The sequence below is a fragment of the Dactylosporangium sp. CA-092794 genome, assembly GCF_050948465.1.
Lineage (GTDB): Bacteria > Actinomycetota > Actinomycetes > Mycobacteriales > Micromonosporaceae > Dactylosporangium.
Genome location: NZ_CP192044.1, coordinates 5666934 through 6128306 on the forward strand (window position 1 = coordinate 5666934; position 461373 = coordinate 6128306).

Annotated in this window: 293 protein-coding genes and 2 pseudogenes (2 of these 295 running past the window's edge); 188 read left to right on the forward strand and 107 right to left on the reverse strand. The window is 73.2% G+C overall.

Annotated features, from left to right (window positions below; genetic code table 11):
* From ACQPXD_RS24360 to ACQPXD_RS24390, 7 genes are all read left to right on the forward strand, one after another.
* A protein-coding gene (locus ACQPXD_RS24360) for an ABC transporter substrate-binding protein (RefSeq protein WP_432842285.1) crosses the window boundary here: on the forward strand, positions 1-1236 show its 3' portion. 297 nt of this gene lie to the left of the window's left edge; the window shows 1236 of its 1533 coding nt (coding positions 298-1533); its start codon lies off the left edge, out of view; the stop codon is at positions 1234-1236.
* Between the two features lie 114 nt (positions 1237-1350).
* A complete protein-coding gene (locus ACQPXD_RS24365) occupies positions 1351-2298 on the forward strand; it encodes an ABC transporter permease (protein WP_432842287.1) in 948 nt (315 codons plus the stop codon).
* Positions 2295-4307, forward strand: coding sequence for a dipeptide/oligopeptide/nickel ABC transporter permease/ATP-binding protein (locus tag ACQPXD_RS24370; protein WP_432842289.1), 2013 nt, complete (start codon positions 2295-2297; stop codon positions 4305-4307). Before ACQPXD_RS24365 ends, ACQPXD_RS24370 begins: the two co-directional genes overlap by 4 nt.
* Positions 4308-4536: 229 nt before the next feature.
* Positions 4537-5709, forward strand: coding sequence for an LLM class flavin-dependent oxidoreductase (locus tag ACQPXD_RS24375; protein WP_432842291.1), 1173 nt, complete (start codon positions 4537-4539; stop codon positions 5707-5709).
* A 16-nt stretch (positions 5710-5725) separates the two neighbouring features.
* Positions 5726-7966, forward strand: coding sequence for an acyl-CoA dehydrogenase family protein (locus ACQPXD_RS24380; RefSeq protein ID WP_432842293.1), 2241 nt, complete (start codon positions 5726-5728; stop codon positions 7964-7966).
* Positions 7963-9342 (forward strand): NAD-dependent succinate-semialdehyde dehydrogenase, encoded by a 1380-nt coding sequence (locus tag ACQPXD_RS24385; protein ID WP_432842295.1) that lies wholly within the window; start codon positions 7963-7965, stop codon positions 9340-9342. Before ACQPXD_RS24380 ends, ACQPXD_RS24385 begins: the two co-directional genes overlap by 4 nt.
* A 656-nt stretch (positions 9343-9998) precedes the next feature.
* A complete protein-coding gene (locus ACQPXD_RS24390; protein ID WP_432842297.1) occupies positions 9999-11237 on the forward strand; it encodes an acyl-CoA dehydrogenase family protein in 1239 nt (412 codons plus the stop codon).
* A 4-nt stretch (positions 11238-11241) separates the two neighbouring features.
* Here ACQPXD_RS24390 and ACQPXD_RS24395 read toward each other — a convergent pair whose 3' ends face one another.
* Positions 11242-12201 (reverse strand): LacI family DNA-binding transcriptional regulator, encoded by a 960-nt coding sequence (locus ACQPXD_RS24395; protein WP_432842299.1) that lies wholly within the window; start codon positions 12199-12201, stop codon positions 11242-11244.
* A 348-nt stretch (positions 12202-12549) separates the two neighbouring features.
* Positions 12550-14799: a CaiB/BaiF CoA transferase family protein gene (locus tag ACQPXD_RS24400; protein WP_432842301.1), complete on the reverse strand. Its 2250-nt coding sequence runs from the start codon at positions 14797-14799 to the stop codon at positions 12550-12552.
* A 190-nt stretch (positions 14800-14989) separates the two neighbouring features.
* On the opposite strand from ACQPXD_RS24400, the gene ACQPXD_RS24405 reads away from it, so the two are divergent.
* The 7 genes from ACQPXD_RS24405 to ribB are packed head-to-tail and all read left to right on the forward strand — an operon-like array spanning position 14990 to position 21722.
* Positions 14990-15379, forward strand: coding sequence for a Zn-ribbon domain-containing OB-fold protein (locus ACQPXD_RS24405; RefSeq protein ID WP_432842303.1), 390 nt, complete (start codon positions 14990-14992; stop codon positions 15377-15379).
* Positions 15380-15399: 20 nt separating this feature from the next.
* Positions 15400-16533 (forward strand): thiolase C-terminal domain-containing protein, encoded by a 1134-nt coding sequence (locus tag ACQPXD_RS24410; RefSeq protein WP_432842305.1) that lies wholly within the window; start codon positions 15400-15402, stop codon positions 16531-16533.
* Positions 16534-16544: 11 nt separating this feature from the next.
* The gene (locus ACQPXD_RS24415) at positions 16545-17744 is read left to right on the forward strand and encodes an acyl-CoA dehydrogenase family protein (protein ID WP_432842307.1); all 1200 of its coding nucleotides are present in this window, start codon (positions 16545-16547) and stop codon (positions 17742-17744) included.
* Between the two features lie 28 nt (positions 17745-17772).
* The gene (locus ACQPXD_RS24420) at positions 17773-18885 is read left to right on the forward strand and encodes an acyl-CoA dehydrogenase family protein (RefSeq protein WP_432842309.1); all 1113 of its coding nucleotides are present in this window, start codon (positions 17773-17775) and stop codon (positions 18883-18885) included.
* On the forward strand, positions 18870-19997 hold the full coding sequence (locus tag ACQPXD_RS24425; protein ID WP_432842311.1) for a CaiB/BaiF CoA transferase family protein: 1128 nt from the start codon (positions 18870-18872) through the stop codon (positions 19995-19997). Before ACQPXD_RS24420 ends, ACQPXD_RS24425 begins: the two co-directional genes overlap by 16 nt.
* Positions 19990-20502 (forward strand): flavin reductase family protein, encoded by a 513-nt coding sequence (locus ACQPXD_RS24430; protein ID WP_432842313.1) that lies wholly within the window; start codon positions 19990-19992, stop codon positions 20500-20502. The genes ACQPXD_RS24425 and ACQPXD_RS24430 overlap by 8 nt, the downstream gene beginning before the upstream one ends.
* Positions 20499-21722 carry a 3,4-dihydroxy-2-butanone-4-phosphate synthase gene (ribB, locus tag ACQPXD_RS24435; protein WP_432842315.1) on the forward strand — a complete coding sequence of 408 codons (1224 nt, stop codon included), beginning with the start codon at positions 20499-20501 and terminating at the stop codon, positions 21720-21722. Before ACQPXD_RS24430 ends, ribB begins: the two co-directional genes overlap by 4 nt.
* An 8-nt stretch (positions 21723-21730) precedes the next feature.
* Here the strand turns inward: ribB and ACQPXD_RS24440 are convergent, their stop codons facing one another.
* Positions 21731-22390 (reverse strand): TetR/AcrR family transcriptional regulator, encoded by a 660-nt coding sequence (locus tag ACQPXD_RS24440; protein WP_432842317.1) that lies wholly within the window; start codon positions 22388-22390, stop codon positions 21731-21733.
* Between the two features lie 481 nt (positions 22391-22871).
* On the opposite strand from ACQPXD_RS24440, the gene ACQPXD_RS24445 reads away from it, so the two are divergent.
* From ACQPXD_RS24445 to ACQPXD_RS24560, 24 genes are all read left to right on the forward strand, one after another.
* Complete coding sequence (locus ACQPXD_RS24445; protein ID WP_432842319.1) at positions 22872-23189, forward strand: aromatic-ring-hydroxylating dioxygenase subunit beta; 318 nt, start codon at positions 22872-22874, stop codon at positions 23187-23189.
* 55 nt (positions 23190-23244) lie between these two features.
* Positions 23245-23760, forward strand: coding sequence for an alpha/beta fold hydrolase (locus ACQPXD_RS24450; protein WP_432842321.1), 516 nt, complete (start codon positions 23245-23247; stop codon positions 23758-23760).
* 50 nt (positions 23761-23810) lie between these two features.
* Positions 23811-24572, forward strand: coding sequence for an SDR family NAD(P)-dependent oxidoreductase (locus ACQPXD_RS24455; RefSeq protein WP_432842323.1), 762 nt, complete (start codon positions 23811-23813; stop codon positions 24570-24572).
* 37 nt (positions 24573-24609) lie between these two features.
* A complete protein-coding gene (locus ACQPXD_RS24460; protein ID WP_432842325.1) occupies positions 24610-25932 on the forward strand; it encodes an alpha/beta hydrolase in 1323 nt (440 codons plus the stop codon).
* Positions 25929-27434 carry an aldehyde dehydrogenase gene (locus ACQPXD_RS24465; protein WP_432842327.1) on the forward strand — a complete coding sequence of 502 codons (1506 nt, stop codon included), beginning with the start codon at positions 25929-25931 and terminating at the stop codon, positions 27432-27434. Before ACQPXD_RS24460 ends, ACQPXD_RS24465 begins: the two co-directional genes overlap by 4 nt.
* A 190-nt stretch (positions 27435-27624) precedes the next feature.
* Positions 27625-27942: a hypothetical protein gene (locus ACQPXD_RS24470; RefSeq protein WP_432842329.1), complete on the forward strand. Its 318-nt coding sequence runs from the start codon at positions 27625-27627 to the stop codon at positions 27940-27942.
* 259 nt (positions 27943-28201) lie between these two features.
* The gene (locus ACQPXD_RS24475; RefSeq protein WP_432842331.1) at positions 28202-29698 is read left to right on the forward strand and encodes an AMP-binding protein; all 1497 of its coding nucleotides are present in this window, start codon (positions 28202-28204) and stop codon (positions 29696-29698) included.
* A 149-nt stretch (positions 29699-29847) separates the two neighbouring features.
* Positions 29848-31338, forward strand: a complete 1491-nt coding sequence (locus ACQPXD_RS24480) for a tannase/feruloyl esterase family alpha/beta hydrolase (RefSeq protein ID WP_432842333.1) — start codon at positions 29848-29850, stop codon at positions 31336-31338.
* Positions 31339-31483: 145 nt separating this feature from the next.
* Positions 31484-32656 carry a TetR/AcrR family transcriptional regulator gene (locus tag ACQPXD_RS24485; RefSeq protein WP_432842335.1) on the forward strand — a complete coding sequence of 391 codons (1173 nt, stop codon included), beginning with the start codon at positions 31484-31486 and terminating at the stop codon, positions 32654-32656.
* A 175-nt stretch (positions 32657-32831) separates the two neighbouring features.
* Positions 32832-34091 carry a cytochrome P450 gene (locus ACQPXD_RS24490; protein WP_432842337.1) on the forward strand — a complete coding sequence of 420 codons (1260 nt, stop codon included), beginning with the start codon at positions 32832-32834 and terminating at the stop codon, positions 34089-34091.
* Positions 34088-34300 (forward strand): ferredoxin, encoded by a 213-nt coding sequence (locus tag ACQPXD_RS24495; RefSeq protein WP_432842339.1) that lies wholly within the window; start codon positions 34088-34090, stop codon positions 34298-34300. The genes ACQPXD_RS24490 and ACQPXD_RS24495 overlap by 4 nt, the downstream gene beginning before the upstream one ends.
* Complete coding sequence (locus tag ACQPXD_RS24500; protein ID WP_432842341.1) at positions 34297-35682, forward strand: zinc ribbon domain-containing protein; 1386 nt, start codon at positions 34297-34299, stop codon at positions 35680-35682. The genes ACQPXD_RS24495 and ACQPXD_RS24500 overlap by 4 nt, the downstream gene beginning before the upstream one ends.
* A complete protein-coding gene (locus ACQPXD_RS24505) occupies positions 35679-36863 on the forward strand; it encodes an acetyl-CoA acetyltransferase (RefSeq protein WP_432842343.1) in 1185 nt (394 codons plus the stop codon). Before ACQPXD_RS24500 ends, ACQPXD_RS24505 begins: the two co-directional genes overlap by 4 nt.
* On the forward strand, positions 36863-37747 hold the full coding sequence (locus tag ACQPXD_RS24510) for a 3-hydroxyacyl-CoA dehydrogenase family protein (protein WP_432842345.1): 885 nt from the start codon (positions 36863-36865) through the stop codon (positions 37745-37747). Before ACQPXD_RS24505 ends, ACQPXD_RS24510 begins: the two co-directional genes overlap by 1 nt.
* Before the next feature lie 4 nt (positions 37748-37751).
* A complete protein-coding gene (locus ACQPXD_RS24515) occupies positions 37752-38744 on the forward strand; it encodes a PDR/VanB family oxidoreductase (protein ID WP_432842347.1) in 993 nt (330 codons plus the stop codon).
* A gap of 49 nt (positions 38745-38793) precedes the next feature.
* The gene (locus tag ACQPXD_RS24520) at positions 38794-39558 is read left to right on the forward strand and encodes a 3-hydroxyacyl-CoA dehydrogenase family protein (protein ID WP_432842349.1); all 765 of its coding nucleotides are present in this window, start codon (positions 38794-38796) and stop codon (positions 39556-39558) included.
* 73 nt (positions 39559-39631) lie between these two features.
* The gene (locus ACQPXD_RS24525; protein ID WP_432842351.1) at positions 39632-40882 is read left to right on the forward strand and encodes an alpha-hydroxy acid oxidase; all 1251 of its coding nucleotides are present in this window, start codon (positions 39632-39634) and stop codon (positions 40880-40882) included.
* 86 nt (positions 40883-40968) lie between these two features.
* Positions 40969-42039, forward strand: a complete 1071-nt coding sequence (locus ACQPXD_RS24530) for a CaiB/BaiF CoA transferase family protein (RefSeq protein ID WP_432842353.1) — start codon at positions 40969-40971, stop codon at positions 42037-42039.
* A 14-nt stretch (positions 42040-42053) separates the two neighbouring features.
* Positions 42054-42698 (forward strand): PaaI family thioesterase, encoded by a 645-nt coding sequence (locus tag ACQPXD_RS24535; RefSeq protein WP_432842355.1) that lies wholly within the window; start codon positions 42054-42056, stop codon positions 42696-42698.
* Between the two features lie 395 nt (positions 42699-43093).
* Positions 43094-44230, forward strand: a complete 1137-nt coding sequence (locus ACQPXD_RS24540) for an ABC transporter substrate-binding protein (protein WP_432842357.1) — start codon at positions 43094-43096, stop codon at positions 44228-44230.
* Positions 44231-44336: 106 nt separating this feature from the next.
* A complete protein-coding gene (locus tag ACQPXD_RS24545) occupies positions 44337-46370 on the forward strand; it encodes an ABC transporter permease subunit (RefSeq protein WP_432842359.1) in 2034 nt (677 codons plus the stop codon).
* The gene (locus tag ACQPXD_RS24550) at positions 46363-47139 is read left to right on the forward strand and encodes an ABC transporter ATP-binding protein (protein ID WP_432842361.1); all 777 of its coding nucleotides are present in this window, start codon (positions 46363-46365) and stop codon (positions 47137-47139) included. Before ACQPXD_RS24545 ends, ACQPXD_RS24550 begins: the two co-directional genes overlap by 8 nt.
* Positions 47140-47143: 4 nt before the next feature.
* Positions 47144-47842, forward strand: coding sequence for an ABC transporter ATP-binding protein (locus tag ACQPXD_RS24555; protein WP_432842363.1), 699 nt, complete (start codon positions 47144-47146; stop codon positions 47840-47842).
* A 64-nt stretch (positions 47843-47906) separates the two neighbouring features.
* Positions 47907-48755, forward strand: coding sequence for an aldo/keto reductase (locus ACQPXD_RS24560; protein ID WP_432842365.1), 849 nt, complete (start codon positions 47907-47909; stop codon positions 48753-48755).
* 18 nt (positions 48756-48773) lie between these two features.
* Here the strand turns inward: ACQPXD_RS24560 and ACQPXD_RS24565 are convergent, their stop codons facing one another.
* Positions 48774-49559, reverse strand: coding sequence for an IclR family transcriptional regulator (locus ACQPXD_RS24565; protein ID WP_432842367.1), 786 nt, complete (start codon positions 49557-49559; stop codon positions 48774-48776).
* 73 nt (positions 49560-49632) lie between these two features.
* On the opposite strand from ACQPXD_RS24565, the gene ACQPXD_RS24570 reads away from it, so the two are divergent.
* The 8 genes from ACQPXD_RS24570 to ACQPXD_RS24605 all read left to right on the forward strand — a co-directional run bounded on the left by ACQPXD_RS24570 (position 49633) and on the right by ACQPXD_RS24605 (position 56529).
* Positions 49633-50412, forward strand: coding sequence for an IclR family transcriptional regulator (locus tag ACQPXD_RS24570; RefSeq protein WP_432842369.1), 780 nt, complete (start codon positions 49633-49635; stop codon positions 50410-50412).
* Positions 50413-50512: 100 nt separating this feature from the next.
* On the forward strand, positions 50513-51322 hold the full coding sequence (locus ACQPXD_RS24575) for a 2-keto-4-pentenoate hydratase (protein WP_432842371.1): 810 nt from the start codon (positions 50513-50515) through the stop codon (positions 51320-51322).
* Positions 51315-52217, forward strand: a complete 903-nt coding sequence (locus ACQPXD_RS24580; RefSeq protein WP_432842373.1) for an acetaldehyde dehydrogenase (acetylating) — start codon at positions 51315-51317, stop codon at positions 52215-52217. Before ACQPXD_RS24575 ends, ACQPXD_RS24580 begins: the two co-directional genes overlap by 8 nt.
* Complete coding sequence (gene dmpG / locus ACQPXD_RS24585; protein ID WP_432842375.1) at positions 52214-53275, forward strand: 4-hydroxy-2-oxovalerate aldolase; 1062 nt, start codon at positions 52214-52216, stop codon at positions 53273-53275. The genes ACQPXD_RS24580 and dmpG overlap by 4 nt, the downstream gene beginning before the upstream one ends.
* Positions 53275-54060 carry a 2-keto-4-pentenoate hydratase gene (locus tag ACQPXD_RS24590; RefSeq protein ID WP_432842377.1) on the forward strand — a complete coding sequence of 262 codons (786 nt, stop codon included), beginning with the start codon at positions 53275-53277 and terminating at the stop codon, positions 54058-54060. Before dmpG ends, ACQPXD_RS24590 begins: the two co-directional genes overlap by 1 nt.
* Positions 54061-54062: 2 nt before the next feature.
* Positions 54063-54257, forward strand: a complete 195-nt coding sequence (locus ACQPXD_RS24595; RefSeq protein WP_432842379.1) for a tautomerase family protein — start codon at positions 54063-54065, stop codon at positions 54255-54257.
* 2 nt (positions 54258-54259) lie between these two features.
* On the forward strand, positions 54260-55699 hold the full coding sequence (locus ACQPXD_RS24600; protein ID WP_432842381.1) for an aldehyde dehydrogenase: 1440 nt from the start codon (positions 54260-54262) through the stop codon (positions 55697-55699).
* Positions 55696-56529, forward strand: coding sequence for an alpha/beta fold hydrolase (locus ACQPXD_RS24605; protein WP_432842383.1), 834 nt, complete (start codon positions 55696-55698; stop codon positions 56527-56529). Before ACQPXD_RS24600 ends, ACQPXD_RS24605 begins: the two co-directional genes overlap by 4 nt.
* Positions 56530-56540: 11 nt before the next feature.
* On the opposite strand, the gene ACQPXD_RS24610 is transcribed toward ACQPXD_RS24605, so the two are convergent.
* The 3 genes from ACQPXD_RS24610 to ACQPXD_RS24620 form a co-directional block, all read right to left on the reverse strand.
* Positions 56541-57302, reverse strand: coding sequence for an SDR family NAD(P)-dependent oxidoreductase (locus ACQPXD_RS24610; RefSeq protein ID WP_432842385.1), 762 nt, complete (start codon positions 57300-57302; stop codon positions 56541-56543).
* 83 nt (positions 57303-57385) lie between these two features.
* The gene (locus ACQPXD_RS24615) at positions 57386-57970 is read right to left on the reverse strand and encodes a hypothetical protein (RefSeq protein WP_432842387.1); all 585 of its coding nucleotides are present in this window, start codon (positions 57968-57970) and stop codon (positions 57386-57388) included.
* A 38-nt stretch (positions 57971-58008) separates the two neighbouring features.
* On the reverse strand, positions 58009-58266 hold the full coding sequence (locus ACQPXD_RS24620; protein WP_432842389.1) for a DUF6767 domain-containing protein: 258 nt from the start codon (positions 58264-58266) through the stop codon (positions 58009-58011).
* A gap of 1073 nt (positions 58267-59339) precedes the next feature.
* Between ACQPXD_RS24620 and ACQPXD_RS24625 the strand changes: the two genes are divergently transcribed.
* Positions 59340-59585: a hypothetical protein gene (locus ACQPXD_RS24625; RefSeq protein WP_432842391.1), complete on the forward strand. Its 246-nt coding sequence runs from the start codon at positions 59340-59342 to the stop codon at positions 59583-59585.
* On the opposite strand, the gene ACQPXD_RS24630 is transcribed toward ACQPXD_RS24625, so the two are convergent.
* Both ACQPXD_RS24630 and ACQPXD_RS24635 read right to left on the reverse strand, forming a co-directional pair.
* The gene (locus tag ACQPXD_RS24630; protein ID WP_432842393.1) at positions 59538-59735 is read right to left on the reverse strand and encodes a hypothetical protein; all 198 of its coding nucleotides are present in this window, start codon (positions 59733-59735) and stop codon (positions 59538-59540) included. The two genes, ACQPXD_RS24625 and ACQPXD_RS24630, sit on opposite strands and share 48 nt — an antisense overlap.
* A 13-nt stretch (positions 59736-59748) precedes the next feature.
* Positions 59749-59949, reverse strand: a complete 201-nt coding sequence (locus ACQPXD_RS24635) for a hypothetical protein (protein WP_432842395.1) — start codon at positions 59947-59949, stop codon at positions 59749-59751.
* A 155-nt stretch (positions 59950-60104) separates the two neighbouring features.
* Between ACQPXD_RS24635 and ACQPXD_RS24640 the strand changes: the two genes are divergently transcribed.
* The gene (locus ACQPXD_RS24640; protein ID WP_432842397.1) at positions 60105-60749 is read left to right on the forward strand and encodes a hypothetical protein; all 645 of its coding nucleotides are present in this window, start codon (positions 60105-60107) and stop codon (positions 60747-60749) included.
* A gap of 4 nt (positions 60750-60753) precedes the next feature.
* On the opposite strand, the gene ctaD is transcribed toward ACQPXD_RS24640, so the two are convergent.
* Genes ctaD through ACQPXD_RS24665 form a run of 5 tightly spaced genes read right to left on the reverse strand, consistent with a single transcriptional unit; the run spans position 60754 to position 65456 of the window.
* On the reverse strand, positions 60754-62421 hold the full coding sequence (gene ctaD / locus ACQPXD_RS24645; protein ID WP_432842399.1) for an aa3-type cytochrome oxidase subunit I: 1668 nt from the start codon (positions 62419-62421) through the stop codon (positions 60754-60756).
* Positions 62414-63997, reverse strand: a complete 1584-nt coding sequence (gene qcrB / locus ACQPXD_RS24650) for a cytochrome bc1 complex cytochrome b subunit (RefSeq protein ID WP_432842401.1) — start codon at positions 63995-63997, stop codon at positions 62414-62416. Before qcrB ends, ctaD begins: the two co-directional genes overlap by 8 nt.
* On the reverse strand, positions 63994-64413 hold the full coding sequence (gene ctaF, locus ACQPXD_RS24655; RefSeq protein ID WP_432842403.1) for an aa3-type cytochrome oxidase subunit IV: 420 nt from the start codon (positions 64411-64413) through the stop codon (positions 63994-63996). The genes qcrB and ctaF overlap by 4 nt, the downstream gene beginning before the upstream one ends.
* Before the next feature lie 53 nt (positions 64414-64466).
* Positions 64467-65054 (reverse strand): vitamin K epoxide reductase family protein, encoded by a 588-nt coding sequence (locus tag ACQPXD_RS24660; RefSeq protein WP_432842405.1) that lies wholly within the window; start codon positions 65052-65054, stop codon positions 64467-64469.
* A gap of 3 nt (positions 65055-65057) precedes the next feature.
* Entirely contained in the window at positions 65058-65456 is a 399-nt protein-coding gene (locus ACQPXD_RS24665; RefSeq protein WP_432842407.1) for a ChaB family protein, read from the reverse strand.
* Positions 65457-65547: 91 nt separating this feature from the next.
* Here ACQPXD_RS24665 and ACQPXD_RS24670 point away from each other — a divergent pair, with 91 nt between their 5' ends.
* The 3 genes from ACQPXD_RS24670 (at position 65548) to ACQPXD_RS24680 (ending at position 67275) form a co-directional block, all read left to right on the forward strand.
* Positions 65548-66330, forward strand: a complete 783-nt coding sequence (locus ACQPXD_RS24670) for an SDR family NAD(P)-dependent oxidoreductase (protein ID WP_432842409.1) — start codon at positions 65548-65550, stop codon at positions 66328-66330.
* A gap of 163 nt (positions 66331-66493) precedes the next feature.
* Positions 66494-66622 (forward strand): hypothetical protein, encoded by a 129-nt coding sequence (locus tag ACQPXD_RS24675; protein WP_432842411.1) that lies wholly within the window; start codon positions 66494-66496, stop codon positions 66620-66622.
* On the forward strand, positions 66619-67275 hold the full coding sequence (locus ACQPXD_RS24680) for a response regulator (RefSeq protein WP_432842413.1): 657 nt from the start codon (positions 66619-66621) through the stop codon (positions 67273-67275). Before ACQPXD_RS24675 ends, ACQPXD_RS24680 begins: the two co-directional genes overlap by 4 nt.
* On the opposite strand, the gene ACQPXD_RS24685 is transcribed toward ACQPXD_RS24680, so the two are convergent.
* Both ACQPXD_RS24685 and ACQPXD_RS24690 read right to left on the reverse strand, forming a co-directional pair.
* Entirely contained in the window at positions 67260-68543 is a 1284-nt protein-coding gene (locus ACQPXD_RS24685) for a condensation domain-containing protein (protein ID WP_432842414.1), read from the reverse strand. The genes ACQPXD_RS24680 and ACQPXD_RS24685 overlap by 16 nt on opposite strands.
* A gap of 180 nt (positions 68544-68723) precedes the next feature.
* A complete protein-coding gene (locus ACQPXD_RS24690) occupies positions 68724-69773 on the reverse strand; it encodes an aldo/keto reductase (RefSeq protein ID WP_432842415.1) in 1050 nt (349 codons plus the stop codon).
* A gap of 76 nt (positions 69774-69849) precedes the next feature.
* Between ACQPXD_RS24690 and ACQPXD_RS24695 the strand changes: the two genes are divergently transcribed.
* The 4 genes from ACQPXD_RS24695 to ACQPXD_RS24710 all read left to right on the forward strand — a co-directional run bounded on the left by ACQPXD_RS24695 (position 69850) and on the right by ACQPXD_RS24710 (position 73681).
* Positions 69850-70386: a TetR/AcrR family transcriptional regulator gene (locus tag ACQPXD_RS24695; RefSeq protein ID WP_432842417.1), complete on the forward strand. Its 537-nt coding sequence runs from the start codon at positions 69850-69852 to the stop codon at positions 70384-70386.
* 147 nt (positions 70387-70533) lie between these two features.
* The gene (locus ACQPXD_RS24700; protein ID WP_432842419.1) at positions 70534-71868 is read left to right on the forward strand and encodes a hemolysin family protein; all 1335 of its coding nucleotides are present in this window, start codon (positions 70534-70536) and stop codon (positions 71866-71868) included.
* A gap of 77 nt (positions 71869-71945) precedes the next feature.
* On the forward strand, positions 71946-72545 hold the full coding sequence (locus tag ACQPXD_RS24705; protein ID WP_432842421.1) for a TetR/AcrR family transcriptional regulator: 600 nt from the start codon (positions 71946-71948) through the stop codon (positions 72543-72545).
* Between the two features lie 107 nt (positions 72546-72652).
* A complete protein-coding gene (locus ACQPXD_RS24710; protein WP_432842423.1) occupies positions 72653-73681 on the forward strand; it encodes an aldo/keto reductase in 1029 nt (342 codons plus the stop codon).
* Between the two features lie 4 nt (positions 73682-73685).
* Here the strand turns inward: ACQPXD_RS24710 and ACQPXD_RS24715 are convergent, their stop codons facing one another.
* The gene (locus ACQPXD_RS24715) at positions 73686-74621 is read right to left on the reverse strand and encodes an aldo/keto reductase (RefSeq protein ID WP_432842425.1); all 936 of its coding nucleotides are present in this window, start codon (positions 74619-74621) and stop codon (positions 73686-73688) included.
* A 148-nt stretch (positions 74622-74769) separates the two neighbouring features.
* Here ACQPXD_RS24715 and ACQPXD_RS24720 point away from each other — a divergent pair, with 148 nt between their 5' ends.
* Both ACQPXD_RS24720 and ACQPXD_RS24725 read left to right on the forward strand, forming a co-directional pair.
* Entirely contained in the window at positions 74770-75699 is a 930-nt protein-coding gene (locus tag ACQPXD_RS24720; protein ID WP_432842427.1) for a TauD/TfdA dioxygenase family protein, read from the forward strand.
* Complete coding sequence (locus tag ACQPXD_RS24725) at positions 75696-76595, forward strand: amidohydrolase family protein (protein ID WP_432842429.1); 900 nt, start codon at positions 75696-75698, stop codon at positions 76593-76595. Before ACQPXD_RS24720 ends, ACQPXD_RS24725 begins: the two co-directional genes overlap by 4 nt.
* Here ACQPXD_RS24725 and ACQPXD_RS24730 read toward each other — a convergent pair.
* From ACQPXD_RS24730 to ACQPXD_RS24755, 6 genes are read right to left on the reverse strand one after another with little or no spacing between them, the layout of a single operon-like run.
* Positions 76552-77775: an acyl-CoA dehydrogenase family protein gene (locus ACQPXD_RS24730; RefSeq protein ID WP_432842431.1), complete on the reverse strand. Its 1224-nt coding sequence runs from the start codon at positions 77773-77775 to the stop codon at positions 76552-76554. The two genes, ACQPXD_RS24725 and ACQPXD_RS24730, sit on opposite strands and share 44 nt — an antisense overlap.
* The gene (locus ACQPXD_RS24735; RefSeq protein ID WP_432842433.1) at positions 77772-79091 is read right to left on the reverse strand and encodes an NtaA/DmoA family FMN-dependent monooxygenase; all 1320 of its coding nucleotides are present in this window, start codon (positions 79089-79091) and stop codon (positions 77772-77774) included. Before ACQPXD_RS24735 ends, ACQPXD_RS24730 begins: the two co-directional genes overlap by 4 nt.
* 23 nt (positions 79092-79114) lie before the next feature.
* Entirely contained in the window at positions 79115-80767 is a 1653-nt protein-coding gene (locus ACQPXD_RS24740; RefSeq protein ID WP_432842435.1) for an ABC transporter ATP-binding protein, read from the reverse strand.
* Positions 80768-80781: 14 nt separating this feature from the next.
* Positions 80782-81624: an ABC transporter permease gene (locus tag ACQPXD_RS24745; protein WP_432842437.1), complete on the reverse strand. Its 843-nt coding sequence runs from the start codon at positions 81622-81624 to the stop codon at positions 80782-80784.
* Positions 81621-82616, reverse strand: a complete 996-nt coding sequence (locus ACQPXD_RS24750) for an ABC transporter permease (RefSeq protein WP_432842439.1) — start codon at positions 82614-82616, stop codon at positions 81621-81623. The genes ACQPXD_RS24745 and ACQPXD_RS24750 overlap by 4 nt, the downstream gene beginning before the upstream one ends.
* Entirely contained in the window at positions 82613-84247 is a 1635-nt protein-coding gene (locus ACQPXD_RS24755) for an ABC transporter substrate-binding protein (protein ID WP_432842441.1), read from the reverse strand. Before ACQPXD_RS24755 ends, ACQPXD_RS24750 begins: the two co-directional genes overlap by 4 nt.
* 220 nt (positions 84248-84467) lie before the next feature.
* Here ACQPXD_RS24755 and ACQPXD_RS24760 point away from each other — a divergent pair, with 220 nt between their 5' ends.
* From ACQPXD_RS24760 to ACQPXD_RS24770, 3 genes are read left to right on the forward strand one after another with little or no spacing between them, the layout of a single operon-like run.
* On the forward strand, positions 84468-85181 hold the full coding sequence (locus ACQPXD_RS24760) for an NAD(P)H-binding protein (RefSeq protein WP_432842443.1): 714 nt from the start codon (positions 84468-84470) through the stop codon (positions 85179-85181).
* Entirely contained in the window at positions 85178-86242 is a 1065-nt protein-coding gene (locus ACQPXD_RS24765) for a DUF7405 family protein (RefSeq protein ID WP_432842445.1), read from the forward strand. The genes ACQPXD_RS24760 and ACQPXD_RS24765 overlap by 4 nt, the downstream gene beginning before the upstream one ends.
* 2 nt (positions 86243-86244) lie before the next feature.
* Positions 86245-86865: a hypothetical protein gene (locus ACQPXD_RS24770; RefSeq protein ID WP_432842447.1), complete on the forward strand. Its 621-nt coding sequence runs from the start codon at positions 86245-86247 to the stop codon at positions 86863-86865.
* Here ACQPXD_RS24770 and ACQPXD_RS24775 read toward each other — a convergent pair.
* Entirely contained in the window at positions 86860-87804 is a 945-nt protein-coding gene (locus ACQPXD_RS24775) for a LysR family transcriptional regulator (protein WP_432842449.1), read from the reverse strand. The genes ACQPXD_RS24770 and ACQPXD_RS24775 overlap by 6 nt on opposite strands.
* A 264-nt stretch (positions 87805-88068) precedes the next feature.
* Between ACQPXD_RS24775 and ACQPXD_RS24780 the strand changes: the two genes are divergently transcribed.
* The 5 genes from ACQPXD_RS24780 (at position 88069) to ACQPXD_RS24800 (ending at position 91363) form a co-directional block, all read left to right on the forward strand.
* Positions 88069-88296, forward strand: a complete 228-nt coding sequence (locus ACQPXD_RS24780) for a S1 RNA-binding domain-containing protein (protein WP_432842451.1) — start codon at positions 88069-88071, stop codon at positions 88294-88296.
* Between the two features lie 109 nt (positions 88297-88405).
* The gene (locus tag ACQPXD_RS24785) at positions 88406-88537 is read left to right on the forward strand and encodes a hypothetical protein (RefSeq protein ID WP_432842453.1); all 132 of its coding nucleotides are present in this window, start codon (positions 88406-88408) and stop codon (positions 88535-88537) included.
* 127 nt (positions 88538-88664) lie between these two features.
* Positions 88665-89963, forward strand: coding sequence for an RICIN domain-containing protein (locus tag ACQPXD_RS24790; protein WP_432842455.1), 1299 nt, complete (start codon positions 88665-88667; stop codon positions 89961-89963).
* A gap of 71 nt (positions 89964-90034) precedes the next feature.
* On the forward strand, positions 90035-90823 hold the full coding sequence (locus ACQPXD_RS24795; protein ID WP_432842457.1) for an IclR family transcriptional regulator: 789 nt from the start codon (positions 90035-90037) through the stop codon (positions 90821-90823).
* A 180-nt stretch (positions 90824-91003) separates the two neighbouring features.
* Complete coding sequence (locus ACQPXD_RS24800; protein WP_432842459.1) at positions 91004-91363, forward strand: hypothetical protein; 360 nt, start codon at positions 91004-91006, stop codon at positions 91361-91363.
* Here ACQPXD_RS24800 and ACQPXD_RS24805 read toward each other — a convergent pair.
* Positions 91342-92649, reverse strand: a complete 1308-nt coding sequence (locus ACQPXD_RS24805; protein ID WP_432842460.1) for an NtaA/DmoA family FMN-dependent monooxygenase — start codon at positions 92647-92649, stop codon at positions 91342-91344. The two genes, ACQPXD_RS24800 and ACQPXD_RS24805, sit on opposite strands and share 22 nt — an antisense overlap.
* 176 nt (positions 92650-92825) lie before the next feature.
* Here ACQPXD_RS24805 and ACQPXD_RS24810 point away from each other — a divergent pair, with 176 nt between their 5' ends.
* From ACQPXD_RS24810 to selB, 4 genes are all read left to right on the forward strand, one after another.
* Positions 92826-93056: a hypothetical protein gene (locus ACQPXD_RS24810; RefSeq protein WP_432842462.1), complete on the forward strand. Its 231-nt coding sequence runs from the start codon at positions 92826-92828 to the stop codon at positions 93054-93056.
* A 39-nt stretch (positions 93057-93095) separates the two neighbouring features.
* Positions 93096-94565, forward strand: coding sequence for an MFS transporter (locus ACQPXD_RS24815; protein ID WP_432842464.1), 1470 nt, complete (start codon positions 93096-93098; stop codon positions 94563-94565).
* 201 nt (positions 94566-94766) lie between these two features.
* Positions 94767-96038: an L-seryl-tRNA(Sec) selenium transferase gene (gene selA / locus ACQPXD_RS24820; RefSeq protein ID WP_432842466.1), complete on the forward strand. Its 1272-nt coding sequence runs from the start codon at positions 94767-94769 to the stop codon at positions 96036-96038.
* Between the two features lie 3 nt (positions 96039-96041).
* Complete coding sequence (selB, locus tag ACQPXD_RS24825) at positions 96042-97772, forward strand: selenocysteine-specific translation elongation factor (protein ID WP_432842468.1); 1731 nt, start codon at positions 96042-96044, stop codon at positions 97770-97772.
* Positions 97773-97852: 80 nt separating this feature from the next.
* On the opposite strand, the gene ACQPXD_RS24830 is transcribed toward selB, so the two are convergent.
* The 3 genes from ACQPXD_RS24830 to ACQPXD_RS24840 are packed head-to-tail and all read right to left on the reverse strand — an operon-like array spanning position 97853 to position 100612.
* Entirely contained in the window at positions 97853-98647 is a 795-nt protein-coding gene (locus ACQPXD_RS24830) for an IclR family transcriptional regulator (RefSeq protein ID WP_432842470.1), read from the reverse strand.
* Between the two features lie 2 nt (positions 98648-98649).
* Positions 98650-99549 (reverse strand): fumarylacetoacetate hydrolase family protein, encoded by a 900-nt coding sequence (locus ACQPXD_RS24835; RefSeq protein WP_432842472.1) that lies wholly within the window; start codon positions 99547-99549, stop codon positions 98650-98652.
* Between the two features lies 1 nt (position 99550).
* A complete protein-coding gene (locus ACQPXD_RS24840; RefSeq protein WP_432842474.1) occupies positions 99551-100612 on the reverse strand; it encodes a cupin domain-containing protein in 1062 nt (353 codons plus the stop codon).
* Positions 100613-100785: 173 nt separating this feature from the next.
* On the opposite strand from ACQPXD_RS24840, the gene ACQPXD_RS24845 reads away from it, so the two are divergent.
* The 13 genes from ACQPXD_RS24845 (at position 100786) to ACQPXD_RS24905 (ending at position 114460) form a co-directional block, all read left to right on the forward strand.
* The gene (locus tag ACQPXD_RS24845) at positions 100786-101994 is read left to right on the forward strand and encodes a 3-hydroxybenzoate 6-monooxygenase (protein WP_432842476.1); all 1209 of its coding nucleotides are present in this window, start codon (positions 100786-100788) and stop codon (positions 101992-101994) included.
* A 48-nt stretch (positions 101995-102042) separates the two neighbouring features.
* A complete protein-coding gene (locus ACQPXD_RS24850) occupies positions 102043-103041 on the forward strand; it encodes an amidohydrolase family protein (RefSeq protein ID WP_432842478.1) in 999 nt (332 codons plus the stop codon).
* A gap of 23 nt (positions 103042-103064) precedes the next feature.
* Entirely contained in the window at positions 103065-104315 is a 1251-nt protein-coding gene (locus ACQPXD_RS24855; protein WP_432842480.1) for an amidohydrolase family protein, read from the forward strand.
* Positions 104316-104438: 123 nt separating this feature from the next.
* On the forward strand, positions 104439-105485 hold the full coding sequence (locus ACQPXD_RS24860) for an ABC transporter substrate-binding protein (protein ID WP_432842482.1): 1047 nt from the start codon (positions 104439-104441) through the stop codon (positions 105483-105485).
* 137 nt (positions 105486-105622) lie between these two features.
* A complete protein-coding gene (locus tag ACQPXD_RS24865; RefSeq protein ID WP_432842484.1) occupies positions 105623-106336 on the forward strand; it encodes an ABC transporter permease in 714 nt (237 codons plus the stop codon).
* A 1-nt stretch (position 106337) separates the two neighbouring features.
* Complete coding sequence (locus tag ACQPXD_RS24870) at positions 106338-107162, forward strand: ABC transporter ATP-binding protein (protein WP_432842486.1); 825 nt, start codon at positions 106338-106340, stop codon at positions 107160-107162.
* Positions 107152-108171 carry an FAS1-like dehydratase domain-containing protein gene (locus tag ACQPXD_RS24875; RefSeq protein WP_432842488.1) on the forward strand — a complete coding sequence of 340 codons (1020 nt, stop codon included), beginning with the start codon at positions 107152-107154 and terminating at the stop codon, positions 108169-108171. The genes ACQPXD_RS24870 and ACQPXD_RS24875 overlap by 11 nt, the downstream gene beginning before the upstream one ends.
* Before the next feature lie 16 nt (positions 108172-108187).
* Positions 108188-109132: a hydroxymethylglutaryl-CoA lyase gene (locus tag ACQPXD_RS24880; protein WP_432842490.1), complete on the forward strand. Its 945-nt coding sequence runs from the start codon at positions 108188-108190 to the stop codon at positions 109130-109132.
* Positions 109129-110298: a CaiB/BaiF CoA transferase family protein gene (locus ACQPXD_RS24885; protein ID WP_432842492.1), complete on the forward strand. Its 1170-nt coding sequence runs from the start codon at positions 109129-109131 to the stop codon at positions 110296-110298. Before ACQPXD_RS24880 ends, ACQPXD_RS24885 begins: the two co-directional genes overlap by 4 nt.
* On the forward strand, positions 110291-111076 hold the full coding sequence (locus ACQPXD_RS24890) for a class II aldolase/adducin family protein (RefSeq protein WP_432842494.1): 786 nt from the start codon (positions 110291-110293) through the stop codon (positions 111074-111076). Before ACQPXD_RS24885 ends, ACQPXD_RS24890 begins: the two co-directional genes overlap by 8 nt.
* On the forward strand, positions 111073-112407 hold the full coding sequence (locus ACQPXD_RS24895; protein WP_432842496.1) for a M24 family metallopeptidase: 1335 nt from the start codon (positions 111073-111075) through the stop codon (positions 112405-112407). Before ACQPXD_RS24890 ends, ACQPXD_RS24895 begins: the two co-directional genes overlap by 4 nt.
* On the forward strand, positions 112404-113645 hold the full coding sequence (locus tag ACQPXD_RS24900) for an amidohydrolase family protein (protein ID WP_432842498.1): 1242 nt from the start codon (positions 112404-112406) through the stop codon (positions 113643-113645). The genes ACQPXD_RS24895 and ACQPXD_RS24900 overlap by 4 nt, the downstream gene beginning before the upstream one ends.
* Positions 113642-114460 carry an SDR family oxidoreductase gene (locus ACQPXD_RS24905; protein ID WP_432842500.1) on the forward strand — a complete coding sequence of 273 codons (819 nt, stop codon included), beginning with the start codon at positions 113642-113644 and terminating at the stop codon, positions 114458-114460. Before ACQPXD_RS24900 ends, ACQPXD_RS24905 begins: the two co-directional genes overlap by 4 nt.
* A gap of 18 nt (positions 114461-114478) precedes the next feature.
* Here the strand turns inward: ACQPXD_RS24905 and ACQPXD_RS24910 are convergent, their stop codons facing one another.
* On the reverse strand, positions 114479-115966 hold the full coding sequence (locus tag ACQPXD_RS24910; protein ID WP_432842502.1) for an ArnT family glycosyltransferase: 1488 nt from the start codon (positions 115964-115966) through the stop codon (positions 114479-114481).
* A gap of 781 nt (positions 115967-116747) precedes the next feature.
* On the opposite strand from ACQPXD_RS24910, the gene ACQPXD_RS24915 reads away from it, so the two are divergent.
* The 8 genes and pseudogenes from ACQPXD_RS24915 (at position 116748) to ACQPXD_RS24950 (ending at position 238375) form a co-directional block, all read left to right on the forward strand.
* Positions 116748-117986, forward strand: coding sequence for a sulfotransferase family protein (locus ACQPXD_RS24915; RefSeq protein ID WP_432842504.1), 1239 nt, complete (start codon positions 116748-116750; stop codon positions 117984-117986).
* Positions 117987-118101: 115 nt separating this feature from the next.
* On the forward strand, positions 118102-152733 hold the full coding sequence (locus tag ACQPXD_RS24920; protein WP_432842506.1) for a type I polyketide synthase: 34632 nt from the start codon (positions 118102-118104) through the stop codon (positions 152731-152733).
* Positions 152734-152735: 2 nt separating this feature from the next.
* Positions 152736-180437: pseudogene (locus ACQPXD_RS24925) on the forward strand (type I polyketide synthase); the annotation flags it as partial.
* Between the two features lie 322 nt (positions 180438-180759).
* Complete coding sequence (locus tag ACQPXD_RS24930) at positions 180760-208749, forward strand: SDR family NAD(P)-dependent oxidoreductase (protein WP_432842508.1); 27990 nt, start codon at positions 180760-180762, stop codon at positions 208747-208749.
* 39 nt (positions 208750-208788) lie between these two features.
* Entirely contained in the window at positions 208789-234948 is a 26160-nt protein-coding gene (locus tag ACQPXD_RS24935; RefSeq protein ID WP_432842510.1) for a type I polyketide synthase, read from the forward strand.
* Positions 234949-235003: 55 nt separating this feature from the next.
* The gene (locus ACQPXD_RS24940) at positions 235004-235774 is read left to right on the forward strand and encodes a thioesterase II family protein (RefSeq protein WP_432842512.1); all 771 of its coding nucleotides are present in this window, start codon (positions 235004-235006) and stop codon (positions 235772-235774) included.
* Positions 235775-235797: 23 nt separating this feature from the next.
* Entirely contained in the window at positions 235798-237147 is a 1350-nt protein-coding gene (ccrA, locus tag ACQPXD_RS24945; protein ID WP_432842514.1) for a crotonyl-CoA carboxylase/reductase, read from the forward strand.
* A 448-nt stretch (positions 237148-237595) separates the two neighbouring features.
* Complete coding sequence (locus ACQPXD_RS24950) at positions 237596-238375, forward strand: SDR family NAD(P)-dependent oxidoreductase (protein ID WP_432842516.1); 780 nt, start codon at positions 237596-237598, stop codon at positions 238373-238375.
* Between the two features lie 51 nt (positions 238376-238426).
* On the opposite strand, the gene ACQPXD_RS24955 is transcribed toward ACQPXD_RS24950, so the two are convergent.
* Genes ACQPXD_RS24955 through ACQPXD_RS24970 form a run of 4 tightly spaced genes read right to left on the reverse strand, consistent with a single transcriptional unit; the run spans position 238427 to position 241822 of the window.
* Positions 238427-239647 (reverse strand): PP2C family protein-serine/threonine phosphatase, encoded by a 1221-nt coding sequence (locus ACQPXD_RS24955; RefSeq protein WP_432842518.1) that lies wholly within the window; start codon positions 239645-239647, stop codon positions 238427-238429.
* On the reverse strand, positions 239644-239961 hold the full coding sequence (locus tag ACQPXD_RS24960) for an STAS domain-containing protein (protein ID WP_432842520.1): 318 nt from the start codon (positions 239959-239961) through the stop codon (positions 239644-239646). Before ACQPXD_RS24960 ends, ACQPXD_RS24955 begins: the two co-directional genes overlap by 4 nt.
* A 53-nt stretch (positions 239962-240014) precedes the next feature.
* Positions 240015-240983, reverse strand: coding sequence for a DNA topoisomerase IB (locus tag ACQPXD_RS24965; protein ID WP_432842522.1), 969 nt, complete (start codon positions 240981-240983; stop codon positions 240015-240017).
* Between the two features lie 5 nt (positions 240984-240988).
* Complete coding sequence (locus tag ACQPXD_RS24970; protein ID WP_432842524.1) at positions 240989-241822, reverse strand: SDR family oxidoreductase; 834 nt, start codon at positions 241820-241822, stop codon at positions 240989-240991.
* 181 nt (positions 241823-242003) lie between these two features.
* Between ACQPXD_RS24970 and ACQPXD_RS24975 the strand changes: the two genes are divergently transcribed.
* The 3 genes from ACQPXD_RS24975 to ACQPXD_RS24985 all read left to right on the forward strand — a co-directional run bounded on the left by ACQPXD_RS24975 (position 242004) and on the right by ACQPXD_RS24985 (position 245188).
* On the forward strand, positions 242004-243026 hold the full coding sequence (locus tag ACQPXD_RS24975) for a cellulase family glycosylhydrolase (protein ID WP_432842526.1): 1023 nt from the start codon (positions 242004-242006) through the stop codon (positions 243024-243026).
* 127 nt (positions 243027-243153) lie between these two features.
* Positions 243154-244131 (forward strand): alpha/beta hydrolase, encoded by a 978-nt coding sequence (locus ACQPXD_RS24980; RefSeq protein WP_432842528.1) that lies wholly within the window; start codon positions 243154-243156, stop codon positions 244129-244131.
* A gap of 40 nt (positions 244132-244171) precedes the next feature.
* Positions 244172-245188, forward strand: a complete 1017-nt coding sequence (locus tag ACQPXD_RS24985; RefSeq protein WP_432842530.1) for a helix-turn-helix domain-containing protein — start codon at positions 244172-244174, stop codon at positions 245186-245188.
* 18 nt (positions 245189-245206) lie between these two features.
* Here ACQPXD_RS24985 and ACQPXD_RS24990 read toward each other — a convergent pair whose 3' ends face one another.
* From ACQPXD_RS24990 to ACQPXD_RS25015, 6 genes are all read right to left on the reverse strand, one after another.
* Entirely contained in the window at positions 245207-245914 is a 708-nt protein-coding gene (locus ACQPXD_RS24990) for a hypothetical protein (protein WP_432842532.1), read from the reverse strand.
* A 158-nt stretch (positions 245915-246072) separates the two neighbouring features.
* A complete protein-coding gene (locus ACQPXD_RS24995; protein ID WP_432842534.1) occupies positions 246073-246639 on the reverse strand; it encodes a carboxymuconolactone decarboxylase family protein in 567 nt (188 codons plus the stop codon).
* Complete coding sequence (locus ACQPXD_RS25000; protein WP_432842536.1) at positions 246636-247544, reverse strand: acyl-CoA dehydrogenase family protein; 909 nt, start codon at positions 247542-247544, stop codon at positions 246636-246638. The genes ACQPXD_RS24995 and ACQPXD_RS25000 overlap by 4 nt, the downstream gene beginning before the upstream one ends.
* 11 nt (positions 247545-247555) lie before the next feature.
* The gene (locus ACQPXD_RS25005) at positions 247556-248722 is read right to left on the reverse strand and encodes an acyl-CoA dehydrogenase family protein (RefSeq protein WP_432842538.1); all 1167 of its coding nucleotides are present in this window, start codon (positions 248720-248722) and stop codon (positions 247556-247558) included.
* Between the two features lie 7 nt (positions 248723-248729).
* Complete coding sequence (locus tag ACQPXD_RS25010; RefSeq protein WP_432842540.1) at positions 248730-249605, reverse strand: enoyl-CoA hydratase-related protein; 876 nt, start codon at positions 249603-249605, stop codon at positions 248730-248732.
* Positions 249602-250435 (reverse strand): amidohydrolase family protein, encoded by an 834-nt coding sequence (locus ACQPXD_RS25015; RefSeq protein WP_432842542.1) that lies wholly within the window; start codon positions 250433-250435, stop codon positions 249602-249604. Before ACQPXD_RS25015 ends, ACQPXD_RS25010 begins: the two co-directional genes overlap by 4 nt.
* Before the next feature lie 115 nt (positions 250436-250550).
* Here ACQPXD_RS25015 and ACQPXD_RS25020 point away from each other — a divergent pair, with 115 nt between their 5' ends.
* From ACQPXD_RS25020 to ACQPXD_RS25045, 6 genes are all read left to right on the forward strand, one after another.
* Entirely contained in the window at positions 250551-251291 is a 741-nt protein-coding gene (locus ACQPXD_RS25020) for an enoyl-CoA hydratase/isomerase family protein (protein ID WP_432842544.1), read from the forward strand.
* Positions 251288-252691 (forward strand): MFS transporter, encoded by a 1404-nt coding sequence (locus ACQPXD_RS25025; protein WP_432842546.1) that lies wholly within the window; start codon positions 251288-251290, stop codon positions 252689-252691. The genes ACQPXD_RS25020 and ACQPXD_RS25025 overlap by 4 nt, the downstream gene beginning before the upstream one ends.
* Before the next feature lie 150 nt (positions 252692-252841).
* On the forward strand, positions 252842-254419 hold the full coding sequence (locus ACQPXD_RS25030) for a GMC family oxidoreductase (protein WP_432842548.1): 1578 nt from the start codon (positions 252842-252844) through the stop codon (positions 254417-254419).
* 42 nt (positions 254420-254461) lie between these two features.
* Positions 254462-255508 carry a helix-turn-helix transcriptional regulator gene (locus ACQPXD_RS25035; protein ID WP_432842550.1) on the forward strand — a complete coding sequence of 349 codons (1047 nt, stop codon included), beginning with the start codon at positions 254462-254464 and terminating at the stop codon, positions 255506-255508.
* A gap of 101 nt (positions 255509-255609) precedes the next feature.
* The gene (locus tag ACQPXD_RS25040; protein ID WP_432842552.1) at positions 255610-257121 is read left to right on the forward strand and encodes an aldehyde dehydrogenase family protein; all 1512 of its coding nucleotides are present in this window, start codon (positions 255610-255612) and stop codon (positions 257119-257121) included.
* A gap of 348 nt (positions 257122-257469) precedes the next feature.
* The gene (locus tag ACQPXD_RS25045; RefSeq protein WP_432842554.1) at positions 257470-258036 is read left to right on the forward strand and encodes a YdcF family protein; all 567 of its coding nucleotides are present in this window, start codon (positions 257470-257472) and stop codon (positions 258034-258036) included.
* Here the strand turns inward: ACQPXD_RS25045 and ACQPXD_RS25050 are convergent.
* A complete protein-coding gene (locus tag ACQPXD_RS25050) occupies positions 258033-258821 on the reverse strand; it encodes an SDR family oxidoreductase (RefSeq protein WP_432842556.1) in 789 nt (262 codons plus the stop codon). The genes ACQPXD_RS25045 and ACQPXD_RS25050 overlap by 4 nt on opposite strands.
* Positions 258822-258967: 146 nt before the next feature.
* Here ACQPXD_RS25050 and ACQPXD_RS25055 point away from each other — a divergent pair, with 146 nt between their 5' ends.
* From ACQPXD_RS25055 to ACQPXD_RS25065, 3 genes are read left to right on the forward strand one after another with little or no spacing between them, the layout of a single operon-like run.
* Complete coding sequence (locus tag ACQPXD_RS25055) at positions 258968-259897, forward strand: TIGR03619 family F420-dependent LLM class oxidoreductase (RefSeq protein ID WP_432842558.1); 930 nt, start codon at positions 258968-258970, stop codon at positions 259895-259897.
* Positions 259894-261384, forward strand: a complete 1491-nt coding sequence (locus ACQPXD_RS25060; protein ID WP_432842560.1) for a class I adenylate-forming enzyme family protein — start codon at positions 259894-259896, stop codon at positions 261382-261384. The genes ACQPXD_RS25055 and ACQPXD_RS25060 overlap by 4 nt, the downstream gene beginning before the upstream one ends.
* Entirely contained in the window at positions 261381-261872 is a 492-nt protein-coding gene (locus ACQPXD_RS25065; RefSeq protein ID WP_432842562.1) for a nuclear transport factor 2 family protein, read from the forward strand. The genes ACQPXD_RS25060 and ACQPXD_RS25065 overlap by 4 nt, the downstream gene beginning before the upstream one ends.
* A 4-nt stretch (positions 261873-261876) precedes the next feature.
* On the opposite strand, the gene ACQPXD_RS25070 is transcribed toward ACQPXD_RS25065, so the two are convergent.
* From ACQPXD_RS25070 to ACQPXD_RS25100, 7 genes are all read right to left on the reverse strand, one after another.
* On the reverse strand, positions 261877-262323 hold the full coding sequence (locus ACQPXD_RS25070; RefSeq protein ID WP_432842564.1) for a VOC family protein: 447 nt from the start codon (positions 262321-262323) through the stop codon (positions 261877-261879).
* The gene (locus ACQPXD_RS25075; RefSeq protein ID WP_432842566.1) at positions 262320-262523 is read right to left on the reverse strand and encodes a ferredoxin; all 204 of its coding nucleotides are present in this window, start codon (positions 262521-262523) and stop codon (positions 262320-262322) included. The genes ACQPXD_RS25070 and ACQPXD_RS25075 overlap by 4 nt, the downstream gene beginning before the upstream one ends.
* A complete protein-coding gene (locus ACQPXD_RS25080; RefSeq protein ID WP_432842568.1) occupies positions 262520-263698 on the reverse strand; it encodes a cytochrome P450 in 1179 nt (392 codons plus the stop codon). Before ACQPXD_RS25080 ends, ACQPXD_RS25075 begins: the two co-directional genes overlap by 4 nt.
* Positions 263699-263766: 68 nt before the next feature.
* Entirely contained in the window at positions 263767-264519 is a 753-nt protein-coding gene (locus tag ACQPXD_RS25085) for an SDR family NAD(P)-dependent oxidoreductase (protein ID WP_432842570.1), read from the reverse strand.
* Complete coding sequence (locus ACQPXD_RS25090; protein WP_432842572.1) at positions 264516-265688, reverse strand: acyl-CoA dehydrogenase family protein; 1173 nt, start codon at positions 265686-265688, stop codon at positions 264516-264518. Before ACQPXD_RS25090 ends, ACQPXD_RS25085 begins: the two co-directional genes overlap by 4 nt.
* A gap of 12 nt (positions 265689-265700) precedes the next feature.
* On the reverse strand, positions 265701-266669 hold the full coding sequence (locus ACQPXD_RS25095) for a phosphotransferase family protein (protein ID WP_432842574.1): 969 nt from the start codon (positions 266667-266669) through the stop codon (positions 265701-265703).
* A 7-nt stretch (positions 266670-266676) separates the two neighbouring features.
* Positions 266677-267555 (reverse strand): SDR family NAD(P)-dependent oxidoreductase, encoded by an 879-nt coding sequence (locus tag ACQPXD_RS25100; protein ID WP_432842576.1) that lies wholly within the window; start codon positions 267553-267555, stop codon positions 266677-266679.
* A gap of 214 nt (positions 267556-267769) precedes the next feature.
* Here ACQPXD_RS25100 and ACQPXD_RS25105 point away from each other — a divergent pair, with 214 nt between their 5' ends.
* The 9 genes from ACQPXD_RS25105 to ACQPXD_RS25145 are packed head-to-tail and all read left to right on the forward strand — an operon-like array spanning position 267770 to position 276165.
* Positions 267770-269242, forward strand: coding sequence for an aldehyde dehydrogenase family protein (locus ACQPXD_RS25105; RefSeq protein ID WP_432842578.1), 1473 nt, complete (start codon positions 267770-267772; stop codon positions 269240-269242).
* Between the two features lie 36 nt (positions 269243-269278).
* Positions 269279-270082, forward strand: coding sequence for an SDR family NAD(P)-dependent oxidoreductase (locus ACQPXD_RS25110; RefSeq protein WP_432842580.1), 804 nt, complete (start codon positions 269279-269281; stop codon positions 270080-270082).
* A gap of 11 nt (positions 270083-270093) precedes the next feature.
* Positions 270094-271656 carry an AMP-binding protein gene (locus ACQPXD_RS25115; protein WP_432842582.1) on the forward strand — a complete coding sequence of 521 codons (1563 nt, stop codon included), beginning with the start codon at positions 270094-270096 and terminating at the stop codon, positions 271654-271656.
* Positions 271640-272089: a MaoC family dehydratase N-terminal domain-containing protein gene (locus ACQPXD_RS25120; RefSeq protein WP_432842584.1), complete on the forward strand. Its 450-nt coding sequence runs from the start codon at positions 271640-271642 to the stop codon at positions 272087-272089. Before ACQPXD_RS25115 ends, ACQPXD_RS25120 begins: the two co-directional genes overlap by 17 nt.
* On the forward strand, positions 272086-272511 hold the full coding sequence (locus ACQPXD_RS25125; RefSeq protein WP_432842586.1) for a MaoC family dehydratase: 426 nt from the start codon (positions 272086-272088) through the stop codon (positions 272509-272511). The genes ACQPXD_RS25120 and ACQPXD_RS25125 overlap by 4 nt, the downstream gene beginning before the upstream one ends.
* A 6-nt stretch (positions 272512-272517) precedes the next feature.
* On the forward strand, positions 272518-273072 hold the full coding sequence (locus tag ACQPXD_RS25130; RefSeq protein WP_432842588.1) for a VOC family protein: 555 nt from the start codon (positions 272518-272520) through the stop codon (positions 273070-273072).
* Complete coding sequence (locus tag ACQPXD_RS25135; RefSeq protein WP_432842590.1) at positions 273065-274213, forward strand: acetyl-CoA C-acetyltransferase; 1149 nt, start codon at positions 273065-273067, stop codon at positions 274211-274213. Before ACQPXD_RS25130 ends, ACQPXD_RS25135 begins: the two co-directional genes overlap by 8 nt.
* A gap of 12 nt (positions 274214-274225) precedes the next feature.
* The gene (locus ACQPXD_RS25140) at positions 274226-275332 is read left to right on the forward strand and encodes a Rieske 2Fe-2S domain-containing protein (RefSeq protein WP_432842592.1); all 1107 of its coding nucleotides are present in this window, start codon (positions 274226-274228) and stop codon (positions 275330-275332) included.
* Entirely contained in the window at positions 275329-276165 is an 837-nt protein-coding gene (locus ACQPXD_RS25145; protein ID WP_432842594.1) for an acyl-CoA thioesterase, read from the forward strand. Before ACQPXD_RS25140 ends, ACQPXD_RS25145 begins: the two co-directional genes overlap by 4 nt.
* Here ACQPXD_RS25145 and ACQPXD_RS25150 read toward each other — a convergent pair.
* Positions 276158-276793 (reverse strand): TetR/AcrR family transcriptional regulator, encoded by a 636-nt coding sequence (locus tag ACQPXD_RS25150; protein WP_432842596.1) that lies wholly within the window; start codon positions 276791-276793, stop codon positions 276158-276160. The genes ACQPXD_RS25145 and ACQPXD_RS25150 overlap by 8 nt on opposite strands.
* 194 nt (positions 276794-276987) lie before the next feature.
* Between ACQPXD_RS25150 and ACQPXD_RS25155 the strand changes: the two genes are divergently transcribed.
* From ACQPXD_RS25155 to ACQPXD_RS25225, 15 genes are read left to right on the forward strand one after another with little or no spacing between them, the layout of a single operon-like run.
* A complete protein-coding gene (locus ACQPXD_RS25155; protein ID WP_432842598.1) occupies positions 276988-278013 on the forward strand; it encodes an ABC transporter permease in 1026 nt (341 codons plus the stop codon).
* Positions 278000-279094: an ABC transporter permease gene (locus ACQPXD_RS25160; protein WP_432842600.1), complete on the forward strand. Its 1095-nt coding sequence runs from the start codon at positions 278000-278002 to the stop codon at positions 279092-279094. The genes ACQPXD_RS25155 and ACQPXD_RS25160 overlap by 14 nt, the downstream gene beginning before the upstream one ends.
* Positions 279095-279129: 35 nt before the next feature.
* Positions 279130-280770 (forward strand): ABC transporter substrate-binding protein, encoded by a 1641-nt coding sequence (locus ACQPXD_RS25165; RefSeq protein ID WP_432842602.1) that lies wholly within the window; start codon positions 279130-279132, stop codon positions 280768-280770.
* Entirely contained in the window at positions 280767-281825 is a 1059-nt protein-coding gene (locus tag ACQPXD_RS25170; RefSeq protein WP_432842604.1) for an ABC transporter ATP-binding protein, read from the forward strand. Before ACQPXD_RS25165 ends, ACQPXD_RS25170 begins: the two co-directional genes overlap by 4 nt.
* A complete protein-coding gene (locus tag ACQPXD_RS25175; RefSeq protein ID WP_432842606.1) occupies positions 281825-282811 on the forward strand; it encodes an ABC transporter ATP-binding protein in 987 nt (328 codons plus the stop codon). Before ACQPXD_RS25170 ends, ACQPXD_RS25175 begins: the two co-directional genes overlap by 1 nt.
* Positions 282808-283053 (forward strand): hypothetical protein, encoded by a 246-nt coding sequence (locus ACQPXD_RS25180; RefSeq protein ID WP_432842608.1) that lies wholly within the window; start codon positions 282808-282810, stop codon positions 283051-283053. The genes ACQPXD_RS25175 and ACQPXD_RS25180 overlap by 4 nt, the downstream gene beginning before the upstream one ends.
* On the forward strand, positions 283050-284090 hold the full coding sequence (locus tag ACQPXD_RS25185; RefSeq protein ID WP_432842610.1) for a hypothetical protein: 1041 nt from the start codon (positions 283050-283052) through the stop codon (positions 284088-284090). The genes ACQPXD_RS25180 and ACQPXD_RS25185 overlap by 4 nt, the downstream gene beginning before the upstream one ends.
* A gap of 12 nt (positions 284091-284102) precedes the next feature.
* A complete protein-coding gene (locus tag ACQPXD_RS25190; RefSeq protein ID WP_432842612.1) occupies positions 284103-284657 on the forward strand; it encodes a UGSC family (seleno)protein in 555 nt (184 codons plus the stop codon).
* Positions 284654-285499, forward strand: coding sequence for a TIGR03620 family F420-dependent LLM class oxidoreductase (locus ACQPXD_RS25195; protein ID WP_432842614.1), 846 nt, complete (start codon positions 284654-284656; stop codon positions 285497-285499). The genes ACQPXD_RS25190 and ACQPXD_RS25195 overlap by 4 nt, the downstream gene beginning before the upstream one ends.
* A 9-nt stretch (positions 285500-285508) precedes the next feature.
* Positions 285509-286336 (forward strand): SDR family NAD(P)-dependent oxidoreductase, encoded by an 828-nt coding sequence (locus ACQPXD_RS25200; protein WP_432842616.1) that lies wholly within the window; start codon positions 285509-285511, stop codon positions 286334-286336.
* Complete coding sequence (locus tag ACQPXD_RS25205) at positions 286337-287062, forward strand: SDR family NAD(P)-dependent oxidoreductase (protein ID WP_432842618.1); 726 nt, start codon at positions 286337-286339, stop codon at positions 287060-287062.
* Complete coding sequence (locus ACQPXD_RS25210) at positions 287059-287757, forward strand: amidohydrolase family protein (RefSeq protein ID WP_432842620.1); 699 nt, start codon at positions 287059-287061, stop codon at positions 287755-287757. Before ACQPXD_RS25205 ends, ACQPXD_RS25210 begins: the two co-directional genes overlap by 4 nt.
* Entirely contained in the window at positions 287754-288278 is a 525-nt protein-coding gene (locus tag ACQPXD_RS25215; RefSeq protein ID WP_432842622.1) for a nuclear transport factor 2 family protein, read from the forward strand. Before ACQPXD_RS25210 ends, ACQPXD_RS25215 begins: the two co-directional genes overlap by 4 nt.
* Complete coding sequence (locus tag ACQPXD_RS25220; RefSeq protein WP_432842624.1) at positions 288271-288756, forward strand: nuclear transport factor 2 family protein; 486 nt, start codon at positions 288271-288273, stop codon at positions 288754-288756. The genes ACQPXD_RS25215 and ACQPXD_RS25220 overlap by 8 nt, the downstream gene beginning before the upstream one ends.
* Complete coding sequence (locus ACQPXD_RS25225; RefSeq protein WP_432842626.1) at positions 288753-289502, forward strand: SDR family NAD(P)-dependent oxidoreductase; 750 nt, start codon at positions 288753-288755, stop codon at positions 289500-289502. The genes ACQPXD_RS25220 and ACQPXD_RS25225 overlap by 4 nt, the downstream gene beginning before the upstream one ends.
* Before the next feature lie 92 nt (positions 289503-289594).
* On the opposite strand, the gene ACQPXD_RS25230 is transcribed toward ACQPXD_RS25225, so the two are convergent.
* The 12 genes from ACQPXD_RS25230 to ACQPXD_RS25285 form a co-directional block, all read right to left on the reverse strand.
* Positions 289595-289969 carry a DUF488 domain-containing protein gene (locus tag ACQPXD_RS25230; RefSeq protein ID WP_432842628.1) on the reverse strand — a complete coding sequence of 125 codons (375 nt, stop codon included), beginning with the start codon at positions 289967-289969 and terminating at the stop codon, positions 289595-289597.
* A 46-nt stretch (positions 289970-290015) separates the two neighbouring features.
* Positions 290016-290237, reverse strand: coding sequence for an NAD(P)-binding domain-containing protein (locus ACQPXD_RS25235; protein WP_432842630.1), 222 nt, complete (start codon positions 290235-290237; stop codon positions 290016-290018).
* 12 nt (positions 290238-290249) lie between these two features.
* Complete coding sequence (tal, locus tag ACQPXD_RS25240) at positions 290250-291323, reverse strand: transaldolase (protein WP_432842632.1); 1074 nt, start codon at positions 291321-291323, stop codon at positions 290250-290252.
* Between the two features lie 33 nt (positions 291324-291356).
* On the reverse strand, positions 291357-293420 hold the full coding sequence (tkt, locus tag ACQPXD_RS25245) for a transketolase (RefSeq protein ID WP_432842634.1): 2064 nt from the start codon (positions 293418-293420) through the stop codon (positions 291357-291359).
* Positions 293421-293489: 69 nt separating this feature from the next.
* On the reverse strand, positions 293490-297458 hold the full coding sequence (locus ACQPXD_RS25250) for an NEW3 domain-containing protein (RefSeq protein ID WP_432842636.1): 3969 nt from the start codon (positions 297456-297458) through the stop codon (positions 293490-293492).
* The gene (locus ACQPXD_RS25255) at positions 297455-298345 is read right to left on the reverse strand and encodes a carbohydrate ABC transporter permease (RefSeq protein ID WP_432842638.1); all 891 of its coding nucleotides are present in this window, start codon (positions 298343-298345) and stop codon (positions 297455-297457) included. Before ACQPXD_RS25255 ends, ACQPXD_RS25250 begins: the two co-directional genes overlap by 4 nt.
* Positions 298342-299319: a carbohydrate ABC transporter permease gene (locus ACQPXD_RS25260; RefSeq protein ID WP_432842640.1), complete on the reverse strand. Its 978-nt coding sequence runs from the start codon at positions 299317-299319 to the stop codon at positions 298342-298344. Before ACQPXD_RS25260 ends, ACQPXD_RS25255 begins: the two co-directional genes overlap by 4 nt.
* A gap of 18 nt (positions 299320-299337) precedes the next feature.
* Entirely contained in the window at positions 299338-300606 is a 1269-nt protein-coding gene (locus ACQPXD_RS25265; protein ID WP_432842642.1) for an ABC transporter substrate-binding protein, read from the reverse strand.
* A 479-nt stretch (positions 300607-301085) separates the two neighbouring features.
* Positions 301086-302453 (reverse strand): M1 family metallopeptidase, encoded by a 1368-nt coding sequence (locus ACQPXD_RS25270; RefSeq protein WP_432842644.1) that lies wholly within the window; start codon positions 302451-302453, stop codon positions 301086-301088.
* A gap of 221 nt (positions 302454-302674) precedes the next feature.
* Positions 302675-303406 carry an SRPBCC family protein gene (locus tag ACQPXD_RS25275; protein WP_432842646.1) on the reverse strand — a complete coding sequence of 244 codons (732 nt, stop codon included), beginning with the start codon at positions 303404-303406 and terminating at the stop codon, positions 302675-302677.
* Positions 303403-303993 carry an ArsR/SmtB family transcription factor gene (locus ACQPXD_RS25280; RefSeq protein ID WP_432842650.1) on the reverse strand — a complete coding sequence of 197 codons (591 nt, stop codon included), beginning with the start codon at positions 303991-303993 and terminating at the stop codon, positions 303403-303405. The genes ACQPXD_RS25275 and ACQPXD_RS25280 overlap by 4 nt, the downstream gene beginning before the upstream one ends.
* A gap of 128 nt (positions 303994-304121) precedes the next feature.
* Positions 304122-304667 carry a GNAT family N-acetyltransferase gene (locus ACQPXD_RS25285; RefSeq protein WP_432842652.1) on the reverse strand — a complete coding sequence of 182 codons (546 nt, stop codon included), beginning with the start codon at positions 304665-304667 and terminating at the stop codon, positions 304122-304124.
* Positions 304668-304729: 62 nt separating this feature from the next.
* Here ACQPXD_RS25285 and ACQPXD_RS25290 point away from each other — a divergent pair, with 62 nt between their 5' ends.
* The 5 genes from ACQPXD_RS25290 to ACQPXD_RS25310 all read left to right on the forward strand — a co-directional run bounded on the left by ACQPXD_RS25290 (position 304730) and on the right by ACQPXD_RS25310 (position 312735).
* Positions 304730-307900, forward strand: a complete 3171-nt coding sequence (locus ACQPXD_RS25290; RefSeq protein ID WP_432842654.1) for a BTAD domain-containing putative transcriptional regulator — start codon at positions 304730-304732, stop codon at positions 307898-307900.
* 112 nt (positions 307901-308012) lie between these two features.
* Positions 308013-309653: a vWA domain-containing protein gene (locus tag ACQPXD_RS25295; protein WP_432842656.1), complete on the forward strand. Its 1641-nt coding sequence runs from the start codon at positions 308013-308015 to the stop codon at positions 309651-309653.
* On the forward strand, positions 309650-310246 hold the full coding sequence (locus ACQPXD_RS25300; protein ID WP_432842658.1) for a 5-bromo-4-chloroindolyl phosphate hydrolysis family protein: 597 nt from the start codon (positions 309650-309652) through the stop codon (positions 310244-310246). The genes ACQPXD_RS25295 and ACQPXD_RS25300 overlap by 4 nt, the downstream gene beginning before the upstream one ends.
* 10 nt (positions 310247-310256) lie before the next feature.
* On the forward strand, positions 310257-311414 hold the full coding sequence (locus ACQPXD_RS25305) for a hypothetical protein (RefSeq protein WP_432842660.1): 1158 nt from the start codon (positions 310257-310259) through the stop codon (positions 311412-311414).
* 10 nt (positions 311415-311424) lie between these two features.
* Complete coding sequence (locus ACQPXD_RS25310; protein WP_432842662.1) at positions 311425-312735, forward strand: toxic anion resistance protein; 1311 nt, start codon at positions 311425-311427, stop codon at positions 312733-312735.
* Between the two features lie 1121 nt (positions 312736-313856).
* Here ACQPXD_RS25310 and zwf read toward each other — a convergent pair.
* Both zwf and ACQPXD_RS25320 read right to left on the reverse strand, forming a co-directional pair.
* Positions 313857-315320, reverse strand: a complete 1464-nt coding sequence (gene zwf / locus ACQPXD_RS25315; RefSeq protein ID WP_432842664.1) for a glucose-6-phosphate dehydrogenase — start codon at positions 315318-315320, stop codon at positions 313857-313859.
* Between the two features lie 118 nt (positions 315321-315438).
* Positions 315439-315981, reverse strand: a complete 543-nt coding sequence (locus tag ACQPXD_RS25320; protein WP_432842666.1) for an alpha-ketoglutarate-dependent dioxygenase AlkB — start codon at positions 315979-315981, stop codon at positions 315439-315441.
* 126 nt (positions 315982-316107) lie between these two features.
* Here ACQPXD_RS25320 and ACQPXD_RS25325 point away from each other — a divergent pair, with 126 nt between their 5' ends.
* From ACQPXD_RS25325 to ACQPXD_RS25340, 4 genes are all read left to right on the forward strand, one after another.
* Positions 316108-317700, forward strand: a complete 1593-nt coding sequence (locus tag ACQPXD_RS25325) for an FAD-dependent monooxygenase (protein WP_432842668.1) — start codon at positions 316108-316110, stop codon at positions 317698-317700.
* A 63-nt stretch (positions 317701-317763) separates the two neighbouring features.
* Complete coding sequence (locus ACQPXD_RS25330) at positions 317764-318924, forward strand: sensor histidine kinase (protein WP_432842670.1); 1161 nt, start codon at positions 317764-317766, stop codon at positions 318922-318924.
* On the forward strand, positions 318921-319544 hold the full coding sequence (locus ACQPXD_RS25335) for a response regulator transcription factor (protein WP_432842672.1): 624 nt from the start codon (positions 318921-318923) through the stop codon (positions 319542-319544). Before ACQPXD_RS25330 ends, ACQPXD_RS25335 begins: the two co-directional genes overlap by 4 nt.
* Positions 319541-320083, forward strand: coding sequence for a hypothetical protein (locus ACQPXD_RS25340; protein WP_432842674.1), 543 nt, complete (start codon positions 319541-319543; stop codon positions 320081-320083). The genes ACQPXD_RS25335 and ACQPXD_RS25340 overlap by 4 nt, the downstream gene beginning before the upstream one ends.
* A gap of 20 nt (positions 320084-320103) precedes the next feature.
* Here ACQPXD_RS25340 and ACQPXD_RS25345 read toward each other — a convergent pair whose 3' ends face one another.
* The 3 genes from ACQPXD_RS25345 to ACQPXD_RS25355 form a co-directional block, all read right to left on the reverse strand.
* The gene (locus ACQPXD_RS25345) at positions 320104-321495 is read right to left on the reverse strand and encodes a DUF1996 domain-containing protein (protein ID WP_432842676.1); all 1392 of its coding nucleotides are present in this window, start codon (positions 321493-321495) and stop codon (positions 320104-320106) included.
* A 133-nt stretch (positions 321496-321628) separates the two neighbouring features.
* Complete coding sequence (locus tag ACQPXD_RS25350; protein ID WP_432842678.1) at positions 321629-325054, reverse strand: ATP-binding cassette domain-containing protein; 3426 nt, start codon at positions 325052-325054, stop codon at positions 321629-321631.
* An 87-nt stretch (positions 325055-325141) separates the two neighbouring features.
* Positions 325142-326008, reverse strand: coding sequence for an SDR family NAD(P)-dependent oxidoreductase (locus ACQPXD_RS25355; RefSeq protein WP_432842680.1), 867 nt, complete (start codon positions 326006-326008; stop codon positions 325142-325144).
* A gap of 169 nt (positions 326009-326177) precedes the next feature.
* Here ACQPXD_RS25355 and ACQPXD_RS25360 point away from each other — a divergent pair, with 169 nt between their 5' ends.
* Positions 326178-327038: a helix-turn-helix transcriptional regulator gene (locus tag ACQPXD_RS25360; protein ID WP_432842682.1), complete on the forward strand. Its 861-nt coding sequence runs from the start codon at positions 326178-326180 to the stop codon at positions 327036-327038.
* Positions 327039-327041: 3 nt separating this feature from the next.
* On the opposite strand, the gene ACQPXD_RS25365 is transcribed toward ACQPXD_RS25360, so the two are convergent.
* Genes ACQPXD_RS25365 through ACQPXD_RS25405 form a run of 9 tightly spaced genes read right to left on the reverse strand, consistent with a single transcriptional unit; the run spans position 327042 to position 335557 of the window.
* A complete protein-coding gene (locus tag ACQPXD_RS25365; protein WP_432842684.1) occupies positions 327042-327515 on the reverse strand; it encodes a RidA family protein in 474 nt (157 codons plus the stop codon).
* Positions 327512-328747 carry an amidohydrolase/deacetylase family metallohydrolase gene (locus ACQPXD_RS25370; RefSeq protein WP_432842686.1) on the reverse strand — a complete coding sequence of 412 codons (1236 nt, stop codon included), beginning with the start codon at positions 328745-328747 and terminating at the stop codon, positions 327512-327514. The genes ACQPXD_RS25365 and ACQPXD_RS25370 overlap by 4 nt, the downstream gene beginning before the upstream one ends.
* Positions 328744-329892: a hypothetical protein gene (locus ACQPXD_RS25375; protein WP_432842688.1), complete on the reverse strand. Its 1149-nt coding sequence runs from the start codon at positions 329890-329892 to the stop codon at positions 328744-328746. Before ACQPXD_RS25375 ends, ACQPXD_RS25370 begins: the two co-directional genes overlap by 4 nt.
* Positions 329879-330580 (reverse strand): RraA family protein, encoded by a 702-nt coding sequence (locus ACQPXD_RS25380; RefSeq protein ID WP_432842690.1) that lies wholly within the window; start codon positions 330578-330580, stop codon positions 329879-329881. The genes ACQPXD_RS25375 and ACQPXD_RS25380 overlap by 14 nt, the downstream gene beginning before the upstream one ends.
* A gap of 40 nt (positions 330581-330620) precedes the next feature.
* Positions 330621-331739 (reverse strand): mandelate racemase/muconate lactonizing enzyme family protein, encoded by a 1119-nt coding sequence (locus ACQPXD_RS25385; RefSeq protein WP_432842692.1) that lies wholly within the window; start codon positions 331737-331739, stop codon positions 330621-330623.
* Positions 331736-332554 carry an SDR family NAD(P)-dependent oxidoreductase gene (locus tag ACQPXD_RS25390; RefSeq protein ID WP_432842694.1) on the reverse strand — a complete coding sequence of 273 codons (819 nt, stop codon included), beginning with the start codon at positions 332552-332554 and terminating at the stop codon, positions 331736-331738. The genes ACQPXD_RS25385 and ACQPXD_RS25390 overlap by 4 nt, the downstream gene beginning before the upstream one ends.
* A complete protein-coding gene (locus ACQPXD_RS25395; RefSeq protein WP_432842696.1) occupies positions 332551-333396 on the reverse strand; it encodes a carbohydrate ABC transporter permease in 846 nt (281 codons plus the stop codon). Before ACQPXD_RS25395 ends, ACQPXD_RS25390 begins: the two co-directional genes overlap by 4 nt.
* Positions 333393-334310, reverse strand: a complete 918-nt coding sequence (locus ACQPXD_RS25400) for a carbohydrate ABC transporter permease (RefSeq protein WP_432842698.1) — start codon at positions 334308-334310, stop codon at positions 333393-333395. The genes ACQPXD_RS25395 and ACQPXD_RS25400 overlap by 4 nt, the downstream gene beginning before the upstream one ends.
* A 2-nt stretch (positions 334311-334312) precedes the next feature.
* Positions 334313-335557 carry an ABC transporter substrate-binding protein gene (locus ACQPXD_RS25405; protein WP_432842700.1) on the reverse strand — a complete coding sequence of 415 codons (1245 nt, stop codon included), beginning with the start codon at positions 335555-335557 and terminating at the stop codon, positions 334313-334315.
* Positions 335558-335813: 256 nt separating this feature from the next.
* Here ACQPXD_RS25405 and ACQPXD_RS25410 point away from each other — a divergent pair, with 256 nt between their 5' ends.
* On the forward strand, positions 335814-336866 hold the full coding sequence (locus ACQPXD_RS25410; protein ID WP_432842702.1) for a LacI family DNA-binding transcriptional regulator: 1053 nt from the start codon (positions 335814-335816) through the stop codon (positions 336864-336866).
* A gap of 11 nt (positions 336867-336877) precedes the next feature.
* Here the strand turns inward: ACQPXD_RS25410 and ACQPXD_RS25415 are convergent, their stop codons facing one another.
* A complete protein-coding gene (locus tag ACQPXD_RS25415; RefSeq protein ID WP_432842704.1) occupies positions 336878-338194 on the reverse strand; it encodes an MFS transporter in 1317 nt (438 codons plus the stop codon).
* 567 nt (positions 338195-338761) lie between these two features.
* Here ACQPXD_RS25415 and ACQPXD_RS25420 point away from each other — a divergent pair.
* From ACQPXD_RS25420 to ACQPXD_RS25465, 10 genes are all read left to right on the forward strand, one after another.
* Positions 338762-339592, forward strand: a complete 831-nt coding sequence (locus ACQPXD_RS25420; RefSeq protein ID WP_432842706.1) for a MaoC/PaaZ C-terminal domain-containing protein — start codon at positions 338762-338764, stop codon at positions 339590-339592.
* An 11-nt stretch (positions 339593-339603) separates the two neighbouring features.
* Positions 339604-340803: a lipid-transfer protein gene (locus ACQPXD_RS25425; RefSeq protein ID WP_432842708.1), complete on the forward strand. Its 1200-nt coding sequence runs from the start codon at positions 339604-339606 to the stop codon at positions 340801-340803.
* A gap of 27 nt (positions 340804-340830) precedes the next feature.
* The gene (locus ACQPXD_RS25430) at positions 340831-341664 is read left to right on the forward strand and encodes an SDR family NAD(P)-dependent oxidoreductase (RefSeq protein WP_432842710.1); all 834 of its coding nucleotides are present in this window, start codon (positions 340831-340833) and stop codon (positions 341662-341664) included.
* 82 nt (positions 341665-341746) lie between these two features.
* Positions 341747-341893 carry a hypothetical protein gene (locus tag ACQPXD_RS25435; protein WP_432842712.1) on the forward strand — a complete coding sequence of 49 codons (147 nt, stop codon included), beginning with the start codon at positions 341747-341749 and terminating at the stop codon, positions 341891-341893.
* Between the two features lie 193 nt (positions 341894-342086).
* On the forward strand, positions 342087-343055 hold the full coding sequence (locus ACQPXD_RS25440; protein ID WP_432842714.1) for a hypothetical protein: 969 nt from the start codon (positions 342087-342089) through the stop codon (positions 343053-343055).
* A gap of 79 nt (positions 343056-343134) precedes the next feature.
* Positions 343135-345390 (forward strand): TOMM precursor leader peptide-binding protein, encoded by a 2256-nt coding sequence (locus ACQPXD_RS25445; RefSeq protein WP_432842716.1) that lies wholly within the window; start codon positions 343135-343137, stop codon positions 345388-345390.
* Positions 345391-345409: 19 nt separating this feature from the next.
* The gene (locus tag ACQPXD_RS25450) at positions 345410-346873 is read left to right on the forward strand and encodes a SagB family peptide dehydrogenase (protein ID WP_432842718.1); all 1464 of its coding nucleotides are present in this window, start codon (positions 345410-345412) and stop codon (positions 346871-346873) included.
* Entirely contained in the window at positions 346870-347676 is an 807-nt protein-coding gene (locus ACQPXD_RS25455; RefSeq protein ID WP_432842720.1) for an HlyD family efflux transporter periplasmic adaptor subunit, read from the forward strand. Before ACQPXD_RS25450 ends, ACQPXD_RS25455 begins: the two co-directional genes overlap by 4 nt.
* A complete protein-coding gene (locus ACQPXD_RS25460; RefSeq protein ID WP_432842722.1) occupies positions 347673-349856 on the forward strand; it encodes an NHLP family bacteriocin export ABC transporter peptidase/permease/ATPase subunit in 2184 nt (727 codons plus the stop codon). Before ACQPXD_RS25455 ends, ACQPXD_RS25460 begins: the two co-directional genes overlap by 4 nt.
* Before the next feature lie 12 nt (positions 349857-349868).
* On the forward strand, positions 349869-352784 hold the full coding sequence (locus tag ACQPXD_RS25465) for an ATP-binding cassette domain-containing protein (RefSeq protein WP_432842724.1): 2916 nt from the start codon (positions 349869-349871) through the stop codon (positions 352782-352784).
* 127 nt (positions 352785-352911) lie between these two features.
* On the opposite strand, the gene ACQPXD_RS25470 is transcribed toward ACQPXD_RS25465, so the two are convergent.
* Positions 352912-353688, reverse strand: coding sequence for a TetR family transcriptional regulator (locus tag ACQPXD_RS25470; RefSeq protein ID WP_432842726.1), 777 nt, complete (start codon positions 353686-353688; stop codon positions 352912-352914).
* A gap of 99 nt (positions 353689-353787) precedes the next feature.
* On the opposite strand from ACQPXD_RS25470, the gene ACQPXD_RS25475 reads away from it, so the two are divergent.
* Positions 353788-354777 carry a quinone oxidoreductase family protein gene (locus ACQPXD_RS25475; RefSeq protein WP_432842728.1) on the forward strand — a complete coding sequence of 330 codons (990 nt, stop codon included), beginning with the start codon at positions 353788-353790 and terminating at the stop codon, positions 354775-354777.
* A gap of 593 nt (positions 354778-355370) precedes the next feature.
* On the opposite strand, the gene ACQPXD_RS25480 is transcribed toward ACQPXD_RS25475, so the two are convergent.
* On the reverse strand, positions 355371-356036 hold the full coding sequence (locus tag ACQPXD_RS25480) for a MerR family transcriptional regulator (RefSeq protein WP_432842730.1): 666 nt from the start codon (positions 356034-356036) through the stop codon (positions 355371-355373).
* Between the two features lie 499 nt (positions 356037-356535).
* On the opposite strand from ACQPXD_RS25480, the gene ACQPXD_RS25485 reads away from it, so the two are divergent.
* From ACQPXD_RS25485 to ACQPXD_RS25505, 5 genes are all read left to right on the forward strand, one after another.
* Entirely contained in the window at positions 356536-356898 is a 363-nt protein-coding gene (locus tag ACQPXD_RS25485; protein WP_432842732.1) for a hypothetical protein, read from the forward strand.
* Between the two features lie 181 nt (positions 356899-357079).
* Entirely contained in the window at positions 357080-357415 is a 336-nt protein-coding gene (locus tag ACQPXD_RS25490) for a hypothetical protein (RefSeq protein ID WP_432842734.1), read from the forward strand.
* A gap of 10 nt (positions 357416-357425) precedes the next feature.
* Entirely contained in the window at positions 357426-358592 is a 1167-nt protein-coding gene (locus ACQPXD_RS25495; RefSeq protein WP_432842736.1) for a YcaO-like family protein, read from the forward strand.
* The gene (locus ACQPXD_RS25500; protein WP_432842738.1) at positions 358585-359967 is read left to right on the forward strand and encodes a TfuA-like protein; all 1383 of its coding nucleotides are present in this window, start codon (positions 358585-358587) and stop codon (positions 359965-359967) included. Before ACQPXD_RS25495 ends, ACQPXD_RS25500 begins: the two co-directional genes overlap by 8 nt.
* A 10-nt stretch (positions 359968-359977) precedes the next feature.
* Positions 359978-362209, forward strand: a complete 2232-nt coding sequence (locus ACQPXD_RS25505) for a B12-binding domain-containing radical SAM protein (protein WP_432842740.1) — start codon at positions 359978-359980, stop codon at positions 362207-362209.
* A gap of 122 nt (positions 362210-362331) precedes the next feature.
* Here the strand turns inward: ACQPXD_RS25505 and ACQPXD_RS25510 are convergent.
* Positions 362332-363240, reverse strand: a pseudogene (locus ACQPXD_RS25510) (MFS transporter); the annotation flags it as partial.
* A 100-nt stretch (positions 363241-363340) separates the two neighbouring features.
* On the opposite strand from ACQPXD_RS25510, the gene ACQPXD_RS25515 reads away from it, so the two are divergent.
* On the forward strand, positions 363341-363955 hold the full coding sequence (locus ACQPXD_RS25515; RefSeq protein ID WP_432842742.1) for a TetR/AcrR family transcriptional regulator: 615 nt from the start codon (positions 363341-363343) through the stop codon (positions 363953-363955).
* On the opposite strand, the gene ACQPXD_RS25520 is transcribed toward ACQPXD_RS25515, so the two are convergent.
* The 3 genes from ACQPXD_RS25520 to ACQPXD_RS25530 form a co-directional block, all read right to left on the reverse strand.
* Positions 363903-366044: a hypothetical protein gene (locus ACQPXD_RS25520; RefSeq protein ID WP_432842744.1), complete on the reverse strand. Its 2142-nt coding sequence runs from the start codon at positions 366042-366044 to the stop codon at positions 363903-363905. The genes ACQPXD_RS25515 and ACQPXD_RS25520 overlap by 53 nt on opposite strands.
* Entirely contained in the window at positions 366037-368880 is a 2844-nt protein-coding gene (locus ACQPXD_RS25525; RefSeq protein WP_432842746.1) for a hypothetical protein, read from the reverse strand. Before ACQPXD_RS25525 ends, ACQPXD_RS25520 begins: the two co-directional genes overlap by 8 nt.
* A gap of 85 nt (positions 368881-368965) precedes the next feature.
* Positions 368966-370429 (reverse strand): short-chain fatty acyl-CoA regulator family protein, encoded by a 1464-nt coding sequence (locus tag ACQPXD_RS25530; protein WP_432842748.1) that lies wholly within the window; start codon positions 370427-370429, stop codon positions 368966-368968.
* A 162-nt stretch (positions 370430-370591) separates the two neighbouring features.
* On the opposite strand from ACQPXD_RS25530, the gene aceA reads away from it, so the two are divergent.
* Positions 370592-371866 carry an isocitrate lyase gene (gene aceA, locus ACQPXD_RS25535; RefSeq protein WP_432842750.1) on the forward strand — a complete coding sequence of 425 codons (1275 nt, stop codon included), beginning with the start codon at positions 370592-370594 and terminating at the stop codon, positions 371864-371866.
* Positions 371863-373500, forward strand: coding sequence for a malate synthase A (gene aceB, locus ACQPXD_RS25540; protein WP_432842752.1), 1638 nt, complete (start codon positions 371863-371865; stop codon positions 373498-373500). Before aceA ends, aceB begins: the two co-directional genes overlap by 4 nt.
* On the opposite strand, the gene ACQPXD_RS25545 is transcribed toward aceB, so the two are convergent.
* From ACQPXD_RS25545 to ACQPXD_RS25570, 6 genes are read right to left on the reverse strand one after another with little or no spacing between them, the layout of a single operon-like run.
* Positions 373409-374074: a hypothetical protein gene (locus ACQPXD_RS25545; RefSeq protein ID WP_432842754.1), complete on the reverse strand. Its 666-nt coding sequence runs from the start codon at positions 374072-374074 to the stop codon at positions 373409-373411. The genes aceB and ACQPXD_RS25545 overlap by 92 nt on opposite strands.
* Complete coding sequence (treS, locus tag ACQPXD_RS25550; RefSeq protein WP_432842756.1) at positions 374064-375767, reverse strand: maltose alpha-D-glucosyltransferase; 1704 nt, start codon at positions 375765-375767, stop codon at positions 374064-374066. The genes ACQPXD_RS25545 and treS overlap by 11 nt, the downstream gene beginning before the upstream one ends.
* A 20-nt stretch (positions 375768-375787) precedes the next feature.
* On the reverse strand, positions 375788-376708 hold the full coding sequence (locus ACQPXD_RS25555) for a carbohydrate ABC transporter permease (RefSeq protein ID WP_432842758.1): 921 nt from the start codon (positions 376706-376708) through the stop codon (positions 375788-375790).
* The gene (locus ACQPXD_RS25560; protein ID WP_432842760.1) at positions 376705-377976 is read right to left on the reverse strand and encodes a carbohydrate ABC transporter permease; all 1272 of its coding nucleotides are present in this window, start codon (positions 377974-377976) and stop codon (positions 376705-376707) included. Before ACQPXD_RS25560 ends, ACQPXD_RS25555 begins: the two co-directional genes overlap by 4 nt.
* A complete protein-coding gene (locus ACQPXD_RS25565) occupies positions 377976-379277 on the reverse strand; it encodes an ABC transporter substrate-binding protein (protein ID WP_432842762.1) in 1302 nt (433 codons plus the stop codon). Before ACQPXD_RS25565 ends, ACQPXD_RS25560 begins: the two co-directional genes overlap by 1 nt.
* Positions 379274-379756: a TOBE domain-containing protein gene (locus ACQPXD_RS25570; RefSeq protein WP_432842764.1), complete on the reverse strand. Its 483-nt coding sequence runs from the start codon at positions 379754-379756 to the stop codon at positions 379274-379276. Before ACQPXD_RS25570 ends, ACQPXD_RS25565 begins: the two co-directional genes overlap by 4 nt.
* A gap of 201 nt (positions 379757-379957) precedes the next feature.
* On the opposite strand from ACQPXD_RS25570, the gene ACQPXD_RS25575 reads away from it, so the two are divergent.
* Entirely contained in the window at positions 379958-381094 is a 1137-nt protein-coding gene (locus ACQPXD_RS25575) for a uroporphyrinogen-III synthase (RefSeq protein WP_432842768.1), read from the forward strand.
* Between the two features lies 1 nt (position 381095).
* Here the strand turns inward: ACQPXD_RS25575 and ACQPXD_RS25580 are convergent, their stop codons facing one another.
* Positions 381096-383015 carry an Hsp70 family protein gene (locus ACQPXD_RS25580; protein ID WP_432842770.1) on the reverse strand — a complete coding sequence of 640 codons (1920 nt, stop codon included), beginning with the start codon at positions 383013-383015 and terminating at the stop codon, positions 381096-381098.
* Positions 383016-383213: 198 nt separating this feature from the next.
* On the opposite strand from ACQPXD_RS25580, the gene ACQPXD_RS25585 reads away from it, so the two are divergent.
* From ACQPXD_RS25585 to ACQPXD_RS25660, 16 genes are all read left to right on the forward strand, one after another.
* Positions 383214-384374 carry a hypothetical protein gene (locus ACQPXD_RS25585; protein ID WP_432842772.1) on the forward strand — a complete coding sequence of 387 codons (1161 nt, stop codon included), beginning with the start codon at positions 383214-383216 and terminating at the stop codon, positions 384372-384374.
* Positions 384367-386037, forward strand: a complete 1671-nt coding sequence (locus tag ACQPXD_RS25590) for a hypothetical protein (RefSeq protein WP_432842774.1) — start codon at positions 384367-384369, stop codon at positions 386035-386037. The genes ACQPXD_RS25585 and ACQPXD_RS25590 overlap by 8 nt, the downstream gene beginning before the upstream one ends.
* Positions 386034-389456, forward strand: a complete 3423-nt coding sequence (locus ACQPXD_RS25595) for an AAA family ATPase (RefSeq protein ID WP_432842776.1) — start codon at positions 386034-386036, stop codon at positions 389454-389456. Before ACQPXD_RS25590 ends, ACQPXD_RS25595 begins: the two co-directional genes overlap by 4 nt.
* Before the next feature lie 311 nt (positions 389457-389767).
* Positions 389768-390226 carry a cupin domain-containing protein gene (locus ACQPXD_RS25600; RefSeq protein ID WP_432842778.1) on the forward strand — a complete coding sequence of 153 codons (459 nt, stop codon included), beginning with the start codon at positions 389768-389770 and terminating at the stop codon, positions 390224-390226.
* Between the two features lie 185 nt (positions 390227-390411).
* Complete coding sequence (locus ACQPXD_RS25605; RefSeq protein WP_432842780.1) at positions 390412-390555, forward strand: hypothetical protein; 144 nt, start codon at positions 390412-390414, stop codon at positions 390553-390555.
* A gap of 79 nt (positions 390556-390634) precedes the next feature.
* Positions 390635-394603, forward strand: coding sequence for a type VII secretion protein EccCa (gene eccCa, locus ACQPXD_RS25610; RefSeq protein WP_432842782.1), 3969 nt, complete (start codon positions 390635-390637; stop codon positions 394601-394603).
* The gene (locus ACQPXD_RS25615) at positions 394603-396426 is read left to right on the forward strand and encodes a hypothetical protein (RefSeq protein ID WP_432842784.1); all 1824 of its coding nucleotides are present in this window, start codon (positions 394603-394605) and stop codon (positions 396424-396426) included. The genes eccCa and ACQPXD_RS25615 overlap by 1 nt, the downstream gene beginning before the upstream one ends.
* A gap of 7 nt (positions 396427-396433) precedes the next feature.
* Entirely contained in the window at positions 396434-397846 is a 1413-nt protein-coding gene (eccD, locus tag ACQPXD_RS25620) for a type VII secretion integral membrane protein EccD (RefSeq protein ID WP_432842786.1), read from the forward strand.
* Position 397847: 1 nt separating this feature from the next.
* The gene (eccB, locus tag ACQPXD_RS25625; protein WP_432842788.1) at positions 397848-399158 is read left to right on the forward strand and encodes a type VII secretion protein EccB; all 1311 of its coding nucleotides are present in this window, start codon (positions 397848-397850) and stop codon (positions 399156-399158) included.
* A gap of 127 nt (positions 399159-399285) precedes the next feature.
* The gene (locus tag ACQPXD_RS25630; protein ID WP_432842790.1) at positions 399286-399609 is read left to right on the forward strand and encodes a WXG100 family type VII secretion target; all 324 of its coding nucleotides are present in this window, start codon (positions 399286-399288) and stop codon (positions 399607-399609) included.
* A 49-nt stretch (positions 399610-399658) separates the two neighbouring features.
* Positions 399659-399946 (forward strand): WXG100 family type VII secretion target, encoded by a 288-nt coding sequence (locus tag ACQPXD_RS25635; RefSeq protein ID WP_432842792.1) that lies wholly within the window; start codon positions 399659-399661, stop codon positions 399944-399946.
* Positions 399947-399969: 23 nt separating this feature from the next.
* Positions 399970-400347: a hypothetical protein gene (locus ACQPXD_RS25640; protein ID WP_432842794.1), complete on the forward strand. Its 378-nt coding sequence runs from the start codon at positions 399970-399972 to the stop codon at positions 400345-400347.
* Positions 400348-400349: 2 nt separating this feature from the next.
* Positions 400350-402962, forward strand: coding sequence for a hypothetical protein (locus tag ACQPXD_RS25645; RefSeq protein WP_432842796.1), 2613 nt, complete (start codon positions 400350-400352; stop codon positions 402960-402962).
* 79 nt (positions 402963-403041) lie between these two features.
* The gene (locus ACQPXD_RS25650; RefSeq protein WP_432842798.1) at positions 403042-403464 is read left to right on the forward strand and encodes a YbaB/EbfC family nucleoid-associated protein; all 423 of its coding nucleotides are present in this window, start codon (positions 403042-403044) and stop codon (positions 403462-403464) included.
* A complete protein-coding gene (locus tag ACQPXD_RS25655) occupies positions 403461-403799 on the forward strand; it encodes a hypothetical protein (RefSeq protein ID WP_432842800.1) in 339 nt (112 codons plus the stop codon). The genes ACQPXD_RS25650 and ACQPXD_RS25655 overlap by 4 nt, the downstream gene beginning before the upstream one ends.
* A 28-nt stretch (positions 403800-403827) precedes the next feature.
* Complete coding sequence (locus tag ACQPXD_RS25660) at positions 403828-419595, forward strand: toxin glutamine deamidase domain-containing protein (RefSeq protein ID WP_432842802.1); 15768 nt, start codon at positions 403828-403830, stop codon at positions 419593-419595.
* Here ACQPXD_RS25660 and ACQPXD_RS25665 read toward each other — a convergent pair.
* The gene (locus ACQPXD_RS25665; RefSeq protein WP_432842804.1) at positions 419592-421628 is read right to left on the reverse strand and encodes an Hsp70 family protein; all 2037 of its coding nucleotides are present in this window, start codon (positions 421626-421628) and stop codon (positions 419592-419594) included. The two genes, ACQPXD_RS25660 and ACQPXD_RS25665, sit on opposite strands and share 4 nt — an antisense overlap.
* 157 nt (positions 421629-421785) lie before the next feature.
* On the opposite strand from ACQPXD_RS25665, the gene ACQPXD_RS25670 reads away from it, so the two are divergent.
* Both ACQPXD_RS25670 and ACQPXD_RS25675 read left to right on the forward strand, forming a co-directional pair.
* A complete protein-coding gene (locus ACQPXD_RS25670) occupies positions 421786-422448 on the forward strand; it encodes a response regulator transcription factor (RefSeq protein ID WP_432842806.1) in 663 nt (220 codons plus the stop codon).
* Between the two features lie 4 nt (positions 422449-422452).
* The gene (locus ACQPXD_RS25675; RefSeq protein WP_432842808.1) at positions 422453-424738 is read left to right on the forward strand and encodes a hypothetical protein; all 2286 of its coding nucleotides are present in this window, start codon (positions 422453-422455) and stop codon (positions 424736-424738) included.
* A gap of 18 nt (positions 424739-424756) precedes the next feature.
* On the opposite strand, the gene ACQPXD_RS25680 is transcribed toward ACQPXD_RS25675, so the two are convergent.
* A complete protein-coding gene (locus ACQPXD_RS25680; RefSeq protein WP_432842810.1) occupies positions 424757-425767 on the reverse strand; it encodes a sensor histidine kinase in 1011 nt (336 codons plus the stop codon).
* A gap of 92 nt (positions 425768-425859) precedes the next feature.
* Positions 425860-426408 carry a sigma-70 family RNA polymerase sigma factor gene (locus tag ACQPXD_RS25685; RefSeq protein WP_432842812.1) on the reverse strand — a complete coding sequence of 183 codons (549 nt, stop codon included), beginning with the start codon at positions 426406-426408 and terminating at the stop codon, positions 425860-425862.
* Positions 426409-426584: 176 nt separating this feature from the next.
* On the opposite strand from ACQPXD_RS25685, the gene ACQPXD_RS25690 reads away from it, so the two are divergent.
* Positions 426585-428000 (forward strand): glycosyltransferase family 2 protein, encoded by a 1416-nt coding sequence (locus tag ACQPXD_RS25690; RefSeq protein ID WP_432842814.1) that lies wholly within the window; start codon positions 426585-426587, stop codon positions 427998-428000.
* A 25-nt stretch (positions 428001-428025) separates the two neighbouring features.
* Positions 428026-429156, forward strand: a complete 1131-nt coding sequence (locus ACQPXD_RS25695) for a hypothetical protein (protein ID WP_432842816.1) — start codon at positions 428026-428028, stop codon at positions 429154-429156.
* Positions 429157-429199: 43 nt separating this feature from the next.
* Here ACQPXD_RS25695 and ACQPXD_RS25700 read toward each other — a convergent pair whose 3' ends face one another.
* Positions 429200-429895, reverse strand: a complete 696-nt coding sequence (locus ACQPXD_RS25700; protein ID WP_432842818.1) for an SGNH/GDSL hydrolase family protein — start codon at positions 429893-429895, stop codon at positions 429200-429202.
* A 148-nt stretch (positions 429896-430043) separates the two neighbouring features.
* Between ACQPXD_RS25700 and ACQPXD_RS25705 the strand changes: the two genes are divergently transcribed.
* Complete coding sequence (locus ACQPXD_RS25705; protein WP_432842820.1) at positions 430044-431051, forward strand: Rieske 2Fe-2S domain-containing protein; 1008 nt, start codon at positions 430044-430046, stop codon at positions 431049-431051.
* Here the strand turns inward: ACQPXD_RS25705 and ACQPXD_RS25710 are convergent.
* Positions 431023-432645, reverse strand: coding sequence for a diguanylate cyclase (locus ACQPXD_RS25710; RefSeq protein ID WP_432842822.1), 1623 nt, complete (start codon positions 432643-432645; stop codon positions 431023-431025). The two genes, ACQPXD_RS25705 and ACQPXD_RS25710, sit on opposite strands and share 29 nt — an antisense overlap.
* Positions 432646-433294: 649 nt before the next feature.
* Positions 433295-434272 (reverse strand): DUF2332 domain-containing protein, encoded by a 978-nt coding sequence (locus ACQPXD_RS25715; RefSeq protein ID WP_432842824.1) that lies wholly within the window; start codon positions 434270-434272, stop codon positions 433295-433297.
* Between the two features lie 48 nt (positions 434273-434320).
* On the opposite strand from ACQPXD_RS25715, the gene ACQPXD_RS25720 reads away from it, so the two are divergent.
* A complete protein-coding gene (locus tag ACQPXD_RS25720; protein ID WP_432842826.1) occupies positions 434321-434473 on the forward strand; it encodes a hypothetical protein in 153 nt (50 codons plus the stop codon).
* An 82-nt stretch (positions 434474-434555) separates the two neighbouring features.
* Here the strand turns inward: ACQPXD_RS25720 and ACQPXD_RS25725 are convergent, their stop codons facing one another.
* Positions 434556-435458, reverse strand: a complete 903-nt coding sequence (locus ACQPXD_RS25725) for an acyltransferase family protein (protein ID WP_432842828.1) — start codon at positions 435456-435458, stop codon at positions 434556-434558.
* 589 nt (positions 435459-436047) lie between these two features.
* Here ACQPXD_RS25725 and ACQPXD_RS25730 point away from each other — a divergent pair.
* Positions 436048-438471, forward strand: a complete 2424-nt coding sequence (locus tag ACQPXD_RS25730; protein ID WP_432842830.1) for a tetratricopeptide repeat protein — start codon at positions 436048-436050, stop codon at positions 438469-438471.
* On the opposite strand, the gene ACQPXD_RS25735 is transcribed toward ACQPXD_RS25730, so the two are convergent.
* From ACQPXD_RS25735 to ACQPXD_RS25750, 4 genes are read right to left on the reverse strand one after another with little or no spacing between them, the layout of a single operon-like run.
* Complete coding sequence (locus ACQPXD_RS25735) at positions 438458-438724, reverse strand: acylphosphatase (protein ID WP_432842832.1); 267 nt, start codon at positions 438722-438724, stop codon at positions 438458-438460. The two genes, ACQPXD_RS25730 and ACQPXD_RS25735, sit on opposite strands and share 14 nt — an antisense overlap.
* A gap of 15 nt (positions 438725-438739) precedes the next feature.
* Complete coding sequence (locus tag ACQPXD_RS25740; protein WP_432842834.1) at positions 438740-439573, reverse strand: carbohydrate ABC transporter permease; 834 nt, start codon at positions 439571-439573, stop codon at positions 438740-438742.
* 1 nt (position 439574) lies between these two features.
* A complete protein-coding gene (locus tag ACQPXD_RS25745; RefSeq protein WP_432842836.1) occupies positions 439575-440462 on the reverse strand; it encodes a carbohydrate ABC transporter permease in 888 nt (295 codons plus the stop codon).
* Entirely contained in the window at positions 440459-441787 is a 1329-nt protein-coding gene (locus ACQPXD_RS25750) for an ABC transporter substrate-binding protein (RefSeq protein ID WP_432842838.1), read from the reverse strand. Before ACQPXD_RS25750 ends, ACQPXD_RS25745 begins: the two co-directional genes overlap by 4 nt.
* Before the next feature lie 219 nt (positions 441788-442006).
* On the opposite strand from ACQPXD_RS25750, the gene ACQPXD_RS25755 reads away from it, so the two are divergent.
* Positions 442007-442765, forward strand: a complete 759-nt coding sequence (locus ACQPXD_RS25755) for a DeoR/GlpR family DNA-binding transcription regulator (protein WP_432842840.1) — start codon at positions 442007-442009, stop codon at positions 442763-442765.
* Here ACQPXD_RS25755 and ACQPXD_RS25760 read toward each other — a convergent pair.
* From ACQPXD_RS25760 to ACQPXD_RS25780, 5 genes are read right to left on the reverse strand one after another with little or no spacing between them, the layout of a single operon-like run.
* The gene (locus tag ACQPXD_RS25760) at positions 442762-443490 is read right to left on the reverse strand and encodes a YwiC-like family protein (RefSeq protein WP_432842842.1); all 729 of its coding nucleotides are present in this window, start codon (positions 443488-443490) and stop codon (positions 442762-442764) included. The two genes, ACQPXD_RS25755 and ACQPXD_RS25760, sit on opposite strands and share 4 nt — an antisense overlap.
* Complete coding sequence (locus tag ACQPXD_RS25765) at positions 443487-444797, reverse strand: multicopper oxidase domain-containing protein (protein ID WP_432842844.1); 1311 nt, start codon at positions 444795-444797, stop codon at positions 443487-443489. Before ACQPXD_RS25765 ends, ACQPXD_RS25760 begins: the two co-directional genes overlap by 4 nt.
* A gap of 3 nt (positions 444798-444800) precedes the next feature.
* Complete coding sequence (locus ACQPXD_RS25770; protein WP_432842846.1) at positions 444801-446012, reverse strand: hypothetical protein; 1212 nt, start codon at positions 446010-446012, stop codon at positions 444801-444803.
* On the reverse strand, positions 446009-447076 hold the full coding sequence (locus tag ACQPXD_RS25775) for a hypothetical protein (RefSeq protein ID WP_432842848.1): 1068 nt from the start codon (positions 447074-447076) through the stop codon (positions 446009-446011). Before ACQPXD_RS25775 ends, ACQPXD_RS25770 begins: the two co-directional genes overlap by 4 nt.
* Positions 447073-447807: a helix-turn-helix transcriptional regulator gene (locus tag ACQPXD_RS25780; RefSeq protein WP_432843946.1), complete on the reverse strand. Its 735-nt coding sequence runs from the start codon at positions 447805-447807 to the stop codon at positions 447073-447075. Before ACQPXD_RS25780 ends, ACQPXD_RS25775 begins: the two co-directional genes overlap by 4 nt.
* A gap of 140 nt (positions 447808-447947) precedes the next feature.
* Here ACQPXD_RS25780 and ACQPXD_RS25785 point away from each other — a divergent pair, with 140 nt between their 5' ends.
* Genes ACQPXD_RS25785 through ACQPXD_RS25815 form a run of 7 tightly spaced genes read left to right on the forward strand, consistent with a single transcriptional unit; the run spans position 447948 to position 457519 of the window.
* Entirely contained in the window at positions 447948-449153 is a 1206-nt protein-coding gene (locus ACQPXD_RS25785; RefSeq protein ID WP_432842850.1) for an MFS transporter, read from the forward strand.
* Positions 449146-449601: a hemerythrin domain-containing protein gene (locus tag ACQPXD_RS25790; protein ID WP_432842852.1), complete on the forward strand. Its 456-nt coding sequence runs from the start codon at positions 449146-449148 to the stop codon at positions 449599-449601. Before ACQPXD_RS25785 ends, ACQPXD_RS25790 begins: the two co-directional genes overlap by 8 nt.
* Before the next feature lie 44 nt (positions 449602-449645).
* Positions 449646-453290, forward strand: coding sequence for a nitrate reductase subunit alpha (locus ACQPXD_RS25795; protein WP_432843948.1), 3645 nt, complete (start codon positions 449646-449648; stop codon positions 453288-453290).
* The gene (narH, locus tag ACQPXD_RS25800) at positions 453290-454948 is read left to right on the forward strand and encodes a nitrate reductase subunit beta (RefSeq protein ID WP_432842854.1); all 1659 of its coding nucleotides are present in this window, start codon (positions 453290-453292) and stop codon (positions 454946-454948) included. Before ACQPXD_RS25795 ends, narH begins: the two co-directional genes overlap by 1 nt.
* The gene (narJ, locus tag ACQPXD_RS25805) at positions 454945-455550 is read left to right on the forward strand and encodes a nitrate reductase molybdenum cofactor assembly chaperone (protein WP_432842856.1); all 606 of its coding nucleotides are present in this window, start codon (positions 454945-454947) and stop codon (positions 455548-455550) included. Before narH ends, narJ begins: the two co-directional genes overlap by 4 nt.
* The gene (gene narI, locus ACQPXD_RS25810; RefSeq protein WP_432842858.1) at positions 455547-456266 is read left to right on the forward strand and encodes a respiratory nitrate reductase subunit gamma; all 720 of its coding nucleotides are present in this window, start codon (positions 455547-455549) and stop codon (positions 456264-456266) included. Before narJ ends, narI begins: the two co-directional genes overlap by 4 nt.
* The gene (locus ACQPXD_RS25815) at positions 456263-457519 is read left to right on the forward strand and encodes a molybdopterin molybdotransferase MoeA (protein ID WP_432842860.1); all 1257 of its coding nucleotides are present in this window, start codon (positions 456263-456265) and stop codon (positions 457517-457519) included. The genes narI and ACQPXD_RS25815 overlap by 4 nt, the downstream gene beginning before the upstream one ends.
* A 112-nt stretch (positions 457520-457631) precedes the next feature.
* Here the strand turns inward: ACQPXD_RS25815 and ACQPXD_RS25820 are convergent, their stop codons facing one another.
* The 3 genes in view from ACQPXD_RS25820 to kdpB are tightly spaced (at most 4 nt apart) and all read right to left on the reverse strand, a layout consistent with a single transcriptional unit that may run on beyond the window.
* A complete protein-coding gene (locus ACQPXD_RS25820; protein WP_432842862.1) occupies positions 457632-460130 on the reverse strand; it encodes an ATP-binding protein in 2499 nt (832 codons plus the stop codon).
* Positions 460131-460134: 4 nt separating this feature from the next.
* Positions 460135-460911 carry a potassium-transporting ATPase subunit C gene (locus tag ACQPXD_RS25825; protein WP_432842864.1) on the reverse strand — a complete coding sequence of 259 codons (777 nt, stop codon included), beginning with the start codon at positions 460909-460911 and terminating at the stop codon, positions 460135-460137.
* Positions 460911-461373, reverse strand: the final stretch of a protein-coding gene (gene kdpB, locus ACQPXD_RS25830; RefSeq protein ID WP_432842866.1) for a potassium-transporting ATPase subunit KdpB. The gene runs 1574 nt beyond the window's last position; 463 of the gene's 2037 nt are visible here — the last part of the coding sequence; its start codon lies off the right edge, out of view; it ends in the stop codon at positions 460911-460913. The genes ACQPXD_RS25825 and kdpB overlap by 1 nt, the downstream gene beginning before the upstream one ends.

The window sequence follows — 461373 nt, forward strand, 5'->3', positions numbered from 1 at the left end:
CAGGACGGCACGCCCTTCAACGCAGCGGCGGTCAAGTTCTCCTGGGACCGGATCATCGCCAGCAAGACCATGGCCAAGTCCTCGCAGATCGCCGCCATGACCTCGGTCGACGCGCCCAGTGACTACGAGGTCGTCGTCCACCTCAGCGGGCCGTACGCCACCGACTGGCGCGATCGCTTCCTGATCAGCTCGCTGCAGCTCGCCGTGGCGTCGCCGACCGCGGTCCAGAAGGCGGGCTCGGGCTTCTCATCCGCGCCGATCGGTGGCGGTGCCGGCCCCTACGAGTTCGTCTCCTACACGCCGAGCCAGAAGCTGGTGCTCAAGGCGAACCCCAATTACTGGAACCCGTCGGCGGTGACGCTCGACGAGATCGACTTCATCAACACCGCGTCGGGCGCGCCGACGATCGCCGCGCTGAAGGGCGGCGTCGCCAACATCGCCTTCACCAGCGGTGGTGCGGCCATCTCGTCGGCGAAGTCGAGCGGGCTCAACGTGAGCGCGACGCTCAAGCCCGACTGGGCGACCTCGGCGTACTTCTGCGCCAGCAAGCCGCCGTTCAACAACGTGGACGCGCGCAAGGCGGTGCTCTACGCGCTAAACCGCGCGGAGTTCGTCAGCGGGCCCTTCGGTGGTTACGCCATCGAGAACCCGACGACCGTCCCCAGCGATGTCGCGAACTACCCGGGTGACGCGGTACCGAACCCCTATCCGTACGACCTCAGCAAGGCCAAGGCCGCGCTCGCATCGGCCGGTGTCGCCCCGGGCACGACCATCACGGTCATCGCCGACCCGACCCAGGTGAACTCCGCGGTACTGCAGGTGATGCAGGCCCAGCTCGACACCATCGGCCTGAAGCTGTCGATCCTGCCGACGGCCAACGCGTTCGCCGACCTCAAGACCAAGGTGCCGAACATCTACTACTCGGGCACCGGGCTCTCGTACGGTTCACAGTCGATCTTCGTCGCCCCGGGCGGCTCGACCAACTACTGCAACTTCAACAACGCCGACCTGAACGCGGCCCTGCTCAAGACGCAGGACCCGAACCTCACGCCCGAGCAGCAGAAGGCGGCGTGGGCCGACTATCAGCGGGTGTACTACCAGGTGGTCCCCGGGTTCAACATCGCCGACATCAAGCAGGCGACGATCTCCACCAAGGACGTGTCCGGGATCCCCGCGGACCACGTGCAGAGCCAGGGCGATCCGGAAGCCTGGGCCGGCATCTGGGTCAAGAGCTGAGCCGGTTGAGCAACGAACCGCACGAGTCCGTGCCGGGTCGGGCTGTGGCGGCGCATGCCGCCGCGGTCCGGCCTCGCGGTTTGCCAGATCTGAGAATCCGGAGGTGAGCGGAGCATGGCGCGATACATCACGATGCGGCTGCTGTCGGTCGTCCCGATCCTGTTCCTCGTCTCGATCTTCACGTTTGCCCTGATCACCTTCGTTCCCGGTGACAAGGCTCTTGCCATTGCCGGCGTCACGGCTTCCCCCGAGGACATCGCGCGCATCCGTACGCAGTACCACCTCGATCAGCCGGTGTACGTGCAGTACTGGTACTGGCTCGAAGGCGTGCTGCACTTCGACCTCGGCGACTCCCGCTACAACGGTCAGTCGGTGGCCGGGCAGATCGAGACCCGCCTGCCGGTCACGCTCTCGCTGGTCATCCTCGCCAGCGTCATCGCTCTCGCGTTCGGTGTCGTGCTCGGCCTGATCGCCGGAATCCGCCGGCGGCGGGCCGTCGACAACGTCACCAACATCGCGTCGGGCGTCCTGCTGGCGTTGCCGAGCTTTGTGGTCGCGCTCGTGCTCCTGCTCGTCCTGGGCGTGCGCCTGGGGTGGCTACCGATCCTCGGCTACACCAACTTCGCCGACTCGCCCTGGGACTGGCTCCAGCACATGATCATGCCGGCGCTGGCGCTCGCCGGGCATATCGGCGCGATCGTGTATCGGCAACTGCGCGCGTCGGTCGGCGACACGCTCGGGGCCCGGTTCGTGACGGCGGCCTGGGCCCGCGGCGGGTCGCCCCGTGGCGTGGTCGGCAAGCACGTGCTTCGCAATGCCTCGGGGCCGGCCCTGACGTCGTTCGGTGTCCAGATCGCGTACGTCATCGGCGGCACCGTCATCGTCGAGCAGATCTTCTCGGTCCCGGGCATGGGCCCGTACCTGCTCGCCGCGATCAAGGGCAACGACTTGCCCGTCATCCAGGGCGGCATTCTGACGTTCGTCCTCTGCCAGGCCGTCTTCGCGATGCTGGTCGACATCACGCACGGCTTCCTCAATCCGAAGTTGCGGGTGGCATCATGACTGCAGTCGAGATTCCGGTCGAGGCCGGCATGCCGGCCAAGCCGGCCCGGCACTGGCTGCGCAGCCTGGTGCGCAACCCGCTGGCGATGGCGGGATTCCTCTTCCTCGTGTTCGTGGTGGTCTCGGCGGTCTTCGCACCGGCGGTCGCGCCCCACCCGCCGAACGCGCAGACCCCGGACCTGCTGGCGACGTCCTCGCACGCACATCTGCTGGGCACCGACTCACTCGGACGGGACACGCTGAGCCGGCTCATCTACGGCACCCGGGTATCCCTCGTGGTCTCGGTGTCGGTCGTGCTGATCTCGCTGGCCGTCGCCCTGCCCCTCGGCATCGTCGCGGGCTACCGGGGCGGCCGGTTCGAGGGGCTGGTCATGCGGCTCAGCGACGCCGCCCTGTCGATCCCGGCGCTGATTCTCGCCCTGGGCATCGTGTCCTTCCTCGGGCCGGGGACCGGGACGAGCATCTGCGCGCTGAGCATCGTGATCGCCCCGGGGTTCGTGCGCGTGGTCCGCGGACAGACCCGGGCGGTCTGCGAGGAGACGTTCGTCGAGGCCTCGCGGTCCATCGGCACGCGCGACCTGCGCATCATGCTTCATCGCGTGCTGCCGAGCGTGTGGTCGCCCGTCATCGTCCAGTCGACGATCTACCTGGGCGGCGTGCTGCTCTCCGAAGCGTCGCTGAGTTTCCTGGGTCTTGGCACGAAGCTGCCGACGGCCAGCTGGGGCGGGATGCTCCAGGAAGCCGAGGCGAACGCGCTGTTCACCAATCCCGCGCAGGTCATCTACCCGGGTGTGGCCATCGTGCTGACGGTCCTCGCGTTCAACAGTTTCGGCGACGGGCTGCGCGACGCCACCGGACTCGGCCTGTCCGGCCGGAAGCTGAAGGCCGAGCGTCTCGGCATCACGACCGTGACGGGCGAACCGCGCACCAAGCCGGCACTTGCCACCTCGGTCGTCGAGCCGGCGGCCGCACCCGCACCGGGGGAGCCGGCCGCGGCCGCTCAGCGGCCCCTGCTGCAGATCCGCAACCTCGGCATCGAGTTCCTCTCCGAGACCGCCGCGGTACGGGTGGTCGACAACCTGAACCTGTCGATCCGGCGCGGCGAGGTGCTCGGGCTGGTCGGTGAGAGCGGTTCCGGCAAGACCGTGACCGCTATGTCGATCATGCGCCTGCTTCCGTCGCCCCCGGCCCATATCGTGTCGGGAAGCATCGAGTTCGACGGCGTCGACATCCTGTCCCTGTCCCGTCCGCAACTGCGAGCGCTGCGCGGGCGACGGATTTCCATGATCTTCCAGGATCCGATGACGTCGCTGGACCCGTCGTTCACGGTCGGATACCACCTGAAGGAGGCGCAGCGCAACCACGCGAAGGCCGGCCGGCGCGCGGTCGTGAAACGGTCGCAGGAACTGCTGGACATGGTGGGCATCAGCAACGCGGCCCGCCGGCTGGACTCCTATCCGCATGAGTTCTCCGGCGGCATGCGTCAGCGCGTCATGATCGCGATCGCGCTGGCCAACAACCCGGATCTGCTGATCGCCGACGAGCCGACGACGGCGCTGGACGTCACCGTGCAGGGCCAGATCCTGGACGTCCTGCGGGATCTGCAGCGCGACCTGGGCATGGCGCTGCTGTTTGTGACGCACGATCTGGGCGTCATCGCCGACATCTGTGACCGGGTCGCTGTCATGTACGCCGGCCAGATCGTGGAGTACGCGTCGGTCGAGCGCCTCTTCGAGCAGCCCAGGCACCCCTACACCGAAGGCCTGCTGGCCGCGATGCCCCGTGCGGGCCGCGGCCTGGACCGGCTGCGCGACATCCCGGGCACTGTGCCCATGGCGGCCGCGTATCCGTCCGGCTGCCGCTTCCACCCTCGATGCGGCTTCGCCACGTCCGCGTGCGGCGAGAAGCCGGTGCCGCTGGAGGCAAAACCTGAGGGCGGGGGAGTGCGCTGCGTGCGCAGCGACGAGCTGACGCTGCTCGGTACGCGCCAGATCGCGGGCGAGCGGTGACGCGAAAAACCTATAGATTCTCTTGTTCCCGACCGGCTCTTGCCGCTACGCTCCTAGCAACGAGCCAGTGCATGGGCTCGTGTGTGCCGGACCGAAGAGATTGACGCGACTGGCCTCGCGCAGTCCTCCGACTCGTGTCCGTGCCAGTCCAAGCCACTTCGTTCAAGCCGCGGCGGCGCCGCACGAACGTCCGCTGCCGTCGCCCGACACATGCTTGAAAGGAAACGACGTGAAGGTCGGCTGCTACTTCAACTTCCAGAACTACGTCGATTGGGACCGGTATCTGGCCAAACAGCCCGGGCCGCCGGCCATCACCGACGCCCAGATCTACGACGAGGATCTGTACCTGGCCGATCTCGTTGAGTCGCTGGGCTTCGACTCGTACTGGGCCATCGACCACTACACCTCGCCCTACGCGATGACCGGCGGTGCGCTGAACCACCTCACCTACATCGCGGGCCGTACCACGAAGCTCGACCTCGGCACGATGGTGACCGTCCTGCCGTGGCACGAGCCGATCCACGTCGCGCACCAGATCAGCCTGCTCGACAACGTCCTGAAGGATCGCACGCTGACCCTCGGGTTCGGGCGCGGTGCCGCCATCCGGGAGTTCGATGCCTTCGGCATCCCGATGAGCGAGTCGCGCACCCGGTACAACGAGTGTCTCGACGTGATCAAGCTCGCGCTGACCAACGAATGGTTCTCGTACGACGGCGAAATCTTCAAGATTCCCGAGACCACTGTGCGGCCCATGTTCCGCAATCCTCAGCGGCTGCTCGAGCGCCTTCGCGTTGCGTGGACCAGCCCGGAGTCGCTGCCGCCGGCCGCGCACGGCGGGCTCGGCATGCTGCTGACGGGCCAGAAGAGCTTCGCCGAATACGCCATCGACGTGCGTAACTTCAACGCGATCCGGGCCGAGAAGGGCTGGTCGCCGGCCCAGCCGACGGTCATCGTCCGCGTCGCCTGCTTCGACACCGAGGCCGAGGCCTGGCAGGTCATGGCCAAGCACACCATCGAGGGGCAGCGCAGCAGCCGGGTGCACTACGAGTTCGCCGACATCGAACGCTTCCGCAACACCAAGGGCTACGAGCAGTACGCCAAGCTGCGCGAACACGTGCGCACCGAGGAGGAGATGCTCGAGGGGGCCGCGAAGCCGCAGGCGTGGGGCACCCCCGACCAGGTCTTCGCCCGTCTGCGGGAGATCCAGCGCACCATGGGCGCCGAGGAGTTCGTGCTCAGCTTCCGGATGACATCCATGCCGGTGGAGCAGGCCGAGCGCTCGATTCGCCTGTTCGCCAAGGAGGTGCTGCCCCGCCTGCACGAGCTCGACGCCACCTACGACCTGGGGGCCGGGCCGGCGGAGAAGGCGGCGTCGGCGCAGCCGGAACCGTTCTCGGTGTGATGACGGGATCACAGCAATGACTTCCGATTCGGCCGTCATCGGCGGGCACGCGAGCGAGCTCGCCCTCCGCACTCGTATCCGCGAGTTTCTGGACAAGGAGCTACCGCGCCCGCAGCGGTACGGCACGGGCCTGGTCGGCGGGCCCGGATACATGGAGTTCGCCCCGGAGTTCAGCCGGAAGCTGGCCGAGCACGGGTGGCTCGGCATGGCCATACCGCCGGAGTACGGCGGTCAGGGCCGCGGTCACCTCGAGCGGTTCGTCGTCATCGAGGAACTGCTGGCCGCCGGCGCGCCGCTCGTCGCGCATTGGGTGGCCGACCGGCAGACTGCCCCGATGCTGCTGGCGTTCGGGACGCCGGAGCAGCGGCGCCGGCTGCTGCCCCTGGCCGCCGCCGGTGATCTCCACGTCGCCCTGGGCTTCTCCGAGCCCGACTCCGGCTCCGACCTGGCCTCCGTGCGCACCCGCGCCGCCAAGGTCGACGGCGGCTGGTCGATCTCGGGAACGAAGACGTGGACCAGCGGTGCGCATACGAACAACTACTGCATCACGCTGTGCCGCACGAGCGACTCGGACGACAAGCACCGGGGGCTGTCACTGCTCCTGGTCGACCTCAAGGCCCCGGGCGTCGAGGTCCGCCCGATCCTCTTCCCCGACGGCGGGCATCGGTTCAACGAGGTCTTCTTCGACAACGTCTTCGTCCCCGACGACATGCTGCTCGGCGAGCCGGGATCCGGCTGGGAGCTCATGAACTCGGAGCTGTCCCACGAGCGCGCCGGACCGGAGCGGTTCATGGCGGTGTGGCCGCTGTTCGAGGCGTACCTGACGCTCAGCCGGAAGAACGCCGCGGAGAACGCCGACCGGATCGGGCAGATATCGTCGCGCTTCTACGCGCTGCGCCAGCTCGCGGTCTCCGTCGCCTGGGGTCTGCAGCGCGATCAGGTCAGCTCGATGAGCGTGTCCATCCTCAAGGACCTGGGCACCAGCTTCGAGCAGGACACGGTCGCCGAGCTCCAGGCGATCGTCCAGCGCGATCCGGACCCCACCTCGGGTGGCGTCTTCGACGCGCTACTGGCCCGCGCCCTGGTCATGGCGCCGTCCTGGACGCTGACGGGCGGCACCACCGAGGTGCTGCGGTCGGTGGCGGCCCGCAGCCTGCGCGGACCGCGCACCCGGACGGCCGGTGCCGGCAACGGCCCGGCGTCGGAGTTGGAGGACGTCGTCGATCAGCTGTTCGCCGAGCGCAACGACCCGCAGGCCCGGCAGCGCGCGGAGGCCACCGGCTGGCCGCAGGAGTGCTGGGACGCCGTCGCCGCCGCCGGCCTGCAGTGGGTCGGCGTGTCCGAGAGCATCGGCGGATCGGGCGGCACGCTGCAGGACGCCGCAACGCTGGTGCGCCTCGCGGGCAGGCACGCCGTGGCGCTGCCGCTGGCGGAGTGCACGATGCTCGGCGGCTGGCTGCTGGAGAGCGCGGGCATTCAGGTGCCGGACGGCCCGATCTCGGTCGTTGCGCCGGACGACGCCCGGCACGTCACCATCGATCAGCAGCTGCGGATCTCCGGGCGGCTCGAGCGGGTGCCGTGGGCCCGGCAGGTGACGCGGGTCGTCGCGTTGGTCGATCAGTCCGACGGGCCGGCCGTGGTGGTCGTCGACCCTCGGCAGGCGACGATCCAACCGGGGTTCAACGTCGCCGGTGAGCCGCGGGACACGGTGATCCTCGACGGCGTCGCGCTCCCGCAGGCGGATGTCGTTCGCGTTTCCCCGGGCCACGGGGTGGAGCTGCGACTCCGCGGGGCGCTGTCGCGCGCGCTGCTGCTGGCCGGCGCCGCGCAGGCGGTGGCCGACATGACGGTGACCTACGCGAACCAGCGCCGGCAGTTCGGGCGCGAGATCATCCGGTTCCAGGCGGTCTCCCAGCGACTGGTGCAACTGGTCTCGGAGGCCGAGCTCGCGGAACTCACGGCGGTCGCGGCCGCGCGCCGCTTCGCCGAGATCGGCGTCGCTGCCGAGTTCGAGATTGCGGCGGCCAAGGTCACCGCCGCCAGAGCCGCGGGAGCGGTCGCCGCCCACGCCCACCAGCTGCACGGAGCCATGGGCATGACGCAGGAGTACCCATTGCATCACTTCACTCGCCGCCTGTGGGCCTGGCGCCAGGAGTGGGGCACCGAGCAATACTGGTCCCGCCGCGCGGGTGAGCGGACGCTCGCGACAGCCGACGACCAGCTCTTCCCGCTGATCGTGAGCGGGGGGCTGGCATGACCGCTTACCGCGTCGTCGACCCCGCGACGAATGAGCTGGTGCGCGAGTATCCGACCGCCACCGACAGCGAGGTGCAGGACGGTCTCACGCGGGCCTACACGGCGTTCCGCTCCTGGCGCACGACGCCGTTGCCGCAACGCTCGAGGCTTCTGCACCGCGTCGCCGAGCTCTACGCCGAGCGCCTCGACGACCTTGCGGCGATCGTCACCCGCGAGATGGGCAAGCCCACGCGCGAGGCAAGGGGCGAGCTCAAGCTCGTCATGTCGATCTACCGCTACTACGCCGACAACGCTGAGCAGTTCCTCGCCGACACACCGCTGAGCCCCCGCATGGGCGGCACCGCGGTGGTGCGCAAGGACCCGATCGGGCCGCTGCTCGGGATCATGCCATGGAACTACCCGCACTACCAGGTCGCGCGGTTCGTCGCCCCGAACCTGATGGCCGGCAACCCGGTCATCGTCAAGCACGCCCCGCAGTGTCCGGAGTCCGCACTGGGCATCGAGGCGCTCTTGCGCGACGCCGGCGCCCCGGACGGCGTCTACGTGAACCTCTTCGCCACCAACCAGCAGGTCGCGGACGTCATTGCCGACCCGAGGGTGTTGGGCGTCTCGGTGACCGGGAGCGAGCGGGCCGGCTCGGCCGTCGCCGAGGTGGCCGGGCGGCATCTGAAGAAGTGCGTCCTCGAACTCGGCGGTTCGGACCCGTTCATCGTCCTCGACAGCGCTGACGTCGCCAAGTCGGTGAAGGCGGCGGTGACGGGGCGGATGGCCAACGCCGGACAGATGTGCAACGCATCGAAGCGCATCATCGTTGTCGAGGCGCTCTACGACGCCTTCGTCGAGCAGTTCTCGGCCGCGATGTCGGCGCTGCGGCCGGGCGACCCGACCGATCCGGAGTCCGGCTTCGGCCCGCTGTCGTCGGAGGACGCGGCGCGGCGCCTCGTCGAGCAGATCGAGGAAGCGGTCGCGAAGGGCGCAAAGCTGCGCACCGGCGGCCGGCGCGCGGACCGTCCGGGTGCGTACGTCGAGGCGACGGTGCTGACCGACGTCACCCCCGACATGCGCGCCTACCACGAGGAGCTGTTCGGCCCTGCGGCCGTCGTCTATCGCGTTGCGGACGCGGACGCGGCCGTCGAGCTCGCCAACAGCTCGCCGTACGGGCTGGGCGGCGTGGTCTTCGGCGCGGATCAGGCGGCCGCGGAGGCGGTCGCCGATCGGCTCGACACCGGCATGGTCTGGATCAACAGCCCCCAGGGCTCGGCCGCCGACCTCCCCTTCGGAGGCACAAAGCGGTCCGGAACGGGACGCGAACTCGGTGCGCTGGGTATCGAGGAATTCGTCAACAAGAAGCTGATCTACACTCCGAAGCCGCGCTGAGAAACCTGTCGGCGGCCTCGACCGGACGTTCGAGGCCGCCGTTTCTCATGGTCAGCGGTAGGCGGCGTTCAGGTCGATCGGTCCGCCCTCCACGATGTCGCCTGGTGGCCGCGAGTTCGTCGATGCGCTCGAGTGCCATCGACATCGCCGCATTGCCCGCGCCCCGCTGACCGGCGAGTGGCCGCGGCTCGACCTCACACTGCCTGCCAGGTCCAGGACGAGACGCTGTACGTGCCCGTCGAGGCCGGCGAGCCGGCGAGCCGGTGGCCGGCGCCGCGATGGGGCTCACCTCCCCCGCGAAATAGCAGCGAATGAATCGCCGACCGCAGGAACCGAGCGGCGAGCACTACCCACACGACTGTCGGGCTGTCGGAATGCAACTCCCCAGCGGCGGCTAGGAGCGCCCCGACAGCCGGAGGTATCAGTGGGTTAAACGTTTGACTCGGTCCGTCCTACCGCGTATGGTCGAACTCGGGACGATCCTGACCGTCCCGAGTTGGGTAGCCACCGTTGACCCGTGGCACCACGACGATGGCCGATTCGGCCGCGTGCCGTCGAGTGTGATGGACGTCTTGCCGCCCCACACGGGCGCCTCCAGTGCCTCGGTTACTCGACGAGTAGACGTACGTTATCCCCAATATTGGAGGTCGGCACCCGTGGAAGCATGGGAAGAATTACTGGTCGAAGAAATCAGGGTGTTGGCGCGCGGTCCCATCGCAGAGCGGGCTCGTCAGGTCGATCTCGAAGGTGCGTTGTCGATCGACAACATCAATGCTCTCGTCGCGTTGGGGGTCGCCGGTGCGGGGTTGCCCAAAAAGCTGGGTGGTCTCGGCCTGAGCTTGGAAGGATCGGCTCGGATCACCGAGACCATCGCCTACAGCTGTGGGTCTACGGCCATCGCGGTGAACATGCACGTGCTCGTCGCTGATTCGCTTACGCTCGGTCCGCACTTTCCCAGAGCTGACGCCGTGCTGGAGGACGTCGCGAAGAACGGTGCGCTGATCTGTCAGCCCGGGTCCGTTCCGCTTACGGGGCTCGACACGCGGGCCAGCGGGTTCCGATTTGCCGAGGACGGCGATTTCGTCGTCGGTAACGGCGTGTCCGGATTCGCGACGATGAGCGAGGCTGCACGCTACGTCAAGATCATCGGATTCATCGAGCGGGGCGAGGGACAGGAACCGGACGTTGTGGTCGCATTGCCCGGTACGGACACTCCGGGCCTCGAGATCTGCCACAACTGGAACGGCATGGGCCTGCGCGGAACCGCGAGTAATGACGTCAAGCTCGTCGACGTCCGCATCCCCCGGGACGAAGTGGCGATCATGTCGGCCTCCGCGTTCAAGGCCGCGAACTCCGGCGCCGGCGGGGCCACGGCAGTCGAGATGCAGAGCCGATTCCGAGGGATGTTCGGCAGCCGGGCGATCTGGCTGGGTCTGTGCACGGCGGCGTTCGACTTCACCGTCGACTACTGCTCGCGCAGATACGGCGCAATGGCGATCTCCGGTGACTTCGCACGCGCCTTCGGCGCGGGTGGTGACGGGCTGCGAGCCGACCATGCGTGGGCGCAGATCGGCGTCGGGCGGATGGATCACTGGATTTCGACGGGGCGTACGCTGCTCTACGATCTGGCGAGGCGGTTCCAGTCGGAGGAGCTGTCCGCCGGTGAAGCCGGCGTGCTCATGAATCGACTGAACTATCACCTCCGCAGGATGTGCGAGGAGGTCATTCAGCTCTCGATGGGCATCTGCGGCTCTCACGCCTACGTGAAGGACCGTCCTCTCGAGCGGATCGTGCGTGACATCATCGGGTGCAATGTCATGGGACAGAAGACCGACGAGCTTGCCCAGAGCATCGGCAAGGCCGCACTGGGCAGAGCGGCCGCCAAAGCAGCCTGACGCTTCAGGGCCGCGTCCTCCGATGAGGACGCGGCACCTTTGCGTCGGCGCGGATGCCGTGCGAGTCACGCGGCACCCAATGAACGCTGTCAGCGATCGCGATGTCCCCGACCGAATCGCCGGCGATGAGGCTGATCATCGCCTCGGCAGCCACCTCGCCGAGTCGGTTGAAGTCGGTCTGCACGGTCGACAGCGGCGTGCGCAGCAGGCCGGCGCTCATTGAGCCGGTGATGGAGACCAGCGACAGGTCCTCCGGTATGCGGACGCCGAGCTCTTCGCAGACGTCGAGCACCTGCAAGGCGGTCGGGTAGCGGGCGAGGATCGCTCTCGGTCTGCCCGGATCCGTCATGAGCGACTGGACGAACTCACGCACGGCCGCCCGATCGATGTCCACGTCGACCTGCTCGAGCCGAACGCGTTCGACGCGTGCGATGTCGGCGTGGCTCGCGAAGGCCGGACCCGACGTGATCTCGATCGCCGCGGTGTGACCGTAGCGTCGCAGTGACCGGAACAACTCCACATATGCCTTACGCGGGTCCGCGGTCACGAGCGGCAGACTTCCGCATCCGGCGGCCCGATATGCAAGGGCCAGCACGGGAATCCGCGCCTGTAGGCACCGATCAAGCGACGGAGCGGGCTGCGCGTTCCAGTAGAACAGTCCATCGACGCGGCGCTCGAAGAATGGGCGAAGGAGCGTGTCCACCGCACTGTCCGCCTGCCGCGCAACGGAGATCAGCACGCTGTAGCCGTGTTCCTCCATTGCCTGGATCATGGTGTTCCACATCGAGAACAGCTCCGCTCCGGGATGGAACGCCATGTTCCGGACGATGCCGATGGTCCTTGTCGGCGTGCCGCGCATGCTTCGTGCGGCGACGTTGGGCACGTATCCCAGCATCTCGACCGCCGCCTGCACGCGCGCAAGATTGTCCGCCGATACCCGCAGCCCGTTGAGCGCCTTGGACACGGTGGCAGTCGAGCAACCCGCCGCTTCCGCCACATCATGCAGCGTTGGCGCCGACCTCGATCCACTGTGTACTGGCCCGTTGGTCATGAAGGAAGCCTACGTTGTCAGGCGAGGCCGCGCCGCTACGGTTTCGGCAGTGGCCCAAGGTCGCCGGCGAGGTGACATCGTCGTAGACGGCGAAGCCTAGGACCGAGGCCCACATGCTTCGCCGGCCGTCACATTCGTCACCGTGCGGCCCACGACGGGGCCCCGCACGTCCGGTTCTGAAGCGCTGCAGTGGGCGATAGGCCGACTGGACGACGCTGTGGCGGCCGTCGTCGCGACACGCTCGAGACGCCGCTCTGGTGGTCAGCGGTAGGCGGCCTTGAGCTTCCGGTCGATCGGCCCGCCCTGCACGATGTCGCCCGTGGCCTCGAGTTCGTCGATGTGCTCGGGTGCCACGCCGGCCTCGGCAAGGACGGCCCGGGAGTGTTCGCCCAGACCGGGAGGGATGAGCGGGCCGAAGCGGCCCGTACGGCTGAAGGTCGCGTACCGGCCCGGCGCCGAGATGAAGGACCGGCCGTGTGACGCCGGCACCAGGTGGAGGAACTCGGTCTCCAGCAGGCGCGGATCGCGGATCACCTCGCCGATCTTGCGCACCCGCATGGCCGGAATGCCGGCGGCGTTGAGGGCCGCCACCGCGTCGTCGGGCTCCGGTCGGGCCAGAGCGTCGGCGAGGACGTCCTCAAGGATGCCGGCGTCGTCGGCGGCTTGCACGCGAATCCAGCCGCTCTTCACCGGGTACATGCGGTCGAACCGGCTCGGGCCCTTGTAGTCCGGCGCCCCGGTGGGGCGTTCGCGGGCTCCGCGGTATGTCGTCAGTTCGCCGCTCTGCAGGTACGTCGCCGTGCCGATCAGCGAATCGAAGATGTGCTGGCCCCGGCCGGAGCGCAGGCGATGGAAGATGCCGAGGGCGACGGAGAGCGCTGTCATGGCGGCGGTCGCGTTGTCGTTGACGGCGATCGTGTTGACGACCGGTTCGCCGTCTCCGCCCTCGGCCCGCATCATGCCGCACAGGCCCTGGATCACGACGTCGACTCCGCCCAGCCCGCTCATCGGACCGGTGTGCCCGTAGGCCGACATCGAGGCGACCGTGAGTTCGGGATTCACTTGTGACAGATGGTCGTAGTCGATTTCGAGCGCGGCGGTCACACCGGGGCGCAGGCCGTCGACGAGCGCATCGGCGTGCCGCACGACGTCGTAGAACGCCGCGCGGCCGGCGGGTGACTTGAGGTCGATGGCCAGGCTGCGCATGCCGCGGCTCACCGCATACGCGTTCGCGCGGAACGGGTCGCCGGCCGGTGGCTCGACCCGGATGACGTCGGCGCCGAGCTCGGCCAGCAGCAGGCCGGCGAAGGGGGTGGCGACGAAGGCGCCGATCACGAGCACCGTCAGGCCGTGCAGCGGGCCCGGCCTCGGTGCGGCGGCGGCGGGGGCGGGCTGCGCTTCCCATACTTCGACAGTGTCGGAGTCCGACCCCAGGAGCGGGGCCGGGCCGCGCACCCGTCCGGGGGCGGCACTCAGGTGGATCGGGATGCCGGGCATGACGACCCGGCCGCGCTCGGGATCGTCGAGCTCCTCGCGCATGCCGATGGCCCGCACCTGCGGGTGGTCCAGCCATTGCCGGCGATCCGCGACCACCGCGCAGGGGATGTCCGCGGCGCTGAGCGCGGCGACCCATTCGGCGCTCGGCTTCATACGGAAGGCCTCGGCGACCTTCTCCCTCGCCCACGCGAAGTTCTCCGGCAGGACGAGGTTGTCGGTCAGACCGCCCATGCGCGGCTCCGCGAGCATGTCCGCGATGCCGAGCACGCGGAGGCACTCGCCCTCGAACTTGCGCCCCAACGCCCCGACGGCGACCCACACACCGTCGCCGGCCTGGATCCGCGTGTAGGTGGGATGGCGTCCACCCAGCCCGACGGCGGTCGACAGATCCTCGGCGTCGGGGTCGACGACGAGACCCGAGGTGAGCAACTGCATGAGTCCATTGACGCCCGACACGGTGACCCGCTGCCCGCGGCCGGAACGTTCCCGCTCGACGAGCGCCGCCACGGTGCAGGCGCTCGCCCAGAGACCCTGGCTGTAGAGGACGGTGGGGTACACCGATTCCACCGGATCTCCCGACGACGAGCTCTGCCGCCACGCCTGCCCGCCCGTAGCGGCCAGCAGCGCGGCCGACTCACGGCCACCCGCCCACGGGGTGCGGCCCGGCAGGTACGGCGGCATCTCGACCAGCACCAGGCGGCCGTTGCGGCGCAGCACTTCGTCGGAGTCCAGACCGTACTCGGCGAGTTGCGCCGGCCCGCTCGTAAGCAGGACGTCGGCACCGGTGGCCTGCCGGCGTAGCCAGCCGATTCGCGAGGCGTCCGACGGGTCGACGACGACGCCGCGCTTGCCCCGGTTCCACATGGCGAAGCCAGGGTGAGCCCGGGCCGGGTCGCCGGTGGTCCGTTCGATCTTCACAACGTCGGCGCCGAAGTCGGCGAGGAACATGCCGACGATCGGTCCCGCGATGCCCTCGGTCAGGTCCAGGACCCGGATGCCGTGCAGAGCGCTCATTGGCCACCCTCGTCGGAAGCGACGAGCCTACGTCAGCGAGCTCGTGCAAAATCTATAGAAATCGCAAAATAGCGAGGTCGGGACGGGGTTGTCAAGACGGTGTACTCGTTGACCTGGCTCGAAAATTTCTATAGATTCCTTGCGTTCGGTACGGCGGAGGGAGTCGGAGTTGACGGCAGAAGGTGTTCCGGTGCCCACCCCGGAGTCGCTGCCCTTCTGGGCGGGCACGCTGCAGGGTGAGCTGCGGCTGCAACGGTGCGAGGACTGCGAGCGGCACTACTTCTATCCGCGCGTCTCGTGCCGCTACTGCGGTTCGCCGCGCGTCGAGTGGCGGCGCGTGTCGGGGCGTGGACGGCTGCTGTCCTACATCATCAACCACCGGATGTCGCCGGCCGCCGCCGGCCAGCAGCCGATCATCGCCCTGGTCGAGCTGGACGAGGGCCCCCGGATGATGACGAACATTGTCGGCGTCGATCCCGACCCCGACCTGCTGGCACTGGACGCGCGCGTGACCGTCGACTTCGAGCCCCGAGGGGATCAGGCGGTTCCCGTGTTCCGGCTGGAGGCGTCGGCCGCATGACAAGGATGCATGGTGGCGGAGTGGTCATCGTCGGCGCCGCGGAGACCGACGAGGTCGGCGTGCTGCCCGAACATTCGGTGCTCCGGCTGCACGGGGAAGCGGCGCGCAACGCTCTGGCCGACGCAGGGCTCGCGCCGTCGGACGTCGACGGCATCGCGACCGCCGGCCACAACGTCGTCGAGATCGCCCACCACCTCGGGATCGTGCCACGCTGGCTCGACGGCACGTCGGTCGGCGGCTGCAGCTTCATGCTGCACGTCCGCCACGCGGCGGCGGCGATCGCGGCCGGGGCGGCCGACGTCGTGCTCGTCACCCATGGGGAGTCCGGACGGTCGCGGGTCGGCGCGACGCCCTTCAGCGTCGGCCGCGACTCGCTGAAGGGCCAGTTCGAGGCGCCTTTCGGCTCGACCAACCCGTTCACGTCGTTCACCGTACCGGCGCTGCGGTTCCTGCACGACCGCGGCATGGGCCGCCGTGACCTCGCGGCGGTTGTGGTCGCGCAGCGCGAGTGGGCCATCGGCAACCCGCGCGCGTCGCGCAGGAAGCCCGTCACCATCGACGAGGTCCTCGACGGGCCGCCGGTCGCCTATCCGTTCACCCGCGACATGTGCTGTCTCGTCACCGACGGCGGCGGCGCGCTCGTGCTGACCAGCGCCGCACGTGCGGCGGACCTGCCGGCGCTCAAGCGGCGCGTGTACGTGCTGGGCACGGGGGAGGCGAGCGAATCCTCCCTGGTGTCGCAGATGGATGACCTCTCGTCCTTCGGCGCGTTCCGGCGGGCAAGCGCCGAGGCGTTCGCTACCGCCGGCATCGGCCATGCCGATGTCGATCACCTGATGGCCTATGACGCCTTTGCGCACGTGCCGCTGTACATGCTCGAAGACCTGGGCTTCGTGGGGCGCGGAGAGTCGGGCGAGTTCGTCGCGAGTGGCAACACCGGCCCGCGGGGGACGCTGCCGATGAACACCAGTGGCGGCGGGCTGTCCTACACCCACACCGGGATGTACGGGATGTTCGCGATCCAGGAGGCGGTACGCCAGCTGCGGGGCGAGGCGGCCGTGCAGGTTCCCGGCGTCGAGGTGAGCTTCGTACAGGGCGTCGGCATGTTCTTCGGCGCCGCCGGAAGCCTCGTTCTCGCCAACCGTCTGCCGTGAGGGGGTACGCAGTGACCGGGTCCGGGCCGGACGAGTATCGCGCACAGGCGCGGCAATGGCTGGAGACGAACGCGTCGCCGCTTGGTGACGGTGACGCCGCGCACGGCGGTGAGTCCGAGATCGAGCGCAGCAAGCGGTTCCAGCACGCGCTCTGGTCGGCCGGCTACGCCGGGATCACCTGGCCGAAGGAGTACGGCGGCCAGGGTCTGACCACCGAGGAGCTGGCGGCGTTCAACCAGGTCGCCGGGGACTTCGTGCTGCCGAGCGTACCGCTGTCCGTCGGCATGGGCATGGTCGGACCGACCATGCTCGAACTGGGCACGCGGGAGCAGAAGTCGCGGTACATCCTCCCGCTGCTGCGGGGCGACGAGGTCTGGTGCCAGATGTTCTCCGAGCCCGACGCGGGGTCCGACGTCGCCGGCCTGCGGACCAGGGCCGTGCGAACCGGGGCCGGTTGGATCCTCAACGGGCGCAAGGTGTGGACGTCGAACGCCCAATGGGCCGACTTCGGCGTGATCCTGGCCCGCACCGACGCCGACGCGCCGAAGCACCGCGGCATTACGATGTTCATCCTCGACATGCGCCGTGCCGGCGTCACCATCCGGCCGCTGGTGGTGGCGACCGGGGACGCCCCCTTCAACGAGGTCGTGCTGGACGACGTGCTCGTGCCGCACGACGCGGTGCTGGGCAGAGTGAACCGCGGCTGGGACGCGGCCGTGGCCATGCTGCGCCACGAGCGCGTGTCGATCGGCACGCGGGTGCAGAAGCGATCGAACGCCCTCAGCTTCGACAACCTCGCGCGGATCGCCCGGGACCGCGGCGCCACCAGCGACGCGGTGGTACGGCGCCGGCTGGCCGAGGCGTACGTGCGTGAGTCGGCGGTGCTGGCCTACGGCCGGGTGCTGCAGGCCGAGGCCAACGCGGGCGTGGAGGTGGGACCCCGGGGATCGGCGGCGAAGCTGGCCGGTGCCGAGCTGCGGTTGTGGCAGGCGCTGACCGCCCAGGAGATCCTCGGCCCCGACGTGGCGCTCGGCGATCGCGAGTTCGACGCCGTCGCCCTGGGCATCGTCGCCGCGCCGGGCGTGGCGACCGCGGGCGGTACCAACGAGATCCAGCGAAACATCATCGCTGAGCGCATCCTCGGCCTGCCGAAGGACGGCGGGATCGCCGACAAGAACCTGCCGTTCAACCAAATCCGAACGTCGCGCTGAACTGACCACGGAACCGGAGGACGACGCGATGTCGCTGGTGCACACCCCCGAACAGCTCGGGCTTGCCGAGTCGATCCGGCGTTTCGTGGCCCAGCGGACACCGCTGTCCGCCGTCCGGGAGGTCGTGGGTCGCCACGATGCCTTCGACGCGGGCGTCTGGCGGGTGCTGAGCCGCGACCTCGGGCTGGCCGGCGTGCTCGTACCCGGGAAGTACGGCGGCGCCGACGGGTCGTGGGCGGATCTCACCGTCGCGCTGCGCGAGCTCGGTGCCGGCTTGGTGCCGTCGCCACTCGTGGCGTCGGGCGTGCTCACGGCGACGGCGCTGGCGGCCGGCGATGACGAGGACATCAAGCTCAGCTGGCTGCCGCGAATCGCCGACGGCCGGGTCGTCGGTGCGCTGGCCGTCAGCGAGCCGGGCGCCGAGCCGTGGGTGGCGGCCCGCCCGCGCACGGTGGTGACCGGCGCGGGGTCCGATCTGCGCGTCACGGGACGGAAGTCGGCCGTGCTCAACGGATCGGAAGCCGACGTCCTGCTCGTACACGCGCTGCGGGATGGCGCGGCCGGACTCTATCTGGTGGAGGCCACCGCCGCCGGGCTCGTCGTCGAGCGCGAGAAAGCGATTGATCCAACCCGGAGCCTGGCGAGCGTGACGTTCGAGGGATGCCCCGCCGTTCCCGTCGCCGGCAACGCCGCGGAGATCCTCGACCGGGTGGTCGACATCGCCAACCTCGCACTGGCCGCCGAACAGCTCGGCGCGATCAAGGCGTGCCTCACGATGACCGTCGAATACGCGAAGACCCGCTTCACCTTCGGTCAGCCCATCGGGGCCTATCAGGGTGTCAAGCACAAGCTCGCCGACATGTACACGTCGTGGGCGCTCGGCGACGCCGCGCTGCGAGCCGCGACGGAGGCGGCCGACCAGGACTCGCCCGACCTCACCCTGACGGCCGCATCGGCCCGGGCGCTGACCTCACCATCCTATGTGGAGGCGGCGATGACGACGATGCTCCTGCACGGCGGCCTGGGCTACACGTGGGAGCACGACGCGCACTTCTACTACAAGAACGCCATCGCGGGCAATGTCCTGTTCGGCGGCGCGTCCTTTCAGCTGGAGCGGGTGGCGCGATGCCTCAGCCTGTGAACGGGTCCGGCCCGCTGGACGGCATCCGGGTCGTCGAGTTCGCCGGGATCGCGGCCGCGCCGTTCGCCGGACAACTGCTGTCGGACCTCGGCGCGGACGTCGTCCGGGTCGACCGCCCGGGTGATCCCGCGCCACCGGTGAGCGTTCTCGGCCGGGGGCGGCGCTCGATCGCCCTGGATCTGAAGGAGGAGCGCCAGTCCGGACTTGCCCGCCGGCTGGTCGACCGCGCCGACGTGCTCATCGAGGGGTACCGGCCGGGCGTCATGGAGCGGCTGGGCCTGGGTCCGGACGAGTGCTGTGCCTCGAACCCCGGCCTGGTCTACGGCCGGTTGACCGGGTGGGGACGGACCGGCCCGCTCGCGTCCGCCGCCGGGCACGACCTGAACTACATCGCCATGGCCGGTGTGCTCGAACCCATGGGCGTGCCGGGTCGGCCGCCGAGCCCGCCGCTCAACCTGCTCGGTGACTTCGCCGGCGGGGGAATGCTGCTGGCGCTGGGGATTCTCGCCGCGTTGTTCGAGCGCACGCGTTCGGGACGGGGCCAGGTCGTCGACGCCGCGATGGTCGACGGCGCAGCACTGCTCGGCACGTTCGTGTTCGCCCTGATCAACCAGGGCAGGTGGGCACGGGACCGCGGACAGAACAACCTCGACGGGTCCGCGCCGTTCTACGCGACGTACGAAACGTCCGAGGGCCGCTACGTCGCTGTCGCCGCCCTCGAACCGCAGTTCTATGCCGACCTCCTCGGCCGGCTCGGTATCGCCGACCACGACCCGGCAGCGCAGCACGACCGCAGCCGATGGCCGGCGCTGCGGCGGCGGCTCGAGTCGCTGTTCCGGCAGCGGACGCGGGACGAGTGGGAGACCGTGTTCGCCGGGTCGGACGCCTGCGTCGCGCCCGTGCTGTCGCCGCAGGAGGCGGTACATCACCGGTTTCATATCGAGCGCGGCACCTTCATCAGCACCAATGCGGGGATCGAGCCGGCCCCCGCTCCACGTCTGAGCCGTACACCGGGGCGGGTTGCCCGTCCCGGACCCTCCCGAGCGGGCCAGGACGGCGCCGAGATTCTCACGGCCTGGGGGCTGCCGACGAAAGGGGTAGATCATGGTTGAGGAACAACTGGGCGCGGCGTCGCTGCGCACTGCGTTCGGCACCGTCCCGAGCGGCGTGGTGGCCGTCTGCGGCGTGGATGCCGCCGGTACGCGCACCGGAATGGCGGTGAGCACGTTCATCCCGGTGTCGCTGGACCCGCCGCTCGTGGGGCTGTCGGTGCAGGTGTCGTCCCGCACGTGGCCGGTCCTGCGCGCGATGCCCGCGCTGGGCATCAGCGTGCTGAGCTCCGGGCACGGCCCGGCGGCCCGGCAGCTGGCCGCCCGCGAGGGCGACCGGTTCGTCGGGCTGACGACGCACATCGCCGACAGCGGCGCCGTCTACATCGATGGCGCGCCCACCCGGTTCGAGTGTTCGATCGAGCAGGAGGTGCCGGCGGGGGACCACCTGCTCGTCACCCTGCGGGTACATTCGATCACGGTCGACCTGGACGCCGCCCCGCTGATCTTCCACCGCAGCGCGTTCGCCGGCGTGGTACCGCTGTCCGGAGCCGGACTGCTCACATGAGCCGGTCCCGGTCCACCGAAGGGGTCCTGCACGGGCCGATCCGGCTCGATCCGATCGACCGGGCGATCGCCGACATCGCCGCCGGTCGTCCGGTCGTGGTGGTCGACGACGGGGCCCCGGAGAACGAGGGCAGCCTGATCTTTGCCGCCGACATGGCGTCCGCTGAGCTCGTCGCCTTCGTCGTGCGTCACACGTCCGGGTTCCTGTGCGTCGCGCTGACCGAGGACGACGCCACCCGGCTGGACCTGCCGCCGATGTTCCCGGCGAATCAGGTTCGCCGTGGTCATGCGTACGCGGTTTCGGTTGATGCTCGCGAGGGAGTCACCACTGGTATCTCGGCCCGAGATCGGGCCCGAACGATCCGCCTGCTCGCGGACCCGAGGACCGATCGGACCGACCTGTCCCGCCCTGGTCACGTCGTACCGTTGCGAGCCAAAGCGGGTGGTGTGCTGCGGCGTCCAGGACAGGCCGAGGCGGCGGTCGACCTGGCCGTGCTCGCCGGCCGGCGGCCGGCCGGCGTGCTGTGCGAGGTCGTCAGCGAGCAGAAGCCGACCGGTATGGCGCGTGCGAACGAGCTGCACGAATTCGCCGACCGCCACGGCTTGGCCATGGTGTCCATAGCGAACCTCGTCGCGTATCGGTGGCGGTTCGAGCGCCTGGTGGTGCGTGGTGCACAGGCTCGCATCCCGCTGCCCCAAGGCGAGTTCACCGCGGTGGGCTATTCGTCCACTTACGACGGTCGTGAGCACGTCGCCTTCATCCGTGGCGATATCGGCGACGGCCGCGACATCCTCGTCCGCGTCCAGCAGGAATGCCTTCCCGGCGACGTGTTCGGCTCACTGCGCTGCGACTGTTCCGTACAGCTTTCCGCGGCGTTGACGAAGATCGCCCGGGTCGGGCGCGGCGTCGTGCTGTACATCCGCGCGCCCGAAGGCATACCGACCGGGATGGTGCGGAAGTTGCGCGAGTACGAGGCGATCGACGCCGGCCGGTTGGGCTCGGGCGCACCACACGGCGCTCTGCCCGCGCGCTCCGACCCGCGTGACTACGGGCCTGGCGCCCAGATCCTCGCGGACCTGGGGGTCCGATCGATGCGCCTGCTGACCAACAACCCGGTTCGGCGGGCCGGTCTGGCCGGCTTCGGGTTGAGCATCGCGACCGTTGAGCCGCTGCCGACGCGGGAGGAATCGGTCGGCGTCGTGGACGGACCGAGCCCGTGATCTGAACTTCAGCGACGTGGGGTCCGGCGTGGCGCTGGCGGCCGGCTCGTTCCCGAGGTGGCCGCCAGGCCATCGATGATGACGAGCAGGAGCAGGTCTGCCCGCTTCTGGCGCACGTCGGGCGATTCCGTCATGGGCGCGGCCTCCACGGCGCGGATGACCCCGCTGATCAGCGTGACGAGATCGATCGTGCCGATGTCGGGGCGGACGGTATGCGCCTGCTGGGCCCGGTCGAGCAGCGCGCCGGCAGCCTCGACGAGCACCCCGAATCCCCACTCCGCGTTGGCTTTGGGGTCGCTCTCGCGCAGGCCCTGGGCCAGCAGGGACGTCAGCACTCCCCGCACCTCGAGCCCCAGGGCGACGAAGTCCCGGAGCCAGTGCGTCAGGGCGTCGAAGGGTTCGCGGGTCGCCATCAGCTCGGTCGCACTGGATGCGAGGCGGGCGACGTGGCCGCGGTGGATGTGCTCAAACAGGTGCATGCGGCTGGGGAAGTGCCGATAGAGCGTCGCAGGCGCGACACCCGCCTCCCGGGCCACCTCTTCGAGCGTGACGCCGGGCCCGTGGCGGTCGAGGAGTCGCTCGCCGGCCGCGGTGATGCGCTCGATGCTGCGCCGGGCGTCGGATCGCGGTCCGCGGCTGCGGCGCGGGGGCGAGGGGTCCTCCGACACCAGTTCTCCTCGGGTACTTGCATTTGTGATGGGGACCACCCTACCCTCCATTAAGTAAGAGTCCACTCTGACTTAAGGCTGGAGTGGTGGCGCCGCGACACGTGATCCGCAGTGGTCTGTGTGTGGTCACCGGACGGGCCTGCGGGGCCCGCCCTTCCGCTCGCGTCGTGCCGGAACTGAGGAGAAGTCGTGGGTTACGTGAGCGCCCTTTACATTCGGCAAGCTGATCGACGATGCGACCTGGACCGTGACGAACTGGGATGCCGCCCAATTCTGGGGCCATGACCGCAACCACGCGCACTGACCCCCACGGTACGGAGCAGAACACTGATGAACTCAACGACGAACATCGCCGATCAGCTCGACTCCCTCGTCTCGCTGGAGCGCGGTGAGATCGATCGCCGGCGCTGCGCAACCCGACGTGGGACGAACTGCGGGAGCGGACCGTCCCCGGCGACCGGATCTGACCGGAGGACCGGCAATGAACAACGACGCGCCCAGCGCCGATCAGGACGTCGCGATCCGCTCCGTGCTCCTGCAGCACGAGGTCGAGCAGTTCTACTACCACGAGGCGGGACTCCTCGACAGCCACCGCTACGACGAGTGGGTCCGGCTGTTCACCGACGACACCCACTACTTCATGCCGCTGCGCCGCACCATGCCCCGGCGTCAGCTGCATCGCGAGTTCGACATCAAGACCGGCAAGGTGCTCGGCCCGCCCGCCACGGTCTCGCTCCGTACCCATGAGGTCCGCATCGACGGGACCGACGTCCTGGTCGTGGATCCGGCCGGCCGGTGAGCGGTCAATTACGAACGCACAGGAATCCCGGCGTGCCGCCCGGAGGGAGAACGCTGTGACAGCGTTGCCGATCACCTACGAGTCCACCTACCGCCTGATCACCACCACGGACTACGAGATCCAGGTGAACGAGGCGGGGGACGGGCCGCCCGTCTTCATGATTCACGGCACCGGGCCGGGGGCAACGGGCTGGTCCAACTTCGAGCCGAGTATCCGCGGACTGGCGTCGAACTTCCGCTGCATCGCCGTGACGATGCCCGGATGGGGCGACTCGTCCCCGCAGAGTGTCGAGACCGGGCGGGACCAGGGCCGGGCGATGGTCCAGCTGATGGACGCGATGGGCATCGACCGGGCCGCGATCGTCGGCAACTCCATGGGCGGTGCCGTCGGCATGGTGCTGGCCACCGCGCACCCGCAGCGGGTGTCGCACCTCGTGATGATGGGTTCGGGCATCTGGGGAGTGAACGTCCTGGCACCCAGTGGCATGTCGGAGGGTATGCGCACGATCTTCCAGACCTACGAGGATCCGTCGAAGGAGAACTTCCGGCGGCTCGTCGAGGAGCGCTCGTGATGCCCGGATCAGGGTACGCCGATGGGCCGGGTCGGCTTGCTGGCCTATCGGTGCTGGTCACCGGGGGCGCATCGGGGCTCGGGCGGGCGATCGTCGACCGCTTCGTCGCGGAAGGAGCCGTGGTCACGATCCTCGACCGGTCCGCAGATCGGCTCGGTGAGGTGGCCGCCAAGCACGGCGACGCCGTCCGGGTCGTCGCCGGTGACGTCACGTCCCAGCGCGACAACCTCGCCGCCGTCGCGGCGGCCGTGGACGCCGGCGGCGGCCTGGACGTGTTCATCGGCAATGCGGGTCTGTGGGACTTCGGGCGGCGGTTGCTCGACATGAGCATGACCGAGTTGGAGAACGGGTACCGGGAACTGTTCGATGTCAACGTCAAGGGCTACCTCATCGGTGCCCGGGCCGCCGCCGAGGCGCTGATCGAGCGCCGCGGCGCCATGATCTTCAGCTTGTCGAACGCGGCGTTCTACCCCCGCGGCGGCGGCGCGTTGTACACCGCCTCCAAGCACGCCGGCGTGGGGCTGGTCAGGCAGCTGGCGTACGAGCTCGCCCCTGAGGTGCGGGTGAACGCCGTGGCGCCGGGGGCGATGTCCACGGATCTGCGGGGCCCGGACGCCCTCGGCCTGCAGGACCGCTCCATCACCGACGTGCTGCCGAACGAGGATGCGATGAAACGGTTCTCCGCGCTGGATCTCGCGCCGCGGCCGGAGGCGTATGTCGGCACCTACGTGTTGCTGGCGGCGCGGTCGGAGTCCGCGACCGTCACCGGCACCGTTTTCGACATCAGTGCGGTCGGTACCCCGAAACGCTGAGCTGACCCCCAACCATAGACCGACAATGGAGGCTGCCATGGCCGCGACCAATGCCCGCGTGGCCCGTTTCGCGTCCGACCTCGCCGAGGATCCGGCGGGAGCCCTGAACTCCCTGCGCGCCGACCTGCAGACCGCCGGTGGCCCGTTCGTGGAGCGGGTGTCGGCTGCCGAGGTGGATGTCACCTTCGTGTACGTCGCCGACGTGACCTCGGTGCAGTTGCGTACCAGCCTGCTGCGGCTGGCCCAGCCGAAGATCGCCGCGCCCATGGAACGGATCGCCGGCTCCGACGTGTGGCATCTGACCGTGCGCGCACCGTCCACTGTGGCCGTTGCCTACAGCTTCCTGTGCGATCCACCCGCGGTCGGTGAGACGCTCGCCGAGATGATGGAGGTCTACTCCGACCCGCAGGCGGCGGAGCGGTTCCAGGTCGCGATCGAGACAGCGAGCAGGGTCGATCCCTTCAACCCGGGCCGGATGCCGCGGGAGGTCGACTTCGCAACGGGGAGAGCCGTCGACTCCGTGCTCCTGCTTCCCGACAGCACCTACCGGCCCGACACCGCGGATGCCCCGGCCCCGCCGCTGGACGAGCACGAGCTGGACGGCCGTCGGATCAGCGTCTACCAGCCCAGGAGCGCCGGGCCCGCGGACAGCCTGCCGCTCGTGGTCCTCCTCGACGGCGACGTGCTGCTGCGCGGTGAACTGCACCGAAGGCTGGACGTCGCCGTCGAGGCCGGACTGCTGCCGGCTGTCCGAGTGGTCTTCTGGCACAACCTGACGCTGACCTCCCGGATGGCGGAGATGGCCTGCAACCCGGCCTTGGCCGATGCGCTGGCAGATCGCCTGCTGCCCTTGTTGCGTGAGAAGTACGGGGTACCGGAGGATCGCAAACATCGGGTCATCGGCGGCTTCAGCATGGGCGGTCTGGCAACCGCCCACATCGCGCTGGCCCGGCCGGACGCCTTCGGCGCGGCGATGCCGCTGTCCGCCGTGCTCTGGTTCACTCCCGATCCCGGCGCCGAGCCCGGTGAGTGGCTCACCCGGCAGTACCGCCAAGCCCCGGTGACCGACACCGCGTTCTACGTGTCCGCGGGGCAGCTGGAGGACGTTGCTGTGGATGCGCCTGGCGTGGCCCCGGGCACCACGTTGGTCAGCGCCGCCAGGACCTTCTACGACACCCTGCAGGCCAAGGGGTACGACGTTCGCGGCTTTGCGGAGATTCCGTCCGGACATGAGTTGATCAACGTCTATCAGTCGCTGCAGGGTGGCTTGTCGGCACTGCTGCCTCGCCCGTCACGGTGCGCGCCCGGAGGTTCTGATCCGCCGCCGCTACGGGCGGCCCCACGGAAGGCAACCGTATGACCGTGACCAGCCACCAAGCACGAAGCGACGCTCCGCTGCGGCGGCCGGACCAGTTCTACATCGCAGGGGAGTGGGTCGCCCCGTCGACGACCGCCACAATCGAGGTCGTCGACCCGACGACGGAGGAGCTGTACCTGAGGGTCGCCGACGCGCAGCCGGCCGACATGGCACGGGCGATCGCCGCGGCGCGGACCGCCTTCGACACGGGCCCGTGGCCCGGTCTCACCCACGCGGAGCGAGCCGGCTACCTGCGCGCGATCGCCGACGGCATCCGCGGCCGCGTCGACGACGCGAGTGGTATCTGGTCACGCGAGGCCGGGGTCGTGCATCGGATCGCCCGGTTCAGCATCGGGACGCTCCCGGCGGTCTACGACTACTACGCCGGTCTGGCCGACGACTTCCCCTTCGCCGAGCGCGCCACACCGGGCGGCGGGGGAGAGTACGGCCTGCTCGTCCGCGAACCGGTCGGCGTGGTCGGTGCGATCGTGCCGTGGAACGCGCCCATGCAACTGATCGCGTACAAGATCGCTCCAGCCCTGCTCGCGGGCTGCACGGTGGTCCTCAAGGCATCACCGGAGGCACCCGGCGGTGCCTACCTCATGGCCGAGGTCGCGGAGGCCGCCGGGTTGCCGCCGGGTGTCTTGAACGTCGTCACCGCCGATCGGGAGGTGTCCGAGCTCCTGGTGACGGATGCGCGAGTCGACAAGATCGCCTTCACCGGCTCCACGGCCGCGGGGCGGAGGATCGCATCGCTGTGCGGAAACCGCATCGCGCGCTACACGCTGGAACTCGGCGGCAAGTCCGCCGCGGTCGTGCTCGACGACGCCGATCTACAGCAGACCGCGCTCGCGCTGTCGCGTGCCGAATGCTTCCTCTCCGGCCAGGTCTGCTCGTCGCTGACCCGGATCATCGTCAGCCGGCATCGGCACGACGCGCTCCTCGATGCCCTCGCGGCCTCGTTCTCCGCGGTCCGCGTCGGTGACCCGTTCGAGGCCACGACGGAGATGGGACCGCTTTCGGTCCGCCGGCAGCGCGACAAAGTGCTCGGCTACATCGAGCAGGGCAAAGCCAGCGGGGCAACGCTCGCGGCCGGTGGCGGCCGTCCGCGGCACCTCGATCGCGGCTGGTTCGTCGAACCCACGGTCTTCGGCAACGTCGACAATTCCTCGACGATCGCGCGCGAAGAGATCTTCGGTCCGGTCCTGACGGTGATCCCCGTCGACGACGAGGCCGCCGCAGTTCGTACGGCGAACGACACCATTTACGGGCTCAACGCCTCCGTCTTCACCGATGATGTGGACCGGGCGCTGGCCGTGGCCCGACAGCTCCGTTCGGGCACCGTGGGGCACAACGACTTTCGTACCGACTTCGGGATCGGATTCGGCGGCTTCAAGCAGTCCGGCGTTGGTCGGGAGGGCGGCCGTGACGGGCTGCTGCCCTACCTGGAGTCGAAGACGATCATCCTGAACGCTACCCCTGCGGACGCCCGTACCGAGGGCTGACGCTGCAGCTGTTCCCGTGCGACCGCTACGGCGGAGCGCTGAACGGCCGCTGGAGATCTGCCGCGGCGAGTGCCTAGCCGGGTCAGGACCTCCGTCCGCGTCCGGGGCGGCTGGGCCGCTCGGCAGGCCGGCCCGGGCTGCTGCGGGGAGTGTCACGCGGGCGGCAGAGCGGGGGCGGACGTAAGTCTCCGTGATCATGATGCTCGCGGTGGCCGTTCTGCGGGTTTTTCATGATCCAGGAGACTTGTGGTACACGGGTGTACATCAGCGCTCCGTGATCATGAAAAACCGTTGGCGTCAGCGCCAGTTGCGCATGATCACGGAGACTTCCGGTCGCTGCGCCGCGCTTTCGCGGCATGCGGCGCTCGACGTGTCGGACCTCATCGCCGACCGTGCCCCCGTGTCCGAGCCGGGACCTATACGTTCGCGGCTCGGCGACGACACCACCGGTCACGGTGGAGGCGCCTGCCACGGCGGACCGGATCCCCAAGAAGTAAATGTCAAGTAACAAGGCTCTTGTGATGCCCGTCTCCCTGTGGTGCACTAAGCCCGGAGGTTGAGCCTGGGGTGCTGGCCTCCAGCGTCGTCAAGGCGGTCGAGATGTATATTGAGGTTCACTGCTCGTGGCGAGGGGCGCAACTCGGCCGCTTACCCAACGCGGGGACGAGCCTTCGAAGACCATGTGCAGGCGGGACCACCCGATCCGCGCCTGTACCGGATGAGAGGTTTCGTGAATGACCGAACCGTTTGTCCGCTCCGGCCGGCGGATGAGAACCATCGCCGAGGTGAAGGCCCGCGCCGCGAAGTTCGCCGGCGCATTGCGGAAACGGGGAGTTGAGCACGGCGACCGTTACGCGATCGTGCTGCGCAACGAGATCGCCTTCCTCGAGGTCAACCTCGCCGCGAGCCCTATCGGTGCCGTCCCGGTGCCGGTGAACTGGCACTGGACGGGCGAAGACCTCAAGCATCTGCTCACCGACTCCGGGGCCAAGGTCGCCGTTGTGCACTCGGACCTGATTCCCGGCGTCGAGGCGCAGATGCCCGCGGGACTGCAGATCATCGAAGCCGAAGTGCCGGAAGAGATTCGGCAGGCGTACCGCCTCGGCGACGTCCCGCTGACGGGCCGCTATCCCGTCCTCGAAGACTGCATCGACGAGAGCGAGCCGCCCGCCGAGCTCAGCAGTGCCCCGCCGATGGCGGTGATCTACACCTCCGGAACGACCGGCCTGGCCAAAGGGGTCATCCGCGAGCCGGTCGCGGCGGAGGCCGCGTCGGATCTGTCCGCGTTCCTGGCCGACCTGCTCGGTCTTGCTCCGGGCCGCACGACCGTGATGTCCGCACCTCTATACCACTCCGCGCCGAACGTCAACCTGACCTTCGCGGCCGCTCTCGGCATGAACATCGTGATTCTTCCGAAGTTCGATCCCGAAGAGTTCCTGCGGGTGATCGAAGCGCACAGAGTCGACGTGGTCCAGCTCGTGCCGACGATGTTCTTGCGGCTGCTCCGGCTCCCGGAAGCGGTCCGCGACAAGTACGACATCTCCTCGCTCAAGGAGGTCGTCCACTCCGCGCAGGCATGCTCCACCGACCTGAAGCGCGCCATGATCGACTGGATGGGCGAAATACTCTCCGAGTACTACGGCGGCTCCGAGGGTGGGCCCTGGACCAAGTGCGACACCGCGGAGTGGCTGGCGCACCCCGGCACGGTGGGCAGGCCGGTGCGGGACGCGGCGCTGCGGATCGTCGGTCCGGACCAGCAAGAGGTTCCCGCCGGAGAGACCGGCGTCATCTACGGCCGCTCGCCGTCGTTCTGGCCCGGCTTCACCTACCTCAACAACCAGGCCAGGCGCCAGGAGATCGACGGGGGAGACGGGTTCATCACGGTCGGTGACGTCGGCCATGTCGACGAGGACGGCTATCTCTTTCTCACCGATCGGCTCAACGACATGGTGATCTCGGGTGGTGTGAACATCTACCCCGCCGAGATCGAGACCTGCCTGCTCAGCCTCGACGGCGTGCAGGACGTCGCCGTGTTCGGCATCCCTGACCCGGAGATGGGCGAGTCGCTCGCCGCGCACGTCGAGCCGATGCCGGGTGCCGAGCTCACCGCGCACGACGTCCAGGACCATGTTCGGAACAAGCTGGCCAGGTACAAGGTCCCGAAGGTCGTCGTGTTCGAGGAGAGGCTCCCTCGAGAGGATTCGGGAAAGTTGTTCAAACGACAGTTGAAAGCGAAGTACTGGCCGGCAAAGGCGGGCGCATGAGTAGGTTCAGTCTCTCGTCCCGGTCTCGGACGTTGGTGGCCGGCCTGGCGGCGTCCATCGCACTGACCGTCCCGGCGTCCGCCGGCCCTGCCGCCGCGGCCCGGCCACCGGGCGGCGAGCCGGTTCGTTCCTGCCAGAGTCTCACCCGCGTGACGCTGCCCGGCAAGGTGGTGACCAGCGCCACCGTGGTCGATGCGACCGGGGCGGTTCCGGCGTACTGCGACGTTCAGCTCACGGTCGTCGACCCGGCATCGGGTGCTCCGTTCCGCGTCGGGGTGTTCCTCCCCCTCACGACGTGGAACGGGCGCTTCATCGGGACCGGCGGCGCGAGCTATTCGGCGGGAGGGCCGGGCGCTCCCTGCGACTGGGGCGTCGGCGGCGGATACGCCCCGTGCTCCTTGTCCGGCGGATACGCGACCGCGAGCTCGGATGCCGGGGCGGGAACCGACGGAACGTTCGTGCTCAATGCCGACAACACCCTCAACCTGCCGGTCATCGACAATTGGGGTGCTCTCGCGATCCATCAGACGGCGGTGACGGCCAAGCAGGTGATCACCGCCTTCTACGGCCGGGGACCGGCGTTCTCGTACTTCCAAGGTGGCTCGGGGGGCGGCCGCCAGGCGATGATGGAGGCGCAGCGCTACCCGCACGACTACGACGGCATCGCCGTGTTCTGGCCCGCGCTCAACCTGTCACGGCTGCTGCCGGCGGTGCTGTGGCCCGAGGTCGTGATGAACGTGGAACATCACTTCATCCCGCAGTCGACATTTGCCGCCGTGAACGACCGGGTGATCGCCGCGTGCGACGGGCTCGACGGTGTCCGGGACCAGATCGTCGCGAACTGGCAAGCCTGTCGCTTCGACGCTCGAACGTTGGTTCCCTCCGGCCTGATCACGGCGCAGGAAGCCGATATCGTGAACAAGATCTGGCAGGGCCCGCGGGGGACGGATGGCGAATTCCTCTGGTACGGCTTCGCCGCCGGAACGCCACTGGACGTGTCAGCCGGCACGATCACCCAGGACGGGGTCACGACCCCGGCACCGCGGCAAGATGCTCTGACGTGGGTGACGCACTGGGTTCTGCAGGACCCGGCCTTCGACTGGCGGACCATCACCTACGAGTCGTTCGCCGGCATCTTCGAAAAGTCGGTCGCCATGTGGAATCGAAGTGTCGGCGCCGCGGACCCGGACCTGTCCGCGTTCCGGGCGGCGGGCGGGAAGATGATCATCACACAAGGGACATTCGACAACTCGATCCCGATGCAGGGAACCATCGACTACTACGACAAGGTGGCCGCGCGGATGGGAGGGATGAACAGGGTCAGCCAGTTCGCGCGGCTGTTCCTGGCCTCCGGTGGCGGGCACGACAGGCTCGTGTTCACCCATCCACATCCAGGTCTGATGCCGGCCGGCTACGTGAGCGCGGTGCCGAGCTCAAGTAGTGCCCTGGGCGCACTCGTGAGCTGGGTCGAACACGCGAAGGCTCCCGAGCGGCTGCTCGCCACGGCTCAGGGTCAGGGCGCGGCGAGCGGCATGACGCGGCCGCTGTGCATGTATCCGCTCGTCGCCCGCTACACGGGCCACGGCAGCACCAACGACGCCAAGAACTTCGTGTGCGGCAGGAGCTATCTGGGGTCGTAATCATCGCGTCGTCGAGTCGGCCCGGGGCCGCGGTGCCGGGGAACGCTCCTGCCCCGATTCCCGGGCCGGCTCACCGAACTCGCTGCGCCGTCCCGGGCCCGGGCTCTTCGCGGGTTCCGGCGGTCGCCGCACGTAAGGTGTAGACGTGACAGCCCCAGGTACCGATGTACGCCGGCAACGCCCTCGCAATCGCAAGCAGCTGATCCTCAACGCGGCGCGCGATTTGCTGGTCGAGCTCGGATATCCGAGCGTCACGATGGCGATGATCGCTGACCGCGTCGGAATCACCGCCGGTGCCCTGTATCGGCATTTCGGGAACAAGGCGGATATCCTCGAGGCCGTCGTCGCGGAGAACTTCGCCTGGCTGAGCGAGCCCGTTGACGCGGTCGGCTTCGACGCGACGATGGAATCGCTGATCGCGCGGATCGCCGACCATCCGTATCTCACGGATCTGTGGCTCCACGAGGTCCGTTACCTGTCGGACGACAGCCTGAACCGGTTGCGTCGCCGGATGCGAAACTGGCAGCGGTCACTCGCCCCGATCCTCAGGGAGTTGCGCACCGACCTCGACAACGGCCAGCAGGACTTGCTGCTGTGGGCCCTGGCTTCCGTGCTGTCCTGCTTGAGCAGAGCTTCGCTGCATGCCCCGGATGCTGTTCGGCTGCCCGCGGTGAGGTCCGCGATCCGGGCTGTGACCTCGGCCCCGCTGGCGCCGACCGGGCCCAAGCTCGACGGGGTGGGTGCCCGATCACTGCCGGTGTCGATGCGCGAGCGTCTGCTGCTCGCCGCCTTCGAGCAGTTCGGCTACCGCGGCTTCCACGACACGTCGATGGCCACCATCGGCGCGGCCGCCGGCGTGACCGGTCCGAACCTGTACGGCTACTTCGAGAGCAAAGCCGACATCCTGCGTGCCGTTCACGAGCGAGCCGCCCATGCGCTCTGGCTCGGTCTCGACAACGTGCTGGCCTCGGGAGGCGATCCCGGCGAACTGCTGCGGGAGGTCGCCCGCTCGTACGTTCGTCTTGCGAGGACCTGGGCGTGGACGCTCGACGACCCGATCGGCAAGGCGGATCTGGGGGACAGCTTCAAGCTGGTCCAGCGAGAGTACGTCGACGAGTGGGTCGCGCTCCTGACCCGATCGCTGCCCGAGCTCGAGCCACGGCAGGCGCGGGTCCGAGTCCAGATCGCCCTCTCTGTCGTGTCCGATATGTACCGTATTCCGCGCCTCACGTTCCGCGCGTCGTTCCAGGACAACCTGGTCTCCCTCGTGCTGGCGATCCTGCACGACGGCCCTTGGGCAACGGGCTCGGACAAGTGATCGGCGGGTAATCGGGATTTACTTATGCCGCGCACATCAGGGTAGGGGCAGCCAACTTCGGGCCCAGAGGCCTGATCGTCCGTTGACTTAGCGCGTGACGCGTCGTAGCTTGTTGACCGGACGACCGACCGATTCCGGTCTCTGCCGATGGATGATCCTGGAGGCGGCTGCCGACATGACCCAGACTCTCGACGAGCTCGCGCGCACGAACCTCACCAGCCCCGAGATGGCGTTCTCGCCGTTCGCCTTCTACGCGGATCTGCTCGAATCCGCGCCCGTGCTGTGGAGTGAGCGGCACCACGCCTGGCTGATCAGCAGGTATGACGACGTCTCGGCGGCGTTCCGGCACGAGCAGATGGGTGCCGACCGCATCACGCCGTACCTGAAGAACCAGCTCAGCGAGGCGGAATCCGAGCGCTTCGGCCGCGTGTTCGAGATCCTCGCCAAGTGGCTGGTCTTCCTGGACCCGCCCGACCACACGCGGCTGCGGAAACTGATGCACAAGGCGTTCACGCCGCGCGCCGTGCAAGCGCTGCAAGGCAAGATCCAGCAGACCGCCGCCCGGCAGGCCGCCGCGGTCAAGGCTCGCCTCGAGGCGGGTGAGGTGGTCGACCTGGTCGCAGAGTTTTGCGAGATCATCCCGCCGGCGATCTTCTCGGAGATGTTCGGGTTCTCCCCCGAAGACGGCGACAACCTCAAGACCTGGACCGAGGAACTGGGGATGTTCATCAACGGGGCACCGGCCGGGCCCGGTCGCGACGAGCGAGTGCGGGCCGCCGTGGAGGGGCTGGAAACCTATTTCCGCGGATCGATCGAGCAGTACCGTGCCAAACCGGTGGACGACATCCTGTCCGTGCTGGTCCAGGCCAGCGATGACGGCGACGCACTGTCGGACACCGAGCTGATCGCCACGTGCATCACGCTGATCGACGCCGGCTACAAGACGGTCCAGAACGCGATGTGCAACGCCATCTACCTGCTCCTGCGGTCCGAGGACGGCTGGGAGCGCCTGGCGAGCGAACCGAGCCTGCGGACCAGCGCGGTCGAGGAATGTCTGCGCCTGATGGGCCCGGCCAAGACAACCGTGCGGCGGGCGCGGGGTGACATCGAGTTCGAAGGCGCGTCGATCAAGGACGGGGACCGGGTCTACCTCGTGCTCGCCGCGGCCAACCGTGACCCGAGGCGTTTCGATCGGCCCAACGATTTCGTCATCGATCGCGAGGACAACCAGCATCTCGCGTTCGCCCAGGGTATCCACTTCTGCCTCGGCTCGGCGCTGGCCCGCCTGGAGCTCACCAGCAGCCTGGCGGAGCTGGTCACCCGCGTGCCGAGGCCGGAGCTCGCGGTGCCCGCGGAGGAGCTGCCGTGGCACCGGGTGCTGCTGCTCAGCGGCCTCGAGCGGCTTCCGGTGCGCCGGGCGGGCGATCGCGCATGACCGCGCAGCGAAGGCGCGTCATCGTCGACCGCGACGTGTGCGTCGGCTCCGGCTGGTGCGTGAACCTGGCCGCCGCCGCCTTCGAGATCGATCCGGTCGACGGCAAGGCTCGCGTCCAGGCTTCGGCCGGCGGGACGCCCGACGAGCTCGAGGAGGCGCTGGACAGCTGTCCGGTGTCTGCGATCTCGTTCGCAGGAGGGACCGAGTGACCAAGAAGCTGCTCGCCTACGCGACGTACCGTCCGCACTACCGGCTCGCCCGGAGCGCGATCAACGCTGCCCTGGCCGATGCGGCCCCTGTCTCCGGCGGGCGCACCGTCGCCGGCTACGACGAGGACGCGGTCACCATGGCCGTGGCGGCCACCCGGCGCCTCGGCGGCGGTGTCACGGTCGCCGACCATCTCTACTTCGGTACGACGAAATCCCCCCTCCTCGACAAGTCCTGCTCGCTGACCGTCCACGCGGCAAGCGGTATGCACGACCGCGCCTTCGTCCTCGATCTCACCGGTCTGCGGTCCGGTTTCGGCGCCCTCAAGGCGGCCTCGCAGACCGGTGGCGTCGCCGCGATGGCCGACCTGCGGACCGGCCGGCCGGGGTCGGCCGAGGAGCTCGACGGCGGCGACGGCGCCGCGGCGTTCCTCTTCGGCGACGCAGACGACGCGGTGGCCGAGGTGCTGGGCTCGGCCTCGGTACCGATGGAGGTCATGGATGTATGGCGGGCGCCGGGTGCCAGCTACGCGCTCGTCGGTGAGGACCGCTTCGTCCAGCACGTGCTCGGCAAGGCGGTCCGGGAGCTGGTGACCGAGCTGGGCAAGGTCACCGGCTACACCGGCGCCGCCACCACGTCCGTCGTCTCCACGCTCAACCGCCGGCTGGCCGGCGCGCTGGCGGCCGCGACCGGATCGGAGCGGGTCGCGGCGGCCCAGGAGGCCCATCGCCAGACGACCGGTTTCTGCGGAGCCGCCGACATCGGCCTGTTGCTCGCGGCCGCACTCGACGCCGCCGCGGCAGGCGACACCATCCTGGCGGTCTCGGCGGGTGGTGGGGCCGACGCCGTGCTGCTCAGGGCGCTCAAGGACGGGCCGTTCGCGACCGGCGCCGGACGTGACGGGCCAGGAAAGGACGTCGGCTACCACCAGTACCTCACCTGGCGCGGCGAAATCGGTCGTGAGCCGGCGCGCCGGCCGGCGCGTCCACCGGTCGCGCCCCCGCCGGCCTTCCGCGACAGCGCCTGGAAGTTCGGGCTCGTGGGGTCGCGGTGCCGCAACTGCGGCAAGGTCTACCTCCCGCCGGAACGAGTCTGCCGGTGCGGTGCGGTCGACCAGCTCCAGCCGTTCCCGGTGGCCGACCTGACCGGGACGATCGTCGCTCACTCGACCGACGGCCTCTCGGACAGCCCGAACCCGCCCTCCGTCGCCGCTCTGGTCGACTTCGGCACCACCGGCCGGCTGCTGCTCGAGCTCACCGACGCGGCACCCGAGGACATCGCCGACGACGCCGAGGTCGAGATGACGTTCCGTCGCACCTACGCGGTCGACGGCGTGCCCAACTACTTCTGGAAGGCCCGCCCCAAGAACAGGAGCTCGACGTGACCCGGAGCCTGCGCGACCGTATCGCCATCGTGGGGATGGGCTGCACGAAGTTCGGAGAGCTGTGGGACACGTCGGCCGACGACCTGGTGATCGAGGCCGCGCATGACGCCATCGCCTCGGTCCCGGGGCTGACGAAGGACGACATCGACGCCTACTGGTACTCGACGCTGGCGTCCGGCCACGCGGGGCTCCCGCTCGCCAAGGCGCTCAAGGTCGAGCGGCCGGTCACGCACGTCGAAAACTTCTGTGCGAGTGGGTCGGACGCGTTCCGCAACGCGGCGTTCGCCGTGGCCGCCGGGGTGTACGACGTGGCGATGGCCGTCGGAGTGGAGAAGCTCAAGGACAGCGGCTACTCCGGGCTCACCGTGCACGAACCCCCCGGCAACAACACGGCGAGCGAGGTCAGCCCGCCCGCGACATACGCGTTGCTGCCGTCGGCCTACAGCCGCGCCTACGGCGTCGCACCCGGCGACGTCCGGCAGGCGCTGACACACATCGCATGGCGCAACCACGCCAACGGCGCGAAGAATCCGGAGCGTGCGCAGTACTCGTCGATCGTACCGAAGGAGAGGATCGAGCAGGCTCCCAAGGTCGCGGGTGACCTCAGCGTCTTCGACTGCTCAGGGGTCGCGGACGGGGCAGCCGCCGCGATCATCGTGCGGGCCGAGGACGCGCTGAAGTACACCGACAAGCCCATCTATCTCAAGGGCATGGCGCTCCATGCCGGCATGAGCAACGGCGCCGCTACCGCCGGCGAGCAGCACGCCTCGTTCCCCGAGGTCGTCGCCTGCGCCGCGCGGGCCTACGCCGAAGCGGGCATCACCGACCCGCGCCGCCAGCTCTCCATGGCGGAGGTGCACGACTGTTTCACGCCGACCGAGATGATCCTGATGGAGGACCTCGGGTTCTCCGGCCGGGGCCAGGCCTGGCAGGACGTCATCAACGGCGATTTCGACCTCGACGGCGTTCTCGCGGTGAACCCCGACGGCGGCCTGAAGTCGTTCGGCCACCCGGTCGGCGCCAGCGGCCTGCGCATGATCTTCGAGCTGTGGCTGCAGCTTCGCGGCGAAGCCGGTGCCCGGCAGCTCGCGGATCCGCGGCTTGCGCTCTCGCACAACATGGGCGGCATGCCCGGCGAGTTCATCTCGTTCATCGGGATCTTCGGCAAGGAACTCGGCTGATGGCCTCGATGCCCATTCCCGAACCGGTTCCGGGCCGCACCGGGGTGCTCGTCGTCGGCGCCGGGCTGATGGGCTCGGGCATCGCACAGGCGGCGGCCATGGCCGGCTACGACGTGGAGGTTGTCGACCGGGCCGAGGCGTTCCTCGAGGGCGGGAAGGCGCGGGTTCGCGAGAGTCTCGAGCGCTTTGCCCGCCGTCCCGACTACACCGGCGATCACCCGGCGCAGGTGGCGGGCCGTATTGCCTGGTCCACGGTCGTCCGGACCGCGGCCGAGCGGTGCGACCTGGTCATCGAGGCGATCTCGGAGGACCTCGACGCCAAGCAGGCGCTCTTTCGCGACCTCGCGGAGTGGACGGGCGACTCGGTGCTCCTGGCGACCAACACCTCGCAGTTCCCGATCGGCAGCGTGGCAGCGGCCTGCACGGCGCCCGAGCGTGTCGCCGGTATGCACTGGTCGAACCCGCCCCCGGTGATGCCGCTGGTGGAGATCATCAGAGGCGAGGCCTCCGATCCCGCCGCGGTGGCCGCTGCGCAGGCATTCGTGCGCAGCTGCGGCAAGGAGGTGGTGACCTGCGAGAAGGACGTGCCCGGCTTCATCGCGAACCGGTTCAGCGGTGCGCTGTTCACCGAGGCCATGCGTCTGGTGGACGAAGGCGTCGCCGACCCTGCCGAGGTCGACGCGGTCGCCAGGCTGATGCTCGGTCACCGGATGGGGCCGTTGGAACTCTTGGACTTCGTGGGCCTTGACACCGCGCTCAAGGGCTTCACCACGATGAACGCCCGCTACGGCGGCGGCCGCTTCTATCCACCGCCGATCCTCGCCAAGCTCGTGTCGCAAGGCCACTACGGACGCAAGACGGGCTCCGGCTTCTACGAGGAGTGACGACATGGGAACACGCGAGAACACGATGCCGATGCAGACCCGCGCCGCGGACCAGCCGCGGCCCCGAGAGGCCGTCGCGACGGTGGTCTCGCGCACGATGCTCGCCAGGGATGTCGTCTCGCTGACGCTCGCCTTGCCCGACGGCACGCGGTGGCCATGGCGCGCCGGTGACCACATCGACGTCGAGGTCCCTGGCGGCCCGATCCGCCAGTATTCGCTGTGCGGGCCGGTCGAGGACACCTCGCGGCTCACCATCGCCGTCCTGCTGGAGGCGCGGAGCCGGGGCGGCTCGTCCTACCTGCACGCGGTGACGGAGGGCGAACCGGTGCACGTCCGAGGTCCGCGCAACAACTTTCCCCTGGTCCCCGCCGACGCGTACCGCTTCGTGGCGGGCGGCATCGGCATCACGCCGATCCTTGCCATGATCCGTGAGGCGGAGACCCACGACACGCCGTGGACGCTGCTGTACGGCGGCCGCAGCCGCGATTCGATGGCGTTCCTTGACGAGCTCCTGAGGTACGGCGACCGGGTCCGGGTCGTTGCGGAGGACGAACAGGGGCGACCGCCGCTCGACGAGTGGCTCGCCGACCCCGCACCGGCGGCCCTCGTCTACTGCTGCGGTCCGGCCGGGCTCCTCGACGCGGTCGAGCGCCGATGCGAGACCTGGCCCCGCGGCTCGCTGCACGTCGAGCGGTTCACGCCTCGCGACGTCGAGACACCTGTCCTGGAGGAGCCGTTCGAGGTCGAGCTCGCGCGGACCGGAACGTCCGTCGTCGTCGAGCCGGGCACCTCGATCCTCGAGGCCGTTGCCCGGGCGGGTGTCCCGATGCTGTCATCGTGCCAGGAAGGCACGTGCGGCACCTGCGAGACAGCCGTGCTGGCCGGCATACCCGAGCATCGCGACTCGGTGCTCGACGATGACGAGCAGGCGGCGAACGACTGCATGATGATCTGCGTCTCTCGCTCGCGCACTCCGCGACTGGTGCTCGATCTGTGAACGGCCGGCGAGTGGCGGGGCCGGGTTCGTGGCCGGAAGGGAACGATACATGCGAAACGTGAAGCGAGTGCTCGTCGTCGGGGCGGGCGCCGGGGGAGCCGGCATCGCGCACCTGTGCGCGCAGGCCGGCCTCGACACCGCCCTCGTGGACGCGACCGACGAGTCCGGCGCCGATCTCGAGGCGGCGACCGAGCGCGCCGATCTTGTCATCGAGGCGATCACGGAGGATCTCGACGCCAAGCAGTCGCTGCTCCAACGGCTCGACACCCTGTGCCCGCCCGACGTCGTGCTCGCCACCGGCACCGGTCAGTACCAGGTCTCCCGGGTGGCGCAGCGCTGCGTGCACCGGGACCGCGTCGTAGGGATCCACTGGTCGAACGCCCCGCTGTCGACGTCGCTGGTGGAGATCGTCCCGGCCGGGCAGAGCGCGCCGGCCGTGATCGAGGCCGTCAAGGAATTCGTCCGGGCGTGCGGCCGGCAGTTCGTCGTGGTCCGCAAGGACGTCCCGGGCTTCATCTCCAACAGGTTGCGCATGGCGATGTTCATGGAGGCGATCCGACTCGTCGACGAGGGCGTGGCGACCGTTCAGGATGTCGATCGGGTCGCCCGGGGAATGTATCGACACCCGACGGGCCCGCTGGAGACGCTCGACCTCGTCGGCCTCGACAACGCGGCCGCCGCGGCGGCGTCGATGGCCGCCTATTACGAGGACGACCGCTTCGCCGCCGCGCCGCTGCTCGCGGCGATGGTGGCGCGCGGGGAAACGGGGAGCGCGAGCGGCAAGGGCTTCTACGAGCACACGGTGCGGGGCTAGACGCCGAGGCTCGCGTCGAACTCCCGCGCGAAGATCCGATACATCCCACCCGTGCCACTTCGAGAGGACCAGCGTGGCCACTTCCGCGCGTCGTCGCTTCCCGCGCCCGCATGACTTCAGGCCGCTGCTGAGATTCAAGCGACCCGTCCTCAGCCCGACGCGGCGCCGCCTCGAGCAGGCGCTGACGATCAGCGATCTGCGTGCTGTCGCGAAGCGGCGGACGCCGAAGGCGCCGTTCGACTACGCCGACGGGGCGGCCGACGACGAGTTGTCACTGGCCCGCGCCCGCCAGGCATTCGAGGACATCACGTTCCACCCGTCGATCCTGCGCGACGTCTCGGTCGTCGACACCTCGGTCGAGGTGCTCGGCCGGCGCTCGGCGCTGCCGTTCGGCATCGCCCCGACGGGCTTCACGCGCATGATGCGGACCGACGGTGAGCTGGCGGGCGCGACCGCGGCTGCCGCGGCGGGTGTCCCGTTCACGCTGTCGACGATGGGCACGACGTCGATCGAGGACGTCGCGGCGGCCGCACCGGCCGGCCGCAACTGGTTTCAGTTGTACATGTGGAAGGACCGCGACCGCTCGATGGCGCTGGTGGACCGCGCCGCGAAGGCCGGATTCGACACGCTGCTGGTGACGGTCGACGTGCCGGTCGCCGGCGCGCGGCTGCGGGACGTCCGCAACGGCATGACGATCCCGCCGACGCTGACACTGCGCACGGTGCTGAACGCGATCCCCCGCCCTGGATGGTGGTTCGACTTCCTCACCACCGAGCCGCTGGCTTTTGCCTCGCTCGACTCGTGGTCGGGCACGGTGGCCGAGCTACTGGACTCGATGTTCGACCCCACGGTCGACTTCCACGACCTCGCGTGGATCAAGGACCAGTGGCCCGGCAAGCTTGTCGTCAAGGGCGTACAGAACGTCGCCGACGCCGAGCGGCTCGCGTCGATGGGCGTCGACGCAATCCTGCTGTCGAACCACGGCGGACGTCAGCTCGACCGGGCACCGGTGCCGTTCCACCTGCTGCCCGACGTGCGCCGCGCGGTGGGCAACGACGTGGAGGTCCATCTCGACACCGGCATCATGTCGGGGCAGGACGTGGTGGCGGCGCTCGCGATGGGCGCGGACTTCACGCTGATCGGCCGGGCATATCTCTACGGACTGATGGCCGGCGGGCGGCGCGGCGTCGATCGCGCGATCGGAATCCTGACCGCGCAGGTCGAACGCACGATGCGGCTGCTCGGCGTCAGATCGGTCGCTGAGCTGAACTCCGGGCACGTCACGCAACTCAACCGCGGCACGGGCGCGGGCCCCGGCCGATGACGGCGCGCACCGCGCATCGGCCGGACAGCTCTCGTCGCCGCCGGCGGACGATGGTCAAGCAGTACACGTGAAACGGAGAAACGCGGATGAGCAACGGACCCCTCGCGGGAATGCGCGTGCTCGAGCTGGCGGGCATCGGTCCCGGACCACTGGCCTGCATGATCCTCGCGGACCTGGGCGCCGACGTGATTCGGGTCGAACGTGTCGGCGATGCGCATGGCGCCGTCGACCACACGCTTCGGAGCCGGCGGATCGTCACCGCCGACCTCAAGGATCGGCGTGACCTCGCGCGGGTCATCGACCTGGCCGATCGGGCGGACGTCCTGGTCGAGGGCTACCGCCCGGGGGTGACCGAACGGCTCGGGATCGGCCCGGATGTCTGCCTGCAGCGCAATCCACGCCTCGTCTACGGGCGAATGACCGGGTGGGGGCAGGAGGGTGCGATGTCCTCCATGGCCGGGCACGACATCAACTACATCTCCGTCACCGGGATTCTGGAGAACATCGGGCGCCCGGGTGAGCGGCCCGTGCCGCCGCTGAACATGATCGGCGACTACGGCGGGGGCGCGATGTTCCTCGTCACGGGAATCCTCTCGGCGCTGTTCGAGCGTGGCCGATCCGGCCGCGGGCAGGTCGTCGACGCGGCGATGTGTGACGGGGCGAGTGTGCTCGCGCAGATGATGTGGTCGCTGCGGGGCGCCGGGCAGTGGGCCGACCACCGCGGCACCAATCTGCTCGACGGTTCGCGCCCCTATTACGACACCTACGAGTGCGCTGACGGGCGATTCGTGGCCGTCGGGTGTCTCGAGCCTCAGTTCTTCGCCGTGATGATGCAGGGGCTCGACCTGGATGCCGCGGCGCTGCCGGCGCAGTACGACGCCGACCGGGCGGACGACCTGCGCGCCGCGATCGCGGGGGCGTTCCGATCGAAACCGATGGCGGCGTGGGCGGAGATCTTCATGGGGACCGACGCGTGCGTCACGCCGGTGCTCACCTACGGCGAGGCGCTCGACAACCAGCACATGCGTGACCGGGCCGTCTTCACAACGATCGACGGCGTGGACCAGCCGCGTGCGGCCCCGCGTTTCTCGCGCACCGTAACGGCGGAGCCCACGGCCCCTCGCCGGGTCGAGTCCGCCGACTGGCTGACGGCCTGACGGGCCGCGTCGCTGTGACCAGCCGCGACAATGTCGCCTCGGCGACCGGCATCGACGGCATCGCCGCCTCCATGGCCTTGACGCGGCCGCCGGGCCCGGCGGACCTGGGCGATGCGTACAGCGACATGATCGACGCCTTCCGGACGTTCGTCGACGCCGTCGCCGGTGCCGCACCTACCGGCCCGGCGGCTCGGCGGCTCGAGAGCGAGCTGCGCTCGTGGGCCGGCGTTCTGCGTGAGCTGCAGGTGCCGGATGGTGAGCGTCTGTGGGGGCGCTGGCTCGACCGGAGGGGCCGGGCCCAGGGGCTGGTCCCGGTGGTCGACGAGGAGGTCCTCACGCCGACGTCGGCCGAGGGCAAGGTCGTGTTCGGCCAGTTCTACGTCGGGAAGAACGCGGTCACCCACGGCGGCGCGATCGCCCTGCTCTTCGACGAGCTGTTCGGACGCATGGGCTTCGCCAGCGACACGGCGGGCCGGACGGCGTATCTGCGCACGGACTACCGATCGGTGACGCCGGTCGCCACCGAGTTGACCCTGGTGGGACGCCTCGAACGTCACGAAGGTCGCAAGCGGTACTTCTCCGGCGTGCTCCGGCACGGAGACGTCGTGTGTGCCGAGGCCGAATGCCTCTGGGTCGAACTCACGGCGGGCCAACCGTGATTGCCGTGGTCTTGACTTAATCATAGTTGACTCATGGATGCGTTGTCCGCCTCCTAGGCGAGACTCCTCGGTCGCAATGCGCCGGTAAGTAGGCGATTTATCATAGTTCGAACTCCCGATCGAAGTGGTCGCCATGATGGCAAGTCCGAAACGAGGACTTAACGGTGGTTGACTTGTGGGCCGCGCCAACATACGTTTGCCACCCGTGGTGCACATCACAAGCGGAGTGTGTCGGCCGCGCAAACCTCGGTTCGTGGGCTGACTCCGGACGACCGGGAGAAACCGTGAGAAGAAACAAACAAGCGACTTTCGGCGTGGTCAGTCTTGCGCTGGTCCTGGCCGGCTGTGGCTCAGGCGGTGGCGACACCGCGAGTGGAGGCACTCCAGGCACGAACGTGGCGACCGGGGTCCCGGTCACCATCGGCGCGATGACCCAGTCCATCGGCTCGTCCGGTCTGCCCGACCCGAAAGCCGGCCTCGACGCCGCCGTGTGGTACGTCAACAACGAGCTGGGCGGCATCGGCGGCCATCCGGTGAAGATCGACTTATGCCAGGACGACCTGACGCCGGCGACGGCAGTCGCTTGCGGCAACCAGTTCGTGTCGAACCACGATCCCGTCGTGCTCGACACCTATGACCACGGCATCGCCGCGGCCGTGCCGGCGCTGCGCGCGGCGAAGATCCCCTACGTCGGCGAGCTCGCCGGCGACCCGGCGATCGAAACCGAAGCGGGTGGCTTCTTCTGGACGGGCCCGCTGGTCATCAGCGTCGCCGATCTCATGCCGATCATGCAGGCGGACAACGTGAAGCGGGCCGGCTTCGTCGGCCCGGACCTGACCGCCGTGCACACCTACTTCGACAAAGCGGTCAACCCCATGGCGAAGCGGATCGGCATCACGATCGACGTCACCTACATCGACCCCGCCACGACGAGCTTCGACAGCGTCGCGACGACCCTGCAGAAGGCAAGCCCCGACCTCATCGGCAACGTAGGGCTGACCGAGGACCAGGTCACCTCGCTCATCTCCTCCCTGCGGACGCAGGGGTGGACGAAGCCCCTGTTCGGCTCGTCGGCCAGCAAGTTCGTGCACGACCTGCCGGGTGAGCAGTACAAGGGCGTCACGATCGCGCCGCGGACCTGGCTGCCCGCGGCAGAGCAGTGGGCACCGGCGACAACGAAGCAGCAGCTGGCCGACTTCGAGAATGCGCTCACGCAGTCCGGGCACAAGGGGATGGACTCCGACAAGTCGATCTACGCCTTCGCGTCGCTGGTCAACCTGGTGCAGATCCTCAACGCGCAGAAGGTCACCGATGTCACGTCGGCCAACATCGTGGCGGCCATCGAGGCCACCGCGAACATGCCGTCGTTCCTCGGGCCGACGCTCACCTGCAACGGCACCATCTTCCCTCGGTACCCAACGGCCTGCACCAACGAGGGAATCTACTTCACCGTCCAGTCCGACGGCTCCTTCAAGCCGGGCGTTTCCGACGGCTTCGCGCCGCTCGATCTGAAGACCCTCTTCGGGAGCTAGCCGGCTCGCGTCCGGGGTGGCCAACCCGATCCGGGGTAACGGGTGGCCACCCCGGCGCGTCATCGGCCGCGCCCTCCTCCCGAACCCCTGCCAGCAAGGCGGACCAGTGAGCACATACCTGCAGATCCTCATCTTCAGCCTCGGCGCGGGCGCCATCTACGCGGCCCTGGCCAACGGGCTCATCCTCGTCTTCCGTGCCACCGGCATCATCAACTTCGCCATGGGCGCCACCGCGATGTGGGGCGGCTACGTGTACTTCACCATGAGGACCGACGGCCGGCTCGTCCTGCCGATCGCCTCGATCGACTTCGGCTCGCCGCAGAACCTCACCGCCGGACTGGCCGCGGCCCTGCTGTCGGCGGTCCTCATGGCCGTCCTGATCTTCTACCTCGCGTTCCGCCCGGTGCGCAACGCGCCGGTGCTCGCCCAGGTGGTCGTCTCGATCGCCGTGATGCTCTCGCTCACGGCCCTGGTGAACATCCGGTTCGGCGCCGCACCGATCAACGGCTTCACCTTCGGCCGGATCGCGGTGGTGCACTCGAAGACAGTGACGATCTTCGGCAAGGTGGTGACCGTCTCGAATGTCACCGTCGCCGCGGTGGTCGTGGCGCTGTCGGCACTGCTCTGGGCGTACCTCAGATTCACCCGGATCGGCATCGCGACCCGTGCGGCCTCGGGCAACGAGAGGGCGGCGATGCTGATGGGCTACGCCCCGAACCGGCTCGCCCTCGTGGCCATGGTGATCTCCTCGCTCCTCGGCACCCTCGGCGTCATCCTCGTCAGCCCGATCCTCGGGCTGAGCTCGACCGTCTATTCCCTGTACGTCGTGCAGGCGCTCGCGGTCATGCTGGTCGCGAGAATGACCTCGTTGCCCGTGGCCACCGTCGCCGGGTTCGGTCTGGGGTTCGTGCAACAACTGCTCGTGAACTGGACCAGCGACCCGTGGTGGCCGTCGTGGGGCAAGGCCGGACTCGACCAGCTCCTGCCGCTCGTGATCGTGATCGTCGCTCTCCTGGTTCACGGCAACCGGCTGCCGGCCCGCGGATCGCTGCAGACGATGCGCCTGCCCGACGTGAAGGTGCCGTCGTCGCGTCCGGTCGGGGGAGTCGTCACCTTCGCCGTCATCGCGCTGGTCATCGTCTTCACCGGCGGACAGTGGCGTTTCGGGATCACGATGTCCTTGATCTTCGGGCTCATGGCCCTCTCCTTCGTCGTGATCACCGGCTACCTCGGGCAGCTGTCGCTGGCGCAGCTCGCGTTTGCCGGCACCGCCGGCTTACTGCTGTCGAAGCTGCACCTCGGCAGCCACACACCGTTCTTCCTCACCATCCTGGTCTGTGCCTTGGGAGCCACCGCGCTCAGCGTGCTGGTCGCCATCCCGGCACTGCGGATCCGCGGAGTCCAGCTGGCGATCGCCACCCTGGCGGCAGCCTTGGCGATCGCCCGGTTCGTCTTCACCAACAACGCGTTCACGCCGCCGCAGGGCCTGCTGGTGAGTCCGGCCGACCTGTTCGGGCTCAGCCTGCCCCGCCAAGTGGGTTTCGACGTCAGCCGCCTCTCCTTCTCGCTGATGGTGCTCGTGGTCGTGGCGCTGATGGTCGTCGTCTTCGTGCGGATCGCCTCCGGTGACCTCGGCCGTGCGTTCCTCGCCGTGCGCGCGAACGAGCGCGCCGCGGCGTCGGCCGGTATCGACGTCCGGCTCGTCAAGCTCGTGGGCTTCGCGCTCTCCGCCTTCTTCGCCGGTGTCGCGGGCTGCCTGCTGGGCTACGCCACCGGGCTCATCTCAGGCGGCTCGTACGACCTCTTCGCGGGCCTGTCCATCCTGGCGGTCGCGTACGTGGGCGGCATCACCAGCTGGCACGGCGCTCTGATCGCCGGCGCCAGCGCGCCGCTGGGCATCGTGTACACGATCATCCAGCACTTCTGGAGCGTCGGCGACTACTACTCACTCATCGCCGGTCTGCTGCTCATACTCACCGCCGTGCTGAACCCCTCGGGTATCGCCGACGCCCTTCCGGCGCAGCTCGAGTACCTCCGGCGTCGCACGCGGACCGGGCAGGCGCGGTCGCCGGACGGCAGCCGGTCGCACCACCCGCTCGCGCCGCTGGCGGCCCTCCCGAAGAGCGGCACCGATGGCTGAGCCCGGCCCCGCGCACGGCGGGTTGAGCGCTCGCGGCGTCACGGTCCGCTATGGCGGCGTCGCCGCGGTCAGCGAGGTCGACATCGACGTCCGGCCGGGCACCATCGTGGGGCTCATCGGCCCGAACGGCGCCGGCAAGACGAGCTTCATCGACGCCATCACCGGGTTCGCCCGGGCCACCGGCGAGATAACGCTCGACGGCGTCCGGATCGACGGGCTCAGGCCGCACGCGCGGCGACGGGCGGGATTGGCGCGCACCTGGCAGTCGGGCGAGCTCTTCAACGGCATGACCGTGGCGCAGAACGTGCTCGTCTGCGTCAAGCCGCCCGTGCTCGGCACGGTGTGGCGCGACCTGGTCGGCCGGCGCGCTCACCACGACGCCGTGGTCGACGAGCTGCTCGCCAGGGTCGGTCTCGCGCACCTGGCCGGGGCCCAGGCCGGATCACTCACCCTGGGACAGCAGAAGCTGGTGGGCGTCGCCCGCGCGCTGGCCGGCGCGGCCCGGACTCTGCTGCTCGACGAACCGGCCGCCGGCCTCGACTCGAGCGAGAGCCTCGCCTTCGCCGAGCGGGTCCGGGCGATCGTCGACGCCGGCCCGGGCGCTCTGCTGATCGACCACGACATGGAACTCGTCCTGAAGGTGTGCGACATGATCTACGTGCTCGAGTTCGGCCGCCTGATCTTCGCCGGCTCGCCGGCGGAAGTCCGCGACGACCCCGGGGTCATCGCCGCATACCTCGGATCGGCCGGCGGGCAGAGCCGTGGCTGAGGTCATGCTCGAGGCGCGTGGCGTCACGTCCGGCTACAACGGTGTCGCGGTGCTCCACGACTTCAACCTGACCTTGCACTCGGGCGAGGTCGTCACCCTCCTCGGCCCGAACGGCGCCGGGAAGACCACGGCACTGCTCACCCTCGTCGGGCTACTGCCGTCGATGGCCGGCAGCATCGGTGCGCTCGGCGCGAAGGTCGGGGCGCGCAGGACCGCGCGGCTGGCCCGCGCGGGCGTCCTGCTCGTACCCGACGACCGCGGCATCTTCGCGGAGCTCACCGTCGCGGAACACTTCCGCATCGTGGGGAAGGTGCCGAAAGCGCGGATCGAGATGGTGCTCGCCCGGTTCCCGGCGCTGCGGCGGCTGATGCACCGCCGCGCGGGTCTGCTCTCCGGCGGCGAGCAGCAGATGCTCGCGATCGGCAAGGCGCTCCTGGCGGATCCCAAGGTGCTCATGGTTGACGAAATGAGTCTCGGCCTCGCACCGACGGTGGTCCAGCAGATGCTGCCGGGCATCCGGGACCTTGCGCGCGAGGAGGGGATCGCCGTGCTCCTGGTGGAGCAGCATGTCGCGATCGCGCTGTCGGTCTCCGACCGCGCGATCGTCCTCAACCAGGGCCGCACGGTGCTCGCCGGTGACGCCGCGGCACTGGCCGAGAACGGCGCCCGCATCGAGGCGGCCTACTTCGGAACACCGGCGTGATGCGGGAGCGGGGGACGACCGGCGTCTCCGGCAGGCTCACCGGCTCATTGACAAGGATCACACCATGCAGCATGTGACGCTCAACAACGGGGTCGTCATGCCGTCCGTCGGCTTCGGCGTGTTCCGGATTCCGGAAGACCAGGCTCAGCGCGCGGTCGAGGACGCCCTGGAAGCCGGCTACCGCCTGATCGACACGGCCGCGGTGTACCGCAACGAACAGGCCGTCGGCCGGGCCGTCGCCGCCGGCGGCATCGCCCGCGACGAACTGTTCGTCACGACGAAAGTGTGGGTTCAGCACGGCGGGGAAGCGGCCACCAAGGCCGCTTTCGACCGGTCACTGGGCCGGCTGGGTCTGGACTACGTCGACCTGTACCTCATCCATCAGCCCTTCGGCGACTACTACGGGTCGTGGCGGGCGATGGAGCAGCTCAACCGCGCGGGTCAGGTGCGGGCGATCGGGGTCAGCAACTTCCTCCCCGATCGGCTCGTCGACCTCATCCTGCACAACGAGATCGTCCCTGCGGTCAACCAGATCGAAACGCACGTGTTCTTCCAGCGCGCGGGTGACGCGGCCGTGATGCGCGAGTACGGCGTGCAGCACGAGTCCTGGGGCCCGCTTGCCCAGGGCGGCCGCGGGTTCTTCGACGACCCGCTCCTGGCCGGGATCGCTCGGGCCCATGGCCGGTCGGTCGCGCAGATCGCGCTGCGCTGGCTGCTCCAGCGGGGCGTGGTGGTCATCCCCAAGTCGGTGCGGCCCGACCGGATGGCCGAGAACATCGACGTGTTCGACTTCGAGCTCACCGACGACGAGATGGCTCGCATCGCCACCCTGGACACGGGCGGTAGCGACGCTCGCGACCATCGTGACCCGGCGTTCGCGAGGTGGATCGGCACCACCCGGTTCGACATCTGACCCCCGCATTCCGTGCGATCACCGATCGCCTGGTCGCGCGGTGCGGGGGCCGGCGCTGAGTTGCCGGGACAGGCCCAGTGCGGCGGTGCGCACCGCCGCGCTGACGCGGGTGGTGTCCAGGGCGGTGGCCCAGCCCGTGATCGAGATCGCCGCCACCGCCCGGCCGTTCTCGCCCAGCACGGGGCAGGCCGCGCACACGATGCCGGGGGTGGACTCCTCGTGCTCGAACGCCACGCCGCGGCGGCGGACCGCCTCGATCTCGCGCTCCAGCAGGCCGGGCATCACGATGGTGTGCGGGGTGCGGCGGGGCAGGCCCGCGGCCACGACCGCGCGCAGCACCTCCGGTGGCGAGAAGGCCAGCAGCGCCTTGCCCACGCCGGTGCAGTACGCCGGCATCCGGCCGCCGGCCAGCGATGGCACGAGCGGGCCGGTGCGGGCGCTGAGCTTTTCGACGTAGACCACCTCGACACCGTCGAGCACCGCCAGGTGCACCGTCTCCCGGGTGGCCTGGTAGAGGTCGTTGAGGAACGGTAGCGCCGCCTCCCGCAGGCCGCGCTGGCGCGGGGCGAGCTGGCCCAGCTCGAACAGGCGCATGCCGAGGCGCACCCCGCGCGGCGTGCGCTCCACGATGCCCCACCGGTCCAGCTCGACGACCAGGCGGTGCACGGTCGGCTTCGGCACGCCGGTGCGCCGGCCCAGCTCGGCCAGGCTCAGCTCGGCGTCGTGCGGGCCGAAGGCGGTCAGCAGCGACATGGCCCGGCCGAGGACCGAGTTCTCCCCGTCGTCTCGCTGAATGGAACGCACGGGTAGGAGGTTAGTCCGCCGAAGTGCCAGAGTCGAGTCGGAGAGATCCTGTGGGTCGAGGAGGGAGCAGGCGATGACGAGCGAGGTCAAGGCCGCCGGGCGGCCGGTCGTCGACGGTGGCCTGCAGTCGGTGCTCACCGCGATCGACCTGCTGGACTGCTTCACCGACGCCGACGAGCTCGGGGTCACCGAGATCGCCGGGCGCATCGGGGTGGCCAAGAGCACCGCGCACCGGCTGCTGACCACGCTGTGCGCGCGGGGGGTGGCCGAGAAGAACCCCGAGACCGGGCGCTACCGGCTCGGCATGAAACTGTACGAGCTGGGCAGCCTCGCCCTGCAGCGCAACCGGATCCACCAGACCGCGCTGCCGCTGCTGCAGGAGCTGCAGCACCTCACCGGCGGCACGGTGCACCTGGCCGTGCCCGACGGCGGCCAGGTCATCTACCTGGAGCGGCTGGTCAACGCGGCCGCCGCGCCGACGTTCGCCCGGATCGGGCGCCGGCTGCCCGCCCACTGCACCAGCTCGGGCAAGGCGATGGCCGCCTTCGACCGGCGGGTCGCCGCGGCGCAGTCACGGGCCGGCTTCACGCCGCTCACCCACGCCAGCATCAGTTCCAGCCAGGGGTACGCCTCGTCGCTGGCCGAGACCCGCCGGCTGGGCTTCGCCCTGAGCATCGACGAGGCGGCGGTGGGGCTCGCCTCGGTCGCCGCGCCGGTGCTGGCGCACGACGGCTCCGCCTGCGCGGCGATCTCCGTCGTCGGCGCCTCCAAGCAGGTGCGCGCCGACGTCGACCGGCCGGCCCGGCTGGTGCGGCTCGCCGCCCGCCGGCTCGCCCGGTCGCTCTGTATCTGAATCCTGTTCCGCGAGCGGGAACGGCGCGGCCGGTGCGGCCGCGCTCCGCCTAATGTCCGTGCCGGGGTTCGCCCCGCGTGTTGTTGAAGGAGGGTGTTGCGTGGACGACGCCGAACGCGTCAAGGCGGCTGAACTGCTCGCCACCGCGTACCGCACCAGAGTGGCCGTAGCGCCGCTCGTGGAGGCGTACGCCGGGATGACGCTCGAGGACGCCTACGCGGTCCAGCAGCTGCAGGTCGCGCAGTGGCTTGCCGAGGGCGCCGCGATCAAGGGCCACAAGGTCGGGCTGACCTCGGCCGCCATGCAGCGGCAGCTGGGCGTCACGCAGCCGGACTACGGGGTCCTGCGCGACGACATGTTCTACCCCGAGCACGCGCCGATCCCCGTCGAGCGCTTCCTGCAGCCGCGGATCGAGCCGGAGATCGCCTTCGTGCTGCGCCGCGACCTGGCCGGGCCGGGCGTCACCGCGGCCGAGGCCGCCGCCGCGGTCGACTTCGTGCTGCCCGCGCTGGAGATCATCGACAGCCGCGTGCGGGACTGGAAGATCTCCATCTGCGACACGATCGCGGACAACGCCTCCAGCGGCGGTGTGGTGCTGGGCGGCAACCCCACCCCGCTGACCGCGGTGGACATCCGGCTGTCGGGCTGCAACCTCTACGGCGATGGCGCGATCGTGGCCACCGGCGCCGGCGGGGCCGTGCTCGGCTCGCCGCTGGCCTCGCTGATGTGGCTGGCCAACACCGTCGGCCGGCACGGGGTGGTGCTCAAGGCCGGGCACGTCGTGCTGCCCGGCTCGGTGACCGCGGCCCAGCCGGTGCGCCCCGGCTCCACCTGGACGGCGCAGTTCGGCGGGCTGGGCAGCGTGACCGCCCGGTTCGGCACGGTAACCGAGGAGGAGCACCATGGCTGAGCGCGCCACGGCGGCCATCGTGGGCCCCGGCAACATCGGCACCGACCTGCTGGCCAAGCTGCTGCGCAGCGAGCACGTCGAGGTGCGGTACATGGTCGGCGTCGACCCGGCCTCCGACGGGCTGGAGCGGGCCCGCAAGCTGGGCGTGGAGGCCTCCGCCGGAGGCGTCGACTGGCTGCTGGAGCGGCCCGACCGCCCGCAGCTGGTGTTCGAGGCGACCTCGGCCAAGGCGCACCTGGCCAACGCCGAGCGGTACCGCGAAGCCGGCATCCAGGCGATCGACCTCACCCCCGCCGCGATCGGCCCGCTGGTCTGCCCGGCGGTCAACCTGGAGGAGCACCTCGGCGCCCCCAACGTCAACATGATCACCTGCGGCGGGCAGGCCACCATCCCGATCGTGCACGCGGTCAACCGGGTCGTCCCGGTCGGCTACGCCGAGATCGTCGCGTCGATCGCGTCGCGGTCGGCCGGGCCCGGCACCCGCGCCAACATCGACGAGTTCACCGAGACCACGGCCCGGGCGATCGAGGCGGTGGGCGGCGCCGCGCGCGGCAAGGCGGTGATCATCCTGAACCCGGTCGACCCGCCGATGATCATGCGGGACACGGTGTTCTGCGCGATCCCGCCGGACGCGGACCGCGACGCGATCACCGAGTCGATCCTGCGGATGGTCGAGGTGGTGCAGGGGTACGTCCCGGGCTACCAGCTGCGCGCCGACCCCCAGTTCGACGACCCGCGCCCGGACTGGGGCGGCAACGCCCGGGTGGCGGTGTTCCTCCAGGTGCGCGGCAACGGCGACTACCTCCCGCCGTACGCCGGAAATCTCGACATCATGACGGCGGCCGCGGCCCGGGTGGGCGACCTGCTGGCCCAGGCGAAGGCGGTGACGGTATGACTTCCGGGGAAGCATCGCGGCCCAAACTGCGGATCACCGACTCGACGCTGCGCGACGGCAGCCACGCGATGGCGCACCAGTTCACCGAGGAGCAGGTCCGTGCCACCGTCCACGCGCTGGACGGGGCCGGCGTCGAGGTGGTCGAGGTGTCGCACGGCGACGGGCTGGGCGGCTCCTCGTTCAACTACGGCTTCTCCCGCACCGACGAGATCAGGCTGATCCGGGCGGCCGTCGACGAGGCCACCCGGGCGAAGATCGCGGTGCTGCTGCTGCCCGGCGTCGGCACGGTCGAGGACCTGCGCCACGCGCACGGCGCCGGGGCCTCGATCGCCCGGATCGCCACCCACTGCACCGAGGCGGACGTGTCGATCCAGCACTTCGGCGCCGCCCGCGAGCTGGGCATGGAGACCGTCGGCTTCCTCATGCTGAGCCACCGGGCCACTCCGGCGGCGCTGGCCAAGCAGGCCCGCATCATGGTCGACGCCGGAGCGCAATGCGTCTACGTGGTCGATTCGGCCGGCGCCTTGGTACTGCAGGACGCCCAGGCTCGCATCGCGGCGCTGGTCGAGGAGATCGGCGCCCAGGCCGAGGTCGGCTTCCACGGCCACCAGAACCTGTCGCTGGGCGTGGCCAACTCGGTGCTGGCCTACCAGACCGGCGCCCGGCAGATCGACGGCGCCCTGTGCGCGCTCGGCGCCGGCGCCGGCAACTCCCCGACCGAGGTCCTGGCCGCGGTGTTCGCCCGCCTCGGCATCGACACCGGCGTCGACCCGCAGGCCGCGGCGGCCGCCGCCGAGGACGTGGTCCGCCCGTACATCCCGCGGCTGCCGTGGATGGACCGGGCCTCGATCGTGCAGGGCTTCGCCGGGGTGTACTCCAGCTTCCTGCTGCACGCCGAGCGGGCCGCGGCGCGCTACGGCGTGCCCGCGCACGAGATTCTGCAACGCGTCGGCGAGGCCGGCTACGTGGGAGGGCAAGAGGACATGATCATCGACATCGCGCTCCAGCTGGTCCAGGAGCGGGACATGGGCGACCTCGCCGCCGCCGGGGCCCGCTGATGAGCGCCGAGTGGAGCGTCGAGCGGGCCGCGGCGACGCTGCTGGACGCCGAGGGCAGCCGCACCGCCCGGGACCCGCTGACCGGCGAGTGGCCGCAGCTCGACCTCGCCACCGCCTACCGGGTCCAGGCCGAGGCCCTGCACCGGCGCGTCGCGGCCGGCGACCGGGTGGTCGGCATCAAGCTGGGGCTCACCTCCCGGGCCAAGCAGCAGCGGATGAACATCTCCTCGCCGCTGACCGCCTGGCTGACCGACGCCATGGCGCTGCCGGCCGGCGACCCGGTCCCCACCGGGCGGTTCATCCACCCGCGGGTCGAGCCGGAGATCGTGTTCGTGATGGGGGAGCGGCTGGCCGGGCCGGGCGTGACCGCGCCGCGGGCGCTGGCCGCGGTCGCGCGGGTGTACGCCGGGCTCGAGGTGATCGACAGCCGGTTCGCCGACTACCGCTTCACCCTGCCCGACGTGGTCGCCGACAACGGCTCCTCCGGCGCCTACGTGACCGGCCCGGTGGGGCTCTCACCCGAGGCGCTGGACCTGTCGCTGGAGGCGTGCCTGCTGGAGGTCGACGGCCAGGTGGTCGACTCGGCCACCGGCGCGGCGGTGCAGGGCCACCCGGCCGAGGCCCTCGCCCTGGCCGCCAACGCCCTCGGCGAGCGCGGCCAGGCCATCGAGGCGGGCTGGGTCGTGCTCACCGGCGGGATGACCGACGCCGTGCCGCTGCGCCCCGGCGCCAAGATCGCCGCACACTTCACGCACCTCGGCTCGATCGTGCTGGCCGGCGGCTGACCGTGCCGCTGGTCGAGGTCACCCTGGTCGAGGGGCGCACGCCCGCGCAGCTGCGCGGGCTCATCTCCCGGCTCACCGACGCGGTCGAGGCGGCGATCGACGCGCCGAGGGAGAGCATCCGGGTGGTCGTCCGTGAGGTCCCGGCCACCCACTGGGCGGCCGGCGACGTCACGATCGCGGAACGCAGGAAGGAATGAAGATGTTCATCCCGCACGTCATCGACGGCGAGCCGGTGGAGTCCGCCTCCGGTGCGCGGTTCGACACGGTCGACCCGCACACCCGCGAGCCGTGGGCGCAGGTCGCGCTCGGCGGCGCCGAGGACGCGGCCCGCGCGGTCGCGGCCGCCCGCCGGGCGTTCGACGAGGGGCCGTGGCCCCGGATGGGCTACGCCGAGCGCGGCGCGATCCTGCACCGCCTGGCCGACCTCATCGAGGCCCACGGCGACGAGCTGGCCGCAGCCGACACCGCCGACATGGGCAAGCCGCTGCGCGACAGCCGCGGCAACGACGTGCCCCGCTCGGCGCTGAACTTCCGGTTCTTCGCCGACCACGCCCGCCTCGCCACCGGCGACGCGCTGCCGATGGACTCCGGCCACCACGCGTACACCCGCTTCGAACCGGCCGGCGTCGTCGCCGCGATCGCGCCGTGGAACTTCCCGCTCATGCTGGAGACCTGGAAGGTCGCGCCGGCGCTGGCCTGGGGCAACACGGTGGTGCTCAAGCCCGCCGAGGACACCCCGGCCTCGGCGGCGATCCTGGCCCGGCTGGGGCTGGAGGCCGGCCTGCCGCCCGGCGTACTCAACGTGGTGCACGGCTACGGCCCCGACTCCGCCGGCCAGGCCCTCACCGAGGACCCGCGGGTCGACCGCATCACGTTCACCGGCGAGTCCGGCACCGGCCGGGCCATCTCGCGCGCCGCCGCGGCCAACCTGACGCCGGTGAGCCTCGAGCTGGGCGGCAAGGGCGCCAACCTGGTCTTCGCCGACGCCGACCTGCAGACCGCCGTCTCCTGGTCGATCCGCGCGATCTTCTCCAACGCCGGCCAGGTGTGCCTCGCCGGCAGCCGCCTCTACGTCCAGCGGGCCGTCTACGACGAGTTCCTGGAGCGCTTCGCCGCCGCCGCGGAGGCGCTGACCGTCGGCGACCCGCGCGACCCGGCGACCGACGTCGGGCCGCTCGCCTCGCACGAGCACTACCGCAAGGTGCGCGGCTACGTCGAGGGCGTCGAGGCCGACGGCGGCAAGCTGCGCACCGGCGGCCTCGGCGACGGCTGGGTGGTGCGCCCCACCATCGTGGTCGACGCCCCCGTCTCGGCGCGGGTGTACCGCGAAGAGATCTTCGGCCCGGTCGTGGTCGTCCGGCCCTTCGACACCGAGGCCGAGGCGGTCGCGCTGGCCAACGACACTCCCTACGGGCTCAACGCCATGCTGTTCACCGAGAACCTCAGCCGCGCCCACCGCGTGGCCGCCGCCCTCAAGGCCGGCACCGTGTGGGCGAACTGCTTCTTCATCCGCGACCTCCGCGCGCCCTTCGGCGGGGTCGGCGACTCCGGCGTCGGCCGCGAGGGCGGCGACTTCAGCCGCGACTTCTTCACCGAGCCCAAGGCCGTGGTCATGGCGATCGCCCCGGGGCCGGCATGACGACCGTCGACGCCGGCCGCGAGGCCGGCACGAGCGTGGTGGCCGGCGGCATCGCCACCAACTACCACGACCTGGGCAGCGGCGACCCGGTCCTGCTCATCCACGGCTCCGGCCCGGGCGTGTCCGCGTGGGCGAACTGGCGGCTCACGCTGCCGGTCCTCGCCGAGCGGTACCGGGTGATCGCGCCCGACGTCGTCGGGTTCGGCTACACCGCGGCACCGGCCGGCTTCCGCTACGGCCGCGACGCCTGGTCCGCGCACCTGCTCGCGTTCCTCGACGCCCTGGGGCTGGAGCGGGTCAGCGTCGTGGGCAACAGCTTCGGCGGCGCGCTGGCGCTGGCCCTCGCCCACGAACACCCCGACCGGGTCGCCAAGCTGGTGCTCATGGGCAGCGTGGGGCTCTCGTTCCCGCTGACGCCGGGCCTGGACGCGGTGTGGGGCTTCGAGCCGTCGCCGGCCGGGATGCGCCGGCTCATGGAGCTGTTCGTCTACGACCCCGCCGGACTGACCGACGAGCTCGCCGAGCTGCGCTACCGGGCCGCGACCCGGCCCGGCGTCGCCGAGTCGTTCGCCGCGATGTTCCCGGCGCCCCGCCAGCGGTGGGTCGACGCGCTGGCCCTGGACGAGGAGCAGGTCCGCGGCCTGCGGCACGAGACGCTGGTCGTGCACGGCCGCGACGACCGGGTGATCCCGCTCGCGGTGTCGCTGCGGCTGGCGAGCCTCATCGAGCGCAGCGACCTGCACGTCTTCGGCCGCTGCGGGCACTGGGTGCAGATCGAGGCGCACGAGCGGTTCACCCGGCTCGTCGGGGACTTCCTGGCCGCCGGCTGACCCCCGGCGGCTCAGCCCTGCTGCTGGGTGGGGCGGACCAGCATCTCGTTGACCGCCATGTGCCGGGGCCGGGTCACGATGTAGGCGATCGTGTCGGCGATGTCCTCGGCCTGCAGCCGCTCGACGCCCACCCAGCGCTGCTGGAGAGTCTCGAGGACCTCGGGCCGGTTGTGGCCGGCCAGCTCGGTCTCGACCGCGCCCGGCTCGACCAGCGAGACCCGCACGAACCGCCCCGTGACCTCCTGCCGCAGGGCCTCGCTGAACGCGCCGACGCCGTGCTTGGTGGCGTTGTACACCGCGCTGCCGACGCGGGCGACCCGCCCGGCGACCGAGCTGACGTTGACCATGTCGGCGACCTCGCGCGGCCCGGACCCGGCGGCCTCCAGCAGGTGCGGCAGGGCGGCGCGGGCGCAGTACAGCAGCCCCATCAGGTTGATGGAGACCATCCGCTCCCACTCCTCGACCGGCGCCTCGAGCGCCGGGCCGAGCAGCATCACCCCGGCGTTGTTGACCAGCGTGTCGAGCCGCCCGAGCTCGGCGACCGCCTGCCCGACCGCGTCCTCGGCCTGCGCCCGCTCGGTCACGTCGGCGGCGATGACCAGCGCCTGCCCGCCCCCGGCCTCGACCCGCTTCGCGAGGTCGGCGAGCCGGTCGGCCCGGCGGGCCGCGAGCGCCACGGCGGCGCCGCGCGAGGCCAGGGCGAGGGCGGCGGCCTCACCGATGCCGCTGGACGCGCCGGTGACCAGCGCGACGGTCCCATCCAGAGATCCCATACGCCGAACCCTACACACGGCACGGCGAAGCCCGGGACGCTGGCGTCCCGGGCCTTGCGGAAGGTGTTGCGGATGACCGCCCATCAGATGAGCCAGCGGTTCTTCCGGACGATGGGGAGTTTGGCCCACCAGCGGCCGAGGCCCCAGGTGTGGCCGGCGTAGGCGGCGGCCAGGACGATGAGCACGAGGGCGTAGATGACGTGGTAGTCGGTGAGCGGGTCGGTGGAGCCGGTCGGGGCGCCCTTCGCGGTGTGCTGAGCCAAGGGGAACTCCGCCAGCCACATGCCGGCCATGATGAGGGTGCCGGAGGCGGCGGCGACGCGCAGGCCGATGCCGGCGATGAGGGCGAGGCCGACGCCGAGCATGCCGAGCATGAACAGCCAGTTGGCGTACCAGGTGCCGGCGATGGTGTGGAAGAAGCCTTGCAGGGGTCCGGCGTCGACGTTGGCGAGGAAGCCCTTGGTGGGGTTGCCGCCGTTGATCCAGGCTTTGGCTTCGGGGGTGGAGTAGCCCAGGCCGAAGGTCTTGTCGAGGAAGGCCCAGAGGAACAGGAAGCCGGTGGCGTAGCGCAGCACGGCGAGGGCCTTGGCGGCGGTCTTGGTGAGCATGCTGCCCGGGGCTTCGACGCGCTCGAGGGTGCTGGCCTGGTGGATGTGTGCGGTGCTCATGTCCGGCCTCCTGCCGTTTCTCTCTGACGCATTCATCGTCATCCGCGGGGCGCACCGGCCGCCGGTGCCGAACCTCCCCAACCGGCCGGGACCGACGTCCCCTCCTCGGCGGGACCACGGCCCCGCGCGGCCGCGCGCTGCGCGGCGATCCCGGCGCGCAGCTCCGGATCGCTCATGACCAGGTACACCAGCCCGCAGTCCTGCGGGCCGGTCGCGCCGGGCTGGCACAGCGTGCACGGCTCGCCGGGCCGGACCGGGCAACGCGGCTCCGGCAGCCGCGATCGACGTTCACTCACGCCGCAACCGTCGTCCCGGCGGCGCGGCACCGGTCAGGGCCGAACGTCCTCACCCGGCCGGGTTTCGGCGCCCGCGCGCCGGGAGTCAGCAAGGCGCTCGCCCTGCCCGCGGACCCGCACCGCCTGTCACGGTCGTCGGCTCAGATCGTGACACTGTCACAGTTCGGCGCGCGGCGATCGTGACACTGTCACAGTTCGGCGCGCGGCCATCGTGACACCGTCACAGTTCGGCGCGCGGCCATCGTGACACCGTCACAGTTCGGCGCGCGGCCATCGTGACACCGTCACAGTTCGGCGTGCGGCGATCGTGACACTGTCACGGTTGGAGTTGGAGTCGGGTCGGGTCGGTGGCGCTGTGACGCTGTCGCCGGCAGGGCGTCTAGGCTGGTCGCGGCGCTGTCTGGGGCGCGGCCGGAACGCTTCTCGACACTGTCACTGTCACTGTCACTGTCACTGTCACTGTCGTCGTCGGCGTGGGCATCGTGACACTGTCACGGTCTTCGGCTCCGATCGTGACAGTGTCACGGTTCGGCGTGCGGGCATCGTGACACTGTCACGGTCTTCGGCTCTGACCGTGACACTGTCACGGTCCTAGTGTGGGCATCGTGACACTGTCACGGTCGGGGTCGGGGTCGGTGGCGCTTGTGACGCTGTCGTGGGCGGGATGTCGGTGCTGGTCGCGGCGCTGTCTGGGTGCGGCCGGGACGCTTCGTGACACTGTCACGGTCGTAGGCTCTGACCGTGACACTGTCACGGTCCTGGTGTGGGCATCGTGACACTGTCACGGTCGGCGCCCGATGCGGCGGGCCGCTGGCTGCAGCGGTCATAAGTCTCCGCGATCATGATGGACCCGTTGCGTGCACCACGGGTTTGCCATGATCGCGGAGACAATGTGTACCCATAGGTACAATATGGTTCCACGATCATGAGAAACCCGTGGTGTCGGAGCGGACGCGAGCATGATCGCGGAGACTATAGTGCCGACATAGTGCCGTCCCGGACCGGGCAAGGGGCGATGCACGGCTCCCTGACCCTGCTGCGCCGGGTGGAGGCGATCGACGGCCTGGGTCGCGGTGCTGCTCGACCTGCGCGCCGACCTGCGCCGCCGCCCCGGCGGTGAGCTGCTCGACCACGGCGCCGGCCTTCGCCGCCGTCCCGGCGGCGAACTGCTCGACCACGGCGCCGGACTGCGCGGCCGCCTGCTCGGCTCGCCGGCGGTGGCCGAGGCCGCGATCACGCTCGTGGCGTCGGCCGGCCCCGGCGGTCCGCGGTCACCCGCCCAGCAGCCGGTACACCAGGAACGCCGGCCACACCAGTGACTTCAGGATGGCGACGACCACGGCCCAGAACCCGTGCGCCGCCTGCACGTAGTACACCAGCGCACCGATGAACCCCAGGAAATACGCGGCGCCGCCGCCGCCCCGGCCGGTCCGGACGATCGTCTTGGTCCTTGCCCTCGGCTCGCTCACGTCGCCCCGCCCTTCAGCCGGTCTTCCCGGCCGGCTGGGCCTCGAGCTCGGCCGGCTCGGCGCCGATGCGCTCGGCTGGCTCGGCGCCGATACCCTGCTCGATCGCGGGCCGGTTGCACCGCGTCGCCGCGGCCACCAGGCCCACGACCCCGGCCGCCAGCGTGATGCCGACGCCGGCCAGGATCCACTTGGTCGCGTGTCCCTTCATGACCATCGTGACCTCCCTCCCGCCGTGTTGCCCTCACTGTGACGCCGGCCTGGCGGTGCCGGCACGGCCGAAGGACCCACCGCGCCGGACTCTTCGGCCCGCGGGGCGAGCCTTTCCGCTCACCCGCGTTTGAGCGGGCGGGGAGCGGGCACGGGGCGCTCATGCCGGGGAAGGACCAGCGGGGCGTGGTGCGGGCGCTGCTCGACGCGCACGGGCGCGGCTACGCCGAGGAGGCCGGGATCAAGCTCGCCGACAAGCCGGGGCCGCTCTACCAGCTGCAGGTGCTGGCCACGCTGCTCAGCGCCCGGATCTCGGCGCAGATCGCGGTCGCGGCGGCGCGGGAGCTGTTCGCGGCCGGCTACCGCACGCCGGCCCGGATGCTCGGCGCGAGCTGGCAGGACCGGGTCGACGCGCTCGGCCGCGGCCACTACCGGCGCTACGACGAGCGTACGGCCACGCTGCTCGGCGACGCCGCCCGGCTGTGCCAGGACCGGTGGCGCGGCGACCTGCGGCGGCTGCACGCCGAGGGCGGCGCCGACGCGAAGCGGCTTCAGCGGCTGCTCACCGAGTTCCCGGGCATCGGGCCGACCGGCGCCGACATCTTCCTGCGCGAGGTCCAGGGCGTGTGGCCGGACATCGCGCCCTTCGCCGACGCCAAGGTGCTCGACGGCGCCAAGCGGCTCGGGCTGCCCACCGCGGCCGGCGACCTCGCCGCGCTGGCCCCCGCCGGGCAGCTGCCGAACCTGCTGTCCGCCCTGGTGCGGGTCGGGCGGGACCGCAAGGCGGCCGAGGCGATCGCGGGCTGAGCCGCTACCCGTCGGCGACCTCGGGGTGCACGTCGTCGAAGACCGGGCGGTTCGAGCGGATGCGCGGCAGCCGGGTGAAGTTGTGCCGGGGCGGCGGGCAGGTGGTGGCCCACTCCAGCGAGTTGGTGTACCCCCAGGGGTCGTTGCCCTCGACCCGCCGGCCGAAGCGGTAGGACGACCACAGGTTGTACAGCAGCGGCAGCATCGCGATGCCCAGGATCAACGCGCCGATGCTGGAGATGGTGTTGTACAGCGTGAAGCCGTCGCTGGCCAGGTAGTCGGCGTAGCGGCGGGGCATGCCCTGGGCGCCGAGCCAGTGCTGCACGAGGAACGTGGTGTGGAAGCCCACGAAGGTCAGCCAGAAATGCGCCTTGCCGAGCCGCTCGTTCAGCATCCGGCCGGTGATCTTGGGAAACCAGAAGTACATCCCGCCGAACGCGGCGAAGACGATCGTGCCGAACAGCACGTAGTGCATGTGGGCGACGACGAAGTAGGTGTCGCTGACGTGGAAGTCCAGCGGCGGCGAGGCGAGCAGCACGCCGGACAGGCCGCCGAAGAGGAACGTGACCAGGAAGCCGAGCGCCCACAGCATCGGCGTCTGGAAGGTCAGCTGGCCGTGCCACATCGTGCCGATCCAGTTGAAGAACTTGATGCCGGTGGGCACGGCGATGAGGTACGACAGGAACGAGAAGAACGGCAGGAGCACCTGCCCGGTGACGAACATGTGGTGCGCCCACACGCTCATGGACAGCACGGCGATCGCGATCGTGGCGGCGACCAGGCCCTTGTAGCCGAAAATGGGCCGGCGCGAGAACACCGGCAGGATCTCGGTGATGATGCCGAAGAACGGCAAGGCCACGATGTACACCTCGGGATGACCGAAGAACCAGAACAGGTGCTGCCACAGGATCGGCCCGCCGTTGGCGGCGTCGTAGACGTGGGCGCCGAGCTTGCGGTCCGCCTCCAGCACCAGCAGCGCGGCGGTGAGCACCGGGAACGCCATCAGGACCATCAGCGCGGTGACGAAGATGTTCCAGGTGAGGATCGGCATGCGGAACATCGTCATGCCGGGGGCCCGCAGCGTGATGACGGTGGTGATCATGTTGACCGCGGCGAGGACGGTGCCGGCGCCGGAGACGGTCAGGCCCATCACCCACAGGTCGGCGCCGGCGCCCGGCTCGTTGACCTGGCTGTTGAGCGGGGCGTAGGCGAACCAGCCGAACGACGCGGCGCCGTCCGGCGTGGCGAACCCGGACACGGTGATGAGGCCGCCGGAGAGGTAGAGCCAGTAGGCCAGGGCGTTGAGCCGGGGGAAGGCGACGTCGGCGGCGCCGATCTGCATCGGCACGAGGTAGTTGCCGAAGCCGAAGAGCAGCGGGGTGGCGAACAGCAGCAGCATGATGGCGCCGTGCATGGTGAACAGCTGGTTGTACTGCTCGGTGGACAGGAACTGCAGGCCCGGCCGGGCCAGCTCGGCCCGCATGAGCAGGGCCAGCAGGCCGCCGAGGATGAAGAAGCCGAACGACGTGACGAAGTACATCACGCCGATCTGCTTGGCGTCGGTGACGGACAGCAGCGCGACGATCCGGCCGCCCGGCGGCACCCGGCGCACCGGGCCGGGCAGCGCCGGCGTGTGCACCGGGTCGACGGGCAGCACCGTGCGGTCAGTCATCGACGCTCTCCCGCTTCTGTTCCGGCGGCTCGATCGCCGCTTGCTTCGGCGGTTCGATCGCGACCGGGCCCGGCGGTTCGATCGCGCGCCAGAAGCCGCGCGGTGTCGGCGGCAGGGCGCCGAGCCGTTTCATCCGCTTCGGTACGACCCAGCCCGTGTACGGCAGCGGGAGCCGGTCGACCGGGCCGAGCGGCTGCTCGATCTCCCGGTACTCCCCGTCCGGCGTGCGGATGATCAGCCCGGTCTCCACGCCGTGGGCGAGCCGCTGACGGTCCTGCTGCTGGAAGCCCAGGCACAGCCGCCGGGTGAGGTAGAACGCCAGCGGCGGCAGCACCACCGCGCCGATCCGCCCGCCCCAGATCATCGCGTTGAGGCTGATCGAGAACTTGTCGGCGATCAGGTCATTCGCCGCCGACGCGGTCATGACCAGGAAGAACGTCATGGCCATGGCGCCGGTCGCGGTGCGGGCCGGCGCGTCGCGGGGCCGTTGCAACAGGTTGTTGTAGCCCGGCCCGCGGTGCCGCCGGCCACTGGCGAACGGGTACGCCATGGCCAGCATCGTCATCAGGCCGGGCAGCACGACGCCGGGCCAGAAGACCGGCGACAGGGTGTAGCCGAACGCGCGCAGCTCCCACGGTGGCATGAGCCGCAGGGCGCCGTCGAGGAACATGACGTACCAGTCGGGCTGGCTCGCCGACGACACCACCGCGGCCTGGTAGGGCCCGAACAGCCAGATCGGGTTGATCTGCACCAGCCCGCCCAGCGCGGCCAGCACCGCGAAGAGCAGCACGGCGAGGCCGGTCGAGCGGGCGGCGAACCCCGGCACCATCCGTTCCCCGACGACGTTGCCGTTGGTGTGGCCCGGGCGCGGCCACTGGGTGTGCTTCTGCTTCACCACCAGGCCCAGGTGAACGCTGATCAGCAGCAGCAGCGCCCCCGGCACCAGCAGCACGTGGGCGATGTACAGCCGGCCGATGATCAGCTCGCCCGGGAACTCGCCGCCGAAGAGCGCGTTGGACAGCCAGGTCCCGGCGATCGGGATCGACAGCACGATGGACGCCGCGATGCGCAGGCCGGTGCCGGACAGCCCGTCGTCGGGCAGCGAGTAGCCGGCGAACCCCTCGATGAAGGCCAGCCAGAACATCAGCAGGCCGATCGTCCAGTTGACCTCGCGCGGCCTGCGGAACGCGCCGGTCAGGAAGATCCGGCCCATGTGCACCACGATCGCGGCCACGAACAGGTCCGCCGCCCAGTGGTGGATCTGGCGCATCAGCAGCCCGCCGCGGATGTCGAAGCTGATCCGCAGCGTCGAGTCGTAGGCGGCGGACATCGGCATGCCACGCAGCGGGAGGTAGGCGCCGTCGTAGTACACCTGCCGCATCGACGGGTCGAAGAACAGCGCCAGGACCGTGCCGGTCAGCACCAGCATCACGAACGAGTAGAGGGCCAGCTCGCCGAGCATGAACGACCAGTGGTCCGGGAAGACCTTGTGCAGCGCCGAGCGCAGCGGCGTGGCCAGCTGGAACCGCTCGTCGAGGCCCTGCGCGGCGGCGTCGGCGCGCCGCCGCCGCCTCACCGCGACTCCGACGCGCCGGCGTAGAACTCGAACGCCAGCCCGGCCGTGGTGACCAGCAGGGCGATCCCGCCGGCGCCGAGCAGCCACCACTGGCTCATCGCGATCCCGACCGCGCCGGCCGCCACCGACAGGGCGATGCCGACCTGCCAGAACCCGTTCGGGGCGAAGAACCCGACCGGGCCGGCCCCGTCGGCGATCTCGGCGCCGGGCCGGTCCTCCGGCCGCGGCGGGATGCGCCGGGACACCAGCCAGCAGTAGACGGCGCAGAGCAGGCTGAGCACGCCGGACAGCCCGAGCGCCAGCGTGCCGGCGAACTCCGGATGGGGCCCGACGATGCCCGTCCACCAGAAATAGACCGCCGCCGCGGCCAGCAGCAGCCCGGCGATCAGGCCGAACACCTTGAACTCCGTGCGCACGGTCGCCACATATCCCGCCGCCGGGCGTCCAAACAGCACATCTCCGGTTCGGGTCAGGGCGCGGGCCGGACGGGGGCCCGCCCGAGCACCGCCCGCGGCCACGGCAGGCCGTAGCGCCGGCCGCGCAGCACCTGCCGCCAGGCGGCGGCCACCTCCTCGACCAGCAGCGCGGGGACGGTCAGCGACAGCGCGGCGGAGAGCAGGCACAGGGTGCAGAACGCGCTGACGACGAACGCCTGCAGCGCGAGCAGCCCGAGCGCGGTCAGCGCCATCGCCGTCGCGAGCAGCCCGAGCAGCAGCACCAGCCACGGCCGGCGCCGCCACCGCCCGGTGCCGCCGGTCAGCTCCAGGACCAGCTCCAGCAGGTACGCGACGGCGCCGAGGGCGGCGTCGCGCACCGGCAGCGCCCGGGAGAACGCCGAGTTCAGCACCCGCGCGCTGCCGTCGCCGAACCACGGCTCCCACACCGGCCCGGTCAGCCCGTACTGGTAGGCGGCCAGCCGGAAGGAGACCAGCAGCCCGGCGAACGCGAGCACCGCGACGGCCAGCCGGCGGGGCCAGGCCGACGGTCCCTCGACGGCGCGCCGCCACCAGGCCGGCACCCAGGTCGTGCGCCGATAGAGCCGCCGGCCGCTCGGCATGCGTTACTTGCCGCGGGCCCGGCGGGTGCGGCCGGCGTTGGCCTGCTTGATCGCGCCGACCAGGTCGTTCTTGGTCATGCGCCACCGGCCGTGGATGTTGAGCTCCTTCGCCACCTCCATGAGGTGTTCCTTACTGGCGTTGGCGTCGACGCCGCCGGCCGTGCGGGCCCGGGTGTTGCGGCCGCCGGCCGCCTTGGCGTCGCTGGGGCCCTTCGACTCCTTGGCCCGCCAGCGGTCGCCGATCCTCTCGAACGAGTGCTTGACCGCGGCGAACGCGGTGCGATGGGCGCGGTCACCCTCGCCGTACCGCTCGACCGCCGCGTCATGGGCCTTGACGTACGTCTCCTGCGCCTTGCGCGGCGACCGCTTCAGGGTCGCGGGTATGTCGTTGCGTGCAGGCATGACAAACCTCCTGAACAGATCACCCTGCAAACTGCCCGCTGCGCGCCCGGGTAAACGAACGCGTCCCCCGGCCGGCGGGCATGATGGTGAGATGGCCCGGGTACTGATCACCGGCTCCACCGACGGGCTCGGCCTGATGGCCGCCGAACTGCTCGCCGGGCAGGGGCACGCGGTGACCCTGCACGCCCGCACCGAGCAACGGGCCGCGGACGTCCGCAACGAGCTGCCCGGCGCGGAGGGCATCGTGGTCGGCGACCTGTCCTCGATCGCCGAGACCAGGTCCGTCGCCGCGCAGGCCAACGGTTCGGGCCGCTTCGACGCCGTGATCCACAACGCCGGCGTCGGCTACCGCGAGGCGCGCCGGGTCGAGACCGCCGACGGGCTGGCCCACCTCTTCGCGGTCAACGTCCTCGCGCCGTACCTGCTCACCGCCCTGATCACGCCGCCGGACCGGCTGGTGTACCTGTCCTCCGGCATGCACCAGGGCGGCTCGGCCGACCTGAGCGACCCGCAGTGGCGGGACCGGCGCTGGAACGCCTCCCAGGCCTACAGCGACAGCAAGCTGTTCGATCTGCTGCTCGCCTTCGGCGTCGCCCGCCACTGGCCCGCCGTGCGATCCAACGCGCTCGAGCCCGGCTGGGTGGCCACCAAGATGGGCGGCCCGGGCGCCCCCGACGACCTGTACAAGGCCCACCTGACCCAGGCCTGGCTGGCCGTCTCCGACGACCCGGCCGCCGCGGTCACCGGCCGGTACTTCTACCACCAGCGGGAGCTGCGCCCGTCCGCGGCGGCCAACGACGTCGCCGCCCAGAACGCGCTGCTGGACTACTGCGCCGGCCTGACCGGCACGCCCCTGCCCGACCCGCCGGCGTAGGCGCGCACCGGCGTGCCGCTACGCCGGCACCTTTCGCGACGAACTCCGTGGTGCTGGTGAGCTGGGCGACGGCCGGGTCGTTGTGGTCGCAGCCCGCGTAATCCGCGTATTGCGCGTTTTGCTCGCGGGTGGCCAGGGGGCCATCGGGCGGTACGCTCCCGGAATGTTTCCCCTGCGTTACGGCCGTTTCGCCCGGCAGGCCCCGGCGCTGCGGGCCGGTGACGCCCACGGCGCCGTCTTCGAGGCGCGATTGCCCGGCGCCCTGACCGTGCCGGCGGCGGTGCCGGCGTGACCATCCGGGTGCTGGTGGTGGAGGACGACTTCCGGGTGGCCCGGGTGCACGTCGACTTCACGCACCGGGTCGGCGGCTTCCGGGTCGTGGCCACCGCGCGGACCGGGCAGGAGGCCCGGCCGGCCGTCGCCGCGCACTCGGTCGACCTGGTCCTGCTCGACACCTACCTGCCCGACGAGTCCGGCCTCGACCTGCTGCGCGAGCTCACCGCCGACGCCATCATGCTCACCGCCGCCTCCGACGCCGCGACCGTGCGCGCCGCCTACGCCCTCGGCGCGCTGAACTACCTGGTCAAGCCGTTCACCGCCGAGCAGCTCGCCGACCGGCTCGTCGCCTACCGCAACTACCGGGCGATCGTCTCGGCCGACCGCGCCCTGAGCCAGGACGAGATCGACCGCTGCTGGCGGGTGCTGCACGACGGTGACCGCCCGGCCGCGCCCAAGGGGCAGTCGGCGGTCACCGTCCGCCTGGTCAGCGACGCGCTGCGGCAGGCCGCCGCGCCGCGCACGGCGGCCGAGGTCGCCGACGAGCTCGGCATCTCACGGGCCACCGCCCAGCGCTACCTGGCGGCGCTGGCCCGCGACGGCCTCGCCGAGGTCCGGCTGCGCTACGGCGCCACCGGCCGCCCCGAGCACCGCTACCGCTGGGCCTGAACCGCGATGCGCTCCATGGCCCCGCCCAGCTCCCGCGCGACGGCGGGGGAGAGGTGCTCGGCGTCGAGGTACAGGCTCAGCCGCAGCGTCCCCGGTGCGTCGTCGACGTGCACGAACAGCGGCTCGAACGACGGCGCGTCCTGCGCGGCCACCCACCGGAAGGCCGACTCGCCCGGCGCGATCGGCGCGTCCCGCCCGGGCCCGCGCCGGTCGTTGAAGTAGCAGCCGATCTCGATCGGCGTGCCGCGCTCCGCGCCCACCCGGGCCACCAGCCGTTCCATGCCGGCCTGGTGGAAGTAGGCGTACTTGTACGCCGCGGTCGTCACCCGCCGGGTCCGCTCCAGCAGCTCGGCGAAGCCGCACCCGGCGGCCGGGACGCTCAGCAGTCCCGCCTGGGCGAGCGTGCACACCACATCGGCCAGGCCCGGCCGGAAGCGGTTGCTGACCATCGGCCGGATCACCACCGGGTCGACGCCGGTCAGCCCGGCCAGCGCGCCCGCGAACGCGGCCAGCAGCACGGTCGAGGAGTCCAGGCCGGTGCGGGCCGCCCAGTCCCGCGCCGCGAGCCCGAGCGCCGGCGAGGTGAACTCGCCGTGCCAGTACCGCGGCGACTCGACGACGGCGGGGCGCGGGAACCTGTCGGGCGCCACGGTGCGCAGGATGCCGTCCCAGTACCGCTGGGCCGCCGCGTTGTGCCGCTGCCCGGCCGGCGAGGCCTGCCAGCGCGCCTGGGCCAGCGGCTGCAGACCGGCCACCGGCGTCTCGGTGCGGGCCGCGACCTCGGCCAGCATCGTCATCGCCCCGGCCGCGTCCATGACGAAGTGCGACACGAGCACCGCCATGTGGGTGAGCGCGCCGTCCTTGCGTACCACCGCCATCCGGACCGGCCACTCGGTGGCGAAATCGAGCTGCTTGTCCCGCCACGCCGCGCACACGTCCTCGGCGACCTGCCCCGCGTCGGCGTCGCCCGCCTCGACGATCTCCAGGTCGATCGTTCCGCTGCCGTGCACGACCTGGGTGGGCGTGCCGTCGTCGCCGATGCGTAACACCGTGCGCATCGGCTGGTAGCGGGTCATGAGGTACCGCAGCTCCGCCGCCACCTCGTCGAGCGTGGTGCCCGGCTCGAGCGGCTTGACCCCGCCCAGCGGCAGCCACGTCTTCTGCTTGACGATGGCCGACCAGTTCTCCAGCTGACCCCACGACAGCGGCCCCTCGCCCGCCCCGTCGCCCTGAAACCCGACACTGACCCGATCCGGCGCAGCAGGCATCCCGCCCACCCCTCCATCCTGTTCGACGGCAACGCAGGGCCTCCCGGCCCGCGGCATCGACGCACACGGGCTGAGGCGGCCTGCAAGACGTGGCGGGTCGCAGCAGGGCGCATCGGCGTTCGTCGTAGCCTACGGAACCCGGTTCCGCGGCACTATGCACCGGTCGTACGATTGCGCGCGCTACGCGTTGGCGTACCCGGGGATCTGGTCCCTGATCTGCTGCAGCTCGGCCTCGTCGGAGATGCCCTGGAAGTCGTGGCGGGGCGTGTAGGCGCGTTCGAGCTGGGCGATGTCGTCCGGTGTCAGTTCGAGGTCGAGCGAGGCGACGGCGTCGTCGATCTGCGCCGTCGTGTTGGCGCCGACGATCGGCGCGGTCACGACGGGCTTGCCGCGCAGCCAGGCGAGCGCGATCTGCGCCCGGCTCACGCCTCGCGCCCGCGCGATCCGGCCGACCGCGTCGATGATCGCGCGGTCGCTGTCCGCGGTGAACGGCGGGTAGAGCATGTCCGCGTAGGACCCGTCGGTCTCGGATCGGGCGGTCGACCTGGCGTCCTGCCACGGGCGGGCGAGCCGTCCGCGACCGAGGGGGCTCCAGACGATGGTGCCGACGCCCTCGTCGAGGCACAACGGGATCATCTCGCGCTCCTCCTCGCGGGCCAGCAGGTTGTAGTGGTTCTGCATCGACACGAACCGCGCCCAGCCGTGCCGGGCCTGCAGGTGCAGCGCCTTGGCGAACTCCCAGGCGTGCATCGACGAGGCGCCGAGGTATCGGACCTTGCCCGCCTTGACCAGGTCGTGCAGCGCTTCGAGCGTCTCCTCCAGCGGCGTGGCGTGATCGTTGCGGTGGATCTGGTAGAGGTCGATGTAGTCGGTGCCGAGCCGGGTGAGGCTGTGGTCGACCTCGGTCATGATCGCTTTGCGGGAGAGGCCCCTGCCGTTCGGCCCGGGCCGCATGGGATGCCGCAGCTTCGTGGCGATCACCACGTCGTCGCGGTCGGCGAAGTCCCGCAGCGCGCGCCCGAGGATCTCCTCGCTGGAACCGTAGGAATACATGTTCGCGGTGTCGAAGAAGTTGATCCCCGCCTCGATCGCGTGCTTGATCAGCGGGCGGCTGGTCTCCTCGTCGAGCGACCACACCGGGTGACCGCGCCCGGGGTCGCCGTAGGTCATCGCCCCGATCGCGATCGGAGACACGTCGAGGCCGGTGCTCCCGAGCTTGATGTACCGCATGATGCTCCCTACCCTTAACCGGAGAAGTCTCCGCATCGAACCTAACGGAGACCTCTCCGCTTAGCAAGGAGTCAGGATGATCCGCTCGGACGCCCGCGAGAACCGCGACCGCATCCTCGAGGTCGCCCGCCGCGCCCTGGAGCGGTCCGGTGACACGTCGCTCAACCAGATCGCCCAGCAGGCCGGTGTCGGGCCTGGGACGTTGTACCGCCACTTCCCCACCCGTGAGGCGCTCGTGCTCGCCGTGTACCGGCTCGACGTGGACCGGCTCATCGACTCCGTGCGCGACCGGCTCGCGCGGGCGTCTGCGCTGGAGGCGCTGCGCGGCTGGACGACGGAGCTGGTCGGGTACATGCGGATCAAGCACGGCCTCGGCGATGCCCTGAGCCCGGGCGGCCGCCAGTCGATCACCGAGCAGACCTACGGCCCCGTCATCGCCGCCATCACCGAGATGCTCGACGCGGGCAAGCGCGACGGCAGCATCCGCGCCGACGCCGACCCCGAGGACGTGCTCCTGCTGATCGGCGCGCTGTGGCGCACCGCCCCCGGCGAGGAGGACCGCTCGCCCCGGATGCTCGGCGTCATCCTCGACGGGCTCCGCGCCCGCCCATAGCGTTGTAGCGGGCCGGGTTTTGCTAGACTGGTGCGGCATGCAGGCCCCGTGTAGCCGGCCGGGTATCGGCCCGGCCATCAAGACGATGTCCCGCTCCCGGCGTGCCCGCCCCTCGTGCGGCGCCGGACCGGTCCGGGGAGCGGGCCGATGAGCGGCTACTGGACGCAACTGGCGATCGTGCTGGGCCTGATCGTGCTCAACGCGGTGTTCGCCGGCAGCGAGATCGCGCTGATCTCGCTGCGGGAAGGCCAGCTGCGCCGGCTGGAACGCCGCGGCGGCACCGGCCGGGTCCTGGCCCGGCTGGCGCGGGACCCGAACCGGTTCCTGGCCACCATCCAGATCGGCATCACCCTGGCCGGGTTCCTCGCCTCCGCCACGGCCGCCGTCGCGCTCGCCGAGCCGCTCGCGCCGCTGCTGCCGTTCCTCGGCGACGCGGCCCGCCCGGCGGCGATCGTCGCGGTCACCCTCGTGCTGACCTTCCTCACCCTGGTCTTCGGCGAGCTGGCCCCGAAACGGATCGCGATGCAGCGCGCCGAGAGCTGGGCCATGGCGGTCGCCCGGCCGCTCAACGCGCTGTCCACCGCATTCCGGCCGGTCAACTGGGCCATTGGCGTGGCCAGCGACCTGGTGGTCCGCCTCGCCGGCGCCGACCCGCGCCGCAGCCGCGACGAGATGAGCCCGGACGAGCTGCGCGACCTGGTCCAGACCCAGCGCGGGTTCAGCAGCCAGCAACGCCGCATCATCTCCGGCGCGGTCGAGATCGCCGACCGCACGCTCCGCGAGGTGCTCGTCCCCCGCCCGGCGGTGTTCGCGCTGCCCGCCGATAGCCCGGTCGCCGAGGCCGCCGCGGCGCTGGCCGCCGCCGGACATTCCCGCGCCCCGGTCACCAGCGGCGGCGACCTCGACGACACCGTCGGCGTGGTGCACTGGAGCGACCTGGTCGGCGCCGGGCACGCCACGGTGGGGCAGGCCGCGAAGCCGGCCCTGCTGCTGCCCCAGTCCCTGCCCGTCGCGCAGGCCCTCGCCCGGTTCAAGGCCGAACGGCAGCAACTCGCCCTCGTCGTCGACGAGAGCGGCGCCATCGACGGGATCGTCACGCTCGAGGACCTCATCGAGGAGGTCGTCGGCGAGATCTACGACGAGACCGACACCGACGTCCAGGCCGTGGCCCGCCGCCCGGACGGGGCGCTGCAGCTGCCGGGCGGCTTCCCGATCCACGACCTGCCGGACCTCGGCGTCGACCTGGAACGGCTGCCCGGCACCGGATATACCACCGTCGCCGGGCTGATCCTGGCCGGCCTCGGCCACCTGCCCACCCGGCCCGGCGAAGCCGTCACCGTGCAGGACTGGACCTTCACCGTCGCGCAGGTCCGCGGCCGCGCGATCACCGGCGTCACCCTGGCCAGGACACCCCCGGCCGGCAACGACCACACGGCCGCCGAGTGGGAGCCGTCGACCGGCGTCGAACACGCCGGACGTTGACAGCGGATGCCTGGTTCGGCGTACCCTCGGGAAACCGGAATTGCCGTCCGGATCTGCGGCGGTGCCTGGAGGTGGATGTGAGCTCTTCGGCGCGGGCCTCCCGCCCGTTGCGGGCGGACGCGCAGCGCAACCGGGACGCTCTGCTCGCGGCGGCCGCGGAGATGTTCCGCACGCGGGGCCCCGAGGTGTCGATGCTGGAGATCGCCGAGGCCGCCGGGGTCGGCGTCGGCACGCTCTACCGGCATTTCCCGCAGCGCGAGTCGCTGGTGATGGCGGTGTACCACGAAAGCCTCACGGCCATGTGCGACGAGGCCGTCCAGTTGCTCGCCGACCACCCCGCCGACGAGGCGATCGAGGTGTGGCTGCGGCGCATGGTGGAGCACGTGCGGGCCAACCGCGCGCTCAAGCTCGTCATCATGCAGTCGCCGGCGCTCGTCGGCTGGTCGCGCTCGGATCCCGTCCCGCCGCTGTTCGCGGAGGCTGATGCCCTGCTCGTCGCCACGATGTCGCAGCTGCTGGACGCCGCGGCGCGGCGGCGGCGCATCGGGGAGCGGGCCGAGCCCCGCGACCTGCTGCGCACGGCGAGCGCCCTGACGCAGATCGACGCCGGGCCGGATGAGGCCGCGCGGATCATCGGCCTGCTCGTCGACGGGCTGCGCCACCGCCGCCCTTGCTAAGCGGACGGATCGTCCGTATGGTAACCGGACGGGGATTCCGATTGCCGTCGCTTCGTGCGGGGTAAACGGACGGACCGTCCGATTGCTGCAACGGAAGGGGAACTGCGGTGCACTACCGCTCGCTCGGCCGCACGGGGATTCAGGTCAGCGCGTATGCGCTGGGCGCCATGAACTTCGGCACGATGGCCAACGCCGACCACGACGACGCGATCCGGATCATCCATCGGGCGCTCGAGGCCGGCATCAACTGCATCGACACCGCCGACGTGTACTCCCACGGCGAGTCCGAGGAGATTCTCGCCAAGGCGCTGCGGGGCCGCCGCGACGACGTCGTGCTCGCGACGAAGTTCTCCAACCCCATGGGCCAGGCCCCCAACCAGCGCGGCGGCTCCCGGCGGTACATCATGAAGGCGGTCGAGGACTCGCTGCGCCGGCTGGACACCGACTACATCGACCTGTATCAGTACCACCGGCCCGACGTCGAGACCGACATGGACGAGACGCTGTCGGCGCTCACCGACCTCGTGCGGGCCGGCAAGGTGCGGGCCATCGGCACCTCGAGGCAGCCCGCCACGGACATCGTCGAGGCGCAGTGGCTCGCCGAGCGGCGCGGTTTCGAGCGGATCCGCTGCGAGCAGCCGCCGTACTCGATCCTGAACCGGATCATCGAGCGCGACGTGCTGCCCGTCGCCCAGAAGTACGGCATGGGCACCATCGTCTTCAGCCCGCTCGCCCAGGGCATGCTCACCGGCCGGCTGCGCAAGGGACAGCGCTCGGAGCTGACCCGCAGCGGCCCGTACTTCGAGCACTTCCGCGACGAGCGCCGCCTCGACGCCGTCGAGCAGCTGATCGCGCTCGCGGAGCAGGCCGGCCTGTCGCTGACCCACCTGGCGATGGCGTTCGCGGTCGCCCACCCCGGCGTGACCTCGGCGATCATCGGCCCCCGCACCATGGAGCAGCTCGACGACCTGCTCGCCGGCGCCGGGACCGTGCTCAGCGACGAGATCCTCGACCGCATCGACGAGATCGTCCCGCCCGGCACCGACCTCGGCGAGCTCCAGATGGCCTGGATCCCGCCCGCCGTCACGACGCCGGCCCTGCGCCGCCGCCCGGCCACCGAACGCCCGGCCGCATAGGGCGTCAGCCGACGGCGGGGGACGGTTGCGGGGTGAGGCCGGCGGCGTCGAGGCGCCGGCGGGCCTCGGCGAACACGTCGGCGGGCAGCGGACCGCGGCGGGCGGCGCGGACGTTGTCGCGGACGTGGTCCGGGTCGGCGGTGCCGACGATGACGGTGGTGACGCCGGGCGCGGTGATCGCGTAGCGCAGCAGGAAGCCCTGCTCGGTGTCGCCGTCGCGCAGCCCCTCCAGGCCGGAGCCGGCCCACGTCACCGGGCGGCCGTCGGCGGTCTGCTTCGCGCGCTTGCCGGCCTGGGCCACGCCGCCGCGCACGATGATGCCGAAGCCCCGCCGGCCGGCCAGCTCGATCCGGGTCTCCAGCCCGCGTTCCAGCGCGGAGAACGGTACCTGAAACGCCGAGAAATCGCCGATCTCCAGGTGGTCGTCGACGTGCGGCAGCGTCGAGGAGACGCCGAAGGCCCGGATCTTGCCCTCGTCCCGCAGCGCGGTCAAGGTCTCCACGACGCCGTCGCGGCGCAGCGTCGACAGGGACGGGCTGATGTGCAGCTGCAGCAGATCGAGGCGGTCGGTCCGCAGGCGGCGCAGACTCTGCTCGACCCCGGCCCGGATGTTGCCCGCCGAGTAGTCGTGGGCGAGGGGCCCGGCCGGCGCGTCCGGGAGGTGCTCCAGCGGGCAGCCCGCCTTGGAGGCCAGGATGTACTCGTCGCGGCGGGCGCCGATGTGCCGGCCGATACGCTCCTCGCTGAGCCCGTAGTCGATCGACGTGTCGATGAAGGTGACGCCCTCGTCCAGCACCGTGCGCAGCACGTCGGCCACGACCGCCTCGTCCAGCGGGCGGGGGTTGCGGTGCGGGGTCCCGCGCAGCTCCATCGCGCCGAAGCCCAGCACGGTCACCTCGGGACCCTCCCGGCCGAGCCGGCGGCGCTGCAGATCACTCATGCCCGTCACGATCGACCCGCGGGGCCGGGCGAGCAACCACGGGCCGCTACGCGGACCGTTCAGCAAAACTTGGCAATGAAGGCAGACTGCACGGTTCGCGTATCCGATCGCGCTGTTTCGCACCGGCGGACCGGCCGATGCTGGCGCCATGACCGAACTCAAGGAATCCGCACTCGGCCTCGACATCGTCCCGCTCGCCGGGTACATCGGCGCCGAGATCCACGGCGTCGACCTCCGCGACCCGCTCGAGCCCGCCGTCGTCGACGAGATCCGCGACGCGCTGCACCGGCACAAGGTGGTGTTCTTCCGTGACCAGGCGATCGGCCACGGCGAACAGATCGCGTTCGCCCGGCTGTTCGGCAAGGTGACCCCCGCCCACCCGCACGAGGACAACCCGCCCGAGGGCTTCCCGCAGATCCTGCCGATCGACAGCCGGCGGTACGAGGAGAACCTCGGCCGCAAGCGCACCTCCTACGACAACAGCTGGCACACCGACGTCACCGCCCTGCACAACCCGCCCGCGGCCTCGATCCTGCGCGCGCACATCCTGCCGCCCTACGGCGGCGACACCACGTGGACGAACCTCGTGGCCGCCTACGAGAACCTGCCGAAGGACCTGCGCGACTTCGCCGACCGGCTGGACGTCAAGCACCAGTTCAACTCCCGGGCGATCGCCGGCAGCCAGCGCGATCGCAAGGTGCGCGAGGCGAACCTGGTCGCCTACCACCCGGCGGTGCGGGTGCACCCGGTCACCGGCGAGCGGGCGCTGTTCGTCAGCCCCGGCTTCACCCGCGGGGCGCGGGAGATCCGCGGCTTCAGCCCGTCGCAGAGCGAGCGCATCCTCAAGCTGCTGTGGGAGGAGGCCACCCGCATCGAGTACACGGTCAGGTTCCGCTGGGCGCCGGGCAGCATCGCCTTCTGGGACAACCGCGCCACCGCGCACCTGGCCATCGCCGACGCCGGGCACCTGGGCCACGACCGGGTCCTCTACCGCGTCACGCTCGAGGGCGACGTGCCCAAGGGCGTCGACGGCCGCGAGTCGGAGCTGGTCTCCGGCGAGCCGTTCTACGGCTCATGACCGCGCTGTCCGACGCCCGGGTGCTGGACATCCACACGCACTGGCGCCCGCCCGGCTGGGTGGGCGCGGCGCCGCTGCAGCCGGGCGAGCCCGACCCGCGCGAGGACCTCGACGCCCTGGCGACGGAGAGCGCCGCGGCCGGCGTCGACCTGCGCGCGCTCAGCGCGCCGGTCGAGTCGCTGTTCGGCCCGGCCGGCGAGGTGGCGACCGCCGACGTCAACGCGGTCAACGAGCACCTGGCCGGCGCGTTGCGGGACCGCCCCGGGTTCCTTGGCCTGGCCACCGTGGACGCCTACGCCGGCGACCGCGGCGCCGAGCAGGCCCGGTACGCCGTGCAGGACCTGGGCCTGCACGGCATCGTCCTGGACTCGTCGCGGCATGGGCGGTACCCCGGCTCACCCGAGGCGCTGCCGGCGCTGCAGGAGGCCGAGCGGCTCCGGGTGCCGGTCTTCGTCCACCCGGTGCAGGACCCCCAGTCCGATGCCCTGCGCGCGGCCGCCGGCCGGCCGGGCAACTCGGCCGGCCGCGGACTGCAGAACGCGGTGGCGTTCCTGTCCGCCCTGGAGGCGGACCTGCCCGCCCGGCTGCCCAGCCTGCACCTGGTCTTCACCGCGCTCGGCCACGGCGGGCTGCTCTACGCCGTCGACCGGCTGGCGGAGTACGGCGGCCGGCCGAACCTGTACTTCGACACGATGCGGTTCAGCCCGCCGCTGCTGCGGTACCTCGGCGAGACCCTCGGCGCCGAGCGGATCATCGTCGGCAGTGACTGGCCGATCCACCGCGACGCGGTCCGGCCGCACATCGACGCGGCGCTGACCGCGGCCGGCTTCGACCCGGCGCAGCAGGACCTCATCAGGATCGGGAACGCTCGCCGGCTGTTCGGGCCGCGGGTGTGAAGCGGTCGTGGAAGGAGCGCGGCGCGGCGGCGTTGACGACGTGGTCGCCGATCAGCCGCGGCTTGTAGACGACCGGGTTGTGCGAGGCGAGGGTGCGCGCGTTGCGCCAGTGCCGGTCGAGGGCGGCCCCCTCGCGGACGGCCGACGCGCCGCCCGCGTTGAAGATCCGGGTACCGGCGTCGAGCACCGCCTCGATGATGGTCACCTGGGCGGCCGACACGTCGACGAAGGCGCGGGCGTAGGCGGCGTCCGCGTCCTCGAGTCCGGCCTCCGCCAGCCGGTTGGCCCGCTCGAGGCCGGTCGCGGCCTGGATCAGCAGCGCGTCGGCGGTGCGGGAGTGCCGGTAGAGCTCACCGACCACGGCGAGCACCTCGGGGTCGGTCGTAGCGCGCTCGGACAGCGCGTGCAGCCCGGTGCGCACCCGGGAACGCACCAGCTCGGCGGCGTCGTCGACCAGGTTGCGGGCGATGCCGGCGAGGTTGGCCAGGTGTACCAGCTGGGTGAACGCCTGGATCGAGCGCAGCTGCCGCTCGCCGCGCCCGAGGTCGCCGCCGGCGCAGACCGGGACGGCGTCGAAGCGGGTCGTGCCGCTGCCGGTGAGCCGCTGCCCGATCCCGTCCCAGTCGTCGGCGTGGGTCACGCCCGGATGCCGCGCGTCGACCACGGCGAAGGTCGTGCCGCCATCGGCGGTGCGGGCGGCGACCCGGATGTAGTCCGCGTAGAGCGAGCCGGTCGAGTAGTACTTGACCCCGGAGATCACCGGGCGGCCGCCGGCCTCGTGCAGCGTGGTGGTGGGCCGGAAGTCGGGGCTGTCGGCGGCCGCCTCCGACTGGGCGTTGCCGAAGATCGCGCCGGCGGCGATGCGCCGCAGCCACTCGGCGGCCTGCGCCGGCGACGGCGAGTGCCGCAGGATCTCCACGGTGGTGAAGTGCCCGCGCAGGATCTGCGGCACGTTCGCGTCCGCCCGCCCGGCCTCGGCGAGCAGCTCGACGAGGGTGGGCAGGTCCACGCCGAAGCCGCCGTGCCCGGCGGGCACCCGCAGCCGGCCGAAGCCGGCCGCGGCGAGGTCGCGGATCTCGGCGGTCAGGGGCTCGCCGGTGCGGCTGCGCTCGGCGGTCCGGGCGGCGAGGGTGGCGAAGACGCAGCGCATTTCCGGCAACGCCCCGTCGGGGAGGCTCATGCGGCGGCCCGCGGGTCGCGCAGGCCCAGCCGTTCGCGGATGGTGGAGCCGTCGTAGGCGCGCGGGAACGCGCCGGCGTCCTGCAGCAGCGGGATGACCTCGCGGTTGAACTCGGCGATGCCGTCGGGCAGCACCGGGATGTGGATGTTGTACCCGTCCACGGCGCCCTCGCTCCACCACTCCAGGATGGTGTCGGCGACCTCCTTGGGCGTGCCGATCGCGAGCCGGTGGCCGCCCTCGACCCGGCGGACCAGCTGGCGCGGGGTGATCGGCTCGGCGGCGGCCAGCTCGGCGAACGACCGGACGAACCCGACCGGCCGGCGCTGGTCCTCGGTGTAGCTGAACAGCCGCGGGTCCAGCGGCCGGTCCGGGTCGATGCTCTCCGCGCTGATGTCGAACAGCGCCGTGCGCTTGAGGAAGTCGGCGATCAGCCCGTCCTCGCCGGTGTGGCCGTGCAGGGCCTCGTGCTTGCGGTAGGCCTCCTCGCGGGTGGCGCCGACGATCGCGGTGATGCCGGGCATGAGCCGGATCTCGTCCGGGTCGCGGCCGTGGGCGACGGCCCGCTCGCGCAGCCGGGCCTTGTAGTCGAACGCGGCCTGCTTGTGCAGCAGCGACGCGTACACGATGTCGGCGTGCTTGGCGGCTAGGTCGACCCCGGCGTCGGAGGCGCCCGCCTGCGAGATCACCGGATGCCCCTGCGGGCCGATCGGCACGTTGAGCGGGCCGGCGACGGTGAAGAACTCGCCGCGGTGGTCGATCGGGCGGGCGGTGCCGTCGTCCCACAGCGGCCCGGCGGGCGGCTCGCCGGTCGGCGGGTCCCAGCTCAGCCAGAGCCGCTTGACCACCTCGAGGAACTCGTCGGCCCGCCGGTAGCGCTCCGCGCGAGGAGGCAGCGGCGCCGAGCCGAAGTTCGCGGCGATGTCGGGGTTGAAGCTCGACACCACGTTCCAGATGACCCGGCCGCCCGAGATGTGATCGAGGGTGGCGAGCCGGCGGGCCAGGTTGTAGGGGGAGTTGTACGTCGACGACGCGGTCAGCAGGAAGCCGATGTCGGCCACCGCGGCCGCGATCGCGGCGAAGAGCACCGTCGGGTCGAAGCTGTGCAGCGGCCGGGAGGTGTTGTCCCGCTGCAGCGCCGGATGGTCGGACACGAAGACGATGTCGAAGACGCCCTCGTGCGCCAGCCGGGCCGAGCGCAGGTAATGCTCCCAGTCGCTGAACCGGCCCCAGTCCGTCCCCGGCCAGGCGAAGGACCGGCCGGCCGAGCCGGTGCTGTTGACCGCGACGCTGAGGAAGAGGCGGCGTTGGTTCGTCATGGCTGATCCCTCACTGGTCCGTTTCAGGCGGTCGCGGCGGCGGTGAGCCGCTCGCGCAGGCGCCGGCCGGGGGTGGCGTCCAGCAGCGCCCGGGTGTACTCCTCGGCCGGCCGCGCGAACACCCGCCCGGTCGGCCCGGTCTCCACGACCCGGCCCCGGCGCATGACCGCGACACCGTCGGAGATCGAGCGCACGAGGTCGAGGTCGTGGGCGATGAAGAGGTACGTCAGGTGCAGCTCGCGCTGCAGCTGGGCGAGCAGCTCGACGATGCGTCCCTGGGTCACCACGTCCAGGGAGGACAGCGCCTCGTCGAGCACGACGATCGGCGACCGCGGCGCGAGGGCGCGGGCGATGGCGACCCGCTGCTGCTGGCCGCCGGACAGCTCGCGCGGCTTGCGCCCGGCGAACGCGGCGGGCAGGCCGACCCGGTCGAGCAGCTCCGCCACCCGGCGGTGCCGCTCGGCGCGGCCGGCGAGCCCGAAGGAGCGCAGCGGCTCGGCCACGATCTGCTCGACGGTCAGCCGCGGGTCGAGGGCGACCTGCGGGTTCTGGTGTACCAGCTGGATCTGCCGCCACACCGCCCGCCGGCCGGCACCGGTCAGCCGCGTGACGTCGCGGCCCTGGACGTGCACCCGGCCGGCGTCGGGCCGGGCCAGGCCCAGGATCAGCCGGGCCGTGGTCGACTTTCCCGAGCCGGACTCGCCGACCAGGGCGAAGGTGCTGCCGGGCGGTACGGCGAACGCCACCTCGTCGACGGCCCGGAAGTGCCCGGCCGGGCCGTGCGCGAAGGACTTCGTGAGGCCGGCCACCTCGATCGCGGGCGGCGCCGGGGACTCCGCGGGGGCCGGGCGCGGCACCTCGCGCCCGGTCAGGCCGAAGGCGCTGGTGACCAGCTCCCGGGTGTAGTCGTGCCCGGGCCGCAGGACCAGCTCGTCGAGCGGGCCGCCGTCGAGGACCCGGCCGCCGCGCATGACGATCGCCCGGGTCGCGTGGTCGGCGGCGACCGCGAGGTTGTGCGTCACGAACAGTACCGCCGCGCCGGTCTCGGCGGTCAGCCGGTCGAACACTTCTAGGACCTGCCGTTGCACGGTCACGTCGAGGGCCGAGGTCGGCTCGTCGGCGACGAGCAGCCGGGGCCGCAGCCCGAAGCTGATGGCGATGAGCACCCGCTGCTTCATCCCGCCGGACAGCTCGTGCGGATACTGGCGCAGCCGCTGCGCGGGGTGGTCGATCCCGACCAGCTCCAGCAGCTCGACCGCCCGGTCGCGCAGCCGCGCCCGGCTCAGCCGCCGGCCGTCCGGGTGCAGCCGGAAGACCTCGGTGAGCTGGCGGCCGATCGGCTGGACCGGGTCGAGCGACGTGGCCGGATCCTGGGGTACCAGACCGACCAGACGACCGCGGAGCCCGACCAGGTCGCGCTCGCCCAGCGCGGTGATCTCGTGGCCGGCGACGTGGACCGATCCGCGCTCGATCCGCGCGCTCGCCGGCAGCAGCCCGATGGTGGCCCGGCTCAGCGTCGACTTGCCGGAGCCGGACTCGCCGATGACGGCGACCACCTCGCCCGCCCGGATCGTCAGGTCCGCCCCGTCGACGGCCGGGTGGGCCGCGCCGCGGTAGGAGACCGTCAGGTCGCGGATGTCCAGCACCGGCTCGCCGCCGTCGTTCGCGTTCGTCATCGCAGGTTCCCCGCTCATATCCGGAAGCGTTGTTGGAGCAGCCGGCCGACGCGGGCCACGGCCAGCACGGTGACCAGCACGGCGATGCCCGGCAGCGAGGTCAGCCACCAGGCGTTGGCCAGGTAGTCGCGGCCCTCGGACAGCAGCGTCCCCCACTCGGGCCGCGGCGGCGGCGCGCCGTAGCCGAGGAAGCCCAGGCTCGCGATGCTCAGGATGGTCGCGCCGAGCTCGGTCGGGACGAGCGCGACGATCGGCCCGGCGGAGTTGGGCAGCACGTGCCGGAACAGCAGCCCCACGGGGCGGGTGCCGCAGATCCGGGCGGCGTCGACGTAGTCGAGCTGGACCACGCGCAGCGCCTCGCCGCGCGCGACCCGGGCGAACGGCGCGACGGCGCCGATGCCGACCCCGATCGCGACGTGCGCGGTGCCCGGCCCGAACGCCGAGACCACGCACAGCGCGAGCAGGAAGCCGGGCAGCGCGAGCAGGACGTCCACCAGGCGCATCAGGACGGAGTCGGCCGCGCCGCGCAGCAGCCCCGCGGTGACGCCGGCGACGGTGCCGACGGCCAGGCCGATCGCCGTGCCGATGACCGCGCCGTAGATGGTGGCACGGGTGCCGTGCACCACCCGGGCGAAGGTGTCGCGCCCGGCGCGGTCGGTGCCGAACCAGTGCTCCGGCGAGGGCGGCAGGAACCGCTGCGACCCGTCGCCGACGAGCGGGTCGTAGCCGCTGAACCAGGACGGGAACAGCGCCCACAGGGCCACGATCGCGAGTACGGCCAGGGCGACGCCGGTGGCGAGACCACCGGGGGTGACCCGGATCCGGCGGGTGCCGGCCGGCCGTTCGATCGTCGTCATCGCGCCGCGCCGGGCGTGAGCAGGATCCGCCGGTCGAGCACCGGGTAGAGCAGGTCGATCGCCAGGTTCACGACCACGTAGACGCCCGCGATGATGAGGATGAAGCCCTGCACCAGCGACACGTCCTGCTGCGACACGGCCGTCTGCAGCACCCGGCCGACGCCGGCCCGGGCGAACACCGTCTCGGTGACCACGGCCCCGCCGACCAGGGTGCCCAGCACGTTGCCGGCGACGGTCAGGCCCGGGCCGGCGGCGTTGCGGACCACGTGGCGCCAGAAGACCCAGCCCCGGCCGGCCCCCTTGGCCCGCACGACGTCGACGAAGTCGCTGTCGTAGACGGTGCCGACGCTCTTGAGCAACACCTGCGAGAACGCCGCCGACAGCGGCAGGCCCAGCACGACCGAGGGGACCACGATGGACAGCAGCGACCCGTCCGGGAAGACCGAGATCCAGCCCAGCCGGAACGACAGCAGGTTGAGCACGAGGATGCCGACCCAGAAGACCGGCGCCGCGGCGAAGACCGGCGGCAGCAGCACCGCGAACGAGCGCAGCCAGCGCCAGCGGCCCAGCGAGGCGGTGACCACGATCGCCGCGGTGATGACCGCGGCGGCGGCGAACGCGCCCAGGGTGAGCTGCAGCGTCGACGGCGCGGCGTTGGTGATGGCGTGCCCGACGGTCTGGCCGGTGCTCATCGAGTAGCCCAGCGAGCCGTGCAGGAGGTGGCCGAGCTCGATGAAGTAGCGCTCCGCCACGCCGTGGTCGTAGCCGTAGTACAGCTTCATCTGCTCGACGGTCCGCTCGTCGATGACACCGGTGTCGTCGGTGGCGAACATCTCGATCGGGTTGGACGGCAGCAGCGTGATCGCGACGAAGGTGAGCGTGTAGGCCAGCCACAACACGACCACCGCCTGCACCAGCCGCCCGCCGACGTAGCGGGCCAGGCGGCGCGAGCGGGGACGGGCGAGGACCAGCGCGCCCGCGAGCGCGGTCATCCCCGCTTCCAGGCGTTGTAGAAGTCCGGGTACGTCTGGGTCTGGAAGGTCACGTGCACGTCGGGCGAGGCGCCGAAGGTCTGCGCCTCCTCGAAGTAGGCGATGACGTACGACCCCTGGTGCAGCGCCCGCTGCTGCTCGGCCTGCACGGCCTTGAACTCGGCGTCGTCCTTGGCCTCCAGCTCCCGCCGGTACAGCGCGACCAGCTCGGGCGGCGCGCCGAGCAGCGCCGTGTTGCCCGGTCCGCCGAAGCTCTGCCCGAGCGAGATGATCGACGTGCGGCTGACCACGATGGGCACGGTGACGTCGGTGTTGGCGGTGGCCGCGAACGACGGGTCGTTGCGCACGTCGAGCACGATGCCGAGCTCCTTACGCCACTGCTGGGCGATGTACTCCCAGGCCGGGCCGAGAGCGACCTGCTGCGCGCTCTGCGGCACGGTCAGGTGCAGCTGCTTGCCGTCCTTGGCCCGCACCCCGTCCGCGCCCTGCCGCCAGCCCGCCTGCTCCAGCAGGTCCCGGGCCTTGCCGGGGTCGTACTTGAACTCCGCGGACAGGTCGATCGCGTTGGGGTTGTCGACGTTGAGGATCGAGATCGGCGGCGGGTAGCTGTCGGTCAGCGCGTCGCGGGTCAGCCCGTCCCGGTCGACGCCGAGGACGAGGGCCCGGCGGACCAGCGGGTCCTTGGTGAACTCGTTCTCCACCCGCAGCGCCGCGTAGTTGGAGGTACCCAGCGGCGGCCGGTAGAGCAGCAGCTGGTAGCCGGCGGCCTTGATCACCGACTCGTCGGCCGGCTGGATGCCGCGGGCCACGTCGACCTGCCGGGAGGTGAGGGCGCCGGTGCGCAGCCCGATCTCGGGCAGCACCTTCCAGACGATCCGGTCGAGGTAGGCCTCGCCCTGGTTCGGCGAGCTCGCCGGCGCCCACCGGTAGCCGGGCCGGCGGACGAGGACCGCGGACTGGTTGGGTACCTGGGATTCGAAGACGAACGGCCCGGCGCCGACGCTGTTCTGCGGCAGGCCGGCCTCCTCCAGGTCCAGCCCCAGCGTCTTCGCGCCCAGGATCGGCGAGTTGAGCCGGGTGGTGTCGATGAGGAACTGCTGGTTGGGCTTGGACAGCACGACGGTGACCGTGTCGCCGTCCACCTCGACGTGGTCGAAGCCGCGCGACACCTGCGGATGCACCGGGACGCGCAGCCGCTGGTCGCCGCGGCCGTAGAGCTCGTAGTTCTTCGCCACGATCTCGGGGGTGAGCTGGGTGCCGTCGATGAAGGTGATCCCCTTGCGGATCCTGAAGCTGAACTTCGTGTTCTCGTCGTTCTTGCTCCACGACTCGGCGACCCACGGCTGGAGCTTCTTCTGGTACGGGTCGAAGTACAGCAGGAACACGTTGGTGTGGAAGCTGACGTTGCCGGAGCTGTAGGTGCCCAGCTTCTGCGGCTGCCACGTCGACACCGCCTCGGTGTCGGAGAAGGTGAGCGTGCCGCCCCGCACCGGCGAACCCGTCGGGCCGGTGGCGCCGCCCGCGGTGCGGCCGCCCGGTCCCTTGCCGCCGGAGCAGGCCGCCAGCAGCGCCGCGCCCAGCGCGCCGGCGCCGAGCCCGAGAAACCGGCGGCGATCGAGTTGTGCTGCCATGGAACCGACTACCTCGTCCTTCTCGGTGGGGGCCCACCGTACGGACGATCGTGGCGTCCACCCTGCCCACCATCAACGCGGTCCGGCTACGCGATCGGTCAACCTTTGCTTAACCGTGCTTTGACTGAAGAAAACCCGTAGCCGGACCGCGTTGATCGGCCGGTCCGCCCGCCGGATCGTGGGCTGCAGCATCCACGCCACACGGTTCGGAGGGCACGGCATGGCCACCATCGTCGAACTCGCTCCGGTCCTCGCCGAGGCCGGCAACGCCGAATTCGCCATCGTCAACGGAGTCTGGAACGCCCGCGAGCAGACCGAGCGCTTCGCCCGGGACCGCGGGCACGCCTATTGGCGCCCGGCGGAAGGCGGGGCCGGCCAGGAGGAGCTCGACCGGGCCCTCGCCGCCGCCGACGTGCTCGTGCTCGCGCCGACGGTCGCCACCGGCGCCGTGATGCGCCAGCCGGCCGACGGCGCCGAGGCCGGGCGGCGGCTCGGGCACCGGCTGCTGGACCGGCTCGGCGCCCGGCGCCCGGGCGTCCACGTCGTGCTCATCTCGCACTTCCTGGTCGGCCACGGCGCGGCGCACCGCAACGCCAAGCCCAGCACCTGGGGCCTGCGCGCGCTGGAGGCCCACCTGCGGGGCGGGCCGAACCGGTGGACGATCCTCCGCCCGACCTGGCTGTCCACCATCCACGACGCCTCCTACCAGACCCGGCTCAGCCAGGACCAGCACGCCGACGGCCTGGTCAGCCGGGACAGCATCGCCGCCGCGGTGATCACCGCCGTCGAGCACCCGCACGCCGCCGCCGGGCGTACCGCCGCCGTGTTCAACCTGAGCGTCCCGCAGGGCGGCGGCACCGACCTCGCCGCCCAGTTCGGCGCCCTGGACCTGGACTACGAGGCCGAGTTCGCCGCACAGCCGGTGGGCGCGTGACCGGGCGGCCGGCGGGTCAGCACGAGTGGGAGGCCACCTTCGGCCGGGACGAGCTGGGTCGCCCCGTCCCGCCGAGCCGCCACCTGCTGATCCTGGCCGACGTCGTGGGCCGGCCGGGCGCGGCGGCCGCCCGGCACCTGGAGGCGGCGCTGTCGGCGCTGGAGGACCGCTACCCGCACGGCCGCGACGGGCTGCTGTCCACCATCGGCTGGGGCCCCGGCTGGTGGGACCGGCACACCGAGCACGCCGGGCTCATCGGCGCGGCGGCGCGGATGTCGCGGTGGGAGGACCCGGTCATCGACACCGCGGACGCGGTCTTCCACCTCGCGAGCGACCACGAGGACGTGCTCGAGGACGTGCGGGAGACGCTGTTCGGCGAGTCCGGGTCCGGACCGGGGGAGTACCTCGGCGTGCGGGAGGTCCGCCGCGGCTTCGTCGGCGCCGGCCTGCCCGCCGAAGCGCTGCCGGAGCTGGGCATCCCGGCCACCGCGCCGCTGCTGTTCGGCTTCCACTCGGTGCACCGCGGCAACCAGGCGCCGGAGCCGGCGATCACGATAGGCGCGGGGCCGCTCGCCGGCGGTACCACCCAGCATGTCAGCCGCATCGAGCTGGACGTGCGGCGGTGGCACGCCCTGGACCGCGACCGCCAGGCCGCCCTGCTCTACGCGCCCACGGTCTCGGCGGCGCGGGCCGAGCGGTTCACCGACGACGCGCCGAGCGACTACGACCGCTACGAGGAGACCGTGCGCCACCACGGCGTCGTCGGCCACGCCCAGGCCGCGGCCCGGGCCCGGGCCGGCAACGTCCCGGTGATCAACCGGCGCGACTTCGCCACGCTCGACGGCGGCCGGCCGGGGACACACTTCGTCTCGCTGCAGCGGGAGCTGCGCGACTTCAACAACACCCGCGCCGTCATGAACGCCGCCGACGGCCCGGACTACCACGGCGCCGTCGGCGCCCGGCTGCGCAACGGCATCAACGCATTCTTCGACGTGACCCACCGCGCGACGTTCGGCATCCCGGCCCGGGCACTGCGCGCCTACCCGCACCACCGGAGGTAACCGTGCCCGACGCGGTGCTGCGCGACATGCTCGCCGATCCCGCGCTCCCGGTCGGCGCGACCGACCGGCGCCTCGCCGCGCTGCACGAGGCCCACGACCACATCGTCAGCCGCCGGCTCGCCGCCGGGGCCGCCGCCTCGCTCGAGGCCGCCGCCGGGCTCGTGGCCCGGCTGGCCGCGATCGACCCGGCGCTGGCCGCTACGCTGCGCTGGCACGCCACCCTGGCGCCGGTGCTCGCCGCCCTGCCGGCCTCGCGCGCCCGCAACGCCGTCCTCGGCGACGTGCGCCGGGGGGACCTGCTGACCTGGGCGACCAGCGTGCGGAGCTGGACGTGGCAGGACGGCTGGCCGCCGGCCGATTCGGCCCCGATCGGGGCGGCCGACGGGGAGCTCACCCTGGACGAGTCGCCGGCGCTGTACGACGCCGTCCTGGCGTGGGACCCTGCCAGTGGCGTGCTGGTGGTCGTACCACCGCAGCGAAACGGTGTGTCGTGGGAGCCCGCCGGGGCCGGGTGGACCGTGCGCCTGACCCGGGTGACCTTCCACGCCGACGAGGTGATCCGGGTCGCGACCGACCCGCGCCGGCATCCGGCCTGGCGCGATCCGGCCCCGCGGCCGTCATGAGGCGAGCCCCAGGCGCGTGCCGCGCAGGGCCCGCAGCGCGTCGGCCGCGATCGTCCGCAGCGCCCGTGTGACCAGCGCGATGTTCGGGTCGCGCTGCCGGCCCTCGCGGACCACCGCGCTGACCGTGCGCCCGCCCAGGTCGGTGCCCGGCAGGTCGTCGACGATCAGGCCCTCCAGGTGCGGCGGCACGCACAGCCGCGGCACGACGGCGGAGGCCACCTCCGTCGCGGCCAGGTCGCAGATGTTCTGTGCGCCGATGAGCCGGTGCTTGATCTGGGGGGTGAACCCGGCCGCCCGCCCCGCCCGCATCACGGCGAGACCGAGCCCGGAGTCGCGGGGCCCGGCCACCCACGGCTCGTCGGCCAGCGCCGCCAGGCCGCGCCGCCGGAGGCGCAGGTGCAGCTGGGTCGGCGCCATGAGCACCAGCGGCTCGAACAGCAGCGGCTCGCCGGCCAGCCCGCCGAGCGAGTCCTGGGCGCTGAAGTCGTAGCGGCAGGTGATGGCGATATCGGCCTCGCCCTGCCGCAGCAGCCGCAGCGAGGCCGCGCTCGTCGCCTGCTGGATCTCGACCCGCAGGTCGGGCTCCTCGACGCTGAGGCGCTGCACGGCCGGCGCCGCGAGCATGGGGATGCCCATGTTGAACGCGGCGATCGCGATCTGACCGGAGGCCGTGCCGGCGGTGGCCGCGACGGCGCTGATCGCCTCGTCGACCGCGCCGAGCACCCGGCGCACGTGCTCCACGAGCACCCGGCCGCTGCGGGTCAGCCCGAGCGTGCGGCCGTCCCGGCGGAACAGGATCGCGCCCGTCTCCTTCTCCAGCACCCGCAGCTGCTGGGACACGGCGGAGCTGGTGATGCCGCGCCGCTCGGCCACGGCGGTGACCGTGCCGAGCTCGGCCAGGTCGCACAGGAGCATCATGCGCCGCAGGTCGAGCATCATGCACCGCCCGCGGCCGGCCGAGCGACGACTTCGATCAGCTTCACGGCAACCATGGTGGCACAGCCCGCGCCAAAAACCTAGTATCCCCATCTGGACGATAGGAATAAGCCTTTGGGTGTACGCTACGCGCATGACTGCCGGGTCGGCCAAACGCCGTGAGTGGAAGTTGCGCCCGGCCACGGCTTGATCGCCCGGCGGGCCCGCGGCCCGCCCCCTCCCATCGCACGACTTCAGCGGAGTCTGCGACGAAGGGAGGTGAAGTGCATGACCCGCTCTGCGAACTGGGACGATTTCGTGTCCCGCCACGGCGTCGGTGACGTCGTGGAAGGCCAGGTCACCCGGCTGGTGCCGTTCGGCGCGTTCGTCACGGTGCACGGCGACATCCCGGGCCTGCTGCGCACCGACGCCCGGCCGCCGGTCGGCAGCACCCTGCCGCTGCGCGTGAAGGAGCTCGACCCGGCCAAGCAACGCGTCGCGTTCGAAGCCGCGTGACCAAGGGGTGGGCCCGCGCCCGTCGCGGGTCCACCCATCACCCTGTGCGCCCACCCGCGCGGATAGGCTATTCAGCTCATAGGAATAGTCGGCTTAGGCGGCGTGGGCGATGGTGGTCGTGGCCGTGCTGTTCGCCGGTGCCCTGGTGGCGCTGCTGCTGCACTGGGAGACCGGGTTCTGGGTGCTGGCCGGCCTTACCCTCGCCTGGCAGCTGGCCCTGCTCGAACGGAACCGCCGCTGACGCCTAAGGCAGTGCTGAAGTCCGGGTCCCGACTGTGGATACGGCAGTTGCCCAATGCCCGCCGCAGTGCCTTAGCCGCAGCCTTGACCCCGTTGGACAACCGCACTTTTCGAACAGGGGTGTCAAGATGGCTGAGCGGAGCCGGCGGTACGCCGGACTGAAGCGAACGTTGGGGGCGCTCGCGGCGGCGGCCGCCGGCATATCGGTGATCGTCGCGCCGGCCGGTCCGGCATCGGCCGACGCGGGCCGGCCGACGGCCACCGTCGCGTTCACGGCGGTGGGGGAGCACGCCTTCACCGTGCCGGTGGGCGTCACGTCGATCCACGTCGTCGCGGTCGGCGGCCGGGGCGGCAGCGCCTACGGCGCCGGCGGCTGGGGTGCCCGCGTCGAGGGCGACGTGCGGGTGATTCCCGGCACGACGATCTACGCCGAGGTCGGCGGGAACGGCGCGCAGGGCACGTTCGGCGAGGGGCAGAACGCGGCCGGCGGGGCGAACGGCGGCGGGACGGGCGCCCACTGGGCGGTCCGGACGGACCCGTCCACGGAGAACGCCCAGGAGCGCTCCGGCGGCGGTGGCGGCGGGGCGTCCGACATCCAGGCCTGCTCCGTCGCCCCCGCCTGCACGCCCATCAACCACGGCGGCCCGGACCTGCTGCTCGTCGCCGGGGGCGGCGGCGGTAGCGGCGCGTTCAACGCGGGCGGCGCCGGCGGCACGCCCAACGGCGCTGACGGGGAGCTGGGGAACTACTACCGCGCCTACATGGAGAACGGCCTGGGCGCCACGCAGTCGGCGTCGGGCACCAACAACTACCAGATCGCCAACGGCTCGACGGCGCCGCACTGCGACGGCGACAGCGGCACGGTCACGACCTGGGGCGGTGGCGGCGGTGGCGGTGGCTACCACTGCGGCGGCGGTGGCGCGTCCGTCATCTACGGCGGCGCGGGCGGCGGCGGCTCGAGCTACGGCCCCGCCGGCACCACCTACGCGGTGGCCGTGAACCAGGACCCGTCGGTGACGATCACCTACCGGACCGCGTTCCAGCTGGCGCCCGCGTCGCGCAGCTCGATGGCCCTGGACCTGGTCGGGCTCACCGTGGTGCAGCAGCCGTCGTCCAGCGCGAGCAGCCAGCTGTGGAGCCTGGTGGCGCAGGGTTCGCTGTACCAGATCGTCAACCAGGCCACCGGGCAGTGCCTGACCACCGACGGCCACGCCGGTGACCAGCTGATCGTCTGGCCCTGCTCCGCGCAGGCCCAGCAGCTGTGGCAGGTGCCCACCACCTTCGGCTACGGGGCCAACGGCTCGGTCATCTACAACCCGGCCTACGACCTGTTCGTCGACGTCAGCGGTGGCAGCGTGGCCCCCGGCGCGGCGATCGACGCCCAGACGTACAACGGCGGCGCCGGTCAGTACTTCCTGACCTTCTGACCTGCTCGCACACGGGACCGCCGGCGGGGCTCAGCGCTCCGGCGGCGGTCACGTCTGCTATGCAGAAGGTGATGCCCACGGACAAGCCGCTCAAGAACCCGCCGCCGTACGCCATCGCGTCGGTCGACCACGCGCTCCGGCTGGCCGCGATGTTGCAGCTGGAAGGGTCGCTCACCGTCGCGGAGGCGGCTGACCGGCTGGGTGTCGCCAGGTCCACCGCGCACCGGCTCCTGCAGATGCTCGTCTACCGCGACTTCGCGGCCCAGGACCCGGGGCGCATCTACCACGCGGGCCCGGTGCTGCAGCTGGCCGAGCACTCGGGGTCGCAGACCGCGCGGCTGCGGGCGGCATCGCTGCCGCACCTGCGCCGGCTGGCCGACGCGCTGGACGAGACGGTCAACGTCACGATCCGCACCGGCGACACCGCGCGCTTCATCGCCTCGGCCGAGTCGAGCCAGGCGCTGCGGGTCGGGTCGCGCGAAGGCATGGTCTTCCCGGCCCATCGCACCACCGGCGGCATACTCCTGCTCGCCGAGCTGGACGACGACGAACTGGCGCAGGTGTACGCCGCCCGGGCCGGCGAGGCAGGGGCCGAGCGGCCCGAGCTTGGCCGGCTGCGCCCGGAGCTCGCGCGCATCCGGCGCTCGGGCTTCGCGGTCAACCAGGGCCGTTCGGAACGCGGCGTCACCGCCGTGGGCGTGCCGGTGCGCGACGCGGACGGCCGCGCCATCGCGGGCCTTGCGGTCTCCATGCCGTCGGTACGCTACGCCAAGGAGCGGCTGCCGCTGCTGGTGGCGGCGCTGCAGCAGGGGGCGCGCGGCATAGCGGCCGACCTCGCGCGACCCGCACGAGACGACTGACCCGGCGCATCGCGTGCGGCGCTGGTGGCCCCTGCGGCCGGTGCGGCGTTTTGCTTCCGTGATCATGCACTGGAGGCGTCCACTTGCTGGGATCGTCATGATCGTGGAGTGATAGTGCCGCTCCTGGTACATCATCGCTCCACGATCATGGAGATCCCGCCATTCGGGACGCTGCTCGGCATGATCGCGGAAAGAAAGCGCGGGTCCGACTACGTCTCCTACCTCGAGCGCGGCCTCGGCGCCACGCTGTCGGCGTCGGGCAGCAACTGGAACTGGGCGGGGGTGCCGCACTGCACCGGCGACGGCTACTACTGCGGCGGCGGTGGCGCGGCGGCCGCCGTGGCCGGTGTGGGCGGTGTGGGCGGTGTGGGCGGCGGCGGTTCGAGCTACGGCCCCGCCGGCACCACCTGCGCGGTGGCCGCGGACGAGGACCCGTCGGTGACGATCACCTACCGGACGGCGTTCCGGCTGGCCGCCGGCGCGGCGATCGACGCCCAGCCGTACAACGGCGGGGCCGGTCAGTACTGCGTGACCTGCTGAGCGGCGCTCAGCGGGGGCAGGCCGAGGTTGTCGCGCAGGGTCGGCCCCCGGTAGTCGTCCTTGACGATGCCGCGCTTGCGCAGCTCGTGCAGCAGCCCGTTGACCACGAAGTCGTGCTGCCGGTCGTCGGCGAGGCCGCCGACCGACAGCACGTCGAGCACGCCGGCGCGGAAGCGCTCCTCGACCGCGTCGGCGAGTTGCTCCGGGGTGCCGGCGACGGACCAGTGGCCGGTGTCCTGGGCGGCGATGATGAGCTCGCGCAGCGTGTAGCCGCGGCGCGCGTAGCCGCTGAAGATCTCGACCCGGCCGCGGCGGCGGTGCACCGTCGTGACGTCGGGCAGCAGGCTCTCGGGCAGCGGCTCGTCGAGCTTGGCCTCGGACAGGTCCACCCCGCCGCCGCCGAGCATGTCGGCGACCAGCGCCCGGCCCGCCTCGAAGTCGATGGCCTCCTGCCGCTCGCGGACCAGCCGCCGGGCCTCCTCCTCGGTCGCGCCGAACGTGGCGTGGAACGAGCTGAAGATCAGCGGCAGCCCGGCCGGCCGGCCCAGCAGCGCCGCCCGGCCGCGGACCCGGCCGGTGTACTCCCGGGCGTCGTCCAGGCTCGACAGGGCGGTGAAGACCACCTCGGCGTAGCGGGCGCCCAGCTCGATGCCGGCCGTGGACTGCCCGGCCTGGATCAGCACCGGCCGGCCCTGCGGCAGCGGCGGGATGTTCAGCGGGCCCTCGACGCTGAAGTACCGCCCGCGATGCCCGATCGGGCGGATCTTCTCCCGGTCCAGCACCGCCCGCCCGTCCGGACCCGGCCGCAGCGCGCCGGGCTGCCAGCTGTCCCACAGCGCGTTGACCACCTCGAGGGTCTCCGCCGCCCGCGCGTAGCGCTCCTCCGGGCCGGGCAGCGGGTCGGGACCGAAGTTCTCCTCGCCGATCGCCGACGTGACGAGGTTCCACGCGGCGCGGCCGTTGCTGACGTGGTCGAGGGTGCCGAAGAGCCGGGCCAGGTTGTAGGGATGGTGGAACGTCGTCGACACCGTGGCGATGAGCCCGATCCGGGACGTCAGCTGGCTCAGGGCGGCGACGTACACCAGCGGCTCCTGCGCCCCGATCGTCCCCTGCGCGCCGAAGGTCAGCAGGTCGGGGACGAACAGCGCGTCGATCCGCGCCGCCTCGGCCCGCCCGGCGACGAGCCGCGCCGTGTCCACCGTGGACTTCGTGGGATCCAGGGCCAGCTCGTAGGGGCCGGGATGGCCGCCGGCGGCGGTGACGGTGGCGAGCGTGCGGGCGTTCATGACAACACCATATTCCGATCGGTTAAGTAGTGAAAGTGCTCAGCCGGATCCGGCCCGCGGGCGGCGGGGTGGCCGTAGCCGGCGCGTCGGGTATTGCGGTGACCGGCCGGGCCGCAATACCGTGCGTAGCCAGCCGCGGTGAGTCGGCGTTCAGCGCGCTGGTTTGGAGCGTCCGGATGCGACTATCGGTCCAGTCGATCACCTTGATGATCGCGGGCGGGGTACTGATCCTCATCGGCCTCGCCGCGTCGGCCGGCCTGCTGAAGTCGCGCTTCAGCATGGTCTTCGCCACCGCGGTCGGCCTCATCCTGCTCACCGTCGGCGTCGGCCTCGCCCTGCGCCCCCGGCTGCACGTGGCCGCCCCGCCCGCCGCCGTGGTCAGCGTCGTCGCGGTAAAACACTATTAAACCCATAGGCTTTGCCGGGAAAATGCTATGCTCGGGCCCGTGCCGGCGCGAGCGAACCCAGTGGTGGACGCCGGTCCGCGGCTGAGCCGGGCCGAGCTGGGGCTGCTGGCCTGCTGCCTCGGCGCCGGGTTCGCGACGCTGGTGGACTCGGCGGTGGTCACCTACGCGGTGCCCCTGCTCGGCACGGACCTGGCCGCGCCGACCAGCGGGGTGCAGTGGTTCCTGTCCGTGTACTCGCTGACGTTCGGGCTCGGCCTGGTCCCCGGCGGGCGGCTGGGCGACGCGCTCGGGCGCCGCACGCTGTTCATCCTCGGCCTCGCGCTGTTCGCCGCCGGTGCGCTCGCCTCGGCGGCCGCGCCGGGCATCTGGTGGGCGGTCGCCGCGCGGGCCGTGCAGGGCTCGGGCGCCGGGCTGATCAGCGCGCAGGTGCTCGGGATCATCCAGGACCGGTTCACCGGGCTGCGGCGGGTGCGGGCGCTGGCCGCGTACACCGCCGCCGGGGCCGCCGCCGCGGTGGTCGGGCCGCTCGGCGCCGCGCTCGTGCTCGCGGTGGTCCCCGGCGGCCTCGCCTGGCGCGTGGTGCTGGCGCTGAACTTGCCGTTCATCCTGGCCACGCTGTTGCTCACGATTCGGTACATTCCCGACCGGCAGCGCCCGGCGCGGCGCCCGGATCTCGATCTGCCGGCGATCGCCCTGGTGGCGGCCTTCGTGCTGCTGGTCACCATGCCGGTGATCGACCCCGGCATCGAGGGCGCCCGGCTGTGGGGCATTGTCGGCGCGTGCGGCCTCCTGGCGGTGGCGACCGGCGTCTGGGAGCGCCGCTACGCCGCCCGCGGCCGCACCCCGCTGTTCGTCCCGGCTCTCATGACCTCGCGCGGGTTCGTGCTCGGCAACCTGATCGCGCTGCTGTGGTTCGGCGGCCTGCTGGCGCACTCCACGGTGCTGACCATCTACCTGCTCCAGGGCCTGGGCTGGAGCCCGCTGCTGGTCGCCGCGGCCCTGATCCCGGGCGCGCTGACCCGGGTCGGCGCGGCCTCGCTCAGCTCGCCCCTCTACGCCCGGCTCGGCGCCCGGACCCTGCCCCTCGCGCTGGCCGTCCAGGCGACGGGCATGGTGGTGCTGGTCGCCGCCTGGACGACGGTCAGGCACGGGCCCTTCGTCGCCGTGCTGGTGGGGGTGGAGATCGTGCTCAGCGTCGCCTCGGCCGTCTTCGAACCGTCGATGCGGGCGATCACGCTGAGCTTCGCGACCGGCGCCCACCACGGCGTCGCGGCCGCGTTCCTCCAGTTGACCCAGCGGCTGTCGGCCACCTTCTGCGTCGCCCTCGTGACCGGCGTCATGCTCACCGCGGACCTGCGCACGGTCACCGCCGGCGGCCTGCAGCACGCCCTGCTGATCTGCTTCGGCCTCGTCCTGGCCGCCTGCGCACTCTCCTTCGGCCCGGCCCTGCGCGTCCCCGCCCAGCCTCCCGAGGCGATTCCGGAGAGCGCCGCGGCGATCCGCGGCTGACCGCGACCGCCGCTAAGGCGGAGCCGTCGCAGTCCCGGGGCCCGGCCCAGGGATACGGCAATCGCCCGATGACCGCGCCGGCGCCTCGACCTACTGACCTTCCGGTCGGTGTGAGCGGCGCCGGGACCAGGATCGGCAGGTCCCGGCGCCGCTGCTAGCGTTGAGCGGGAGTGAACGTTCGGCGGCCGAAAGAGGGCAGGGTTGGATCCGCGACGGGCGGTGCCGCGCACCGACACGGTGCTCGCCGATCCGCGGCTGGCGGGATTCCCGCGGGACCGGGCGCGGGCCGCGGTGCGGGCCGAACTGGACCGGGTCCGGCAGGGTGAGCTGGCCACCGGCGACGTGGTCGAGGCGGCGGTGCGGCGGCTGGAGGCCAAGACCGGGCTGCGGGCGGTGCTCAACGCCACCGGGGTCGTACTGCACACCAACCTCGGCCGGGCCGCGCTGGCGCCGGCGGCGGTCGCGGCCGTGGCGGCCGCGGCCGGGCACACCGACGTCGAGCTCGACCTCGACACCGGGCGGCGGGCGCGGCGGGGGCGCTCCGTGCTCGAGGCGCTGGGCAACGCCGTGCCGGCCGCCGAGGCCGTCCACGTGCTGAACAACGGCGCGGCGGCCCTCGCGCTGGTGGCCACCGGGCTCGCCGCCGGGCGGGAGATCGTGGTCAGCCGTGGGGAGCTGGTCGAGATCGGCGACGGCTTCCGGCTGCCCGACCTGCTCGAGTCCACGGGCGCGCGGCTGCGCGAGGTCGGCACGACGAACCGGACCTCGCCCGAGGACTATCGGCGGGCGATCGGTCCGCAGACCGGATTCATCCTCAAGGTACACCCGTCGAACTTCTACCAGCGTGGATTCGTCTCCGCCGTGCCGGTCGAGCGGCTCACCGGGCTGGGCCCGCCGGTCGTGGTCGACATCGGCTCCGGCCTGCTGGACGCCGACCCGCTGCTGCCCGGTGAGCCGGATGCCGCTTCGGTACTGCGCGCCGGCGCCGACCTCGTCACCGCCAGCGGCGACAAGCTGCTCGGCGGCCCGCAGGCCGGGCTGCTGCTGGGCCGGTCCGACCTGGTCGAGGCGCTGCGCCGGCATCCGCTCGCCCGGGCGCTGCGGGTCGACAAGCTCACCCTCGCCGCGCTGGAGGCGACGCTGCTCGAAGCGGAGACGCCGACCTGGCGGGCGCTGCGGGCGCCGGTCGCGGACGTGCGGCGGCGGGCCGAGGCGATCCGCGAGGCGCTGGGCGGCATTGCGGCGGAGGTCGTGGCGACGGTCGCGGTGGTGGGCGGCGGCGGGGCGCCGGAGGTGGAGCTGCCGTCGGCGGCGCTGGCGCTGCCCGCGAAGCTGGCCCGGCCGCTGCGGCTGGGCGACCCGCCGGTCGTGGGCCGGGTCGAGCACGCGCGGCTGCTGCTGGACCTGCGCTGCGTACCCGAGGAGGAGGACAAGACGGTCGCGGCGGCGATCCTGCGGGCGGCGGGACGCTGAGGCATGTGGGTGATCGCCACCGCCGGGCACGTCGACCACGGCAAGTCGACGCTGGTCCGGGCGCTGACCGGGATGGAGCCGGACCGCTGGGCCGAGGAGCGGCGCCGCGGCATGACCATCGACCTCGGGTTCGCCTGGACCCGGCTGCCCTCGGGCGGCACCGTCGCGTTCGTCGACGTGCCGGGGCACGAGCGGTTCGTGCCCAACATGCTGGCCGGCGTCGGGCCGGTCCCGGCCGCGATGCTGGTGGTCGCCGCCGACGAGGGCTGGCGGCCGCAGTCCGCCGAGCACCTGGCCGCCCTCGACGCGCTCGGGGTGCGCCACGCGCTGCTCGTGGTGAGCCGGGCCGACCTGGCCGACCCCGGGCCGGCCACCCGCCAGGCGCTGGCCGAGCTGGCCAAGACCTCGGCCGGCACCGTTGAGGCGGTCGCGGTCAGCGCGGTCACCGGCGCCGGCCTCGACGAGCTGCGCGCCGCCCTCGACCGGCTCGGCGCCGCCCTGCCGCCGCCCGATCTGGCCGCGCCGGTGCGGCTGTGGGTCGATCGTTCCTTCACCATTCGCGGCAGCGGTACCGTCGTGACGGGCACCCTCGGCGCCGGCCGCCTGGCCACGGACGCCGACCTCGAGCTCGGCGGCCGGCCCGTGCGCGTGCGCGGGCTGCAGTCGCTGGGCGAGCCGGTGTCCACTGTGGACGCGGTGGCGCGGGTCGCGGTGAACCTGCGCGGCGTCGAGCGCGCGGCGGCCGGCCGCGGCGACGCGCTCGTCACGCCCGGCCGGTTCACCTTCACCGACCTCGTCGACGTGCGCATGCACGGCGACCCGGTCGCCGACCTGCCCGCGGAGGTGGTGCTGCACATCGGCTCCGCGGCGGTGCCGGCCCGGGTCCGTCCACTCGGGACGGACACCGCCCGGCTGCGGCTGGGCCGCCCGCTGCCGCTGCACGCCGGCGACCGGGCGCTGCTGCGCGACCCGGGCCGGCACCGCGTGCCGGGCGGCATCACGGTCCTCGACGTCGCGCCGCCGGCCCTGCGCCGCCGCGGCGCGGCCGCCGCCCGGGCCGTCGAACTGTCCAAGATGGACGGCCACCCGGACGCGGCGGGGGAGCTGCGCCGGCGCCGCCTGGTGCACGCCGACGAGCTGGCCCGGATGGGCATCACCCCGCCCGGCACCGGTTGGCTGCTCGACCCGGACTACGAGCGCGAGCTGCGGTCCCGGCTGGTGGCCGAGGTCCGGCGGTACTCCACCGAGCACCCGGTCGACCCGGACCCGCCGCTCGACGCGATCCGCCGCCGCCTGGACCTGCCCGACCGGGCTTTGGTGGAGCGGCTGCTCACCCCGCCGCTGACCGTCCGGGACGGCCGCATCGGCACCGGCCACGGCCTGCCCGACCGGCTGCGCCGCGCGGTCGACGCGGTGCGGGCCGACCTGGCCGCGGCCCCGTTCGCCGCGCCGGACGCCGACCGCCTGACCGCGCTGGGCCTCGGGCCCAAGGAAGTCGCCGCCGCGGTGAAGGCCGGCCTGCTGCTGCGCGTCGCCGACGGCATCGTCCTGCTGCCCGGCGCCGCGGAGGCCGCGGCCGAGCGCCTTTCGCGGCTGCCCCAGCCGTTCACGCTCAGCGAGGCCCGGCAGGCCCTGGCGACGACCCGGCGGGTGGCCGTACCACTGCTGGAACTGCTCGCCCGCCGTGGCGCCACCCGCCGCCTCCCGGACGGCCGCCACACCACGGCGTCATGAAGGCCGGCGCGACCGGTTCGTCAGGGCGACGCTCGCGTCGGCGTATGGTCCTGGAAGGGGCGCCGGTCACCTGACCGACCTCAACCACGGTCACCGTGGATGAGCTCGTCCCGGAGCAGACCTGAGTAGCGGATCACGATCTGTCCGATCTCCTCGATGCGCTCCGGGGTGAAGCGGTCCTTGGGACCGCCCACGGTGAGTGCCGGCATCACGCGCAGGATGCGGTTGCCGTCGGTCACGCTGGCCGCGACCGCTCGGAGCCCGTCTTCGCTCTCCTCGTCGTTGGTCGCGTAGCCGCGCTGACGAACCAGTGCGAGATCTCGTTCCAGGTCCTCGAGCGAGTTGATCGAGCGCTCGTTGACCACGTCCAGGTGCCCGCCGGGGTAGAGGGCACGCAGCCGATCCGGAGCGAGCGTCGCCAGGATGCTCTTGCCTCCCGCGGTGGTGTGCGCCGGCACCATGACGCCGATCCGCAGGCCGGAGCGGACGGCGCGGTTGCTCTCGACGCCGTCGAGGAACAGCACGTCGCGGCCGCTCAGCATCACCAGGTGCACGGTCTCCCGGGTGAGCTCGGCGAGCTTGTGCACGTATGGTTGCGCGATAGTTCTGACGTCCAGCCGGGCCACCGCCGCCAGCCCGATCTGCAGCAGTGCCGGACCGGCCTCATAGAGCTTCGTCCGCGTATCCTGCCGCACGAAGTCGTGCTGCAGGAGCATGGCCAGCGATCGGTGCGCGGTCGACCGGGACACCCCTAGGTAGTCACTGGCCTCAGAGACCGACAAGGTTGGCTGGGTCCGCAGCCGCAGCAGCAACGAAAGGGCTCGGGAGACCGACTGAATGGGGTAGTTCGGCTCGTTTCCGTTGGCGTCGGGCACGGCTAGCTGAGTCCTCTGATCGCGGGTTGATCCTGTCTGTTGACCGTCAAGGCTTTGCGCAGGGTGACCGGCATTCGCAGCTCGCCCACCTCGTCGATGCGGAGGACCACCTCATCGCCCGGGCTGATCGGGCCTACTCCCTCGGGGGTGCCAGTGGCGATGATGTCCCCCGCATGAAGCGTCATGGCTGCAGAGTACAACTCCACGAGCCGGGAGATCCCATAGATCAGGTCCCTCGTGTTCGCCCGCTGACGGATGTCGCCGTTGACCGTGAGGCGGAAATCTAGCGCATCGGCGCCGGGCACCGCATCGCGGGTCACGATGGCCGGGCCGATCGGGGTGAAGGTGTCGAAGCTTTTCCGGTACGACCGGTCCTCGTCCCCGCGGAGCGTGATGTCCAGCAACGGGACGTAGCCGAAGACGTAGTCCATTGCGCGGTCGCGGTGGACCCGGCTCGCGGTCGCGCCGATGACCACGCCGAGCTCCGCTTCGTGATCCACGCGGCGGTCTTCGAAGGGCAACTCGATCGCGTCATCGGGCCCCACGATGGAGGACGATGCCTTGACGAAGCCGGCGTAGGTCTCGATGGTGTGCACGACCATGCCCGGGTAGACACCGCTTTCGCCGCCCATCTCCTGCTGATGGCGGCGGTAGTTCACCGGCGCGGCGATCAGGAGGCCCGGATGCGGTTGGGGCGGCAGCAACCGCACCGACGCGAGATCTATCGGGGTAGCGCCGGTCACCAGGTCCGCTATCGGCTCGCGCAGCCGTTCCCACCGCTCGATCAACGCGGTCATGCGATCGCGTGGTGGCACGTCGGGCAGGAACTGGGTGGCGCGGACGATGCCACCGTCGGGGACCCCGACGCCAACCTGGTAGTCGTCGTACGAGTACAGCCGCATCTCAGGCAGCCTTCTGCTCGCGGTAGAGGCCGAGCGCGCGGACGGCGGGCTCGTCCGAGAACGAGAACAGCAGCGCGTCGCCGGATGTCGGGTTGGCGTGGGCGTGTGACACCCACGTGGGCACGGCGAAGGTGTCTCCCGGTTCCCACTCGAACCGCTGTCCGTCCAATACTGAGTACCCGGTGCCGCGAACGACGTGGTAGACGGTGCTGGACGTCTGACGATGGGCCCAGGTCTTCGCGCCGGGCCGCAACAACTGCATGAACGCGGACATTGTCGGGAGTGCCGGTCCACCGGTCTGCGGATTGCGGTACTCCACGATGACGTCGTCGTACGGGTCGCCCTGCTCCCCTCGCAGCTCCTCGATCGCGCGCAGCGTGTCATCCAGTTTCCAGACGAGCGTGCTGAACACCGCGCGATCCATCCAGCTCGGCTCCACGTACCCCGAGCGCAGTACATCTGAATAGACGTGAGTCTTGCTCTGCGGTGCGCCTTCGAACTCGGCGAACATCTGCCGCAACGTGCTCACCATCGGTGAGTCCAGCCCGTCGAGCCAGATCACCGCGCCTGCGCCGTCGTGACCGTGCTCGTGCCAGGACCAATTCGGTGTGATGAGGAAGTCGCCTGCCTCCATCTGGACCCGGGCCCCGTCGACGATGGTGTAGGCGCCCTCGCCTTCGATGATGAAGCGCAGCGCGGACGGCGTATGGCGATGTGGCGGTGCCGCCTCCCCCGGCAGGACCATCTGCACCGCCGCCCACAGGGTGTCCGTCGCGCGGGCGAGCTCGCGTCCGCTGAATCCCGGGTTGCGGAAGGCAAGGACCCGGCGGTCCGCCTCCGCCACCGAGATCAGGTCGCCGGCCCGCATGATCAGGTCGCGCACCTGCCGGTAGCGCCAGATGTAGGGCCGCATCGTGGTCACCGGCTGGCGCGTCAGGGCGTTCTCCATGGTCCACAGGGCCTCGTAGGCGTGGTCGGAGAGGAACGCATAGAGCTCGTCGAGTGAACCGATCGCCGCAATCGACGCACCCGTGTCGGGGCCCGTAGCCGTCATGATGCCCATCCTTCGCAATGCGGAATCGGAGTCCTCGATGAGGAATCCTGGGGTTGCGACTCGCTCATGTCAAGCGCCCTACGGAATCCGGTTCTTCAGTATGGACGCACCCTGGATCCCCTGTTAGGCTCCCGCTACTTCAAGGAACAACATTCTGTTATGCAGAATCGGAGGGGTCTGGCATGGACTTCCCGGAACCACTGCTGGTCGTGGGTGGCGGCATCGGCGGCCTGGGCGCCGCGTTGGCGCTCGCGCGAGACGGCTACGAAGCCACGGTCCTCGAGCGCGCTGCCGAGTTCACGGAGATCGGCGCCGGCATTCAGCTGGGCCCGAACTTCATGCGGGCCCTGGACCGGCTCGGTCTGCGGGAACGCGTCCGGGCCGAGGCGTGGTTGCCGCCCAACCTGGTGTTCAACAACGCCATGACCGGGGAGTGCATCACGCGAGTCCCGGTCGACGGGGGATTCCGGGAACGGTTCGGGGCCGAGTACGCGCTCATTCACCGCGCCGACCTCCACCGGGCGTTGCTCGATGCCTGCGCGGACAATCCCCGCATCGAGCTGCACACCGACAGCGAAGTCGGCCACATCGAGTCCGGCGAGGACCGCGTCCAGGTCAGCACCCTCCGCGGCGAGCAGTACGAGGCGCCGGTCCTGGTGGGAGCCGACGGGGTCTGGTCGCTCATCCGCGAGCACGTCATCGGGGACGGCAAGCCACAGCGTTCCGGGCACATCGCCTACCGCGCGGTGCTGCGGGCGCAGGACGTGCCGGCCGACTTGTGGTCCGAGAACATGAACGTGTGGCTGGGGCCGCGAACGCATCTGGTGACCTATCCGCTGCGCCGGGGTGAGCTGCTCAACCTCGTCGCGGTCTTCCATTCGGACCGGTACGTCGAGGGCTACGACCGGGCCGGCCAGCTGGATGAGCTCTGGCGGCACTTCGGCGCCGAGTGCGCCCAGGTGCGCCGGTTGCTCGAGTGCATCGACTCCTGGAAGTACTGGGTGCTCTGCGACCGGGAGCCGCAGCGGGGCTGGAGCCACGGCCGTGTCGCTCTGGTCGGCGATGCCGCGCACCCGATGCTGCAGTATCTCGCTCAGGGAGCGGCGATGTCCGTCGAGGACGGGATTCGCCTCGCATCCGAGCTTCGCAGATGCGAGCAGCTCCCGCAGGCCTTTGCGAGGTATGAGGCGGCCCGGTTGCAGCGCACCGCCCGGGCTCAGGTCACGTCCAGGCTGTACGGCTATGTCTTTCATCTGTCGGGCGTGCTGGCCGAGATGCGCGATCAGATCATCGGTGGGTGGACGCCCGAGCAGCACTGGTCGGCCATGTCGTGGATGTACGACTACGACAACGATGCTCCGGCGCCGGAACCCCAGCTCGCCACAGCCTGACTACGTGAAGGAGCATCGATGACGATAACCAACCACACGCGGATCGACGTGCACGTCCACTCGGTTCTGGCCAGCTACCGCAGGGAACTTCGCGCGGCGCTGGGCGATGGCGTGCGCCTGCCCGAGTGGACGCCGGACCTCGCGCTGGAGGTGATGGACCGCCACCGGATCGCTGCCGCCGTGACCTCCTTATCCCACCCCGGGACACATCTCGGGGACGACAAGCGAGCGCGCGACCTCGCGCAGGAGTGCAACGACGAGGCAGCGGCGAATGCGGCCGAATATCCCAGGCTCGGAGCCTTCGCCACAGTACCGCTGCCGGCCGTCGACTTCGCCTGCGAGGAAGCCGCCAGGGCACTCGACGTCCTGAAGCTCGACGGGGTCTGCCTGCTGGCGAGCTACCAAGGCACCTACCTCGGACACCCGGACTTCGACCCGCTGCTCGAGGTCCTGAACGAGCGCTCGGCCGTGGTGCTGGTGCACCCCACCGTGCACCCCTCGACGTCCTCGGTCGCCCTGAATGTGCCGAACTTCCTGGTCGAGTATCCCTTCGACACCACCCGCGCCGCGGTGAACCTGATGTTCGCGGACGCACTCGACCGTTTCCCGGACATCCGGTTCATCCTTGCCCACGCGGGCGGGACCCTGCCGCATTTAGCCTGGCGTATCTCGGCGATCGCCAGCTACCAGATGTCGGACCCGCCGGCCGCCGAGCGCTTCCTCCGCGACCGGCACCGCACCGCGCTCGTGGACCGCCTCGGTTCCGTGGCCCCGCAGACCGTTACGGAACTCATCGGACGGTTCTACTACGACACCGCACTGGCGCCGACCGCGAATCACCTCAGCGCCCTGAAGTCCCTGACCGACACCTCACACATCGTGTTCGGCAGTGACTGGCCATACGCCTACGAGAACTTCGTCGCCGACGAGGTAGCCGCCCTCGACGAACAAAGCGTCTTCTCGGCGGCGGAGATGGCACAGGTGGACCGGGAGAACGCACTGTCGCTCTTCCCCCGGCTGGCCAAGGCCATCGAGGCGGACGCATGATGGCGACGCGAACCGACCCGGGTGTGCTGGACCTGGTCCAGGGGATCATCGCGGTGGACGACCATGGCCACCCGCTGCCGCTCGGTCTTGAACCCGAGCCTGACCTCGCCCATCCGATCTGCCCGTACGACCACCCGCTTCCCTTACGCCAGCGGCAGACGAATCCCGAGTACGTGGCGGCCTGGCAAGCACTGTGGCAGTACCAGCACGACGACGCGGCGCCGGACCACCTGCGGGAGCTCATCGCCCGCAAGCAGGACGTGAAGTCAAAGCTCGGGGACGGCTACAACGCCTGGGTTCTCGACCAGGTCGGCGTCGAGACGATGATCGCGGTTGCCTACGCGCCGGACGAAACGCTGCCGCCGCCGCGGTTCCGGTGGTGCTCCTTCGCGGACTGGCTCATGTGGCCGGTCACCGGTAGCGAGCCACCGGCACCGCACCTCGTCGCGAACTACGAACGAGAGCTGGCCCGGGTGCTGTCACGGGCCGGGCTCGACACCGTTCCCGCGACGCTTGAGGACTACATCGCCGCCGTCGTCGTCGCGGAACTGGAGCAACGGAAGCGGGAAGGCGCGGTAGCGATCAAGTTCCATTCCGCCTACTACCGTCCGATCGACTTCTCCACCGTCTCGCCGGAGGCCGCCGCCGACATCTACCGGCGGGCCGTCGCATCCGGCGACATCACCGCCGAAGCCCGGCGTACCCTGCAGGACCATCTCTTTCACCGCATCGCCGCCGCGGCGGGTCAGCTCGAATTGCCGATGCAGGTGCACACCGGACTGGGCGCCAAGCCACACTTCGACACTGCCGGCAGCAACCCCTTGCTGCTGGAGCAGTCCTTCACAGCCGCACCGCGCACCAAGTTCCTCCTGCTGCACGCGGGATGGCCGTTCGAGTCGCAAGCCATCGCGGCGCTGGCACACGAGAACGTCTACCTCGACATCTCGTGCGCCACCATCCATCTCTACGCCCGTGCCTTGGCGCAGATCATCCGGGCCGGCCTGGAGTGGTTTCCGGAGAAGGTGGTATTCGGCACCGACGCGTACTCCGACCGCTCCCTGGCCGTGCTCAGCGGCGCCCCCGCGCGCCCGAACTACCTGTCCGGCTGGGAAGAGAAGGCCTGGCTCATGAACCGGACCGCACGCGAAGCGCTCGCACTGGCCCTCACCGAGATGCGTGAGGACAACGTCATCGGTGCCGCCGAGGTCGAGGAGTACGCCGACCGGGTCATGCGCACCAACGCCATTGCCCTGTACGGGCTTGGAGAGCACTGAACACCCCACCGCGCTTCGCGCGAACCCGCAGGACACCCCCTCATCCAACGTCAACGTGGAAGGCACGGGCTGAGCATGAGCAGTGCATGCAGAAGTATGCGCCGTCGTCGGCTGACGGCTGTTGTGGCGGCGGCAGCCGCGTCGGTGCTGGCCCTCAGCGCCTGCTCGTCGTCGGGAACCGCCGGTGCGAGCGACGAGTCGAACCAGGTGACCATCGAGACCAGCGGCGCCTACATCACCTACGCACCGCTGTTCGTCGCCGAGGCGAAGGGATACTTCAAGGACCAGAAGCTCGAGGCGACCATTCAGTTACTGTCGAACCCTTCGACGGCGATGAGTGCGTTATTGAACAACGGAGCTCAGTTCGCCCTCGTGGCTGCCGTCCAGAACTGGCAGAGTGACCTGAGCGGCCGGCCGGTCACCATCATCGGCTCCAACGACGGTCAGAACACGCTCACCCTGGTCGTGTCGAACAAGGCCTACGAGCGCGCGAGCATCGACCCCGGCATGCCGATCAAAGACCGCCTTGCCCGGCTCAAGGGCATGAGCTTCGGTGTGCGCGGCCTGACCTCACAGGACGGCAGCACGCTCAAGTCCATGCTCGGCTACGCCGGACTCACCACCGACGACGTCAAGCTGGTCACGCTGACGAACTCGTCCGCGCTCGTCACCTCGCTCGACCAGGGAATCATCGACGGCTTCGTCAGCGGCGCCCCGTTCCCGCAGCAGGCGATCTCCTCCGGCAAGGCCAAGGAGGTGGCGAACCTGACCGCCGGCGAGTTCCCGCCCTTCGCCGGAGCGACGACGACCGTTTACTCGGCCGCTCCCGCCTACGTCAAGTCGAATCCTGCCCAGACGCAGGCGTTCATGAATGCGATCGCGATGGCGCAGCGATACATCAGCCTCCACCCCAAAGAGGCCGCGGCGCTGATGCACGGCACGAAGAACTTCGAGTCCTACCCACTCGCCCTCCTGGAGGACCAGCTCACGCTGATGACCAAGACCGGCGCGCTGCCGGACAACCCGGTGAGCACCGTCGAGGCGTTCGAGAAGGCCAGGCCGCTGCTCGACGCGGCCATCGGCAAGCCGGCCGACATCGACTTCAGCACCACGTTCACCAGCGACTTCGCGACCAAGGCCGCCCAGTACGCCAACGGCCGGGTCAGCTGATGAGTACGACGGCCGTACGTACCGAACGAGGTGTCCTCGAGACGCCGACCCAGCAGACGCTCATCAGGCGTATCCGTCGCCAGCGACGGACGCAGACGTGGGTCGTGGTGCTGGCTCGCCTGGCGACGCTCGCGGCGATGCTCGTGCTGTGGCAGACCGTGGGCGGCCGCGCGTTCGGCGTGCTCAACGTGTCCAGCCCGGTGCTCATCGCCGAACGAACCTGGGCGTGGCTGAAGGACGGCTCGCTGCTGAGCAACCTGGCTGTGACGCTGCGCGAGGCGTCCGCCGGCTTCGTCGTCGGAACCGCTGCCGGGGTGATCGTCGGGATCCTGCTCGGCTCGTCGCTGCTCGTCGCGCGGATCTTGGGGCCCTTCGTCAGCGGGCTGTATGCCGTGCCCAAGGTGGTACTCGCTCCGCTGCTCGTCGTGTGGTTCGGCATCGGGGTCGAGTTGAAGGTTTGGCTGTCATTCCTGTTCGTCGTCTTTCTCGTGATCTACACAACCTGGTCGGGCCTGACCAACGTCAGCGCCGACCTGACGAACTCGCTCAGGTTGATGGGCGCCTCGCGGCTGCGGATCGTGCGCGTGATCGTCCTGCCCGCGGTCTTCGCCTGGGTGCTGACCGGCCTGCGGGTGTCCTTTCCGCTGGCGCTCATCGGGGCGCTGCTGGGGGAGATGGTCGCCTCGAGCGAGGGCATCGGACACATGGTGACCACCTCGGGCGACGCCTTCGACGTGACCGGGGTCCTGGTGGGCGTCCTGACCCTCACCGTGACCGCGATCGTGGTGGACAGCTTGTTCTCGTACGTCGAAAGCCTGGCGAAGGGACGGGGCCTTGTCGGCAACATTTGAGATGACCGGCCAGGCGAACGCGCAAGGCGGGCCCCAACCGGACAACGTGCTGGTCCTGGAGAACATCTCGAAGACCTTCATCAGCAAGAAGTACGAGTGCCGCAAAGCGCTCGAGGACATCAGCTTCAGCGTCCGGCGCGGGGAGATGGTGTGCGTTGTCGGCCCGAGCGGATGCGGAAAGTCGACGGTGCTGAACATCATCGCCGGCTTGCTCGAGCCGGATGGCGGCACGATCACGGTCAACCATTCCGAGGCGAAGGGGGCCGGTCGGCTGGGTTACATCACCCAGCGGGACAGTCTGTTGCCGTGGCGGACCGTGCTCGGCAACGTCACGCTCGGTCTGGAGATGCAGGGGATGCGCCGCCGCGAACGTCGCGCGGCCGCCCGCGAGGTCCTGCGACTCGTCGGGCTGGAGGGGGTCGACCACCTTCGGCCGAACAGTTTGTCCGGTGGCATGCGCAAGCGCGTCCAGGTCGCCCGGGCGCTGGCGTGCCAGCCGGCCCTCTTGCTCCTCGATGAACCGTTCGGCGCGCTCGATGCGCAGAGCCGCACCCTGCTGCAAGGCGAACTGGTGCGGTGGCGGCAGTCCCAGGAGCAACCGGCAACGGCCGTGTTCATCACCCACGACCTCGAGGAGGCGGTGCTCCTCGGCGATCGGGTCATCGTGCTGGGCGGCAGGCCGTCACACGCGGTCCACGTCGAGGAGATCAACGACCTCGGCGACCGTTCGGACCCGCGGGAGCTGGCCCGGACCGCGACGTTCCAGCAGCACGTGGACGTCCTCTGGCACCACATCTCGGTGGGGGAGGTCTCGGATGCCAAGTGAGCTCGGCACCCGCATGCGGCCACTGGTGAAAGGGCCGATGACCACCCAGCACCTGATGCGGTGGTCCGCGGCGATCGAGAACTGGCACAGAATCCATTACGACCGCCCCTTCGCGGTCGACCACGACGGGCTTCCTGACCTGCTCGTCAACGGCTCCTGGAAGCAGCACGTGCTGGTCCAGCTCCTGAAGGACTGGGCCGGGCCGAGCGGTTGGGTGGCGGAGCTCGAGTTCCAGTACCGGTCGGCCGACCTGCGCGGCGACACCATCACCGCCTTCGGTGAGACGACCGGCTGGCAGGAGCATGACGACGTCCGGGTGGCGCAGTGCGTCATCGGGATGCGCAACCAGCGGGGTGAGCACTCGACCACCGGGACCGCCGTCGTGGTCCTGCCGGGGCCAGGTGTTCCGGCGCGGGTGGCCCGCACGGCTCTGGCCGGGCGGCAGCTGCCCGCGGTCGACCCCCACGGACGTCAGGCCGGCGAGTACGTGTCGGCAGGCATGCTGACCCGGATCGGCGTTCCCGGGACGCCGGTGTCGGCGCCCGAGCCGGTGGACGCGGGCGCGGTTCGCCGGATCGCGCAGGCGATCATGGATGACGATCCTGCCTACTACGACCCCGCCCGGGCCGCGGACGCCGGTTTCGAGTCCGTCGTGGCCCCGCCCCTGTTCCCGCTGCACATCCATCGCCGGCACGCGGGACAGCCCGATCCGCTCCGGCTCGCCATCGAGGTCCCGGACAGCGACGGCGCCGGCGACGTCATCACCAAGCACGGACTACCGCCCCTGGATGTGGGCCTGCCGCGGCTGCTGAACGGCGGCAACCAGGTGCAGGTGTTCGACCTCGCACGTATCGGCGACATGTTGCAGTCCACGAGTTCGATCAGTGACCTGCGCGAGAAGGCCGGCCGCTCGGGCCCGATGGTGTTCGTCAAGGTCGACACCGAGTACCGGGCGGTGAACCGCGGGGCCCTGTTGCTGCGCAGCCGCCAAACATACGTGTACCGCTGAGAAGGGCGAAGGCTCCATGTCCGTCGACGCTGTCGATCTCCACGAGGTCGGGCCCCGCGAAGGATTTCAGTATGAGGGGATCGGCCGTCCCGACTTCATCTCGGTCGATGACAAGCTTCGCCTGATCACCGCCCTGACGCGCACCGGCGTCCGCTCGATCGAGGCGACCTCCTTCGTGAGTCCCCGTGCCGTGCCGCAGATGGCCGATGCGGACCAGGTCACGCGAGGGCTTCCCGAGGTTGCGGGCGTCACCTTTGCCGCGATCTATCTCAACGCCAGAGGCCTCCAGCGTGCCATCGAGGCCGGCCGGTACCAGATCGAGGGCCGGATCATGTTCACGGCGAGCGAGACGTTCTCGCGGCGCAACCAGAATCGCGGCCACGACGAGGATGTGCTCATGCAGCGCGAGTCGGTCGAGCTGTATCGCGCGCACGGCATCCCCGTCGACTCCGGAGTGATCATGGCCGCGTTCGGCTGCAACTACGAAGGTGACGTGCCCCTGCGGCGCGTCATACAGCTGGTGGAGCAGATCGCGCAGATCTGCGAGGAGAACGGGTCCGAGCTCCTGCGGCTGCAACTGGCCGACACCATGGGCTGGGCCGACCCGATGGCGATACGCCGCGCGGTCGCCGCCGTGCGGGCGGCGGTGCCGGACATCGATCTCTCGCTGCATCTGCACGACACCCGTGGCACGGGGATGGCCAACCTCTACGCGGCGATGGAGAGCGGTGTACGCCGGTTCGACACCTCGGTCGGCGGCCTCGGCGGCTGCCCGTTCGCGGGCGTGGCCGCCGGCAACGTGGCGACCGAAGACGTCGTGTTCATGTGCGAGCGCATGGGGGTGACCACCGGCATCGACCTGGACGCCATGATCGAGTGTGCACGCACGGCCCAGGAGATCGTGGCACATCCGCTGCCGTCCAGACTGCTGGCGGCCGGGGCCGGGTTGGTCGCGTCATGAGCGGACCGCTCGACGGTGTGCGAATCCTGGACATGTCGCGGCTCATCGCGGGCAACATGCTCACGATGCTGCTGGCGGATTTCGGCGCGGAAGTGGTCAAGGTCGAACGACCGCGGGTAGGCGACACGCTGCGCGGCTGGAAGGTCGGCGGACGCGAGCTGTACTGGCAGGTGTACGGCCGCAACAAGAAGAGCGTGACCCTCGACCTGAAGTCGGAACCGGGGCGTGCCGCGCTGCTGCGCATGGTGGACACCGCCGACGTGCTGGTGGAGAGTTTCCGCCCCGGCACGCTGAACCAACTCGGGTTGGGTTGGGACGTGCTGCGCGAACGTCGACCCAACCTGGTGTATCTGCCCATCTCCGGGTGGGGCCAGACCGGTTCGCTCTCCGACCGTCCCGGCTTCGGCACCCTGGTCGAGGCCAAGTCCGGGTTCGCGGCCTCCAACGGCTTCCCCGACCGGGAGCCCGTCCTGCCCCCGCTCGCGCTGGCGGACATGGTCGCCGGAGTCTACGGAGCCTACGCGGTCACGCTCGCCTTACGGCACGCCGCGAGCACCGGCCAGGGCCAGTTGGTGGACCTGTCGCTCTTCGATGCGCTGTTCTCCATCATGGGCCCGGTAGCGGCGATCCACGAGGCAACCGGTCAAGTGCCGCAGCGATCGGGCAACCGGTCTCCCATCTCGGCCCCGCGCAACATCTACCGCGCTCGCGATGGCGGGTGGGTGGCGCTCTCGGCCACAACGCAGTCGATGTTCGAGCGGCTGGCGGTCGCGATGGCGACGCCCGAACTCGCCGAAGACCCTCGCTTCGCCACCAACGCCGCGCGGCTGGCCCACATCGACGCGCTCGACGCGGCCATCGGCGCCTATTTCGCGGCCAGGAGCACCGCCGAGGCGCTGGGCGAGTTGGACGAGGCGGGTGTCACGGCGTGCGCGGTCGATGACATCGCAAGCCTTGTCGGCAGTGAGTTCTTCCGGACCCGGCGCGTGCTGACCCGGGCGCCCGACCGCGCGGGCGAGCCGGGCGTACTCATGCACGACGTGGTACCCCGGTTGACGGCTTCGCCCGGCGCGGTGCGCTCGCCCGCTCCCCGGCTCGGCGAGCACACCGCCGCCGTCCTGCGTCCGTTGCTCACCGATGAGGAGTGGGAGAAATTGAGTGAATGACGAGCAGCTTCAAGAGGATCTCGTCCACGCCAACTGGATCCTGGCGAACCAGGGTGTGCTCGACGCCTACGGTCATGTCAGCGTCCGGAGCCGGCAGGACCCGGGGACCTTCTACCAGTCTCGATCGCGAAGCGCGGAACACGTCCAGCGCGACGACATCATGCGCTTCAACCTGGACGGGAATGTCGTCGACGGCACTGACGACCGGCCTCCCTACCTCGAGCGCTTCATCCACGGCGCCATCTACGAGGCACGACCGGAGGTTCAGTGCGTCCTGCACGCCCACACGGAGGCCGTGCTCCCGTTCACGGTCACCGAGACGCCATTCGTGCCCGTCTTCCACAACGCCAGCGCGCTGGGTGGCGCCGTTGCGAAGTGGGACATCCGGACCCGGTTCGGCGACACCGATCTCCTGGTGACGAACCTGGACCAGGGCCGCGATCTGGCCGGCCGCCTGGGCGGTAACGCGATGGTCCTCATGCGCGGACACGGCTACGCGCTGGCCGGCGCGACCGTCGTCCGCACCGTCGGCACCGCGATCGACGTCGCCGTCAACGCACGTGTGCTCCTGGCGGCGCATCAACTGGGCGGCCCGATCACCACGCTGTCGAAGGGTGAATGCCTCGCGCGCGGCGACGGACCTCCCGGCTCGTCCTGGGACCCGGATGGCCCTGCCGTCCGGCGCGGTTGGGACTACTGGCTGGCCCGGGCAATCTCCCGCAGGCACGGTCACGGCCCATCTCCCCGCAACGACGGCAACCCTTTGGAGCTCGAGTGACCAAACCGGCGACGATCCCTCCCTTTCCGCCCACCCGGGTGCCGCTCAGCCCCGACGCGCGGGCGACGAAGGCGCTCTTTCCGCACGTACCGCACCTGTCGCTGGCCGAGCGCGATCGACGGCGGGACCAACTGCGGAAAAAGATGCTCCTGGCCGGCCTGGACGCCTTGGTGTTCTTCGGCAACGACATCTACTGGGGCCAAGGGATGGGCAACATCCGCTACGTGTTCGGGTTCGACTCCAACTCCGGTGGATACGGACTCCTGCCCCTCGACGGCGAGGCGACCATCTGGTACGGCCTGCCGCACATGAACCGCCCGACCAGCATCGCCAACGCCGTTCAGGACTGGACGGATGACATCCGTGACGCCGGGGGAGTAGCTGCGATAGCGGCAGAGCTACGCCGTCGCGGCCTCGACCGCGGCCGGCTCGGGCTGGTCTCCTACGGGTCGACGACGCTGCCGGGCGGCACCCTGCTGCACAGCGAACTGGAAGCGATGGAGCACCATCTCCCCGACGCGACCCTCGTTCCGGCGACGAACATGCTGACGGAAATGCGCCTGGTGAAGAGCGACGAGGAGATCGGCATGCTCCGCCGCGCCGGTCGGATCGCCCGCAAGGTCGTCGATGCCATGGTGGAATCGGTCCGGCCGGGGGTCACCGAAGCCGAGGTCTACGCGGAGATGATCCGTACCCAGATCGCCAACGGCGCCGAGCCGAATGTCTTCAACATGCTGGCATCCGGACCGGTTGATCACCCCGGCGAAGAGTTGTGGCACCTGTTGCACGGAGTGGAGCAACCCGGCAGCCCGACCACCCGGCCGATCGAACCCGGTGACCTCGTGATCGCCGAATTCCACACGAGGTACGCCGGCTACCGATGCCACACCGAGTACACGGTCTACTTCGGCGAACGCGTTCCGGCACCCATCCAACGGATCTGGGAGGTCTCGGTCGAGACGCTCGAAGTCAGCCAGCAGGCCCTCACGGCCGGCCGGACACTCAGGGAGGCATGGCAGATGATCCGGGAGCCCGCGAAGCGGGCCAGGCTCGACTTCGTGGAACTGGGCTTCCATGCGATGGGCCTGGGCTCACCGGAGTTCCCCACGGTGATCTATGAAGAGGGGTTCGGCGGCAACATCTTCAACGGCGATCAGATCGGCGACTTCGTCCTCGAGCAGGGCATGGCCTTCGGCAACAACATCGACCTGCACGACTCGACCTGGAAGCCGGACGTCGGCTGCATGCTGGCAGACTTCATGATCGTCCGGCCTGATCGCGCGGAGTGTCTCGTCAACACCCCTCGCGAACTCGGGCATGTGCGACCATGACCGATGCTGTGCCGACGGCGATCGTCGGCGCACGAGTCTTCGACGGATTCGCAGCCCAGGACGGCCTGACGGTCGAACTCGCCGGCGGCCGGATCGTTGCCGTCCACAGTGGTGGGCCCGCCGCCGGCGGCGGCACAACCGTGCCGGCCGGCGGATGCACGTTGATGCCCGGATTCATCGATGCTCACGTGCACACCAGTGTCGAGGGCCTGCGCGAGGCCCTGATGTTCGGCGTCACCACGGAACTCGAGATGCAAGGGCACTGGACGGCGCAGCAGCGGGCGGCGATTCGAGATCGGCATGACCTCGCGGACCTGCGCAGCGCGGGCTTCGGCATCACGAGGCGCGGTGGTCATCCAAGTCATTGGTTCCCTGAGCATCGGTACCCAGGCGTCGGAGACCTCGCGGTCAACGGCGAGGAGTATCTGCCGCCGTTCGTCGACACCGTTCGGGACGCCGAGCGGATGGTCGGCCACCTCGCCCGCACCGGGTCCGACTACGTCAAGATCATGATCGAGGACGGTGCGGTGCTCGGGACGCCGGGTCTGCCGGTGCTCCCGCCCGACGTGGCACGCGCGGCCGTCCAGGCGGCCCATGCCCTCGGCCTGATCGTGGTCGCACACGCACTGACGGTCCGCGCCGCGACGACCGCGGTCGAGGCCGGGGTCGACGGGCTGACCCACCTGTTCATCGACGAACCCTGCCCACCCGAACTGGCGGCGCTGATCGCGGCTCGTGGCGTCTTCGTCGTGCCATGTCTCGTGCTCAACGCCTCCATCCTCGGTGGCAGCGCCGCCGAGCTGGCCGCCGACCGGCGAGTGGCCGACCGGCTGGGCAAACACGCACTGACGTTGTTGCACGCCGCATTCGATACGTTCCCGCAGGGCGACTTCGTCGATGTCCTGCACGCTGTCGCGCAGCTGCACGCGGCGGGCGTGGACCTGCTCGCCGGCACCGATGCGTCGCCACGCGTCGGCGGCGTCGCGCACGGCGCCAGCGTGCACCATGAACTCCGGCTGCTCGGCGACGCCGGGCTCTCGCCCGTCCAGGCGCTTCGGTCGGCGACGTCGACGCCGGCCCGGCGGTTCTCGCTGCTCGATCGCGGGCGGATCGCCGAGGGTCTGCGCGCCGATCTCGTTCTCGTGGCCGGAGATCCCACCGTGAACCTGGACGACACCCTGAATATCCGGCAGGTCTGGCGCTCCGGCGTGGCCATGACACCCGAGGTGCACGCATGAGCGCCTGGTTCATCACCGGAGCCTCCCGCGGGATCGGCCGAATGGTCACGGAAGCCCTGCTGGCCCGCGGAGACGCGGTCGCCGCCGCGGTGCGTGACCCGGACTCGATGGCCGAGCTGAGCGCGAGATACGGCGAAAAGCTGTGGGCCGGCCGTCTCGACGTGCGGCAGGCGGCGGAGGTACGTGACGTCGTCCGCCATGCCTTCGACACCTTCGGGCGCATCGATGTCGTGCTGTCGAATGCTGGATACGGCGTCTACGCGGCGGTGGAGGAGCTGTCCGACGAACAGGTCGAGGGGATCGTCGCCACCAACCTCACCGGGTCGATCAACGTGGCCCGCTCGGCGCTGCCGTTGCTTCGCGAGCAGGGTGGCGGCCGCATCATCCAGATGTCCAGCATGGCTGGTCACTTCGGCCGTCCGGGCTTTGCGATGTACCACGCCACCAAGTGGGGAGTGGAAGGCTTCTACGAGGCTCTCCACGACGAGGTGAAGCCGTTCGGCATCAGCACGACGGTCCTCGCACCGGGCCGGTTCGCCACGGGCTTCTATACCGCCGCCGATCGCAGCGCCGCCCATCCCGCATACGCGTCGCATCCGCTCATTCCTCGCGCTCCCGGCAACGAGCAGGAGATGCCGGGAGACACCCGGCTCCTGGTCGACCTCATTCTCGACGTGGCGGCGATGGACGACCCGCCGAGGCGTCTGCTGCTGGGTTCCGACGCATACAGGCTGGCGCGAGACGCGCTCGCCAGGCGACTGCACGAGCTCGATGATCAACGGGAGATCGCCCACGGCACCGATCGTGCGGGCTAGCGGACTCGAGGCCGGTCGTCACGGCTGACGGCGGTCCTTCGTGCCGGTGGACAGGATGCCTCCGTAGTGTCGCAGGTTTGGCCAGAGCGCCGGCCAGCCGGCGGTCGGGCCGGTGCACACGCCGATCGGGATTTCGGCGAAGTCGCTCGGGACCTCGTCCGGGACCTGGTACGTGGTGGTCTGGTGGCAGTCGGCGAAGTACGCCCGCAACTCGTCCAGCGCGTCCACGACCAGCACCGTCTCGTTGGACGCGGTGCCCGGACCCCACAGCCAGTAGTGGTTGTGCCCCGACAGGACCGGCGGCAGCGTTTCGGCGTCGCCAAGCACCTCGAGCGCGGCGGCCTCGCCGTAGTTGGCGGTGAAGATGGACGTCGGCGGCCGACCGGCCGCGGCCAGCGCGGCCACCTCGGCGGCGACCGCGCGGGTGTAGCCGGGCCAGCCGACGGTGTCGGCGGTGGTCACCCGGTTCAGGCCGGCGATCGAGTGCAGCCGCTCGGGCGGCAGGACGGGCAGGACGGCCGGGATGGTGACGGCGGCGGCGAGCAGGGGTGCGGCGATCACGGCGGCGCGCCGCAGCCGGGGCCGGGAACCGCGGGTGACCCAGCGCTCGGCGGCCACGGCCGCGGCGGCGAGGACGACCGGTGCGGTGCCCTCCGCGTAGTACGGCTTGCCGGGGATCCAGGCGATCACGTACACCACCAGCAGCGTCGCGGCGATGCCGAGGAACCGCAGTTCCGGGCGGCGCCAAAGGCTCACGTACCCGGCGACGAGCAGCGGCGCCACCGGTACCCCCGCATAGAACACCTGGGCCGGCACCGCCCCGATGTAGCTGGCCACGGTGCTGTGCTGCTGGTGCAGGGCGGCGGCCATGGCCAGTTGCGGCCAGCCGTGCGTGGCCTGCCAGAGGACGTTGGGCAGCCAGATCAGCGCGGCGATCGCGGCGCCGAGCCAGGGCCAGCGGGTGCGCAGTTCGGCCCGGCCGCGGGGTGTGCTCAGCAGGCCGGCGGTGAGCGCGAGCAGCAGCAGGAGCACCAGGTTGTTGGTCTGCAGCCCGAGGCCGGCGGCGGCTCCGGCGCCGAGCCAGCGCCGCGGCCGGTCGAGCAGGATCGCCTCGCTGACGAGGAGGAGCACCGCCGCCCAGGCGAGCAGGTCGAGGGTCTCGGTGATGCCGAGATGGGCCAGCGCGAACACGAACGGGGCGCAGGCGGTGGTCAGGGCGGCCAGGGTCCGGGCCGCCGGGCCGCCGCCGAACAGCGCCGCGAGCCGGGCCGCGATGAGCACGGTCGCGGCGCCGGCCAGGGCCGGGATGATGCGGACCGCGGCCGGGTGCGGGCCCAGGAGGTCGGTGATGCGGCTGAGCAGTGGCACCAGCGGCGGCTGGTCGACGTACCCGAACGCGGGGTGCCGACCGGCCTGGATGAAGTACAGCTCGTCCGGGAAGAATCCGTAACGGCCGCTGAGTGCGAGCTCGATGGCGACGAAGAGTGCGGCGATGATTCGGGGCAAGGCGAACTCCGTCCCAAACGATCGAAATAACCATCGATATGATCGCAGCCGGGCCGGATGATGCAAGGCGCGGAAGGACACGCCCGTGTAACGGTTCGGCAAGCCGCCCCGAGGCGCGGGGTTCGCGCAATGATGCGGGACCGTCGACCGGCACGTGCGATACGACTCGCAACGGATGAACAACCGCATTCTCATTGCGCCGTCATGTCCGGTTAGAGATGTATGCACGCTCTGCCCGGAAATCGCCCTCTATAGGTGGACCGTGTCGCGGCGAGATCGTGCCCGATCGTGCCCGTCTGTGCCCGGCTGAGTCCGGTTGAGCCGGGTTGAGGGCCGATTACCAACAGATACCTCGAACCGGCATCGCGACCTTCGCCGGCGGCGCGGTCGCCCCCGGCCCCGGTGTCCCGCCGGACCGTGGTGGTGGGCCTTGACGTGCCCATAGGTGCTTGCAAATTCATGCTCGGCGGCGGGGAATTGCAAGATCCATTGAGAAACACAATTGTTACGCGGCCGGCATGCTGCTGACGCTCGGTAGTTTCCGTCTAATCCCGGGTTTCTCAAGGTTTCCTCAAGTCTTGCCGGTCGTGCCTTGTCCGGGTCCGGGGCGAACATAAGACTCGGTCTATCCCAGCGAGATCAACATCACGCTCCGGAATATGGTCCACAGGATGCCATTTCCGTCAGCTGTCGCATCAATCGACGTCCGATTTCCTCGTCGGCCCTGAATCACGTCGAAAGGGAACAGTCGATGGCTCGTCCCGCCGATACAAGTACCGCCGTGCGCGATTTCCGCCCACCTCTGCTGATGCGCTCGGTCGAGCGCGCGGTCCGGCCGTTCGCGGCCCGGCGCCCTCTCGACGCGGCGAGACTCAAGCGGCGGGCCCAGGCCAAGACCGGGCTGACCGACTTCGGCGACACCGCGCCGCTCGACGAGCCGCTGGAGATCCTCTGCGAGTCGATCAACACGGAGACGGACCTCAGCGCGATCGGCCGGATCGCGGTGGGCACGCAGTTCGTGAATACCATGAGCACCCGGCTGCGGCTGGTCGACCTCATCGCGCGCCGGCCCGAGCTGTTCACCCGGCCGGTGACCGCACCGCTGTTCGTGGCCGGCATGCCGCGATCCGGCACGACCTTCCTGCAGCGGCTCATGTCGCGGGACAAAGCCTGGTACACGCTGCCCTTCTGGGAGCTGGTCAACCCGATCCCGGCCGGCCCGGGGCCGCGCGGCGGCGAGCCCGACCCGCGGATCAAGGCCGGTGAACGCCTGCTGCGCACCGCGCGGCGGCTGGCCCCCAACGTCCACGACATCCATCCGACGGAGAACGAGGAGCCGGAGGAGGAACTGCAGATCATGGCGGCCGGGCACGCCGCGGCGTCGCTCGGCTCGGGACACTACCCGGCCTACACCCGCTGGTATCTGTCCGCCGACCACACCGGCGCCTACCGGCAGCTGCGGCAGTTCCTCCAGGCGATGCAGGGCGGCCGGACACCCGGCGGCCGCTGGCTGCTGAAGTGCCCGTCGCACCTGGAGATGCTCCGGCCGCTGCTGGCCGTCTTCGACGACGCGAACGTGGTGCTGACCCACCGCGACCCGATTGCCAGCATCACGTCGCTGGCGGCGCTGGACATCTTCGCCTACGGCCCGATGCTGCGCCGCCCGGACCCGAACTGGTTCGGCGCGCTCGCCGTCGACTTCATCGAGCGCGCCCTGCGCTCGATGGTCGACTACCGGGACAGTGCCGAAGGAGTCGCGCAGGCCGACCGCTTCGTCGATGTGGCATTCGCCGATCTCACCGGCGACCCGATGGGCACGGTCGCCCGGATCTCCGCCGCGGCCGGCCGGGAACCGGACGCGGCCGCCGTGACCGCGATGCGCGAATACGCTGGCCGGACCGACCAGCATCGCAGTCGGCAGAAGTTTACGCTCGCCGACTTCGGGCTGGAGAAAACGGCGCTGCGGGAGCGGTTCAAGTTCTACTACGACCGGTTCGACGTCCCGGCCGAAGGGGACTAGCCGATCCGCGACTGCCGCACCGGACGCCGGCGGGGGCGCGTCCGGTCCGGACCCATTGCTTGTGTGCGTTCCTCGTGCCCCGCGCGCGGGTCTCATCAGCTCATTGAGGATCCCGATGTATCAAGACTCCCTGGAGTACGAGACCGCCGTCGCCGTCGTCGGAGTATCGTGCCGGCTGCCGCACGCCACCGGTCCGGAGGCCTTCTGGACGCTGCTGCGCGACGGCGTCGACGCGATCACGGCAACCCCGGCCGATCGCCGGGACCTCGACCCGGCCGACGCCGGGCCGCCCGCCCCCGGCACCGAGTTCGGCGGCTACCTCGACACGGTGGACCGCTTCGACGCCGGGTTCTTCGGCATCTCGCCGCGCGAGGCCGCCGCGATGGACCCGCAGCAGCGGCTGATCCTGGAACTGAGCTGGGCCGCCCTGGAGGACGCCGGCATCGTCCCGCAGCGCGCCAAGGGCTCCCGGGTCGGGGTGTTCATCGGCGCGAACAAGGACGACTACGCGACCCTGGCGCGCCGCCGCGGCCTCGCCGCGATCACCCCGCACAGCAACACCGGCCTGCAGCGCGGCATGATCGCCAACCGGGTGTCGTACCTGCTCGGCCTGGGCGGGCCGAGCCTCACCATCGACACCGCACAGTCGTCCTCGCTCGTGGCGGTACACCTGGCCTGCGAAAGCCTGCGCCGCGACGAGTGCTCCACCGCACTCGTCGGCGGGGTCATGCTCAACCTCAGCGGGCACAGCGGCGTGGAGCTGTCCCGGTTCGGCGGCCTGTCGCCGGACGGGCGCTGCTTCACGTTCGACGACCGGGCCAACGGCTTCGTCCGCGGCGAGGGCGGGGCCGTCGTGGTGCTCAAGCCGCTGCGCCGGGCCCTCGCCGACGGCGACCACGTGTACTGCGTGATCCGTGGCAGCGCCGTCAACAACGACGGCGTCAGCCGCGGCTTCACCGTCCCCAGCGCCGCCGCCCAGGAGGAGGTCATCCGCCTCGCCTGCGACCAGGCGGGCGTCGCCGCGGACGACGTCCAGTACGTCGAGCTGCACGGCACCGGCACCAAGATCGGCGACCCGATCGAGGCGGCCGCCCTCGGCGCGGCGATCGGCCGGCGCCGCACCGGAAGCGGCCCCCTGGCCGTCGGATCCGTCAAGACGAACATCGGCCACCTGGAGTCCGCCGCCGGGATCGCCGGTCTGCTCAAGGTCGCCCTGGCGATCCGCCATCGCCGGCTGCCGGCCAGCCTGAACTTCCGGGCGGCCAACCCCGAGATCCCGCTCGACGAGCTGAATCTGCGGGTGCAGACCGAGACCACCGGGTGGCCGGACGCCGACCGGCCGCTCGTCGCCGGGGTCAGCTCGTTCGGCATGGGCGGCACCAACTGCCACGTCGTGGTCGGCGAGCTCCCCGGCGCCGGCGAGCGGCCCGCGGCGCCGGACACCGCGCCGACGGCCCTCGCGCTGTCCGCCCGGACCGCCCCGGCACTGCGGGAGCAGGCCGGGCGGCTGCGGGCGTTCCTGGCCGCCGGGGCCGAGCCGCCGGTGCGCGACGTCGCCTGGACGCTGGCCACCGCCCGGACCGCGTTCGCGCACCGCGCCGTCGTCGTCGGCACCGGCCGGGACGCGGTGCTGCGCGGCCTCGACGACCTCGACATCGCCGTCCTCGGCACCGCGCCCGCCGAACCGCGCCCGCACGGCCCGGTCTTCGTCTTTCCCGGTCAGGGCGCCCAGTGGCTCGGCATGGGTGTCGAGCTGTGGGAGACCGAGCCCGTGTTCGCCGCGTCGATGGTGCGCTGCGCGGAGGCGTTGGCTCCGTTCGTCGACTGGTCGCTGCGGGCGGCGCTGACCGATCCGGGGTTGCTGGCCCGGGTCGATGTCGTGCAGCCGGTGCTGTGGTCGGTGATGGTGTCCCTCGCCGAGCTGTGGCGGGCCGCGGGCGTCGAACCGGCCGCGGTGGTCGGGCATTCGCAGGGTGAGATCGCCGCGGCGGTCGTCGCCGGTGGACTGTCCTACGAGGACGGTGCCCGGATCGTGGCGCTGCGGGCGAAGGCGTGGCTGGCCCTGGCCGGGCAGGGCGGCATGATGTCGGTCGCCCTCTCCGAGGACGGGGTCGCGCGGTTCCTGGCCCCGCACGGCGACCGGCTGGCCGTGGCGGCGGTGAACGGCCCGGCGGCGGTGACCCTGGCCGGCTACCCCGACGCGCTCGACGCGATCGCCGCCACCTTCACGGCCGCCGACGTGCGGCACCGCCGCATCGCCGGCATCGACACCGCCGGGCATTCGGCCCAGGTCGAGGTCCTCGAGGCGCACATCCGGGACGTGCTCGCCCCGCTGGCACCGCACACCTCGCGGATCCCGTTCCACTCCACGGTGACCGGCGGCGAGTTCGACACCGCCGGCCTCGACGCCGACTACTGGTACCGCAACCTGCGCCTCCCGGTCCGCTTCGGTGCCGTGACCGCGGGCCTGGTGGCGGCCGGGCACCAGGTCTTCGTCGAGGTCAGCGCGCACCCCCTGCTGGCGTCGGCGATCGAGCAGGCCGGCGACGACCTCGTCATCACCGGCACGCTGCGCCGCGAGGACGGCGGCCGGGACCGGGTGCTCCGCTCGATCGCCGCACTGCACGTCGCGGGCGTCGACGTCGACTGGGCCGCCCTGCTCGGCGACGGCGCGCCCCGGCGGGTACCGCTGCCGGCGTACCCCTTCCAGCACGAACGGCGGCACTGGTTCTCCGGGGCGCCCGCCGCCGACGTGCCCGCCGGGCCGGAGCCGGTCGAGGCCGCAGAGCCGGTCGAAGCGGCCGGGCCGGTGGTCGTGGTCGACGAGCGGGAACTGCTCCAGCTGGTCCGCACCCACGCGGCGGCGGTGCTCGGCCACCCCGGTCCGCAGGACGTCGACCCCCGGCTGACCTTCCGCGAGCAGGGCTTCGAGTCCTACACCGCCGTCGAGCTGCGCAACCGGCTCGTCACCGCCACCGGGCTGCGGTTGCCGGCCGCCCTCCTGTTCGACCATCCGACCCCGGCCGCAGTGACCGCGCACCTGCGGCAGCTGCTCGGCGGCGGTACCGATCCGGAGCGCGGCCCGCGAACCGCACCGGGCCCGGCGGACGAACCGATCGCCATCATCGGCATGGGCTGCCGTTTCCCCGGCGGTGTCGATACTCCCGAGGCGCTCTGGGCCCTGGTCGCGAACGGTGGCGACGCGGTCGGGGAGTTCCCGGCCGACCGGGGCTGGGACGCCGGACCGGCCGGCTACGCGCGCGTCGGCGGATTTCTCACCGGCGCGGCCCTGTTCGACGCCGAGTTCTTCGGGATCAGCCCCCGTGAGGCCGTGGCGATGGACCCCCAGCAGCGGCTGCTGCTGGAGACGGCGTGGGAAGCCCTGGAGCGCGCCGGCGTCGTCCCCGACTCCCTGCACGGCACGGACACCGGCGTCTACGTCGGGCTCATGCACCACGACTACGCCGGCCTGGTCACGGCCGAGAGCGAGGGGTACGCGCTCACCGGCACGACCGGCAGCGTCGCCTCGGGCCGCGTCTCCTACATCCTCGGCCTGCAGGGGCCGGCCGTGTCCGTCGACACCGCGTGCTCGTCGTCGCTGGTGGCGGTACACCTGGCGGCCCAGGCGTTGCGGTCGGGGGAGTGCTCGATGGCCCTGGCCGGCGGTGCGACCGTGATGGCCACGCCCGGAGTCTTCGCCGAGTTCTCCCGGCAGGGCGGCCTGGCCACGGACGGGCGCTGCAAGCCTTTTGCCGAAGCCGCGGATGGTACCGGCTGGGGTGAGGGCGCCGGCATGCTCGTCCTGGAGCGGCTGTCGGACGCGCGCCGCAACGGGCACCGGGTCCTCGCGGTGGTGCGGGGCAGCGCGATCAACCAGGACGGGGCGTCGAACGGTTTGACGGCGCCGAACGGTCCGGCGCAGCAGCGGGTGATCCGGGCCGCGCTGGCCAGCGCCGGGTTGCGCCCCGGCGAGGTCGACGCGGTGGAGGCGCACGGCACGGGCACGACCCTCGGTGATCCGATCGAGGCGGAGGCGCTCATCGCCGCCTACGGGCAGGACCGGCCCGCCGACCGGCCGCTCCGGCTCGGCTCGATCAAGTCCAACATCGGCCACACCCAGGCCGCCGCCGGCGTCGCCGGGATCATCAAGATGGTCATGGCGCTGCGCCACGGCCTGCTGCCGGCGACGCTGCACGTGGACGCGCCTTCGTCCCATGTGGACTGGACGGCCGGCGCGGTGCGGCTGCTGACCGCGGCGACGCCGTGGGAGGCGGGCGACCATCCGCGCCGGGCCGGCGTCTCGTCGTTCGGCATCTCCGGCACCAACGCGCACCTGATCGTCGAGGAGGCCGCGCCGGCGCCCGCGGTCGAAGCGCAGCCGGCGGCGACGGTGCCGTGGCTGCTGTCCGCCCGCACCGAGGCGGCCCTGCGGGAGCAGGCGGCGCGGCTGGCCGGATCCGTCGCGCCCGGCACCGACGTGCTCGCGGTTGCCCGGGCCCTGGCCACGACCCGGTCGGTGTTCGCGCATCGGGCGGTGGTGGTGGCCGAGGATGTGGCCGGGTTCGTGGCCGGTCTGGCGGATGTGGATGTTTCGGTGGTCCGGGGGACTGGTGATCCGGTGTTTGTGTTTCCGGGTCAGGGTGCGCAGTGGGTGGGGATGGGTTTGGCGTTGTGGGATGCCGAGCCGGTGTTCGCCGAGTCGATGGTTCGTTGTGCGCTGGCGTTGGAGCCGTTCGTGGACTGGCAGTTGCGGGCGGTGCTGGGTGATGCGGAGTTGCTGGCGCGGGTGGATGTGGTGCAGCCGGCGACGTGGGCGGTGATGGTGTCTCTGGCTGAGTTGTGGCGTTCGGTGGGTGTGCGGCCAGCGGCGGTGGTCGGGCATTCGCAGGGTGAGATCGCCGCGGCGGTGGTGTCGGGTGGGCTGTCCCTTGAGGACGGTGCCCGGGTGGTGGCGTTGCGAAGTAAGGCGATCCTGGAGCTGTCGGGGTCGGGTGGGATGGTGTCGGTGCCGCTGCCGTTGGAGCGGGTGCTGGCCTTGATCGGGCCGGGCGTGTCGGTGGCGGCGGTGAATGGTCCGGCGCAGGTGGTGGTGAGCGGGTCTGGGGCGGATGCGTTCGCGGAGGCGTATGCGGATTTGGGTGTGCGGCGGATCAATGTGGATTATGCGTCGCATTCGGTGCAGGTGGAGGCGTTGCGGGAGCGGCTTGAGGTGGAGCTGGCCGGGTTGGATCCGCATGACGGCGTGGCGTTCCATTCCACTGTGGACGCGGCTTCGGGTGGTGAGGGTGGGTATTGGTATCGGAATTTGCGGTATACGGTTCGGTTTGGTGATGTGATCGCGGCGCTGGTTGCTGCGGGGCATCGGACGTTTGTCGAGGTGAGTCCGCATCCGGTGCTGGCGATGGCGGTGGAGCAGGCGGGCGAGGATCTGGTGGTCGCCGGGACGCTGCGGCGGGATGACGGTGGGCGGGAGCGGTGGCTGCGGTCTCTGGGTGCGGTGCATGTGGCTGGTGTGGGTGTGGACTGGGCGGTGGTGCTGGGCGGGGTGGGGGCGTCGGGGGTGGAGTTGCCGACGTATGCGTTCCAGCGGCGGCGGTACTGGCCGCAGCCGGCCGGCCACCCGCTGCTCGGGGCCGCGGTGCCCCTGGCCGCCGGTGGCGGAGCCGTGCTGACCGGGCGGTTGTCCCTGCCGGCGCAGCCGTGGCTGGCCGACCACGCCGTCGGCGGGTCGGTGCTGCTGCCCGGAACGGCGCTGCTGGAGCTGGCGATCCACGCCGGAGACCAGGTCGGGTGCGGCGTCGTCGACGAGCTGACGATGCCGGCGCCGCTGGTGGTGCCGGCCGCTGGCGCGGTACAGGTGCAGGTGTGGGCGGGCGACGCGGACCAGGACGGCCGCCGGCCGGTCACGGTGTACTCCCGGGGCGCGGACGAGGACGGGCCGTGGACCCGGCACGCCACCGGCGTCCTCTGCGCCCAGGCCGAGCCGGCCCCGGTGGCACCGCCGGTGTGGCCGCCCGCCGGCGCCGAAGCCGTCGCGATTGACGGACTGTACGACCGGCTCGCCGCCGCCGGATACGGCTACGGGCCCGTGTTCCAGGGTCTGCGGGCGGTGTGGCGGTCCGGGCCGGCGGTCTTCGCCGAGGTCGCGCTGCCGGAGCCGGCCGGCACCGACGGATTCGCGGTACACCCGGCCCTCCTCGACGCGGCGCTGCACGCGCTGCTGCTCACCGGGCCGTCCGACGGGGGTGTGGTGCTGCCGTTCGCGTGGAGCGGCGTCACGCTGTACGCGACCGGCGCGACGACCCTGCGCGTGCGGCTGACCCCGACCGGCGGTGCCACGTCGATCGAGGCCTTCGATCCGGCGGGCCGGCCGGTGCTGGCCGTGTCGGCGCTGACGCTGCGCCCGGTCGCTGCCCCGGCCGGCGAATTGCCGCAGGATTTGTTCGCGGTCGAGTGGGTGCCGCTGCCGCCGGTCGCGCCGGTCGGCACGGATGTGGTGGTGTTCGAGCCGCCGGTCGGTGATGTGCATGTGGTGACGGCGGCGGTGCTGGAGCGGTTGCGGTTGTGGCTGGCCGGGCCGGGCGGGTCGCGGTTGGTGATCCGGACGGACGGTGCGACGGATGGCCGGGATCCGGCGGCGGCTGCAGTGTGGGGTTTGGTCCGTTCGGCGCAGTCGGAGCATCCGGATCGGTTCGTGCTGGTGGACGGGCCGGTCGAGGCGGCGCTTGCGGTCGCGACCGGTGAGCCGGAGGTCGCGGTTCGCGGCGGTGTGCCACACGGGCGGCGGCTGGTGCGGGCGGGTGCGGGCCGGCTGGTGCTGCCGGCGCATGCGGCGTGGCGGCTCGACGTGACCGAGCCGGGCAGCCTCGAGAACCTCACGGTGGTGGAGAACCCCGAAGTCCCCCTGGCCGCCGGGCAGGTCCGGGTCGCGATTCGCGCCGCCGGGCTGAACTTCCGCGACGTCCTGCTCGGACTCGGCACCGCACCCGACCCGGCCGCGCGGCTGGGCAGCGAGGCGGCCGGCGTCGTGGCCGAGGTCGGCCCGGACGTCGACGACCTCACCGTCGGCGACCGGGTGTTCGGGGTCTTCGCCGGCGCGTTCGGCCCGTCGGCCGTCACCGATCGGCGGCTGCTCGCCCGGATGCCGGCCGGCTGGTCCTTCGCCGAGGCGGCATCGGTGCCGATCGCCTACCTCACCGCCTACTACGGACTGCGGGACCTGGGGAACGTCCGGCCCGGCGAACGGATCCTGATCCACGCGGTCGCCGGTGGGGTCGGCATGGCGGCGGTACAGCTGGCGCGGGCGTGGGGCCTGGAGGTGTACGGCACCGCCGGCCCCCGAAAATGGTCCGCCCTCGACGGCTTCGATGCGCAGCACCTGGCCTCGTCGCGGGACCTGGGGTTCCGGGAGGCGTTCCTGGCGGCGACCGGCGGCGAAGGCATGGACCTCGTGCTCAACGCCCTCGCCGGGCCGTTCGTGGACGCCTCGCTGGACCTGCTGCCCAGGGGCGGCCGGTTCGTGGAGATGGGCAAGGCCGACATCCGCGCGTCCGTCGCTGCCCCCGGGGTGGCGTACCAGGCGTTCGACCTGTTCGACGCCGGCCCGGACCGGATCGGGCAGCTGCTCGGCGAGCTGCTGGAGCTGTTCGCCGCCGGCGCCCTGCGACCGATTCCGACGACCGTGTTCGAGGCGTCCCGGGCCGTCGACGCGCTCCGCTACCTCCAGGCGGCCCGGCACATCGGCAAGGTGATCCTGCGACTGCCCGCGACCCCGGACCCGGACGGCACCGTGGTCATCACCGGCGGTACCGGAACCCTCGGCCGGATGCTGGCCCGCCACCTCGCGGAAACCCACGGCCGGCACCGGCTGCTGCTGCTGTCCCGCCAGGGCCCGGCCGCCGACGGAGCCGACGAGCTGATCGCGCTCGGTGCGCAGGTGGTGGCGTGCGATGTCACCGACCGGGCCGCCCTGGCCGACGCCCTGGCCGGGCACACGATCACCGGGGTGGTGCACACCGCCGGGGTCCTTGACGACGGCACGATCGAGTCGATGACTCCGGGCCGGCTGGATCGGGTCCTGCGGGCCAAGGCCGACGCCGCGTGGCACCTGCACGAGCTCACCCAGGACCAGGATCCGGCCTGGTTCGTCATGTACTCCTCCGCCGCCGCCACGTTCGGCTCCGCGGGCCAGGGCAACTACGCCGCCGCCAACGCCTACCTGGACGCCCTCGCCCTGCACCGCCGGGCGCTCGGCCTGCCCGGCCAGTCGCTCGCGTGGGGGCTGTGGGAGCAGCGATCGGCGATGACCGGCCACCTCGACGCCGCCGACGTCGGCCGGCTCGCCCGGACCGGCATCGGCGCGCTTCCGGCCGAGCGGGGACTGCGCCTGTTCGACGCGGCCGTCCGCGCCGACCTCGCCGACACCGTGGCCGTCCGGCTCGACCTGGCCACGCTGCGCCGCGCCGCCGGCGGGGTCCCGCCGCTGCTGCGCACCCTCGCCGGCGGTACGGCGCGCCGGGCGGCGGCGACCACCGGCGGCCGCGCCGAGCTGGCCGCGACGGTCGCCGCGGCGAGCGCTGCCGATCGCGACCGGATCGTCCTCGACCTCGTCCGCGCCCAGGCCGCGGTCGTCCTCGGCTTCACCGGGGCCGGCGGGATCGACCCGGCCGGCACCTTCCGCGACGCCGGCTTCGACTCGCTGACCGCCGTCGAGCTGCGCAACCGGATCGCCGCCGCGACCGGCCTGGCGCTGCCGTCGACGCTCGTCTTCGACCATCCGACGCCGCGCGCGCTGGCCGGCTACCTCCTGAACCGGCTCCTCGGCGTCGATCCGGCACCGGCCGTCCCCAGCGCACCAGCGGCCGCCGCCGGCGAGCCGATCGCCATCGTCGGGATGGGCTGCCGGTTCCCCGGCGGGATCGACACCCCCGCGGACCTGTGGGCGCTGCTCGTCGCCGGCGGTGACGCGGTCGGGGAGTTCCCGGCCGACCGCGGCTGGGACGCCGGGACAGCCGGTTACGCGCGCGTCGGCGGGTTTCTCACCGACGCGGCCGGATTCGACGCCGGGTTCTTCGGGATCAGCCCCCGCGAGGCCGCCGCGATGGACCCGCAGCAGCGGCTCCTGCTCGAAACCGCGTGGGAGGCGCTCGAGGACGCCGGCATCGACCCGGCCGGGCTGCACGGCAGCCGCACGGGCGTGTACGTCGGCATCGCCGCCTCCGACTACGGCGCCGGGCTGAACGCCGACTCCGGCCCGGGCGAAGGCCACGTCCTCACCGGCACGACCACGAGCGTCGCGTCCGGGCGGGTCGCGTACACCCTGGGTCTGGAGGGTCCGGCGGTGTCGGTGGACACGGCGTGTTCGTCGTCGCTGGTCGCGGTACACCTGGCGGCTCAGGCTCTGCGGTCGGGTGAGTGCTCGATGGTCCTTGCCGGCGGCGCGACCGTGATGGCCACGCCCGGCATCTTCGCCGAGTTCTCCCGGCAGGGCGGTCTGGCCGCGGACGGGCGGTGCAAGCCGTTCGCGGATGCGGCCGACGGTACCGGCTGGGGCGAAGGCGTGGGCATGCTCGTCCTGGAGCGGCTGTCCGACGCGCGCCGCAACGGTCATCACGTGCTCGCGGTGGTGCGCGGCAGCGGGGTCAACCAGGACGGCGCGTCGAACGGTCTGACGGCTCCGAACGGCCCGTCGCAGCAGCGCGTGATCCGGGCCGCACTCGCGAACGCGGGCCTCCGGCCGAACGAGGTCGACGCCGTCGAGGCGCACGGCACCGGGACCACGCTCGGCGACCCGATCGAGGCACAGGCCCTGATCGCCACGTACGGCCGGGATCGCACGGCGGATCGCCCGCTGCGGCTGGGTTCGGTGAAGTCGAACATCGGCCACACCCAGGCCGCGGCCGGCGTCGCCGGGGTCATCAAGATGGTCCTCGCTATGCGCCACGGCGTCCTGCCTCGGACGTTGCACGTGGACGCGCCGTCGTCGCACGTGGACTGGTCCGCCGGCACCGTCGAGCTGCTCGCCGAACCCGTCGCGTGGAAGCCGAACGGCCACCCGCGCCGCGCCGGGATCTCCGCGTTCGGCATTTCCGGCACGAACGCGCACGTGATTCTGGAGGAGGCCGAGCCGCAGCCGGTGGCTCCAGCTTCGCCGGTCGGCGTGGTGCCGTGGCTGTTGTCGGCGAAGTCGGAGCCGGCGTTGCGTGCGCAGGAGCGGCGGCTGGCGGAGTTCGTGGCGGGGCAGTCGCCGGTGGATGCCGTTGCGGTCGGCCGGGCTCTGGCAAGCGGCCGGTCGTTGTTCGCGCATCGGGCGGTCGTGCTCGGCCCGAGCACGATCACGGGTGTGGCCGGTCCGGGTCGCCTGGCCGTCGTGTTCTCGGGTCAGGGCAGTCAGCGGGCCGGTATGGGTTTGGACCTGTATGCGCGGTATCCGGTGTTCGCGGCTGCGTTTGATGAGGTGTGCGGGCAGTTGGGGATGCCGTTGCGTGAGTTGATCGCTGATGGGTCTGATCTGGATCAGACGGCGAATACGCAGGCGGCGTTGTTTGCGGTGCAGGTGGCGTTGTTCCGGTTGGTGGAGTCGTGGGGGGTCAAGCCTGGGTTCCTGGCCGGGCATTCGATCGGTGAGGTGACCGCGGCCTACGTGGCTGGGGTATGGGACCTGGCTGATGCGGCCCGGATTGTGGCGGCGCGCGGCCGGCTGATGCAGGCGCTGCCGGCCGGCGGGGCGATGGTCGCGCTGACCGCGTCGCACGAGGAGGCAATGGACCTGATCGCCGGGCATGCCGACGTCGGTGTGGCCGCCGTGAACGGTCCACAGTCGACGGTGATCTCCGGTGCCGCGGACACTGTCTTGGCGCTGGCCGATCGGTGGCGGGAGCGGGGTGGTAAGGCTCGCCAGCTGCGGGTGAGTCATGCGTTCCATTCGCCGTTGATGGAGCCGATGCTGGGCGAGTTCGCCGCGGTGCTCGACACCGTCGCCTGGCACGAGCCGTCGATCCCGGTGGTGTCGGGCACCCCGGGTGCGGATCTGGCCAGCCCGGCATATTGGGTCGCGCACGTCCGCGAAGCCGTTCGGTATCACGATGCGGTGACGGCGCTTGGTGCGGACATTTTCCTGGAGCTGGGGCCGGACGGATCCCTGTCGGCGATGGCCGACGGTGGGGTGTGGTTGCCGGCGTTGCGGGGCGGGCGGGACGAGGCCGAGACGCTCCTCGCCGCCGTCGCCGGGGTGCATGTCCACGGTGGCGCCGTCGACTGGACGGCACTGCTCGGTGGGACCGCGGCCGGACGGGTAGAGCTACCGACGTACGCCTTCCAGCACCAACGGTTCTGGGCCGGGGACTCGGGCGTCCGGGCCGGCCACGCCGCCGCCCTCGGCCAGCGGCCCGCCGGGCACCCGTTGCTCGGCGCCGCGGTTTCGCCCGCCGACGGCGACGGTGTCGTCCTCACCGGCAGGCTCGCCCTGACCGCCCAGCCGTGGCTCGCCGGCCACGCCGTCGGTGGCGCCGTCCTGCTGCCCGCCACCGCGTTCCTCGAGCTGGCCCTGCACGCCGGCGACCAGGTCGGCGGCGGTGGCGTCGACGAGCTGACCCTGCACACCCCGCTGGTCCTGCCGGCCACCGGCGCCGTCCAGCTTCAGGTGCTCGCCGGCAACCCCGACGAGGACGGCCGCCGTCCGCTCACCGTCTACTCGCGCGGCGAGGGCACCGAAGGCCCGTGGACCCGGCACGCCACCGGCGTCCTCGCGCCGCCCGGTGCCGGCACCGTTCCGGCCCCACTGCGGTCCTGGCCGCCCGCGGGTGCCGAGCCGGTCCCGGTCGACGGCTGCTACGACCGCCTGGCCGCCGACGGGTACCACTACGGCCCGGTCTTCCAGGGCCTGCGCGCGGTGTGGCGGTCCGGCCCGGACGTGTACGCCGAGGTCGCACTGCCGGACGACACCACGGTCGACGGATACGGGGTACACCCGGCCGCGCTCGACGCCGCACTGCACCCGATCGCGCTGACCGGGCTCGCCGGCGACGGCCGGCTCGTGCTGCCGTTCGCGTGGAACGGCGTCCGGCTCCACGCCACCGGCGCGACCACGCTGCGGGTGCGGCTGACCCCGGCCGGCGCCGGGCTGGCGGTCACGGCGTTCGACACCGCGGGCCAGCCGGTGCTGAGCGTGGCGTCGCTGGTGCTCCGCCCGGTCGCCGCCCCGGCCGCCGAACTGCCGCAGGACCTGTACGCGGTCGAGTGGGTGCCGCTGCCGCCGGTCGCGCCGGTCGGCACGGATGCGGTGGTGTTCGAGCCGCCGGCCGGTGATGTGCACGTGGTGACGGCGGCGGTGCTGGAGCGGCTGCGGTCGTGGCTGGCGGAGCAGACCGGGTCGCGGCTGGTGATCCGGACGGACGGTGCGACGGATGGCCGGGATCCGGCGGCGGCCGCGGTGTGGGGTCTGGTCCGTTCGGCGCAGTCGGAGCATCCGGATCGGTTCGTGCTGGTGGACGGGGCCGTCGAGCCGGCCGTCGCCCTGGCCACCGGTGAGCCGGAGGTCGCCGTTCGCGACGGTGTGCCGCACGGGCGGCGGCTGGTCCGGGCGGGTGCCGGCCGGCTGGTGCCGCCGGCGCATGCGGCGTGGCGGCTCGACGTGTCCGAGCCGGGCAGCCTGGAGAACCTCACCGTCCTCGACCGCCCCGAAGCGCCGCTGGCCGCCGGGCAGGTCCGGGTCGCGGTCCGTGCCGCCGGGCTGAACTTCCGTGACGTGCTCATCGGCCTCGGCATGTACCCCGACCCGGCCGCGGTCATGGGCAACGAGGCCGCCGGGATCGTCGTCGACGTCGCCCCGGACGTCGAGGACCTCCGGGCCGGCGACCGCGTCTTCGGCATGTTCGCCGGTGCACTGGGGCCGCTCGTCGTCACCGATCGGCGCCAGGTCGCGCGGATTCCGGAGGGCTGGACGTTCACCGAGGCCGCGTCCGTGCCGGTGGTGTTCCTGACCGCGTACTACGCGCTGCGGGATCTGGCCGATGTCCGGCGCGGCGAAAAGGTTCTCATCCACGCCGTGGCGGGTGGGGTCGGGATGGCGGCGGTGCAGTTGGCGCGGGCGTGGGGTGTGGAGGTGTACGGCACCGCCAGTCCGGGGAAGTGGTCGGCCCTGGACGGCTTCGATGAGCAGCACCTGGCGTCGTCCCGTGATCTGGCGTTCCGGGAGCGGTTCCTGGCGGCGACCGGCGGTGAGGGTGTGGACGTGGTCCTCAACGCGCTGGCCGGGTCCTTTGTGGATGCTTCGCTGGAGCTGCTGCCGCGGGGTGGCCGGTTCGTGGAGATGGGCAAGACCGACATCCGCCCGGCCGTCGGCAACCCCGGCGTCACCTACCGGGCGTTCGACCTGTCCGAGGCCGGCCCGGACCGGATCGGGGAGATGCTCGGCGAACTCCTCGACCTGTTCGCCGCCGGCACCCTCCGACCACTGCCGGCGACCGTATTCGAGACCGCCCGGGCGGTGGAGGCGCTGCGACACCTGCAGGCCGCCCGGCACATTGGCAAGGTCGTCCTGCGGCTGCCGGCGAGCCCGGACCCGGACGGCACCGTCGTCATCACCGGTGGCACCGGAACCCTCGGCCGTCTGCTGGCCCGGCATCTCGCGGAGGTCCACGGCGTCCGGCGCCTGCTGCTGCTGTCCCGGCAGGGCCCCGACGCCCACGGCGCCGGCGAACTCATCGAGCTGGGCGCGCAGGTGGTGGCGTGTGACGTCACCGACCGGGAGTCCCTCGCCGCGGCGCTGGCCGGGCACCGGATCACCGGCGTTGTGCACACCGCCGGTCTGCTCGACGACGGCACGATCGAGTCGCTGACCCCCGAGCGCCTCGACGGCGTGCTGCGGGCCAAGGCCGACGCCGCGTGGCACCTGCACGAGCTCACCCAGGGCGAGGATCTGGCCTGGTTCGTCATGTACTCCTCGGCCGCCGCCACATTCGGTGCGCCCGGGCAGGGCAACTACGCCGCCGCCAACGCGTATCTGGATGCCCTCGCCCTGCACCGCCGCAACGAAGGCCGCACCGGGCAGTCGCTCGCCTGGGGGCTGTGGGCCGAGACCTCGGCGATGACCGGCGACCTCGACCGGGCCGACCGCGACCGCCTCGCCCGGACCGGCATCCGCGCGCTCGACACCCGGACCGGCCTGGCCCTGTTCGACGCCGCGATCCGCCTGGACCACCCGCTGCTCGCCCCGGTCCGGCTCGATCCGGCCGCGCTGCGCCCCGGCCCCGGCACCCCGCCCATCCTGCGCACCCTGGCCGGTACCGCCGCCGCCCGCCCCACCCGGCGCACCGCCACCACCGCCGGTCGGGCCGACCTCGCCGGCCGGCTCGCCGCCCTGGGCGCCGACGAGCGGCACCGGACCGTGCTGGAACTGGTCCGGTCCCACGCCGCCGTCGTGGTCGGCCACAGCGGTACCGTGGCCATCGACCCCGCCACCTCGTTCCGCGACCACGGCTTCGACTCGCTGACCGCCGTCGAGCTGCGTAACCGGATCGCCGCCGCCACCGGCCTGACGCTGCCGTCGACGCTCGTCTTCGACCATCCGACACCGCAGGCGCTGACCCGGTACCTCCTCGGCGAACTCCTCCCCGAGCCGGCCGCCCCGGCCGAGGTGATCCGCCCCGCGCCCGGGACCGATGAGCCGATCGCGATCGTCGGCATGGGCTGCCGGTACCCCGGCGGCGCGGACACTCCCGAAGCCCTCTGGGCGCTCCTCGCCTCCGGTGCCGACGCCGTCACCGAGTTCCCCGCCGACCGCGGCTGGGACCTGGAGACGCTCTACGACCCGGAGCGGCTGCATACCGGGACCAGCTACACCCGCCACGGCGGATTCCTGGCCCACGCCACCGACTTCGACGCCGCCTTCTTCGGCATCAGCCCCCGCGAGGCCCTCGCGATGGACCCTCAGCAGCGGCTGCTGCTGGAGACGACCTGGGAGGCGCTCGAACGGGCCGGGATCGCGCCCGGCACGCTGCGAGGGACCGGCACCGGCGTGTACGTCGGCATCTCCGCCTCTGAATACGGCAGAGGCGCCGGAGGCCCCGACGCCGATCCGGACAGCACCGAGGGCCACGCCCTCACCGGCACGACCACCAGCGTCGCCTCCGGCCGCATCGCCTACACCCTGGGCCTGGAAGGGCCGGCCGTCTCCGTCGACACCGCCTGCTCCTCGTCGCTGGTCGCCCTGCACCTGGCCGCCCAGGCGCTGCGCTCCGGCGAGTGCTCGATGGCCCTCGCCGGCGGCGCGACCGTCATGGCCACACCCGGGACCTTCGTCGAGTTCTCCCGGCAACGCGCACTTTCGGCCGACGGGCGCTGCAAGCCTTTTGCCGAAGCCGCCGACGGTACCGGCTGGGGCGAGGGCGTCGGCATGCTCGTGCTCGAGCGCCTGTCGGACGCCCGGCGCAACGGGCACCGGATCCTGGCCGTCGTGCGCGGCAGTGCGGTCAACCAGGACGGCGCCTCGAACGGGCTGAGCGCTCCCAACGGCCCGTCGCAGCAGCGCGTGATCCGCCAGGCGCTCGCGAACGCGGGGCTGCGCCCGGCCGACGTCGACGCGGTGGAGGCGCACGGCACCGGCACCACCCTCGGTGACCCGATCGAGGCCCAGGCCCTGCTCGCGGCCTACGGCCCGGACCGCCCGGCGGACCGGCCGCTGTGGCTGGGCTCGATCAAGTCCAACATCGGCCACACGCAGGCCGCCGCGGGCGTCGCCGGGGTCATCAAGATGGTCCTCGCGATCCAGCACGGCGTCCTGCCCCGGACGCTGCACGTGGACGCCCCGTCCTCGCACGTGGACTGGTCGGCCGGCACCGTGGAACTGCTGACCGAACCGGCGCCGTGGAAAGCGAACGGCCGGCCGCGCCGCGCCGGTGTCTCCTCGTTCGGCATTTCGGGCACCAACGCCCACGTCATCCTCGAGGAGGCGGAGCCGGAGCCTGAGCCGTTCGGGGCGTTGAGCGGTCCGTTGCCGTGGTTGTTGTCGGCGAAGTCCGAACCGGCTCTGCGGGACCAGGCGGCTCGGCTGGCCGGTTTCCTGGCCGAGCGTCCGGATGTCGACCTGGCCGCGGTCGCTCGCTCCCTGGCGGCTCGGTCGTCGTTCGCCTACCGGGCCGTTGTGGTCGCCGGCGACCGTGGGCATCTCCTGGCGGAGTTGGATGAGCCGCTGATCAAGGGTGTGGCCGGTGGTGGTGCTGATCCGGTGTTCGTGTTTCCGGGTCAGGGTGCGCAGTGGGTGGGGATGGGTTTGGCGTTGTGGGATGCCGAGCCGGTGTTCGCTGAGTCGATGGTCCGTTGTGCGGCTGCGTTGAGGCCGTTTGTGGACTGGGATCTGCGGGCGGTGCTGGGCGACGCCGAAATGCTGGAGCGGGTGGATGTGGTGCAGCCGGCGACGTGGGCGGTGATGGTGTCTCTGGCCGAGTTGTGGCGTTCGGTGGGCGTGCGGCCGGCCGGTGTCGTGGGCCATTCACAAGGTGAGATCGCGGCGGCCGTGGTGTCGGGTGGGCTGTCCCTTGAGGATGGCGCCCGGGTGGTGGCGCTGCGGAGTAGGGCGATCCTGGAGTTGTCGGGGTCGGGTGGGATGGTGTCGGTGCCGCTGCCGTTGGAGCGGGTGCTGGCTTTGATTGGGCCGGGTGTGTCGGTGGCGGCGGTGAATGGTCCGGCGCAGGTGGTGGTGAGCGGGGCTGCGGCCGTCGAGTTCGCCGAGGTTCATGCGGCTCTGGGTGTGCGGCGGATCAATGTGGATTATGCGTCGCATTCGGTGCAGGTGGAGGCGTTGCGGGAGCGGCTTGAGGCTGATCTGGCCGGGTTAGACCCGCATGACGGCGAGGTGCCGTTCCACTCCACTGTGGATGCGTCGGACGACGACGGCGGGTATTGGTATCGGAATTTGCGGCATACGGTCCGGTTCGGTGATGTGATCGCGGCGCTGGTTGCGGCCGGGCATCGGACGTTTGTTGAGGTGAGTCCGCATCCGGTGCTGGCGATGGCGGTGGAGCAGGCGGGCGAGGATCTGGTGGTCGCCGGGACGCTGCGGCGGGATGACGGTGGGCGGGAGCGGTGGCTGCGGTCTTTGGGTGCGGTGCATGTGGCTGGTGTGGGTGTGGACTGGGCGGTGGTGCTGGGCGGGGTGGGGGCGTCGGGGGTGGAGTTGCCGACGTATGCGTTCCAGCGGCGGCGGTACTGGCCGCGGCCGGACGCCGGACGCTCCGGCGACATGGGCGCCGCCGGCCTGCGCCCGGCCGGCCATCCGCTCCTCGGCGCGGCCGTGCCCCTCGCCGAGGGCGACGGCGTCGTCCTGACCGGACGGCTGTCCCTTGCCGCCCAGCCGTGGCTCGCCGACCACGCCGTCGGCGGCACCGCGGTGCTGCCCGGCACCGCCCTGGTGGAACTGGCGATCCGCGCCGGTGACCAGGTCGGCGGCGGAGTCGTCGAGGAGCTGACGCTGCAGACCCCGCTCGTCCTGCCGCCGACCGGCCGGGTCCAGGTCCAGGTCTGGGCGGCCGACCCGGACGCGACCGGCCGCCGCCCGGTCAACGTCTACTCCCGCCCCGACGGCGGGGACGGGCCCTGGACCCGGCACGCGACCGGCGTTCTCGGCTCCGGCGACGGCCCCGCGCCCGCCGCGCTGACCGCCTGGCCGCCGACCGGCGCGCGGCCGGTGCCGGCCGACGGGTTCTACGAGCGGCTCGCCGCCGGTGGTTACGGCTACGGCCCCGTGTTCCAGGGCGTCGAAGCCGTCTGGCAGGACGGACCGGACGTTTACGCCGAGGTACGCCTGCCCCAGGACACCGACGCGACCGGGTTCGGCCTGCACCCGGCGCTGCTCGATGCGGCGCTGCACCCGGCCGGGCTGACCGGCCTCGTCACCGGCGGGGCGGTCATGCTGCCGTTCGCCTGGACCGGCGTCCGGCTGCACGCCACCGGGGCGCGGGCCGTGCGGGTACACCTGACCGGACTGGCCGACGACACCGTCGCCGTGACCGTGTACGACACCGCCGGCGAGCCGGTCCTCAGCGTTGCGTCCCTCGCCCTGCGCCCGGTCTCCGCGGAGCGGCTGACGACCGGCGTCCAGGACCTGTACGCGGTCGAGTGGGCTCCGCTGCCGCCCGTCTCGCCGGTCGCCGACGGTGACCCGGACGCGGTGGTGTTCGAACTTCCCGGGGGCGACGTGCACGCGGTGACGGCGCTCGCGCTGGCGCGGTTGCAGTCGTGGTTGGCGGAGCGGACCGGGTCGCGGCTGGTGATCCGGACCGGCGGCGCGACGGACGGCCGGGATCCGGCGGCGGCGGCCGTGTGGGGCCTGGTCCGGTCGGCGCAGTCGGAACACCCGGACCGGTTCGTGCTGGTCGACAGCGACGACAGCGAGCTCGATCTCGCCGCCGTGCTCGCCTCCGGTGAGCCGGAGGTCGCGGTACGGGCCGGCGTTCTGCACGCGCCGCGCCTGGTCCGGGCGGGCGAAGGTCCGCCGGCCGCAGCCGCGCTCGACCCCGACGGCACCGTGGTCATCACCGGCGGTACCGGTGCGCTGGGCGCGCTGCTGGCCCGCCACCTGACCGAGAACTACGGCGTGCGGAACCTGCTGCTGCTGTCCCGGCAGGGCCCCGACGCCAGTGGCGCTGGCGAACTGATCGCGCTGGGCGCACAGGTGGTGGCGTGCGACGTCACCGACCGCGACGCGCTCGCCGCGGCGCTCGCCGGGCACCGGATCACCGCGGTCATCCACGCCGCCGGGACCCTCGACGACGCCACCGTCGAGTCGCTGACCCCGCCGCGCCTCGACGCCGTACTGCGGGCGAAAGCCGACGCCGCCCGGCACCTGGACGAGCTCACCCAGGACCAGGACCTCGCCTGGTTCGTCATGTTCTCCTCCGCCGCGGCCACCTTCGGCTCACCGGGCCAGGGCGCCTACGCGGCCGCGAACGCCTACCTTGACGCCCTGGCGCTGCACCGCCGCACCGCCGGCCGGGCCGGGCAGTCCCTGGCCTGGGGTCTGTGGGCACCGCCCTCGGGCCTGACGAGCGGGAAGGATTTGGCCCGGCTCGGCCGGCTCGGCATCCGCGCCCTGCCCGCCGCCGACGGCCTCGCCCTCTTCGACGCCGCGGTGCGCGGGAACCGGCCGCAGCTGGTGCCGGTCCGGCTCGACCCGGCCGGGCTCCGCCGTGCCGCCGGGCTTCCCGCGGTGCTGCGCGGCCTCGCCGGGCACCCGCGCCGCCGGACCGTCGCCGACGGGCCCGGCACCGACCCGACCGGCCTCGCCCGGACGCTCCTCGGCACCGCGGAAGCGGATCGCCACCCGCTCGTCCTGCGGCTCGTCCGCACCCAGGCGGCCGCGGTCCTCGGCCACGCCGGTCCGGCCGCCGTCGACCCCGGTGCGGCCTTCCGTGACCTCGGCTTCGACTCGCTCACCGCCGTGGAGCTGCGCAACCGGCTGGCCGCGGCCACCGGGCTCGTCCTGCCGGCCACGCTCGTCTTCGACTACCCGACCGCGACGACCCTCGCCGGTTTCCTGCTCGACACCGTCCTGGGCGCCGGCCAGGCCGGCCCGGCCACCGCGCACCGCGCCGGCGCGGCCGCCGACGAGCCCATCGCGATCGTCGGGATGGCGTGCCGTTTCCCCGGGGGCGCGGACACCCCCGAGGACCTGTGGGCGATGGTGGCCGCCGGCCGCGACGCCGTCGGGGAGTTTCCGGCCGACCGGGGCTGGGACCTCGACACGCTGTACGACCCGCAGCGGCAGCGGGCCGGCACCAGCTACACCCGCCACGGCTCGTTCCTGCCGGGCGCGGCCATGTTCGACCCCGAGTTCTTCGGCATCAGCCCCCGCGAGGCCGTCGCCACCGACCCGCAGCAGCGGCTGCTGCTGGAGACCGCGTGGGAAGCCCTGGAGCGGTCCGGGATCGCGCCGGACAGCCTGCGCGGCACGGACACCGGCGTCTACGTCGGGCTCATCCACCACGACTACGCCACCCAGGTCGCGGCGAACCCCGTCGAGACCGAGGGGTACCTCCTCACCGGCACCGCCGGCAGCGTCGCCTCGGGCCGCGTCTCCTACATCCTCGGCCTGGAGGGCCCGGCCGTCTCGGTCGACACCGCGTGCTCGTCGTCGCTCGTCGCCGTGCACCTGGCCGCGCAGGCGCTGCGGTCGGGGGAGTGCTCGCTGGCGCTGGCCGGCGGGGTGACCGTCATGGCGACCCCCGGCCTGTTCGTGGAGTTCTCCCGGCAGAACGGGCTCTCCGTCGACGGGCGGTGCAAGCCGTTCGCCGATGCCGCCGACGGTACCGGCTGGGGCGAGGGCGTCGGCGTCCTGGTCCTGGAGCGGCTGTCCGAGGCCCGCCGCCGGGGCCACGAGGTCCTCGCCGTCGTGCGGGGCAGCGCCGTCAACCAGGACGGCGCTTCCAACGGGCTCACCGCTCCCAACGGCCCGTCGCAGCAGCGGGTGATCCGCCAGGCGCTCGCCAACGCGGGCGTGCGGGCGCCCGACGTGGACGTCGTCGAGGCGCACGGCACCGGCACCCGGCTCGGTGACCCGATCGAGGCGCAGGCCCTGATCGGCACCTACGGCCAGGACCGCCCCGAGGGCCGGCCGCTGCGGCTCGGTTCGGTGAAGTCGAACATCGGGCACACCCAGGCCGCGGCCGGTGTCGCCGGGATCATCAAGATGGTCCTCGCGATGCGCCACGGGGTGCTGCCCAAGACGCTGCACGTCGATGCGCCGACGTCCCACGTCGACTGGACCGGCGGCACCGTGGAACTGCTCGCGGCCGCGGTCCCGTGGGAGACCGGCGGCCGGCCGCGCCGGGCCGGTGTGTCGTCGTTCGGGGTCAGCGGTACCAACGCCCACCTCATCCTGGAGGAGGGCGAACCGCGGCCCGCCGTCACCGCCGAGCCGGCCGGGCCGGTCCCGTGGGTGCTCTCCGCCAAGTCCGAGGCCGCCCTGCTGGATCAGGCGGACCGGCTGCACCGGTTCGCCACCGCCACTGCGGACCTCGATCCGGCCGCCGTCGCCAAGGCCCTGGTGCACGGCCGGTCCACGTTCGATCATCGCGCCGTCGTCGTCGCCGGGGACGCCGCCGGGTTCGCGGCCGCGCTCACCGACCTGGAGTCGTCGCCTGCGGTCGTTCGCGCGGTTGCCGCCGGTACCACGGAACCGGTCTTCGTCTTCCCCGGCCAGGGCGCCCAGTGGCTCGGCATGGGTGTCGAGCTGTGGGACACCGAGCCCGTGTTCGCCGCGTCGATGGCGCACTGCGCCGAGGCGCTGGCTCCGTTCGTCGACTGGTCGCTGCGGGCCGCGCTGACCGATCCGGCGCTGCTGGCCCGGGTCGATGTCGTGCAGCCGGTGCTGTGGTCGGTGATGGTGTCCCTCGCCGAGCTGTGGCGTTCCGCCGGTGTCGAACCGGCCGCGGTCGTCGGGCATTCCCAGGGTGAGATCGCCGCGGCCACGGTCGCCGGCGGGCTGAGCATCGAGGACGCGGCGCGGGTCGTCGCGCTGCGGGCGAAGGCGTGGCTGGCCCTGGCCGGGCAGGGCGGCATGATGTCGGTCGCCCTCTCCGAGGACGAGGTCGCGCGGTTCCTGGCCCCGCACGGCGACCGGCTGGCCGTCGCCGCGGTGAACAGTTCGGTGTCGGTGACCCTGGCCGGGTACCCCGACGCCCTCGACGCCGTCGCGGAGGCGCTCACCGCCGCCGGCGTGTGGTGCCGGCGCATCGCCGGTATCGACACGGCCGGGCACTCGGCGCAGGTCGAGGTGCTGGAGGACCACGTCCGGGAGGTCCTCGCCCCGCTGGCACCGCACACCTCGCGGATCCCGTTCTACTCGACGGTGACCGGCGACTGGTTCGACACCGCCGGGCTCGACGCCGACTACTGGTATCGCAACCTGCGCCTCCCGGTCCGCTTCGGCGCCGCGGTCCAGGGCCTGGCCGCGGCCGGGCACCGGGTGTTCCTGGAGATCAGCGCGCATCCGATCCTCGGCCTCGCGGTGGAGCAGAGCGGCGCCGACGTCGTCGCGACCGGCACGCTGCGCCGCGACGAGGGCGGCCGCGACCGGTGGCTCCGCGCGGTCGCCGGCGCGCACGTCGCCGGGATCGCCGTCGACTGGACCGCGCTGCTCGGCCCCGCCCCGGCCCCGCCGGTCCCGCTGCCGACCTACCCGTTCCAGCACCGCCACTACTGGCTCCGGCCCACCGGCACCCAGCCCGCCCGGCAGCTCACCGACGTCTTCGACGCCGGCTTCTGGCAGGCCGTGGCCCGCGACGACGCCGCCGCGGTGCTGCCCGTCCTCGCGTCGCTGCGGCAGCGGCAGGCCCGGGCCGAGCTCGACGGCTGGCGGTACCGGATCGGCTGGACCCCGCTCGCCGACGGGCCGGGCGCGGCGCTGTCCGGCACCTGGGCGCTGATCGCGGCGCCCGGTGCCGGCGACGACATCGCGGCGGCGCTGGCCGCGGCCGGGGCCGAGGTGCTGCGGATCGGGGCCGGTGACCCGGTGCCGGACGTGGCCGGCGGCGTGCTGCTGGCGACCGCGGGCCGGGACTGCGCGGCCGAACTGCTGACGGTCGCGCAGCTCTGGGGACCGGCGCCGCTGTGGGTGCTGACCCGGGGCGCGGTCGGCGTCGACGCCGGTGACCCGATCACCGACGTCTGGCAGAGCCAGGTCTGGGGCCTCGGCCGGGTCATCGGCGCCGAGCAGCCCGACCGCTGGGGCGGGCTCGTCGACCTGCCCGCCGAGTGGGACGAGACGGCCGGTCGGCGGCTGTGCGCCGTCCTGGCTGGCGGGGCCGAGAACCAGGTCGCCATCCGCGGCGACCGGGTCCACGGCCTGCGGCTGCGGCGAGCGCCCGCCCCCACCGGACCCGGCTGGCAGCCGTCCGGCACCGTCCTCATCACCGGCGGCACCGGCGCGGTCGGCGCGCACACGGCCCGCTGGCTCGCCGCCCGCGGCGCGGCGCACCTGGTGCTGGTCAGCCGCCGGGGGCCCGCCGCCGACGGCGCCCAGGATCTCGCCGACGAGCTCATCGCCGCCGGGGCCGGGGTCCAGATCGTGGCCGCCGACGCCGCCGACCGCGCCGCCATGGCCGAGGTCCTGGCCGCGGTACCGGTCGAGCATCCACTGACCGCCGTCGTGCACTGCGCGGTCGCCCTCGACGACGCGGTCCTCGGGTCGCTGACGCCCGAACGGTTCGGCACCGTCGGCCACGCCAAGATCGACGCGCTGCTCACCCTCGACGAGCTCACCGCCGGCCTCGACCTCGACGCGTTCATCGTCTGCTCGTCCGTCGCCGCGCTGTTCGGCTCGGCCGGGCAGGGCAACTACGCCGCGGCGAACGCGTTCCTGGACGCGTACGCCCAGCGCCGCCGGGCCGAGGGCGCACCGATGGCGTCGATCGCGTGGGGCGCCTGGGCCGGCGACGGGCTCGCCGGCGACGGTGCGGTCGCGGCCCGGACCCGCCGCGGCGGCGTCCCGGGCATGGACCCGGCGATCGCCGTCGCCGCCCTCGAGCACGCCACCGCCACCGGATACCAGGTCGTCGCCGACGTGGACTGGCCGCGGTACCTCGAATCCGGCCGCGGCGCCGCCGGAGCGTGGCTCGCCGACCTGCCCGAGGCCCGGCCCGCGAGCGACCCGGCCGGAGCCGCGGACGCGGCCGGTGGCGCCCCGTCGGCGTGGGCGGCCCGGCTGCGGCAGACGCCCGCCGCCGAGCAGGCCCCGCTCATCCTGGCGATGGTCCAGCAGCAGGCCGCCGTCGTCCTCGGCCACAGCGGGGCCGAGCAGGTCCCGGCCGACCGGGTGTTCCGCGAACTCGGCTTCGACTCGCTGACCGCCGTCGAGCTGCGCAACCGGCTGACCGCCGTCACCGGCCTGACGCTGCCGGCCACGCTCGTCTTCGACCACCCCACCCCGGCCGCGCTGGCCGGCTACCTCCTGGCCGAGGTCACCGGCGCCGCCATCGCCGTGGCCGCACCGACGGCCGCGGCGACCGACGAACCGGTCGCGATCGTCGGCATGGCGTGCCGGTTCCCCGGCGGCGCGGACACGCCCGAGGCCCTGTGGGCGCTGCTGGCCGAGGGCCGCGACGCGGTCGGCGACTTCCCTGCGGACCGGGGCTGGGACACCACGCCCGGCGGGTACGCGCGGGTCGGTGGCTTCCTCGCCGACGCGGCCGGGTTCGACGCCGGGTTCTTCGGGATCAGCCCGCGCGAAGCCCTGGCGATGGACCCGCAGCAGCGGTTGCTGCTGGAAACGTCGTGGGAGGCCCTCGAACGGGCGGGACTCGATCCGGTCGCGTTGCGGGGCAGCGTCACCGGCGTCTACCTGGGCACCAACGGACAGGACTACCCCGCGCTGCTGGAGGCGGCCGACGCGGCCGGTGAGGGGTTCACCGGCACCGGCAACGCGGCCAGCGTCATGTCCGGCCGGATCTCCTACGCGCTGGGTCTGGAAGGGCCGGCCGTCTCGGTCGACACGGCGTGCTCGTCGTCGCTGGTCGCCGTACACCTGGCGGCGCAGGCCCTGCGGGCCGGCGAGTGCACCCTGGCCCTGGCCGGCGGCGTGTCCGTCATGGTCACTCCGAAGATCTTCGCGGAGTTCTCCCGGCAGGGCGGGCTGGCCGCGGACGGGCGCTGCAAACCGTTCGCCGACGCCGCCGACGGTACCGGCTGGGGCGAGGGCATCGGCATGCTCGTCCTCGAGCGCGTGTCGGACGCGCGCCGGCACGGGCACCGGATCCTGGCCCTGGTCCGGGGCAGCGCGATCAACCAGGACGGCGCATCGAACGGGCTGACCGCCCCCAACGGCCCGGCGCAGCAGCGGGTCATCCGGGCCGCGCTCGCCAACGCCGGGCTGACCCCCGCCGACGTGGACGCCGTGGAAGCCCACGGCACCGGCACCACGCTCGGCGACCCGATCGAGGCGCAGGCGCTCATCGCCACCTACGGCCGGGACCGGTCCGCCGACCGGCCGCTGTGGCTGGGGTCGGTGAAGTCGAACATCGGCCACACCCAGGCCGCCGCCGGTGTCGCCGGGATCATGAAGATGGTGCTCGCGATGCGCCACGGCGAGCTGCCGGCGACGCTGCACGTGGACGCGCCGTCGTCGCACGTCGACTGGTCCGCCGGGACCGTCGCGCTGCTGGCCGGGCCCCGCCGCTGGGAGCCGTCCGACCGGCCGCGGCGGGCCGGGGTGTCGTCGTTCGGCATCTCCGGCACCAACGCCCACGTCATCCTGGAGGAGGGCGAGCCGCAGCCCGCCGCCGCGGAGCCGGTCGCACCGGTCGCGCCGGTGCCGTGGGTGCTGTCGGCGAAGAGCGAGCCGGCGCTGCGGGCCCAGGCCCGGCGGCTGGCCGGGTTCGCGAGCCGCTCCCCGGACGCCGACCCCGCCGCCGTCGCCCAGGCACTCGTCACCAGCCGGTCGACGTTCGCGCACCGCAGCGTCGTCTTCGGCCGGGAGCTACCCGCGCTCGTCGCCGGTCTCGACGCCCCGTCGTCGCGCTCGGTGATCACCGGTGCCGCCGACGCCGGCCGCCTCGCGGTGGTGTTCTCCGGCCAGGGCAGTCAGCGCCCCGGCATGGGCCTCGGACTGTACGCGCGGTATCCGGTCTTCGCGGCGGCCTTCGATGAGGTGTGCGCGCACTTCGGAACTCCGCTGCGCGAGTTGATCGCCGACGGCACCGACCTGGATCAGACGGCGAACACGCAGGCGGCGTTGTTCGCGGTGCAGGTGGCGTTGTTCCGGCTGGTCGAGTCGTGGGGCGTCACTCCGTCGTTCCTGGCCGGTCACTCGATCGGTGAGGTGACCGCGGCCTACGTGGCTGGGGTGTGGTCGCTGGCTGATGCGGCGCGGATTGTGGCGGCGCGGGGCCGGTTGATGCAGGCCCTGCCGGCGGGTGGGGCGATGGTGGCGCTGACCGCGTCGCACGAGGAAGCGCTGGCGCTCGTTGCCGGGCATGCGGACGTCGGTGTGGCGGCGGTGAACGGTCCACAGTCGACGGTGATCTCAGGTACGGCCGAGACGGTCCTGGCGCTGGCCGATCGGTGGCGGGAGCAGGGTGGCAAGGCCCGGCAGCTGCGGGTGAGTCACGCGTTCCATTCGCCGCTGATGGAGCCGATGCTGGCCGAGTTCGCCGCCGTGCTCAACGGTGTGACCTGGCATGAGCCGTCGATCCCGGTCGTCTCGGGCACGCCGGGTGCGGACCTGACCGGCCCGGCGTACTGGGTCGCGCATGTCCGCGAGGCCGTCCGGTACCACGATGCCGTCACCGGCCTGCGCGAGCGGGGCGCCGGGATCTTCCTGGAGCTCGGCCCGGACGGGACCCTGACCGCGATGGCCGGCGCCGCCCCGGGCGTGTGGCTGCCGGCGCTGCGGGCCGAGTGGGACGAGGCCGAGACGCTGCTCGCCGCGGTCGCCGGCGTCCACGTCCACGGCGGGCCGGTCGACTGGCCCGCCCTCCTCGGCGGCCCGCCCCGGCCGGACCTGGACCTGCCGACGTACCCGTTCCAGCACCAGCGCTTCTGGCCCCGCGTCACCGGCGGCCGCCCCGGTGACGCGGGCGCGGCCGGGCAGCGCCGCGCCGGCCACCCGCTGCTGAGCGCGGCGGTACCCCTCGCCGACGGCGACGGCCTGGTCCTGACCGGCAGGCTGTCCCTCGCCGCCCAGCCGTGGCTGGCCGACCACGCCCTCCTCGGCTCGGTCCTGCTGCCCGCCACCGCCTTCCTGGACCTGGCCGTCCACGCCGGCGACCAGGTCGGCTGCGGTACCGTCGAGGAACTCACCCTCCAGGCCCCCCTCGTCCTGCCGGCGACGGCCGGGGTGCAGGTGCAGGTGGTCGCCGGGACCGCCGACGAGCACGGCCGCCGCGCGGTCGCCGTCTACTCCCGGGCCGAGGGCGCGGAGGGGCCGTGGACCGCGCACGCCGGCGGGCGGCTCGGCCCCGACGACCAGCCCCTCCCGGCGGCGCTGACCGCCTGGCCGCCCGCGGACGCCCGGCCGGTCCCGATCGAGGGCCTCTACCAGCGGCTGGCCGGCGACGGCTACGCCTACGGGCCCGTGTTCCAGGGCCTGCGGGCGGTGTGGCGGGCCGGCGCCGACGTCTACACCGAGGTGGAACTGCCCGAGCCCGCCGACGCCGGCGACTTCGGCCTGCACCCGGCCGCCCTCGACGCGGCGTTCCACGCGATCGCGCTGACCGGCCTGGCCGGTGACAGCGAGCCGCTGCTGCCGTTCGCGTGGACCGGCGTGCGCCTGCACGCCACCGGAGCGACGGCGCTGCGGGTGCGGCTCACGCCCGCGGCCGGCGGGATCACCGTCGCGGCGTTCGACCCGGCGGGCCGGCCGGTGCTGAGCGCGGCGTCCCTCGCCCTGCGCCCGGTGACCGCCCCCGCGGCGCCGGACGCCGCCCAGGATCTGTACACGGTCGAGTGGGTGCCGCTGCCGGCGGTCGCTCCGGTCGACCCGGACGCGGTGGTGTTCGAGGTCCCGGCGAGCGATGTCCAGGTGGCGACGGCGGCGGTACTGGAGCGGCTGCAGTCCTGGCTGGCCGAGCCGTCCGCCGCCCGGCTGGTGATCCGGACCCGCGACGGTGACCTGCCCGCGGCCGCGGTGCGGGGCCTGGTCCGGTCGGCGCAGTCGGAGCACCCGGACCGGTTCGTCCTGGTCGAGGGTGATGCCGACGCCGACCTCGGCGCGGTGCTGGCGACCGGTGAGCCGGAGGTCGCGGTCCGCGGCGGGGTGCTGCACGGCCGGCGGCTCACCCGGGCCGGCGCGGGCCGGCTGATGCTGCCGGTGCGGGGCTCGTGGCGGCTGGAGATGTCCGAGCCGGGCAGCCTGGAGAACCTGACGGTGGTCGGCCGGCCCGAGCCGGCACCGGCCGCGGGGGAGGTGCGGGTCGCGGTCCGCGCCGCCGGGCTGAACTTCCGGGATGTGCTGATCGGGCTGGGCATGTACCCGGATCCGGGCGCGCTGCCGGGCACCGAGGCGGCCGGCGTGGTCGTCGAGGTCGGTCCGGGTGTCGAGGATCTGGCCGTCGGCGATCGGGTGTTCGGGATGTTCGCCGGTGCGTTCGGCCCGTCGGCGGTCACGGATCGGCGGTTGCTGGCCCGGATCCCGGCCGGCTGGTCGTTCACCGAGGCCGCGTCCGTGCCGGTGGTGTTCCTGACCGCCTACTACGCGCTGCGGGATCTGGCCGACGTCCAGCGGGGGGAGAAGATCCTCATCCACGCCGTGGCGGGCGGGGTCGGGATGGCCGCGGTGCAGTTGGCACGAGCGTGGGGTGTGGAGGTGTACGGCACCGCCAGTCCCGGCAAATGGCCGGCATTGGAGGGGTTCGATCCCGGACACCTGGCCTCGTCCCGTGACCTCGAGTTCCGGGAGCGGTTCCTGGCGGCGACCGGTGGTGAGGGTGTGGACGTGGTCCTCAACGCGCTCGCGGGGTCCTTTGTGGATGCTTCGCTGGATCTGCTGCCGCGGGGTGGCCGGTTCGTGGAGATGGGTAAGACCGACATCCGCGGCGAGCTGGACCGTCCTGACGTCACGTATCAGCCGTTCGACCTCTTCGACGCGAGCACCGACCGGATCGCCGCGATGCTGGGCGAACTCCTCGATCTGTTCGCCGCCGGCAGCCTGCGGCCACTGCCGGCGACCGTGTTCGAGACCGGCCGGGCGGTGGAGGCGCTGCGGCACCTGCAGGCCGCCCGGCACGTCGGCAAGGTCGTCCTGCGGCTGCCGGCGAGCCCGGACCCGGACGGGACCGTGGTCATCACCGGTGGTACCGGCGGGCTGGGCGCTGTGCTCGCCCGTCACCTGATCGAGGTGTACGGCGTGCGGAACCTGTTGTTGCTGTCGCGGCAGGGTCCGGCGGCCGCGGGCGCCGGCGAGCTGCTGGCGCTCGGTGCGGAGGTGGTGGCGTGTGACGTCACCGATCGGGTGGCGCTCGGGTCGGTGCTGGAGGGGCGCCGGATCACGGGGGTCGTGCACGCGGCCGGGGTGCTGGATGACGGCACGGTCGAGTCGCTGACGCCGGAGCGGCTGGCCGGGGTGCTGCGGGTCAAGGCGGATGCGGCCTGGCACCTGCACGAGCTCACCCAGGGCCAGGACCTCGCGTGGTTCGTCATGTACTCCGCGGCGGCCGCCACGTTCGGTGCGCCCGGGCAGGGCAACTACGCCGCCGCGAATGCCTACCTGGATGCCCTCGCCGGCTACCGCCGCGCGCTCGGCCTCCCGGCCCAGTCCCTCGCCTGGGGCATGTGGGCCCACCCGTCCGGCATGGCCGGTCGCCTCGACCGCGGCGACCTGGCCCGGCTGCACCGCTCCGGCGGCGCCGCCCTGACCGCCGGCGAGGGCCTGGCCGCCTTCGACGCGGCGATCCGCCTGGACCCGCCGCACGTCGTACCGATGCGGCTGGACCTCGCCGGGCTGCGCAACGCCGCCGCGGTACCGCCGCTGCTGCGCTCCCTCGCCGGGCCGGCGAAACGGCGGGCGGCGGCCGGCGGCGGGGCGAACGATCGCACCGACCTCGCCCGCGCCCTTGCCGGCCGGACCGGCACCGACCGGGCCCGGGCGGTCCTCGACCTCGTCCGCGCCGAGGCCGCGACGGTGCTCGGCTACAGCGGCCCGGACGCCGTCGACCCCGCCACCGCGTTCCGGGAGCTCGGCTTCGACTCCCTGACCGCCGTCGAGCTGCGCAACCGCCTGGCCGCCGCGACCGGGCTGCCGTTGCCGGCCACGCTCGTCTTCGACCACCCCAGCGCCCAGGCCCTGGCCCGGTTCCTGCTCGCCGAGGTCCTCGGTACCCCGGCCGGGACCGTCGAGCGGGCCGTCGCGGTCACCGCCGCGGCCGACGAACCCATCGCCATCGTCGGCATGGCGTGCCGGTTCCCGGGCGGCGCCGACACCCCGGAAGCGCTGTGGGCCCTGCTCGCGGGCGGCGGCGACGCGGTCACGGCATTCCCGGCCGACCGCGGCTGGGACCTCGACTCGCTCTACGACCCCGATCCGGGCCGCCCCGGCACCAGCTACGCCCGCGAGGCCGCCTTCGTCGCCGACGTCACCGGCTTCGACGCGAGCTTCTTCGGGATCAGCCCGCGCGAGGCGGTCGCGATGGACCCGCAGCAGCGGCTGCTGCTGGAGACCTCGTGGGAAGCCCTGGAACGGGCCGGGCTCGACCCGGCCGGGCTGCGCGGCACCGACACCGGCGTCTACGTCGGCATCGCCGCCTCCGACTACGGCCTGCGCGCCTCGGCCGACCTCGAGGCCGCCGACGGGCACGGCCTCACCGGCACCACGACCAGCGTCGCGTCCGGCCGGGTCGCGTACTCCCTCGGCCTGGAAGGGCCCGCGGTGTCGGTCGACACCGCGTGCTCGTCGGCGCTGGTCGCCGTACACCTGGCGGCGCAGGCCCTGCGGTCCGGCGAGTGCTCGATGGCGCTCGCCGGCGGCGTCACCGTCATGGCCACCCCGGCGGTCTTCGTCGAGTTCTCCCGCCAGCGGGCGATGTCGGCCGACGGCCGGTGCAAGCCGTTCGCCGACGCCGCCGACGGCACGGGCTGGGGCGAGGGCGCCGGCGTCCTCGTCCTGGAGCGGCTCTCGGAGGCGCGCCGCAAGGGCCACGAGGTCCTCGCCGTGGTGCGGGGCAGCGCGATCAACCAGGACGGCGCGTCGAACGGGCTGACCGCCCCGAACGGCCCGTCGCAGCAGCGGGTCATCCGGGCCGCGCTGGCCAACGCCGGGTTGCGGCCCGACGAGGTCGACGCGGTCGAGGCGCACGGCACGGGCACGACCCTCGGCGACCCGATCGAGGCTCAAGCGCTGATCGCGACCTACGGTCAGGGCCGGCCGGCGGATCACCCGCTGTGGCTGGGCTCGGTGAAGTCGAACATCGGTCACACGCAGGCTGCCGCGGGCGCCGCCGGGCTGATCAAGATGGTGCTCGCCCTGCGGCACGGCCTGCTGCCGGCGACCCTGCACGTGGACGCGCCCTCGTCCCATGTGGACTGGTCCGCGGGTACGGTCCGGCTGCTGACCGGCGCCGAGCCGTGGGAACCGGCCGGCCGTCCGCGCCGCGCCGGGGTCTCCTCCTTCGGCATCTCCGGCACCAATGCCCACGTCATCCTCGAAGAGGCCGGGCCGGTCGCGCTCGCCGCGCCCGACCCGGCCCCGACCGGTGCGGTGGCGTGGGTGCTGTCCGCCAAGTCCGAGCGGGCCCTGCGCGACCAGGCCCGCCGGCTCGCCGCCCGGGTGGCCGGCGAGCCTAGCCTGGATGTCGCCGCGGTGGCCCGGTCCCTGGTCGAAGGCCGCTCGACGTTCCCGCACCGGACGGTCGTGGTCGCCGCCGACCTCGACGGTTTCATCGCCGGGCTGACCGACCCCGGCACCGCGATCAGCGGCGGGGCCACCGCCGGCGACCCGGTGTTCCTGTTCCCGGGCCGGGACGCGCAGTGGGCCGGCATGGGCATGGCCCTGTGGGACGGCGAGCCGGCGTTCGCGGCGGCGATGGAGCGCTGCGCCGAGGCCCTGCGACCGTACCTGGACCGGCCCCTGCGGGACACGCTGGACGACCCGGACGCTCCGCCGGCCGCGTCGTGGGCCGTCATGGTCGCCCTCGCCGACCTGTGGCGCTCGGTCGGAGTGACCCCGGCGGCCGTCGTCGGCGACGGCCCCGGCGAGATCGCGGCGGCCGTGGTCGCCGGTGGACTGTCCATCGCGGACGGTGCCCGGATCGTGGCCGCAAACCAAACGGCGGCAGTGGTACCCCAGGCGCGGTCCGCCCCCATCCCGTTCCACTCGACCGTCACCGGCGCCCGCCTGGACACCGCGGGCCTGGACGCCGACTACTGGGATCGCAGCCGGCGCTCGCCCTCCCGCCTCGACGACGTGCTCCAGGCGCTGGTCGAGACCGGGCACCGCACCTTCCTCGAGATCAGCGCCGCCCCCGTGCTGGCCGAGACGGTACGGCGGGCCGGGGCCGGCGTGACCGTGGCCGAGACGCTGCGCCGCGGCGACGGCGGCCGCGACCGGTGGCTGCGCTCCGTCGCCGCGCTGCACGTGGCGGGCGTCGACGTCGACTGGCGGCCGCTGCTGGCCGGCGGGTCCGGTCGCCGGGTGCCGCTGCCGACGTACCCGTTCCAGCACCAGCGGTACTGGGCCCAAGCCCCGGCCGGCCGTCCCGGCGACGCCGCCGCCCTCGGCCAGCGCGCCGCCGACCACCCGTTGCTCACCGCCGCCGTCGCGCTCGCCGACGGCGAGGGCCTGGTCCTCACCGGCCGGCTCTCGCTCGCCGGGCAGCCCTGGACCGCCGACCACGCCCTGTTCGGCACGGTCCTGCTGCCCGGCACGGCCCTGCTCGAACTCGCCCTCTCCGCGGGGAACCAGGTCGGCTGCGGCGTCGTCGAGGAGCTCACCCTGCAGACGCCGCTCGTGCTGCCGGACCGCGGCGGGGTGCAGATCCAGGTGCGGGCCGGCGATCCCGGCCCGGACGGCCGGCGCCCGGTCACCGTCCACTCCCGCACCGAGGGGGCCGACGGGCCCTGGACCCGGCACGCCTCGGGCGTCCTCAGCCCGGCCGTGGACCGGGCGCCGGACCCGCTCCCGGTCTGGCCGCCCGCGGACGCCGAGCCGGTCACCGTCGACGGGCTGTACGAGCACCTGGCCGGCGGCGGCTACGGGTACGGGCCGGCGTTCCGGGGCCTGCGCGCCGCCTGGCGATCCGCCGCGGACGCCTACGCCGAGGTCGCGCTGCCCGAGCCGGTCGACGCCGACGGCTTCGGGGTGCATCCGGCGGCGCTGGACGCCGTCCTGCACGCCGTCGGCCTGACCGGGCTCGTCGCCGGTACCGGTGCCATGCTGCCGTTCGCGTGGACCCGGGTCCGGCTGCACGCCACCGGCGCCCGGGTGCTGCGGGCCCGATTGTCCAAGGTGGACGACACCGGCGTCGCCGTCGCCGTCTTCGACCCGGCCGGGCAGCCGGTCCTGACCGCCGGGTCGCTGGCGATGCTGCCGGTCACGGCGGACCAGGTCGCGCCCCGCAGCGACCACCTGTTCACGGTCGGCTGGACCCCGGTCCCGCCCGCCGCGACCGGCGGCGAGGCCGACGCGGTCGTCTTCGACCTGCCCGAGCTGGAGGTCCACGCGGCGACCGCACAGGTGCTGGAGCGCCTGCAGACGTGGCTGGCCGAGCCCGGCCGCGCGCGGCTGGTGATCCGGGCCCGCGGCGCCACGGACGGCCGGGACCTGGCGGCCGCGGCGGTGTGGGGCCTGGTCCGGTCGGCGCAGTCGGAGCACCCGGACCGGTTCGTCCTGCTCGATGACGTGGACGGCGGGGCCGACCTCGCGGCGGTGCTCGCCACGGGTGAGCCCGAGATCCTGGCTCGGGACGGTGTGCTGCACGCCCGGCGGCTCACCCGCGATGTGGACGGCGAGCCGGCCCCGGCCGCGCTCGACCCGGACGGGACCGTGGTCATCACCGGCGGTACCGGCCTGCTGGGCGGGCTGCTGGCCCGGCATCTGGCCGAGGTCCACGGCGTGCGGAACCTGCTGCTGCTGTCCCGGCAGGGTCGGGCGGCCGAAGGCGCGGATGCGCTGATCGCCCTCGGCGCGGAGGTGGTGGCGTGTGACGTCACCGACCGGGCGGCGCTCGCGTCGGTATTGCACGGGCGCCGGATCACCGGGGTCGTGCACACGGCGGGCGTGCTCGACGACGGCCTGGTCGAGTCGCTGACCCCGGAGCGCCTCGACGGTGTGCTGCGGGCGAAGGCGGACGCGGCCTGGCACCTGCACGAGCTCACCCAGGACCAGGATCTCGCGTGGTTCGTCATGTACTCCTCGGCGGCGGCGACGTTCGGTGCGCCCGGGCAGGGCAACTACGCCGCCGCCAACGCCTACCTGGACGCCCTCGCGCTGTACCGCCGCAACGAGGGCCGCGCCGGGCAGTCCCTCGCCTGGGGACTGTGGGAGCAGCGGTCCGCGCTCACCGGCGACCTCGACGACGCCGGCCGCGGCCGGATCGACCGCGGCGGCATCCTCGCCCTGTCCGCCGGCGAGGGGCTCGCCCTCTTCGACGCGGCCATCCGGGCCGGCCGGCCCCAGCTCGTCCCGATCCGGCTCGACCTGCCGGTCCTGCGGCAGGCCCCCGCGCTGCCGGCGATCCTGTGCAGCCTCGCCGGGCCGCCCCGGCCCCGGACGGCGGCCGGCCCCGGCGCCGCCGACGCGGCCGGGCTGCGGCGGACCCTGGCCGGGCTCGCCGCCGCGGACCGGCTGCCCGTCCTGCTCGACCACGTCCGCGCCCAGACCGCGCAGGTCCTCGGCTACACCGGGCCGGAGGCGGTCGAGGCCGACACGGCGTTCCGCGATCTCGGTTTCGACTCGCTCAGCGCGGTCGAGCTGCGCAACCAGCTCGCCGCCAGCACCGGCCTGTCGCTGCCGGCCACCCTCGTCTTCGACTACCCGACCCCGGCCCACCTGGCCCGGGAGCTGCGGACCCGGATCGCACCGGCGGAGAAGACCCTGGCCGACAGCCTGCAGGCCGAACTGGACCGGATCGAGCAGGCGATCCCCGCACTGACCGGCGGCCACGGCGGCGACCCGGCGAAGCTCGTCGGCCGCCTCCGCGACCTGGTCCGCCGCCTCGAACCCCGGGCCGGCGCAGCCGCGGGCATCGACACCGACACCGCCTCCGACGACGAGCTCTTCGACGTGCTCGACCAGATCCAAGGCACCGAGGGAAGGCATACGGCGTGAGCAACGAGGAGAAGCTGCGGACCTATCTGCGGCAGGCCACGGCCAACCTGCTGGACACCCAGCGGCGCCTGCACGACCTCGAGGACCGGGCCAGCGAGCCCATCGCCGTCGTGGCGATGGCGTGCCGGTTCCCCGGCGGTGTCGACACCCCCGAGCAACTGTGGGACCTCGTCGCCGAGGGCCGTGACGCGGTCGGGCCGTTCCCCGCCGACCGCGGCTGGGACCTCGACGCCGTCTACCACCCGGACCCCGAGCACGCCGGCACCAGCTACGTCCGCGAAGGCGGCTTCCTGCACGACGCGACCGCGTTCGACGCGGCGTTCTTCGGCATCAGCCCGCGCGAGGCCGTCGCCATGGACCCGCAGCACCGGCTGCTGCTGGAGACCTCGTGGGAGGCACTGGAGCGGGCCGGGCTCGACCCCGCCCGGATGCGCGGCACCGACACCGGCGTCTACATGGGACTCGCCGGCTCCGACTACCGCACCGAGCTCGCCGCCGACCCGGCCGCCACCGAGGGCCACGTCATGACCGGCAACGCCGCCAGCGTCATGTCCGGCCGGATCTCCTACAGCCTCGGCCTCGGCGGCCCCGCCGTCTCGGTCGACACCGCCTGCTCCTCGACGCTGGTCGCGATGCACCTCGCCGCCCACGCGCTGCGCTCCGGCGAGTGCTCGATGGCCCTCGCCGGCGGCGTGACCGTCATGGCGAACCCGACCGTCTTCATCGAGTTCTCCCGCCAGCGCGGCCTCGCCCACGACGGGCGCTGCAAGCCGTTCGCGGACGCCGCCGACGGCACCGGGTGGGCCGAGGGCGTCGGCGTGATCGTCCTCGAACGGCTCTCCGAGGCCCGCCGCCAGGGCCACCCCGTCCTCGCCGTGATGCGCGGCAGCGCCGTCAACCAGGACGGCGCCTCCAACGGGCTCACCGCACCGAACGGCCCGGCGCAGCAGCGGGTCATCCGGGCCGCGCTCGACAACGCCGGCCTGCGGCCCGACGAGGTCGACGCCGTCGAAGGCCACGGCACCGGTACCGTCCTCGGCGACCCCATCGAGGCGCAGGCCCTGCTGAACACCTACGGCCAGGACCGCCCGGACGACCGGCCGCTGTGGCTGGGCTCGGTGAAGTCGAACATCGGCCACGCCCAGGCCGCCGCGGGCGCCGCCGGGGTCATGAAGATGGTGCTCGCCCTTCAGCACGGTGTGCTCCCCAAGACCCTGCACGTCGACGCCCCGTCGTCGCACGTCGACTGGACCGCCGGGGCCGTGCGGCTGCTGACCGAGGCCCGGCCGTGGGAGACCGACGGGCGGCCGCGACGGGCCGGCGTCTCCGCGTTCGGGATCTCCGGCACGAACGCGCACGTGATTCTGGAGGCGGCCGAGCCGGAGCCGGTCGCGGTGGTGGAGTCTTCCGGGCCGGTGCCGTGGGTGGTGTCGGCGAAGTCGGAGCCGGCGCTGCGGGACCAGGTGCGGCGGCTGGCCGAGTTCGTGGCCGGTCAGTCGCCGGTCGATGCCCTCGGGGTCGGCCGTGCCCTGGTCACCGGTCGGTCGCTGTTTGCGCATCGGGCGGTCGTGCTCGGCCCGAGCACGATCACGGGTGTGGCCGGTCCGGGTCGCCTGGCCGTCGTGTTCTCGGGTCAGGGCAGTCAGCGGGCCGGTATGGGTTTGGACCTGTATGCGCGGTATCCGGTGTTCGCGGCTGCGTTTGATGAGGTGTGCGGGCAGTTGGGGATGTCGTTGCGTGAGTTGATCGCTGATGGGTCTGATCTGGATCAGACGGCGAATACGCAGGCGGCGTTGTTTGCGGTGCAGGTGGCGTTGTTCCGGCTGGTCGAGTCGTGGGGGGTCAGGCCTGGGTTCCTGGCCGGTCATTCGATCGGTGAGGTGACGGCGGCCTACGTGGCTGGGGTGTGGTCGCCGGAGGATGCGGCGCGGATTGTGGCGGCGCGGGGCCGGTTGATGCAGGCGTTGCCGTCCGGGGGTGCGATGGTGGCGTTGACGGCGTCGCATGAGGAAGCGTTCGCGCTCATTGCGGGGCATGCTGATGTGGGCGTGGCGGCGGTGAACGGTCCGCGGTCGACGGTGATTTCGGGCAGTGCGGATGTGGTGCTGCGGCTGGCTGATCAGTGGCGGGATCGAGGGGGTAAGGCTCGGCGGTTGCGGGTGAGTCATGCGTTTCATTCGCCGTTGATGGAGCCGATGCTGGCCGAGTTCGCCGCCGTGCTCGACACCGTCACCTGGCACGAGCCGTCGATCCCGGTCGTGTCGGGCACCCCGGATGCGGATCTGACCAGCCCGGCATATTGGGTCGCGCACGTCCGCGAAGCCGTTCGGTATCACGATGCGGTGACGGCGCTTGGTGCGGACATTTTCCTGGAGCTGGGGCCGGACGGATCCCTGTCGGCGATGGCTGACGGTGGGGTGTGGTTGCCGGCGTTGCGGGGCGGGCGGGACGAGGCCGAGACGCTCCTCGCTGCCGTCGCCGGGGTCCACGTGCATGGCGGGACCGTCGACTGGACGGCCCTGCTCGGCGCGCCGGAGCCGCCCACGCCGCCGCTACCGCTGCCGACGTACGCCTTCCAGCGCCGGCGGTACTGGCCCCGGGTCTCCGCTGGCCGCCCCGGCGACATCTCCGCGCTCGGCCAGCGCGCCGCCGACCACCCGCTCCTCGCCGCCGCCGTTTCCCTCGCCGACGGCGACGGCCTGCTGCTCACGGGCCGGCTGTCGCTGGCCGCCCACCCGTGGCTCGCCGACCACGCCGTCGGCGGCACGGTGCTGCTGCCCGGCACCGCGCTGCTCGACCTGGCCGTTTACGCGGCCGACCAGGTCGGCTGCGGCACGGTCGAGGAGCTGACCCTGCAGAGCCCGCTGGTACTGCACCATCCGCCGGCGCCGAGCCCGCGCGGTCTGCAGATCCAGGTGTGGGCGGGCGAGCCCGACGACACCGGCCGCCGGCCCGTCAACGTGTACTCGCGGCCGGAGCCCCGCGACGGCATCGAGGACCCCTGGACCCGCCACGCCACCGGCGTCCTCGCCGTTCAACCCCCGGCCGCTCCGGCCCCGCTGCCCGGCGAGTGGCCGCCGGCCGGCGCCGAGCCGGTCCCAGCCGACGATCTGTACGAGCGCCTCATCGGCAGCGGCTTCGGCTACGGCCCGGCGTTCCAGGGGGTGCGCGCGGTGTGGCGGTCCGGCCCCGACGTGTACGCCGAGGTCGAACTCCCCGACGACACCACAGTGGACGGATTCGGGGTACACCCGGCCGCCCTCGACGCGGCGCTGCACCCGATCGGCCTGACCGGCCTGCTCGGTGCCGAGGGTGCCGAGGGCGCACTGCTGCCGTTCTCCTGGCGCGGCGTCCGCCTGCACGCCACCGGCGCCACCGCACTGCGGGTGCGGCTCACGCCGGCCGCCGGCGGGGTCACGGTCGCGGTGTTCGACCCGGTCGGTGAGCCTGTGCTGAGCGCAGCATCGCTGGCGCTGCGGGCGATGCCGGTCGAGCAGCCGGTCGCCGGCTCCCCGGACCTGTTCGCGGTCGACTGGGTACCGCTGCCACCGTCCGCGCCGATCGCCGCCCGCCCCGGCGCCGAGGTGGTCGACCTTCCGAAGCTCGACGTCCACGCGGCGACGGCCCTCGTCCTGCAACGGCTGCAGTCCTGGCTCGCCGGGCCGTCCGGCGACCGGCTGGTGATCCGGACCCGGGGCGCGACCGACGGCGGGGACCTGGCGGCCGCGGCGGTGTGGGGCCTGGTCCGGTCGGCGCAGTCGGAGCATCCGGACCGGTTCGTGCTCCTCGACGGCGACGGCGATGTCGACTTCGCGGCCGTGCTCGCGACCGGTGAGCCCGAGGTCGCGGTCCGGGACGGTGTCCTGCACGCGCGGCGGCTCAGCCGGGCGGTGGGCGGCGCGCCGGCCCCGGCCGCGCTCGACCCGGACGGGACCGTGGTCATCACCGGTGGTACCGGCGGGCTGGGCGCTGTGCTCGCCCGTCACCTGATCGAGGTGTACGGCGTGCGGAACCTGTTGCTGCTGTCTCGGCAGGGTCCGGCGGCCGCGGGCGCCGGCGAGCTGCTGGCGCTCGGTGCGGAGGTGGTGGCGTGTGACGTCACCGATCGGGTGGCGCTCGGGTCGGTGCTGGAAGGGCGCCGGATCACCGGCGTCATCCACACCGCCGGGGTGCTCGACGACGGCACGGTCGAGTCGCTGACGCCGGAGCGGCTGGCCGGCGTGCTGCGGGTCAAGGCGGATGCGGCCTGGCACCTGCACGAGCTGACCCGGGAGCAGGATCTGGCCTGGTTCATCATGTACTCCTCGGCCGCCGCGACGTTCGGTGCGCCCGGGCAGGGCAACTACGCCGCCGCGAACGCGTACCTGGATGCCCTCGCCCTGCACCGCCGCGCGCTCGGCATCCCCGGCCAGTCGCTCGCCTGGGGGCTGTGGGCCGAGACGTCGGCCATGACCGGCCACGTCGACCAGCGCCGGATCGGTCGGTCCGGCGTGCGCGCCCTCACCCGCGAGCAGGGCCTGGCCGCCTTCGACGCCGCCGTCCGCACCGACCGTCCGCTGCTCGTGCCGATCGGGCTGGACCTGGGCGCGATCCGGCAGGCCCCCGCGGTGCCGGCGATGCTGCGCACCCTCGCCGGCGGGCCGCGCCGGCGGGTGGCCGCCGGCACCGGCGACGCCGCTGGGCTGGCCCAGACCCTCACCGGGCTGGCCGCCGCCGACCGGCTCCCGGCGCTGCTCCGGCTCGTCCACAGCCAGGCCGCCGCCGCGCTCGGGCACACCGGGCCGGAGGCCATCGACCCGTCGGTCGCGTTCCGCGACCTCGGCTTCGACTCGCTGACCGCCGTCGAACTGCGCAACCGGCTCGCCACCGCGACCGGGCTGGCGCTGCCCGCCACGCTGGTCTTCGACTACCCGAACGCGACCGTACTCGCCGAATACCTCCTCGCCGAGCTCAGCGGGGCCGGGGTGACGGCGGCCGCGGTACCCGTCCAGGCCGGGCCCAACGAACCGATCGCGATCGTCGGCCTGAGCGTGCGGCTCCCCGGCGCGGACACGCCCGAAGACCTGTGGCAGCTGCTGGCCGAGGGCCGCGACGCGGTCGGTGACTTCCCTGCGGACCGCGGCTGGGACAGCACCCCCGGCGGGTACGCGCGGGTCGGTGGCTTCCTCGCCGACGCGGCCGGGTTCGACGCCGGGTTCTTCGGGATCAGCCCGCGCGAGGCCCTGGCGATGGACCCGCAGCAGCGGTTGCTCCTGGAAACCGCCTGGGAGGCCCTCGAACGGGCCGGCGTCGATCCGGCCGGGCTGCGCGGGTCCGGCACCGGCGTGTACGTCGGCATCACCGCCTCGGACTACGGCGTCCGCTTCACCGCCGACCCGGACAACACCGAAGGGCACGGCCTCACCGGCTCGACCACGAGCGTCGCCTCCGGCCGGGTCGCCTACACGTTCGGGCTCGAAGGCCCGGCCGTGTCGGTGGACACCGCGTGTTCGTCGGCGCTGGTTGCGGTACACCTGGCGGCCCAGGCCCTGCGGTCCGGCGAGTGCTCGATGGCCCTCGCCGGCGGGGTGGCCGTGATGGCGACGCCGGCGGCGTTCGTCGAGTTCGCCCGGCAGGGTGGGCTGGCCGCCGACGGGCGGTGCAAGCCGTTCGCGGATGCGGCCGACGGTACCGGCTGGAGCGAAGGCGCCGGGATGCTCGTCCTGGAGCGGCTGTCGGACGCGCGCCGGCGGGGCCATGAGGTGCTGGCTGTCATCCGGGGCAGTGCGGTAAATCAGGACGGGGCGTCGAACGGTCTGACGGCGCCGAACGGTCCGTCGCAGCAGCGGGTGATCCGGCAGGCCCTGGCCAACGCCCGGTTGTCCCCGGTTGAGGTGGATGCGGTCGAGGCGCACGGTACCGGTACCGCCCTGGGTGATCCGATCGAGGCGCAGGCGTTGATCGCTGCCTACGGTCAGGATCGTCCGGCGGATCGGCCGCTGTTTGTGGGGTCGGTGAAGTCGAACATCGGGCACACCCAGGCGGCGGCGGGGGCGGCCGGGTTGATCAAGATGGTGTTGGCGTTGCGGCATGGGGTGTTGCCGCGGACGTTGCATGTGGATGCGCCGTCGTCGCATGTGGACTGGTCGGCGGGGACGGTGCGGCTGCTGACCGAGGCCATGCCGTGGGCGGCGAATGGTCATCCGCGGCGGGCGGGTGTGTCGTCGTTCGGGATTTCCGGCACGAATGCGCATGTGATTTTGGAGGAGGCCGAGCCGGAGCCGGTCGCGGTGGTGGAGTCTTCCGGGCCGGTGCCGTGGGTGGTGTCGGCGAAGTCGGAGCCGGCGTTGCGGGACCAGGTGCGGCGGTTGGCCGAGTTCGTGGCCGGTCAGTCGTCGGTCGATGCCCTCGGGGTCGGCCGTGCCCTGGTCACCGGTCGGTCGCTGTTTGCGCATCGGGCGGTCGTGCTCGGCCCGAGCACGATCACGGGTGTGGCCGGTCCGGGTCGCCTGGCCGTCGTGTTCTCGGGTCAGGGCAGTCAGCGTCCTGGCATGGGTTTGGACCTGTATGCGCGGTATCCGGTGTTCGCGGCGGCGTTCGATGAGGTGTGCGGGCAGTTGGGGATGTCGTTGCGTGAGTTGATCGCCGACGGCACCGACTTGGATCAGACGGCGAATACGCAGGCGGCGTTGTTTGCGGTGCAGGTGGCGTTGTTCCGGTTGGTGGAGTCGTGGGGGGTCAGGCCTGGGTTCCTGGCCGGGCATTCGATCGGTGAGGTGACCGCGGCCTACCTGGCTGGGGTGTGGGACCTGGCTGATGCGGCCCGGATTGTGGCGGCGCGGGGCCGGTTGATGCAGGCGCTGCCGGCCGGCGGGGCGATGGTGGCGTTGACCGCGTCGCATGAGGAAGCGCTCGCGCTCGTTGCCGGGCATGCGGATGTGGGCGTGGCGGCGGTGAACGGTCCACAGTCGACGGTGATCTCGGGTGATGCGGACACTGTCTTGGTGCTGGCCGATCGGTGGCGGGAGCAGGGTGGCAAGGCTCGGCGGTTGCGGGTGAGTCATGCGTTCCATTCGCCGCTGATGGAACCGATGCTCGCCGAGTTCGCCACCGTGCTCGACAGTGTTGCGTGGCATGAGCCGTCGATTCCGGTCGTTTCGGGCACGCCCGGTGCGGATGTGACCAGCCCCGCATACTGGGTCGCGCACGTCCGTGAGGCGGTCCGGTATCACGATGCGGTCACCGCGTTGGGCGCGGACATCTTCCTGGAGCTCGGACCTGATGGATCGCTGTCGGCGATGGCTGGCGGTGGGGTGTGGTTGCCGGCGTTGCGGGCGGGGCGGGACGAGGCTGAGACGCTGCTGGCCGCCGTTGCCGGGGTTCATGTGCATGGTGGGACCGTGGACTGGGCGGCGCTGCTCGGCGGGGCTGCGGCCGGGCGGGTTCAGCTGCCGACGTATGCCTTCCAGCACCAACGGTTCTGGCCGGAGCCGAATCGGGTCGCGGTGGACGGATTCGACGCCGAGTTCTGGGCGGCGGTTGAGCGGCAGGATGCGGGGTCGGTGTTGCCGATGCTGTCGTCGTTGCGGCAGCGGCAGTCGAAGGCCACGGTGGATGGTTGGCGGTATCAGATCGGCTGGTCCCGGCTCGCCGGTCGGCCGGTGGCGTTGTCGGGGTTGTGGGCGGTGATCGCGGCCCCCGGCACCGGTGATGACGTCGCGGCGGAGCTGGCTGCGGCGGGCGCTGAGGTGGTGCGGCTGAGCCCGGGCGACCCGGTGCCGGAGGTGGCTGGTGGGGTGTTGCTGGCTTCTGCAGGCCGGGAGTGTGGCGCGGAGTTGCTGGCGGTGGCGCGGCAGTGGGGTCCGGTGCCGTTGTGGGTGGTGACCCGTGAGCTGGACACGAATGCGTGGCAGGGGCAGGTGTGGGGGCTCGGCCGGGTGATCGGTGTGGAGCAGCCGGACCGGTGGGGTGGTCTGGTCGATCTTGCGGCTGACGCGCCGGCGGGGTCGTTGGTCGCGGCGATGGGCTGCGGTGAGGACCAGGTCTCGGCGCGGGCGGACGGGCTGTACGGGTTGCGGCTGCGGCATGCCCCGGCGGGGTCGGGTGATGGTTGGCGGCCCTCGGGGACGGTCCTGGTGACGGGTGGTACGGGTGCCCTTGGGTTGCGGGTGGCGCGGTGGCTGGCCGAGCACGGGGCGGAGCGTCTCGTGCTGGTCAGTCGGCGGGGTGGTCCGGCGCCGGATCTCGGGATCCCGGTGGTGGTTGTGGCGGCGGATGCGGCGGATCGGGATGCGATGGCGGCGGTTCTGGCCGAGCATCCGGTGACGGCGGTCGTGCACGCGGCCGGGGTGATTGACGATGGTGTGTTGGGGTCGTTGACGCCGGAGCGGTTCGACACGGTGGCTCGGGCGAAGATCGACGCGGTGTTGAATCTCGACGCGTTGACGGCGGACCTGGGTTTGCAGGCGTTTGTCATCTTCTCGTCGGTGGCGGCCCTGTTCGGTTCGCCGGGGCAGGGGAACTACGCTGCCGCCAACGGGTTCCTGGACGCCTACGCGCGGCAGCGTCGGGCTCAAGGCGCGCCGATGGTCTCCATCGGGTGGGGCGCGTGGGCGGGGGATGGGCTGGCCGCGGGGACCCGGCGGGGTGCGGTCGTGGGTATGGAACCGGCGCTGGCGGTGTCGGCGCTGGAGCATGCGGTCGGTGCTGGGTATCTGGCCGTGGCCGATGTTGATTGGCGGCGGGTTGGCGAGCTCGGCGCCGGGCGGGGCGCGGCGTGGCTGAGCGAACTGGCCGAGTTCCGGGCGGCCCGGGCCGAACTTCCCGGCGATGGTGAATCGGCGTGGCTGCTGCGGCTGCGGCAGGTCCCCGATGCGCAGCGGGCCGCGCTTGCGCTGAGCCTCGTGCGGGACGAGGCCGCCTTCGTGCTCGGGCACAGCGGCGCCGGGCAGGTGCCGGCGGACGAGGTGTTCCGCGACCTCGGCTTCGACTCGCTGACCGCCGTCGAGCTGCGCAACCGGCTCACCGCCGCGACCGGGCTGACGCTGCCCGCCACGCTGGTCTTCGACTACCCGACGCCGCGGGCGCTGGCCGAGTATCTGCTCGCCGAGGTCAGCGGGGCCGGTGCCGGGGCCGTGGGCGGGTCCGCCGCCCTGCCGGTCGACGAGCCGATCGCGATCGTCGGCATGGCGTGCCGATTCCCCGGCGGGGCGGACACCCCGGACGGGCTCTGGGCGCTGCTGGCCGGCGGCGTCGACGCGGTCGGGGAGTTCCCGGCGGATCGCGGCTGGGACCTCGAATCCGTGTACCACCCCGATCCGGCCCACCCGGGCACCAGCTACGTGCGGGAGGGCGCATTCCTGGACGACGTGGCCGGGTTCGACGCCGGGTTCTTCGGTATCAGCCCGCGCGAGGCTGAGGTGATGGACCCGCAGCAGCGGCTGGTGCTGGAGACGTCCTGGGAGGCCCTGGAGCGGGCCGGGATCGATCCCGTTGCGCTTCGGGGCAGTACCACCGGAGTCTATCTGGGAACCAACGGCCAGGACTATCTGTCGTTGCTGAGCGTCGCCGACGCCGCCGCCGAGGGGTTCGCGGGCACCGGCAATGCGGCCAGCGTGCTGTCCGGCCGGGTCTCGTACTCCCTCGGCCTCGAAGGTCCCGCCGTCTCCGTCGACACCGCCTGCTCGTCGTCGCTCGTCGCCATGCACTTGGCCGCGCAGGCGCTGCGGTCCGGTGAGTGCTCGATGGCGCTCGCCGGCGGGGTCACCGTGATGAACACCCCGGGCATCTTCATCGGATTCAGCCAGCAGCGCGGCCTCGCCGCCGACGGGCGCTGCAAGGCGTTCGCGGACGCGGCCGACGGCACCGGCTGGGGCGAAGGCGCCGGCGTCCTCGTCCTCGAACGGCTCTCCGAGGCACGCCGGCGGGGACATCATGTTCTCGCGATCATGCGCGGCAGCGCCGTCAACCAGGACGGAGCGTCGAACGGCCTCACGGCGCCGAACGGCCCGTCACAGCAGCGGGTCATCCGGGCCGCGCTCGCCAACGCCGGCCTGCGGCCCGACGACGTCGACGCGGTGGAGGCGCACGGCACGGGTACGACGCTCGGCGACCCGATCGAGGCGCAGGCGCTCATCGCCACCTACGGCCGGGACCGGTCCGCCGATCGGCCGCTGTGGCTCGGGTCGGTGAAGTCCAACATCGGGCACACCCAGGCCGCCGCCGGCGTCGCCGGGGTGATGAAGATGATCCTCGCGCTGCGGCACGGCACGCTGCCGCCGACGCTGCACGCCGATACCCCATCGTCGCACGTGGACTGGTCCGCCGGCGCCGTCCGGCTGCTGACCTCGGCGGTGCCGTGGGCGGCCGGCGAGCGGCCCCGGCGGGCCGGTATCTCCTCGTTCGGCATCTCGGGCACCAACGCCCACGTCATCCTCGAGGAAGCGGAGCCGGAGCCTGAGCCGCTCGGGGCGTTGAGCGGTCCGTGGCCGTGGTTGTTGTCGGCGAAGTCCGAACCGGCTCTGCGGGACCAGGCGGCTCGGCTGGCCGGTTTCCTGGCCGAGCATCCGGATGCCGACCTGGCTGCGGTCGCTCGTTCCCTGGCGGCTCGGTCGTCGTTCGCGCATCGGGCCGTTGTGGTCGCCGGCGACCGCGAGCACCTTCTGGCGGAGTTGGATGAGCCGCTGATCAAGGGTGTGGCCGGCGGTGGTGCTGATCCGGTGTTTGTGTTTCCGGGTCAGGGTGCGCAGTGGGTGGGGATGGGTTTGGCGTTGTGGGATGCCGAGCCGGTGTTCGCCGAGTCGATGGCTCGTTGTGCGCTGGCCTTGGAGCCGTTCGTGGACTGGCAGTTGCGTTCGGCCCTGGGTGATGCGGAGTTGCTGGCGCGGGTGGATGTGGTGCAGCCCGCGACGTGGGCGGTGATGGTTTCCCTGGCTGAGTTGTGGCGTTCGGTCGGTGTCCGTCCGTCCGGGGTGGTCGGGCATTCCCAGGGCGAGATCGCGGCGGCAGTGGTCGCGGGTGGACTGTCCCTTGAGGACGGTGCCCGGGTGGTTGCGCTGCGGAGCAAGGCGATCCTGGAGTTGTCGGGGTCGGGTGGGATGGTGTCGTTGCCGTTGCCGTTGGAGCGGGTGCTGGCCTTGATTGGGCCGGGTGTGTCGGTGGCGGCGGTGAACGGTCCGGCGCAGGTGGTGGTGAGTGGGTCTGGGGCGGATGCGTTCGCGGAGGCGCATGCGGATTTGGGTGTACGGCGGGTCAATGTGGATTATGCGTCGCATTCGGTGCAGGTGGAGGCGTTGCGGGAGCGGCTTGAGGCTGATCTGGCCGGGCTGGATCCGCAGGAGAGTGGGGTGCCGTTCCATTCCACTGTGGACGCGGCTTCGGGTGGTGAGGGCGGGTATTGGTATCGGAATTTGCGGTATACGGTTCGGTTCGGTGATGTGATCGCGGCGCTGGTTGCTGCGGGGCATCGGACGTTTGTCGAGGTGAGTCCGCACCCGGTCTTGGCGATGGCCGTTGATCAGGCGGGCGAGGACCTGGTGGTCACCGGGACGCTGCGGCGGGATGACGGTGGGCGGGAGCGGTGGCTGCGGTCTTTGGGTGCGGTGCATGTGGCTGGTGTGGGTGTGGACTGGGCGGTGGTGCTGGGTGGGGTGGGGGCGTCGGGGGTGGAGTTGCCGACGTATGCGTTCCAGCGGCGGCGGTACTGGCCGCGGCCGGGTGCCGGGTGGGCGGGCGACGCCGGGTCGGTCGGGCAGCGCTCGGCGGGTCACCCGTTGCTCGGTGCGGTGGTGTCGCTGGCCGGCGGGGACGGCGTGGTGCTGACGGGACGGCTGTCGGCGGCCGCCTTCCCGTGGCTGGCGGATCACACGGTCGGCGGGTCGGTGCTGCTGCCGGGGACGGCGTTGCTCGAGCTGGCGGTGCACGCGGGCGATCAGGTCGGGTGCGGCGCCGTCGAAGAGCTGACGCTGCAGGTCCCGCTCGTGCTGCCGGACGCCGGCGGAGTGCAGCTGCAGGTGTCGGCGGGCGGCGCCGACCAGGACGGCCGGCGGCCGGTGGCGGTGTACTCCCGGCGTGACGGCGGCGATGAGCCGTGGACCCGGCACGCGACCGGTGTGCTGAGCCCGGCGGCCGGGCCGGTGCCGGCGGGGCTGGCGGTGTGGCCGCCGGCGGATGCGGTACCAGTGACGGTTGAAGGGTTGTATGAACGGCTGGCCGATGCCGGATATGGCTACGGGCCGGCGTTCCAGGGGCTGCGGGCGGTGTGGCGCTCGGGATCGTCGGTGTTCGCCGAGGCGGTGCTGCCGGAGGACGTCGACGCCGCCGGGTTCGGACTGCACCCGGCGGTGCTCGACGCGGCGTTGCACGCGCTGCTCCTGACCGGTGACGCCGAGGGTGGCGTGGTGCTGCCGTTCGCGTGGAGTGGCGTCACGCTGCACGCGACCGGCGCCACCGCTGTCCGGGCGCGGCTGACCGAGGTGGGCGGCGGCATCGCCGTCGAGGTGTACGACACCGACGGACAACCGGTCCTGCGAGCGGCCTCGCTGGCGTCGCGCCCGGTCGCGGTGGAACGGTCGGCGGCTTCCCGGGATCTGTTCGCGGTCGAGTGGGTGCCGCTGCCGCCGGTCGCGCCGGTCGATACGGATGTGGTGGTGTTCGAGCCGCCGGTCGGTGATGTGCATGTGGTGACGGCGGCGGTGTTGGAGCGGCTGCGGTCGTGGCTGGCGGAGCAGACCGGATCGCGGCTGGTGATCCGGACGGACGGTGCGACGGATGGCCGGGATCCGGCGGCGGCCGCGGTGTGGGGTTTGGTCCGTTCGGCGCAGTCGGAGCATCCGGATCGGTTCGTGCTGGTGGACGGGCCGGTCGAGGCGGCGCTTGCGGTCGCGACCGGTGAGCCGGAGGTCGCGGTTCGCGGCGGTGTGCCGCACGGCCGGCGGCTGGTCCGGGCCGATGCGGGGCGGCTGGTGCTCCCGGCGCAGGGTTCGTGGCGGCTGGAGATGGCGTCGACCGGCAGTCTGGATGATCTCGGTGTTGCCGAGGTGCCGGTGGTGCCGCTGGCGCCGGGGCAGGTGCGGGTGGCGGTTCGGGTGGCCGGGCTGAACTTCCGGGATGTGCTGATCGGGCTCGGGATGTACCCGGATCCGGAGGCGTTGCTGGGCAGCGAGGCGGCCGGCGTGGTCGTCGAGGTCGGTCCGGGTGTCGAGGATCTGGCCGTCGGCGATCGGGTGTTCGGGATGCTCGCCGGTGCGTTCGGCCCGTCGGCGGTCACCGATCGGCGCCTGGTTGCGCGGATGCCGGAGGGCTGGTCGTTCGCCGAGGCGGCGGCGGTGCCCATCGTGTTCCTGACTGCGTACTACGCGCTGCGGGATCTGGCCGATGTCCGGCGCGGCGAAAAGGTTCTCATCCACGCGGTGGCGGGTGGGGTTGGGATGGCGGCGGTGCAGTTGGCGCGGGCGTGGGGTGTGGAGGTGTACGGCACGGCCAGTCCCGGCAAGTGGCCGGCATTGGAGGGGTTCGATCCCGGACACCTGGCGTCGTCCCGTGATCTGGAGTTCCGGGAGCGGTTCCTGGCGGCGACCGGTGGTGAGGGTGTGGACGTGGTTCTGAACGCGCTGGCGGGGTCCTTTGTGGATGCTTCGCTGGAGCTGCTGCCGCGGGGTGGCCGGTTCGTGGAGATGGGCAAGACCGACATCCGCGGCGAGCTGGACCGTCCTGACGTGACCTATCAGCCGTTCGACCTCTTCGACGCCGGCCCCGACCGGATCGGAGAGATGCTCGGCGAGCTCCTCGATCTGTTCGCCGCCGGCACCCTGCGGCCCGGGCCGGTCACCGTCTTCGACGCCTCCCGGGCGGTGGAGGCGCTGCGGTATCTGCAGAGCGCCCGGCACATTGGCAAGGTCGTCCTGCGGCTGCCGGCGAGCCCGGACCCGGACGGCACCGTCGTCATCACCGGCGGCACCGGTCTGCTCGGTGGCCTCCTGGCCCGGCACCTGACCGAAGCCTTTGGTGTGCGGAATCTGCTCCTGCTGTCGCGGCAGGGTCCGGCGGCCGCGGGCGCCGACGAGCTGATCGCGCTGGGCGCGCAGGTGGTGGCGTGTGACGTCACCGACCGGGAGGCGCTCGCGGCGGCGTTGCGCGGGCACCGGATCACCGGGGTCATCCACACGGCCGGGGTGCTCGACGACGGCACGATCGAGTCGCTGACCCCCGAGCGCCTCGGCGGCGTGCTGCGGGTAAAGGCGGACGCGGCGTGGCACCTGCACGAGCTCACCCAGGGCCAGGACCTCGCGTGGTTCGTCATGTACTCGTCGGCCGCGGCGGCCTTCGGTGCGCCGGGGCAGGGCAACTACGCCGCCGCGAACGCGTATCTGGATGCCCTCGCGCTGCACCGGCGGACCCTCGGTCTGCCGGCCCAGTCGCTCGCCTGGGGGCTCTGGGCCCAGGCCTCGGCGATGACCGGCCGCCTCGGCGACGCCGACCTCGCCCGCCTCGGCCGCGGCGGGCTCCAGACCCTCACCTCCGAGCAGGGCCTCGCGCTGTTCGACGCCGCCGTCCGCGGCGACCATCCGCAACCGGTCCCCGTCCGCCTCGACCTGTCCGCGCTGCGCCGGACCGCGGCCGCCGACGTACCGCCCCTCTGGCGGATCCTCGCCGGACCAACCGGCCGCCGGGCCGCCGCGGCGATCACCACCGGCGGCGACGACTTCGCCGCCCGCCTGGGCGCACTGGGCGCCGACGAGCGCGAACGGGCCGTCCTGGAGCTGGTCCGGCGGCAGGCCGCCGTCGTGCTCGGCCACGCCGGCGCCGACGCCGTCGAACCGGCGGTTGCGTTCCGGGACCTCGGCCTCGACTCGCTGACCGCCGTCGAGCTGCGCAACCGCCTCGCCACCGCAACCGGGCTGACCCTGCCGGCCACGCTCGTCTTCGACCACCCCACCCCGGCCGCGCTCAGCCGGCACCTGCTGGCCGAACTGCTCGGCCACCCCGCGGGCGCGGCCGCCGGCCCACCGGTCGCGGCGACACCGGCGGACGAGCCGATCGCGATCGTCGGGATGGCGTGCCGGTTCCCCGGCGGCGTCAGCACGCCCGAGGAACTGTGGACGCTGCTCGCCGCCGGGGCCGACGCGGTCGGCGAGTTCCCGGCCGATCGCGGCTGGGACACCGCGGCCTGGTACAACGCCGGTCCCGGCGACCCGGCGTACGCGCGGCAGGGCACGTTCCTCGCCGACGCCGCCGGGTTCGACGCCGGGTTCTTCGGGATCAGCCCGCGCGAGGCCCTGGCGATGGACCCGCAGCAGCGGTTGCTGCTGGAGACGTCGTGGGAGGCTCTCGAACGGGCCGGGATCGATCCGGCCGGGCTGCGCGGCTCCGACACCGGCGTGTACGTCGGGATCGCCGCCTCCGACTACGGCCTGAGCCTCGCCGCCGGCTCCGCGGCCGCCGCCCGGCCCGGGCTCACCGGCATGACCACCAGCGTCGCGTCGGGCCGGGTTGCCTACACGTTCGGGCTCGAAGGTCCGGCCGTGTCGGTGGACACGGCGTGCTCGTCGTCGCTGGTTGCGGTACACCTGGCCGCGCAGGCCCTGCGGACCGGTGAGTGCTCGATGGCCCTCGCGGGCGGTGTCGCCGTGATGGCCACCCCTGGGATCTTCGCCGAGTTCTCCCGGCAGGGTGGGCTGGCCGCGGACGGGCGGTGCAAGCCGTTCGCGGACGCGGCCGACGGCACCGGCTTCGGCGAAGGTGTCGGCGTCCTCGTCCTGGAGCGGCTCTCCGAGGCCCGCCGCCGCGGCCATCACGTCCTGGCGCTGGTTCGCGGGAGCGCGGTGAATCAGGACGGGGCGTCGAACGGTCTGACGGCGCCGAACGGTCCGTCGCAGCAGCGGGTGATCCGGCAGGCTCTCGCCAACGCCGGGCTGCGGCCGGCCCAGGTCGATGCGGTCGAGGCGCACGGTACCGGTACCGCGCTGGGCGATCCGATCGAGGCACAGGCGCTGATCGCTGCCTACGGTCAGGACCGTCCGGCGGATCGGCCGTTGTTCGTGGGGTCGGTGAAGTCGAACATCGGCCACACCCAGGCGGCGGCGGGGGCGGCCGGGTTGATCAAGATGGTGTTGGCGTTGCGGCATGGGGTGTTGCCGCGGACGTTGCATGTGGATGCGCCGTCGTCGCATGTGGACTGGTCGGCGGGGACGGTTGCGCTGTTGACGGAGGCCACGCCGTGGGCGGCGAATGGTCACCTCCGGCGGGCGGGTGTGTCGTCGTTCGGGATTTCCGGCACGAATGCGCATGTGATTTTGGAGGAGGCTGAGCCGGAGCCGGTTGTTCCGTCCGAGTCGGTCGGTGTGGTGCCGTGGTTGTTGTCGGCGAAGTCGGAGCCGGCGTTGGGTGAGCAGGTGCGGCGGTTGGCCGGGTTTGTCGCTGGGCAGTCGTCGGTGGATGCCGTTGCGGTCGGCCGGGCTCTGGCAAGCGGCCGGTCGTTGTTCGCGCATCGGGCGGTGGTGCTGGGCCCGAAGACGATTACGGGTGTGGCGGGTCCGGGCCGCTTGGCCGTGGTCTTCTCGGGTCAGGGTAGTCAGCGGGTCGGTATGGGTCTTGAGCTGTGTGCGCGGTATCCGGTGTTCGCGGCGGCGTTCGATGAGGTGTGTGCGCACTTCGAGAGTCCGTTGCGTGACCTGATCGCTGATGGCGGGGAGCTGGATCAGACGGCGAATACGCAGGCGGCGTTGTTTGCGGTGCAGGTGGCGTTGTTCCGGCTGGTGGAGTCGTGGGGCGTCAAGCCCAGGGTTCTGGCCGGGCATTCGATCGGTGAGGTGACCGCGGCCTATGTCGCTGGGGTGTGGTCGCTGGCGGATGCGGCGCGGATTGTGGCGGCGCGGGGTCGGCTGATGCAGGCGTTGCCGTCCGGGGGTGCGATGGTGGCGTTGACCGCGTCGCACGAGGAAGCGCTCGCGCTCGTTGCCGGACATGCCGAGGTGGGTGTAGCGGCGGTGAACGGTCCACAGTCGACGGTGATCTCCGGTGCTGCGGACACTGTCTTGGCGCTGGCCGAGTCGTGGCGGGAGCGGGGTGGTAAGGCTCGGCGGTTGCGGGTGAGTCATGCGTTTCATTCGCCGTTGATGGAGCCGATGCTGGCCGAGTTCGCCGCAGTGCTTGACACCGTCACCTGGCACGAGCCGTCGATCCCGGTGGTGTCGGGCACGCCGGGTGCGGATGTGTCCAGTCCGGCGTATTGGGTGGCGCATGTCCGTGAGGCGGTGCGGTATCACGATGCGGTGTCCGCGTTGGGTGCGGACATTTTCCTGGAGTTGGGGCCGGATGGGTCGTTGTCGGCGATGGCTGATGGTGGGGTGTGGTTGCCGGCGTTGCGGGCGGGGCGGGACGAGGCTGAGACGCTGCTGACGGCTGTCGCTGGGGTTCATGTGCATGGTGGGACCGTGGACTGGGCGGCGCTGCTCGGCGAGGCTGCGGCCGGGCGGGTGGAACTGCCGACGTATGCCTTCCAGCATCAGCGGTTCTGGCCGGAGCGGAGCGGCAGCGTCTCGGCCGTGGATGGCTGGCGGTATCGAGTCGACTGGTCCCGGATCGCCGGCCGGCCGGTGGCGTTGTCGGGGTCGTGGGCGCTTATTGCGGCCCCCGGAACTGGCGACGATGTTGCGGACGAACTGACGGCCGCCGGGGCTGAGGTGGTGCGGCTGAGTCCGGGCGATCCGGTGCCGGAGGTGGCCGGCGGCGTGTTGCTGGCTTCGCCGGGCCGCGAATGTGCCACGGAGTTGCTGGTGGTGGCGCGGCAGTGGGGTCCGGTGCCGTTGTGGGTGGTGACCCGTGAGCTGGACACGAATGCGTGGCAGGGGCAGGTGTGGGGCCTCGGCCGGGTGGTCCGGGCTGAGCAGCCGGACCGGTGGGGCGGTCTGGTCGATCTGGCTTCGGATGCGCCGTCAGGGTCGTTGGTGGCGGCGCTGGGCTGCGGCGAGGACCAGGTCGCGGCGCGGGCGGACGGTCTGTACGGGTTGCGGCTGCGGCATGCCCTGGCCGGGACAGGTGATGGTTGGCGACCCTCGGGCACGGTCCTGGTGACGGGTGGTACTGGCGCTCTCGGGCGCCGGGTCGCACAGTGGCTGGCCGGGCATGGGGCGGAGCGCCTGGTGCTGGTCAGCCGGCGGGGTGGTCCGGCGCCGGATCTTGGTATCCCGGTGGTGGTTGTGGCGGCGGATGCGGCGGATCGGGATGCGATGGCGGCGGTTCTGGCCGAGTATCCGGTGACGGCGGTGGTGCATGCGGCCGGGGTGATTGATGATGGGGTGTTGGGGTCGTTGACGCCGGAGCGGTTCGACACGGTGGCGCGGGCGAAGATCGACGCGGTGTTGAATCTCGACGCGTTGACGGCGGACCTGGGGTTGCAGGCGTTCGTCATCTTCTCCTCCCTGGCCGCGTTGTTCGGTTCGCCGGGGCAGGGGAATTATGCTGCCGCGAACGGGTTCCTGGACGCCTACGCGCGGCAGCGTCGGGCTCAAGGCGCGCCGATGGTGTCGATCGGCTGGGGCGCGTGGGCCGGCGACGGGCTGGCCGCGGGGACCCGGCGGGGTGCGGTCGTGGGTATGGAACCGGCGCTGGCGGTGTCGGCGCTGGAGCATGCGGTCGGTGCTGGGTATCTGGCCGTGGCCGATGTTGATTGGCGGCGGGTTGGCGAGGTCGGCGCCGGGCGGGCCGCGGCGTGGCTGAGCGAGCTGCCCGAGTACCGCAACGGGGCCGCCGGCACCGAGCCGTCCGAGTGGCCGCAGCGGCTGCGGCAGGTCGCCGAGGAGCAGCGCGCGCCACTGCTCGTGGCCCTGCTCCGCGACGAGGCCGCTGCGGTCCTCGGCCACAGCGGGCCCGAGCAGGTGCCGGCCGATCGCGTGTTCCGGGACCTCGGCTTCGACTCGCTGACCGCCGTCGAGCTGCGCAACCGGCTCACCGCCGCGACCGGGCTGACCCTGCCGGCGACGCTCGTCTTCGACTATCCGACCCCGCAGGCGCTCGCCGGGTACCTCCTCGCCGAACTCACCGGCGCCGAGCCCGTGACCACCGTCCGGGTCGCGGCGGTCAGCGATGAGCCGATCGCGATCGTCGGCATCGGCTGCCGCTTCCCCGGCGGGGTCGAAACCCCCGAGGCGCTGTGGGAGCTGCTCGCCGACGGTGTCGACGCGGTCGGTGCGTTCCCCGCCGACCGGGGCTGGGAGACCGCGGCCTGGTTCAACCCGGACCCCGAGCCCGGCGGCGGGTACGCGCGGGTCGGTGGCTTCCTCGCCGACGTCGCCGGCTTCGACGCCGGGTTCTTCGGCATCAGCCCGCGCGAGGCGGTCGCCATGGACCCGCAGCAGCGGCTGATCCTGGAGACCGCCTGGGAAGCGCTGGAACGGGCCGGCATCGACCCGGCCACGATCAAGGGCACCGCCACCGGCGTGTACCTCGGCACGAACGTCCAGGACTATCCGGCGCTGCTCAGCGTCGCCGCCGCGGCGGGAGAGAGCTTCGGCGGCACCGGGAACGCGGCCAGCGTCCTGTCCGGCCGGGTCGCCTACGCCCTCGGTCTGGAGGGTCCGGCCGTCTCGGTCGACACCGCCTGCTCCTCGTCGCTCGTGGCGCTGCACCTGGCCGCCCAGGCCCTGCGCTCCGGCGAGTGCATCACAGCCCTCGCCGGCGGCGTGACGGTCATGACGACGCCGGGCGTGTTCACCGAGTTCTCCCGGCAGGGTGGCCTCGCGGCCGACGGGCGCTGCAAGGCGTTCGCGGACGCGGCCGACGGTACCGGCTGGGGCGAAGGCGCCGGCGTCCTCGTCCTCGAACGCCTCTCCGACGCGCGGCGGCACGGCCACCGGGTGCTCGCGCTGATCCGCGGCAGCGCGGTGAACCAGGACGGCGCCTCCAACGGCCTCACCGCGCCGAACGGCCCCTCCCAGCAGCGGGTGATCCGGTCCGCGCTCGCCAGCGCGGGCGTCCAGCCGGCCGAGGTCGACGCGGTCGAGGCGCACGGCACCGGCACCACGCTCGGCGACCCGATCGAGGCTCAGGCGCTCATCGCCACCTACGGCCGGCAGCGCCCCGGCGGCAAGCCGCTCCTGCTCGGATCCGTCAAGTCGAACCTCGGCCACACCCAGGCCGCCGCCGGCGTCGCCGGGGTCATCAAGATGGTCCTCGCCATGCGCCACGGTGTACTGCCGAAGACCCTGCACGTCGACGCCCCGTCGTCGCATGTGGACTGGTCCGCCGGCACCGTCGAGCTGCTGACCGAGGCCACGCCCTGGAGACGCAACGGGCATCCGCGCCGCGCGGGGGTGTCCGCGTTCGGCATCTCCGGCACCAACGCCCACGTCATCCTCGAGGAGGGCGAGCCGGATCCGGTCATGGCCGGCGAACCGGCCCGGCTGATGCCGTGGCTGTTGTCGGCGAAGACCGCGCCGGCTCTGCGGGACCAGGCGGCTCGGCTGGCCGGTTTCCTGGCCGAGCGCCCGGATGCCGACCTGGCCGCGGTCGCCCGCTCCCTGGCCGCTCGGTCCTCGTTCCCGCATCGGGCCGTCGTGGTCGCCGACGATCACGAGCGCCTTTTGGCGGAGTTGGACGAACCGCCGATCAGAGGCGTGGCTGGCGGTGGTGCTGATCCGGTGTTCGTGTTTCCGGGTCAGGGTGCGCAGTGGGTGGGGATGGGTTTGGCGTTGTGGGATGCCGAGCCGGTGTTCGCCGAGTCGATGGTCCGTTGTGCGGCTGCGTTGAGGCCGTTTGTGGACTGGGATCTGCGGGCGGTGCTGGGCGACGCCGAAATGCTGGAGCGGGTGGATGTGGTGCAGCCGGCGACGTGGGCGGTGATGGTGTCTCTGGCCGAGTTGTGGCGTTCGGTGGGCGTGCGGCCGGCCGGTGTCGTGGGCCATTCACAAGGTGAGATCGCGGCGGCCGTGGTGTCGGGTGGACTGTCCCTTGAGGATGGCGCCCGGGTGGTGGCGCTGCGGAGTAAGGCGATCCTGGGGTTGTCGGGGTCGGGTGGGATGGTGTCGGTGCCGTTGCCGTTGGAGCGGGTGTTGGCTTTGATTGGGCCGGGTGTGTCGGTGGCGGCGGTGAATGGTCCGGCGCAGGTGGTGGTGAGTGGGTCTGGGGCGGATGCGTTCGCGGAGGCGCATGCCGATTTGGGTGTGCGGCGGATCAATGTGGATTATGCGTCACATTCGGTGCAGGTGGAGGCGTTGCGGGAGCGGCTTGAGGCTGATCTGGCCGGGTTGGATCCGCAGGAGAGTGGGGTGCCGTTTCATTCCACTGTGGACGCGGCTTCGGGTGGTGAGGGTGGGTATTGGTATCGGAATTTGCGGTATACGGTTCGGTTCGGTGATGTGATCGCGGGGCTGGTTGCTGCGGGGCATCGGACGTTTGTTGAGGTGAGTCCGCATCCGGTGCTGGCGATGGCGGTGGAGCAGGCGGGCGAGGATCTGGTGGTCGCCGGGACGCTGCGGCGGGATGACGGTGGGCGGGAGCGGTGGCTGCGGTCTTTGGGTGCGGTGCATGTGGCTGGTGTGGGTGTGGACTGGGCGGCGGTGCTGGGTGGGGTGGGGGCGTCGGGGGTGGAGTTGCCGACGTACGCGTTCCAGCGGCGGCGATACTGGCCGCGGGTCAACGGCGGCGAGCGCGGCCGCGGCGACGTCGTCGACGCGCGGTTCTGGGCCGCCGTCGAGCGCCAGGACGCGGCCGCGCTCACCGCCGAGCTGCACATGACCGAACCGGACCGGGACGCCGTCGAACGGCTGCTGCCCGCACTGTCGACGTGGCGGCGGCGATCGAGGACGCACGCGATCGTCGACGGGTGGCGGTACCGCATCTCCTGGGTGCCGCTCGGCGCCCCGCCCGCGCCGGCCCTCTCCGGCCGCTGGCTGGTGGTCACCGCACCCGGCCACGACGGCACCGAGACCGCGATCCTGACCGCCCACGGCGCCCACGTGACCACCGTCGAACTCGACGCGACCGCCACCGACCGGGAAACGGTCGCCGCGACGCTTCGCGAACTCACCGGACCGGAGCCGCCGCGCGGTGTGGTGTCGCTGCTCGGATTGGACGAACGGCCGTACCCGGGACTCGCCGGTCTGTCCGCCGGCGTCGCCGGTTCACTGCTGCTCATCCAGGCCCTCGGCGACATCGGCAGCACCGCCCCGCTGTGGCTGGCGACCCGCGGCGCCGTCGGCACGGGCGGCTCCGACGTTCCCGGCAACCCCGGCCAGGCCCAGCTGTGGGGCCTGGGCCGGGTCGCCGCCCTCGAACACCCGCAGCGCATCGGCGGCACCGTCGACCTCCCCGCCGCCTGGGATCCGCGCACCGAACGGGCCTGGTGCGCCGTCCTCGCGGGATGGGCGGACGAGGACCAGGTGGCGATCCGCGCCGCCGGCGTGTACGCCGCCCGGCTCGTCCGCGCCGGGCTCGGCACCGCGAACCCGCGCCGGCACTGGCGGCCCGGCGGCACCGTCCTCGTCACCGGCGGTACCGGCACCCTCGGCCTGCACCTGACCCGGTGGCTCGTCGGCGGCGGGGCCCGGCGGGTCGTGCTGACCGGCCGGCGGGGGATGGCGACGCCGGGCGCCGACGAGCTCGTCGCCGAGTTCACCGGCGGGCCGGCCCGGGTGGAGATCGTCGCCTGCGACGCCGCCGACCGCGCCGCCCTCGCCGACCTGCTGGGCCGGCTCGACCGCGACGGCGAACCCGTCCGGACGGTCATCCACGCCGCGGCGTTCATCGAGCTCGGCGCGCTCGCCGACACCGGCCTGCCGGCCGTCGCCGAGGTGTTGCGGGCCAAGACCGTCGGCGCCCGGCACCTCGCCGAGCTGCTCGACCCGGCCGCCCTCGACGCGTTCGTCCTGTTCTCCTCGATCGCCGGCGTGTGGGGCAGCGGCAGCCACGGCGCCTATGCCGCGGCCAACGCCTACCTCGACAGTTACGCCCAGACCCTGCGCGCCGCCGGCTACCCGGTCACCTGCGTCGAGTGGGGCGTCTGGGCCGCGATCAACCAGTGGTCGCCGACCGAGAAGGCCGCCGACCTCACCCCGGAGGTGTTGCGCGGGCACGGGCTGCGGTTCATGAACCCGGAGCTTGCCGTCGGCGGCCTGCAGCAGGCGCTCGACCACGACGAGACGCTCGTCGCGATCGCCGACACCGACTGGGAGCGGTTCGCGCCGGTGTTCACCGCCCGCCGGCCGAGTCCGCTGCTGAGCGGGCTCGGGCCGGTCGCCGTACCGGATGATGATGTGCCGACCGATGACTCCGCGCTCGCCCAGCGGCTCGCCGGCGTTGCCGCACCGGAGCGCGAACGGGTCGTCCTCACCCTGGTCCGCGACCTCGCCGCCGTGGTACTCCAGCACGCCGACGGCCACGCGATCGACGGCGCCACCGCGTTCCGCGACATGGGCTTCGACTCCGTCACCGCGGTCGAGCTGCGCAACCGGCTCGGCACCGCGACCGGGCTCACGCTGCCGGCGACTCTCGTCTTCGACTACCCGACCCCGGCCGCGCTCGCCGGACACCTCCTCGCCGAGGTCACCGGGAGCGCGACGGCGCCCGAGCCGGCCCAGGCGGCTCGCCCGGCGACCGACGAGCCGATCGCGATCGTCGGCCTGGGCTGCCGCTACCCCGGCGGAGTCAGTACCCCCGAAGCGCTCTGGTCCTTGCTCGTCGATGAGCGCGACGTCATCGCCGAGTTCCCCGCCGACCGCGGCTTCGACACCGACTCCTGGTATGACCCGGACCCCGACCACCCGGCGACCAGCTATACCCGCCGCGGCGGTTTCCTCGCCGACGTCGCCGGGTTCGACGCCGCGTTCTTCGGCATCAGCCCCCGCGAGGCCCTGGCGATGGACCCGCAGCAGCGGCTGCTCCTGGAGACCGTGTGGGAGGCGGTCGAGCACGCCGGCATCGACCCGCAGCGGCTCCGCGGCTCCAGCACCGGCGTCTACATCGGCGGATCCGCGCAGGATTACGCCAGCCTGCTCGGCGACGGTACCGCGGACAACGCCGGACACGCGATGATCGGCAACGTCACCAGCGTCATCTCCGGCCGGCTCGCATACGCCATGGGGCTCGAAGGCCCGGCCGTGTCCGTCGACACCGCCTGCTCCTCCTCGCTGGTCGCCCTGCACCTGGCCGCCCAGGCCCTCCGCGGCGGCGAGTGCGACCTGGCCATCGCGGGCGGGGTGACCGTGATGTCGACCCCGGCGGCGTTCGTCGGGTTCAGCCGGCAGCGGGCCCTGGCCGTGGACGGGCGCTGCAAAGCGTTCGCGGCCGGCGCCGACGGCATGGGCCTGGCCGAGGGCGTCGGCGTGCTGGTCGTGGAGCGGCTCGCCGACGCCCGCCGCAACGGCCACGACATCCTCGCGGTGGTACGCGGCAGTGCGGTGAATCAGGACGGGGCGTCGAACGGTCTGACCGCCCCGAACGGCCCGTCGCAGCAGCGGGTCATCCGGCAGGCCCTGGCCAACGCCGGCGTACGCCCGGACGACGTGGACGTGGTGGAGGCGCACGGGACCGGCACCGCCCTGGGCGATCCGATCGAGGCGCAGGCGCTGATCGCCACGTACGGTCAGGACCGGCCCGCCGACCGGCCACTGCTGCTCGGCTCGGTCAAGTCGAACATCGGCCACACTCAGGCGGCGTCGGGGGCGGCCGGGATCATCAAAATGGTCCTGGCGTTGCGTCATGGGGTGTTGCCCCGGACCTTGCACGTGGACGCGCCGTCGTCGCATGTGGACTGGTCGGCGGGAGCGGTCGCGCTGTTGACGGAGGCCACGCCGTGGGCGGCGAATGGTCATCCGCGGCGGGCGGGTGTGTCGTCGTTTGGGATTTCCGGCACGAATGCGCATGTGATTTTGGAGGAGGTCGAGCCGGAGGCGGTTGTTCCGGCCGAGTCGGTCGGTGTGGTGCCGTGGTTGTTGTCGGCGAAGTCGGAGCCGGCGTTGGGTGAGCAGGTGCGGCGGTTGGCCGAGTTCGTGGCCGGTCAGTCGTCGGTCGATGCCCTCGGGGTCGGCCGTGCTCTGGTCACCGGTCGGTCGCGGTTCGCGCATCGGGCGGTGGTGCTGGGCCCGAAGACGATCACGGGTGTGGCGGGTCCGGGTCGCCTGGCGATGGTGTTTTCGGGTCAGGGCAGTCAGCGGGTCGGTATGGGTTTGGACCTGTATGGGCGGTATCCGGTGTTCGCGGCGGCGTTCGATGAGGTGTGCGGGCATTTGGGGATGCCGTTGCGTGACCTGATCGCTGATGGCGGGGATCTGGATCAGACGGCGAATACGCAGGCTGCTCTGTTTGCGGTGCAGGTGGCGTTGTTCCGTTTGGTGGAGTCGTGGGGGATCCGTCCTGATGTTCTTGCGGGTCATTCGATTGGTGAGGTGACCGCGGCGTATGTGGCTGGGGTGTGGGACCTGGCGGATGCGGCGCGGATTGTGGCGGCGCGGGGCCGGTTGATGCAGGCGCTACCGGCTGGCGGGGCGATGGTGGCGCTGACCGCATCGCATGAGGAGGCTATGGACCTGATCGCCGGGCATACCGATGTGGGTGTAGCCGCCGTGAACGGTCCGCGGTCGACGGTGATTTCCGGTGCGGCCGAGATGGTGTTGGGGCTGGCCGATCGGTGGCGGGATCGAGGGGGTAAGGCCCGGCGGTTGCGGGTGAGTCATGCGTTCCATTCGCCGTTGATGGAGCCGATGCTGGGCGAGTTCGCGACCGTGCTGGACAGTGTGGTGTGGCGTGAGCCGTCGATTCCTGTGGTTTCGGGTACGCCCGGTGCGGAGGTGACCGGTCCGGCGTATTGGGTGGCGCATGTCCGTGAGGCAGTGCGGTATCACGATGCGGTGTCCGCGTTGGGTGCGGACATTTTCCTGGAGTTGGGGCCGGATGGGTCGTTGTCGGCGATGGCCGATGGCGGGGTGTGGTTGCCGGCGTTGCGGGCGGGGCGGGACGAGGCTGAGACGCTGCTGACGGCCGTCGCTGGGGTCCATGTGCATGGTGGGACCGTGGACTGGGCGGCGCTGCTCGGCGGGGCCGTGGCCGGGCGGGTGGAGCTGCCGACGTACGCCTTCCAGCACCAACGGTTCTGGCCCGAGACTCGGCGGCGGGTGGCACCGCATGGGCTCGAAACCCTCGACGCCGAGTTCTGGGCGGCGGTTGAGCGGCAGGATGCGGGGTCGGTGTTGCCGATGCTGTCGTCGTTGCGGCAGCGGCAGTCGAAGGCCACGGTGGACGGTTGGCGGTACCAGATCGGCTGGTCCCGGCTCGCCGGTCAGCCGGTGGCGTTGTCGGGCCTGTGGGCGGTGATCGCGGCGCCCGGTACCGGTGATGACGTCGCGGCGGAGCTGGCTGCGGCGGGCGCTGAGGTGGTGCGGCTGAGCCCGGGCGACCCGGTGCCGGAGGTGGCCGGCGGCGTGTTGCTGGCTTCGCCGGGCCGCGAATGTGCCGTGGAGTTGCTGGTGGTGGCGCGGCAGTGGGGTCCGGTGCCGTTGTGGGTGGTGACCCGGGAGTTGGACACGAATGCGTGGCAGGGGCAGGTGTGGGGCCTCGGCCGGGTGATCGGTGTGGAGCAGCCGGATCGGTGGGGTGGTCTGGTCGATCTCGCGGATGGTGCGCCGGCGGGGTCGTTGGTGGCGGCGATGGGTTCGGGCGAGGACCAGGTCTCGGCGCGGGCGGACGGCCTCTACGGGATGCGGTTGCGTCCGGCGCCGGTCGACAGGAGTGCGGGCTGGGAGCCCTCGGGGACGGTCCTGGTGACCGGTGGTACGGGCGCCCTTGGGCTGCGGGTGGCGCGGTGGCTGGCCGAGCACGGGGCGGAGCGCCTCGTCCTGGTCAGCCGGCGGGGTGGTCCGGCGCCGGATCTCGGGATCCCGGTGGAGGTCGTGGCGGCGGATGCGGCGGATCGCGATGCGATGGCGGCGGTCCTGGCCGAGTATCCGGTGACGGCGGTCGTGCATGCGGCCGGGGTGATTGATGACGGGGTGTTGGGGTCGTTGACGCCGGAGCGGTTCGACACGGTGGCTCGGGCGAAGATCGACGCGGTCCTGAACCTCGACGCGTTGACGGCGGACCTGGGTTTGCAGGCGTTTGTCGTCTTCTCGTCGGTGGCGGCCCTGTTCGGGTCGCCGGGGCAGGGGAACTATGCCGCCGCCAACGGGTTCCTGGACGCCTACGCGCGGCAGCGCCGGGCTCAGGGCGCGCCGATGGTCTCCATCGGGTGGGGCGCGTGGGCCGGCGACGGGCTGGCCGCGGGGATCCGGCGGAGTGCTGTCGCGGGCATGGACCCGGCGCTGGCGGTGACGGCGCTGGAGCACGCGGTCCGCGAAGGGTACCTGGCGGTGGCCGATGTCGACTGGCGGAAGGTGGTCGAGCTCAGTGCTGGCCGGGTTCGGGCCTGGCTGACCGAGCTGCCCGACGTGCGGGCCGCACTCGCCGAACGGGCCGGCGGCGCCGGGGACTCGGCCTGGCTCGACCGCATCGGCGACACCCCCGCCGGGCAGCGCCTCCCGCTGATCCTCACGCTCGTCCGGGAGGAGGCCGCGGCCGCCCTCGGCCACCACGGGCCCGACGACATTCCGCCCGACGTCGTCTTCCGGGAGCTGGCCTTCGACTCACTGACCGCCGTCGACCTGCGCAACCGGCTGACGGCCGCCATCGGGCTGACGCTGCCGGCCACGATGGTGTTCGACCACCCGACACCGCGGGCGCTCGCCGAGTACCTCGACGCCGAACTCTCCGGTGGTGCCGGCGGCCCCGGACCGTCCGTCCTCGATGAGCTCAGCCGCCTCGAGAACGTCCTCGCCGGTCTCACCGCCGACAACCTCGCCGTGACGCTGCCCGGCGAGGAGGCCCGGCGCGAAGTCACCGGCCGGCTCAAGGCGCTCATGGCCGCCTGGCGCGACATCCAGCACGACGACGGCGATGGCGAGAACGTCGCCGAACAGCTCCAGGACGCCTCCGACGCCGACCTGTTCGACTTCATCGACAACCGGTACGGCCAGTCATGACGCCTCCCTTTGCCGCTAGCGAAGAAACTGTGGGTGATCGGCAGTGAGCACCGAGAACAAGCTCCGGGAGTACCTCAAGCGGGTCACGGTCGATCTCCATGAGACCAGCCGCCGGCTCGCCGAGGTCGAGGCGAAGTCACACGAGCCGATCGCGATCGTGGGCATGAGCTGCCGGTTCCCGGGCGGGATCGCGACGCCTGAAGCGCTGTGGGAGCTGCTGGCGTCCGGCGGCGACGCGATCGGAGAGTTCCCGGCCGACCGCGGCTGGGACCTCGACTCGTGGTATCACCCCGATCCCGAGCACCCCGGCACGAGCTACGTCCGCGAGGGCGGGTTCCTGACCGACGCGACGCTGTTCGACGCCGCGTTCTTCGGCATCAGCCCGCGCGAGGCGATCGCCATGGACCCGCAGCAGCGGCTGCTGCTCACCACGGTCTGGGAGGCGCTGGAGCGGAGCGGAATCGACCCGGCCGCGCTCAAGGGCAGCAGTACCGGCGTGTACGTCGGAACCAACGGCCAGGACTATCCGACGCTGCTGAGCGTCACCGACGCCGCCGCCGAGGGGTTCGCCGGCACCGGCAACGCCGCCAGTGTCCTGTCCGGCCGCGTCGCCTACGTCCTCGGCCTCGAAGGGCCCGCCGTCTCCATCGACACGGCCTGCTCGTCGGCGCTCGTCGCGGTACACCTGGCCGCGCAGGCCCTGCGCTCCGGCGAGTGCACCCTCGCCGTGGCCGGCGGCGTCACCGTCATGTCGACCCCCAGCGTGTTCGTCGAATTCTCCCGCCAGCGCGGCCTGGCCCCCGACGGGCGCTGCAAAGCATTCGCCGACACCGCCGACGGCACCGGCTGGAGCGAGGGCGCCGGCATCCTCGTCTTGGAGAAGCTGTCCGAGGCCCGCCGCCACGGCCACCCGGTCCTCGCCGTCGTCCGCGGCAGCGCCGTCAACCAGGACGGCGCCTCCAACGGCCTGACCGCCCCGAACGGCCCGTCGCAGCAGCGGGTCATCCGGGCCGCCCTCGTCAACGCCCGGCTCTCGCCCGGCGAGGTCGACGCCGTCGAGGCCCACGGCACCGGTACGACGCTCGGCGACCCCATCGAGGCCCAGGCCCTGCTCGCCACCTACGGCCGGGAACGGCCCGCGGACCGGCCGCTGCTGCTCGGCTCGGTGAAGTCGAACATCGGGCACACCCAGGCCGCGGCCGGGGCCGCCGGCATCATCAAGATGGTCCTCGCGATGCACCACGGCATCCTGCCCCGGACGCTGCACGTGGACACCCCGTCGACGCACGTCGACTGGACGGCGGGCGCGGTCGAGCTGCTCACGTCGGCGCGGCCGTGGACCGTCGACGGCCGGCCGCGCCGGGCCGGCGTGTCGTCCTTCGGCGTCAGCGGCACCAACGCGCACGTCATCCTCGAAGAAGCGCAGCCGCAGCCTCAGGCGCCCGGGGCGTCGAGCGGTCCGTGGCCGTGGCTGTTGTCGGCGAAGTCCGAACCGGCCCTGCGAGACCAGGCGGCCAGGCTCGCCGGTTTCCTGGCCGAGCGTCCGGATGCCGATCTCGCCGCGGTCGCCCGTTCTCTGGCTGCTCGGTCGTCGTTCGCGCATCGGGCCGTCGTGGTCGCCGGCGACCGCGAGCACCTTTTGGCGGACCTGAACGAACCGTCGATCCGGGGCGTTGCTGCGACCAGCGCCGATCCGGTGTTTGTGTTTCCGGGTCAGGGTGCGCAGTGGGTGGGGATGGGTTTGGCGTTGTGGGACAGCGAGCCGGTGTTCGCCGAGTCGATGGCTCGTTGTGCGACGGCCTTGGAGCCGTTTGTGGACTGGGATCTGCGGGCGGTGCTGGGTGACGCCGAAATGCTGGAGCGGGTGGATGTGGTGCAGCCCGCGACGTGGGCGGTGATGGTGTCCCTGGCCGAACTGTGGCGGTCGGTCGGCGTGCGGCCGGCGGCGGTGGTGGGGCATTCGCAGGGTGAGATCGCGGCGGCGGTGGTGTCGGGTGGTCTGTCTCTTGAGGATGGTGCCCGGGTGGTGGCGCTGCGGAGTAGGGCGATCCTGGGGTTGTCGGGGTTGGGTGGGATGGTGTCGGTGCCGTTGCCGTTGGAGCGGGTGCTGGCCCTGATTGGACCGGATCTGTCGGTGGCGGCGGTGAACGGTCCGGCGCAGGTGGTGGTGAGTGGGTCTGGGGCGGATGCGTTCGCGGAGGCGCATGCCGATTTGGGTGTACGGCGGATCAATGTGGACTACGCGTCGCATTCGGTACAGGTGGAGGCGCTGCGGGACCGGCTCCAGGTGGAGCTGGCCGGGTTGGATCCGCATGACGGCGAGGTGCCGTTTCATTCCACTGTGGATGCGTCGGACGACGACGGCGGGTATTGGTATCGGAATTTGCGGTATACGGTCCGGTTCGGTGATGTGATCGCGGCGCTGGTTGCCGGCGGGCATCGGACGTTCGTGGAAGTCAGTCCGCATCCGGTGCTGGCGATGGCGGTGGAGCAGGCGGGCGAGGACCTTGTGGTCGCCGGCACGCTGCGGCGGGACGACGGTGGGCGGGAGCGGTGGCTGCGATCCCTGGGCGCCGTGCACGTGGCCGGGGTGAACGTGGACTGGGCGGCGGTGCTCGGCGCGGCTGGTGGGCCGCCGGTGGAGCTGCCGACGTACCCGTTCCAGCCGCGGCGGTACTGGCCCGAGCTCACCGGCGGGCGGCCCGGCGATGTCGGCGCCGCCGGTCTGCGTCCGGCCGTCCACCCGCTGCTCGGCGCGGCCGTCTCCCTCGCCGACGGCACCGGCGTCGTCCTGACCGGCCGCCTGTCGCTGACCGGCCAGCGGTGGCTCGCCGACCACGCCCTCGGCGGCACCCCGATCCTGCCCGGCACCGCGCTCCTCGACCTCGCCGTCCACGCCGGCGACCAGGTCGGCTGCGGCACCGTCGACGAACTGACGCTGCACACACCGCTGGTCCTGCCGGCGCGCGGCGGCGTCCAGGTCCAGGTCTGGGCCGGGGGCGCCGACGAGACCGGGCGGCGGCCGGTCAACGTCTACGCCCGCCCCGAGCACGACGGCGCCGCCGAGGGGCCGTGGACGCTGCACGCCACCGGGGTGCTCAGCGCGGAGCCCGGCCGCACTCCGGCCGCCCTCACCGCCTGGCCGCCGGCCGGTGCCGAACCGGTCGCGATCGACGGGATGTACGAGCGGCTGGCCGGCAACGGCTACGCGTACGGGCCGGTGTTCCAGGGGCTGCGCGCCGCGTGGCGGGCCGGCCGGGACGTCTACGCCGAGGTCGAGCTGCCCGAGCCGATGTCCGCCGACGGCTTCGGCGTGCACCCGGCGCTGCTGGATGCCGCCCTGCACCCCATCGGTGTCAGCGGGCTCACCGGCGATACCGAGCCGGTCCTGCCGTTCTCGTGGAGCGGGGTCCGGCTGTACGCCACCGGCGCCCGCCGGCTGCGCGTCCACCTCGCGCCGGTCGCGGACGGCCGGGTCGCCGTCGGCGTGTTCGATCCCGAGGGGCAGGCGGTGCTCACCGCCGCCACGCTGGTACTCCGGCCGGTCAGCGCCGAGCAGCTCGCCACCGCCACCGCTCCGTCCGACGGGCAGGCCCTGCTCGCCGTCGAATGGGTACCGCTGCCGGTCGTCGAGCCGGCCGGCGCGGAGTGGCCGGCCTTCGTGGAGGTGCCGGCGGGGGACGTGCACGTCGTCGCGGCGGCGGCGCTGGGCTCGGTGCAGGCGCGGCTGGCCGACCCGGACGCCGACGGGCCGCTGGTCATCGTCACCCGCGGCGCCACCGACGGCACCGACCCGGCCGCGGCCGCGGTGTGGGGTCTGGTCCGTTCGGCCCAGTCGGAGCATCCGGGGCGGTTCGTCCTGGTGGACAGCGACGGCGACGCCGACCTCGCGGCCGTGGTCGCGAGCGGGGAGCCGGAGGTCGCGGTTCGCGACGGTGTGCTCCACGGCCGGCGTCTGGACTGGGCCGCCGCCCACCGCCTGGCCATCCCCGGCCTGGACCGGACCGCCTGGCGGATCGATGTCGCCGAGCCGGGCAGCCTCGACAACCTGACCGTCCTGGACTGGGCACCGGCGGCCGCGCCGCTGACGGCCGGGCAGGTCCGGGTCGCCGTGCGCGCGACCGGCCTGAACTTCCGCGACGTGCTGGTCGGGCTGGGCATGTACCCCACCCCGGGCGCGATGATGGGCAGCGAGGCCGCCGGGATCGTCGTCGAGGTCGCGCCGGACGTGACCGGTCTCGCCGCCGGTGACCGGGTCTGCGGCCTCTTCCTCGGCGCCCTGGGGCCGCGGGCCGTCACCGACCACCGGGTGCTGGCCCCGATTCCGGCGGGCTGGTCGTTCACCGACGCGGCGTCGGTGCCGATCGTGTTCCTGACCGCCTTCTACGCGCTGCGCGACATCGCCGCCGTCCGGCCCGGGCAGAAGATCCTCATCCACGCCGTGGCCGGCGGCGTCGGCATGGCGGCCGTGCAGCTGGCCCGGGCGTGGGGCCTGGAGGTGTACGGCACCGCCAGTCCCGGCAAATGGCCCGCGCTCGACGGCTTCGACGGTACACAGCTGGCCTCGTCCCGGGATCTTGACTTCCGCGACCGGTTCCTGGCCGCGACCGGCGGCGACGGTGTCGACGTCGTCCTCAACGCCCTGGCCGGGTCCTTCGTGGACGCGTCGCTGGACCTGCTCCCGCGCGGCGGGCACTTCGTGGAGATGGGCAAGACCGACGTCCGGTCGTCCATCGACCGCGCCGGCGTGGTCTACCGGGCGTTCGACCTGTTCGAGGCCGGGCCGGACCGGATCGGCGAGATGCTCGGCGAACTGCTGGAGCTCTTCGCCGCCGGATCGCTGAGGCTGCTGCCGACGACCGTGTACGAGGCCGCCCGGGCGGTCGAGGCCCTGCGGCACCTCCAGGCGGCCCGCCACATCGGCAAGGTCGTCCTGCGCCTGCCCGCCGGACCCGACCCGGCCGGCACCGTCGTCATCACCGGCGGCACCGGCACCCTCGGCGCGCTCCTCGCCCGGCATCTGGTCGAGGTCCACGGCGTGCGGAACCTGCTGCTGCTGTCCCGGCAGGGCCCGGCCGCCGCCGGGGCCGACGAGCTGACGGCGCTCGGCGCGCAGGTGGTGGCGTGTGACGTCACCGACCGGGAGTCCGTCGCCGCCGCGCTGGCCGGGCACCGGATCACCGGCGTGGTGCACACCGCCGGGGTGCTCGACGACGGCGTCGTCGAGGCACTCACCCCCGAACGGCTCACCGGTGTACTCCGGGCCAAGGCCGATGCCGCCCGGCATCTGCACGAGCTGACGCGGGACCAGGACCTGGCCTGGTTCATCATGTACTCCTCCGCCGCGGCCACGTTCGGTGCACCCGGTCAGGGCAACTACGCCGCCGCCAACGCCTACCTCGACGCCCTCGCGCTGCACCGCCGCAACGAAGGCCGCGCCGGGCAGTCCCTCGCCTGGGGACTGTGGCAGGAGCGCTCGGCGATGACCGGGCACCTCGACGACGCGGACCTCGCCCGGATCAACCGCGGCGGCGTCGGCGCCCTCACCGCCGAGCAGGGCCTCGCGCTCTTCGACGCCGCCGTGCTGGTCGACCGGCCCCAGCTGGTCCCCGTGCGGCTCGACACCGCCGGGCTGCGCCGCGCGGGCGCGGGCGCGGTACCGCCGCTGTGGCGCGTCCTGGCCGGTGGACCCGCCCGCCGCACCGCCGCCACGACCGGCGGCCGGTCGGGGCTCGTCGCCGAGCTCGGCGGGCTCGGCGCCGCCGAACGCGAGGCGAAGCTGCTGGATCTGGTGCGCACGCAGGCGGCGATCGTCCTCGGCCACGCCGACACCGGCGCCGTCGACCCGGACGTGGCGTTCCGTGACCTCGGCTTCGACTCGCTGACCGCGGTCGAGCTGCGCAACCGGGTCGCCGCCGGCACCGGCCTGCGGCTGCCCGCCACGCTGGTGTTCGACCACCCGAACGCCCGGCAACTGGCCCGGTTCCTGCTCGCCGAGGTGTTCGGCGCGCCGAGCGCCACGGTCGTGCGCAGTGTCGCCGCCGCCGTCGACGAACCCGTCGCCATTATCGGTATGAGCTGCCGGTTCCCCGGTGGATCCGGCACCCCCGAGGCGTTCTGGGACCTCCTGGCCGCCGGTACCGACGCCGTCGGGCCTGCCCCCGCGGACCGCGGCTGGGACAGCGCCACCTGGTACGACCCCGATCCCGAGCACGCCGGGACCAGCTACGCCCGCGAAGGCGCGTTCGTCACCGACGTCGCCGGGTTCGACGCCGCGTTCTTCGGCATCAGCCCCCGCGAGGCGCTCGCCATGGACCCGCAGCAGCGGCTGTTGCTGGAGACGTCGTGGGAGGCTCTCGAACGGGCCGGGATCGACCCGGCCCGGCTGCGCGGCACCGACACCGGCGTCTACGTCGGCATCGCCGGCTCCGACTACGCCATGCGCCTTGCCGCCGACCCGGCCAACATCGACGGGCACGCGCTGACCGGCATGAGCACCAGCGTCGCCTCCGGCCGCGTCGCCTACACCCTCGGCCTCGAAGGCCCGGCCCTGTCGGTCGACACCGCGTGTTCGTCGGCGCTGGTTGCCCTGCACCTGGCGGCTCAGGCGCTGCGGGCCGGGGAGTGCTCGATGGCGCTCGCCGGCGGCGTCTCGGTGATGTCGACGCCCAGCACCTTCGTCGAGTTCTCCCGGCAGCGGGCGATGTCTGCGGACGGGCGGTGCAAGGCGTTCGCGGACGCCGCCGACGGCACCGGCTGGGGCGAGGGTATCGGCATCCTCGTCCTCAAACGGCTCTCCGAGGCCCGCCGCCGCGGCCACCCTGTCCTCGCCGTCGTCCGCGGCAGCGCCGTCAACCAGGACGGCGCCTCCAACGGCCTCACCGCCCCGAACGGCCCCTCCCAGCAGCGGGTCATCCGGGCCGCGCTCGCCAACGCCGGCCTGCGGCCCGACGAGGTCGACGCCGTCGAGGCCCACGGGACCGGCACCACCCTCGGCGACCCCATCGAGGCGCAGGCCCTGCTCGCCACCTACGGCCAGGACCGGCCCGCGGACCGGCCGCTGCTGCTCGGGTCGGTGAAGTCGAACATCGGCCACACCCAGGCCGCGGCGGGCGCGGCCGGACTGATCAAGATGGTCCTCGCGCTGCGGCACGGCGTGCTGCCCAAGACGCTGCACGTGGACGCACCGTCGACGCACGTGGACTGGACGGCGGGCGCGGTCGAGCTGCTCACGTCGGCGCGGCCGTGGACCGCCGACGGCCGGCCCCGGCGGGCCGGGGTCTCCGCCTTCGGCATCTCCGGCACCAACGCCCACGTCATCCTCGAGGAAGCGCAGCCGCAGCCCCAGCCGCTCGGGGCGTCGAGTGGTCCGTGGCCGTGGTTGTTGTCGGCGAAGTCCGAACCGGCTCTGCGGGACCAGGCGGCTCGGCTGGCCGGTTTCCTGGCCGAGCGTCCGGATGTCGACCTGGCTGCGGTCGCCCGTTCTCTGGCGGCTCGGTCGTCGTTCGCGCATCGGGCCGTCGTGGTCGCCGGCGACCGCGGGCATCTCTTGGCGGAGTTGGAGGAACCGCTGATCAAGGGTGTGGCCGGTGGTGGTGATCCGGTGTTCGTGTTCCCCGGCCAGGGTGCGCAGTGGGTGGGGATGGGTTTGGCGTTGTGGGATGCCGAGCCGGTGTTCGCCGAGTCGATGGCCCGTTGTGCGGCCGCGCTGAAGCCGTTTGTGGACTGGGATCTGCGGGCGGTGCTGGGCGACGCCGAAATGCTGGAGCGGGTGGATGTGGTGCAGCCGGCGACGTGGGCGGTGATGGTGTCCCTGGCCGAGTTGTGGCGGTCGGTGGGCGTGCGGCCGGCCGGTGTCGTGGGCCATTCGCAGGGTGAGATCGCGGCGGCCGTGGTGTCGGGTGGGCTGTCCCTTGAGGACGGTGCCCGGGTGGTGGCGCTGCGGAGTAGGGCGATCCTGGGGTTGTCGGGGTCGGGTGGGATGGTGTCGGTGCCGCTGCCGTTGGAGCGGGTGCTGGCTTTGATCGGGCCGGGTGTGTCGGTGGCGGCGGTGAACGGTCCGGCGCAGGTGGTGGTGAGTGGGTCTGGGGCGGATGCGTTCGCGGAGGCGCATGCGGATTTGGGTGTGCGCCGGGTCAATGTGGATTATGCGTCGCATTCGGTGCAGGTGGAGGCGTTGCGGGATCGGCTTGAGGCTGATCTGGCGGGTCTCGATCCGCAGGAAGGTGATGTGCCGTTCCATTCCACTGTGGATGCGTCGGACGGCGAGGGCGGGTATTGGTATCGGAATTTGCGGTATACGGTCCGGTTCGGTGATGTGATCGCGGCGCTGGTCGCCGGCGGGCATCGGACGTTTGTTGAGGTGAGTCCGCATCCGGTCTTGGCGATGGCTGTCGAGCAGGCGGGCGGAGACCTGATCGTGGCGGGCTCGCTGCGGCGGGACGACGGCGGGCGGGAGCGCTGGCTGCGGTCGGTCGCGGCGCTGCACGTGGCCGGGCTGCCGGTGGACTGGTCCGCGGTCATCGGCGCGGCGGCCACACCGCAGGCGCTGCCCACGTACGCGTTCCAGCGGCAGCGGTACTGGCCGCAGCCGGGCACCGGCCGCCCCGGCGACGCGGGCGCCGTCGGGCAGCGCACGGCCCGGCACCCGCTGCTCGGCGCCGCGATCTCGCTCGCCGACGGCGACGGGGTCCTGCTCACCGGCCGGCTGTCGGTCGCCGCGCAGCCGTGGCTGGCCGACCACGCCGTCGGCGGCGCCGTACTCCTGCCCGGCACCGCATTCGTCGACCTCGCCGTGCACGCCGGTGACCAGGTCGGCTGCGGTTTCCTCGACGAGCTGACCCTCCACACCCCGCTCGTCCTCCCGGCCGCCGGGGGCGTCGCGCTGCAGGTGTGGGCCGGTGACGCCGACGACACCGGCCGCCGGCCCGTCAACGTGTACTCGCGGCCGGACGGCCCCGATAGCCCGTGGACCCGGCACGCGACCGGCGTTCTCAGCCCCGAGGCCGGGACCGCCCCCGCCGCGGTCGACACGTGGCCGCCGGCCGGCGTGGACCCGGTCGCCGTCGCCGGCGTGTACGAGCGGCTCGCCGAGGGCGGCTTCGTCTACGGTCCTACGTTCCAGGGGCTGCGGGCGGCCTGGCGCGCCGGCGCCGATGTCTACGCCGAGGTGACGCTCCCCGAGACGGCGACGCCGGACGGGTACGGTGTGCACCCGGCGCTGCTCGACGCGGCCCTGCACCCGATCGGCCCGGCCGGCCTGCTCGGCGACGCCGGAGCGATGCTGCCGTTCGGCTGGACCGGTGTCCGGCTCTACGCCACCGGTGCCCGGACCCTGCGCGTCCAGCTGTCGAGGACGGACGCCGGTATCACCGTCGCCGTGTTCGACACCGAGGGACAGCCGGTCCTCAGCGCGGACGCCCTCGTCCTGCGCGCCGTGACCGCCGACCAGCTGCGGCTCGCCACCGCGGATGCCGCCCTGCCGCTCCTGACCGTCGACTGGGTCCCGGTGACCGCGGCCGAGCCGCCCGGCGACCTGACGGCCGAGACGTTCGCGGTCCCGGCGCTGGACGTGCACGCGGCGACGGCGCTGGTGCTGGAGCGGTTGCAGGCGTGGCTGGCGGCGCCGTCGGCGGACCGGTTGGTGGTCCGGACGGCCGGTGCTGTCGATGGCGGTGATCTGGGTGCGGCGGCGGTGTGGGGGTTGGTGCGGTCGGCGCAGTCGGAGCATCCTGGCCAGTTCGTGCTGCTGGACGGCGACTTCGACGTGGCGGCCGTGCTCGCGTCCGGTGAACCGGAGCTGGCCGTTCGTGACGGTGTCCTGTACGCCCGGCGGCTGACCCGGGCGGTCGGTGGCCGGGCCGAGCCGCGTGCGCTCGATCCGGACGGCACGGTCGTGATCACCGGCGGTACGGGGACGCTGGGTGGTCTCCTCGTCCGGCATCTGATCGAAACGTACGGGGTGCGGGACCTGCTGGTGCTGTCCCGGCAGGGTACGGCGGCCCCGGGTGCTGCGGAGCTCATGGCGTTGGGGGCGGAGGTCGTGGCGTGTGATGTCGCCGATCGGGGTGCGCTCGCTTCGGTGTTGGCGGGTCGGCGGATGACGGGTGTGGTGCATGTCGCGGGTGTGCTGGATGACGGGGTGGTGGAGTCGCTTTCTGCGGAGCGTCTTGCGGGGGTGTTGCGGGTGAAGGCGGATGCGGCGTGGCATTTGCATGAGTTGACCCGGGGTCAGGATTTGGCGTGGTTCGTCATGTATTCGTCGGCCGCGGCCACGTTCGGGGCGGCTGGGCAGGGCAATTACGCGGCGGCCAACGCTTATCTCGACGCCCTTGCATTGCGCCGGCGGAACGAGGGTCTCGCCGGGCAGTCTCTCGCCTGGGGCCTGTGGGAGCGGCGCTCGACGATGACCGGGCACCTCGACCAGGCCGACCTCGCCCGGATGGGCCGGGGCGGCGTCGAGGCGCTCACCTCCGCGCAGGGCCTCGCGCTCTTCGACGCCGCCGTCCGCGCCGACCCGGCCCAATTGGTCCTCATGCGGCTCGACGTGGCCGCGATGCGGCGGGGCGGGACGGCCGCGGTACCGCCACTGTGGCGCGTCCTCGCCGGCGCCCCGGGACGCCGGACCGCCGCCACGGCCGGCTCCGCCGAGCTCGCCGACCGCCTCGCCGCGCTCGGCACGGCCGAACGCGAAGCAACGGTGCTCGACCTCGTCCGCGTCCAGGCCGCCGTCGTCCTCGGCCACGCCGGTGCCGCCGCCGTCGACCCCGACGTGGCGTTCCGCGACCTCGGCTTCGACTCGCTGACCGCGGTCGAGCTGCGCAACCGGCTCGCCGCCGGCACCGGGCTGCGGCTCCCGGCGACGCTCGTCTTCGACTACCCGAGCGCGCGAGTGCTGGCCCGGTTCCTGCTCGCCGAGGTGTTCGGCACCCGGACCGGCGTCGTCCGCCCGACCACGACCGCCGGCGGCTCCGACGAACCCATCGCCATCGTCGGCATGGGCTGCCGGTTCCCCGGTGGAGTCGACACCCCCGAAGCACTGTGGACCCTCCTGGCCGCCGGCCGCGATGCCGTCGGCCTGTTCCCGGCCGACCGCGGCTGGGACCTGGCCACCTGGTACGACCCCGATCCCGAGCACGCCGGGACCAGCTACGCCCGCGAAGGCGGCTTCCTCGACGACGCGGCCGGCTTCGACGCGAGCTTCTTCGGGATCAGCCCCCGCGAGGCCATCGCCATGGACCCGCAGCATCGGCTGCTGCTGGAGACGGCGTGGGAGGCTCTCGAACGGGCCGGGATCGACCCGTCCGGGCTGCGCGGCACCGACACCGGCGTCTACGTCGGCATCGCCGGCTCCGACTACCCCATGCGGCTCGCCGCCGACCCCGGCAACGCCGACGGGCACGGCCTGACCGGGATGAGCACCAGCGTCGCCTCCGGCCGGGTGTCGTACATCCTCGGCCTGGAAGGGCCCGCCGTGTCCGTCGACACCGCGTGTTCGTCGGCGCTGGTCGCGGTACACCTGGCGGCTCAGGCTCTGCGGGCCGGCGAGTGCTCCATGGCCCTGGCCGGCGGAGTCGGGCTCATGACCACGCCCGGCGTCTTCGTCGAGTTCTCCCGGCAGCGGGCCCTGGCCGTGGACGGGCGCTGCAAGTCGTTCGCGGACGCGGCCGACGGCACCGGCTGGGGCGAAGGCGCCGGCGTCATCGTCCTCGAGCGCCTGTCCGAGGCCCGCCGCAACGGCCGGCAGATCCTGGCCGTGGTCCGCGGCAGCGCGATCAACCAGGACGGCGCGTCGAACGGGTTGACGGCCCCGAACGGCCCCGCGCAGCAGCGGGTCATCCGGCAGGCCCTCGCCAACGCCGGCCTGCGGCCCGGCGAGATCGATGCGGTCGAGGCGCACGGCACCGGCACCACCCTCGGCGACCCCATCGAGGCCCAGGCTCTGCTCGCCACCTACGGCCAGGACCGCCCCGCGGACCGGCCGCTGCTGCTCGGCTCGATCAAGTCGAACATCGGCCACACCCAGGCCGCCGCGGGCATCGCGGGCATCATCAAGATGGTCCTCGCCCTGCGGCACGGCGTCCTACCCAAGACGCTGCACGTGGACGCACCGTCGACGCACGTGGACTGGACGGCGGGCGCGGTCGAGCTGCTCACGTCGGCGCGGCCGTGGACCGCCGACGGCCGTCTCCGGCGGGCCGGGGTCTCGGCGTTCGGGATCTCCGGCACCAACGCCCACCTTATCCTCGAAGAGGTCGCACCGGCCCCCGCCGCCGCGGTCGTGCCGCCGGCGCCGGCCACCACGGCCTGGCTGCTGTCGGCCAAGACCGCGCGGGCCCTGCGCGACCAGGCGGCCCGGCTGGCCCGTTTCCTGGCCGAGCGCCCGGACGCCGACCTCGCCGCGGTCGCCCGCAACCTGGCCGCTCGGTCCTCGTTCGCGCATCGGGCCGTCGTGGTCGCCGGCGACCGCGAGCATCTCTTGGCGGAGTTGGACGAACCGCTGATTCGGGGTGTAGCCGGTGGTGCTGGAACCCCGGTGTTCGTTTTTCCGGGTCAGGGTGCGCAGTGGGTGGGGATGGGTTTGGCGCTGTGGGACAGCGAGCCGGTGTTCGCCGAGTCGATGGTCCGTTGTGCGGCTGCGTTGAGGCCGTTTGTGGACTGGGATCTGCGGGCGGTGCTGGGTGACGCCGAAATGCTGGAGCGGGTCGATGTGGTGCAGCCCGCAACCTGGGCGGTGATGGTGTCCCTGGCCGAACTGTGGCGGTCGGTGGGCGTGCGGCCGGCGGCGGTGGTCGGGCATTCCCAGGGCGAGATCGCGGCGGCCGTGGTCGCGGGTGGGCTGTCCCTTGAGGACGGTGCCCGGGTGGTGGCGCTGCGGAGTAGGGCGATCCTGGAGTTGTCGGGGTCGGGTGGGATGGTGTCGGTGCCGTTGCCGTTGGAGCGGGTGCTGGCCCTGATTGGACCGGATCTGTCGGTGGCGGCGGTGAACGGTCCGGCGCAGGTGGTGGTGAGCGGGTCCGGGGCGGATGCGTTCGCGGAGGCGCATGCCGATTTGGGTGTACGGCGGATCAATGTGGACTACGCGTCGCATTCGGTGCAGGTGGAGGCGCTGCGGGACCGGCTCGAGGCGGATCTGGCCGGGTTGGATCCGCATGACGGCGGGGTGCCGTTCCATTCCACTGTGGACGCGGCTTCGGGTGGTGAGGGTGGGTATTGGTATCGGAATTTGCGGTATACGGTCCGGTTCGGTGATGTGATCGCGGCACTGGTTGCCGGCGGGCATCGGACGTTCGTGGAAGTCAGTCCGCATCCGGTGCTGGCGATGGCGGTGGAGCAGGCGGGCGAGGATCTCGTGGTCGCCGGCACGCTGCGGCGGGACGACGGCGGGCGGAGCCGGTGGCTACGGTCGATGGCGGCGCTGCACGTGGCGGGAACGGCCGTGGACTGGTCGTCGGCGTGGGGTGCGGCCCCGGCGGTCGTCGAAGCACTGCCCACGTACCCGTTCCAGCGGCAGCGGTTCTGGCCCGAGGCGATCGCCGCCTGGACCGGCGGTCTCACCGCGCCCGGCGCCGACCTGACCGGCGTCTTCGACGGCGAGTTCTGGCAGGCGGTCGAGCGCGAGGACGCCGCCTCCGTGCTGCCCGTCCTCGCCTCCATGCGGCAGCGTCGGAACCGGCTCACCCGGGACGGCTGGCAGTACCAGGTCGGCTGGACCCGGCTGACCACCGGCCCGACCGAGCTGTCCGGCGTCTGGGCGCTGATCGCCGCCCCCGGAACCGGTGATGACGTCGCGGCGGAGTTGGTGGCGGCGGGTGCTGAGGTGGTGCGGCTGAGTCCGGGCGATCCGGTGCCGGAGGTGGCCGGTGGGGTGTTGCTGGCTTCGCCGGGCCGCGAATGTGCCGTGGAGTTGCTGGTGGTGGCGCGGCAGTGGGGTCCGGTGCCGTTGTGGGTGGTGACCCGTTCGCTGGACACGAATGCGTGGCAGGGGCAGGTGTGGGGCCTCGGCCGGGTGGTCCGGGCGGAGCAGCCGGATCGGTGGGGCGGTCTGGTCGATCTCGCGGCTGACGCGCCGCCAGGGTCGTTGGTGGCGGCGCTGGGTTCGGGCGAGGACCAGGTCGCGGCGCGGGCGGACGGTCTGTACGGGTTGCGGCTGCGGCATGCCCCGGCGGGGTCGGGTGATGGTTGGCGACCCTCGGGCACGGTCCTGGTGACGGGTGGTACTGGCGCTCTCGGGCGCCGGGTCGCACAGTGGCTGGCCGGGCACGGGGCGGAGCGTCTCGTGCTGGTGAGTCGGCGGGGTGGTCCGGCGCCGGATGTCGGTGTTCCGGTGGTGGTTGTGGCGGCGGATGCGGCGGATCGGGATGCGATGGCGGCGGTTCTGGCCGAGTATCCGGTGACGGCGGTGGTGCATGCGGCCGGGGTGATTGATGATGGGGTGTTGGGGTCGTTGACGCCGGAGCGGTTCGACACGGTGGCGCGGGCGAAGATCGACGCGGTGTTGAATCTCGACGCGTTGACGGCGGACCTGGGACTGCAGGCGTTCGTCATCTTCTCCTCCCTGGCCGCGCTGTTCGGTTCGCCGGGGCAGGGCAACTATGCCGCCGCGAACGGGTTCCTGGACGCCTACGCGCAGCAGCGCCGGGCCCAGGGTGCGCCGATGGTCTCGATCGGCTGGGGCGCCTGGGCCGGCGGAGGCCTCGCCGCCGCCGACGTCGTCGAGGCCCGCACCCGGCGCGACGGCGTCGTCGGCATGGACCCGGCGATCGCGGTGTCCGCGCTGGAACACGCCGCCGGCCGCGGCTACCTCGCCGTCGCCGACCTGGACTGGCGCCGCCTGCTCGCCGCGGGCGCCGGGCGAGCCGGCGCGTGGCTGTCGGAGCTGCCGCAGGTCCGCGCCCTGCAGGCCGAGCTCCCGTCCCGGGCCGATGATTCCGCCTGGGTACTGCGGCTCAAGGACACCCCCGCCGGGAGCCGGACCGCCCTGGTCCTCGCCCTCGTCCGGGAACAGGCCGCCGTCGTCCTCGGCCACTCCAGTGCCGCCGCCGTCGAACCGGGCGTGGCGTTCCGCGACCTCGGCTTCGACTCGCTGACCGCCGTCGAGCTGCGTAACCGGCTCACCGCCGCGACCGGCCTGACCCTGCCGGCCACGCTCGTCTTCGACTACCCGACGCCGGCCGCGCTGACCGAGTTCCTGCTCGCCGCGGTCATGGGAGCCGCGGCCGCGGCCGCACCCGTCGCCGTCACCACCGCGACCGACGAACCGATCGCGATCGTCGGCATCGGCTGCCGCTTCCCGGGCGGCGCCGACACCCCCGAAGCGTTCTGGGCGCTGCTCGCCGGCGGCGTCGACGCGATGAGCGGCTTCCCGACCGACCGCGGCTGGGAATCCGTTACGTACCCGGCCGGCGTCACCTTCGCGCGCGAGGGCGGCTTCGTCGGCGACGTGGCCGGCTTCGACGCCGGGTTCTTCGGCATCAGCCCGCGCGAGGCCCTCGCCATGGACCCGCAGCAGCGGGTACTCCTGGAAACCGCCTGGGAGGCCCTCGAACGCGCCGGCATCGACCCGGCCGTCCTGCGCGGCAGCAACACCGGCGTCTACCTCGGTACCAACGGCCAGGACTACGTCTCGATGATGATCGACTCGTCGACCGGCAGCGAGGGGCACCTGCTCACCGGCAACGCGGCCAGCGTCATCTCCGGCCGGCTCGCCTACACGTTCGGCCTCGAAGGCCCGGCCGTGTCCGTGGACACGGCGTGCTCGTCGGCGCTGGTTGCGGTACACCTGGCGGCGCAGTCCCTGCGGTCCGGCGAGTGCTCCATGGCCCTCGCGGGCGGCGTGACCCTCATGTCCACCCCGGCGCCCTTCGTGGCGTTCGCTCAGCAGGGTGGGCTGGCCGCCGATGGGCGCTGCAAGGCCTTCGCGGACGCGGCCGACGGTACCGCCTGGGGTGAAGGCGCCGGTGTGCTGGTGCTCGAGCGGCTGTCGGAGGCGCGCCGGCTGGGACACCCCGTGCTCGCGCTCGTGCGCGGCAGCGCCGTGAACCAGGACGGCGCCTCGAACGGTCTGACGGCCCCGAACGGTCCCTCGCAGCAGCGGGTGATCCGGCAGGCCCTCGCGAACGCCCGGTTGTCCCCGGCCGAGGTGGATGCGGTCGAGGCGCATGGCACCGGGACGACCCTCGGCGATCCGATCGAGGCGCAGGCGCTGATCGCCACATACGGTCAGGACCGTCCGGCCGAGCGGCCGCTGCTGGTCGGCTCGGTGAAGTCGAACATCGGCCACACCCAGGCCGCGGCCGGGGCGGCCGGCATCATCAAGATGGTCCTGGCGTTGCGTCACGGGTTGTTGCCGCGGACGCTGCATGTGGACGCGCCGTCGTCCCATGTGGACTGGTCGGCGGGGACGGTGCGGCTGCTGACGGAGGCCACGCCGTGGGCGGCGAATGGTCACCTGCGGCGGGCCGGTGTGTCGTCGTTCGGGATTTCCGGCACGAACGCACACGTGATCTTGGAGGAGGCCGAGCCGGAGCCGGTCCCGGTGGTGGAGTCTTCCGGCCCGGTGCCGTGGCTGGTGTCGGCGAAGTCGGAGCCGGCTTTGCGGGACCAGGTGCGGCGGCTGGCCGAGTTCAGGGCCGCGGAGTCGTCGGTGGATGCGCTCGCGGTCGGCCGGGCGCTGGCGAGTGGCCGGTCGCGGTTCGCGCATCGGGCGGTCGTGCTCGGCCCGAAGACGATCACGGGTGTGGCGGGTCCGGGTCGACTGGCCGTGGTGTTTTCGGGTCAGGGTAGTCAGCGGGTCGGTATGGGTCTCGACCTGTACGCACGGTATCCGGTGTTCGCGGCGGCGTTCGACGAGGTGTGCGGACATTTGGGGATGCCGTTGCGGGAGTTGATCGCGGACGGCACTGATCTGGATCAGACGGCGAATACGCAGGCGGCGTTGTTTGCGGTGCAGGTGGCGTTGTTCCGGCTGGTGGAGTCGTGGGGGATCCGTCCCGACGTTCTTGCGGGTCATTCGATTGGTGAGGTGACGGCGGCCTACGTGGCGGGGGTGTGGTCGCTGGCGGATGCGGCGCGGATTGTGGCGGCGCGGGGCCGGTTGATGCAGGCGTTGCCCGTCGGTGGGGCGATGGTGGCGTTGACGGCATCCCACGACGAGGCCCTCGAGTTGGTTGCCGGGCATGCGGATGTGGGTGTGGCGGCGGTGAACGGTCCGCGGTCGACGGTGATTTCCGGTGCTGCGGACACTGTCTTGGCGTTGGCCGATCGGTGGCGGGAGCGGGATGGTAAGGCTCGGCGGTTGCGGGTGAGTCATGCGTTTCATTCGCCGTTGATGGAGCCGATGCTGGCCGAGTTCGCCGCCGTGCTCAACGGCGTGACCTGGCAGGAGCCGTCGATACCGGTCGTGTCGGGCACGCCGCGGGCGGATCTGACGAGTCCTGAGTATTGGGTCGCGCATGTCCGGGAGGCCGTTCGCTACCACGATGCGGTGACGGCGCTTGGTGCGGATATCGTCTTGGAGCTGGGGCCGGACGGATCCCTGTCGGCGATGGCCGATGGCGGGGTGTGGTTGCCGGCGTTGCGGGCCGGGCGGGACGAGGCCGAGACGCTGCTGACCGCCGTCGCGGGGGTCCACGTGCATGGTGGGACCGTCGACTGGGCCGGGTTGCTCGGCGGGGCTGCGGCCGGGCGGGTCGAGTTGCCGACGTATGCGTTCCAGCATCAGCGGTTCTGGCCGGAGCGGAGCGGCAGCGTTTCGGCCGTGGATGGCTGGCGGTATCAGGTCGGCTGGTCCCGGATCGCCTCGCCGCCGGTGGCGTTGCCGGGCCGGTGGGCGCTGATCGCCGCTCCTGGTACCGGTGACGACATCGCGGCCGAGTTGGTGGCGGCGGGCGCTGAGGTGGTGCGGCTGGCGGTGGGTGACCCGGTGCCGGAGGTGGCCGGTGGGGTGTTGCTGGCGTCCGCGGGCCGGGAGTGTGCCGCGGAGTTGCTGGTGGTGGCGCGGCAGTGGGGTCCGGTGCCGTTGTGGGTGGTGACCCGGGAGTTGGATACGAATGCGTGGCAGGGGCAGGTGTGGGGGCTCGGCCGGGTGATCGGTGTGGAGCAGCCGGACCGGTGGGGTGGCCTGATCGACCTCGCGGCTGACGCGCCGGCCGGATCGCTCTCCGTCGCGCTCGGGTCCGGGGAAGACCAGGTCGCGGTCCGGGCGGATGGTGTGTACGGGTTGCGGCTGCGTCCGGCGCCGGCCGATCCGGGATCGGCGTGGCAGCCATCCGGCACGGTTCTGGTCACCGGCGGCACGGGTGCGCTTGGACTGCGGGTCGCGCGGTGGCTGGCCGAGCACGGGGCGGAGCGCCTCGTGCTGGTCAGCCGGCGGGGCGGTCCGGCACCGGATCTCGGGATCCCGGTCGAGGTCGTGGCGGCGGATGCGGCGGACCGTGACGCGATGGCGGCGGTCCTCGCCGAGCACCCGGTCACCGCGGTCGTGCACGCGGCCGGGGTCATCGACGACGGTGTGCTCGGGTCGTTGACGCCGGAGCGGTTCGACACGGTGGCCCGGGCGAAGATCGACGCGGTCCTGAACCTCGACGCCCTGACCGCGGACCTCGGGTTGCGGGCGTTCGTCATCTTCTCGTCCGTGGCGGCGCTGTTCGGGTCGCCGGGGCAAGGGAACTATGCCGCCGCCAACGGGTTCCTGGACGCCTATGCGCGGCAACGCCGGGCTCAAGGCGCCCCGATGGTCTCCATCGGCTGGGGCGTTTGGGCGGGGGACGGGCTGGCGGCGGGGACGCGGCGCAGTGCGGTTGCCGGTATGGACCCGGGGCTGGCGGTGTCGGCGCTGGAGCACGCCGTCGGTGCCGGGTATCTCGCCGTGGCCGACGTCGACTGGCACAAGGTGGTCGAGCTCAGTGGTGGACGGGTCGGGGCCTGGCTGACCGAACTGCCGGCCGTGCGGGCCGCGCTCGCCGAATCGCCGGTCGCGGGGGCCGGCTCGGCCTGGGTCGCCCGGTTGAAGGCAGCTCCGGCCGAGCGGCAGCCCGGCATGGTGCTGACGCTCGTCCGGGAAGAGGCCGCCGCCTCGCTCGGGCACACGGACTCGGCCCAGGTGCCGGTGGACGAGGTGTTCCGGGACCTCGGCTTCGACTCGCTGACCGCCGTCGAGCTGCGCAACCGGCTCACCGCCGCGACCGGGCTGACCCTGCCCGCCACGCTGGTCTTCGACTACCCGACGCCGGCCGACCTCGCCCGGCACCTCACGTCCGAGATCACCGGCGCCGCCGCGCACTCGAGCGTGGCAACCGTGGCGGCCGTCGACGAGCCGATCGCGATCGTCGGCATGAGCTGCCGTTTCCCGGGCGGCGCCGACACGCCCGAGGCGTTCTGGGCGCTGCTCGCGGACGGCGTCGACGCCATGGGCGGGTTCCCCGGCGACCGCGGCTGGGAGGAGGCCGCGTCGCACAGCCCGGCGCCGGCGGCGGCCGACTTCGCCCGCGCGGGCGGCTTTGTCGCCGATGTGGCCGGGTTCGACGCCGGATTCTTCGGGATCAGCCCGCGCGAGGCCCTCGCCATGGACCCCCAGCAGCGGCTGCTGCTGGAAACGTCGTGGGAGGCCCTCGAACGGGCCGGGATCGATCCGGGCGCGTTGCGGGGCAGCTCGACCGGCGTGTACCTGGGCACGAACGGGCAGGACTACCCGGCGCTGCTCAGCATCGCCGACACCGGCGGTGACGGGTTCGCCAGCACCGGCAACGCGGCAAGCGTCATGTCCGGCCGGGTGGCCTACACGCTCGGCCTCGAAGGTCCGGCCGTGTCCGTGGACACGGCATGCTCGTCGGCGCTGGTCGCCGTACACCTGGCGGCCCAGGCCCTGCGGTCGGGTGAGTGCTCGATGGCGCTCGCGGGCGGGGTCACGGTGATGTCGACGCCGAGCATCTTCGTCGAGTTCGCCCGGCAGGGTGGGCTGGCCGCCGACGGGCGCTGCAAGGCGTTCGCGGACGCCGCAGACGGTACCGGCTGGGGCGAAGGCGCCGGCGTGCTCGTCCTGGAGCGGCTGTCGGAGGCGCGCCGCCGCGGTCACGAGGTCCTCGCCGTGGTGCGGGGCAGCGCGGTGAACCAGGACGGGGCGTCCAACGGTCTGACGGCTCCGAACGGTCCGTCGCAGCAGCGGGTGATCCGGGCGGCCCTCGCCAACGCCGGGTTGCGGCCCGGTGAGGTCGATGCGGTCGAGGCGCACGGCACCGGGACGACCCTCGGCGATCCGATCGAGGCGCAGGCGCTGCTCGCCACATACGGTCAGGACCGTCCGGCCGAGCGGCCGCTGCTGGTCGGCTCGGTGAAGTCGAACATCGGCCACACCCAGGCCGCGGCCGGGGCGGCCGGGATCATCAAGATGGTCCTCGCCCTGCGCAACGGCGTCCTGCCCAAGACGCTGCACGTGGACGCGCCGTCGTCGCATGTCGACTGGTCGGCCGGCACCGTCCGGCTGCTGACCGACGCCGTGCCGTGGAAGACGAACGGCCACCCACGCCGGGCCGGTGTGTCGTCCTTCGGCATCTCCGGCACGAACGCCCACGTGATCTTGGAAGAGGTACAGCCGGAGCCGGTCCCGGTGCTGGAGGCGACCGGGCCGGTGCCGTGGCTGCTGTCGGCGAAGTCGGAGCCGGCGTTGCGGGACCAGGTGCGGCGGCTGACCGAGTTCGTGGCGGGGCAGTCGTCGGTCGATGCCCTTGCGGTTGGCCGGGCGCTGGCGAGTGGCCGGTCGCGGTTCGCGCATCGGGCGGTCGTGGTCGGTTCGAATGTGGTGACGGGTGTGGCGGGTCCGGGTCGCCTGGCGATGGTGTTTTCGGGTCAGGGTAGTCAGCGGGTCGGTATGGGTTTGGACCTGTATGGGCGGTATCCGGTGTTCGCGGCGGCGTTCGACGAGGTGTGTGCGCACTTCGAGAGTCCGTTGCGTGACCTGATCGCTGATGGCGGGGAGCTGGATCAGACGGCGAATACGCAGGCTGCTCTGTTTGCGGTGCAGGTGGCGTTGTTCCGGCTGGTGGAGTCGTGGGGGATCCGTCCTGACGTTCTTGCGGGTCATTCGATTGGTGAGGTGACCGCGGCGTATGTGGCTGGGGTGTGGGACCTGGCGGATGCGGCGCGGATTGTGGCGGCGCGGGGCCGGTTGATGCAGGCGCTACCGGCTGGCGGGGCGATGGTGGCGCTGACCGCATCGCATGAGGAGGCTATGGACCTGATCGCCGGGCATACCGATGTGGGTGTAGCCGCCGTGAACGGTCCGCGGTCGACGGTGATTTCCGGTGCGGCCGAGATGGTGTTGGGGCTGGCCGATCGGTGGCGGGATCAAGGGGGTAAGGCTCGGCGGCTGCGGGTGAGTCATGCGTTCCATTCGCCGTTGATGGAGCCGATGCTGGGCGAGTTCGCGACCGTGCTGGACAGTGTGGTGTGGCGTGAGCCGTCGATCCCGGTGGTGTCGGGCACGCCGGATGCGGACCTGACCAGTCCGGCGTATTGGGTGGCGCATGTCCGCGAGGCCGTTCGGTATCACGATGCGGTAACGGCACTTGGCGCGGACATTTTCCTCGAGCTGGGGCCGGACGGGTCACTGTCGGCGATGGCCGATGGCGGGGTCTGGTTGCCGGCGTTGCGCACTGGGCGGGACGAGGCCGAGACGCTCCTGGCCGCCGTTGCTGGGGTCCACGTGCATGGTGGGACCGTCGACTGGAGCGGGCCGCTGGGCAAGGGCGTCACCACGCAGTCGGCACTGCCGACGTACGCGTTCCAGCGGCAGCGGTTCTGGCCGTCGGTGCATCGGCGGGCGTTGCCGGGTGGGGTGGAGGCGTTCGATGCGGAGTTTTGGGCGGCGGTTGAGCGGGGGGATGCGGATTCGTTGTTGCCGGTGTTGACGTCGTTGCGGGAGCGTCAGTCCCGGACGACGGTCGATGGTTGGCGGTATGAGGTGTCGTGGGCGCCGCTGACGGGTGCCGGGGAGGGTGTGCTGGTCGGGTCGTGGTTGGTGGTGCACGGTCCGGAAGGTGCTGATCGGGCGGGGCAGCTCGGGGCGCTGCTGGCCGAGGGTGGTGCTGCGGTCCAGGTCGGTTCTCGCGTTGATGTCGCCGGCGTGGACGGTGTGGTGTGTGTCGCCGACGGCCTGTCGGTGGCGGAATTGTCCTCGCTGCTGCGGCAGGCGACGGCCCCGGTCTGGGTGGTGACGCAGGGTGCGGTGTCGGTGGGTCGTTCCGATGTTGTGTCGGATCTGGGTGGTGCGGCGTTGTGGGGGTTTGGCCGGGTTGCCGGTCTGGAGTATCCGGCGCTGTGGGGTGGGCTGATTGACGTGCCCGGTGTGCTGGATGAGCGGGTGGTTGCGGTGTTGGCCGGTTGGGCGGGTGAGGATCAGGTTGCGGTGCGGGCGGATGGTGTTTTCGGGCGTCGTCTGGTGCGGGCTGCGGCGGCTGGCTCGTCGAAACCGTGGCGTCCTCGGGGCACGGTGCTGGTGACCGGCGGCACCGGTGGTCTCGGCGGTCATGTGGCTCGCTGGCTGGCGGGGCAGGGCGTGGAGCATCTCGTGCTCACCTCGCGCCGCGGCGCCGACGCGCCCGGGGTGGCGGACCTGGTCGCCGAGCTTGGTGTGCGGGTCACCGTGCTGGCTTGCGACGTGGCCGACTTCGACAAGCTCGCGGCTGCTGTCGCGGGTGTGGGCCGGATCGATGCGGTGGTGCATGCGGCGGGGATCGGTCAGGGGTCGTCCATTGCGGATACCGGGGAGGGTGTGGTGGCGGAGATTTTGGCGGCGAAGGTGGCTGGGACGCGGAACTTGCATCGGCTGTTGGTTGAGGGCGGTGAGCGTCCGCTTGATGCGTTGGTGTTGTTCTCGTCGGTTGCGGGTGTGTGGGGTAGTGGTGGTCAGGGTGTGTATGCGGCGGCGAATGCGTTTCTGGATGCGTATGCGGTGCAGCAGCGCGGGGTTGGTCGGGTGGTGACGAGTGTGGCGTGGGGGCCGTGGGCGGGGGCTGGGATGGCTCGGGCTGATGCTGCCGCCGCGCTCGCCCGGCGTGGGGTGCGGGCGCTGGATCCGGGCTTGGCGGTGCAGGCGCTCGCGGAAGCGGTCGGGCGGGGTGAGGCCTGTGTGACGGTCGCTGATGTGGATTGGGCGACGTTCGGCGCTGCATTCACCGTGGCCCGCCCCAGTCCGTTGTTGGCGGCGATCCCGGAGGCGCGGGTCGGTGACGCGGAGCCGGACCGGGCTGAGGGGGCTGAGCTGGTGGCTCGTCTGCGTGGGCTGGGTGAAGCGCGGCGGATCGAGGTCGTGCAGGAACTCGTCTGCGCGCATGTTGCGGCTGTGCTTGGTCATGTTGGACCGGCGTCGGTGGATGGTGGGGTGGCGTTCCGGGATCTTGGGTTTGATTCGTTGACGGCGGTGGAGTTCCGCAACCGGCTGGTCGCGGCGACCGGGCTGCGGCTGCCCGCCACGACCGTTTTCGACCATCCGACGCCCGAGACCCTCGCCCGGCACCTCCTCACCGAGCTCACCGGTGGCACCGCCGTCGCCGCGCCGGTCACCGTCGTCGCGGCGACCGACGAGCCGATCGCGATCGTCGGCATGGGCTGCCGGTTCCCCGGCGGCGTCGGAGACCCCGAAGCGCTCTGGGCCCTCCTCGCCGCCGGCGGCGACGCCATCGGTGAGGTTCCGGCCGACCGCGGCTGGGACACGGCGGCCTGGTACGACCCGGACCCGCAGCACGCCGGAACCAGCTACGTCCGCGAGGGCGGGTTCCTGGCCGATGCGGCACTGTTCGACGCCGGGTTCTTCGGGATCAGCCCGCGGGAGGCCCTGGCGATGGACCCCCAGCAGCGGTTGCTGCTGGAAACGTCGTGGGAGGCCCTCGAACGGGCCGGGATCGATCCGGCCGGGCTGCGCGGCTCCGACACCGGCGTGTACGTCGGGATCGCCGCCTCCGACTACGGCATGGGCCTCGCCGCCGATCCGGGCAGCGTCGACGGGCACGCGATGACCGGCACGACCACGAGCGTCGCGTCCGGGCGGGTCGCATACACCCTGGGTCTGGAGGGTCCGGCGGTGTCGGTGGACACGGCCTGTTCGTCGTCGCTGGTCGCGGTACACCTGGCGGCTCAGGCTCTGCGGTCGGGTGAGTGCTCGATGGCCCTCGCCGGTGGCGTCACCGTCATGTCCACACCCGTGGCGTTCATCGAGTTCTCCCGGCAGGGCGGTCTGGCCGCGGACGGGCGGTGCAAGCCGTTCGCGGATGCGGCCGACGGTACCGGCTGGGGCGAAGGCGTGGGCATGCTCGTCCTGGAGCGGCTGTCCGACGCGCGGCGTCACGGGCATCAGGTCCTCGCCGTGGTGCGGGGGAGCGCGGTGAACCAGGACGGTGCGTCGAACGGTCTGACGGCGCCGAACGGTCCCTCACAGCAGCGGGTGATCCGGGCGGCCCTCGCCAACGCCGGGTTGCGGCCCGGTGAGGTCGATGCGGTCGAGGCGCACGGCACGGGCACGACGCTGGGCGATCCGATCGAGGCGCAGGCGCTGCTCGCCACCTACGGCCAGGACCGGACCGCCGAGCGACCCCTGCTCGTCGGGGCCGTCAAGTCCAACATCGGCCACACCCAGAGCGCCGCGGGCGTCGCCGGGATCATCAAGATGGTGCTCGCCATGCGGCATGAGCTGCTGCCCAAGACCCTGCACCTCGACGCACCGTCATCGCACGTCGACTGGTCGGCCGGGGCGGTGCGGCTCCTGGCCGAACCCACCCCCTGGCCGGCCAATGGCCACCCGCGCCGGGCCGGTGTTTCCGCCTTCGGCATCTCCGGCACCAACGCCCACGTGATCCTGGAGGCGGCTGAGCCGGAGCCGGTCCCGGTGCTGGAGGCGACCGGGCCGGTGCCGTGGCTGCTGTCGGCGAAGTCGGAGCCGGCGCTGCGGGACCAGGTGCGGCGGCTGACCGAGTTCGTGGCGGGGCAGTCGTCGGTGGATGCCGTTGCGGTTGGCCGGGCGCTGGCGAGTGGCCGGTCGCGGTTCGCGCATCGGGCGGTGGTGTTCGGCCCGAACACGATCACGGGTGTGGCCGGTCCGGGTCGACTGGCCGTCGTGTTCTCGGGTCAGGGTAGTCAGCGGGTCGGTATGGGTCTTGACCTGTATGGGCGGTATCCGGTGTTCGCGGCAGCGTTCGACGAGGTGTGTGCGCATTTCCAGACGCCGTTGCGTGAGTTGATCGCTGATGGCGGGGAGCTGGATCAGACGGCGAATACGCAGGCGGCGTTGTTCGCGATGCAGGTGGCGTTGTTCCGGCTGGTGGAGTCGTGGGGCGTCGAGCCCAGGTTCCTGGCCGGGCACTCGATCGGTGAGGTGACCGCGGCCTACGTGGCTGGGGTGTGGTCGCTGGCGGATGTGGCGCGGATTGTGGCGGCGCGGGGCCGGTTGATGCAGGCGTTGCCGTCCGGGGGTGCGATGGTGGCGTTGACGGCGTCCCATGAGGAAGCGTTCGCGCTCATTGCGGGGCACGTGGATGTGGGCGTGGCGGCAGTGAACGGTCCACAGTCGACGGTGATTTCGGGCAGTGCGGACGTGGTGCTGCAACTGGCTGATCAGTGGCGGGAGCGCGGGGGCAAGGCTCGCCAGCTGCGGGTGAGTCATGCGTTCCATTCGCCGTTGATGGAGCCGATGCTGGCCGAGTTCGCCGCAGTGCTCGACACCGTCACCTGGCACGAGCCGTCCATACCGGTCGTGTCGGGCACGCCGGGAGCGGATGTGACCAGTCCGGCGTATTGGGTCGCGCATGTCCGTGAGCCGGTTCGGTATCACGATGCGGTGACGTCGCTTGGTGCGGACATTTTCCTGGAGCTGGGGCCGGACGGGTCGTTGTCGGCGATGGCCGATGACGGGATTTGGCTGCCGGCGTTGCGGGCGGGGCGGGACGAGGCCGAGACGCTGCTGGCCGCCGTTGCTGGGGTCCATGTGCATGGTGGGACCGTCGACTGGACTCAGTTCGTCGCCGGCGCCCCGGGGCGGGTTGACCTGCCGACGTACGCGTTCCAGCGGCAGCGGTTCTGGCCGTCGGTGGATCGGCGGGCGTTGCCGGGTGGGGTGGAGCTGCTTGATGCGGAGTTTTGGGCGGCGGTTGAGCGTCGGGATGCGGATTCGTTGTTGCCGGTGTTGACGTCGTTGCGGCAGCGTCAGTCCCGGACGGCGGTCGATGGTTGGCGGTATGAGGTGTCGTGGACGCCGCTGACCGGTGCCGGGGAGGGTGTGCCAGTTGGGTCGTGGTTGGTGGTGCACGGTCCGGAAGGTGCTGATCGGGCGGGGCAGCTCGGGGCGCTGCTGGCCGAGGGTGGCGCTGCGGTTCGGGTCGGGACGGACATTGATGCCGCGGATGCCGTGGTGTGTGTCGCTGATGGCCTGTCGGTCGCGAAGTTGTCTGCCTTGCTGCGGGAGGCGACGGCCCCGGTCTGGGTGGTGACGCAGGGTGCGGTGTCGGTGGGTCGTTCCGATGTTGTGTCGGATCTGGGTGGTGCGGCGTTGTGGGGGTTTGGCCGGGTTGCCGGTCTGGAGTATCCGGAGCGGTGGGGTGGCCTGATCGACGCACCCGGCGTGCTGGATGGGCGGGTGGTCGCGGTGTTGGCCGGTTGGGGCGGTGAGGATCAGGTCGCGGTGCGGGCGGACGGTGTGTATGGGCGTCGTCTGGTGCGGGCTGCGGCGGCTGGCTCGTCGAAACCGTGGCGTCCTCGGGGCACGGTGCTGGTGACCGGCGGCACCGGTGGTCTCGGCGGTCATGTGGCCCGCTGGTTGGCGGGGCAGGGTGTCGAGCATCTTGTGCTGACGTCGCGGCGCGGGCCCGATGCGCCCGGGGTGGCGGACCTGGTCGCCGAGCTTGGTGTGCGGGTCACCGTGCTGGGCTGTGACGTGGCCGATTTCGATGGGTTGGCGGCGGCGCTGGCCGGGGTGGGCCGGGTTGATGCGGTGGTGCATGCGGCGGGGATCGGTCAAGGGTCGTCCATTGCGGACACCGGCGAGGGTGCGGTCGCGGACATCCTGGCGGCGAAGGTGGCTGGGACGCGGAACTTGCATCGGCTGCTGGTTGAGGGTAGTGAGCGTCCGCTTGACGCGTTCGTATTGTTCTCGTCGATTGCCGGGGTGTGGGGTAGTGGTGGTCAGGGTGTGTATGCGGCGGCGAATGCGTTTCTGGATGCGTATGCGGTGCAGCAGCGCGGGGTTGGTCGGGTGGTGACGAGTGTGGCGTGGGGGCCGTGGGCGGGGGCTGGGATGGCGCGGGCTGATGCTGCCGCCGCGCTCGCCCGGCGTGGGGTGCGGGCGCTGGATCCGGGCCTGGCGGTGCAGGCGCTCGCGGAAGCGGTCGGGCGGGGTGAGGCCTGTGTGACGGTCGCTGATGTGGATTGGGCGACGTTCGGCGCTGCATTCACCGTGGCCCGCCCCAGTCCGTTGTTGGCGGCGATCCCGGAGGCGCGGGTCGGTGACGCGGAGCCGGACCGGGCTGAGGGGGCTGAGCTGGTGGCTCGTCTGCGTGGGCTGGGTGAAGCGCGGCGGATCGAGGTCGTGCAGGAACTCGTCTGCGCGCATGTTGCGGCTGTGCTTGGTCATGCTGGGCCGGCGTCGGTGGATGGTGGGGTGGCGTTCCGGGATCTCGGGTTTGATTCGTTGACGGCGGTGGAGTTCCGCAACCGGCTGGTCGCGGCGACCGGGCTGCGGCTGCCCGCCACGACCGTTTTCGACCATCCGACGCCCGAGACCCTCGCCCGGCACCTCCTCACCGAACTCATCCCGGCCGGACCCGAGCCGGAGCTGCCGCTGCTGGCCCAGTTCGACAAATTCAAGGCCCGGCTCGCCGGCCTCGATGCCGACAGCGAACTGCGCCGGACGCTCGCCGCCCGGATCCAGTTGCTCGCGGCCAGTCTCGACGGCCCGAAGGCGCCCAGCAGCACGGCCGTCGCCGAGAAGCTCACCACCGCCAGCCGGGACGAACTGCTCAGCTTCATCGACAACGATCTGGGCCTTTCATGAGCACCTCCTTGCACCGCTCGAATAGGTGGGGTACCTGACATGCCCGATGACGAACAGCTCCTCGATTACCTGCGCCGCCTGGCGACGGATCTGCACGACACCCGTCAACGGCTCCGCCGGGCCGAGGCCGGCGAACAGGAACCCATCGCCGTCGTCGGGATGGCCTGCCGGTACCCCGGCGGCATCCGGACCCCCGAGGAGTTCTGGCGGCTCCTCGCCGCGGGGGAGGACGCCGTCTCGTCGTTCCCGGCCGACCGCGGCTGGGATCTCGACGCGCTCTTCGGTGCCGGCGGCGCCGACTTCACCCGCGTCGGCGGTTTCCTGACCGACGCCGGTGGCTTCGACGCCGCGTTCTTCGGCATCAGCCCGCGCGAGGCCGTCGCGATGGACCCGCAGCAGCGGCTGCTCCTCGAGACGGCGTGGGAGGCACTGGAGCGCGCCGGGATCGACCCGGCCCGGCTGCGGGGCAGCCCGACGGGGGTGTACCTCGGCACGAACGGCCAGGATTACGTGTCGCTGCTCGTCGACGCGCAGGCCGGCGGCGAGGGGCACCTGCTGACCGGCAACGCGGCCAGCGTGCTGTCCGGGCGGCTCGCCTACACGTTCGGGCTCGAAGGGCCGGCCGTGTCCGTGGACACGGCGTGCTCGTCGTCGCTGGTTGCGGTACACCTGGCGGCGCAGGCCCTGCACTCCGGCGACTGCTCCATGGCGCTGGCCGGCGGTGCGATGGTCATGTCGACCCCGGCCGTCTTCGTCGAGTTCTCCCGGCAGGGCGGACTCGCCGGCGACGGGCGCTGCAAGGCCTTCGCGGACGGCGCCGACGGCACCGGCTGGGGCGAAGGCGTCGGCATCCTCGTCCTGGAGAAGCTGTCGGAGGCGCGACGCCGCGGCCACAGGGTCCTCGCCGTCATCCGTGGCACGGCGGTCAACCAGGACGGCGCGTCGAACGGCCTGACCGCCCCGAACGGCCCGGCGCAGCAGCGGGTGATCCGGGCCGCGCTCGCGAACGCGGGGCTCCAGCCGAGCGAGATCGACGCCGTCGAGGCGCACGGCACCGGCACGACGCTGGGTGATCCGATCGAGGCGCAGGCGCTGATCGCCACCTACGGTCAGGATCGGCCCGCGGGCCGGCCGCTGCTGGTCGGCTCGGTGAAGTCGAACATCGGCCACACCCAGGCCGCGGCGGGCGTCGCCGGCGTCATCAAGATCGTCCTGGCCCTGCGCAACGGCGTCCTGCCCAAGACGCTGCACGTGGACGCGCCGTCGTCGCACGTGGACTGGTCGGCCGGCGCGGTCGCGTTGCTGACGGAGGCCACGCCGTGGAAGGCGAACGGCCACCCGCGCCGGGCCGGCGTGTCGTCGTTCGGCATTTCCGGCACGAACGCGCACGTGATTCTGGAGGAGGCCGAGCCGCAGCCGGTGGCGCCGGTCGCGCCGGTCGGCGTGGTGCCGTGGCCGTTGTCGGCGAAGTCGGAGCCGGCGTTGCGGGACCAGGTGCGTCGGCTGGCCGAGTTCGTGGCGGGCCAGTCGTCGGTCGATGCCGTTGCGGTCGGCCGGGCTCTGGCTACCGGTCGGTCGTTGTTCGCGCATCGGGCGGTGGTGCTCGGCCCGAGCACGATTTCGGGTGTGGCGGGTCCGGGTCGCCTGGCCGTCGTGTTCTCGGGCCAGGGCAGTCAGCGGGTCGGTATGGGTCTCGACCTCTATGTACGGTATCCGGTGTTCGCGGCGGCGTTCGATGAGGTGTGTGCGCATTTCCAGACGCCGTTGCGTGAGTTGATCGCTGATGGCGGGGATCTGGATCAGACGGCGAATACGCAGGCGGCGTTGTTTGCGGTGCAGGTGGCGTTGTTCCGGTTGGTGGAGTCGTGGGGCGTTACTCCGTTGTCGCTGGCGGGTCATTCGATTGGTGAGGTGACGGCGGCCTATGTGGCGGGGGTGTGGTCGCTGGCGGATGCGGCGCGGATTGTGGCGGCGCGGGGCCGGTTGATGCAGGCGTTGCCGGCCGGGGGTGCGATGGTGGCGTTGACGGCATCCCACGAAGAGGCCCTCGAGTTGGTTGCCGGGCATGCGGATGTGGGTGTGGCGGCGGTGAACGGTCCGCGGTCGACGGTGATTTCCGGTGCTGCGGACACTGTCTTGGCGTTGGCCGAGTCGTGGCGGGAGCGGGGTGGTAAGGCTCGGCGGTTGCGGGTGAGTCATGCGTTTCATTCGCCGTTGATGGAGCCGATGCTGGGCGAGTTCGCCGCAGTGCTCGACAGTGTCGCCTGGCGTGAGCCGTCGGTCCCGGTGGTGTCGGGCACGCCGGGTGCGGATGTGACCAGTCCGGCGTATTGGGTCGCGCACGTCCGTGAGCCGGTGCGGTATCACGATGCGGTGACCGCGCTTGGTGCGGACATCTTTCTGGAGCTGGGGCCGGACGGGTCGTTGTCGGCGATGGCCGATGGCGGGGTGTGGTTGCCGGCGTTGCGGGCCGGGCGGGACGAGGCCGAGACGCTGCTGGCGGCCGTCGCCGGGGTCCATGTGCATGGTGGGGCCGTCGACTGGGCCGGGCTGATCGGCGGGGTGGAGCGGTATGACCTCGTGCTGCCGACGTACCCGTTCCAGCGCCAGCGGTTCTGGCCGGAGGTGACCCAGCGGACCGCCCTCAACGGCCTCGACACGCTCGGTGCCGACTTCTGGCACGCCGTCCAGCGCCAGGACGCCGACGTGGTCCTCCCCGTGCTCGCATCGCTGCGGCAGCGGCAGATCCGCACCACCGTGGACGGCTGGCGATACCGGGCCGGCTGGTCCCGGATCGCCGCCCGGCCGGCGGCGTTGTCGGGCCTTTGGGCGCTGATCGCCGCTCCTGGCACCGGTGATGACATCGAGGCGGAGTTGGTGGCGGCGGGTGCTGAGGTGGTGCGGCTGAGTCCGGGCGATCCGGTGCCGGAGGTGGCCGGCGGCGTGTTGCTGGCTTCGCAGGGCCGCGAATGTGCCACGGAGTTGCTGGTGGTGGCGCGGCAGTGGGGTCCCGTGCCGTTGTGGGTGGTCACCCGTGAGCTGGACACGAATGCGTGGCAGGGGCAGGTGTGGGGCCTCGGCCGGGTGGTGCGGGCTGAGCAGCCGGATCGGTGGGGTGGTCTGGTCGATCTGGCTTCGGATGCGCCGTCAGGGTCGTTGGTGGCGGCGCTGGGCTGCGGCGAGGACCAGGTCGCGGCGCGGGCGGACGGTCTGTACGGGTTGCGGCTGCGGCATGCCCTGGCCGGGACAGGTGATGGTTGGCGACCCTCGGGCACGGTCCTGGTGACGGGTGGTACTGGCGCTCTCGGGCGCCGGGTCGCACAGTGGCTGGCCGGGCACGGGGCGGAGCGTCTCGTGCTGGTGAGTCGGCGGGGTGGTCCGGCGCCGGATGTCGGTGTTCCGGTGGTGGTTGTGGCGGCGGATGCGGCGGATCGGGATGCGATGGCGGCGGTTCTGGCCGAGTATCCGGTGACGGCGGTCGTGCACGCGGCCGGGGTGGTTGACGATGGTGTGCTGGGGTCGTTGACGCCGGAGCGGTTCGACAGGGTGGCTCGGGCGAAGATCGACGCGGTGTTGAATCTCGACGCGTTGACGGCGGACCTGGGGCTGCAGGCGTTCGTGGTCTTCTCGTCGGTGGCGGCCCTGTTCGGGTCGCCGGGGCAGGGCAACTATGCCGCCGCGAACGGGTTCCTGGACGCCTACGCGCAGCAGCGCCGGGCTCAAGGCGCGCCGATGGTCTCCATCGGGTGGGGTGCCTGGGCCGGCGATGGGCTGGCGGCAGGGATCCGGCGCAGCGGCGTTGCCGGTATGGACCCGGCGCTGGCGGTGTCGGCGCTGGAGCATGCGGTCGGCGCCGGGTATCTCGCCGTCGCCGACGTCGACTGGCGGCGGCTCGTCCAGGCCGCCGGGGGCCGCCTCGGACCCTGGCTGTCCGAGATCCCCGACGTGCGGGCCGCCACCGCCGAACTGGCCACCGCGGCCGGCCCCGCCGGGACGTCGGCGTGGCTCGTCCGGCTCCGCCAGACCCCCGCCGGGCGGCAGCCGGCCATGGTCCTCGCCCTGGTCCGGGAACAGGCCGCCGCCGTGCTCGGGCACACCGACATCGCCGAGGTGCCGGCCGACCGGGTCTTCCGCGAACTCGGCTTCGACTCGCTCACCGCCGTCGAGCTGCGCAACCGGCTCACCGCCGCGACCGGGCTGACCCTGCCGGCCACGCTCGTCTTCGACTACCCGAGCCCCGCCGCCCTCGCCGAGCACCTCCTCGCCTCGGCGAACGGCGCCGGCGCGACCACGGCGGTGGCCCCCATGGTCGCGGCCGGCGACGAACCGATCGCGATCGTCGGCATGAGCTGCCGTTTCCCGGGCGGAGCCGACACGCCCGAGGCGTTCTGGGCCCTGCTCGCGGAGGGCATCGACGCCATCGGCGGCTTCCCCGCCGACCGTGGCTGGGACGTGGCGGCCTGGTCCGGTCCGGACGACGGGGTCGACTTCGCCCGGGCGGGCGGCTTCGTCACCGATATCGCCGGATTCGACGCCGGGTTCTTCGGGATCAGCCCCCGCGAGGCTGTCGCCATGGACCCGCAGCAGCGGGTGCTCCTCGAAACGTCGTGGGAGGCCCTGGAGCGGGCCGGGATCGACCCGGCCGCGCTGCGGGGCAGTTCGACCGGGGTGTACCTCGGCACGAACGGGCAGGACTACCCGGCGCTGCTGAGCATCGCCGACGCGGCCAACGACGGATTCGCCGGCACCGGCAACGCGGCGAGCGTGCTGTCGGGGCGGGTGGCGTACACGCTCGGCCTGGAAGGGCCGGCGGTGTCCGTGGACACGGCGTGTTCGTCGGCGCTGGTCGCGGTACACCTGGCGGCCCAGGCGCTACGGTCCGGCGAATGCGGCCTCGCGCTGGCCGGTGGTGTGACGGTGATGTCGACGCCGTCGATCTTCGTCGAGTTCGGGCGGCAGGGCGGGCTGGCCGCCGACGGGCGGTGCAAGGCCTTCGCCGACGCGGCCGACGGCACCGCCTGGGGCGAAGGCGCCGGCGTGCTCGTCCTCGAGCGGCTGTCGGAAGCTCGCCGCAACGGGCACCAGGTGCTGGCCCTCGTCCGGGGCAGCGCCGTCAACCAGGACGGCGCCTCGAACGGCCTGACGGCACCGAACGGTCCGTCGCAGCAGCGGGTGATCCGGGCCGCGCTCGCCAACGCCGGGGTCCAGGCGAGCGAGATCGACGCCGTGGAGGCGCACGGCACCGGCACGACCCTCGGCGACCCGATCGAGGCCCAGGCGCTCATCGCCACCTACGGGCAGGACCGGCCCGCGGACCGGCCGCTGCTGCTCGGCTCGGTGAAGTCGAACATCGGCCACACCCAGGCGGCGGCCGGCGTCGCCGGGATCATGAAGATGGTCCTCGCCCTGCGCCACGGCGTCCTGCCCAAGACGCTGCACGCGGACGTGCCGTCGTCGCACGTGGACTGGTCCGCCGGGGCCGTCCGGCTGCTGACCGAGGCCACGCCGTGGAACGCCAACGGCCACCCGCGCCGGGCCGGGGTCTCCTCCTTCGGCGTCAGCGGTACCAACGCGCACCTCATCCTCGAGGAGGCGGAGCCGGAGCCCCGGCCGATCGGGGAGGTGGCCGGGCCGGTGCCGTGGCTGTTGTCGGCGAAGACCGAAGCGGCCCTGCGGGACCAGGCGGCGCGGCTGGCCGGATCCGTCGCGCCCGGCACCGACGTGCTCGCGGTCGCCCGGGCCCTGGCCACGACCCGGTCGGTGTTCGCGCATCGGGCGGTGGTGGTGGCCGAGGATGTGGCCGGGTTCGTGGCCGGTCTGGCGGATGTGGATGTTTCGGTGGTCCGGGGGACTGGTGATCCGGTGTTTGTGTTTCCGGGTCAGGGTGCGCAGTGGGTGGGGATGGGTTTGGCGTTGTGGGATGCCGAGCCGGTGTTCGCCGAGTCGATGGTTCGTTGTGCGCTGGCGTTGGAGCCGTTCGTGGACTGGCAGTTGCGGGCGGTGCTGGGTGATGCGGAGTTGCTGGCGCGGGTGGATGTGGTGCAGCCGGCGACGTGGGCGGTGATGGTGTCTCTGGCTGAGTTGTGGCGTTCGGTGGGTGTGCGGCCAGCGGCGGTGGTCGGGCATTCGCAGGGTGAGATCGCCGCGGCGGTGGTCGCGGGTGGGCTGTCCCTTGAGGACGGTGCCCGGGTGGTTGCGCTGCGCAGCAGGGCGATCCTGGAGCTGTCCGGGTCGGGTGGCATGGTGTCGGTGCCGCTACCGTTGGAGCGGGTGCTGGCCCTGATCGGGCCGGGCCTGTCGGTGGCGGCGGTGAATGGTCCGGCGCAGGTGGTGGTGAGCGGGTCTGGGGCGGATGCGTTTGCGGAGGCGCATGCCGATTTGGGTGTACGCCGGATCAATGTGGATTACGCGTCGCATTCGGTGCAGGTGGAGGCGTTGCGGGATCGGCTTGAGGCGGATCTGGCCGGGTTGGATCCACGTGACGGCGAGGTGGCGTTCCATTCCACTGTGGACGCATCGGACGTCGAGGGTGGGTATTGGTATCGGAATTTGCGGTATACGGTTCGGTTCGGTGATGTGATCGCGGCGCTGGTTGCTGCGGGGCATCGGACGTTTGTCGAGGTGAGTCCGCACCCGGTCTTGGCGATGGCCGTTGAGCAGGCCGGCGAGGACCTGATCGTGGCGGGCACGCTGCGGCGGGACGACGGCGGGCGGGAACGCTGGCTGCGATCCCTGGGCGCCGTGCACGTTGCCGGGGTGCCCGTGGACTGGGCGGCCGTGCTCGGGCCGGCCGCCGGGACGCGCGCCGTCCTGCCGACGTACGCGTTCCAGCGGCGCCGGTACTGGCCCCGGATCAGCGCCGGCCGGGCCGGCGACATCGGCGCCGTCGGCCTCCGCGCGTCCGCGCACACCCTGCTGGGCGCCACCATCTCGCTCGCCGGCGGCGACGGGATCCTGCTCACCGGCCGCCTGTCGCTCGCCGCCCAGCCGTGGCTGGCCGACCACGCCGTCGGCGGGACCGTCCTGCTGCCCGGCACCGCGTTCGCCGACCTCGCCGTCCACGCCGCCGACCAGGTCGGCTGCGCCGTCGTCGAGGAACTGACCCTGCACACGCCGCTGGTCCTGCCCCCGCAGGGCGGCCTCCAGCTCCAGGTCTGGGCCGGCGACGCCGACACCGCGGGACGGCGGCCCGTCAACATCTACTCCCGCGCCGACGAACCGGGCACCGCCTGGACCCGGCACGCCACCGGTGTCCTCGGCCCCGCCGCCCCGCCGGCCCCGGCCGCGCTCACGACCTGGCCGCCCGCCGGTGCGGAGCCGGTCCCGGTCGACGGCTGGTACGAGCGGCTCGCCGAGGGCGGCTACGGCTACGGCCCGGTGTTCCGCGGCCTGCGGGCCGTGTGGCGCGACGGCGACGACGTGTACGCCGACGTCGCCCTCCCCGAGCAGGCCCCCGCCGCCGGATTTGGGGTCCACCCGGCCGTCCTCGACGCCGCCCTGCACCCCATCGGCCTCACCGGACTGGCCGGCGACGGCGAGACGGTCCTGCCGTTCGCCTGGAGCGGTGTACGCCTCTTCGCCACCGGCGCGACCGCCTTGCGCGCCCGGCTGACCCGCGCGGACGGCGGCGTCGCCGTGACCGTCTTCGACCTGGCCGGGCAGCCCGTGCTGGCGGCCGAGTCGCTGGTCCTGCGGCCGGTCCAGGCGGGGCAGCCGGCGGCGAGCGCCCAGGATCTGTTCACGGTCGACTGGATCCCGGTGCCGGCCGCGGCGACCGGTGACCTGACCGCCGAGGTGCTCGCGGTCCCGGCACTGAGTGCGCAGGCGGCGACGGTGCTGGTGCTGGAGCGGTTGCAGGCGTGGCTGGCGGAGCCGTCGGCGGACCGGTTGGTGGTCCGGACGGCCGGTGCTGTCGATGGTGGTGATTTGGGTGCGGCGGCGGTGTGGGGGTTGGTGCGGTCGGCGCAGTCGGAGCATCCGGGGCAGTTCGTGCTGCTGGACGGCGACTTCGACGTGGCGGCCGTGCTCGCGTCCGGTGAGCCGGAGCTGGCCGTTCGTGATGGTGTCTTGCTGGCCCGGCGGCTGGTGCGGGCGGTGGGTGGCCGGGCCGAGCCGCGTGCGCTCGATCCGGACGGCACGGTCGTGGTCACGGGTGGCACCGGGACGCTGGGTGGTCTGCTGGCCCGGCACCTGCTCGCCGAGTACGGGGTCCGGCATCTGCTGCTGGTGTCCCGGCAGGGTCCGGCCGCCCCGGGTGCTGCGGAGCTCATGGCGTTGGGGGCGGAGGTCGTGGCGTGTGATGTCGCTGATCGGGGTGCGCTCGCTGTGGTGTTGGCGGGTCGGCGGATGACGGGTGTGGTGCATGTCGCGGGTGTGCTGGATGACGGGGTGGTGGAGTCGCTCTCTGGCGAGCGTCTTGCGGGGGTGTTGCGGGTGAAGGCGGATGCGGCGTGGCATTTGCATGAGTTGACCCGGGGTCAGGATTTGGCGTGGTTCGTCATGTATTCGTCGGCCGCGGCCACGTTCGGGGCGGCTGGGCAGGGCAACTACGCGGCGGCCAACGCTTATCTCGACGCCCTTGCATTGCGCCGGCGGAACGAGGGTCTCGCCGGGCAGTCTCTCGCCTGGGGCCTGTGGGAGCAGCGCTCGACGATGACCGGCCATGTCGACATGGGCCGGGGCGCAGCCGGAACGCTCTCCGCCGAGCACGGGTTGGCCCTGTTCGACACGGCGCTGCGAACCGACCGGGCCCTGGTGGTCCCCATCCGGCTCGACCTCGCCGGGCTGCGCCGGGCCGGGGCGGCTGCGGTGCCCCCGCTGCTGCGCGTGCTCGCCGGCGGCACCGCCCGCCGGACCGCGGCCACCGCCGGCACCGGCGGCGACCTCGCCGCCCAGCTCGCCGTGCTCAGCGCCGACGACCGTGAGCGGGTCGTCCTGGAGACCGTGCGGGCGCAGGCGGCGATCGTGCTCGGGCACGCCGGCGCCGATGCCGTCGAGCCCGATGTGGCGTTCCGGGACCTCGGCTTCGACTCGCTGACCGCGGTCGAGCTGCGCAACCGGCTCGCCGCCGGCACCGGGCTGCGGCTGCCGGCCACGCTCGTGTTCGACCACCCCAACGCGCGGGTGCTGGCCCGGTTCCTGCTGGCCGAGGTGTTCGGCGCCCCGGCACCGGCCCGCCGGCCGGCCCGGACCGCCGTCGACGAGCCGATCGCGATCGTCGGCATGGGCTGCCGTTTCCCCGGCGCCGCCGACACCCCCGAAGCGCTGTGGACGCTCGTGGCCGCCGGCCGCGACGCGATCGCGGACTTCCCGGCCGACCGCGGCTGGGACCTCGGCGCCGTGTACGACCCCGACCCCGAGCACCTCGGCACCAGCTACGTCCGGGAAGGCGGATTCGTCGCCGACGCGGCCGGGTTCGACGCGGGCTTCTTCGGGATCAGCCCGCGCGAGGCCGTGGCGATGGACCCGCAGCAGCGGCTGCTGCTGGAAACCACGTGGGAGGCGATCGAGCGGGCCGGGATCGACCCGGCCCGGCTGCGCGGCACCGACACCGGGGTCTACGTCGGCATCACCGGCTCCGACTACGGCATCGGGCTGGCCGGCGACCCGGACAACGGGCACGTCCTCACCGGTACCACGACCAGCGTGGCCTCCGGCCGGGTCGCCTACACGTTCGGGCTCGAAGGACCGGCCGTGTCCGTCGACACCGCCTGCTCCTCCGCCCTCGTCGCCGTCCACCTGGCCGCGCAGGCACTCCGCTCCGGTGAGGTCGGTCTCGCCCTGGCCGGTGGCGTCTCGGTCATGGCGACGCCGGTCGCCTTCATCGAATTCTCCCGGCAGCGCGGCCTGGCCACCGACGGGCGCTGCAAGCCTTTTGCCGAAGCCGCGGATGGTACCGGCTGGGGCGAGGGCGCCGGCATGCTCGTCCTGGAGCGGCTGTCGGATGCGCGCCGCAACGGGCATCAGGTCCTCGCCGTGGTGCGGGGGAGCGCGATCAACCAGGACGGGGCGTCGAACGGTTTGACGGCGCCGAACGGTCCGTCGCAGCAGCGGGTGATCCGGGCCGCGCTGGCCAACGCCGGCCTGCGGCCCGCCGAGGTCGACGCGGTCGAGGCGCACGGCACCGGCACGACCCTCGGCGACCCGATCGAGGCGCAGGCGCTGCTCGCGACCTACGGCCAGGACCGCCCGGCCGACCGTCCACTGTGGCTGGGGTCGGTGAAGTCGAACATCGGCCACACGCAGAGCGCCGCCGGCGCGGCCGGGATCATCAAGATGGTCATGGCCCTGCGGCACGGGCTCCTGCCCCAGACGCTGCACGTGGACGCACCCTCGTCCCACGTGGACTGGACAGCCGGCGCCGTCGAGCTGCTCACGTCGGCGCGGCCGTGGACTGCCGACGGCCATCCGCGCCGGGCCGGGGTGTCGTCGTTCGGCATCAGCGGTACCAACGCGCACGTGATCCTGGAAGCAGCGGAGCCGGCGCCGCTCCCCGCAGCGGCCGCGGCCGGGCCCGTGCCGTGGCTGCTGTCGGCCAAGACCGAACCGGCCCTGCGCGACCAGGCGGCCCGGCTGGCCGGTTTCCTGGCCGAGCGCCCGGGCACCGACCTCGCCGCGGTCGCCCGCTCCCTGGCCGCTCGGTCGTCGTTCGCGCACCGGGCCGTCGTGGTCGCCGACGACCGCGAGCGCCTTCTGGCGGACCTGGCGGAACCGCCGATCCGGGGCGTTGCCGCGACCAGCGCCGATCCGGTGTTCGTGTTTCCGGGTCAGGGTGCGCAGTGGGTGGGGATGGGTTTGGCGTTGTGGGACAGCGAGCCGGTGTTCGCCGAGTCGATGGCCCGTTGCGCGCTGGCCTTGGAGCCGTTCGTGGACTGGCAGTTGCGGTCGGCCCTGGGCGATGCGGAGTTGCTGGCGCGGGTGGATGTGGTGCAGCCGGCGACCTGGGCGGTGATGGTGTCCCTGGCCGAATTGTGGCGTTCGGTGGGCGTGCGCCCGGCCGGTGTCGTGGGCCATTCACAAGGTGAGATCGCCGCGGCGGTGGTCGCGGGTGGACTGTCCCTTGAGGACGGTGCCCGGGTGGTGGCGCTGCGGAGTAGGGCGATCCTGGAGTTGTCGGGGTCGGGTGGGATGGTGTCGGTGCCGCTGCCGTTGGAGCGGGTGCTGGCCCTGATTGGACCGGATCTGTCGGTGGCGGCGGTGAACGGTCCGGCGCAGGTGGTGGTGAGCGGGTCCGGGGCGGATGCGTTCGCGGAGGCGCATGCCGATTTGGGTGTACGGCGGATCAATGTGGACTACGCATCGCATTCGGTACAGGTGGAGGCGCTGCGGGACCGGCTCGAGGCGGATCTGGCCGGGTTGGATCCGCATGACGGCGGGGTGCCGTTCCATTCCACTGTGGACGCGGCTTCGGGTGGTGAGGGTGGGTATTGGTATCGGAATTTGCGGTATACGGTTCGGTTTGGTGATGTGATCGCGGGGCTGGTTGCTGCGGGGCATCGGACGTTTGTTGAGGTGAGTCCGCACCCGGTCTTGGCGATGGCCGTTGAGCAGGCCGGCGAGGACCTGATCGTGGCGGGCACGCTGCGGCGGGATGACGGCGGGCGGGACCGGTGGTTGCGGTCCCTGGGCGCAGTGCACGTCGCCGGAGTCGGTGTGGACTGGACAGCGGTGCTGGGCGGGGCCGGCGCGTCGCCCGTGGAGCTGCCGACATATCCGTTCCAGCACCAGCGGTTCTGGCCGAACACGGCCGGCGGCCGCCTCGGTGACGTCGGCTCCGTCGGCCTGCGCCCGTCCACCCACCCGCTCCTCGGCGCCACCGTCTCCCTCGCCGAGCACGGCGGCGACGGCATCCTGCTCACCGGCCGGCTCTCCCTCGCCGCGCAGCCCTGGCTCGCCGACCACGCCGTCGGCGGTGCCGTGCTCCTGCCGGGCACCGCGTTCGCCGACCTCGCCGTATTCGCCGGTGACCAGGTCGGCTGCGCCGCGGTCGACGAGCTGACCCTGCAGGTACCGCTGATCCTGCCCGCCCGCGGCGGAGTGCAGGTGCAGGTGTGGGCCGGCGGCCCCGACCCGTCCGGCCGGCGCCCGGTCAACATCTACGCCCGCCCCGAAACCCCGGACGACACCGACAACCCGTGGACCCGGCACGCCACCGGCACCCTGTACCCGCAGACCGGTCAACCCCCGGCCGCGCTCACCGCGTGGCCGCCCGCCGGTGCGGAGCCCGTCCCGGTCGACGGCTGGTACGAGCGGCTCGCCGCGGCCGGCTACAGCTACGGGCCGGTGTTCCGCGGCCTGCGGGGCGTGTGGCGGGACGGCGCGCACGTGTACGCCGACGTCGCCCTCCCGGCCGAGCTGCCGGTCGACGGGTTCGGGGTACATCCGGCCGTCCTCGACGCCGCCCTGCACCCCATCGGCCTCACCGGACTGGCCGGCGAGGGCGCGGTCACGCTGCCGTTCGCGTGGAGCGGCGTCCGCCTCTACGCCACCGGCGCGACCGCACTGCGGGTACGGCTGACGGCAATCGGCCCGGAGACCCTCGCCGTGGCCGTCTTCGACACCGCGGGCGAACCGGTGCTCAGCGCCGACTCGCTCACGCTGCGCCCGGCGACGCCCGTGGCGCAGCCGGTGCCAGGCGCCCACGACCTGTTCGCCGTGGAATGGGTGCCGCTGCCGCCGGTCGCGCCGGTCGATACGGATGTGGTGGTGTTCGAGCCGCCGGTGGGTGATGTGCATGTGGTGACGGCGGCGGTGTTGGAGCGGTTGCGGTTGTGGCTGGCGGGGCCGGGTGGGTCGCGGTTGGTGATCCGGACGGATGGTGCGACGGATGGCCGGGATCCGGCGGCGGCTGCGGTGTGGGGTTTGGTCCGTTCGGCGCAGTCGGAGCATCCGGATCGGTTCGTGCTGGTGGACGGGCCGGTCGAGGCGGCGCTTGCGGTCGCGACCGGTGAGCCGGAGGTCGCGGTTCGCGGCGGTGTGCCGCACGGGCGGCGGCTGGTGCGGGCGGGTGCGGGCCGGCCGGCGTTGCCGGCGCACCGGGCGTGGCGGCTCGACGTGTCCGAGACCGGCAGCCTGGAGAGCCTCACGGCGCTCGACTGCCCCGAGGCCGCGGCGCCGTTGCTGCCCGGGCAGGTCCGGATCGCGATCCGGGCCGCCGGGATGAACTTCCGCGACGTACTGCTCGGCCTCGGCCTGGCCCCGGCCGGCACGATGGGCAGCGAGGCCGCCGGCGTCGTCGTCGAGACCGGCCCCGGGGTCACCGGGCTCACCTCCGGCGACCGGGTCCTCGGCATGCTCGACCGCGCGTTCGGCCCCGTCGCCGTCGCCGACCAGCGACTCCTCGCCCGGATCCCGGACGGCTGGTCGTTCACCCAGGCCGCGAGCGTGCCCATCGTGTACCTCACCGCCTACTACGGCCTGCGGGACCTCGGCCGGGTCCAGCCGGGGCAGCGGGTGCTCATCCACGCCGCGGCCGGCGGTGTCGGCATGGCCGCCGTCCAGCTCGCCCGGGCCTGGGGCCTGGAGGTGTACGCCACCGCCAGCGCCGGCAAGTGGCCGGTCCTGCACGCGCAGGGCTTCGACGACGCCCACCTCGCCTCGTCCCGTGACCTCGGCTTCCGCGAGCGGTTCCTGGCCGCGACGGACGGCGCGGGCGTCGACGTCGTCCTCAACTCCCTGGCCGGGCCGTTCGTGGACGCCTCACTGGACCTGCTGCCCCGCGGCGGCCGGTTCGTCGAGATGGGCAAGACCGACATCCGCACCGGCGTCACCCACCCCGGCGTCGAGTACCAGGCGTTCGACCTGTTCGACGCCGGCATCGAGCGGATCGCCGAGATGCTCGCCGAGATCCTGGACCTGTTCGCCGCCGGAGTGCTGCAGCCGATCCCGGTCACCGAGTTCGAGGCGTCCCGGGCGGTCGAGGCGCTGCGGCACCTGCAGGCCGCCCGGCACGTCGGCAAGGTCGTCCTTCGGCTGCCCGCCACGCCGGACCCCGACGGTACCGTCGTGATCACCGGCGGCACCGGCCTGCTGGGCGGGCTGCTGGCCCGGCACCTGGCCGAGGTCCACGGCGTGCGGAACCTGCTGCTGCTGTCCCGGCAGGGTCCGGCGGCCGAAGGCGCGGATGCGCTGATCGCCCTCGGCGCGGAGGTGGTGGCGTGTGACGTCACCGACCGGGCGGCGCTCGCGTCGGTATTGCACGGGCGCCGGATCACCGGGGTCGTGCACACCGCCGGGGTCCTGGACGACGCGACCGTGGAATCGCTGACGCCGGACCGGCTGGAAGCCGTGCTGCGGGCGAAGGCGGACGCGGCCTGGCACCTGCACGAGCTCGCCCAGGATCAGGATCTCGCGTGGTTCGTCATGTACTCCTCGGCGGCGGCGACGTTCGGTGCGCCCGGGCAGGGCAACTATGCCGCCGCCAACGCCTACCTGGACGCCCTCGCGCTGTACCGCCGCAACGAGGGCCGCGCCGGGCAGTCCCTCGCCTGGGGACTGTGGGAGCAGCGGTCGGCGCTGACCGGGCAACTCGGCGGGGCCGACCTCGCCCGGATGCACCGCGGCGGCGTCGGCGCCCTCACCGCCGAGGAGGGCTTGGCCCTCTTCGACGCCGCGGTCCTCGCCGACCGGCCCCAGCTCGTCCCCGTCCGGCTCGACATCACCGCGCTGCGGCAGGCCAAGACCGGCGTACCGGCGCTGCTGCGGACCCTCGCCGGCGAACCGGGCCGCCGCGCCGCCGCCACGTCCACCGGCAGTGCGAGCCTCGCCGGCCGGCTCACGGCGCTGCGCCCCGGTGAACGCGAACGGGCCGTCCTGGAGACCGTGCGGGCGCAGGCGGCGATCGTGCTCGGCCATGCCGGGGCCGATGCCGTCGAGCCGGACGTGGCGTTCCGGGATCTCGGCTTCGACTCGCTGACCGCGGTCGAGCTGCGCAACCGGCTCGCCGCCGGCACCGGGCTGCGGCTGCCGGCCACGCTCGTCTTCGACTACCCGAACCCGACGGCCCTGACCCGGTACCTGCTCACCGAACTCCTCGGCGGCTCGACCGCCGTCGTGGCCCAGGGCCAGGCCGCGGTCGACGAGCCGATCGCGATCGTCGGCATGGCGTGCCGGTTCCCCGGCGCCGCCGACACCCCCGAAGCGCTGTGGGCCCTGCTCGCCGGCGGCGTCGACGCGATGGGCGCGTTCCCCGCCGACCGGGGCTGGGAACAGGCCGGCTGGTACGAGCCGGACCGGGCCGGACAGGGCGGATTCCTGACCGACGCCACCGGGTTCGACGCCGGCTTCTTCGGGATCAGCCCCCGCGAGGCCGTGGCGATGGACCCGCAGCAGCGGCTGTTGCTGGAAACGTCGTGGGAGGCGATCGAGCGGGCCGGGATCGACCCGGCCGGGCTGCGCGGCTCCGACACGGGGGTCTACGTCGGCATCGCCGGCTCCGACTACGGCATGGGCCTGGCCGCCGACCCCGACAACGGGCACGCGCTCACCGGCCTCAGCAGCAGCGTCGCCTCCGGGCGGCTCGCGTACACGTTCGGGCTCGAAGGACCGGCGGTGTCCATCGACACCGCCTGCTCGTCCGCCCTCGTCGCCCTGCACCTCGCCGCGCAGGCCCTGCGCTCCGGCGAGTGCACGATCGCCCTGGCCGGCGGCGTGACCGTCATGTCGACCCCGGGCATCTTTATGGAGTTCGCCCGGCAGGGTGGACTGGCCGCCGACGGGCGCTGCAAGGCCTTCTCGGACACCGCCGACGGCACCGGCTGGGGCGAGGGCGCCGGCATCCTCGTCCTCGAGCGGCTCTCCGAGGCCCGCCGTCGCGGCCACCACGTCCTGGCCCTCGTCCGCGGCAGCGCGGTGAACCAGGACGGCGCCTCAAACGGTCTGACCGCCCCGAACGGCCCGTCCCAGCAGCGCGTGATCCGGCAGGCCCTGGCCAACGCCGGGCTACGGCCGGACCAGGTCGACGCCGTCGAGGCGCACGGCACCGGCACGACGCTGGGTGACCCGATCGAGGCGCAGGCGCTGATCGCCACCTACGGCCAGGACCGGCCCGCGGATCGGCCGCTGCTGGTCGGCTCGGTCAAGTCCAACATCGGCCACACCCAGGCCGCGGCGGGCGTCGCCGGCGTCATCAAGATCGTCCTGGCCCTGCGCAACGGCGTCCTGCCCAAGACGCTGCACGTGGACGCGCCGTCGTCGCACGTGGACTGGTCGGCCGGCGCGGTCGCGTTGCTGACGGAGGCCACGCCGTGGGAAGCGAATGGTCGCCCCCGCCGGGCCGGCGTGTCATCCTTCGGCATTTCCGGCACGAACGCGCACGTGATTCTGGAGGAGGCCGAGCCGCAGCCGGTGGCCCCGGCCGAGCCCGCCGGGATGGTGCCGTGGCCGTTGTCGGCGAAGTCGGAGCCGGCGTTGCGGGACCAGGTGCGTCGGCTGGCCGAGTTCGTGGCGGGCCAGTCGTCGGTCGATGCCGTTGCGGTCGGCCGGGCTCTGGCAAGCGGCCGGTCGTTGTTCGCGCATCGGGCGGTGGTGCTCGGCCCGAGCACGATTTCGGGTGTGGCGGGTCCGGGCCGACTGGCCATCGTGTTCTCGGGCCAGGGCAGTCAGCGGGTCGGTATGGGTCTCGACCTCTATGCGCGGTATCCGGTGTTCGCGGCGGCGTTCGACGAGGTGTGTGCGCACTTCCAGACGCCGTTGCGGGAGTTGATCGCTGATGGCGGGGATCTGGATCAGACGGCGAATACGCAGGCGGCGTTGTTTGCGGTGCAGGTGGCGTTGTTCCGGCTGGTGGAGTCGTGGGGGATCCGGTCCGACGTTCTTGCCGGTCATTCGATTGGTGAGGTGACCGCGGCCTATGTGGCTGGGGTGTGGTCGCTGGCGGATGCGGCGCGGATTGTGGCGGCGCGGGGCCGGTTGATGCAGGCGTTGCCCGCCGGTGGGGCGATGGTGGCGTTGACGGCGTCGCATGAGGAAGCGCTCGCGTTGGTTGCCGGGCATGCGGATGTGGGTGTGGCGGCGGTGAACGGTCCACAGTCGACGGTGATCTCCGGTGATGCAGAGACTGTCTCGGCACTGGCCGAGTCGTGGCGGGAGCGGGGTGGTAAGGCTCGGCGGTTGCGGGTGAGTCATGCGTTTCATTCGCCGTTGATGGAGCCGATGCTGGCCGAGTTCGCCACCGTGCTCGACAGCGTCACCTGGCACGAGCCGTCGATCCCGGTCGTGTCGGGCACGCCGGGTGCGGATCTGGCCAGTCCGGCGTATTGGGTGGCGCACGTCCGGGAGGCGGTGCGGTATCACGATGCGGTGACCGCGCTTGGTGCGGACATCTTTCTGGAGCTCGGGCCGGACGGGTCGTTGTCGGCGATGGCTGACGGTGGGGTTTGGCTGCCGGCGTTGCGCAACGGGCGGGACGAGGCCGAGACGCTGCTGGCCGCCGTCGCCGGGGTCCATGTGCATGGTGGGGCCGTCGACTGGGCCGGGCTGATCGGCGGGGTGGAGCGGTATGACCTCGTGCTGCCCACATACCCGTTCCAGCACCAGCGGTTCTGGCCGCAGGTCACCGCCGCCCGCCCCGGCGACGTCACCGCCCTCGGCCAGCGCGGTGTCAGCCACCCGCTCGTCGGCGCGGCGGTACCCCTCGCCGATGGCGAAGGGGTCGTCCTGACGGGCAGGCTGTCGGCCGCGACCCAGCCCTGGCTCGCCGACCACGTCCTCATGGGCTCCGTCATCGTCCCCGGCACCGCGTTCCTCGACCTCGCCATGTACGCCGGCGACCAGGCCGGCTGCGGCACCGTCGACGAGCTCACCCTGCAGGTCCCGCTGGTGCTGCCCGAGCACGGCGCCGTGCAGCTGCAGGTCTGGGTCGGCGACCCGGACGGCACCGGCCGCCGCCCGCTCACCGTCCACTCGCGCCCCGACGGCGGCGAGGGCGCCTGGACCCGGCACGTCGCCGGCGTCCTCAGCCCCGGCACCGGCCTGGCCCCCGCCGCACTGACGAACTGGCCGCCGACCGGCGCGGAGCCGGTACCCGTCGACGGGCTCTACGAGCGCATGGCCGCGGGCGGCTACGCCTACGGGCCGGTGTTCACGGGCGTCCGCGCCGTCTGGCGGGCCGGCGACCACGTGTACGCCGAGGTCACCCTGCCCGAACCGGCCACGCCCGACGGGTTCGGCGTGCACCCGGCCGTCCTCGACGCCGCGCTGCACCCGATCGGCTGGACCGGTCTCGCCGGGGACGGCACGGCCGTGCTGCCGTTCGCCTGGACCGGGGTGCGGCTCTACGCCACCGGCGCGACGACCCTGCGCGTCCGGCTCGCCGGCACCGGCACCGGCGGTACCACCGTGGAAGTCTTCGACCTGGCCGGGCAGCCCGTGCTGGCCGCCGAGTCGCTGGTCCTGCGGCCGGTCTTCCCGGAGCGGCCGGCGGCCGGCGCGCAGGACCTGTTCACGATCGACTGGGTCCCGGTGACCGCGACCGAGCCGCCGGGTGACCTGACGACCGAGGTGTTCGCGGTTCCGGCGCTGGATGCGCACGCGGCGACGGCGCTGGTGCTGCAGCGGCTGCAGGCGTGGCTGGCGGCCCCGTCGGCGGACCGGCTGGTGATCCGGACCCGCGGTGCCGTCGATGGCGGCGATCTCGGTGCGGCGGCGGTGTGGGGGTTGGTGCGGTCGGCGCAGTCGGAGCACCCGGGGCAGTTCGTGCTGCTCGACGGCGAGTTCGACCTCGGCGCGGTGGCCGCGAGTGGTGAGCCGGAGCTCTCCGCCCGAGACGGCGTCCTGCACGCCCGGCGGTTGATCCGGGCGGCCGGCGGCGACACCCAACGGCCGGCGCTCGACCCGGACGGCACCGTGGTCATCACGGGTGGCACCGGGACGCTGGGTGGTCTGCTGGCCCGGCACCTGCTCGCCGAGTACGGGGTCCGGCACCTGCTGCTGCTGTCCCGGCAGGGTCCGGCCGCGCCCGCCGCCGCGGAGCTGACGGCGCTCGGTGCGCAGGTCGTCGCCTGTGACGTCGCCGACCGGGACGCCCTCGCCGCGGCCCTGGCCGGGCACCGGATCACGGGCGTGGTGCACACCGCGGGCCTGGTCGACGACGGCGTCATCGAGTCCCTGACGCCGCGGCGGCTGGCCGGTGTCCTGCGGGCCAAGGCGGACGCGGCCCGCAACCTGCACGAGCTGACCCTGGACCAGGACCTGGCCTGGTTCGTCATGTACTCCTCGGCCGCGGCCACCCTCGGGGCGGCGGGGCAGGGCAACTACGCGGCGGCCAACGCCTACCTCGACGCCCTCGCGCAGCACCGCCGCAACGAGGGCCGCGCCGGGCAGTCCCTCGCCTGGGGCCTGTGGGAGCGGCGCTCGACGATGACCGGGCACCTCGACCAGGCCGACCTCGCCCGGATCAGCCGCGGCGGCATCCGCGCGCTCACCGCCGAGCAGGGCCTGGCCCTGTTCGACGCGGCCGTGCGGTCCGGCCGGCCGAACCTGGTGCCCATCCGGCTCGACGTCGGCGCGCTGCGCCTCGCCGGGGCGGCCGGCGTACCGCCGCTGCTGCGCACCCTCGCCGGCGGATCCGTTCGCCGGGCCGCGGCCAACACCGGCGGCCGCGACGACCTCGTCCGCGAGCTCGCCGCCCTGGCCGCCGAGGAGCGCGAGCGCACCGTCCTGGACCTGGTCCGCGCCCAGGCCGCGGTCGTCCTCGGCCACAGCACCCCGGCCGGGATCGACCCCGACATCGCGTTCCGGGACCTCGGTTTCGACTCGCTCACCGCCGTCGAACTGCGCAACCGGCTCGCCGCCGGCACCGGGCTGCGGCTGCCGGCCACGCTCGTCTTCGACTACCCCAGCGCCCGGGTCCTCGCCGGGCACCTGCTCGCCGAGGTGTTCGGCGAGCAGCCCGGCGCGGTGACCAGGAGCCCGGCCGCCGCCGCGGCCGACGAGCCGATCGCCATCGTCGGGATGGGCTGCCGGTTCCCCGGCGGGGCCGACACGCCCGAGCGGCTGTGGGAGCTGCTCGCGGCCGGCGTCGACGCGATCAGCGGCTTCCCCGCCGACCGGGGCTGGGATCCGGCCCTGTGGTTCGACCCGGACCCCGAGCATCCGGGCACCAGCTACGTCCGCGAGGGCGGCTTCCTGGCCGACGTCGCCGGCTTCGACGCCGGGTTCTTCGGCATCAGCCCCCGCGAGGCCATGACCATGGACCCGCAGCAGCGGCTGCTGCTCGAAACGTCGTGGGAGGCGATCGAGCGGGCCGGGATCGATCCCACCCGGCTGCGCGGGACCGCCACCGGCGTCTACGTCGGGATCGCCGCCTCCGGCTACGGCCTCGGCACCGACGCCGGCGACGGGCACGGCCTGACCGGCATGACCACCAGCGTCGCATCCGGGCGCGTCGCCTACACCCTCGGCCTGGAGGGGCCGGCCGTGTCCGTCGACACCGCGTGCTCGTCGTCGCTGGTGGCGGTACACCTGGCGGCGCAGGCCCTGCGATCGGGGGAGTGCTCGATGGCCCTCGCCGGCGGCGTCGCGGCCATGGCGACCCCCGGCATCTTCGTCGAGTTCTCCCGGCAACGCGGCCTGGCCACCGACGGGCGCTGCAAGCCTTTTGCCGAAGCCGCGGATGGTACCGGCTGGGGCGAGGGCGCCGGCATGCTCGTCCTGGAGCGGCTGTCGGACGCGCGCCGCAACGGGCATCAGGTCCTCGCGGTCGTTCGTGGCAGCGCGATCAACCAGGACGGGGCGTCGAACGGTCTCACGGCGCCGAACGGTCCGTCGCAGCAGCGGGTGATCCGGGCCGCGCTGGCCAACGCCGGCCTGCGGCCCGCCGAGGTCGACGCGGTCGAGGCGCACGGCACCGGCACGACCCTCGGCGACCCGATCGAGGCGCAGGCGCTGCTCGCGACCTACGGCCAGGACCGCCCGGCCGACCGGCCGCTGCGGCTCGGCTCGATCAAGTCCAACATCGGCCACACCCAGACCGCCGCCGGCGTCGCCGGGATCATCAAGATGGTCCTCGCGATGCGGCACGAGCTGCTGCCCGAGACGCTCCACGTCGACGCGCCGTCGTCGCACGTGGACTGGACGGCCGGCGCGGTACGGCTGCTGACGGAGCCGACCCCGTGGACGGCGGCCGGCCGGCCGCGGCGGGCCGGCGTGTCCTCGTTCGGCATCAGCGGCACCAACGCCCACATCATCCTGGAGGAGGCGGAGCCGCGGCCGGCCTCCGTCGCGGAACCGGCCGGCGTCACCGCCTGGCCGCTGTCGGCGAAGACCGGACCGGCGCTGCGGGACCAGGCACGGCGGCTCGCCGACGCCCTGGCGGAGACCGAGGCGGACCCCGGGGCCGTCGGGCGGGCCCTGGCGACGACCCGGGCCGTGTTCGCGCACCGGGCGGTCGTCGTCGCCGAGGACCGCGCCGCGTTCCTGGCCGGACTCACCGACCTGGACACCTCGGCGGCCGTGGTCCGCGGCACGGCCACCGGCCGGCCCGACCCGGTCTTCGTGTTCCCCGGCCAGGGCGCGCAGTGGGCCGGGATGGGGCTGGCGCTGTGGGACGCCGAGCCGGTGTTCGCCGAGTCGATGGCCCGCTGTGCGATGGCCCTGGAGCCGTTCGTGGACTGGCGGCTGCGGGCGGTGCTGGGTGACGCCGGGATGCTGGAACGGGTCGATGTGGTGCAGCCGGCGACCTGGGCCGTGATGGTGTCCCTCGCGGAGCTGTGGCGGTCGATCGGGGTACGTCCGGCGGCGGTCGTCGGGCACTCGCAGGGCGAGATCGCCGCGGCCGTGGTCGCCGGTGGACTGTCCCTTGAGGACGGTGCCCGGGTCGTGGCGCTGCGGAGCAAGGCGATCCTGGAGCTGTCCGGCTCGGGCGGCATGGTGTCGGTGCCGCTGCCGCTCGACGAGGTGCTGACCCTGATCGAGCCGTGGGGTGCGGACCTTTCGGTGGCGGCGGTGAACGGCCCCGCGCAGGTCGTGGTCAGCGGGTCCGGGGCGGCCGAGTTCGCCGAGGCTCATGCCGCTTCGGGGGTACGGCGGATCAATGTGGACTACGCGTCGCACTCGGTGCGGGTGGAGGCGCTGCGGGATCGGCTGGGAGCGGACCTGGCCGGGCTGGATCCGGCCGAGGGGACGGTGCCGTTCCATTCCACTGTGGACGCTGTGGACGGCGAAGGCGGCTACTGGTACCGGAATCTGCGGCACACGGTCCGGTTCGGTGACGTGATCGCGGCGCTGGTCGCGGCCGGGCATCGGACGTTCGTCGAAGTCAGCCCGCACCCGGTCCTGGCGATGGCCGTCGAGCAGGCCGGCGAGGACCTGGTCGTCTCGGGCACGCTGCGCCGCGACGACGGTGGCCGGGAACGGTGGCTGCGCTCGGCCGCCACCATGCACGTGCACGGCGTCGCCGTCGACTGGACGGCGCTGCTCGGCGGGGCCGGCTCCCCGGAACCGGACCTGCCGTCGTACGCGTTCCAGCACCGGCGGTACTGGCCCCGGCTCAGCGGCGGCCACACCGGCGACGTCGGCGCCGCCGGGCTCACCGCGGCCGGGCACCCGCTGCTCGGGGCGACCGTCTCCCTCGCCGGCGGCGACGGCATTCTGCTCACCGGCCGCCTGTCGCTGGCCGCGCAGCCGTGGCTCGGCGACCACGCCCTGCTCGGCTCGGTCCTGCTGCCCGGCACCGCGTTCGTCGAGTGGGCCGTGCACGCCGGCGACCAGGTCGGCTGCGCCGTCGTCGACGAGCTCGCGCTCGCCGCCCCGCTCGTCCTGCCGGCCGAGGGCGGCACCCAGATCCAGGTGTCGGTCGGCGAACCCGACGGCAGCGGCCGGCGCCCGGTCAACGTGTACTCGCGCGTCGAGGGACTCACCGACGCGTGGACCAGGCACGCCACCGGCACGCTGAGCCCGGCCGCCGGGCCGGCCCCGGCCGCACCGGAGAGCTGGCCGCCGGCCGGCGCGGAGCCGGTCGACGTCGACGGGTTCTACGCCCGGCTCGCCGCCGATGGGTACGTCTACGGGCCGGCCTTCCAGGGCCTGCGATCCGCCTGGCGGGCCGGCGAGCACGCCTACGCCGAGGTCGAGCTGCCCGAACCGGTCGCGGCCGACGGGTTCGGCCTCCACCCCGCGCTGCTCGACGCGGCGCTGCACCCGATCGGACTCACCGGGCTGCTCGGCGACGCCGGCGCGGTCCTCGCGTTCTCGTGGAGCGGCGTCCGCCTGCACGCCACCGGCGCCCGCGCCCTTCGGGTCCGGCTGAGCGCGACCGGCGGCGGCCTGGCGGTGGCGGTCTTCGACCCCGCCGGCCGGCCCGTCCTCAGCGCCGACTCGCTGGTCCTGCGGGCGATCACCGCCGCCGGGACCGGCCCCGGCGACGGTGCGTCGCGTTCGCTGTTCGCGCTGGAATGGACGGCGTTGCCGGCCGGCGAACCGGCCCGCGGCGAGCGGCCGGACGTGGTGCTCCGGCTCCCGTCGGCGCCGCCGTCCGCGGATCTGCCGGCGGCGGTGTACGCGGCCACGTCGATGGTGCTCGACCGGCTGAAGACCTGGCTCGCCGACCCGCGGGCCGAGAGGGAGCGGCTAGCGGTCGTGAGCCGCGGCGCCACCGACGGATCGGACCTGGCCGCCGCGGCGGTGTGGGGCCTGATCCGGTCCGCGCAGGCCGAGCACCCGGACCGGTTCCTGCTGCTCGACCTCGACGAGGACGGCGACGACGGCCTCGACGACTATCTGGCGGCCGCCGCCGGCAGCGGGGAGCCCGAGATCGCCGTGCGCGGCGGCGTGCTCCACGCGCGGCGGCTGACCCGCGCCGGCAACGGCCGGCTCGCCCTGCCCGGTCCGGACCGGATGCCGTGGCGGCTCGAGACGACCGAGGACGGCGTGGCGGTCACCGACGACCCGGACGCCCTCGCGCCGCTGGCCGCCGGGCAGGTGCGCATCGCCGTGCGGGCCGCCACTCTGGGTGCCGCGCCCGGCGCGGTCGCGGGCGTGGTCCTCGACACCGCGCCCGGCGTCACGGCGGTGGCGCCCGGCGACCGCGTCACGGCCCGGTCCGCCGGTGCCCCCGGGCTGATCGCGACCGTCGACGACGGTGCGGTGGACCGGATCCCGGCCGGCACCACGTTCGCCGAAGCGGTCGCGGCCGGCCCGGTGCCGGTGTTCGAGGCCGCCCGCGCGCCCGAAGCGCTGCGGCACCTGGCCGACGGGCCGGTCGTCCTGCGGATGCCGGCCGGCCCCGACCCGCACGGTACCGTCGTCATCACCGGCGGCACCGGAGTCCTGGGTGCGCTGCTGGCCCGGCACCTGGTGACCGTCTACGGGGTACGGCACCTGCTCCTGCTCTCCCGCCGGGGCCTCGCCGCCCCGGGCGCGCCGGAGCTCGTCGCCGACCTGACCGCGCTCGGCGCGCAGGTCCGCCTGGTCGAGGCCGACGCCGGGGACCGCGCGGCGGTCGCCGCCGCCCTTGCCGCCGTCCCGGCCGGCCACCCGATCACCGGCGTCATGCACACCGCCGGCGCCATCGACGACGCCACCATCGCCTCCCTGACCGACGAGCAGCTGCGCGGGGTACTGCGGACCAAGGCCGACGCCGCCTGGTGGCTGCACGAGCTGACCCGCGACCTCGACCTCGCCTGGTTCGTCATGTACTCCTCGGCCGCCGCGACCTTCGGCTCCGCCGGCGTCGGCAACTACACCGCCGCCAACGCGGTCCTCGACGCCCTGGCCGAGCACCGCCGCGCCGCCGGGCTGGCCGCGCAGTCCCTCGCGTGGGGGCTGTGGGAGGCCCCCGGCTCGGCGATCAGCGGCGGGCTCACGGACGCCGACCTGGCCCGCATGGCCCGCAGCGGCATCGCCGCGCTCTCGCCCGAGCAGGGCATGGCGCTGTTCGACGCCGCCGTCCGGGTCGACCGGTCGCTGCTGGTGCCGATCCGCCTCGACGTGAGCGGGCTGCGCCGGGTCGGGGCCGGGGGAGTGCCGCCGCTGTTCCGGGCCCTCGCGGGCGGGTCCGGCCGGCGGGCCGCGGCCGGTCCGGCGGCCGGGGTCGACCCGGTCGCCGGGCTGGCCGCCATGGACGCACAGGAGCGGGCCCGGACCGTCCGGCGGCTCGTCCACGCCCAGGCCGCCGTGGTGCTCGGCCACGACCGGCCCGAGGCCGTCGACCCCGAGACCGGGTTCCGGGACCTCGGGTTCGACTCGCTGACCGCCGTCGACCTGCGCAACCGGCTGGCCACCGCGACCGGGCTGCGACTGCCCGCGACGCTGGTGTTCGACCATCCGACCGTCGCGGCGCTGACCGCGCACCTGCTCGACCAGCTCGCGAATGCGGGTGCCGCCGCCGATCCGGCCGCACCGCCCGCACCGGCGCCGGCGGGACCGGCCCGGGTGTCCAACCTCGCCGAGATGTATCTGCGGGCCGAGGCCGGGGGCGGCGACGCCCGGGAGGAGTTCTTCGGGCTCATGCAGGGCCTCGCGAGGCTGCGCCCGGCCTTCGGGGCGGACGCGGCCGCCGGGGCCGTCCGGCCACCCGAGCGGATCGCCACCGGCGCCGCCGAGCCGAAGCTGTACCTCTTCACGCCGTACGTCGCCCCGATCCTGCCCTACGTGCGGCTGGCGGCCGCGTTCCAGGGCAGCCGGGACGTGTCCGTCCTGCACCCACCCGGGTTCCGGGCCGGCGAGCGGCTCCCGGCCGACCTCGGCGCGCTCGTCGACGCCTACGCCGAGGCGATCCTGGCCGACGACCACGGCACCGCCTTCGCCCTCGGCGGGGCCTCCAGCGCCGGGTTCATCGCCCACTGGGTGGCCCGGGAGCTGGCCCGCCGGGGCGTGCCGCCGGCCGGGATCATCCTGCTCGACACGCCCTCGGAACAGGATCTGCGGGTCGTCGAGGAGGACGGGCCGCTGTGGCAGCGGGAACTCGCCGAGGAGGTCCGGCGCTTCGGCGACGACGGCGACGACAGCTGGGTCTCCGCGATGGCCCGCTACATGAGCCTGCCGTGGCTGCCCGCCGCGCCGGTGGACGTGCCGACCCTCCAGGTGCGGGCGACGAGCCGGATGGGCGAGCCGGACGACACCGCGGACCGGCGGTTCTCGTGGAGCGCGGCGAGTTCGGTCACCCTCGCCGACGTGCCCGGCAATCACCTCCAGCTGTGCAATGAATACGCGCCGCAGACCGCGCGGGTGGTGAACGAATGGCTCACCCGGGACGCCGGATAGCCGCCGTTTCCGCGAGTACCGCCACACCCAGTCCCACCGACAAGGGAGCCCGACGATGGCCGTGACACCCGGCACCAGCCTGTGGATCCGCCGCTACAACACCGCGCCGGGCAGCCCGATCCGGCTGGCCTGCCTGCCCCACGCGGGCGGTTCGGCGTCGTTCTTCGTGCCCGTGTCCCGGGGCCTGCACCCGCGGATCGAGGTGCTGGCGGTGCAGTACCCCGGCCGCCAGGACCGTCGCGGCGAGCCCAGCGTCGCCGACATCCCCACCCTCGCCCGGCTGGTCGCCGCGGAGCTGGCCGGCTGGCTGGACCGGCCGCTCGCCCTGTTCGGCCACAGCATGGGCGCGACCCTGGGCTTCGAGGTCGGCCGGATCCTCGAGAAGGAGCACGGCCAGGCCCCGGCGTGGCTGTTCGCCTCGGGCCGCCGGGCCCCGTCCCGGCACCGCGACGAGCGCGTCCACGAGCAGGACGACAACGGCCTGATCGCCGAGATGCGGCGGCTCAGCGGCACCGACGCCGGCATCCTCGGCGACGAGGAGCTGCTGCGGATGATCCTGCCGGCGATCCGCAACGACTACCGGGCGGCCGAGACCTACCGGTACACCCCGGGGCCGCCGCTGTCCTGCCCGATCACCGCGCTCGTCGGGGACGCCGACCCGAAGGTGACGGTCGGCGAGGCCGAGTCGTGGCGCGAGCACACCAGCGCGGCGTTCGACCTCAAGGTGTACCCCGGCGGGCATTTCTATCTCGCCAAGCAGCAGCGGGCCGTGCTCGAGCTGATCGAGGCGCGGCTGGCCACCGTCACCGGTCCGCAGGTCGGCTGAGAACCACTTCTCGAGGAGTTGCGATGCGAGACCTCATCGACGCCGTGTCGTCGGATTCGGCCTCCCCGGCCGACATCGCGGCGCTGGCCGTGCCGGAGAGCTACCGCGGCGCGGTGGTGCTGGCCGAGGAGTCCACGATGTTCGAGGGCCTGGCCGGCCCGGACAAGGACCCGGCCAAGTCGCTGCACGTCCGCGACGTGCCCACCCCGGAGCCCGGCCCCGGTGAGGTGCTCATCGCCGTCATGGCCAGCGCCATCAACTACAACACCGTGTGGAGCGCCATTTTCGAGCCGCTCCCGACGTTCGGGTTCCTCAAGCGCTACGCCCGTTCCGGGCCGGCGGGCACGCGGCACGATCAGCCGTGGCACGTCCTCGGTTCGGACGCTTCCGGTGTGGTACTGCGAGCGGGCCCGGGCGTGCACCGCTGGAAGCCCGGCGACCGGATCGTGGCGCACTGCCTGTCGGTCGAGCTCGAGTCGCCGGACGGGCACGACGACACCATGCTCGACCCCGGCCAGCGGATCTGGGGCTACGAGACCAACTTCGGCGGCCTGGCCGAGCTGGCGCTGGTGAAGGCCAACCAGCTGATGCCGAAGGCGGCCCACCTGACGTGGGAGGAGGCGGCCTGCTCCAGCCTCGTCAACTCCACCGCCTACCGCCAGCTCGTCTCGCGCAACGGCGCGCAGATGAAACAGGGCGACGTGGTACTCGTCTGGGGCGGCGCCGGCGGCCTCGGCTCGTACGCCACCCAGCTGGTGCGTAACGGCGGCGGCCGGGCCGTGGCCGTGGTCTCCAGCGCGGGCAAGGCCGAGCTGGCCCGCGCCGCCGGCGCGGAGAGCGCGATCGACCGCCGGGCCGAGGGCTTCGACTTCTGGGCTGGTGACGCGCCCGACACCACGCAGTGGCGGCGCTTCGGCGGCCGGCTGCGGGAGCTCACCGGCGGCGACGATCCCGACATCGTCTTCGAGCACCCCGGCCGGGACACGTTCGGGGTGAGCGTCTACGTGGCCCGGCGCGGCGGCACGGTCGTCACCTGCGCGTCGTCGTCCGGTTACGACCACCACTACGACAACCGGTACCTCTGGATGCACCTGAAGAGGATCGTCGGCAGCCACTTCGCCAACTACCGGGAGGCCTGGGAGGCGAACCGGCTCATCGTGCGCGGCGTGATCCACCCGACGCTGTCGGTGGTGTACCCGCTCACCGAGACCGGGCAGGCGGCCCGGGCGGTACACCGGAACGAACACAGCGGCAAGGTGGGCGTGCTCTGCCTCGCCCCGCGCGAGGGGCTCGGCGTGACCGACCCGGCCCTGCGCGAGCGGCACCTGCCGGCGATCAACCGCTTCCGCCCGCCCGGCGGGACCGAGCACTGACCACGGCGGACGTCCGCATGTCGGCATGGTGTGTGAGCTCGTGGTGCCCGCTCTGCAGGACCCAGGGCGGGCACGGTCGGTGATCGCGTCCCGCCCGTCGGGCGCTGCACGGCGCAGCGACCGGAAGTCTCCGTGATCATGCGCAACCCGGCAACGGCACCAACGGTTTTTCATGATCGCGGAGCGCTGATGTACCCCCGTGTACCACAAGCCTCCGGGATCATGGCAAACCCGGTGTGCGGTCAGCGGGGCATCAGGATCGCGGAGACATACATCCGCCCCTGGCCGCGCAGATCCGAGGTCGCACGCGATGAACGTTCGAGGTCGGAGTCGCGCGGCCACCCCGGCTGACCGCCTTGCTAGGGTGGGCGCCGACGGCAACGAGATCCGGGACTACCTGGACAGGGAGATCCGCGGTCACTTTCGAACTTTCAGGAGAGGATCTCCCATGTCTACGGCCTCCAGCACCGACGCCGCCGCGGCCGGCCGGGTCGCCCTCGTCACCGGGGCCAGCCGCCCTCACGGCCTCGGAGTCGCCGTCGCCCGCGAGCTCGCGGCGCACGGCTTCCACGCCGTTCTGGCCGGCCGCGACCTCGACCAGACTCGACTGCGGGCCGAGGAGCTGTCCGCCGCGGGCTTGGCGGCCACCGCGATCCGCATCGACCTGAGCGATCACGCGACCATCACCGAGGCCACGGCGCGGCTCGGCGCCGAGTTCGGCCGGCTCGACGCGCTGGTCCACAACGCCGCGCTGATGCCCGACTGGGACACGTTCCGTCTGCTGGATGCCGACGCCGACCGGGTCCGTGCCGCCTTCGAGGTATGCGTCTTCGGCCCATGGGCGCTCACCCAGGCCTGTCTGCCGCTGCTGGAGGCGGCGCCGGCCGCCCGGGTCGTCACCGTGTCCAGCGGCGCCGCGATGCAGGTCCGCGCCGGCGTCGCGCTGCCCCGGCCCGTCGGCGCTCCGGGGTACTCGATGGCCAAGTTCACCGCCGAAGCCCTGACCGCCTCGCTGGCCGTCGAGCTGCGCGACGCCGGGATCCTGGTCAACTCCGTCGACCCCGGCCAGTTCGCCAGCCACCCCGAGCTCGGCGACGACAACGACGGCCGCCCGACCGCCGAGAGCGCACGCTGGGTGGCCTGGGCGGCCATGCTGCCGGCCGGCGCGCCCACCGGCATGCTCTTCGAGGACGGCCGGACGGCCGACCTCGGCGCCCCCACCGGCTGATTCCAGCGGCGCGTGTGGCGGCGGCGCGGCCTGGAACTACCTGGGCACGCCTCAACCGGCGCCGAGGGTTGAGGCGGTGCGCAGCACGCCGAGCACGGCGATGTCGTCGGCCGGTGCGCGGTCGGCGAGCATCGCCGCCATCGCCGCCGTGCACAGCTGCTCCGCGCTCTGCCCGGCGCTCAGCGCGGCGGCGAGCTGCCGCATGCCGGCGGTGATCGTGCGGTCGCGCCGCTCGACCAGCCCGTCGGTGTAGAAGAGCAGGCCGTGCCCGGCCCGCAGCGGCACCTCGCTGGTCTGGCGGGGCGGGCCGAGGTCGGCGCCGAGCGGCAGGTCCGGCTTGATCATGACGAGCCGGGCCGGCTCGCCGGGCTGGATCCCGACCGGCGGCAGGTGCCCGGCGTTGGACAGCGTCATCCCGCTCAGGTCCGGGCCGATGACCGCGTAGATGACCGTCGCCATGGCGTCGGGCTCGAAGCGCTGCACCTTGTGGTCCAGCCGGGTGAGCACGTCGGCCGGGTCGTCGGTCTCCATCGCGTAGGCGCGCAGCGCGGAACGGATCCGGCCCATGACGACCGCGGCCCGCAGCCCGCTGCCGGCCACGTCGCCGACGGCGATGCCGATGTGGCCCGACGGCAGGTCGAACACGTCGTACCAGTCGCCGCCGACGCCGGACTCGCTGCCGGGAACGTATCGCACCGCGAGGTCCAGGCCGGGCAGGCCGGGCGGGCGGGCCGGCAGCAGGCTGCGCTGCAGCGCGAGCGCGGCCGCCCGGTCGAGGCTGTTGGTGCGGGCCACGGTGGCGTGCGCGGCCCGGTCAGCGACCAGCTGCAGCAGCTCGACGTCCTGCCCGGTGAACCGCCGCGGGGCCAGCGTGCCGACGTAGAGGACCCCGACGGTCCGCCCGGCGCTGATCATCGGTACCCCGAGCACCGACGACACGTGCGCGCCGAGCAGCACCGGGCTGATCACGTTGGTGTGGTCGACGCGCTCGATCGCGACCGGCTCGCCGCGGGCGGCCACGGTGCCGACGAAGCCGCGCCCGAACGGTACCCGGATGCCCTGGTGGACCTCGCCCTCCAGGCCGCTGGCCGCGGTCGCGATCAGCTCGGCGCCGTCACCGTCGAGCAGCATCACCGTCGCGGTGTCGGCGTGCAGCAGGTCGCGGGTGCGCTCCAGCAGCTCCCGCAGCAGGTCCTCCACGCCGAGGCGGGACAGCGCCGCGTCGGTGACCGCCTGCAGCCGGCGCAGCTGCTGCTCGCCCGGGGAGATCACGCCGGCTCCCCGGACAGCAGCGGCCACACCCCGGTCAGCCGCAGCACCTCCAGCACCAGCCCGGTCGCGCCGGCGACCCGGAAGGGCCGGCCGAGGGCGACCGCGGAGCGCCGGCCGTGCAGCAGCACGCCGATCCCGGCCGAGTCGATGAACTTCAGGCCGGTGAGGTCGACGACGAGCGTCCGCGCGGGCCCGAGGCCGGCGAGCCCGGCACCGATCGCGGCCTCCAGGTCGCCCACGGTGGCGGCGTCGATCTCGCCCTCGACGGCGATCGTCACCGCAGCGTCCGCGTCCCGCCGGGTAACCGACAACACCACCAACCACCTGGCCTCACGAGCGGGCGTTCGCCCGCATCGACTGTAGTACCTCACCCACGTTCGAGCAGCCCCCTGACCTTGGCCTCGGTGCCGGCCACCTCGCCCTCCTCGTAGGCCTCGACGATCCGGGGGTCGACGTAGGAGGCCCGGGCGACCGCGGGCGTGTTGCCCAGCCGGTCGGCGACCTCGCGCATCGCGTGCGCGACCGCCCGCCGCCGCTTGGTCTTCGTCGGCTGCGGCCCGATCTCCTCCAGGGCCACGGCCGCCTGCACGGTGCCGTGCCAGGTGCGGAAGTCCTTGGCGGTCATCGGCTTGCCGCTGACCTCGCGCAAGTAGTCGTTGATCTCCGCCGCGTCGACCTCGTGCCACCGGCGCCGGTCCGCCTCCCAGTAGGCGAACAGCCGGTCCTCGCCGCTCCGGCGGCGCCGCAGGTCACGCAGCACCGTGCAGACCTCGCCGTCCTCGACGGTGTACGACTGCTCGACGCCGGACTTGCCGGTGAACCCCAGCAGCACGCACCCGCCCCGGGCCTGGACGTGGTCCGGGCGCAGCGTGGACAGCCCGTAGGAGGGGTCCTCGTCGCGGTCGGCCGACCGGGCGCCGCCGACCCGGAACATCCCCAGGTCCAGCAGCCGCACGAGGGCCGCGAGGACCCGTTCCCGGCGCAGGCCGCGGCCGTGCGTGAGGTCGTGGCGCAGCCGCTCGCGCAGGCCGGGGAGCCGCTCGGCGACCTCCCGCGCGTGCGCGAACTTGGCCCGGTCGCGCCGCTCGCGCCAGGCCGGGTGGTAGAGGTACTGCTTGCGCCCGGCCGCGTCGACGCCGGTCGCCTGGATGTGGCCGCGCTCGTCCGGGCTGATCCACACGTCGCGCCAGGCCGGCGGGACGACGAGCGCCGTGATCCGCTCCACGGAGGCGGCGTCGCGCAGCGGCCGCCCGTCGGTGGACAGGTAGGCGAAGCCGCGGCCCGCGCGGCGCCGGCCGTACCCGGGCTTGTCCAGCCTGCTCCGCCGCAGTCGCACGGCGGTCAGAGGATCGGCTTGCCGCCGGTGACCGGCACGACGGCGCCCGAGATGTAGCTGGCCTCGTCGGAGGCGAGCAGGACGTAGACCGGCGCCAGTTCGGCGGGCTGGCCGGGCCGGCCGAGCGGGGTGTTCTTGCCGAACTCCGCGACCTGGTCCGGCGGCATGGTGGAGGGGATCAGCGGCGTCCAGATCGGCCCGGGCGCGACCGCGTTGACCCGGATGCCGCGGTCGCCGAGCAGCTGCGCCAGGCCCGCGGTGAAGTTCGCGATGGCGCCCTTGGTGGTGGCGTAGGGCAGCAGCGTCGGCTTCGGCTGGTCGTAGTTCACCGAACTGGTGTTGATGATCGACGCGCCGTCGCCCAGTTGCGGCAGCGCCGCCTTGATCAGCCGGAACATCGCGTGGATGTTGATCTCGAAGGTCCGCGTCCACTCCTCGTCGGTGATCTCCTCGACGGTCGCGTGCGTCATCTGGAACGCGGCGTTGTTGACCAGGATGTCGATGCGGCCGAACTCGGCGGCGGCGGTGGCCGCGATCGCCTCGCAGGTCGCCCGGTCGGCGAGGTCGCCGGGCACCAGCACGGCCCGCCGCCCGGCCGCCTCGACGTGCTTGGCCGTGTCCCGGGCGTCCTCGTGCTCGTCGAGGTAGGCGATGAGCACGTCGGCGCCCTCGCGGGCGAACGCGATCGCGACCGCCCGGCCGATGCCGCTGTCGGCGCCGGTGATGACCGCGGCCTTGCCGGCGAGGCGGCCGCAGCCGCGGTAGCTGGTCTCGCCGTGGTCGGGCTTGTGCGCCATCGCCGCGATCGTGCCGGGCGGGCGCTGCTGGGGTTCGGCCATGGCCCGGCGGTTACCCCGCCCGTCACGGGTGAAACTGTGTCCGGCCCCTCACCAACCCGGCGGGGGCGGTCGTGCCCGGAGCTCCACCGCGCTGTGGGGCCTAACCCAAGGCCCTCACCCGCCCCAACCGGTAGCGGCCGGGTTTGCCGGGCGGCACCGGGGAAGTTCTCGGGTCATGCGCATGCGCACCACCATCGCGGGTACGTCGATCATCGCCGTCGTCGTGTCGATCTTCGTCGTGGGGCGGCTGCACCATTCGAACGGGCCGCCGAGCCAGGCGAACCGGGCACCGCAACGATCCGGGTTCTATGTGGCCGGCGGCCGCCTCTACGATGCCGACAACACCGAGTTCGTCATGCGCGGCGTGGGCCAGAGCCACGCCGTGTTCCCGCAACGGACGGCCCGGATGTTCAGCGACGTCAAGGCGTTGGGCGCCAACACCGTGCGGGTCGAGCTTTCCACCGGGGTGGTCGCGAGACGAAACGACGCGGCCGACGTCGCGAACGTGATCGCGCTGTGCCGGCGCAACCGCCTCATCTGCGTCCTGGTCGTGAACGACACCACGGGGTGGGGTTTCCGCGAGGGCGCCATCCCGCAGGCCCGGGCCGTGGACTACTGGATCAGCATTCGCAAGGCGCTCGCCGGCCAGGAGAAGTACGCCATCCTCGACATCGCGAACGAACCGTACGTCCTCGACAACTTCCGCACCTGGCCCGGCGACACGATGGACTCGATCCGCCGCCTGCGCCGCGCGGGCATCCGTCACACCCTGATGGTCGACGCGCCCGACTGGGGCCAGGACCTGTCCTTCACCATGCGCGACCACGCCGCCGCCGTCTTCGCCGCCGACCCGGAGCGAAACACCGTCTTCTCGATTCACATCTACGGCGCGTTCTTCCGCGCCACGAACATCCACGACTACCTCGGCCGGTACCTCACGGCGAAGCTGCCCATCGCGGTGACCGAGTTCGCCTACACCCATCACGACGGCGACGTCGACGAGGACGCGATCATGTCCGAGGCGCAGGCGCAACGCGTCGGCTATCTCGCCTGGTCCTGGAGCGGCAACAGCGGCGACGTCGCCAACCTCGACATGGTGAACCAGTTCAACGCCAAGTCGCTCACCTGGTGGGGCCGGCGGGTCTTCGACGGTCCGGACGGCATCCGCCAGACCTCCCGCGAGGCAACCGTCTACACGCGGTAGCGCGTCGCCGCCCCGACATCTGGCGGGTGACGCCGTGTGTCTGGCGGCTGCCATCGGCGCCGCGGGCGGAGCACGATCGGAGCACGATCGATCGTGTTCATCCGCTCCGCGACCATAAGGAACCCCCGTGACCACAACCCCACCGTCCTTCGACCCCGAGCTCGGCGCCGTGTTCGCGGCCGTGCTGGCGCCCACCGGGCAGACGTCGGTCGCCACCGGCATCACGCCGGAGATGCTCGGCGCCGCGCGCGAGGCGCTCGACGAGATCACCCCGTCGCTGGAGGAACTGGCCGCCGACGAGCGGTTCGAGCTCGAGCGGCTGGGGGTCCCCGGGCCGGCGGGCGAGGTGGGCCTGCTGATCCTGCGGCCGAAGGGCCTCGACGGGCCGCGGCCGGTCGTCTACTACGTGCACGGCGGCGGGCTGATGCTGGGCACCAACCGCTACGGCCTCGGCCCGACCCTCGACCTCGCGCACCGGCTGCGGCTCGTCGTGGTGTCCGTGGAATACCGCCTGGCACCGGAGCACCCCTTCCCGGCCGGGCTGGACGACGCCTACGCCGGGCTGGCCTGGGTCGCCGAGCACGCAGGGCGGGTGTCGGGCGACCCGGGGCGGATCATCCTGGCCGGAGCCAGCGCCGGCGGCACGCTCGCCGCCGCGCTCGCGCTGCTGGCCCGCGACCGGGGGCGGATCGCGGTGCTGGCCCAGCTGCTGATGTACCCCATGCTCGACGACCGCAACGACACCGTCTCGGCCCGGCAGATGCGCGGGCTCGGGGTCTGGGACGACATCTCCAACGAGACCGGCTGGGCGGCCTGGCTCGGCGACGCCGCCGGGTCGGACGAACCGTCGCCGTATGCGGTGCCGGGCCGGGCGCCGGACCTGGCCGGCCTGCCGCCCGCCCTGCTCGACGTCGGCAGCGCGGAGACGTTCCGCGACGAGGTGGCCGCCTTCGCCGGGCGGATCTGGGCCGCCGGCGGCGACGCCGAGCTGCACGTGTGGCCCGGCGCGTTCCACGGCGCGGACACCCTCGCCCCGCACGCCGCGATCGTCCAGCACATGCAGGCCGCCCGGCTCAACTGGCTGTTGCGCCAGCTGGGCGAGTGAGCCCGGCCCCCGGGGCTCGCCGGTAGGGCAGACTCGAACGATGCAGCACCTGTCACGCCGGCTGGCCCCCATGGACTCCTCCGCCCAGGCCGCCCTCGACGTCATCACCTACTTCGACCGGCTCGCCCAGTCCCGGGCCGGTCTGGAGGCGGTGGTGCGCGGGGCCGCGGTGCTCAGCGGCGCGCCGGCCGGGCTGGTCGACGCCGGGCACCGGATCCTGGTCCGGATCGAGCCGGACGGGTCCCGCCACGACGCCGACCGGTCCGGTGACCCGCGCTGGCGCACCGCCCCGGTCTCGCTGATCCCCTCGGCGACGCTGTGGCTGGAGACCGAGCGGCGCGAGGCGCTGGTCGACGACATGGTCCTGGAGCGCGCCGCGATGCTGGCCGGCCTGGTGATCGGCCGGGTCCGCGGCGCCGCGCCGGCCCCGGACGCCCAGGACTCCGCGCTGACCGAGACCGTCGTGGACCCGGCGGCCGACCTCGCCGCGCGGCTCTCCGCGGCCCGCCGGCTGGGGCTCGCCAAGGACGCCACGGCCCGGGTCGTCGCCTTCCCCGACGGCAAGGTGACGATCCTGGCCCCGGGCGCGCGCATCCCCGGGGACCGGCGGGCCGGCGCCGGCCCGGTGCTGGCCGTGCCCGACCTGCCGCAGTCGGCCGCCCACGCCCGCATCGCCGTGCGGTTCACCGCCGACGGGACCGCCGACGACCCGGGCCCGCGGCTCGTCCACGCCGACGACCTGGGCACCCTGGTCCACCTCGCGGCCGCGATCGGGCCGCGGTCGCAGCCCTCCGCGGACCTGCTCGCGCTGCGCCGGGCGGCCGCCGAGGCGCCGTGGCTAGTGGCAACCCTTACCGCCTTCACCGCCCACGGGAGCATCCGCTCCGCCGCGGCCGAGCTGTTCCTGCACCACTCGACGCTGCAGGAGCGCCTGGAGCACGCCGAGCGCCTCCTCGGCCGGCCGGTGCGCACCCCGGCCGGCCGGCACCGGCTGTGGCTGACCCTGACCGAGCGCCTCCTGCTGCGCCCACCGCCCGCGGCCCCGAAACACGCCTGACCGAAACAGCCGGCGGAATCACTCAGCGACCGCGTCGGGCGTTCGCTTTGGGCGGCGGAGCAGGGCGGTGAGGCGGGCGTGCTCCTCGGGCGTGCCGATCGCCCGGCGGTGCTCGGGATGCTCGCGGTAGTGCTCGATCGCGCGGGCGAGGAACTCCGCGTTGACGCCGCGCCAGGCCGGGCGGGCGGCGACCGCCTCGGGGGTGGCGGTGTCCCACGGCAGGGCGACCTCGGGCTCGATCGTGCCGCGGACGATCAGCGTCTCGGGCGTCAGCAGCACCTTGCGGGCCCAGATCCGCGCGGCGACCGCGGTGGCCGCCGAGGCGAGCACAGCGCCGGCCGCGATCGCCACCCACGGGCTCCACTGGGGGAGGTACCGCCCGATGCTCTCGACCAGGAACGGCACCAGTCCCCAGAGCGCCAGCGCCACCATGGTGACGGAGACCCGGATCCGCGCGGCCGCCGGCGCGACGAACTTGCCGGGCCGCACGAGGAAGCCCTGGGGCTGGCGCTCGGGACCCGGGGCGAGCGCCGTGGGGATCCCGATCGCGATCCACAACGCCGCGATGGCGGCCACCTGCAGCAGGCCGGTCTGCCAGCGCGGCAGGTCGTGGGCGTCCAGGTGCGGCTGCAGCCAGAGCTGCCGCCAGCCGAGGAGGAGGTCCAGCAGGACCGCCCCGGCAGCGGCGAGGCCCCAGACCCGCCGGTCGATCGACCCGTCTTCCACGCGGCCGAGTGTAGGGGGTGCCCGGTCGATGTCAGGCGGTCTTGCCGATCGACGCTGCAGGAGCGCCCTGCCCGGTCAGCCGCTGGTCCAGGGCGACGGGCAGCCGGCGGGCCCGGGTCGCGGCCGCCGGGATGCAGCGCCGGCGCCCGGGCAGCGGGCTAGAGGTCGCGCCAGAAGCGGGCGCCGGCGGCTGCGACGGTCTCGTCGACCGGCACGCCGGCGCTGTTGGCGATGCAGGCCAGCGACAGGTAGAACGACGCGACCGCGACCACGTCGAGGACCTCGGCCTCGCTCAGGTGCTCGCGCAGCGCGGCGAACGCGGTGTCGCCGATGTCCTGGTGCCGCACGATCGCGTCGGTCGCGGCGAGCAGCGCCCGGTCCAGCGGGGCGAACTCGTCCGGCGCGGCCGGCCAGTCCGGCAACGCCAGCAGCTGCGCCTCGGTCAGGCCGTTCTGCAGCCCCATCGGTACATGATGGGAGAACGAGTAGCGGCAGCCGGTCAGCAGCGAGACGCGCAGGATGACCAGCTCCGACTCGCGGCGGGGCAGCGTGCTGGCGAACCGGACCGCGTCGCTGAACGTGCCCCAGCCGGCGAGGAACTTCGGCGAGCGGCCCATCACCCGCATCAGGTTCGGCACCCGCCGGCCCGCGTCCCGCAGCGGCGCGGTCAGCTCGTCGAACTCGGCCTGCTCCCCGTCGGCGACGAGGGTGACCCGCGGGCTCACAGCGCGGCCGCGATCTGCTCGGCGTGCGCGTCGGCGTCGCCCCACGACACGTCGTGGACCCAGGCGCGCTTCAGGAAATAGTGCACTTCGACCTCCCAGGCGAATCCCATGCCGCCGTGCAGCTGGACGGCGGCCAGACAGTTGCGCGTCGCCGCCTCGTCGGCGAGCAGCTTGGCGGCGGAGACCGCGCGGGGTGGCAGGCCCGGGGTCGCGGCGGCGGCGTGCACCGCGGCGCGGGCGAGCTCCAGGCGCACCAGCATGTCGGCCGCGGCGTGCTTGACCGCCTGGAACGACCCGACCGGCCGGCCGAACTGCTCGCGCTCGCTCACGTAGCGCACGGACCGCGAAAGCGCGGCGGCGGCGATGCCGGCCTGCAGCGCCGCGGTCAGCAGCGCGCCCTCCAGACGCAGCCGCCGCACGTCGGCGCCGACCGGCTCGCCCGGCGGCAGCGCGGCGACGCGGTGCACCGGCGTCCACGGGTCGAGCGGCCGCGCGGTGGGCGTGGCGTCCAGCGCGCCCGGGTCGACCCGGCTCAGCCGGTCGCCGTCGAGGACCCACAGGTCGTCGAGGTCGGCGAGGTGCTCGACGAGCAGCGGGCCGGGCTCGGCCGGGCGCTCGACCAGGCCCACCCGCCGGGTCGCCGAGCCGGCCAGGTGGGTCGCCACCAGCGGGCCGGGGACCGCCGACCGGCCCAGCTCCTCGAAGACCAGCACGGCGTCGGTCAGGCCCAGTCCGACGCCGCCGTCCGCCTCGGGCACCCGCAGGGTGAACACGCCCATCTCGGCCAGGCGGCCCCACAGCGCCGGGTCGACCAGGTGGTCCTCGCGGGCCAGGTCGATCCCCGCGCACAGGTCCCGGACCGCCTCGCGCAGGGCGCGCTGGTCCTCCGTCGGCAGCAGGTGCATCGGGGCCGTCCCTACTTCGGCAGGCCGAGGATCCGCTCGGCGATGATGTTGCGCTGGATGTTCGAGGTACCGCCGGCGATGGTCAGCGACAGCGCCCGCAGCCGCTCCTCGACGTAGTAGCCGTTGCCCAGGTCGCCGAGGTCGTCCATGGTCAGCCCGGCCCGGCCCAGCAGGCGGCTGAACAGGTCGGCGAGCGTGAAGCGCAGCTCGGTGAGGCGCAGCTTGAACACCGAGTTGCCGATGCCCGGCACCGAGCCCGCGCTCGCCTCGGAGACGTTGCGCAGGGTCAGCGCCCACAGCGCGTCGTACTGCGCCGCCAGGTGCGCGACCTCGCGCCGCAGCCCGGCGTCGGCCCACCGGTTGCGGGCGCGGGCCAGCTTGGCGAGCTCTTCCACCAGTACCATCGAATTGACCAGCTCACCGGTGAACGCCGTGCCGCGCTCGAAGCTCAGCGTCACCATCGCGACGCGCCAGCCGTCGTTCTCGGCGCCGACCCGGTTGGCGACCGGCACCCGGACCTCGTCCAGGAACAGCTCGGCGAAGTCGGTCGAGCCCATGATGGTGCGCAGCGGTCGCAGCCGGATGCCGGGGCTGTCCATCGGCATGATCAGCCAGGTGAGGCCCTTGTGCTTCGGCGCGTCCGGGTCGGTGCGCACGACGATCTCGCAGAAGTCGGCGACCAGCGAGTGCGAGGTCCAGATCTTCTGGCCGGTGAGCACGTAGTGGTCGCCGTCGCGGACCGCGCGGGTGCGCAGCGAGGCGAGGTCGGAGCCGGCGCCGGGCTCGGAGAAGCCCTGGCACCAGATCTCGTCGCCGCGCAGGATCGGGCCGAGGTAGCGCGCCTTCTGCTCGGGCGTGCCCTCGGTGGCGATCGTCGGGCCGGCGTGCTTGAGGCCGACGAAGTTGGCGACCCCGTAGGGCGCCCGGGCCCGCTCGGTCTCCTCCAGCAGGATCAGCTGCATGACCGGGGAGGCGCCGCGGCCGCCGTACTCCACCGGCCAGTCCATGCCGCCGTAGCCGGCGTCGTAGAGCATCCGCTGCCAGGCGGTGTCGAAGACCCGGCGGGCGGGCCAGTCCTCGGCCGGCGGGGCGGGCGGCAGCGCCGGCAGCACCTCGGCCAGCCAGCCGCGCACCTCTTCGCGGAAGGCGGACTCCGCGGCGGTATAGGTGATGTCCACGGCGGCCTCAGTCCAGCGGCTGGAAGCTGGGCAGCCGCCGCTCGGCGCGGGCGGCCATCGCCTCGGGCAGGTCGGGCGAGCCGAACGAGGCCTGCATCAGCGCGAGCGCGGCGTCGGCCGAGGCGGCGAGCGGCCGCTCCAGGTCGGCGTGGACCTGGGCCTTGATGGTGGCCAGGGCGCGCGGCGCGCAGTTGGCCGCCATGTCCGCCGCGTACTCCTGCGCCGCCTTGAGCACCTCGCCCGCGGGCAGGGCCCGGTGGGCGAGGCCGATCGCCTTGGCCTCCTCGCCGCTCAGCGTGCGGCCGCTGAGCAGGATGTCCAGCGCCGGGCCGAGCCCGACCAGGCGGGGCAGCATCCACGCGGTGCCGTACTCGGCGACCAGGCCCAGGCGCGCGAAGGTGGTGGTGAGCTTCGCCTCGGCGGCCACGAACCGCACGTCGCAGAACAGCGGCAGCGCGAAGCCGACGCCGGCGGCGGAGCCGTTGACGGCGGCGACGACCGGCTTGCGGATCTCGGCGGCGAGCTGGGGTCGTACCCCTTCCGGAGAAGTGCCGGCGTCGATGCTCTCCAGGAATGCCAGGTCGGCGCCGCCGCAGAAGCCGCGGCCGGCGCCGGTGATCACCACCACCCGCACGCCGGGATCGGCGTCGGCGCGGCGCAGCGCGTCGTTGTAGGCGGCGCCCATCTCCGGGATGAACGCGTTGAACCGGTCGGGCCGGTTGAGCGTGACCGTGGCGACGCCCGCCTGAACTTCATAAAGAATGGTTTTTTCAGGGCCCGGGTCCGCGTCACTGGCGGACCGTTCCTCCCGGGCGACTCGGTCGGCGCTGGCGCGCCTCCCTGCGACTCCGTCGTGCCCAGAACCCCCTGACGGCGCGCTCATGCGGCGACCTTGAGCACCCGGGCGGCGTTGCCGCGCAGGAATTTCGGCCACACCTCGTCCTTGAGCGGCAGGTGGTGCAGCTCGCGGAAGATGCGCTCCAGCTCCAGGCCGTAGGGGTAGTAGCCGCCGTAGATGACCTTGTCGGAGCCGCGGGTGTTGGCGAAGTCGATGATCGCGGCGGGGTAGTACTTCGGCGCGAAGCCGGTCGTGGAGTAGTAGAGGTTGGGGTACTTCAGCAGCAGCTTGACGGTGAGGTCGACCCACGGCTCGCAGCAGTGCCGGAACACGAACTTGAGCTCCGGGAAGAAGCAGCAGACCTCGTCGACCAGGCCCGGGTGCTGGCTCTCGAAGGGCACCTGGGGGCCGGGCACGCCGCCGTTGACGAAGATCGGGACGTCCAGCTCGATGCACTTGGCGTAGAGCGGGTACACGCGCTTGTCGTTGATCGGCACCGGCGGGGTGAGGATCGACGGCATGTACTGCGCGCCCACGACGCCGAGCTCCTCGACCGCGCGCTGCAGGTCGCGGACCACCGCCATGCCCCGGTTGGGGTCGACGTCGAGGCAGCCGAGCAGCCGGTCCGGGTGGTCCGTGATCGCCTTCGCGGCCATCTCGTCGCCGGGCAGGACCGGGATCAGGCCCTTTTCGATGTGGTACTGGTCCATCGCGCGCAGCAGGTCATCGACGCTGCCCTCGTGCCGGCGCACCTGCGGGAACTGCTTGAACATGTAGGTGATCTGCTCGTGCAGGTCGACCTCGTCGCTGGGCACCTCCTCCATGGGCAGCCCGATGAGGGTGTCGATCACGCCGATGTCGGTTGGGTATGCCATCCACAGCCTCCGCCGCTCGTCCACCTAGCAAGCGCTTGTTTCATCCCGAAGGATGCCACGAAACCTGCCCGAACGGTAGAGACCAAGCGCTTGCTTGTTCGCTTAGCATGTCGGCATGGACGACCTGGTACGGCGCGACGACGACGCCGGCGTGGCGACGCTGACCCTCAACCGGCCGGAGAAACACAACGCCCTGACGATCGCGATGTTCGCGCGGCTGCGCGCCCACGTGGCCGACCTCGCCGCGGCGACGGACACCGTCGGCTGCGTGCTGGTCCGGGGCGCCGGCCGCAGCTTCTGCTCCGGCAACGACCTGGCCGCGATCGCCGCCGGCGAGACCGCGCCCGACCCCCACTTCCAGGCCCGGATCATCGAGGAGCTGGCCGAGCTGCCCCAGCCGGTGGTGGCCGCGGTGCACGGCGCCTGCTTCGCCGGCGGGCTCGAGCTGGCGCTGGCCGCCGACCTCATCGTGGCCGCGGAGAGCGCGCGCTTCGCCGACGTGCACGCCCGCTGGGCGATGACCCCGGTGTGGGGGCTGAGCCAGCGGCTGCCGCGCCGGGTCGGCGTCGCCAAGGCGAAGGAGATGATGTTCACCACGGCGGTCTACACCGGCCGCCAGGCCGAGGCGATGGGCCTGTGCACGACCTGCCTCCCCGACGACGAGTTCGACGAGGGGGTGCTCGAGCTGTGCCGGCGGATCGCGGACAACTCCTGGTTCACCCACCGGATGACCAAGCGGCTGCTCACCGAGACCGAGACCGCCCGCCTGCGCGACGGCCTGGCCTACGAGGCCCTGCACAGCGGCGCGCTCGGCCCGGACGCCGCCGACCGCCTGGCCCGCTTCACCAACCGGTGAAGGCGCTGCGGGGCGCGAGCCGCGACCGGGTCACGTTCACCGTCCTCGCGGTGGCCGCGGCCGCGTTCGCGATGCTCCAGTCGTTCGTCATCCCGGTGCTCGCCACGCTGCAGGCCGACCTGCACACCACGCAGAGCGCCGCCACCTGGATCCTCACCGGCTGCCTGCTCTCCGCCGCGGTGCTGACCCCGATCGTGGGCCGCATCGGCGACCTGCTGGGCCGCAAGCGGGTGCTCGTCGCCACGCTCGTCGTGCTGGCCGCCGGCACGCTGCTGGCCGCGCTCGCCAGCGACATCCAGGTCATGATCATCGCCCGGGTCGTGCAGGGCATCGGCGGCGGCGTGCTGCCCCTCGCCTTCGGCATCGTGCGCGACGAGCTCCCGCCCGGCAAGATCGCCGGCGCCGCCGGGGCGATCGCCTCGCTGACCGCGATCGGCGCCGCCCTCGGCGTCGTGCTGACCGGCCCGATCGTCGACACGGTCGGGTTCCGCTGGCTGTTCGGCCTGCCGGTCGTCGTGATCGCGCTGACCGCGGTCGCGGCCGCGCTGTTCGTGCCCGAGTCGCCGCCCAGATCGGGCGGCGGCGGCATCGGCTGGGTGCCCGCGAGCTTCCTGTCGGCCTGGCTGATCGCCCTGCTGCTCGGGGTGAGCTTCGGCCCGGAGCGGGGCTGGCTCTCCGCGCCGATCGTGGGCCTGTTCGCCGCCGCGGTGGCCGGCGGCATCGCCTGGGTGGTCGTCGAGTCCCGCGCCACCCGGCCGCTGGTCGACCTGCGGCTCATGCGGGCCACGATCGTATGGACCACGAACCTGGTCGCGCTGCTCGTCGGCGTCGGCCTCTTCGCCACCTTCGGCTTCCTGCCGCAGCTGGTGCAGACCCCGAGCGCCCTGGGGTACGGCTTCGGCGCCACGGTCGCCCAGTCCGGCCTGCTGGTGCTGCCGTCCTGCGTCACGCAGGTCGCCGTCGGCGTGCTCGCCAGCCGCCTGGACCGCCGCTTCAGCGGCAAGGCCGTGGTGCTCGCCGGCTGCCTGGCCTGCACGGCGTCGATGGTGGTGGTCGCGTTCGCGCACGACCGGCTCTGGCCGCTCTACATCGCCAGCGCTGTGCTCGGCGCGGGCGTGGGCCTGTCGCTGTCCGGGCTGGCCGGGCTCATCGTGTCGGCGGTACCCCCGGAGCAGATCGGGGTGGCCAGCGGGATGAACGCCAACATCCGCCTGATCGGCGGCAGCATCGGCGCCGCGCTGGTGGCGAGCATCGTCGCCTCCAGCGCCGGCCCGACCGGCTTCCCGGCCGAATGGGGCTACACCGCCGGCTTCGCCGTGCTGGCCGCCACCTACCTGCTGGCCGGCGTCGCCGCCCTGCTCATCCCCGTCGCCGCCGAGACTCCCCAGGTTTCTGGGTAGTTGCGCCTCCGGCGCCGCCATACGCTCGATCGCACCACCGCGCTCCCGTACAGGCCCGGCCGGCCGCTGACCGCTCGCCGACGGCCCCGCCGGCGCCGTGCCCTGGAGTCGCATGAGCGTTGAGATCGTGGGATGGAAAGGAACCGTGTGATGGGTGTACCGGATGAGGAAGACCTCGACCTGCGGGGATTCGATTTCATTGTGGTGGGCGCCGGCTCGGCGGGCAGTGTCATCGCCCGGCGCCTGCTGGACAGCACCGACGCGCGAATGCTCGTCCTCGAAGCGGGCGGGGCGCAGGACGACGCGGCGAGCATCGTCAATCCGCCGCAATGGGTCGAGAACCTCGGCTCCCGTTACGACTGGAACTACCAGTACGCGCCCGCCCCGCACACCGGCAATCGCACCATCCCCCTGGCCCGGGGCAAGGTGGTCGGCGGCTCCGGCAGCATCAACGCGCTGGTCTGGGCCCGCGGCAACCGCGCCGACTACGACGGCTGGGCCGCGGCCGGAAATCCGGGCTGGGAATACGAGTCCGTCCTGCCGCTGTTCCAGCAGGCCGAGGACTGGGAGGACGGGGCGAACGAGTACCGCGGCGCCGGCGGCCCGATCCGGGTCGAGCGGGCGAAGGATCTGCACCCCGTCGCCCAGGCACTGATCGACAGCGGCCTGTCCTACGGCATGCCCTACCTCGACGACATGAACGTCCCCGATCCGCTCGGCGTCGGCCCCGTGAGCATGAACGTCCGCGACGGGCAGCGCTGCAGTTCCTGGCGGGGCTACCTCAAGCCGGTCGCGGACCACCCGCGGCTGACCCTGCTCACCGGCGCGCACGTGCACCGGCTGACCTTCGCCGGGAGCCGTTGCACCGGCGTGGAGTTCGAGCGGGCCGGCCGCGGCTACCGGGCCGGTGCGGCGTCCGAGGTGGTCCTGGCGGCCGGCGCCATCGACACACCCCGGCTGCTGCTGCGCTCCGGCGTCGGACCCGCCGGCGACCTGCGGCGGCTCGGCATCGACGTGGTCGGCGACCTGGCCGGCGTCGGGCAGAACCTGCAGGACCATCCGATCCTGGCCGGACTGTGTTTCGAGGCGGAGGAGGCGCTGCCCGCGTTCAACAACAACCTGGAGGGCAGCACGTTCTTCTGGAAGAGCCGCTCCGACCTGCCGGTGGCGGACCTGATGTTCGTCTCGGTCCAGATCCCGTATGTCTCCCCGGAAATCGCGCAGGAGTTTCCGCCGCCGCCGAACTCGTTCGTCATCGCCCCGGGTCTGATGCGCGTCGAGAGCCGCGGCCAGATCCGGCTGCTGGGCGCCGGGGCGGACGCCCCGGTCGAGATCCAGCCGAACTTCCTCGCCGAACGGCAGGACGTCGACGCGCTGCTGGCCGGCATCGAACTGGGGCTCGACATCGCCTCCCAGCCCGCCTACCGCAAGATCATCCGGAACTGGGTCGCGCCGAGCCGGCCGATGACCCGCGACCAGGCCGTGTCGTTCCTGCGGAAGTCCTGCCTGACCTACTTCCACTCGGCCGGCACCTGCGCGATGGGGCCGGGCCCCGAGGCCGTCGTCGACGCCCGGCTGCGGGTGCACGGCGTCGAGGGTCTGCGCGTCGCCGACGCCTCGGTGATGCCGTCCATCACCTCGGCCAACACGTATGCCCCGTCAGTGCTGATCGGCGAGGCGGCGGCCCGGTTCCTCGCGGCCCGGCCGCCGGCCGGCAGCTCCACCTGACGACGGACTCCCGATCATCGCCGATCGTGGGACGCTTGCCAGGTGAACGCCAGCAGAATCAGCCGCGACATCCGGGCTATCGCGAAATACGCCCGTGATTCATCGGGCTTCCGGCACGAAAGCGCCCAGCGCATCGCCGAGGCGCTCGACGCGGACGCTTACTGCTTCGCCGAGACCGATCCGGAGTCGCTGCTGCCGACGACCTACGCGACCGGCGGCATCGACCGGTCCAAGGCGTCGGTGCTCCATCTCAACGAGCACGGACAGCGGGACTTCCTCAAGTTGCGCTCGCTGATGGGCGCGCCGGCCGCGGCCGGCTCGCTGCTGGCCGCGACCGCGGGCGAGATCGAGCGCAGCCAGCGCTACCGGGACCTGTTGCGCCCCCTCGGCCTTGGCGACGAGATCCGGGCCGTCGCGAAGATCGACGGCCGGGCCTGGGGATTCCTCCACCTGTTCCGCCGGCACGGGCGGCCGCGGTTCAGCTGGGACGAGGTCGGCCTGGCCGCCGTCGTGTCGCCCGTGCTCGCGGCGGGCATCCGCGACGCCGTCCTCGGCGCCCCCACCGTTTCGGCCCCCGGCCGGACCCCCGTGCTGATCGTGATCGACGCGGCCAACCGGATCGTCGAGTCCACCGGGGACGCCCTGGCCGTGCTGGACGACCTCCGCGACGCGCACGAGCCCCGGGACACCACGCCCGACATCGCGGTGGCGATGGCGGTCTGCGCCCGGGCCCGCGGCCGCCAGCCGGGCGCGAACGGCCGGGCCGGCGTGCGGATACACACCCGGTCCGGGCGCTGGATGTCGCTGGACGCCGCGGTCACCTCGCAGGCCGGCGACGGCCGGGTCGCCGTGATCATTCAGCCCGCCGCCCCGCGGGCCGACGCCGATGTCTGGCGGGCGCGCTACGGGCTGTCACCCGGCGAGGGCGAGGTCGTCGAGCGGATGCTCGCCGGGCGGTCGACCGCGCAGATCGCCGCCGACCTCGTGATCTCCACCTGGACCGTGCAGGACCGGTTCAACGGCGTCTTCCGCAAGGCCGGAGTGCGCAGCCGGCGCGAGCTCACGGCCCTGCTGCGTCCGCACGACTGACCGGCAAGTACCCAGGTTTCTGCGTGGTCGCGTCAACGGCTCAGTTCCTACCGTATCCGCAGGGTGCCACCGGCATTTCCGCAGACTGGAACGGAGGAGTGATGAGCGTCCCTCATTACGAGCTATTCATCGACGGCCGCTGGGTTGATACCGCGGACCGGTACGAGATCCGCAACCCGGCGAACGGTGAACTCGTCGCCACGGTGGCCAAGGGTGGCCCGGCCGATGTCGACCGGGCGGTGGCCGCGGCCCGGGCCGCCCACGAGTCCGGAGTCTGGCGCACGGTACCGCCGGCCGAGCGGGCCCGCCTGCTGCACACCGTCGCCGACCGGCTCGAACGGCGCCAGGACGAGCTCGCCGCGCTGCAGTCGCGGGAGAACGGCGTGACGATCCGCACGAGTCACGTCCTGCATCTCGGGCTGTCCATCGGCCACCTGCGCTACTTCGCCGACCTCGGGGCCGCGTATCCGTTCGAGGCCGACGGCCCGTCGATGGCCCCGTTCGGCAGCCGCGGCCTGCTGCGCCGGGAGCCGGTGGGCGTCGTCGGCGCGATCGTTCCGTGGAACCTGCCGCTGACCGTGGCCGCGCTCAAGGTCGGTCCGGCGCTGGTCGCGGGCAACACGATGGTCCTCAAGCCCGATGAGCACACGCCGCTGCTCGCGCTGGAACTGGCCCGCGAGTTCGCCGCGGCCGGCCTGCCCGCCGGCGTCTTCAACGTGGTCACCGGCGACGGCGAGCCGACCGGCGCATACCTCAGCGGGCATCCCGACGTGCGCAAGGTGGCCTTCACCGGCTCCACCGAGGTCGGCAAGGCGATCTACGGCCAGGCCGCCGGCAGCGTCCGGCGGGTGACGCTCGAGCTGGGCGGGAAGGGCCCGAACATCCTGCTCCCCGGCGTCGAGGAGTCCCTCGCCGTGGACGGCGCCCTGTTCGCGATCATGGCGAACAACGGGGAAGCCTGCGAGTCGGGCAGCCGGCTGCTCGTGCCCCGCGACCGCCACGACGAGTTCGTCGCCGCCCTGGTCGAGCGGGCCGCGTCGATCCGGCTGGGCGATCCGCTGGACCCGGCCACCGACCTGGGCCCGGTCATCTCCCGGCCGCACCGCGACGCGCTGCTGGACCACCTGGCGGCCGCCCGCGACCAGGGCGCGACGATCGCCCACGGCGGCGGCGTCCCCGCCGGCGCCGAGTTCGAGCAGGGCAGCTGGCTCGAGCCGACCATCGTCACCGGCGCGACCCCCCAGCAGGACATCGCCCGCCGCGAGGTCTTCGGCCCGATCCTCACCGTGCTGTCCTACGACTCCGTCGACGAGGCCGTCGCCATCGCCAACGACACCGACTACGGCCTGTCGGCCGGCGTCTGGGGCGACGAGGACCTCGCCGTGTCCGTCGCCCGCCGCCTCGACGCCGGCATGGTATTCGTCAACAACTGGCACATCACCCCGTCGAACTACGGCTTCGGCGGCATGAAACAGAGCGGCATCGGCCGCGAAGGCGGCCCCCAGTCCCTGGACGCCTACACCGAGCCCAAGTTCATCAGCGTCGACCAGACCGGCTGGCAGCCCAGCCACCAGGCCTTCGGTCTGGTCCTCAGCACCCCCGCGCCCCACTGACCCGCCCCGCCCCGGCCGCCGTCGCCTCGAACCCTTCCAGGGCGACGGCGGGGTCACATCGGGCTCCCGGCGGAGTGGGGCTGCCCGGCGGGGTTCGCCGCGCCGGCCGCGACGTACCTCCCGCCCGGCGTGGCGCGGCGTCAACGTCGACGAGGCCGTCGCAGCCGGCGGCGACAGGTGGCGTGCCGCAACCGCCGGGCGGGCCGAGGACGCGGTGGTGTTGCTTGCCGCCGGCGCGACCATGTCGGTCTCGCTCGTGGGCGAGCCGGTCGCCTGAGGCGCAGCCGCCCCCGGTCGCCTCCGCCATGCCGGGGCGGTGACGATTCGGCTGGAGGTAACCTGGGCCGGATGAGCAGAGCCGACGTTGGGGCCGGGCCGTCGCCTCGGCGCAGGCGCCGCGTGGTGATGGCCGTCCTGGTGGTGCTGCTCGCGGGCGTTGCGGCGGTGGACGCTCGCCTGTTCGTCTGGCCGGACCTGCCGCCGCTGCCGGCGCGGGCCGACGTCATCGTTCAGCTCGGCGGGCCCGGCAACCGGCGTCCGGTGGCGCTGGAGCTGGCCCGGCAGGGCCGGGCACCCCTGGTGGCGATCTCGGTCTCCTACGCCGAGGTGGACACGCAGTGGTGCCACAAGGGCCGGCTGAACGACGTGTCGGTCGTCTGCTTCCACTCCGAGCCGTTCACCACCCGTGGCGAGGCTCGCTCCGTCGCCGAGATGGCCGAGCAGCACGGCTGGCATTCGGTCATTCTCGTGACGACGCCGGACCAGGCATCGCGGGCGATGCTGCGGCTGAGCCGGTGCTACGACGGGAAGATCTTCGTCGCGACCGCGCGGCTGCCCTGGTATCAGTGGCCGACGCAGGTCGTCTATCAGTCGGGCGCCACCGTGAAGGCGTACACGGTCGAGACCTCCTGCTAGGGCAGCACGTCGCCGCCGTCGACGAAGACGGTCTGGCCGGTGATCGCCTTCGACCAGCCGGAGAGGAAGAAGACCGCGGTGTTGGCCACGTCCTCGTCGGTGGCCAGCTCCGGCAGCAGGACCTCGGCCCGGTAGACGTCGGCGACCTCGTCGTAGGAGACGCCGCGGCGCTGCGCCTCGGTGCGGAAGTAGCCGTCGAGCACCGGGCCGAGCTTGAACCCGGGGGAGACGTTGTTGACCCGGATCGCGTCCGGGCCCAGTTCGCCCGCGAGGTGGTAGACGGCCGAGGCGAGCGCGCCTTTGGACATGCCGTAGGCCAGGCGGGGCGCGGTGCGGCCGGGCATGCGGGCCATGGTCGAGCCGATCAGCACGACCGAGCCGCCCCGGCCGCCCTCGCGGATCAGTGGCACGGCCGCCCGGGTCATCTGGATCGTGCCGCGGATGTTGACCGCGGCGGTACGGTCCCAGTCGTCGAGCGCCACGTCCAGTCCGCCGTTGGCGTTGTCGACCGCGGCGACGTTCACCAGGCCGTCGAGCCGCCCGAAGCGGTCGCGGGCGGCCGCCACCGCCGCCGCGCAGTCCTCGGCCGAGGTGATGTCGGCGCGCACCGCCACGCTGCGCTCGCCGCCCGGGTCGACCTCCGCGTGGGTCTGCTCCAGCACGTCGCCCTGCCGGTCGGCCAGCACGACGCCGGCGCCCTCGCGCAGGGCGGCGGCCGCGGTGGCCCGCCCGAGGCCCGGCCCGCTGCCGGAGACCAGGACCACCAGCCCGTCGAGCACTCCCATGTGGGACCTCCCTTGTCAGGAAAAACCAAGCAAGCGCAGGAAACCAAGCAAGCGCAGGAAAACTAAGTCAGTGCCGGAAAACTAAGTCAGTGCAGCAAACCAAGCAAGCGCTTGACAGGCTAGCACGGATTGTTTAGCGTCCGACCATGGACGTTGGGGTCGTGTTGAACCTGACCGATCGGACGCCGCCGATCACCGCCTGCGTGCCCGCCCTGGAGGAGCGCGGCTTCGAGTCGGTGTGGCTCGGCGAGCACACCCACCTGCCGGTCGACAGCGTGTTCCGGTACTCCACCGGGAAGTACTCCGTCGGGCAGAAGGCCCGAGACGGCTACGTGCCGGACTTCTACAAGCGCATGCCCGATCCGTACGTGAGCCTCGCCGCGGCCGCCGCCATGACGTCGCGGATCCGGCTCGGCACGTGCATCGCGCTGCCCGCCGAGCACAGCCCGATCGCGCTGGCCAAGACCATCGCCACCCTCGACGCGCTCAGCGGCGGGCGGTTCCTCTTCGGCATCGGCTACGGCTGGAACGCCCTGGAGATGCGCAACAACGGCTTCGAGTACGCCGACCGCCGGGCCGTGCTGCGCGAGAAGATCGCCGCGATGAAGGCGCTGTGGACGCAGGAGACCGCCGGGTTCGACGGCGAGTTCGTCCGGTTCACCGAGAGCTGGTCGTTCCCCAAGCCGGCCCACCTGCCGCACCCGCCCGTGCTGCTCGGCGCCGCCGCCACCGCGGCCACCTTCGACGACGTGGTCGGCTTCGCCGACGGCTGGATCCCGGTCCGCGCCTTCCTCGGCGACTCGCTCGGCGGCAAGATCGCCGAGCTGCGCCGGACCGCCGAGGCGGCCGGCCGCGACCCGGACACCATCGCGATCAGCCTGGTCGACTCCGAGGGCGCGATGGGCGGCAAGAAGTCGCGGGAGGAGTTCGCCGCCCGCCTGCCCGGCAAGGACGCCCTGCAGCGCTACGCGGAGCTGGGCGTGGGCCGGGTCATCCTCGGCGCGCCCACCACCGACCTCGACTTCTACCTGTGGGCGGTCGACCGGCTGGCCGAGCTACGGGACAGCCTCGCGTGAGCTCCTTCTGGGCCGAGGTGGCGCTCCGGGCGGCGCTGACGCCCGACGCCGACTGCCTCGTGGACGACGACCGCCGGCTCACCTTCGGCGCCCTCGCCGCCGACGCGGAGGCCCTCGCGGCCGGGCTGCACGCCGACGGCGTCACCGCCGGCACGGTCGTCGCCTGGCAGCTGCCGACCACCTTCGAGACCGTGGTGCTCAGCTGCGCGCTGGCCCGCCTCGGCGCGGTCCAGGTGCCGATCATCCCGATCTACCGGGAGCGCGAGGTGTCCGCGATCCTCGCCCAGACGTGCCCGGCGCGCCTCGTCGTGCCGGGGGAGTGGCGCGGCCGGGACTACCTCGCCGAGGGGCGGGCGCTGGGCGCCGCCACCGTGCTGCTGTCCGGCCTGCCCCGGGCCGACCCGGCCGGCCTGCCGCCGGTCGAGCCGGGCGGCGTGCGCTGGATCTACTACACGTCCGGTACCACCGGGCTCCAGAAGGGCGCCAGGCACACCGACGCCGGCATCGTCACCGCCGCGCGGAACCTCGCCGACTGCCTCGGGCTGCGCCCGGACGACGTCGGCACGCTGCTGTTCCCCTACGCCCACGTGGGCGGGGGCTTCCTGTTCCTCGCGGCCGTCCTGGCCGGCCACAAGCTCGTCTGCGCACCGCGGTTCGGCCCGCCGACGGTCGAGCTGCTGCGCCGGGAGGGCGTGACCCACGCCGGCAACGGGCTCGCCTTCCACCAGACGTACCTGGAGGCGCAGCGACGCCGGCCCGGCCAGCCGCTGTTCCCCCGGGTGCGGGCCTTCACCCACGGCGGCGACCCGCGCCGCTTCACCACGCACGAGGCGCTGCGCCGGGAGATCGGCGGCGTGGGCGTGCTGTCCGGCTACGGCATGACCGAGTTCCCGATGATCGCCGAGGGCCGCGTCGACGACCCGCCGGAGAAGCTCGCCACCCGCATCGGCCGCGCCTGCGCCGGGGTGGAGATCCGGATCCTGCGCGACGACGGCACGCCCTGCGCGCCCGGCGAGGAGGGCGAGATTCGCGCCCGCGGGGAGTCGCTCTGCCAGGGGTACGTCGACGACCGCCTGGACTTCGTCGACGCCGACGGCTTCTTCCCGACCGGCGACCTCGGCTTCCTCGACGAGGACGGCTACCTCGAGGTCACCGGCCGGCTCAAGGACATCATCGTGCGCAAGGGCGAGAAGATCGGCGCGGCCGAGGTCGAGCGGCTGCTGCGCGAGCACCCCGAGGTGGCCGACGCGACCGTGGTCGGGCTGCCCGATCCGGTGCTGGGTGAGCTGTGCTGCGCCGTCGTCGTGCCCCGCGATCCCGGGTGCGCGCCCGACCTCGCCGGGCTGACCGAGTTCCTGCGCGGGCGCGGGCTCATGCCGCACAAGCTGCCCGAGCGGCTGGAGCTGCGCCCGAGCCTGGCCCGGGACGTCTTCACCAAGGTGAACAAGCCCCGGCTGCGGGCCGAGCTGACCGGCTCGGGCGGATGAGCGACGTCGAGGCGGAGTTCGCGATCCGGCGCGTGCTGATGCGCTACTGCCGGGCGATCGACCGCATGGACGAGCCGCTGCTGCGCTCCTGCTACCACCCGGACGCGACCGAGGACCACGCCGGCTTCCGCGGCGGCGTCGACGACTACGTGACGTGGGTGTGGGCGCTGCTCGGCAAGTTCACGATGACCATGCACGTGGTCGCCAACGTGCTGGTCGAGCCCGACGGCCCGGACGCGGCCCGGGCGGAGTCCTACGGCGTGGCCTACCACCGCGACGAGCGCAGCCCGGACAACCCGCGGCGCAACTACTCCAGCGGCTTTCGCTACCTCGACCGCTTCGAGCGCCGCGACGGCGACTGGCGGATCGCGTCCCGCCTCGTCGCGGTCGAGTGGAGCCGGGTCGAGGGCGGCTTCATCGACCTGCCGCCCGGTATCACCCGCGGCGCCCGGGGCGGCGCCGACCCGCTCTACGAGCGCCGCGGGTGATGGCTCACCGCATACCGTTCGGCAGGCGCATCAGCTCGATCCGGGTGCCGTCGGGGTCGGCGACGAACAGGATCTCCACCTCGTTGGGCGTCAGGCTGTGCGAGTGCGTGCCGGGCACGATGGTGCCGCCGTGCTGTTCCAGCCAGGCGCCGGCGGCGGCGATGTCGTCGACCACGAACGACAGGTGGGTCAGGCCGAGCTGGTAGCGGCGGGCCGACGGCTCGCCGATCGGCTGCGGCGAGAACCAGTAGAGCAGCTCGACCAGCAGCGCGTCGCGCTTGATGAACTGCGAGATCAGGTGCACGTCGCCGCTGGTCTCGGAGATCGGGCGGTCGATGTCGTACTTCGGGCCGACCTCGAAGCCCAGCCCGTCGACGTAGAACCGCAGGGCCTTGTCCAGGTCGGTGACGCACAGCCCGGTGTGCGACACGGAAAATACCGGGGCGCTCATGCCGGGTCCTCCACCAGCGTGATGGCCCGCTTGGGGCAGGAGCGGGCGGCCTCCTCGACCGCCCCGCACAGCGCCAGCGGCGGCTTCGGCTGGAGCACCGCGAGCTGGTCGTCGTCGTCGAGTTCGAAGACCTCGGGCGCGGCGGCCGCGCACAGCGCGTTGCTCTCGCAGCTGTCGTAGTCGACCTCGATCCGCATCATGCCGCCGCCCACTCGATCCGCACCGGCAGGGACTCGGGGCCGCCGCCGATCCACCAGACCGTCGAGCCCTCCAGCTCCTGGCCCTCCGGGATGTGCACCGAGACGGCCTTGTCCAGCAGCACCTCGACCGCGATGCGGGCCTCCATGCGGGCCAGGGTCGCGCCCGGGCACACGTGCGGGCCGCCGCCGAAGGCCAGGTGGCCCTTGGGGTCGGGCCGGTCCAGGCGCAGCTCGTGGGGGTCGGCGAAGCGGCCCGCGTCGCGGTTGGCCGACTCCAGGCCGAAGTCGACCTTCGCGCCCGGCTCGATCTCGTGGCCCTGCCACACGGCGCCGGCGGTGCACTCGCGGAAGAGGATCCGCACCGGCGGGTCGAGCCGCAGGCACTCCTCGACCAGCGCCGGCACCAGCGAGTGGTCGGCGCGCAGGCGGGCGTAGAGGTCCGGGTCGGCGGCCAGCCGGTGCATGAGGCTGCTGAACAGGTGCCGGGTGGTCGCGTTGCCGGCGATGAACAGGAACAGCAGCTGCGTGCGGGCCTCGATGTCGGTGAGCCGGCGCCCCTCGACGTCGCGGCCGAGCATCCGGGTGACGAAGTCGTCGCGCGGGTTGGCCCGCCGGTCGGCGATGATGGCGTCGATGTAGGCGCAGAACTCCGGGTGCGCGCCCTCGAAGCCCTCGCCGCGGTCGTTGCGGTTCTGCGTCGGGTAGGTGCCCTCCAGAACCTCGTCGGACCACTTCGCCCAGAGCGGGTAGTCGGCCGGGGGAGCGCCCAGCAGGTGCGCGATCACGTTGTTCGGGACCGGGGAGACGTACGCCGGGTAGAGGTCGACCACCCCGTCCTGCGCCCGCAGGGTGTCGAGCAGGTCGACGCACAGGTCGCGGCAGAGCGGCTCGATCGTGCGCAGCCGGTGCGAGGCGATCGCGGAGTTGACGATCCGCCGCACCGGGCCGTGCCGCGGCTCGGGGATCTCGGAGAGCAGCTGCTCCTCGTCGGGCACCTCGACGCCCGGCTCGCGCATGGTGCCGCGGAACAGGTGCACGTCGTTGGTGGCGGCGAGGACCGCGTCGTAGGACGCGAGGAACCAGCGGCCGTCGGCGGTGTGCATCACCGGGCAGCGGGCCCGGAGGTCTTCCATGTCGGGGGAGGTGGGTTCGGCGACGAGCGGATCGAAGGCCATGATTTCGCCTCTGGGGTGCTTGGCGGTGTCCGGTTACACAACCCGGATCGGGGGACAAAGGGCGCAGGTCACGGATGCCCGCCGTGGACCTGCAGGACGGCGCCGGTGGTGAAGCTCGACGCGTCGCTGGCGAGGTACAGGATGGTGCCCATGATCTCGTCGGGCTGGGCGCCGCGGCGCAGGGCGTAGCTCTGGGCGTTGCGGGCGAACTCGTCCGGGTCCCAGTGCTTGGAGATGTCGGTCAGGAAGGCGCCCGGCATGATGCAGTTGACCCGCACCTTCGGGCCGAACTCGTGCGCGAACTGCAGGGCGAGCGCGTTGACGCCCGCCTTCGCCGCCGCGTAGGGGATCGCGCCGTGCCCGGCGCGGATCGACGAGACGCTGCTGACGAAGACGATCGAGCCGCCGTCCCCGGCGGCCATCCGCGCCCCGACGAGCGCAGTCAGCCGGAACGGTCCCTTGAGGTTGACCGCGAACACCTTGTCGTAGAGCTCCTCGGAGACCTCCTCGATGCGGTCGTACACCGGGGACATGCCGGCGTTGTTGACCAGCACGTCGACCTTGCCGAACGTCTCGTAGGCGGCGTCGGCCAGCGCGGTCACCTCGTCCCAGTGCCCGATATGGCAGGCGTAGGGGACCGCCTTGCGCCCGGTCGCCGCGGTGATCTCGGCGGCGACCTCCTCGCAGCCGGCCCGGCGCCGGCTGACCACCATCACGTCGGCGCCGGCCTCGGCGAGTGCGAGGCACATCGAGCGGCCCATGCCCCGGCTGCCACCGACGACGACCGCGGCCTTGCCGGTGAGATCGAACAGGGCGCTCATCGATAGGGCCTCAGCAGCATCTTCGCGACGTTCTGGATATGGGTCTCGTCGGGGCCGTCGTAGATGCGGGCGAAGCGGGCCTGGCGGTACATCCGCTCCAGAGGCAGGTCGGCGGTGAGGCCGATGCTGCCGTACACCTGGATCGCCCGATCGATCGTGTTGTGCACCATCGCGGCGCCGAGCACCTTGGCGATGCCGACCTCGGTGCGCGGCTGCTCGCCGGCGTCGAGCCGGCGGGCCGCCTCCAGCACCAGCAGCCGGACCGTCTGGATCTCGGCGGCGGAGTCGAAGACCATCTTCTGGATCAGCTGCTTGTCGGCGAGCGGCGAGCCGAACGCGACCCGGGACACCGCCCGCTCGCAGAGCAGGTCGAAGGCCCGCTGGGCCTGGCCGAGGAAGCGCATCACGTGGAAGATCCGGCCGGGCAGCAGCCGCTGCTGGGCGATGCCGAAGGCGCCGCCGCGCGGGCCGAGCAGGTTGGCCGCCGGCACCCGCACGTCGTTGTAGCGCACCTCGCAGTGGTCGCCGTCGGTCTCGCCCATCACCGGGATCGTGCGGACGATGTCGTAGCCGGGCGTCTCCGTCGGCACGATGATCATCGAGAACGCGTCGTGCGGCCGGGCGTCGGGCTCGGTGCGGGCCATGACGACCGTGTAGCGGGCCGAGTGCGCGTGGGTGGTGAACCACTTGTGCCCATTGATGACCCACTCGTCGCCGTCGAGCACGGCCGAGGTCTGCAGCTGGGTCGGGTCGGAGCTGGCGACGTCGCGCTCGGTCATGCCGAAGCTCGGCCCCGGGATCTCGCCGTCGGCCATCGGCTGCAGGTACTTCTGCCGCCACTCCTCGCTCGCGTAGCGGTCGAGCATGAGGCAGTCGTGCAGGGTGTGGGTGCCGAAGACGTAGATGGCGTACTCGGACATGCCGACGACCTCGTTGACGTAGAGGTAGTCGAGGTAGGGCAGCCCGCCGCCGCCCATCGAGGTGGGGTGGCCCAGCGCCCACAGGCCGGCCTCCTTCGCCTCCTCCTGCAGCCGGCGCAGCGCGGCGCCGCCCTCGGGGTCGAGCTTGCCCCGCTCGAGGGTCTTCTCGACCGGGTAGACGCGCTCGGTGAGGAACGCGAGCATGCGCTCCCGCAGCGGACGGATGTGCTCCGGGACGGGGAGGTCCATACGCGGTACTCCTCAGCGGTTCAGCAGGGTCAGGGCGTCGGCGATGGAGCGGGCCACGGCGGGCTCGGCGGCCACCAGCGTGGGGTCGGGGTCGGGCCGGCGGGCGTTGTGCTTGACGATCAGGGCGGTCACCGCGGCCTGTTTGAACCTGGCGAGGGCGTCGAACCAGGCGAGGTCGGCGACCGGGTCGCCGTAGGCGGCCAGCACCGCGTCGGCGTCGGGCAGCCCGGGGACCGCGCGGGCCGCGGTGGGCAGCCGGTCGGGGTGGGTGAACGTGCGGGTCCAGGCCAGGTCGACCCGGGGGTCGCCGACCGACCAGATCTCCCAGTCGATGACCGCCGCCACCTCGGCGTCCCGGCAGAGCATGTTGCCCAGCCGGAAGTCGCCGTGCAGCACGCTCGGGCGCATCGGCGCCGGGAGGCGCTCCAGCAGCGCGTCGCGGCACTCCCCGGCCCGCGGGCGCATCGCCTCCGGCACGCTGTCCAGGGCCCGGGCCCAGCGGTACACCTCGGCGGGCAGGTCGACGTCGGCCGGCTCGGCCGGCGCGAGCGCCTCGACGGGCGCGCGGTGCAACTCGGCCAGCAGCCGGGCCGCGGTCAGGAACCGGGCGGCGAGCAGCGGGGTCGGCGGCAGCGCCGGCACCCGGTCGAGGATCGGCTCGACCGACTCGCCCTCCACGAACGACATGCCGAAGAACGGCGGCGCGTCCAGCCCGTCGGCCTCGACCTCGAACAGCACCTCGGGCACCGGCACGGCGGTGGCCGCCGCCAGCCGGCGCAGCAGCCGGCTCTGGCGCAGCACGTCGCGGTTGCGCACCGGCTCGAGCCCGGGCGGCGCCACCTTGAGGATGAACCGGTCGTCGGCGGTGTGCGCGACGAACGTCAGGCTCGACGCCCCGCCGGGCAGCGGCTCCAGCCGCTCGACGCCACCGCCGGGCACCCGCTCGGCGAGCGGGGCCAGCTGTGCTTCGGTCAGCAGCACGGGTCGCTCACCAGCCCGGGGGTGCCAGCTCCGGCGTGCCGGAGCCGCGCTTGGCGAACAGCGCGCCCTTGGCCTCGGCGAGCCCCGCGAGGGTCCACGGCCGCTCGCCGCCGTCGACGGCGCCCTCGACGTGGTAGCCGCCCAGCACCATGATCTCGGTCGCGTTGATGATGAAGATCTGCCCGTTGACGTCGGCCGCGCCGTCGGTGGCGAGCCAGGCGACGACCGGCGCGACGTGCTCGGGAGCGAGCCGGTCGAAGCCCTCGGCGGGGGCCTCGCCGAAGCCGATGCCCTCGGTGAGCCGGGTGCGGGCCCGGGGCGTGATCGCGTTGACCGTGACCCCGTAGCGCGAAAGCTCGCGGGCGAGCACCAGGGTCATCGACGCGATGCCGGCCTTGGCGGCGGCGTAGTTGGCCTGGCCGGGGTTGCCGAACAGGCCCGAGTCGCTGGTCGTGTTGATGATCCGGCCGCTGGTCGGCCGGCCGGCCTTGGACCGCGACCGCCAGTAGGCGGCGGCGAAGTGCGAGGGGGCGAAGTGGCCCTTGAGGTGCACGTTGATCACGGCGTCCCAGGCGGCCTCGGTCATCGTGAAGCTCATCGCGTCGCGCAGGATGCCGGCGTTGTTCACCAGGACGTGCAGGTCGCCGTGCTCGGCGACGGCCTGGTCGATCAGCGCCTGCGCGCCGGTCCAGCTGCTCACGTCGTCGTAGTTGGCGCTGGCCCGGCCGCCCGCGGCCACGATCTCGTCGACGACCAGTTGGGCCGGGCGCTGGTCGGCGCCCTCGCCGTGGAAGTCGCCGCCGAGGTCGTTGACCACCACGGCCGCGCCCTCCCGGGCCAGTCGCAGCGCCTCCTCGCGCCCGATGCCGCGACCGGCGCCGGTCACGATTGCCACTTTGCCGTCCAACTCGCCCAAGGCGGCCTCCCGAAGTCGTGAACAGCCGTTTCTCGGCGGCGAACGTGAGCCTAGCAAGCGCTTGGTCGCTCGCCAAGCATCCGCTCGGACAGTTGACCAAGCGCTTGCTTCATTGTTACGGTCGCGTTGCGTCCGTGCCCCGTCAGTCCGCGAAGGCACGGCTCTCTCCTCGAGTGATTGGCGCATGAACATGACCGTTGTCGCGGCACCGTCGCGGTTGCTCATCGGCGGCGAGGCGCACAGTCCCACCGCCGGCACCTACCCCATCGTCAACCCGGCCACCGAAGAGGTCGTCGCCGAGGCGCCGGTCGCCGGCCCCGGTGACGTCGAGGCCGCGATCCAGGCGGCCAAGGAGGCGTTCCCCGCCTGGGCGCAAACCTCCCGCGAGGAGCGCGCCCGCCTGCTCAACCGCGCCGCAGACATCGTCGAGTCGCGCGCCGACGAGCTCGCCGCCCTGATCCAGGCCGAGACCGGCGCGCTGATGTCGGTCGCCCGCTGGTTCCAGGTACCGGGCACCGCCGGGCGGCTGCGCCGCTACGCCCGCGGCGCGCTCGAGGTGCGTGACGTGCCGCTGGCCCCGCACCCCGTCCCGTCCACCGTGCTGGGCCCCGGCGCGCTGGCCGGTGCCATCGCCGCCCGTCGTCCGGTCGGCGTGGTCGCCTGCATCACCCCCTACAACTGGCCGATGGGCTCGATGGCCGGCAAGGTCGGCCCGGCCCTGGCCACCGGCAACACGGTCGTGGTCAAGCCCGCGCCGCAGGACCCCCTGGCCTGCCTGGCGCTCGGCGAGATCATGATCGAGGCCGGCTTCCCGCCCGGCGTGATCAACGTGCTCACCGCCGCCGGCCCCGAGGCCGGCGCGGCGCTGGTCGACTCGCCGGACGTCGACATGATCAGCTTCACCGGCAGCACCGCCGTCGGCACGCGGATCGCCGAGACCGGCGGCCGCACGCTCAAGCGGCTCTTCCTCGAGCTGGGCGGCAAGGGCGCCGCGATCGTGCTACCCGACGCCGACATCGCCACCGCGGTCACCGGCATCGCCGCTACCTGGACCTTCCAGTCCGGGCAGGGCTGCATCCTGCCGACCCGCGCGCTCATCCACCGCTCGATCTACGACGAGATGGTCGCGGCGCTGGCCGCCAAGGCCGGGTCGCTCAAGGTCGGCGACCCGCTGGAGTCCGACACCGTCGTCGGCCCGGTGATCAGCGCCGCCCAGCGGGAGCGGATCGAGGCGCTGACCCAGTCCGCCCGCGACGAGGGCGCCCGGATCGCGGCCGGCGGGGTGCGCCCCGAGCACCTGGCCCGCGGCTTCTACGCGGTGCCCACGCTGGTCAGCGACGCCGACCCGGCGATGACGATCGCGCAGAACGAGGTCTTCGGCCCGGTGGTGACCGCCATCCCCTACGACACCGTCGACGAGGCGGTCGAGATCGCCAACGGCACGCCGTACGGCCTGCACAACTACGTCTTCAGCCGGGACCTCACGGCCGCCTACGACCTCGCGCCGCGGCTGCGGTCGGGCTACGTGAGCCTCAACAACAGCCTCCAGCACCCCGAGGCGCCCTTCGGCGGGTTCAAGCGCAGCGGGCTCGGCCGCGACGGCGGCTCCTTCGCCCTGGACGTCTACACCGAACTGCAAAGCGTCGTCTGGACCTGATCCGTCTCGGTCTTATCGCTCGGAAAGGAGTCTTACGTGACCTACCTCGACAAGGCGTTCGACCTCTCCGGCACGGTGGCCGTGGTCACCGGCGCGGGCAGCGGCATGGGACGCGTGGGAAGTGAGGTGCTCGCCGAGGCGGGCGCCAAGGTGGTGGTGGCCGACATCGACACCGCGCGGATCGACGAGACCGTCGCCGCCATCACCGCTGCCGGCGGTACCGCCAAAGGAAAACAGGTCGACGTCTCGCAGAAGGCATCGGTGGACGACCTGGTCGACTTCGCGGTGGCGGAGTTCGGCCGGATCGACAGCATGCTCAACGTGGCCGGCGTGCCGCACAACGTCGACGTCGTCGACGTCACCGAGGAGGACCTCGACCGGATCATCGGGATCAACCTCAAGGGCACGTTCTTCGGCTGCCAGGCCGCGATGCGGGCGATGCTGCCGCAGGGATCGGGCGCGATCGTCAACGTGGCCTCGTCCATCATCGACCTGCCGTTTCAGGGGTACTCCGTCTACGGCATGACGAAGGCCGGGGTCACGATGCTCACCCGGGTGCTCGCCGCCGAGGCCGGCCCGCACGGCATCCGGGTCAACACGATCGCCCCCGGCTCCACGGTCAGCGGCTTCATCGACCGGCACCGGTTCAACGACAAGGGCGAGCCGGACCCGGAGCGCTTGGAGCGCTACGTGAGCAACATGAAGGCGACCTCGCCGCTGGGGCTCATGGGCGAGCCGATCGACCAGGCGTACCTGCTGCTCTACCTGGTCGCGCCGGCGTCGAAGTTCGTCACCGGCAACACGTTCCGCGCCAACGGCGGCAACGCCCGGCCCTGGTGAGGATTCCCCCGGTGGACAGTCAGTGGGAGACGGTGTGGGACGTGCTCCTGCACCGGGCCGAGGAAACGCCCGACGGGCTCATCGCCGTCGACGAGCACGGCCGCCGCCTGACCTTCGCGCAGCTGCGCGACGAGGCCGAGGCGGTGGCCGCGCACCTGGTCACGCTCGGCGTGGGCCAGGACACGGTGGTGTCCTGGCAGCTGCCGACCCGGGTCGAGTCGATGATCCTGATGGCGGCGCTGACCCGGCTCGGCGCGCTGCAGAACCCGATCGTCCCGATCAGCCGCGAGCGCGAGGTCGGCTTCATGGTCGAGCAGCTGCGCACGCGGCTGCTCGTCGTGCCGACCGTGGTGCGCGGCTTCGACCACGCCGCGATGGCCCGGGGCCTGCGGGCGCGCAACCCGGAGCTGGACGTGCTCGTGCTGGAGGACCGGCTGCCCCGCGGCGACCCGGCGGTCCTGCCACCTCCGCCGCCGCGGCCGGCCGGCTTCGCCGGCTACCCGGTGCGCTGGGTGCTCTACTCGTCCGGCTCCACGTCGGACCCGAAGGGCGCCCGGCACACCGACGGCAGCGTGCTGACCATGGGCCGCAACCTGATCGGGCGGCTGGAGCTGACCCCGGACGACCGGGTCGCGATGGTCTCACCCTTCGCCCACATCGGCGGCATGACCTGGTTCGTGATCAGCCTGCTGGCCGGCTCGGCGAACATCCTCACCGAGCGCTTCAACGACGAGGCGATCGCGGTGCTTAGCCGCGAGGGCGTGACCATCGCCGGCACCACCACGCCGTTCCACGAGGCCTACCTCAAGGCCCAGCTGGCCTCGCCCGCGCGGATCTTCCCGAACGTGCGGGCGTTCCCCGGCGGCGGCGCGACCCGCAGCATGGACCTGCACCGCCGGCTCAAGGCGGCCTTCGGCGGCGTCGGGGTCGTCTCCGGCTACGGATCCACCGAGACCGGGCCGCTGACCATCCCGAGCATCCACGACGACGACCTGATCCTCGGCGAGACCGAGGGCCGGCCGTACGACACCACCGAGATCCGCATCGTGCGCGCCGACGGGTCGCTGGCCGCGGTGGGGGAGAGCGGCGAGGTGTGCGCCAAGGGCCCGCAGATGATGCTGGGGTACGTCGATCCGGCGCTGGACTCCGCGTTCGACCGGGACGGCTTCTTCCACACCGGCGACCTCGGCAGCCTCGACGCCGAGGGCAACCTGCGCATCACCGGCCGGCTCAAGGACATCATCATCCGCAAGGGCGAGAACATCAGCTCGCAGGAGGTGCAGGAGCTGCTCGCCCTGCACCCGTCCATCGAGGACGTCGCGGTGATCGGCATGCCCGACCCCGAGGTCGGCGAAATGTGCTGCGCGGTCGCCGTGCTCGCGCCCGGCGTCGCGTCGCTGACGCTGGCGGACGTGAAGGAGTTCCTGCTCGGCAAGGGCCTCGCCGTGCAGAAGGTGCCCGAGCGGCTCGTCTTCGCCGAGAGCCTGCCGCGCACCGACACCGGGAAGATCATGCGACACCTGCTCCGCGAGCGGCTCGCACAGGGAAAGGACGACGATGCCCCTCAATCCTGACTACGTCGGGCGGACCTTCGCCGCGCCCGAACCCTACGAGGTGAGCCGGGAGAAGATCCGCGAGTTCGCCGAGGCGATCGGCGACCCGCAGCCGGCGTACGTATCCGCGGAGGCGGCCCGCAAGCTCGGCTACCCGGACGTGATCGCCCCGCCGACCTTCGCCGTCGTCCTGTCCGCCCGCAGCGGCGAGAACCCGATCTTCGAGCCGGGCATGGGCATGCAGTACGAGCGGGTCGTGCACGGCGAGCAGTCCTTCGTGCACCACCGCCCGATCACGGTCGGCGACGTGCTGTGGGTCTCGTCCCGCATCGCCGCCATCGAGGTCGCCGGCCGGCACGAGCGGCTGCGCACCGAGACGGAGATCCGCACCGGCGACGGCGAGCTCGTGTGCACCTCCGTCAACGTGCTGATGAGCCGGGGGACCGCCGCATGACCACGCCCACCTTCGCCGGCGTCGAGGTCGGCACCGAGATCCCGCCGCGCACCTTCGTGGTGAACCGGGAGAGCCTGATCCGCTACGCGGGCGCCTCCGGCGACTTCAACGTCATCCACTGGAACGAGCGGTCGGCGAAGGCGGTCGGCCTGCCCGACGTCATCGCCCACGGCATGCTCACCATGGCCGAGGTGGCCCGGCTGATCACCGACTGGACCGGCGACCCGGGCGCCCTGGTCGAGTACCGCCTCCGCTTCTCCAAGCCGGTCGCCGTCCCCGACGACGAGCACGGCACCGGCATCGTGGTCACCGGCCGGGTGCAGGAGAAGCGGGACGGCAACCGGGTCCTGGTCGCGCTCGAGGCGTCCGTCGCCGGCGAGCCCGTCGTGGCGGCCGCGCAGGCCGTCGTGCGCCTCGGGTAGGCGGCGGTGCGGTACACGGTCATGCACGTCGGCGGCCCGGTCCAGGACCTGGCCGCCGCGATCGCCGAGCACCGCCGCTTCGGCGTCGGGCCGTGGTCGGTGACCGAGCCCCGCGAGTTCCGCACCTACGACCACGCCGCCGGCCGCGAGGTGACCCAGCGGCTGTCGATGGCGTTCGGCCGGCTGCCCGGCGGCGGCGCGGTCGAGCTGGTCGGGGCCGGCGACGATCCGCACCGCGGGCCGCAGTGGCAGCTGCTGCAGCGCGGCGCGGCGCTGACCCACGTCGCCTACTGGTGCCCGGACGTGCCGGCCGCGATCCGCGACCTGGTCGCCGGCGGCGCCACGATCGAGACCCTGCCGGTCGCGCCCGGCGTCGCGCCGGCGTCGCTCGGCGAACGCATCTCCGCGGCCCGCACCGCCTACCTGCTGCTGCCCTCCGGCCTGCGGGTCGAGCTGGTCGACGCGGGCCTGTGGGGCGCGCCGCTGCGTGCGCTGTGCGGCGCCGGCATCGACGCCGTCCTCGACCCACCGTCGACTCCAGAAGGGATGTTCCATGGCTGAGGCGTTCATCGTGGACGCGGTCCGCACCCCGGTCGGCCGGAAGCGGGGCGGCCTGGCCGCCACCCACCCCGCCGACCTCGCCGCGCACGTGCTGCGCGGCCTCGTCGAGCGGGCCGGCATCGACCCGGCCGAGGTCGACGACGTCGTCCTCGGCTGCGTCGACATGGCCGGCCCGCAGACGGCCAACGTCGCCCGCACCGCCTGGCTCGCCGCCGGGCTGCCCGAGGAGGTGCCGGCGGTCTCCATCGACCGGCAGTGCGGCTCCTCGCAGCAGGCCGTGCACTTCGCCGCCCAGGCCGTGCTGTCGGGCACGATGGACCTCGTCGTCGCGGGCGGCGTGGAGAACATGAGCATGGTGCCGATCGGGTCGGCCGTGGTGCCGGAGTACCCGTGGCCCTCGCCCTTCAACGACTCGGCCGGCTTCCGCGCCCGCTACGGCGACACCGAGGTCTCGCAGCTGCGCAGCGCCGAGATGGTCGCCGAGAAATGGGGCCTGTCCCGGGAGGCGATGGAGGCCTACACGCTGGAGAGCCACCGGCGGGCCCTGGCCGCGATCGCCGGCGGCCGGTTCGCCGCCGAGACGCTGCCGATCGCGGGCGTCACCGCCGACGAGGGCCCGCGCGCCGACACCAGCCCGGAGAAGCTGGCCGGGCTGAAGCCGGTGCTCGACGGCGGCCGGATCACCGCAGGCCTGGCCAGCCAGATCTCCGACGGCGCCGCCGCGCTGCTGATCGCCTCGCAGGCCGCGGTCGACCGGCACGGCCTGCGCCCGCGCGCCCGGATCCACCACCTGAGCGTCCGCGGCGACGACCCGGTGCTCATGCTGACCGCGCCGATCTCGGCGACCCGCCGGGCGCTGGACCGCACCGGCCTCGCCGTCGGCGACATCGACGTGTTCGAGGTCAACGAGGCGTTCGCGAGCGTGCCGATGGCCTGGGCGGCCGAGCTCGGCGCGGACCCGGCGAAGGTCAACCCCAACGGCGGCGCGATCGCGCTCGGGCACCCGCTCGGCGCCACCGGCGCCCGGATCATGACCTCGCTCGTCGCCGAGCTGGAGCGCACCGGCGGCCGCTACGGCCTGCAGACGATGTGCGAGGGCGGCGGGCTGGCCAACGTGACGATCATCGAGCGGCTGGGCTGAGGCGGAGGAGTCATGGCGAAGATCGCGTTGTCGATGAAGCCGACCGGGTGGTTCCAGATCGCCTGGTCCAAGGAGATCGCTCCGGGCGAGGTGAAGCCGATGAAGTACTTCGGCCAGGACCTCGTCGCCTTCCGCACGGCCGGCGGGCGGCTGCACGTGTTCGACGCCTACTGCGAGCATCTCGGCGCGCACCTCGGCTACGGCGGCACGGTCAGCGGGGAGAACCTCGTCTGCCCGTTCCACGGCTGGGAGTGGAACGGCGAGGGCCGCAACGTGTGCATCCCGTACCAGGACCGGCCGAACAAGGCCCGCCGGATCCGCTCGTGGCACGTGTCGGAGCGCAACGAGTGCGCGTTCGTCTGGCACGACGTGGCCGGGCGGGACCCGCTGTTCGAGGTGCCCGACGTGTTCACCAACTTCGGCGACGGGCTGACCGCCGACGACTTCTACCCGGGTTACCCGGCCGGCACGCTGATCCGGGAGCGGCTGGAGCTGCACCCGCAGTACGTCATCGAGAACGGCGTCGACTTCGCCCACTTCAAGTTCGTGCACCGGGCGGCCGAGCTGCCGACGTTCACCCGGCAGGAGTTCGACGACTGGATGTTCCACGTCGCCTTCGACATGACCTTCCGGCCCAGCCGCAAGTCGGCGGTGGCCGGCGCCGGCACCGAGATCAAGGGCGGGGCCGAGGCGACCAACGTCGGCATCAGCCTCGGCCTGTCCCGGGCCTGGGGCGCCGACACGATGCGCTCGCTGGTGTCGGTGACCCCGGTCGACGAGGACACCTCCGACATCCGCTCGACGTCGTGGTTCCAGCGGCTGCCCGGCGACGCCGGCACGGACCTGCCCGAGCGGCTGGGCGGGCGGCTGCGCATCGCCAACAACCAGTTCCTCGCCGACGTCGCGATCTGGCAGCACCAGCGCTACTCCGAGCCGCCGGGCCTGGCGACGGCGGAGGCGAAGGGCTTCCGCACGCTGCGCCGGTGGGCCACCCGGTTCTACCCCGACGAGGACAGCAACCGGCTGCTGCGCCTGCAGGACGCCGGCACCGAGGCCCCGGAGGACTACCAGCCCGACGACGAACCGGTGGCGGTCGACCGCACGGCGGGCGGGGAATGAGCCTGGCGGAAGTCATCCAGCCCGAGCCGGTGGAGGCGGGCCTGTATCGCGGCGCCGCGCAGCCGACGCCGACGCTGCGGCTGTTCGGGGGCCTGGTGCTCGCGCAGGCGGTCGTGGCCGCCGGCCGGGCGATGCCCCCGGATCGGCAGGTGCACAGCATCCAGGCCCGGTTCGTCCGGGCCGGCGACTCGCAGCGGCCGGTCGACTACGAGGTCGACGTCATCTCCGCCGGCCGGGCGTTCGCCGTCGCCCAGGTGACCGCGCGCCAGAGCGGCAGGATTCTCTTCGTGGCCACGGTGTCGGCGCAGCGGCCCGGCGATCCGGGGCCGAGCCACCAGGACCCGAAGCCGGAGATCGCCGACCCGCGGCGGCTGCCGTCCGGCGTGCCGCTGATGGTGCGGATGAGCCCGCGCGACCCGGAGATCTACCTGCGCCGGTTCGCCGGGCTCGACCTGCGTTACGTCGACGACGGCGCGCGCACCCGGGCCGGCGTCCCGATGCCGCGGCAATGGTGGTGGCGGGCCGAGACCGAGCTGCCCGCCGATCCTCTGGTACACCAGGCGCTGCTGGCCTATCTGACCGACTTCACGGTGCTCGGCTCGACGCTGCGGCCGCACCGGCTCGGGTTCGAGGACCCGCTGCTGCAGACCGCCTCGCTCGACCACGTCATCTGGTTCCACCGCCCGGTGCGGCTCGACGGGTGGCTGCTGTGCGACCAGGCGTCGCCCTCGGCGTCGGGCGGCCGGGGCCTGGGCACCGCCCGGGTCTTCACCGAGGACGGCCTGCTGGTCGCCTCGGTGGCCCAGGAGGGTCTGCTGCGCTACGTCAGCTGATCGCCGCGATGTCGCTGAGCGGCCGGGCGTCCCCGAGCGGGGCGCCCCCGCGCGCGTAGCCGTCCAGGAAGACCGTCACGAAGTGCTCGGCCAGCCGGTGGGTGTCGTACTCGGTGTCGGCGTGGAACCAGCGCACCGACAGCCACAGCGAGTCGCGCAGCATGCGGTAGAACACGCGGGTCGGGATGTCCGGGCGCAGCGCGCCGCGGCGCACCCCGTCGTCCAGCGTGTCCAGCCAGGTCTGCTGGATCTCGCCCGCGGCGACCCGGAAGCGGTCGGATCCCGGCAGCTTGCGCAGGTTCTTGAACTCGTTCTGGTAGATCTCGGTCGCGTGCGGGTGGCGGTGCGCCACCTCGAGCGAGACCTGAACCAGCGCGCTGATCCGGGCCCGCGGCTCGGTGTTGGCCGTGATCGCGGTGCGGTAGCCGGCCTGCAGGTCGGTCAGGTAGCTCGACACGATCTCGTCGACGATCGCGTCCTTCGACGCGAAGTGGTGGTACAGGCTGCCGGACAGCATCCCGACGTGCTCGGCGATCTCCCGGACCGTGGTGGCGGCGATGCCCCGGGCCGCGAAGAGCTCCGCGGCGACGTCAAGGATGTACTGGCGGCGGTCCCGCGGCTCTGACATACGGATACCTACCCATCGGATGGCCCACGGCGGGGCCCTCACGCCACTATAAAGCAAGCGCTTGGTCTTGTACGGATCGGATCATCGGCCACGGTTTCGCGAACAATCGAGCAAGCGCTTGATTCGCCACGTGAGGCGCCTTACAGTTTTCAGCACTTAACCCGCGAGAAACACTGAGCCAGAGGCGGTGAGCCGTGACCAACACCGCTGTCGAGCGACCCGGGCCGCGGTTGGGCAAATCCTCGTCCCGCCGCGCGTTCCCCACCGCACGCCGTCTCGCCCGCCGGTTGGGCGAGCTCGTGCTGGTGCTGTTCATCGCCAGCTTCCTGACCTTCTCCACCGCGTCGCTGCTGCCCGGCGACCCGGCGGTGGCCATCCTCGGCCCGGAGCACCCGCAGTCCGACTACGTGGCGCTGCGCCACCAGATGGGGCTCGACAAGCCGTTCCTGGTCCGCTACTTCTCCTGGCTCGGCCACGCGCTGCAGGGCGACCTCGGGATCACCCCGATCCCGCCCGGCGGTCAGGTCTCCGACCGCATCCTCGCCGCCCTGCCGGTCAGCGGGGAGCTCGCCATCCTGGCCATCCTGCTGGCCGTCGTGCTCTCGGTGCCGATGGCGCTGGTCAGCGCGAGCCGCCCGGGCGGGCGTGCCGACCGCGTGCTCACCGCGACGGTCTTCGGCGTCATCTCGGTGCCGAGCTTCCTGCTCGGCCTGGTCATCATCATGGTCCTGGTCAACAAGACCGGCGCCTTCCCGCGCAACGGCTGGGTGCGCCTGGGCGACGGCGGCCTCGGCCCGAACCTGTACCACGCCTTCCTGCCGGCCTTCACGCTGGCGCTCAACGAGGCCGCGATCTACGCGCGGCTGCTGCGCAACGACCTGGTCACCACGCTGCGCGAGGACTTCATCCTCGCGGCCAAGGCCAAGGGCATGCCGAGGGTACGGGTGCTGGTGCGCGAGGCGCTGCGGCCCTCGTCCCTCGGCGTCGTCACCATCGCCGGCATCAGCCTGGGCCGCCTGCTCGGCGGCACGGTCATCGTCGAGACGCTGTTCGGCCTGCCCGGGCTCGGCAGCCTCATCGTGAAGGCCGCCTCCGACGGCGACGTCATCCTCATGCAGGGCGCCGTGCTCGTGATCGCGCTCGGCTACGTGCTGGTGAACGCGCTCGTCGACATCTCCTACACCTGGCTCGACCCGAGGATCCGCCGTGAGCGACCGTGACGTGATCACCATGGTGAAGCGCAGCGCGGCTCTCGTGCCTGCGCCCGACCCGGCCGCGCCCAAGCCGCGGCGGCGGCCCTTGCGCGCCGTGCTCGGCGCGCTGCTGCTCCTCGCCGGCATCGCCGCGTTCGTCGTCGCGGCCGGCGGCCGGCTGGGCGACGCACCGGGCATCGTGTACTGGCTGGTCGCGCTGGCCGGCCTCGCGGTCGCCTACCGCGGCCTCGGCGGCCTGCTGCGCTGGTGGTTCGGCGCCGGCATCGACGTGCTCTTCTGGGTGCTGGCCGCCTGGCTGGTGCTCGTCGTCGGCTCGGCGGCGATCGCGCCGCTGCTGCCGCTGGCCGATCCCAGCGACACCGCCGCGAGCCTGCTCGAGCCGTCCATGGCCGGGCCCCAGCTGTTCAGCGACCATCCGCTGGGTACCAACAACTTCGGACTCGACCTGTTGTCCCGCGTCATCTTCGGCGCCCGCGCGTCGCTGACCATCTCGGTCGTGGCGGTCGCCATCGGCCTGGCCATCGGCGGCACCATCGGCATCATCGCCGGATACCGGCGCGGGAAGTTCGACTGGATCGTCGGCATCCTGGTCAACTCGCTGCTCGCGTTCCCGCCCCTGATCCTGCTGCTGGCTCTGGCCACCAACCTCAAGCCCAGCGTGGGCACGCTGCTGCTCGGCCTGTCGATCCTGGCCGTGCCGCTCAACGTGCGCCTGTCCCGCGCGGTGAGCATGCAGGTCGCCGAGCGCGAGTACGTCGAGGCGGCCCGCTCGATGGGCGCCACGCACACCCGCGTCTTCTTCCGCGAGCTGCTGCCCAACGTCCTGCCCAGCCTCATCTCGTACTCGATGATCGTGGTGGCTGCGCTGATCGTCGCGGAAGCGTCGCTGAGCTTCCTCGGCCTCGGCATCCGGCCGCCGGAACCCTCGTGGGGAAACATGATCGCCGAGGGACAGCAGGGCGTGTTCGAGGAACACCCCCACATCGTCCTGGTCCCCGGCGTGGCTCTCTTCCTGACCGTCCTCGCCTTCAACCTCGTCGGCGAACGCCTCCAGGCCCGTTGGGACCCGCGGCGCAGCCGCCTCTGAGCACCCCCTGGCATTTCCGAGGAAGGACCATTCCATTGAACGGCACCTCGTTCCGCAGGATCGCGCGCGCCCGCTCGGCCGTCGCCGTCCTCGCCGTGGCCGGCCTGCTCGCCGGCGCGTGCAGCAAGTCGGACGGCGGCTCCAGCCCGTCGGCCAACACCTCGCCGGCGTCGGCCGGCACCTACAAAGAGGGCTTCGTCAACGGCGGTGACGCCACCGGTACCCCGGTCAAGGGCGGCCAGCTGACGATGGCCGTCTACGCCGAGACGCCCAGCCTCGACCCGGCCGTCACCCCCGGCACGGGCTACGTCGGCGGCACCGAGATGGCCGCCATCTTCGACGTGCTGATCCGCTTCGACCCGACCACCGGCAAGTACGAGCCGCAGATGGCCAAGTCGCTGACCCCCAACGCCGACTACACCGACTGGACGCTCGGGCTGCGCGACAACGTGACGTTCTCCGACGGCACGAAGCTCGACGCGAACGCGGTGAAGACCAGCCTCGAGCGGATCGCCAAGAAGGGCCGCGCCGGCTGGCCGATCTCGCAGAACGTCGCCAGCATGACGGTGACCGACCCGCTCACCCTGGACATCAAGCTCAACAAGTCGCTGCCGGCGTTCCCCTACGCCCTGGCCTACAGCCCGGGCCTGATCACCTCGCCGAACGCCGACCAGCAGGGCGACGCCTACGGCCGCAAGCCGATCGGCGCCGGGCCCTACACGGTGGAGAAGTACGCGCCCGGTGAGGAGATCGTCCTCAAGGCCCGCGACGACTACTGGGGCGGCCGGCCCAACATCGACACCCTGCGGTTCGTGCCGATCACCGGCGACAAGGCCAAGCTCGACGCGCTGGACTCGGGCACCGTGAACCTCGCGTTCCTGGGCGAGCCGACCGGCGTGCACAGCGCCTTCACCGGCGGGCGGCCCGGCTTCCTGACGCTGTCCAACGAGGGCCAGGCGCTGCTGGTCAACATGGCGCCCGGGCGGCCGACCGCCGACCCGAAGGTGCGCCAGGCCATCGCCTACGCGATCGACCCGAACGTCATCAACCAGCGGGTCAACGAGGGCGCCGGCCTGCCGACGAAGGCGATGTACGGCCCGACCTCGCGCTACTACTCGCAGTCCGTGACCGGCCTGCCCTACGACCCGGCCAAGGCCAAGCAGCTGCTCGACGAGGCCAAGGCCGGCGGCTACGACGGCAAGCTCAAGCTCGTGTCGTCGAGCTCGCCGATGCGCTCCAACATGGCCCTGGCCGTCCAGGCGCTGCTGGAGAAGGTCGGCTTCACGGTCGACACCGACGTCACCGGCACCACCGCCGACCAGACCCGCAAGGTCAATATCGAGAAGAACTTCGACATCTCCACCAGCGGCCCGGCCTACCGGGAGCAGGAGCCCTACATGGAGATCACCAAGACGCTGCTGAGCGGCTCCGCGCAGAACGCCAGCAACTACAAGAGCCCGCAGATGGACGCGCTGCTCAAGCAGCTCGGCGAGGCCAAGAACACCGATGAGGTCAAGGCCAAGCTCGGCGAGATCCAGAACCTCATCAACACCGACCAGCCGATCATCGGGCTCGCCACGATCCCGGAGATGCTCGCGTGGAACAAGAACGTGAAGGGCGTGGAGATGTCCATCACCTCCACCATGCTGCTGAACAAGGCCTGGATCGAGAAGTGAACACCACCGACCCGCTCGTCACGGTGACCGGACTGCGCACCACCTTCGACACGCCCAAGGGGCTCGTGCGTGCCGTCGACGGCGTGGACCTCACGGTCGGCCGCGGCGAGCGGGTCGGCATCGTCGGCGAGTCCGGCTCCGGCAAGTCCGTGCTCGTCCGCACGCTGATGAACCTGTTCCGCGACGACCCGTACACCACGGTCGACGGCCAGGTCGTCTTCGACGGCGAGAACGTCCGCGAGATGTCCCGCGAGCGGCGCCGGCACTTCTGGGGCCGCGACATCGCGATGGTCTTCCAGAACCCGATGACCTCGCTCAACCCGGTCAAGCGGGTCGGCGACCAGATCACCGACCCGATGCGCTTCCACCTCGGGCTGGGCCGCAAGGCGGCCCGGGCGGCCGCGATCGAGCTGCTCGTGCAGCTCGGCATCCCGGCGCCGCAGCGGCGCATCGACCAGTATCCGCACGAGCTGTCCGGCGGCATGCGGCAGCGCATGGCGATCGCGGTCGCCCTGTCGTGCGCCCCGAAGCTGCTGCTCGCCGACGAACCGACGACCGCGCTCGACGTGACCGTGCAGAAGCAGATCCTCAACCTGCTCGACCGGCTCGTCGCCGAGCGCGGCATGTCGGTGGTGCTGATCAGCCACGACCTCGGCGTGGTCGCCGGGCGCACCGACCGCATCGCGGTGATGTACGCCGGCGAGGTCGTGGAGACGGGCCGGCCGCACGAGCTGTTCCGGCAGTACCGCCACCCCTACACCCGCGGGCTGCTCAACTCCGCGCCGCGGCTGCACGGCGCGAAGCACGCGCGGCTCGACGTGATCGGCGGCCTCCCCCCGGACCTGACCGCGCTGCCGCCCGGCTGCCGGTTCGCCGCCCGCTGCCCGCAGGTCCAGCCGCGCTGCCTCGACGAGCGGCCGGTCCTGCGGGAGGCCGGCCCGAACGGGCACCGGTCGGCCTGCCACTTCCCGGTCGGCACGCCGTCCGGGGAACAGGCTCTGGCACACAACCGGGACAGCGGCATCGCCGCCGTGGTGGAGGAGGTGGCCTCCTGATGGCCGGATCGGGCGACGCGCACCTGCGGCCGGGCGACGGCGCGGTGCTGCGGGTACAGGACCTCGAGGTGCAGTTCCCGGTCGCCGGCGGGTACGTGCACGCCGTGTCCGGGCTCAGCTTCGACCTCCTGCCGGGGGAGACGCTGGGCATCGTCGGCGAGTCCGGCTGCGGCAAGTCGACCTCGGCCCGCGCGATCATGCGGCTGGTGCCGTCGGTCGGCGGGTCGGTCCGGCTGGAGGGCCAGGAGCTGCTCGGCCTGCCCGACCGCGAGGTGCGCCGGCGCCGGCTGCGCATGCAGATGATCTTCCAGGACTCGGTGTCCTCGCTCAACCCGCGCCGCACCGTGCGGGCCCTGGTCTGCGAGGGCGCCGCGATGTGGAACCGCCGGATGACACCCGACGAGGTCGACCTGCTGCTCGTCTCCGTCGGCCTGGACCCGCGGATCGGCTACCGGCGCCCCTACGAGCTCTCCGGCGGGCAGTGCCAGCGGGTCGCGATCGCCCGCGCCCTCGCCCTCGACCCGGCCGTGCTGGTCTGCGACGAGCCGGTCTCCGCGCTCGACGTGTCGGTGCAGGCGCAGATCCTCAACCTGCTGCACGACACCCGGGACCGCCTCGGGCTGTCCACCGTGTTCATCTCGCACGACCTCGCCGTGGTGAAGAACATCAGCGACCGCATGCTGGTGATGTACCTCGGCAAGGTCTGCGAGGCCGGCGACGTCGACGAGATCTACCGCGAGCCGGCCCACCCCTACACCCGGTTCCTCAGCGCGGCGGTCCCCGAGCCCGACCCGGAGGCGCCGATCCTGCCCGACGAGATCACCGGCGAGCTGCCCTCGCCGCTGGACCCGCCGTCCGGCTGCCGCTTCCGCACCCGCTGCCCGCTGGCCACCGAGCGCTGCGCCGGCGAGGAGCCGATCCTCCGGCCGGTCGGGCCGGACCGGTTCGTCGCGTGCCACCACCCGTTGATCGGAGACCCGTCATGAGCGAGACCCTCACCGCGGTCGAGACGGCCCTGTCGCCGCTGACGACCGCCCTGCGCGCCGACGGCTACCTGCTGCACCTCGCGGTCGCCGACGGCGGCGGTTTGCGGGTGCGGGTCGAGGCCGGCCCGGACGCCTGCGCCGACTGCCTGGTGCCCAAGCCGCTGTTCGCCTCGATCCTGCGCGACCGGCTCGGCGAGGCCGGCGTCACCGTCGGGGAGCTTGCCCTGGAGTACCCCGCATGAACGGCGACTGGCTGCTCGACCTCGCCGACGAGTCGCCCGAGGGCATGTACAAGCTGTTCGAGGAGCGGGGCTGGGGCGACGGGCTGCCGCTGGTACCCCCGACCGAGCAGCGGGTCGAGGCGATGCTGATGCACGCCGCGGGCGACCCCGACGAGGTGCTCGCCGTGCTCCACCCGCGCTCCGGCGCGGTGACCCGGCGGGCCGTCGCCGTCAACGCGGTGCTCGCGGGCTGCCCGGCCGAGGTCTTCCCGGTCGTGCTGAGCGCCGTGCGCGCCCTGGCCCGGCCCGAGGTCAACCTCCGCGGCGTCAACGCCACCACCCACCCGGTCGCGCCCCTGGTGATCGTGCACGGCGAGATCGTGCGCACCGCCGGGTTCAACGCCGGCACCGGCGCCTTCGGGCCGGGCAACCGGGCCAACGCCACCGTCGGCCGGGCGGTACGCCTCGCCATGCTGCACATCGCGGGCGCCCGCCCCGGATCCGGCGACGCCGCCACGCACGGCAGCCCGGCCAAGTACGCCTACTGCGTCGCCGAGAACGCCGACGAGTCGCCGTGGGGGCCGTATCCGGCCTCGATCGGCGTCGACGCGGCCAGCGCGGTCACCGTCTTCTGCGGCGAGCCGCCGCACAACATGCACGACACCGAGGCGGCCGGCGACCCCCGGCTCATCCTCGACAAGCAGGCGTCGGTGATGGCGACGCTCGGCTCCAACAACGCGCCGATCTCGCAGGGCGAGTTCTTCCTCGGCGTCGGCCCCGAGCACGCCCGCACGTTCGCCGACGCGGGTCTGGAGCGCTCCGACATCGCGTCGTACCTCTACGAGCGGGCCCGCATCCCGGCCCGCGAGTTCCGCCGGCACTTCGAGGAACTGGCCTGGGCGCCGTGGATGAAGCTCTGCGCCGACGACCACCCGATGCCGATGACCGGCCACCCCGACAACATCCGCGTCTTCGTCGTCGGCGGGCCGGGCAAGCACAGCGTGATCATCCCCTCCTGGGGCATGACCCGCTCCGCGACCGTGCCCGTGGCGGGCTGAGAGGAGCACCTGGTGACGGCTACCCGGATCTACCGGCCGGACAGCGATCCCGCGCCCGAGCCGACCCGCCGCGCGGCCGCGCCGGCCGGCCTCGCGGGGCTGCGCGTCGCGGTCGTCGACAACGGCAAACCCAACGCCGGCCTGGTGATGGCCCGGCTCGCCGAGACCCTCTCCGGCCGGGCCCGCACCCGCACCACGGTGGTGACGAAGAAGGGGCCGGCCGGGCGGTCGGCCAACGCCGCCATCCCGGCCGCGCCGGACATCGTCGAGCGCGTGGTCGCCGGCGCCGACCTGGTGATTACCGGATCCGCCGACTGCGGCAGCTGTACCGCGTACAGCGTCTACGACGCCATCGAGTTCGAGCGGCGCGGCCTGCCCGCGGTCGTGGTCACCACCACGAAGTTCGAGCCGATCGCCCGCTCCATGGCCGTCCACTTCGGACTGCCCGGCACCCGGATCCTGGTGCTGCCGCACCCGTTCGGCGCCACCGACGCGGCAACGCTGCGCTCCTGGGCGGACGCGGCGGTCGAGGACCTCGCCGGGCTCTACCTGGACGCCGCGCGGTGACGCTGGGCGTCTGGAGCCGGGCGTTCCGCCGCCTCGCGCCCGACCGGCTCGCCGACGTCGCCGCGGAGCTCGAGTCCCTCGGGTACACCACCATCTGGATCCCCGGCGAGACCGGCGGCGACGTCCTGGACACGGTCGGCGCGGCGCTCGCCGCGACGAGCCGGGCCCGGGTCGCGACCGGGGTACTCAACATCTGGATGCACGAGCCCGCCGACGTCGCGGCGGCCCACGACGCGCTGCTGGCCCGGTTTCCCGGCCGGGCGGTGCTCGGCCTCGGCGTCAGCCACGGCCCGGCCGTCGAGCGCTACACCGCGCCGCTGCGCGCGATGACCACGTTCCTGGACGGCCTCGACGCCGCGTCCGACGTGGCCAAGCCCGCCGACCGGGTCCTCGGCGCGCTCGGCCCGCGCATGCTGGAGCTGGCCCGGTCCCGCACCGGCGGCGCCCACCCCTACCTGGTCACCCCGGCCCACACCGCGCGGGCCCGCGAGCTGCTCGGCCCGGACGCGTGGCTGGCGCCCGAGCAGAAGGTCCTGCCGGAGACCGACCCGGACCGCGCGCGGGAGCTCATCCGCGGCCGGCTCGCCTACCTCTTCGCGCTCCCCAACTACCGCAACAACCTGTTGCGGCAGGGCTTCACCGACGCCGACCTCGAGGGCGGTGGCAGCGACCGGCTCGTCGACGCGCTCGTGCTCTGGGGCGGGCCCGACCGGATCGCGGCCGGGCTGGCCGCGCACCGGGCGGCCGGCGCCGACGAGGTGGCGCTGCACGTGCTCACCCCCGATCCGGCGGAGGCGCCGCTGGAGCAGTGGCGCCGCCTTGCCGCACTCGGTACCACATAAGGAGGGTCCATGACCGACTTCGAGGGCAAGGTCGCGATCGTCACCGGCGGCGCGTCCGGCGCCGGCCGGGCCACCGCCGCCATCCTGGCGCGGCGCGGCGCGGCCGTGGTGATCGCCGACATCAACGGCAACGCCGCCGCGGAGACCGTCGACGAGCTCACCGCCGCCGGCGGCCGGGCGCTCGCGGTGCGCACCGACGTGTCCAGCCCCGACGAGACCGCGGCGGTGGCCGCCCGCGCGGTCGACGAGTACGGCCGCCTCGACGTGCTGGTCAACTGCGCGGCCGCGCTCGGCCCGGACGTGCTCGGCCGGGACACGAACGTGGTCGACGTCGACCTCGACGTCTGGCGGCGCTCGCTGGAGGTGGACCTGTTCGGCGTGATGCTCAGCTGCCGCGCCGCGATCCCGCACCTGCTCGCCGCCGGCGGCGGCGCCATCGTCAACTTCTCGTCGGTCGCGGCGATCCGCGGCCGGTGGGTCAGCCCGGCGTACGCCGCCGCCAAGGCCGGCATCATCGGGCTCACGATGAACATCGCCACCACCTACGGGCACAAGGGGATCCGCTGCAACGCGGTGGCGCCCGGCCTGATCCTGTCGCCCATCGCGCTGCAGATGCTCAACGCCGAGGACAAGCGGATCCAGGCCTCCCACCTGCTGCTGCCCTCGCAGAGCACGCCCGAGGAGGTCGCCGATACCGCGGTGTTCCTCGCCTCCGGCGCCGCCCGCTACGTCACCGGCCAGCTGCTGGTCGTCGACGGCGGCCTGACCAGCCACTCGCCGTCCTACGCGGACTACTTCGACAGCCAGGTAAGGTTCGAGAGCAAGGTACGGTTCTAGGTGGACCGCGTCGTCATCGTCACCGGCGCGGCCGGCGGCATGGGCTCGGCGACCGCCCGGCGTTTCGCCGCCGAGGGCGACCGGGTCGTGCTCACCGACCTGCGCGAGGAGCGCCTCCGCGGCGTGGCCGCCGCCCTGCCCTCCGCTTCGACGCTGGTGGCCCCCGCCGACGTTGTTTCGTTGGATGCGGTACGCGCGGTGGTCGACGCCACGCTGGAGCGCTTCGGCCGCCTGGACGTCGTGGTCAACACCGCCGGCGGCCCGTTCGGCGGCGACCCGGTCTGGGCGGTGACCGCCGAGAACTGGCGCCGCTCGCTCGAGATCAACCTGACCGGCAGCCTGCACTGGATCCAGGCCGCCGCCCCGCCGATGATGCGGCAGCGCTCCGGCCACATCGTGCTGGTCGCCTCCGGCACCGGGCTGCGCCCCGGCAAGAACTACGCGCCCTACGCCGCCGCCAAGGCCGGCGTCATCGGCCTGACCAAGGCCGCCGCGCAGGACCTCGGCCCGCACCTGGTGCAGGTCAACGCGATCTGCCCGGGCCTGACCCCCAACGAGGAGAACGCCGCCGCGGTGGAGCTGATGAAGGACCGGTACATGGCCGACAAGCTGGCCCTGCCGGCCATCTCCTCGCCCGACGACTTCGCCGGCTTCGTCGCCTTCCTGGTCTCCAACAAGGTGGTCTCGGCGCAGGTGATGGCCCTCGACAGCCGGATGGTCATGTGAACCTCCTGGACACCCACACCCACGTCTCCCCGGGCGCGACGTCCGCCGAGGCGCTGCTGGCCGGGATGGACGCCGCCGGCGTGGGCCGGGCGCTGCTGGTGCAGGCGTTCGGCCGCCACGGCTACGACAACTCCTACGTGCTGTCCGCCGCGGCCGCCCACCCCGGCCGCTTCGCCGCGGTCGGCGTGGTCGACCCGCGCCGCGACGCCGTCGCCTCCGCCGCCGACCTGCTCACCCGCGGCGCCCTCGGCGTTCGGGTCTACGCGATCGCCCCCGAGCACGACTGGAACGGCCCGATCTGGGACTTCCTCGACCGCGAACGGGTGCCGACCGCGGTGACGGTGCTGCCGCGGGACCTGCCCGCCGTCGCCGCCATCGCCGCCGCCTACCCCCGGCTGCCGTTGGCGGTCGACGGCTGCGGCTTCACCGACGCCACCGACGAGCGGCTGCGCGCCGCCGCCGCGCTGCGCAACGTGTCGGTCAAGCTCACCGCCTGGAACATCGACCGGGACGCCGACGTGACGCCCATGGTCGAGCTGTTCGGCCCCGGACGGGTGATGTGGGGCTCCAACTTCGGCGACCCGGCCGACCGCCGCTATCCGGAACTGGCCGCGATGGGCCGGTCCGCGTGCGCGGGTCCCTTCGAGGCGGCGCTGCTCGGCGGCACCGCGGAACGGTTCTGGTGGTCGCGATGAACGATCAGGAGCAGCGCCTCGACCGGCTGGAGTCGATCGAGGCGATCCGGCAATTGGCCGCGCGGTACGCCCTGGCCCTCGACGGCCGCGACGTGGCCACGATGGCCGGGTTGTTCGTCGAGGACGTCGAAGTCGGTCGCCACGGGGCGGGCCGGGAGGCGCTGCGCGCGTTCTTCGACCGCATCCTGCGGCCGTACCGCCTGACGTTCCACCTGATCGGCAACCACGTCATCGACTTCACCGGCCCGGACACGGCGACCGGCATCGTCTACTGCCGCCCCGAGCACGAGGTGGGCGACCTGTGGATCGTGATGCCGATGGCGTACTTCGACCGGTACGAGCGCCGCGACGGCCGCTGGCTGTTCCGCAGCCGCGCCCCGAAGGCGTTCTACGCGGCCGACGTGCTCGAGCGCCCCACCGGCGACCGGTTCCACTTCCCGGACAACCCGATGATCCGCCGCGGCGCCCTGCCCGAGGAGTTCCCCACCTGGGCCCCGTTCTGGGAGTCCGCCGATGGCTGAGCTCCCGGCCCGCGTGGACCGCCTGGAGTCGGCCGCGGCGATCCGCCGGCTGGTCAGCGCCTACGCCGTGGCCCTGGACGCCCGCGACCTCGACACCCTGCTGGGCCTGTTCGCCCCCGACGTGCGTGCGTCGCTCGTCGCGCCGCTGCGCCGCATCCGCACCACGATCCTGCACGCCGGCACCCACGTGATCGACTTCGACACCCCCGACACCGCGCACGGCAACGTCTACACCCGGGCGGAGCTGGAGATCGGCCCCGACCGCTGGGTGGCGCAGGCCATCCACTACGGCGACCGCTACGTGCGCCGCGACGGCCGCTGGCTCTTCGCGGGCCGCCGGCACGAACTGTTCTACGGCGCCGACCACGGCATCCGCCCCAACGGCCTCCCGCCCGCCGACTGGCCCAGGGACGACGCCGGCGCCGGAACCGTCCCGTATCGCTGGAAGACCTGGCAGGATTTCTGGGAGGCCGCATGAACGACTTCGCGAACCGCACCGGCGTCGCCGTGGTGACGGGCGGCACCGGCGGCCTGGGCGGCGCCATCGTGCGCCTGCTGGCCGAGCGCGGCGCCAAGGTCGTGTTCACCTATCGCGGCAACGAGACCGCCGCCGCGGCCCTGTCCGACGTCGCCGTGCCGGTGCGCCTGGACCTGACCGATGCCGCGGCCACCCGCGCCGGCCTGGACGCGGTGGGGGAGGAGCACGGCGGGATGCACACGGTGGTGTACGCCTCGGGCCCGCACGTGCCGATGGTGCACCTGAGCCGGGTCGGTCCGGACCAGTTCGCCGACCAGATCTCCAACGACGTCCTGGCGGCGTTCCACCTGATCCAGGCCTCGCTGCCGTGGCTGCGCCGCTCGTCCGGCAGCCTCGTCGCCGTCACCACGGCCGCCACCAGGCGGTACCCGGTGCGCGACGGCCTGTCGGCGGTGCCGAAGGGCGCGGTGGAGCAACTGGTGTGGGGCGTGGCGGCGGAGGAGGGCCGCTACGGCGTGCGCGCCAACTGCGTCGGCCCCGGCATGCTGACGGACGGGATGGCCGTGCGTTTGATCGAGTCCCGCGACCTGGACGAGGCCGCGCTGGAGGCGGCCCGCCGCAACACCCCGCTGCGCCGCTTCGGCACGGCAACGGACATCGCCGAGGCCGTCTGCTTCCTGGCCTCGGACCGAGCCGGCTTCATCAGCGGCCAGAAACTCGACGTGGACGGCGGCTACGCCGTCTGACCTGGACTACGTTCGCGCCGGCCGTGCACGTCAGCTCGCCGCCTCCGCGCGGCGCGGCGGGCCGGACGTTGCGGGTGCATCACGCCGCCGGGTCAAGCGCTGGGCTTCCCGGCGCCGGTCAGCCACTCGCTGAGGACCGCGGCCTGGCTGTGGTCGACATCGTGGGTGGCGGTCAGCAGCGTCACCTTGTCGTGGTCGGCGATGTCCCGCAGATGGTCCGCGGCCTGCCGCCGCGCGGGCTCGCGCAGTTCCGTGAGGTAGCGGCGGCGGAACTCGGCGAAGCGGTCGGGCTTGTGGCCGTACCAGCGGCGCAGTTCGGTGGAAGGGGCGACGTCCCGCAGCCACTCGTCGAGGTGCGCGTCCGCCCTGCGCATCCCGCGCGGCCAGACGCGGTCGACGAGCACCCGCTTGCCGTCCTGAGGCGAGGATTCCTCGTAGATCCTGCGGTACGCGATGTCCTTGGTCATGGCAGTACTCCCCAAATGACCGATGACCGAACTCGTCCTCCTCCCATCATCCGCCTGCCGCCGATCCGCGGGCACCGCCGAGGCAACGGAGGTGTCGAACCCCTGGACCTGGGTAGGCGATGCCCTCATCGGCGATCCGTTGCACGGTGCTCTCGGTGCGGGCATACCCGACGCACCGGTGGCCGTCCCGCATGAGCCGGCGGACCAGATTCGCGCCCATCCTGCCCAGCCCGACCATACCGATCTGCATGGGCCTCTGCGTCGTCATGATGATTCCCCCTCAGGCGACCGCGGCGCGTTGTGCCGAGATCCTCCCCATCAGGTCGTTCCAGGCCGCGACGAACGACTTCGCCCCGTCGGACTGCAGTTTCGCGGCGAGGCCGGCCGTTTCGACGCCGGCGTCTCGGAACTGGGCCAGCATCGCGTCGCAGTCGCCGCCGTCGGCGGGCATCGGCTCCCCGACGTCGCCGTGGTCGAAGAACGCCTGCAGCGTCGCGTCGGGCATGGTGTTGATCGTGAACGGCGCGGCGAGCCCGTGCACGTAGAGCGTGTCGGAGGCGGCGGGGTCCTTGGTCCTGGTGCTGGCCCACAGCAGCCGCTGGATCCGGCCGCCGGAGTTCAGCACGCGCTGTACCCGGTCGGAGTCCATGAGCCGCCGGTACGCCCGATAGGTGGCGAGCCCGACGGCGAGCCCGAGCTGATCCTTCAGCTCCTCGGGCACGATGGTGGCGACCGCGACGTCCCAGCGGGACATGAACACGGAGGCCACCGACCCCACGGCGGGATCGAGCTGGCGCTCCAGCCGTCGCTCGACGCCGGCCAGGTACGCGTCCGCGGCGGCCTCGTACTGCTCGGGCGAGAACAGCAGCGTGACGTTCACGGGTACCCCGGACGCGACGCACTCGGTGATCGCCGGGCGGCCCTCGGCCGTCCCCGGGATCTTGATCAGCAGGTTGGGCCGCGCGGCCCGGGAGTGCAGCGCCTTGACGGCCTCGATCGTCTTCGCCGTGTCGTATGCGAGCAGCGGCGACACCTCCAGCGACACCCAGCCGTCCACGCCGTCGGTGCGCTCGTGCACCGGCAGGAACTCGTCCGCCGCGCGGCGCAGATCCTCGATCGCCAGCTCGTAGAACAACTCCTCGTCGGAGCACCCGGTCGCGGACTGCTCCCGGATCGCGTCGTCGTAGTAGCCGGACTCGACGGCCTTGTCGAAGATCGACGGATTCGACGTGAGGCCGGTGACCGTGTACGTGTCGATGTAATGCTGGATCTGACCCGAGTCGAGCAGGCCCCGGGTGATGTTGTCGAGCCAGAGGCTCTGCCCGTGCTCGTGCAGCGTCTGGGTTGCCCTCACGTCTCCTCCTCGGATGCGGCGGCGAAGCGCCGCTCATGCGTTCGCGGCGACCTGTTCCCGGGCGACCTGCGAGACGCGTTCGGGCGTGAAGCCGAACTTCCGCAGGAGCTCCTTGAGCGGCGCGGAGGCGCCGAACGTGTGCATGCCGACGACCGCGCCGGCGTCCCCCACGTAGCGCTCCCAGCCGAGCGTGGACGCCTGCTCGATCGCGACCCGCGCCCGCACCGCCGGCGGCAGCACCTCGTCGCGGTACTCGCGCGGCTGCCGGTCGAACAGCTCCCAGCACGGCAGGCTCACCACCCGGGCCCCGATGCCGCCGGTGGCCAGCTCGTCGCGCGCCGCGAGGGCGAGCTCCACCTCCGAGCCGGTGGCCAGCAGGATCACGTCCGGCTCGCCGGACGGCGCGTCGGCCAGCACGTACCCGCCCTTCGCCACCCCGGAGGCGGCCGCCAGCCGGCCGCGGTCCAGCGTGGGCAGCGGCTGCCGGGTGAGCACGAGCGCCGCGGGTGCGTGCCGCAGTGCGGCGACGACCCGCCAGGTCTCGACCACCTCGTTGGCGTCGGCCGGGCGGAACACCAGCAGCCCCGGCATGGCCCGCAGCGAGGCGAGCTGCTCGACGGGCTGATGGGTCGGCCCGTCCTCGCCGACCCCGATCGAGTCATGGCTGAAGATGTGTACCGTCGGGATCTCCATCAACGCGGACAGCCGGATCGAAGCCCGGGCGTAGTCGGAGAAGATCAGGAAGGTCGACCAGTACGGCCGGAGCTTGGTCAGCGCCATCCCGTTGGCGATCGCCGCCGACGCGTGCTCGCGGATACCGAGGTGGAAGTTGCGTCCGGGCCGGTCGCCGGCCTGGAAGTCGCCGGCGTCGTCGAACGTCAGGCGGGTCTTGGTGGACGGTGCGAGGTCGGCCGAGCCGCCCAGCAGCCACGGCACCGCCTGCGCGAGCGCGTTGAGCACCCGCCCGGAGGAGTCACGGGTGGCGAGCCCCTTCGCATCGGCCGGGAACGTCGGCAGGGCGTCCTGCCAGCCGTCCGGGAGTTCCCGTCGCTGCATCCGCTCGATCTCGTCGGCCAGCCGCGGATACTGGTTGCGGTACGCCGCGAAGCTCGACCGCCACGCGCCGCGCGCCGTGCTGCCGCGCGCGCCGATGCCCTGGGCGAACCAGTCGTAGACCTGGTCCGGGATGGAGAAGTCGGTGTCCTCGGGCATGCCGAGGAATCGTTTGGTCTCCCGCACCGCCTGCGGGCCGAGCGGTTCGCCGTGCGCCTGGGCGCTGTCCTCGACCGGGGAGCCGTAGCCGATGTGGCTGTGCACCACGATCAGCGTGGGCCGCTCGTGTTCGGCCCGGAAGCTGTGCAGCGCCCGCTCGACGGCATCGAGGTCGTTGGCGTCCGCGACGGTCGTCACGTTCCAGCCGTACGCGAGGAAACGCTCGGCCACGTCCTCGGTGAACGCGAGGTCGGTGGAGCCCTCGATCGTCACCCGGTTCGAGTCGTAGATCCAGCACAGGTTGGCCAGCCGCTGGTGACCGGCGAGCGAGGCCGCCTCCGACGAGATGCCTTCCATCATGTCGCCGTCCCCGGCGATGGCGTACACGTCGAAGTCGAAGAGCGGGAAGCCGTCCCGGTTGTACCTGGCGGCCAGCCACTGGCCGGCGACGGCCATCCCCACCGAGGTCGCGACGCCCTGGCCGAGCGGTCCGGTGGTGGTCTCGACCCCGCTGGTCCAGTGGTACTCGGGGTGGCCGGGGCAGCGCGAGCCGAGCTGCCGGAACGTCTTCAGATCCTCGAGGGTGACCGAGGGGCGGCCGAGCACCTCGTAGTCCGGATCGACCGCCCGGACACCGGCCAGGTGCAGCAGCGACCACAGCAGGGCCGAGGCATGACCTTCGGACAGGACGAACCTGTCCCGGTTCGGCCAGATCGGATCGGCCGGGTCGAAGCGCAGAAACCGCTGCCACAGCGTGTACGCCACCGGCGCGATCCCCATCGGGGTGCCCGGATGTCCGGATTTCGCCCGCTGGACCGCGTCCATGCACAGGCCGCGGATGGTGTTGATGGACAGCGTATCCAGATCGATCGTCGTGGTGGTCAACGTGACCTCCGTGGACTGTGTAGTCAACGCCGTTCCGTACCAACCAATATCCGCAGGGTCCTGGCAAACTCACCCGGACCGAGCGATTGTCGTGCTCTGCGTGATGAGGATCCGGACGGGCTCGGTGTAAGCGATGTGTCCGTAGGCGCAGACCTTGGGCTGGGCCCAGAACTCCCCGGGCGGCGTCGCGGCCGGGACGGCGACCTCGAACTCGACGGTGGCCGCGGACCCTGGCGCGACGGCGAAGTCGCGGACCGGGTGGCTCGTGAGCGGCCAGATGTGGTGCGGGGTGATCAGCTGGACCTGCCCGCGCAGCGGCGTCCGGAGGGCGTGGGTCACCTCGACGCCGATCCGGCCGCGCGTCCCGGGGGCCAGGACGACCTCCCGGGCGTTGCTGCGGGCGCGCAGCAGCGGCTCGGGTGCGGGCCGGCCCACGGGCACGACGAGGACGTCCTCCAGATCCTGGCCCCGGTGGCTGATGCCGGCCGCGACCGTGTACCAGCCGGGCGCGGCGGCGGCCGGAATCGTGACGGCGACGGGCACGCTGACGTGTTCGCCCGCCTTGACCGTCACGCGTTGCGACCGGGGCGCGGCGACCCATCCCTCCGGCGCCGTGACGAACAGGTTCCCGTCGAACCCGGCGTCGGTGTCGTCGCTGACGATCTGCGCGCAGAACCGGGTACCGGTGCGGTCGTCCGGCCGGAGGGTGAGCGTGACCGGCAGGTTGCCCATGGGCGCGGGGCCGAGGTTGTGCAGCCAGTAGCGGGTGAACACGGGCTGCACCGGTTCCGTGCCCGCCGTGAGCGCCGCCCGGCCCCGCTCGGCGCGCGCCGGTGCCAGGGCGAGCGACGCGATGCGGTAGCCCTCGACGTCGACGTGGACCTGCCGGCCGTCGTGCTCGAGGGGCGCGCCCGGCCGGTCGAGCAGGTCGGTGGCCGCGGCCGCGGTGATGCCGCCGGCGAGTTGGATCGCGACGCGGCCGGCCCGGCCGTGCGGCTCGTAGCCGCGGACGATCAGGCTGTCACACGGGTCGGCGGGGGTCGCGGAGCCGGCGGCGAGCGGTTCGCCCGCCGGCTTGACCGCGGTGACGACGAAGGTGCCGGCGGGCTCGACGCTCAGCAAGGATCCGGTCGGCGGCAGCGGCCCGCTCGCGGCCGGCACGGCGGTCGCGGCGAGCGGATGGTTGACCGACTCCGCGGCGGCGGTGAACCCGGCGGCGCGCCATCCACCGGCGCCGCTCACCAGGTGGTACTCGAAGCGCCGGCTGGTGTGGTGCTGGAAGCTCCGCCCGCCCGGCGCGCTGAGCTCGGGGAAGTTGACCGCGGTTCCGGTGGGCCAGCCGGTGCAGGCGCGGGCCAGCGAGAGGTTCAGCGTGCCGTCGGGTTCGACCGCGAAACCGGGGGTACCGCGGTTCAGCAGCGCGACGGCGTAGTCGTCGACGGTCGCTTCGTCGTGGTGCAGCGCCAGTGGCTGCTCGACGAGCAGCCGCGCGTCGGCGAGGTCGTCGAGGAGGTCGGCGACGGCCCAGTGCTCGGCCTGCGCGTCGGTGCCGGCGATCAGCAGGACGGGCAGGTGCCGGATCGGGCGCACGTCGGCGCCCGGCCGCCACACCTCGCCGAGCGGCCGCCCGGCCGGAACCCACAGGCGAGCGGTGCCGGTGGCATCCAGCTGGGCGGCCAGCTCGGCGGCGAACCGCGCCGGCGCCCGGTCGAGCAGTTCCGCGACGAATGCGTTGCGCTGCGGGGTACCGACCGCGACGCGGCAGTCCGGAAGGTTGGAGTCGGTGTCCAGCGCGCCGTAGCGCTCGCCCGTCGCCGCCGTGACGGTGGCGGTGACGCCCGCCCTGGCCAGCGCGACGGCGAGCCGCCGGGTCGAGGGCATGCCCTGGTCGCCGTCGGGGACGACGATCTCGGCGATCGACACCGCCCGGGAACGCCGGGACCCGTCCCGCGGATCGTGCAGGTTGACCGTGAGGGCCGCGCCGAGACCGAACCACCGGTGCGCCGTGTTGTCCAGCGTCCGGGGATGCCGCGCCGCGTCCGCGTCGAGCAGGGCGAAGCCGCGGCCGATGACGGCGGCCGCGGTCTCGCTGACGGGCATGCCGCCGGGGATGTGGCAGGGTACGCGCACCCGCAGGAGCCGGTCGGTGGCGGCGAACCCGTCGATGCCCGTGGCGAAGTCGATCCGGTCGATGCCGTGCCACAGCGTGGTGTGCTGCGTGTAGCGGACCCCGTCGACCTCGGCGGTGGCGGTGATGCGTTCGCCGATCGGGCAGCGTTCGACGGTGACGCGGGCCGCGGCGTCGCCGCTGCGCCAGGCGACGGCGCGGGGCAGCAGGTGCCACGGGCCCTCGCCGAACTCGGGATGGTCGCGGTGCTCGGCCACGCAGACCAGTTCGTTGGCCACCCGGCCGCGCGGGAGGAGGTCCCGGCCGGCACCCAGGTCGGTGATCTCGGTCAGCGCGCCGCCCCGGGCCGGATCGGCGCGGAGGCGATAGCGGTCGTTGGCGATGCCGGTCGCCTCGACCGGGCGCCACGCGGACGCCGCCAGTTCCGCGCCGCCGGGCCGCAGGCGGTAGGTGCGATAGCCCATCGACGGCACCTCCCGGGCGACCCAGCGCAGCAGCACGGTGGCGGCGAGGACCTCGGTGAGGAACGGCACCGGCTCGCCGCGGTCGTCGGTGAGCGTGACGCCCGCCGCCTGGTCGAGGTCGATCTCCAGGCTGACGGTGTCCGTCCGGGGGTACGCCAGCGGGTTGAACACGACGACCGCGGTGCCCTCCCCGTGGGTGTCGACGTGCCCGGCCAGCTGCCGGCGAGCCGACCGGTCGACGTCGGCGGCCAGGTCGTGCGCTTCGCGCCAGCCGGCGATCAGGTCGAGATAGACCTGGTCGGACTGCGTGCCGGTGACCGCGTCGTGGTGCGCGCCGAACAGCAGCAGCCGCCACGCCTTGTCGACGGCCGCGGCGGGGTAGGCCGCGCCGCGCAGGGCGGCGAAGGTGGCCCACTTCTCGGCGTCCAGCAGCAGCGTCTCCACCAGGCGGTGGGCCTGCTTGGTGTCGATCGCGGTGACGTCCTTGCCGGTGTAGATCGGGTTCATGTCGCGGGTCTGCGGCGTGGGGTGCACGCCCCGCGCGGCGAGGTCGCCCCGGACGGCGGCGAAGAAGTCGCGCGGCACGCCGCATCGCAGGCGCACGTCCGGATACCGCTCGTCCCAGGCCGCGCGCAGCTCGGTGATCCACCGCATGGGCGGGCTGAAGTCGCTGCCCATGGGAACCATGACGTTGCGAGTCGCGGCGACCGGCCGGAGCTCGGTGAACAGCTCGTGCAGCTCCGCCGCCGCGGCCTGCGGGTCCTGGGCGGCGTCGAGGCTGAAGCCGGCCGAGTAGTGCGCGGCCATGTAGTGGGTGAGCAGCCCGTCGCCGCCGGGCGACACCCATTCGAACTCGGTGGGGAACTGGACCGGCGCGAACGGCTTGCGATGCTCGCGGAGGTTCCAGCTGGTGAGCATGGGCCCCCACTGGTGGTAGGGGCCGCGGGCGAAGGCGATCGAGGTCAGCCCGGCCCCGGACATCACCTGGGCGAACTGCGGATCGTGGCCGAACACGTCCAGCTGCCACGCGGTGGCCGGGACGCCCCCGATGACGTGCTGCTGGAGCCCGATGCCGTGGACGGCGCTGCGGATCGTCGGCTCGACGCCGGTGAGGTTGGTGTTGGGTTCGTTGTAGGTGCCGCCGACCAGCTCCAGCCGGCCGTCCGCGATCAGGCGCCGGATGAGCGCGCGGTCCTCGGGATACGTGTCCCAGTACGGCTTGAGGTAGTCGGCCTCGGCGAGGACGACGCTGTACCGCGGATCCTCGCGGACTTTCGCGAGGTGCGCCTTGACGAGGCTGAACGCGCTGTGGCCCGGCCAGGCGAAGCGGGCCCGGTCCGCGTCCGCGGCCTGCGGGCCGTCCCACGTCTGGGTGTACGCGGACTGGGTGTTCCACCAGACGGGGTCGTAGTGGAAGTGCGGGACGAGCCAGACGGTCCAGGTCACGCCTTCACGGCCCCCTGCATGATCCCGCCGATGATCTGCTTGCCGAGGAAGGCGAACACCAGCAGTACCGGCAGCGTGCTGATCAGGGTGCCCGCGAGCACCAGCGAGTAGTCCATGTAGTAGCCACCGGCCAGTGTGGACAGTGCGACCTGGGCGGTCGGGTTGCTCTGGCCCAGCGCCAGCAGCGGCCAGAAGAAGTCGTTCCAGGCGTTCATGAAGGTGAACAGCGCGAGCACCGCGGCGACCGGCCGCGCCGCCGGCAGCACGACGTGCCAGTACAGCCGGTGCGTCGAGCATCCGTCGATCCGGCCGGCCTCGAGCAACGCGGTGGGGAGCGCCTCGGACAGGTACTGGCGCATCAGGAAGACGCCGAACGCCGACGTGGCGGCGGGGACGATGACCGCCTGGAGGTGCCCGGTCCAGCCCAGCCATTGGGCCATCATGATGTACAGCGGGATGATGCCCAGCTGCGCCGGCACCATCATCGTCACGAGGAGGATCCCCAGCAGGGCGTTGCTGCCGCGGAACCGCAGTTTCGCGAAGGCGAACCCGGCCAGCGTGCTGGTGAACACCACGGAGACCGTGACCACGGTCGCGATGATCATCGAGTTGGCCAGGGCCAGGCCGAAGTTGGCCTGGGTGTACGCCTGCTGCAGGTTGGCCCACAGGTGACTGCCGGGCAGCAGCTTGGGCGGCCAGCTCCCCGCCGCGGAGTTGTCCGCTGAGGCCGCGACCAGCGACCAGTACAGCGGGAACGCCGACACCGCGGCGATGAGGCCCAGCAGCACGTAGGTCCGCGTTCCGGCGCGGCGCCGGCCGGGCACCGCGGACCCGCGGTGCACGCGCCGCTCGCCGGACCCGGCACGGGGCAACGGTATCGAGGTCATGAGGAGCTCCGAATGCGTCGGGACAGCAGGTAGTTCACACCCACCGCCAGCACGATGATCATGAACATGGCCCAGGACACCGTGGCGGCGTAGGCGTACTTGCCGTGGCTCCAGAACTGTTCGTACACGTACATGGCGAGCGTCTGGAACTGGCGGGAGTCGCCGCCGGTCGGGCTCAGCCCCGGGTTGAACATGAGCGGTTCGGTGAACAGCTGGATGGTGCCGATGGTCGACATGATGACGGTGAAGATGATGGTCGGGCGCAGCGCCGGGACGGTGATGGTCCGGAACTTCTGGAACTGCCCGGCGCCGTCGAGGTCCGCCGCCTCGTAGAGGTCGTCGGGCACCGCCTGCAGCGCGGCGAGGTAGATCAGGGAGTTGTAGCCCGTCCACCGCCAGGTCATCATGACGGCCAGCGCCAGCCACGCCTGCCAGGTGCCGGACTGCCAGTCGACCTTGCCCAGGCCGACCAGGCTCAGCACCCAGTTGATCAGGCCGAAGTCCCGCCCGAACAGCTCGGCGAAGATGAGCCCGACGGCGGCGACCGAGGTGATGTTGGGCAGCAGGACGCCCATCCGCAGCAGCGTGCGGGCGCGCATCTTGCGTTGCAGCAGGTGGGCGATCCACATCGCGAGCAACAGCTGCGGCACGGTGCCGAGCGCGCCGATCGCGGCGGTGTTGAGCAGTGCGTTCCAGAAGTAGTCGTCGTGGAAGAGCCGCACGAAGTTGTTCAGCCCCACGAAGGTGTGGTTGCTGCCCGGGATGTCGCGGTTCCACTGGGTGGTGGCCATCCAGCCGGTGTAGAGGATCGGGAACAGCCCGAACGCCAGGAAGACCACGAAGAACGGTGCCACATAGAGGTACGGCGTCCCGCTGATGTCGAACTTGTGGCGCAGCCGGGACCACCGCTCCACTTTCGCCGGTGCGGTGCTGCGCCGCTCGGGCAACACCGGCGGGGGTGCGATCACTGCCATCAGGCTCGCTGTTCCTTTCTACGGCTCGGTGGCATTCGCGACGTCGTTGAGAACCTGGTGCCACGCCTGGCCGGGTCGCTGCTTGCCCTTGTCGACCCGATTGATTCCCAGCCCGATCAGCGGCCCGATGTCCCCGTCCTTGGGGCCCTGGTACTGCGGCCGCAAATTCTTCGCCGCCGCGGTGAAGATCTGGCCGGTCGGCGCGTTGTTGAAGAACGGGTTGGTGTATCCGAGCACGGCCGGGTCGTTGTAGAGCGCGGCCTGGCTCGGCAGGTGCCCCTGGGTGCGGAAGATCCAGCTCGCCTGCTCGGGCGCGGTCAGGTACCTGGCGAGCGCGGCGGCCTCCTTGCGGTGCTTGCTCTGCTTCGGCACGGTCAGGAACGAGCCACCCCAGTTGCCGCTGCCGCCGGGGATCGTCGCGATGTCCCACTTGCCGCTGGTCTGGGGCGCGTTCTGCTTGATGGTGTCGGTCATCCACGCCGGGCAGGCCACGGTCGCGAACGCTCCGCGCTGGAACCCGGCGTTCCACTGCTGGCTGAACGTCGCCAGCTTCGCCGACTCGCCGGCCTGCACGGCCTCGACCGAGAGGTCGAACGCGTCCTTGACGGCGGGATTGTCCGCCACCACGACCTTGTTGCCGGTGTCGGTGAAGCCGACCGGCGCCTGGCCGATGATGGCGTTGAAGACGTTGGAACCGGAGTCGAACCAGGCCACCCCGTCGGGCGCGGTGGCCTTGAACCGCTTGCCGGTCGCGATGTAGCTCTGCCAGTCCGGCCACAGCGCGGCCACCCGGTCGCGGTCGGTCGGCAGGCCGGCCTGTGCGAACAGGTCCCGGCGGTAGCACATCGCCAGGCCGCCGACGTCGGCGCCGAGCCCCATCAGCCGGCCGTCGGCGCCGGTCGCCTGCTGCGACTTCCAGTCCAGCCACTGCGACGGGTCGGCGCCGTAGTCCCGGAAGTCGACGAACTTGTCCGCCATGACCCTGAACTGCGCCATGTAGCCGCCGTCGATGGCCTCGATGTCGCCGGTTCCCGACCCGCCCAGCAGGTGCGCCTGCAGGTTCTTGTGGTGGTCGTCGTACGACACGACGTGCTCGACGATCTTGATCCCGGGATGGCTCTGCTCGTACCTGGTGTACAGGTCGTGGTATCCCAGGTCGCCGAAGATGTCGACCACGAGCTGGGTCTGCCCCGGCTTGGCGGAGCCGCACGCGCCAACCGCCGTGGCGACGAGCGCCAAGCAGCCCAGCATCAGCGCGGTCAACGCCTTGGGCCTGCGGGTGCGCATCAGGTCTCCTTCACGGTGCTCGGTGGGATTCCACGCACGAGGGGCACGTCGAATCCGTGGTCGGCCCTGGAGAGCGGAGGCGTGCTTGGCAGGACCCCAGCTCCGTGCAATGCGGTCAAGCGCAGTGCACCCGGCCTCCGCGGGGTAGTTGCGGAGACTTTAAGCCGATACCTTCGGTCCTGTAAAGCCCGAATTTTACTGCTTGCCCGTAAATAAGGCGATCCGCACGATGCGGGCGGCCTGCAGGCACGCGAAGTCATCGCCCGTCAACGCGTTGTGGAAGGTCCCGGAGGCACGCAGTCGGATAGGTGGCCGCCGGCCGGCTCTCGAACGTGCCACCGATCGCGCCGCAGCCGCTGACACACCATCGCCGCGGTTGCCCCATCTGGCCCGGGCGGCGCTCCGGCCGAGCCGTAGCTCGTCGGGGACGAGCGCACCGTCGCACATCGCGCGGAGCGCCGCCGGTGGCGTCGGGATGCTCAGCCGTCGATGCGGTGGGTCGTCCAGAACGACGACAGGCTGGTCGAGCTCGCCGCCTGCTGGGCCGCCGCCTTGAAGTCGGGGACGGTCGACACGCCGTACCAGTGCGACTGCGCGTAGTTGAACAGCAGGTTCTGCATGGCCGTCGTGCCCAAGGTCCGGCGCAGGTCGTGCAGGGCGCACTTGCCGTAGCCGTACACCACCGTCGAGTAGCGGCTGGAATGGGCGTCCCAGTAGGCCATCGAGCTGGTGAGCCGCTCGCTGGAGGACTGCCATGACACCGAGTTCCAGCAGTTCGTGCCGGTCTTGCCCTGGTACAGGTCGGTGGCGTAGTCGGTGAACGCCTCGTCCAGCCACGGCGTGGTGTACTCGTCGTCGCCCACGATGCCGTAGAACCACTGGTGGGCGAGCTCGTGCGCGAGCGCCGTGGTGGAGACCACGTCGAGCACGAAGCCCGGGTACTCCATGCCGCCGAACCAGAAGTTGTTGTCCAGCACCACGTCCGCCTCGCCGTAGGGGTAGGCGCCGAAGCGGGACGAGTGCGCGTCCAGCGCGTTCTCGGCCGTGGTCAGCATCGACTGGGCGCTGCTGGAGCTGATCGAGGAGACGCGGTACACGTTGACCCGGTAACCGCCGGCCGAGACCCCGGTGGTCTTGGTGAACGGCCCGGCCGCCCAGGCGAAGTCCCGCACGTTGGTGGCCAGGGCGCGGGTGATCGTGCGGCCCGACGCCCCCGGCGTGTCGGTGGACGTGCCCGTGGCCGGGACCGACAGCGACGCCGGGTGATCCAGCGTCACGTCGAAGTCGCTGATCAGGCTGTAGAACGACTCGCCGTTGTTCGTGTAGGGGTCGAGGTGCCAGCCCGCCCCGTCGCGGACGGCGAGCACCGGCAGCGCGTTGCCGATGAAGTTGTACGACCCGTCGCGGCCGAACCGGTCCGCGCCCGCGGGCACGACGATGCCGAGGTCGAACCCGATCGTCGCGGAGGCGTTCTGGGCCAGCGCCGCCGGCAGCGTGATCTTCAGCGCGGTGCAGCCGGCGGTGAGCGCGCCCGCGGTACCGCCGGTCACGTTGGTCACCGCGATCGGCGTGTTCGACGGGCAGGTGCCGTGGTAGTTGTCCCACAGCCGCAGGTAGACCTCGCTGAGCGCGGCCGGCGCGGTGTTGGTGAACGTGACGGACTCGTGGCCGGTCCACGAGGCGCCGGTGCTGTCACTGGTCAGGCTGACGGTGTACTTCGCCAGGCCCGGCGTGCGGGTCGGGTCGGCCGCGGCGTGCGCGACGCCCACGGGCGCGAACGCCCCGGCGGCGACGGCGGTGACGGCGGTGACCGCGGCGAGGAACGCGGTCCGGAGGCGATGGCTCATCCCTGGTTTCCCTTCGTGGGGGTTGCGGTCAGGATCAGATCGCCAGTGATCAATGTCAATCTATGCATACCCCAGCCCGGACCCTCGCCCCGCCGTACCACCCCCTATCGGGAAATCGCTCTCTCCACTTGACGTCCATGGGGCACGTATTGGGTTCGGCGTGATCGCGGAGAGTTCCGGTCGCTGTGGGGTGCTTCGCGGTGGTCGGCGATCGGGCTCGTCTAGGCGAGCGTGCCCAGCCAGGCCTGCCACGCCTCGGTTTCGGCCGACGGGTCGCGGTCGTCGAAGTAGTGCGCGGTCGCGAACATCATGTCGTTGTAGCCGTGGATCAGCACGTACATCGCGTCGTCGGTGCGCATGCCGACGAAGCTCGGCGGGCTGACGAACTCCACGACGCCGGCGACCGGGTCGATGCCGGGCACGGTGAGCCGGGCCGGCTGCCCGTCCGCCGCGTCGGTGCCGGCGCCGACGGCCGCGGTCATCGCCGCCCACGAGTCCTTGGTGATCGGACCGGGCACGAACGTCGAGCGCTGCGCCGTGCGCGGCGCGAAGTGCGTGAGGTACACCGCGAGCTTGGTCAGGTACGCCTGGTCGCCGACCGACAGCCCGTTGTATTCCGCTTCCCAGTCCTCGCCGAGCAAACCGCTGTGCACGAACCGCACCACGGCACCGCCGCCGTCGCGCGCCTCGATCAGCCACTCGAACGCCATGAACGTGCCGTCCGGCTTCTGCTCTTCCCGCGTCGCAAACCGGTGCCCCGGCTCCCACACCGTGATGGCCGAGGTCGCCGTGTCGCCGAACATCTCGAACGTGCTGGTCTTGCTGTCACTGTCGATCTCGGTGCGCCCCATGAGCCAGGAGTCGACCCCCGGCCCCGACGCGATCGCGTCCCAGACCTGGTCGGGCGTGGCGTCCACGGTGATCTCACCGCGGACCTCGAATGGATGTGTCATGACGTGCGCCCCTCTGCTGGCGGGTCGGCATCTTCGGTGATGCTCGGGTGCACCGCGACGACCAGGCGGTGCGGACGACCGGTTTGCGAATGATATTTGCTGATAATTCCGGTGAGCGCGTTGGTCACCTCGCCGATGAACGCGGCGCGGTCGGCCGGCTTGGCGAACCGCACCTCCGCATCGAGCCCGAACGTGGCCAGCGGCTTGTTGGCCCGCGCCGCGCCGTTGATGAGCGCGCCGGTCTCCCGGACCAGCCGCGCGGCGAGCGCGAGCAGCCACCGCGCCGACAGCCGGTCGGGCGAGCGCGCCGGATCGGGCGCGACCGCGGCGAGCGCCGCCGGCGAAATCACATAGGCCGCGGCCGACGCCCGCACCACGCGCTCGGTCATGTTGCCCTTGCGCCGCTCCTCCACCAACTCCACGAGACCGTGCTGCTCCAGCGTCCTCACGTGGTAGTTGACCTTCTGCCGGGCCAGTCCGAGGCGCGTCGCGAGCGTGGTCGCGGTGTGCGGCTCGGCAAGCTCCGCGAGCATCCGAGCCCGGATGGGATCGAGCGAGACCTCCGCGACGGCGGCGTCCTCGATCACTGCGACGTCCTGCATGCGTTCAGGCTCTCGCCGACAAGTCCTGTTGTCAAGAAAAAGTTTATTTCCCTACGCCGGCGGCGCGCGCCGTTGTTCCTGGACGCGCATCCGTGAAGCCGCCCGCGGCGCGGTCAGGCGGTGGCCGCCGCCCACTGCGGGCGGAGGAGGCCGAAGACCACACTGTCGTGGTAACGCCCGTCGTCCTCGAGGGAGCACTCGCGCAGCGTGCCCTCGCGGGTGAAGCCCAGGCCGGTGAGCAGTCGCACCGAGCGATCGTTGTCCGCGATGGTGTACGCCTGGATGCGGTGCAGGCGCATCGCCGTGAACCCGAAGCGCAGCACGGCGCGCCCCGCCTCGCCGGCGTAGCCCCGGCCCCAGTGGGCGCGCGACAGGTCGTAGCCCAGCTCCGCCCGCCGGTGCCCGGGCTTCCAGCTGTGCAGGCCCATCAGCCCGATCACCCGCCCGTCGAGCTCCAGCGCCCAGTGCCGGCGCAGCCCGGCGGCCGTCTCGGCGGCGAGGTACTCCACGAACGCCTCGCACTCGGCGAGGCTCTGCAGCGGATCGTCGTTGTACCGCTGGACCTCCGCATCGCCGCGGAACACCAGCACGTCGGCGGCGTCGGCGACGGTAGGCTCGCGGAGCACGAGCCGGTCGGTGGAGATCGGCGGCAGGGCCACGACCGGCACCCTAGACCACGGCCGGCCGGGCGCGACGGACGGGGAGAGCGACAATCGGGGTCGTGCGGTTCGGGTTGCTGGGCCCCCTCGAGGTGCGCGCGGACGACGGCGCGCCGGTCGAGGTGGGCGGCGCGCGCCTGCGCACGCTCGTGACGCTGCTCGCGCTCGAGCCGGGCCGGGTGGTCACCGCGGCCCGGCTCGCCGACGGCGTCTGGGGCGAGCACCCGCCCGGCGACGCCGGCAACGCGCTGCAGTCGCTGGTCTCCCGGCTGCGCCGGACGCTGCCCGACGGGGTGCTGCAGGCCCGCCCGACCGGGTACCTGCTCGACGTCGACCCCGCCGACGCCGACCACGTGCGGTTCGAGGAGCTGGTCCGGCGGGCCCGCGCCGAGGCCGGCCCGGCGGCCGCGGTCGCGCTGTTCCGCCGGGCCGAGGCACTGTGGCGCGGTCCGGCGCTCGCCGACGCCGGTGACGCGGCGTTCGCCGCGCCCTGGCGGGCCCGCCTCGACGAGCTGCGCCTGGCCGCCACCGAGGACCGCATCGAGACCGAGCTCGGCCTCGGCGAGCCGGTCGTCGCCGAGCTGGAGTCCCTCGTCGCCGCCCACCCGCTGCGGGAGCGGCCGGTCGCGCTGCTCATGCGCGCCCTGCACGCCGCCGGCCGCGACGCCGAGGCGCTCGCCGCCTTCGAGCGGTGCCGGGCCCGGCTCGCCGACGAGCTGGGCGCCGACCCGTCGGCGCGGCTCGTGGACGTACACCTGCGGATCCTGCGGGGCGAATCCGACCGGGACGGCCGGGAACGCGCCGACGGCAACCTGCGGGCCGCGCTGACCAGCTTCGTCGGGCGCGACGCCGACCTCGCCGCGGTCCGCCAGCTGGTGGCCGCCGGCCGGCTCGTCACCCTGGTCGGCCCCGGCGGCGCCGGCAAGACGCGACTGTCCGTCGAGACCGGCCGCACGCTGCGCGAGCAGGCGCCCGACGGGGTCTGGCTGGTCGAGCTCGCCCCGGTCACCGGCGGCGCCGACGAGGTGATCCAGGCCGTCTGGGCCGGCCTCGGCCTGCGCGACCCGGCCGGCAGCCCCGCGCCCGGCCGCCGCGCCCCCGGCCCCGACCCGGACGCCGATCCGCACCGCCGCCTGGCCGGCGCCCTCGCGCACCGCAGGCTGCTGCTCATCCTCGACAACTGCGAGCACGTCATCGGCCCCGCCGCGCAGCTCGCCGACCGGCTCCTGGGCGAGGCGCCGCACCTGCGCATCCTGGCCACCAGCCGCGAGCCGCTCGGCATCACCGGCGAGGCCCTCTTCGGCGTGGAGCCGCTGCCGCTCCCGCCCGCCGGCGCCGCACCGGCGACCGCGGCGACGTTCCCCTCGGTGCGGCTGTTTCAAGACCGGGCGGCGGCGGTACGACCCGGGCTGGCCCTCGCCGCCGACAACGTCGACGCGATCGTGCGCACCTGCCGCGCCCTGGACGGGATGCCGCTGGCCATCGAGCTCGCCGCCGCCCGCTGCCGTTCGCTGACCCCCGCGCAGCTCGCCGACCGCCTCGACGACCGGTTCCGGCTGCTGACCCGCGGCAGCCGCACCGCCCTGCCCCGCCACCAGACGCTGCGCGCCGTCGTCGACTGGAGCTGGGACCTGCTCACCGAGCCCGAGCGGGTCATGCTGCGCCGGCTGGCGATCTTCCCCGGCGGCGCCACCGCCGAGTCCGCCGCCGCCGTGTGCGACCCCGAGGGCCGCCTCGGCGACGCCGACGAGCTGCTCACCACGCTGGCCGAGAAGTCGCTGCTGGTCGCCGGCGACGACCTGCGGTACCGCATGCTCGAAACCATCCGCGCCTACGGCCTGCAACGGCTGGCCGAGTGCGGCGAGACCGACGAGCTGCGCCGCCGGCACGGAGCCTGGTTCCTCGCGCTCGCCCAGCGGCTCGAGCCCGACCTGCGCCGCTCCGGCCAGCTCGCCGCGCTCGCCGTGCTCAAGGCCGAGCACGACAACCTGCACGGCGCCCTGCGCCGGGCCATCGCCGCCGGCGACGCCGACCTCGCCGTGCGCCTGGTCGCCGTCGTCGGGTGGTACTGGCTGCTCGGCGGCCACCGCGTCGAGGGCGCCGCCCTGGCCGCCGCCGCGCTGTCCCTGCCCGGCCCGACCGACCCCGCGGCCCGCGCCATGGCGTGCGGGGTCGCCGCCGTCAACGGCTTCGACGGCCTGGGCGACATCGAGATGCTCAGCGGCTGGCTCTCCGAGGCGATGCGGTACACCGGCGACGCCCCGCTGTTCCGGCTCTTCCAGGCGGTCGCCGGCCTCTACCGGGACGGCCCCACGCCGGAGGTCCACGCCCGGATCGCCGCGCTCGCCGACGACCCCGACCCGTGGACCGCCGGCCTCGGCCACCTGCTCGTCGGCCACACCGTGATGAACGTCGGCGCCCGTTTCGACGAGGCCCGCTCGGCCTTCGAGGCGTCGCTGGCGACCTTCCGGGGGGAGGGGGAGCGGTGGGGCATGTCGTTCGCGCTCGCCGCCCTCGCCGAGGTGATGGCGCGCCGGGGCGGCCATCGCGAGGCCATCGGATACTACGAGGAGGCCCTCACCTACCTGCGCGACCTGGGAGCCACCGAGGACCGGCCGCTCACCGAGGTGCGGCTGGCCCAGGAGTACCGTCTCGTCGGCGACGACGCCCGCGCCGACGAGGCCCTGCGGGAGGCCCGCCGCACCGCCCGGGCCGCCGGTGTGCCGGACAGCATCGCCTTCGTCGAGTACGCCTACGCCGACCGCGCCCTGCGGGCCGGCGACATCGACCAGGCCCGCGCCCGCTTCGCCCGGGCCGTCGGCCTGATCGGCGCGCACCGGGTCTCCCCGCAGATGCTGGCCCTGGTCACCAGCGGCCAGGCCCTGATCCTGGCCCACGACGGCGACCACGCCGGGTCCCGCTCCGCCAGCCGCGAGGCGGTCGTCCACGGCCGGGGCGCCTTCGACACCCCGATCGTCGGCGCGGTGCTGGAGGACGCCGCCGAGGCCGCCCTGCTGGCCGGCGACCCGGCCCGCGCGGCCACGCTGCTGAGCGCGGCCGAAACCCTGCGCGGCGGCCCCGACCACACCCGCCCCTGGACCGCCCGGGTCCGGGCCGCCGCCCTGGCCGCACTGCCTGCGGCCGAGTCCACGGCCGCCACCGACGACGGCCGCAAGGCCACCATCGACAACGTCCTGGACTACTTCCCCGGCGCCGCTTCGCCAAGTCCTTGATGCCTTTTGTTCACCTGTCATTAGCCGTTCCGTTGGCCGGACATTGCTACCAACGAGATCGCGTCCGCCACGGGTCGGACGGTCGTACCGGTGGGTCGGAAACGGAGCGTTCGTGCGGTTTAAGGGGTTCACGGCACTCGCCATCGCCGCGTTGGTCCTGGTATCGGGGTGCACCAGCAGCAAGAAGCCGTCGCCGGACGCGACCGGCGGCTACGACGCCAGCCCCAAGGCGCTCAACATCATCGCGGGCACCGAACAGGACGCCGTCGTCAGCACGATCGTCAAGCCCTGGTGCCAGAGCAAGGGGTACCAGTGCAACGTCACGCTGAAGGGTTCGGTCGACCAGGCGCGCCTGCTCGCCGGCGGCAGCACCGACTACGACGCCTACTGGTTCGCCTCGAGCGTCTTCGCCCAGATCGGCGACCAGGCCGGCAAGCTGCAGGACGTCAAGACGATGTTCCTGACCCCGGTCGTCTTCGCGGGCTGGCAGAGCGAGATGCAGAAGCTCGGGTTCGCCGGCCGGACCGACGTGTCCATCGGTGACATCCTGCAGGCCGTCGAGTCGGGCAAGACCAAGGTGTGGGTGACCAACCCGACCCAGTCGAACTCGGGCGCCACCGTGCTGTTCGGGTTCATGAACTACTTCGCCGGCAACGGGCCGGGCAAGGCGCTCACGCAGGAGCAGCTGGACTCGGCGCCGGTGGAGGACGGGATCACCCGGTTCATCAAGGCGATGGACCAGACGCCCCCGTCGACCGGCACGATGATGGACCAGTGCGTGGCCCAGCCCGATGCGTGCCGGACGATGTTCACCTACGAGGACCTGGTCATCGAGAAGAACCAGGAGCTGGTGAAGGCCGGCAAGGAGCCGCTCGTCGTGGCCTACCCGCGCGGGTCGCTCGCGATCAGCGACGCGCCGCTGGGCTTCCTCCCGCACAACAACGGCGCCGACGCCGGCAAGAAGCAGATCCTCAACGAGCTGCAGGACTACCTGCTCAAGGACGGTGACGCGCAGGCCAAGCTGCTGAAGCTGGGCCGGCGCCCGGCCACGAGCGTCGGGCTGACCCTCGACAACCCGGACACCGCCGTCTTCAACCCGGCGTGGGGCATCCAGGCGACGCTCAACGAGCAGGGGATCCAGTACCCGTCCGCGCCCGTCATCCAGGCCGCGCTGGACCGCTACCAGACCCGCTACCGGCGCCCGGTCAACGCGTACTACTGCCTCGACGGCAGCGGCTCGATGTCCGGCAACGGCGGGTGGGAGGGCGTCAAGGCGGCCGCGCACCAGGTCTTCGACCAGGACCAGGCGGCGCTGAACTTCCTGCAGAGCCACCCGAAGGACGTGACCACGGTGGCGATCTTCAACAACAACGTCGCCAAGGGCCCGTGGACCGTCGAGGGCAACGACGCGACGGCGCTGCACGGCCTCACCGACGACATCAACGGCTACAGTCCCGGCGGCGGCACCAACATGTACACCTGCCTCAGGCGGGCCGGCGACGAGCTGGCCAAGCCGCAGACCGACGACCGCAAGGGCCTGGTCGTGCTGATGACCGACGGCCAGTCGGAGACCGGCCAGCGCGACGCCGCCCTGTCGGCCCTCAAGAGCGCCGGCGTGCCGGTCGTCGCGATCGCGTTCGGCAGCGACGCCGACCCGAGCCAGCTCAAGGAGGTCGCGTCGGCCACCGGCGGCGCGTTCGTCCAGCAGAACGACCTGGTGGCCGCGCTGCGCCAGGCGGCGGGTTACAAATGAGGCGACGGCTCGCCGCCCCGGTCGCGCTCGTCGCGGCCGTGGCGGTGTTCGGCATCGTCTTCGCGCTCACGCGCAGCGTGCTGTGGACGCCGATCCTCGCCGTCGTGGCGGCGCTCGGCGTCTACCTCATGCTCGACGACCGCAGCCGGGCGCAGGTCAGCAGCGACTCCTACGCCGACGAGGCCCAGGAGAAGGTCGACGAGGCGCTCAAGCTCATCCGCGGCATCGAGCGCCTCGCCAAGGACGTGCGCGCGCCCGGCGCGCGCAAGGCGCTCGAGTCCGCGTGCCAGTACGTGCCCGAGCTGTTCGCCCGGGTCCGCGCGAAGTCGCCGAACAGCCTGTACTCCACCGCCAGCCAGATCGGCGGGCACCTACAGAGTCTCGACGGCGCGGTGCGCCAGTACCTCGACATCCAGCGCCAGCCGGTGCTGTACCGCGACCCGGAGGCCCTGCGCGGCAGCGGCGAGCAGGCCTTCCAGCGGTTCGCGGACTTCGCCCTGGAAAGCGTGCGGCTGATCAACCAGGGCGATCTCGCGCAGTACAAGGCCAACCTCGATACCGTCGCGCCACCGAAACTGCCAGAGTTGGGATAGAGGAGTCACCTTGAGATTGCCGAGCATCCGGTTCCTGATCGGGCTGGCCACGGTGATCGTCGTGTGCATCGCCGCCGTGATCCTGTGGACGAGGCTGGGCCGTTCGGACAACAAGCCGGCCGCCGCCCCGGACACGACGCTGAACTGCGTGGGCGGCTCCGAGAAGACCGAGCTCATGGCCGACACGAAGGTCAAGAGCATCCTTCACGACAAGTACCACCTGACGATCAACTTCCAGCCGATGGGCTCCTACGACCAGGTGCAGCTCAAGACCGAGGACATCAAGACGCGCAACCTCGACTGCCTCTGGCCGTCCAGCGCCAGCGCGCAGAGCGTCTTCGAGTCGCAGCACCCGGGCGCCTTCAAGGAGTACCGCGCGGAGAACATCCTGCAGTCGCCCGAGGTGATCTACGGCGGGCCGCAGGGCACCGACGCGCTCGTCGCCAAGGGCGTGGTGCAGCTGCGCGACAACCGGTACTACATCGTCAACATGAAGGCGCTGCTGCTGGACTACATCACGACGAAGCAGACCTGGGAGGGCATCGGCGCCACCGGCCTGAGCGGCCCGATCACGGTGTCGAGCACCGACCCGGCCCGGTCCAACAGCGGCTTCGTGCTGGCCCAGCTGGAGCTGAACATCCTCGCGACCGAGGACGTCCACTCCGCGCCCAGCCTGGAACAGGCGCGCAAGGCGCTGCCGGCCATGCGGAAGCTGTATGACGCGCAGGGCCTGCAGGCGCGCAGCTCCGACGCCGGTTTCCGGCAGTGGCTCACACAGGGCGGGGAGCTGCAGGCGCCGCTCTACGCCGGTTACGAGAATCAGCTGATCCAGCTGATCCAGCAGGTCGCGCAGTCCGGGGCGAACACCGCCACCGTCCTGGCGAAGGTCAGGGTGCTGTACCCGGACCCGACCATCTACAGCGACCACCCGGTGCTCGCGCTCAATGCCAACGCCGGCCGGTTCATCGACGCGATGAAGGATTCCGAGATCCAGACGATCGCGTGGCAGCAGTACGGCTTCCGCTCGGCGGTGCAGGTCGGCATCAACGACGTCACCTATTTCAAGGACATCAGCCTGTCCGACCAGGTCCGCACCACGGCGCCGCCGGCCGCCGACGTGACCCTGGCGCTGCTCGAATGCATGAAGGACGCCACGAAGTGCCAGTGAGGGGAACGAAATGAGCGACGGACTTCAGATCGATTTCGGCAACCTCGTCGGCGGGCCCGCCGAACCGGCGCCGGGCACGGCCGACAGCGCCATCACGGCCGCGGTCGCATCGACCGAGCCGCGCACGCTCGTGTGCAAGGACCTGCTCACTCCGGCGCAGGCCGCGCAGGCGGAGGCGGCGGCCAAGCAGCTGTACCCGGTGATGCTCGCCAACACCGACCAGCTCGCCGCCTTCGGCAACAGCGCGATCGACGGGGTCAACGCCCAGGTGACCCGGATCTTCCGCGAGGTCGGCCGGGTCAACATCCCCGAGCTCACCGGCATCATGCACGAGCTGAACGACCGGATGCGCAACTTCCGCCGCAAGTACGACCCGAGCGACCCGAAGGTCCGCGAGACCTTCAACAAGTTCTCGGACTCCATCAAGGGCCTGTTCCGCAAGGGCCGCGACCTGCTGGAGATGCTCTTCGAGGAGGCGAAGACCGTCGAGCAGCAGCTCGACAAGGTCGCCGGCCAGCTCAGCGACAAGCAGCTGCAGCTCAAGCGCAACGTGGTGCTGTGCGACGAGCTCTACAAGGCCAACGAGGCCGCGATCGGCCAGCTCATCGGCGCGATCGCGGTGATGGAACTGGTCCGCGACGTCGCCCTCGAGGACGCCCGCTCCATCAAGATCACACCAGGCGCGCCCGACGAGCGCGACCTGCAGGAGCGCCTGTCCCTCATCACCGAGTTCATCCAGGCGCTCGAGGTCCGCATCAACGAGTTCCAGCAGCGGCTCTTCGTCGCCTGGTCCACCTCCCCGCAGGTGCGCAACATCCGCACGCTCAACTACGGCCTGGGCCAGCGCCTCGCGCTACTCATGAACCTCACCATCCCGACGATGAAGCTGACCATCGCCCAGTGGGCGCTGATGCTGCAGGCCAACCAGGCGGCGGACATGCAGCAGGCGGTGGCGGACGGCGCCAACGACGTCCTGTCCGCCTACGCACAGGCTTCGAAGACGGCGGTACCGCAGATCGCCCGCGTCATCCAGACCCCGACCATCCGCCCGGAGACGATCCTGGAGGTCGCCGACTCGATCGACGCACAGGCCCGGGGCATCGAGGAGGCCGTGAAGTACGGCCAGCAGAAGCGCGCCGAGGTGGTCACCGCGATCGTCACCGCCAACGAGTCGATGTCGCAGACCTCGCAGCGGCTGAGCAAGACCGTGGTCGAGCTGGTTTCCCGGGCCAAGGAGCCGCTCGCCCTGCCGGCCGGCCCGCAGCTGCCGGCGTCGGTCCTCGAGCAGGCCCCGGCACTGGTCCCGCAGGCGAACGCCTGACCGCCGCGGAGGCGGCGGGCGTGCCTCCCTGGCACCTCACCCGCCGCCTCCGAGCACCGACTCTCACCCGCGACCGTGACAGTGTCACGGTCGCCCGTCTTTCCAGCCGCGACGTTGACAGTGTCACGGTCGCCCGTCTCTTCAGCCGCGACGTTGACAGTGTCACGGTCGCCGGTCCGCCCCGACGGTGACAGTGTCACGGTCGACGCCGACGGCATCGACGGTGACACTGTCACGAGCGCTGCCGGCGGCAACGGCGACAGTGTCACGGTCGCCGGTCGGTGTTGGCGTTGACGTTGACGTTGACAGTGTCACGAGGGCTATTGGCGGCGACGGTGACAGTGTCGCCGGTCGGCGTCGACGTTGACAGTGTCACGGTCGCCGGTCGGCGCCGACGGTGACAGTGTCACGAGAGCTGTCGGCGGCGACGGTGACAGTGTCGTGCGGGTGTCGGTCGCGGCGGTGGCAGTGGCGCGAGGGGGCGTTGGTGCAGGTTGCGGCGGTGTCGGGCGGCTGGGGCCGTGATCGTGGACCGTGACAGTGTCACGGTCGCTCGTCCGTGGCGATGGTGACAGTGTCACGGTCGCTCGTCCGTGGCGATGGTGACAGTGTCACGGTCGCTCGGCGGCGCCGACGTTGACAGTGTCACGAAGGCTGTCGGCACGGCGACGTTGACAGTGTCACGACGCGCGGCGACCGGAAGTCTCCGTGATCATGCTGTATGCGCTGCCGACACCAACGGTTTTTCATGATCACGGAGTGATCATGTACACCTGTGTACCACAAGTCTCCGGGATCATGGCAAACCCGTGGTGCGGCGACGACGGGCATCATGATCACGGAGACATACGTCCCCACCACGGCCGCCCCGGCGGCACCGATCGGATGTTCGCGTCCGAGAGGCGAGCATCCGCGACGCCCGCGACGCCCGCGACGCCCGCGACGCCCGCGACGCCCGCGACGCCCGCGACGCCCGCGACGCCCGCGACGCCCGCGACGCCCGCGACGCCCGCGACGCCCGCGACGCCCGCGACGCCCGCGGTGACCGCGGTGACCGCGGTGACCGCGGTGACCGGAGGTTGGTCGGTGGTGAGGAGTGCGGTGCAGCCAGCGGCGGGAGGTCAGTGGTCGTCGGGGAGGAACCAGTGGTGCGGGGCGATCAGCTTCAACGCGGCGTCCGGGCCCCAGGAGCCGGCCGGGTAGGGCTGTACCGGCGGTGGGTCCGACAGCAGCGGCGCGGAGATCTCCCACAGGCGCTCGATCCCGTCGGACCGGGTGAACAGTGACTGGTCGCCGAGCATCGCGTCGAGGATCAGTCGTTCGTAGCCGGCCAGGCTGCGCCGGTTGCAGAACGAATCGGCGTAGCGGAAGGTCATCGCCGCCTCGCCCAGGCGCATGGTCGCGCCCGGCTCCTTGGCCAGGAAGTGGGCGGCGATCCAGCCGGGGTCGGCGAAGTCGATGACGAGCTTGTTGGTGGGTCGCGGGGCGGTATCCGAAGACAGCGGGAACATCCGCATCGGCGGCTCGCGGAAGGCGATGGTCACCGCCTGGCGCCGCTGCGCCATCGACTTGCCCGAGCGCAGGAAGAACGGTACGCCCGACCAGCGCCAATTCTCGACCTCGACGCGGGCGGCCACGAACGTCTCGGTCTGCGAGTCGGGTGCGATGCCGGCCTCGTCGCGGTAGCCCTGGTACTGGCCGCGGACGACGTCGCGCACGTCCAGCGGGGCCATGGCGGCGAAGACCTTGCTGGTCTCGTCCCGGATCGGCTTGGCGGCCAGGGTCGTGGGGGGTTCCATCGCCACGAAGCCGAGCACCTGGAGCAGGTGGGTGACGATCATGTCGCGGTAGGTGCCGGTGCCCTCGAAGAAGGCGGCCCGGCCCTCGATGCCGATGGTCTCGGGTACGTCGATCTGCACGTGGCTGATGTGGTTGCGGTTCCAGATGGGCTCGAACAGGCCGTTGGCGAACCGGAACGCGAGGATGTTGTCGACCGATTCCTTTCCCAGGAAGTGGTCGATGCGGAAGACGTCGGACTCGTCGAACACCTCGTGAATGGCCGTGTTGAGCGCGCGGGCCGAGGCGAGGTCGGTGCCGAACGGCTTCTCGACGATGATCCGGCCGTGCTCGGCCAGGCCGGTGGCGCCGAGCATGCGGACCGTCGCCTCGAAGCCGGACGGGGGCACGGCCAGGTGGAACAGCCGGCGCGGGGTGCCGCCCACAGCGCGCTCGGCGCCGCTGACCGCGTCCATCAGCGGCTGGGGGTGGGCCGGCTCGGCGGCGGCGAAGGTCAGGGTGCCGGCGAAGTCGCGCCACGCCTCGCCCTCGGGCGGGGTCTGGCCGAACTCGGCGACCGCGTCGCGGGCGATCCGGCGGAACTCCTCGTCGCCGTGCGGGGACCGGGCGGTGCCGACGATGCGGTATCGCGGTGGCAGTAGCCCGGCCCGGGCGAGTTGGAACAGCCCGGGCAGCAGCTCGCGCCGGGCCAGGTCGCCGGTCGCCCCGAACAGCACGATCACGTGGTCGCCGGGGCGCGCCCCGGCCTCGCGGGCCGGGGCGGTCGAGACATCGGTGAGGACGCTCACGGGCGATCACTGCCCGGCCAGGGGTCCACCAAACCGAAACGATCAGGGGTCCACCGAACCGAAATGGTCAGGGGCCACCGAGCTGAAACCGGTCAGGGGGCCGCCAAAGCTGAAATGGTCAGGGGGTGGCCGAGCCGAGGACGGTGCGGAAGGTGACCGAGACGCGGCGGCCGCGCGGCACGCGGGTGCCGTCCGGGGCCGGGTCGCTCTTGCGGGCCGCGATCGCGTGCCGCCACTCGTAACGGGACGGGCCGCTCATCACGCACAGGCTGCGGGCGGCCAGGTGGACCGGGACCTTCAGGTCGTTGCTGAACTCCATCGTGCAACCCGAGCCCAGGCTGACCGCGGCCACCTCCGGGCCGAAGCACGGCACGCAGTCGGTGTGGGCGCTGATGCCCTGGCCCGGCAGGTACTCGTTGACGATCACCTGGTCGGGCACGAACGACAGGCGGGCGCCGAGCTTCGCCGCCCAGTCGGGCAGCGGGGTGCGCGCGGCGGGGGCGACCGCGCGGCTGGTGTAGTCGTAGCGCATGCCGTAGTGCTGCACGCGGCGGCGCAGCTCGGTCGACCATTCGGCAGCGTCGATGGTCGTCAGCAGCGCCCGCTCCTCCTCGGGGGTGATCCATTCGGGGGTGTACCGCAGACCGGGAACTTCGGACATGTGTACGAGACTAGGGGGTGCCGGCAACGGCCCGGAACCACCCTGGCCGAATGGCTGTTCACCTCGATCATGGCGACCCACAACAATCTGCGCTGAACCGGAAACCCCACGTGATCGAGGTCGTTTGTGGCTGCGACGGTACTGCGTACGCCCGTCCTGGTGGTCGGGGCCGGGACGGTCGGCGCCGTCCTGGCGCTCGAGCTGGCCCACCACGGCGTGCCCTGCATGGTGGTGGAGCGGGCGACCGGCCTGCCCCGGCACGAGGACCTGGACCACCTCGGCGGACGCAGCATGGAGCTGCTGCGCCGGCTGGGGCTGAGCGCGCCGATCCGCCGCGCGGGCGTGGACGCCGACGCCGCCACGGACGTGGTCTGGAGCCGGCGGCTCGACCGGCCGCCCGTCCTGGTCGCGCAGCGGCCTTCGGTCAACCAGCTGCGGCAGCGGTACGCCACCGTCAACGACGGCAGCGCCCCGGCCGAGCACCACCAGCAGGTCTTCGGCACCGACCTGGCCGCGCAGCTGCGCGCCGCGCTGCGCCAGGCCCCGCTGGTCGACCTGCGGGAGGGCTGGACCTGCACCGGCGTGCGCACCGAGGGCGACGGTGTGCGGGTGAGCGTGGTCGACGAGCGCGACGGCGAGCCGCGGACCGTGCTGGCCCGGCACGTGGTCGGGTGCGACGGCGCGCAGAGCACGGTCCGTGGCTGCCTCGACGTGCCGCTGGACGGGCTCGGGGTGCCGGTGGGGTACTGCGCGATCTCCTTCCGCAGCAAGGACCTCGCCCTGCGCTCGCGCGGGCCGGGACTGTCCACGATCGTGGTCGGCGGCCTGACCCTGCTGTCCCGCGATGAGCGCGACGCCTGGGTCGGGCACGTGGCGGCGGGTCCGGACCGGGCCGGCGACCGGCCCGACCCGGCGCGGCTGCTGCGCGACGGGCTCGGCGAGGCGATCGAGCCGCCCGAGGTGCTCGAAGTGCAGCCGTGGGACGACACGATGGGGGTCGCCCGGACGTACCGAATCGGCCCGGTCTTCCTGGCGGGGGAGGCCGCGCACCGGTTCCACCCGGCCGGCGAGACCGCGGACACCGGCATCGGCGACGCCGTGGACCTGGGCTGGAAGCTGGCCGCCGTGCACGCCGGGTGGGGCGGCGAGGCGCTGCTGGACAGCTACGAGGCCGAGCGCCGCCCGCGGGCCCTGATGGACCGCGAGCTGCTGGCCCGGGTGCTGGAGACCCGGCGCCGGTTCGGCCGGCTGGCCGCGGCCGGCGCGCCGCAGGACTACCTGGCCGGCGTGGTGCGCCAGGAGCTGCCGCTGGCCGAGGACATCGGGCTCGGCTTCGGCGGGCGGTACGCCTTCTCGCCCGTCGTGTGGCACGAGCGCGGCACCCCGCCGAGCCTGCACGGCGAGCGGATCACCCCGAGCACCTGGCCCGGCGGCCGCCCGCCGGCGGTGCGGCTGGGCGACGGCGGGCAGCTCTTCGACCGGCTCGGGCCGCAGCTGACCCTGGTCGACCTGACCGACGACGCGGCGGGGGCGGCGCTGACCCGGGCGGCGCGGGAGCGCGGGATCCCGGTGGCGCACCTGCCGCTGGACGACGCCGCGGTGCGCGCCTGCTGGGGCCGCCGGCTGGTGCTGGTCCGCCCCGACCAGCACGTGGCCTGGCGCGACGACACCCCGCCGGACGACTGGCCCGCGGTGCTCGACCTGATCTGCGGCCGCTAGCCGGTCCCGCGGCAGGGGATTTCGGCTCATATAAAAAGTCCCGAAACTCGGTACAGTCCGAGGATGACCGTCGATCGAGCGGTGGCGCCCGCCGCCCTCGGGCGGGCGGTGCTGCTCGGCCGGGGCGCCGCCACGCTCACCGCCGCCGGCACCGGGCTGCGGCTGGCCGCCGATCCGCGCCCGGTGCTGCTCGCCGCGGGCATCGTCGTGGCGAGCACCGTCGCCGGGCTCGCCGTGCTGTCCCGCAACCCGTATGTGGTCCGCCGCCCGGTGGCGGTGCTGACCCTGGACGGCCTGGCCGTCCTCGCGGTGCTCGCCGCCGACCCGGGCATCGCCTACTTCTGCGCCGCCGCCGGCGCCTCCGCCCTGGCCGGCGTGGTCGTCGGCCGGCTCGCGCTGCTCGTCGGGGCCGCGCACGCCGCCGCCGGCTACGTCGTGGCCGCCGGGGTGCTGCGCGCCGACCCCGCCCACGCGGAGTACGTGCTGGCCTTCCCGATCGCCTGCGTGCTGGCCGCGGCCGGGGCCGCGGTGGCCACCGCCGCCCTGCGCCGGCACGTCGAGCTGTCCGTGCGGGTGGTCGCCTCCGCCCAGCGCGCCGCCGCGGCCGGGGAGCGCGCCCGCCTGGCCCGCGAGCTGCACGACTCGGTCGCCAAGACGCTGCGCGGCGTCTCGTTCGCCGCCCTGGCCCTGCCCCAGTCGCTGCGCCGGCACCCCGACCTCGCCGAGCGGCTGGCCGGCACGGTCTCGGCCGGCGCCGCGGCCGCCGCCCGGGAGGCCCGCGACCTGCTCGACGGCCTGCGCTCCGACGAGCCCGACCGCGACTTCCGCGCCGTCCTCGCCGACCTGTGCCGGGCCGCGGACCTGCCGGTCCGCCTCGACGCGGCGCCGGCCGACCCGCCGATCGCGGTCCGCTACGAGCTGTGCCGGATCCTGCAGGAGGCGCTGCGCAACGCCGAGCGCCACGCCGGCGCCCGGGGGGTCACCGTCCGGCTCGCCGAGCGCGACGGCCGCCTGGTGCTGTCCGTCGCCGACGACGGCCGCGGCTTCGACGTGCCCGCCGACCCGGCCGCCCTGCGCGCCGGGCACCACTACGGCATCCTCGGCATGGCCGAGCGCGCCCGGTCGGCCGGAGGCACCCTGTCGGTCGTCGCAACCCCCGGCGGCGGTACCACCGTCACGGCGGCCATCCCGCTGCGCTCCCCGGCCACGGCGGCCCGGCCATGATCCGGGTCCTGGTCGTCGACGACAACCCGATCGTCCGCGCCGCGCTGCGCGGCTACCTGGACGCCTCCGCCGCCTGCACGGTCGTCGCCGAGGCGGCCGACGGGCAGGAGGCGCTGGCCGAGGCCCGCCGGACCGGGCCCGCGGTCACGCTGCTGGATCACCGCATGCCCCTCGCCGACGGCCTGTCGGTGCTGCCCGAGCTGACCCGGCTTACCGCCGTGCTGGTCCTGACCAGCGACCCCGACCCGGTCCTGATCGCCCGCATGCTGCACGGCGGCGCCCGCGGCTACCTGATCCACGGCGCGTTCACCCCGGCGGAGCTGCACCGCGCGGTGGAGGCGGTGGCCGCCGGGCACGGCTGGCTCTCCCCGGCCGCCGCCGCGGTGGCCACCGCCAGCATGCGCGTCCACCCGCTGCCCCGCGCACACCCCCGCCACGGCCTGACCCGCCGCGAGCAGGACGTGCTCGACCTGCTGGCCGAGGGGCTGTCCAACGCGGCGATCGCGCACCGCCTGCTGCTCACCGAGAAGACGGTGAAGAACCACCTGCACCGGGCGTACGCGAAGCTGCGGGTCACCAACCGCACCGAGGCCCTGCTGCGCTGGACCGGCCGCGGATGAGGCGGTGGCTCTTCTGGTCCGCCCTCGCCGCGGCCGTGGCCGCGACCATCGCGCTCGTCCCCCCGCTGGTGCTGCCCGCTCCCGACGCGCCGGCGCCGGCCCCTCCGGTCGCGGCGCCGTCCCCGGCACCGGTCTCTTCGGCCGCGGCGCCGTCCCCGGCCGTCGAGGTGATCAGCCGGCACGCGGCCGACGGGGCGAACCTCCGCAAGGGCGCCCGGATCATCGAGTGCCCGTCCTGCGACGGGGGCCGCCGGGTCGGCTACATCGGCGGGCCGAACACGCTCGCCATCCGGGTCGACGGCGTGCCCGCCGCCGGGGAGCGCACCCTGGTCATCGTCTACGAGACCCAGGACCCGCGGACGCTGAAGGTCGCGGTCGGCGACGGCCCGGTGCACACCCTGGCGCTGTCCGGCGCCGCCGACTACCTCATCCCCGCCCGGACCCGGCTGACCGTCTACGTCCCGGCCGGTACCAGCTGGATCCGGTTCTTCAACGACGAGGGCTCCGCCCCCGACATCAACCGCATCGAGCTGCGCTGACGCCGGGGGCGGTCACGACGTCAGAACTGACCGGCCGTGTTGCACTTGGCCCGCTGGACGATGCAGTTCTTCACCCGGTGCCCCTGGGCCGCGTTGTCCCAGGCGAAGAACGCGTCGCCGTGGAAGGACGACGCCATGCCCGACGCCAGCGTGAACCCGTCCGCGGTGCCGCTGGTCGGGTAGGCCAGCAGGAACGACACCGACGGGATCGCCACCGGGAACGCCCCGCCGCAGGCGCCGGTGTAGGCGTACGCCACGTGCGACTTGTGGTCGGGGCTGTCCAGGTGCGTGCCGTCCCAGCAGTCCTGGAACACCAGCTGGAACATCAGCGTGGCGCCGGGCGCGCACAGCGGCCAGTTCCCGTCGGTGCTGCGCCCGATCTCCCCGCCGGGACCGGCGCAGTAGAACTGGTTCACCGAGCCGGCCGGCGTCGGCTGCTGCAGCCGCGCGTCGCCGGCGATCATCCGGAAGCCCTGCGGGAAGGGCACCGTCCCGGCCGGGTCGGTCAGCCGCGAGCCGTAGTAGACGACCACGGCCTTCGGCTCGACCGCGACGCCGTGCTCGTACAGCGTCGGCACCCAGTAGGCGGACAGGTCCGGCGCCGGCGCGCAGCTGGTCCCCGCGTTGGCCAGCAGGGAGTCGAGCGTGGTGTACGCGTCGGTGCCGTGGTTGCCGATGAAGCTGTGCATGTGTGACGCGCCCGGCAGGCCCGGGAAGACGATCGGATCGTCCTTCTTGGAGTGGCTGTACGTGCACGAGGCGTTGAACTCGGGCACCCGCACGGCATTGGCCGGCGCCGGGTCCATGGGCATCGCACGGAAGTCGGCCAGCTGCGCGTTCCACTTCGCCGGGTCCACGTCGACCCATCCGGCGGCCGCCGAGCCCGACGGGCTGGGGCTGGCGGCGGCCCCGGCGGTGAACGAGAACCAGTTGATGTTGACGAAGTCGCGGCCTCCGGTGGTGTTGCGCATGACCGCGAACACGGTCTGCGGGCCGGTCGGGTGGGTGGCGGCGGTGGCGGTGAGCGTCACCCAGGCCTGCCAGCCGCCGGTCGGCGCGACGGTGAACTGGGCGAGCACCGGCCCGGTGAGCGAGCCGGTGCGCAGCTCGACGGTGCCCGTACCGCCGGTGCCGGCCGACGCGACCCGGGCGGCGACGCTCAGCGCGCCGGCCGCGCCGAGGTCGACGCCGTCGTAGCGCAGCCAGTCGCCGTCGGCGAGGTAGGCGACGTCCTGCCCGCCGCCGGTGTCGACGGTGGTCTCGACCTGGGCGCCGGACTGCGCGGCGAACGCCTCCGCCTGGACGGTCACCGGTGTGGCGGCATCGGCGGTCGTCACCATGGCGGCGGCGACGACGAGGAGGGCGGTCGCCGCGACCCCGGCGGCGGCGATCAAGCCCCTGACGTTTGGCACGAGGATCTCCTTACTGCTTGCGACGTGCGCGAACGATGGCGAGGGCGGGCCCACCGTACGGCCGCCGCCCTGAGCCCAAAGGCCCAGGCGAGGGACCCAATTTCGGGGCGGCCGGGGCCACCGGCCGGCGGGGTCAGCCGGCCAGGTGGCCCCAGCGGGGCTCCAGCTCGCGCCAGGTGCCCTGCGCGGCCGCGGTACCGTCGAGCAGCACGATCACCCGGTCGGCCTGGGTCAGCGCGGCCCGCTTCGACGTCGAGCCGATCACCGTGACGCCGTGCTCGCGCAGCGCCCGCCACAGCGCCAGCTCCGTCGTCACGTCCAGCGCCGAGGAGACGTCGTCGGCGATGAGCAGCTCGGTGCGCGGGGCCAGCGCGCGGGCCAGGGCCAGCCGCTGCAGCTGGCCGCCGGACAGCCGGGTGCCCTTGTGGCCGATCAGCAGCCCCAGGCCGGCGCCGGCCGCGTTCAGGTCGTGCTCCAGCTGGGCGGTGCTGACGGCGCGGTCCGCGTCGACCTCGTGGCCGAGGCTGATGTTGTCGGCGACCGTGCCGGACAGCACCCGCGGCAGCTGGGCCACGTAGCCGATCTGGTTCGGGCGCAGGAACATCTCCGGCTCGGTGACCGGCTCGCCGTTCCACTTGAGCTTGCCGGTGTGGTGCACGATGCCGGCCAGGGCGCGCAGCAGCGACGACTTGCCCGAGCCGACCGGGCCGACGACCAGCACCAGCTGGCCGCGCTCCACGGACAGGTCGACGTCGCGGACCGCGACCGTGCCGTCCTCGTGGACCGCCGTGAAGCCGTCCAGGTCGAGGCGGCGCAGCGGGTGCCGGGGCGCGGCCGGCGGCGCGGGCGCGGTGCCGGCCGAGAGGTCGACCCCCGGTACCGCCGCGGCATATTCGGCAACGCCGGTCATCTCCACCGTGCGGCGGGTCCACACCCGCGCGGACGGCAGCTGCGAGATGAGCGACGCCGTGGTCCAGGCGAACCAGCGCGCCGAGCCCAGCGTCGAGACCGCGACGAGCGTGGCACCGGCGGTGAGGCGGCCGGACAGCAGCAGCGCCCAGGCGCCGATCGGCAGCAGGCCGCTGGCCAGGGCCGGCGTCGAGCGGGCCCAGACCTGCACGGCGATCTCCCGGCGCTGCCGGTCGCTGCGCACCCGGTCCAGCCTGGCCAGGTGGGCCAGGACCGGGGCGGTGGCGCCGGCCAGCTTGACCGTGCGCGCCGCGGACAGCGACGACACCAGCGCGGTGGCGAACGCGGCCCGGGCCGCGACGGTCAGCTGCGCCGAGCGCTTCAGCGCCGGCCCGAACAGGGTCGCGGCGAGGCCGGACAGCACGATCGTGGCGGTCATGAAGGTGGCCGGCACGAACGAGCCGGACACGACCGTCATCGCGACCAGCACCCACAGGCAGATCCACTGGTCGATGAGGTTGTCGGCGAGCATGACGACCCGCTCGGTGTCGCCGCCCTGGGCGACCACCTCGGCGGGCGTGTGCGCGCTGACCCGGCGGGCGCCGGTCTGGCCGTGGACCAGCCGCAGGCTGATGCGCAGCAGCTGGCGGACCCACCACTCGGGGAAGTACCGGCCGGTGTAGTAGGGCAGGGCGAGCGGCAGCAGCAGGCCCGCGGCGATGCCCAGGGCCGGCCACAGCGCGTCGCCGGCCCCGTCGACCACGTCGGCCCACAGCCACGGCAGCACCGAGCCGTCGAGGCCGAGCAGCGCCATCATGGCGAACATCACGACCGCGACGAGGCCGTACCGCCAGTCGTTGGTGGCCAGCTTGAAGATGTTCCAGAAGGTGCGCGCCCTCGGCCGCGCCGGCAGCGGCGGCGGGTCGGCCTTCACGGCCGCGCTGGACACCAGCGGCCGCGGCGGCGGGGCGGCGATCGAGTCGACGGCGGTCGCGGACGAGGCGGCCAGCAGCGCCGCGAACCGCTCCGACGAGGCGAGCGGGCCGGCCTCCACCACGGCGCCGTCGGCGAGGACGACGACCTCGTCGCACTGCTGCACCGAGGACAGCCGGTGCGCCACGATGATGCCGATCCGCCCGGCGAGCAGGCGCGCGGTCGCCCGCTGCACCTGGGCCTCGGTCACCGGGTCCAGCCGCGCGGTCGCCTCGTCGAGGATGACCACCTGCGGGTCGCGGACCACGATCCGGGCGAACGCCACCAGCTGCTCCTGCCCGGCCGACAGCACGTGGCCGCCGTCGCCGAGCCGGGTGTCGATGCCGCCGGGCAGGTCGGCGACCCAGGCAGCGAGGCCCAGCTCGTCGATCGCCCGCCCGGCCGCGGCCAGCAGGCCGGGGTCGAACAGCGCGATGTTCTCGGCGAGCGTGCCGGCCAGGATCTCGGTGCGCTGCGGCACGACGGCGATCCACCGGCGCAGCGCCTCGACGTCGAGGTCGAGCAGGTCGACGCCGCCCAGGAAGACGGTGCCGCGGGGCAGCTCGACGGCCCGGGTGAGGATCTTCGCCAGGGTCGATTTGCCGGATCCGGTACGACCGATCAGCGCATAGGACCGGCCCCGCGCGAACGTCAGGCTCACGTCGCTCAGGGCCGGATTCCGGGCGGTTTCGGTATACCGGAAGTTCAGCTCGCGTATCTCGAGGTCACCGGCGGCGGGGGCGAGCCCGCCGACCGGCTCCTGTCTGGAGTCGCGCAGCAGTTGGACCCGGGCCCACGCGCCCAGCGCGTACTGCAGCTCGGGCACCATCCGGCTGGTGTGCTCGACCGTCGCGCCGAAGCCCAGGGCGAGCAGCCAGACCGCGCTGAGCCGGGCGACGTCGACGCTGTGCGTGGCCAGCGCCCAGACGCCGCCGAGCACGACCAGCGCGATGCCCAGCCGCACGAACCCGGACGCGACCGAGGTGACCGCGGCTGAGCGGTTCCACACGTTGCGGCCGCGCTCGAGCACGGCGGCGGCCCGCCGGGCGTAGAGCCGCAGCACATACGGCCGGGCGAGCGTGGTGCGCACGTCGTCCTGGCCGTGGATGCTCTCCTCCATCACCGCCGCCAGGTCCGACCAGGCCTCCTCCTCGCGCATGCGCGCGTCGGCGATCTTCGCGGTCGGCCGGCGCAGTGCCAGGGTCAGCACGACGGTGATGACGACCATGCCGAGCCCGGCCGGCCACCACACGAACAGCGCCGTCGCCACCGACAGCACCGTGTAGCAGGCCGCCTGGGCGATGCGCACGCCCGCGTTGCGCAGCTCGGCGGCCACCTGGTAGACGTCGCCGTCGATCCGGTCGAGCAGCTCGCCGACCGGCGTGGTCTCCAGCGTCGGCAGGTCCTGCCCGAACGCCACCCGGCACAGCCGGCGGCGCACGTCGGCGGCCCAGTCGGCGGTCAGCCGGGACATGATGAGCCCGACCCCGAGATCGGTGAGCACGGCCGCCGCGAGGGCCGCCGCGAGCACCACGAACATGGTCCACGAGCGATGGATCAGCACCGAGCCGCCGACCGCGGACGCCGCGGCCTGCCCCGCCGCGCCGAGCACGACGAGGAAGGCCACGAACGCGGTCCGGCGCGGCGACGTGGCCCAGAGGTCACGGATCAGGCGCATGGTGGGGTCCCCCGAACGGTTTGTGGCGGCTATCCAGCGTGCCCCGCGACGCCCGCCGGGGACAACGCATTTACCGCCGGGCGTACGTCATCGACCGCTGACCACGGCGCCGATCAGCGCCTCGGTGGCCGGCCACAGGCGCGCCGCCGTCGCCTGGTCGAGTCCGTTCCGGCCGGCGCGGCCGATGGCCGGGTGGCCCTTGAGGCCGCCCGGGCCGTGCGGGCCGACGTAGGCGTTGCCGGGGACGTCCTGGGTCGCGGCGTAGAGCACCGGCAGTGCCGCGTGCTCGGCGTCGTTGGTGAGGAACGTCAGCCGGTTGATGACGTTCGACCTGGAGTGGGCGGCGAGGCCGGTGCGGGCGATGCCCGGGTGGGCCAGCACGGAGCGCACCCGGCTGCCCGCGGCGGTCAGGCGGCGCTGCAGCTCGAGGGAGAACAGCACCACGGCGAGCTTGGACGCCTGGTAGGCGCGCATCCCGTGGTACCCGCGGGCGCGCCAGTCGAGGTCGTCCAGGTCGAGCCGGGCCTGGCGGTGCAGCTGGCTGGTGACGTGCACGACGCGGTCGGTCAGCCGGTCCAGCAGCAGGTTGGTCAGCAGGAACGGGCCGGTGTAGTTGGTGGTGGTCTGCAGGTCGAGGCCGTCCGCGGTGCGGGCGGCCGGGATGTCCATGACGCCGGCGTTGTTGATCAGGATGTCGAGGGTGCCGGGCCAGGCGGCGGCGAACGCGCGGACCGACGCCAGGTCGGCCACGTCGAGCGGCCGGGCGTCGAAGGTGCCGGGCAGGCCGGCGACGGCCCGGCGGGCCTTTTCGGGGTCGCGGACCGCCAGCACGACGCGGGCGCCGGCGCGGGCGAGCTCGCGGGCGGTGACCAGGCCGATGCCGCGGCCGGCGCCGGTGATCACCACCGTCCGGCCGGTCATGTTCGGCAGGTCCTGCGCGGTCCAGCTGGTCATCGAAGACTCCCGGGGTCGAGGGCGCGGCGAGCGGTGTACCGCCGAAGCCATGACACGCCACCGGGCCGGCCGGATGAAGGACCCGCGCAACCACTGCATGGCAGGTCGTGGCTGCGCCCGGCCGGGTCGGGGACGATGGTGCTCTACCGCTCACCCGCCGGGAGGTCCGATGGAGCGCACGTTCGACCGGGCGGCGCTCGGCGCGTTCCTGCGCAGCCGCCGGGCGGCGCTGCAGCCGGAGGACGTCGGGCTGCGCCGCGGCGCGCGCCGGCGGGCACCGGGGCTGCGCCGGGAGGAGGTCGCCGAGCTGTGCGGCATGTCGGCGGACTACTTCGCCCGGCTGGAGCGCGGCGACGGTCCGCAGCCGTCGGAGCAGATGGCCGCGGCGGTAGCCCGGGGCCTGCGGCTGACCCCGGACGAGCGCGACCACCTGTTCCTGCTGTGCGGCTACCGCGCCGCGCGCCGGGAGCTGCGCGACCGGCACGTCAGCCCCGGCCTGATGCGGATCATGGACGAGCTGTCCGGCGCCGCGGCGCAGGTCATGGGCCCGGTCGGGGAGACGCTGGTGCAGACGCCGGCCGCGGTCGCGCTGCTGGGCGAGCAGACCCACTACACCGGCCACGCGCGCAGCGCGCCGTACCGCTGGTTCGCCGACCCGGCCGAGCGCGCCCGCTACCTGGCCGACGACCACGACCGGCACGCCCGGACCAACGTGGCGCTGCTGCGCGCCGCGGTGGCCCGGGACGGCGCCGGGTCGGCGGCGGCCGAGCTGGCGAGCGTGCTGCAGCGGCGCAGCGCGGAGTTCGCCCGGCTGTGGCCGCGCCACGAGGTCGGCCTGCGGTGGAGCGAGACCAAGCGGTTCGTGCACCCGCAGGTGGGCCGGCTCGACCTGTACTGCCAGCTGCTGCTGGAGCCGGACCAGGGCCAGTCGCTGCTGGTGTTCACCGCGACCCCGGGCTCCGCGAGCCGGGAGAAGCTCGCCCTGCTCACGGTCATGGGCACGGACACGTTCCCGGTCGGGGCGCCGTGACGCCTACCCGGCGGGGCGGATCGCGACGATGAGCTCGATCTCCACGGGCTGGTTCAGCGGCAGGTTCGAGGTGCCGATGGCCGAGCGGGCGTGGATGCCGCGCTCGCCGAACACCTCGGTCATCAGGTCGGAGAAGCCGTGCATGACCGCGGGCTGGTCGTGGAAGTCCGGGGCGCTGTTGACGAAGCCGAGGGCCTTCACGATCGCGTCCACGCGGTCGAGGCTGCCCAGCGCGTCGCGGACCGTCCGCAGCAGCTGGACGCCGGTGGCGCGGGCGGCCTGGTAGCCGTCCTCGATGCTGACCTCCGCGCCGAGCCGGCCGCGGAAGAGCAGGTTGCCGTCGTTGTCCTCCGGGCCGTGGCCGGAGACGAACAGCAGGTCGCCGTGGCGGCGGCTGGGCGCCAGCCCGCCGCCGCGGCGGACCTTGGTCGGCAGCTCGATGCCGAGGGCGGCGACGCGGGCTTCGGCGCTGGTCATGACGGTGTCTCCAGTTCTGTTCGCTCATCGGAGTTCTCGAAGCGGTGCAGCCAGCTCGACGGGCGGCCCTCGTCGGGTGCGCCGGCGGCGGGGCGCAGGACCCGGCCGCCGGCCACGGTGAGCACGTGCCGCAGCCGGGTGCGGCCGGTGAGCGCGGCGCCGGTCATGTCGCGCAGCGCGACCGGCTCGTCGGCGGGGCGCAGCACGGCGATGTCGGCCGGCCCGCCGACGGCCAGCCGGCCGAGGCCGGGCTCGCCGAGCACGTCGGCCGGGGCGCGGGTGGCGCGGGCGACGACCTCGGGCAGGGACATGCCCAGCGCCAGGAACGTCTCCAGGACCCGCAGCAGGTCGGGCACGGGGCCGCCGATGCTGTGCGCGTGGATGTCGGAGCTGATCGTGTCCGGCAGCAGGCCGGCGTCGAGGGCGGCCCGGGCCACGCCGTAGGAGAGGCTCGCGCCGCCGTGGCCGACGTCGAACCTGACGCCCCGCTCGGCCGCCTCGCGCACCTGCGGCCGCAGCGTCCCGGCGGCGGTGAGCACGCCGCCGCCCGGGTGCGGATGGAAGCAGTGGGTGAGGATGTCGCCGGTGCGCAGGTACGGCAGGACCTCGGTCAGGGTCGGCGGCGCCAGGCCGACGTGGACCATGAGCGGCACGCCGAGCCCGTCGGCCGCCTCCCGGGCCAGGGGCAGCACGACCGGCGCGCTGTCGCCGCAGGCGTTGGCGCTCGCCCGCAGCTTGATCCCGCGGATGGTCCCGGGCAGCTCCCGGCCGGCGCGCAGCACGGCGGCGAGGTCGGCCAGGCGTGGATCCCACAGCTCGCCGATCTCGCGGGTGGGCATGTCGGCCGGGGCCAGCCCGATGTAGGAGAGGTTGAGGAACGCGAGGATCCGCACCGCCGAGCGCTCGACGACGTCGCGGACCAGGCCCTCGACGGTGCCGGCCCCGGCCGTGCCGGCGTCGACCCAGGTGGTCACGCCGCTGCGGGCGGCGACCCGGTCGGCGGTGATGCCCAGGCGGCTGCCCGCCCGGTAGACGTGCGTGTGCAGGTCGACGAGGCCGGGCAGGACGAGCGCGCCGTCGAGCGCGATCTCCTCCCGGGCCGGCCGGCCGGGGGAGTCCGGGCCGAGGTGGGCGATGCGGCCGCCCTCGACGCCGACCGTCACCGGCGAGCGCGCGCCGGTGTCCGGGTCGAGCGCGAGACCGCCGGTGAGCAACAGGTCGAGGTCGCTCATGTGCGCCGCTCCAGGGCGGGGACGAGCCGGTCGAGCAGCAGGTCGAGCTCCGCCGGGTCGTCCAGGACGAACGGGTTGACGTAGGCGGTGCGCGGCCCGTCCTCGCCGTGTCCGATGTGGACGGCCGGGTTGCCGGCGGCCAGCCGGGTGGCCAGCGCCGCGGCGGTGACGCCCGGCTCGTCCCAGGCGAAGAAGGCGCGGGGGTACTGCTGGCCGAGCCGCCCGGAAGGCACCCGCCACGCCCGCACGCCCGGCACGGTGGCCAGCGCGTCGATGGTGCGCCCCACCATCGCCTCCCAGCGGCCGCGCTCGGCGGCCCAGTCCAGGCCCAGCGCCCGCTCGACGGCGGCGACCAGGCCCAGGACGTTCTCCTTGCTGGTCTTCATCGCCCGGCCGAGGGCGTGGTTGGGGTAGGCGTGGGCGCGGCAGGCGGCGACCAGCTCGGCCCGGCCGAGCACGAGGCCGCTGGACTGCGGCCCGCGCAGCCCCTTGCCGCCGCTGAACAGCACGAGGTCGGCGCCGCGGCCGGTGTAGTGCCACAGGTTCTCCACCGGCGGCAGCTGCGCGGCCGCGTCGATGATGACCGGCACCTGCTGGTCGTGGGCCAGCCGGACCACCTCCTCCAGCGCCAGCCCGTACCGCTCGAACTGGGTGCCGGCGAACAGCACGACCGCCGCCGTCCGCGGGCCGAGCTCGGCGGCGAGCTGCCACGGGTGGGTGGCGTCGGCGTAGCCGATCTCCACGATCTCCGCGCCGGCCTGCGCCACCGCGCGGTCGTAGGGGTTGCGCTGGCAGCGCAGCAGCACGACCCGGCGCCGGTCGGTGCGGTGCGCTGGGGCGTGGTCGACGGCGGCGGGGGAGGGGCCGGCGATGCATGCCGCGACGGCCAGCGCGAGGCCGGCCGCGGCGCCGTTGACCACGAGCGCGGCCTCGTTGCGGGTCAGCCGGGCCAGGTGTGCGCCGGTGGCGGCGAGCAGCTCGGCGACGTCGACGTGGTGGGCCGCGGCGCCGGCCATGGCGGCGCGCACCTCGCCCGGCAGCGCCCCGCCGCCGAGCGCGGTGTAGGTGTCGGCGGCGTTCACCACGCGGCGCACGCCGAACCGGGCGTACACCTCGGCCGCGGGCCACGGCTCAGAAGCGCTCATAGCGCTCGTACACCTCCTTGAAACTGGCCCCGGCCCGCAGCTCCGCGCGGACCTTGTCCTCCGTGGTCTTGATCTTCTCCGCCTCGGCGACCACGTCCTCGACGTGCCCGGCGGGGATGACGAGCACCCCGTCCTCGTCGCCGAAGATCCAGTCGCCGGGGTCGACCCGGACCCGCGCGCTCAGCGTGCCGCTCATCGAGATCGGGATGCCGAAGTCGTAGACCCGCCAGGTGCCGTCGGACTCGACGGGGGAGGTGTACCGGCAGAAGACCGGCCAGTCGGTCATGGCCCGCAGCAGCGGCGCGTCGCGGGTGCCGCCGTCGATCACCACGCCGAGCGCGCCCTTGCTCTGCGCGGCGGTGCTGAGCAGCTCCCCCCAGTGCCCGGTGCGGGACTCGCCGTTGGTCTGCAGCACCACGACGTGCCCGCCCGGGATGGCCTCCAGCATGGCGAAGTCGCGGACGTTGGGCCGCTCGTACTCCCGCTTGGTGCTGCGCGGCTCGACCCCGCCGATGATGGTGTAGGCCGGGCCGGCGACCACCATGTCCCGCGCGAGCGGCTTGATCCCCACGTCGAGGCACTGCCCGGCAATCCCCATGTCCCACATCACGTCGTAGACGGAGGCGGTGTAGAGCGCGCGCAGCCGGCGGGACAGTGCCTGCCGCGGCCCGGAGTCGTCGGTCGTCATGTGCGGTGTCTCCTTGCGTTGTGGGGTGGATCCGCGCCGGCTAGCCGACGCGCAGCCGGTCGACCCGGTCCTCGTCGACCTCGACGCCGAGGCCCGGCCCGTCCGGCACGAGCAGTGCGCCGTCCACGGTGGACAGTCGTTGGGTGAGCACGTCGTCGGCGTGCGCGGTGTAGGTCGAGTCGGCGGCCAGGCTGAACGCCGGCAGGGTGCTGGTCACCTGGAGCATCGCGGCCGCCTTGATGCCGAGGTCCCAGCCGCAGTGGTGGGCCAGCGGCGCGCGCAGCTCCTCGGCCAGGCCGGCGGCGCGGACCAGGCCGAGCAGCCCGCCGGCCGGCTCCAGGTCCACGACCGCGGCGTCGACGGCGCCGGTGGTGAGGCAGCGGGCCAGCCCGCCGGCCGGGTAGGCGTCCTCGTTGGCGGCGATCGGCACGGTGCCGCGGTGGCGCAGCGCGCGCATGCCGTCCAGGTCGCCGACGGGCAGGGGCTGCTCGACGTACTCCACCGGCAGCCCGGCCAGCCCGTCCACGAGCCGCGCGGCGGCGGTGCGGTCGAAGCCCTGGTTGGCGTCCAGCCGCAGCAGCAGCCGGCCGCCGGTCGCCTCGGCGACGGCGTGCACCCGGGCCAGGTCGGCGGCGAGGTCCCGGCCGATCTTGAGCTTCAGCACGCCGAAGCCCTCGGCCCGCACCCGCAGGGCGACCTCGACCGCCCGGCCGGTGTCGGTGATGCCCAGGCAGTAGGCGACCGGGACGCGGTCGCGGATCCGCCCGCCGAGCAGCGTGGCCACCGGCCGGCCGAGGCGGCGGCCGAGCAGGTCCCACAGCGCCATCTCCAGCGCGGAGGCGAGCGCCGGGCGGCCCAGGTGCGGCCAGTAGGGCGAGTCGGCCGCGGCCACCAGCGCCCGCACCGGCGCCGGGTCCTTGCCGACGACCAGCGGGGCGAGCAGCTCGCGGACCAGCGCGGTGTCGAGCCGGGCCGGGAAGCCGGTGTTCATCTCGCCCCAACCGGTGACGCCCTCGTCGGTGCGCACGGCGACGAGCAGGCTCTCCGCCGTGCTCACGCCGACCGGGTCCTGGCTGCCGCGGTAGGGCGCCACGCCCCCGTCGGTGAGCCGGCGCACCGGGACCCGGACCCGGTACGCGTCGACCGCCACCACCCTCATGCGTCCGCGCTCCCCTCGGTGTCTTCCGCGCCGATCGGCCGGAACGCCTGTGCGGCGAGGCCGCCGTCGACCGGCACCACGGCGCCGGTGACGTAGCCGGAGGCGGGGCCGGCCAGCCACAGCACGACGTCGGCGACGTCGTCGGGGGTGGCCGGGCGGCCCAGCGGTACCGTCGCGGCGACCTCGGCGGCCAGGCGACGCCCGCGCTCGGCGTCCGGCGGGCCCAGCCACCGCTGCCACGCCGGGGTCAGCACGAAGCCGGGCGCCACCGCGTTGACCCGCACCCCGTGCGGCGCGGCGTCCAGCGCCAGGGCGCGGGTGAGGTTCTCCAGGCCGCCCTTGACCGCCGCGTAGGCCGCCTGGCCGGGCAGCGGGCGGGCGCCGTGCACCGAGGAGACGTTGACCACGGCCGCGCCCGGGCGGGCCAGCAGCGGCCAGCAGGCGCGGGTGACCAGGAACGCGCCGGTGAGGCCGGTGCCGAGCACGCGCTGCCACTGCGCGTCGGTCAGCTCGAAGAACGGCCGCTCGACCGCGACGGCGGCGTTGTTGACCACCGCGCGCAGCCGCCCGCCGGCCAGCGGCGCGATCCGCTCGGCCAGCGCCGCCACCGACGCGGGGTCGCTCACGTCGACCGGCACGGCGACCGCGGTGGCGCCGGCGGCCCGCAGCTCGGCCACCGCGGACTCCAGGGCGGCGGCGTCGACGTCGGCGGCGGCGACCGCGTGGCCGGACCGGGCGAACCGGTCCGCGATCGCCCGGCCGATGCCCCGGGCGGCGCCGGTGACCAGCGCCCAGCCGGGCGCGGCGGCGCTCATCCCTTCACCGCCCCGCTGGCCAGGCCGCTGACGAACTGCCGCTGCACGAGCAGGAACAGCAGCGCGATCGGTACCGTCAGGACCGTGGCCGCCGCCGTGGTGGCGCCCCAGTCGGTGGTGACGTTGTTGGCGAAGTCGGTCAGGCCGATCGGGGCGGTCTTCGACCGGTTGGTCAGCGTGATGACGGAGGCGAAGACGAACTCGTTCCACGACTCGAGGAACGCGAAGATCGCCACCGCGGTCAGCGCCGGTGCGGCCACCGGCAGCACCGTCGCCGCCACCGCCTCCAGCCGGGTGCAGCCGTCGACCCGCGCGGCCTCCTCCAGCTCGACGGGCACGGCGGCGAACGCGTTGCGGGTCATCCACACGACCAGCGGCATGACCGTGGTCAGGTGGACCAGGGCGAGCCCGGCGACGCTGTCGAGCAACCCCAGCGCGGAGACCGCCTTGTAGAGCGGCAGCAGCAGGACGGTGACCGGCAGCAGCTGCCCGGCGAGGATCAGCACGGCGACGCCACGCGAGCCCCGGTAGGGCAGCCGGGCCAGCGCGTAGCCGGCCGCGCCGCCGACGATCAGCGTGACGGCGGTGACCAGCAGCGCGACCACGACGCTGTTGGCCATCGTGCGGGGCAGGTCCGAGGCGGTGAGCACGGCGGTGTAGTGCGCGAGCGTCGGGTGGCTCGGCAGCAGCCGGGGCGGGATCCGGAAGATCTCCCCGGACGGCTTGACCGACGTGGCCAGCATGACGACCAGCGGGGCCAGCGCCCAGCCGACGAGCGCGAGCAGGCCGAGGTGGACGGCGACGGCGGCGACGCCGCGGCGGGTGTTACGGCGGGGGGTCATGCTTCCTCCGGCCGGGAGCGGCGGGCGTAGAGGCCGACCAGGGCCATGCTGACGACGAGCTGGATGACGGCGACCGCGTAGACCATCGCGTAGTTGCCGCTCTTGAACGCCTGGTAGATCTTCACTGGCAGGATGGTGGTCGCGCCGGCCGGGCCGCCGCGGGTGATCACCCAGATGATGACGAACGAGTTCAGCGCCCAGACCGTGATGATGAGCACGACCAGGAACGTCACGCCGCGCAGCGCGGGCAGCACCACGTAGCGCAGCAGGGCGAGCGGTCCGGCGCCGAAGATCCGGGCCGCCTCGTAGCGCTCGGCCGGGATCGCCTGCAGGCCGGCGGAGACGAACAGCATCACGAACGGGAACGTGGCCCAGACCTGGATCGCGGCCAGCGCGGGCAGCACGACCCGGGTGTCGGAGAGCCAGTCGATCGGCGAGCCGATCGCGCCGGTGCGCCGCAGGGCCTCGTTGAGCAGGCCGAAGTCGCGGCTGAGGTACCACTTCCAGATGGTGGCCGACACGACGGCCGGCGTGATGTAGGGGATGAGCAGCAGCGACCGCCACAGCCCGGTGAGCCGCACCGACCGGTGCGCGAGCAGCAGCGCCGCGGCGTAGCCGACGACCAGGGCGCCGGCCACGGACAGCACGACCCACACCACGGTGTTGCGCAGCATCTGCCCGAAGTCCGGGGCGGCGGCCAGGTCGCGCAGCGCGTCCCAGCCGGAGGACGACAGCCCGCCGGCCAGGACCGCCAGCATCGGCAGCCCGGCCAGCGCCACCATGACCAGCACCGCGGGCGCGGTCAGCGCCGGCCCGGTCCAGGTCCCGCGGCGCGCGCGTCGCGCCCGCCGCGGGTCCGGGCCACCACCCCCCGGGTGGCCCGGACGCTTCTGTGCTTCGCTGTGCGTGCTCACGGTTACGGCTTCAGGACCTTCGCCGCCTGGTCGGCGATCTGCTGCCCGGCCGCCGCGGCGCCGATGCGGCCGAGCGCGACCTGCTGCTGCGCGCTGTAGACGGTCGCGGTGAGGTCCGTCATGCCGGTGTAGCCGGGGTTGGGCCGGGCGTGGGCGAGCTGGTCGAAGAAGGGCTTGATCAGCTCGGTGCTGAACTTGGTGTCCGTGCCGGCGCTGGTGCGGGCCGGGAAGGTCTGGGTGAGCGCCGCCATGTTCTGCGGCCGGGCCAGGAACTGCACGAACTTGCGGGTGTCGTCGGCCTTCTTGGTCTTGGCCGGCACGAGGAACGAGAAGCCGTCGGCGCTGACCGTGCCGGGGCCGTCGGTACCCGGGTAGAGGGCGGTGCCGAGGTTGATGCCGGCCTGCTGGATCGGGGTCACGTCGAAGGCGCCCCCGACGTACATCGCGATCTTCTTGTTGATGAACAGGTCACGCAGGCCGGTGTTGTCCACCTCCAGCGACGACTTGCTGGCCCAGCCCTCGGTGACGGACGAGCCGATGAGGTTCAGCGCGTCGGCCGCCTTGCCGGGGTCGACCTTCACCGTCGAGCCGTCGACGGTGAACGCGCCGCCATCGGTGAAGTACTGGTCGATCCAGCGGGTGACGGTGTTGGCGTCGTTGCCCAGCGGCCACGCCGTGCCGCTGACGCCGTTCTTCGTGGTCGCCTTCGCGATCGTGGTGAACTGCGCCCAGGTGGTCGGCGGCGCCGTGAAGCCGGCCGCGGCCAGCATGTCCTTGTTGTAGATGAGCGCCGAGCCGTCCCAGCGGAACGGTACGCCGTAGGTCTTGCCGCCCAGCGACACCGCGTCCAGCGCCGACGGGAGGAAGTCGTCGCGCGCCATGTCGCCGGTGAACCAGGACGAGACGTCCAGCAGCTGCCCCTTGCCCGCGTAGAGCCCGGTGCGGGAGGTGAGCTCGGTGATGACGTCGGGCCCGGTGCCCGACTCCAGCGCCACCCGGATCTTGTCGGCCATCGTGTCCCAGGTGGTCTCCACGACGGTGACGGTGATCCCCGGATTCTCCTGCTCGAAGGCCGCCACGAGCTTGGCCGCCTCGTCCTTGTCCCAGTTCGGCGACCACCAGGTCAGCGTCCGGGCCCCGCCCTGGTCGCCGTCGGACCCGCCGGAGGTCACCGCGAACGTGACCACGGCGGCGATGACGACCACGATCGCGGCGACGCCGGTGATGAGTTTGGCCCTCAGCGACACGGTGCGCCCCCTGACCGCGGCGGGTCCCCGGTCCCGCCCCGACTCCAGCGAATAATCATGATTACACCCAATTTCGTCGCTTATTCTACATATGCCGGATAGTGTTGCCGCGAACGCCGGACGGCGGTGACCTGCCGGTATCCGATGACAGCGCTGTCTTCCTGTCGTGCCGACGAGCGTGCCGCCTGCATGTCAGCGCTGTCAAGCCCCCGGCGATGTTTGACAAACACCGACGCGGAACCGAGACTCAGCAACGATGTCAGCGCTGTCGAAGTCACCGGCCGGCAACTCCCGGCCGCGCACCGGCCGGCCCACGATGGCCGAGGTCGCGGTGGCCGCCGGCGTGAGCCCGAAGACGGTCTCCCGGGTGATCAACGGCGAGCCCGGCGTCGTCGGCGCCACCGCCGAGCGGGTCGAGCGCGCCATCGCCCAGCTCGGCTACCGCCACAACCACGCCGCCGCGAGCCTCGCCCGCGGCCGGGCGCAGGACAGCATCGGCCTGGTCATCGAGGGCATCGCCGGCCGGTTCTACGCGCAGCTGGCCTCCGGCGTGGAGCAGGTCGCCCGCGCGCACGGCCAGCAGCTGCTCATCGCCTCCTCGGAGGAGGACCCGGCGCGCGAGCGGGACACCATCCTGGCGCTGGCCGGCCGGCAGGTGGGCGGCATCATCGTCGTGCCCCGCTCCGACGACCACCGCTACCTGCGCACGGAGCTGCGCTCCGGCCTGGCCGTCGTGTTCGTCGACCGCCCGCCCCGGCGCATCGCCGCCGACCACGTCATCGTCGACAACGTCGCCGGCGCCCACGACGGGGTGGCCCACCTGCTGCGCCAGGGCCACCGCCGGATCGCGTTCGTCGGCAACGACCTGGCCGTGTCGACCAGCGCCGACCGGCTGGAGGGCTACCGCCGCGCCCACCGTGACGCCGGCCTCGAGCCGGACCCGGCGCTGGTCGTGGTCGGCCCGGCCGACGTCGCCGCCACCGAGGAGGCGGTCGCCCGCCTGGCCACGCTGCCCGACCCGGCCACCGCGGTGTTCACGCAGAACAGCCGGCTGACGATGGGTGCGTGGCGGGCGATCAAGCGGATCGACCGCCCGGTGGCCCTGGTCGGCTTCGACGACTTCGACCTCGCCGACGTCATCGACCCGCCGGTGACGGTGGTCGCCCAGGACCCGGTGGAGCTGGGCCGCCGCGCGATGCACCTGCTGCTGCGCCGGATGCAGCACCCCACCGCCCGCAACCAGCACGAGGTCCTGCCGACCCGGCTGATCGTCCGCGGCAGCGGCGAGATCTCCCCGCCCCGGCCCTGACCCCCCGGGCGCTACGCCGCCGGCCGCCGGCCGTTCGCGGCCCGGGCCAGCGCCGTCGCCGCCGCCATGAGGCCACCGCACAGCAGCGCCACCTCGCGGACCGAGGTCGCGGGCGAGCCCCCGCGGATCAGCATGCCGGCGCCGGTGACGGCGAGCGTGACCGCGGACTGCTGGGCCGTGGCGAGCACCCCGGCGGCCCGCGCGACGGCGCCGGGCAGCGCTCCGCCCAGCGCGACGGCCGTCAGCGGCGGCAGGAGCAGGCCCACGCCGGCCCCGCAGAGCGCGAGCGGCACCGCGTAGCCGCCGCCGGCCGTGAGCAGGGCGATGCCGGCCAGCGCCAGCACCGGCCCGGCCCACCAGACAGCCCGGGGCAGCGCCCGGCCGGCCAGCGACGTGAGCGCGAAGCCGGCGCCGTAGGCCGCGAGGGTCAGGCCGGCCGCCGCCGCCGAGGCGTGCCGGTCGTCCTGCAGCCGGACCGAGAGCGCGAGCAGCAGGGCGGCCTGGACGGCGTAGACCGCGCCGGTCGCCGCCACCGCTAGCACCGCCCGCCGATCGGCGAAGGTCGGCGCCGGGCGGTGCTCGCGGTGGCGGCGCACGGCAAGGGCGACGACCAGCACCGGGGCGGCCAGCAGACTCAGCAGGACGGGCGGGCTCCAGCCGGCCGCGCGTTCGATCGTGACCGGCCCCAGCACCGCCGCCAGCGCCCCGACGGTGAGCAGCAGCCCGGCGCCGTCGACGCGGGGCCGCCCCGCCGAGCGGTCCGGCGGCCACCGGCGGATGAGCGCGAGCACCGCCGAGCCGAGCAGCAGCTCCACCCCGAACGGCGCCCGCCAGCCCAGGCCGGCCGGCAGCGCGGCGACGAGCAGGCCGCCGAGCAGCTGACCGCCGACGCTCCCGGCGCCCAGCGTCGCGCCGAGCATCGCGAACGCGCGGTGCCGCTCCCGCCCGGGAAATGCGGCCACCATCGTGAACGCCTGCGGCACCATGACCGCGGCCGCCAGGCCCTGCGCGAACCGGGCGGCCAGCAGCGCGGGCAGGACCGGCGCCGCCGCGCACGCGAGGCACGCGGCGACGTATCCGCAGACCCCGGCGGCCAGCATCCGGCGCGGGCCGTACCGGTCGCCGATGACCCCGCCGGCGAGCAGCCCGGCCGCGTAGGGGACGGAGAACGCGGCCAGGATCAGCTCGGCACCGCTGCCGCCGCCGGTCAGGTCGCGCTGCGCGACCGGCGCGGCGATGCCCATGGCGAAGAAGTCGAACAGCGCCAGGAACAGCACCGCCAAGGGCAGCGGCAGCGGCCCCGGCGGCCGCCCGCCGGGCGTGGTCATCGCGTCCAGCCGCCGAGCTCCATCCGGGTCGCGGCGAGGGTTTCGAGGTCGCCGCCGATCGTGACGGTCGTGGTCTTGCTGTCGGTCATGCGATCGATCGTGGGGCGGACCGTCCTGAGCAGCCAGACCGGCTCATGGCTACCCCTGGCGGGTGCAGGCTTTCAGTCCGTCGAGCGCCAGGGTCACGAAGCGGCGGCGATGGTCACGTCCGCGGCGCGGCAGGGCGGACGCGATGTCTCCGTGATCATGGTGCTCGCGGTGACCGCACACCGGGTTTGCCATGATCCCGGAGACTTGTGGTACACGGGGGTACATCAGCGCTCCGTGATCATGAAAAACCGCTGGTGCCGGTGCCGGGTTTTGCATGATCGCGGAGACTTCCGGTCGCTGCGCCGTGCTGCGCGGCGGGGTCGCTCGTCGGCGGAAGGCGTCGGTGTGGCCTCGCACCGCTCGCGGACGGATCGGGGGAGCGGCGCCGGTGAGGTTGGCCGGTGATGCGCGGCGCGGTCATGGAATGCGCTAGCGGCGGTACTCCCCGCCGGGGCGGGCCGTTTCTAGGTTCGAGGCGTGTTCACGATCGCCCAGCTCGGCGCCTGGAGCAAGACCGTCGAGTTCCCCGTCACCCGGGACCGTATCGCGGCCTACGCGGCGGCCACGAACGATCCAATGCCGCGGCACGCCGACGGTACCGTCGCGCCGCCGGTCTTCGCCGTCGTGCCCGGCTTCGGGGCGATGGCCGAGGCCACGCTCGGCGTCGCCCCGCCGGACGCGGCCTCGCGGATCCTGCACGGCCAGCACGACATCCACGTCACCCGGCCGATCGTGCCCGGCGACCTGCTGCGCTGCCGGGCGCAGGTCATCGGCGTGCACCGGCGCAGCTCCGGGGTCGTCGTCACGACCCTGCTGGAGACCACCGGGGACGGCGGCGAGCCGGTCAACGAGCAGTATTTCACCGGCTTCTTCCGCGGCGCGGAGCACACCGGCGACGCGGGCCGCACCGCCCCGGACCACCGCGCCGGCCGGGCGGAAGGCGCGCCGGACCTGGCCGTCACCCAGCACATCGACGCCGACCAGCCGCGGCGGTACGCGGAGGCGTCCGGCGACTTCATGCCGGTCCACCTCGACGACGCCTTCGCCCGCAAGGCCGGCCTGCCCGGCGTCATCGTCCACGGGCTGTGCACGATGGCATTCGCCTCGCACGCGCTGGCCGGCGCGATCGCCCCCGGCGACCCCACCCGGCTGCGGCGCCTGGCGGTGCGGTTCAGCGCGCCCGCCTTCCCCGGCCACGCGATCACCACGAACGCCTGGCGCACCGCGGAGCATCGCTACCGCTTCGAGACCCTCGGCGACGACGGCAAGCCGGTCATCACGGACGGCCTGGCCGAGTTCACCGGCTGAAGGAGACAACCATGAGCAGCAAGGTCTACGTCATCGGCGTCGGCATGACGAAGTTCGAGAAGCCGGGCCGGCGGGAGGGCTGGGACTATCCGGACATGGCGCGCGAGGCCGGCACCGCGGCCCTCGACGACGCCGGGATCTCCTACGGCACGGTCCAGGAGGTGTACGCGGGGTACGTCTACGGCGACTCCACCAGCGGCCAGCGCGCCGTCTACGAGCTCGGCCTGACCGGTGTCCCCGTCGTCAACGTCAACAACAACTGCGCCACCGGCTCCACGGCGCTCTGGCTCGCCGCGCGGGCGGTGCGCGGCGGCGCCGACAGCGTGCTGGCGATCGGCTTCGAGAAGATGGCGCCGGGCTCGCTGTCCGAGCAGTACGCCGACCGCGCCCTGCCGCTGGGCCGGCACGTGGCGGAGCTGGAGCGGCTGCGCGGCCCCGGCCGCCCGATGGCGCCGTGGATGTTCGCCGAGGCCGGTCGCGAGCACATGGAGCGCTACGGTACGACCGCCGAGCAGTTCGCCCGGATCGCGGTGAAGAACCACCGGCACTCGGTCAACAACCCCTACGCCCAGTTCCAGCGGGAGTTCACGCTGGAGGAGGTGCTCGCCTCGCCCGGGATCGTCGCGCCGCTCACCCGCCTGCAGTGCTCGCCCACCTCGGACGGCTCGGCGGCCGCGGTGCTCGCGAGCGAGTCCTTCGTGGACCGCCACGGCCTGGCCGGCCGGGCGGTCGAGATCGTGGGCCAGGCGATGGTCACCGACTTCGCCGAGACCTTCGACGGTACGGCGGCCGCGCTCGTCGGCGCGCACATGAGCCGGGCCGCCGCCCGGGCCGTCTACGAGCAGGCCGGCGTCGTACCGCAGGACCTCAGCGTCATCGAGCTGCACGACTGCTTCTCCACCAACGAGCTGCTCACCTACGAGGCGCTGGGCCTGTGCGCCGAGGGCGAGGGCGGCAAGCTCGTCGACGCCGGCGACACCACCTACGGCGGCCGCTGGGTGGTGAACCCGTCCGGCGGGCTCATCTCCAAGGGCCACCCGCTCGGCGCGACCGGGCTCGCCCAGTGCGCCGAGCTCACCTGGCAGTTGCGCGGCGCCGCCGGTGCGCGGCAGGTCCCGGCCGCCGCCGGGCGCACCGCCGTGGCCCTCGCCCACAACATCGGTCTCGGCGGCGCCGCCGTGGTGACCGCCTACCGCCCCGCCGACCGCTGACGTACCGAGGAAAGGACAACGCTGGACATGGGGAAACTGGACGGACGCGTCGCGCTGGTCACCGGGGCCGGGCGGGGGATCGGCCGCGAGATCGCGCTCAAGCTCGCCGCCGACGGCGCCGCCGTGGTGGTCAACGACCTCGATGCCGAGCCGGTCAAGCAGACCGTCGCCGACATCGAGGCGGCCGGCGGCAGCGCCGCCGAATGCGCGGGCAGCGTCACCGAGCCGGAGTTCGCGGAGCGCTTCGTCGGCACCGCGACGCAGCGGTTCGGCGGCGTCGACATCATCGTGAACAACGCCGGCTACACCTGGGACTCGGTCGTGCAGAAGATGACCGACGAGCAGTGGGACGCGATCCTCGACGTGCACCTCAAGGCGCCGTTCCGGATCCTGCGCGCCGCCCAGCCGGTCATCGCCGAGGCGGTCAAGCGGGCCCGGGCGGCCGGCGCGCCGGTGCCCTGCCGGAAGGTGGTCAACATCTCGTCGGTGGCCGGGCTGAGCGGCAACGCCGGCCAGGCCAACTACGCCTCGGCGAAGGCCGGCATCACCGGGCTGACGAAGACGCTGGCGAAGGAGTGGGGACGGTACAACGTCACCGTCAACACCGTCGCGTTCGGCTTCATCCGGACCCGGCTCACCGACACCACCGCCGGCGACGACAGCGGGGCCATCGTCGTGGAAGGCCGCGAGATCAAGGTGGGCGTGAACCCCCAGCTGCTCGCCGCCGTGGAGCGCTCGATCCCGCTCGGGCGGGCCGGCACCCCGGCCGAGGCGGCGGGCGCGGTCTACCTGTTCTGCCTGCCCGAGTCCGACTACATCAGCGCGCAGACGATCGTGTGCAGCGGCGGCCTGACGATCTGAGCGGCGATCGGGTCAGACCGGCACGGCGACCACGCTGCCGGTGCCGGGCTGGGGGCCCTGTGGCCCCCAGCCCGCGGTCAGCATGAACAGCCGGCAATCGCCCACCGCGCTCGCGTTCCCCAACGGCATGGTCGTCACGCCCGGGGGCGAGCTGGTCGTGGCCGAGTCCTACGCCGCCCGGCTCACCGCGTTTCGCATCGGGCCAGCGCGCGGGCCGGCGGCACGTTGACGCCGAATCGTGCCGTCCACCGCGGCTGGGTCACACGGATCCCGGCACCGGTCGCGGCCACCGCAGCCGCGTATTCGGCCGATTGATCCGCGCGGATGGTCTCGACCCGATACTCGGTGTCGACGGCGCACGGCCGTCCCGACCGGAGGCGACCATGTCCAAGCCGTGGAACCGACGCGCAACGTGCGCCGCGGTGGCGCTGTCGCTCGCGCTCGCCGGCTGCGGCCACAAGACCGCCGACGGGGCGGGTGCCGCGAACCCGGCGCCGTCCGGCGCGGACGGGTTCACGGCGGCCGCCGCGGCCGGGGTGCTCGCCGAGTTCGACAAGGCCGACTCGGCGGCCTCCTCCGCGGGGGACCTGACCACGCTCGGCACGCTGGAGACGTCCCCGGCGCTGGACGTCAGCACCGCGGCCGTGCGCAAGGCGCAGGTCAACGGCCGCACCCAGCCGCCGTTCCGGCACCTCGAGCCGGCCTTCGCGCTGCCGGCGGCCGGCGCGGCGGACCCGTCGTGCTTCCTGGTCGCCGCGACGCTGCAGCTCAGCGGCGGGGAGATCGGCCAGCACGACGTCAGCCAGTTCGTCCGGGCGGGCGACGGGTGGAAGCTCAGCCACAACATCCTCGCCTCCCGCGACGCGGTGCCGATGGTCGGCGAGCTGGCCGGCAAGCCCGCCGTCGTGCCCACCGCCGCCATCGAGGAGACCCGCCGGCGCTCCATCACCGCGGAGATCTTCGCCCGGACCACCGCCACGGTCACCCCGAACCAGTCGCTGGTCGCGCCGAGCACGGTGCTGGACCGGCAGCTCGCCGCCGGCTGGAGCATCTACCAGCAGCAGATGGGTACCGCCGGGATGAAGGTCACCCGGGCGCTGACCGGCTCCGAGTGGTCGGCCTGCGGCGCCGCCACCGGCACGGCCACGATCACCTTCCTGACGCTGTACGCCACCGACACGGTCACCGGCACGGCCGGCAACCGGGTGACGCTCCCGTCGGCCGCGCCCGACCTGGCCGGCACCGGCCACCGCGACCCGGTGCAGGGCACCAGCGTCAAGGTCGACCGGGTCGAGGTCTTCCTGCTCTCCGTGCCGGGCGGCGCCGGCGGCGCGGTCACGGTCCTCGGCCTGGGGGACGCGCCGACGAAGGTGACACCCGTGGAGCAGTGACCGCGGCTGGGAACGGTGTCAACGTATCGACTCACCCTGATCCACCGGAACACCATTGGCAAAAGCGCGAGGAGGGTCGATGCGCCGTCCGCGATTCCGCTCCGACTATCTGCCGGTACGCCTGGCCGGGCCGGACGGCGCGGGCGGCTCCCTGGTGGTCGTGGGGGAGACCCGTAACCTGCTCATCGAGGACCCGGTCGCGGCCGAGCTGGCCGAGCTGCTCGACGGCTCCCGCACCCTCGCCGAGGTCACCACGCAGCTGGCCGCCCGCTACCCGATCGCCGCGCTCGGCTCCGCCCTGCGCCGGCTGCAGCGGCTCGACCTGCTCGCGGCCGCGCCGACCACGGTCGAGCCCCCGGCCGCCGCCGGCTGGGACGCCCGCGGCGTCGAGCCGGACCTCGCCGAGCGGTGGCTGCGCGGCGGGCGGGTCATCCTCGTCGACGCGGGCTCGCCGACCGTCGCCGCGCTCGCCGCGCACCTGAGCACCTGCGGGCTGAGCGTCACCGTCGGTACCCCCGGCGACCTCCCGGCCGGCGAGCCGGACACGCCGCTGCTCGTCGCGCCCGGCTCGCTCATCGATCCGCGGCTGGCCCGGCTCAACGCGGCCATGCTGGCCGAGGGCCGGTCCTGGCTGCTGGTCCGCCCGCACGGCCACGTCGTGCTGGTCGGCCCGCACCTGGTGCCGGGCGAGACGGGCTGCTGGGAGTGCCTGCGCCAGCGCTGGCAGGACAACGAGGAGGTGCCGAACTTCCTCGCGCACCGCCGGCCCGGGCAGGCCCGGGTCGACCCGGTCCGGGCCGCCCTCGCGCCGTTCGCCGGCACGGTGGCCGGGCTGCTCGCGGCCGAGCTGCCGGTCATCGCCGCGCACGGCCGCTCGCCCCGGCTGACCGGCCGGATGTTCGCGCTGGACACCCGCGACCTCTCGGCGAGCACCCACCGGCTGGTCCGCCGGCCGCAGTGCCCGGCCTGCGGGGATCCCGACCGGCTGGCGCCCGTCTTCCCGCTCGAGCTGCGCTCCGCGCCGGCCGAGCCGGCCAGCCGGACGTACGAGCGGCTGGAGCACCACGTCAGCCGGTACCTCGGCGCCGTCACCCGGCTGACACCGCTGGCCGGCAACGATGACGGGGTGAGCTACGCATTCAGCGCCGGGCACAACTTCGCCGTCGCCCGCGGGCCGGGCGTGCTGCGCGGCAACCTCCGCGGGCTCAGCGGCGGCAAGGGCCGCACCGAGATCCAGGCGAAGGTCAGCGCGATCGGCGAGGCCCTGGAGCGCTACTGCGGGGTGTGGCGCGGCGACCGCCCGACCCGCCGGGCCACCTTCGCCGAGCTGGGCGCCGGCCGGGCGGTCCACGTCGAGGAGCTCCTGCGCTTCTCCGACCGGCAGTATGCCGAGCGCGACCGGCGCAACCCGGGGCTCGGCCGGTTCCACCGCATCCCGCGACGGCTGCACCCCGACGAGGAGCTGGAGTGGAGCACCGCCTGGTCGCTCACCGCCGGCGAGCCGCGCGAGCTGCCCGCCGCCTACTGCTGGTATGGCCACCCCGACGGCGCCCGGCTGGACGTGTGCGGATCCGACTCCAACGGCTGCGCCGCCGGTGGTAGCACCGCGGAGGCGGTCCGGCAGGGCTTCTGCGAGCTCGTGGAGCGCGACAGCGTGGCCCTGTGGTGGTATCACCGGGCCCGGCGCCCGGGCGTGGACCTCGACTCGTTCGGCGACCCGTGGTTCGCGCTGGTCCGGCGGTATCACCGCGACCGGCTCCGGCGCGACCTGTGGGTCCTGGACATCACCGCCGACCTGGGCGTGCCGGCGTTCGCCGCGGTCTCGGCCCGCCTCGACGCCGGGGACGGCCCCGAGGAGATCCTGGTCGGCTTCGGCGCGCACCTGGACCCCGCGGCCGCCGTCGGCCGGGCGATCACCGAGGTCAACCAGTTCCTGCCGATGCTGGGCAGCCCCGGCGGCGGCTACGGGGTCACCGAGCCCGACACCGTGCACTGGCTCACCACCGCCCGCCTGGCCGGGCAGCCCTGGCTGCGCCCGGCGCCGGACCTGCCCGAGACGACCGTCGCCACGCACCCCTCGCGCGGCACCGGCGACGCCGCCGCCGACGTGGCGGTGTGCGTGGAGCGGGCGGCGGCGGCCGGGCTCGAGGTGATCGTGCTCGACCAGTCCCGCCCGGACGTCGAGCTGGCCGTGGTCCGGGTCGTCGTGCCCGGGCTGCGGCACTTCTGGCGCCGGCTCGGCCCCGGCCGGCTGTGGCAGGTCCCGGCCCGGCTGGGCTGGACGCCGGTCGCGGCGGACGAGGAGTCGGCCAACCCGTTCAGCGTGTTCTTCTGAAACGAAGGTGAGGACCGTCATGCCACGACCTGCTCCGGCGGTGCCGGACGCCGCAGTGGTGGCGCCGGAGCTGCAGGAGGCGTACCGGTTACGCGGCGACGCCCGGCTGGAGACCACCGACGACGGCACCCTGCAGCTGCGGCAGAGCCGCTTCCGGCTGGTGCTGGACCGGCTCAGCGCCAGCCGGCGGGCCGTGATGCTGCGGCTCACCGAGGGCTGGCTCACCGACAGCGCGGTCGGCGAGCTGGTCGCGGACATCGAGGGGGAGAGCCGCATCCTCAGCGCCCAGGTGCTGCTGCGCCGGCTGGTGGCGCACGCCTGGCTCAGCCGCCGGCTGCAGGTGGCGGCCCGGCCGCTGCTGGAGATCCGGCCGAGGGTGCTCGGCCCGGGCACGCTCGGCCCCGTCGTGCGGCACGAGTCCGGCGTCGCCTACCGGGTGTCCCGGCTGGCCACGATCCACGGCGGCGCCGACGGCCTGGTCGCCTACCGCCCGCTCAACGGCGCCTCGGTCTGCCTGCTCGACCCGCGCGTCGGCGGGCTGCTCGCGCTCGCCGGCACCGACGGCTGCGACGTGGCCGCCGCGGCGGCGCAGCTGGAGGTGAGCGGCGCGGCGGCCGGCCGGGTCCTCGACGAGCTGCTGACCGCCGGGGTGCTGGTGTCGCCGGCCGCCCTGGAGACCGAGGCCCGGCAGCCGGCCGGCTACTGGGCGCCGCAGGAGCTCGCGCTGCACGACCTGTCCCGCCCCGGCTGGCACTCCTGGCCGGTCGGCGGCACCTACCGCTTCCGCGGCAGCATCGACCCCGAGCCGCTGCACCGCACCTTTCCCGGCGCGTCCGCGGTCGACCTGGCCGTGCCCGACCTCGCCGCGGTCGCGGCCGCCGAGCCGTCGCTCAGCGCGCTGATCGCCGCCCGGCGCAGCATCCGCCGGCACGACGACACACACCCGATCTCCGTGCGCCAGCTCGGGGAGTTCCTGTATCGCGTCCAGCACACCGTGCCGACCGGGGAGGCGGACGGGCAGGAGGTGGGCCACCGGCCGTATCCCTCCGGCGGCGGCATCGGCGAGCTGGAGCTCTACGCGGTCGTCAACAACTGCGCCGGGCTCGCCGGCGGGCTGTACCACTACGACGCCGTCACCCACCGGCTGGAGTCCATCCCGGGCCCGCGGCCGGCCGCCGACCGCGTCCTGGGCTACGCGCGGGCCGCGGCGGCGATGCCGTCGGCGCCGCAGGTCCTCATCGTGATGACGGCCCGGGTGGCCCGGCTGATGTGGAAGTACGAGGGGCTGAGCTACGCGATGATGCTCAAACACGCCGGCATCCTGACCGAGCTGATGTATCTGGTGGCGACGTCCATGGCGCTGGCGCCGTGCGCGGTCGGCGCCGGCGACGGAGCGGCCTTCGCCGCGCTGTCCGGGCTGGACCCGCTCGCCGAGCCCGGCGTCGGGGACTTCCTGCTCGGGTCCCGGACGGCGCCGTCATGAGGTTCCGCAAGCAGGCACTGAGCCACCTGGAGAAGCCCGAGGAGCTCGACGAGGTCGTGCGTCTGGCGACGGTGCCGGGCTGGCTGCTCACCATCGCGCTCACGCTGGCCGTGGCGGCCACCGCCACCTGGGCGGTCGTCGGCACGGTCGAGCGCAAGGTCGACGCCGCCGGCGTGCTGATCCACGTCGACGGCGTGTCCGGGCTCGACGCGGTGGCCGGCGGGCAGGTCACCAAGATGTGGGCGTCGCCCACCCAGCGGGTCACCAAGGGCACGCCGATGTACAGCACCGCGACACCGGACGGGCAGGTCACCACCACGACCGCGCCGTGGGACGCCTACGTCGTCAGCGTCCTGGTCACCGAGGGGCAGCTGCTGCAGCCGGGCACCCGCGTCGCCGACCTGGAGCGGCTCGACGGGCCCGACGACGCCCTGCACGCCGCCCTGTTCGTGCCGGCCACCGCCGCCCCGCTGCTGCGCCAGGCCATGTCGGTCGACGTGGTCGCGGCGGCGGTGACCCCCAACGTCTTCGGCACCCTGCACGGCACGATCTCGCAGATCGGCGGCTTCCCGGAGACCGAGGAGTCGCTGCGGGCGTTCCTCGGCTCCGGCTACGACGTGCGCTCCCTGCTGGCCGCCGGCAGCGTCGTGCGGGTCATGGTCCGCCTCGACACCGACCTCGCCTCGCCGACCGGCCTGCGATGGTCGAAGGCGCCACCCCCGTTCCAGCTGCACTCGGTGAGCCAGGTCAGCGCCCAGTTCGTGGTCTCCGTGGAGCACCCGGTCGATTGGCTGCTCAGTTGAGCGCCCCGACGATCGACCTCGACACCCCGCCGCCCGCGGTCCAGCGGCCGCGCCGGCGCCGCGTCCGCACGCCCACCGTCATCCAGATGGAGGCCGTCGAGTGCGGCGCCGCCTCGCTCGGCATCGTGCTGGCCCACTACGGCCGGCACGTGTCCCTGGAGGAGCTGCGCCAGCGCTGCGGCGTCAGCCGCGACGGCTCCACCGCCTCCAGCGTGCTCAAGGGCGCGCGCAGCTACGGCCTGACCGCCAAGGGCTTCCAGCGCGACGTCGACGGGCTGGCCGAGCTGCCGATGCCGGCCGTGCTGTTCTGGAAGTTCTCCCACTTCCTGGTGCTGGAGGGGATGGGCCGCAAGGTGCGGGTCAACGACCCGGCCACCGGCCCCCGGGCGGTGTCGTGGGAGGAGTTCGACAGCGCGTACACCGGCATCGTGCTCACCTTCGAGCCCGGCCCCGGCTTCAAACGCGGCGGCTCGCGCTTCCGGGTGCTGCCCGCGCTCGCCGCCCGCTGGCGCAACCTCGGCACGGTGATCCCGCAGACCGTCCTGCTCGGCATGCTCATCGCGCTGGTCGGCCTCGCCATGCCGGCCATGACCCGGGTCTTCGTGGATCGGGTGCTGCTGGGCAACGGCCGCGGCGCGCTGGCCGGCCTGCTGGTGACGATGGCCGGCGCGGCCGTGCTCACCGCGCTGGCGAGCCTGCTGCAGCAGCGGCTCATGGTGCGCACCGAGACCGCCCTGGCGCTCGGCAGCGCCAGCCGCTTCTTCCGCCGGCTGCTGCGCCTGCCGGTGACCTTCTTCGACCAACGGCAGGCGGCCGACCTCACCCGCCGGGTGCGCAGCAACGAGGTGGTCGCCGACGTGGTCGCCCGGCACCTGACCACGACCGCGGTCGACGTGGTGCTGGTGCTCGCCTACGGCGTGCTGCTGTGCCAGTACGACGTGCTGCTCGGCCTGGCCGCGACCGCGTTCGCCGGGCTGAACATCGCCGCGCTGCGCTACGTGTCCGGCCTGCGCACCAGCGCGGCGGCGAGCCTGCAGGCCGACCGCGGCAAGCTGTACACCACCGTCTACACCACAATCCAGATGATCGAGTCGGTCAAGGCCAACGGCGGGGAGCAGCAGGGCTACCAGCGCTTCGCCGCCCAGGCCGCGGCCGTGGTCTCCAGCCAGCAGCGCCTGGGCGTGCCCACCGCGATCCTGTCCGTGGTGCCGACCCTGATCGCCGCGCTCAACGCGACGGTACTGCTCGCCCTGGGCAGCCAGCGGGTGCTGGAGGGCGCGCTGTCCGTCGGCGCGCTGGTCGGCATGCAGGCGCTGGTCGTGGCGATGAACCGGCCGGTCACCGACCTCACCGTGCTCGGCGCCCGGCTGCAGGACATGAGCGCCGACCTGAACCGGCTGCGCGACGTCGAGCGGTATCCGCTGCCGGCGCCGGTGCGCCCGCACGGCGGGCTCGCGCCGATGGACGGCCACCTGCGCATCGGCGCCGTCACCTTCGGCTACAACCCGCTGACCGATCCGCTGCTCAAGGGCTTCGACCTGGACCTGCCGCCCGGCTCCCGGGTGGCCCTGGTCGGCGGCTCGGGCAGCGGGAAGAGCACCGTGGGCCGGCTGGTCGCCGGGCTCTACGAGCCGTGGGCCGGGCAGGTGCTGGTCGACGGGCGGTCGCGGGCGGAGACCGACGCGGAGCTGTGGGCGGCGAGCGTCGCCATGGTCGACCAGGACCAGCTGCTCTTCGAGGGCACCGTGCGGGACAACGTGACGCTGTGGGACCCCAGCATCGGCGACGACGAGGTGATCCGGGCGCTCACCGACGCCGCGATCTACGACGACGTGGCGGCCCGCCCGGGCGGGCTGAGCAGCGTCGTGGTCGAGGGCGGGCGCAACTTCTCCGGCGGGCAGCGCCAGCGGCTGGAGATCGCCCGCGCCCTGGTCCGCCGCCCGCGCGTGCTGGTGCTGGACGAGGCGACCAGCGCGCTGGACGCGGAGACCGAGCGCACGATCGACTTCAACCTGCGCCGCCGCGGGGCCACCTGCCTCATCGTGGCGCACCGGCTGTCCACCGTGCGCGACTGCGACCTCATCGTCGTGCTCGACGCCGGCCGCGAGGTGGAGCGCGGCACCCACCAGGAGCTGATGGCCCTCGACGGCCAGTATGCCCGCCTGGTCCGCGACCAGTGAGGAGGTTCGCCCGTGGATGACCCGGCGCTCATCGGGGCTTCGGAGCCGGTCACGCAGCGGCCGTGCCGGCTGTCCGGCCGCGGCGGTGGCTACCTGGTGACCGGCGACGGGGCCGACGTCTTCGCGGTCCAGGGCACGCAGTCCCGCCGGCACTACGTCGCCCGGATCCCGGCCGGCAGCCTCGTGCCCGACGTGGTCGCGCCCGCCGACTGGCAGTTCGTGCTCGTCCCGCTGCCCGGCGCGCGGCTCTATGAGGTACCCCTCGAACCGGACGGCCCCGAGGACGCCACCGGCGCGGTGATCGCGGCCCTGGAGCGGATGCTGATGGCCGTCGCCGACGCCGTGCGCACCGGGCAGGGCCCCCGGGAGGCCGTGGTCCTGCACCAGCACCAGAGCCTCGCGCTCGCCGCCGGCAGCGCCGTCACCGGCAACCACCGGCTGTGCTGGGTGCGGGTGCTCGGCGCGCGGCTGCGGCGCAACGGCGGCGGGCCGGCGGAGGTGTACGGCGAAGACCGCCCGGCCCTGCTCGCCGGCCGCGACTGGCTGATCGCCGAGGGCGCCGGCACCGTGGAAGCGGCGAGCACCCACGACCTGCTCGCCGCCGGCGAGCTGTGGCCGACGATCCGGGACTTCCTGACCCGCCTGGTCAGCGTCGTGGCGGCCGCCATCGAGGCCGACGACGCGGCGTTCCTGCACTCCCTGCAGCGGCGCAAGCAGGTCAACGCGGCGACCGTGGCCGGCGCCGCCCAGCGCGCGCTGTCGGTGGTGGGCCGCACCTTCGCGGCCCACCACGCGGCCGAGCCGTCGACCGAGGTCGAGCGGGTCGAGCGGGTGGTGGCGGCGCTGCGGCTGCTCACCGCCGCCGCCGGCGTCCCGGTCGCCGCCCCGGCCGACCGGCGCCAGCCGATGTCGACCGACCGGGAGGCGGTCGCGGCCGTGGCCCGCGGGGCGGCGCTGCACCTGCGCGACGTCAAACTGCCGCCAGGCTGGTGGCGGCGCGACCTCGGCCCGCTGCTCGGCTGGCGGCTCGGGGACGCCGGTGAGCGGGCCGAGTGCCTGGTCTTCCGGCGAGGCCGCTACCACCGCATCGACCCGGTGACCGGCGCCACCCAGCGGCTGGGGCCCGCAGCGGCCCGGGACTATCTCGCCAGCGCCACGCAGGTCCAGCTGCCCCTGCCGACCCGGACCACGCCCCGCCAGATCCTGCGGCTGGGGCTCGCCGGCGCCGGCGGCGACCTGCGCGGGCTGCTCGTGTCCGGCGTCATCGTCGCCGCGCTCGGGCTGGTCACGCCGATCGTCACCGGCCTCGCGCTGGCCCGCCTCGCCGCCGACGTGTCGGCGACGGGGCTGCTGGAGTTCGCCGCCATCCTGCTGGTCAGCGCGATCGTGGCGGCGCTGGTCGGGGTGTACCAGAGCCTGCGGCTGCTGCGCCTGGAGGGCCGCGCCGAGGCGGGCTCCGACCTGGTGCTGTGGGACCGCCTGCTGCGCCTGCCGGTCCGGTTCTTCCGCGACACCACCAGCGGCGAGCTGGCCAACACCATGCTCGGTGTCTCGTTCGCCCGCGAGGCGCTGTCCGGGCTGCTCGCCCAGGCCATCACCGCCGGCCTCACCATCGTCGCGGTGCTGACGCTGCTGTTCGTGCTCAACACGCCGCTCGGCATCGCCGGGCTGGGCGTGGTCGGCTTCGCCGCCGTCCTCGTCGTGCTCCTCGGCGTGCTGATCGCCCGCCGGCAGAGCGCGGCCCTCGGCCCGGAGAACCACGCGGCCGCCCTGACCAACCAACTCCTCGGCGGCATCACCAAGATCAAGCTCGCGGCGGCCGAGGACCGCGCCTACAGCGGCTGGTCCGACGCGGTCGCCGCGGCGCGGGCGGCGCTCAACCGGGTGCGCGGCGTCCAGGCGGTGCTCATGGCCTCCGCGCCGGTCCTGCCGGTCGCCGGCCAGTTGCTGTTCTTCGGGGTACTGGCGGGGCGGCTCGCCACCCGGGTGAGCGTCGGCGACTTCTTCATCGCGAGCATCACCTTCACCCTGCTCCTGGCCGCCGTGCTCGGCCTCGTGTCGGCCAGCGTGGAGATCCTCGCCGTCGTGCCCCGGCTGGCCGGCCTCGGCCCGGTCGTGTCGGCGGAGCCGGAGCGGCGCCCGGAGCGGGTCGACCCCGGGGAGCTGCACGGCGCGATCTCGGTCAGCCACGTCACGTTCGGCTACCACCCGGACGAGCCGCCGGTCCTCGACGACGTGTCGCTGGAGATCCGGCCGGGCGAGTTCGTCGCCGTGGTCGGCCCCAGCGGCTGCGGCAAGTCGACGCTGCTGCGCCTGCTGCTCGGCTTCGAGCAGCCGCGCAGCGGTGCGGTGCGCTACGACGGCCACGACCTGGCGGAGGTGGACGTCCAGGCGGTGCGCCGGCAGTGCGGCGTGGTGCTGCAGGACGGGACCTTGTTCGCCGGCAGCATCCGGGACAACATCTGCGGCGCGGGCAGCTTCAGCCTGGCGCAGGTCTGGGACGCCGCCCGGCTGGCGGGCCTCGACGGTGACATCGAGCGGCTGCCGATGGGCATGGCGACGATGGTCCCCTTCGGCGGCGGCACGCTGTCGGTCGGGCAGCGGCAGCGGATCCTGGTCGCCCGGGCCCTGGTCGACCGCCCGCGCGTGCTGTTCTTCGACGAGGCGACCAGCGCGCTGGACAACCGCACCCAGGAGATCGTGACCGCCAGCACGGCCGCGCTGGCCGCGTCGCGGGTGGTGATCGCCCACCGCCTCTCGACGGTCCGCGACGCCGACACGATCGTGGTCATGGAGCGCGGCCGGATCGTGCAGCAGGGCAGCTTCGCGGAGCTGATCGCCGACACCCACGGCCTGTTCTACCGCCTCGCCCGGCGCCAGCTGCTGGTCGACGCCCCGCCGTCACCGGCGCCCGCCCCGGCAAGCTGAGCGTCTCGGCGAGTCCTACGGCCAGCTGCTGGTCCTTGCCCCGCCGGCGCCGGCGCCCGCCCCGGTCAGCTGAGCGTTTCGGCGTGCCAGCTGGTCGACGTCCCGCCGTCGCTGGCGCCCGCCCCGGCTAGCTGAGGGTTTCGGCGAGTCCTATGGCCGTCGACTGCAGCAGGAGCCGGAGCCGGGGCTGGAAGTCCAGCGCGACGTGGCCCCAGGCCGGCACCTGCCGGTAGAGCGCGGCGAGCGTCGGGGTCGGGTGGGACACCTGCCAGAAGCTCGCCGCCAACGCGAGGGCCGCGGCCATCAGGGCCCGGATCTGCTCGACCGTCATGCCGCTCGCGCGATCGAGCGCCGCCACGATGTCGTCGTGGGCGGCGAAGGAGCTGGTCTTGTAGCGGCGGGCGCGCTCGAGGTCGACGTCGCCTTCGAGGCTCAGCGTCACGTGCGTCAAGAGGTCGCAGAAGACCGGCAGGGCCGCGATGGTGTCGGCCAGCAACGTCGCGACCTCGCGCGGCCCGAGCCCGCCGCTTGGCGCGGCGGTGGTCGTGTTGCTTAGCCCGGCGGTGGTCGCGTCGCTTGGCGCGCCGGTGGTTGTGTCGCTGAGCCCGGCGGTGGTCGCGTCGCTTGGCGCGGCGGTGGTTGTGTCGCTTGGCCCGGCGGCGACCGCGTTGCTGATTGCGTCGCGCCATTGGCGCCAGCCTCGCTCGGCGAGCTCGAGCAGCAGCTCCTCCTTGCTGGCGTAGTAGCGCCGCACGCCGGTGCGGTGCAGTCCGGCCCGGTCGGTGACCGGCGCCAGCGTGACGAACCGGACGCCGCCCAGCTCCAGGGCGATCGCCTCGGCGGCGGCCAGGAGCTCCTCGGCGCGGCGCGCCTTGTCGTCGACCGATCGGGCCCGCTGCTGCATCGGGCGAGTTTAGCGCACCCGATGATGCGTTATCCCGCGGCGCCGTGCTACGGTCGCGGTTAACGCATCACCGAGTGCGTTATGACGAGGAGGCGCCTCATGAAGGCTGTTCAGGCCACGCGATTCGGAGACCCGGCCGCGCTCGCGGTCGTCGACCTGCCGGATCCGGTGCCCGGCCCGGGCCAGATCGCGATCGACGTCACGCACGCCGCGGTCGGCCTCATCGACCTGTTCGGCCGCGAGGGCCTGTTCCGGGACCGGCCCGGCATGCCGCGGCCGCCGTACGTTCCCGGCCTGGAGGTCGCCGGCACCGTCCGCGCGCTCGGCGACGGCGTGACCAGCTTCGCGGCCGGCGAGCGGGTCGTGTCGATGTCGGCCACCGGCACCGGCGGTTACGCATCGGTGTACATCGCGCAGGCGCCCCTCGTCGTGTCGACCGAGGGTTACGATCTCGACCCCGCCCTCGCCGTCTCCGTCGTGCCGAACGCGGCCATGGCCCACGTCGCCCTCACCCGGATCGCCCACCTCGCCGAGGGCGAGCGCGTCCTGGTCCACGGCGCACTGGGCGGCTTCGCCGCCGCGTTCCCCGGCATCGCGAAGCGGCTCGGCGCCGCGCGGGTGGTGGGCTCGGTGCGGCCGGGCAAGCTGAGCGCGGCCGCGACGACCAAGCTGCCCTACGACCGGATCGTCGACTCCACCGGACTGCCCGACACCCTCGGCGACGAGCGGTTCGACGTCATCGTCGACCCCGTGGGCGGCGAGCTGCGCACCCGGAGCCTGGACCTGCTGGCACCCGGCGGTCGCCTCGTGGCGGCCGGGAACGCCAGCGGCGACTGGGACCATCGGCTCGACAGCAACCGGCTGTGGCTGGGCGGCATCAGTGTGTCCGGCTTCAGCGCGGGCGCCTACCTGCCCACACACCCCGAGGCGATCCGGCCCGCCCTCGACGCGGCGCTGGCGGCGGTCGCCGCCGGGCTGGGCGACACCGAACTCGACGTGCTCCCGTTCTCCGCGGCCGCCACCGCACACGAGCGCATGCACAGCCGCGCGCTCAACGGCCGCATCGTCCTCACCCCGGACCCGCAGTAGGACGGACAACCGGGGCATAACGCCAGCTGCCGCCCGGTTTTCGCCCGACGGGCCGGGGCGAGGTCGCAATCCGTCTCGCACGCAGCGCCGACCATGCGGTGCAGGCCGCGCCGGGCGGCTCCTGCGACGCGAGGCCGGCGAGCGGAGCCACGGCAAGCGGCAACGGCGAACAACCAGCGCAGCGGTGCGAGGCAGGCCCGGCCAGGGAGAACGCGTCCGGCCGGGGCGGCGGCAGCCGGGTCAGGGCCACGGTCGGTTTGCCCCAGACCGGAGGTGACAACCGCCAAATGCAACGGCGTCGGCCGCGCTATGTCTCCGTGATCATGCTCAACCGGCCGAGTGCACCACGCGATTTTCGTGATCGCGGAGACAAAACGTACGCCTGGGTACCGTATGTCTCCGCGATCATGAGACACCCGGGGTGCCGGCGCGGCTGCGTGCATGATCGCGGAGACTTATGGTCGACGAATCGGATATATGCCCCGTCAGGCGAAAAATCCGATAAGTCGCGGCGCGGAGCGCCCGACTTATCGGTGCGCCGGGCGCCCCGCGGTGCGAGGCCGGTGGCGTGGGTGGAGGGGCGGGGCCAGGGGTCAGCCGTTGTCGATGGTTTGGGTGTCCTCGAGGTGCAGGTCGATGTCGACGCGGCGGGTGATCAGGTCGAGCATCGAGCCCTGGCCGTGGTTCTCCACGGCGATGCGGAACGCCTCGGCCAGTAACACGGTGAGGGCCTGGCTCAGGACCGTCACCTCGCGGTCCAGTTCCTCCCACGAGGCGGCCCGCGGGCGGGTCAGGTCCGGCGCGAGCGACAGCACCCGGGCGCTGGTCTCGCGCACCATCTCGTCGGCGATCTCGCGGACCCGGTCCAGCACCTCGGCGAGCAGCCGCACCGCCTCGGTCGCGCGGACGCCGGCGCGCTCCAGTTCGAGTGCCGAGCGTAAGGCGCGGTTGCGGACCGTGCGGATCGTGCCGTCCTCGGCGCGGACCACGACGCCGTGGCGGTTGAGCGTGGTGACCAGCGCCGGGTGGTCGGCGTTGAGTCGCTGGACCAGCGTGGCCATCGCCTCGCGGGCCGGGTCGCTGCTGCTCACCCCGAGCAGTCGCTCGATCGAGACGAGGTTGAATCCCTGCCGCTGCAGCGACTTGATCGCCTCCAGGCGGCGCACGTGGCTGTCGTCGTAGACGGCGGTGCGGCCCCGGCGTAAGGGCGGGGCCAGCAGCTTGCGCGCCTGGTGCGCCCGGATGTTGCGCGGGGACATGCTCACCATGCTGGCCAATGTTTCGATGGTGTATCCATTGGGTGACTCGTTCAGCATTTCCGCGGACGCAATAGTCACGGTTACCTCCAACGCCCGCGCTGCGCTGCTCCCGACCGAACGCGCGGTTCCCGCGGGATGCTCACTATATAGACCGGCATGCCGCGTCGGCTACATCCGCACAGTTGCACTTCGTCGTGCAAGCGTGGGATTCCGCGGGGCCGTCGGATCTGTCCCTGCCGCCGAATGTCCGGCATCTGAACATGGCGTTTCCCGGCGATGGACCATCGGGCGCCGGCACCGGGCCGGGTCGGGCGGCAACAATCCGTGACGGCGTTTCGGCGGCCGGGGCGGTCCGATTGCCGAATTCGGTGGAATCTATTTGCCGGCGTTGGACGCGCCATTTGTGCCGGTGAGCATGAACCTGCGGAAGGCGGCGCAGGCGGCCGCCACCGCCGTCCGGCCGCGCCGGATCGGACGTTTCCCCGGACAGGAGGAGCCCATGGATTCCGTGGAGCGCGGGACATTCGTCGCCGCCTTCGGCCGGCTGGTCGCCGACGTGTGGAGCGATCCAGCCGTCGAGACGCGGCTCGCCCAGGAGCCGCGCGCGCTGGTCGCCGACTACGGCCTGCGCGTGCCCGAGGAGGTGGACCTGCGGGTGGTCCGCGACACCGCGGCCGCCGAGCCCGACCTGGAGGCGCAGGTCCGGGCGTGGCGCGACTGCCACGAGACCGGTGTGCTGCACCTTTACATTCCCGCCATGGACGCGATTGACGACGCCCCGCTCAGCGAGGACGAGCTGGACGACGTGGTCGCCGGTCTCGACGCCAGTTGCGCGTGCTGCTGCCCGTGCTGCTGCACGTGACAGTGGTGAATTTGGCATTGACGAATTGCATTGTTTCATGACGTCTTCGAGTCCCGTCGGCCGCACTTCGTGTCAGTGGGTCCGGCGCGCTTGTCCCGGGCATTTCGACGATCGTAGCGTCGGCTTATCGGCGGACGCCCGGTAAACGAATCCGCATAGCCCGAACCGGAAGGAAAAGTCCATGACCACGGACGCGACCCCCACCGATTTCGACCGCAAGTACTCGGCCCTGCTGATCGCCGTGTGGCGCAGCGACACCGAGATGGCCAAGCTGCTGGCCGACCCCACCGCCTACGCCATCCAGGCCGGCCTGCCGGTCGAGGCCGGCGCGACCGTCACCGTCGACGGCAGCCAGCCCGACGGCCTGCTCACCCGCACCGAGATCGTCGAGGCGTGGAGCCGGCACGTGCTCCGCGTGCCCGAGCAGCCGCTCGCCTCGGTGGAGGAGCTCAGCGACGCCGAGCTCGACGTGATCGCCGCCGGCAGCAACAACATCAACCTGTACAAGTCCAAGTAAGCCCCGCGCGATGTCCACGCTCACCCAGGCGATCCGCCACCGCAGCGGAACCTATCGGACGCTCACCGCGGCGCAGACGTGGGAGCGCGTGCGCCCCCAGCTGCCCGCGTTCGCGATCACCCGGGTCGCGGACATCACGCTGCTCGACGAGATCGGCCTCCCGGTCCACGTCGCGTACCGGCCCACCGGCAAGACGCTCGCGGTGAGCGTCGGCACCGGGCTCACGCACGACCAGGCCCGCGTCAGCGCCGTCATGGAAAGCATCGAGGGCTGGCATGCCGAGAATCCCCGGCTGGAGATCATCGCCCGATCGCCGGCCGGGGACCTCGACGTCGGCTACGACGTGCGGTCGCTGAACCTGCCGCCGCGCTCGCCGCTGACCGGCGCCACCGTTGTGGACTGGGTGGCCGGCCGCGGCGTGCTCACCGGCCGGGAGTACCCGATCCCGTTCGACCCCATCTTCCTGGACTTCACCGACCTGCGGCCCTGGGGCGACGTGCTGTTCCGGCCCACCAGCAGCGGGCTGGCCAGCGGCAACACCCTGGCCGAGGCGACCCTGCACGCCCTGCACGAGCTGGTCGAGCGCGACTGCATGACGCCGTACGCGCTCTCCGGCCTGGCCCAGCGGGTCTACGTCGACCCGGCGAGCAGCCGCAACCCCGACACCCTGGCGGTGCTCGCCGCGATCCGGTCGGTGGACTGCTGGGTCGAGGTCTGCGACCTCACCAACGACGTCGGCATCCCCTGCTACGGCGCCTCGATCTGGTCCGAGGACATCCCGATGATCTTCGGCGGCTTCGGCTGCCACATCGACCCGGACATCGCCGTCGGCCGGGCCCTCGCCGAGGCGGCCCAGTCGCGGCTGACCACGATCTCGGGCGCCCGCGACGACATCGACGGCAACGTGTACCGCTATGTCAATCCCCTCGCGCCGCGGCCCGCCACGATCGCGCACGCGGCGGGCGCGATCCGCCGCCACGAGGCGCCCAGCGACAGCATCGACGCCGCGCTGCGCTTCGCCGCCGAGCGGGTGCATGCCAAGACCGGCGTCGAGCCGATCGTGGTGGACCTGACCCGCGCCGGCATCGGCATCCCGGTGAGCAAGGTCTTCGCGCCCGGGCTGCTGCTCATGGACGACCACGCCCTGTCCGCACGACCGAAGGGGAACGATGGCTGACATCGTGTTCGCCGGGCCGAGCCTGCCGGCCGCGGAGGCGGCGCGGCTGCTGCCGGGCGCGCGGATCCTGCCGCCGATCGCGCACGGGGACCTGCTGCGGCTCGACCCGCGCCCCGGCGACCGGGTGTTCATCGTCGACGGGCTGTTCCTGCAGGCCGCGCCGGTCCGCCACCGCGAGATCCTGCACCTGCTGGAGCGCGGCGTGACGGTGGCCGGCAGCAGCAGCATGGGCGCGCTGCGGGCGGCCGAGCTGTGGCCGTTCGGCATGCGGGGCCACGGCGAGATCTTCCGGATGTACCGCGACGGCGAGGTCACCGGCGACGACGAGGTCGCGATCGTGCACGGCCCCGCCGACGAGGGCTCGAAGGCGCTCAGCGAGCCGCTGGTCAACATCCGCATCGCGCTGCGCGCGGCGGCCGCGGCCGGCGCCGTCACGGCGGAGGAGGCCGGCCGCCTCGTGGAACTCGCCCGGGCCCTGCCGTTTCGTTTGCGGGGGTACCGCGCGCTGCGCCACCGCGCCCGCGACCTCGGCGACGGCAGCGCCGAGCGGTTCCTGGCGTGGCTGGCCCGCAACCCCAGCGACGCCAAGGCGGCCGACGCCCGGCTCATGCTCCGCCACGCCGCCGCCGGGCCCGCCCCGGCACCAGCCCCCGCCCCGGCCGCGGCGGACCTGCCGATCGAGCACGTCGGCACCAGCTACTTCACCGGCTGGCAGGCCCGCTACGGCGGGGCCGAGCACGACGGCCGCTTCGTCACCACCGCCGAGGTGGCCGGCGCACTCATGCTGCTGCACCCCGGCTTCCCGGAGTACCACCGCCGCGACGTCCTGGCCCGGGTGACCGGCGCCGGCCCGGAGGACCCGGGCCTGGTGGAGGCCGCCGTCGCGGTGGCCCGGTCGCACGGGTTGCTGGGCCCGGTGCCGCCCCGCGACCTGCCGGAGCCCTCGTGGCTCACGCCGGCCGACCGGGACCTGCCCGACGCCGACGCGGCGCTGCGGGTGATGGTGCGGGCGTTCGGCACGGTCGAGCACCGCTGCATCGACCAGCGGCTCATCCCCGCCGCGCTGTCCGGCCCGGCCGTGCGCGACGCGGCCGCGGGGATCGTGGCGACGGCGGCGGCGCTCAACGAGTCGATCCCGCGGGTCAGCCCGCAGCAGCCGCTGCGCCGGCGCAAGTTCAAGCCGGACGTGATCGACGCCTGGTTCGCCCGGCTGTGGGAGTGCGCGCCCGCCGACCTGGAGCCGGCCGCGTGGGACCGGGGTTTCGTCAACCTGCACCACTTCCGGATCGTAGCGGAGCCGTTCGTGATGTACCTCAAGACGTTCGGCCGGCCGGCGTTCCCGGCGACCGGCCGCCAGCCGGTCAGCGTCGGTTGAGGAGGCAGCGATGCCGGCCGCCGCGCTGATCTACCCGCCGATCACCGACCCGACCTCGGGCTACCACTCGCTGTCGTACCTGGACTCCTACGCCCGGCAGCGCGGCCACGCCCCGGCCGAGATCATCGACACCAACATCGAGGCGTTCCACCACTCGTACTCCGCGGCGGGCGCGGCGTGGCTGGAGGGCGAGCTGGCCCGGCCCCGCCCGGACCTCGACCCGGCGACCCGCGCCCACCTGCTGCGGGTCGCCGATCCCGACCCGGCCGGCGTGCGGCGCGCGGTCGACGTCCTGCGCGACGGCACCCGCTTCTACGACTACGGTGAGTACCAGCACGCCGTCGACGCGGTGATGGCCTGGATGAACTGCCTGGGCGCGACCGGCTACCCGGGGCAGTTCCGCGACGGGTTCCGGCTGCAGGCGCCGCCCGGCGTCGCGGCCGGCTCGGTGGCGGCGCTGACCGACGAGGCCGTGCTGTCCCGGCTGAGCCGGCCGTTCCAGCGCTACTACGACGAGATCCTGCTGCCGCGCCTGCGCCGGTCGAATCCCGGCGTCGTCGGCATCAACATCACGTACCAATGGCAGCTCCCCTTCGCCCTCTGGCTGATCCGGATCATCCGGCGCGCCCTGCCCGACGCGTTCCTGGTCGCCGGCGGCACCGAGGTCTCCGACGTATACAAGCACACCCGCCCCGCCCGGCTGCTCTTCGAGCTCTTCGACGACCTCGACGCGGTGGTCGTCGGCGAGGGCGAGACGGCCTACGCCGACCTGCTCGACGGTCTCGACGCGGGCACCCTGCCGGTGGCCCACCCGAACCTGCGCCTGCACCCGCGCTACGGCGCCGTCCGGCCGCTGCCGATGCTGCACTACGAGCGCCTGGCCGAGCTGCCCACGCCGGACTTCAGCGGGCTGCCGTGGGACGAGTACCTCAGCCCCGAGCGCTTCGTCTACTACTCGCCCTCGCGCGGCTGCTACTGGAACAAGTGCACGTTCTGCGACTACGGGCTCAACACCGACGGCCCGACCAGCCCGTGGCGGCAGGACACCGTCGACCTCATGATCCGCGACGTGACCGAGCTGTCGAAGTTCGCCAAGTTCATCTACTTCTCCGTCGACGTGCTGGCGCCGGCGACCATCCTGCGCTTCGCCGAGCAGGTCGTGGAGCGGGGCCTGGACCTGCGCTGGGGCGCGGAGATCCGGCTGGAGAAGTACTGGTCCGACGAGCGCTGCGAGCTGCTCAAGCGCAGCGGCTGCACGGCGATCTCGGTCGGCTTCGAGTCGGCCAACCAGCGCATCCTCGACCTGATCGACAAGGGCACCACCCCGGAGCAGGTCCGGCGCACGATCGCCGCGATGACGAAGGCCGGCATCGGCGTGCAGATGATGGGGTTCACCGGCTTCCCGACCGAGACGGTCGCGGAGGCGATGGACACGATCCGCTTCCTGCGCGACCACCGTCACCTGTGGACCTTCGGCGGGCTCGGCGAGTTCGTGCTCACCCCCGGCGCGATCGTCGCCAAGCGGCCGGAGCGCTTCGGCATCGCCAACCTGCGCCCGCTGGAGGGCGCGGACATCGCCCGGGTGCTGCAGTACGACGAGCCGATCACGGAGGCGGCCGCCGCCGAGGTGCTGGCCGCCAAGAACGAGATCTACATGGGCCACTACGAGCGGCCGTGGGTCGGCGCGACCGACACCGCGCACACGTTCTTCTACCACGACCGGTTCGGCGTCGCGGTCCGCGAGCGGCTGGAGGACGACCGCAGCCGGCACGAGGAGGACGAGGCGGTACCGTTCGTGGTCAACGGGGAGTTTCTGGCCCGCCCGGACGACGAGACCCTGCGCGCGTATGCCGAGCAGTACGAGGTCTCCGAGCGCTTGCTCGCCCCCGACCGGATGCTGTTCCGCCGGGCCGACGGCCGGATCCTGCTGCTGCCGCGGCGGACCAAGCCGTTCCTGGACATCTTCGCCGGGCCGGCCACCCTCGCGCAGGCCCGCGACCACGCCTGGATGGTCGACGCGCGGACCGCGGACCAGCTCTGGGACGCGCTGATCCGGCGCCGCCTGATCCGCCGCTGCCCGGCGCCGGTTCAGCCCGACGGGGTGAACCGCTCCGGGCGCACGGCGAGCGACAGCACGGCCGCGACGGCGGCGAGCACCAGCGCGGTGGGGGCGAGCACCCTCGTGCCCCCGGCCGCGAGGGCGACCCCGCCGAGGCCGGCGCCCGCCGCGCTGGCGACGTAGATGGCCGAGCCGTTGAGGCCCAGCGCGACCGGGGCGATCCGGGGTACCAGGGCGAACAGGCGATGCTGCTGCGGTACCACGCTGATGCCGGCGGACAGCCCCATGCCCACCGCGCCGGCCAGGGCCGCGACGGTCGCCTCCCGGCCGAGGCTGAGCAGCAGGCCGCACGCGGCGATGCCGGTGGCGCCGAGGGTGAGGCTCACCGCCGCGCCCCGCCGCCGGATGATGCGCGGCACGAGCGCGCTGCCCGCGACCTGGCCCGCCCCGAACGCCATGAGCGCGACCACGACCAGGCCGCCGGAGACGTCGAGCACGACCGGCGCGTAGCTCACCACCAGGAAGCTCGGTATGAGCACGGTGACGGTGCCGAGCAGCACGGCGAGCACGCGCCTGTCCCGCAGCACGGCCAGGCGCCGGCGCAGGCTCAGCTCGGGGGCGTGGACGGCGGGCAGCGCGCGGACCGCCACGCCCGAGATCGCGGCGAGGCCGACGAGGATCCAGATCGCGGCCCGCCAGCCCCACGCCTGCCCGATCAGGATGCCGAACGGCAGGCCGGCCACGACCGCCACCGCGCTGCCGCCGGACACCACGGCCAGCGACCGGGCCCGCCGCTCGTCGCTGCTGAGCAGCCCGGCGGTGCTGTAGGCGTTGGCCTGGTAGGCGGCGGCGCCGAGGGCGGCCGCGACCCGGCCGGCGGCGACCAGGGCGAAGGTGGGGCCGGTGGCCTGCAGGACCAGGCCCGCCAGGAAGAGCCCCATGCCGCCGGCCAGCAGCAGCCGGCGGTCCCAGCCGCCGGTCAGCGCGGCGATGACGGGCGAGGAGACCGCGTAGACGAGCGCGAACAGGGTGGTCAGCTGGCCGGCGACGCTCACCGGCACGTGGAGGTCGGACGCGACGGCGGGCAGCAGCCCGGCCAGCACGAAGCCGTCGACGCCGAGCGTGAACGTGCCGATGGCCAGGATGGCGAGGTCACGCGGGTTGAGCTGCCGGGTGGCCGGCCGGTCGGCGGTCGCCGGGGCGGGAGCGGACATGAGGGGCCTCCGTTCGCTACGGGAGTGATGTCACCAGGCGACATCACTTCGAGCATCGTAACACTACATGTCACCGGGTGACATCAGCTACGATCCAGGGGTGGCCCGCTGGCAACCCGACGCGAAAGGCCGCCTCCAGGAGGCGGCCATGGAGCTGTTCGTGCGGCAGGGCCTGGAGGAGACCACGGTGGCCCAGATCGCCGAGCGGGCCGGGCTCAACAAGCGCACGTTCTTCCGCCACTTCCCGGACAAGCGCGACGTGCTCTTCTCCGGCCAGCAGGCGCTGGAGGAGCTCTACACCAAGACGATCGCGGAGGCGCCCGACGTCTCGGTCCCCATGGCGGCGGTGGCCCCGGCCGTCGTCGCGGCCGGGGAGATCGTCGACCGGCTGGGCGAGCAGGGCCGGCAGCGCCAGCGGCTGATCGCCGCGAACCCGGCGCTGCAGGAGCGCGAGGCGATCAAGCGGGTCGCCGTGGCCGCCACGATCCGCGAGGCCCTGTGCCGGCGCGGGGTGCCGGACCCGGTCGCGGCCCTGACCGCGGAGGCCGCGGTGGGCGTGTTCAAGGTCGCCTACGCCCGCTGGGGCGGCGACGAGTCCCGCACGATGGCCGACGTCGTCAGGGAGACCATCGCCCACCTGGACCGGGCGACGGCCACCCACCCTACGGAGCCGGCGGCCGGGCCTGCCCGGCGAGCCGCGCGGTCAGGCCGGTGAGCGACAGGTCCACCGCGAACGCCCAGACCAGGACCTTGCTCACGTCCGCCAGGGAGCCCGACCAGCCGGGCAGGAACAGCGCGTACCCCAGCAGCAGCACGACGACGAGCGCGGCCACGCTGTGCAGGACCGCGATGCCGGCCCCGGCGACCGCCAGCCCGATCGCCCCGGGCGCGGCCCGCAGCCGGTCGCCGATCGGGGCGTGCGCGGGCGGCAGCACCACCGCCGGCGCCGCCGGCGCATCGGTGGACGCGGCGGTGATGGCCGCGAGGCGGACGTCCGCGGCGTCGCCCAGCCTCGTCCCAGTGGCTCCCCGCGGGGCCGGCAGCCGGTTCAGGACCGCCTCCGCGGCGCCGATCAGGTTGCCCGCCGCGATCAGCCGGTCGACCTCCGCCGCGTCGGCGCTGCCGAGCGGCCGCTTGATCGCCGCGACGGTGTCGGTCAGCAGCGTTTGCAGCGCGGCGGCGACCGGTCCGGCCGCGGTCGCCGGGTCGTCGCCCTCGCGCCGGTCGGCCTCGCGCAGCCCGGCGGCGTCGGCGGCGACCTCGTCCGCCTCCTGGCCGCGCTCGCGGAGGCCGGCGGCGATGACGCCGGCCTCCGCGGCGACGGCGTCGAGGCCCCGGCGGACCGCGGGGTAGCGTCCCATCGTCAGGTGCACCGGGTCGAGGCGGCGGGCCAGGTCGTCGGGGGAGCCGGCCGGCGCCGCGGTGTCCGGGTCGGGCAGGCCCGCGCGCGTGCGCAGCACGACCTCCCGCAGCGGCCCGAGGGCGCCGGCGGTGCGCTCGCCGATGGCGTCGGCCAGCCGGCGCAGGGCCGATCCGGTGTCGTTGCCCCAGTCGGCGGCGGCGCGCGCGAGGTCCTGGGCGGCCTGCCGTACCGACGCGATGGCCGCCTCGGCCGCTCCCGCGTCGTGGGCGGCGAGGGCGGTGTCGGCGGCCGCGAGGTGGTCCCGGGCCGCGCCGATCGGGCCGGTCAGGACCGCGGGTAGCCGCCAGTCGCGGTGCAGCACCACGGCCCAGGACCGGTAGTCGCCGTCCAGTGTGGACAGTCTGGCCCGCAGCTCGGCGAGGGCGGTGCGCGCCTGCGTGCGGGCGTTGTCGATGGCGGTCGCCAGCTCGCCGCCCTTGGCCGCGCCGAGCTCGCCCCGCGCGGTGGCGACCGCGGCCCGGAAGTCGCCGTCCGGGTATTCCTCGGCCAGCCCGGCCAGCTGCAGGTCGAGCCGCCGGCGCTCGGCGTGCCGGGCCCGCCAGTTCGTGAGCCCGGGCAGCACGAGGCGCAGCAGCAGGCTCAGCAGCACCCCGGCGACGAGCGTGACGGCGATGAGGCCGGGGTGCCGGCGGGTGGTGACGGTGAACGTGACGGTCACCGGCGCGGACAGCTGCGGCGAGGTCAGCTCGACGGTCCGCGTCACCGTGCCCGGTTCGGTCTTTCCGGTGATGTCGTACTCCAGGTCGAGCGGCGCGCCCGGTGCGAGCGGCAGCCGGTTGGCGTCGATGTGCACCTGGATCTGCGGGTCCTCGGCCTCGAGCTGGCGCGCCGTGAGGTCGAGCAGCCGGGTGCCGGACGAGGGCCGCACGGTCAGCCGCGGGCGCACGGTGTCGGCGGTGCCGCCGGGCACGATCGCGACGGTGTGCCGCACGGCGATCGCCGCCGGCACCGTGAGCTGCCCGGTGGGCCGGGCCAGCGACACCGTGACGGTCTGGCGTACCGCCGCCCGCTCGACGGCCAGCACGACCCGGTAGGTACCCACGGCGGGCAGCCGGTCGGCGGCGACGGTGAGCACGATGGCGGGGACCGCCGGCTCGATCCGCGCGGCGACGGCGTCGCCGGCCTCCTGCAGGACGCCGTCGCGGAGGACCTGCACGACCCGGACCGTCGCGGGCTTGCCGGCGTCGGCGAGGTCGATGCCGGCGGCGGGCGCGACGGCGAGGCTCACCGTCGCGGTACCGGACGGGGGCAGGGTGACGCTCGCGTCGGCGCCGACGGTGAGGATGTCCTGCCCGAAGGCGGGCGCCGGCCCGGCGAGCGGCGCGGCCAGGGCGAGCAGTGCGCCGAGCACGGCCGCGGCGGCCCGGGCCCGGCTACGCACCGGCGAGCCTGAGTCCGGCGGGGCCGAGCGCGGTGAAGGCGAGAGCACGGGCGTCCCCCTGGTCGATGACGAGGCGTTGCCGGGCGAGCTGGACGGCGTGCGCGAAGCCGGTGCCGGTGCCGGTGCCGGCGGCCATCGCGGCGAGCAGGTGCGCGGCGAAGCCGGCGGCCAGGTCGGAGTACACGTCGCACTCGGTGCCGACGATGGCGGCGGCCCGCGCGGCGGCGAGCGCGGACAGGAAGTGGGTCAGCTCGGTCGGGCCCACCGCCACCGAGCCGCAGGAGAGCAGCAGAACCAGCGCGAGCGGCAGCGGCTGGGCGGGGGCGCTCAGCCGGCGGTCGGTGATCTCGTCGTCCAGCAGCCAGCCGTCCCGGGAGTTCAGGGTGATCCGGGAGCCGACCGGTTCACCGATGATGTCGCGGGTCTCGTGGTGGCCGAGGATGGCGAACACCCCCGGCCGGTCGGTGCGGAACAGCCAGTCGAGCAGGCTCTCCGTGTCGTCCAGGGCCAGCACGTGCCGGGGCGCGAGGGCGGCCGTGAGCAGCGGCACCAGCCCGCCGGAGTCGGCGTCGGGGACACCGAGGGCGACCAGCGCCGCCGGGTCGGCGGCGGCCACCCGGTCGGCCTGGTCGTCCTGGGTGGGCTCGGCCAGCAGCTCCTCGACGCGGTGGCGGATGCCCCAGAAGCCGCGCACGCAGGCCCGGCCGTCGGCGGCCGTGTGGTCGCACCGGCCGAGGCACACCTCCGGCGGCCGACGGCCGGCGATCTCCCTCGGCAGCGGCCAGTCGTAGACGAGCGACCACGGCACGGCCCGGTCGGGCTGGGCCCGGATGATCTGGATGCTCTGGTCGGCCGACTCGGCGAGGCGGCTCACCGCCAGCTGGGCCGGCCCGTCGGCCCCCAGGAACAGCCGCTGGCGCAGCGCGCGGCCCCGGCGCGCGAGCCGCCACAGCGCGGCGGCCGGGTCGAGCGGGCGGTCCACCAGCGCGGTGAGGGCCTGCCGGACGTCGCCGATGAGCGCCTCCTCCCGCCGCTCGTCGACCGGCAGGGTCACGGCGGCGTCCGGGCCCTTCAGGAACAGCCGGTGGGCGCCGGCCGGGTCGGCGTTGAGCGTGATGGACAGGGCGCGCTCGCCGAGCGCGTCCAGGTTGCCCCAGTCACGGGTGGCGCTGTGCTGCAGGCGGGCGGTCAGCACCGGCCGATCGAGCTCCCGCTCGGCCGGCTCCACCAGCAGCTGCAGGACGAACGTCTCGACCAGGTTGTCCCGGTGGTACACGCTGACCCGTAGCCACGCCGGCCCCGCCTCGGCCGGCATGACCAGGCCGAACGTGACCACGTCGGACGGCCCGGCCGGCGGCAGGTGCAGCCGCCGCACGTTCCCGCCGGGGATGCCGACCGCGTCGCCGAACAGCACGATGTCGAGGTCGTGCCCGCGCCGGTCGTCGGGCAGCAGCAGCTCGATCGCCGGCTGCCCGCCGACGACCAGGCCGGCCGGCCACGCCGCGCCGATCTGGGCGTCGAGGTCGTAGCGCCCGCCCGCAACCACGGAGCGGGTCCGGGCGACGTACGTGGACTCGGTGAACGGGGCGGCCAGGGTGCCCGGGCCGCGGCGCAGGCCGAGGTTCACCACGCGCCCGGCGCCCTCGGGCACCGTAGCGGCGGCCCCGGCCGGCAGCCGCCGCAGCGCATCGAGCGCCCGGCCGAGGTCGCGGCCCACCTCGGCCAGCGGCAACAGCCCGCCCCGCTCCCGGCCGAAGTCGAACTGCGCCCGCCGGGCGGCGAGCACGCCGCCGACCAGGTCGAGCCCGTCGGGGCGCAGGTCCGCCGTCAGCTCGGCGACCCGCAGGCCGAGCTCGCCGGGCCGGGCGTGCCCGACGTTGCCCGACAGCTCCATCAGCCGCCGTTCGGCCATGCCCCACGCGCTGGTGAGCCGCAGGTCGTGCAGCGACGACGGCGACGCGGACAGCGTGACCCCGCGGGCCGGGCCGGCCGCGTCGCGGACCAGCCGGAGCGCCTCGTGCAGCGGCAGGTCGTGGCTGAGCGCGTCGAAGAGCGCCCGGACGGCCGCCGGCTGCCCCGCGCCGGGCGGCCCCTTGACGGTGAGCACGCTGCGCGCGAACGGCAGCCGCACCCCGGCCGCGTCGAGCGGCCCGCCGTCGCCGGTCCCGAGCACGATCGCGAGCCGGACCCGGGCCCGCGACCGGCGCAGCGCCGCCGCGTCCACCGCGTCGACGACGAGCACGTCGATCTCGTGATCGGGCAGGTCCGCCGGCCCGGCGACCGGCTCGAACGCCGCGAGGTGCGCCTGCAGCCGCGGTTCCCGCCAGGGGGTACCTTCCAGATCCCGCAGGACGGCGCGGCCGGCCGCCCCGACCGCGACCACGTTCAGCGGCAGGGCGAACGGCGCGACGCCCCGCCCCGCGGCCCGGTCCTCGACCACCACGAACCGCCCGGCCGGCAGCAGCGGCTCGACCAGCCGATACGCGGGCAGCCAGCCGATCTCGGCCGGCACCGTCACGTGGACCGGCACCGACGGCGGATACGGCGTGCCCGTGCGCGCCGGCGGCAGGCTCTCCACCGCCCGTACGGACAGCTCGTCGAGCGCGTCCGGCCGGAGCACGTCCAGCCGCCGCAGCGCCGGCCATCCGGGTAATCGGATCGGTACGGACCCCCACCCGGGCGCCGACCGGCCGGGCGCGGGCGGCTCGACGGTGACGCCCCGGTCGTCGCGCACGCCGACGGCGAGACGGCCGTCCGGCTCCAGGCGCAGCCGCAGCCGCAGCCACACCCGCGGCGCCTCGAGCTCCACCCCGGCCACCCCCAATCCGTGAGGCATGACCATACGGACGGTGACCACCGGCCGGGTATCGTCCGTTCGTCGGTGGCATACCGTCACGACCGCCGAACGGGTGAACGACGGGTCAGTCCGGGCGGGACTGGTCGGGGGAGGGGCGCTCCGCCGAGCGCTGGGCCGGGCCCTGCAGCGGGTACGGGATGAACGTGCTGCGGTTCTCGTCCAGGTCCAGCGGGCGGCTGATCGGCGGTGCGGCCCGCTGCGGGCAGTTGGCCCGCTCGCAGGTCTTGCAGCCGGGGCCGATCGGCGTGGCCGCGGCGACGTCCTGCAGGTCCATGCCGGTCGAGTACACCAGCCGGCCGGCGTGGCGGAGCTCGCAGCCCAGGCCGATCGCGTAGACCTTGCCGGGCTGGCCGTAGCCGCCGTGGTGGCGGGTGACGGTGCGGGCGACCCAGAGGTAGCGCTGCCCGTCGGGCATCGCCGCGATCTGGGTCACCGGCCGGCCGGGGGAGCTGAACGCCTCGTAGACGTTCCACAGTGGACAGGTGCCGCCGGTGCGGGAGAACGGGAAGCCGGTGGCCGACTGGCGCTTGGACATGTTGCCGGCCCGGTCGACCCGGACGAACGAGAACGGCACCCCGCGGGACCGCGGGCGCTGCAGCGTGCTGAGCCGGTGGCAGACCGTCTCCCAGCCCATCGCGAAGTGCTCGGACAGCAGGTCGATGTCGTAGCGGCGGGCCTCGGCGGCGGTCAGGAACTGCTCGTAGGGCAGGATCAGCGCGGCGGCGAAGTAGTTGGCGAGCCCCACCCGGGTGAGGATCTGCGTCTGCACGTCGTCGAAGCCTTCCTCCTCCACGATCTCGTCGATCACGTCGGCGCACTCCAGCAGCGCCAGCTGGGCGGCCATGCGCATCGCCGCCTGCCCGGCGCGCAGGGACGTGGACAGGTGCAAGGTCCGGGTGTGAGGGCGGTAGCGGTGCAGGTCGCCGCCGAGCGACTCGGCGTCCTCGTAGGAGATCCGCACCCCGTGCTGGTGCGCCAGCCGGTCCTGCAGCCCGGCGTGGATCTCGCCGCGGCGCAGCCGCATGCGCACCGCGAGCGTCTCGGCCGCCTCGTCCAGGTGCGGCACGTAGTTCTGCCGGCGGTAGAAGAACTCGGTCACCTGGTCGTGCGGGCTGCGGCCGAGCCGGTCGCGGTCGCCGACGAGCTCGGTGAGCTGGTCGGCGACCTCGCGGTACCGCCGGTGCAGCTCGATCACCGACTCGGCGAGCTCCGGCAGCCGGGAGGCGAGCTCGGTGAGATCGGGCAGGCTGCCGCTGCGGCCGAGTGCCTCGCGCAGGCCGGCGACCAGCTGCGGGACGTCGTGCGGGGCGAAGACGGTCGGATCGACGCCGAGCAGCTCGGTGACCCGGATCAGCACCGGCGCGGTCAGCGGCCGCACGTCGTGCTCGATCTGGTTGAGGTAGCTGGGGGAGATGCTCAGATGCCGGGCGAGGTCCGTCTGACTGACCCCGCGCTCTTCGCGCAGCCGCCGCAGCCGCGCCCCTGCGAATATTTTGGCGATCGCGCTCACCTCCCCGGTGTCACCCATTCAGTCCAGCTATAACACCGATGTCAAACTGGCTTTCGCAAGTTAGCGAAATGGCTCGGGAAATTCGCATTACTTGGCTAATTCCGTGTCTCGACCATTCGATCACGCTCGTGTGACCGTGGGCGGTATCACCATTCGACCCGCGATCGAGGGAGTACACCGATGCAGGACACGACAGCAGACCGGTTGCGGCAGGAGTGGCAGAACGACGCGCGCTGGCAGGGCGTGCGCCGCGACTACGGCCCGGACGACGTGGTGCGGCTGCGCGGCGCGGTCCAGGAGGAGCACACCCTGGCCCGGCTCGGCGCGGACCGGCTGTGGCGGCTGCTGCACGACGAGGACTACATCCACGCGCTCGGCGCGCTCACCGGCAACCAGGCCGTGCAGATGGTCCGCGCCGGGCTCAAGGCCATCTACCTGTCCGGCTGGCAGGTCGCCGCGGACGCCAACCTCGCCGGTCAAACCTACCCCGACCAGAGCCTCTACCCGGCCAACTCGGTGCCGGCCGTGGTCCGCCGGATCAACAACGCCCTGCTGCGCGCCGCGCAGATCGGCACCGCCGAGGGCGGCGAGGGCGGCACGGAGTGGCTGGCCCCGATCGTCGCCGACGCCGAGGCCGGCTTCGGCGGCGTGCTCAACGCCTACGAGCTGATGACCGGCATGATCGTGGCCGGCGCGGCCGGGGTCCACTGGGAGGACCAGCTGGCCGCGGAGAAGAAGTGCGGCCACCTCGGCGGCAAGGTGCTCATCCCCACCGGGCAGCACATCCGGACCCTGCAGGCGGCCCGGCTCGCCGCCGACGTCGCCGGGGTGCCGACGGTGATCGTCGCGCGCACCGACGCCCAGGCCGCGACGCTGCTCACCACCGACATCGACGAGCGGGACCAGCCGTTCGTCACCGGCGAGCGCACCGCCGAGGGCTTCTACCGCTTCCGCAACGGCGTCGACGCCTGCATCGCCCGCGGCGTGGCCTACGCGCCCTACTCCGACCTGCTGTGGATGGAGACCAGCACGCCGGACCTCGAGGTCGCGCGGCGCTTCGCCGACGCCGTCAAGGCGCAGTACCCGGACCAGATGCTCGCCTACAACTGCTCGCCGTCGTTCAACTGGCGCAAGCACCTGGACGACGCCACCATCGCCAAGTTCCAGCGGGAGCTCGGGCACATGGGGTACAAGTTCCAGTTCATCACCCTGGCCGGCTTCCACGCCCTCAACTACTCGATGTTCGACCTGGCCCGCGGATACGCCGCCAACGGCATGTCCGCCTACGTCGAGCTGCAGGAGCGCGAGTTCGCCGCCGAGGCCGACGGCTACACCGCGGTCAAGCACCAGCGGGAGGTCGGCACGGGGTACTTCGACCTGATCAGCACGGTGCTGAACCCGGCCGGGGAGACGACCGCCCTGCGCGGTTCGACCGAGACGGAGCAGTTCGCATGAGATACGAGATTCTTTGCCCGATGGCCGAGCGCTACGACGAGGTCCTCACCCCCGACGCGCTGGATTTCCTGGTCGCGTTGGAGGACCGCTTCGCCGCCGCCCGGGTGGCGCTGCTCGACACGCGACGGGCGCGCCGCGCCCGGTACGCCATGGGCCAGATGCCCGAGTTCCTGCCGGAGACCGCGTGGGTCCGCGAGGACCGCAGCTGGCGGGTGGCGCCGCCGGCGCCGGGGCTGACCGACCGGCGGGTCGAGATCACCGGCCCGCCCGAGCGCAAGATGACGGTCAACGCGCTGAACTCCGGCGCCCGGGTGTGGCTGGCGGACTTCGAGGACGCCACCGCGCCGACCTGGGACAACATCATCGGCGGGCAGCTGAACCTGATCGACGCGCTGGACCGGCGGATCGACTTCACCGACGAGCGCGGCAAGCCCTACGCCCTCGGCGCCGACCTGGCCACGATCGTGGTCCGGCCGCGCGGCTGGCACCTCGTGGAGAAGTGGATCGTGGTCGACGGCCGGCCGATCTCGGCGAGCCTGGTCGACTTCGGCCTGTACCTGTTCCACTGCGCCCGCCGGCAGCTGGAAGCCGGCGCGGGGCCCTACTTCTACCTGCCGAAGCTGGAGGACTACCGCGAGGCGCGGCTGTGGAACGACGTGTTCGTCTTCGCTCAGGAGTACCTCGGGCTGCCCCGCGGCACGATCCGGGCCACGACCCTGATCGAGACGATCACCGCCGCCTTCCAGATGGAGGAGATCCTCTTCGAGCTGCGCGAGCACTCGGCCGGGCTCAACGCCGGCCGGTGGGACTACATCTTCAGCATCATCAAGAACTTCGGGCAGTGGTCGGACTTCGTCCTGCCCGACCGCTCCGCCGTCACCATGACGGTGCCGTTCATGCGGGCCTACACCGAGCTGCTGGTGCGCACCTGCCACAAGCGCGGCGCGCACGCGATCGGCGGCATGGCCGCGTTCATCCCCAGCCGCGACGAGGCGGTCAACGCCGCCGCGTTCGACAAGGTGCGGGCGGACAAGACCCGCGAGGCCGGCGACGGTTTCGACGGGTCCTGGGTCGCGCACCCGGGCCTGGTGGAGGTGTGCCGGGCCGAGTTCGACGCGGTCCTGGGCGACCGGCCCAACCAGCTCGATCGGCTCCGCGACGACGTCGAGGTCGGCGCCACCGATCTGCTCGCCGTCGACAAGACGCCGGGCCGGGTGACCGCCGAGGGGGTGCGGGCCAACGTGTCCGTCGCGCTGCGCTACATCGACGCCTGGCTCGGCGGTACCGGCGCGGTGGCCTTGAACAACCTGATGGAGGACGCGGCCACCGCCGAGATCGCCCGCTGCCAGGTGTGGCAGTGGCTCTTCCACAGCACCCCGCTCGCCGGCGGCGGCAGCGTCACCGACGAGCTGGTGCGCTCGCTGCTGGCCGAGGCGCTGGCCGAGCTGACGGAGGGGCGCGAAGGGGCGGATCGCGAGCGGGCCGTGGCCGCGGCCGGCATCGTCGAGCGCACCGCGCTCGGCGAGCATCTCCCGGCGTTCTTCACCACCGACGCGTACGCGTACTTCCTCGCGCCGTGCGGCCGTCGATCGACGGGGGCCCCGGCAACGCCCGTACTGTCGACAGCAGGGTGATCACGCCGCGGCCTTCGACGTGGACGACCTGGAATCCCTGTGCCGTGCGGGCCTGGCAGGTGACCCCGAGCACCTGCGCGGCCCGCACGAGCAGGCGCACCGTCGACCAGTGCCGGGCCCGCACCCGCAGCCCGGCGCCGGACACCTTCGGCGCCGCGGTCAGCAGCGCCGAGCGCCACACCGCCGCGGCCCGGTTCCGCAGGGTCGCCTCGTCGGCCGCGCCCTCGCCGAGCAGCAGCCCCACGTTGCGGGTCCACTCGCCGTGCAGCCGGCCGATCACCAGCGACGGCTCGGCGCCGCCGACGTCGACGACGAACGTCTCGTAGCGGCGGCGGATGCCGGCCACCCGGCGGCCCGTCCGGCAGGTCGCCTCGGGCACCGCCCGCATCACGTCGGTGAACCGCGCCGCCGCCGGCTCGGTCTCGTACTCGACCTGCAGCCGGCTGCCCGCGCCGGCGCCGACCACCGCCCACGCGTCGCGGCCGCGCCCGGCGTTGGCGTCGTAGTGCAGCCGGGTCGTGCCGGCCAGCAGCATCAGGCTCGCCTCGAACAGGTCGGCGTCGTCACCTGACATGGCTGTGACCCCGGCGCCGGCTCGGCGGGACGATGCGGAACCAGTACGAGCCGTAGCCCGGCAGGGTCAGCAGGTAGGGCCGCAGGCCGATGCTGGGGAAGCGGGTGTCCCCGGTCAGCTCGACCGGCGTGTGGCCGTGGAACCGGCTGCCGAGCGGCAGCTGCACCGGCTGCGGGTGCCGGGACAGGTTGTGCACGCACAGCAGGACCTCGTCGTGCTCCTCGTCGTGGTGCTCGCGCAGGAACGCCAGGACCGCCTGGTTGGAGCCGCCCAGGTCGGTCAGGTCGCCGAGGGCGAAGGCCGGGTGCTGCTTGCGGATCGCCAGCATTTTGCGGGTCCAGTGCAGCAGCGACGCGGGCTCCTGCAGCTGCCGTTCGACGTTGACCGACTGGTAGCCGTACACCCAGCCGTTGTTCATCGGCAGGTACAGCTGGCTGGGGTCGCAGCGGGAGAAGCCGCCGTTGCGGTCGACGTTCCACTGCATCGGGGTGCGCACGCCGTCGCGGTCGCCGAGGTACACGTTGTCGCCCATGCCGATCTCGTCGCCGTAGTAGATGACCGGCGAGCCCGGCAGCGACAGCAGCAGCGACGTGAACAGCTCGATCTGGTTGCGATCGTTGCCCAGCATGGGCGCCAGCCGCCGGCGGATGCCGAGGTTGAGCCGCATGCGGGGGTCGCGGGCGTACTCGTTGTAGAGGTAGTCGCGCTCCTCGTCGGTGACCATCTCCAGGGTCAGCTCGTCGTGGTTGCGCAGGAACGTGCCCCACTGGCACCGGTCGGGGATCTTCGGCGTCTGCGCGAGGATCTCCGAGATCGGCGTGCGCGACTCCTTGCGCACGCCCATGAAGATGCGGGGCATGAGCGGGAAGTGGAAGGCCATGTGGCACTCGTCGCCGCCGGTCGCGACGTCGCCGAAGTACTCCACGAGGTCCGCCGGCCACATGTTGGCCTCGGCGAGCAGCACGGTGCCGGGGTACTCGTCGTCGACGATCTTGCGGATGCGTTTGAGGTACTCGTGCGTCTCGGGCAGGCTGGCGCAGTCGGTGCCCTCGCGCTCGAACAGGTACGGCACCGCGTCGAGCCGGAAGCCGTCGATGCCCAGGGCCAGCCAGAAGCGCACCACCTCGAGCATCGCCTCGGCGACGGCCGGGTTGTCGTAGTTGAGGTCGGGCTGGTGGTGGAAGAAACGGTGCCAGTAGAACTGCTGCCGGACCGGGTCGAACGTCCAGTTCGACGGCTCGGTGTCGGCGAAGATGACCCGCGCCTCGGGGTAGCCGGTGTCCGTGTCGCGCCACACGTAGAAGTCGCCGTACGGTCCGGCCGGGTCCCGCCGCGACTCCTGGAACCAGTGGTGGGTGTCGGAGGTGTGGTTGAGCACGAGGTCGGTGATGACCCGGATGCCGCGGGCGTGCGCCTCCTCGAGCAGGGTGACGAAGTCGTCGATGGTGCCGTACTCCGCGCAGATCTTGTAGTAGTCGCGGATGTCGTACCCGCCGTCGCGGCGCGGCGAGTCGTAGAACGGCGGCAGCCACAGGCAGTCGACGCCGAGCCACTGCAGGTAGTCCAGTTTGGACACGAGGCCCAGCAGGTCGCCGACGCCGTCGTTGTCGGAGTCGAAGCCGGCCTGGGTGAGGATCTCGTAGAACACCGCCCGCCGGTACCAGTCCGGCTCGATCGGCATGGATCTCGTCATCGGGCATCCCGTCTGGAGGACTAGCGGACCGAACCGGCCAGCACGCTTTGCATGAAGAACCGCTGGAACAGGAAGAAGACGAGCAGCGGCACGGCCATCGACACGAACGCGCCGGGCGCCACCACGTCGATGTTCGAGGGGAACGAGCGCATCTGCTCCTGCAGCACGGCGGTGATCGGCGCCTGGTCGGAGTTGGCGAAGACGAGGGCGACGACCAGGTCGTTCCAGACCCACACGAATTGGAACACCGCCAGCGACGCCAGTGCCGGGGCGCCCAGCGGCAGCACCACCCGCCGGAAGATGGCGAACTCGCCACCGCCGTCCATCCGCGCCGCCTCGATGAGGTCCGCCGGGATCGCCGTGAAGAAGTTGCGCAGTAGGAAGACGGCGAACGGCAGGCCGAAGGCGACGTGGAAGGCGACCATCGCCGGGATGGTCCCGGAGACGCCCAGCAGGCGGAACACCCGGGCGTCGGGCAGGATCGCCACCTGCACCGGCACGGCGATGAGCGCGACGAGCCCCGACGTGACCGCCTGCCGGCCGCGGAACTCCAGCCACGCCAGCGGGTAGGCGGCCGCGGCGCCGATCCCCACCACGAGCGCGGTCGCCGGCACCGAGATCAGCACCGTGTTCCACAGGGCGTGGGTGATCCGGCCGTCGGCGAGCAGGTCGCGGTAGTTGCGCAGGGTCAGCTGGGCCGGCTCGCGCAGGACGGTCCACCAGCCGGTGTCGCTGTTGTCGGCCGGGCTGCGCAGGCTGGTGATGGCCAGGCCGAGGGTCGGCACCAGCCACCACAGGCCGATGAGCAGGACGGCGGCCTGCACGGCGCCGTGGCCGAGCCGGCGCGCGGCGCGCACGGCCGGGGGCGTGGGGGGCGGTCCGGTCGGCTCGGTGCCGGCCGGCTGCAGTTCCGGTACCTCGACGGGGGCGAAGATGCTCACCGCTCGTTCCTTCGCAGGCGATGGACGTTGAACAGCACGCCGGGCAGGGCGAGGACGAGCAGGAGCACGCCCAGGGCGCTGCCGCGGCCGATGTTGTCGAACGAGGAGCGCCACATCTCCAGCGCGACGACCGACGCCGGGCCCTGGGCCGACTCCGGTGCGACGACCAGCACCAGGTCGAACACCTTGAGCACGTTCACCGTGAGGGTCAGCAGGATGACCACCACGATGGGGCGCATCAGCGGCACGGTCACCCGGCGCAGGATCTGCCACTCGCCGGCGCCGTCGACCCGGGCCGCCTCGATCGTCTCCTTGGGGATCGCCGCCAGCCCGGCCGTCACCAGCACCATCGCGAAGCCGGCCCAGATCCACACGTAGGCGCCGATCATGGCCGGCGTCACCAGGGAGGGGCCGAGCCAGGTCAGGCCGGCGAACGGCTCGGTGAAGTTGCCGGCGGCGAGCCGCACGACGTAGCCCTGCCCGGTCAGCTGCGGCAGGTCGAACGTGCCGTCGGGCCGGGTGCTGGTGCGGGCGACGACCGCGCCGTCGCGCAGCACCTCGACGTCGACGCCGGGCAGGCCGAGCTCGCCGGCGTCGACCGCGCCCGGCCGGCCGCCGGTGGCGGTGAAGTCGGACCAGACCACGCCGTGGACCCCGGCGGCCGGCCGGCCCGGGTCGGCGGCCTGCGTCGCGGTTTTCGGCAGCTGCGCCGGCGGCAGCCCGACCAGCGGGAGCGGCACGGACTCGCCGGCGGCGACGGTGCGGCTGGTCTGCAGGGCGCCGCCGGCCGGCACGAGGGCCTGCCCGTCGCGGGGCCGGGCGCCGTGGTAGAGCGAGGGCGGCTTGACGGCGTCGTGGACGCCGACGACGACCGCGTTGAGGAAGCCGCGGTCGGGGCTCTCGTCGTACACGAGCCGGAAGGTGATCCCGGCGCAGACCAGCGAGATCGCCATGGGCATGAACAGCACGACCCGCAGGGCGGTGCTGCGGCGCACCCGCTGGGCGAGGACGGCCACCACCAGCCCGGCGGCGAGGACGAGGTTCGGCGCGGCGACGATCCAGACGGCGTTGTTGAGCAGCGCCCGGCGGGTCTGCGGGGAGGTGAAGATGTCGATGTAGTTGGCCGCCCCGACCATCCGGTGGCCGGACGCGTCGTGGAAGCTCCACCACACCGTCTGGCCGATCGGGTACACGACCAGGGCGGCCACGACCAGCAGGGCGGGCGCCAGGAACCAGGGGGCGCTCGAGACCCGGGTGCCGCGCGCCATCACATGCTCCCGTAGGCGAGCGCGGCGGCCGTCTCGAGCCGGGCCGCCACGACCGCGGGATCGGTGCCCGGCGCGGCCAGGTACTGCTGCAGCAGCCGCCACATGCTCGCCCCGTTGCCGCCGCCGAAGCCGCTCGGCGTCATGTCGGACAGGTCGAAGCGCAGCGTGGGCGCGTGCAGCAGGCTCCCGGCGAGGGCCCGGGTGGTCGCGTCCGGGTAGACGGCGGGGTCGAGGTCGAGGTTGACCGACAGGAACCCGCCCTGGCGGGCCATGATCGCGGCGGCCTCGGGGGAGGCCAGGTAGGCCATGAGCGCCATCGTCACCGGCCGGTCGGTGAACGCCACCGCCGCGTCACCGCCGGCGATGACCGCGCCGTCGTCGCCGTTCACCGACGGCCAGGCGAAGTACCGCGCGCCGTCGCCGACCCGGTAGAGGTCCAGCTTGGCGATCTCGGTGGTGACGAAGTCGGCCTCGTAGAGCATCGCCGAGCCTGGCCGGCGGCCGAACACGTCGGCGACCGAGCGGGTGAACGTGGTCTGCAGCGCGCCCTGCGGGCCGCCCAGCAGGAACCGGGGCGAGGCCCAGTAGCGGCCCATCACGCGCAGCGTCTCCACCACGGTCGGGTCGGTCCAGGGCAGCCGGTGCGCGGCCAGCCGGTCGTAGTCCTCGGGCCCGGCCAGGCGCAGGTAGACGTTCTCGAACCAGTCGGTGAGCGGCCAGCCGTCGGCGCCCGCCACGGTCATCGCCGCCGTGCCGGAGTCGACGAGGGTCTGCGACACCGTCTCCAGCCCGGCGAGCGTGGTCGGCGGCGCGACCCCGGCCGCGGCGAACGCGTCGGTGCGGTACCAGATGACCGACTTGTTCGCCGCCTTGAAGTACACGCCGTACAGCTGCCCGCCGACGCTGCCGAACTGCTGCCACTGCGGCGAGAAGTGCGCGCGGACCGCCTGCTCGGCCGCGCCGGTGACCGGCTTCGCGGCTCCGGTCTGCGCGTAGCGCGCGATCACCCCCGGCTGCGGGATCATGGCCACGTCCGGCGGCGTGCCGCTGCCCACCCGGGCGGAGACCAGCACGTCGAGGTCGCTGCCGCCGGAGGTGTACCGCACCCGGGCGCCCGTGCGCGCGGTGAACGCGCGCAGCACCCGCTCGAAGTTCGCCTGCTCGGCGGTGGTCCAGCTGCCGACCACCTCGACCGACTGCCCCGTGTAGGGCTTGTCGGGCGTCGCGGTGGCGTCGCAGCCGGCCGCCGGCGCCAGGGCGCAGCACAGCAGCGCGGCCGCCCGGACGAGGCTCGGTCTCACCACAGGCCCCGGCCGGTGGCGGCGTCGTACAGCATCAGGTGCTGGGTATCCATGGCAAGCATGATGGCCTCGCCGACGCCGGCGCTCGAGTGGCGGCTCACCCGGGCCACCAGCGTCGCGGGGAGGCAGCCGCGGTCCACGTCGGCCAGCTCCAGGCGGACCACCCGGTGCGCGCCGGCCGGCCGCACCGCCCGGACGATCCCGTGGAGCACGAGGACGGCCGGTCCCGCGGCGGCGGGCCGCCCGACCAGCGCGTCCTGCAGATGCTCGGGCCGCACCCCGAGGACGACGTCGTGGCCGAGGTACCGCCGCAGCGACGGGCGCAGCCGCAGCAGCCCCGGCACCGGCACCTGCTGGCCGCACACGGCGAGGATCGGGGTGCCGAGCCGCTCGACGAGCATGGCCGGCACGAGGTTGAGCGGCGGCTCGGCCGCGATCAGCGGGCCGGCGTCCCGGACCAGCACATTGCCGATGGTCATTGGCCTCCCCTGTCACCCGTACCGCCTGTCAGACGAGTGTTGGGCCCCGGTGACCCCGCGCGCCAGGGGCGGCTACGACGTGTGACCGTTCCGCAAGACGCCTCACAAGATCACCAATGCCCTGGCGGATACCGGACGGCCCGCGGGAGCCCTACGATCCGGACCGGGACGCCACTTCTCTCACACCCCGCATAGGAGACTGTGGTTCAGCAACGGGCAGGCACCGCCTCCGCCGGCGATGCCGCGGACGATCCTGCGCTGCTGGCGGGCTTCACCATCGCGGTGATCAGCCATCGCCGCCGGCACCGTCTGGCTGACCTGCTTGAGCGGTACGGCGCCCGGATTGTGTCGGTTCAGGGGGTCCGGGCGGTGCCGCAGCCCGATCCCGAGGCGCTGCGCCGGGCCGCCGCCGCGGTCCTCGACGGGCCGGTCGACGACGTCGTCGCGGCGTCCGCGACCGGCGTGCGGGCCTGGCTGAGCGCGGCGCCCGACCCGGAGCGGCTGCTGGCCGCGCTGCGCCCGGCCCGCCTCCTGGCCGCCGACGCCCGCACCGCCGACGCCCTGCGGGCGGCCGGGCTGCACGACGTCATGTCCACCGCGGCCGGGTCGGCGAGCCAGCTGTACCGGTACCTGCTGACCCACGAGCCGGCCGGTCGCCGGATCGCCGCCCTGCTGGACGCGCCGGAGCAGGCCGAGGCGTGCCGGTCGCTGCGGATCCGCGGCGCCGAGGTGGTGGAGGTGCCCACGTACGTCACGCAGCCGCCGAACGACGTGCTCGGGGTGCGCCGGGTGGTCGAGCTGATGAGCCGCCGGCAGCTCGACGCCGTCGCCTGGCTCGACCCGGTCGGGGCCGAGCACGTCCTGCGGTTCGCCACCGCGCACGGGCGGCTGCCCGCCGTGGTCGCCCAGCTCGGCGTCCACGTCCCGGCGGTCGGCTACGGCCCGCTCGCCGCCGCCGCGCTGCGCGGGCACGGCGTGGAGCCGGCCGAGCCGCCGATGCCGTTCGACGAGGAGTCGGCGGCGCTGCTGGCCCGCTCGGTCCTCGACCGGGTGGTGCACGCCACCGTCGATGGCATGACCTTGCAGGTGCGGGGCCACGCCGCGCTGGTCGACGGGCGGCTGTACCCGATCCAGCGCGGCCCGATCGACGTGCTGCGGGTGCTGGCCCAGGCGCCCGAGAGCGTGCTCGCCAGCGGCGACATCCGGCGGCTGGTGCCCGGCCTGGCCGACGTCGACGACCACGCCATCGAGATGGCCGTGTCCCGGCTGCGCCGCGCGGTGCCGGGGATCGACCTCGTCCAGACGGTGATCAAGCGCGGCTACCGCCTGGCCGCGTGAGCTACTTCAGCGCCTCGCAGGACGTGGTGCCGGGACCTTCGGCGGCGCCGGGCACCCATCGCACGTCGAAGAACGAGGCGTCGAGCTGGCCACCGGTCTCGACCAGGAAGAACGTGTCCACCTTGGTCAGGTCCAGGCCGTCGGCGACGAAGCAGCCCAGCGGGATGCGGATGGTGCTGCGCTGCCCGACCGGCAGCGAGCGCAGCAGCGCGGTGGCGTCTACCTGAGTGGCGCACGGATACTGGCAGTGCACCGCGATGATGGTGCGGTCGGCCGGCGCGGTGTTCACCATCAGCTGGACCACCAGCGCCGTGCCCGCGCTGCCGTAGGCCCGCACGTCCGCGGGGTGCGGCGCCTGGAAGTAGATCTGGCCCGGCCCCTTGCCGGTCCACTGGGCGCGCAGCCCCTGGCCGCCGCCCAGCCGGGCCGTCACCGAGGAGCCCGCCGTGGCCGTGTCCGGCCCCGGGGCCTGGCCGAGCCAGCCGTTGTCGGCGGAGCTGGCGAACAGCGGATACGACGCGTTGGTGGCGCCGCCGAACACCACCAGCGGCTCCGGCGCGGCCACCGCGCTGGCCGGGGCGCTGGTGCGGCCGCCGGTCGCGCCGGTGCCGTCGTGCTGGGTCAGCATGACGACCGCGGTGGCCGACACGATGGCCGTCACGGCCACCAGCGCCAGCTGCCCGGCCCGCCCGCGCAGCCGGGCGGCGAGCCGGCCGGACCGCCCCGGGGCCGGTGCGGGGGCGGCGGCCGCCGCCACGGGCTCGAGCTCGGCCGGCGGTGGCGGCGGGGCCGGCCGTTCCGGCCGCGGTGCCACGGCCGCGGGCTCCGCGGCGGCCGCGCGGCTGCTCAGCAGCGCCGCGCCCAGTGCGACCGCGTGCTTGGGGTGGGTGTTGATCCGGATCGGGCGCCGCAGCGCGTCCCGCAGCAGCGAGCTGACCAGCGGAATCTGGGAGGAGCCGCCGACGAGCAGGACCGCGGTCAGGTCCTGCGGCGTGATGCCCGCGCCGCTGAGCGTGCGCCGGAAGGCCTCCACCGTGGACTCCAGCGCGGGGGTGATCATCTGCTCGAAGTCGGCCCGGTTCAGCTCCACCTGCCGGAGCGCGCCGGGCAGCCGCACCGCGATGTCGCCGCGCTCCCGCGTGGACAGCGCCTCCTTGGCCAGCATGCACTGGCGCTGGAGGTCGGCCAGGATCGCGGCCGTGCCCGGATCGGCCGGGTCCAGCCGGGACACCGCGCCGCCCAGCGCCCGGTCGACGTGGTCGAGCACCGCCTGGTCGAAGTCGGCCCCGCCGAGCCACTCGATGCCCTCCGGGGTGCCGACGATCTCCAGCTCGTCGGCGCCGTTGCGGACCACGGCGCTGTCGAAGGTGCCGCCGCCCAGGTCGTAGACGGCCAGGAGACCGTCCGGCGGCAGCGGATGGGCCGAGCAGTAATAGGTGGCCGCGGCCACCGGCTCGGTCACCAGGCGGACCGCCGGCGCCCCGCCGGCCGGCCCGGCCTGGGTCAGGCCCGCCAGGCCGGGGATCGCCGCGAACTGCTCGCGCCGGTACGGTCCCCACACCGCCGGGTGGGTCAGCACGACCCGCCGCGGCGCCTCGCCCTGCTGGTCCTGCTCGACGCCGGCCAGCACGTCGTGCAGCAGGGCGGCCATCAGCGCGGCGGGGGAGTGCGGCGCACCGCCCAGCACCAGCGGGGTGGGGTCGCCGAGGCGGCGCTTGAACTCCCGGGCGACCCGGTCCGGCGCGGCCAGGCCGAGCCGGTCGGCGGGCTCGCCGGTGCGCAGGGAGCCGTCGGCATCGAGGTACGCCGCGGCCGGGATCACCGTCGCCTGGCCGCCCAGGCGGACCATCTCCAGGTCACCGTCGCGGGCGACCGCCGCGGCCGCGAAACTTGTACCGAGATCGATGCCAATGGCATACATCGAACGACCTCTCGTCAGGCGCGACCGCGCGAATTTACCCGCGGTTTCCGAAGTGTTACAACACGATACGCCCGCTTCGATGCTTCAGTCACCGCGCGAACACCGACCGCATTTCCGCGATCGCCGGCATTCGTCGTGAACTCGCCCCCTCGGCCGGGGCGTGTCACAGATGGAGCCGGACGCGGGAAGGGGGCGGCGGTGAGCGTGGACGTGAGCCGGGCGCAGGTCGCGGAGCGGGACGCGGCGGCCGAGGCGGAGCTGCACGGCCTGCTGCTGGGGCTGGCCGGCCACCTGCCGGACGAGGTGCTGACCGAGCTGCGGGACGCCCTCGCCGAGGGCCGGCGGTGGCAGGTCGCGCGGGGCGCGGCGGTCGAGGCGCTGGCGCAGGGCCTGGAGCTGGAGCCCGACGAGATCGACCTGCTGCAGGCCGAGCTGGGCGCCGGCGCCGCGGACACCGACCTGGACCTGGTCGCCGCGCTGCCCGACCTGCGCGGCCGGCGCCGGCCGCCGGCCTGGCTGTTCGTCTCGGCGCTGCCGGAGGACCCGGCCCGGGCCCGGCCGGTGGTGCGGCCGCTGGACCTGACCGGCGACGGCGACGGCGACGGACACCTGGACCCGGCGGACCGGGCGCTCCTGGAGGAGCTGGCCGGGGAGCCGGGGCTGACCGCGGTGTGGCGGTGCTGGCGGATGCCGCCGCCGGACCGGCACTGGCACGAGCCGGTCCGGCTCGTGGTGCTCAGCCTGGACGAAGGCGCCCGGGACCTGCCCGGGCTGGCGGTCCGGCTGCGCCGGGCGCTGGCCGGCGCGGGGGACCCCGGCGCGCAGGTCGAGGCGTGCCGGGCCGGCCTGGACGCGCCGCTGTACCAGACGTTGGCCCGCTCCTGCGGCGCGCTGCTGTGGGCGGCCCGCCCGGCGGTGCCGGTGCGGGTCGCGCGGGCCTTCGACGGCGCCGACGCCGTCCTGGGCCCGTGGTTCGCCCCCGACCGGCCGGTGGTCCGGGACGAGCGGGAACGGCGGCGGCTGCTCGACGCCCTGGACTCCGCCGAGTTCGTCGCCCGCTCCGGCAGCCGGATGACCGACGTGCTCGACCCGGACCGCGGCGACGTGGTACCGCTGCACCTGCGCACCGACGGCGCCTGGGTCTGGAGCGAGGCGACCGCCTACTACCTGGCGGAGCACGGCCTCGCCCCGGACCCCGGCCTGGCGCGGCACCTGCTCGACCCGGACGGCCCGCCGCCGCTGGACGAGGTGGCGCTGCACCGCGTGCTGGTACACCTGCTGGCCCGGCCGGAAGCGGACGTCGCCTGGACGGCGCACCCGGCGGGCGGCGCCGAAGGGAGCGCGGGCGGCCATGAGTGAGCACGCGGTGGCCCCGAAGGTGGCCCGCCGGCCCGGTCCGCGCCGGCCGGTGCTCTCGCAGTACCTGCGGCGCTCCTCGCGGGCGCTGGGCTCGGCCGTGGCGCGTATCCGCCCGGCCGGTCCGGCCGCGGCGGTGCCGGCGCTGGCCCGCGGCCCGTGGGACGCACCGGGCTCGCTGACCGCCGGTCCGGCCGGCTGGTTCACCGTCGCGGTCGAGGCCGGGCGGGACGGGTTCTGCCTGGACGGGCGGACCCTGGACGCCGCCGCGCTGGCCGCCGCGATCTGGCGGTCCCCGCGCTGGCGCGGCCGCCCCGTGCTGCTGGTCACCCAGCCCGGCGCGCCGCAGGACGGGGCCGGACCGATGCTGCGCCAGCTCGCCGAGGACCTGGGCGCGCCGGTGTACGCCTCGGACCGCGGCCTGCACTTCGTCTTCGGCCGGGCGGTCGCCGACCGCATGTTCTGGTGCTGGCGGCCCGGCTCGGACTCGGACCTGCCCGAGGCGGCCGGTGCGGTGCTGCCACCCCCGGCCAGCGCCCCGGCGAGGGCCTCCTGCGCCCCCTCGGCTCCCGCCGCCACCCCGGTCCCCGGCGCCGCCCCGGCCCCCTTCCCCGTCCCGGCGGCGGGCGGCGCACCGGAGCCGGACACCGGGCCCGAGATCCGGTCGCTCGTCGTGCCGGCGGTGCGGGTCGCCGGGCTCGACCTCGGGATACGACCGGTGGCCCTGGAGCCCGCCGCGTTCGCCGGCCTGGACCTGCGCTCCCACCGGCCGTCGGGCGCGGCCGAGCCGGCGCCGGAGGCCGCACCGGCCCCGGCCGATGCCGTCGCGGGCAGTGCCGGTGGCGCGGGCGGTGCGACCCGGGCCGAGCCGGCCTGGTATCCGGTGGGCGACGGGATCCACGAGACCGACCGCGAGCAGGTGCGCGGCGCGCTGGGCTGGAAGTTCCAGGCGTACTCCCGCGTGGTCACCCGGGCGACGTCGCTGCACCCGGGGCTGCGCGGCGCGGCCGGCGCCCACGACGGGGGCCTCGGCCTGGTCGCCGTGCTGGCCCTGCTCGACGGCGCCGGCACCCGGGTCAACGAGGCGCTGCGCGGTGGCGGGGTCCCGGACGAGCAGGCGCGGGCGCTGGCCCGGTGCGCCGCCGCGGGACTGGCCCAGCTGCCCGCGGTCAACGGGCCGGTGTTCGCCGCCGCGCCGGACGACGCGGACCTGACCCGGCTGTACCGCCCCGGCGACGTGCTGGTGGAGCCCGCCTTCACCACGGTCTCGGTGGGCCGCGGCGGCGGTGCGGCGCCCCGCTACGCGATCTGGTCCGCCAGTGCGCGGCGGCTGGACCAGCTGCGCGCCCCGGACGACCAGCCCGGCGAGAGCCAGGCCCTCTTCGCCGCCGGCACCCGCTTCGAGGTGCTCGCGGTCGACCCCGCCGGTCCCGGCGGCGCACCGTGCGTGCTCCTGCGCGAGCGGGTCCCCGGCCGCCACGACGGCGGCCTGGACCAGCGCGTGGCGGGCAAGCTGCGCGACGCCCTCGCCGGCCGGGCCGCCACCGCCGTGACCCAGCCGTGGCCCCTCGGCCTGGCCGGCGGGCTCCGGTTCCCGCTCGACGCCGACGCCCGGGGCCGCGGGCGCCCGGCACCGACCAGCGCACCAGAAGGAGCGGCATCGTGACCACCAGCGTGCTGTCGGTATCGGCGCGGGACATCGGCTGCCTGACCGAGATCTCCCGGGCGCTGGCCTCCGCCACGCCCGGGGACACCGTGGCCGTGCGGCCCGGGCTCTATCGCGAGGCGCCGATGTTCCGCCAGGACGTGGTCCTCGTGGCCGAGGACGGTCCGGGCACGGTCACCATCGAGGTGCCCGCCGGCGGCGCGATCCTGGCCGCCGGCGGCGACGTGCTGATCCGGGACATCACCGTGCGCGGCGGGGACGAGCAGCTGCCGCTGCTGCAGGTCGCGGCCGGACGGGTGCGGCTGGAGGGCTGCACGGTGAACGCCGCCGCGCCGGCCGCCATCCACGTGCGCGGCGGGACGGTGGACATGCGCGGCGGCGCGGTCAGCAACAGCATCGGCGCCGGGATCGTCTACGAGGCCGGCGCCGGCGAGTTCACCGGCGTGCGGCTGCACGACATCGCCCGCTCGGCGATCATGGTGGCCGGCGGCTGCGCCCCGGTGTTCCGCGACTGCACGATGACCGGGATCGCGGAGACGGCCCTGCTCACGGCCGGCTCGGCCGCGCCCCGGCTGGACGGCTGCCGGATCGGCGAGGTGGGTCAGTACGCCATCGTGGCGCAGCAGGCCAGCCGGCCGCAGCTGCGCGGCACCACGGTCACCGGCGGCCAGGTGGGGCTGGTGGCCGGCGACGAGGCGGCCCCGGTGCTGCAGCGCTGCGAGATCCTCGACGTCGGCGCGCACGCCGTGGTGACGCTGGCCGACGCCACCCCGGCCCTCGCCGACTCGCTGATCGCCCGGGCCGGCGGGCACGGGCTCAACAGCATGGGCAACTCGGCGCCGACCCTGGAGGGCTGCGAGGTGCGCGACTGCGCCGCGGCCGGGGTCCTGGTCACCGACACCGCTCAGCCCCGGCTGACCGGCGGGGCCGTGGCCGGCTGCGCCGACGCCGGGGTGTTCCTGACCGGCCGCTCCCGGGCGTGGCTGCAGGGCGTCCGGGTGTCCGACTGCCCCATCGGCGTCGCGATCGAACAGGATGCGGCACCGCAGCTGCACGGCCTGTCCATCGAGGGGATCCGGTACGGCCTGCACGCCACCGGCGGCACCGGGCTCTTCGAGGACGGGCAGATCACCGGGGCCCGCGCCGCCGGCGCCCGGCTGGCCGACACCGCCGCCACGGTGCTGTCCAACTCGCGGATCAGCGCCTCCCGGGTCGGCATCGAGGCGGCCGGCAACGCCCGGCTCGAGCTGTCCTCGGTGGCGGTGGAGGACTCCCGCGCCACCGGGCTGCTGGCCGGCGGCCCCTGCACGGTGAACGTGTCCCGCAGCCGGATCAGCGGCACGCGCGGCCCCGGCGTGCACGCCGCCGGCGGCAGCTCGCTGACCGCCACCGACTGCGAGATCGTCGACAATCACGGGCCCGGCGTGCTGGTCGAGACCGCTCGGCCGGTGCGGCTGAGCGGCGGGGTGATCCGCGGCAACGGCGGGGTGGCCGTGGACGCGCCGAGCCCCGGCGCCCCGGTCGAACTGTCCGATGTGGACACCGGGCACAACGGCCGGCAGATGCCCGCCGGCCCCGGCGCCGAGCCCGCCGGCGGTGCGGACCCGGCGGTCGCGCGGGACCCGGCGCCGCGGCCGGCCGGCCCGGGCCCGTCCCGGCCGGAGGTGCCGGCACCGGCGCCCCCGCCGCGTGATGCCCGCGATGACGGCGACGCCCGCGACCCGGGCGGTCCGGGCGGGACCGGCGAGGCGCGGCTCGAGGGCGGCGACGCCGCGGTGACCGCCCTGCTGCAGGAGCTCGATGGGCTGGTCGGCCTCGGCGGCGTCAAGCGCGAGGTGGCCACGCTGGTCGGGCTGCACCAGATCGCCAAGCGCCGCCGCGAGGCGGGGCTGCACGTGCCGCCGATGTCGCGGCACCTCGTCTTCGCCGGCCCGCCCGGCACCGGCAAGACCACCGTGGCGCGCATCTTCGCCCGCGTCCTGGCCGCGCTCGGGGTGCTCAGCGGCGGGCAGATGGTCGAGGTGTCCCGCAGCGACCTGGTCGCCGAGCACGTCGGCGGCACCGCGGTCAAGACCACCGCCCGGTTCGAGGAGGCCCTGGGCGGGGTGCTGTTCATCGACGAGGCGTACACGCTCGCCCCGAACGGCGGCGGCGGCCACGACTTCGGCCGCGAGGCGATCGACACGCTGGTCAAGCTGATGGAGGACCACCGCGAGGAGGTGGTGGTCGTGGTGGCCGGCTACAGCCCCAGCATGCGCACGTTCCTGGCCGCCAACCCGGGCCTGGAGTCGCGCTTCACCCGCACCATCACGTTCGACAGCTACGCCGACGAGGAGCTGGCCACCATCGTGGAGCGGCTCTGCCGGACCCACCACTACGCGCTGGAGTACGAGACCCGCCAGGCGCTGGTCAAGCACTTCTCGGGCATGGCCCGCACCGAGACCTTCGGCAACGCCCGGATGGCCCGGCAGGTGTTCGAGGACATGCTGGGCCGCCAGGCCTACCGGCTGTCGCAGACCCCGGCCGCGCCCGACCTCGAGCTGGCCCGGCTGCTGCCCGAGGACCTGGGCGACCAGGCGGTCGCGCCGGCCGGGCCCGCCGTCCAGTCCCCGGCCGTGGACGCGCTGCTGGGCCGGCTCAACGCGATGGTCGGCCTGGACGCGGTCAAGCGCGAGGTGACCGACCTCGTGGACCTGATCGCCACCACCGAGGCGCGGGCCCGCGCCGGGCTGCCCACCCCGGCCATCTCCCGGCACCTGGTCTTCGCCGGCCCGCCCGGCACCGGCAAGACCAGCGTGGCCCGGCTGTACGGGCAGCTGCTCAACGAGATGGGCGTGCTGCGCACCGGCCAGGTGGTCGAGGTCGCCCGGGCCGACCTGGTCGGCCAGTACGTGGGGCACACCGCGGTCAAGACCACCGACGTGTTCAACCGGGCCCGCGGCGGCGTGCTCTTCATCGACGAGGCCTACGCGCTGACCGGCGAGGGCAACGACTTCGGCCGCGAGGCGATCGACACGCTGGTCAAGCTGATGGAGGACCACCGCGACGACGTGGTCGTGATCGCGGCGGGGTACACCGGCGACATGCGCCGGTTCCTCGCCAACAACGTCGGGCTGGCCTCGCGGTTCAGCCGGCAGATCCCGTTCGCCTCCTACACCGCCTCGGAGCTGGTCTCCATCGTGCAGGGGCTGGCCCGCGACGGCGGGTTCGAGTTCGACCACGACAGCCTGCCGGTGCTGTACCGCCACTTCGACGGGCTCGGCCGCGACGAGACCTTCGGCAACGGCCGCTACGCCCGGCAGCTGCTGGAGCGGACCATCACCAAGCAGGCCAACCGGCTGCGCGCCGCCGCGGCGCCCACCGTGGCCGACATGCAGCAGCTCACCGCGGCCGACGTCCACGCGGCGCTCGCGCCCTGAGCTTCGCCGCCGGTAGCCGTCTGATCGCGCGCTGGGCCACGGGGGCATAGGCCGCAGTGAGTGCGAGGCTGGATCACCGGCTGTGTCGGGGCGCGACGAACAACAGCTCCAGAGACGTGTGACTGCCTTCACTCTGGCGCTGATGTCGTGGCGCGACATCAATGCTAGAGTGATGTTACTTCGCGACATCAGTTTCGAGTGAGATCGACGTGGATGACAACGCGAGTGCTAGACCGAATGCGGCCTAGGTCCGCCACGACCTGCGCTGCCGCTGGTGCAGCGGGGTCGAACTCGTACGAAGGAAACAGAGCATGTCCATTCCCGTTTCTGTCGTGCGCCCCGGAGAGGGCGAGATCGTCCTCGACGACGGCGCATCCCGGGTGCGCATCCTCGAGGACGGCGGCGCGACCCAAAGCAGGCTCGCCGTCGCCGAATGCGTCCTGGCGCCGCTCTTCGCCGGGCCGCCACAGCATCGCCACGCGGAGCATGAAGAAGGCTTCTACATCGTGTCGGGGCTGATCCGGTTCACCGTCGGCGAGGATCAGCACGACGCCGGACCGGGCTCGTTCGTGATGGTCCCGGTCGGTGCCCCGCACAGCTTCGCGAACCCCGGCGAGGAGGCTGCCAAGGTGCTGTTCACCTTCACACCCAACCTGTATGTGCAGTATTTCCGCGACTTCGCCAACATCAAGAACCGGTTCGATCGGGACGAGGTCGCTGAGGTCATGTCCCGCTACGCGACGGAGCTCGCCACCACCTACGCCGGCTGAACGGCGCGGCCCGCCCGATCGCGAGCCCGATGTCGACAGCTCGGCCCAGACGTATGTCTCCGTGATCATGATGCCCGTGGTGACCGCACACCGGGTTTGCCATGATCCCGGAGACTTGTGGTACACGGGGGTACATCACCACTCCGCGATCATGAAAAACCGTTGGTGTCGACGCCGGGTTGCGCATGATCACGGAGACTTCCGGTCCCTCGAACCACGGCGGGCTTGCCGAGGACGCGTCGATCCACCTCAGCCGGCGAGTTGGGAACGTGACCCGGACCCGGGCCCGGGTCATGCTCAACTCCCTGATCGGCCCGATCCCGCTGTAGCGGCGCGGGTCACGGAAGAATCCGCGAGGTTTCCGGCCCGGGTATCCAACCGGTCACCGCCGGCAGCCGTGTTCGATATGTGAGCACGAAACCTTACCGGCGGCCGGCCCGCCGCAACGGACCCGAACTGCCGCACGGCGACATCTCCCTGCAGGAGCCGCCGGTCGTCCCCGAGGCGCAGCCGGGCGGCTTCCGCTCGCTCGGGATGATCCTGCCGACGCTGCTGATGAGCGGCGGGTTCATGTTCATGTTCTTCGGCCGCGGCACGATCGGCGGCCCCATGGGCATCATCATGCTGGTGATGATGGGCGGTGGCATGGTCGGCATGGCCGCCTTCCAGATGACCACGTCGTCCGGCACCCGCAAGGACAAGATCAACGGCGACCGGCGCGACTACTTCCGGTACCTCTCGCAGACCCGCACCCAGGTCCGCGAGTACGCCGAGAAGCAGCGGGCCGCGCTGGCCTGGCGGCATCCCGATCCGGAGTCGCTGTGGTCGCTGGTGATGACCAGCCGGCTGTGGGAGCGCCGCCCCACCCACCCCGACTTCGGCGAGATCAGGGTCGGCACCGGCGCCCAGCGCCTGGCGGTGCGGATCACCCCGATGCAGACCAAGCCGGTCTCCGACCTGGAGCCGGTGTGCGCCAAGGCGCTGCGCCGGTTCATCCGGGCGTACACCACCCTGCCCGGCCAGCCGGTGGCGCTGTTCCTGCCCGGCTTCGCGCACGTCCGGCTGGGCGGCGACCGGGACACCACGCTGGCCATGGTCCGGGCCATGGTGGCGCAGCTGGTCGCCTTCCACGCCCCGGACGAGCTGCGGCTGGCCGTGTGCGCCGGCCCCGACCGGGCCGGGGACTGGGAGTGGGTCAAGTGGCTGCCGCACGCCAAGCACACCGCCGAGGCCGACGCGTCCGGACCGGTCCGCCTGGTGGGTTCCTCGCTGGAGGACCTCGAGCGGCTGCTGGGCGACGAGTTCGCCGGCCGCGCCCGCTACGAGAGCGGATCGCAGCCCACCCGCGAGGAGCCGTTCGTGGTGATCGTCTCCGACGGCGGCGCGATCCCGGCCGGCGCCCGGCTGATCGTGTCCGGCTACCGCAACGCGGTGCTGCTCGACTTCGACGCCCGCGGCGCCGGCACCGACGAGCACGTGCTCAACCTCGAGGTGTCCGCCGAGGACGTCGAGCTGATCGAGCGCGACCACGTCGGCCGCGAGGTGCGCACCCGGCTGGCCACGCCGGACCGGCTGGACCTGACCCGGCTGCGCGCCGCCGCCCGGGTCATGGCCCGGCACGGCACCCGGGTCACCGGCGAGCAGCCGGCCAACGGGCTCAGCTCCGTGCTGGACCTGCCCGACCTGCTCAACATCACCGACCTGGACGGCTTCGACCCGCGCGCGCTGTGGCACGACCGGCCGCCGGCCGAGCGGCTGCGGGTACCGATCGGGGTGGCCGCCGACGGCTCACCCATCGAGCTGGACATCAAGGAGTCGGCCGAGGGCGGCATGGGCCCGCACGGCATGCTGATCGGCGCGACCGGCTCGGGCAAGAGCGAACTGCTGCGCACGCTGGTGCTCGCGCTGGCGGCCACCCACTCCTCCGAGACGCTCAACTTCGCGCTGGTCGACTTCAAGGGCGGCGCCACCTTCGTCGGGCTGGACCGGCTGCCGCACGTCTCCGCGCTCATCACCAACCTGGCCGACGAGGCCGCGCTGGTCGACCGGATGCAGGCGGCGGTGCACGGCGAGCTGGTCCGCCGCCAGGAGCTGCTGCGCCGGGCCGGCAACTTCAGCTCGGTGCGCGACTACGAGAAGGCCCGCGCGCAGGGCGCCGACCTGGACCCGCTGCCCACACTGTTCGTGGTGGTCGACGAGTTCAGCGAGCTGATCGCCGCCAACCCCGACTTCATCCAGCTGTTCGTGATGATCGGCCGGCTGGGCCGCTCGCTCGCGGTACACCTGCTGCTGGCCTCGCAGCGGCTGGAGGACGGGCGCATCCACCAGCTGGAGGGCCACCTGTCCTACCGCATCGGCCTGCGCACCTTCTCCGCGATGGAGTCCCGCGCGGTCATCGGCGTGCCCGATGCCTACGAGCTGCCGGCCGAGCCGGGCAACGGCTACCTGCGCTCCGGCGTCACCGCCATCACCCGGTTCAAGGCGGCCTACGTGTCCGGCCCGCACCGGGCCCGCGGTACCAAGCTGCGGCAGGATGTGATCGCCAGCCAGGTGGTGCCCTTCGGCACCGCGCGGCTCGCGCCCGCCGCGCCGCCGCCGGCGGAGACCGCCGAGCAGCCGGCCGCCCGCGACGACGGCGGCACCACGGTCCTGCACGCGCTCGTGAACCGGCTGATCGACCAGGGGCCGCCGGCGCACCCGGTGTGGATGCCCCCGCTGGAGCATCCGCCCACCCTCGACAACGTCCTGCCGCCGCTGCTGCCCGATCCCGACCACGGGCTGCGGCCGGTGGACGCCGGGCGGGACACCTTCCTGCGGGTGCCCCTCGGCCTGATCGACAAGCCGTTCGAGCAGATCCGGGACCTGCTGGTGGCCGACCTGTCCGGGGTCGGCGGGCACGTCGGCATCGCCGGCGGCCCGCAGAGCGGCAAGAGCACGCTGCTGCGCTCGCTGCTCTGCGGCCTGGCCCTGACCCACTCGCCGCGGCAGGTCCAGTTCTACTGCCTGGACTTCGGCGGCGGCGCGCTGGCCGGGCTCGCCGGGCTGCCGCACGTTGGCGGCGTGGCCGGCCGGCACGAGCCGGAGCGGGTCCAGCGCACCATCGCCGAGGTCCGCTCGCTGCTCACCGAGCGCGAGCGGCGCTGCGCGGACCTGGGCCTGCACGGCCGGGACGCGTACCGGGAGGCACAGGCCGCCGGGCAGATCCCGCAGGACCGGTTCGGCGACGTGTTCCTCGTCGTGGACGGCTGGTTCACCCTGCGGCAGGAGTTCGAGGCGGCCGAGGAGATGGCCCGCGACCTCGCGGCCCGCGGCCTGAACTACGGGGTCCACGTGATGATGACCATGGGCCGGTGGTCCGAGCTGCACATGTCCATGCGGGACAAGGTGGGCACCCGGCTCGAGCTGCGGCTGGGTGACCCGGTCGAGTCCGGCATCGACCTGCGCGCCGCCGCCCAGGTGCCGCGCCGGCCCGGCCACGGCCTCACCGAGGCGAAGCTGCACTTCCTCGGCGCGCTGCCGCGCATCGACGGGGTGCAGTCCGCCGAGGACCTGACCGCGGCCACCGCCGAGCTGGTCGCCGCGGTCGTCGACAACTGGCCGGGCGAGCGCGCCGCGGCGGTCCGCACCCTGCCCACGACCCTGGCGCTGGCCGAGCTGCCGGAGCCGGTCGAGGACAAGGTGGCCATCGGGGTGGACGAGGACGAGCTGGCGCCGGTGTGGCACGACTTCCGCACCATGCCGCACCTGACCGTGCTGGGCGACACCGAGAGCGGCAAGAGCAACGTGCTGCGGCTGCTGATCCGGGCCATCACCGCCGGCCACACCCCGGCCCAGGCGCGGATCATGGCGGTCGACTACCGCCGGCAGCTGTTCGACGACATCCCCGAGGCCTACCGGCTGGGCTACTCGGTCTCCCCGGACAGCACCCGCGCCACCGTGGCCGAGGCCCTGGCCGGGCTCAACCCCCGGGTGCCCGGCGCGGACGTGAGCCCGGAGCAGCTGCGGGCCCGCGACTGGTGGCAGGGGCCCGAGCTGTACATCCTGGTCGACGACTACGAGATGCTGGCCGGGCACGACAACCCGCTGGCCGGGCTGATCCCGCTGCTGCCGCAGGGCGGCGACATCGGCCTGCACCTGGTCGTGGCGCGGGCCGCGGCCGGGGCGATGCGCCTGTCGATGGACCCGATGCTGCGCCGGGTGCAGGAGCTGAACACCCCGGACGTGGCCCTGTCCTGCCCGCCCAACGAGGGTCCGCTGCTCGGCGGGATCAGGCCCCGCACCCTGCCGCGCGGGCGGGCGCTGCTGTGCACCCGGCGCGGTGCCCGGCTGATCCAGACCGCGCTGGTACCGGCGGCGCAGACCACGGCGGTGGCCTGATGCCGGCCGCGGCCGGCACCCGCCCGCGGCCGGCCCGGCCGGTCCCCGCATCGCCCGGGCCCGCCGCGCGGGAGCTGGCCCGGCGGCTGCGGGCGGCGGCCTGCCTGCCCGGGACCTCCGCCGTCCCCGCCGCCTGGCCCTGCGACGTGGCCGTGCTGGGCTGGCTGCGCCGCATGACCTACCCCGGGCTGTACACCTGGGCCGCGGAGGAGAACCTGGCCCGGCGCTGGATCGGCGGCGACGTCTTCGGCACCCGCCGCCCGCCCGCCGCGCCCGCCTTCCTGGCCGGGGTGGACGTGCGCACGGTCGCGCCGCACCTGGTCGCGCCGCTGCTGCGCCGGCTGAGCATGACCCGCCCGGCGCCGGCGCCCGCGGAGCTCACGCCGCGGGCCCTGGCCGGCGCGGCCGGTCCGGTCAGCCGGTTCGCGCGCGAGGACCCGGCCCGGCGCTGGGAGCCCTCCGGCACGGCGCCGGCGCTGCCGGCCACCACCGTGATCCCGCACGTGGTGCACGGCATCTGGCTGGGCCGGGCCCTGCCCGCCGCCAACAGCTTCTGGGCCAACTACGGCGCCGCCGCCGACGCCTACGCCGGCGAGGCCGACTTCGTGCTGTGGACCGACATTCCCCGGCACCGCTTCGACGCGGCGCGCACCGGGCCGCGCCCGGCCCCCGGCCGGCCCGATCCGCTGGCCGCGGTGCGCGAGCTGCTCGCCTGGGCCATCACGCACGGCATCCATCTGGTCAGCGTGGCCGAGGTGTTCCACGCCAGCGCGCCCATGACCCTGCACCACCCGTACACGCTCGAGCTCAGCCAGGGCGTGCCCCGGGCCTTCGCCGCGGCCAGCGACCACCTGCGCGTCGAGGTGGTGCACCGCTTCGGCGGCCTCTACGCCGACGGCGACCTGCACCTCGCCGGCCCACCGTACACCGTGGACGGTGACGGCCCCGGCCCGGGCGGCGGCGGGTACCGGCTGTTCCGCGGCCGGTGGCTCGGCCCGCCCGACGCGCGGGGCCCGGCCCGGCTGCCCGAGCTCTTCGACCGGGTCGCCGCCTCCTCGACCGGGTTCACGCTCAACGCGCTGACGGACCAGATCGTGCTCAACGACGTCATCCTCGCCCCGGCCGGGCACCCGGCGCTGGCGCTGTGGCTGGAGGGGGCGCGGTACAACTACCTGCGCGACCAGCGGGAGCTCTTCGGCGCCCCGCCGGCCGACCCGCCGCAGCGCGGCGAGCCCGACTCGTGGACCTGGGCGGTCACCCCGAACCGCAGCGGCCGGGTGCACCACTGGCTGCTGTCCCGCCTCGGCCTGACCGGGGCCGACCTGGTCAAGCCGGCCCCCGCGGTGCGCGGCAACAGCGAGCTGAGCTGGCTGCCGCCCGCCGACGGGGATCCGCCGGTGCCGTGCGCGGACCCGGATCCGCTGCCCACCCTGATGGCCTGCGTCGACCTGCTGCGCTGGCAGCACCTGTCCCGCGCCGGTGACCTCTACCTGACCGGGGTCGCGCCGCTGATCCGCGGCCTGCCCGATCCGGGCACGGCGTGGACCGCGCTGCTGCTGGCCTTCGCCGCCCTCAGCACCGACCTCGGGCCGGTGGCCTCGGTCACCGACCGCCGGCGCAACCACGACGGCAGCCTCGACGTGGTCGAGCTGCCGGAGGCCGCCCGGGCGCTGCTGGAGGCTCGCGGGCCGGACGGCCCGTGGCTCGGTGCCGGCGCCGGAGCCGGCGACGAGCACTGGTTCCTGGGCGAGCGCACGGTGCCGGCGGGGCTGTGCCCGCCCCGGCGCGAAACCCGTGAACTCCGGCCGGTCCGGCAGGCGTGAGACAGGTATGAACCAGGATCGCGGGGACGTCTGCCGGCTGCTGGTGGTGGGACCGACCAGCCAGGTGGACGTGAGCGTACCCACGCACATTCCGTTGGCCGACATGATGCCGGCCCTGCTCGGCGCGCTCGGCCCCGATCTGGCCGACCGCGGGCTGGAGCACAGCGGCTGGATCGCCCAGCGACTGGGCGAGCCGGCGCTGGACGAGTCGCGCACGGTCGGCGACCTGGGTCTGCTCGACGGGGAGGCCGTCCACGTGCGGCCCCGCACCGAGCAGATCCCGCCGCTGGCCTACGACGACCTCATCGACGGCGTCTCGGCCGGGATCCGCAAGCGGTCCGGGCTGTGGCGGCCGGAGACGACCCGGCTGGCCGCGGTGCTGTCGCTGGCCGGCTGGCTGGGCGCCGGGCTGACCGCACTGCAGCTGTGGCCGGACCGCCCCGGCCGCATGGTGGCGCTGGCGGCCGCGGCCCTGCTGAGCCTCGTGGCCGGCTTCGTGGTCGCCCGCCGGCCGGGCGACCGGGCGCTGGCGGCGCTGCTGGGCGCCGCCGGCCTGGCCGCGAGCGTGCTGGCCGCGGTGGACGCGGCGCTGGCGGACCCGGGAGTGATCGGCGTGGGCGCCGATGCCGGCGGGGTGCTGCCGTGGGTGCTCCTCGCCGCGACCACCGCCGGCAGCGTCGTCGCGCTGCTGGCGGCCGCGTTCGTCTTCCCGCGCACCGGCGTCCGGCAGATCTTCGCCGGCCTGCTCGCGGCGTGGCTGCTCGTGGCCGTCGCGGCCGGGCTGCGCCTGCAGGGCTTCCTGGACTGGCCGGGCGTGGCCGCGGTGCTGGTCACGCTGACCACGGCGCTGCGCCCGGCGGTACCCACGGCCGCGTTCAAGCTGGCCGGCCTGTCCCTGCCGGACATGCCGGACGACCCCTCCGACCTGCAGAAGAACATCGACCCGCAGCCCGCGGCCGGGCTGCTGGCCGGCGCGGCCGCCGCCGATCGGTTCATGACCGCGCTGTACGCGGCCCTCGGCGCGACCTCGGGCGCGGCCCTGCTGTGCCTGGCCGTCGCGCCCGGCTGGGCCGCCCCGCTGGCCGCCTGGCTGGCCGGTGCCGCGCAGATCCTCGTGACCCGCCCGATGACCAGCGCCTGGCACCGCCTCGCGCTGGCCGGGCCGGCGTTGCTGGCGATGGCGGCCTGGTGTCTGAGTGCGGTCACGTACCGGTCCGCCACCGCCGCCGTGGCGATCGCCGGCTGCGTGATCCTGGCGGTCACCTCGGCGCTGGCGGCGCGGATCTCGCCGCGGCGCCGGTTCAACCCGCTGTGGGGGCGGCTGGGCGACGTGGCGCACACCGTGACGGTGACCGCGCTGCTGCCCGTGGTCGTGCTGATCTCCGGCGGGCTCGACCTGATCCGGGCGCGGGTGGGCTGACATGTCCTCGCGTCGTGACCAGGTCGATGCCCAGCGGTACATGCTGAGCCGGGTGACCGGTGCGCTGGTGCGGGCCGAGCCCGAGGCCGCCGAGTCGCCCACCCGCCGGGACCGCTCCGGCACCGTGGCCGGCCTCGTGTTCGGGCTGCTCCTGGCCGGCGTCACCGCGATCTGGGCGCTGTTTCCCGGCTCCGGTTCGACCCGCTGGCAGCAGCCGCACACGCTGGTCGTGGACGCCCGGACCGGGGCGCGGTACGTGCTGGTCGAGGGAGCGCTGCGGCCGGTCAACGACGTCGCCACCGCCACGCTGCTGACCGGCGGCGAGCTCAGCCCGGTCGTGGTGGCCTCCGGCACGCTGGCCAAGGTGCCCCGCGGCGCGCCGGTGGGCAACCCGGCCGGGCCGCAGGTGCTGCCCGCCGCCGACCGGATCAACCAGGGCGTGTGGCGCGCCTGCGACCTGGGCAAGGGCCGCGTCGGGCTGGACATCGGCGCGCCGGCCGGCCAGCAGCCGCTGGGCGAGGGCGAGGCGCTGCCGGTGACCGGCGGCGGCAAGACCTACCTGCTGTGGGGCGGCCGGCGGCTGCTGCTCGCCGACGCGTGGGTGCCCAGCGTCCTGGGCCTCGGGCTGATGCCCCCGATCCCGGTGGGCACCGCCTGGCTGGACCTGATCCCGCTGTCCGGCACGGCCGGCCCGCCCACGGTGGAGGGCGCCGGCGGCCAGGGCCCGGCCATGGCCGGGCGGCCGAGCACGATCGGGCAGATGTTCGGCGTCGACCTCGGCAACGGCAAGACCGGCCACTACCTGATGACCGGCGGCGGCATGGCGCCGCTGACCGAGACCGAGTACCTGCTGCAGCGGGCCCGCCCCGGTGCCGCCGCCGAGACCGCGATCAGCGCGGCCGAGATGGCCGCGACGCCGCAGCGCGCACCGGTGCGGCCGCTGACCTCGATGCCCGCCACGCCACCGCGGCCGCGCACCGCACCGCAGGGCGCCGCGGTCTGCGTCGAGTACACGGGACGGCCGTACGGCGCCCCCGCGGTGGTGCTCAGCCCCGACTTCGCCCACGGCACCACCGGCGCCACCACGGTGCGGGTGGCGCCGGGCGGGGGAGCGCTGCTGCTGCCCCGGCTCGACGGCGACGTCGCGCAGCTGCCGGCGGTGCTGGTCGACGAGCGGGGCATCGCGTACCCGGTCGCCGGCCGCGACATCGGCACCCTGGGCTACACCGCGGCGCAGGCCATGGTGATGCCTCCGGCGCTGGTGGCGCTCGTGCCGGCCGGACCGGCGCTGGCCCGGCCGGAAGGGGGGTGAGGCCCGGCAGCGGCCCGAGCGTGCGCCGCCCGCCCCGTCCCGGGGCCGGGCACCGAACAGGACCATCCGAGCGCCGGCGACCGGCACGGCACCGGCGCGCAGCAGAACAGCAGGGAAGGAGAGCGACATGGCATCCGTCACGGTCAACGGCGGGATCGTCGCCGATCACGGAACCATCAGCACCATGATCAGCGCGTTCGACGAGTGCCAGGGCGAGTGCGGGAGCATCGCGTCCGCGGTGAGCGCGGCGCGCGGCAACCTCATCAGCCAGTGGCACAGCGACGAGGCCGCCCCCCGGTTCATGCAGGCCGTGGACCAGTGGATGGACGGCTTCCAGAAGGTCCGCCAGGGACTGGACATGCTCAACGGCAACATGCAGACCTACCGGGGCCTGACCGACACCACCGAGCAGGGTGGCGCCGCGCAGGCCGGGGGCTGGGCCACGCCCTGACCGCCCGCGGTACCGGCAACCATCGATCAATCCTCACGAAGGAGCCATCATGGCCAACTACAGCGTCAACCCCGCCGGCCTGGCGGACGTCGAGTCCGAGCTCACCTCGGTGACCCGGCGGCTGGACAGCTCGCTGACCACGCTGCAGGGCGCGGTGCAGCAGTTCACCGCGGCCAACAACGGCCAGGCGCCGGACGCCTACACCCAGGCGCAGGCTCTGTGGGATCAGGGGCAGCGCGACATGCACGAGGCGCTGCGCAACGGGCAGATCCGGCTGCAGGAGATCACCAACAACTACATCTCCGGTGACAACCGGGGCGCGGCCGTCTTCAGCTAGGTCCCGGAGAGGAGGGAGTCACGATGAAGAACGACCCGATCATCATCAACGAGGCGTACCTGCAGGGCCTGCAGACCAAGTACACCAACCAGGTCAACGACATCGACGGGATGTACGGCAAGGTCTTCGCGTACGGTTCCCTGCCGGGTGCGCACATGGACATCAAGCAGCCGTTCACGATCAGGCTCGGCGGAGCGAACTTCGTCGAGGCCCAGGACGACGTCAACATCCTGGACCAGACCCGGTCCGGGCTCGCCGAGCGGCTCAAGAGCGCGCGGGGTGAGCTCTACACGCTCGAGTACGGCATCAAGTTCCTGCTGGCCGACTCCGAGGCCACCGAGCAGCTCAGCACGCTCAGCGCCGAGCAGTTCGAGTACTTCATGCCGAGGACGGCGAGCTGACGATGACCAACATCGCGACGATCGAGGACATCCTGGAGAACATTCTCGGTCTCGTGCTGGGCGCCGCGCCCGGGCAGTACTCGCTGGCCACCTCCGGGAGCGGGGGTGGCCAGCAGGGCTCGGGCAAGAGCGGGATCAACAACGCCTTCCGGCCGAGCACCGTCCAGGGGCCCGGATTCTGGCTCATCGCGCAGTCGAGCACCCTGACCTACACCGGCGGCTCCTGGTCGCCCGAGTACGACAAGGACGCCGTCACCTTCTACACCTGGGCGAACCGGGCCGGGCTGCTCGCGACCAAGGACATCGTCCGGGTCACGGTCTGGGTCGGCCTCACGAACCGGGACAACGACCAGGGCCAGAAGAGCAACACCTCCGACCCCGGCGCCGTGGTCAACGCCTCCGCCAACCCGGTGATCCAGCTGGGCAACGCTTGGGAGCTGATCCAGCGGGAGATCCCGGCGGTCCTCGGCCCGGGCACCTCGTTCGACCCCGACACGATCGCCGCCGTGCGCCAGGTCCTGGCGACGCTGGTGCAGCACGCGAGCGACATCTCCACCGGCCTGCGGGCCGACACCACGAAGGTCGACAACAAGACGGCGGACTTCCGGGGCTCGGCGGAGTCGGCGTGGTACCAGCGGGTCCTCAACGCGGACCACTTCCTCAGCGACCTCAAGGACCAGCAGGCGACGTGGGACACGCAGCTGGGCTACATGGAGACCGTCGCCCGCAACTTCGTCGACGCGGTGGTCAAGGCGAACAACGCGTGGAGCCAGAAGGAGCCCAAGGGCGCGTGGCCGCACCCGTACCGGCTCATCGCCCACATGTTCAACGAGGGCAAGCTGGACCAGAACCTCAACGCCCAGTCGGGCCTCAACGGTCCCGAGTCGCGCTCCTGGGACATCGGCTCGAACTACGCCGAAACCAACGGCCAGGGCGTCTCCTACGGCATGATCTTCCGGGTCCCGGCGTGGCTGGGCGGGTTCAGCATCGACCCGTTCAACGTCGAGCACTGGAGCCGGGTCGACCGGGCGCTGCGTGAGACGTGGGCCCGCACGGCGATCCAGACCTGGGCGGGGGTGCAGCCGGCCGCGCAGGCCCTCATCTACACCATGACGGGCGCGCGCAACAAGCTGATCCTCGCCGACCCGCCGCCGGTACCGCCGCCGCCCATGCCGAACAACCCCCTGGCCAACGGCCCGATCGACCCGTACGCGAACATGGGCGACCCCTTCGCGAACTGGGGCAATCCATTCGCCAACTGGGGCAACCCGTTCGCGAACTTCGGCAATCCGTTCGCCAACTTCGGCGACCCCTTCGCCAACTTCGGCGATCCGTTCGCGAACCTCGGCGGTGGCGGCGCGAACAACCCGTTCGCCAACTTCGGCGGTGACGGCAACCCGTTCCCCAACGGCCCGGACCAGGTGTTCGCCACCTCGACCAACCCGTTCGCGAACACCAACGAGGCGCTCGGCGACCCGTTCGGCCCCGGCGGGGCGGGCGCGAACAATCCGTTCGCCAACGCCCCGCTGGACCCCGCCACGCTGTTCATGCCCCCGACCGGCCAGTTCGCCAACGGCCCGGCCGGCGGCTTCGGGTCGGACAACCCGTTCGCCGGCGTGGGCGACCCCGGCGGCCAGCAGTTCTTCGCCTCGAACAACCCGTTCGGCGGCGCCGGCAGCGGGCCGCAGACGCTCGGCGAGCTCACCCCGGACCAGCTGCACCAGCTGCAGTCGGCCGGGCTGCTCGACGACGTGCCGCTCACCCCGCAGCAGGCCGCCTTCCTGAGCCAGAACGGCCTCGGCGTGCCCGGCGGGGCCGAGCCGACCCTGGGGCAGCTGAGCCCCGAGCAGCTCGACGCGCTGCGCCAGGCCGGGCTGCTGGACCAGACCCCGATCACCGCGGCCGAGCGCAATGCCCTCGGCCTGTCCGACCCGGGCCAGCTGCTGCCGCTGGGCCCCACCGCCGGGGTGGACACCAGCCCGTTCCCGACCACGGTCAACGGCCTGGACGTCAACGGCCCGGGCGCCGATTCCGGCGGCGGGCTGCAGCTCGGCGACGTCACCCAGCCCGGCGCCACGGACCACCCGAACGTCCCCGGCTTCCTCGCCGGCACGGGCGGGCTGTCGTCGGTGCCCGGCATCAGCGGCTCGCCCGGCGCGCTGAGCCCCGGCGGCCTGGGGCTGACCGTTGGTTCGGGCGCCGGCGGCGGCCTCGGCGGCGTCGGCGGCGGGGTCGGCGGCGGCCTGGGCGGCGCCGGCGGCGTCGGCGTCACCACAGGCGGCCTGGGCTCGGTGGGATCCGGCGGGGCCGGGGCGGCCGGCGGCGGCTCGCCGGCCTCCGGCGCCGCCGCGGAGACGCCCTTCGGCGGCATGCCGTTCATGCCGCCGATGATGGGCGGCGCCGGCGGCGGGGGCCGGCCCGAACGCGAGCGATCGCGCAACACCTGGCTCAAGGAGGACGAGAAGGTCTGGGGCACCGACCCGGACTGCGCGCCGGCGGTGGTCGGCCGGCGCGGCCGCGGCACGCGCGGCGACGAGGACGACCGCGACTACGGCACGACCCCCGAGGAGCGCACCTCCGGCTACGAGGAGCGGCGCACCAGCCGGGGCCGCTGAACCCGACCGGCCGGGCCGGGGCGGCCCGAGGTGAACTCGGCGCCCCGGCCCGGCCGTGAGACAGGCAAGGAGGTACACCATGACGACACTTGGCGACGAGGAACTGCTGGCGCAGATGCGCGCCGCGCTGGAGGAGGTGCGCACCGCCTCGGACCGGATCCGCCGCCGCGTGCGGCAGTCGCGCACCACGGTGCGCGACCGCGAGCACCGGCTGTCGGTCACCGTGGGCGGCCAGGGCGAGCTGGCCGAGCTGACCTTCCACGGCGACGCCTACCGCGACCTCGCCCCGGCCGAGCTGGCCGAGCTGATCGTGAAGACCACCGGCACCGCCCGCCAGGAGGCCCGCCGCAAGGCCCTGGCCGGCATCGGCGACCTCGGCGCCGACCTGGGCGGGCTCGGCAGCGCCGCCCAGGACGCCGGCTCGCTGGACGAGCTGGTCGAGTCGATCGTCGGCACGGTTACCGCCGCCGGCGAGCGGCGCGACCGGGAGGGCGCGGCATGAGCGGGCGGATCGAGTTCTCCGGCGACGACCTGGCCCGCCGGGTACCGCTGCTGGGCCAGTTCCAGGACGACCTCACCGGCACCGTGACCCCGTTGACGGACATCGCCGCCTGCCGCTGGGCCGACGGCGCCGACGGGGACGACGAGCTGACCATCCAGGCGCGCAACGCCGTGCACGGCGTGCTGACCCAGTACGTCCTGCCGGCGTACGTGGAACTCGGCGACGCGGTCGGCGTGCAGGGCGACAAGCTCGGCATCGTCCACCGGATCGGCGAAAACACCGAGGCCGGCAACGGCGAGGCGGCCGGCGGCTGGGGCGGCGGCCGGCACGGCTGAGGCCGCGCGGTTCTGAAGGGGAAGGGCGATGATCTCGGTCAACACACCCACGGCCTCGGTCAGCGGCTCGACGATGCGCGCGATCGAGGTGTTCACCGGGATGAAGCTGCCCCGGGCCAACCTGAGCCGGCTGCTCGGCGACGCGGCGAGCCTCAGCGCGCTCGCCGACCGGGTGCGCAACCTGCTCGGGCCCGAGCTGATCCAGGTGATCCGGGCCGTGGGGGCGTCCGTGGACGGCCAGACCGCGGCCCGGTTCATGGCCCAGACCGCGCCGTTCGTGGCCAGCAGCCCCGCCGCCCTGCTGCAGGTGGCGGCGCTGCAGGACCAGACCGCGGACGCGATGCTCGGCTACGCCGTGGAGATGGACTACGCCAATCGCCAGGCGATGATCATGTTCATCTTCATGATGATCGAGCTGGCCATCGCCGCCGCCGAGGCGTTCTTCGCCCCCGAGGACGCGATCGAGCGGGTCGCCACCACCCGTACCATCATCCAGACGGTGCTGCGCTCGAACCTGTTGCGGATCGCGGCCCGCAGCACCGCGATGCAGATGCTGTTCATGCCCGGCTCCTCGCTGCTGGCCCAGATCTCGCAGATGTACGACGGCATCCGCGACCACGTCGACTGGGGCGAGGTCGGCAAGCAGGCGCTCTACGGGCTGTCCGTGGCCGCGCTGAGCACCGTGGCCGGGCCGGCGATCGGCAAGGCCACCGGCAAGTTCGCCGCCGGCCTGGAGAAGTGGGGGATCAAGGAGTCCTACCGCGAGCCGATCGCCCGGTTCAGCATCTCCCCGATCTCCGAGATCGGCATGGAGGTCGGCGGCGGGGTCGGCGCCAGCCTGATGGTCGACGGCAAGTACGACCCGAAGAACGCCGACGGCGACGCCATCTCCGGCGCGGCCGAGGCCGGCGGGGGCGCCGCGGCCAGCGGTGCCGGCGGGCTGGGCCGGCGGGGCGCGAAGGGCATCGGGTTCACGCCCAAGCTGCCGCAGCTGCGGCTGCCCGGCGGCACGAGCTTCACCGCCGACGGCCTGCCGGTGCTGCCGGTCGGCCTGCCGGTCGACACCGGCGACACCGCCTACCGGCCCACCGGCACCGGCACCGGCACCGGCACCACCGGCCCGGACCCGGAGGCGAAGGGCTCCTTCCCGGCCGGAGGGCCGCCGACGCCGGCCACGCCCCCGCCGGGCTACTCCGCCGGCCCGCTGCCGCTCGTGCCGGCCCCGAGCTGGGCCGCCGGCGGTCCGCTGGCCGCCCAGTGGCAACAGTTCCAGGAGGACCTCGGCAATCGCTACCGCGGCCTGCTGGCCGACGTGGCCCTGCGCGCGCAGGTCGTGGCGGCGCTGCCGGTCTCCGTCGAGCAGGCCTTCGCCCAGTGGGCCGGGGCCGGCGGTGCGGCCGCGGCGACCGGCCTGCTGGCCGCGGCCGGGGTGCCACCGGCGCTGGTCACCGAGCAGTTCCTGACCGGTGTGCGGGACCGAGCGGCGGCGGCCGCCGTCGCCGGCGTGACGCTCACCCCCGGCGTGCCTCCGGCGCAGCTCGCGGCCCAGGTCGCGGCCGCCCTGCCGGGCGAGTTCGACCGGCAGGCGCTGCGGGCCGCGGCCCAGCTGGCCGCCGATCACCGGGTCGAGCAGTACTTCACCGGGCTCGGCTCGGACGGGTTCACGGCGGCACCGGCGGCCCACGACGCCGTGGCGCAGCAGGTGCGGCTGCAGGTCGACCACGGCGTCGGCGCGCTGCTCACCGCGCCGCCCATCACGTCCCAGCCCTCGGCCGGCGTGCCGGCGGCGCTCGACGTGGTCCGGCAGGCGACCGGGGACCTGCCGTCGCGTCTGGGCGCGTTGCCGGGCGGGTTGCCGGGCGGCGGGCGCGGCCCGCAGCCGGTCGACCTCACCGGCGCGCTCAAGGACTGGCAGGGCGCGGCCCGCCCGGCGATGCCGGAGCTGTTCGACCGGTTCAATCTGTCCGGACACCAGCCGGGCCCGCTGGTCGTGGCCGCCGCACAGCAGCAGCTCGCGACCGGGCCCGCGGCGCCGGCCCCTGCGGGGTCCGCGGTGCCTGCGGGGTCCGCGGTGCCTGCGGGGTCCGCGGTGCCTGCGGGGTCTGCGGTGCCTGCGGGGTCCGCGGTGCCTGCGGGGTCCGCGGCGCCGGCCGCGCCGGCGGCGGAGCGGGCATTGGCCTGGCAGACCGCTCGCGACGCCGCCCGGCAGGAGGCCGGGGTGCGCTTCGACCAGCAGGTGCGCGGCGTCGACGGGCCGCGGCCCGCCGGTGCGGCGCTGGAGCGGATCCGCTCGGCGTACCTGGCCCAGGTCGACTCCAGCTTCGCCGCGCACTTCCCGCCGGACGGGACGGCCGACGTGGCCGGCTACGACGCGGCCCTGGGCCGGCTCACCGGCGGCCTCGGCGACCGGCTGGCCTTCGAGGGGCAGCTGGCCGCCGACGCGCGGGCCGTGCCGACCCAGTTCGCGGCGCTGGCCGCCGAGCATCCCGGTGCGCTGCCCGGCGCCGAGCACCTCGCCGAGGAGTTCGGCCGCGAGTGGGCCGGCGGCTACCGCGACACCTTCGCCGGGGACCTGGCCGGCGAGGCACTCCTCGGCGCGGCCCCGATCGGCGACACCTTCGCCGCGGCCCCGATCGGCGTGCCCGGAGCCGGCAAACCGGGCGGCGAGGTGTGGCTGCCGAGCGAGCTGCCGCCGGCCGAGGCGGCGCAGCGGTTCGCCTGGCTGGGCGACGTCAACCCGTACCGGAGCCTGCACCGCGACTTCGAGACCAACTGCGTGCTGACCGCGATCGGCACCGACATGTCCCTGGCCGACGGCGTCGGGCACCAGGTGCCGCCGGAGACGTTCCTGCCGGTGGCGCAGCTGGAGCGCTACGCCGGCCGGCCGCTGGTCGAGGCGGCCGGCTACGCGGCCGTGGCGGAGACGATGGCGGCCGCGCCCCCGGGCTCGCGGGGCATGGTCGTGGTGACCGGCGCGGGGGAGCGCATCTCGCACGTGGTGAACGTGGTGCGCACCGACGACGGCAAGGTGGTGTTCCTGGACGGCCAGCGGGGCGGGCCGGCCAAGGGCCCGGCGGTCCCCGGCCGGCTGCGGTTCGTGGCGACGACCGGCGGGGTCGGCCTCCCGCGGCCGCCGTCGACCGCGCGGACCGGCGTGGCCGCGGCGGTACCGGCGCAGGAGGACCTGGCCGGCATGAACCCGGCGGCGGCCCAGCCGCCCGCGGCGGTGTTCGAGGTGCCCAGTGACGGCAACTGCCTGCTCTACGCGTTCATCGCGAGCGCGCCGGGCCAGGTCGCGACGGCGCTCGGGCTCGGGCCGCAGCGGCACCCCGACCTGGCCGCGTTCCTCGGCGACGCCAACCGGGTGCGCTGGACCATGCAGCAGGCGCGGACCGGCGGCGTGCTCGCCGGCTCGCCGCTGTGGCGGGTCAGCCGGCTGCTGCAGGATCGGGTCGGGGAGTACCTGACCGCCAACCGCGACCGGCTGCCGAGCGAGGTGAACCGCCAGCGGGCGCACTTCCGCGACGACATCGAGCGGCACGTGCGCACGCTGAGCCAGGAGCAGGTGCGGGCCCGGCTCGACCAGCTCGAGCGGGAAAGCCGCCCCGGCCAGCCCGGCCCGTCCAGCCTGCCCGCCCCGGCGGTGACGGCGCACGTCATCGACGCCGCCTACCTGCCCGCGGCGCGGATCCGCCAGCAGTACGGCATCGTGCGCGCGCAGCGGGGCCCGCAGCCGGGCGAACGGCGGGTCACGGTGCCGCAGGAGCAGCTCGACTACATCAACCGGCACGGCCCGCGCGTCCCGGTGACCGAGATCGACCCGGGGCGGCTGGGCGAGTACCTGGTCAGCGCCTCGGCGTTGTCCGACCGCCGGCTCAGCGACGACGAGTACAACGAGGTCCGCAGCTCCGTCACGAACTGGCGCAACCGGTGGAGCCACCCGTCCGGGGAGTTCCTGTCCCCGCTGCTGGCGCACGCCACCAACAGCCGGGTCACGATCCTGCGCACCGGCCCCCGTGGGGTGTACGTCGCCGACACCTACGGCCCGGCCGGCGGTACCCCGGTGACCCTCTACCACGTGCCGGCCGACCCGGGCGCCGCGGTGCTGAACTACAACCACTACAACGCCGCCGCCCCGCCCGCGGTCCGCCCGGGCGCGCCCGCGGCGCCGGTCCAGCCGAGCCCGCCCGTACCGCCGCCCGTACCGCCGCCCGCCCAGCAGCACCAGCCGGCGGCGCCGCCCTCGACCGACAAGCAGCTGCGCGACATGGCGGCCGGGTTGCCGCCGCAGCTGCGGGTGCAGCGGGCCATCGGCGGCACGCTGCTGCACGACGCGCGCTCGGGCGGCCCGATCAGCCCGCGGGTGCCGGCCCGGACCGGTCTCGGACCGGCCATCCTGCTGGACCCGAGCGTCACCGACCCCGCCGTGCTCGGCCCCGCGCTGGCCGGCCTGCGGCCGCAGGACACCACGATGGCGACCCTGCACTGGCCGGCGGACCAGCGGATCAGCCCGGCCCGGGCCCGGCAGGTCGTCGCCGGGGCGCTGGAGCCGCAGGCCCGCTCGGCGCTGCTGTCGGTGCCCCGGGAGGCGCTGACCGACGCGCCCGGCCGCGACGACCCGCTGGTCGTGCCGCTGGATGCCAACGGCGAGGTGACGTTCTTCAACGCCCGGCCGCAGCGGTACCTGTTCCTGCCCGCGGGCTCGGCCGCGCCGGCCCGGCCGGCGCCGTACGGGCTGAGCGAGATCGGGCCCGGCGAGTACCGGCTGCCGGGCGGCTGGGCGGTCCGCGACGCCGGCAGCTACCTGTGGATCGGCCCGGAGACGGAGCTGGCCGGGGTCCGGCCGCTGCTGGCCTCGGCCGGCGGCGCGCTCACCGAGCCGACCGTGTTCCTCGGCTGGCACGCCACGCCGCTGCCGGCCGAGGCCGTCGAACACCTCGGCCGTCTCTTCGCCGGCATGCCGGCGGGCACGCCGGCCCGGCTGCTGACCTCCGGCGTCGGCCTGGACCGGCACACGTTCGACGTGACCACGGTGACCGGGCTGCCCGGCGGCGTCCGGCTCGGCCACGTCCCCGGCGCGGTGGTCGCCTACACCGGCAGCGACCCGGTGCCGGCGTCCGCGGAGGCGGCGCTGCACTGGGCCGACCTGGCCGATCCGGATCGGCCGCGGCTGGTGGTGCACGAGTCGGTCGCCGACCCGGTGGCTGTGGTCCGGGCGGTCCAGGACCGCCTGGGCGCGAGCGGGGCGGCGCTGCAGGTCAACCTCGCGGCCGACCCGCCCGCGCCGGGCGCGCCGGCCGGGCCGAGCCGCGCCGCCGATGCGGCCGCCGCGCTGCGCGCCGGCCTCGGCGGGACGGTCGAGGTCGTCCTGCCGGTCGCCGCCGTGGGGCGGGCCCCGGCCGGGGCCGCCGACCTGGTCCCGATCGACCGGCTCGGGCAGCCGACCCTGCCCGCCGCCGCGCACGCGTTCCGCGAGCCGGTGCGCCCGGCGCCGCCCGCGGCCGCGCCGCTGGGCCTGACCGCGGCGGAGGACGGCCGCTACCGGGTGACACCGGGCTGGACGGTCACCGAGCACGGGGGCGTGGTGCTGTTCGCCGAGCACGGCGCCGACCCGGGCACGCTGCCGCCGGCCGCGCTGACCGTGCCGCCGGGCGGGGTGAAGGTGGTCGTCCACCCCGCGCACGGCTCGGTGCCGCCCGCCGTGTCCGAGGCCGTGTCCCGGCTGCTGGCCGGGGTGAGCGAGGCGGACCGGCACGTGCACGTGGAGGCGGAGACGGCCAGCGCCGGTCCGGCCGACGCCGCGGCGGCGCCGGCGCCCGCGCCGGCGTTCGTGCCGCCGGACGTGCCGGACCGGATGGCGCTGGCCCTGGGCGACCCGAAGGCGACCCTGCCCGACCTGGACCTGATCGAGGAGGGGCTGCGCGCCGAGGCCGACGCGCGCGGGATGACGGTGACGGCCGAGGAGTGGAGCCGGCTGCACGACCGGCTGCTCAACAACTATCCGCTGCTGATCGGCCCCGACGGGTACCTCTTCACGCTGGGCGACCGGGAGTTCCGGGTCAAGCTGGAGCCGACCGGGCCGGAGCTGATGGACAACCCGGCCGGCTCGTCGTACACCGCCGCCGGCGGCCCGTCCCTGGACGACATCGAGCAGCGCGGCTCGACCGAGGAGGGCCGCTTCCACGCCAACGAGATCATCCAGGGGGTGTTCCAGACCGGCGCCCACGGCCAGGGCGACGCCACGACGATGCGGTCCACGCGGGCCCGCGGCGAGGTCGGCTTCGACGTTCCGTGGTGGGTGACCGGCCATTTCGGTCCCAAGGCCAACTTCACCTTCAACCGCACGGACCAGCGCTCCGGCTACCTGATCGACGCGGAGAAGGGCCGGGTGCTGGACACCCGGGCGGACTCGACGTTCTACTCGTACAAGCCGGGCTGGAGCGTCGAGTCCCGCGACGACACCAGCGACTGGACCAAGGTCGGCGTGCCGGAGCCGAAGGACGGTGGCAAGCCGGCCCGGCTGGTCGTCGCCATCCCCAACCACCTGCTGGTCGACCCGCCGGCCCACCAGGTCGTGGCCGACCTGCCCGCGGCCGACCCGGCCCACCCCGGGCGGGCGAGCCGGGACAACCTGAACCGGTTGCCGGAGACGTTCTCGGCCAGCAACCTCACCGGCCTGACCGAGCTGTACGACCACATCGTGGCCCGGCTGCGCGCGGACGGCTTCGACATGTCGATCCGCAGCGAGATGCGCCAGGAACTGCAGCGCAAGCTATGGAACACCGAGACCCACCTCGACGAGGCGGTCAACCGGCGGGCCGGCGCCGTCCCCGCCGCGAAGGCGGCCCCGGCCGGGACCACGGCCGGGGCGGCCGGGGTCGTGGCCGCCGGCATCGCGGCCGCGGCCGCCGGCATCGCCGGCACCGACGCCGCACTGGCCACCGCCGCGGCCGGGACGGTCGCCGCGGCCACCGGGCCGAAGGCCCCGCACTCGGCGGCGCCGGTGAGCCCGGACACCCGGGGGTACCACTTCACGCTCCACGAGCAGGGCAAGGCCGCGGCCACCATCCGCGTGCACGCCCGCCGGCACGGCGACCCGACCCGGGTCGGCAGCACCAGCGACGCCGCGCACATCGAGAAGGTCCGCACCGCGATCATCGGGCACGGCGGCGAGTTCACGCTCGGCCAGAGCAGCGGCGTGAGCTTCGGCGGCGGCACGGAGTTCCCGCTGGCGCGCAACCTCGGCGATCCGGCCGTGTTCAAGGAGAAGGCCAAGTTCGGCTTCAGCGCCCGGGGCGGGGTGAACTTCGCCAGCAACGACGGCGGCGGCGCTACCCACGCGTCGCTGAACGTGGTGGTCTCCCGCTACACCGGCATGACCGGCGGCCACAAGGTCGACCTGGAACTCTCCGCCGACGTGGCCACGTCGCGGCGGCCGACCGAGCCGCCGCGCTCGACCCCGGCCGTCGACGGTACGGCGGTGGTGCGGCTGTCCGAGCCGGACGCGTTCGACTACGGCTTCGGTGTGGACGCCGACGCGTTCACCAAGAAGCCGGCCGAGGAGCCGGCCGCGCCGGCCCCGCCGGCCGCGGGCAAGCCGGCGGCGCTGCCCCACGACCGGTGGAGCGCATGGCTGCGCAACACCGGCAAGCACGCCGAGGACACCGGCGGCAACCTGCTGCCGCGGCAGGCGCTGAAGGGCCGCGACCTCGGGCAGAACGTGGCCGACATCGACCCGGCCGCGGTCGCGCAGGTCAGGGCGAACCTCAAGCGGGAGCTGATCGCCAGCGGGTTCCTGCCCCCGGACGAGCACCGGCTCTGGTCGCGGCTGGCCGACGGCGCGGCGGGGCCCGGCCACGCCCGCACCGCCCCGGCCGGCGCCGGGCTGGTGGAGAAGGCGACGACCGCCCTGCTGCGGGGCAAGGACTCGGTCGTGCTCTCCGCGCAGGAGGCGGTCGCCCGGGACATCGACGCGTGGGTGGACAACCTGGACCTGGTCGACAAACTGGTCAGCAACGACGGCATGGAGTCGTTCCTCGGCGCGCTGGGCCAGGACGGCTTCCCCATCACGCTGCACAGCTGGCGCGACGGGGTGATGCGCACCGCCGTGGTGACCCTGTTCGCCAAGTCCCGGGCCACCGACGCGGTCGGGCCCGACGGCAACTCGGTGCATTTCGACCGGCTCACCGACGAGCAGCACGTGGTGAACCTGGTCATGGGCCTGGGCATCGCCGGGCAGGGGGCCGGCGGCAACCAGGGCTGGTCCGTGGAGGGCGGGTTCAAGTTCGACATGGCGCCCTCGGCGGCGCCGCTGGAGTCGGTCGACATCTTCGGCGGCGCGATGAGCCGCAACGTCGGCGCCGCCGACCGGCTCACCCGCATCGTGAACCGGCCCGAGCTGCGGGAGTTCCCGGGCCGGGTGGGCAAGTACAAGCTGCCCTACGAGTTCAGCTTCACCGTGGCGTACTCCGACGGCAAGGCGCAGCGGTTCGACCCGCCGCCGGTGCGCGGCGACGTGCACGCCTCGCTGCTGAACCTCAACAGCGACCCGTCGACGTTCAGCGAGCCGGCCCCCCGGGACACCCCGCCGTCGGTGCTGCACCAGGGCCTGGTCTACCAGCTCGACGCGCACGGGCTCGGCGACGAGATCCGCAACCAGCTGCCGGGCCTGATCGGACCCGGCCGTCCGATGACCGGACCGCTGAGCAGTCTGTCCAGCGTGGTGGCGGTGCAGTCGCACTTCAAGGAGGCGATGCACCGCCACTACGGCATGGACACCCTGGTCGAGCCCGGGCTCCTGGCCAACACCAACGCCGCGGCGTCGATCAGCGTGGACCGCATCGGCCCGGCCCGGTTCGTGGGCGCCACGAACGACAAGTACGTCACCGGCCTGATCGAGCTGTACCTGGCCGAGGCGGCCAACACCGCCAACCGCTCGACGTCGAAGACGGTGAACCTGCCCGACATCCACTTCGGGCGCAAGTTCACCAAGGACGGCCAGGACCTGGTCAAGCTCACCTACTCGGAGTCCGTCAACGTCAAGTTCAGCGAGAGCATCGCCGAGGAGACCAAGCGCACCGGCGGCCTGGAGATGCTCAAGCTCGCCTTCAACCGCGCCTACGCGTTTCACGCGCCGGTCGACTACGGCGTGCGGACCGGCACCCGCACCCAGACCGGCTTCGTCTTCGGCCTCAACCGCTCGGCGCCGCCCGCTCAGGTGCGCGACCGCGACATGATCTTCCTGCTGCCGGAGCCCGACGCCCTCGCACAGTACGCCGACGACGTGCTGCCGGTGAGCGGGCCGCAGCTGATCGACGCCATGGGCCGCTGGGCCGCCGGCGAGCTGACCCTGCCCGGCAACACGGTGGCCGGGCTGCTGCAGCGCTGGCACGGCGAGCTGGCCGCGCGGGCCCGGTCCGGCCCGCTCGAGCTGAGCGACTTCCTGGTCCAGCACGAGATCACGCGCTGGGCGAAGGCCCTGGCCGACCGGCACAACGACCACGGCACCCGCGACGTGGTGCTCAGCGAGGACCGGCGCGAGGCGTTCCGCGCCACGTTCGGGCTCACCCTCGACCCGGACAAGAACCCCTACCGCAACCTGACGGTGCCGAAGTACATCACCCGCACCGGCGACCGGACCCTGGGCCACTCCGGCGTGGACGACGTGAAGCTGTTCACCGGCCCGGCCAGGGACCGGGCGCCCCGGCCGACGACCACCCTGCTCGACGCGGTGGTGGACCGGGTCGGGCGGGTCGCGCCCGGGCTGCTCGCCGCCGACCCGGACACCTGGCGCGGGGCCGACGGCACCTGGGGCGCGCTGATGGTCTCGCCCGGCGGGCAGATCATCGGCACGCTGCCCGGCGGCCTCGAGTCGCTGCAGGCCGTCCTGGCCGGTCAGCGGGCCAACATCACGCTGTCGGACATGCTGCACCAGCACAACGGCGTCACGTTCTACTTCGTCGAGCGCAAGGGCGGCCTGGCGGCGAACGTGGTGGTGGTGAAACTCTCGGCGGCCCTGGAAGGCCGGCCGGAGTACACCGAATGGGTACCCGACTACGGCATCGAGAACTACGGCCACGCGTACGCCGCCTACGCCGCCAGCCTGGGCCGCGCACTGGGCTGGAACATCACCCCGGCCAGGTTCGGCTTCGACAAGGACGGCTTCCCGATCGCCGGCAACGTCTCGGCGTCCTACGCGCCGCAGGGCGGGCGCAACCTCAAGCGCTCCGAGCAGGGCGTGCGGGAACAGACGGTGTACGACTGGACCGGGCACTACAAGGCGAGCGTCGGCGCCCGGATCACCGTCGACGTGCAGCGGGCGCAGATCGCCAACCTGCCGGTGGACGTGTTCAACGCCATCTGGGACGGCTCGTCGGAGCTGGTGGCCAGCGCCGGCGGCTGGGCCGACGGCAAGGTGACCGCGCCCACCGACCCCGGGGAGAGCGGCACCGCCTCGGACAAGCTGCTCTACCAGGCGCAGAAGCTGCTCAAGCAGGCGACCACCGCGCTAGCCGGCGCGAAGGTCGTGCAGTCCGACTCCTTCGACTACGACGGCCAGGTGGACTTCAAGGTGCCCAGGGGCCTGGCCGAGGCGACGGCCCCGCCCCCGCCGGGCCCGCTGGACCTGCGCCCGCTGCCGCCGCTGCCCGGCGACGTGTACATCAGCGGCGCCCTGGCCGACGACCTGTACCCGGCCGCGCGCGACCTCATGGGACAGCTGCTCGGCGAGGGCGAGGTCGGGGAGCACCGCCGCGGCAGCGTGGCCCTGCCCGGGCTGCTGTCCCGGCTCGCCGTGGACAACCACCTGCCCGACATGGTGGTCCCGGGCGGGTACCGCCTCGCCTCGCACCTGTTCGCCGCCGGCTCCTCCAACAGCCGGGTGGCCATGCGGCTCGACGCGTCGCTGCACGACCTGCAGATCGTGAGCACCATCGTCAACAGCACCGGCACCGGCCGGTACGCGAAGTTCCAGGTCGGCACGGCGGCCGGGCAGTCGCGCAACCGGTGGCGGCTCAACCTCGACGGGGAGATCTCCGGCACCGCGCCGATGCGGGAGACCCACGCCGGCGCCCAGGAGGACACCACCTCCAAGGTCAAGTTCACCACCGGCGGCAACCGGAACGCGCCGATGAGCCACAGCGCCACCTACGAGGACAACAAGCGCAACGAGACCCACCTCAAGATGCAGGGCCCGGTGTACCTGGTCAAGCTGCGGGGCCGGTTCCGCGTCGCCGCCGTGCCGCACACCCACAGCGTGTTCGACCCGGGCGAGGAGACCGGCCCGATCGCGCCGGAGGCGTTCGGCCCGGACGTCGCCGCCACCGGCTGGGTCACCGGCGACGTCTACGCGGAGATGTTCGCCGACGAGGTCCGCGACCTGCGGCGGGAGATGGGGCTCAAAACGCAGGAGTGGAACCTCGGCAGCGCCAAGCACTGGCCCGCGCCGCCCGCCGGCGCCCACCAGGCCAGCCTGGACGAGCTGCTGGAGGGGGCCACGCCCGCCGCGATGGCCGTCGGCCTGGGCGTCACCGTGCCGGCCGCGCCCCCCGCCCGGGCCACCGGCACCGTCGCCGGCCGCCGGGTCGAGCCGGGCGACTTCGACCCCGGCCAGGCCGCACCGCACGCCGCGCTGCTCATCCGCGACCGGCTCGGCAACCATCACGGCACGGTCGCGCCGATCGAGCTGTCGGCCGACGCGGGCACCCGGACCCGGCGCCGCTACGAGCTGCTGCTCGACTGGGCCACGCATCACCTCGGCACCGCGACCGCCGGGCAGCGGGCCGCCGCCAACCTCGCCGAGCTGACCGGATGGCGGACCCAGGCGGCCGCCGGCAACCTGCCGGCCGCCGGGGAGATGGACAACCGGGCGGCCGGCATCGTGCGGCGGATCCGGGCGGTGCAGCCGGCCGGCGTGGCCGCGCCGGAGGTTCCGCACGCGGTACAGCTGCTCGAACTGGACCCGATGGCCGTGGCCCGCAGGGTGGCCTTCGAGCTCGGCACCCACGTCGACTTCACCGCCACCGACGCGGACGGCGTCGCCTCCCACCACCGGATCGACCCGCAGGGCCGGGCGGCCGTGCTGGACGCACCGGGGGGCGCCCCGCTCACCCCGGCCGACGTGGCGGCGAACCTGCCCCGGCAGCTGCGCCACGACGCGGCGGACGCGGGCATCGACCAGGCCGAGCGCCAGCGCATCTACGAGCAGCTGCTGGAGGACACCGCGGTCCAGACGGAGGCGACCGCCGGGTTCGAGCCGGCGCTGCGCCGGCGCAGCGCCGAGGCCCGGGGGATCGCCGACCACGCCGCCCGGGCCTGGATCGCCGACGGCGTGCCGCGCCCCGCCGGCAGCCCGCCCGCCGCCGCCGGCGACCCGGCCCCGGCGACCGGCGAGCCGGACGACCGGGCCGCGCGGGCCCGCCGGCTGCTCTCCACCGGCCTGCCGCCCGGATGGTCGACCACCGGGCCGCTGCGCGGGCTGCCGGCCGAGGTCCGGCCGGGGACCCGGGTGTGGATCGCGCGGCCGCACGGCGCCGTCGCGGCGCTGCGGCGCGCCGACGGCGACTACGAGGTGCACGACCCGTACACCCCCACGGCGGACCCGCAGGTCATGACCGGCGCGCAGTTCCGGCTCCGGTTCGGCGGGCGGTGGCCGGTCACGCTGGTCGAGCCGGGCGTCCTGGAAGGCTGGCTCGCGCTCGGCGGCAACTGGGCGGCCTCGCGGCAGTACGCCCAGACCCACGCCGCCGCGCTCGTCGCCGACCCCAACGCCGAGGCCCTGGCGCGGTTCCCGGCCCGGCCGGGCGTGGACCTGCACCGGCCGCTGCTGGACGCGCTGCGCACCGGGCAGCGCACGGCCGCCTACCAGTACCTCGCCGCGGCCACCCCCGCCCTCCGGCAAGCGGTGCTGACCGGCCTGCTCACCGCACCCGGCGCGGTCCGCCCGGCCGCCCTGCGGGCGATGGCCGACCTGGCCCTGGCCGCACCGGCGCTCCCGGCCGCGCCGGGCGCCGCACCGCCGGCCCCCGGCCCGGACGCCGCCGGGGACGCGGCGATGCTGCGGGCCGTGGCCGCCGCCCTGGACCCGGCCACCGACCCGCTCGGGCGCATCCGCGCCGTCGAGGCCGCCACCTGGCCCGGGCCCGCCCCGCAGGCGTGGACCCAGGCGCTGCAGCACCTGGCCGGCCAGGTCGCCGACCCGGGGACGGCCGCGGAGGTGCAGGGCCTGCACGACGCCGGCATCGATCCGGCCGTGCGCATGAGGTTCCGCCAGGCCGTGACGGCGCTGAACGAGTTGACGCCGGAGCGGCTGGCCGAGCTGACCGGCGCGGTCGCCGGCACCGGGCTCGGTGCCACCGCCCTCGCGGCGCGGTGGCAGACCGCGAACGGCGCCGCGCAGATGCTCGCCGTGGTGCACGCGGCCCCGGCCGCCGCCGGCGCACCGGCGGTGCCGGACGTGGTCACCCACCCCGTGCCGCCCGTCCCGGCCATGCCGGGCCTGGACCAGTGGACCGCGCTGAGCGACTGGGACCAGTCCCGCGCCTTCCTCGACACGAACCGGCGGGAGCTGCTCTCCGACGCCGCCCACCGGGAGCTGCAGCGCCGCGGCGCGCTGGAGCCGGGGCCGAACACCGTCCGCGCCGCCCAGGACGGCCTGCTCACCATGGCCCGGTACGGCCGCGAGGGGGACGGCTACCGCTACCTCACCGGCAACGTCCCGCCCGCGCCCGCGCCGGCGCCGGGGAGCGCCCCGCCGCCGGGCACCGGGCCCACCGACCGGCAGCGGTTCCTGCACCAGCTGCTCGCGAGCCCCGAGCTCACCGAGCCCGCCGCCGTCGGCGCGCTGGCCAAGCTGGCCGGCGCCCTGCCCGGGCCGGCTGACGCCGCCGACGCGGCGATCCTGCGCACAACCGGCGACGTGCTGGCCGGGATCACCCTCGACGACGCCCAGGTCACCGGCACGGTCCGCGCCGCCCGCGAGGCGCTGAGCGAGCCGCAGCGGGTGGAGTGGGCCGGCGCCGTGCGTGCCCTGGCCGGCGCCACCCCCGGCGCCCGCGGCGCGGCGCTGGGGGACCTGGCCCGGCGGCTGCACCCGGCCGCGCCGCCGGCCGCGCTGCCCGCCCCGGCCGGCACCGCCCGCCAGGAGGCGGCGGACGCGCAGCGCCGGGCGGCGCTGGACCTGCAGGCCGCCCAGGCCGCATACGACCGGGCCGAGCGGGAGCAGCGGCAGGCCACGAGGGCCCGGGACGCGGCCGCCGCCGCGCACCGCGCGGCCCGGGACGCCCTCGACGCCACCACCGCCCGGATCGCCGCCGCCGAGGCCACGGTGCGCGACAACAACGACGCCCTGCCCGGCCTGCGCACGGCCGCCCAGGCGGCCACCGACGCCTACCAGGCCGCGAACGCGCAGGCCGACACCGCCGAACAGGCCGCCGCCGCGGCCGCCCCGGCCGCCGCGCCCGCCCTGGCCGCGCAGGCGGCGCAGCTGCGCGCCGCGGCGGAGCGGCTGCGCGAGCCGGCGCAGACCGCGCAGCGCCTCGTCCGCGACGCCGAGGACGCCATCCAGCAGGCCACCGACGAACTCGCCCGGCTCAACCCGACCCTGCCCGGCCTGCGCTCGCGGGAGCGCGACGACGCCGAGGCGCTCGAGGCCCGCGCGGCGGTCCTGCGCACCAGCGACCAGATCGAGCGGATCCGGGACCGGCAGTTGCGGGACATGACGGCGGCGCACGACGCCGCCCGCGCCGCCGCCGACGGGCTGCGGCCCGCGGGCTGGGCGGCCGGCCCCTCCGCCCCCGCCACCGACCTGGACGCGCTGCTGGCCGACCTGGCCCGGGCCGGCCACGACACCACCACCGTCCTGCCGGTGCTGCTGGACCGGATGAGCCCACCGGCCGGCGCCGCCGTGCCGCCGCGCATCGTCCTCACCACCGATCCCGCCCGGCCGCCCGCGGACGGGCGCCCGCTGCCCACCGACGAGGCGGCGGTCACCGGGCTGGACCGCCGGGCCCTGGCCAGCGGCCTGGCCGCCGGCCTCGGCACCGTGGTCGAGCTGCGGGTGAGCGAGGCCGGCTCGCCCCGGCCCCGCGCGTACCTCGCCTACCCGGGCGGGGAGGTCGTCCGGCTCAACAGCACCGGCGGCCCGGAGACGCTGCGGCAGGCGGTCGACCGGCTGCCCGAGCCCGTGCGGCAGGACCTCGGCGAGTACCGCCTGTCGACGGATCTGAGCGGCCGGCTGGAGATCCTGCAGCAGCGCGAGATCGAGAACCTCAGCGACTTCGCCGCCGACGCGGCCACGCTGACCGCGCACGTCAACCGCTACCAGCCGCTGCTGGCCCGGGAGTGGCTGAGCCGGCCGGCCCCGCCCACCACGCCGGCCGCGGCCCGGGGGCTGGGCGCCGGCCTGGACCCGCTGAGCTGGCCGGAGCCGTCGGCGGCCGGCCCGGCGCCGGCGGATGCCGTCGACCCGGCGAACCCCGAGCAGGTCGCCGCCGCCTGGCAGCACCGCGACGCCCAGGGCCGGGCGAACCTGATGGCCACGCTGCTGGGCACCCTGCCCGGCTACACCGTCGTGCCGCCCACCCGGGCCCGGCCCGACCCGCCCCGCGATGTCCGGGTGGTGGCCGTCGCCGGGTCCGCCCTGGCCGTCGGCATGATGGGGCCCTACCAGGCGCTGAACTGGTACCGCCCGGCCGGCAACCATCACGGGGTCGGCACCATGGCCATGCTGGACCGCTGGGCCCAGGACCGGGGCGGCGACGACGTCTGGTACATCGAGCTGCGCCCGGTCGCCCCTTAGGGCAGGCGCTGGAACAGCAGCGGCGCGGGCCAGTCGCCGTCGACGGGACACGTCGTGGTGCGCAACACCCCGTCGGCCGGGTCCACGCTCAGGCAGCGCCCGGTGGCCCGGTTCTGGTACGCCACCGCGGCGTCCTGGCCGGCCGCGGTGGCGGACGCCCGGTGCCAGATCTGGTGGTCGTTGGGGTCCAGGCACGGCAGCGTGTAGGTCTCGCCGTTGCCGTCGCTGTCCAGGCAGAAGCCGGTCTGCTGGTTCAGCAGGCGATAGTCGTGCCCGGTGCCGGGGACGTCGTGGGACAGCAGCGAGCCCTCGCGCCACCGCTGGTTCGCGCTGGCCGAGCAGGCGGCGGCGAAGGCGTGCCCGCCCAGCGGGACGCCGTTGAGCGACCGCGCCGGATTGGTGTCGCTGTCCACGCACAGCCCGGCGGCGGTCCCGCGGATCTGGCCGACGCCGCCCTCCGCCACCCCGGCCGGGGGCGGGGCCGGTCGCTGGGTCGCGGTGAGCCGGGCGCCGGCGGACGGGGCGGCCGGGGACAGGGAGGCGGAGGGCGCGAGCGAGGGCGGGTCGGACGGGCCGGCCGGCGGCACGGGCGAGGCGGAGTCCTGCGCCGCGGCCGTCCGGGTGGCGCCCGCGGCCAGGTCCGCCCCGCGCTGGGTGGGCCTGATCGAGGCCAGCAGGAGCGCGGCCACGGCGAGGGCGGCGAGCACCGCGAAGGCGACCATGCGGCGGCCCCGCCGGCGCCGGGCCCGCTTGGGCCGCGGCTGACCGTCGGCCGGCCCCGGGTCGGCGCGGCGGGGTGGTGCCGGCGGCGGGGCGGGCCGGTCGGCGGCCACCGCCTGGGCGACGGGGATCTGCGCGGTGGTGGTCTGGCTCGTGGTCGTCTGGGCAGCGGGGGCCGGCCGGGTGGTACGGGCTTGGGCGGCCGGGCGGTACGCGCCGTTCGCCGCCAGCATCGCGGCCCCGAGCGCCACCGCGTGCTTGGGGTGGGTGTTGCTCAGGATCGGCCGTCCCAGCGCCTCCCGCAGCTTGCGCGACACCAGCGGAATCGGCGACGAGCCGCCGGTGAGCAGCACCGCGGTCAGGTCCTGCGGGGTGATGCCCGCGGCGCTCAGGGTGCGCCGGAACGCCTCCACCGTGGCGTCCAGCGACGGGCCGATCATCCGCTCGAACGTGTCCCGGGCGATGCTCACCTGCCGGGGCGAGCCGGGCAGCGGCACGTCGACCTCGGCCGCCTCGCGCGTGGAGAGGGCCTCCTTGGCCAGCGTGCAGTCGCGCAGGACGGCGGCCAGGATCGGGGCGGTGGCCGGGTCGGCCAGGTCCAGCGAGCTCAGCGCGCCGTCGAGGCGCTGGTCCACGTGGCTCAGCACGGCCTGGTCGAAGTCGGCCCCGCCGAGCCACTCGATGCCCTCGGGGGTGCCGACGACCTCCAGCCCGTCGCGGCCGTTGCGCACCACGGCGCTGTCGAAGGTGCCGCCGCCCAGGTCGTAGACGGCCAGCAGGCCGTCCGGCGGCAGCGGCCGGGTCGAGCAGTAGTAGGTGGCCGCGGCCACCGGCTCGGTGACCAGGCGCACCGCCGGGGCCGCCGCGGCGGGCGCGTCCGCCGCCGGCCCGGGCGCCGGCAGCCCGGCCAGCGGGGGCACGCCGGCGAACTGCTCGCGCCGGTACGGTCCCCAGACCGCCGGGTGGGTCAGCACGACCCGCCCGGGCGGCTCCTGATGGCCCTGGCCGACCGTCTTGAGCACGTCGGACAGCAGCGCGGCCATCAGCGCCGTCGGCGAGTGCGGCGCACCGGCGAGGATCATCGGCGTGGGATCACCCAGCCGCCGCTTGAACTCCCGCGCCGCCCGGGCCGGCGATTGCAGGCTGAGCCGATCGGCGGCCTCGCCGGTCACCAGCCCGTCCCGCTCGTCCAGGTAGGCCACCGACGGCACGGCGAAGGCCTGGCCGCTCAGCCGGACCATGTCCAGGGAGCCGTCCTGCACGATCGCGGCGGCGACGAAGCTGGTGCCCAGATCGATGCCGATTCCGTACATGCAGAACCCTTCCACCCGATCCGGCGCCGGTATCATGGCCGATCGAAGGTCATGACCCCGTTGCGAAACCAATACGATACGACGACGCCATCCCGCGTCAACAGAACCGAAACGTCGGCCGGCGGGCCGGGCAGGCACATGCGAGGAAGGGCCGGACATGGATGTCGCGGTCGCCGACGACGGCGCGCTGTTCCGCGAGGGGCTGCAGATGCTGCTCACCGCCGCGGGGCACACCGTGGTCGGCGGCGTCGAGGACGGCGACCAGCTGCTCGACCTGCTGGAGCGGACCGCGGTCGACGTGGCGATCCTCGACATCCGGATGCCGCCGGGGCCGGAGGGCGGGCTGGACACCGCCGCGCGCATCCGCCGCCGCCATCCCGGCGTCGGATTGCTGCTGCTGTCCCAGCACGCCGAGGCGCACTACCTGTTCCAGCTGCTGGAGGTCGGCACCGAGCGCATCGGCTACCGGCTCAAGGACCAGGTGGCCGGGGTGGCGGTGCTGGGCGACACGCTGGTGCGCATCGCCGCCGGCGAGATCGTGATCGAGCCGGTGCTGGCCGCGAACCTCGTCAACCGGCCCGGTCCGGCCGCTCCGGGCCCCCTGGCCGAGCTGACCGAGCGGGAGCGGGTCGTGCTGCGGCTCATGGCCGAGGGCCGTTCCAACGCGGGCATCGCCACCGAGCTGTTCGTCTCGGTCAAGTCGGTCGAGAAGTACATCGCGAGCATCTTCACCAAGCTGGGCCTGTCCGCCGAGCCGGCCGCGCACCACCGGCGGGTGCTGGCGGTGCTGGCCTACCTGCGCTCGAATGGGGCAGGCTGAGCCCATGGACCCGACCGCGGACGTCGGCGGCGAGCGCGCCGCCGAGCCGGCCCGGCCGCCGCTGGCGGTGCTGGCCCGGCTGCTGGCGCAGGAGCCGGCCGGCGCGGCGGGCCGCCCGGGCGATCCCGTCGGGGGCTACCGGCCGGTGATCCGGGCCCTGCTGCGCAACGCGGCCCGGGGCTGCGCCGCGCGCCAGGCCGAGCTGTGGCTGGCCGGCGATCCCGTCGGCGGCACGGAGGGCCCGCTGTGGCGACCGGTGCTGCGGTGGCGGGCCTGGCCCGCGGTGCCGGCCGGCGGGCGGCGCGCGGGGGTGGCCGACCCGGCGCTGGTCTCCGGCCTGGACGGTGTCGCCGCGACCGTGGAGGTGCCCGCCGCCGGCTCCCGGCCCGCGCTGCTGGTGCTCGCCCACCGCGACGGCGACGGACTGCGGCCGCGGGAGCTGGACCTGCTCGGCGAGACCGCGGTGTGCCTGGGCCTGCTGCTGCGCGAGGCGACCGCGCGCGGCGCCGCCGAGGCGGCCCGGGCCGGCAGCGGCCGGGCGCTGCAGCGGGTGAGCACCACGCAGCTGGAGCTGTCCACCGTCCAGGCCGTGGAGCGGGACCGGCTCGCCGCCGCGGTGACCACCACCTCCGGCCGGCAGCTGCGGGCGGTCATCGGCCACACCACGGCGCTGGAGGCGGCGCTGGGGTCCGACGGGCCCGGCGCCGCCGCGATCGCGGCCACCATCCGCGCCGCCCTGCAGGAGATGATCGAGCAGTTCCGGGCCGTGGTCCGCGGGGTGTATCCGCAGGTCCTGCGCGGCTCCGGGGTGGCCGCCGCGCTGGCCGAGATGGCCGGGGCACTGCCGGTGCCGGTGCACTTCCACGGCGACCTCGGCCGGCGCCAGGGCTGGGAGGTCGAGTCGGGTCTCTACCAGGCCGCCGCGTCGGCCGTGACGGCGCTGTGCGCCGCCGGCGGCGACCAGCCGATCCGGGTCGACCTGGCGCGCGACGGCGACGTGCTGACGATCCGGCTCGAGCGGGCGGGCCAGCGCCCGGAGCGGGTCGGCGCCGACCTGCGCGACGACACGCGCCGGCTGGCCGCGCTGGGCGGCCGGCTGCTGGTGTCGGCCCACCCCGCCGCCGCTACGGTCGTGGTGGACATCCGGCTGCCGGAGCGCTGGGGCGGCGGCCCGGCACCGGCCGCCGGCACCGGCGGCGCGGCCGGGACGCCGGCGCAACGGCTGCGCGACCTGCTGCTCGCCACGCTCGGCACGCCGGCCGACGGGGCCGCGGTGCGGGCGGCCGTCGACCGGCAGGACGACCGGGTCCGGGTGGCCGTGCTCGGGCCGCGGGCGGGCGAGCTGGTCGACCGGCTGTGCGGCCGCGACGCCGACCGGCCGTGGCCGGCCCCCGCGCTGTCCTACCAGGACGGCCCGGCCGAACAGATCACCGTCGACCCGGCCGGCCCGGCCCCGCCGTGGCGGCGCATCCGCGTCCCCGGCTGGTCCGGGCTGGACCCGTCGGCGGCCGGCGACGAGCGGCACCTCGTGCTGCTGGAGAGCCCCGCGCCGGCGCTGCGCGGGCTGCGGATCACCCACCACCGGCAGCGGGTGGACGGGCGGCTGGCGGCGGCGCTGCGCGGCTGGTCGGGCACCGCGACCGGGCCGCCCGACGTGGTGATCCTCGCGCTGGACGAGCTGGTGACCGCGGCGCAGTCGGAGTTCCTCGGCGCGCTGCGCGGCCCCGCGCCGGACGGGTTCGTCCCGGTGGTCGTCTGCGCGCACGCGGCCGGCCCCGCCGCGCAGGACCGGCTGGCCGCGCTGTGCGACACCGTGGTCGGCTGGCCGCCGGGCGGCGACGCCGGCCCGGTCGAGCAGGCGCTGGACGGCTGGGTCCGGTCCTGGTCCGGGCTGCTGGCCGCCCGCTGGGCGCTGCGCGCGCTGGGCGCCGCGGCCGCCGCGGCGGGGTCGGACGACCGGTTCGGGCTCGAGGTGGAGGCCGCCGCCGCGGGCGCGGACGAGCTGACCGAGCTGGACCTGCTGGAGGCGCTGCGGGGCCGGCGGATCCGGTTGCCGCACGGGCACGACGACGCGCTGCGGCTGCTGGGCGCCCACGGCCGCGATCCGTGCGCCCGGCTCGGGCTGGCCGAGCCGGCCGGTGCGGCGCAGGTGCGCGGCGCGGCGGCGCGGGCGCTGTCGTTCTGGCGGACCCAGGCGATGCGGCCCGATCCCGCGGCGGCCGGCCGGGGCGCCTACGCCTCGCTGGTGCGCATCAGCGAGCGGCTGCTGACCGGCGCGGCCCACGGGTGATCCCCGGGGCGGCTCCGCTCAGATCGCGACGAATCCGCTGACCCGCGTGCCCGCGGCCGGGCTGGACCGCACGGTCAGCGTGCCGCCGACGGTGGCCAGCCGCTCCGCGAGCCGGCGCAGCGGCATCGGGCCGCTGACGTCGAAGCCCGGACCGGTGTCGGTCACGTCGAAGCTCAGCCCCCGCGCGGAGGTGCGCAGGGTCAGGGTGACCTTGGCGCCGGGCACGTGCTTGTGCGCGTTGCTGACCGCCTCCAGGCAGGCGAGGTAGACGGTGGCCTCCACCTCGGGCGGGTACCGGCGGCCGGTCAGCAGCGGATCGATGTCGAGGGTGAGCGCGTCCAGCGTGCCCAGGCGGGCCGCGAGCGCCGTGACCAGGCCATGGTCGGCCAGCGGCAGCGCGAGCAGCCCGGTGGCGGTGCTGTGCAGCACCTCCTCGGTGCTGGCCAGCAGCTCCTTGAGGCGTTGCAGATGCCGGGCCGCCTCCGCCCGGTCGCCGGTGCCGATCTGGTGCTCGACCAGGGCCAGCGACATCTGCAGCGCCACCATGTGGTGCTGGGCGCCGTCGTGCAGGTCACGCTCGAGGCGGTACCGCTGGCGCTCCATGTCCCCGGCGGCCCGCAGCCGGGCGTCGGCCAGCTGCGCCGCGCCGCTGCGCCGTAGCTGCTCGGCGTCGTCGGCGCGCAGCCGCGCGTGCAGCTCCGCGGCCAGCAGGCGGGTCACCGCGAGCAACTCCGGCCAGTCGCGCAGCCGCTGCGCGGCGGCCGGCGGCTGGGTCCGGACCTCGCCGAGCGGCTGGCCGCCCAGCTTCAGCCGGACCTGGGCCGGCGGCAAGCCGGCCCGCACGTGACCGGCGCGGTACTCCTGCACCCGGAACCCGGCCGTGGGGTCGAGCCCGGCCGGCAGCCACAGCGCGACGCGGACGTGGTCCGCGGCCAGGCCGGCGGCCAGGGCCTCGGCCAGCGCCAGGCCGAGGCGCTCCGGCGGGGCCTGGGCCGGCAGCGCGCGCACCGTCTCGGCCAGCCGTGTCACGACGTCGGTCTGGCCCGGTTCGCGGGAGCGTCCGGTTCGCTCGCGGCGGCGGAGCACCATGTCACTGTAGCGGCGGAGGGGGCGCCACCGGGTCAGGCGGCGCACGGGGTACGGTCGGCTAGCACCCGGCGGGCGGCGCGCAGGGCGTAGTGCACCCGGCTCTTGACGGTGCCCACCGGCAACCCGAGCGACTCGCCGATCTCGGCGGCGCTGCGCCCGTGCAGGTACACCTCGATCAGCGCGGCGCGGTGCTGCGGCCACAGCTCGCCGAGGACCTGCTCCACCAGCACCCGGTTCTCCACGCCCTCGGCCGGGTCGGCGAGGGCCACGGGCGTGGCGTCGTCGAGCGCCACCTCGGCCGGGCGGGCCTTGCGGGTGCGGTAGCCGTCCATGACCAGGTTGTGCACCACACGGCGCAGCCAGCCCAGGACCGGGCCGTGCTCGGGGGTGAGCTTGTCCAGGTGCCGCCACGCGCGGACGAACGCCTCCTGCACCGCCTCCTCGGCGCGGTGCGGGTCGCCGCCGGTCAGCCGCCGGGCGTACGTGATCAGTGGTTCGCGGTAGCTGTCCACCAGTTCGCGCAGGCGCCGGTCGCTGTCGGTGTGGGCGGCCGGTCCGTTGTCGAGCACCGAGTTCGTCATGCCTTGACAGTGCCGGTCGGGGGTACCGCGCCAACACGGTGCGTACCCGTCGATCGACGCGGGGTTTCCACCCGTTCGGGTGAGGGTTATCCCTACCCCGGCAACCGGCGCCGGTCGTGAACTCGGCGGGTCCCTCCCACCGTGTGGCAGACAGGACCACGTCGAGAGAGGTGCGCATGCCAGCAGCCAGCTTCCCCGAGGTCGGCATCGGGATCACGACGCACAACCGCGGCCCGGTGTTCCGCCAGGCGCTGGAGGCGATCCGCAAGTACGCGCCGAGCGGTGCGGCGATCGTGGTGGTCGACGACGCCAGCGACGAGCCGGTGGAGGAGGCGACCTACCGCTTCGAGGCCAACGCCGGCATCGCCCGGGCCAAGAACAAGTGCCTGGAGCTGCTGCTCGAGCGGGGCTGCACGCACCTGTTCCTGTTCGACGACGACTGCTGGCCGGTCGCCGACGGGTGGGAGCGGCCGTACATCGACAGCCCCGAGCCGCACCTGATGTACATCTTCACCGACACCCCGGTCGGCCGGCTCACCGACTCGGTGGAGGTGTACCGCGACGCCGAGCTCAAGGCCTACTCGCACCCGCGCGGCTGCATGCTCTACCTGCACCGCGGCGTGATCGACGCGGTCGGCGGCTACGACACCCGCTACGGCCGCTGGGGCTACGAGCACGTCGACCTGTCCAACCGGATCCACAACGCCGGGCTGACCTCGTTCCGCTTCGCCGACGTCGTCGGCAGCGAGCACCTGATCTTCAGCTGTGACGAACGCACCACGGTCGGCTCCAGCGTGCCGGCCCGGGAGCGTTTCCTGCTGGTGCGGGACCTCAAGACCCGCTACGAGTCCAGCCGCGGCTCGGTCGAGTACTGCGAGTTCCGCTCCCGCCCGGTGGGCCCGGCGGCGGCGACCAACGTGGTGCTGACCACCTACCTGACCGCGCAGCCGGACCCGCAGCGCGGCGGGGCCTGGACGCCGGACTACGAGCACCTGGCCGAGCTGCGGGCGTCGCTGCGCCGGCACGGGCGCCGGCTGGTGGTGCTGCACGACTGCCTCGACGAGCCGGACACCGAGCTGGTCACCCACGTGCGGGTGCCGGCCGGGGCCGCCGGCGCCTCGCCCTACTTCCAGCGCTGGCTGTGCTACTGGCGGTACCTGCGCGAGCACCCGGAGATCGACCAGGTGTGGTGCGTCGACGGCACCGACGTGGAGCTGCTGCGCGACCCGTTCCCGGAGATGGAGGACCGGCTCTACCTCGGCGACGAGCCCTTCCCGCTGTGCATGCCGTGGATGGTGTACCACCACGGCGGCAGCGAGACGATGCTGCGCTTCATGTCGGCCAACCGCGGCGTCCAGTTGCTCAACGCGGGCCTGGCCGGCGGCCGCCGGGAGGTCGTGCTCGACTTCTGCCGCGACGTGTTCGACTGCTGCGTGGAGCACGCCCGCGAGGCCGGCCCGGTCGACATGGGCCCGTTCAACTACGTCGCGCGCACCTGGTACGCCGGCATGGTCACGCACGGCCGGCAGGTCAACACCGTGTTCCGCACATACGACCGCGCCGCCACGGACTCGTGGTGGCGGCACAAATAGGACCGTGGCGGGGAGGGGAGTCCCGGTGAGGACGGACGTGGAACGGGATGCGGCGCCGGCGACCGGCGACGACGCGGCGGCCGACGGCGCGGTGCACGGCCTGCTGCTGCGCCTGGCCGGTCACCTGCCGGACCGGCTGCTGGCCGACGCGCGGGACCGGCTGGCCGGCGGCCGGCGGGCCGAGGCCGCCCGGATGGTGGCGTTCGAGGCCCTTGCCCAGCCGCTGCCGCTGGCCCCCGACGAGGAGGACCTCCTGCGCGCGGAGCTGACCGCCGATCCGTCCGGGCACGACCTGGCCGCCGCGCTGGCCGAGGTGCGCGGCGAGCGGGATCCGGGGCCGTGGCTGTTCCAGCCGGCGACGGCGCGGGCCGGCGGCGATCCGGTCGTGGCCCGCCCGCTGGACCTGACCGGTGCCGCCCCGGACGACCTCGACCCGGTGGACCGGGCGCTGGTGGCGTTCGCGCGCGCCACGCCCGGGGTGCGCGCGGTGTGGCGCGCGTGGCGCATGCCGGCCGGTTCCCACGCCTGGCACCCGCCGGTCCGGGTCGCGGCGCTCGCCGTCGCGCACACCACCGGCGGGCTGCCCGCGATCGAGGCCGGGGCGCGGGCGGCGATGGCCCGGGCCGGCGACGCCGCCGGCCAGGCGGAGGTGTGCCCAGCCGGCCTGGACAGCCCGTACTACCAGACGCTGGCCCGCTGCTGCGGCGCGCTGCTGTGGGCGGCCGACCCGCCGCAGCCGATCACCGTCGCGCCGGTGTTCGACGGCGCCGACCCGGACCGCGGGCCGTGGTTCGCCCCCGGCCGGCCGGTCGTGGCCGCGTCCGGCGAGCGGGACCGGCTGCTGGCGGCCCTGCGCGCCGCGCCCGTGGTGATCTGGACCAGCACCCCGATGGTCGACGTGTTCGCACCGCAGCGCGGCGCGGTGGTGCCGCGCCACCTGCGCAGCGACGGCCGCTGGGTCTGGACCGAGGCCGCCGCCTACTACCTGGAGCACTACGGCCTGGTGCCGCACCCCCAGCTGGTGGCACACCTGAACCGGCCCGGCCCGCGGCCGCCGGACGAGGTCGCGCTGCACCGGGTCATGGTCCTCATGTTCCGGCACGGCCCCGACTCGGCGGCCTGGTACCTGCCGGGCCCCGTCGTCGCACCAGCGTGACCGCCGGGCGCCGGGCCCGGCCGTGGACGCCGCCGGCGGCGGGTCAGCCGGCCAGGCGCGGGCGGAGGGCGTCGGCCCAGGCGGCGGCCATCTTGGAGTAGCCCGAGGCGTTGGGGTGCACGCCGTCGTCGAGGTCGCTGAGCTTCAGCGCCGCGTGCATGTCGACGAAGTGCACCTTCGGGCCGCGGCTCGCCACCAGGTCCGGGATCCGCGCGTTGAACGCCTGCACCCGCTCCTCGTACGTGCGCTGGTCCAGCGGCGTGATCGCGGCCACGTAGATGTCGGCGTCCGGCGCCGCGGCGCGGATGTGGTCGATGAGCTTGCCCAGCCGGGCGGGCGCCTCGGCGAAGTGGTAGTCCTGCACGGCGTCGTTCGTGCCGATGTGGAGCAGTACCACCGCCGGATTGGCGGCGTTGACCCAGGTGACCACGTGGGCGTCGATCTCGTCGATGCGCCACCCGGAGTGTCCCTCGTGGTCGCGGTCGGGCAGGCTGCGCGGGCCGCCCTTGGTGGAGCCGACGAAGTCGACCCGCGCGCCCATGGCGGTGAGGTTCTTCCACAGCGGCGCCCGGTACCCACCCGGCACGTTGCGCCCGTCGGTGATGGAGTCGCCGAGCGGCATGATCTTGACCACCGGCCGGTCCGGCCGCCCGGCCGCGGCCGGCTCGGACCCGGCGGCGCGGTCACACCCGGTCAGCAGCAGCGCGGCGGCCAGCAGCAGCGAGGTCGCTCGGTTCATGGGCCCGATTCTGCCCGACCGGCCCAAGCCGAAGTCTGTATGTGGCGGTAACGGCGGCGAAACAGCGGCGCGGTTGCATTGGGGCGCGGCGCCGTGGGCCGCCGGTGGGTGGTTCCCGCCTCCGCGGTGCCGGTTGAGGAGCCTGCACATGGAGGGCTACCCCGAGCATCTCGTCATCTCCGAGCATCCGGTGCTGCGCCGGTTCTGGTATGCGGTGTGTTTCGCCCGCGACGTGACCGACGCGCCGGTCGCCCGGACCGTGCTCGGCACGCGGCTGGTGGTGTGGCGCCCCACGCCCGGGTCGCCGGCCAGCGCCGCCCACGACCTCTGCGCGCACCGCGACGCGCCGCTGTCCAGGGGCTGGATCCGCGACTGTCACCTGGTCTGCCCGTACCACGGCTGGGAATGGGACGGCGCCGGACGCACCCGGCGCATCCCGCAGTTCCCGGACGCGCCGCACCCGACGAAGAGCGGCCTCACGATGGTGCTGTCCCAGGAGCGGTACGGCCTGGTCTGGGTGTGCCTGGACGCCGACCCGATCGCCGGCGTGCCGCCGCTGCCCGAGTACGACGACCCGCGCTGGCGGGTCGTGCCGGAGTACCGCTGGGACTTCGCCTGCACCGCCATGCACCTGCTGGAGAACAACTTCGACCCCGGGCACGTCGCCTTCGTGCACCGCAACACGTTCGGCAACCCGGACCGCCCGGAGCTCACCGACACGGTGGTGACCCGCGAGCCGTATGGTTTGCGCACCACCGGCCAGGTGCCGGTCGAGTCGCGCCCCGGCGAACTCGGCGCGACGGTCCGCACGACGGTGTCGAAGCTCTACGCCCCGTTCCACGGCCACATCCACATCACCTACCCGGACGGCCTGGAGCACCTCATGGTCAAGGCGATCACGCCCGTCGACGACGAGCACTGCATGCTGCTGCAGACCGTGCTGCGCACCGACGGCGAGGCGGAGCGGCCGGCGGCGGACATTCTCGCCTTCGACGAGAAGGTCGAGGACGAGGACCGCGACCTGCTCGAGTCGCTGCCGGCCCGCTTCCCGCTCGCACCGCACCTCAACGCCCACGCCCGCGCCGACCGCAACAGCCTCGCCATCCGCCGGCTGTGGCTCGAGCTCGTCACCGGCCGCTGGACGCCGACCTGGTAGCCCGCGGGGCCGGGATGGCGATCTTCTTGGCCTCGTACATCTTCGAGTCGGCGTGGGCGATCAGCGCGTCGGCGCCGAGGCCGTCCGGGCGGGTCCAGGCCACCCCGATGCTCGCCTTCGGGTGCAGCGGCTCGCCCTCGATGTCGACCGGGGCGGCCTCGAGCGCGGCGCCCAGGGCGGCGGCCAGGCGGGCGGCGTGGTCCTGGCGCGGCACGTCGCGGCAGACCACGACGAACTCGTCGCCGCCGAGGCGGCCGACCACGTCGCCGTCGCGGACGGCGGTGTGCAGGACGCGGGCCACGTGGCTCAGCACGAGGTCGCCGGCGGCGTGGCCGAAGCGGTCGTTGACCAGCTTGAAGTCGTTGAGGTCGACGAAGACGACGGCGGTGCCGCGCTGCGCCGCGGCCAGGGTCTCCGACAGCGCGGCCAGGGTGGCGGCGCGGTTGCGGCAGCCGGTCAGCTCGTCGTAGGTGGCGCGGCGGCGCAGCTCTTCGCGCAGCCGTACGTCCTCGGTCACGTCGGCGAGGCAGATGACCGCGCCCGCCACCTCGCCGTCGGCGGTGCTCAGCGCGCGGACCGTGGCGCTGGCCCGGCGCAGGCCGAGGTGCGGGTCGCGGTAGCCGTACTCGACGTCGGCGTCCCCGCCGTCGCGCAGCACCGCCGCCAGGGTGGCCTCGACCAGCGGGCGGTCGCCGGGCACAACCGCGGCCAGCTGCGCCTCGCCCAGCTCGCCGCCGACGACGGTGCCGACCATGTGGCCGCCGCGGGTGTTCTGGTACACCACCCGCCGCCGCGCGTCGATCTGCACCACGCTCATCGGCAGCGCCTCGGTGAGCCGGCGCATCAGCTGCTCGCTGGCCTGCAACGCCTCCCCGGCGGCCATCTCGTCGGTGATGTCGAGCATCTCGGCGAACACGCACGGGTCGTCGGGGTCGGCCAGCCGGTTGTGGTTGGTGATCTCGAACCACATGACCCGGCCGTCGCGGTGCAGGTGCCGCAGCCGGATCCGGCGGGCCTCGCCGGGCAGGGCGGAGAGCAAATCCATCCAGCCGGCGATGGCCCGCTGGTGGTCGTCGGGGTGGACCAGGTCGATCGAGCGGCGCCCGGCCAGTTCCGCGGCGCTCCAGCCGAGTACCCGGTGGATCTGCGGGTCGGCGTCGATGACCACGGCGACCTGGTCCTTGCGCAACGTGACCAGCCGGGGCCGGATCGCCTCGTGCTCCAGGGCGCGCACGGTGTCCTCGACCCCGGTCACGATCAGCGCGACGACGCCGAGGCGGTGGGTGACGTCGATCAGGTGCAGCCGGGCCGGCTCGGCGGGCCGCCCGCGGGGCCGGAAGCGGCAGTCGGCGACGCCGTCGGCCAGCAGCCGGTGCCAGGTGTCGACGATGAGCGGGTGGTCGTCGTCGCTGGCCAGGCTGAGCGCGGAGTACGGCCCCTCGATCGGGCGCAGGGCGGCGGCGCGCAGCTCGGCGGGAACCCCGACGAACAGCCCGTTGGCCCCGACCGCGCCGACGAAGGCGTCCGGGTGCTGCGCGAGGGTCGCCGCGAGCGCCGCGTCGCGTGCCGCCGGATCGATCCTGGGTTCGGCCATGACCCGACATCGGCCGCCCGTGCGAGAACTCAAGGGCTTCCGCGATTTCCGGGGTGCTGCCGGCCCGACTTGCCGGACTCGGCCCGGTTTCACCGCGCTCCTCGTCGCGGCCGGCCCCGCCAGGCCGGGCGCGATCCGTGATGCGGGGTCCCACGCGCGGGCGGTGCATGTGACCGTAAGTCTCCGCGATCATGCCGCACTCGGTCCTGACACCAAGGGTTTTTCATGATCGTGGAGTGCTGATGTACCCCCGTGTACCAGAAGTCTCCGGGATCATGGCAAACCCGGTGTGCGGTCACCGCGGGCATCATGATCACGGAGACATACGCCCGCCACGGTCGCATTTATCGGAAATTTCACCCGTCGGGTGATATGTCCGGAATGTTCGCGCTGTCGCACCGACCGGGGTTAGCGTCGATCACCGCTGTGCCTCACCGGCGGCCATCGACGCCCGGCCCGACTTGGCCCGGGCCGGCCCGACTTGGCCCGCGCCGGCCCGACTTGGCCCGCGCCGGCCCGACTTGGCCCGCGCCGGCCCGACTTGGCCCGGGTTGGCCCGCGCCGGCCCGGGGGGGGTGTCGCGGTCAGAGCGGGGCGGGGCAGGGCGGGGCGGGGCGGAGCGGGGCGCGTCAGGGCGGGGCGGTGGGGGTCAGGGTAGTGGGATCATCCAGGCGCCGTGCATCGCGGTGAAGGCCAGTGGGCGCTCGTCCAGGGCGACCACGTACGACACGATGCCGGCCGGTGGGGCCTGGGGCAGGTGGTCGGCGATGTGCGGGAAGACCGAGGCCATCTCCTGCGACAGCCAGTGGCCGTCGAGGGCGCGGACCTGCCGCACGAATGCGCTACGGGCCGGCTCCGGGACGTAGCCGAGCGCGGCCGTGTGGAAGACCACCAGGGTCGCGTCGGGCGGGGCCTGGGCGGTGAGCTCGTCCAGGCGGTCGTTGAGGTCGCCGGCCAGCAGGCGGGGTGGGTCGCGGCGGGCCAGGTCCAGCGCGGCGTCCAGCCGGGCCAGGCGCTCGTGCTGCTCCGGCCAGACCAGGGTGCGCAGCCAGCGGACGTCGTCCGGGTCGGTCACGTCGAGCGGGTTGAGGTCGATGCCCGCCCGCCAGGCCACCCGGACGGCGGCGCCGGTGACGGCGGGGAGCGGGCCGTCGACCCGGCAGCGCAGCCGGACCGGGGAGTTCTCGGCGCCGGCCGTGGTGGTGGCGGAGGCGGTGAGGTAGTCGTACCGATAAAGGTCGGGCAGCAGGCACAGGCCGGCCGACGCGCCGACCTCCAGCAGCGCCAGCGGCTGCGGCAGTGCGGCGAGGGCCGGATAAAGCCCGGCGCAGCGGCCGGGCTCGTTGGTCTGCGTGCGGCGCTCGAGCATCGTGGCCAGGACGGCGGCGCGGTTGTCCAGGACGGCCGCGCGGAACTGGGCGAACCCGCCTGGTGTCCAGCCGGCGTTACGGGTGGCGGCGAAGAGCAGGTTGGGCTGGCGCTTGGCGGGTGGCAGCGTGTCGAGCAGGCCGAGCAGGTCGTCGTCGCCGGCCACGCCCAGCGCGAGCCGCTCGTAGATGGGCGAGCTGCCCCGGGCGTGCGTCGCCGCGAAGGCGCGGTACTCCTCGGCCGTCCCCCATGTCGGCATACGTCGATGGTACCGGCGGACGGCGCCCGGGCGTGGTAGGAAGGGTCGGTGGAGCACGGCTACCTGCCGCCCGAGGTCGTGCGGGCGCAGGCGCTGGTCGCGGCGGCGCGGGAGGCGTGCGCCGTCGCCGAAGCCGCGGCCCGCGAGGCGGCCGAGCTGCTCGCGGCCCGCCGGGCGGCCAGGGCGGGCAGCCGGGCGTAGGCCCGAGACCTACTGCGGTGCGGGTGTGGTGACGGTGAAGGACAGGGCGGCCGGGGCGGGTAGCTGGGCGTAGGCCCGAGACCTACTGGGGTGCGGGTGTGGTGACGGTGAAGGACAGGGCGGCGCGGGAGATGAGCCGGCCCAGCCAGAACGAGACCACGACGCCGGTGACGCTGACGAATGCCGCCTTGAGTTCGGCGGGTACTCCGAGTGGCCGCACCAGCAGCGCGAGCGCGACGATGACCGCGTAGGCCGCGATGGCGGCGGTGCCGGCCACGGCGGCGATCCCGCAGGCGCGCCGCAGCCGGTCCGGCACCGGGTCGAGCCAGCCCCGGCGGACGGCGACGAGGCCGAGGCCGAACAGCGCGACGTACTGCGCCCACTGGCACAGGTGCAGCCCCAGCCAGCCGGAGCTGTTCAGCGGGAACCAGCCGCGGATGACGAACGAGCCGGCCGCCACCGCCGCCGACAGCGCCAGCAGCCGGGGCATGGTCAGCGGGGACGGGCCGGGCGGGCGGGGCTCGCGGCGCACGCTGCGCAGCGCGGCGTAGGCGAGCGAGAACACCAGCAGCACCTCGGCGAACCACAGCTGCTCGGCGTCGGGCGCGCTCCACAGCGGGTCGGGCGGGACGCCGACGGCGCGCTGCATGATGTACCGCATCGGCGGCCACAGCACGAACGTGAACGCGAGCAGCGGGACGCCGAGCCGCACGATCCGTTCGGCGGCGAAGCGGCCCGGCGTCTTGCGGTCCACCGACCCCGGCGTCAACAGCCCCGCGACGAGGAAGAACATGCCCATCGCGAACAGCGCGAAGGGGCCGAGCAGCCCCTCCAGCACGGCCGAGGTGAACGGCCGCAGGGTCGCCTCCCGCACGTCCGTGTAGACCCACGCCCCCGCGAACGTCGAGTAGCCGGCCCACGCGTGCCCGAAGATGACCCCGGCGACCAGCAGCACCTTCAGTCGGTCCAGGTACACCAGGCGCATCCGTTCACTGTGCACCCGGCCCCCGGCGCTTGCATACGCCTCGTTGATCACACCGCCGATCCCGGCTGATGGTCAGGCGGCCGTCGGCGCCGGCCCCGGGGCAGCGCAGCGCGACGGGTCGGTGCGGACATCGCACCCGCCGGGCGCGACGTCCGATCCGCCCGGCCCGGGGCGGCCGAAAGTCTCCGTGATCATGATGCCCGCGCTGACGGCACCCCGGGTTTGCCATGATCCCGGAGCCTTTCGGTACACAGGGGTACATCGGCACTCCACGATCATGAAAAACCGTTGGTGTCGGCGCCGGCTGGGCATGATCACGGAGACTTCCGGTCGCTGCGCAGGACCCGCGGAAACCGGCATATGCGAAATGTCGGATAAATCCGGTCACGAAGTGGCTGGATTTATCCGACCGCGAAACATGCGTATGCCGCGCGCCGCCGGTTCTTGGCACCGCGGACCTCGCAGGGAGGGCCGCCAGGCCCGAGCGGTGTCTCGCGGGAGGAACGGTCCGGCGGTGACGCGGACCCGAGTCCGGCATTGGGGTTTGACGATGGTGCGGAGCAGACGGTGGTGCATAGAATCTCCCGCCGTGGTGACATTGGTCCATGATTGTCCGCCCGGGGCCGTTGGCCTGCCCGACGACCTCGCCCCCTACGCGCTGCGCGACATCGACCGGGTGCTGCGGCGGCGGCTCGCGGAGGCCGCGCAGGGCGGCGGGTTCGTGGTGCTCACCGGCCGGCGGCGGACCGGGCGGACCCGCTGCGCCTACGAGGCGCTCCACGCCGTGCTGTCCGGCCACGAGCTCGTCATGGGGGTCGCGGCGGCCGCCGGCCCGGCGGTGTACTGGCTCGGCGACCTGGACACCGACCCGCCCTCGCAGCACGACGTCGAGCGGCTGCTGACCCGGGGCGTCCCGGCGGTCCTCGTCGGGGTCCTGCACTCGGCCACGTTCGACCGGTTCACCGGCACCGGCGGGCGGGACCGCTACGACGGCCTCGACCTCGACGAGTTCGGCGACCAGCGGCGGATGCTGCGCCCGGCCGGCGAGCCGGTTCGCGTCGATGCGCACTTCATCCGGGCCGAGCGGCTCGCCGCCCCCGGCCCCGTGCGGCTCGCCCCCGACGTCGGGGCGACGCCGGCGCTGGAGGACCGGGCGGACCGGTGGCGGATCGCCGGCGACACCGCGGTGCCGGCGCCGGACGTCGAGGCGATGGCCCGGGCCCGGCTGACCGTGCCGGTGCCGGCGCACGTCTGGGCGGCGGCCGAGCGGGAGGCGGCCACCGCGGAGGAGGTCCTGCGGCTGGGCCGGGCGGCGTGGGACCGGCTGGACGAGGAGCGGGCCGAGCGGCTCCTGCGCCGGGCCCGGGACCTCGGGCACCCGCGGGCCGCGCGGCATCTGGGGGTCCTGACCGAGCGGCAGGGCCGGCTCGCCGAGGCGGTCGAGCTCTACCGGGAGGGGTCCGGCTGGCAGCGCCCGGACCTGCTGCGCGCCCTGGGGCGCACCGAGGAGGCCGTGGCGATCCTGCTGGAGCGGTCGGCCGGCGCCGAGCCGCAGCTCGTGGAGATGCTGGTCGAGCTCGGGCGGGACGAGGAGGCGACCGCCGTCCGGCGCCGCAGTCCCCTCATGGGCCACAGCCTCGTCGCGAGCCTGGTCGAGCAGGGGCGGGACGAGGAGGCGATCGCGGTCTGCCGCGAGTCGGAGCGGCGGGTCGACCTCGGGCGGCTGCTCGACTCGCTCGGCCGGGCCGAGGAGGCCGCCGCGGTGTACCGCGACGCCGTCGTCATCGACGGAGACTGGTTCGCCGCGCGGTCGCTGAACCCGCCCGCGGCGCGGCTGGAGGCCCTGCGCGCCGGCGTGGCCGCCGGGCACAACCTGCACGGCGAGCTGCTGGGGGAGCTGCTGAGCCACCCAGGTGCGATCGATGAGGCCGTCGCCGTCTACCGGGACTCCGAAGGTTTCTGCGACGACCAGGCGCCGCGGCTGGCCGAGGTCCTCGAGGCGCAGGGCCGGGCGGAGGAGGCCGTGGCGGTGCTGTCCGAGTCCTCCGGCGAGACCGTGCCCGCGCTCATCGGGCTGCTGCTGCGCCTCGGCCGCCACGGCGCCGCCCGCGAGCTGTTCCCGCTGGCCCGCCCGGAGGAGCTGGCCGAGCTGCCCGAGGCCGGGCTCATCGCCGACCTCTGGATCGCCGACCCGGCCGACGCCCACCTGCTGGGCGAGTTGCTCCGCCTGACCGGCCGTGCCGCCGATGAGGTCGAGGCCTACCGGGCGGCCCTGGCGGCGGGCCAGGACGCCTGGTATCTGCTGGTGGACGCGCTGCGCGCGGCCGGGCGGCTCGACGAGGCCGTCGAGGTCTGGGAGTCCGCGATCGCGGCCGGGGTGCCGGACGCCGCCGCGCACCTCGCCGATCTGCTGTGGCACGAACGGCGTGAGCTCGTCCAGGTGGCGGCGATCGGCCGGGGCACCCTCGTCTACCGGCTGCGGCGGCTGGGCCGGGCGGCCGAGGCCCGGGCCGTCTGCGAGGCCCACCCGGAGGACGACGACCTGCGCCGCGACCACGCGGAGCTGCTGCACGAGGCCGGCCGGTCCGCCGAGGCGGTGGAGGTGTACCGGCGGGCCGAGGCGGCCGGCGTCGGCTTCCCGAAGCGCGACCTGGTCGCCGCGCTGCTGGCCACCGGCCGCCCCGAGGAGGCGATCGAGGTCTGGCGGGACGAGCTCGCCGGGCGGGAGCGGGCCGGGCAGGACAGCGCGCGGGAGGTCCGGCAGACCCTCGCCGAGCTGCTGGAGGCCGACGGGCGCGGCGACGAGGCGGTGGCCCTGTGGCGGGACGCGGTCGCCGACCGCCCCGGCGGGGCGGCCTACCGCGTCCTCGTGTCGCTGCTCGACGGGCTGGGCCGGGGCGGCGAGGCCGGCGAGGTCCTGGCCGTGGCGTGGGCGGCCGGCTCGCACGCGGCGCGCGAGGCGCAGGTGGCGCGGCTCGCCCGGGTCGCCGTGCCGCCGGTCAGCGGACGCTGAAGCCGGCCAGGCCCTCGGCGGGCTCGTCGTGCACGACGACGCCGGTGACGTGGGCCGCGCGCGGGCCCTGGCCGGACCAGGCGACCATCGCGGCGACCGGCTCCTCGGCGCCCTCGAAGACGGCCTCGACCCGGCCGTCGGGGAGGTTGCGGACCCAGCCGGTCACGCCGCGTGACGCGGCGGCGCGCCGGCAGGAGTCACGGAAGGCCACGCCCTGCACCCGGCCGGCGACGAGCACCCGTTTTCGGATCATCGGGCGACGGTACCGTCATTTGACGCTGCCGGTGAGCAGGCCGCTCACGATGTACCGGTTCAGCGTGACGGCGACGAGCGCGGGCACGGCGAGGGCGACGATCCCGGCCGAGCTCAGCAGGGAGTACGGCACCAGGTGACGGCCCTGCAGGGCGCCGATCACCACCGTGAGGGGCTGGGTGGACAGGTCGCTGGAGAGCACCAGCGGGAACAGGAACTGCGCCCACGCGAACAGGAACGTGATGATCGCGGTGGAGATGATGCCCGGCCGGGCCAGCGGCAGCACGATGTGCCACAGGACCCGCATGCGGCCGGCGCCGTCGACCGCGCCGGCCTCCTCCACCGAGCGGGGCAGCGCGGTCATGTAGGCGTGCAGGATCCAGGTGGCCAGCGGCAGGAACCCCGACACGTAGACGAGCACGATACCGGTGTAGGTGTTGACCAGGCCGAAGGTGCTCAGGATGCGGTACAGCGGGATGAGCGTGGTGTAGGCGGGGAAGGCCATGGTGGCCAGCACCGCGTAGAACAGCACGCCGCGGCCGCGGAAGGTCATCCGGGCGAAGGCGTAGGCGGCCAGGGTGGCCAGCACGACGGTCACGATCGTCGCCGCCGCGCACTCGACGAAGATGTTGACCGTCGAGCGGCGGATGGCGTCGGGGATCTCGCCCGCCCCGCCGAGCAGTGCCCGGTAGTTGTCCAGGGTCGGGGCGGGCGGGACGTAGTGCGCGGGCTTGGCGCTGACCTGCGCGTCGGTCTGCAGGCTGGTGTTGAGCGCCCAGTACAGCGGGGCGAGCGACCAGACCAGGATGAACGCGACGCCGATCCGGCGCCCCCAGGAATGCCGGTGCAACCTAGAACTCCACCGATCGGTAGACGAGCTTCACGATGAGGTACGACAGGACGAGCGTGGCGAGCGTGACCACCAGCGACAGCGCGTAACCCTCGCCGAAGTCGAGGTTCTGGAAGCTGATGAAGTAGGTCTGCATGGTCACCGAGGCGCCGGTCGACGCGGCGCCGTTGAGCACGTAGGGCTGGTCGAAGACGTTCAGCGTGGCGATCAGCGCCTGCACCATCGCGATCGCGATGCCCGGCCGGGCCAGCGGCAGGGTCACCCGCAGGAAGGCCGACAGCGGCGAGCAGCCGTCCAGCCGGGCCGCCTCGTAGAGCTCCCCGGGGATGTTCTGCAGCGCGGCCAGGACGAGCAGCGCCGAGAGCGGGGTGATCTGCCAGACGTGCACCAGCTCGATCGCGAAGATGGTCAGCAGCCGGTCCTGGCCCAGGTACACCTGATAGTGCTCGATCAGGTGCACCGAGGTCAGGACGCTGTTGAGCAGGCCCGTGTTGCTGTCCCAGATGCCCGTCCACACGATGCCCTCGACCACGCCGGGCAGCGCCCAGGGCAGCACCAGCAGCGCGACGACCACGGAGCGCCCGCGGAAGCCGCGCTGCAGCGCGACGGCCATGCCGATGCCGAGCACGGTGGACAGCACGACGCCGATGACCGTGTACAGCGCGGTGTTGCCCATGCTGGACAGCACCGCGTCGTCGGAGAACAGGCGGCGGAAGTTGTCCAGCCCGTTGAACGCGACCGGCGGGTTGAGCTCCTGCACCCGGTAGAACGACTGCACGATCGTCACGGCCGCGGGGACCAGCGCGAGCGCGACGATGAACAGCGTCAGCGGTGCGACCAGCGCGTAGGGCAGCAGGTCGGCCCGGCGGCGCCCGAGCGGAGCGCTCACGAGCCGCTCGCGAGCTTGTTGGTGGCCGAGACGATCGCCTTGATGGCGTCGGCGGCGCTGACCGATCCGGTGGCCGCCTCGTGCAGGTTGGTGTAGACGGCGCGGGAGAACTCCGGGTACCAGGCCGGCGCGCCCTCCGGGAAGACCGGCTTGGCGCTGTTCTTCAGCATGTCACCGAGCTGCTCGCCGCCGATGAGCTTGCCCTTCTCGGTGAGCGTGGTCATGCCGGCCAGCCGGGACGGCAGGAAGTAGCCGGGCATGACCTTGTCCGGGCCGTTGGCGCCGGCGAAGTCGGCCTGGTTGTCGGCCTGGGTGAACCACTCGATGAACTTGGCGGCGGCGGCCGGGTACTTCGCCTGCCGGGGGATGCCGATGCCGTCGGGGTTGCTCATGTTCGGGCCGGGGCCGCTCACGCCCGGGGTCGGGATGTAGACGACCTGGTTGACCACGCTGGAGGAGTCCGGCACGCCGTAGAGGCTGCCGACGTTGCCCGAGTAGTCGCCGAACGTGCTGGCGACGGTGCCCTTGGCCATCAGGGTCTGCTGGCCCTGGCTGTCCGCGACGTTGATGTTGCCCGGCGGTACCAGACCCTGCTTGAGCGCGTCGATCATCCACTCGGCGGCCTTGTAGCCCGGCGAGCCCGGATCGGCGAACTGGGGCTTGCCCGCGCCGTCCAGCACGGTCCCGCCGAACGCCGCGGTGGTCTGGTACCAGTAGGTCGACAGCCCCTCGGCGGCGGCGAACGGGATGTTCAGCGGGTACTGCACGACGCCCTTCGCCTTGATCTGCTTGAGATCGGCCGTGTACTCGTCGATCGTCTTCGGCATCGTGGTGATCCCGGCCTTCTCGAACAGGTCCTTGTTGACCGTCGTGACCAGGAACGAGGCGTCGAAGGGGATGCCGATCACGTGCCCGCCGGAGGTGAACGACGGCAGCTGCGGCATCTGCGCGGCCAGCCCGTTGGTGTCGATGTAGTTCTCCAGCGGGTAGAACCAGTTGAGCTTGCCCAGCTGCCCGACGCGGGACCAGTCGACGTCGGTGGCGTCGGCGAAGTACGTCTTGGCGGCGGCCGCGGCGGCGATCTTCGTCTGCAGGCTGTCCCAGTCGACGGTCGACCACTTGACGGTGATGCCGGTGCTCTTGGTGAAGGCGTCCAGCGTCGCCTGCGGTGGCGGGGACGCGGCCAGCGCCACCGTGATCGTCACGCCGGACGTCTGGTCCGAGGCGCCGCCGCCGCCCGAGGAACACGCGGCGGCGCCGAGCAGGGCGGCGAGGGCGAGCCCGCCGGCAAGAACTGCCCGCACGGCGCGCGACGTCGATGTCATGGTCCGCAAAGCCTTCCTCCTATTGCGCGTTTGTGCACACTTGAGCCCCCAGGAGTGCGGTCGAGCGTCGCATCGGTTGCACGAATGGTCAACGGGGCCACTGTTAGCAGTTGATTTCGGGCAACATTCGCGATACTGACTGCGCGGATGTTGTTCGTTCGCTCAGATTTCTGTTCGTACCGAGCGGTCACTTGCGCGTTTCGTGTTAGGCTCGCCGCCGTGCAGCGCAGGCAGCGGCTCAACCAGATGGTCGCGGCGATCGTCGAGAGCGGCTCGCTCGACGTCGATGCCCTGGCGGACCGGTTCGCGGTCTCCGCCGCGACGGTGCGCCGCGACCTGCGGGTCCTGGAGAAGCAGCGGCTGGTCAGCCGCAGCCGGGGCGGCGCGCAGCCGCACACCTCGTTCAACGACCTGCCGCTGAGCTACAAGGACACCCAGGACATCGGCGAGAAGCGGCGGATCGCCCGGCAGGCCCTGGCGTTCGTCGACGGCGCGCGGGTGATCGGCACGACCGGCGGCACGACGCTGTCGGAGTTCGCCCGGCTGCTGACCGACCGCGACGGCCTGACCGTGGTGACCAACGCGCTCAACCTCGCCACGCACCTGGTGGCCAACCCGCGGCTGCGGGTGCTCGCGGCCGGCGGGGAGGTGCGCAGCAGCAGCCAGGAGGCGGTCGGGCCGACCGCGGAGGCGTTCATGGCCAGCTACAACGTCGACGTGGCCTTCATCGGCGTGGACGGCGTCGACGCCGACGCCGGCTGCACCAACTACGACCCGGTCGGCGCCCGGGTCAACGCGATGCTGTGCGAGCGGGCCCGCACCAACGTGGTCCTCGCCGACGCGACGAAGATCGGCCGGGTGGCGCTGGCCCAGGTCTGCCCGACCGCCGCGGTCAGCGTCCTCATCACCGACTCCCGTGCCCCCCGGGCCGCGCTGGACCGCATCCGCGCCCAGGGCTGCCGGGTGCTCATCGTCTAGCGGGCGGCGAGCGCGACGCAGACGAGCAGCAGCACCGAGTTCGCGATCTCCAGCAGCCCGACCCGGATCGGCGGCCAGCCGCGGCCCGGCAGCACCGCCGCCCGCAGGAGCAGCAGCGCGAACAGCCCGGCCGCCCACGGGCCGAGCCGGGCCGCGCCGGCCAGGGCGAGCGCGTGGTAGGCGATCGACCAGCGCCGGTGGGCGGCGCTGCCGCGCTCCCGGATCATCGTCTTGACGTAGAGGACGGTACCGGCGAAATAGGCGAGGCAGAGCAGGAACGTGTCCAGGGCCCGGGCCGGCGGGCGCGCGGCGACGGTGGCCACGACGAGCGCGATGAGGCAGCTCTGCGCGACCGAGACGAGCCCGTTGAGCGTGGCGCGCTCCCGGCGGCGCCACGCGTACCAGGCGTTGACGCCGAACAGGATCGCGTAGGCGGGCGCGTACCACAGCACCGCCGGGCGGGCCGCCACGACGAGCGCCGCGGCCGGCGCGGCGATGCCGGCGTAGAGCAGCAGCTGGGCGCGGTAGCGCCCGGGGCGCCGGGACTTGAGCGCCTGGAACACGAAGTAGGACAGCAGATATCCGGCGAGCCAGGCCACCAGCAGCGGCAGGTCCGGCCAGCGGTACCCGGCGGCGAGCAGCCCGGCCACGTAGGGCACGGTGAGCATCGCCCAGGCGCCGTGCTGGGGCGGGACGAACCGGCGCCGGCGGGTTCCGGCGGTCACCCGGTGACCCGGATGGTGCCGCGGGCGCCGCGGTCGGCGTCGGCGAGCGCGTGGCTGAGGAAGGGATAGCTGCCGGGCTGCGCGAACGTGGTCTCGACGAACCCGCCGGAGGCCGGGGCGAGGTCGAGGACCTGCGCGCCGCCCGGGTCGGACGGGCGCAGCCGGTAGCCGCCCTCGGCGTAGACGGTGTCGAACGGCGCGCCGACGACGTGGAAGGCGGAGGATCGGTCGGGGCCGGCGTCGAGCAGCCAGAACCGCACCCGCTCCCCGGTGCGCGCGGTGAGCGGCCGGAAGGCGTACTGCGAGGCGTAGCCGTTGAACACCACGGCGTCGGGCCGGTCGGCGGCCCCGCCCGCCGCGTCCGGCGCGTCCGGGTAGAACTCGGACTGCACCAGCACGTACTCGCGGTCGGCCGGGGCAAGGCCGGGCGGGTCGACGATCAGCGCGCCGTACATGCCGTTGCCCACGTGGTACGGCATCGGCATGGCCGAGCAGTGGTACATCCAGATCCCGGCCCTGGTGGCGGTGAACCGGTACACGATCGACTGCCCCGGCTCGACGGTCCGCATCGCCGTGTCCGGGGCGAGGGCCTCGGCGTGGAAGTCGATGCCGTGCTCGACGCCGCCGTCGTTGACGAGGGTGACCTCGAAGACGTCGCCGACCCGGCCGCGCAGCACCGGCCCGGGCGCGGTGCCGCCGAACGTCCACAGCCGCCGGGACACTCCGGCCGCGATCTCGCCCCGGAGCTCCCGGGCGTGCAGCGTGACGCGATGCTCGCGCCCGGCCGGCGCCGGGGCGAGCGCGGCGTCGCGGGCGGTGAAGCCGGGGCCCGGATCCGCCATCGCATCCACCCGGCCCGGGGCGGCGGTCGCGGCGGTGGTGGTGATGGTGAGCGTCATGCCCGACGCCCGGTGCGCGGGCTGCGTGCACCAGCCCTCCACGGTGCCGCCGACGACGCCGGCGTCCAGGCGGGCGGTCTCGCCCTTGCCCAGCAGCGCCGTGTGCGGCCCGGTGGCCAGCTCCAGGTCGTGGCGGCGGTCGTCGGCGTTGGTCAGCACGATGACCAGCCGGTCGCCGGCCGGGACGGTGAGGTGGCCGGGCCGGTAGCGCATCCCGTCGGCGGTGACCGCCACGGTGGTGGTGTGCCCGGTGGCCGCCACCGCGGCCGGGGGCGCGGCCACGCCGGGGTCGGCCCCGGCGGCGTGCCGGCCGATGACGCCGGCCACGACGGCGAGCAGCACGAGGCCGGCGCCGGCCGCGGCGCCGCCCAGCTGCCGGGTGGACGGTTGGACCTCCACTGTGGACATCGGTCACCTCGTTCGGGACAGCAGGATCCGGGCGGCCGGCAGCAGGAACTGCAGCAGCGCGGCGAGCAGCAGCAGGGCGGTGGCGATCCGCACGTACGCCCCGACCGGCAGCAGGTAGACGGCCAGCCCGAGGTTGGTCATGGCGACCCGCTGCGGCCAGTGCGCCTCCATGCGCGCGGTGCGCTCGCGGACCGGCCCGGGCCCGCCGCCGAGGGCCATCGGCAGCAGGTAGGACAGCGCGCCGAGCAGCACCTGCGCGACGAACCCGCCGCCCAGCGCGGGCAGCACGGCGTCGAACCGGTCGGCGGCGGCCGCCGCGGTGGGCGCGGTGAGCAGGGTGACGGCGTCCCAGGCGAGGGCGACCAGCAGCCAGCCCAGCCCGGCGCCGATCGACCAGGCGGCGAAGGACGCGGGCGGTCGCTGCCGGGCGGTCGCGGCGACCGGCACCGCCACCAGGACCGTCGCGGCCGCGAACAGCGCGGCCCCGGCCGCGGCGACGACCGGCCACCAGGCGAGGGCGCCCACGGCGAGGCAGCCGAGGCCGGCCAGGCTCAGCGGCAGCGCCCGGCGGGTGGCCCGGGCGGCGCCCTCGTGCATGCGGGTGCGCAGCACGGTCGGCCACAGCGTCAGCACGGTGCCGAGCACGGTGAGGGTGACGAAGCCGAGCAGGTTGACGTGCGCGTGGAACAGCAGCAGCCGCGGCCGCAGGTCGTCGTCGCGCAGCAGCATCCACGCCCCGGCCGGGATCCCGGTCAGCACCGCCGCGCAGCCGGCGAGGTAGTAGCGCACGGTGACCGCGAACCGGGCCGGCAGCGCCCGGCGCAGCCAGGCCGCGAGCACCCACAGGTGGGCGCCGACGGCGGCGAACACGACCGCGGCGCCGGCCACGCCGGCCCAGGCCGGGCCGGCGGCGCCACCGGCCAGCACGGCGAGCACGCCGGCGTTGAGCGCGGCCAGCCGGGCCGCCTCGCCCCGCCGGTGCGGCGGGGTCGCGGTGCGCAGGATCGCCGCGGCGAAGTGCGCGCCCCAGATCAGCACGGCGTTGGTGGCGGCGCCGAGCAGCAGCAGGTGCACCAGCAGCCACCGGCTCTGCGGTACCACCGGATGGGCGAACCCGAGCGCGACCACCCCGCCCAGGTAGGCCAACGGCAGCAGGCCGGTGCGGCGGTGCCAGCCGGCCCGGCCGGTCGAGGAGCGTTCGGCGGTGGCGGTCACCGGCGCACCGCCAGCGTGACGGCGCAGGCGGCGAACCCGGCGATCGCCACCTCGCCCGCCACGCCTGCCCACTGCCAGATCGGGACCAGGGCGGCCCAGTCGCCCAGGCCCAGCCGGACCAGCAGGGCGAGGTGCAGCAGCGCGAGCGGCGCGTACAGCACGGGGTGGTACGGCAGCGGGCGGCGCAGCACCGCGGGCAGGATGACCGGCGCGTGCGCGAAGATCATCGACATGGTGAAGCCGAGGAACACCGCGTGGAGCGCCGCGTCGTAGCGCGGCCCGTCGGCGACCGCCCCGCCGCCGGCCCACAGCAGCCCGGCCACCGCCAGCCAGCCGTAGCCGGCGAGCAGCCCGGCGGCGACGTAGCGGGGCAGCCCCCGGCCGCGCACGGTGTGCCGGGCGACGTCGAAGACGGCCAGCCAGCCGACCAGCCCGAGCAGGGCCAGCCCCCACAGGTGGGCGCCGGCCCCCGGCCACAGCAGCCCGGCCGCCGCCCCGACCGGCACGGCGCCCGACGCGGCCAGGAACCACGCCTCCGCGCCGCGGTGGTCGGGGCCGAGGGCGACGCGGGCCAGCTCGAGGCGCTCCCCGGCGATGGTGAGCACCACGAATCCGGCCAGCCACGGCGCGACCCGATCCGCCGGGAGGCCGCCCAGCCACAGCAGGGTCGCGGCATACCAGCACAGGGCGCCGGCGGCCTGGGCGAGCAGCGCCACGCTCGCCTGCCGCCGCCACAGCGCCCGGTAGACGGCGAGGAGCCCGGCCCCGCCGGCCGACAGCAACAGCAGCCCGGCCCAGCCCGGCCCGCCGGCCAGCAGGACCAGCCCGCCGAGGCCGGAGCCGGCGGGGGCGAGCAGGGCCCACCGGGCGCCGAGGGCGACCGCGCGCTCCAGCGCGACCAGGGTGCCGACGAACCCGAGGACCATCACCGGCCCGTGCGCGGCGCCGCCGTCGGCGGTGCGGTCGGGCACCGCGAGGCCGAGCCGGATCAGGGCGGTGTAGAGCCCGCCGAGCAGCCCGGCGCCGGCCGCGGCCAGCAGCGGCACCCGCCACCGGGGGCTCATTGCCGCGGTCGCGCGCCGGCGCCGAACAGGCGGATGACGCAGGCGCCGGGCAGGGCGAACGGCTCCAGCTCGGTGCGGGCGCCGGGTGCGCCGAACGCGGCGAGCGCGCCGCCGACGACCCCCTGGTGCAGCCCGCAGACCACGTCGGGGCTGGACAGGGCGAGGTCGAGGAACGGGCAGGAGCGCAGGTGCACCACCGCCGAGCCCTCGGCCGGCCGGTCGACCACCTGCGGGGTGAAGCCCAGCGCGTCGAGGACGCGGACCACGCCGTCGACCGGCGTGCCCGGGGTGCCGGACGCGGCCCGCTCGGCGTTGACCGGTGCGGCGAGGGCGCGGCCCCAGTCCCGGCCCGCCCGCATCCCGGCCGCGTGCGGGTCGTCGGCGTCGCGGGCGAGGTGGCCGATCAGCGCGGCGGCCAGGTCCCGGTAGGGCCGGTCGGCCCGCGGCGCCGCCTCGGTGCCGGACTCGGGCACGGCCCGGTAGCGCCAGGCGGGCCGGCCCGGCGAGCCATCGCCGCGCCGGTGCCGGGTCAGCAGCTCGGACTCGACCAGCTGGTCGAGGTGGGCGCGCACGGTGCTGGGGTGCAGCCCGGTCGCCTCGGCGACGTCCGCGGCGGTCAGGCCGTCCTCGGCGCGGCGGACCAGGTCGAGGATGCGCACCCGGCTGACCGCCGACAGCGCCCGGTGCCGGGCGGTGTCGGGTAGCTCACTGGATGGCCCGAGCTCTTCCATACTCACGGGAACCAACGTTATAACGGTAATCGCCATCAAAACTAGGGGGTGGGCGCATGTCACACGACAATGGCCTCGCCGAAGTCCCGCGCGATTCGCCAAACGCGTTGATACTGTCCGAAATCGGAGCTTTGGAGACGATGATGGGCAAGACACGGCGGGGTCTCGTGCTCGCGGTCGCCACGGTCGGGTTCGCCGTCAACTTCTGGGCCTGGGCGCTGCTGAGCCCGCTCGCGCCCCGGTTCAAGGACGCTTTGCAGCTCAGCTCGTTCCAGCAGGCGCTGCTCGTCGCGGTCCCGGTCGTCGTGGGCTCGCTCGGGCGGATCCCCGTCGGCGCGCTGACCGACCGGTTCGGCGGCCGGCTGATGTTCCCGCTGGTCTCGCTGGCCACGATCGTGCCGGTGCTCTACCTCGGCCTGTCCGGGCACACCTCGCTGGCCGGGCTGCTGGCCGGCGGCTTCTTCCTCGGCATCGGCGGCACCGCCTTCGCCGTCGGCGTGCCGCTGGTCAACGCCTGGTTCCCGCCGCAGTCGCGGGGCCTGGCCATCGGCGTGTTCGGCGCCGGCATGGGCGGCACCGCGATCAGCGCCCTGACCACGGTGAAGCTGGTCACCGCGCACGGCACCGCCACCCCGTTCGTGGTCACCGCCGTCGTGCTGGCGGTGTACGCCGCGGTGGCCGCGCTGCTGCTGCGCGACGCGCCCGGCCGGCCCGTGCCCGCCGAGCCGCTGTCCCGGCGCCTGGCCGCCACCCTGCGGCTGCGCATCACCTGGCAGGCGTCGGCGCTCTACGCGGTCGCGTTCGGCGGCTACGTCGCCTTCTCCGTCTACCTGCCGGCGTACCTCAAGACCGCCTACGGGCTGGCCCAGACCGACGCGGCCAACCGGATGGCCGGCTTCGTGCTGCTGGCGGTGCTGATGCGCCCGATCGGCGGCTGGCTGTCCGACCGGATCGGCCCGACCCGGGTGCTCACCGCCGCGCTCGCGGTCGTGGCCGCCGGCGCCGCCGTCCAGGCGTTCACCCCCGGCCTCGCCCCGCTCGGCACGATCGCGTTCCTGGCCATGGCGGCCGCCCTGGGCGCGGGCAGCGGCGCCACCTTCGCCCTCGTCGCGCTGCTCGCCCCGGCCGGCCAGGTCGGCTCCGTCACCGGCGTCGTCGGCGCCGCCGGCGGCCTCGGCGGGTTCGTCCCGCCGCTGGTCATGGGCGCCCTCTACGGCCAGTACGGCTCCTATGCCCTGGGCCTGGCCGCCCTCGCGGTGGTGGCCCTCGCCGCGCTCGTCCTGACCGTCACCGCCGTCGCCCGCAGCACGGCCGCCGCCGCACGGGGGAGCGCCGCCCATGTGTGAGTACTGCGGCTGCCAGGCCATCGCCGCGATCGACGAGCTGACCCGCGAGCACGACACCGTCGTGAACCTGACGGGCGACGTGCGGGCCGCCCACGCCGCCGCCGACGTGCCCCGCATGGCGGACCTGGCCCGGCGCATCGCCGCCGTCCTCGGCCCGCACACCGCGGTCGAGGAGGAAGGCCTGTTCCCCGCGCTCGCCGGCGACTTCCCCGACCACGTGGCCGCGCTGCGCGGCGAGCACCGCGTCGTCGAGGCGGTGCTCGCCGAGGCCGCCGCCGGAACCCCGGACGACCCGGCCTGGCCGGCGCGCCTGCTGGACACCCTGGACCTGCTGCGCGAGCACATCCTCAAGGAACAGGACGGCGTGTTTCCCGCCGCTCTGGCCAACCTCAGTACGCAGGACTGGGCGGTCGTGGACGAGGTCCGCGCCGCCCGGAAGGGAAGCTGATCGTGCCCGCAACCCCCGGCCTGGACGACGAACTGACCGACGCGCTGGTGCGCACCCGGCGCTTCTTCACCCGCGGCGAGGTGTCGCCGGACCTGCGCACGCTGCACCAGATCGGCGGCCGGCAGGCGGACGCCTTCTACCGCGACCGCTGGTCCCACGACAAGGTCGTGCGCTCGACGCACGGCGTCAACTGCACCGGGTCGTGCTCCTGGAAGGTGTACGTCAAGGACGGCATCATCACCTGGGAGGCCCAGCAGACCGACTACCCCAGCGTGGGCCCGGACCGCCCGGAGTACGAGCCGCGCGGCTGCCCCCGCGGCGCCGCGTTCTCCTGGTACACCTACTCCCCGACCCGGGTCCGCTACCCCTACGTGCGCGGCGTGCTGCTCGAGCTCTACCGGGAGGCCAAGGCCGCGCACGGCGGCGACCCGGTCGCGGCCTGGGCCGACATCGTCTCGGACCCCGCGAAGGCCCACCGGTACAAGTCGGCCCGCGGCCGGGGCGGCCTGGTCCGGGCCACCTGGGACGAGGCGGTCGAGCTGGTCGCCGCCGCCCACGTGCACACCATCGCCGAGTTCGGACCGGACCGGCTGGCCGGGTTCTCGCCGATCCCGGCGATGTCGATGGTGTCGCACGCCGCCGGCGCCCGCTTCTACAACCTCATCGGCGGGGCGATGCTGTCGTTCTACGACTGGTACGCCGACCTGCCGGTCGCCTCCCCGCAGGTGTTCGGCGACCAGACCGACGTGCCCGAGTCCGGCGACTGGTGGGACGCCGGATACCTGATCATGTGGGGCTCCAACCTGCCGGTCACCCGCACCCCGGACGCGCACTGGATGGCCGAGGCCCGCTACCGCGGCCAGAAGGTCGTCGCCGTGTCGCCCGACTACGCCGACAACGTCAAGTTCGCCGACGAGTGGCTGCCCGCCCAGCCCGGCACCGACGGCGCCCTGGCCATGGCGATGGGCCACGTCGTGCTCAAGGAGTGCTTCGTCGACCGGCAGGTCCCCTACTTCGCCGACTACGTCTCCCGCTACACCGACCTGCCGTTCCTGGTCACCCTCACCGAGTCCGCCGACGGCGGCTACCGGCCCGGCAAGCTGCTCACCGCCGCCGACCTGCCCGGCGCCGAGGCGCAGAGCGAGCACGCGGCGTTCAAGACGGTCCTGCTCGACGCCGACGGCACGCCGGTGGTGCCCAACGGCTCGCTCGGGTTCCGCTACGGCGACGCCGGGGCCGGCCGCTGGAACCTCGACCTCGGCGAGGTCCGGCCGCTGCTGTCCGCCGCCGGCGGCGCGGCGGTGGAGGTGATCCTGCCGCGCTTCGACACGCCGTCCGGCTCGGCCGCGCCCGTCCGCCGCGGCGTCCCGGCCCGGCGCATCGGCGACCGGCTCGTCACCACCGTGTTCGACCTGCTGCTGGCCCAGTACGGGGTGGCCCGCGACGGGCTGCCCGGCGACTGGCCGACCGGCTACGACGACGCGGAGCGGCCCTACACCCCGGCCTGGCAGGAGGCGATCACCGGCGTGCCCGCCCCGGCCGTGGCCCGCATCGCCCGGGAGTTCGCCGCCAACGCGGAGGAGACCCGCGGCCGTTCGATGATCATCATGGGTGCCGGTACCAACCACTGGTTCCACGCCGACACCATCTACCGCTCGTTCCTGACCCTGACCACGCTCACCGGCTGCCAGGGCGTCAACGGCGGCGGCTGGGCGCACTACGTCGGCCAGGAGAAGGTGCGCCCGATCACCGGCTACACCGTGCTGGGCACCGCCGCCGACTGGTCCCGCCCGGGCCGGCAGATGATCCAGACCGCCTACTGGTACCTGCACACCGACCAGTTCCGCTACGACCCGTTCTCCGCCGGCACCCTGTCCGCCGGCAGCGCCGACGGCCCGTTCGCCGGGCGCGGCACCGCCGACATCATCGCCCAGTCGGCGCGGATGGGCTGGATGCCCACCTACCCGACGTTCGACCGCAACCCGCTCACCCTCGCCGGCGACGCGGCCGCGGCCGGGCGCCTGCTCGGCGACTACGTGACCGGCGAGCTCACCGCCGGCCGCCTGCGCTTCGCCGCCGAGGACCCCGACGCGCCGGAGAACTTCCCCCGGGTGCTCACCGTGTGGCGGGCCAACCTGCTCGGCTCCTCGGCCAAGGGCAACGAGTACTTCCTCAAGCACCTCCTCGGCACCGGCCACGCCGTGCGCGCGACCGAGGCGCCGCCCGAGGCCCGCCCCCGCGACGTGGTGTGGCGCGCGGAGGCACCCACCGGCAAGCTCGACCTGCTGCTCACCCTCGACTTCCGGATGACCAGCACGACGGTGTACTCCGACGTCGTGCTGCCGGCCGCCACCTGGTACGAGAAGCACGACCTCAACACCACCGACATGCACCCGTTCGTCCACTCGTTCAACCCGGCCATCGCCCCGCCCTGGCAGACCCGCACCGACTGGGACGCGTTCATGGCCATCGCCCGGACGTTCAGCGCGCTCGCCGGCCCCCGGCTGGGCACCCGCACCGACGTCGTCGCCGCCCCGCTGCTGCACGACACCCCGGACGAGCTGGCCAACCCGCACGGCGTCGTGCGCGACTGGAAGGCCGGCGAATGCGACCCGATCCCCGGCCGGACCATGCCGAAGCTGGTGCCGGTCGAGCGCGACTACGCGGCGATCGCCGAGAAGATGGCCGCGCTCGGGCCGCTGCTCGACACGCTGGGCGCCACCACGAAGGGCGTCACCTTCGAGGTCGACCGGGAGATCGACTACCTGCGGCACAAGAACGGCACGGTCCGCGGCGGGGTCGCCGACGGCCGCCCGTCCATCGCCCGCGACGTGCAGGCCTGCGAGGCGATCCTGGCCCTGTCCGGCACCACCAACGGCCGCCTCGCCACCCAGGGCTTCCACACCCTCGAGCGGCGCACCGGCGTCCGGCTCGCCGACCTCGCCGCCGAGCACGAGGGCAAGCAGATCACCTTCGCCGACACCCAGTCCCGCCCGACGCCGGTCATCACCTCGCCCGAGTGGTCGGGCTCGGAGTCCGGCGGGCGGCGGTACTCCCCGTTCGTCATCAACGTCGAACGGCTCAAGCCCTGGCACACGCTGACCGGCCGGCAGACGTTCTACCTCGACCACGACTGGATGGCCGACCTGGGGGAGTGGCTGCCCGTCTACCGGCCGCCGCTGAACATGCAGGCCCTGTTCGGCGAGCCCGCCGTCGGCGAGCACGGCGAGCTCGGCATCACCGTGCGGTACCTCACCCCACACAACAAATGGTCGATCCACTCCGAGTATCAGGACAACCTGTTCATGCTGTCGCTGTCCCGCGGTGGCCAGACGATCTGGATCTCCAAGGAGGACGCGGCGAAGATCGGCGTGCACGACAACGACTGGATCGAGGCGGTCAACCGCAACGGCGTCGTCGTGGCCCGCGCGATCGTCTCACACCGCATGCCCGAGGGCACCGTCTACATGCACCACGCCCAGGACCGGCTCATCGACGTGCCCCGCACCGAGACCAACGGCCGGCGCGGCGGCATCCACAACTCCCTCACCCGGCTGCTCATCAAACCCACGCACCTCATCGGCGGGTACGCCCAGCTGTCGTTCGCGTTCAACTACCTCGGCCCCACCGGGAACCAGCGCGACGAGGTCACCGTCATCCGCCGCCGCAACCAGGAGGTCACCTACTGATGCGCGTCATGGCACAGATGGCGATGGTGATGAACCTCGACAAGTGCATCGGCTGCCACACCTGCTCGGTGACCTGCAAGCAGGCGTGGACCAACCGCACCGGCGTGGAATACGTGTGGTTCAACAACGTCGAGACCCGGCCCGGCCAGGGCTACCCGCGCCGCTACGAGGACCAGGAGACGTGGAAGGGCGGCTGGACGCTGAACCGGCGCGGCCGGCTGACGCTCAAGGGCGGCGGCCGGTGGAAGAAGCTGCTCACCATCTTCTCCAACCCCAAGCTGCCGTCCATCTCCGACTACTACGAGCCCTGGACCTACGACTACGAGACGCTGACCAACGCGCCGCTGCAGGAGCACACCCCGGTCGCCCGGCCCAAATCGCTCATCTCCGGCCGCGACATGAAGATCTCCTGGTCGGCCAACTGGGACGACGACCTCGGCGGCGCCCCCGACCACGGCCACCGCGACGTGCTGCTCGCCGGCATCGCCGACAAGGTCAAGTTCGAGTTCGAGCGGACCTTCATGTTCTACCTGCCGCGCATCTGCGAGCACTGCCTCAACCCGTCGTGCGCCGCCTCCTGCCCGTCCGGCGCCATCTACAAGCGCGAGGAGGACGGCATCGTCCTGGTCGACCAGGACCGCTGCCGCGGCTGGCGGATGTGCGTCTCCGGCTGCCCCTACAAGAAGGTGTACTTCAACCACCGCACCGGCAAGGCGGAGAAGTGCACGTTCTGCTTCCCCCGCGTCGAGGTCGGCATCCCCACCGTGTGCTCCGAGACGTGCGTCGGGCGGCTGCGGTACATCGGGCTCATGCTCTACGACGCCGACGCGGTGCTCGCCGCCGCCGCGACGCCGGACGAGCACGGGCTCTACGAGGCGCAGCGGCGGGTGTTCCTCGACCCGAACGACCCGGCCGTGGTCCGCGCCGCCGAGCGGGCCGGCATCCCGCGCGACTGGATCGAGGCCGCGCAGCGTTCCCCGGTCTACGCCCTCATCAACACCTACCGGGTGGCGCTGCCGCTGCATCCGGAGTACCGCACGATGCCCATGGTCTGGTACATCCCGCCACTGTCACCGGTGGTCGACGTGGTGCGCGACACCGGCCACGACGCCGAGGACCGCGGCAACCTGTTCGCCGCCATCGAGGCGCTGCGCATCCCGGTCGAATACCTGGCCGGGCTGTTCACCGCCGGCGACCCGGCGCCCGTCGACGCGGTGCTGCGCCGCCTCGCCGCGATGCGCTCCTACATGCGCGACCTCAACCTGGGCCGCGACGCCGACGAGCGCATCCCGGCCGCGGCCGGCATGACCGGCGAGCAGATGTACGACATGTACCGGCTGCTCGCCCTGGCCAAGTACGACGAGCGGTACGTCATCCCGCCCGCACACGCCGAGCAGGCCCACGCCCTGGAGGAACTGGCCACCGAATGCGCCCTGGACTACGAGGGCGGCCCCGGCATGGGCGGCTCCGGCCCGTTCGGCGAGTCCTCCGGCGGCCCCGCCCCGATCGCCGTGGAGAACTTCCGCATGCTCCGCGAGCGGCAGACCACCGACACGATCGCCGGCCCGGACGACAAGGCGCGCCGGGTCAACCTGCTCAACTGGGACGGCAAGGGCCACCCCGAGGGCCTCTTCCCGCCCCGCCAGGAGGAGCCATGAACGACCGGCGGAAGGCCGCCGCGTGGCAGGCCCAGTCGCTGCTGCTCGGCTACCCGGACGAGGAACTGATCGGCCGCGCCGCCCTGCTGCGCTCGGTGGCGGCGGCGCTCGACGAGCCGGTCGGCGCCCCGCTGCGCCGCTTCCTCGACCACGCCACCGGCACCCCGCTGCCCCAGCTGGCGGCCGACTACGTCGCCACCTTCGACCACCGGCGGCGGTGCTGCCTCTACCTGACGTACTACGCCCACGGCGACACCCGCAACCGCGGCATGGCGCTGCTGTCGCTCAAGCAGACCTACGCCGCCGCCGGGCTCCGCCTGGGCGACGACGAGCTGCCCGACCACCTCGCCGTCGTCCTCGAGTTCGCCGCCGCGACCCCGGCCGCCGGTGCCGAGCTGCTCGTCGAGCACCGCGCCGGCCTGGAACTGCTGCGCCTGGCCCTGCACGACGGCGGCTCCCCGTGGGCCCCGGTGCTCGACTCGGTTTCCGCCACGCTGCCGCCGCTCGCCGGCGACCAGCGCCTCGCCACCGCCCGCCTGGCCGCCCAGGGCCCGCCGGCCGAGCGGGTCGGGCTCGCCCCGTTCGAAAGGGTGTCGCGATGAACGTGCTGCTGTGGATCGTCGTGCCGTACGTGGCGATCACCGTCTTCGTCGCCGGCCACGTCTGGCGCTACCGGTACGACAAGTTCGGCTGGACCACCCGCTCCTCCCAGCTCTACGAGCGCCGGCTGCTGCGCCTGGGCAGCCCGATGTTCCACTTCGGCATCCTGCTCGTCGCGGCCGGCCACGTCGGCGGCCTGCTCATCCCCGAGTCGTGGACCGAGGCGGCCGGGATCAGCGAGGCCGCCTACCACGCCGTCGCCGTCGGCCTCGGCACCATCGCCGGTTTCCTCACCCTGGCCGGCGCCGCCATCCTCATCTACCGGCGCCGGACGGTCGGCCCGGTCTTCTCCGCCACCACCGTCAACGACAAAGTCATGTACGTGCTGCTGATCGGGACCATCGTGCTCGGCCTCGGCACGACCGTGCTGGGCAACCTGACCGGCCACCCGCACGACTACCGGCAGACCGTCTCGCCGTGGTTCCGGTCCATCTTCGCCCTGCACCCGGACCCGGCCCTGATCCTGGCCGCGCCGATCGGGTTCCGGCTGCATGCCTTGTCGGCCTTCGTGCTGTTCGCGTTCTGGCCGTTCAGCCGCCTGGTCCACGTCTTCTCGGCCCCGCTGGGCTACCTCACCCGGCCGTACATCGTCTACCGCAGCCGGGACCGGCAGCTCGGCACCCGGCCGGCCCGCCGCGGCTGGGAACGCGTCCAGTGAGCGCCCTGCCGGCCACCACCCCGCTCCCCGGTGCCTCCGCTCCGGGCGGCGGGGTGCCCGACGTGCCTGCTTCGGGCGGCGGCGTGGCCGACGTGCCGTGGGATGTCGCGCGCGATCAGGCCCGTCGGCTGCCGGCGGCGCTCGGCGTGGAGCGCGTCCCGGTCGACGCCGCGCACGGGCGGGTGCTGGCCGAACGCGTGTGCGCGGCCGTGGCGCTGCCTGGCTGCGACATCGCGGCGATGGACGGCTACGCTGTCGCCGGCCCGCCCCCATGGCGGGTCATCGGCCGGGTCTTCGCCGGCCCCGCCGTGCTCGCGCCGGACGCCGCCGTTCCGCTCGTGCCCGGCACCGCTGTGGAGATCGGCACCGGCGCGCGGGTGCCCGCCGGGGCCACGGCGGTCGTGCCCTACGAGCGCTGTCGCCGCGTCGGCGCCCAGGTCACCCCGTTGGCCGGCGCCCCCGGCGCCGGCGCGCACATCCGGGTCGCGGGCGAGGACGCCAGGCCCGGCGACGAGATCGTGCCGGCCGGGCGGCCGCTGAGCGCCGCCGCCCTGGGCGCGGCCGCGCAGGCCGGCGTGGACACCCTCGCCGTGCGCCGCCGCCCCCGCGTCCACATCGTGGTCACCGGCGACGAGGTCGTCCGGGCCGGCCTCCCGGGCCCGGGCCTGGTCCGCGACGCGTTCGGCCCGATGGTCGCCGCCCTGGCCGAGCGGGCCGGCGGCGTGGTCACCGGCCGCACGTACCTGCCCGACGACCACGACGCGCTGCTCGCCGCCGTCGACACCACGGACGCCGACGTGCTGGTCGTGACCGGCTCGTCGTCGGTCGGCGCCGCCGATCACCTGCACCGCGTCCTCGGCCGCGTCGGGGCGCGCGTGCACGTCGACGGGGTGCGGTGCCGGCCCGGCCACCCGCAGGTGCTCGCCCGGGCCGCCGACGGCCGGTGGCTGGTCGGGCTGCCGGGCAACCCGTTCGCCGGGCTGGTCGCCGCCGTCACTTTGCTCGAGCCGGTCGTCGAGGCGCTGGCCGGCCGGCCGCGCCGGGCGCCGGCGATGCTGCCGGTCAGTGGTGCCGCTCGATCCTACCCGCTCGGCGTCCGGCTGGTGCCGGTGCGGGTCGAGGCGGCGCAGGCGGTGATCGTGCCGGGCGCGCGGCCGGGCGGTCTGCGCGCGGTCGCGACCGCGGACGCCCTTGCCGTGATCCGGCCCGACTGGACGCCGGGCGCCGTGGCCGAGCTGGTGGCGCTGCCCTGACGACTGCGCGGGGCCGACCTCGGTGGTGCGCGCCGGCTGCTACCTGCACCCTACAGCATCCGAAAAAATCGGCCTGTCGCTCAGTGTAGCGACCGGGACGCGGCGCGTGGTGTCAGTGGGTGGCGGCGCGGGGCAGGGTCAGTGTCATGGTAAGGCCGCCGCCGGGGGTGGGTTCCGGCACGAGGGTGCCGCCCATCGCCTCGGCGAGGCCGCGGGAGAGGGCCAGGCCGAGGCCGACGCCGGTGGCGGTGTCGCGGTCGCCGAGGCGCTGGAAGGGCTGGAAGATCCGGTCGTGGTCCCCGGCCGGCAGGCCCGGGCCGTGGTCGACGATGCGGATCTCGACCCGGCCGGCGTGTTCGCTGGCGCCGATCGCGGGCGGGCGGCCGGGCGGGCTGTAGCGCAGGGCGTTGGCGAGCAGGTTGACCAGGATCCGCTCCAGCAGCGTCGGGTCGGCGCTGACCTCGGGCAGTTCCTCGGGGACGCTGATGCCGACGGCGGCGTCGAGGTCGTCGGCGGCGCGGGGCAGGGCGTCGGCCAGGTCGACCGGCTGCAGCGCGAGGGCCAGGGCGCCGGCCTGCAGGCGGGACATGTCGAGCAGGTTTTCGACGAGCCGGGTGAGCTTGTCGAGCGACTCCTCGGCGGTGGCCAGGAGTTCGGCCTGGTCTTCGGCGGAGAAGTGCACGTCGGGGCTGCGCAGGCTGCCGACGGCGGCCTTGGCGGCGGCGAGGGGGGTGCGCAGGTCGTGGCTGACCGCGGAGAGCAGGGCGGTGCGCAGCCGGTCGACCTCGGCCAGCGCGCCGGCCTCGGCGGCCTGCTCGCTGAGGCGCTGCTGGCGCAGGGCGATGGCGGCGTGCGCGGCGAACGCCTCGACCAGCCGCCGGGCGGTGGCGGGGAGCGGGTGGCCGCGCAGGACCAGCGACACGTTCTCCTCGATCGGCACCTCGGACTCGCCCTCCTCGGGCGACGCGCACGGCGGGCCGCCGACGGAGGCGGCGATCTGCCACGGGTGATGTTCGGAGCGCCGCTCCAGCAGGGTGACGCAGGTGAGGCCGAACGACTCGCGGACCCGTTCGAGGAGGGCGTCGAGGGGGTTGTCGCCGTGCAGGACGCTGCCGGCGAGGGTGGCCAGGGTCTGCGCCTCGGCGGCGTCCCGGGCCGCGTCGCGGGCCCGGCGGGCGGCGCCGTCGACGACGGTCGCGACGGCGACGGCGACGAACACGAAGGCGACGAGGGCGAAGACGTTGTCCCGCTCGGCGATGGTGATGCGGTACACCGGCGGCGTGAAGTACCAGTTCAGCACCAGGAACCCGGCAATGGCGCAGATGAGGGCGGGCAGCAGGCCGCCCACCAGCGCGGCGGCGACGGCCAGGACGAGGTAGGCGAGGATGTCGCTGGGCAGCGCCACGTCGGGGCGCAGCGCGTCGAGCACCACGGTCAGCAGCGGCAGGCCGGCCACGGCCAGCGCGAGCCCGGCCAGGCGGCGGCGCAGGCCCAGGCCGCCGGGGCGGCGGGCGCGGAAGGCGAAGCGGCGGGCCTGTTCGTGGCTGACCAGGTGGACGTCGATGGAGCCGGACCGGGCGGTGGTGGTGACGCCGACGCCGGGCGAGAAGATCTGCGCGAACCGGCCGCGGCGGCTGGCACCGAGCACGAGTTGGGTGGCGTTGACGCCGCGGGCGAAGTCGAGCAGGGCGTGCGGTACGTCGCTGCCGAGGACCTGGTGGTAGGTGCCCCCAAGGGTCTCCACCAGGAGCCGCTGGCGGGTGAGGTTGACCGGGTCGGCGCCGGCCAGGCCGTCGCCGCGCACGACGTGGACGGCGAGGAGGTCGGCGCCCTTCGTGCGGGCGGCGACCCGGGCGGCGCGGCGCACGAGGGTGTCGCCTTCGGGCCCGCCGGTCAGCGCCACGACGACGCGTTCGCGGGCTTCCCAGGTCTTGTCGATGCCGTGGTCGGCGCGGTAGCGGTCGAGCTGTTCGTCGACCTTGTCGGCGAGCCAGAGCAGGGCCAGCTCGCGCAGGGCGGTGAGGTTGCCGACCCGGAAGTAGTTCCCGAGCGCGGCGTCGATCTTGTCGGGTTTGTAGATGTTGCCGTGCGCCATGCGGCGGCGCAGGGCCTCCGGGGTCATGTCGACCAGCTCGATCTGCTCGGCGCGGCGGACGACGGCGTCGGGGACGGTCTCGCGCTGCGGTACCCCGGTGATGGACTGCACGACGTCGTTGAGCGATTCGAGGTGCTGGATGTTGACGGTGGTGAGGACGTCGATGCCGGCGTCGAGGATGACGTCGACGTCCTGCCAGCGCTTGGCGTGGCCGGCGCCGGGGATGTTGGTGTGGGCGAGCTCGTCGACGAGGGCGACCTCGGGGCGGCGGGCCAGGACGGCGTCGAGGTCGAGTTCGGTGAAGTCGCTGCCGCGGTACCGGACGGTCTGGCGGGGTACGGTTTCGAGCCCGTCGAGCATGGCCTGGGTGAACGGGCGGTCGTGGGTTTCCACGAACCCGACGACGACGTCGGTGCCCCGGTCGAGGCGCCGCCGCCCCTCTTCGAGCATCTTGTAGGTCTTGCCGACGCCGGGCGCGGCACCGAGGTACACCCGCAGCGTCCCGCGCGTCGTCATCGTGTCACCTCCCGTCCAGCGCCAGGTTCAACTCGAGGACGTTGACCGTGGGTTCGCCGATGAAGCCGAGGGTACGGCCGTCGGTGTGTGCCTCGACCAGCCTGCGCACCTGAGCTTCGGGTAGGTGGCGGGCGGCGGCGACGCGGGGGATCTGCAGGTCGGCGTAGGCGACGCTGATGTGCGGGTCGAGGCCGCTGCCGCTGGCGGTGACCGCGTCGGCGGGGACGGCCGGGTGGCTGGGGGCGGCGCCGCGGACCGGGGTGGTGATGCCGGTGCTGTAGTCCTGGCCGGGCTGGGCGCAGGTGACCGGGCGGCCCTGGTACTCGCGCAGGAACGGGGCGGCGGGACACGGCTCGTTGACGCTCACCGCGCGGTCGGGGTAGACGGCGAGGACGGCGCCGACGCCGCCCGGGGTGCAGTAGGGCCGGGATCCGTCCACGCCCTCGAACTGTCCGACCGCTCTGCTGCGGGTGCAGACCTGGGTGAGCAGGCTGGGTTTGCCGGGCCGGTCGACGACATTCTCCGGTCCGAGGTTGCTCGCCGAGGTGGCGGTCGGGTCGTAGCCGGCGCCGGCCGCCGAGGGCCGGGACTGGAAGTACCGCCGGATCGGATTGCCCCGGGCGTCGGTGAAGGACTGGCCGATGTGGGCGTGGCCGGACAGGCCGGGGATGCGGGCGGCGGCGACCATGAGCAGCGGGTAGGCCACGCCCAGCACGACGGTCAGTGCGATGAGGGCGCGGAGGGCGGCGAGGTGCTGGGCGAGCCAGGCTGGGAGGCGCATCACGAGATCCCCGGGATGGACATGATGATGAGGTCGATGAGCTTGATGCCGGCGAACGGCACGATGATCCCGCCGAGGCCGTAGACGAGCAGGTTGCGGCGCAGCATGGCGGCGGCGCTGGAGGGCCGGTAGCGCACGCCGCGCAGCGCGAGGGGGATAAGCGCCACGATGACGAGGGCGTTGAAGATGACCGCGGACAGGATCGCCGACTCCGGCGAGTGCAGCCGCATGATGTTCAGCCGGTCCAGGCCCGGATAGATCGCGGCGAACATCGCCGGGATGATGGCGAAGTACTTGGCGATGTCATTGGCGATGGAGAATGTCGTCAGCGCGCCCCGGGTGATGAGCAGTTGCTTGCCGATCTCCACGATCTCGATCAGCTTGGTCGGGTCGGAGTCGAGGTCGACCATGTTCCCGGCCTCTTTCGCCGCCGACGTGCCGGTGTTCATGGCCACGCCGACG

What these genes read in the sequence shown, in the direction of transcription:
- ACQPXD_RS24365 (WP_432842287.1), top strand. Translation starts at nt 1,351, where the DNA reads ATGGCGCGATACATCACGATGCGGCTGCTGTCGGTCGTCCCGATCCTG.
- ACQPXD_RS24370 (WP_432842289.1), top strand. Translation starts at nt 2,295, where the DNA reads ATGACTGCAGTCGAGATTCCGGTCGAGGCCGGCATGCCGGCCAAGCCG.
- ACQPXD_RS24380 (WP_432842293.1), top strand. Translation starts at nt 5,726, where the DNA reads ATGACTTCCGATTCGGCCGTCATCGGCGGGCACGCGAGCGAGCTCGCC.
- ACQPXD_RS24385 (WP_432842295.1), top strand. Translation starts at nt 7,963, where the DNA reads ATGACCGCTTACCGCGTCGTCGACCCCGCGACGAATGAGCTGGTGCGC.
- ACQPXD_RS24400 (WP_432842301.1), bottom strand. Translation starts at nt 14,799, where the DNA reads ATGAGCGCTCTGCACGGCATCCGGGTCCTGGACCTGACCGAGGGCATC.
- ACQPXD_RS24420 (WP_432842309.1), top strand. Translation starts at nt 17,773, where the DNA reads ATGTCGCTGGTGCACACCCCCGAACAGCTCGGGCTTGCCGAGTCGATC.
- ACQPXD_RS24425 (WP_432842311.1), top strand. Translation starts at nt 18,870, where the DNA reads ATGCCTCAGCCTGTGAACGGGTCCGGCCCGCTGGACGGCATCCGGGTC.
- ACQPXD_RS24430 (WP_432842313.1), top strand. Translation starts at nt 19,990, where the DNA reads ATGGTTGAGGAACAACTGGGCGCGGCGTCGCTGCGCACTGCGTTCGGC.
- ribB (WP_432842315.1), top strand. Translation starts at nt 20,499, where the DNA reads ATGAGCCGGTCCCGGTCCACCGAAGGGGTCCTGCACGGGCCGATCCGG.
- ACQPXD_RS24445 (WP_432842319.1), top strand. Translation starts at nt 22,872, where the DNA reads ATGAACAACGACGCGCCCAGCGCCGATCAGGACGTCGCGATCCGCTCC.
- ACQPXD_RS24460 (WP_432842325.1), top strand. Translation starts at nt 24,610, where the DNA reads ATGGCCGCGACCAATGCCCGCGTGGCCCGTTTCGCGTCCGACCTCGCC.
- ACQPXD_RS24465 (WP_432842327.1), top strand. Translation starts at nt 25,929, where the DNA reads ATGACCGTGACCAGCCACCAAGCACGAAGCGACGCTCCGCTGCGGCGG.
- ACQPXD_RS24475 (WP_432842331.1), top strand. Translation starts at nt 28,202, where the DNA reads ATGAGAACCATCGCCGAGGTGAAGGCCCGCGCCGCGAAGTTCGCCGGC.
- ACQPXD_RS24490 (WP_432842337.1), top strand. Translation starts at nt 32,832, where the DNA reads ATGACCCAGACTCTCGACGAGCTCGCGCGCACGAACCTCACCAGCCCC.
- ACQPXD_RS24495 (WP_432842339.1), top strand. Translation starts at nt 34,088, where the DNA reads ATGACCGCGCAGCGAAGGCGCGTCATCGTCGACCGCGACGTGTGCGTC.
- ACQPXD_RS24510 (WP_432842345.1), top strand. Translation starts at nt 36,863, where the DNA reads ATGGCCTCGATGCCCATTCCCGAACCGGTTCCGGGCCGCACCGGGGTG.
- ACQPXD_RS24515 (WP_432842347.1), top strand. Translation starts at nt 37,752, where the DNA reads ATGGGAACACGCGAGAACACGATGCCGATGCAGACCCGCGCCGCGGAC.
- ACQPXD_RS24520 (WP_432842349.1), top strand. Translation starts at nt 38,794, where the DNA reads ATGCGAAACGTGAAGCGAGTGCTCGTCGTCGGGGCGGGCGCCGGGGGA.
- ACQPXD_RS24530 (WP_432842353.1), top strand. Translation starts at nt 40,969, where the DNA reads ATGAGCAACGGACCCCTCGCGGGAATGCGCGTGCTCGAGCTGGCGGGC.
- ACQPXD_RS24550 (WP_432842361.1), top strand. Translation starts at nt 46,363, where the DNA reads ATGGCTGAGCCCGGCCCCGCGCACGGCGGGTTGAGCGCTCGCGGCGTC.
- ACQPXD_RS24555 (WP_432842363.1), top strand. Translation starts at nt 47,144, where the DNA reads ATGCTCGAGGCGCGTGGCGTCACGTCCGGCTACAACGGTGTCGCGGTG.
- ACQPXD_RS24560 (WP_432842365.1), top strand. Translation starts at nt 47,907, where the DNA reads ATGCAGCATGTGACGCTCAACAACGGGGTCGTCATGCCGTCCGTCGGC.
- ACQPXD_RS24570 (WP_432842369.1), top strand. Translation starts at nt 49,633, where the DNA reads ATGACGAGCGAGGTCAAGGCCGCCGGGCGGCCGGTCGTCGACGGTGGC.
- ACQPXD_RS24580 (WP_432842373.1), top strand. Translation starts at nt 51,315, where the DNA reads ATGGCTGAGCGCGCCACGGCGGCCATCGTGGGCCCCGGCAACATCGGC.
- dmpG (WP_432842375.1), top strand. Translation starts at nt 52,214, where the DNA reads ATGACTTCCGGGGAAGCATCGCGGCCCAAACTGCGGATCACCGACTCG.
- ACQPXD_RS24590 (WP_432842377.1), top strand. Translation starts at nt 53,275, where the DNA reads ATGAGCGCCGAGTGGAGCGTCGAGCGGGCCGCGGCGACGCTGCTGGAC.
- ACQPXD_RS24600 (WP_432842381.1), top strand. Translation starts at nt 54,260, where the DNA reads ATGTTCATCCCGCACGTCATCGACGGCGAGCCGGTGGAGTCCGCCTCC.
- ACQPXD_RS24605 (WP_432842383.1), top strand. Translation starts at nt 55,696, where the DNA reads ATGACGACCGTCGACGCCGGCCGCGAGGCCGGCACGAGCGTGGTGGCC.
- ACQPXD_RS24610 (WP_432842385.1), bottom strand. Translation starts at nt 57,302, where the DNA reads ATGGGATCTCTGGATGGGACCGTCGCGCTGGTCACCGGCGCGTCCAGC.
- ACQPXD_RS24615 (WP_432842387.1), bottom strand. Translation starts at nt 57,970, where the DNA reads ATGAGCACCGCACACATCCACCAGGCCAGCACCCTCGAGCGCGTCGAA.
- ACQPXD_RS24635 (WP_432842395.1), bottom strand. Translation starts at nt 59,949, where the DNA reads ATGGTCATGAAGGGACACGCGACCAAGTGGATCCTGGCCGGCGTCGGC.
- ACQPXD_RS24640 (WP_432842397.1), top strand. Translation starts at nt 60,105, where the DNA reads ATGCCGGGGAAGGACCAGCGGGGCGTGGTGCGGGCGCTGCTCGACGCG.
- ctaD (WP_432842399.1), bottom strand. Translation starts at nt 62,421, where the DNA reads ATGACTGACCGCACGGTGCTGCCCGTCGACCCGGTGCACACGCCGGCG.
- ACQPXD_RS24660 (WP_432842405.1), bottom strand. Translation starts at nt 65,054, where the DNA reads ATGCCGAGCGGCCGGCGGCTCTATCGGCGCACGACCTGGGTGCCGGCC.
- ACQPXD_RS24665 (WP_432842407.1), bottom strand. Translation starts at nt 65,456, where the DNA reads ATGCCTGCACGCAACGACATACCCGCGACCCTGAAGCGGTCGCCGCGC.
- ACQPXD_RS24670 (WP_432842409.1), top strand. Translation starts at nt 65,548, where the DNA reads ATGGCCCGGGTACTGATCACCGGCTCCACCGACGGGCTCGGCCTGATG.
- ACQPXD_RS24675 (WP_432842411.1), top strand. Translation starts at nt 66,494, where the DNA reads ATGTTTCCCCTGCGTTACGGCCGTTTCGCCCGGCAGGCCCCGGCGCTG.
- ACQPXD_RS24685 (WP_432842414.1), bottom strand. Translation starts at nt 68,543, where the DNA reads ATGCCTGCTGCGCCGGATCGGGTCAGTGTCGGGTTTCAGGGCGACGGG.
- ACQPXD_RS24690 (WP_432842415.1), bottom strand. Translation starts at nt 69,773, where the DNA reads ATGCGGTACATCAAGCTCGGGAGCACCGGCCTCGACGTGTCTCCGATC.
- ACQPXD_RS24695 (WP_432842417.1), top strand. Translation starts at nt 69,850, where the DNA reads ATGATCCGCTCGGACGCCCGCGAGAACCGCGACCGCATCCTCGAGGTC.
- ACQPXD_RS24700 (WP_432842419.1), top strand. Translation starts at nt 70,534, where the DNA reads ATGAGCGGCTACTGGACGCAACTGGCGATCGTGCTGGGCCTGATCGTG.
- ACQPXD_RS24715 (WP_432842425.1), bottom strand. Translation starts at nt 74,621, where the DNA reads ATGAGTGATCTGCAGCGCCGCCGGCTCGGCCGGGAGGGTCCCGAGGTG.
- ACQPXD_RS24720 (WP_432842427.1), top strand. Translation starts at nt 74,770, where the DNA reads ATGACCGAACTCAAGGAATCCGCACTCGGCCTCGACATCGTCCCGCTC.
- ACQPXD_RS24725 (WP_432842429.1), top strand. Translation starts at nt 75,696, where the DNA reads ATGACCGCGCTGTCCGACGCCCGGGTGCTGGACATCCACACGCACTGG.
- ACQPXD_RS24730 (WP_432842431.1), bottom strand. Translation starts at nt 77,775, where the DNA reads ATGAGCCTCCCCGACGGGGCGTTGCCGGAAATGCGCTGCGTCTTCGCC.
- ACQPXD_RS24735 (WP_432842433.1), bottom strand. Translation starts at nt 79,091, where the DNA reads ATGACGAACCAACGCCGCCTCTTCCTCAGCGTCGCGGTCAACAGCACC.
- ACQPXD_RS24740 (WP_432842435.1), bottom strand. Translation starts at nt 80,767, where the DNA reads ATGACGAACGCGAACGACGGCGGCGAGCCGGTGCTGGACATCCGCGAC.
- ACQPXD_RS24745 (WP_432842437.1), bottom strand. Translation starts at nt 81,624, where the DNA reads ATGACGACGATCGAACGGCCGGCCGGCACCCGCCGGATCCGGGTCACC.
- ACQPXD_RS24750 (WP_432842439.1), bottom strand. Translation starts at nt 82,616, where the DNA reads ATGACCGCGCTCGCGGGCGCGCTGGTCCTCGCCCGTCCCCGCTCGCGC.
- ACQPXD_RS24755 (WP_432842441.1), bottom strand. Translation starts at nt 84,247, where the DNA reads ATGGCAGCACAACTCGATCGCCGCCGGTTTCTCGGGCTCGGCGCCGGC.
- ACQPXD_RS24760 (WP_432842443.1), top strand. Translation starts at nt 84,468, where the DNA reads ATGGCCACCATCGTCGAACTCGCTCCGGTCCTCGCCGAGGCCGGCAAC.
- ACQPXD_RS24775 (WP_432842449.1), bottom strand. Translation starts at nt 87,804, where the DNA reads ATGATGCTCGACCTGCGGCGCATGATGCTCCTGTGCGACCTGGCCGAG.
- ACQPXD_RS24780 (WP_432842451.1), top strand. Translation starts at nt 88,069, where the DNA reads ATGACCCGCTCTGCGAACTGGGACGATTTCGTGTCCCGCCACGGCGTC.
- ACQPXD_RS24785 (WP_432842453.1), top strand. Translation starts at nt 88,406, where the DNA reads ATGGTGGTCGTGGCCGTGCTGTTCGCCGGTGCCCTGGTGGCGCTGCTG.
- ACQPXD_RS24790 (WP_432842455.1), top strand. Translation starts at nt 88,665, where the DNA reads ATGGCTGAGCGGAGCCGGCGGTACGCCGGACTGAAGCGAACGTTGGGG.
- ACQPXD_RS24795 (WP_432842457.1), top strand. Translation starts at nt 90,035, where the DNA reads ATGCCCACGGACAAGCCGCTCAAGAACCCGCCGCCGTACGCCATCGCG.
- ACQPXD_RS24800 (WP_432842459.1), top strand. Translation starts at nt 91,004, where the DNA reads ATGATCGCGGAAAGAAAGCGCGGGTCCGACTACGTCTCCTACCTCGAG.
- ACQPXD_RS24805 (WP_432842460.1), bottom strand. Translation starts at nt 92,649, where the DNA reads ATGAACGCCCGCACGCTCGCCACCGTCACCGCCGCCGGCGGCCATCCC.
- ACQPXD_RS24810 (WP_432842462.1), top strand. Translation starts at nt 92,826, where the DNA reads ATGCGACTATCGGTCCAGTCGATCACCTTGATGATCGCGGGCGGGGTA.
- selB (WP_432842468.1), top strand. Translation starts at nt 96,042, where the DNA reads ATGTGGGTGATCGCCACCGCCGGGCACGTCGACCACGGCAAGTCGACG.
- ACQPXD_RS24835 (WP_432842472.1), bottom strand. Translation starts at nt 99,549, where the DNA reads ATGCGGCTGTACTCGTACGACGACTACCAGGTTGGCGTCGGGGTCCCC.
- ACQPXD_RS24840 (WP_432842474.1), bottom strand. Translation starts at nt 100,612, where the DNA reads ATGGGCATCATGACGGCTACGGGCCCCGACACGGGTGCGTCGATTGCG.
- ACQPXD_RS24845 (WP_432842476.1), top strand. Translation starts at nt 100,786, where the DNA reads ATGGACTTCCCGGAACCACTGCTGGTCGTGGGTGGCGGCATCGGCGGC.
- ACQPXD_RS24865 (WP_432842484.1), top strand. Translation starts at nt 105,623, where the DNA reads ATGCTCGTGCTGTGGCAGACCGTGGGCGGCCGCGCGTTCGGCGTGCTC.
- ACQPXD_RS24870 (WP_432842486.1), top strand. Translation starts at nt 106,338, where the DNA reads ATGACCGGCCAGGCGAACGCGCAAGGCGGGCCCCAACCGGACAACGTG.
- ACQPXD_RS24875 (WP_432842488.1), top strand. Translation starts at nt 107,152, where the DNA reads ATGCCAAGTGAGCTCGGCACCCGCATGCGGCCACTGGTGAAAGGGCCG.
- ACQPXD_RS24880 (WP_432842490.1), top strand. Translation starts at nt 108,188, where the DNA reads ATGTCCGTCGACGCTGTCGATCTCCACGAGGTCGGGCCCCGCGAAGGA.
- ACQPXD_RS24885 (WP_432842492.1), top strand. Translation starts at nt 109,129, where the DNA reads ATGAGCGGACCGCTCGACGGTGTGCGAATCCTGGACATGTCGCGGCTC.
- ACQPXD_RS24900 (WP_432842498.1), top strand. Translation starts at nt 112,404, where the DNA reads ATGACCGATGCTGTGCCGACGGCGATCGTCGGCGCACGAGTCTTCGAC.
- ACQPXD_RS24905 (WP_432842500.1), top strand. Translation starts at nt 113,642, where the DNA reads ATGAGCGCCTGGTTCATCACCGGAGCCTCCCGCGGGATCGGCCGAATG.
- ACQPXD_RS24920 (WP_432842506.1), top strand. Translation starts at nt 118,102, where the DNA reads ATGTATCAAGACTCCCTGGAGTACGAGACCGCCGTCGCCGTCGTCGGA.
- ACQPXD_RS24935 (WP_432842510.1), top strand. Translation starts at nt 208,789, where the DNA reads ATGCCCGATGACGAACAGCTCCTCGATTACCTGCGCCGCCTGGCGACG.
- ACQPXD_RS24940 (WP_432842512.1), top strand. Translation starts at nt 235,004, where the DNA reads ATGGCCGTGACACCCGGCACCAGCCTGTGGATCCGCCGCTACAACACC.
- ccrA (WP_432842514.1), top strand. Translation starts at nt 235,798, where the DNA reads ATGCGAGACCTCATCGACGCCGTGTCGTCGGATTCGGCCTCCCCGGCC.
- ACQPXD_RS24950 (WP_432842516.1), top strand. Translation starts at nt 237,596, where the DNA reads ATGTCTACGGCCTCCAGCACCGACGCCGCCGCGGCCGGCCGGGTCGCC.
- ACQPXD_RS24970 (WP_432842524.1), bottom strand. Translation starts at nt 241,822, where the DNA reads ATGGCCGAACCCCAGCAGCGCCCGCCCGGCACGATCGCGGCGATGGCG.
- ACQPXD_RS24975 (WP_432842526.1), top strand. Translation starts at nt 242,004, where the DNA reads ATGCGCACCACCATCGCGGGTACGTCGATCATCGCCGTCGTCGTGTCG.
- ACQPXD_RS24985 (WP_432842530.1), top strand. Translation starts at nt 244,172, where the DNA reads ATGCAGCACCTGTCACGCCGGCTGGCCCCCATGGACTCCTCCGCCCAG.
- ACQPXD_RS25000 (WP_432842536.1), bottom strand. Translation starts at nt 247,544, where the DNA reads ATGCACCTGCTGCCGACGGAGGACCAGCGCGCCCTGCGCGAGGCGGTC.
- ACQPXD_RS25010 (WP_432842540.1), bottom strand. Translation starts at nt 249,605, where the DNA reads ATGAGCGCGCCGTCAGGGGGTTCTGGGCACGACGGAGTCGCAGGGAGG.
- ACQPXD_RS25015 (WP_432842542.1), bottom strand. Translation starts at nt 250,435, where the DNA reads ATGGCATACCCAACCGACATCGGCGTGATCGACACCCTCATCGGGCTG.
- ACQPXD_RS25020 (WP_432842544.1), top strand. Translation starts at nt 250,551, where the DNA reads ATGGACGACCTGGTACGGCGCGACGACGACGCCGGCGTGGCGACGCTG.
- ACQPXD_RS25030 (WP_432842548.1), top strand. Translation starts at nt 252,842, where the DNA reads ATGGGTGTACCGGATGAGGAAGACCTCGACCTGCGGGGATTCGATTTC.
- ACQPXD_RS25040 (WP_432842552.1), top strand. Translation starts at nt 255,610, where the DNA reads ATGAGCGTCCCTCATTACGAGCTATTCATCGACGGCCGCTGGGTTGAT.
- ACQPXD_RS25045 (WP_432842554.1), top strand. Translation starts at nt 257,470, where the DNA reads ATGAGCAGAGCCGACGTTGGGGCCGGGCCGTCGCCTCGGCGCAGGCGC.
- ACQPXD_RS25050 (WP_432842556.1), bottom strand. Translation starts at nt 258,821, where the DNA reads ATGGGAGTGCTCGACGGGCTGGTGGTCCTGGTCTCCGGCAGCGGGCCG.
- ACQPXD_RS25055 (WP_432842558.1), top strand. Translation starts at nt 258,968, where the DNA reads ATGGACGTTGGGGTCGTGTTGAACCTGACCGATCGGACGCCGCCGATC.
- ACQPXD_RS25065 (WP_432842562.1), top strand. Translation starts at nt 261,381, where the DNA reads ATGAGCGACGTCGAGGCGGAGTTCGCGATCCGGCGCGTGCTGATGCGC.
- ACQPXD_RS25070 (WP_432842564.1), bottom strand. Translation starts at nt 262,323, where the DNA reads ATGAGCGCCCCGGTATTTTCCGTGTCGCACACCGGGCTGTGCGTCACC.
- ACQPXD_RS25075 (WP_432842566.1), bottom strand. Translation starts at nt 262,523, where the DNA reads ATGATGCGGATCGAGGTCGACTACGACAGCTGCGAGAGCAACGCGCTG.
- ACQPXD_RS25080 (WP_432842568.1), bottom strand. Translation starts at nt 263,698, where the DNA reads ATGGCCTTCGATCCGCTCGTCGCCGAACCCACCTCCCCCGACATGGAA.
- ACQPXD_RS25085 (WP_432842570.1), bottom strand. Translation starts at nt 264,519, where the DNA reads ATGAGCGCCCTGTTCGATCTCACCGGCAAGGCCGCGGTCGTCGTCGGT.
- ACQPXD_RS25090 (WP_432842572.1), bottom strand. Translation starts at nt 265,688, where the DNA reads ATGGACCTCCCCGTCCCGGAGCACATCCGTCCGCTGCGGGAGCGCATG.
- ACQPXD_RS25105 (WP_432842578.1), top strand. Translation starts at nt 267,770, where the DNA reads ATGAACATGACCGTTGTCGCGGCACCGTCGCGGTTGCTCATCGGCGGC.
- ACQPXD_RS25120 (WP_432842584.1), top strand. Translation starts at nt 271,640, where the DNA reads ATGCCCCTCAATCCTGACTACGTCGGGCGGACCTTCGCCGCGCCCGAA.
- ACQPXD_RS25125 (WP_432842586.1), top strand. Translation starts at nt 272,086, where the DNA reads ATGACCACGCCCACCTTCGCCGGCGTCGAGGTCGGCACCGAGATCCCG.
- ACQPXD_RS25135 (WP_432842590.1), top strand. Translation starts at nt 273,065, where the DNA reads ATGGCTGAGGCGTTCATCGTGGACGCGGTCCGCACCCCGGTCGGCCGG.
- ACQPXD_RS25140 (WP_432842592.1), top strand. Translation starts at nt 274,226, where the DNA reads ATGGCGAAGATCGCGTTGTCGATGAAGCCGACCGGGTGGTTCCAGATC.
- ACQPXD_RS25145 (WP_432842594.1), top strand. Translation starts at nt 275,329, where the DNA reads ATGAGCCTGGCGGAAGTCATCCAGCCCGAGCCGGTGGAGGCGGGCCTG.
- ACQPXD_RS25150 (WP_432842596.1), bottom strand. Translation starts at nt 276,793, where the DNA reads ATGTCAGAGCCGCGGGACCGCCGCCAGTACATCCTTGACGTCGCCGCG.
- ACQPXD_RS25175 (WP_432842606.1), top strand. Translation starts at nt 281,825, where the DNA reads ATGGCCGGATCGGGCGACGCGCACCTGCGGCCGGGCGACGGCGCGGTG.
- ACQPXD_RS25180 (WP_432842608.1), top strand. Translation starts at nt 282,808, where the DNA reads ATGAGCGAGACCCTCACCGCGGTCGAGACGGCCCTGTCGCCGCTGACG.
- ACQPXD_RS25185 (WP_432842610.1), top strand. Translation starts at nt 283,050, where the DNA reads ATGAACGGCGACTGGCTGCTCGACCTCGCCGACGAGTCGCCCGAGGGC.
- ACQPXD_RS25200 (WP_432842616.1), top strand. Translation starts at nt 285,509, where the DNA reads ATGACCGACTTCGAGGGCAAGGTCGCGATCGTCACCGGCGGCGCGTCC.
- ACQPXD_RS25215 (WP_432842622.1), top strand. Translation starts at nt 287,754, where the DNA reads ATGAACGATCAGGAGCAGCGCCTCGACCGGCTGGAGTCGATCGAGGCG.
- ACQPXD_RS25220 (WP_432842624.1), top strand. Translation starts at nt 288,271, where the DNA reads ATGGCTGAGCTCCCGGCCCGCGTGGACCGCCTGGAGTCGGCCGCGGCG.
- ACQPXD_RS25225 (WP_432842626.1), top strand. Translation starts at nt 288,753, where the DNA reads ATGAACGACTTCGCGAACCGCACCGGCGTCGCCGTGGTGACGGGCGGC.
- ACQPXD_RS25230 (WP_432842628.1), bottom strand. Translation starts at nt 289,969, where the DNA reads ATGACCAAGGACATCGCGTACCGCAGGATCTACGAGGAATCCTCGCCT.
- ACQPXD_RS25235 (WP_432842630.1), bottom strand. Translation starts at nt 290,237, where the DNA reads ATGACGACGCAGAGGCCCATGCAGATCGGTATGGTCGGGCTGGGCAGG.
- ACQPXD_RS25255 (WP_432842638.1), bottom strand. Translation starts at nt 298,345, where the DNA reads ATGACCTCGATACCGTTGCCCCGTGCCGGGTCCGGCGAGCGGCGCGTG.
- ACQPXD_RS25260 (WP_432842640.1), bottom strand. Translation starts at nt 299,319, where the DNA reads ATGGCAGTGATCGCACCCCCGCCGGTGTTGCCCGAGCGGCGCAGCACC.
- ACQPXD_RS25265 (WP_432842642.1), bottom strand. Translation starts at nt 300,606, where the DNA reads ATGCGCACCCGCAGGCCCAAGGCGTTGACCGCGCTGATGCTGGGCTGC.
- ACQPXD_RS25270 (WP_432842644.1), bottom strand. Translation starts at nt 302,453, where the DNA reads ATGAGCCATCGCCTCCGGACCGCGTTCCTCGCCGCGGTCACCGCCGTC.
- ACQPXD_RS25275 (WP_432842646.1), bottom strand. Translation starts at nt 303,406, where the DNA reads ATGACACATCCATTCGAGGTCCGCGGTGAGATCACCGTGGACGCCACG.
- ACQPXD_RS25300 (WP_432842658.1), top strand. Translation starts at nt 309,650, where the DNA reads ATGAGGCGACGGCTCGCCGCCCCGGTCGCGCTCGTCGCGGCCGTGGCG.
- ACQPXD_RS25310 (WP_432842662.1), top strand. Translation starts at nt 311,425, where the DNA reads ATGAGCGACGGACTTCAGATCGATTTCGGCAACCTCGTCGGCGGGCCC.
- ACQPXD_RS25320 (WP_432842666.1), bottom strand. Translation starts at nt 315,981, where the DNA reads ATGTCCGAAGTTCCCGGTCTGCGGTACACCCCCGAATGGATCACCCCC.
- ACQPXD_RS25330 (WP_432842670.1), top strand. Translation starts at nt 317,764, where the DNA reads ATGACCGTCGATCGAGCGGTGGCGCCCGCCGCCCTCGGGCGGGCGGTG.
- ACQPXD_RS25335 (WP_432842672.1), top strand. Translation starts at nt 318,921, where the DNA reads ATGATCCGGGTCCTGGTCGTCGACGACAACCCGATCGTCCGCGCCGCG.
- ACQPXD_RS25340 (WP_432842674.1), top strand. Translation starts at nt 319,541, where the DNA reads ATGAGGCGGTGGCTCTTCTGGTCCGCCCTCGCCGCGGCCGTGGCCGCG.
- ACQPXD_RS25350 (WP_432842678.1), bottom strand. Translation starts at nt 325,054, where the DNA reads ATGCGCCTGATCCGTGACCTCTGGGCCACGTCGCCGCGCCGGACCGCG.
- ACQPXD_RS25355 (WP_432842680.1), bottom strand. Translation starts at nt 326,008, where the DNA reads ATGACCAGCTGGACCGCGCAGGACCTGCCGAACATGACCGGCCGGACG.
- ACQPXD_RS25360 (WP_432842682.1), top strand. Translation starts at nt 326,178, where the DNA reads ATGGAGCGCACGTTCGACCGGGCGGCGCTCGGCGCGTTCCTGCGCAGC.
- ACQPXD_RS25365 (WP_432842684.1), bottom strand. Translation starts at nt 327,515, where the DNA reads ATGACCAGCGCCGAAGCCCGCGTCGCCGCCCTCGGCATCGAGCTGCCG.
- ACQPXD_RS25370 (WP_432842686.1), bottom strand. Translation starts at nt 328,747, where the DNA reads ATGAGCGACCTCGACCTGTTGCTCACCGGCGGTCTCGCGCTCGACCCG.
- ACQPXD_RS25375 (WP_432842688.1), bottom strand. Translation starts at nt 329,892, where the DNA reads ATGAGCGCTTCTGAGCCGTGGCCCGCGGCCGAGGTGTACGCCCGGTTC.
- ACQPXD_RS25380 (WP_432842690.1), bottom strand. Translation starts at nt 330,580, where the DNA reads ATGACGACCGACGACTCCGGGCCGCGGCAGGCACTGTCCCGCCGGCTG.
- ACQPXD_RS25385 (WP_432842692.1), bottom strand. Translation starts at nt 331,739, where the DNA reads ATGAGGGTGGTGGCGGTCGACGCGTACCGGGTCCGGGTCCCGGTGCGC.
- ACQPXD_RS25390 (WP_432842694.1), bottom strand. Translation starts at nt 332,554, where the DNA reads ATGAGCGCCGCCGCGCCCGGCTGGGCGCTGGTCACCGGCGCCGCCCGG.
- ACQPXD_RS25395 (WP_432842696.1), bottom strand. Translation starts at nt 333,396, where the DNA reads ATGACCCCCCGCCGTAACACCCGCCGCGGCGTCGCCGCCGTCGCCGTC.
- ACQPXD_RS25410 (WP_432842702.1), top strand. Translation starts at nt 335,814, where the DNA reads ATGTCAGCGCTGTCGAAGTCACCGGCCGGCAACTCCCGGCCGCGCACC.
- ACQPXD_RS25415 (WP_432842704.1), bottom strand. Translation starts at nt 338,194, where the DNA reads ATGACCACGCCCGGCGGGCGGCCGCCGGGGCCGCTGCCGCTGCCCTTG.
- ACQPXD_RS25425 (WP_432842708.1), top strand. Translation starts at nt 339,604, where the DNA reads ATGAGCAGCAAGGTCTACGTCATCGGCGTCGGCATGACGAAGTTCGAG.
- ACQPXD_RS25430 (WP_432842710.1), top strand. Translation starts at nt 340,831, where the DNA reads ATGGGGAAACTGGACGGACGCGTCGCGCTGGTCACCGGGGCCGGGCGG.
- ACQPXD_RS25435 (WP_432842712.1), top strand. Translation starts at nt 341,747, where the DNA reads ATGAACAGCCGGCAATCGCCCACCGCGCTCGCGTTCCCCAACGGCATG.
- ACQPXD_RS25445 (WP_432842716.1), top strand. Translation starts at nt 343,135, where the DNA reads ATGCGCCGTCCGCGATTCCGCTCCGACTATCTGCCGGTACGCCTGGCC.
- ACQPXD_RS25450 (WP_432842718.1), top strand. Translation starts at nt 345,410, where the DNA reads ATGCCACGACCTGCTCCGGCGGTGCCGGACGCCGCAGTGGTGGCGCCG.
- ACQPXD_RS25455 (WP_432842720.1), top strand. Translation starts at nt 346,870, where the DNA reads ATGAGGTTCCGCAAGCAGGCACTGAGCCACCTGGAGAAGCCCGAGGAG.
- ACQPXD_RS25470 (WP_432842726.1), bottom strand. Translation starts at nt 353,688, where the DNA reads ATGCAGCAGCGGGCCCGATCGGTCGACGACAAGGCGCGCCGCGCCGAG.
- ACQPXD_RS25475 (WP_432842728.1), top strand. Translation starts at nt 353,788, where the DNA reads ATGAAGGCTGTTCAGGCCACGCGATTCGGAGACCCGGCCGCGCTCGCG.
- ACQPXD_RS25480 (WP_432842730.1), bottom strand. Translation starts at nt 356,036, where the DNA reads ATGTCCCCGCGCAACATCCGGGCGCACCAGGCGCGCAAGCTGCTGGCC.
- ACQPXD_RS25485 (WP_432842732.1), top strand. Translation starts at nt 356,536, where the DNA reads ATGGATTCCGTGGAGCGCGGGACATTCGTCGCCGCCTTCGGCCGGCTG.
- ACQPXD_RS25490 (WP_432842734.1), top strand. Translation starts at nt 357,080, where the DNA reads ATGACCACGGACGCGACCCCCACCGATTTCGACCGCAAGTACTCGGCC.
- ACQPXD_RS25495 (WP_432842736.1), top strand. Translation starts at nt 357,426, where the DNA reads ATGTCCACGCTCACCCAGGCGATCCGCCACCGCAGCGGAACCTATCGG.
- ACQPXD_RS25500 (WP_432842738.1), top strand. Translation starts at nt 358,585, where the DNA reads ATGGCTGACATCGTGTTCGCCGGGCCGAGCCTGCCGGCCGCGGAGGCG.
- ACQPXD_RS25505 (WP_432842740.1), top strand. Translation starts at nt 359,978, where the DNA reads ATGCCGGCCGCCGCGCTGATCTACCCGCCGATCACCGACCCGACCTCG.
- ACQPXD_RS25525 (WP_432842746.1), bottom strand. Translation starts at nt 368,880, where the DNA reads ATGCCTCACGGATTGGGGGTGGCCGGGGTGGAGCTCGAGGCGCCGCGG.
- ACQPXD_RS25530 (WP_432842748.1), bottom strand. Translation starts at nt 370,429, where the DNA reads ATGGGTGACACCGGGGAGGTGAGCGCGATCGCCAAAATATTCGCAGGG.
- aceA (WP_432842750.1), top strand. Translation starts at nt 370,592, where the DNA reads ATGCAGGACACGACAGCAGACCGGTTGCGGCAGGAGTGGCAGAACGAC.
- aceB (WP_432842752.1), top strand. Translation starts at nt 371,863, where the DNA reads ATGAGATACGAGATTCTTTGCCCGATGGCCGAGCGCTACGACGAGGTC.
- ACQPXD_RS25545 (WP_432842754.1), bottom strand. Translation starts at nt 374,074, where the DNA reads ATGTCAGGTGACGACGCCGACCTGTTCGAGGCGAGCCTGATGCTGCTG.
- treS (WP_432842756.1), bottom strand. Translation starts at nt 375,767, where the DNA reads ATGACGAGATCCATGCCGATCGAGCCGGACTGGTACCGGCGGGCGGTG.
- ACQPXD_RS25560 (WP_432842760.1), bottom strand. Translation starts at nt 377,976, where the DNA reads ATGGCGCGCGGCACCCGGGTCTCGAGCGCCCCCTGGTTCCTGGCGCCC.
- ACQPXD_RS25570 (WP_432842764.1), bottom strand. Translation starts at nt 379,756, where the DNA reads ATGACCATCGGCAATGTGCTGGTCCGGGACGCCGGCCCGCTGATCGCG.
- ACQPXD_RS25580 (WP_432842770.1), bottom strand. Translation starts at nt 383,015, where the DNA reads ATGTATGCCATTGGCATCGATCTCGGTACAAGTTTCGCGGCCGCGGCG.
- ACQPXD_RS25590 (WP_432842774.1), top strand. Translation starts at nt 384,367, where the DNA reads ATGAGTGAGCACGCGGTGGCCCCGAAGGTGGCCCGCCGGCCCGGTCCG.
- ACQPXD_RS25600 (WP_432842778.1), top strand. Translation starts at nt 389,768, where the DNA reads ATGTCCATTCCCGTTTCTGTCGTGCGCCCCGGAGAGGGCGAGATCGTC.
- ACQPXD_RS25605 (WP_432842780.1), top strand. Translation starts at nt 390,412, where the DNA reads ATGATCACGGAGACTTCCGGTCCCTCGAACCACGGCGGGCTTGCCGAG.
- ACQPXD_RS25615 (WP_432842784.1), top strand. Translation starts at nt 394,603, where the DNA reads ATGCCGGCCGCGGCCGGCACCCGCCCGCGGCCGGCCCGGCCGGTCCCC.
- eccD (WP_432842786.1), top strand. Translation starts at nt 396,434, where the DNA reads ATGAACCAGGATCGCGGGGACGTCTGCCGGCTGCTGGTGGTGGGACCG.
- eccB (WP_432842788.1), top strand. Translation starts at nt 397,848, where the DNA reads ATGTCCTCGCGTCGTGACCAGGTCGATGCCCAGCGGTACATGCTGAGC.
- ACQPXD_RS25630 (WP_432842790.1), top strand. Translation starts at nt 399,286, where the DNA reads ATGGCATCCGTCACGGTCAACGGCGGGATCGTCGCCGATCACGGAACC.
- ACQPXD_RS25635 (WP_432842792.1), top strand. Translation starts at nt 399,659, where the DNA reads ATGGCCAACTACAGCGTCAACCCCGCCGGCCTGGCGGACGTCGAGTCC.
- ACQPXD_RS25640 (WP_432842794.1), top strand. Translation starts at nt 399,970, where the DNA reads ATGAAGAACGACCCGATCATCATCAACGAGGCGTACCTGCAGGGCCTG.
- ACQPXD_RS25645 (WP_432842796.1), top strand. Translation starts at nt 400,350, where the DNA reads ATGACCAACATCGCGACGATCGAGGACATCCTGGAGAACATTCTCGGT.
- ACQPXD_RS25650 (WP_432842798.1), top strand. Translation starts at nt 403,042, where the DNA reads ATGACGACACTTGGCGACGAGGAACTGCTGGCGCAGATGCGCGCCGCG.
- ACQPXD_RS25655 (WP_432842800.1), top strand. Translation starts at nt 403,461, where the DNA reads ATGAGCGGGCGGATCGAGTTCTCCGGCGACGACCTGGCCCGCCGGGTA.
- ACQPXD_RS25660 (WP_432842802.1), top strand. Translation starts at nt 403,828, where the DNA reads ATGATCTCGGTCAACACACCCACGGCCTCGGTCAGCGGCTCGACGATG.
- ACQPXD_RS25665 (WP_432842804.1), bottom strand. Translation starts at nt 421,628, where the DNA reads ATGTACGGAATCGGCATCGATCTGGGCACCAGCTTCGTCGCCGCCGCG.
- ACQPXD_RS25670 (WP_432842806.1), top strand. Translation starts at nt 421,786, where the DNA reads ATGGATGTCGCGGTCGCCGACGACGGCGCGCTGTTCCGCGAGGGGCTG.
- ACQPXD_RS25675 (WP_432842808.1), top strand. Translation starts at nt 422,453, where the DNA reads ATGGACCCGACCGCGGACGTCGGCGGCGAGCGCGCCGCCGAGCCGGCC.
- ACQPXD_RS25685 (WP_432842812.1), bottom strand. Translation starts at nt 426,408, where the DNA reads ATGACGAACTCGGTGCTCGACAACGGACCGGCCGCCCACACCGACAGC.
- ACQPXD_RS25690 (WP_432842814.1), top strand. Translation starts at nt 426,585, where the DNA reads ATGCCAGCAGCCAGCTTCCCCGAGGTCGGCATCGGGATCACGACGCAC.
- ACQPXD_RS25700 (WP_432842818.1), bottom strand. Translation starts at nt 429,895, where the DNA reads ATGAACCGAGCGACCTCGCTGCTGCTGGCCGCCGCGCTGCTGCTGACC.
- ACQPXD_RS25705 (WP_432842820.1), top strand. Translation starts at nt 430,044, where the DNA reads ATGGAGGGCTACCCCGAGCATCTCGTCATCTCCGAGCATCCGGTGCTG.
- ACQPXD_RS25710 (WP_432842822.1), bottom strand. Translation starts at nt 432,645, where the DNA reads ATGGCCGAACCCAGGATCGATCCGGCGGCACGCGACGCGGCGCTCGCG.
- ACQPXD_RS25715 (WP_432842824.1), bottom strand. Translation starts at nt 434,272, where the DNA reads ATGCCGACATGGGGGACGGCCGAGGAGTACCGCGCCTTCGCGGCGACG.
- ACQPXD_RS25725 (WP_432842828.1), bottom strand. Translation starts at nt 435,458, where the DNA reads ATGCGCCTGGTGTACCTGGACCGACTGAAGGTGCTGCTGGTCGCCGGG.
- ACQPXD_RS25735 (WP_432842832.1), bottom strand. Translation starts at nt 438,724, where the DNA reads ATGATCCGAAAACGGGTGCTCGTCGCCGGCCGGGTGCAGGGCGTGGCC.
- ACQPXD_RS25750 (WP_432842838.1), bottom strand. Translation starts at nt 441,787, where the DNA reads ATGACATCGACGTCGCGCGCCGTGCGGGCAGTTCTTGCCGGCGGGCTC.
- ACQPXD_RS25765 (WP_432842844.1), bottom strand. Translation starts at nt 444,797, where the DNA reads ATGTCCACAGTGGAGGTCCAACCGTCCACCCGGCAGCTGGGCGGCGCC.
- ACQPXD_RS25775 (WP_432842848.1), bottom strand. Translation starts at nt 447,076, where the DNA reads ATGAGCCCCCGGTGGCGGGTGCCGCTGCTGGCCGCGGCCGGCGCCGGG.
- ACQPXD_RS25780 (WP_432843946.1), bottom strand. Translation starts at nt 447,807, where the DNA reads ATGGAAGAGCTCGGGCCATCCAGTGAGCTACCCGACACCGCCCGGCAC.
- ACQPXD_RS25785 (WP_432842850.1), top strand. Translation starts at nt 447,948, where the DNA reads ATGATGGGCAAGACACGGCGGGGTCTCGTGCTCGCGGTCGCCACGGTC.
- ACQPXD_RS25790 (WP_432842852.1), top strand. Translation starts at nt 449,146, where the DNA reads ATGTGTGAGTACTGCGGCTGCCAGGCCATCGCCGCGATCGACGAGCTG.
- narH (WP_432842854.1), top strand. Translation starts at nt 453,290, where the DNA reads ATGCGCGTCATGGCACAGATGGCGATGGTGATGAACCTCGACAAGTGC.
- narJ (WP_432842856.1), top strand. Translation starts at nt 454,945, where the DNA reads ATGAACGACCGGCGGAAGGCCGCCGCGTGGCAGGCCCAGTCGCTGCTG.
- narI (WP_432842858.1), top strand. Translation starts at nt 455,547, where the DNA reads ATGAACGTGCTGCTGTGGATCGTCGTGCCGTACGTGGCGATCACCGTC.
- ACQPXD_RS25820 (WP_432842862.1), bottom strand. Translation starts at nt 460,130, where the DNA reads ATGACGACGCGCGGGACGCTGCGGGTGTACCTCGGTGCCGCGCCCGGC.
- ACQPXD_RS25825 (WP_432842864.1), bottom strand. Translation starts at nt 460,911, where the DNA reads ATGCGCCTCCCAGCCTGGCTCGCCCAGCACCTCGCCGCCCTCCGCGCC.